Here is a 461373-nt window from a genome sequence, read left to right as displayed (position 1 = left end):
AGCTGCAAAACGTACCGGCGCTTAGCCGGCCGCTCTTCAGAGCGGGTTTTGTCAGTCTTGAACTGCGTGTTAGATTTTTAATTAATAGTACATACAGAATAATAAAATACCAACCCTCAAAATTCATACAATAAATCCTATGTTTTATGTTTCTTTACTTCATCACTATTTTCTTAGCAATTATTTCTTAGATAACCTCATCATACATAGGCAATTATTTTATCATTAATCTTATTTTTTGTCTTTTGATAACCCACTAAAATTGAACTATTTATTTAGTGGGCTATTCATCAGTAATCGGTTAATCACTTCTTATTGCTTTGTATATTCTACTGAATTTTCACCAGCAGTAAATTTAGTCTTCGTTTTTGATGAATTCAATTTAATCAACGAAACCATTTCTTGTAAATCTGTAGATGTAAAATTCTGTATTGCACTGATTGTCTTGTTCACCGGATCATGGGCAACAATAAATCCTATACCTTCCAGCCCTGATATAACATCACCTACAGAAGCTAAGAATGAGGCATCTGCCATTGAATAATCCGCATCTATTTTAAAATAACCAGAAAAATCAGAAGCCACATAGAATATTTTTTTCTCTACAACGCCAGAACCTGAAACGCTTGCCTTCCATGTTCCAACTAAATCACTTTTGTTTGAAACAGGCCTCCAATCACTGCTAGTATTATTCTGATTACCATTCGCCTGTTGACAACCGCTAATTAACGCTACTGCACTAATTATTAAAACTAATGCGCCAATCACTGAAACTAATCTCTTTTGTTTCATTTCGACCTTCCTTTCGCAATGCTTTTTCCATTGCAATTATTTTTATTTTGGTCGAAAGTCTGTTTCGATTGGTTCCGTCCCCGCCTGCCTTTAGGCAGGTCAATCTAACGTGCAGTTAAGCTGCAAAACGTACCGGCGTCTAGCCGGCCGCTCTGTAAGAGCGGGTTTTGTCAGTCTTGAACTGCGTGTTAGACACTTTTATTTTATTTATATAACTTAATATTAACAATTACGCTTTTAATTTTACACTATTTTGCTTTTTATTACAATATTTAATAAATAAAAAACTTAAAATTTTAATATAAAGCTTTATTATTTTCATATCCAACTTTACATCACTTAAAGCATATATTAAAAATATTAATTTAACTATAATACTTTATTTTTCTTTAACAACTTAATTATTATAATCACCATGACCGTCCGAAGGACTTTTATTTTGTTGATTTCCTTAGCTAGTTTAAAATCCTTAGATAAAGCTTTAGTTTTCATTAACAAGTTAATTATTATAATTACCATGACCGTCCGAAGGACTTTTAACTCGTTGACTTCCTTAACAAGTTTTAAAATCCAAAGATTAAAGTTTTATTTTTCTTATACAAGTAGATATTATAATAAAACATAACTTTATTCAAAGAATCTAAGCTATTAATTTGGGTTTTATGCTTTAATTTATAAAAAATACATTCTATTTTTCAAAGTTACTGTTTATCGTGCCGTAAGGCATCGGTCTAACATTCGCTTAACCTGCATTTGCGGCTTGTCCGCAATGTCAGGTTGAAGCGGGTGTTATGGCAAAACTATTTCTTTTACAGGATTAGATTTCTCAATTCCTTTTTTCTTTAAGAAATATTCTGTACTATTTTGAAGCGCACGCTTCTATTATTATACTTTTTTCAAGCGGCGTAAAGCCCCGTTCTACCGCGACTTTACTCTAAAGTCCAATTTCATTTCAGAAAGCAAGCTCAACTTACTTTCTGAAATATATTTTTCCTTCTACAGCCGCTTCTTCGTTCAAGTTCGAAAGTTCTATTTCATAATTTCATTGAGCTTGAATTCGATTAAAAAATATTCACCAATTACTTTTTATTTTCAATCATGTATTTTTCTTTTATAAGCTTTTCTATTTTTTCCTCTTGTTCTTTTGATTCAAAAAAATGTCTAGGAATTACAATAGCTTTACGATTTGATATGTAAATTGCAATGACTCTTTTTGAGAAAAAGTAGCTTCTGAAATCTTCAATCTTATAATTATATGATCCTCGATCTGTTGCCCAATAAATACCTTCTTCTGAAAAAGTATAAGACATTTCTTTTTGTATCACAGAATCTGTTTTATATGAACGTTTTGTAAATACTTTGTAAATTATGAAATAAATCAATATAAGGACTATAAAAGGAAAGAATTCTATAATTGCTGTTAACATATTTGGAGCTTTTAATGCTGTTGATACACAATTAAAAATTATTAATGCAAAACATAAAATTAAAATGATCAATCTATGTTTTTTATAAATTAACGAAGCTAACAGAAAGTCTTTATAATCTGTAAAAGAAAGTCGCCCTTTAATCGTATATTCCATTTTTCCCTCCATAGCAGGCCAACGGCCTGTCACCATAACATTGTTTTAAACCGCAAACCGGCTCGACCGGTTTGTCGGCTTTGAAAACGATGTTATATGATTTATTTTATTAAATCATTTACATCAATAAAAATATCAATCATATACTTTTCTAGTTTATTCTTTTTAGGAATTCCTAAATAATGTTTTATTATAGTTAATGCACCTCTCCACTCATCAATACTTTTAGGACCAGCAACTGAATTATCATTAATAAAATAAATATTTACCAAATAAGCATTGATACCGTTTAGTACCCTTAAAAAATATAAATGTGCTATTCTATTTGCATATTGATAAAATGTTCCTGACCAATCTATTGTATTATTTATATTTAAATATTCCTTCAATTCAGAAAAAGAAGTCAAAATTTTAGACTTAGATTCTTTCCCCGCTACTGTTGGAGGAGATACAACTTCAGGCAGATTTGCTTTCGCTTCAACCAAAAATATTTTTTCATCATCTATTCCTAAGGCATCCCATTGAGGACCTCTCTTAGGCCAAAACTTTTCCAAAGGAGAGTTTATTTTTGATTCTATATCCAATATTCTAAGAAAATCTTCATCTCTATATTCCGCATACTGATCATCTTTTATTGGAGACTTCCAATTTATATTAATTTCCTTTTCTAAGACTTCTGATAATTTTTTGTCTAATATTTCTTTTCGATTATTGATTAATATTTGTATATCTTTTAGACTTCCATGTGAATCACAATCTTGTACGAATCTACCCATTTTTCATATCCCTAGCTGCCCGAAGGGCAGTCCATATAACATTCGCTTAACCTGCATTTGCGGCTCGTCCGCAATGTCAGGTTGAAGCGGGTGTTAGTTTGCTGATTTTCTATAATCTTTACGGATAAACGGCTCTTGTTTCTCTTCCGATAATAAAATCTCATATTTTGTCGGCTGCCGGTATGCGTTACCATGAACTTCTCTACTTCTATACTTTCTTAATTCCTCTATATTAAAAGTTGCGATATATATTCCTTCTTCCTCTCCGGCTTCTATTATTAATGTATCTCGTGAATATGGTTCATCAATTTTATAGGCAATACCGTCAAATGCTGTAGAATGACCATTACAATCGGGTTTTCCTTTTGGATAATTAACAGTTGCAATGCCAACCATATTTTCAAATGCTCTTGCTCTTAATTGTGAAATCCTATTAATTTCCATTGGACATGCATTCGGTACAAGTAGTATTTCTGCACCTTTGAGCATGAGTATTCGTGCACTCTCAGGAAATTCTCTATCATAACAAATCATTGAACCTATTTTTACACAACCGTGCTCTGTGTCTAATTCAGATACATAAAAATCATTACCGGGCATTAAATTTTTTTCATCTCCAAAAATACATGTATGTACTTTTGCATAGGTATATAGTTCTTTTCCAAATCTATCAAACAGACATATACTGTTTCTTGGTAATGGCTCATACTTTTCAAGAAATGTTATACCGATAGCCATTTGCAATTCTTTTGCTAAATCTGAGAATGAATGTATAAATGCATCATTTTTACTAATTGCTTTACTCTTTAATTCATTGACAGATTTAGGGATTTCGTAACCAATACTCCACATTTCAGGAAATAATGCTATATCTGCCCCCATATTTTTTGCCTTGCGACAAGCAGCTATACCGATATACACATTTTCAACAAGAGAGTTCCCCGGCGTTAATTGTAGTAAAGCTATGATAATTTTGCTCAATTGCGTATTCCTTATTGTATTAAATCTTGTCAAACTAACATTCGCTTAACCTGCATTTGCGGCTTGTCCGCAATGTCAGGTTGAAGCGGGTGTTAGGTTTTAATTTTAAATTACTTAAAACTGACTATTATAATATCGTTTTCCGCATCTCCTTTATATACAGTAAAACTCATCTCTTTTGTTGAGCCGACATATGTAGTATTGCCAATTCCCCACTCAACCTCACTGCCATCAATTGTTTCAACTTTTAACATTGTTCCTTCTAAAATTTTGCTGTTACTTGTTACATTTACAGTTGTCTCGTGGTTAGTACATTTTATTTTGCTTGCATCAAATTGAACTGTTATTTTTTCTTTATTTCTTTCACTATAAACTAATTCAATTTCATTAGAACTATTTGCATCTCTAATCTTAACACGATAGTTTAATGAATTAAAGTCGCTGAAATATGCTTCTCCCTTATCTTTTATTTCCCATACAGCAACTTTATCTGATGCTATATTTTTAGGAATAAAATGCAACCAATCTTGTTCAAGAACTTCAGAATTATTTCCAATTTCTGTACCCTTTTTTTCACATCTAACCTTAGTATCATCAAAAACTATTTTTAACTTTGCAGGCGACCTTAAGGTATAACTTACATTGATATTATTTCCATCTGCATCATCTTTTGAAATTTTATACCATGTGGTAGATGATGTAGCATTTCTTATTTTCTTACCAATAGTCCACTTATCAACAATCTGTCCAGTAGGAATATTTATCGCCTTAAATCTCACCTCAGTGCCTGTTGCTAATGTTGTACCGTTTGGGACATCTTTGTTTTGCATATCAGAGCACTTTATCTTTGTATTATCAAATTTTATTACGATATTTTCCGCCATCAGTGAATTTCCACCACCGCTATTATTCGGTTGCTGGCATCCGGTAAGTAACGCTATTGCACCAATTATTAAAATTAATGCTCCAATCATTGAAACTATTCTTTTTTGTTTCGTCATTCCTAACTCCTTTTTCTTGCAAATCTTTTTTGCAAGAATTTAAATATTTTTGGAGTCGAAATATGTTTCGATTGGGTTCGCACATTTTTTTGCGCGAAGCGTCAACCTAACATTCGCTTAACCTGCATTTGTGCCTTTGCCGACGCGCATAGCAGCGACAAAGTTGGCGCGAAAGTTGCATAAAAACGGGAGCCGTAGGCGACCGCCCAAGCAACTTTAGTGACAAAACAAATGTCAGCGTTGAAGCGGGTGTTATGTGATATTCTTTTTATGGATGAATGATATCCATATTTCCAAATCCAAAAATTAGCTCATTTTCTTTTATAACACAACATAACTCAAACTTTGTTATAAGACGAAATGATATTTCACCATTCTTGAATATTTTCCAATTAGAACTTTTCTTATAATCTTTTTGATATTGATTATATTCTTCATTTGAAATTTTCATTGTATAGTAACAAGGGAATCGTTCAATATTAATTGGAATTCCATTTGCATATTGTTGTTCAATAATCTCAATAGATTTATCTTTAATTTGAATGTTCGTTTCATGAGTAAAAAGCCATTTTATAAAATTTATATTTTTACAATCAGCAATATTCAATGTGTCCTGTGAATAATATTTACTATAAAAATTTGAATAATTATAACAATCATATATAATTCGCAATTCATTTAAAATATCACATCTATAGAATTTTCCAGACTTATATTCATACATCCAATAATTATTTTGAATTGCATATTTTTTTCCTGTCAGTAAATACTCAACTTTATATTCACCATCTATAATACAAACTTTTTCAGCATTATTTATAGAAATAGGTCTTGCCTTTTTAATTTTTCTATCCATCGATATTAAAGCATTATATAGGTCTTTATTTAAAATTGCTGAATCATCCTGCGATTTCGGAATCAATCCTTTATACAGTTGTAGAGTACTATTAGAATTATTTCCCAGTAAAATTAAAATATCCATCTCTTGTTTATCATTAGCAAAGATATTTTGCAATAAAAGTAGTAATATACATAACACACATATTCTTTTATTTATCATGTTCCTTTCCGAATTCCTGCCTGAAGGGCAGTCCACATAACTAACGCTTAACCTGCATTGCCGCAAAGGCAATGTCAGGTTGAAGCGGGTGTTAGATTTTCTTTACTGTGACTGTGGTAATAAACCAATTTTTAGATATTTTTTCATGAGTTCGTAAATATCATTTTTTTTGTCGCCATCTCGTCTTATTCCTACAGCTACAATAATAACCGCAATTTCACTCTCTTTAACTTGATAAATTATTCTATATCGTTGTCCAACAGAACGAATAGAACGATAATCCTGTAAATTACCTTTTAAAGGCTTTCCCACTTTTAGAGGATACTCTTTTAATACCTCAATCTTTTGCAGTACCTGCTGTTGAGATTTATTGTCTAGTTTAGCAATAAATTCGGCGGCAATTTGGGTTAATTTTATTGTATACACATTAGACCCGCCTTGAATGTGTCAAAATCTACAAGATTGTTTTCATTTATCTGCTTAATTCCAGTAGACAGGTCTTTTGCCAATTGTTCATCTGCAAGTATTTCCAAAGTTTCTTGAATACATTCATAGGTATCCCAACGAATCAAAGCAAATACTTCTTTTCCATGATTAGTAATGGAGATTGTATCATCATAATTCATCGTATTCTCAAGTGATGTGATTTTCTTTCTTGTTTCTGTTATGGTCATAGTTGAAATCATAAAATTCTCCCATCACTTATAATGTACATTATTTTGTACAAAATAGCAAGAGCAAATGGCAAACTTGCACGACAAGAGCATGAAGACTTTTAGACAAACTACAATAGGTATACTTATACCCGGAACATCTAAAATATACCTATTGTTTTATTGATAAAATACTATTTCTTATATTTTACAGCTAAACCTGACATTATATATGTCCGTTTATTATAAAATATTCCATAGCTCGCTTGTTCATAATCGAGTGATAAGTTAATAACATCATCTGCGCCAAATTCAGCCTTTGCTTTTTCATATAATTTGCTATATGCAGCACCGCCCCAAGAGAACAAGCCTAAGACATTATGTGCTATTCCCCTATACTCAACCCTACCTAATATCTCATACTGATTTTCTGCTAAGTTTACAGAAACACCATGATCTCGAATAGGGTTTACACTTGTACAGCTAACCATTAAATACAATGCACTAATCATTACAGCCAATGCACCAGTCATTGCAACTAATCTCTTTTGTTTCATCTTTCAACCATCCTTCTTGCAATGTCTTTTTTCATTGCAATTATTTTTATTTTTCGGTCGAAAGTCTGTTTCGTTTGGTTCCGCACCTGCCTGCCATAAGGCAGGTCAATCTAACATTCGCTTAACCTGCATTTGCGGCTTGTCCTTGTTGTCAGCGTTGAAGCGGGTGTTGGGTTTATTACATTATTTCTTTCCAATTTTAAAACAAATATCATAAAAATTATTTAGTTCATTTTGCCAGATATTTTTAGTTGCAAGTTTGTATTCATTTAAGAGAAATACATATCTTTCAGAACATATTTTATTTTCTAAATCTTTATTCGCTGAAAAATACACCTGTCCATTCCTTCTATTGATTCTTATAAAACTATTAACTCTTTTACATTTTTTAATAAAAAATAAAAATTTATTATTTTCTTCCACCAAGTCAAAATCATAAATATAAATAATGCAATTTTTTCCTTTTATATTCTTTATTTTTTCAGATATTTCATGTATTAACAATGAAAAATTATTATCCTTTATCCTCGAAAATATAAAAATATAGTTATGAATAATTTTGAAAACGAGTTTTTTCTTAACTTTGCTACCGACTATAAAATCATATTTTTCATTATTTTCTATATAACTATTTGGTATATATTCTTTTACAGATTCTAATATGATACTACTAAACATTAATTAGTTTGCCTCAATTCTAATAAATTAATTGCAATTTATGCCTGAACATACAATTAAGTACGGCATAACCCTTAAAACTATTCATCCCCTTCATACATTATTTTCTATTTTTTAAATACTTATATAGCCTTATAATGTCTCTAATAGTTATTCATCATCAGCCAATCAAGTTATCATTGAATTGACTGGTAAAATCCTAAGTAAGCTATTTTGTTTTCTAAGTATATTAAATATCAATTAATAAATAAATTTCAATAAATATGTTGCTAATTTTATTTAACCTCGCGCGAAGCGTCGACCCAACTACCGCTTAACCTGCATTCGCGGGCTTGACCCGCAATGTCAGGTTGAAGCGGGTGTTATGCGCCATTATAATATATAATTTTCAATCAATTTGTATATATGCAAATAAAACAAATAGTGTTAAATTTATACATTTCCTAAATATAGAGAGCCATCATACTATATTGTAATTTTCTACAATTTAGAAAATTCACCTGTTAAATAAATAAGATAAACAGCAATTTCAGCGTGATACATTTTGAAAAAATCGTACATTGTGAGGTTATGTTCAAAACCATTCTCATTACTGCCATTTGCTGCAAACATAATATTCAGTAGCCTTTCTAAACGCATCTCAAATAAATTTTCTCTTTGCTGAAAGGAATCAAAAGAGCTGCAATGTAATTTTTCAGGAGCATACGATAATTTCCTTGCAAAATCTTCGTTTGCTTTTTTTATTGCTTTTTCATCTGTTAAATTAAAAGTTGACTCTATTGTCTTTATGATATTTTCAGAATTGTCTCTAAAATCATTCAAATCGGAATCATGCTCATACAACCTAAACTCAGAAACTATCTGAACTAACCCCGCTGCCTTATAAAGTTTAGAAATAAACTCATTATAGATCCTCTTATTTTCCTGAAAGAGATAATAAATTATAAATGTTTGAGGATTTCTCTTAGGTTTTGGCGATGTCAGTGGATGTTTATAATAGTTTCTCTCTTTTTCTTCCAACAAATCGCATAAATTTTTCTCTATATCGCAAAAAACATATAAAAGATTTTTCCAATTAGATGTTTTCATTAAATTATCGACAGAGGTATGTCTAACATGATGTGTACTCATATTTCTATCTTTATAAAGGTATCTAGTTTTGAATCCAATTTTATTTGTTTCACGATAATCCGTTACAAATTCCTTATCTTTATCATATACTGTATCTGTCTCACAAATAAATTTGCAGATATAATCCCTCCGAAGCATAAACATATCTTGATTTGGGAAATACCTCTGAAATTCAACACTACAAAAAGGAAAAATTTGACTTATAAAATTGTTTAATTTGAAGCCTCTATCAATCAAACATATTTTCTCCTGATTTTTTTTAGCGTCATCTAAATTTGATTTATACCTTTCCAGAGGTAACTTTTTTCGTTGTATTTCTCTCAAATAATTAATCTGATCTTTCATAGCACTTTGTGCTTCTACTTCAGTTCTCGATAAATTATATAAAAGCATTAGTAAAGATACATTTGATTTTTCAGTATTTATCTTAAAATTATCAAAAGTATGAGTTGGATTTTCGAAACAAAACACTTCAGCAATATTATTGAATATTTCTTCTATCGTTTCTTTTTTTCTCCATGTATTTGAACTACATGCATTAAAAAAAGGGATTGTTAAAACTTGTATTTTATGAACTTCTTTTATATCTCCATTAAAATTAGTATTATCCTTCATACAATATGAAACATTTTCCCATACACAAAAGAAAAGTAACATATTCAGTAATTCATTATTATTAACATACTGTTTGTATTGCTTCCCATCAATTATGCTAAAATCTTTTGCTACCTCATAATGTAAAGCACGTAAATCATTTTCATATAATTCAAATAATTCATCATAGTCTTTATCTTTACCTTTATTTACATCATGAATAGATAATACCTCTGAAATTAAATTCCATTCGTATACCTCTAAGCTATTGATTTCCGGACTTTTCCTATCAGGAAAAACAAGATGAAATTGATCTAATGAAAACTCCTTACAGAGCATGTATAACATAATAACAAACCCGGGATGTTGCTCTAAGTTCTGAATATTATTTCTAGCTTGATCAAAAAGCTGTGGAGCAGACTCATATGCATTATCAGAATAATAATTTATAATTTTTTTGCCTTCCGGCATAAGATTATTAACATAATCAATCTGATCATTATCCCAGTCACTTAATTCAGTAATTACCGATTTATTTAAAAATACTTTTTCAAATAACCTAAGCAAAGTATAACTACGCTTATTTGCATCGAATAAGTAATAAAGATGAATCCAATCATAAACTTCATTGAAATGATGATTTCTCATAATAGCTGAAAAAGTTTCAGGATCACGTTGTTGTAAATCTTTTAATCTTGTTTCAATAACAACCCTATCTGTATAAAAGTATCTTTTAGATAAAGTTTCCTGTTCACAAAACTCATAAAAGAAGCCAAGGATATAATCACTAATTTGAATTTCTAATATATTTGTGCTTTGAGTATACCAAGCAGCAAAACTAATTATTGACCATAAAACAGGATCAAGATTAAAGATACAATATTCATCATTACAACGGTATATAAATCGAGTTAAGTAATATAAAGCAAAGCTATAATGCTCGGTATCATCGCAAAATGCAGTTTCTGCAAGAATCTTAAATGCATCCATTTCTTTTTTTGCATTACATTCATCATCTATCGAGAATTTAATTAAAAACTCTTTTAATTTCTTTTGATATTCAGTATTAGGGAGAATATATTGTATACATGCAGATATTTTTTCTTTAAGCTTTATTGTGTCTTTACCAAGACAAGCACCAATAGTTTGGGCTAAAACAAAAAAGTGAAACATATGCATGAAATTCTTTTCGTCGATTTTTTCCTCCAGCAAAATTGAATTTAACTTTTCCCAATAGTTGAGAACTTGCTTCTTATCTCTACCGTATAAAGATTTTACTATTTCTATAATTATTTTTTCCATTATATCCTCCTATTATGCATATCTGGCTCTATATTTATTCTCATCGACATAAACATTTTTTAATACCGACTTTAAATCATTTTCCAACAAAGAACCGCTTATACAACCAGATTTATTATCAAGAAAGCAAGCATCACTATTTAAGATATAATATGAGTTCAACATTAATTCATTATTCTCACTACATATTACCTCAGAAAACTTATGATGCCGTTGAACAAACTCTAAATAATCATCTTCCTCTATCAAGAAATCCGTATAATCTTGTTTTAATCTTCCGGCAGGTCTTAGAACCTGAAGTAATTTTATTCTATCAGGCATAACAGTTTCATAAAAATCATTAAAGTTTTCATCTAAATTTACTCTGCTTACAACTGTATTTATTTTTAATTTACAGCCTGCAAGTTTTATTTTTTTACACAGATCTATATAATCATCCCTAGATAAAACACTATTTTTCACAGACCTACCAATCAATACATTTGTATTTTCATTTAAAGAATCAATACTGATACCTATAATACTAAAATCAGTAAGAATTTCGTCAAAAGTTTCAGGTTTATGATATAAATTGAATCCATTTGTAACCATAGACACAATAAAACCATATTCTTTTGCTTTTTTTACAAGAGGAATAAGTTTGGATGAAACAGTCGGCTCACCACCAACAAAATTAATCCGATCAAAATGCCCTTTTAATTTTTCAAGAACACTTATGGATTCTTCAAGCGGAAGTTCCTTACAGCAAGAAACAAAACAGTATTTACATGACATATTACAACTATTAACAAAATGCCAATTCACTGTTCGCAAAAATTGTTTTGAATTATACATAAAAACTCCTTCTACTAAAAAAGAAAAGGCGTTTCCAGAATTCTTATGTATTTATAATATAATCATATAAAATCAAAATGTCAAGAAATCATTAAAAAAGTTTTGTATATTCAATATATAAAGTTCTATCTCTGCAGGTCTTATTATGTCTTCTGGGGTCATTACATTTGTTGTTAGTCTTTAAAATCTCTGTTGATTTAAATAAATCATTTAATATGGCAAAGAATATCGCATACTTTTCTTTCGTTTTCAGACTGCAAAGCTGTGCACATAACATTCGCTTAACCTGCATTTGCGGCTTGTCCGCAATGTCAGGTTGAAGCGGATGTTAGGCATTATTGTTTATATCCACTGAGCTCCATTATTTGGGATAAATACTTCCAATAATTTTCTGCACTTTTTTTATACTTTTTAATATTTCTCTCATCTAATTTATATTTAAATTTTTCATTAAAGAATAGATAGTTGAAAAAATGATATACAAGTTTTTCTTCTTCTTTTAGTTCCGAATATTCTATTTTTTCTAATAGTGATTTATCTTCTAAAAAAATATATTTCTGAATTCCAGGATCTAAATCCATACAATAATAATAAAATCTTTCATCAAATGTTGTAGGATCATTTTTCGTATTTCCCCAAACTAACCATGGCCATATATCAAGTAAAAACTTATTAATTGGTTGCTCATATTTTCCATAATTAAAAGAACCCCGATTCCAATCATTAGTAACTAAATCACCATTTTTATTGAAAACTGCCTCTTCACCAGTTTCTTTTGTATAGACTACATTGTCATTTTCATTTCTCATTTTATGAATATTATTTTCATAAGCAAATTTTAAAATATAATTTATTATAGATATATTTTCTTTTGAAATTTCTTTTGTAATATCTATATTTAATTCTTTTAATCCGTCTTCCAGATATTTTTTTAAATCAATTATATTTTTTGAATCTTTGAATACAGAAATAATATTTTTTTCTGCAAAGATATTTGAAATCAACAGTAACATTAATGTAATTAAAATAAATTTTTTTTTCATTTTCTCTCCTGCGCCGAAGGCGTCAGCCTAACTAACGCTTAACCTGCATTTGCGGCTTTGCCGACGCGTATAGCAAGGCAAAGTTGGCACGAAAGTTGCACAAAAAGGGAGCCGTAGGCGACCGTCCAAGCAACTTTCGTGCCAAAACAAATGTCAGCGTTGAAGCGGGTGTTAGGTTTTATTTTAGTCTATGCTTATTTTTGGGATACCATATTAAATTATCAAACATTTTTTTATATCCTGTAATTAAAAATGCTATTGATATATATAGAAAAGCACATAATAAAACAATTATAAAATATTTCATTATTTTATTCTGCATATTCATTAGCAAACTTAATAATTGACTACAAACAGATTCTTTATTTTTTAAACCAATAAATAAATCAAAAATAGTTAATATAACCATAGAAAAAACTATATTTGTTACTTTCACAACATTCTTTTCATCTCGATAATATTGTTCAATTCTCATTAATTTAAACTGATCTTGTTCTAATAATGCTTCCTTATATAATATATTTACATTTGTAAAATCTAATTTTGTTTTTTCTATATTTTTATTTTGTTTTAATGGTACTTTACTTAAAATAAAATGAATTAAATTATATATTTCTATTTTTGATATAGGAATAACAAATGAAACTATAAAACCAAAGCAAATTAAATAAATAATAAAAAATTTAACATTTTCTTCAATAAAAATAGAAGAAAAATCTATGATAAGAATTGATTTATTAAACAGTAATACGAAAAAAATATCTAACGACAAAATAAAATCTAATAGTATATAGAAATACTTTAATTCAAAGAATTTTTTTACTAAAAATAAATTATTTGCAATAATTTCCGGATTATCTTTTCTCATATTAGTTTCCTACTAAAATATATTTATCTTTTAAATAATTATCATATTTTTCATCAGAAATTACTTTATCATAAGTACTTTTTACTTTACCTAAAGCAATATCTTCTATTAAATTAGAAATAAATTTCTTAAAATTAGGAGAATCTTCTGAAAGTCTATCCAATGTATCCCAATCAATATTTTCATTAATTCTAGCTGTACATATTATTTCTGATTCATTAATATTTTCTGCATTTAATTTAATAATTCTTATACCAAAAGCATTTGATAATCTTTGTAATTCATTTCTAAAATTTAAATCTTCATCAATTCTTAAACAAACTAGATACCTTTCATTTGCCCAACTTGAATTTGATACCGTTTGAAAATAACATTGTCTTAAATTTGAATAATCTAAATATTTTTTTACTTCGAAAGAAAATAGTTTTATAGAACTAATATTCAAAGATTTTTGTAATTGCATTGTTTCTTTTCCATAATCGCTAAAAGGAAAATACGCTCCAACTAAATCAGGATGTAACCATTCATTTGCACCTTTTACTTTTCTTACAGAATTTTCTTGATATATTGTTTTTGCATAACAATTAAAATGTGGATTTACATACACATATTTTACTAAAAGAGGATGTAAATCTCTTTCATTAAAATTACTTTCATTTGTTTTCTATTTTCAGATTCTTCTTTTCTTTCTATTTCTTTTTGAATTTCAGTCGAACTTATATTTATACTTCTCAATAAAAATCTTGATGGTCTTTTGAAACTTGAATAAATTTACTTTTATCTCCATTTTCTTTTATATCAACATATAAACGAACACCTATAGTCGCTGGAGGAGTTTTTCCTAAACTTCCTAATTTCTTATCTAAAGAAAGTTCTTTTGCTTTTTCCCAAATTTCTTCTGGAGACATAGGCTTCTTTACTTCATTAAAAAAATCAATAATCAATTCAACAAATGTATATTGTTTTTCCATTTTTTCCTCAATCCACGCTATTGCCTGTGAACCTAACATTCGCTTAACCTGCATTGCCACAAAGGCAATGTCAGGTTGAAGCGGGTGTTAGATGCTGACATTTCTTTGATTTATAATAATATCAACAACTTCGTCTTCACTGTATAATTTTACATCTAAATCTAAGATATCAGAAAGTCTTTGTAAAACCAGTGAAAGACTCTGATTATTTTGTAGTGCATATGAAATATTATTAAAGGCTATTGTTAAATCTTTTTCTTTTTTATTTAAATAGGTTGTCAACGCATTATTTATACGTTCTCTGTAATATAATTCTTCTTCAATAAGAGTTTTACAGTATTCTTCGATTTGCTTTCTTTGCTCATCAGATAAACGGTTTAATTCCATCGTTTGTACAAGTTGTCCATATGTTATGTTAGACATAATTGAACCAAGTACAGAGCCTATGAATGTACCTATTGCTGTACCAATTCCTGGAAGAATTAATGTACCTGCAATAGCTCCAATATTTGATCCCACGACAGAACTTCCTAAAGCAGCACCTTCTTTGCCAATATTTTTTATATATTTTTCTACAGATATTTTTCCTTTTATCAAATCGATTGTATTCTTTGCCAAAATTTTACTAGAATTCACAATAACCATTGGTCCAGAACCTTTTCCGAGATTTTTTATAATTTGTGTGGAAGATTGTTTTAATGCACCTCCCAATGCACTTGCCCCAGCAGCCGTTAAATAACTTTCACCCGCAGTTTTTGCTGTTTCTACCGTAATATCTTTTATAGCTTCGTTTGCAGTTTTTTCACCGTTTGCAACAGCTTTTAGGTTCAATACAGAACTGATGCCTCCTTGAATTGCCGAACTTGTTCCAGCAGCCTGTAATCCTGCCTTATTTGCTGTTTTTGCAATTTCTTTTGCGGTGTAAATGTTTTTATGTTTATCAGCAAAAACGATATCTTTTGTGTCTGCCGTTCCTTTTTTTATTTTTTTCTTTAATTTTTTTAATTCTTCTACACCTTTTTCATTGCCTTCATTTTTAGATTTTTCGATATAATTATCTATTTCTTGAAGTGTTGCATCATATCTATCTTTTGGAACCGTTATTGTATCATAGCGATTGATGTTACCTTCTTTTCCATTCATAACATCTCGAACAGCACTTTTTGTTGTTTGTTTACCGTATGCCTTTAATTGTTCTCCAGAACCTGAAACTATGTTTCCATCTTTGCTCAAAGAAACTAAATCAGAATTTGTGTCATTTACACTAAAATTTTGATTGCCGTTTTCGGCCAAGGTGTCGGTTAATTCGACAACTTTTGTTCCTCCTTTTATATGACTCTCTGCATTTCTCTTTGCTTTTTCTACTCGTTCAAAAACAAAACCGCCATGTCCTTTGTTCCCACCACGATTCGGATTTAGATTCTTTAAGTCTGAATGCATTTGAAGAAAATCAGCATTAGCTTCAGCATATTTCTCTAGTTCCTTACTAATAGCAACTTCGATTTCTTTTTCAAAACCTCTTTTTTGTTTCTGTTCGTCTGACATATAATTTCCTTATATTAGGCTTTTAGTAATTTTTTATATGTGTCAGCTTTTTTGTTTGCTGATTCAATAAATTCAATTGAACTACTTATAAATGCACCATTATCATCCATAAGAGGCTTTTCTATTAAACCGCTTAAAAGAACAGCACAGTTTATAGAATCTGTAATGACTCGTAATTCTTCAGGTTCAAAGATATTTTTACGGAAAAATTTCTTTATTGGGTCACGAATGGCTTTTTGGAAAAAAGTTCTTCCTTGCAATCTATCAATAACTTGTACAAGTTTATCATTTTGAACTTCCAAAACAGCATCCATTGAAATAATAGTTTTTGTAAATAATTTAGCCGCTCGTTCAATTTGATTTAATTCACATATAAGAGTTTTTACTTTTTGTACAAAAACTTCAACTTCATCAGCATAATTCATGGCACCATTTAATTTGCGTTTTCCAGAACTATACCCCATATACATTGAAAACAATGCAACGGGTGCTAGTGCTATTCCACCTAAAACCACCATACCTCCTGCCATTCCTGCTCCACCAGAAGCAAGAGAACCACCTCCGAGCCATGCTAAAGTTGCATTTTTTGCAGCTACTCCAGCAAGTTTCCCGAAAACAAGACCTTTCACGGCAAAATAAGTACCACTTGCGACCAAAGCTCCAGTTGAAACAGCTCCTGCGGATTGCAGAGCAACTTTTTTTAATGAAATTTGAGTTTTTGAAATTGTAATAAGAGAGTGCTTTACATCTTTGTAAGAAACAGTATCTGTAGGTCGCTTAAATGGTTTTCTATCTGCTTTTGAAATTTGGGTATAACAATTATAAAATTTTTCTAACGATCCCGAATAAGCTGAAAGTTTTGCATTCCCTAATTTTTCAATTGATTTTTCAGTTTTACTTCTTTTATCTTCAAGCTCTTCTTTTGCGTTAGCTAAATCTTCATCCGCTTGATTTTTTATTTTTTTTGCGTCATGCCTATCAATAGCACCAAATGTACAAAAATTTCCTAACTTCCTCAGAAAGCTCATAGTTTACTCCTCTGAAAAAATATAAGAAATAAGATTCTTTTGATTTTTAAAATGCCTTTCAACCATATTTTTAATTTCTACAAGATCTGATATTAAATCAAGTTTTTTCGCAAGGTCTTCTATAAACAGTTTTTCAGATTGGTCGTATTCTTCATTACAAAGAGCCAAAGCCATTGATTCAATTAACAAGATTTTTCTTGCTTCTTGTTCTGGGAATTTTTGTGTCACAGAATCAAGAGTGAAAGGTTCAATGTCTCCATTACTTAATGACATTTCAGCACAAATTGCTCTTAAATAGTCAGATTCAAATTCATCAAATTCTCCGTCAATATTGAGAAGATAATTCGCCAAACTTAAAAAACACTTCTTTTGATTGTATTTTAGTTGAGATAAAAACATTTTCGCTCCTTGCGGTGCAGAGCACCGTCCTTCTAACATGCAGTTAAGCTGCAAAACGTACCGGCGTCTAGCCGGCCGCTCTTCAGAGCGGGTTTTGTCAGTCTTGAACTGCGTGTTAGACACTTTTATTTTATTTATATAACTTAATATTAACAATTACGCTTCTAATTTTACACTATTTTGCTTTTTATTACAATATTTAATAAATAAAAAACTTAAAATTTTAATATAAAGCTTTATTATTTGCATATCCAACTTTCATATTACTTAACACATATATTAAAAACTATTAATTTAACTATAATTCTATATTATTTATAAAACAAATCTTTTATAAATAATATTCTCTTAAATTATAAGCTTATTCTTAACAATAAACTTTATTTTTTAACTATACAGCTTTTTAATTACTAAATCATTAAAATCTAAACTAAAACTTTATTTTTCTTTAACAAGTTAATTACTATAATCACCATGACCGTCCGAAGGACTTTTATTTTGTTGATTTCCTTAGCTAGTTTAAAATTCTTAGATAAAACTTTAGTTTTCCTTAACAAGTTAATTATTATAATTACCATGACCGTCCGAAGGACTTTTAACTCGTTGACTTCCTTAACAAGTTTTAAAATCCAAAGATTAAAGTTTTATTTTTCTTATACAAGTAGATATTATAATAAAACATAACTTTATTCAAAGAATCTAAGCTATTAATTTGGGTTTTATGCTTTAATTTATAAAAAATACATTCTATTTTTCAAAGTTACAGTTTATCGTGCCGTAAGGCATCGGTCTAACATTGTTTTAAACCGCAACGCAGCTTGTCTGCGTTGTCGGCTTTGAAAACGGTGTTATGTGTATTATTCAATTTTAGATGAAAAAATGATAGTCATTCAATAATTTTTTCGTAGCTTTTTTTATATAATTAATACGTTTAGATAAATCCTTAAACGGGTAATTTAACCAAATGTCTTCATATTTTATTCTTGGTATTGTATATAATAACAAATAAACTTCTTTTTTAATTGGAATATGATGTTTTATATTTTTCTCATAAATATAAGAGCCTTCAAAAGTGTTAAAAATAACAAAATCTAATTTTGATTTTTTCATTAGCTTTCCGTCATATTCCATTTTGTATGGTTTTTCATAACTAGGGCAATGCAAGCTAATATTAAAAGGTATATTCTCATTCTTTTTTGAGTACATTGTAAACCAAATATTACCTGTATATATATCGGAACGAAACATTTGAAAAGGTTTTCCATGATTATCTAATAAATTCAAATCAGAAAATAATGGATTAACAAAATCGACAAATAAAATATTTACAGCATTATCTTCAAACTGCTCTTCATCCTCTTTTATTGAATTTAATTTACTTAAAACTTCTGAACCTATAGAATCGATATCTTGTCTTTGCGGTAATCCAAAAGGAGCTATTTCTTTTTCAGTAATCGAAATACCTTTACTTCTAGTAGTACCATGGTCGATGGTCGTTCGTTTAGGGTCATCTCTCCCCAAAGGTGTATTTACTTCAATACAAACTTTTATTTCTCTTTTATTCATTATTATGCAACTTTTAAAATCACATCCTTTTGTATTCTGATTCATGCATTGAAGATTTTTTCCAAATTCTGAAAGTTTTAGAACTGAATAGGCTCTTAACTCACCTAAATTTGACGAAATCTGTTTTCTTTCTTTAGATTTTTGTATTTCATTTAATTTGCTATAGAACCAAGGCTTATTTACTTCATCATGTTCATTTATCGTAAATGCTTCTTCTATTTGCCATAGAAAATGATAAGTAGTTTCATTTTTTTCAATAGTTTGTTTTTCAAAAGATTTTAATATGTGATTTTCAGATAGGGAACTTAAAAAAGTCCTAAAGTGCTTAAAGTTCTCCCATGAAATATCATTTAATTCCTTTAAATATTGGTTTATATATTCTTCTTTTTCTTCTATTTTTTTCATACGTTTTTACCTCTCGTGCACTAGCGGTGTGTCCACATAACATGCAGTTAAGCTGCAAAACGTACCGGCGTTTAGCCGGCCGCTCTTCAGAGCGGGTTTTGTCAGTCTTGAACTGCGTGTTAGATTTTTAGTATAGTACATACAGAATAATAAAATACCAACCCTCAAAATTCATACAATAAATCCTATGTTTTATGTTTCTTTACTTCATCACTATTGTCTTAGCAATTATTTCTTAGATAACCTCATCATACATAGGCAATTATTTTATCATTAATCTTTTTTTTTGTCTTTTGATAACCCACTAAAATTGAACTATTTATTTAGTGAGCTATTCATCAGTATCGGTTAATCACTTCTTATTGCTTTGTATATTCTACTGAATTTTCACCAGCAGTAAATTTAATCTTCGTTTTTGATGAATTCAATTTAATCAACGAAACCATTTCTTGTAAATCTGTAGATGTAAAATTCTGTTTTGCAATGATTGTCTTGTTCGCCGGATCATGGGCAACAATAAATCCTATACCTTCCAGCCCTGATATAACATCACCTACAGAAGCTAAGAATGAGGCATCTGCCATTGAATAATCCGCATCTATTTTAAAATAACCAGAAAAATCAGAAGCCACATAGAATATTTTTTTCTCTACAACGCCAGAACCTGAAACGCTTGCCTTCCATGTTCCGACCAAATCACTCTTGTTTGAAACAGGCCTCCAATCACTGCTAGTATTATTCTGATTACCATTTGCCTGTTGACAACCGCTAATTAACGCTACTGCACTAATTATTAAAACTAATGCGCCAATCACTGAAACTAATCTCTTTTGTTTCATTTCGACCTTCCTTTCGCAATGCTTTTTTCATTGCAATTATTTTTATTTTGGTCGAAAGTCTGTTTCGATTGGTTCCGCTACCCGCCTGCCGTAAGGCAGGTCAATCTAACTACCGCTTAACCTGCATTTGCGGCTCGCCCGCAATGTCAGGTTGAAGCGGGTGTTAGATTAACTTTTACACTTTATATAATTCTTAGTATATTTTCTATAACTTAAAATATACTAAGATATTTATTTTCATTACTCTTTATACTTCACAACTACAACACCATTCTTATCTGCATAAAACTTATGTAAAGTTGTATCTATACCTATATTTTTCCCTATATAAGTTACACGACCTATTTGCCATTCTACTGCTTTACCATTTACTGTTTCAAATTCTAATGTTGTACCTTCAAGATGTTTGGAATTTGATAACACCTCCGTTCCATCTGTTTTTTTTGTACATTTTACTTTACTACTATCAAATTGTATGATAAGTTCAATCATATCTCTTTCTATATAAGTTATATTGATATTACCTTCATTATCTGCATCTTTTGCTTTTATACGGTAGCTTAACGATGCAATATTACTATCAAATGAAGCCGGTTTATTGTTTATATTCCAAACAGCAACTTTATTAGGAGTTGGATTTTTTATTCTAAAATATATTCTATCTTCTTCATTAATCTCGGCTCCACTAATAATTTCTACACCGCTTTTTCTTGCTTCAATCTTTGTACCATCAAAGATGATTTTAAATTTTGCCGCATCTTTTATTTCATAACTTACCTTAATGACACCTGAAGTATCTGCATCAGTTTTTTTTACATGATAAAATAAGGGCGATGCTTTTTTTACGGTTGTTCCTACCGTCCATTCAGCAATCTTGCCATCAGGTACACCTTTTGCATCGAAAATCAATAAATCTCCATCAGCAACCTCTATTCCTGATTTTATCGCAATACCGTCTTTCTCACATTCAATCTTTGACTCATCAAAAACAACTTTAAGAGTACTACTATTACCTCCAACTTTTCCACTCGATTGCGGACAACCTGTAATTAAGACTACGGCACTAATTATTAAAACTAATGCACCAATCATTGAAACCAACCTTTTCTGTTTCATCTTTCAACCTTCCTTCTTGCAATGTCCTTTTTCATTGCAATTATTTTTATTTTTTGTCTAAAGAATGCTTCGATTGGTTCCGTACCCGCCTGCTGTAAGGCAGGTCAATCTAACATTCGCTTAACCTGCATTTGTGTCTTTGCCGACGCGTAAGCGTCAGCAAAGTTGGCGCGAAAGTTGCATAAAAAAGAGATATGCTCAAGCAGCGACCGTTCAAGCAACTTTCGTGACAAAACAAATGTCAGCGTTGAAGCGGGTGTTAGGTTCTCTATTCTAATAATATATATTTAAATACTTTTGATTTTTTTAGATTATTTATTAATTCGATAAAGAGTATTCCATCTAAGACCATATTCATTATATTCCTTCCAAAAATTGCTTAAATTTATATATTTTCTCATTGGCTTTGAAGATCCAAATTGATAATCTGTTAAAAAAAGAGCAGTTGAATTAGGGGAAAGCTCAATATATTTAAAGATTATCTGTTCAATTTCATTTTTAAATACATCTAAAAATTGGAAATATTCATCCTGATCTGCTCTATTCTTTTCATCATCAATATTGGGAATTACAATCTCTTTATTAGTAGAAAAATCTCAATTGATAATTTTACCTGCAAAAAATCCATATTCTTTATCATACTTCATATCTGGATTACCTATATGTACCATTATTCCATTTAGTGTTTTCAAATATTCATAAAAAATAGATATATGACTTACAAGTTTATCTTCTTCAATTAAGGGTATATTATAATCCTCTTGTCTTAAGATTTTTCTATTAGCATTTACAGAAATAATTTCAATTGTTGGCATAATTAATACTTTCCTGTGCATCAGAGTCAACCTAATATACTTTAGGCTTCCATATTCGCAACATCCTCAATACATTGAATAATTTCATTTACTGGAATGGTAAAAACGCCAGCCTTACCATCATCAAAAGCTTCTTTCCATGCTACATAACCATCAGAAATATCTATATTATTTTCGTATTTTGCTGTAACAATTTTTATAACACTGTCATCTAATGTTTTTTCAGAAACAGGGGAATGAGATAAATTATTTTGGATTTTAGATTTTTGATATGGATTTTTTATATTCAAATTATCAATATAAATGTGATAAATCTTTCCAATTGTTTTATTATATTCAATTTTTACTATATATATTTTAGAATTACTTTCATTTTCTCTCGTCTTATAAGACCATACTTGTCCTTCTTTATATTTTTCATTGCTCTGCATACATCCTCCAAATAATATTATCATAGCACATACTATGTCAAAAAATAATTTTTATTTCTGTTGCCAGTTGTTTTCTTTTTTTAATAAACGTATATTTTGCACGAAGCGTCAACCTAACATTCGCTTAACCTGCATTTGCGGCTCGTCCGCAATGTCAGGTTGAAGCGGGTGTTAGACTTCGAGTTTCTTATTATCTCTTATGAATTCTTCAGGTGTTTGTACTATTATTTCTCTTTCTTTATAATCTTTTATATTTCGTGTTAATAGTATTTCTATCTTATGCCGCATCGCCGTATAATATTGTAAAGCATCTTCAAAATCTGAGAACTTTGAATTTAGAGCTAAATCTACTTCTTTTTCTTCTACAGGTATTACTTTAACAAGCAACCTCAATTTCCGTAATGCTTCTTTTGCTTTTTGTATACTCAATAACTTTCTGAGTATATAATATACATTTGAAAATACCAGCGATGTTGTATATAAAACAATTCTTTTTGTATCACTTAATGAAAACACGTAAGCAGCATATTCATAATATGGTTCACGTTGGCATAAAATATCTAAAATTACATCCGAATCAACAAATATCCTTTTACTCATATTTTTTTTCCAAATAGCTCATATAACTTATATTTTCTAAATCCTGCTCTCTTATAATGCCGCTCAATTCTTTAACAAGTGGAGATATTTCTTCTATCCTTTGATTTATACCCATTGAATTATTAAAAAGATCTTCAACAAATTTTGACATACTTTTTTTATTTTTGACCGCATAGTGTCTCATCGATTCAGCAATATTTTTATCTATTTTTAGAATCAATTCAGTCTTCATTTAGTCCCCTCCCTTATATATCATTTAATCCTTTTGCTTCTTTTGCTATAAAGATAATAGCTGCAACAAGAAGAATAACAGAATAACCGACTGTGATAAATGTAGCCAATAATTTTGAATATTCCACAAAATGTAAGATGATTCCGAATACAATGGTAAAAGTGCCTATCCAATATAGAAATATACCTACTTGATTAGCAAGAGGTGCCGGATTATAGGATTTTTTCTTTTCAGCAGGCATTGTATTATACCCTGCTATCAAGTTGTAGCATTTACATTCTCTGATTAAAATCCCAAATATAATCATCACAATACCGCTTAAACAAAAAGCCATAATTGTATACATTTATTCCCTCCTAGCTGATATTATATCATAAAATCTATAAATGATATAGTGATAACATTATTAGGTCGAATGTCAAGTTTTGAAAATAGCAGTAAAATAGAGCTGTATTTTTGGCGAGAACTTGTCCGCTTAGCCGCAGGCGAGCTTTTATATAGCATAAACGCTCGAAACGGTACGCAGTCAGAATCTCGCCTGCACAAAAATAGCACCTATTTCAAAACTTTACATTCTATTGGTGCCGTAGAAAATTGGAAAATTTCGAGTTTTTTCAAAACTCGAAATTGAACCTATTAGTTTTACTTCTGTGCGATAGTAAGTCTAACATTCGCTTAACCTGCATTTGTGCCTTTGCCGAAGCGCAGAGCAGCGACAAAGTTGGCACGAAAGTTGCATAAAAAAGGGAGCCGCAGGCGACCGTCTAGCAACTTTTGTGACAAAACAAATGTCAGCGTTGAAGCGGGTGTTATGTGTTTATTTTAAAAAAAGGCATAGTGAATCTACATCTTGGATAATTTGAGCATCCATAAAATTTACCAGACTTACCTTCTCTTAATTTTAACTCCCCATTACATCTAGGGCAAATTAAATTCTCCATTTTTAATTTTCTTTCAACTACAGTTTGTCTTATATTGTTAATATGTTCAATTCTTAGTTCATCGTCAACAATATTTTTACTTGAAAGTAAGTTTACAATTTTCTGAATTTCTATTTCTGTAAGACACTTGTTTGTAATATCCGAGTAAATCAAGTCTAAAAGATCATCATCATAAATTACAGGCATATTAGATTCTATGTCTTTTAATTCCGCATTACCAACAAAAACGACAATAGGAAAATATTTTATATCGCTATATTCTGCAAACAGTTCTTTTAGTGCAAAAATATGAGCCTGATTTTGTTTTACAGGATTTCTAAATTTATGCTTTTCATTATAAATTACTTGCATCCAATATTCAGCTTTTTCATTTCCAAAAATCCAACCGTTGTAATTTTTTGTTTCTATTACAAAAATTCCATAAGCAGAGATTACTATATGGTCTATCTGTGTGGTTTTACCATTTTTTGTCCGTAACATTACATCATTAAAAATTTTATACTCATTTTCATCCAATGATGATAAAATTTTCGATACATAATGTTCTCCCATTTCTCCTTTGCTTACCCAAGCCCATTTTCCAAGAAAAAAAATGACGAGAATAAAAGCAATAAAACCAAATATAATTAATAACATCATGCTATTTTAAAATTTAAAATACGGAATCGTGCTCATCTTCAACACCTCTTGCATTATTAAAATAGTAGTATAATACAAGATGTGCTTTTTCATCAACATAACCATCCTCTACAATATAATCTGCAGTACAATCTAATGCAATATATTCCAAGTCATCTATAAGTGTAGTTTTCTCACCCCATATTGCGGATAGTTCACGAGAACCTTCTCTTAACGAATAAAACCAATATTCATCTTTTTGATAATAAGAATCTGCCGTATTTTTGTATCTATCATTTACTTTTGGTTTCCCATAAGTTTTAGCAATTCTGTCTTTGATAGAAGTAAAAGCATTTTTAATTTCAGTACCATATTTATTACAGCTAATAGAATCCGAAATTGCCCTAATCTGATACAAACCCGTTTTCTCATTTACATAAACCGCATAATATGAAAAAAGAGGATGCTTTTTTATAGGTTTTACTAAATAAATTTCATCTTTTACAAAAGATGGATATTCTTCACACTGTTCAGCAATTTCATCTATTGTCATTCCCATTTTTAAACCAAACGGAGATGCAAAGATCGCAATAGATAAAAATACAAAAACATATATTAATACAAACCTTTTCATTTCTACCTCCAAGCTGCCTGAAGGGCAGTCCACATAACATTCGCTTAACCTGCATTTGTGCCTTTGCCGACGCGCAAAGTGGCGGCAAAGTTGGCGCGAAAGTTGCATCAAAAGGGAGCCGTAGGCGACCGTCCAAGCAACTTTCGTGACAAAACAAATGTCAGGTTGAAGCGGGTGTTAGCCTTCAATTTTTATTGCATTATGTACAATTTGATTACATAATTCATTATATGTAATTCCAGATACTCTTGCTTCTTGAGGCAATAAACTCGTTGGAGTCATTCCAGGCAATGTATTGGTCTCCAAATAAACAATTTCTTCATTATCTCGAATAATAAAATCTGATCGTGAATAATAACCTAGTCTTAAAGCTTTATGCATTTTATATGAAAATGCCTGTATTGTTTTCTCAATGCTTCTATCTATTTCAGCAGGACATATTTCGTTGGATAATCCTTTTTGATACTTATTTTTATAATCATAAAATCCTGACTTTGGAATTATTTCAATTACCGGTAATGCCTTATCTCCAACTATACCACATGACACTTCTCTCCCTTTGATCATATCTTCAATCAAAATACTATCTTCATATTTTTTCGCAACTCTTAATGCATTCAATAATTCTTCTTCGGTTTTAATTATTGATATCCCAATACTAGAACCACAACTAAGTGGTTTAACAACACAAGGTATTTTTGTTTCTCTCTTTATTGTATCAAAATTAACTTCTGACAATGAATAAGTTTTCCATTTTGCTGTAGAAATACCCTCAATAGTTGCAATTTTTTTTGATATATCTTTATCCATCGCCAACATACAGCCAAAGTAACTTGATCCTGTGTGTTTAATTGATTGCATTTCAAAAATTGATTGTAGCTGACCATTTTCACCTATTGAACCATGTAATGCAATAAACACAACATCTGCTTGTTTACAAATGCTCAGTACACCTTTTCCGATTTGATCAGGATACTTTTGATGCAATTCAATAAGATTTGGCTCTTCTGGTGGTATAATATACTCATATCGATCTATTGAATCTTTTGTTAAAAATGATAATTCTTCAAATTTTTTATCAGTTCCTATTAGTAAATCTAAAAGAAAAACACTATGCCCATTTTCGATTAATGCATTTGCAATTAATGCTCCTGATGATAAAGATACATCTCTTTCAGGACTTAATCCTCCAGCAAGTACCACTACCTTCATTTTACACCACCTATGATTAGTATTTATTTTGTAAGGTTAACTAACGCTTAACCTGCATTGCCGTAAAGGCAATGTCAGGTTGAAGCGGGTGTTAGGAAAATATTTCTGTGATACTAAAAGAGGTAAGTTCAAATTCAGGATCTGAATCAAGATATTCGTATATGTTTAAAAATGCTTTTCCTAAATCATTAAGTGTAAGTTTTACTCTGTAGATATCAATTTCTGATTCTCTTTTTATTGGAACAATATCATCAGGCTCTTCATACCATTCATCAAATGACTCATAATAAAATCTCATATCATCTTCTTTATCATGTCCCGTATAACATTCTGTTTCATATTCGTCTTTTTGAGCTTCCCGATGACTATCAATGTCCATTTCGAATGATGCCCATGGAATAGTTTTTTGTACAATGCCTAAAACACTATATCCGGGTGCATATAATGTTGGTAAATTAATACTTTTTGAACCATTAACTGATTCACAGCTAATAGTGATTGAAGTTCTTGATAATGATTTATTGTGCCAATCTTCAAATTCAGCATAAACACTTTCACCATTCATTATTAATTTCATCCAAGATGAATCTAGCAACAGTTTATTTAGTCTATATTCATGATAATTAAACTTAAAAATTCGTGATAAACCTAAACAATTTTCCTTTGTCAATGTACTATTTGTTGAGATCTCGATTTTATAACCTTTCCCTGTTGATATAATAAGCTCCTTTAGTACCGGAGTCCAAAAAACTTTATCATTATCTGTATTATGTAGACATATAATTACAGGAAGACTATGTTTTGTCCAATATTCAACATGGTTTGCTTTTGGACGATATATTATTTTTTCTTTATCCATTTCAGAGAAGTAACTCATTCCAGATTTTACCTGTATGGCGATTAGTTGACCAGTTGGTTTGTTATTTTCAACTATATTCTACCTGTGCATCAATTCCATTATCGCTAACAAATTGTTCACGAAAATACCAACCAACTTGTGCAAATATTTTGGTTAATTCGGCTATACCCAATCGTTCAGTAGTTGATGTCCCCATATTTTCTCCTCCGCCCGCACACCGTCCACCTAACATTCGCTTAACCTGCATTTGCGGCTCGTCCGCAATGTCAGGTTGAAGCGGGTGTTAGGTAATCTTTTCATATTCAATTGTATAACTAGTTGTATTCATTCGAGCTTTATAAACTGAATACATTTTAGAAAATTCCTTACATATTATTTTTACAATATTTTCATCAACTCTTAGCCCTAAGAATATTGAATTAATCTTCGCTGGAGAAATAATTTCTACTGATGATTCTGGGTGTAGATAACGATACTCTTTCTCGTATAACCACGCAAAATGTTTATTACCAAAATATTGTTTTTCAAGTCTTCTATATGCTCGCTTAGGATCAATTGAATGAATTTTTTTACGATATTTTACTTGAACAACATTGCCTGTATTCAAAAAATCTTGCTTATCAAAACCGATACATATTCCACGATGTTCATCTCCATAATGAGCCCATAGTAATAGCGAGTCATTTAATATCGACATAGAAAAAATCCCCCAATCACTTTCTTCAAACATAAAACTATTAAAATCATCCATGCTCGAATCTAAATCATTTTGATTTTCAATAATTTCTTTTCCCAAATTAGTAAATTCATCAAGTCCAAGTTCTACGGCTTCTTTGTCCATTAGAAGTAGCTCTTTTTTTTCATTTTCTGTATATGATTTATAGGCTGGAATTTTTATTATTTTCTCCCATGGATCATTCAATTCTTTGTAAGACGGAACATAAATTTTTTTTTCTTTGAGTAGCAGCATTGTGTGCTCATTAAATTTAAATTTTTCATCTTCTTGAGTATATAACTTACGATATTTGTAGAACATATTGAACTCCTTTGCGCGAAGCGTCAACCTAACATTCGCTTAACCTGCACTTGCGGCTTGTCCGCAATGTCAGGTTGAAGCGGGTGTTATGTGTTTTTACTATTTAGATTCTATTTTATTTACATTAAACTTAAACTATAACAAGCACCTAGCTCTAACAAATTTTTTCTTATCAGTTTCTGATAATTCAGAAACTTTCATATTGTTTGCTTTTGCATAAGAAAATAACGCTTTCAAATCGATGCTATTTTTCATTTCAGACAACAATATTGGTTGCGGTGTATCTTTTAAACTTTCTTTATAATTTTTCATCAGTCCAATCATAAGTGTAAACCTCCATTATATTTTTTGCATTTTCTTCATCTATTGCGAACTGAAACGGATGAAGAATTCCGACAAACTCAGCATTAAATTTTTCGACATAATGATCAAGTAAAATTTTATTCGCTGCAAATCCGTACATCATTCCATCAAAACCAAAGTCGATTGATTTTTTTGCAGCAATTGCAAACAAATGTCCGCCAACACCTTTATATCTAAGTTCTTCTGTAATTTGATGATTATTTTCAGGGCTCGCACACATCCATGAAATATAACATGCTTTTGCATCCTCATCTTTTACAATAGAAACCAGCCCTTGTATATCAACAGAGCCTTCCACTACGAGAGCATAAACTTCATTATCATCGATAAGTTTATCCCAGTCTGTATACCATCCATTTTTCTTATTATACTTTTTCAAAAAAGATTTTCGAGTAATTTGTATAACCTCTGTTTGAACGAGCTCGCCTGTTTTAGCATCACTGAGACAAGGCGTAATCTCATCAATAAAAACATTTATCATCTCTTTACCTCAACTAATATTCTATCACAAAATTTATTTTTTATATAGTCCCAAGAGAAAGTAAAAAATTCCAATAGATTTTATCATTTAAATTATAGAAGGTTATAAACCTTCACGCTTAACGAATGCTGCCCGAAGGGCAGTCAACATAACTACCGCTTAACCTGCATTTGCGGCTTGTCCGCAATGTCAGGTTGAAGCGGGTGTTAGATGTTCTCATCTATTTTATTGGCTTTTAAAACTGCATGTATCATATCATCATTTTTATACTGCTCGCCTAATTCTTTTATATTCTCAATAAATTTTTTACTATCTTCAATATATTCATAAAAAGAATATACCTCAAGATTTCCTTTTGCATAACAATAAAATATTTCATTATATTTTTTACACAATTTGAAAAATAACTTATAGTTTTTTGTTTTAATTAAATAATATAATAAATGCATTACAGGATGTATAATAGTATCCATTACCATATACCGCCATAATTCAAATGAAAAACCTATTGGCAAATCTTTTCTTTGTAAATCCGCTTCTGTATACAACAGCACAATATTTTTATATTCATTCAGTTCAAAGATTAGTTTCTTCTGTAATTCTATAATATGCCTATTCTTATTTTTTATATAATTTTGTTTATTGAATATATCGATATTACTTATTTCTTGAAAATCTTGATTATGTACAATAGCGTTTAGTTTATTTTTTGAAAACATAATCCATTCCAAAAGATGCGCAATGACATCTTTATAATTCCAATCATCATAATTACTGACAAGTTGTTCACTTTTGTAACTACTTATAAAATCAGCAATATCTATTTCTATTTTATTGATTTCTGTTATTATTTCTTTAATTGTCATTTTTCTTTTTTTCTGTATCCATAATTTTTATCAGCTGGTTCTTAAATTCAGGAATAATGTTTTTTGCAACATCCCACACAATTTCATAATCAAAGGAAAAATAACCATGAATGAGTTTATCTCTCATACCGGCAATATTTCTCCATGGAACTTCTTTATATTTAATTATTACATCACTTGAAATATTTTTAACGGCTTCTCCGATAATTTCAATACTTCGTGCAAAAGCTCGTTGCGTTTTTTCATCTTTTAAAAATACTTCTTCTGATATGGTCCTTGTTTCAGATTCTAAAAAAACAATTTCATCAAAAATATGCTTGAATAGCTCTTCATTTGATCGATACATATTCAACCTCATTGAGTATTCTCTGACCAATATACGGACTTAAACTTTCTATAGTTAATAAATCTATTTTTGTATTCAAATTATCTTCCAAGTAATAAACTAAATTTATAAAGTTATTATAATTTTTTTTATCAGCATGGAATTCTACTAATATATCAATATCGCTATTTTTATTTTGTTGATTATGTACATAAGAACCAAAAAGACCTATTTTTTTTACGCCATAGGACTGGAGAATGTTTTTATTATATTCTAAGAAATTAAAAATCTCTTTTTTTTCTTTAGGTTTCATACTTCTATTATACCTTTTTTTAATATTAAATCTAGATTTATACCTGAAAAATTCAGCTCGTGCAGTAGCACGAGTCCATCTAACTACCGCTTAACCTGCATTGCCGTAAAGGCAATGTCAGTGTTGAAGCGGGTGTTAGTTTGCTAATTTTCTATAATCTTTACGGATAAACGGCTCTTGTTTCTCTTCCGATAATAAAATCTCATATTTTGTCGGCTGCCGATATGCGTTACCATGAACTTCTATACTTTCTTAATTCCTCTATATTAAAAGTTGCCATATATATTCCTTCTTCCTCTCCAGCTTCTATTATTAATGTATCTCGTGAATATGGTTCATCAATTTTATAGGCAATACCGTCAAATGCTGTAGAATGACCATTACAATCGGGTTTTCCTTTTGGATAATTAACAGTTGCAATGCCAATCATATTTTCAAATGCTCTTGCTCTTAATTGTGAAATCCTATTAATTTCCATTGGACATGCATTCGGTACAAGTAGTATTTCTGCACCTTTGAGCATGAGTATTCGTGCACTCTCAGGAAATTCTCTATCATAACAAATCATTGAACCTATTTTTACACAACCGTGCTCTGTGTCTAATTCAGATACATAAAAATCATTACCGGGCATTAATTTTTTTTCATCTCCAAAAATACATGTATGTACTTTTGCATAGGTATATAGTTCTTTTCCAAATCTATCAAACAGACATATACTGTTTCTTGGTAATGGCTCATACTTTTCAAGAAATGTTATACCGATAGCCATTTGCAATTCTTTTGCTAAATCCGAGAATGAATGTATAAATGCATCATTTTTACTAATTGCTTTACTCTTTAATTCATTGACAGATTTAGGGATTTCGTAACCAATACTCCACATTTCAGGAAATAATGCTATATCTGCCCCCATATTTTTTGCCTTGCGACAAGCAGCTATACCGATATACATATTTTCAACAACAGAGTTCCCCGGCGTTAATTGTAGTAAAGCTATGATAATTTTGCTCAATTGCGTATTCCTTATTGTATTAAATCTTGTCAATCTAACATCCGCTTAACCTGCAAACGGGCATAGTCCCGTTTGTCAGCGTTGAAGCGGGTGTTAGATGCTTTACCATTTTTTTAATCCAATCTGTATCCATTTTGATTAATCTATTTTCTTAAGATTTTCCTTAATATATCATTTTATATATTTAGTTTTTTTTATTTCTAATAGTTTTTCAATTTTATTAGCTTTCGAATTATATTCATTCTAATACATAGATAATTACTTCGTTGTCGCTTTCTCTTACTTCCGCTTTGTTTATTGTAAATTTGATGCCGTCAGCCTCAATAGAAAGTTTTTCATATATATTTCCGTTTTTTGTTCCGTTAATTTTATACGCTGTATTGTAACGCGGGTCATACCATTCAAGTATTGAACGCTTAACGGCGGCTTGTCGTGAATAACAAAAACTAAGCGCATTTGATTTCAGTTTAAATGAATTCATAACAAATTCGTTAAGTCCTTTCGGATAATATTGAGAATGACCGTATAGCACTAATTCATACGGGTCGATATTAAAGCCCGTTATTTTTATTTTTGAAAAATCTACAATATAGTGAATACCGCCCGGCTTACCAAAAGAGCCGACAACTTCATCGCGGTGGTCAAATTTAGGTTTATATTCCATTACGACATCGGTATATTCTTTGCTGTTTTTTATATCTTCCGAAATTTCTTTACATTCAAGTGAAGCCGACGGTAGAATATCATACAGTTTGTCGTCAATAGTTTTTATTTCCTGAAAAATATTTTGAATCCATTCAGGAGAAAATCTGTCAAGCAATAAACTCCAATACATTCCATACATATAATATGTAGTTCCAAAATGACCTGTTGAATCACTGCGGATATCATCTATAGAATTCAACCGTCGCTTTAAGTGGTTTTGCGACGCTTTATCTTTTTTTAAGGAGGCTGCCCGATATTCGGAATATACGGCGGTACCTTCTATGAGCGTTTTGTATTTGTCATGCTGTACGGCTGTTTCCGGCAAAGACGAATGCTTTAAATACCTTGCCGCACAAGCCTTTTTAAAAAGCATAAAGGCTTTGTTGTTATCTTGTTCGTTGCAAGCGGATTTTAGATATAAGCCTTCGAGCGAAGTATACACAGCCGTATCGGTGGACATTGTTGAAGTGTCTATCGGTTCACCGATATTGATATATGATTTACCTTCATTTGCAGCTTTAAACCGTCTGCGCCACTGTTCTCTGTGGAAGGCTTCGTGGATATACACAAAAAAACGGATATCTTCGTTTTCTTCGGAAAAACTTACCTTATCGGGATCATTATTCTGCTTGGAAAAAAATATCCCCTCAGGAACAAAGAGTTCAGTGATATGTATAAAAACACCTTCAGAGTCGGTACCTCCATGGATATTGCCCAAGATTTCCCCTTTGCCTGTTTTTTTAACCGGCGGAACGGCATCGCTTTCATTTACAAAAACTTGTTTTCCGAATAGGCGTAACCCCTCTATGGGACGGAACAAATGCGGCAGTTTTTTTTCGTAAGCCAATGCCATTTTTGTTTTATCGGGGAATGTAATAAAAATACTATCGTACTTCCAGTCTTTCCAATTACGCAAAATCATATCGGCATTTTTGTCAAGAAATTCCTGCACACTCATAATAAGTGCGAATTCTTTTTTGACATATGGACTTTTAACTTCACCGATCGTTTTATACGGTTCGGGCAATGTCTCGGGAACATATTGAAAAGCCGCCGTATATATTCTGCCCCTATATTTTACCGCTATCTCCAATATATCGCCGTCGGTTTTTACGGGAAGTAAAACAGGTTTATTGCTTATATCTTCCGTAACAACCGACTCCATTTCTAATGGGTAATAATATTCTTCATCTTCATTTAAGGGAAAAGAAATAAAGATTTTAATTTCACCGTTACTATCGCTTTTGTCGCTTAATGATACCGCATATTTACCGGCAGGAAACACGGAGGTTTCTAGTTCAATTTCGCCGGTTGCATTGAACGACGCAAATTTATTAAATTCTTTTGCGTTGTTATTTTTCGCTGGTACTGTATTACAGGAAAGCAATAAAGCTGTTGCAATAAAAAGACATAATTTTTTCATTTTTCTCCTCTCCAAATTAATTATAGTATTTTTTTTCTTTTTCGCACACCATAATATCATAACCATTTGCGTCATAAAATTCTTGAGCTTTTTGTTATGCAAACTTTTATAAATTCTTTCAGCACTATTCTCATCGCAAACATCCTATTTATTCATATAGAATAAAATCATAAAAAATACAAATCTACGCTACTTATTTTAGGTATAGGTAAATAATAAAAATTTCTCAATAATCTATTTTTTTACTTTAACCGAAGAATACTAGCTTATTTCATAAATTGTATAGTATAAAAATTATATTTTTTATAGATATCAACATTAACTTCTTATTTAAAAGAGTGATTCCCTTGCACCGAAGGTGTCCATCTAACATTCGCTTGACCTGCATTTGCGGCTCGTCCGCAATGTCAGGTTGAAGCGGGTGTTAGATTTTTGCTTTATAAAATTCTCATCCTTATCAAGGCAATAAATGAAATAACTTAAAATAGTTGTTGAATAAAATTCTAGTACAAAGGATACCATAATCCTTGATAGTCGCGATCTACGAATAATTGAGTATCTTTTTTTAATGTTTTTCCATCCTTGTAGTATTCAAGCAGATGAATACTTTCTAAAAAATAATTACCTGTAGACCATTTTCTATAAGAATAAATACGATTATTTATATAGTCATATTTATGTAATTGTATGTTCTGAATCTGACCGGAAGTTTTACACTCTTCATAGATTATATTTCCCATAGTATCATATTTGTATAAATATTCTTCAGAAAATTCGTTTGTACTTTTACCGCCCATGGTAACAGTACCATCATCATTAAAAGTTGCGACAATTGTTCCGCCATAATTGGAATTCTTCCTTTTTTTACTAAGTAGGTACCCTTTACTATCATATGCATATATCAACCCGTCCGAATCCGTACAATATAAGATACCTTTATCCTTATAGTATTGATATGTCACTTCGTGCTGTTCGCCAGAGCCTTTTTTATCCATACGTATTAGATGACCTTTAGTGTTATATTCATAACGCTCTTCCGCGTAATAAACTTCTCCCCGCCTTTGACTCTCTATCTTACAACAAATTTTATTTCCTTGCCCATCATATTCATACCATGTATTATCAGTAGAGCCATTCTCTTCATATATTAATTTTCCTTCGCCATCATACTCTTTTACTTTTATGATGGACAGCCATTTATATATGGTTTCACCGTTATACTCGATTAGAATGTATTGTCTCTGGCCAGCAGATAATTCTTTATCCTGCCCCCACGCCGTACATATCTCAATAATCAAAACAAATAAAAAGCTATACAACTTAATCTTATTTCTCATCTTTCAACCTTCCTTCTTGCAATGTCCTTTTTCATTGCAATTATTTTATTTTCTGTCAAAGGAATGCTTTGATTGGTTCCGTTACCCGCCTGCCATAAGGCAGGTCAATCTAACATTCGCTTAACCTGCATTTGTGGCTTTGCCGACGCACTTAGCGGTGGCAAAGTTGGCGCGAAAGTTGCATAAAAAAGGGAGCCGCAGGCGACCGTCCAAGCAACTTTCGTGACAAAACAAATGTCAGCGTTGAAGCGGGTGTTAAGTGTTTTACCTTTTAATAAGAATATGACTCCGCTCACTAAGTAGAACGGCATATTGTAGGAAAATCATTTTGAAATGATAATCGTTCATCAGCATCTCTTGTAATATCTTCGATGATTGAATCCAATAAACTGAAAATTCCCCAATGTTCCATTTTTGTTTCAGTAGCGATTTTTTCAATTAACAAATCTTCTAAATCCTGGATTCGACTTCCTTTCCAAACTTTATCTGCAAGAGATACCACGAGTTCTTCAATCGTTGATTTTTCAGACCATACCGCATGGGAAGCAGCGAACTTTGCTTTTTCCTCCGACACTCCAAGCGAGATTAAAAGGTGCTTTCCTTCCTGCTCATGTTTATGACCTTTTTCGGAAAGTTCATTTATATGAATACATTTTCCAATATCATGTGTTGCTGCACCAAACAAAATAAGATTTTCATCAATATTTAAATTGTCCCAAGTGTCGGTTATTGCTTTGATTAATGTATGTGCGACATCGTGAACAACCAGCGAATGAGCGTATAATCGTGGTGGAACACTGAGCCTTTTTAAAATATATTCTACTTCGTCAGGAAGAGAACCTTGATTGCACAAAATTATACTCCTAAGTCAATATCTATTAGACATAATTCATTAGCATTTTTGAGTATGCAAAAATGCTATTTGTTAACACCATGTAATTTTATTTCAAACCAATTTTTTACTACATGGGTAGATAATTTAGTTTTGGCTTTTTTTTCCCAATCATTACAAAAAAGAATTGCATTTACAAACCATGAATTTATTTCCTGAGCAGAAGCATATCCATCTATATTCACATTGTTGCCATAACCACATATTTCTTCTTCCTTGCATGCAAATACAAATTTATTTGAATCTAAATCCCAAATGAATAAATCAAGTGTTACATTGTTTTCCAAAAATCTTACTCCAAATTTCTGTTGTGTGTTAGCAACATCATTTTTCCATGTATCAAAATCTTTATAATCATAATTATCGTTGCAAAATAAAGTTAATTTTCCATTTGCTTCCTCATATAAATCTTTAAAAAAATTTATAAACAAAGTTAGATTTATATTTTGCTGGAATTTATACATTGCCAGCATTTTTTCTTTCAACTGTTCACGTGACAAATCACCAAATTCTTTTAATAGTTCTTTAGACACTGCTTGTTTCATATTAAATATCTCCTTTCGTTTATGTGTGATACCTTTTACAACATCAATATATTGATTTATTCCCGATTGAAGAATAGTTTCTTCTTTACTAACCTGTAATTTTTCAAGCCAACTAATAATATCATCTGAATATGATAATGATATAAACCTCTTACTCTTTTTTAATTCATTTAACATCTCCATTGATATGGATTTTTTTGATGGCTCATTACCAAAGAGTGTTAAATAAACGATAAAAATTTTATCTGGTGCATTTGTTTTACATTCCAAAAAAGAAACATAATCGCTTATTTGATTTTGTTGATCACCTGCATCTATTTTGTTTTCTATTATGATAAAATCAGTATCGGTCTCTATCAATAAATCCATTCGCCGATATTCATCCGTTGAATCTTCTCTTGTAACAGAAAAAATCTTTGATCCTTTTATCTTTAAGCCTTTTTCTTTCAATAGAAATAAAAAGTTTTCTCCGTATTCAATATGATTATGTTTTTCATCAGGATCAATTAAAAATGATAATATATTGCTATGCTGATTCTCAAGACGATGTCTATTCATTATTTCTGCAATATTCATTGTACCCGGTATTTTTCTCCGTTTTTCATCTACAGTTTTATTAATCTTGCCAATCGTATTACACAATTCATTAACGATTGTAAAATCCATGTGCATTTCCTCCAAGCTGCCCAAAGGGCAGTCCACTTAACATTCGCTTAACCTGCAAACGGGCATAGTCCCGTTTGTCAGGTTGAAGCGGGTGTTAGATGAAGATAATTATCTAGTATCTTATTAATAATTGCTACATTTTTTTCTAGATCAGATATCAAAACCCTTTCATATACTTCATGCTCATCCATAACACCATCACCAATATTTACACATTGGATTCCTTTCGAATTTAATACACATACTTCAGGAGCTATGTCATCAAAGATTAGTTTTGGTTCTATCCCTGTTTCTTTTATGCTATCTTTTACAAATGTGATAAATTTTTCATTGTTGGTAACATCAAATCCTGGACATTGTCTCATAACTTTTATTTTGTCCGGTCCAAGCATTTTGCAGGTTTCTTTTATAAACTCATCAATATTGCTTTCCGGAGTAAGTATGCTTAATGAAAAATTGTAGGCGTTATTATTATAACTTTTAACAGTAATACCCCAATCACTTTTTGTTGTACGATTTTTAAGCCATCTTTCAATATCTTTAATATCTTTTTTTGATTTCAACAATATATTTGTCCAATATTTAGAACCAATAGTAATTTCTCCTATTGAGCCTCCATCCATTGTTATTCCAATTTCTGCTTTAATCATTGTCCTATCAAGATTTCTTGCCCCTATGAATCCCTCTTCTTCCATTCTTGTAAGTAATATTTCTATCGGTTCTTCGTCATTCCTGTTTTTTAATACATGAATGAGACAAGCTAATGAAGCTTTATTATCTGCTCCTATTGAATTTTTACCATCTGATATAACAAAACCGTCTTTGATCATTCCTTTTATCGGTTCCCCTGTAGAAACCTTATCACCATGAAAAGCGAATAGTATCGGTTTTTTATATGAACGGATATTTCTATATGCAATCATATTACCATAGTAATCGTACTGAATTTCGAACTTCATTGAATGTAATATATATTCCACATAATCAAAAAAAGCTGTCTCGTTACCGCTAGGACTATCAATCCGTGTAAGATCGAGTAACAATTCAGTAACTGTTGGTTTTACCATATATCTCTCCATATTTCAGCGCGAAGCGTCCATCTAACATTCGCTTAACCTGCAACAAGGCTTGTCCTTGTTGTCAGCGTTGAAGCGGGTGTTAGACACTTTTATTTTATTTATATAACTTAATATTAACAATTACGCTTTTAATTTTACAATATTTTGCTTTTTATTACAATATTTAATAAATAAAAAACTCAAAATTTTACTATAAAGCTTTATTATTTGCATATCCAACTTTCATATTACTTAATGCATATATTAAAAACTATTAATTTAACTATAATTCTATATTATTTACAAAACTAATCTTTTATAAATAATATTATCTTAAAATTATAAGCTTATTCTTAACAATAAGACTTTATTTTTTAACCTAGTCAGCTTTTAATCATTAAATTAAAAAAATATATAATTTTACTATAAAGCTAAAATTTTATTTTCATTAGCAAATATTTATTATAATTACCACGACCGTCCGAAGTACTTTTATTTTGTTGATTTCCTTAGATAAAACTTTAGTTTTCATTAACAAGTTAATTATTATAATTACCATGACCGTCCGAAGGACTTTTATTTCGTTGATTTCCTTAACAAGTTTTAAAATCCAAAGATTAAAGTTTTATTTTTCTTATACAAGTAGATATTATAATAAAACATAACTTTATTCAAAGAATCTAAGCTATTAATTTGGGTTTTATGCTTTAATTTATAAAAAATACATTCTATTTTTCAAAGTTACTGTTTATCGTGCCGTAAGGCATCGGTCTAACTACCGCTTAACCTGCATTGCCTCAAAGGCAATGTCAGCGTTGAAGCGGGTGTTAGGTTTTATTTATATTAAATTATCATAATCTCTTTTTGCATAGAAAATACGCATTATTGCAACTTCTTTTTTGATATCATTAATCAGATACAATGCAATATAATTTTTCTTAAAAAGAAATCTGTGATATCCTTCTGCTTGTAGTACTAAATCATTACTTAAAGGATACATATACGGATTATTTTCAATGTTTGTTTTTGCTTCTAAAAACTCCTCAAGCAAACTATCAGCAGCTTTGGGATTATAGAGCGTATTGGAAATATATGTTATTATTTCTGACAAATCTTCTTCTGCTTTTTCCATAATTCGGACATTATAAGCCATGTTTTTCCCTTATACGGGAAACAGCATCCTCGACAGAAGAATATCTACCGCTTTTCATGTCTTGTTTTGCTTCTTCAAGCTTCCCGTACACATTAGAAAGAAAAAGATTTTTTTCATAGGTTTCCATACTCATAATGACCATATCGCCGTAACCATTTTTTGTAACAAAAATCGGCTCTTTGTCCTCATGACATATTTGAGAAATTGCTATAGTATTTTTTAAATCCCTTATCGGAACTATTCTCGGCATTTGTATCTCCTCGTGGGATTATTTTACCACACATCTAGGTGTTTTGTCTATAAGAAATGAAAAACATTCTTCATTGCATAGAACACCCTATAAATTTTATTTTACAATCGTTTTTTAAGTAAGCATGTAAAAACCACCTGCTTTCATAGAAAGCAGGTGGGAAAGCAAAAATTACAGTACTTTCATAACATAATTAGTTACATTCTTCATACTCATTTTTGCTTTTTGAAGTAATACTTACTTCCACATGAAAAGTACTGCCTTTGTGTTTACAATCTGCAGAATGTTTGGAGAAATTGCTTTTTGCATAGAGTACAGCATTGTGATCATCATTTCTATCAACTTCTATAGTTTGATACTGGTAACATCCGGTACAATGCGCACTAAGCACATAATGATATTTATAACAAGATGCTGCAAAAGCTATTCCCGCAACAGTTATAAATGTTGCTACAACCAAAATAATTTTTTTCATAAAATCCTCCTATGATTTTATAAATTTATTTTTTGGTCGAAATAAATGATATAGGTCGGTTCCGCACCTGCCTGCCGTAGGCAGGTAAACCTAACATTCGCTTAACCTGCATTGTCGCAAAGGCAATGTCAGGTTGAAGCGGGTGTTATGGCAAAACTATTTCTTTTACAGAATTAGATTTCTCAATTTCTTTTTTCTTTCAGAAATATTCTTTCCATTTTTTTAAAACTACGCTTCTATTATTATAATTCCCGAAGTACCGTAAAGCCACATACTACCACTACCGTACTTCGCCCTAAAGTTCACATTTTATTTCAATTTCAATAACAGTTTTGAATTCCTCTTCTTGTCTTCCTTCTATATTTAGATTGCCTTCAATATAAAATTTATACTTCCGCTTTCCTATTTTTTTAACTTCAGTGATGTGTATCCAAGCAGCATAAATCTTTTTATCTGCTAATTCTTTTATACAATCAATTGTTTTTATTTCAGTTCCATCAGAATAATGGTAAAATACAATCTTTTTCATCATAGAGTCTGGATCAATTAAAATATTACCTTCGACATCTTCAAATGGATAGTATGAGTTTACTACTCTGACAATAGAAAGATCTTCGTAGCTTCTGTATTCAAATCTTATTCCTCCTCCAGAAGTGCCCCAAACTTTAATCAAGTAATTCTTTGTCCATTTTACATCATCACATGCCCATCCAGGCTCACATTCAGCTATTATTTTCTTTGTTTTCAGATTATATAATGTCATAAGGAATGCTTTAGCCTTATCAGGTCTATGATAAACAAGCATTTTTTTATTGTCAGGAGAAATGTAGAAATCTTGAATGAGTTCCCAGTTCTTAAAATTTGTAATCTGATTATTGTTTTCGTCATATATTTGCTTATTATATAGTTTTCCATCGATTCTAAATTTTATTTCTTGCGTAAAAACCGATAAAGATATGACAATCAATGTTGAAAATACCAAAAATACTTTTTTCATTTTCTTCCTAAAACGCAGCCCAATGGGCTGTCGCCATAACTTCCGCTTGACCTGTATTTGCGGCTTGTCCGCAATGTCAGGTTGAAGCGGGTGTTAGACGCTTTTTCTATACAAAACTATATCTTAATCTACACAAAAACCAAATCAGGAATAAACTGAAAGTCTTTGATATTTGTAGTATACAACGGCAATCCCAATTCTAATGCAGTAGCACCAATCAAGGCATCCGGAATCAAAAGACCATGACTTTTAGTATACTTTTCAATCAGACTTCTGGCTTTTACAGAAATCAATTCAGAAATTTCTACAATTTCAAAATCCGAAAAAGCTTTTTTTATAATGCCGACTTCCCGCTTGTTAAAAGCACCAACCATTAACTCCATATAAGTTATTGAAGACATTCCTAAACCTAGGCCTTTGTCTTGCTCAAGTTTTTGCTGAACTTCGGTTTTTCCACGAAGGTAGTCTATAAGAATGCAAGTATCACAAAGATAAATCATTAAGAACGCTCCCAAGCCTTGGTTCTTATTTCCTCAACAGAAAGAGACCTGTCTTTCCACAAGCCAAAAGCCGCATTAAAGTCTGAGAATTCTCTTTTATGAGTTTTCACAGGTGTATGTAAAGTCCGTACTATTTTATCAAGTAATTTGATTCTCTCAGCATAAGAAAGCATATCAACTTGTGCTGAAAGTTGCTTAAAAGCTAATTCCGACATAGCCCCCCCCTATCTATTTCTCATAGTATACAATATTTTATAAAAAAAATCATCTCCCTATAATTAAAACTAACACTTAATTTTATATAACTTAATGGTTTTAGTATAGGTGAGTTTTATTTTCCTTAATAATTAATTATTATAATTACCATGACCGTCCGAAGGACTTTTAGTTCGTTGATTTCCTTAACAAGTTAAAAAACACTTAGATAAAAGTTTATTTTTCCTTACTCAAATAGCCATTATAATAAAACATAACTTTATTCAAAAAACTAAGCTATTAATTCGGGTTTTAAGCTTTAATTTATAAAAATATATCCTATTTTTCAAAGTTACAGTTTATCGTGCCGTAAGGCATCCGTCTAACTTCCGCTTAACCTGCATTTGCGGCTTGTCCGCAATGTCAGCGTTGAAGCGGGTGTTAGAACTTAGCTTTATTAAGCCTTATTTTAAAATTAAAAATTTTGATTACACAACATACCACATAAATAAAAATCTTATTTCAACTCAATTACGATAAAATTAAACAGCATTGTATGTAATAAAAGTTTATTTACCGCTAATTTTTTCTGAATACGAATCTAAGTCAGTCGCAAGAGCAGCATCAATTTGCTTTGAACTTATAATTCCCGTTTGTAAAAACTCCTGCCAACATGCTACCGTTAATTTAGCTATCGTATCTGTTACATCAAATTCAGCAAGCGGAAAAGCAACTGTCCAAAAGAAATCTTGACCATGTAAAGTTAAACCCGGTTTCATTATTTCTGCCTCTTGCCCAAATGGAACACCTAACATAGAGCATAAACGAGGTTCCATAGATGCTATTTCATCTGAAATACTTGATTTAGCCATAATGATATTTTGCCATGTATTTGTCAAAGGACTTTCACTCCAAGAACTTGGATCAAATGCAGTCCATACACCGCCATCGTAATACTCTACGATACGATGCATTTCTAGGCGGTAAGAGTTTGTCGGAATTGTTGCTATCATACGACAAGGAATTTTTTGTGCCCGCATAAATGCTGCCGCAAGATTTGCATTTGAAGTGCAAATATAATTCATTCCGCTTTTCAAAATTCCCAAAGCATCAAGACTCATAGGTGGTGCAACATTTTCCATATTTGCAATAAAGTTTCTTATATTTAGGCAGTATTGTTTTAGTTCATCATCTTCGTTTGTAGTACATAATCCAGTTGCCAAATCAGTAATTTGCTTAGAATCAGATTGTACACATGGTGATGCAACAGTAAATAGTTCAGGGTCTATATCATTCTCTTTTATTGCCATTGGAGTAATTAAAACAACTGCAGACCAATCAATAGTAAGTTCGGTATTCTGGTCAGCATTAAATACTAAGCTTAAAAAAGCATTTCCGTCTTCTCTCACTTGCAATCGGCTTGATGATAAAGCCGATTCAGGTTTGACACTTAAACTATAAAAAATGGGAACTTGCTTGTCCACAAGTTGCGGTATCGGTAGCAACACATCATAGCTACCTTTTTGGTGAGCAATTAAATTTACACCACCGAGCACACCAACAAGACCATTTCCCTTCATTGCACGTTTAGGATAGACAGTATGAATTCTTTTGAGTTCTTCATAAACATTTGATGTTACCGGTTTTAGCTCTACGGCTACTTTTTTAAAACTATCTTTTGTTTCATATTTTATAACTTGTTTACCTTGTTGCCTCTTACAACTTACCATTTGAAACAGCAACAGAGTAATCAAACAATACAACAATATAATTTGATATTTTAACTTCATACTCCTCTCCTTCAAATCTATTCTATATTTTTTAAGAAATAAAGCAAGTATTTCATGCAAAGATATTTTTATTTTCTATGGTTTCCCTTTGCGCGTGAGCGTCATTCTAACATTCGCTTAACCTGCATTTGCGGGCTTGACCCGCAATGTCAGGTTGAAGCGGGTGTTAGGTTTTATTTTTCCAACAAAAACTAACACATTTTTTCGATTTCCTTTATATACTTTGACTATATTAAACTTCCATATAAAAACAGTTTCGCATATTTTACGGAACTTTTTATATGCAAAACTGTAAAATTATAACTATAACTTATATCCAACACTAAAACCAAGGTTAAACATAAAACCGCTCTCTTTCGTTGCTGTTGAACCCATATTTTTATTCATCTGAAATCCAAGTAATAAACTAGGCTTTAAAAATAATCTTTCTTTTACATAAACATCTGATCCAACACCAAATGCAACATAATGTCGATGAAAATTATAACTTGAATCAAGCTTCTCTTTATAATTTTCTCCATCTTTTTTACAAGAAATATTAAAATTTAAATCAAATCCAAACAGGGGATAAATCTTTGCAATACCAACTGTAAATGGATATTTTCCAAAAAAAGCCATATTAAAATAACTCATATTAATTCCAGATACCAAAGGAGTAACTTCACTACTACCAAAGCTAAAACCGAGAGTACCTAAAACATATTGTGCATCAAAAAAACATTTTACACCAAAAAAATTACCACTTGCTTTAGAGTTAATCTTAAACCACCCTGTATCAATCTCTACTTTTTTTATGGCATGTGTAAAATCAATACCACCACCAACACTCAGATCAATTGCAAACAATGATGTAGTACATAATGCTGCAACTAATAACATTGAAACTAATCTCTTTTGTTTCATCTTTCAACCATCCTTTCGCAATGTCTTTTTTTCATTGCAATTATCTTTATTTTTTTGGTCGAAAGTCTGTTTCGATTGGTTCCGTTACCCGCCTGCCATAAGGCAGGTCAACCTAACATTCGCTTAACCTGCATTTGCGGCTCGTCCGCAATGTCAGGTTGAAGCGGGTGTTAGTTTGCTGATTTTCTATAATCTTTACGGATAAACGGCTCTTGTTTCTCTTCCGATAATAAAATCTCATATTTTGTCGGCTGCCGGTATGCGTTACCATGAACTTCTCTACTTCTATACTTTCTTAATTCCTCTATATTAAAAGTTGCGATATATATTCCTTCTTCCTCTCCGGCTTCTATTATTAATGTATCTCGTGAATATGGTTCATCAATTTTATAGGCAATACCGTCAAATGCTGTAGAATGACCATTACAATCGGGTTTTCCTTTTGGATAATTAACAGTTGCAATGCCAACCATATTTTCAAATGCTCTTGCTCTTAATTGTGAAATCCTATTAATTTCCATTGGACATGCATTCGGTACAAGTAGTATTTCTGCACCTTTGAGCATGAGTATTCGTGCACTCTCAGGAAATTCTCTATCATAACAAATCATTGAACCTATTTTTACACAACCGTGCTCTGTGTCTAATTCAGATACATAAAAATCATTACCGGGCATTAAATTTTTTTCATCTCCAAAAATACATGTATGTACTTTTGCATAGGTATATAGTTCTTTTCCAAATCTATCAAACAGACATATACTGTTTCTTGGTAATGGCTCATACTTTTCAAGAAATGTTATACCGATAGCCATTTGCAATTCTTTTGCTAAATCTGAGAATGAATGTATAAATGCATCATTTTTACTAATTGCTTTACTCTTTAATTCATTGACAGATTTAGGGATTTCGTAACCAATACTCCACATTTCAGGAAATAATGCTATATCTGCCCCCATATTTTTTGCCTTGCGACAAGCAGCTATACCGATATACACATTTTCAACAAGAGAGTTCCCCGGCGTTAATTGTAGTAAAGCTATGATAATTTTGCTCAATTGCGTATTCCTTATTGTATTAAATCTTGTCAAACTAACATGCAGTTAAGCTGCAAAACGTACCGGCGTTTAGCCGGCCGCTCTTCAGAGCGGGTTTTGTCAGTCTTGAACTGCGTGTTAGATTTTTAGTATAGTACATACAGAATAATAAAATACCAACCCTCAAAATTCATACAATAAATCCTATGTTTTATGTTTCTTTACTTCATCACTATTGTCTTAGCAATTATTTCTTAGATAACCTCATCATACATAGGCAATTATTTTATCATTAATCTTTTTTTTTGTCTTTTGATAACCCACTAAAATTGAACTATTTATTTAGTGAGCTATTCATCAGTATCGGTTAATCACTTCTTATTGCTTTGTATATTCTACTGAATTTTCACCAGCAGTAAATTTAATCTTCGTTTTTGATGAATTCAATTTAATCAACGAAACCATTTCTTGTAAATCTGTAGATGTAAAATTCTGTTTTGCAATGATTGTCTTGTTCGCCGGATCATGGGCAACAATAAATCCTATACCTTCCAGCCCTGATATAACATCACCTACAGAAGCTAAGAATGAGGCATCTGCCATTGAATAATCCGCATCTATTTTAAAATAACCAGAAAAATCAGAAGCCACATAGAATATTTTTTTCTCTACAACGCCAGAACCTGAAACGCTTGCCTTCCATGTTCCGACCAAATCACTCTTGTTTGAAACAGGCCTCCAATCACTGCTAGTATTATTCTGATTACCATTTGCCTGTTGACAACCGCTAATTAACGCTACTGCACTAATTATTAAAACTAATGCGCCAATCACTGAAACTAATCTCTTTTGTTTCATTTCGACCTTCCTTTCGCAATGCTTTTTTCATTGCAATTATTTTTATTTTGGTCGAAAGTCTGTTTCGATTGGTTCCGCTACCCGCCTGCCGTAAGGCAGGTCAATCTAACTACCGCTTAACCTGCATTTGCGGCTCGCCCGCAATGTCAGGTTGAAGCGGGTGTTAGATTAACTTTTACACTTTATATAATTCTTAGTATATTTTCTATAACTTAAAATATACTAAGATATTTATTTTCATTACTCTTTATACTTCACAACTACAACACCATTCTTATCTGCATAAAACTTATGTAAAGTTGTATCTATACCTATATTTTTCCCTATATAAGTTACACGACCTATTTGCCATTCTACTGCTTTACCATTTACTGTTTCAAATTCTAATGTTGTACCTTCAAGATGTTTGGAATTTGATAACACCTCCGTTCCATCTGTTTTTTTTGTACATTTTACTTTACTACTATCAAATTGTATGATAAGTTCAATCATATCTCTTTCTATATAAGTTATATTGATATTACCTTCATTATCTGCATCTTTTGCTTTTATACGGTAGCTTAACGATGCAATATTACTATCAAATGAAGCCGGTTTATTGTTTATATTCCAAACAGCAACTTTATTAGGAGTTGGATTTTTTATTCTAAAATATATTCTATCTTCTTCATTAATCTCGGCTCCACTAATAATTTCTACACCGCTTTTTCTTGCTTCAATCTTTGTACCATCAAAGATGATTTTAAATTTTGCCGCATCTTTTATTTCATAACTTACCTTAATGACACCTGAAGTATCTGCATCAGTTTTTTTTACATGATAAAATAAGGGCGATGCTTTTTTTACGGTTGTTCCTACCGTCCATTCAGCAATCTTGCCATCAGGTACACCTTTTGCATCGAAAATCAATAAATCTCCATCAGCAACCTCTATTCCTGATTTTATCGCAATACCGTCTTTCTCACATTCAATCTTTGACTCATCAAAAACAACTTTAAGAGTACTACTATTACCTCCAACTTTTCCACTCGATTGCGGACAACCTGTAATTAAGACTACGGCACTAATTATTAAAACTAATGCACCAATCATTGAAACCAACCTTTTCTGTTTCATCTTTCAACCTTCCTTCTTGCAATGTCCTTTTTCATTGCAATTATTTTTATTTTTTGTCTAAAGAATGCTTCGATTGGTTCCGTACCCGCCTGCTGTAAGGCAGGTCAATCTAACATTCCTTCGACCCTTCCTAAATATACCATAAAAACTAATAATTTGCAATCTAAACTGCTGCAAAACAACAAATCACATATTTCTACCATAGTACAAAATCGGATAAATAAACAACTGGTAGATTAGGCCTATCTTCACTAAACGGAGCAAAGAAAAATCACATACTGTCTATGGGGCTTTGAATGCCTAGACCGCCGCGGTTTAGGACATGGGTGTAAACCATAGTGGTTTTAACATCGCTGTGGCCGAGAAGCTCCTGTATAGTGCGGATATCATAACCGGCTTCAAGCAAGTGCGTTGCAAATGAGTGGCGGAAAGTATGACAACCTATCGGTTTTGGGATGCAGGACTTTAAAACCGCTTCATGTAGAGTTCGCTGAATAACCGAAGGATCGATATGATGCCGCCCCTGCTCGCCTGTTTCTTTGTTACGCCATCGGCGTGCTTGCGGAAACACCCATTGCCATGCCCACGCTTTACCTGCAGCTGGATATTTTTTTGCAAGAGCAGAGGGCAGCGGCACCGAACCGAAACCGTCCTTGCAGTCTGCCTCATGTATAAGGCGGACATTTTCCAAATGTTTTTGAAGCGGAAATTTAAGCGAAACAGGCAGTACGGTTTTACGGTCTTTCGCTCCTTTCCCGCAGTGTACCGTAATTTCATTTTTCCCAAAATCGATATCTTGAATCCTTAACCGCAAGGCTTCCATAAGCCGCATTCCGGTTCCGTAAAGCAAACGGATAAGAAGCCCGTAATCGTTTTCAGGCAAAAGAGAGAATATCTTTGCAGTTTCCTCACGGGTCATTACGGCAGGCAGCTTTTTAGGCTTTTTAGCACGGACTATATTTTCAGGAGTCTTTATAGGTAAGCCTAATATGTTTTTATATAGAAACAAAAGAGCCGCAAGAGCCTGATTTTGGCTTGAAGCGGCAGCCTTTTCCTTCACTGCAAGACGGCTCACAAAGGCATTTATTTCCTTATCGGAAATAGTTTTAAGATTTTTATCCTCATGTTCTCGGATAAAGCGGCTTATCCAATAGCTGTATGCTTCCCGTGTACGTTTGCTGTAGTGTTTTGCAGTAATCACTTCATCTAATTTCCTTAAAATATACTGAATATCCGGTACAGTATGATTATTCCTTTCTCCAATAATTTCGGTATTCAAAGGATCGCTATCATTAAATTCAGAATTTTTAAAGTCAAAGCAGGAATCAGCCATGAAAAGTCCTTCATTATAAAGGTTGTTTAATAAAATATCACAAGAATTACGATCTGCAGGTATAATCCAGAAACATCCGGACGGTTTCCAAGCCCTGTTAGATACTTTTTTTATTGATTGCAGAATTTTGGAAAAATCTTCGCCTTCAGCTTTAAAACGCACCGATAAATGCTCTTTTTCATAAGGCCGAATTTCAATAAACATAAAAACCTCCTTAAAAAAGCACAATACACATTTTTTATGGCATAGCTTACCCATGGTCTATTATGATGATTAATGATTCCATCTCAATAAACCTGGATAAAACACCTATGCATGGCTGTTAAATTCCAACAGAATAAACAACCTGAACATAAAAAACATTGTAAGAAAAAACCAGCCTTACATAGCCGAAACATACTATAAGCGGCAGTTTTCTTATGTATAAGTTAATTATTGCATATTTTTATGGAATATGCAAGTATTTAAGATTTTTCGGAGATTAGAAGTTTTCGCTTAATTCCCATATAAAGCACTTTCTTTTATTGCTTTTATAATGTTGGCATCTTCACAGGCTGCAATACATATCCCAATCTTTGCATAATACTTGAAAGTGTCTTGAATTTTACTGTCTCTGCATTGCCACTACGTAAATTCTGGATAGTGGTAGGAGAAACGTTCACTTCTTTTGCTAATTCTCTAACCGAAATATTTTCTTCTTCCATTTTTTCAATCATAAACTCTGAAATTAAAAATTCAGTGTAGCCTTTTTCAAACTCAGCTTTGAATTTCGAGTCTTGCATTAATCTGTCAAATGTTGTCATAGTAGATTCCTCCTTTTACACGCATTTCATAATCCATTCTGCACTTTTCAGCTTTATCTTTTCCGAACTTTTACCTTCTATTGTGAAATACCATTCTACAGTGAACTTTTCCCCTGTGTATAAAACGTATTCTTTTTTACCCATAATTAAATTGTAACAGTATATTGTTACAAAGTCAATCATTTTTTTATAAAACTTTCAAAAACTTTTTTATATTGATGATAATGTCCATAGCATAAACATATCAAATAGCCAAGCCGGCAAGAGGCAAGTCGAGGACGCGAAGCAAATAAAAATTAACCAGTAAAACCAAGCCGTAAATAGAGGGAGCAAATACAAGGCGCGAGGAAAAATGAAGCGGAGGCGTGCTTTGTGCACGTCGAGCATTCATTTTTTCGCAGCAACGCAGTAGTTCGATGAAAAATGTACGTCCTTGTACATTGTTCATCTTAGAGTTTGCGGCAAGCGCAAACTCTTTGAGCTGAAACCACCCGCCATCCGTGGCGGGGGAGATTAATCCAATCCGGCAAGAGGCGCACCGAAGCCGCAAAGCGAATAAAAATTAACCGCTGAAACCAAGCCGTAAATAGAGGGTGCAGATACAAGGCGCGAGGAAAAATGAAGCGGAGGCGTGCTTTGTGCACGTCGAGCATTCATTTTTTCGCAGCAACGCAGTAGATGCCCCTCTATTTACGGCTTAGAAGGTGCCGCCGCCTAGGCGAAACGAAAGACTATACCCTATTTGCCCCTTCGTCTTTGAATTGGGACTTAAGGGATAGCTAAAAGAAGGACCCGTACTCATACTTGCAAATTTATATATTTTCCAGTTAAGAGTGAGCTTTGAAAAACCTTCAAGTTCCGATATAGCAAATTGCTGAAAAAGGTTTAGGCTCAACTTATCGGTACCGAGTTTATTTTGGCTTATATTAAGGGCTATGTAGTGTTGACCCATCTGTAAATATTTCATTTCGATAAACATACGGTCAGTTTCTGCTTTTTTATACCCGAATCCGTTGTAAAAATATTGTAAAACTATACTGGTATTGGTGTCGGCATTTGAATAAGAACCGCCGAGGGTTGCCTGAAAAAAGGGCTTATTTTTTTCGGTATAAGGGCTCATATCGGCCTTATAATAGGTATAGTCGCTTCCCCAGGCAAAAACGCCCTCGCCGAAGACGGCAACCTTTCCTGCAATACTGCCCGAAACGGTAGTAATAAGACGAGGGGCTTTTTCGTATTTATACCAGCCTCCAAATCCCAATTCCCAGTTACCGACAACAAACTCGCCCTTTGCAGCTCCTGCAGTGTATTTAGGATCATAGCCGTCTTTGCCGTCACCCTTCCCTGGAGGCAATAGGTAAAGCCAGATATTGTGCTGGGTTTTGGGAATTATTATATGGGTTCTTAAAGAAATCCCCCCTTCCCTATCGGCCGTAGGATCTTGAGGATCGATTCTTGAAATATTTATAACATCTGCAGGACTATAAAAATAACCTGTTCCCCATTTTACCGCATGTTTTCCGAAACGGAAAAAGGCAATATTCTTAGCGGAAAAATCAGTGTAAAGCTCTTGGATTTTAATATTTGCAGCTCCGTTTACGCTTACAGGAGCCGTTATACCGTTTGGGAATGAGCCTTGCAATGCAGGCGGAAGCTCATTTTTTGGAACCGCAAGAGCCCCGGATAAACTTTTTTCAAACGGAAAGCCGAAAAGAAATTTTCCGTAAAGTTTTAAGTCTTCGCTGGGACGGGCATCAAAAAAAAGACTTCCGTTTAAGTTTATGTTAAATTTTCCCTTTCCGTCTTTAAAAGATTTCAGGTAATCATCCTTCTTTGAATAGGGATCTTCCCAAGCATAATCTATTCCCATTGAAGAACTTAAACTTCCGCCTATTCTCATTTTTTTTGACTCAAGGCTAAGAGTCGCCTTTTCAAGATCAGCCTTAAACTTTAAATTACTCTTACTGTCAGAACGGGTTTCTTCGGCAGATATAAGGGTATCTTCATCTCCGCCGAAAAGATCATTTTCTAAATCGGAAGAATTTTCTTGTGCAAACACAAAAAAGGGAATAAATAAAACAAAAATAAAAATCACAATTTTTTTCATATTAGTTTATCTTCTCCAAATAAGCCTTGGTAAAAACGACATCATCAATTTTTGCAGTACTGAAGTCTTGAAATATCTGTGTTGTTTTTTCTCCCTTGATAAGCTCATTTATATATATTTGCTGAACAGGAAGCGGCATACCTTCAACATTTGCGTATTTAGGTATAAAAGTAGTTCTCATATGTTTTCCGCTCGCACCGTAACTTTCTATTTTTAAAAGGAGGTGTTTATCTTTTCGTACAAAGAATTTTTCTTGAGCATAGGCAGCATCCTTTTCCAAAGCCTTAGCTGTTACCGCATAAACATCGATCTTAGCGACTTTTGCTTCTTCAATTTTAATAATTTCCCAAGCTTGCCTAAATTGCGACTTTTTATTTACATCGGATAATTTTGTATCGCTGTTTGCCAAATTTCTTTTAAGAGAAGAATGAGTAAACTGATGAGCAATAGGATCATAGAACCAAAGATTATCCTTTTCCTGTAAATAACCGTTTCCCTTATCGGCTTCAGGTGCCAGCTGAATAAGAGTTGTTTGGTCCTTAGTATCACGCCTAAAGAGTTTAAACTGAACGACTTCCTTAGGCTGATTAGGCTTTTCGACAATCAGTGTGAGAGTACTTGTAAAATCTTTTTTAAAATTTCCCGTGTCGAAAACTTTATCCATAATCTTATACATTTCCTCCATTGAGGGAATCTCGGCAAATACTGCAATGCTTACAAAAAAAGCAATGAGTATAATCAATAATTTTTTGTTAATAAAATATTTCATATATTCTCCTATAACACGATGTTTTGTGCTTTGCACAAAACTCGACAGATAAACAGTAAGGCTGAATTTCTGCCGAACTGTTTATCGAATCTCCCATAAAAACTTATTTTCCCGACCTTAACGCTTCGGCAGGAATCATATTAGCGGCTCTCGAAGCAGAGCCCCTTACAGTAAGGAGGGTTAAACCCAACATTATCACAAACTTAAAAAAAACTAAAAGAGCGGATAAGTTCCACGCAAAGTATCCGTTTTTAGTAAAGACCGAAAAAGGTGAATCTACAGCAATCGGAATAAACGAGATAATCTGCATTACAAGAACAGCAAGGACAAAACCGCATACGGCTCCGAATAAGGATAAAAATGAAGCTTCTGCAAGGAATAGCCGCCTTATATGCTTTCTCATAACACCGCAAGAGCGCATAGTTCCGACTTCCCCTCTTCTTTCGTGTACAATAATTTTAAAGGTATTTGAAATACCTATCATTGTAATAACCAAAAGCACAATCAAAATGCCGAAACTTATACCGTTTAAGGTACTCATGAATGTAACCATCTGCGGAGCAAAATCATAAAAAGTAGCTATGCCGAATTTTGTTCCCTGCCACTTTCCTTCTTCAAGCTGCTTAAGCACATTGTTTGCAGGCTGTGAAGGGCTTATAGTTCTGGCAAGATCCCTGCTTGTAACGGGATGCGTTTCTGCGATTTTTCTTTCAAGCTGTTGTGCATAAATTTCCTGCATATCGGGATTTTTTAAAAAAAGAGAATATACCTCTACACTGTCTTTCTCCATCTCCGTAATTTTTTGCAAATAATCAAAATTGATATAATTTGTGATTCCGCCGAATGAAGAGCGGTTTACTGCAATACCTTCTACTTGAAGTTCAATAACCGTAAGCTGACCTTGCGATGTCCTAGTTTCAAGCAAAATAATATCGTGCAAGTCTACATTTAAGGTTTTGGCTACCGATTCGGAAAGGAGAATTGCATTTTCTTTTTTCATGGCTTCCCAGCTTCCTTCCTTAAAAAGAATACTGTCATGTAAAATTTTTTCTTCATCGAATTTGCAGCCGTCAATTTTAGAGGTAACTTCTTTTCCTTCAAATATCAGCTTACCTGAGGCACGGCTTCTTTTTATGATATACATAGTTTCTATTCCCAATTCTTTTACGGTCTTTTCTATAAACTCAACATCGTTTTTGTCCATATAAATTTGAGCAGGATCATCCGCCGACTTATCGGGAGCCTTTTTTGAACCTATTATATAGACATGGCCTCCTACGATTTTTGAAATTTCTCCGGCCATACTGTTTACGGCACCAGAAGTCATGCCGTCCATAAAGATAACGACAAAGAAAGCAAAGGCTATCGCAAAAACCAAAAGAATACTTCGCCTTTTTTGTCTGTTTAAATTTCTAAATGCTATTTTTAATATATTCATAATCCATTTCCTTATTTAACGGTTAATTGCTTCAAGAGGACTTATCTTTAAAGCAAGCCTTACCGGATACCAGTTTGCTGCAAGACCTGCTAAAAGCATTGCAGCCATTGTCCAAACGGCAGAACCGATCGAAATACTTACCCTAATCTGTTTTCCACCGAACATAACAGAAAGAATATCTCCAACCCTGATGTCAAAGGCATTTACAACGGCTGCAGCGATAAGAGCAAGTACCAAGCCGATAAGAACACCTACGCAAGACATAAAAAAAGATTCCGCAAAAAATATCTTTCTTACAAAACCCTTTTTAGCTCCTATGGCCCTCATCGTTCCTATCTCGGAGCTTCTTTGCATAACGGAGACAACCAATGTATTCATTATGACAATTAAAACTACTACGGAAAGAATAGCCAGCATTGTAATAAAAAGAGTTCTTGTTCCTTCTATTGCACTGTAATACATCGCCATTCCGAGTTTCCAGTCCAAGGCTTGAGCATTTATTCCTTCTTCCTTAAACCAATCATTTAAGGTTCTTATTACGCTTTGAGTCTTTGAAGAGTCTTTCAGCTTTATTACGATATGATGCCAAGCTTCATTGTCGGCTAAGTTAAGCCGATCGCGCAGTTCGGTACTTCCTAAAATATTTTCATAATCAATCTTTGTGTTTGAGCTTTGCACTGTATCTATAATATCCGAGTCCGAATCATCTGCAAAAAGTTCATCTTCTGATTTTTCGGAAAGACTTAAATCGACGGAATCGGGAATGGCCGCTGCAACTCTTGCGCCCATGGTCATATCGGCAAGTATTCGGGTTGTATCTACATCAAAGTAGGCTATGCCGTCTATTGCCGTATCGGAATGAGCATAATCAAAAAATCCCGTTATGATAACTTTTTGCTGTCTTGCCTTTCCGGCAAAGGCCGTTACCAAAATCTCGTCTCCCAAGTTTAAGGGTCTGTCATAATATTTTTCAAACTTTTCTTTTAAATCACGCGGAACCAGAGCAAACTTACCGTTTGATGTTTTAGGATATTCTCCTTCATAAATATTAATCGTATCAAAAAGATTTTTATAACTTTCAGGTTCAATTCCTAGAATCTGTGCATAAGGAAAAAAGGATCGGTTCTTGTCTTCGGCTTCCCATGAATCGGGTAAATCAAGAGCCTTGAGCATACCGCTTGCAAAAACGGACGGAGTAAGGCCTTTTACCTCAGGAAGGCTTTCAACCTTGGATTTAACTTTTTCAAAAGGAATTAAATAGGGCATCTTAGGTGTATCCAAACTTACACTGACTGTCTGAAAAACACCCAAGAGTTGTACCATTACAGTGTCTTTTTCAGACTTGCCCGTAATTAAAACATCTCCCGAAAAATCGCTTATACAAACCGCTTGAGTTTGCTGTAATGAAAAATTTAGGATACCGAAACCTAGGATAACCAAAAAAGTTCCTATTCCTATAAGCGATAAGGTAATAATCATCTTTGCTTTACTCGCAAAAAGATTTTTTACCGCCATTTTAAAAATTGTCTTATTCATAATAATTTTCCTAAGTTTAAGCTGAAACCTTTATATCTTCGAGGATTTGACCGTCCAAAATCTTAATGCGGTGGTCCGTCATATCTACAATCTTTGCATCATGTGTCGAAAAGATAAATGTTGTTTTAAGTTCCCTGTTTACCTCTTTCATAAGCTCTAAAATCTGAATACCTGTCTTTGAGTCAAGGTTTGCAGTAGGCTCATCGGCTAAAACTATTTGAGGTTTAGTAGCCAAGGCCCTTGCGATGGCAACCCTCTGCCTTTGACCTCCTGAAAGCTCGTTAGACTTATGATGCTTCCATTCGTTCAAACCTACCTTATCGATTAAATAATTAATCCATTCGGTTTGTTTTGCTTTACTCTCTTTTGCTCTTCCAAACAAAAGAGGAAATTCTATATTTTCGTATACGTTTAAAACAGGAACAAGGTTAAAGGATTGAAAAATAAAGCCCAAATACTCGTGGCGGAGTACGGTCATTTTTTTATCCAGTCTGTTGGGAACCTTAACCTTTTTGTTTTGCTTTTTTAAAAGAGAAGCAAAATCCGATTCCTTATAAATACTCTCATTGTTTATGATGAGCTCCCCGCCCGAGGGCGTATCTATTAAACCTATCATATTAAGAATGGTCGATTTGCCGGAACCCGAAGGCCCTGAAATTGAAACGAATTCGCCTTGCTCGATGGCAAAATCGATGCCTTTTACGGCTTCAACTAAAACCTTTCCCAATGGATAGGTCTTCTTTAAGTTTTTAACCTGTACAATATTCATACAAAACCTCCAAAAAAGTTGTACATATTATAGGTAATATGTAAAAACCTTGTTAGATTTTTACATATTACCGACTAGTTTTTCATAAGTCATTGATATATAAATACTTATGAAAAACATCGCAAATAAATCTAAGGAAAACATCGAAAAGCTGAAGTTTTTCGATGTTCATAATATCATAAAAAATTAAAAGAAGCATTTACTAAAGCTTACATTTTAACTTTCTGCCTTACATTTCTGTAAGTTTACATATTTTTTGCCCGCTTTACCAGTGACAAAAGTCATGTTTGAGTCGGTAAATAGTCACTCACTTAATTTAACCGCAAAGATCGCAAAGGGCACTAAGAATTTGTTAGGAATCTTTTTAAGATATTCATTAATTATCCTTGGCGCTCTTGGCGTACTTCGCGGTTTACTTTCGGTATTTGATTTAACCGCTGTTTAATTCTTTTTCAATATTTCTACCGCCATATATTACACGGATAATATAAACTTTTTTATCCGATTCGGACGGTATATAAAAAACCAAAAATTTATCAACAGGCATAACGCGTAAACCCTTACTATACCACGGTTCTTTTTGATAAGCTCTAAACCGCTTAGGCATTTGATCAAGGCTCATAATACCGGCTTTTAGTCTCACTAATTGAGCGGCAGCTGCCTTTGGTGAAAATAACTTAAAAGCAATATATTCGTAAATATCTCTTAAATCGGATTCTGCATGGGCGGAAATTTCGATTTTATAGATCATATCCCATAATCCTCTTGAAGCTTATCAAAAACCTCGTTTGCCGTTTTTTTATTTCCCTCATTTATATCCGAATAGCCTTTCATCAGTTCCATATTCAGCTCTTCTTCAGTTAAATATCCTAGAACAAGAGGATGATTTACCGGAAGTTTTAAGTCGAAAGGAATACCTTTTTGCAAAATAATTTGTTTATAGAACATATTTATTGCATTAGACGCCGGAATACCAAGGGAATCTAAAATACTTTCAGCCTGTTCTTTTACATTAGGCTCAATTCTCGCATAAAGATTTGCTGTTTTTGCCATTTTTCCTCCAAAATATATATATTATACACTAATGTACTTACAAAAGCAAGACATTTAACCGCAGCGGCCGCGGGGAACGCAGAGGGGGTATATTTTGATTACAAAGTAATACTTAGTATCAGCGATAATCCAAACCCTAAATTCCTTTGCGAAGCTCAAGCGCAGCTTGAGCGCTTTGCGTTCCCTGCGGTTCACTTTCGGTATTTGATTTAACTGCAAATGGTATAACGAGTTATCTAGCTAGATAGTCTACATAAATTATGAGTTTTGTCAATAAGTTTTGAGAAACTCATATAAATTTTTTTGAATTTAGCAAATTAATTAGTTCCGGTATAGATTTGGAAGCAATTTCTCATTTGAATATGTCAACATATCGTATATATAGCTTTTATCTCTTTCATTAAGCTGCATATAGTATTTCCTTTGTTTTTAAAATATTCTCTCTACGATATGGATTACGCAATCCTTCCGGTTCAACAATATCAACAGGACGTTGTGTAATTTTTTCAAAATACTCTTGGATATCAATTATATCATATAAAGAAATAGTTTCCGAATTATAAAATTCGATAAATAAATCTATATCACTATCAGTGTCAAAGTCATCACGAATAGAAGAACCGAAAACCGATATTTCTTTAATGGAATATTTAGCCGCAATAATTTTTATATTTTTTTCCGAAATATTTATTCCGTTTTTTCTAAGTTTTTCAAAAGCAGACATACTTCCCCCAAGGTACATCTAAAATATACCATACATTTTTATATACATCAAGAGAAAAATTTGTAAAAAGGTTTTACAATTTTGCTTATTTTTTCTCTGTATCCATAATTTTTATCAGCTGGTTCTTAAATTCAGGAATAATGTTTTTTGCAACATCCCACACAATTTCATAATCAACTGAAAAATAACCATGAATGAGTTTATCTCTCATACCGGCAATATTTCTCCATGGAACTTCTTTATATTTAATTATTACATCATTTGAAATATTTTTAACGGCTTCTCCGATAATTTCAATACTTCGTGCAAAAGCTCGTTGGGTTTTTTCATCTTTTAAAAATACTTCTTTTGATATGGTCCTTGTTTCAGATTCCAAAAAAACAATTTCATCAAAAATATGCTTGAATAACTCTTCATTTGATCGATACATATTCAACCTCATTGAGTATTCTCTGACCAATATAAGGACTTAAACTTTCTATGGTTAATAAATCTATTTTTGTATTCAAATTATCTTCCAAGTAATAAACTAAATTTATAAAGTTATTATAATTTTTTTTATCAGCATGGAATTCTACTAATATATCAATATCGCTATTTTTATTCTGTTGATTATGTACATAAGAACCAAAAAGACCTATTTTTTTTACGCCATAGGACTGGAGAATATTTTTATTGTATTCTAAGAAATTAAAAATCTCTTTTTTTTCTTTGGGTTTCATATTGATATTATAATACACATTTTTATATACATCAATAGAAAAATTTGTAAAAATTCTCTAATTTTTTTTACTTTTTACTTGACAAACACTATATATAGTGTTAGAATGGCCGATATAAGGAATAGAACGCTAAATAACGCTTTATTCCGAAAGCTGGGAGGAAAAAATGAGAGACATTGAAAAAGTCAATGCAGAAATTGAAGAGGTAAAAAAAGAACTTGAAAATGTTCATGGTACGGGAACCGAGGTTTATGCCAGAATTGTAGGCTATTACCGATCGGTCCGCAACTGGAACAAAGGAAAACGGGAAGAATATAACCATAGGCTTATGTTCTCTTCCGAAAACGAAAGGATTGAAAAAACTCTGTCCGGCTGTGATTGCCCGCCCATCAGCGGCTCCTTAAATTTTTCAAGTTCGGAAAACCTTTCAGAAAAAAAAGAACAAATAGCCTAATGCTTGCAGGTTTACAAAAAACCACATTAGTTAATTTTCCCCGCCGCGTCGCAGCGGCGGTTTTTTTGCCCGGCTGCAATATGCGATGCCCCTACTGCCACAATGCAGAGCTCGCCCTAGCCTCTCCTTCTTCCTTTAATGCAAATCCTGAAAGCTCCAATGATTATTATGAGCTTAGCGAAATCTATACGTTTTTAGAAAAAAGAAAAGACCTTATTTCAGGCCTTGTAATATCAGGGGGGGAGCCCTTCATGTCCCCGGCCTTGTTCGAGCTAATTGAAAGAGCCAAGTCCTTAAACCTTGCAGTTAAAATAGATACAAACGGCCTTTTTCCTGAACGCATAGAAGAGATTTTAAGCTCTCCCAATCTTAAACCTGACATGATAGCCCTCGACCTAAAGACTTCACCTGAAAGGTACGGGGAACTTTTAGCCTCAAAAACCGATTCAACCGCAGAAAAAGCAAAAACAGCACTTATAAAAACCCTAGATATTCTAAAATCAAATACCGAAAAAACGGAGGTAGAATATAGAACTGTTTTGGCTCCGTACCTCATATTTGAAGATGAAATAAAAAAAATAGCCTCCATCCTGCCCAAAACTGCAAGATGGAGGCTAGCCCAATTTGTACCGGGAGCCTGTCTAGCCCCTGAGTGGAACTCGGTAGAGCCCTACCCTCTCTCCCAAGCTCAAGCCCTTACAGCCATTGCAAAAAGCCTTATCCCCGATACGGAATTACGCTGATACTAATTCTTGACCACATTATTTTTACAGTAAATTTATAAAAAAATTCATATTTATACTTGACATAATATTATATTTTATATAATATATAAACATAAATAATATGCTAAACAATATTATATAATATCGGATATAACAAGGAGGTTAACGGGATGATTTTTTCGATAAATACGGGCTTGCTTGAAGCCTGCGTTCTAGCCCTTTTAAAAGACTCGGATTCTTACGGCTACAAATTAACGCAGGATGTCAAAAGCCTTCTTCCAATATCGGAATCTACCTTATACCCTGTTCTAAAAAGACTGCAAACAAGCGGATATTTGGAAACCTACGATCAGCCTATCGACGGGCGGAACCGTAAGTACTACAAAATAACGCCTGCGGGATTAAGGCAGCATGAACTCTACATTGGAGAATGGAAGTCCTATAAGGAATTAATAGACAAGATTTTTAAGGGAACAGCCCTTTAGGAGATTAAAGATGACAAAGGACCAATTTTTAACTGAACTTAATTCTTATCTTTCAGTTTTAAAACCTGAAGACAGAAAAAATACGATCGAGTTTTATGAAGAATACTTTGAAGATGCCGAAAACGAAGAAGCAGCAATTGAAGAACTCGGCTCACCTAAAAAACTTGCAGAGGAGATTATAGATTTTCATAAAACCTCATATAGGGGTGAAAACACTCAAGTTTCCCAGCAGTTTTCTCCCGATGAAAGCATTTCGGAAATTATTTTAAACATAACAGCCGCAAAAGTTTTAATAAATGCTTCTCAAGAAGAAAAAATTGAGTATACTACTCAAAATATTGCGGATGATGATTTTTCGGCAAAGATTGAAAACGGAAAGCTTATAATAAAGGAAAAGCCCGTTTTCTTTTTCAGCAAAAAAGGCTTTGCTTCCTTTTTGGAAAATTTTAACATAAACACATCTTTTAATGCAAGCAAAAGAGAAATCCTCATAAACATTCCCAAAGATACTCATCTTGAAAAACTCGAATTTAATTCCCAGATGGGTTCTTTAAAAATAGAAGAAGTAAATGTAGAAGTTATTGAAGGCTACACAACATGCGGAAATTTTGTAGTAAAAAGCGGTCTACACAAAAAAATAGATTTTAATACTTCTGCAGGTGCTATAAATATAAGTGATATTGATATTGAAACTATGAAGCTTTCTTCTTCGGCAGGTGCTATAAAATTTGAAAACATAAAAGCCGGTAATATTTCCGCATCGACAGGGGCAGGAACAATTGAGCTTATAAAAACCGAAAGCTCCTACATCAATGCAAATTCGGGAGCCGGAAATATAACGGGAAATGAATTAAAATCGGATAGAGGAAAATTCAATACAGGAGCGGGAACGAATAAATTCCAAAAATGCGATTTTAATGAAGCTATATTAAACACCGGAGCAGGAAGCATAATATTCCAAGGAAATTTACACAGTTATGCTAAAATCAATTCTGCGATAGGTTCAGTGGATCTTAATTTACCTGATAAAGTAGAAAATTACGATATAAATATTTTTTCTAAACAAGGCAGGGTAAAACTAAATGGGGAAAATGTTGAAGGAAAAGGAGACAGGCTTAACCTCGGAAGTAAAACTTCAGATACCAATATAAAGATCAGCACTGCTTTCGGAAAAATTAAAATAAGTACTCGGGAAGGAGAATAAAATGAAAAGAAGAGAATTTATTGAAGAGCTTGAAGACAGGCTTCGGCATCTGCCCTATAAAGATAGAAAGGAAGCAATTAAATTCTATGAAGAATATTTTGATGAGGCAGGAAGTGAAAATGAGCAAACGGTAATAAAGGAACTTAGAAGCCCTGCCCACATTGCTTCAAAAATTCTTTCGGACTATGCAATAAAGGAAGCCGAAGGAGCAAGAAAATCTGCAAGGGGCGGCTTAAGAGCCTTATGGTTTACAATCCTCGGAATCTTTGCAGCTCCGATTGCAATACCGCTGGCCGTAATTCTTACCGTAGTAATAGTTCTTCTATGCGTAGGACTTTGCGTTGCCTCTATTGCCCTTGTTTTCGGCGGCGGTATATTGGCAGTATTCGCATTCGGTATGCTTTTTGTAGACTTAGGTACAGGCATTCTTTTAATAGGAGCTATTTTAATAGCCATAGGTTTTACCAGACTTTTATACCTTTTTGTTACTGCGATTATAAGAAAAATATCGCAGCTGGTAAAAAAAATTTAATTTATGGAGGGAAAAATGTTAATTGCTTTTTTAATTATTGTTTTTGTTTTCGGAATTATTGCTGCAGTCTTCGGGATTGTCGGGGGAATTTTAGTTCTTGCATTTAAACTGGTTTTTTGGCTGATACCGGTTTTATTTGCGGGTGCAATTGTTCTGGGTATTCCGGCTTTAATAATACTTGCGATTATTAAATTATTAAGATAATCGATAAACAGTTTACACAAAACATCGTTAAGGGGATTTATATGAAAAAAATAGGAAAGACAATTTTAATTATTCTTTTGGGACTTATGCTTGTCGGCATAGGTTATAGTTTAGGCGGAAGATTTTTTTATAGATCTAAGCGTAGAATTCATGGACGGAATTTTATTGACAGAGCATATAATAAAATTATGTCGGCGGCAGAGAGTATCGAAGATATGGAAGACGATATAGAATCTTGGGGGGATGATATGGACGAGTATTTTGGAGATGAGTACAAAAAGGCTGAAACAATCAGTTTGGAAGGAATTAAGAATTTTTTTCTTAAGGCAGAAGTCGGAGAGGTAAAAATAGAAATAAGCGATCGTGCGGATGAAGCCTCATATAAAATTGAGCGCATTAACCCCAAGTATTTCGATGTAGAAAAAAAAGGAGACACAATCAGTTTTGAAGACAACACTCCTTCAAAGTTTTTTAAGAATCTTGGTTTTAATTTTAAAAATAATTCGCCTAAAATATATATCAGCCTGCCGCGGAATATCGTATTTAATAATTTTGAAATAAAGAGCGGAGTCGGAGAACTTAATATCAGCAAAATAAATGTAGAAAAATTCAACCTTGCAGCAGGAGTCGGAGAAGTAAATATTTATGATGCAAAGATTTCAAAGGATGCCGAAATCAGAGCCGGAGTCGGAGAAGTAAACCTTAAGGATTCAAAAGTAAACAATATGGATATAAAATCCGGTGTCGGCTCATTTAGCTTTTCGGGTACGGCCCTGGGTAAGACCTCAGTCAAGGGTGGAATAGGCGAAGTCGATCTTAAAATAGATGGAGCCGAAAAAGATTATGATTTTGATGTAAGTGCAGGTTTAGGAGAGGTTATAATAAACGGAAAAAAATCAAAAACCTTTTTAGCCGACAGACAAAAAAGCGGTTCAATCGCCCAAAACTCAATAACCGTCAAAGGCGGAATAGGTTCGGTAAGAATCAGGTTTAAGGATTAAATTGGTTTAAAGATTAAAAAAACAGATAAGTAAGTAGTTTTGCTTCTGCAAAACTACTTAAAAAAATTATGGAGGAGAGTATGTCAAAGAAAATTCTTTCGATATTGTGTTTAATTTTTATGGGATTATGCTGCATACTGGCAGGTATAATGCTCGGCGGAAATTTTGATTTTTCAAAACAGAAACCTTTTAATAAAACATTTCGAACTCAGGGAAACATTAGGGTCAATAACTTAACAACAATATCAAAATACTCGGCAAAGGCACAATCGGAAAATCCGCACAAAATTAATGTCCGCTCTGATCTTGGAAATATAAATATTACGGGCAGTGTAGAATAGATCTTTCTAAAAATAGCACACATATACAGCCATACATCAAAACTATGGCAGAGATAGACTTTTGAACCTCTAAAAAGCTGAATTTTTTAGAGATTCTCAATTCCTTCAGCAAAGGCTATTTCACGCTCTTCAGCACGCTGTACAGCTATATCTGTTTCATAATCATATTCGGGTATCTACTGCGTCGCACGGATGGCGGTGGTTTCAAATGCTTTCGATTTCTTCTTTGGCAAGGCCTGTAGCTTCTGCTATATTCTCAATTGACAGTCCTAAACGGAATAAATTCCTCGCTGTTTCGATGGCTTTTTGGTACGCCCCATCGGAAAAACCTTGCTGTATTCCTTGCTGTATTCCTTGTTGCATGCCAATCCTTAGACTTTCTTCTCTTTGTACTGCAATATCCGTATCATAATCGTATTCGGCTACTGACACTATTGATTACCTCCTCTTTTACAAATATACGAGTATCTACTGCGTTACTTCACAAAAAACAGTCCTCGACGTGCAAAAAGCACGCCTGCGGGTGTTTTTTGTTTGTGCCTTGTATCTACCTCGTCTATTTGCAAAAGTCATTTCAGTACCGCCACGGATGGCGGTGGTTTTAGCTTTACGATGTTTTGAGCTGTGCTCAAAACTCGAAGTCAAGGAATGTACACGGAAGTATATTCCTTGACTGGGCATATTCTCGTTTATAGTGGATTGGTGTTCGGCAAGAACAATAATCTTATTGTCTACAAGGCAGGAAACATCATTTATTATGTTCATGTACATAACATTGTCAAGCCTTATATTTTCTACAGGGCAAGACAGTTGTAGATTTGTGCCGTGCAAGGCATTATAAAGCGATAAAAAGTTTTCTTTTGCCTTTTCATCTTCACTGAAAAGGTCAACGAATACTGAATCTTTATATTTTCTATTTAAAGTACTCATAACGCCCCCTTAGATGATTTTATTATACCATATATTAAAGGATTTTAAAAGCCATAGCAACACTATAAAACTATTGTCTTTTTCAGCTCAAAGCGACGATTGAGCGTCTAAAAAGCTCTTCTTCGTTCTTAAGAGGATCGGAACCTGCGGCCTTCATTTCTTCGGCTATTTTTTCGACTTGGACGATTACGGATTTTCGTTCAAAGCCCATTTCGGTTAAAGCCGTAACGATGTCTTCATATTCACAAGAAACGGAAGCCTGCCCCTTTGAGGAAACCTCGTTTAGATTGGTAAGTTTTCCTTTTAAGGCAAGAATCATTTTTTGGGCAGTCTTTTTGCCTACTCCGGGAGCTTTTTGAAGGGTATCAAGGTCGCCCTCCTCCAAGGCTTTTTCAAGGGAAGAGGAATTAAGCCCCGACATTATCTTTAAGGCTTGACGGGGTCCTACCCCCTCAACCTTTGTAAGATCCAAAAACAAGGAGCGCTCTGCCTGATTGGGAAAACCGAAAAGCCTCATCTGGTCTTCCCTGTGATAAAGCCATGTATAAACCTTTACCTCTTTCCCGACAGTGCCTAAGGCATCGAGGGCCAAGGCCGAAACAAAGATTTCCCACTCAATACCTGAATTTTCAACATAGACGGAATCGGTTGTTTTACCGCTTAAAATTCCCGAAATGCTGTTAAACATAAGCCTGTACCTCCCCTACATCTCCTAAATTTATTTTTGTAATGGCAGCAGCCAAGGCATCGGCCGCATGATCAGGCCTAGGAATTTCCTTTAGACCTAAAATCAATTTTACGGCTTCCTGTACCTGCCTTTTTTCGGCTTGAGCAATACCCGTTACGGCTTTTTTAATGGAATTGGGAGCATACTCTCCTACCCTCACCCCCCCTTGAGCCAGAGCCAAAAGAACCACGCCGCGGGCTTCCGAAACGGACATTGCACTCGTCGCATTTTTTGCAAAATATAAGGTTTCTATTCCGGCCTCCTTAGGCCTGTATTTTTCAATAAGAGCCGAAACCTTATCGAAAATTTTTAAAAGCCTCATCCCTTGGAGTAAATGGGGCTCGGTACTTATTGAGCCGTATTCTATACACTCAAAGCGGTTATTTGAAAAACTTATAATTCCATAGCCCGTATTTGCCAAACCCGGATCAATCCCTATAACATAGGGGCGGAGATTTTTTTTGCCTGAAGCTGCTTTTAAAATACCCATTTAAAATTCCTTAAAGCCCTGTTTAGACTTCCTCAAACCCTCTCCGAAAGAAGGGGCTCGGGATAAAGTTCTTTTATCGTTTCCTTTTGAGCAAGAGCCGAATCGGAAGCCAAGACTACGGAAGAAAGGGAATCCCTTTGAACCGATAATTTTTTTGCACAATTACGCAAATCCTCAGCCGTAGTTTCCAGCATCTTTTCAACTACTTCTTTTTTTTCGGAATATGAAATACCCGAAAGAAGATCCCTAAAGGCAGCCGCCCCTCGTCCTGCAGGAGTCATTGGGATAATCTCCTTGCTGTATCTTCCCGTAATAAGTTTTTCTATCATCTCTTCCGAAAAGTCTTGGCTAAATGTCTCATCTATCGAGTTTAAAAATTCGGAAAGAGAATTTATCGGGTTCGGATCCCTGTAGGAAACAAAGGCTAAAAGTTCTTCCAAGGACATAGGAACGGTAAAGGCACCGTAGGCTCCTCCTATGCTTCTTATCTTTTCCCACATTGGGCCGCTTGAAAGCCATTTACACAAGATTAACTGTGAGGCTTGCTCCTTCGAACCGAAAGCTGCCGCCTTAAAAATCGAAACTGCAAAGCCTACTTGAAGAGAAGCCGGAATAAGTTCCAACCTCTTTTTTTCAGAAGGCCTAAATTTAAATGGATTTTCAAAGACAATCTTATCGGTTTTATCGGGAGCCTTAAAGCCTTTTAAGTTTTTTTCAAAGGCGTTTTTTAAAGCGGCCAGATTTTCTTTTGTACCGGTAACTTCAATAATCAAACCGGATTTTATAATCGATTTATATACAGCACTTAATTTATTTGATAATTTATTCAATTCGGAATCAGCGTTTTCGGAGTCGGCTTTTTTAGAATTATCTTCTTTAACTTTTAAATAAAGCTCCCTCAAAAATTTAAGCTGACTTAATCCCGAAAGCATCTCCCTCCGTGCATTTTTTTCGGACAGGGGTGCACCAGCCCTAAGAAGAGCGAGGCTGTTTCCGTCAAGGGCGAGGAGACTTTCAAAATCGTTTTTCCTCTGGGTTACCAAATCGTTTAAGCGTTTTTTATCGTCAAAAGAAATTTCGTTTAAAAACTGCAAAACAAAGCAGACAGCTTCAGGAATCAATTCGCCGAGTACCTTTCCCGAAATAAAAAGCCAATCTCTTCCGGCTATATCGGAGAGCCTTATCTTATCCGCATTTTTACATAAAGAAAGATTTTTGTTTGCCGTAAAAACACCTGCACTTGCCGAAAAGCCTCCAAGTAAATTTGCAAGCTTAGAAGAAACCTCGCTCCATAAAAGGTTTTCGGTTCCCATTCCTGTAAGGCAGCTTGAAAGAAGGGGCAGATATTTATAATCTTCTTCGCTTAAACCGTCTGCCGGAAAGGCCAATTGAAAATAACCTATCCCGTTTGTAGGCTGCTCATGCATAACAAGGGGAACATTTCCGATAAAGGCGATTTCTTCATCTATCGGAGGCGGAAGCGGAGGCAGGTCTTTCTTTGAAAGATGAGGAATAAGGGCGAGCATTTCAGGGGAATCGCTTTTTTGTTTAAACTCGTTCATCTTCTCCTGATCTTTGAGCATGGCCCTGCGAGCATCCTCAGTTAAACTTGCATTAAAATTTTCAGCCCTTTTTTCCAGACTTTCGTCCAAGCGTTTGCAAAAATCCGCATCGGGGTAAACTCTTACAAGGGCATGATGTTTATTCTTTATTAAATACTTTTCAATCAGTTTTTCGATGTACCTTTTATCGGAGGCAAGGTCTTTTTTTACCTTTTCAAAAACAGGAGTGTATTGAAGAGTTTTTTCGGGACTTACCCCGTATGTCCAGCCTGCCATAGCACGCTCCATCAGGTTAATACCGAAGGGCCCGTAGTTTCTTCTTATTTCTCTGTTGCTAAAATCTATGGAATGAACAGCCGTTTCAATCTCCTTAGGGTCGATTCCTTTTTTTACAAGCTCTTCAAGAGCATTAAGAATCAGCTTTTTAAAATCCTCATGCGTTCCCTTTTTAATACCCTTCATTCCTATTGTGAGGGTGATGTTTCTAAGACTCTTTCCTATTCCGTTATAAGGATAAAGGTCTTCCCCTATTCCCGATTCCAATAAGACCTTATTTAAGTATGCTCCACTGTGCCCGATTAAAACCTCTCCTATAAGATAGGCCTGCATAAGTTTTTCGGTATCCGAAGTTTCGGGGAGAAGCCAGTTAAGCATTACGGAATCCTTAGTCATCTCTTCGGCGGCTGCAGAACCATCTGCCGAGTCAGGACTGCCTGCCGGGGCCGGACCACCAGCTGGGGCCGGTACCGAAAAGAAGCGGGGCTCGGCATAGGGCTCAATCGGCGGCACAAAGGGAGGCTTTTCGGCAGCTTCAAATTTAGAAAGAAATTTTTCTTCTAAAAATTTCATCTGTTTTTCGGTCGGAATATTTCCCATTAAAAAAATTCGGCAGTTTACGGGATGATAATATTTTTTGTGAAAGGCCTTATATTCTTCATAAGTTAAATCGGGAATCTCCAAGGGAGAGCCGCCCGAATCCTTAGCATAGATACTTCCCTGACAAATAGAAGCGGCTGCCCAATCATACATTACCCCGTCAAAGTCGGAATAATTAGCCCTCATCTCGTTTAAGACAACTCCCTGAACGCTCATCTTTCCGTTTTCGTCCAGTTCAAAGCGGTGTCCTTCCTGCTTAAAAGCCCATTCGTCAAGGTTGGGAAAGAAGACAGCATCCCCGTAAACCGACATAAGGTTAAAATAATCGGCTTCAACCAAGGAGCTTGCAGGATAGACGGTCTTATCGGGATAGGTCATGGCATTTAAAAAGGTATTAACGCTCTGCTTTGCCAAAACCATAAAGGGGTCTTTAAGCGGATAGTTTTTAGAGCCGCATAAAACCGTATGCTCGATAATATGAGCTACCCCCGTTGAATTGGGAGAGCTCGTCATAAAATTATATGAAAAAAGATTTTCATCTTCATCGTTTAAAATATGATAAAGTTCAAGCCCCGTCTTTTTATGCCTTGCATAAACGCCTACGGCATTAAATTCGGGTAAAGGATTTTTGCTTATAATTTCAAAGCCGTGAATAAGAGTGCTCATAAGGTCTTCCTAAGTTTAGATTAAATTTAAGCCTTCTAAAAAAAAGTTTTAATTTTTAGAAGATGACTATATTCTAAAGAAAAGGAAGAAGTGTGTAAAGTATACCCGAATTTCAGCCCTGTGCTGCAACCGGATAGCCGTTTTCAGTATCTATTGATACCGCTAAAGCCGGTTGATTTTTAAAATGACCTTTTTCCCATTGTTCTTTTGTAATTTCAGGTATATCCGATAAATCAATTTCACGAGCCGTTATTTCCGCAATCCGCTCAGCCGTTAATAGTTTTTCTTTTTTCATAATACACCTCTTTTTCCAATCTTGTTGCTCTACGAGCTGAAATAAGCCGTATTTTACCGCGTTCGGTATAACATACAACAACTACAAGAATTCCGTCAACTGTACCAATTCCCACAAAGCGTTCTTCTTCGACAGAATGATTTATATCATATATTTCATAAAAATACGGATCATCAAAAACAGGTAAAATTTCCGCAAAATCAATACCGTGCTTTTTTATATTTATATCGTTTTTTTCGTTATCCCATTCGAAACGGCCTGAAGATTCTGTCATGCTCTACCCTTGATTGTATTTTACCTCCTTAAAGAGCATATGTCAAGGCATAATCTAGCTGTTCTCAATAATTACAAAGTTTCGCCGATTTCTAGGCCTCAGTTACCTATCTTCGATTTTAAATTTTCAAGTTCTTTTTCTTTTGTTTGAGTTTCGGCATCAAGGGTTTTATTGCTATCTTCAAGCTCTAAGCGTTTTGCTTGGATTTCTTTTAATTCGGTTTCGATATACTCTTCCAATGACATAGTATCTCCGTCAAGGCCGGAATCGAACCTGATTTCTTTTTTTAGAGGACTTAAAATAAGTTTTATAAAATTTTCGGCCAGTTTTAAAACGGCAGCATTCATAAAATTCGTTTCAAGGCCCTGACTTAAACGGGTTTGGTATTCTTGTTCACATAGATCTGCATATTGATTTGCTTTTTTTACCTCGGATTGACCGTTTAAAATATTATATGTTTTAATATTGTTTTTTATATCGACCCGTCTTATTTCGGCAACTTCTTTTACATGCTTGTTTTTGCTTGCTCCTAAAAATTTAGGCTGAATATCCTTTATCCAAAGAATATTCGGAAAATCCTTTGATACGGTAATTTTAATCTTTTTTAAATCGACACCGAATTTTGCATCGATATCGTGAGTTAAAATAACAAGCCCTTCATCATAGTATTGATCAGCCTTTAAACCCATTCCGGTCGAAATACCGCTTAACTGTTTTCGATACAAGGTGGTCTGTTTTAAATTCGCTTCCAATAATCCAAGCTCCAATATTTCCTTAAAACTCTGCATGTTCAGTTGAGTATTTTGTAAAACTCTTAAACTGTCTTCTAAGCCGCTTATTTCGATCGACTGTTTTTGCATGTTTATTTTATTGTCAAGAATTTCTTTTTCCTTTTCTTTTAATTCTTGATTTGCTGCAAGAAGTTTTATTTGAGCTTTGCGTGCCTCAATTTCGGCAAGTTGACTGTCAGTTACCTCGTTAACTACCTTTTTATTTACAAAAGAATTAAATGCCGTCATCAGCGGAATCATTAGAATACAGGATAAGGCAGTTGACAATACTATTGCAAGCACAGCATTTATTTTTCTTAATTTTGTACTTGCAAAAAAGAGCACAAGAACAATGCCGATGATACATGCCGCCATGACAAAAAAAGACATAGTCATGCTGACCTTATCCTGCACCCTATAAAAAAACATCGATACACTCATTAAAAAGTTTTCCATAAAGTTTACCTATCTAATCTTTTCTAAACAGTCTATAAAATAAGAGCAAAATATTATACCAAATATAACCGAAAAAAGTAAATATTCTAAAAGGATTTTTAAGCACGGGAATTATAAAATCCCGCCCGGAATTAAAAAGTTTTTCGGAGGGGCGTTTTTTAAATTTGGAAAAAATATCGATTAGGTTTGCATAGCGGATAAAGATTCCGGAATTAAAATGCTCCTTGTTGCGGTAAATCCATTTTCTCCCGCCGGGGACTCCCTTTCCTATAATGACTACGGAAGGAGCAGCCTTTGAAATAGCCGAAATAATATGGGGCTCCATCGATTTATGATAGTAACCGGCAAAGCGGCCAACCAAGCGTAACCCCGGAAATGTGCTTCTAACGTTTTTTTCGGCGATAAGAAGACTTTCCTGCCGGCCTCCGAAAAGATAGAGGCTCTTATAGTGGGAATCTATTACGTTTAGAAAATCTATAACTACCGAAAACTGCTGCCTTCTTACGGGGACATCTTTTTTTAAAAAGCGGGCACCGCGTATCAAGCTTTTTGAAACCGGCAAACAAAGAGCCGCTTCTTTAACCATATTTCTAAACTCTCCGTTGCGGCGTGCTCTAAGAACATCCCAGATGGTCATAAAGATAATCTGCTGAGGCCCTTCTTTATTTAAAAGAGACATCACGGTTTCTTCCATATCTTCTTCATGTAAAACATCAAGCGGAACATTTAAAAAATTAATTCTTTTTACAGCCACCTTTTTCCTCCATTATAACCTGAGCGGCCGCAATCGAATAAATTGCAGCCGTTTCGGCACGGAGCACATTTGTATTAAAATGTACTTCTCCAAATTTATGTTCTTTTAAAAATTCAATTTCTTTAGAAGCTATGCCGCCCTCACAGCCTATAGCAAGCACTACCGCCTCAGTCTCGGCCGATAAACAGTCAAAAAAGCTAAACGAACCTACCTTTTTTTCACTCAGCATTATAAAAGCGGTTTTCCTGTTCGCCGTATACTCCAAAACAGAATCCAAAGCCGCCTTCAATTCTTGGGCAGGAAGAATCTTGGTATTTACAATGGAACCTGACTGCTGCCTTGCTTCTCTTATAATACGCTCACGCCTTTCGGTTTGATTTATATTTTCTTTTTTTATAACGGAAAATTCTCCCAAAACAGGAACAATGAGCGAACAGCCGGCCTCTGCAGCCTGCCTTACCGCAATATCCATGTGATTCCCCTTTATAAGCCATTGCATTAAAATAATTTCTGCACGGGGTTTATAAGGTTCGGCATCTAAGTCAACTTCTTCCTTTAAAAGCTTAAGCTCTATATATTTTTTTTCGGTATTAATTTTAAAAACTTCAGCTGAGGCAGGCTTAACTCCATTTAAAGAAACTTTTAAGACCTGCCCTTCTTTAACTCTCCGCACGGAAACAAGATAGTTATAATCTTTTTTATCGAGCCGGATTATATCCTTATCCGGCCCTGCGGAAACAATCAGCTGCTTCATTATTTTTTATCTTCGGTTTTTGCCTTTTCTTCAGCTTGAGCTTTTTCTTCTTCCTGCATCTCAAAAAGAGTCTTTGTAGTTTTACAAAGAGCATTTACGTCCTTTGTTTTTAAAAGTTCTATTGCAGCTTGCAACTGTTCATCATCTTCATTTATAACAGGACTTTCGTGAGAGCGGTAGTATTCAACCTTTATAAGATTTAAAATAAGCTCATGTCTTACATTGTATTCTTTTTCAAGTTCTTTAGAAAAATCTACCATTTCAGTTTTTGAAAGAGAAGGCTTGCTCCTCGTAAAGTTTGCAATTTTAGAAGTCTTTAAAAGTTCGAGTACGCTCTTTTCTTCATCGGGCGTAAAACTAGGCCTTGTAACTTCCAAGTCGGGAAGGATTCCCTGCTTATTTATATTTGCACCGCTCGGAGAATAGTATCTTGCTATTGTAATCTTCACAAGCTCCTTTTCGCTAAGCTGAACGACGCTTTGCACCAAGCCCTTGCCGTAAGAACGGGTTCCTACAAGATAGGCCCTCTTATGATCCTTTAAAGCGCCTGCTACAATTTCGGAAGCGCTTGCAGAGCCTTCATTTATGAGAACAACTATGGGCATATCTTTAGGAAGTTTTTTTACAAATCGGCGGACATTATAAGTTTCGCTTGTGTTGCGGGCTCTTCCCTTTGTCGAAACCACAACACCCGATTCTAAAAAGATACTCGCTACATCAATAGAACTTGTAATCAAACCTCCCGGATTATTCTTTAAATCAAAGATTAACTTTGTACAGCCTTCTGCTTGTAATTTTTCTATAGCTTCGGTTATTCGTTTTGCCGAGTTGGGGTTAAACTCTATTAAACGGATATATGCAATATCGTTTCCGATTTTTGTATATTTTATGGTAGGAACTTCGATTATGGCACGGGTCAGCGTAAGATCAAATGTTAGGTTTTTTCCTCTAAGAACTTTTATTGTAACCTGAGTACCTTCTTTTCCCCGAAGCATATTTAAAACTTCATCTTGGGTAATCTCTTCGGTTTTTACTTCGTCAATTTCGATAATATAGTCCCCCGGTTGAAGTCCGGCCTTCCAACCCGGAGTTCCTTCAATAGGGCTTGCAACTTCAACATAGGCAGGACGCTCAGGGGTAGATACATTCGGTTTTGTAATATGAACACCTATACCGCCGAAAACACCGGTTGTAGTATCCTCCAAATCATGGCCGGCCGTCGTATCCTTAAAAATATAAGAGGTATAAGGGTCTTCAAGAGAATTAAGCATTCCTTCCATAGCACCCTTATATAAAAGGGCGGGGTCTATCTCATCGACATAATTTTCTTGGAGCAGTTTGTACACGGATTCAAGATATCTTAAATTTACATCGGCATTATCCGTATCGGATTCCGAATTCGATGTAGCCGGAGCCCTTTGGGGCATAAAAAAAATAGCCGCCAACAGAAGACTTAAAAAGATAATAGTATTTATCCAGGTTATTCTTTTATTCATCTTTCTATTTTGAACTATATTGTAAATTTGTCAATAGGGTAAAGAATTTTAACCTTCGATCAGTTCTATCAGCTCGTTCCAATCGCTTATTTTGGTAAATTCAAAATCGGGAGAAATATGGCTTTCGTTGTCATAGGGACAGACAAAACGGCTTGTATATAAGACAGGTTTTATTCCGAGAGAGGCGGAGCCTATGACATCGGCCCGCGGGTTGTCTCCGCAATACCAAACCTCATCGGCCGAAAGGCGGGCTTTTTTTAAGGCAGCCTCAAAAAGAAGTAAATCCGGCTTTCTAAACCCATACTCACTTGAAGCTATTATAAATTCGAATTTGTTTTGCGGAAGATATTTATTTATTCTTGCAGTCAGGGCTTTTTCCGAAAAAGCAATATTGCTTATGACGGCAGTTCTTATATTTTTGCCTTCCAAAAAGAGCAAAAGTTTTTCGATATTGGGCATTGCCCTGCACGGTGCCAGAGCTTCCCAAAAAAGGATTTCCAGCTCCGTGTAGGATAGGTTAAATTCTATATTAAGGATTTGAAAAAGACAATTATAAAAATTATGAGTGTGTATTTCTACATCGTTTTGTAAAGCCCGCGATTTTACCCTCTCAAAAATAGCCATTCCCTTTTTATAAAAGGTAATAAAATCTATTTTATCGGGATTTTTATAAATTTGAGCATAAAGAGCCTTATAGGCTCTTTCTAAATCAAGCTCCTTTTCATAAATAAGAGTATTCCCATAATCGAAAATAATCATCGCAGGGCTTTTCATAGGGTTAAGCCGGCTACCTTTCAAGCTTTCTGTAAACGCCTCTGTGGGGAGTATCGGCATCCTTACCGTATTTTTCGCGTCTCCATTCGGCATATTCCGTCCAGTTGCCGTCAAACCAGACGACTTCGCCGTCAGCTTCAAAGGCCAAGATATGGGAGCAAACCCTGTCCAAAAACCAGCGGTCATGGCTTATGACAAGGACTGAACCTGCAAAACTTTCAAGGGCTTCTTCCAAAGCACGAAGGGTGGTAACATCCAAATCGTTTGTAGGCTCGTCTAGCATTAAAACATTTCCGCCTTCTTTTAGCATCATAGCCAAATTGAGCCTATTCCTCTCTCCGCCTGAAAGTACACCTACCTTGCGGGACTGGTCTTGTCCCGAAAAGTTAAACCAAGAACAATAAGCCCTTGAGTTTACCTCGCGCACACCGGAAGATCCGTCTGAGGCTCCCAGCTTTATAATATCAAGCCCGTCTGAAAGCTGCTCCCAAACGGTCTTGTTAGGATCAAGTTTTTCTCTTGTCTGGTCAACATAGCAAAGTTTTACCGAGTCTCCTATTTTGATTTCACCCTCATCTGGTTTTACGATCTGCCTTTTTTGATCGGCTCCTTCCGGGGTTTCAAAACCTGCAGCCCCGACTATCATCTTAAAGAGGGTTGTCTTACCGGCACCGTTCGGACCTATGATACCGACTATGGCTCCCGCAGGAACCGAAAAATTAAGCTTATCGAAGAGGATTCTGTCGCCGTAATGCTTTGCGGCATTTTTAACATCTATAACCAAGTTCCCCAGCCTCGGTCCCGGCGGAATGGTAATCTGAGAATCCTTTATTTTTTCCTTTGAGCCTTGGGCTAAAAGTTTTTCGTACTCGTTGATACGGGCCTTGCTCTTGGCATGTCTTCCCTTGGGGCTCATACCAATCCATTCAAGCTCCCGTTTTAAAGCCTTTTGGCGTTCCGTTTCTCCCTTTTCTTCAAGAGCAAGTCTTTTTTGTTTTTGATCGAGCCAACTTGAATAATTACCCTTCCATGGAATACCCTCTCCTCGGTCAAGCTCCAATATCCAGCCTGCAACATTATCCAAAAAATAACGGTCATGGGTTACGCAGATAATTGTTCCTGCATATTGATGAAGGTGCCTTTCAAGCCATGCTACCGTTTCTGCATCCAAGTGGTTGGTAGGTTCGTCCAATAAAAGAATGTCGGGCTTTTGAAGGAGGAGCCTGCAAAGGGCAACCCGTCTTTTTTCTCCCCCTGAAAGCACATCGATTACCTGATCGGCGGGCGGACATCGCAAGGCTTCCATAGCAAGGTCGAGGCGGCTGTCCAAATTCCAAGCATCGGTTGCATCCAGCTTTTCCTGCACCTTAGCCTGTTTTTCCATCAGCTTATCCATATCGGCATCGGGGTCGCCGAATGCCTCATTTATCTTGTCGAATTCTGCAAGAAGGTCTACCAATTCCTGAACCCCCTCGGAAACAACCTCTCGAACGGTCTTGCCGCTTTGAAGCTGTGGCTCCTGTTCAAGATAACCTATAGTATAGCCGGGCGCCGAAGAAACTTCGCCCGTATAATCCCCGTCAATTCCTGCCATAATACGCAAGAGGCTTGACTTACCGGATCCGTTAGAACCTATAACGCCTATTTTTGCACCGTAAAAATAAGAAAGGCTTATATCCTTTAAAACCTGTTTTGTTCCATGGGTTCTTGAAACCCTATCCATTGTGTAAATAATCTTTTTATCGTCTACTGTCTTTGCCATGCGGTAAGTCTATCAAAGATGCACTAAAAAAGCAAGGGGAATGGAGAAAGGGAATTAAGAATTAAATTAAAGCCGATAAATTTATCTTCCGAAAATAAAATAGAGCTGTAGTTTTTTTAGTCTATTTTGAGAGGGAAAATAAGATGCTTCATAAGATTGTTTTTCAGGATAATTTGTTTCAAATAACCAGAATGTTGGACGTAATAAAGGACGGTCTTAATTTAGACCTTTCCGAAAGTATTTTTGCAGATAAGATGATGAGGGATATTTTATTTTTTGATGCGGCTCTGCAAAAACTCTTTAATCAGATAGAGCCTCAATCCCACTTGCCTGATTATATAGATACAATGAACTGTCTTTATTTTTGTATCAAAAAATATATGAGCGTTTTGAAGCTTATCCTAACTGAAAAACTTGGAACCGAATCTATTTTTAACACGGAAAAAACCCGTATTGAAGGTATTTACAAAAAGCATCAGGATTTTCTCGGCAAAATAAATATAGATATTTCCGATACGAATGTTGAAAATGAAACCTACAACATAGTTTCTCAAAATGAACTTTCAGAGTTATTGAACTTAGGATAGGTCTGTGCTATAATTATTCCCATGAGAATAACCGGCGGCAGTTTAAAAAACAGGCAGGTAGAATGTCCCAAGGGGATAATACGGCCTGCAATGGACAGGATGAGGGAGTCTGTTTTTTCCATACTTGGAGATCTTTCAGGCCTTTCTTTTTTAGACCTTTTTACGGGCTCAGGAGTCTGCGGTTTGGAAGCCTATTCTCGCGGAGCCTACCCCGTCTATCTTGTAGAAAAAGATGCCGATAAATTCCCAGTTTTATTAAAAAACGTTTCAATGGCAGATAAAAAGCTCGAATGTAAGAGGATGCCTGCAGAAACCTTTATAAAAAGAGCTAAGGAATCATTTGATATTATCTACCTTGATCCACCCTTCCCATATAAATTTCACATAGAACTTCTCGAAAAAATAGAAGAATCAAAAATATTAAAAGAAGGGGGCCTTGTGATGATGCACAGGCCATCCGAAAAGGCTATGCCTCAAACAATAGGCTCTTTGACAAAAAGCGATGAAAGGGTATATGGAAGATCCATCGTGGACTTTTATCGTAAAAAATCTATGGAGGTTCGATAAACATTTCGGTTTGAAATACAAGCCGAAATGTTTATCTTCGAGTTTTGTGCTTCGCACAAAACATCGTATTATTGTATGCGGTTTGTAAACAAACCGCGTGATATGGAGGAATGATGTTTAAGTTAAAAGAAAACTTTTTACTTGGGGTTGCTACGGCTTCTACCCAGATTGAGGGAGGAAGGGTAAACTCCAACTGGAACGATTTTTGCGACCGCAAAATGACAAATGACGGCACCGACGTTGCCCGTGCAAATATGCACTATGAAAAGGTTGAAGAAGATACCAAACTTTTAAAAAAGATGGGGATTCAAACTTACCGCATGTCCTTGGAATGGGCACGCATTGAGCCTGAAAAGGGAAAATTCGACACTAAAGCCCTTTACCACTACAAGGAAGAATTGAGCCTTTTAAAAAAAGCAGGTATAAGGCCCTTAATAAGCCTTTACCACTTCAGCCATCCCATGTGGTTTGAGAAATCGGGAGGCTTTACAAAAAAAGAAAATGTCGAAGTCTTTTTAAATTATGTAAAGACCTGCATAAACGAGCTTGGAAGCCTTTGCAGCGACTATGTTACAATAAATGAGCCGAATGTCTATGCAGTTCAGTCCTTCTTTTTAGGCCTTTGGCCGCCCGAAAAAAAATCGATTCCAAAAACTATAAAGGTAATGAATGTCCTAATAGCCGCACACTGCAAGGCCTACGATTTAATCCACGAAATACGCAAAGAAAAAGGCCTTACGGACACAAGGGTGAGCTTTGCCCACCACATGCAGGCCTTCCATCCAAAGGATAAAAATAGAAAAGCCGATCAAAGGGCGGCAAAAAGAATAAGCAAAATTTTCCAAGACGGAATTATGGAAGCCTGCTTTAAGGGAGAGTTTTCATTCCCCTTTAAAAATATCCTAAACATAAAAAAGAAAAACTATGTCGATTTTATAGCTATCAACTATTATTCAAGGCAGGCAGTAAGAGGGTTCTCTTACAAGGCCTTTGAAAACACGCCTAAAAACGATTTAGGCTGGGATATTTATCCCTTGGGCCTAATCGAGTGCGCTCAAACCTGCTACAACTGCCTTCCCCTTCCGATAGTCATAAGCGAAAACGGAACCTGCGACAATAAGGATGAGTTTAGATGCCGCTATATTTATGACCACTTAAAACTTATAAGCGAATCCCCCCTCCCCTTTGAGGCCTATTATCATTGGTGCTTTATCGACAACTTCGAGTGGAAAGAAGGAGAATCCGCCCGTTTCGGCCTTGTGCACTGTAATTACGAAACTCAAGAAAGGACTATCAAAAAAAGCGGAGAATTCTACAGCGAAATGATCAAAAAAAGAGGTGTCGATAAATCGATGGTAGAAAAATATATTGAACCTTGTAAGTATAACGTAAAGTAATGAATTACAACAGACTTGACAGTCTGTTGTTTTTAAACTACAATATAGATATGCGAACGATAAAAAAAACTGAAGTATTTGACACATGGCTTTCAAAACTAAAAGACGAAAAAGGAAAAGCCAAAATTATTGACAGGATAATGCGCCTAAAAAGAGGAAATAAAGGAGATCATCGCATAATTGATAAAGATATCTACGAGCTGCGTATACACTTTGGTCCAGGTTATAGAATATACTGCACAGACAAGAATAACGAAATTATTTTGTTATTGATCGCAGGAGATAAATCGACCCAATCAAAAGACATTAAAAAAGCTCAACAAATGATAAAGCTATTAGAACAAGGAGATACAAAATGAAAATTACCGACTTTGACCCAGCTGATTATTTAAATACAAAAGAAGCAATGATAGAATACCTAAATGAAGCTCTTAAAACCTCTATCGAAGACAACACCCCCGAACACTTTACGGAAGCCCTAGGAGATGTAACACGAGCCCAGGGATTTACAAATGTTGCAAAACATACCGATTTAAACCGAGAGCATTTGTACCGTTCTTTATCAAAGAAAGGCAATCCTACATTTTCGACAATACTAAAACTCTTAAACTTCTTGGGCTTGGAAATAAACATAATAGATCCGCAAACGGCAAAGCCGGCATACTGCTAATTTAGATGAATTTATAATAACTAAAAACATACATAGTTTTGCTGTTTACTTCCCTCTATTTCTCCTTAAAAACGAAAGCTTTGTTTCGGAGATTATAATTGCAATAAAGATACAGGAACAACCGAGGGCTAAGGCAGGCGTAAATCTTTCGCCGGTGAGCATTATCGAAAGAAAGATACTGAACACAGATTCAAGAGAAAAAATAAGGGCTGCCGTAGCCGGAGGCGTATTCTTTTGCCCCACAGCTTGAAGCAGGACGCAGAGGGCCGTACAAAGAACGGTTAAATAAACAAGCGTAAAAACAGACTGATAATTCCAAACGGTATTGGAGTTATCCTCAAACAAAAGAGAAAAAATGAGGGCATACGTTCCTGCAAAGGCAAATTGAGCTATTGTAATAAGGGGAGCATCGAGGTCTTCCATAAATTTAGGAAGAAGTACTATGTACACGGCAAATATAAAACTGCTTATAAGTGAAAGAACATCTCCCCAGTTTACCCCGTTTTGACTTTCCGAAATCAAATCCGGCATCGAAATTGCAAGGATTCCTGCAAAGCAAAGAAAGGCAGCAAAAAGATTGAATTTATCAGGCCTTTTTTTTAAAACTACGGCGTTTACAAATGGAACAAGAACACAATAGGTTGCCACCAAAAAAGAACTTCGGCCGGGAAGCCCCCCTGCAGTAGTAATTGCAATGGCCTGCAAAGAATAACCTGCAAACATAATCAGGCCTAAAATCATTCCGGCCTTTACATAACGCTTGTCAAGCTGTTTTAAACGCTTAAAGAACACGGCACAAAGAATCAGACAGGCAGGCAAAAAGCGGCAAGCCAATAAGAAGTTGGGTTTAAAAAAATCGTTTGTACTGCTTACTGCAACAAAGGTGCTTCCCCATAAGAGGGTAGCCGAAAAAAGAGCAAGCCGTGAGAGAATTCTAATACGGCTGCCTAATTTTAATTTAAAAGACATAAGAATTCCTAAAAATGATAGCCTTAAAATCAATATTCAAATGAAAAAGCAAAATCCAAGCCTATTTTTTGCTTTTCCCAAGGTTTATTACCCAGTTCCTTTAAAAAGGCAGAAAAATCTATCTGAAAATAGGTAAAATCAAGACCGACTCCCAAATGAGGGTACAGCTCATACATACCCAACCTAAAACTCAAAACCTTGTGAAAAACTATTTCAGTTCCTGCAGCAATATTAAGCAAGGGACTTCTGTTTCTATTAAAAATCGGCTCGAGAATATTTTGATAATCAATATAAAATGACCATGAAGAAACGGTAGTCCACATATCGTCAAAAACAGGCATTGAACCAATGCCGGCACTCAAATTAGGCAAAAGAGTTTTATACTGTGTTTTTCCTGCCGTAATTGCCTTTTTATAATCTGAAAAATTATTATAAGGGGTTAAAAAGACCGGAGTATAAGCATCTTTACAAGCAATACCTAAAAAAAAGTAGTTATCATACTTATATAAAAAACCTGCATCCAAACCAATACCGCTGGCTAAAACAATGTTTAAGTCCTTTAAGCCTGAATTCACAGCCAAAGCCATATCTGCCTTACTCTTATTCAAAGCATAAGAAAAAGTTTGAAAAAAGCCCTTCATCTGAAAACCCAGCGATACCTTATTAACATCATCGTCATAAAGACAGATACCGTAGCCTCCGGTTACTAAAAGCTCTTCTCCCATTAAAAGTTTTTTCATTATAGTATTTTGTACATCAGCATGAACAATGGATCTATTAAAAATGCCTACTGCAAAATTCCTATCGGCTAAGCTGAGGGCCAGAGGGCCTGTAGCAGAAATGTCAAAATACTTACTGTCACCTTTGTAAAGATATTCCGCAAGGGTCTTTAGTTTTTCAGAGGCAAAGATAGAACCAAAGCCTCCGAAACTGTCTTCATTTGCATGGAGAGCAATCTTTCCTGCCGACCAACGTTTCTTCAAAAAAGGAAATATAGCCGGGTTTGTAAACAAGGTCTCGGTTCCGGCCTGATATGTTGTAAAAGGAACTCCCAATCCGCTTATACGGGGAGAAACATATGAGGGAGTAACCGGTTCAGGCATAGAAATCTGTGCAAAACACGCCGAACCAACAATTATACACAAAAACAAAAACGCAATTACTTTCTTCACTTTTACCTCCGCTCAAATTCCCTATATCTTTATTAGACTTTATGTCATTCTATCATAAAACGAATTAATCCGCAAGATATGCAATTCCATCATTTATGACAACAAAAAGTCCCTCGCCGCCCTTATAATTTTCGGCTTTCTTGTTCAATTTTAAAGAAAGACCTAGATAATTTTCGGTTACAATCCTCAAATCTTCATTGTTTTGAGGTTTTTCGATAACGCCAAAAAACAACTTTCCGTTACAAGAGGCCAAATAACTTTGATAGTTTTTTTCGCTCAATTCCGAAAGAAGCGAAGCCCTTCTACCTGCTTCTCTTTCAGGAACCTTCGGTTTCATCGCAAAAGCCTTTGTTCCCGGGCGGGCCGAAAAAGGAAAAACATGGATACCGGGAATTTTTAAATCCTCACACATATTAAATGTTTGTAAAAAATCCTCTTCCGTCTCGGACGGAAAACCTGTAATGATATCGCATCCGATAAAAGGATTGTCCTTTACCTTGCGTAAATTATCTACAGCCCTTCTGATGTCGGCCTCCCTATAGGGCCTATTCATAGCCTTTAAAATTTTATCGCTTCCCGACTGTACCGAAAGATGAAAATGCGGACAAATCCTTTTATTTTCTACAATTTTTAAGATGCCGTTATCTACACATTCGGGATACATGCTCGAAATGCGGAGCCTTATTTTTTTTGTGTTTTCTAAAAGCATGGCCAAAAGATTTGCAAAGCCTCCATAGGTTTCGTCCCTATATTGGGATAAATTTACACCCGACAAAACAACCTCTGCAGCTCCGTTTTTTTCTATTTGAACTATCCGCCTTACGGCTTCTTCAGCAGGCAGGGAAACGGAAGTACCGCGCGCAAGCCTTATTCTGCAATAGGCACAAGCATTATTACATCCGTCTTGTATTTTTAAACTGGCTCTGGAATGAAAAACAAAAACGGGAGAGCTCAACTTAAACATTGATTTTCTTCTTTCCGTTTCCTTTATCAAAAAAGATTTATCCGGTCGGCTTTCTTTTGAATATATTTTATTTCGAAAAATAAGAAGATTTTTTTTAAGATTAACGGTATCTTCTTTTAAATCTTTATTTTTAAGGCAGGAGTCTTTTAAAAACTGAGGAAGACCATCAAGCTCATCTTTTTTTTTGCCTGAAAAGGCTATAATTCTTTTATTTATTTTTTCGATAAAATCGGCTTCAAGCTCTGCATAGCAGCCTGTAACAAAGATTACGGCATCTTCATGCTCCTTTAGTAAAAGACGGATAAGACGGCGAGCCTTTTGTTCCGCCTTTCCCGTAACCGTACAGGTATTTACTATACACAGTTTTACAGGCAAAATTGAAGTCTCCGCTTCTTTTGAAAACACATCAAAACCGCATTCGGCAAAACGGACGGCAAGCGCCTCGGATTCCACCTGATTTAAGCGGCAGCCGAGCGTTTCTATTCTAACCGAAAAAAAATTACTCATAGATTAAAAACGCTGCAACACCCTTTCACGCCCCTTTTGAGCATCAACCAGGTTTTTGTTTAAACTCAAGGCCTTATTATAGGCTTCAAGGGAATAACGGTATTCTTTTATCTGTTCTCGGGCATAGCCTAAACGAACCCACCAAAGACTGTTAAAGGAATCAAGGGTAACGGCTACGGAAAAAGCAATGTCGGCATGCCTGTACTTTGCCATTCGTAAATATATTTCTCCCATAAAATAATAGGAAGAAGGAATACGCACTCCATTGGGAGCATAAGAAATATAATCTTGAAAAAGTTTAAGGGCTTCGGAATTCTTACCCAAATAATAACAGGCCTCAGCCTGAGTTGCTATAAGGCGGGGATCGGTTTGTGCAATTTTACGTCCGGCTAAGGCTATATCATAGGTTTTTTGGTATTGGCCGTCAGCCAAGAGAGCCCATGTCATTACAACATAACTGTCCAAATTATTGGGAGACTGCTTAATTTCGGCCTCACAGACGGCAACAGCTTCGGCATAGCGGCCGTTCTTATACAAGACCAGAGCATCAGGCTTATTTTGAGAAAAAACAGGAGCCCAACACAGCATAAAAAAAACAAGAGTAAATTTAAAGATAAAATTAATTTTTGTTTTTTTATCTTCCAAATTGCTTATCCTTTGTCATGGTACAAATACCGTTAAATACGCAGCCGCTTTCAAGAACAACTTCCGGAGCCGTAACATCGCCTATCAGTTTTCCGCAAGAAAAAACATGCACCATAGTATCGGCCAAAACATTACCTTCAACAGCCCCCTTGATAACAACCCTGTCAGCTCTGATATTGGCCTTAACAACAGAATTTTCATCAATGGTTACATCGCTTGTGGAAACCAAAAAGCCTTCCACATTGCCCTTAATCATAAACGGTTTTTTACACTCTATCTTACCGCTAAACTGAATATCAGGTGCTAAAACCGTATCATAATCTTCTTCATCCAAATCCAATAAATTAACTTTGTCTATCTCAGCCATTATTCATCCTTTTTTTGAGATTCACTTTTCATTGAGGGTGCTTTTTCAGTCTTTTGCATAATAATATAACCAAAGCCTAACAAGAGAGAAAGGCCTAACGCAGGAAGAAGCCATGGGAAGCCTATACCTTCAAAAGGAAGAGTCTTTAATACGTTGATGGTGGTATTAAAACTCATACCCACTTGATCCATTGCCGGAAAGGCTTCAAGTTTAATAAGCAAGTTGTTGATAAGCTCCTGAGCTGCAACCCAGCCTTGGAGGATACTTATTGAAAGAGTGCCTATTACTGCTCCATGAAAAAAATACTTGTTCGGTATAAATTCAGCAAACAAATTTAAAACTATCAATACAATCGCTACAGGATAAATAATTTCCAAAATAGGACCGGCAATAGAGATAATATTATCTACACCGAAATTTGAAAGGAAAAAACTTACAACACAGATAATGATAACGGTGGCACGGTAGCTTATGTCATCTTTAAATCTTTTGGAAAAATACTCTCCTGCAGTTGCGGTAAGACCTATTGAGGTCGTCAAACAGGCCAAGCCTATTGCCAAACCTAAAACTATTCTACCAGCCCTTCCCCATAATATCTCGCTGGACTGAACTACAATTTCGGTTCGCGAAAGGTTATCGGGTAAGACGGCACTTCCTGTTGCTCCTACATATACGAGCCCGCCGTAAACAAGACCTAAGCCTATACATGCAATAAGCCCCGTCCAGATTGTCATTTTTAAAAGAGATTTTTTTTCCGTGTAGCCTTTTGCACTGATACTTGAAATAACTATTGTGGCCAATATCATTGAGCCCAAAGCATCCATAGTTTGGTAGCCTTCTTTAAAGCCTCTTAAAAATATCTTATCGACTGAAGGATCTGAGGGTTTGCCGATGGGAGTAACAAAGCCCTTTATAACCAATAGACCTAAAACGGCTATCAATGCAGGCGTTAAAAACTTTCCAACCCTATCAATAACATTATTAGGAGTTAAAACAAAGAAAAGGGTAATCGCAAAAAATATAAAGGACGATAAAACAGAGCTTATCCCGAAGTTGGGTCTGATAGCTATTTCATAAGTAGTAGCTGCAGTTCTGGGAATGGCAAAAAGCGGCCCTATTATAAGCATAACAAAGATTATAAAAAAAGTTCCGAATAATTGGTTTATATTTTTGGTAAAATTGGAAAGATGGCCGTCGCATTTTCCCATAGATATGATACCCAAAACGGGCATTCCTACTCCCGTTACCAAAAAACCTAAAAGGGAAAAAATCCAGTCCTTTCCTGATAAGTGTCCCAAAGTAGGCGGAAATATCAAGTTTCCGGCTCCTAAAAACATAGCAAATAAAGCAAAACCTATAACAATAATATCGGTGGTCTTTTTGCTCATAAATTGTTCCCATCCTTAAAAAATTATTTATTAAAACAATGGGCGATTATATCATTATTTTGAGAAAAGAAAAAGAGGGTCGATGAAAAATGTACATCCATGTCCGATTTTTACAATTTAATTCAATTTATAAAAATATTTTTCTAATTTACTATTTTTTTCAAATATTTTCTATAAATATAATGGGGAGGTATGATAAACAGTTCGGCAGGAATTCAGCCTCACTGTTTATCTGCCGAGTTTGCCTTTCGGCAAACGTCGCATTATTATATGTGCTTTTTCACTTTGTTGCAAAAGCACGGAAAAAACTTTTTTCGCAAATTGATTCGCTATCCGCTTTAGCGGATACGATGAAAAATTTCCTTACAGAACAGAGCCGAAAAGCTCTGATATTTGCTGCAAAAAGTTTTTATGGAGAAAAAATAAAAATTAGGAGAAAAAAATGGTAAAAAGATTTGAAGATTTAACACTACAGGATGACTTCATGTTCTGTAAAGTTATACAAAATCTGGATTTGTGTAAAAAGCTCATCGAGATGATACTGACCGATACAATCGGCAAAATTGCATATATCTCTATACAGCATAATATTAACACCTATGAACAGGCAAAATCCGTAAGGTTTGATGTTCTTGTACAAAAACTGAAAACGGTAAATTTTATGATGTGGAAATGCAGGTAAGCAACGAGAAGAATATACCTAAAAGAATGAGGTTCTACCAAGCAGCTATAGATATTTCGTTCTTGGATAAGGGGAATTTCTATAACGATTTAAATGACAGCTTTATAATTTTTATTTGTTTATTTGATGTTCTAGGCAAAAATAGATCTATTTATACCTTTGAAAATATTTGTCTTGAAGATAAAAACATATCTTTACAAGACGGCACGAAAAAGGTTATAATAAACGCAGAGGCATTTAAGGATACTAAAAACAAAGAATTAAAAGAATTTTTAGAATATCTTAAAACAGGTAAAACAAAAAGCGAATTTACAAGGGAGATAGAAACTATGATACAAGCAGTCAAAAATAATGAACAGGCAAGACAAGAATATAGATTAATGTCTACTTTTGAGATGGATGCTAGGTATAAGGGTATTTATGAAACTAAGCGAGAAACGGCTAAAATATTAAAACAGTTGGGTGACTCTTTGCAAAAAATTATGCAAGTTACAGGTCTTACCGAATTCGAAATCGAAAAACTGTAATTTTACCCAACCTCCTTTGTATTCATCTCAACCAAAAAATAAACCAGAAACTTTGTAACAAGGCGGGGTTTCCAAAGGGGATACCCCTTTGGCAGTGCGAGGAAGAGGGATGGGGTCTTAGGGGAAGGGAGGCAACCCCTGCTCTGACTTGAAAAGCCCGTAAGGGAACGGGGTGTTCTCTCCCCCTAATAGTTTTAATCCTCCTTAGTCTTCAATACGGCTAAGAATGCGGACTGCGGGAGCTCTACATCGCCTATCATCTTCATACGCTTTTTTCCTTCCTTTTGCTTTTCGAGAAGTTTTCGCTTTCGGGTGATGTCGCCTCCGTAGCACTTGGCAAGAACGTCCTTACGCAAGGCTGAAATCGTTTCTCTGGCTATTATCTGACTTCCGATAGCTCCCTGAATCGGTATCTTAAACTGTTGACGCGGAATTTCGTCTTTAAGTTTTTCGCAGACAAGACGGGCCTTATCATAGGCACTCGGTTTATATGCAAGCTGGGCGAGGGCATCAACCGGCTTTCCGTTAATTAAAATATCTATCTTTGCCAAATCGGTAGGACGGGTTTCTATAACCTCGTAGTCAAAGGAAGCATAACCGCGGCTTATACTTTTAAGCCTGTCATAAAAATCGAACAAGACCTCGGCTAGTGGCATCTCGTAGGTCATCTCAACCCTTTTTTCATCCAAGTAAGTCATATTGGTCTGCACGCCTCTCTTTTCCATACAGAGGGACATAACATTTCCGAGATAATTTGTAGGCGTTATAAGCGTTGCCTTTATATAGGGTTCTTCAGCCGAGGCTATAAGTCCCTCATCGGGATAATCGGCAGGGTTATCGCAAATAATTTCTTCTCCCGTACGCATGGTAAGTTTATAGCGTACCGAGGGAGCCGTAAAAATAACCGACTGATCGAATTCTCTTTCCAACCTTTCTTGTACGATTTCAAGATGAAGGAGGCCTAAAAAGCCGCACCTAAAACCGTGGCCGAGGGCAAGAGAAGAGTCTTTTTCCCAAGTTAAACTTGCATCGTTCAGTTTTAATTTTTCAAAAGATTCGCGGAGCTCCTCATAATCGTTTGTATCCGTGGGATAGACGGAAGAAAAAACTACGGGCTTTACTTCTTTAAAGCCGGATAAGGGAGCTTTGCATGGAGCGGCAGCATCGGTGATGGTATCTCCTACACCTACATCCGAAACGGTTTTAATGCCAGCAATTATATAGCCTACTTCTCCTGCCTGTAAGGAATCCTGCTTTACAAGGTCTAGGACAAAGGTTCCCGTTTCTTCTACCTTGTATTCGCCTCCCGTATTCATAAAGCGGATAGTCATTCCGGGTTTTATCATTCCTTCAAAAACACGCACATGGACTACAACTCCCCTGTATGGGTCGTAATGGCAGTCGAAGATAAGAGCCTGTAAGGGATTATCCTTTGAACCCTTGGGAGGCGGAAAGGCTGTTATAATCGCTTCAAAAAGGGCATCAATATTTTGTCCCGTTTTTGCAGAAACGGCCACAGCCGCATCGGAGTCAAGTCCCAGGTCATGGTCTATCTGATGTTTTGCAGCATCTATATCGGCGGCAGGTAGATCTATTTTGTTTATGACGGGAAGAATTTCCAAATCATGCTCAAGGGCAAGATACATATTTGAAAGGGTTTGGGACTCAACGCCCTGAGTAGCATCTACGATTAAGATTGCCCCTTCGCAAGAGGCAATGGCACGAGAAACCTCATAGGAAAAATCTACATGCCCGGGAGTATCTACAAAGTTTAAAACATAATCTTTACCGTCCTTAGCCGTATAAGGAATTCGGACGGCATGGCTTTTTATGGTAATGCCCCTCTCCCGCTCTATATCCATATCATCGGTCATCTGATTGCGGTGATAGCGCTCATCGATTATCTTAGTCTTTTCGATAAGCCTATCGGATAAGGTAGACTTACCGTGGTCTATGTGAGCTACAATACAAAAATTGCGTATATTTTCAGGATTTAACATAGGGCTCATTATAATGAAAAAATAAGATTATGTCAATTTTTAAATTTCATTACCATATTTCTTAACTTATTTTTAAAACCCATTACTTGCACAAAATGTAAAAATATGGCATTATTAAGAGAAGGCCTCTAAAAACATCAGTTTTTAGAGGGTCTCCTTAAATTTAATTTGCGATGTTTTTCATAAGTCATTGATATATAAAGACTTATGAAAAACTCGTCGGGCATCTCTAAAAATCTAACAAAGTTTTTAGAGATGCCCAGGAGAAATAAAGTTTTATTGGAGTATGCATGAATATTATTTTATTGACCTTGGCCGTATCGCTGGTATTGTCTCTTTTGTTGGGCCTTTTGTTGGGCTTTTTTAAGAAAATTTTTTATGTAGAACCGGATAAGACGGCTGCAGCCGTAAGAGAGGTTCTTCCGGGAGCAAACTGCGGTGCCTGCGGTTATCCCGGCTGTGACGGATTTGCAGCAGCAGTTGCGGCAGGAGATGCACCCGTAAACGGATGCCCTGTAGGAGCGGCCCCTGTTGCCGAAGCCATAGGAAAGATAATGGGAGTTGATGCCTCGGCTTCCGCCAGAGTTGCGGTTTTAACCTGCCAAGGCTCTCACGATGTTTGCCGAGATAAGTGCGACTATGTAGGCGTAAAAACCTGTAAGGCCGCAAAGATTTCGATTAACGGAACAAAGGAATGTGATTGGGGTTGTATAGGCCTTGGCGACTGCGAGCGTGCATGCCCCTTTGATGCCATTCATATCAAGGAAAACGGACTTCCTGAAGTAGACTATGATAAGTGTACGGGCTGTGCTGTCTGTGTTGCCCAGTGTCCGCAGCATGTTCTAACGACAGTTCCTATCAATCAAAAAGGAGCTATAGCCCTCTGTTCATGCAGAAACCCGCGTAAGCCTCAAATTATGAAAAACTGTAAGCGAGGCTGCATAAAGTGCATGAAGTGCGAAAAGAATTGTCCTACGGGAGCTATCAAGGTAATAGACGGAATACCCAAGGTAGATTATACCCTTTGCGATTCCTGCAATAAGTGTGTTGAAGGCTGCCCGACAAAGGTACTTATGCTTACCGAAAACAAGGTAAAGTTTAACTCTTGCACATCTTGCGAAGGATGCCAAAGCGCATAAAATGAACAGCGGAGTTGTAACGATAATAGGCCGCCCTTCAGCCGGAAAGTCAACCTTTTTAAATACGGCTTCAGGCGAAAAGGTTTCGATTGTCTCATCAATTCCGCAAACCACCCGAAACGCAATTAGGGGTATCGTAAACACTACCAAGGGACAAATAGTTTTTATAGATACCCCCGGCTACCACAAATCTGAAAAAAAATTAAACCTAAAACTTCAAGAAATCGCGAAAACCCGATTAGAAGAAGGGGATGCTGTTTTATATCTGATAGACCTTTCACGGGAATTCGGAGAGGAAGAAAAAAATATCTGTTCTCTTCTTATCCCCCTGCAAAACAAAACCGTAATAGGCCTAAACAAAGCCGACCTCAAATCCTCAAAAGCTGAACTTGTAAAAAAAGAGCTTTTAAGCCTCTTACCCAATATTCCGCAAGAAAGAATCTTTGAAATTTCCGCCCTAAAAGATAAGGGCATAAACGAAATTCTTTCCCTCCTCATAGAGCTCCTCCCCGAAGGAGAAGCCCTCTACCCCGAAGACATCTACACGGATCAGGATGTAGTCTTTAGGATTACGGAGATTATAAGGGAACAAGCCATTCTTCACACAAGGGAAGAAATCCCTCACGCCCTCTATTCAGGGGTAGAAGATGCCGAAATGCGTAAAAACGGTAAAGAACTCTGGGTTCGAGCCTTCCTCTATGTCGAAAAAGAAAGCCAAAAGGCTATGCTCATAGGCAAGGGAGCCGCAGTAATTAAGAGCATAAGGATAAAATCCATGGCCGAACTGCGTAAAATTTTCCCCTACAAGGTTCAATTGGATCTTCAAGTCCGCGTAAACAAAAACTGGCGTCAAAAAGATAATATCATAAAAAAAATCTCATATTAAAAATTTCTAATGCTTAAAATGCCTTACGCCCGTTATCAGCATGGCCATTCCGCGTTTGTTACATTCTTCGATGCTTAAGTCATCACGGATTGAGCCCCCTGGCTGGATTACGGCTTTTATGCCGGCCTTTGCCGCTTCCTCGATTGTGTCGGGAAAGGGGAAAAAAGCATCGGAAGCTAGGACAGAGTTTTTAACTCTTTCACCGGCTCTTTCGATGGCTTGGCGGGCTGCATCTACCCTGTTGGGCTGACCGCAGCCTATGCCGACGGAACAAAAACCTTTTTGGGGATTTGACAAATCTATCGGGGCAGCGAGCAAAATGGCATTGGATTTAACCATAGTACAGGCCTTCATAGCAAATTGTAAAATAGCCCTTTCTAAAGGCTCAGCCTTTCTTTCCGCTGCGTCTTTATATTCCGTACTTTCGGGGTCTCCCAAGTCTTTTTCTTGCTTTAAAAAGCCGCCCAAGACAGACTTATATTCATACGCTTCTTTTTCTTGAAGAATGGGAGCTTCGATTAAGCGTAAGTTTTTTTTGCCGGATAAAAGTTCTTTTGCTTCTTCAGTAAAAAGAGGGGCTATGATGCACTCAACAAATAAGGTTCCAAGGGCTTCAGCCGAAGATTTATCGAAGGGACGGTTTAAGGCGATTATACTTCCAAAGGCCGAAACGGGATCGCAATCGATGGCTGCCCTTAAAGCAAGAGAAACTTCCGAATTAGGGGAAACGGAGGAAGAATTTTTTAAAGGTTCTTCATTTATTTCGGCAAGGCCGCAGGGGGTAAGGTGTTTTACCACAACGGCCGCAGGTTTTGTAAACATAGAAACAGCCCTCCATGCAGCGTCTGCATCGAGGATATTGTTATAGGAAAGAGCCTTTCCCTGTAAGACCTTTCCTCCCAAGGGGCCGGCCTTAGGCTCGTTTGTATAAAGCCAAGCCTTTTGATGAGGATTTTCCCCGTAACGCAAATCCTGCCCGGGATAAGCACACAGGGTAAGAGAGGTTTTTTCTTCCATACCTTCGCTAAGCCGGCTTAGCCCGCTAAGCCAAGAAGTTATTGCAGCATCGTAGCGGGTACAAAGGTCAAAGGCCTTTATTGCCAACCTTTTGCGTAAGGAAAGAGGAATCTCTCCCGTCTTTTCAATTTCGGAAGAAACTTCGTCATAATCGTCCGGGTCGCAGATAATTGTAACACGGGAATAGTTTTTTGCAGCAGCCCTTAAAAGAGCTACACCGCCTATGTCTATGTTTTCGATACAATCGCTTTCAGTTGAATCGGGGGAATTAATAGTTTTTTCAAAGGGGTATAGGTTGGCTATAACAATGTCTATGCCGCTAAAGCCGAGCGATTTTAGCTCTGCCCTATCCTCTTCGGTATCTCGGGCTAAAATCCCGCCATGAATCATAGGGTGAAGAGTTTTAACCCTCCCGCCTAAAATTTCAGGAGAAGATGTGTATTCCGAAACTTCTTTTACTTTAATACCGGCCTCTTGTAAGGCCTTAGCCGTTCCTCCTGAGGCAATAAAATCATAACCTGCCGCTTTTAAGCGGGATGCAAAATCCTTTAAACCAGTCTTATCGGAAACCGATGCCAATACCAATCCCATAATCTTCTCTCCATGCTTATCAAACCTTTGATAAAAATTTTAGCGTTTTTATTACAAGGCGATGTTCCGCCTCATGCACTCTTTTTTCAAAATCTTCAAGCCTGTCTCCCTTAAAAACCGGAACTTCCTCAGTAAAAATTACAGGCCCCGAATCGACTCCTTCATCCGGGACAAAGTGGGTCATAATCCCGCAGCGTGAAATTTCCCCCTTCATAAAGGCCTCGTACTGCCTTTCGATAGCCTCCGTCCCCGGAAATGTTCCGGGCAGGGCCGGATGAAGATTTATAAGCCTATCCTTAAACGAAGATATAAAGCTGTCAGTTAAAATTCTCATCCAGCCTAATAATAAAACATAATCGGGCTTAAACTCCTTAACCTTTTCGGCAAGGAGAGCATCATATTCATTTCGAGATGAGCCTTTTTTAAAAGGAAGATAAATAGTCTTTATTCCCTCCCTTTCGGCACGGCTGAGAGCAAAGGCTTCTTTTTTGTTTGAAACCACAGCCTCAATCTTATAATCAATGGAGCCGTTTTTTATTCCGTCAATTACGGCTTGAAGATTAGACCCGTTTCCCGAAACCAGCACCGCAAGTTTTTTTTTCATTCCTAATTACCCAATTAAAATTCTTCCATCAGCCAATTACCGATAGTCCTCCGGCCTTCATCAAATTCGCAGCCGATAAGTTTTATTTTTTTACCGCTTGCTGCATAAGGCTCTGCATAGCCTTTTTCCCGTATTTGAGTAAGGGCATCATTAACCTTTCCGGCAGCACTCAACTTAAACTCAAAGATATAAACCGTATCCTTTGTTTCTACAATGCAATCAGCCCTTCCCCTTGAGCAATGAATTTCGGTCAATACAAATTGTCCCATCAGCTTGAATATAAGGTAGACGGCCGTCTGATAGTTTTGTTCACGTAAAGAAGTTTTATCGGCAGACAAGTTATCATAAGGAACTCCTGCCAATATAGCACGCAGTCTTTCCATAAAACTTTCAACATTGCCCTTGCATATATCTTCAGCAAAACGCCAAACGGAGACACCGGCTTCATCAAGGCCTAAAGAAGTATAAGCGGGAATAAGATTTTCCAAAAAAGCGTAACGCACTTCATCATTTGGAAAGCCCAATCGATAAATTCCTCCGCTGCGGATATATTCCTTAATAGTCAAATATCCGGTCTGAAAAAGAATCGGTATGGGGGCTCCTGTTTCTACCCTGTAGGCATCAAGACCTGTTTCTGTCATTTCAATATTTCCGTCTAAATCGGGAATATTATAATAGGCATCTTTTAAATAATCTACCAAAAATGTGGGAGTTCCCGTAGTAAACCAAAAGTTTTTAAGCTCCTTTGCAGAAAAAACACTCAAAATACTAAAGGGATTATAAACCGTATTGCCGTTGGCACTAAAACAATATCCGTCATAACGTTTTTTTAAAAGAGATAAACACTCCTCATATTTCAGATCCTCAGTTTCGCTTAAAATTTTTATTTCGGGTGCAAAATAAGTTTCAAGCTCTTTCTGGCTTATACCGCATATAGTATCGTATTCTTTTAAGAGACTTAAATCCTGTAGATTATTTAAATCACTGAAAATACTTACCTTACTGAATTTTGTAACACCCGTTAAAAAGGCAAATCTTATATATTGATCACAAGTTTTTAATACGGAGTAAAAGGCTTTAAGCATATTGCGGTATTTATCGCTAAGAACCTGATCCTGTCCTATAGTCTGTAAAAGAGGCTTGTCATATTCATCAACTAGGAGTACAACCTGTCTTCCGGTCTTTTGATATGCACGGCGTATTATCCCTTCAAAACGGGTTGCAAGACTCTGTTCAGCCTCCAATCGTCCATAAATATCTTCCCATCGGCACAAATTCAGATTTATACCGATATATAATTCTTCTTCATTCCGGTAGTTTCCCGTATTAAAATCCAAATAAAGAACAGGATATTCAATCCATGGTTCAGAGCCTTCAGAAATTGCTCTTTTTTCTTCGGCTGACTCGATATAAAGCCCCTTAAAAAGCTCTTTTTTTCCTAAAAAATAATTTTTTAGCGTAGAAAGAAAAAGGCTTTTCCCGAAGCGGCGCGGACGGCTTAAAAAGTAAATGCGGTTTGAATGAGCAAGGCGGAATACATATTCCGTCTTATCTACGTACATGAACTTATCATTCCGCATAACCTCAAAACTTTGAACGCCTATAGGCAGCTTTCTTGAAAAATCCATATCATCACCCGTTTTTTCCGCAGCAGTGTTTGTATTTTTTTCCGCTGCCGCAGGGACATGGATCGTTTCTTCCGACCTTGGGAACGGTACGCACAACCTGAGCATTTTCAGGACGGCTTCGTGAAGAAAGGGCTGTGGGTCCCATTCCCTGACCTGCACCCGAAAAACTTCCCATTGAGTTGTGCTGAGCATTTCCCTGAATGGAACGCATTTGGCGTGAAGCATGGGCTTCTTCTTCCGTGCTGATTTGAACACGGACAAGACGGGAGGCTATTTCGATTCTTATATCGTCAAGCATGGAATAAAAAATATCGAAGCCTTCAAGTTTGTATTCGGTTAAAGGATTTTTTTGTCCGTAGGAGCGAAGATAAACGGCTTCGCGCAAGGACTCCAAATTTTCAAGATGGTCGAGCCATTTTTTGTCGATAGCCTGCAAGTATTGATAGCGGATAAACATGTTTAGGTTTTCTTTACCTGCAAGAGCTTCTTTTTCTTTAAGCTCCTTTGTAAAATGCTCTACAAATTCGTTTATCTCTTCTTCATGATTCTTTTTATCGATGTTTGCAAAATCTTCTTCGGTCAGAGTATAGGCAAACTTTTCTCTAAAGATATCTTTTATAAGACGGGCTCTTTCTTCTTTTTCGGCCTTTGAGCTTGAACTATACTCATCGAATTTTTCGCTTATAAATTCTTCGAGGGTTGCGTAAATACGCTCGATAAGATTTTCGTCTGCAAGGATTGCATTTCGCTGCTCATAGATAAAGGAGCGCTGTTCGTTCAGTACATCGTCATATTCCAACAAATGTTTTCGAATATCGAAGTTGCGGTTTTCTACCTTTGTCTGAGCCTTTTCGATGCTCTTGTTTATCCAAGGGTGCTCGATGGGCTCCCCTGCCCTCATTCCTATCTTGGACATAACATTTTTTAAGTTTTCGCCTCCGAAAAGCCTCATCAGGTCATCATCGAGGGAAAGGAAGAATTTGGAGCGTCCCGGATCTCCTTGACGGCCTGAACGGCCTCGAAGCTGATTATCGATTCGGCGGCTTTCATGACGCTCCGTACCTATTACATAAAGGCCTCCTAGTTCTTTTACCTCATTATAGTCGCTTTGCCATTTTGCATATTCTTCGGCAAGAACTTTTTCATAATAATCGGGATTAGGATTTGTGCCCGTGCGTTTTTTAGCCCTCATTTCGGGACTTCCTCCCAGCTTAATATCCGTACCTCGTCCCGCCATATTGGTGGCTATGGTAACGGAACCCTTTGCTCCGGCTTCTGCAATTATAAGAGCTTCCCTCTCGTGATTTTTAGCGTTTAAAACCTCGTGTCTTACACCTCTCTTTGTTAAAAGTTTTGAAATAAGCTCGGATTTTTCGATAGAAACCGTACCTACGAGGACGGGCTGACCCCTCTTATAAGCCTCGCTTATTTCGGTACAAAGGGCTTCAAATTTATCGTTTTCGTTTAGGTAGATTACATCGTGTTCATCTTTTCGGGCAACGGGGAGGTTTGTCGGGATAACGACAACATCCAAGTTATAAATCTTTGTAAACTCTACGGCTTCCGTATCTGCCGTACCGGTCATGCCGGAAAGTTTATCGTACATTCTAAAAAAGTTTTGGAAGGTAATGGTTGCAAGGGTTCTGTTCCTTTGAGCGATTTTAATATGCTCCTTAGCTTCAATAGCCTGATGGAGCCCGTCCGAATAACGGCGGCCCTCTAAAACACGGCCTGTGAACTCGTCTACTATCTGTACCTGACCGTCCTGAATAACATAGTCCACATCAATATGGAAAAGAACATGAGCCCTTACCGATTGGGTAAAATAGTGAATATATTCAAAGTTTTCTTCATCAAAGAGGTTTCCGCTTTTGATAAGTCCCTGCCTTTGAAGGATATCCTGAATGTGGAGCATACCTGAATCGGTAAAAGAAACTCTCTTGCTCTTTTCGTCTATCGTATAGTCTCCGATAACTTCTTCTCCCTCAAGCTCATTCGGATATTCGCCAGTCTCGGGATTTTTTTCGACTTCTTTTAATTGACCTATGAGGCGGTCAACTTCAAAAAAGCGCATTGTATCGTCTTCGGCAGCCCCCGAAATAATCAAAGGAGTTCTAGCCTCATCTATCAAGATAGAGTCGATTTCGTCTACTATTGCAAAAGAAAATTCTCTTTGGGTCTTGTCCTTGAGCCTCATCTGCATATTGTCGCGGAGGTAATCAAAGCCGAACTCGTTATTGGTACCGTAGGTTATATCGCAGTTATATTCTATACGGCGGGCATCGTTTTCCATATTGGAAAGAATGACACCGACACTTACACCCAGATAAGAATAAACGGGTCTCATCCAATCGGCATCCCGTTCTGCAAGGTAATCGTTTACAGTTACAATATGAACACCCTTCCCCGTAAGGCTGTTTAAGTAGGCGGCGGCAACGCTCATAAGGGTCTTACCTTCACCCGTTTTCATTTCAACAATCTTACCGGAATGGAGAACAAGGGAGCCTAAAATCTGAACATCGTAGGGACGCTCTCCCAAGATACGTCTGGCAGCTTCCCGTGCAAGGGCAAAGGCTTCGGGGATAAAAGAATCCAAGGATTCCCCTTTTTGATAGCGTTCCCTAAACTCATTTGTTTTTGCCTTAAACTCCTCCTCGGAAAGAGAAAGAGCCCAAGCCTCTTTTTCGTTTATCTTGTGTAAAATCGGAAGCATGGCCTTAATATCCCGCTCATGCTTTGAACCGAAAAGAATTTTAATTATAGAATCTAACATATACCTTATAATGTATCAAAATTTAAGAAAAAAGAGAAGAGGGAAATGTAATTCCAAGTTTTTTAATTTAACCGCAACGAGCACAAAGACCGCAAAGTTTTTTTTATGCATCGATTACAAAAATCTTTTTCTATATGCAGATAGGCTGCCTATACTTATGCAGATAGGCCGCCTATACTTATGTAGGTAGGCGGCCTATACTTATGCGAGTGGAGTGCCTACCCTTATGTGAGTGGACAGTCTACCCTTATGTAGGTAGGCTACCCACCCACTGCAGCCCGTTAAGGCTCAACAGTCGTCAAAAAACCAGTTGAGGCGACATACCAAGGAATACCATCTTTCGGCGTTACCTTAAACTTTTTGTAGTTTTGCGGTGTACCCGTTATTATACTGCCGTCAAGCACTTGCACGGAGGAATCGTAGACATCAGGCGTAATGAGTGCCGCTGTACCGCTTGTGGTCAACTCACCGGAAAGGTATATATTACTGGACAAGCCCAAATACACATCGTTGTTTTCGTTAACTTGTGTACCGCCTTGCATATTTAGTTTTCCGTTTCTTCCTACATATATGCCGTTGCCTAACATTCTTGCCGTGTTGCCTAAAATTTTCACACTCTTTATTGCCGTAAAATCTTGCAGTGTCAGGGAGCAATCACCACCGACATAGATACCGCCGCCAAAGCCGCTGTCTTTAAGGTTGTCCGCTTTGTTTGCATCATTTGGCTCCGTACCGCCGATGATTCCGCCTTTGATTGTTATGTAGGAGGCAGGGTTATTAGTGGAAAGAGCTTGACTAGGCTTGAGCTTACTTGCGTAGATTGCGCCGCCGAAAACCGCCTTGTTGCCCCTAAAGGTACAGTCATTTATGGTAACAGTTGAGCCGTATGCACAAATGGCACCGCCTTCCATTTGGCTTACATAACTAGGGTTATTAGGTAACTCCTCCTTGTTGCCCTTAAATATACATCCGGTCATTATAACGGTTGCTTTTTCAGCATACAGGCCGCCGCCGTGGTCTGCCATATTACCTATAATCTGTACGGGCCTTCCATCGGATTTTTTTTTCAGTGTCAAGTTGCAGCCCTCGCCGACATAGATACCGCCGCCGTAGCTGCTTCCCTTTGCTATGTTTGCATCTTCATCTCCCGTGCCGCCGATGATTCCGCCTTTGATTGTTATGTAGGAGGGATTGGTAGAACCGTCATTCTTTATTGCAGCGACGGCACCGCCGTACTTCGCCTTGTTGCCGGTAAGGGTGCAGTCTGTTATGATAACATTAGCACCATCAAGTGCACAGACGGCACCACCGTAGCCGGCTGTGCCTTTGAGTGCGTTTATGTTGTTCTTAAAGATGCACTTTGTTATGGTAACATTACTTGGTTTAAATGCGCAGACACCGCTGCCGTCCTTAGCCTTGTTGCCCGTAAAGGTGCAGCCTTCTATGGTAACATTCGCCGTGCTAACCATGCAGACGGCACCGCCTTTACCAGTTTCCCCATCGTGCACGCCGTGGACACCATTGGTTAAGATCATGTTTTTATCAAAAATACAGTTTTTTATGATAACATTCGCCGCCTGAACTGCATAAACGGCACCGCCTAAGCCGGATGATCCCGTGTTCGTGTCATATGAGGCAACATTGCCGTCAAAAGTGCAGCCGGTCATAGTAATGGTTGTGCCTGAGCCGGCGTATATGCCGCCGCCTGAGTTGGCTGCATCGTCTGATCCCAGAGCCCTTCCGCCTGTAAGTTTCAGTTTTTCAAGCGTAAGCTTTTTATTGTTTGCCACATTAAAGATGCGGCATTTAGAATCGGCATTAATAACTGCATTTGCATCAAAACCCTTTATTTTAACCTCTCGGCCCACATTTATTTGTTCGTAATTCTTTATGGTTTGTACGCCTATGGTTATGCTGCTGTTTTGCGCTTTTATTGTGTTTTTTATGGTAATCTCAGGTTCATTTTCGTATTCGACGGCATATTTTAGCTTAGCCCATGCGTTAGGTTCGTTGCCGTCAATTACCGAACCCACTTTCCGTTTCAGCTCGTAGTAGACGAATCTTTCGTTATCGCCAAAGCCCGGCGTCTTTTTTGCATTAAACTTTACTTTATACCTTATTGTGTCTCCTATGTCGGCGGGTGCAGAAAGCCGTATAGTTTTTAGATGGTTATTCGGACTTGCCGTTTCTTCTCCGCTTTTTATTAACTGAGTAGTAGGATTTTCTTTCCAAATCCAATATAAAATATTTACATCTTCATCTGGGGTTTGGCACCATACTTCCAATTGCACACCGTCCCCGTCACAGTTTATCTTGTATCGATCTGAGAATGAACCGGTTCCGCTTGAGTGAGGAGGAGTTGACAGTACCTCTATATCTCCGATCTTTCTTATACAAGTGCTGCCCTGAACTTTATTTGAAAGGAGGCCCGCCTTATCGCTGAGCCATGCCTCGTATGTTTTTAACGCAGATGAAGTAGAAACCTCGACATCCGTTTTAAAATATATGAGCCAGTCACCTGTAGGGAGTGGGGGCGGTGTACCCTCACAGTCCTCTGCGGCCAACTGAGTTGCACCGGATAAGAACTTGTAGCTGTCCGTCCAGTTAATTTTTTTATTGGGAAAATCTATATTGGATACGGTGTAATGAGCTGCGGATTCATCTTGTTTTACGATGTGCAGCTTTTCTATGTCTTCATGTACATAATGCCCTGCTGTTGCCGATTGTTCCATGTTCTTTGCTTGGAATATAAGCACATAGTACCATTTTCCTCCTGCATATGTTTTCCCCACGCCCTTGTAGTCAAAAGAAGGAGCTGTGTTCACCTTTAGGTTCAAACTAAACTTCTTATTGAATTGTCTGCCGTCTGTTGACTTGAGTGTAATTTCGGGGCCTATGTCGGCAGTTCCCCATTCGTGCTTCTTCAAAAAGGACGATTTATATTTAAGCTTCAGTGCCTGCTTATCCGGTGTTTGCTCTAATGTATAATCATTGTCTGCACTGTATTTAGGCTGATGATCTGCATCAAATCCAGGAAAACGGATAATTTTTTGCACATCTAATGCCGAGGATGTAGAAGAAGGCATAACTAGGCTGAATTTTTTAGGATTTCGCAAGTAAATCGTAACCGTTACAGAACCATCCGACAACAAATAATTATTCGACGGCACACATATCACACCATCATTACTTATTAGGTAAGGCTTAGCAATATCAATATCATAACCTGTAGGGACAACTTCCGCAGCCCAATAGCTTAAAAAATCTTCAGGGTCATCCAAAAACTGTTTACAAGTTGTAAATAATACGGCAGTTGTCAACACTGCCGCAACCATAGTTAAAATCTTTAAAAGTTTTTTCATAAGTTAACTCCTCTTTTAGGGGGAGAGAACACCCCGTTCAGAGCAGGGTTTTCTCTCCCCCTATGACCCCCTCTTTTTCCCGCGCTGCCAAAGGGGACACCCCTTTGGAAACCCCAATAAGATTTTGTTTTTGGTGAATTGTTCCAATCTGTAGAACATACTTTTTTATGTGAGAAAATTTGGTTGTGGGTGATTGTTTTATTTGGACACAGGAAGCTCTCAGCTGTGAAGCTGTGAAGCTGTGAAGCTGTGAAGCTGTGAAGCTGTGAAGCTGTGAAGCTGTGAAGCTGTGAAGCTGTGAAGCTGTGAAGCTGTGAAGCTGTGAAGCTGTGAATTTTGTGCCGATCGCGGTTTTATGTCAAGTGCTTTGCACGGTGCTTTTGCAAAAATTTTTGCACTTTTTTTGTGAGAATTTTTGTATCTGCTATCGGTATACATTTCCTTCATTATAGCACAGTATATCACAGTTCATTAAATATTACAATCTTTTGAAGAAATTTTGAGCATTTTTTTTTATTTAACCGCAAGGGACGCAAAGATCGCGAAGATTTTTTTATTAATTTACTATTTTTTTCAAATAAATCTTACAAATATAATGGGGAGGTATGATAAACAGTTCGGCAGGAGTTCAGCCTCACTGTTTATCTGCCGACATCCATGGCGGACTTTGAACATCTTATCCTATAACTAAGTATCTTTGCGTAAACAACCTTTAAATTTCGCTCAGAATCTTTATTTCCTAACTCAACCAACGGATTGGCCAGAAACTTTGTAATAATGCGGGATTCCAAAGGACTGCAAGACCTTTGGCAGCGCGAGGAAAAGAGAAAGGGTTAAAGGGGAAGGGAAAAACCACCGCTCTGAACGGGGGGTTGTCCCTTCCCCTTTCAGAGGTTATAATAAATTCGGAGGCTTTTAAAAGTACAGAAGATAAGGATTTAAAAGAATTTTTAGAATATCTTAAAACAGGTAAGGCAAAAAATGAATTTACGAGGGAGATAGAAGCTATGATACAAACAATAAAAGAAAACGAACAAGCAAGGCAAGAATACAGATTAATGTCTACTTTTGAAATGGACGCCAGATATAAGGGAGCTTATGACAAAAGTATAGAAACAGCTAAACTTATGAAAAAGCGAGGTTATCCAATTTCTGAGATTTTGCTGATGACAGGCCTTCCCGAAGCAGAAATTGAAAAATTATAGTTTATTGCCCGCTATTTATTACCAATCACCCTTCGATTATAACAACGGCGGCGGCGGTTGTTTTTTCGTGAGTTAGTGAAAGATGAATATCGGCCCCGCCCTTTTCTTTTAAGGCTTGAAGAGCTGTGCCGGAAAGTTTTAAAAAAGGCCGGCCCGTTTTATCGTTTACAACGGCTATATCTTTTAACTCTATACCGGTGAGGCCTGTTCCAAGGGCCTTTCCAAAAGCCTCTTTTGCCGCAAAGCGGACAGCCAAGGACCGGACTGCACCATCTCCCTTGGAAAGCACATATTCAAGTTCTTCTTTATTAAAAAACCTTTCAAGGAGCTTTTTATCATTCAGCCATTTTTCGAGACGGGAAACTTCAACTATATCTATACCGAGACCGAGTATCATCTTATTCGGAAGGCTTTGCTTCTTTTATCTTGACTTCAAACTGAATATTTTTAGGATTTGCATCTATAAGAGAAAGCTTTCCAGGAATGACGGCTTGAACCGGCAAGCTGTACACGCCGGGCTTTGTTATATTGCTGCAGTTTACCCTCAAAACATTTTCAGGCGGAGCCCATGATGAAATTACGGATTTAGCACCTCTGACTGTTACATTACCGGCAGATACATCTGAAACAATCTCAAATCTTTCATCTAAATTATCAAAATATAAATTAACTTCGCCATAGGTTTGAACACTTACTATTTCCCGTATCTTAATCGAATAGGCAATTCTGGAAGTTCCTATCACGGAAACAAGAGGATTAGACGCAAATATATCTACATAGCCTGAAAATCCCGTTTTGCGGTTATCTATTTGTACACTGTTTGTCAGCATTTCTTCAATTTGAGAAACGGCAGAGTGAGGGCCCTTTATTTCTACTGTAGCAGGATCCACATCTCTTTCATAAACCTCATAATTTTCTGCCGGAACGCCACCCAGATTTAAGCGGACATTAACCCTCTTAGATAAACTCTCCTCAAGAGTTAATTTTATATCGGAAGGGTCAACTTCAACCTCAAAATCCGTAACATCAGACGCAAAGCCCTTTAGTTTAGCCTGTATGGGGATGCGGTACTCTCCGGGATCGCTGATTGCTGACAAATCCATGTAAGCCGTTATATGCTCTTCCATAATCGGGGCTATTACGGTTGAATCTCCCCAAACCGAAACTTTAACCAGTCTCGGAATATTCACAGCCGGAACCAGATCTCCCGAATTTTCTATAACAAGAGGAGCATAAAAATATTTTTTTTCTAAAAGGCTGCCCTTATATAACTGTACCAAAACTATGGCAAGGGCAAAACTTATAACCTTTGCAAGCCAGTTTTCCGCTAAACGGTCAAATATTTTTCTAATTTTCATCTTGTAAGGCCTCCGCTAAATCCAAAGATTCTTCTTGAGCAAAATATTTTTTTATTTCCAAAAGCTGCTCAAGCTGGGCTACAACTTCATCCGCACTTAAATCGTAATAAAGATGGGAATCATAGGCAAGACTCAAGGCTCCTGTTTCTTCGGATACAACAAGAACTACTGCATCCGTTTCTTCGGAAACACCTATTGCCGCCCTATGACGGGTTCCAAAGCTCTTTCTTATATCCTGCTGTTCCGAAAGAGGAAGAAAGCAGCCGGCAGAAATTACCATTCCGTTTTGCACAATGGCAGCTCCGTCATGAAGAGGGGTATCATGCCCGAAAATCGTAACCAAGAGGCTGGATGAAAGCCCTGCGTTAAGCTTTGTTCCTGTATCGATAATATCCTTTAAATTATTCCGGCGCATAAAAACTACCAACATTCCCCGCCTTTTATCGGATAAGATTTCGGCAGCAGTAACAACCGAGTCGATATGGCTGTGGTTTGAGTGCTTTCCGGTTCTGAGCCAGTTGCTCTGTCCTATCTTTAAAAATATTTTACGAAGTTCGGGCTGAAATACGATGGCTACGCCTATAACAAGACCCGGTCCCAAGGTATTTAAAATCCATAAAAGAGTTTTAAGATTAAAAATCATGGCAACAGCATAAATGACCAATATAGACATTGCACCCTTTATAAGCTGAATTGCCTGAGTTTTTAATAAAATTTGATAAGCCTTATACATCAAAAAAGCGAGTAAAAGCACATCAAAAACGGGCCTTAGATATGAAGAATAAAAAGCCGTAATGTTTCTAATAAATTCCATATCCTAATTCTCCTTTACCGGAATAGAGGTAGAAGCCGAAACGGTATGAGTTTCGGTAAAAAGCAGCTCTGCTGCTTGTACTATGTGTTCAGCCGATACACCTGCACCCTTAAAAATTTCGGAGCGGGTACCATGGGGGAAGAACATATCTTCAAAAGCCAATACCGCAGTTTTTTTATTTTGAAACCCGGTCTTGTTGCTTCCAGACCTTAAAACAAGGGATTCCAAATATGAGCTTAGACTGCCTATCTTCATACCGTCTTCTACAAAAAGAATGTATGAGTAGTCTTTTGTAATGTTTAAAAAATAGCTTTCGTCTATAGGCTTTGCAAATCTCACATTATAGATATCCGTAAAAAGGCCCTTATGAGCAAGAATTGCAGAAGCCTCTTTAACTTCATTGTACATTCCTCCGGTACAGGTTATTAAAATGCGGCTCTTATCGGAATTCTTTATAAGTACACCCCGTCCTTTTTCTATACTTTGAGAAAATTCGGGGATTTCTTTCGGACAGTCGGCCTTAGGATACCTTATTGCTATAGGATTATCCTGCATAAGAGCCCAAGAAAGCATTAGGTCCAACTCTTTTTCAGATGCAGGACAAAGAATTGTCATATTGGGGACAGGACGCAGCAGGGCTATGTCAAAAAGCCCCTGATGGGTTTCTCCGTCGGCCGGAACGGGGCCTGCACGGTCTATAGCAAAAATCACGGGCAAATTTTGTATTGAAGTGTCATGTATAATCTGGTCGATTGAGCGTTGTAAAAAGGTACTGTAAATTGCCGTAACAGGCTTAATTCCGGCTGAAGCGAGGCCTGCTGCAAAGGTAACGGCATGGCTTTCGGCAATACCTACATCAAAAAATCTTTCAGGAAATTTGCTATGAAATAGAGAAAGGCCTGTCCCCGATTCCATTGCTGCCGTTATAGCTGCAATTTTCGAATTCTTTTCGGCTTCTTTTACCAAAGCCTTTCCGAAGGCTTGCGTAAAGGTAATCGCATCTTTTTTTTCTACCTTTCCATCGGAAATGTTAAAGGGCCCTATCCCATGAAAGGCAGCAGGATTTATTTCCGCCAAGGGATAGCCCTTACCCTTTATGGTTTCTACAAGCATTACAACGGGGCTGTTTAATTTTTTTACGTTTTTTAAAACCTTTTCAATTTCTCTCATATTGTGGCCGTTTATGGGGCCGACATATTCAAAACCGAAATCCACAAAGATATTATTCTTGTAGAATATTCCCTTCATTCCTCTTTTTAAACGCCAAATTATGGAATTAAGTTTGTTTCCCACAAGGGGGATTGAGCCCACAGCCTTATCAAAGAGGTACTTAAAACGCTGGTAGCCTTCATGAACCGTAAGGCGGCTCAAGTACTCGGAAAAAGCTCCCGTATTTTTGCTTATGGACATTTTATTGTCGTTTATTATAACTATTAAATCTTTTTTTAATTCTCCTGCATTGGAAAGAGCTTCAAATGCCATTCCGCCGGTCATAGCACCGTCACCTATAACGGCTATAACCTTTCCGGAATCCTTGTTTAATCTTTTTCCTTCAAGAATACCTAGGGCTGCAGAAATTGAAGTTGAAGCATGGCCGGTATTAAAGGCATCGTGAACACTTTCTTCTCTTTTTGGAAAACCGGAAAGGCCTTCCCAAAGGCGTAAGGTAGAAAAGCGGGATTGCCTACCTGTTATCATTTTATGCGTATATGACTGATGACCGACATCCCAGACAATAGCATCATGGGGACTTGAAAAGACCCTGTGAATCGCAAGCGTAAGCTCTATTACACCCAAATTACTTGCAAGGTGACCGCCGTTATGGCCTACTACAGTGAGAATTTCTTTTCGTATTTCCACAGCGAGGTCTTTAAGTTCATCATAAGAAAGGAGCTTTATATCCTCGGGGCCTTTTATTTTACTTAATAAGCTGTTTTTTGTCATTATATTCCGCTCAAATCTAAAAAAAAGGGGCTTCAAAGCTGAGCCCCCCTTCCGTTTAACCGAAAGCTATAGATATTTGAACAATTAGGGGTATACCCTCCCAATTTATTTCTTGTTCTTATGTCGATTCTTTCTAAGCTTCTTCTTTCGTTTATGCGTCGACATCTTCTTTCGTTTTCGTTTTTTTCCGCAAGGCATTCCGGCTCTCCTTAAATAAAATAGTATAGAATCAATAATATTACAAAATAGAGAGCTTGTCAAGACTAATGCCCCATTTTTTACCGGATAATTTAAAATCATCTGCAAGTCTTTCTACGGACTTCCTTGACATTGATAAGTATTTGAATGTAATATCATAGCATAAATACTTTTATTTTGAGAAGGATGCTATGGCAAAACAAAAAGTACCGGCAGCTCCATCTGTGCGGAGGCTGCCTTCTTATCTTCAACTTGTAAAAAAAGCTGAAGCCGATAAGCTGGAATATATATCGGGAACGGTCATTGCCGAAGAATTGGAACTTGAACCTATTCAGGTAAGGAAGGATCTGACAATTACAGGAATTGTAGGTAAGCCCAAAAAAGGTTATCCCGTCAAATTACTGATAACGGCCATCGAAAAATTTTTAGGCTGGAATAAAGAAAAAAGAGCCTTTGTAATAGGGGCCGGAAGTTTAGGGACAGCTCTTTCAGGCTACCAAGGTTTTAAAGAACATGGGCTGGTCATTTGTGCCGCCTTTGATTCAGACAAAAGAAAAATAGGAAAAGAAATTCATGATCTTCCTGTGTTTGGAATGGATGAATTGGAAAAAAAAGCTAAAGAATATAAGCCCGAAATCGCTATTTTGACGGTTCCTTCAAAATATGCTCAAGAAGCCGCAAACGCCATCGTAAAAGCCGGAATCAAGGCAATTTGGAATTTTACAAATATCAAAATCACCGTGCCCGATAATGTTATAGTCCAAAAAGAAGATTTAAGCTCTGGTTATGCAATGCTCGGCGTTATGATAAATATCAAAAAATAAGATGCAAAAAAATCAATATCAGGCGGAGCTTTTTAAAAACCGCCTTCAAAAAAGATTTAAACATTTGTCAAAGTGGGCAAAACGGGAAGGTGTTTTTGCTTACAGATTGTATGACAAGGATATACCTGAAATTCCTCTTGCAGTAGACATCTATTTTGCCGAAACAGACGAAACGGAAAAAAGAGCCTTTTTGCTTATCTATCTTTACAAAAGGCCTTACGAAAAATCCCAAGAAGAAGAAAGGGAATGGCTTTTAGAAATTGAAGAAGCGGCATCCTCAAGCCTTTTAATACCTAAAGAAAGAATTTTTATAAAATTGCGTGAAAAACAAAAAGGAAAAAGCCAATACGAAAAGTCAGGCTCAAGTAAAAATCTTATAAGGATAAAAGAAGGAGAATGTTTTTTCTACATAAATGTAGAAGACTATCTTGATTCAGGCCTTTTTTTGGATCACCGCCCTGCCCGTTCCATGGTTTTTAAAGAAGCAAAAAATAAAAAAGTTTTAAACCTATTTTCATACACGGGAAGTTTTTCGGTTCATGCGGCAAAGGGCGGAGCCGCCTCAGTTGATTCGGTAGACCTTTCAAATACCTATCTAAATTGGGCAAAAGAAAATTTAAAATTAAACAAGCTCGGCGATGAAGAAAAAAACCGGCTTATAAAAAGCGATGTAATCCTTTTTTTAAAAAAAGCAATCGAAGAACAAAAAAAATGGGATTTAATTATCTGCGATCCTCCTACATTTTCAAATTCAAAAAGTGCGGATATTTTTGATGTAAACAGAGATTGGCTAAACCTCTGCCTCCTCTGTCTAAAAGTGCTGGCAAAAAACGGAAAACTTTATTTTTCTACCAATTCCCAAAAAATAAAATTCGATGAAGCAGAGCTTATCAATTCTTCCAAACAAAAGATAAGGATAAAAGACATAACAAAGGTCTCAATCCCCGAAGACTTTAGAAATCAAAAAATACATAAGATGTGGATGATTGAATATTCGGAATAGTTTTTATATTGACATATTAAAAGTCTTTTGCTAGACTCATAAGTATGAAAAGACAAGCTATTTTTTTTAAATGTATTTTTTTGATTATTATTCTTATAAGTATTTCTATTTCATGTAAAAAATCTCCATCCGAAAAAAATGAGTCTGCCGATGAAATTACGAAATCCGTAAACTTAAGCGAAACCGCCAAAGAAGATAGGTCTTCAACTAAAACGGATGAAGAAGCGCCCGAAAACGAAAATACTCCCGCCATCATATACAACTCCGATTATGAAATAAGACATAATCCCCCAATGAATATATATTTTGAAACGGAACAACCCTTTCCATCGGCCCATAAAAAATATTTAAACGAAAGCATGACTTTTAAGGCCGTACCCGACCAATATGTAAAAGCAAAAAGAACGGCAGTAGTAGGGAGCGATGTTTGCTATTTTTATCCTAAGATTTCTTTAAAAACCGATGCCGATTTAAACAAATTAAAAAAAGGAACTTTAATCCCGTTCGGCACTATCCTTGCCATTGATGAAAAGCCGATCGAAAATGAAGACAAAACCGAACACGGAACAAGTCTTTTCCATTTTGAAGAAAATCAAAATTGGTTTTACACCACAACTTGGTTAGGAAAAGAAGGAATGGTTTTCGGATCCGACTTGGAAGGCTTGGATGCAGATCCTGAACAAAACAAGATTACGGCTCTCTTATACAAAACAAACGGAGTTTTTGACAGTTTTTACCCGATTACCGGTTATAAATACCTTTCCGAAGAGCAACAAGAAACTCTAATCAAAGACAAACTGATTTTCCAAAAAGTAAGCAAAAATGAGTACTATCTTGGCACGGAAACCCCCGATGATATGATATCCCTGTATCAAAATTACGGCGTAAATTTGCGGAACAAAATATCTCCCAATAACGAGAAGACACCCATATTTATTACGACAGACCTTATATCTCATTCTAAGCACTTAATATTCGATAAGGCTATGCAAGATATTGAAGAACAAATTTTTATAGTCAGATTAAAAGACTTGACCGATATTTTTTTAAAGGAACTGGAAAAAGTAAACACGGAAAATTTTATAACGGCGCCCGAAGAAACAAAGACAAAGGCCATTCTTTATTTTCAAACGGCTAAGGCCTTACTTGAAACAGCACCCATAAAAAAAGAAAACGAATATTCTCCAAGCTCACAAGTGTACGCTTATGAAGGAACCGACAAAAATAAAATCTTAAAAAAATATCCTAAAGCTGTTCAAGAAGAAGTTGAGCTGATATTAAACGCAGCCGGAACTTCATCATCGCCTGTATTTACTTTTGAAAACGGGAAAGCAATAATTCAAGATTACAGCCGCTATATTGTTCGGGGCCATTATACAAAAAACGGAATTCTATCAACTTATTTTAGAACAATGCTATGGTTTTCTTCCATCGATTTTCCGATGACAAATATAAAAAACATATCCGGTAAAAATTTTGAAGCGGTTTCCGAAATGCAGGCTATAGGTCTTTTAATTGCGGAAATAACAAAATCGAACCAAACAATATTTACAATTTGGTCGGATATTTATAACCCCATAAGCGATATAGTAGGTTTAAGCGATGATCTTTCTTTTTATGACCTCATACCTTTTTGGAGAAATTACAACATAGAAGATTTTAACACATGGGTATCAAATGAAGATAATCTGATGGAATTTAGAAATAGGGCCGAACAAAATTTGAAGAAACCTTTTATGAATTCGTCGGCAATGTCATGGAAACTTTTCGGGCAAAGATTTGTTTTCGATTCTTATATACAGGAAAAGGCAACTTCTCCAAATGTCGAAGACCGCTTTATACCATCAGGCTTGGATGTTATGAAAGTTTTAGGGTCTAAAGCTGCCGATAAAATTTTGGCCTCATCTGAATATGAAAAATATCCGGGCTTAAAAGAAAATTTAACACGGCTTCAAAACGATCTTATGACTGAACCGGAAAAAAAATTCGGACAAACATATTATTCAACCGTACTAAATGAAATTGCAGTACAGGCTCGTTTTGAAAAAGGATCCGGTTTTTACTTTACCGAAAGCGAAGCATGGAATAAAAAAGCCCTGCTTTCGGCACATGGAACTTGGGCAGAACTTAGACATGATACAATTTTATATGCGGTAATGGGATGTGCAGCCGAATGCGGAGGGGACGGAATTGAAAGGCCGACTTTTAGAACAAAGCCGATACCTGAACCGATTCATTACATAGAACCTAACCTGCCTTTTTGGAAAAATGCAGCTTTATCGATCAGGTATTTTGCTTCGATAGTCAAACAGTATAAACTGATAAGACCGGCTTCTATAGAGAGAATAGAATCTTTTGCTGCCATATGCAATAAAGCAGCTTCAATAACCGAAAATGAAATTCAAAATAAAAACATATCATTGCAAGACATACGCTGGATTCCTACGATAGCAAACGAGCTGGCAAAATTGGTTCTGGAATTTACACACGGCTATGTTGATGATAAGGATGAACTAAAAATGGCACTGATAGCTGATGTCTTTAAAATCGGTTCAGTAAGTCTTCAAGTCGGTACGGGAATTCCCTACAGAATATATGTTCCATTAAACGATGCCCAAGGCGGAAAAAGAATTGCCGTAGGATATTGCTTCAGTTATTATGAATTTCTACAACCTTCAAACGACCTATATACCGATAAAACATGGAAAGGCCTTGTATATAATTACGGCGAATTAGAAGATAAAAAACCCGAATGGTCAAAAAATATTATGATGCCCGCCGAATAAAGCGGATTATGATTGAGGCGGGTTATCTCCCTTAATCGAAAAGCCTGGCCTATTCCCTAATCGAAGAGGCCGTCTTGCCCATCCCCTAGTTTAGGCGGATTTAAGCCGAGGTGTTCATATGCTTTAAGCGTAACCATGCGGCCGCGGGGAGTGCGCTGGAGGAGGCCGGACTGGATAAGGTAGGGCTCATAATAGTCCTCTAAGGTATCCTGAGACTCTCCTATAGAAATTGCAAGGGTTTCGGCGCCGACGGGGCCGCCCGAGTAATTTTCGATAATGGATCGGAGTATCTGCCTGTCATAGGTTTCAAGGCCGAGGCCGTCGATGTTTAGCTGCTTTAGGCCTGCGGCAACCGTCATCTCGTCAATCGAGCTTTTGCCGGCAACTTGGGCAAAGTCCCTCATACGCCGCAATAAGCGGTTTGCAACCCTTGGAGTTCCGCGGGAACAGCGGGCTAAGGCAAGGGCAGCCTTCTTTTCTATTTCTATTTCGAGGATTGAAGCGGAGCGGCTTATAATTGAGGCAAGCTCCTCATGGCTGTAAAATTCAAAACGCTGCACAATACCGAAGCGGCTTATAAGGGGACTTGAGACCATACCGGCTCTTGTGGTTGCTCCGACAAGGGTAAAAGGCGGAATCGGAATACGCACGGTTCTGGCTCCCGGCCCCTGCCCTATTATCCAGTCAAGTTCATAGTCTTCCATTGCGATATAAAGCATCTCTTCAATGGCCGGCTTTAAACGGTGAATCTCGTCTATAAAGAATACGGAGTGTTCCGTCAAGGTAGTAAGAATACCTGCCAGATCCTTGGGCTTATCTAGGGCGGGAGCCCCCGTAACCTTAAAATCGACACCGAGCTCGTTGGCCGTAATTTGGGCAAGAGTTGTTTTTCCCAAGCCCGGCGGGCCTATCAAAAAAAGATGATCTAAGCTTTCTCCCCTTTCGCGGGCAGCCTTTATAAAAACGGAAAGATTTTCTTTTGCCTTTGTCTGCCCCTGAAAGTCGACAAGAGAGCGGGGACGAAGAGCTCTGTCCTTTTCGTCCCCGGCCTGTTCTTCGGGACGCACTACCTCAAAATCATCGCTCATATTTTACTTAAAGAGCTGCCTTAAAGATTGCATAAACATCATCGGCTCGAAGTTCTTGAAAGCCGTAGATAACTCCGTTTTTACCTCGGTGAGCAACAGCGGCTTCAGCCATTTCTTTTAAATGCTCCTCGCCTATTCCCGCTTCCCTCAATGTCATCGGAATGCCTAGAGATTTAAAAAAGTCCGAAGTACACTCGATTGCCTTTTCGGCCGTTTTATAAACTTCTTCTCCTCTTGGAAGGCCCCAAACATTTATACCGTAATCTGCAATCTTTTTAACGGTTTTATCGTTTAAGCAATGCCTCAGCCAATGAGGAGTTAAAATAGCAAGCCCCACTCCGTGAGTGATGTCATAAAAAGCACTCAGCTCGTGCTCCATAGGATGAACAGACCAAGCCGTTTTTTTACCGTCACTTAAAAGACCGTTTATAGCCCATGTACCTGCCCACATAAGGTTGGAGCGGGCTTCATAGTTTTCGGGATTTTTAATAGCCAAGGGTCCGTATTCGATACAGGTTTTTAAGATACTTTCTGCAAACCTGTCTTGAAGATATGCCCCGTCATTTAGGCTAAAATAACACTCGAAGGTGTGGCTCATAATATCGGCCGTACCTGCGGCTGTCTGATTTTTAGGAACGGAATAGGTGTATTCGGGATCAAGAACCGAAAATTTCGGAAGAAGGGGCGGAGCTCCGAAGCCCAGCTTTTCCTTCGTTTTAAGGTTTGAAATAACGGCCCCGCAGTTCATCTCGGAACCGGTAGCAGAAAGAGTAAGTACCGTTCCTATCGGTAATACATCTTTAATTTCGGCCTTGCCCGTAATCAAGTCCCATGCACTTCCTGCATAATTTACACCGGCAGAAACAGCCTTAGAGCAGTCGATGGTGCTTCCACCTCCGACAGGTAGAATAAAATCCAGCTTGTGTTCACGGACTATCTTTATTCCCTCTTCCACTTCTTCAATGCGGGGATTTGGCGAAATACCGGAAAGCTCCTTATAAAAGATTCCGGCTTGATCCAGTTTTTTAATGATTGTATCATAAAGCCCCATTCTTTTAATACTTCCGCCTCCGTAACATAGGAGAACTCTTTTTCCGTATTTGAGAATCTCAGGTACGAGGTTCTCAATACTGCCCTTACCGAATAAAATTTTAACCGGCACTTCAAATTCAAAATTATACATAACATTCCTCTCTAAAAACTTTTTGCAGGAAACATTAGTTTCCGAAAAAAGTTTTTTCAAGCGGTTTGTTTACAAACCGCATACGATAAACGATGTTTGCCGTTTACGGCAAACTCGAAGATAAACAGTGAGGCTGAATTCCTGCCGAGCTGTTTATCGTACCTCCAAAAACTTTAGGCCCATTTCATTGAGCGTTCTACAGCCTTTTTCCATCCGGCATAGAGAGTCTTTCTTTTTTCTTCTTCCATATCCGGCCTAAATTCCCTTTCGATATCCTGTATCCGTTTTATTTCGCCCTGTTCTTTCCAAAAGCCTACGGCAAGACCTGCAAGATAGGCAGCTCCCAAAGCCGTCGTTTCTTTTTCGTAGGGGCGTAAAACAGGCACATTTAAAATATCCGACTGAAACTGCATTAAAAAATTATTGGCACAAGCTCCGCCGTCTACTTTAAGCGATTTTAAGTTTATCTTGGAATCCTTTTCCATAGCATAAAGGACATCCTTTGTTTGATAGGCGATGGCTTCCAAGACCGCTCTTACAATATGCTCTCTTTTTGCCCCCCTTGTCAAGCCCAAAAGAGCACCGCGGGCATACATATCCCAGTAGGGTGCACCCAGACCTGAAAAGGCGGGAACAAAATAAACTCCATTTGTGTCGTTTACAAGCCCTGCATAGTATTCCGTTTCGTGGGCAGTATAGATAAGTTTTAACTCATCTCTCAGCCATTGAACTGCAGCACCGGCTATAAAACTACTTCCCTCCAAGGCATATTTTACACTATTATCTATACCGAAGGCAATAGTCGTAAGAAGCCCGTTTTCTGATTCTATTATCTTTTCTCCGGTATTCATTAACATAAAGCAGCCGGTTCCATAAGTGTTTTTTGCAGAACCTTCTTCAAAACAGGCTTGCCCGAAAAGAGCAGCCTGCTGATCACCTGCAGCCCCCGCAATCGGAATCTTAGCTCCCCCGAATGTATGCTCATCGGTATAGCCGTAAACATAACTTGAAGGTTTGACTTCGGGCAGCATAGATTCGGGGATATCCATAGCCTTTAAAAGCTCCTTATCCCATTGCAGAGTGTGAATATTAAAAAGCAAGGTGCGGGATGCGTTTGTATAATCGGTTACATGCACCTTACCTCTGGTCAAATTCCAGATAAGCCAAGTGTCGATGTTTCCGAAAAGAAGCTCGCCTTTTTCGGCCAGAGTTCTTGCTTCGGGTACATTATCCAAAATCCACTTTATCTTGGTTCCCGAAAAATAAGCATCTATTATCAAGCCGGTTTTTTTTCTGATAGAATCGGAAAGGCCTTTTTCTTTAAGAGCATCGCAGATATCGGCGGTTCTGCGGCACTGCCAAACTATGGCATTATAAACGGGACGGCCTGTCTTTTTGTTCCAGACAACGGTTGTTTCCCGCTGGTTGGTAATTCCGATTGCAGCAATCTCTTGGGTGGAAACTCCGCTTCTTTCCAAAACTTCGCGGGCTACACCGCTTTGCTTTCCCCATATTTCCATAGCATCATGCTCGACCCAGCCCTGCTTAGGAAAAATTTGAGAAAACTCCTGCTGGGCAGTTGCAATTTTTTTTCCGTCTTTATCGAACAAGATTGCCCTGCAGCTCGTAGTTCCCTGATCAAAGGCTAAAACATATTTTTTCATTTTATATCCTCCAGTCTTCCCTGTTTCATTGCATAAACTTCCATACTGTCTCCCAGTTTAAAAAGTTTACTTATAGCCATGCCTATGGCCATAACTATGTTCCAAAGTATTCCGTTCTTTTTAAGATTTTTACACCACTTAAATCTTTCAGGATGATGGCCTATCGAAACAACCTTTAAAACTTTAAAGCCGTACAGATTGAGTTGATCCTTTACGGTTTTTGCATCCCATATTGAATAATGGTCGGTAGGACTTTCTGCAAAAAATTTATAGGGCGAAAAAGTTCCCGTAACACCGGAAAAGTTTGGAGTTGAAAAAGCAAAAATACCGCCCGGCATTAAAAGATCGTTTACTTTTTTTAAAACGGAATCCAAGTCCCTAAAATGCTCGATAACAAACCACATAGAAAGGGCCGCAAAACCTCCGTCTTCAATAGGTCTTGAAACCGATTCAAATCCGTTTCCCGTCATTCGTTTTTGGTAAATATACTCATAGGTTTTCGGGAGAATCGGAAAAGCCGAAACAAAGGCCGGCAGCTTTAACTCGTCCGTTACATATTTTACGGCGGCTTCCGAAATATCGGTTCCGACGGCATACCAACCCGAATATTTTGCAGCAAGGACAAAGGGGCCGTAGGCACAGCCTACATCCAATATTTTCTTTTCACCGTCAAAAATACTGTATTCCCTTTTTTTATAAAAAATATCTATATAAAGTTTATCGATAATTTCCATTCGGCGCATACCCTGCTTTCTTATAGACTCAAAATCCTCTAAGTAGGTTTTACCGTATTGGGCCTTGTACTCATCAAAAAAATAAGTTTTGGTATATTGTTTTGGAGGACTTATTATAAAAGAAATATGGTACATTCCGCACTTTAAACAATGTGCCATAGTCCTATCGGGAGTTCTGGCTGTAATTTCGGAGGTACCGTCTTCTCCGCAAATAGGACAGAGATACCGTGAACCGAAAGACAAATTTTTTATCAGAGAAGATAAATTCTTTGATTCAGAATAAGGCGTAATAATCTTAGGTATTTTAATTCCATGAGAAAAGGCATTAGCAAAGTCGGTACTGGAAGGTATCCCTGCAGGAAGAGATGTAAAGCCGGCTGCTAAACCTAACTTATAATGATAGTCGGTAGGAGAAACCAAAAGCACATAGCATCCTGCAGCCAAGGCTTCAAAAGCCGTAAACCCGTAATGGGTTACAACCAAATCCCATTCATAAAGCCGTTCTTTTAAATTATCGATTCTTGAAAAAGCTTTAACCTTTCCTTCAAGCCGTTTTATATCTTCAAAGCTTAAATTTATATCTATTGCAGAAACGTCGAATTTTAAGGAGGCTAGAATTTGTGCAATAGGAAGGGTCATCCTATAAGAATTTTCTCCGCCGCAAACTACAAGAACCTTTGTTTTAGGCGGATCTAAATGGATACGTTTACTTTTTTGCAAAGTTTTTAATGGAAAATATTTTTTTCGATTAACGGGAAGAGAAATAAATTCCGGTGAAAAAAGATTATAAATCCATTCGGAGCCGGAATCATCATCAGACGAACTTACATTTTTAAGTGAAGGTAGTATATCCAAAATAAAATCGGCAAATCTTCGGCCGGTGCCGCCATCGTCAATTGCGATAACAGGCCCCCTATTCTTAAAAAAAGCCATCTCATCTTCAGATGTTCTAAACCTGTCCAATACGATTAGAGCCGCTTTTTTGGGGAACTCATTTACGATTATTTCGGAAGGAATGGAATCTAAAAGAGATTTTGAAAAATTAGGATAATCCGACTCGGATATATAAATCAAACATCTTAACTTTCCTAAAAGAGCTCTCGTTAAATCGCAAACCCTGTGCAAATGTCCGCTTCCCCTGCCCGGAGTAACCGAGGGACAAAATACAACCAACCTATCGGCATAACTTACAGCCTCAACTATGTCGGCAGGCGTAAACGGAACCGTCTTCTTATTTGAAATTAAGTACTTATAAATTTCTTTTGCTTTTTCATAGTCTTCGGCGGTATCAACGGTAGTCCGCAGTTCGGGATAATACCACACAGGCGGAGCTGTCTCTCTGACACATCTATATTTATCGGAATGGCCGTAAATTGCAGGAGACACATGCTCATGAGCGTATTCGTCATCGGTTTCGGAAGCGGCTTTTAAAAGAGAATCGGCCTTGATAATTTCTATACCCGATCCGTGCGGAAGACCTGTGTAAGTAAAATAATCGGGGTCTCCCAATTCAAAATAACGGCGGATTGAGGCTTCGGCAGCTTGCACAAAAAGAAAGGGATTATCGGCTGTAACCCTGATGACGGCCTTTAAAGGTCTATTCGGAAAATTGGAATTTATAAACTCAATGGCATCACAAAAACGCCTTAAAACATCTTCTTCGGAACCGTCAATACAAAGATAACCCAAGGATTCGGCTATGGGCTGAAATTCTTTTTTTGAATTGGTATCGCAGGCCAAAATAAAATGTTCGGCAGGTAATTCTCTAACCGAATCCAAAACCCTGTATAATATAGGCCTGTCACCCAAGTCCAACAAAGCCTTTCTAACCAAACGCTTGGAACTTAATCGAGCTTGAACAATTACGGCCGTTCCTTCGTATAAACCAATCATACGCTGGGCTCCCATTTACAAATTAAGTCTTGAGGTGATTTTACAAAACGGTATTTGTTTATATGCACCCAGTCTTGTACAGCCTTAAAATATTTATAGGCCTTAAAAGGATTTAAGCCTGACCTTATCGCATAAGAAAAAAATAAATACCAAGGCAAGCCCCCTCCTTTTTTACCTACAATAGGCGCTAAATTTTTTAAGTAAAATTTTATATAAGAATCATCTGCGGAAATATCTTCAAGGGGACAAGCTCCGGCATATTTCATTTTATATAAATTTGAAATAAGAATCTCCATACCCCATAGATGGGCTCTAAATCCGAAATCCAAATTTTGCCAATAAGGATTTTCTATAGTGTAATCAAAGCCTCCCATCTCGATAAATTTTTCCCGATTATAAATACCGGCAAAATCATACATATAAATTGTATGAGTTAAATCTTTTCTGCACAAAAATTGTTCCGTCGAAAAATCTCTGCGAGTAAGAGAAGGAACAATTTGAACGGGAATGAGAGCATTTTTTTCATCGATTAAAACCGGAGCTACACAGATTACATCCGATTGGGTAAGGGTATCTATCACGGTTTCAGGAGAGGCTGAAGATGACAAAGCCATATCGTTCCACAAAACCATAACATAATCCGAAGATACCTCCGAAATACCGAGATTAATCATCTCCCCTGCAGTAACCTTTTCAAGCGGAAGTAAAAATTTTACTTCAGGGAATTGAGAAGACAAAGCCTCTACCTCAAACCCCCGCTTTGAGCTGTCCACAAAAACTATTGAGTTAAAACCTAAATCTATCAGGTTTTGAAAAAGAGAAGAAAGATAATATCGGGCACCTCGGTTTAATACCAAAACGGAAACAGGAGCTTTAAAATCGCCTGAACTTTTTCCTAAAACCGTATAAGGGATTTTCCGTTCATTAAAAATTGTAGGTATAGTATTCATCGCAGGCTCCGCACAAATCTCCGTATCTGCATTCCAAATGCTTCTTATATACCTCGAATGTTTTTTTACGGATTGAGTCTAAGCTGTCCGAAAAAGCATTTCCTAAAATATTATTTCTTTTAACATCTTCTTTGCAAAGAGGCACCGAGCCGTCAGCCAAAATATACATATCCCTTTTTAAATGCCAGCATGGATGTCTATTAAAAGGCGATAAGTCTGCAACTCTTTTATCTTCAAGCAATTTACAAAAGGTATCGTATTTTTGAATAATTACATTAACACCCAAATTTTTCCAAAAACGATAAAAGGGCTCAACCTCTATCTCGTTTTCTTTCATCCGCATAATTTGAGCCCATACGGCATCGGGAAAAACTTTTTTTAAACTGTCGGTAAAAGTAAGAGCCTGTTTTAATTTAATGTTTGCCTCATCTTCGGAAAGGCCGTGCACCTTAGCATACATTCCTGAACTGACCGCATCAATACATACAATCCAATAAACCGGAAGCATCTTGTTTTTTCTTTTGGGAGAGACATAAATAACTTTTTCAAGCCTATCTATAAATGATGAAGGCCAATATAAACCGCAAGTTTCAATCAAAACGGATAACTTCGGAAACGACAAAATTTTTTCGATTACCGAAAGGCAATCCTGATACATTGAAGGCTCTCCAAAAACCGAAAGAGAAATTACGGCATCATCGGAATATTCTGCAATTTTTTCGATAAGAGAAAAAAGAGCAGCCTTATCCATTTCTTTTTTTTCCGCAAGCCCTAAAACCTCATTCGGCTTATATATCGATTTTAAAGGATAGGAAGAATTTATCTCAATACCGTAATATGCAGGAAGAGTAAAAAGCTCCGCCTTTTTTTCTTCAATCAGTTTTGCATAGTTTTCAGCATTTATGCCTGCAAAGCGGCTGCATAAAAGAGCATTCCGTTTTGAGTCGGCTGCAAAGCGGAGCCTTAGATGCCTTAAATCGAAGGGGGCTATCATAGTTTCAATATCATAGCTGTTTATTTCTTTTTTTATCGTATCAAAAATAAAAGAGCGCTCAAACAAAGTTTCATTTTCGGAAAGCTTTGCAAGAATAGGACAAAGGCCGGATGTAAGAATTTCAGGGATAAGGCCCTCAGGGTATCCGTCGGCAAAGCTGTATTCTGCCCTGTATTCCAAATGCTGCTTAAAAAGTTTTTCCGTTGCATTTAAATCGATAAAAGACTCATCACCATGCAAAAAGAAAACATTTTCAAAACCGGAAGATTCCGCTTCGGCTTCTTTTGCAGCCTCGGAAAATATGGCTTGCGGACTTATTTTTTCCAAAACCTTAACCTTCCACTCTATTTTTAGCTCATCCGATTTTATATTTTTTAATATGGAAACGATAGAGGCTTCACAAGAAGCGGAGGTTAAAATAATAATTTTTTTGCAATCGGGAAAGGCCGCAGCCGCACGGAAAGAGGCTTCAAATGGGATGATGCCGCTTTCGAGTTTTTTAAACGAATATTCCGAAATATCATAGGCGGATAAAACAGCAAAAGACTTCATAGCTCCTATATCGGCAAAAAAAGGCCTTTATTTTAATTTTTTAGCCGCAGTCAATACTTTTTCTTTAGAAGAATAAAGTTGAACACTTGACCTTTGAATCCAGCCTTTTCCTAGGTTTACCCAAAGAATCTGTTCTCCATCTTCTTTTACAATCTCGAGCCCCTCAACGGGAAAAACATCCAGTTTTCGGGCGTGCGAGACGGTTATGCCGTCATTTCCCGGCTTATCTAAAAGAGAAACATAGGTTTCGATTATTAAGGCAAAGCGGTTCGCATCGTTCATAGCCGAATCCGGCGGCAAATCCAATGTCTGCAAAGCATCTTCCTTTGAACAAGACAAAAGACTTAAAAAAATAAAAAATAAGAAAAAAAGAGCGGACCGCTTCATAAATTAAAACTCTATTACCTGTAAATCCAAATACGGCAATATTAAAGAAAGATAGCCTTTGAAAATAACAGGTGTAGGACGGAAGAAGCCAAACATACATAACCGATTATTTCGTCATAATTTTTTACTAAGCCGAAAAAATCCGGTAAGGTAATATTTGAATTGGACTCCAAATATCTTCCTAAAAATACTATCGAACCTGCAAGTCCTGCAACAACGGGTAAAAAATCGCCCAAGATTACTATATTGGTTCCAATAGGACTTAACATTTTTGAAATTGCCGTAAACCCGGAAAATATTGTAAGCAATAGCAAAAAGGTTGCGTCCCTTAAAACAGGATATCTATTTTCACGGTCAGCCGGCTCATCACCTCTGACAGTCTTGTCAAAAAATACAAGAATAAGTCCCATAATCAAATTTGTTGTGATTGAAAGAAAATAAAAAGGTAACATTTTGTCCTCCGGTACATTGTTGAATCCTGCAATAACTGCATTAGATTAAGTTTAAGTCATTTTATATAAAAAATCAAGGGGTAAACTTAGGTCCGGAATCATGAAAACTTAAGGATATCTTAATCGGTATTAGTCTTGATTTTTGTTTATAAAATATGTATTATCTTTATGATGAAAATAGAAAAAGACACAACAGTCAGTTTGGAATACACACTGAAAGATGCTAACGGCGAAGTCCTTGACTCGTCCGATGTAATGGGTCCATTGGAGTATATCCACGGATATAATATGATTATTTCAGGCTTGGAAAAAGCCCTTGAAGGCAAAGAAGAAGGAGCCGAGTTTAAGCAGGTTGTTCCTCCTGAAGAAGCCTACGGCGAAGTCTTTGATGACATGATAGTAGAAACAACCAGAGCTCAGTTCCCTGAGGGTGTAAAACTTGAAGTCGGTATGGACTTTGAAGCAGGTGAAGGTCATCACGCCCGAATTGTAAGAATTACAAAAATAGACGGCGACAAGATTACCATAGATGCAAATCATCCGCTGGCAGGAGAAACCCTCCACTTTGATGTAAAAGTCTTATCGGTAAAAAAGACCACCGAAGAAGAATTGCAGGCTTTGATGCAGCAAATGTCCGGAGGCTGCGGATGCGGGTGCGGTCATGAATATGACGAAGACGCTTGCGGCTGCGGATGCTCAGGTTGTCATTAAAAGCAAAAAAGGCGGATTCCCTTATTCCATTGTTCGGAGGATTTTGTTTTTTTCTTTCGGCAATCGAGATAATGATACCCAAGCCGGTTCCTTTTTTTAGAATCGGCTTGGCCAATCTGCCCATAATTTTAGGCATAGACCTCTTCTCTTTTCCGGCCTTTGTACTTCTTTTAGTTATAAAGGTTTTAGGTCAAGCCCTTATTTCGGGAACTCTTTTTTCCTATATTGTTCTTTTTTCCGCAATCGGAACATTTTCCTCGGGGCTGTTAATGTATGCCATGAGAAAAATTCCGCGAAAAACAATTTCTTTTATGGGGATAAGTTTGGCAGGGGCCTTTGTTTCAAACAGCCTGCAATTTCTTTTAGCAGTCTTACTCATGTTCGGAAAATCGGCTGTCTACGTAATTCCGCCCGTGTTTTCTTTAGGCACCTTAACGGCCTTATTTTTAGGCTGGTTTGCATCCGAATTTGAAATACAATCCGTCTGGTATCAAAGAGTAAAGGCCGAAAGATTCGATTTTGTCCCTGATAATTCACAAGCGGTAAGACATTATAAGAGTGAAAACGAAACTGAAAAAACAAAAAGCCGGACTTTAAGAGACAGGTATCTTAGAATAGGTTCGGGTATAAGCCTTTTTTTAATCTTACTCTTTGTGCCTTTTTTACCGGTACAAGCCCTTGTTTTGGGAGCTGCCCTGATTCTTTGTGCAGCCGACAGACAAAAACTTAATTTTTTAAATTTAATCTTTATGTTTACGGCAATTACCGTTTTCAACCTTTTCCCACCCATAGGCAAGATAATTTTTAGCATAGGAAGCATAGATATAACTCATCAAGCCCTACTACGCGGATTTGAAAAAGCTATTGTGTTGTTAGGAATGATATATATATCGAAATGGATGCTGAAAGCAAAGATGAATTTTAAAAGCCGAATAGGAAAATCAATACAGGAAGCGTTCAGTGTCTTTTACAAATTATTATCGGTAAAACACGAAATCAAACCCAAAATGATAATTCCCACCATAGATTCGGTTTTATTAAGCATAAACAGACTTTAAGGCAGCCAAGCTCAATAGATTTTTTCTGTAATAGCCCGCCTTTGTGTGCCTACAATTTTTATGTTTTTTTTAAAAAAAAGTATTGACATAAATTTTAAAAATCTATATAATATCCGAGTCTTGCGGATGTCGTATAACGGCTATTACCCCAGCCTTCCAAGCTGGAGACGTGGGTTCGACTCCCATCATCCGCTTATCTTACAACTATATATCCGGTCTACACTTATATATTTTCAATCCGTAATAAGACTTTTCTTTTTTTGATGGACTGTCGTATAAAATGCCGCACGTTTTTTCAGTGGGTTTTTGCTTTATTAGCTGCAAAGATTGCTGTTTTTAGAAAATATATCGATACTTGTACAAAGCCATAATTTATGATATAATCCTCTTCAGTTTTTTTAACTGCGGAGGATAAGATGCCTAAGATTGAAGTAAATGAATCCCTTTTTTTTAAGATGCTAGGAGCAGAACTTGAAGCGAAGCTCGGTGCAAAGCATGACTACGGCAAACTTGAAGAAATTTTAACATCAGCCAAGGCAGAACTTGACGAAAAACCGGACACCTCGCTTCCCGAAAAAGAGCGCATAATTAAGATAGAATTAAACGATACAAATCGTCCCGACCTTTGGTCTACGGCAGGCCTTGCAAGGCTTTTACGCATCCATGCAGGAGGAAAATCAAATACAAAAAACTATCAAAGCTTCCTTTCATCAAAAGAAAAAACGCAAGACTCAGCCGAGCGCAGGGTTAAGGTCTCGCCGGAGCTTAAAGAAATCCGCCCCTTTGCGGCAGGCTTTGTAATTTCGGGTAAGCCCATAGACGAGCTCATGCTTGCCGATATAATCCAAACACAGGAAAAACTTTGCCGCAACTTCGGAAGAAAAAGAAAAACCGTTTCAATGGGCGTTTACCGCTCAAAACTTATAAAATGGCCAATCGAATACACGGCCGTAGATCCCGACAAAACAGAGTTTACTCCGCTCGATATGGAAAAACCTCTTTTATGCCGCAAAATCCTAAAGGAACACCCCAAGGGAATCGAGTATGCCTCATTGCTTGAAGACAAAAAGCACTTCCCTCTTTTGAAGGATGCAAACGGAGAAGTCCTTTCAATGCCTCCCGTTATAAACAGTGCTAAGATAGGGGCCGTTCAAGCAGGAGACACCGATCTTTTTGTCGAATTTACCGGCACGGATATGACAAGCATTTTGCTTTCAGCAAATATAGTCGCATGCGACTTTGCCGACTGCGGATATACGATTCTACCCGTTAAAATAGAGCATCCTTATGAAACGGGATACGGAAAAACCGTTACTACCCCGTTTTATTTTCAAGAAAATGCAGAAACTTCAGTGGAAGCCGTCAACAAGCTCTTGGGCTCTTCTTTTAAGGCGGAAGAAATTGCCGATGCTCTAAAACGCATGGACTCAGAAACCGAAATTTCGGGAAACAAGATTAGGCTGAAACCATCCCCCTACCGCAACGATTTTCTTCATGAAGTGGACATAATCGAAGATGTAATGATGGGTAAAACCGTCAATTTCTTTACGCCCGAAACACCCAACGAATTTACAATCGGAAGGCTTTTGCCTGCAACAATGCTAAGCCGAAAAATAAAGGGGCTTATGACAGGCATGGGCTATCAGGAAATGATTTTTAATTATTTGGGCTCCAAAAAAGACTATATTGAAAGAATGTGTATAGATGAAGCTTCGGTTATCGAGATTTCAAACCCGATGTCCGAAAACTATCAGTTTGTACGCAACTCTATTCTCCCCTCTCTTTTAAATGCTGAGATGGGTTCTGCAAATGCAGTCTATCCGCACAAAATATTCGAGACCGGAAAGATAGCCTTTTTTGACGGCACCGACTCCACAGGCACAAGGACAGCCCAAAGCCTAGGCTTTTTAACTGCAGAACAAAATGCCAACTTTAACACGGCAGCAAGCGAGGCGGCAAACCTCTTATACTACCTCGGAATAGAATACAAGGTTTGCGAAACCGACGACCCCCGCTTTATTCCGGGCAGGCAGGCAGGCCTTCTTTACAATGGAGAACAAATAGGCATATTCGGGGAAGTAAATCCTCAGGTCTTGGAAAACTGGGATATAAACATTCCCTGCTTTGCAGGTGAATTAAATATCGAAAAAATTTTGAAGAGGCAAAACTAAAAACTTTTTATGAAAAACAAGCTGATTAAGGCTGTCAGGACAATCGCTGATTTTGATCTTAATCTTTTTAATGAGCTTAATTTAGGACTTGAACTTCAAGATTTTACCGAGCCATGTTTAACCGACTCGGAGATTTACTCTCTTTTAAACGAATACGAAAAAAAGCTGCCCTATTTAAAAGGAATGAAATCCATGCACGGCAGCTTTATCGATTTAAATATAGCTTCTTTTAATAGGGACATAGCCGCTTACAGCAGAAAAATGTACAAGAGGGATTTATTTTTTGCAAAGCTCTTGAACCTTGATTTTATAATTTTTCATACCCAGATTATGCCTTGGTTTAAAGAAGATTTTAAATTCGATTTGTTCTTAAAAAGCAATGCGGAATTTTTTAACGAGGCCGTAGAAAATTCTGGCTTTAAGGGCTGTGTGGTTTTAGAAAACGTCTGCGAAAAGGACAGCCGCCTCGCTGCAAAACTTATAGAAGCCGTCGCCCTGCCTCAAGTAAAATTAAACCTCGATTGGGGACATGCTCTGGTTTCGGGCGAAAAAATCGAAAACTGGTTTTCCAATAATCAAAAACACATAGCCTACATGCATCTTCATTCCAATGACGGAAAAAGCGATCTACACAACCCCGTTTCAAAAGAAGACTTTATAAACCTGTCTAAGCTGTTAGAAAAACACGGGCTCAACTGTCCTATCTGTTTGGAATATTGGGACATCGATATAAAAAAAGAAATGGAAAGAATAGCCTTATTTTAAAATAACATGATTTTAAAAATCTATTCTACCTGAAAAATAAAAGAAGCCTTTTTTTGATTTCCGCTTTTGTCGAGGACGGTAATTATAAGCTCAATCTTTCCTGAAGGTAAATTTATTTTTCCCAAATGCATCGTACCTTCTTTTTCATATAAAAGGGATAAAGACGATTTTTTATTTTGCAAATAAAGGTCTTTACCGTCTGAGCTCAAAACCTCAAAGGGAAGATCCGATATATTCATTCCGTTAATTGAAACCGTAATTCTAAAAGGAGCAAGCTGCGGACCCCCTTTTTCGGCTGAATCGGAGATTGAAGAATAAAGGTCATAGGAACCTTGTTTTATTTTTTTTACAGTTTCCAAACTGATTGTCTGCTTATCACCGTTTATTAAAACGGTATTTTGAATTTGAGGCTCCGTTTTTTCTTCAATCTCAGGCATAAATAAAAGAGGGTTTATTAAAACATTGTTTCGGACGTCCGCAACCTGAAAAATCAAACTCTTTTCTTCAGTCCATGCCGATTTTCCTGCATATCCTAAAATAGAACCGGCTTCGGTTTCTTTTCTGGATGTAAATAAATCCGTATCGGAAAGATTTGCATAAATACTTTGAAGCCCCTCATCATCTATAAAGACAAGAGCGTTTCCCAAGGTGCTTGGGAAAAAGCGGCTGCTATTTTTTTCCTCGATACTTATTATGTGTTTACCGTAGCCCGAAGCCCTAACCGTATCAACTTCTTTAAACACCAAAGACTGTGAAACGGAAGCCTCATCCCTTTGAGCAAATAAACGCAAAAGCAAAGGATTTTCTACAGGCCATTCAAAGGAATAAGAGTATAAAAAAGTCATAAAGAACAAAAATATATAAAGATTTTTTTTCATTTAAAGCCCCCGTATATCCAATGCACTAATCTTTTCATCGGTACCTATGTAGATTTTATTTTCCTTTTGAATTAAAAAGGCATTTTCAGACTTAAATTTCGTTTTTCCCATCATCAAATCGGGAGGGTCTATCAACAAAAGAGAACATTCATCATCTTTTTGAAGAAGCACCGTAAGTAAGGCGTTTTTATCTTGAAATCCCAAGCCTGCAATAAAACCTTCTTCTTTTAGAATCGAAAGAGTTAAATTTCTACAATCAATAATACCTATTCCTTCAGCGGATTCAAAAACGGCAAAATGCCCCGCTTTATCAAATGAAGCAAAGGCCTGTCTTCTTAAGTCTTCTTCAAAATATGAGTGATATACTATTTTATGCTGACGGCCCGAAATATTTATAAGCACAACCCTTTGCTTGTCAAGACCGCATAAGCAGAGAACCTGTTTTCCGTCTTCCGAAATTGCAGCCCCCATTATCGCCTGATAGGTGCTGCCTCCGGGGTAAAAACTAAAAAGAGTGTTTCCCTCGGAATCGAGGCATACTAAAAGCCCGTCCGAATGACCTACAACACAGCCGGCCTTAGATGACTGAAAAGCCGTTATAGGAAAGGTATGGGTATAGTTCCATAATTTTTTACCGGTATTATCATATTCTGAAATAGAAGAACCTTCAGGCTCAAACAAAAAGATTCTATCCTTGTCGAGATAAACATAGCCGGGCTTATCGATACGCAAAAAAGGCTTTTCCAAATCGAATTCCTCAGGCTTATAAATATCCGTAAAAAGAGGCTTTTGAGAATATTTTGTCCAAGCATAAAAGGAAGCGCTGAATCTTTCTTCCGCAGCTTCGGCCCTCAAAATTTCGCCGTCCTCAGTAAAATACCCGAACAAATTGCCCAAAGAAAAAGGAACCGGAGTTTTTCCGGCAAATTTTTGTTTAAGTTCATCGGCGGATGCCCCCGCCTCTCCGAAATAAATTTGTCCGGTTTGAACCTTAGGCATAGGCGAAGACCACTTAGGCATCAAGTAAATATCCTTCCGCATGGGAACGGCAGCGGCAAAAATATATATAACAAGAAGAATTATTACACCGATAAAAATAAATTTATTTTTTCCTTTAAATAACATAGAAAGTATGATATACTACTTTTATGGAAATTTCAAGTCAGTTAGAAAACTTATTCAAAAAAGCCCTTAAGGCTGCAAAAAATGCCTATGCCCCCTACTCCAATTTTCATGTAGGAGCGGCTATTTTGTTAAAAGACGATTCGATTGTAACGGGTGTAAATGTAGAAAACCGCTCGTACGGCCTTACAAACTGTGCAGAGCGGACTGCAATATTTAAAGCGGTTTCTGAAGGAAAAACGGATTTTAAGGCCATCGCTATTGCAACGCCCGATGCGGACTATCCCGTAAGCCCCTGCGGAGCCTGCAGGCAGGTTATTTCGGAATTTATGGGCGGAGATACGCCGGTAATCTTCGGTTCATCGCTCGATAATGTAGTGCTTACGGATGTTAAAGGAATCTATCCATTTGATGCCCTGCACGAATTAAAAAAATGACCCGTAGACGATTCGAACGTCCGACCTGCTGCTTAGGAGGCAGCCGCTCTATCCAACTGAGCTAACGGATCAACAAGAAAGAATTATACTCAAAAAGCCCTAAAAGTTCAATACGGCAATTTAAAAATAATTATATTTTTTTTACAATTATACTGTGCAAACTATATACTTTTGCGGTAAAATGGTTTACAATAAAAGAGAGGAAGGCCGTTTAATAGAAACCTACAACGAACTAACAATTTGCAATTTGGCTTCTGACAGGAGGGAAAATATGCGTAAAAGATTGTTTTTAATTATAGGAATTTTATTTATTCTTTTTGCAGGCTGTAAACAGTTTTTAGACGATATCGAAAAAGACTTTAAGTATTGGTCATCAAGGGTTTTTGTTACGGATACCATTATCCCCTCTACCGAGCAGGACAGCAACGGCTATCCTTGTCTTACAAGCGATGCAGACAAAACCATAACCATAAAACTTACAAATCCGCAAAACTATGTCATACAGACACCTGAAGATTCAGGAGCCCCTTCCGATATAGTGAGATTCGGGAGCGGAACAATAGGCTCAGGCTCGGGCTCCCCCCCCCGAGTACAGCACGGATTACACTCTTACTCGAAATGGTTCTAAGGAGCTCAAGCTTACCTTAAAAGAAGCCTTTCTAAAGAAAAACGAATGGGGTAGATATGACTTAAACCCTGAAATAACTATTTATAATAAAGAAGGCAGAAAATTTTTAACTCACTCCTTTAAGTTGAGAGTAAATACCTCGCCTCCCAATCTTGAACAAATAGCCTTATTAAAAACAAACGGCAATCCGTCATACTATGTTTTATGCTTGAAGGGTGAAAACATTAACGCAATAATAAACGGCTCACAGTTTTTACACGGCGACGGCAATGATGGTTCCGACAACAAACTAAAAATATTAATAAGAAAAGGAGATGCCCCTCAACCGGCACCCTATAGTCTTACCTTCGGGGCATCGGACTTTAGTCACGATGATAATTTTGTAGGAAGCAGCAGTCTATCAACCTTGGACGGTTCTTCTATACCTCTTGCAGTAAGTGCCGATTGGGTAATCCGATATAAAACCGATATTAAAGTAGATACAGGTGCAGCAGTAAACTATACAATCCGGTTAGCGGATAGAAAAGGTCTTCAATCTAATCAGATAACATCAGGAACGCAGTTGCCCTATCCTACAATTAAGCTTAATAGGATAACTGATCCTACTGATTATATTAATACAGGTATTTACTCAACCGGAAGCGATATAATTACCGATATAAATAAGACAAACTCATCATCCTCAAACCCAATACAAATTTACACGGCATACAAAGATGAGATAAAATTGGAAGCTTTCGGAAATTACGGCAGCGGAGTTGTGATAAAGGCTAAGCTAAACGGTACTCCTGTATCGAATCCTTCACAAATAAGTCTTACCGCAAATGAGGATGGAGCAGCTTATACACTTGAACTTTGGGCAGAAGACGGCGGCTTTCCTCAAAGTAAAAAACAAACCTACCATTACAAGGTTTTTAATACAATAAAAGCACAACACTCTGCAGTACCTGTATGGGGAATTCTTAAGACGGCTGTAACTAAACGGAGTGCAATAAAAATTGACGGTACAATAAAAGCTACAGATGCTGACAATAACAAAGGCCAAATTCTCATAAACAACGATGTACACATAGTGGGTAAAAATAATGCAAGTCTTGATGCAGACAATAAAAACCGCATTTTCTATGTAAATACCAACGCCCTCCTTAAGCCTGAAAATATAAAGCTTAGTAAAGGAAAGGCTGAAACCGGAGGTGCAATATATGGAAAGGGTTCGGATATATATCTTAAAAAAGTTACCATACAATTTAATACGGCAACCAATAATACAGGAAAAGACTTCTACTTAGTAGGCAACAGTAAATTACACATGGAAGATAGGATAACGTTTGATTCTGATAATCAAATATATATTGAAAGAATCGTCTACGACTATGCAAAGTTTTATTTAAAAGAGCCGAAGATTCAGCGACCTATCAATATAAAATATTATAATATAGACTTTTTTAAAAATAAGGAGGTTATTACAAGCGATAATAATTATACCCTCACAGAGGAGGACATAGGAAAATTTAAACTTCTCGATAATAGATTTGTCATCAATCTTAAACATGAAGAGAATAAGGCTGTATTGAGTAAGATACATCAAGCTGCAATAAGTACCTGGAATGAGCTTCAAGGTGCTATCAATGGTGCTGACTCCGGTGATACAATTAAATTTAATCAGAGTATCAAAGCCGACATTACCACCGTCCCTCTAAAGGTTACAAAAAACTTGACAATAATCGGTACCGACAGCTACACTACTTTAAATGCCGATAATAAGCACCGTGTCTTCGAAATGGACGAATCAAATATTAAACTCACATTAAAAAACCTAATTATTAAAAACGGTAAAATTAGAAATGGCTACGGAGCGGGTATATATGTTTCCGATAACTGTCAAAACAGCATCTTAACACTTGTAAATACGAGGGTAGAATATAACACGATTAAAATAACCGACTCTGTAGGGACATACTGTGGGGCAGGTATTGTGATACCAAATCAAAATGTAAAAGTTTTTATAATCGGCGGCTCAATAAGTTATAATAAAATAGATTGTACAGGGTCAAATAGTTCCCCAAATTGTATACCTCAGGGTTGCGGCTTATGGCTTGGAATTGGCTCGACTACGATTATAAAAGGACAAACCGAGATTAAAAATAACTCTTATACAAAAGCAGCCAGCTCCACTATAACGACAGAATGCTACGGCGTAGGTATATATATTAAAGGAGCATCGACGCTGACAATAGGAGAAGCCGGTGCTGCCGATAATATCAGTCCTAAAATATCAGGTCATATAAAAGTAGCTGGCACTGAGTGCCATGGAACAGCCATAGCTATCGAGAAGTTTAACAGCTACGGCCCAACAGTAAACTGGAATAGCGGTCAGATAACGGGTAATCACAGTAGTCAAGCTACCGTAGTGTATAATAGAGGAGGTACGTTTATTAAACACCCTAGCAACCATAACACAGCGGATTAATCGGCAATTTCCAAACCGGCACTTGGCGTTCCTTACGGCCTTTGCGGTTTCTTTTAATTTAACCGCAAGGGACGCTAAGAGCGCAAAGAATTTTGATGGCAATTTGATAACACATTCTTTAATTTTCCCTTGGCGTTCCTTGCGGCCTTTGCGGTTTCTTTTAATTTAACCGCAAGGGGCACTAAGAGCGCAAAGGAATTTAAGGGGAGCTTTGTTTGAAGTATTGTTTACTTTCCTCTTTGCGAACTTTGCGGCCTTAGCGGTTTTTTTAATTTAACCGCTTTTACCTCTTGGGCAAAAAGAACGGAAGCTCCCATAATCCACAAAAACACCGGCACACAGAGTACTGTTTTTACATAATTTTTCTTCACATCAATTCCCCAAACAATTATTAATTATACTTTATTAATTATACATTATCAATTAAACCAAATTACCAATTGCATTACTCTTTCCAGCTTATTTTAATCGTAACATCGGTGTCGCCTTCGCTGTGCCGGTATTGTTCCGTAAATTCCACTTCATTGGCAGAGCCTTCATTAATCTGTTTATAAATATTTACTCCTTGGTTTCCGTTCTCATGGCCAGAATCTCTATACCCCCATTGCCATGCGTCAGCATTGTAATGATACATCAGCTTTGCATCAGTCGTACCGATATGGTCATCGCCATCGTTGTCGTCTTCCCAGATTTCGATATTTACCGGTATCGTTTCATTTAAAGAGAAAAAGTTGAATTTACGGGTAAAACTTGCGTCGATATCTTTATGATCACCATCTCCCGCAACCCAATACTGGCCACTTTGGTCCTCGATTTCGCTTATCATCTCTCCGTTAACTTTCATCTGCCAGTAATATTCTGCCGAAGGGCCGGCATCATGTTCTTCAACACATTTTATTTTCACAAAGGTAACCGTCAGTGTTGCCGGTACAAACTTTATAACGCCGTCCTTCTTTTTATACCGCCAGTGTTCGTTGCCGTTTTTAGGCGTTACCGTAAAGTTTGCTTTTTCGGCAGCGCCCGTTGCAAGGACTCTGCCGTCGGTATAGCTGTTAGGCGTTATCCGTGCGGCGGGGTGGTGGCTCAATGCGCCGGTTACGTCAATGCTTTTGCCGGATGCTAAATAGACGTCGTTTTTACCCTTTACGTTTTCATCGCCGCCGGTAGAGGGGGTAACGATTGCATTGCCTTTCATCTCGAATGTGCCGGCTACGTATACGCCGCCGCCATCATTTGCCTCGCAGTTAGTGATAGCGCTTGAGTCTTGCATAATGAGCGTACCGTTGTTTACGTATACGCCGCCGCCTTTGTGCGCCGAGCAGTTGGTGATAGCGCTTGAGCCTTTCATAATGAGCGTGCTGTTTACGTATGCGCCGGCGCCTGTGCGGTTTCCGGGCTCTGTGCCGTTTTTAAGCGTTATATTTTCAAGGGTGAGCTTGTTGTTCACATCAAAAATACCCGACAGATTGCTTGCATTCAAAGAGGCGGAAGAGCCGCTGCTCTTGATAATAAGTTCTCTGCGGATACTAATTTTTCCGTTATTGTCCGGGTCGTTCGTTGCCGTTATTTCCCCGCTGATAGTGATGGTATGGGCGCCTTCCGTTTTTTCAACTTCTTTTTTAAGGCGCTTCCACGCATCGGGGCCGCCTGCTAAATCGAATACGCCTGGTTTAAACTTGACCGTTACGGTTTTATTGCCGGTTACATTGGAAAGGGTATAGGTTGTACCCGTTTGACCTGATACTGTGATGCCGTCAACTTTCCAGCTGTCTACTTCCCAGCCATTATCGGGATGAGCGGTAAAGGTTACGCTTCCGTTGTGCACAACTGAAACGCTGCTGTTTGTTGCCGGAGCGTCTGAATTGGCTTGAATCTTGCCTTGTCCGCCCGCTACGCTGTAGTTTACGGTGTATTCTTTGCGTTTTACGGTAAACGTTATGGTCTGTTTTACAGTACCGTCTTGAGCTTTTACCGTGATTGTAAAACTTTTTCCCGTCCCTTCGGGAATGGTTACGGCTCCTTGAGGAGCTACGCTTGCCGTTGCTCCTGTGCTGGCGGAATCAAAAGTAAAGTCCGTTACTGTTGCCGTATCGGAAGCTACCGTGTATTCGCCTGCAAAAGGAGCTGTTTTGGTTTCTCCATTAAGCTTAAAACTTGTTAAGTTTGCAACATTGTTTTTTGAGCAGGTTATACTTACCGTCTTTGACCACGCAGGGTAATTGCCCGGACTTGCCGCAACATTTATGATAATGTTTCTAGTCTCTCCCGGCATTAAGTTAAGCGGCAATGTAGGAGTTACGGTAAACGGAATACCCGGATGTCCGCTAAACTCAAGTGTTATATCGCTTTGCTCCACTTTAGTTACGCCATAAGGCAGTGTAACGGAACCGCTTTTAGCGTCTTGTCCGTGTATTTTAAGCGTATTCAGGGTTAGGGCTTTAAGCTGTACAAATTGTACGGTTACAGTTGTATCTGCCTTTACGGTAAGCGTGGCAGTCTGGCTTCCGCTTGCTCCTGTAAAGTCTGCCGAAACTGTACAAGTCCAGTCTCCAACCTTGTATTGGTTTGGATCTGTAGGCGTTGCGGTAAAGGTTACCTGCGTCCCATGCGGAACGTTCTCAAGCTTTACCTCACCACCGTCTTTTTGAGCCGTCTGGCTGTGATAGGAGCCGTCGTCGTAGCTTCCCTTCAATGTTCCTTCTCCATCCGCAACTCTGAATTTTACGGTGTAATTCGCCTCCGTCCACTTTGCATAGAGCCTCATATTACTTGTTACCGTATTGCTGCCAAAGTCCCATTGTGTTAAATACGAGGTGTCAGTATACCAGCCGCCGAAGATATGACCCGGTCTTTCAGGATTCGGTGACGGCTTTGTTACCTTATCACCCTTTAGTATATATTGAGTATTGGGCGTGTAATTTCCGCCGTTTGCATCAAATTCAACTTTAAATTTCTTTTCTAGATCTTGGGTAACGCTGTCCGAAACAACGCCTCCTTCGTCGCGCAAGGTTATGGTGTAGGATGTTTGCGCGTTGGCGCTTTCTACCGGTACCTCGGTTTTAAAATACAATACCCAGCTCGCTCCTTCTGCCGGTATGTCTTCGGTTAATTTAGCTACATCCCCATGTTCGATAAACGAGCCTATCTGAGTGGTTCCCGCAGGTATTTGAAAGTCTGAGTTGCCATTGTATAAAAGAGTGTAATGGGCATCGTTTATTGTGATCTTTGCAATATCCTTGTGTACCGGTACGGTGCCGGAGTTCATCGCTACCGTCTTTGTCATTTCAGTGGAATTGAATTTAAGGCAGAGCACATACTTCGAAGGAGATGTGTTTGTCTTTGCAATTATGATTTCTTTAGGTTTCGGCGGCGGGGTGTTCGATTTTATGCCGAAGGTGTAGGTTTGCTTAAATACCCTGCCGTCTTTAGCTTTAAGGGTGATGGTCGGGTTTAAACTGCCTGAACCTTGTTCGTACTTTTGTAAAAGGGACGGTTTATATGTAAGCTTCAGCATGCCGGAACCGGTTGGTTTCAGCTCATAGTCAGTTTCTGCCTCAGGCTGAGGAGAAAGTTCTTTAAATTCGACAATGCCCGCAGGTGCCGAAGAAATCGGCATAACGAGCGGAAAGTTTTTCGGGTTATGCACTGTAAGCGTAATATCTACGCGCTCCGAAGAGCCGACACACGGAACACCTGCTCCGTCCGGCCTATGTGCTGAACCGATGCTGTGGTCTTTGATAAAGGCTTCGCTCGCCCAATAGCTTAAAAAATCCTCCGGATCTTTCAGAAATTGCTCGCAGGCTGTAAAAAGTACAATTACGGCAACTGCCGTTATTAAAGTTTTCAAAAAAGTTAAACGTTTTCTCATCATATCCTTATATCCTCCTTTTTTGAGGAAAAAAACACCCTGTAGGTCTAATATTAAGTATCCTGTAAGTCTAATCTTTAAGTATATAGTATCACAATTTTAATGTTTTATCCATAATAGCGGGCTCATATTGCTAAAAAGAACCAAGGTTACCGAAAAAGAACTTTGGTTACTCGCTCAAAATCGTACATCCGTATCCGATTTTGAGCTTCGAGTTTTGCCTTGCGGCAAAACATCGCGAGAATGGAACCACCGGACATCCTGTCCGGTTGACCTTGAATAAGGGTAGGCTTTGATATTACTAAAATAGCCGGAGGAACAGGTCTTTCCAAAGAAGAAATCGAAAAACTTTAAAAAGTATTCACCAATTATTCATTCTCCATTACCAATTAGTTAATCGCTTCCACTTCTTCTTTACTGAGACCTGTCATTGTACAAATTTCGGCAATGGGGTAATTATGCATACGCATAAGTTTTGCTGTTTCAAGTTTTGTTTGGTACGAACCGTCGGAAAAACCTTGCTGTATGCCTTGCTCAATTCCTTCGGCAAAGGCGATTTCATGTTCTTCGGCTCGCTGTACTGCAATATCTGTTTCATAATCATATTCTGCCAGTAACATATTCAATACCTCCTTCGTCTTGCGTTTTAGATATTCACGCAAAATATTATTTTCTATACATTCTTCAACGGCTTTTTCAAAACCGTTTTGACTATCTATCTCTTTCCACTTGCGCACCGTTTCCACAAATATACTGTATTCCTGCATTGTCCGGCAATTTTCCAATACCGGATGACGGTTTTGCCGGTTTATGTTTATTACTTTAACGGTCAACTCAAGATTAGTTTCCGTTCCTCTTTCTATAAAGGACTCCGATAGTTTCAGAGTTTTATCGGAAGGATATGGTTCCTCACCATTATAAAAAACATAAAACTCAGGAACCGGAATTTTTAAGAGCTTACGGCTGTATTTTTCTTTTGATTCAAAGAGGGTTTCATACAAGCGGCTGACATACTCAAGACAGCGGAGAGGCATATTGGGATTTATCGTCGATTGATGTTCTGCAAGGACTATTATTTTGTTATCGACAAGATAAGATACATCGTTATAGAATGTCATATAGAGAACTTGATCGAGCCTGACCGTTTTTAGCTGCTCTGTATCTTTCAAGTCCGTTCCATGCAGAGCGTTATAAAGCGACAAAAAGTTTTCTTTTGCTTTTTCATCCTCACTGAAAAGGTCGACAAACACCGAGTCTTTGTATTTTCTGTTTGAAGTACTCATAGGCACCTCCCCATGTATATTATAGCACAGATGAGCGTATTTTAAAAGTAACCGATGTCACATAATTGCCAATTACCCATTAACCATTAATTTACGTCTACTTGCATTTTATAGCGTATTTTTTTATACTAACTCTGTTATGAGAAAATTTTTTACCGTAAACCGTATTATGTATGCATCCGCTTTTTTTGCGTTGTGTGTTGCACTCGTGCTTAATATTACCACTCAAATTCCTCTTGCCGGGTTCATTTTGGTTGTACGGTGGATTGATGTTGCCGTTAATGCGGTTGCCGCCTGTTTGTGTGTCTTTTTGTTTATAAAACCGGGCTGCAAAATGATTACGTATTTATTGTTTTTTATCGAAGGCGGGGTTACCGCCCATATGGGTTTTGTCGGCATAGGCACCCTCCTTTTTACCGCAGGCTGCGTTATGGTTTTTGTAAACGGAGATTTTAAAACCCGCTATAAAGAAAAGATCGCAGCACTCTGTTTGTACTGGATACTCATTACGATAGGTCTTTATTTTTCGTTTAATATAAAAATGGCAATCTTCGAAATTGCACTTACTCTTTTTCACTTCGGGCTTCTGGTCTGCCTCTATAAAAAACTGGAATCAAAGCTATCCTTTCTTTTGCCTGTTGAAGAAATTATTAGTCCTGAAATTCCGCTCCCTGCCAAGGGCTCAGCCTTATGCTTGTCGGACTACGGCATTTCGGATCGGCAAAAGTTTTTTATTCAAGGTACGGTAAACGGCGGAAAAACATACGAAGAGCTTGCTGCCGAATATCATGTAAGCACTTCGGTTGTAAAAAAAGATATGGCAGCAGCATGCCGTCTTTTCGGTGTAACAAACAAAGAAGATTTAAGAATTTTGCTGCTGCAGTATAAAATTGAGTAAAGATAATAGATAAACGCTATCGGCACTTTACGCTCGCGTCGGGCTTGTTGATTTTATCTTAAACCGTCGGCTTTTTTCAGCCATTCATAAAAATCAAGACCGGAAACATCCCCGTCAGGCATAAAGAGCCGGCCGTCAATAAGCGGAATTACATCTTCTTCTACCAAGCCTATGATTGCATCAAAGAAAACTCCGTCAATGGCGACATCCTGTATGGGGCTAGATTTTCCGCTATAGACATATTGTCGGCTGTATTGAGTGAGGGCTTCATTGTCATTCCCTATAAGAAGGTGCCACAAAAAAAGAGCTGCATCCTTCCTTGTTGCCGTTCCCTTTGAAATATTGACTGAATCGTCATACCAGCCCGCAGCCTTTAGCCTGTCTGCAAGCATTGCAGGCCGCCAAAAAGCCGTACCCGTAATTGAATCAAGGGCATGGGTATTGTCCTGAGTAAGGGTTGTCATATCTATTAAGCTTATCTTGCTTTGAGTTAAAATTTGAGCCGTAGAGTTTTTAACATCCGAATCCACCTTATAGAATTTACGGCAGTACTCCCTCTTTTCACCGTAAAGAAGACTATACTCTTCATTTAAAAAGTCCAAGGAAGCATCAAAGGCAACAAGCGCCCTAGTATAATCTTCCATACGATAATAGACAAAGCCCAGCTCAGATTGCAGCCTGTATGCCCTCGGATTCAATTTAATCATCGAAATCAAATAATCTCTTTTGTCTTCAAGCTTGTCGGTTAGCCGCGATTTAACCAACTGCACGTATTCTTCATGCGGATTATAGCTTTCCGCAGTTTTAAGCATTTTTTTTGCAGAAGCCTTGTCCCTGTTTAGTAAAAAGTAATCGGCATAAAGGGCATACACCAAGGCAAGATAGGACCTATCCGATGAAGGAGAGGCTAAAAGAGCATTTAAATCCTTTTTTATCTCTTCAATCTTTTCTTGATTGTTTTCCCTGTACTGCCTGACTATGTTAATTTCAATATGTTCTACATTCCGAATATTATCTTGAGATAACGTAGTAGAATAAATCGAATCTTTTTGTATTGTTGAACAAGATACAAAAACCATCAAAACACAAAGCAGCAAAAGAAGAAATTTATTTTTCATTTTGAAACTCCCATATAAGAATGAATGCGGTTATCTATACCGCAGGTTATCAGTTCAGGCCGGCCGTTTCCGTCCACATCGATTAGATAAGGGATTCCCGTGCCTGCAACAGGAAAACCGTTTATAGGAGAAAGGTTAGCACTATAAGCATATATGGAATTTCCTCCTCCCGAAACAAGCACATCATCATAACCGTCCGAATCAAGATCAATTAAGGTAATAAGATAATCGGATGCATTTTTTTGCTTTAAAGGAATTTTATCTATTATGTTGCACTCGGTATCTATCTTATATAAAAAGCCGTTATCGGTAATCAAAAAAAACATTTTTAGCTTTTCGGAATAAACGGGTTGAGTTTTACAAGAGCTATTAAGGTCTATGGAATAAACCTCTCCCTCTTTTCCCTGAATAAGTGAAGGCTTAAGAGAGAACAAGCCCTGCTCCGTCAAGACGGCTTCATAAGTATTATTTTTATATAGAATAGGCTGAACCGCCGAAATACCGTCAAGCTCTTTAGGATAACCTGAAATAATTTTTCCCTTATCATCAAAAACATACATATAGCTGTCAAAGGAACGGGGAATAGCCGTAATAAAATTACCGTACACTGCGGGAGTGGTCTTTAAACGCGTATTCATCTCATCCGAATAATAAAAGGAAGCTGAGCTGTCTACATATAAAAGAACGGGCTTATTTGCAACGGGCACAACTATCTTGTCCTGTATAATCGCCGGAGAAGAGCTTAATTTTTCTCCGGTTAAAATAGGAAAGCCTGAGGACACTTCCAGATTATAATCCGTTTTGTAAACGGTTCCTCGAGCAGATACGGCCCAAACGGAATTCACAATGCCCTTTTTAATATCGAGGTTCAAATAAGCCTTATCATCGAGTTTAATCGACTTTAATTGTTTATCGGCTAAATTTAGGGCATATAGGTTTGTTCCGCTTACCCAATAAGCAAAGGGCACATTGTTTGTTCCCTTTCCGCAATAGATGTACGAGCTCAACTTTGAATTAAATTCGAATGGAAAGGCGGAAAGCTCTCCCAAGGAATGAGCCTCTGTTTTTTGGGCATAAACCTCAAATTTAACGGTTCTTTCTTTTTCAAACCGGATTGAGATCAGACCCCGTCCGAAACCTTTTAATACTGATTGTAAAACCTGATTTGTTCTTAAAAAAGAAGGAACCTGATTTTCCAAATTATAATAAACAAAGACGGAGGTTTCGGGAGAAAAAGCTTTTGTTATGTTTTTCCAGTTTTCGGTTTTTACAAGCAAGTCGCCTCTTTTTACGTCATTTAATGTAGAAGCTAGAGCTTCGGCACTCTGCGAAAGATAAAGATAGCCGCCTTCAATGACATAAAAAGGAGTGGGAAGCTCAACCTTAAAGGCCCGTAAAAGAGCCGTTAAAATATCGGGAAATTCTATACGCGGTATTCTTATGCCGTCAACAAGGGCCGAGATATTTCTGTTTACAAAAAATGAGGTATAGATTAATTCGAAGGCTTGCCTGCATAGTTTTTCGTCTTTTAAGGAAACAAAAAAGATAGGAACATCTGATTGTTTTACTTCAAAAACGCCTATCTCTTCGCCCATCCACGAAAAAAGCAAATCATCGATGCTCTTATTAAAAATAAATTTGGATGCCTTATTTGCAGAATTATAGGATTGTAATATAGATGAACCTAAAATATCTTTTCCGTTTTGGAATAAAAATTGAGGGTCTCCCATGTTTATTAAACTGATATAGTCGGCCGATTTCGGAAGCCTGTTCAATATTCCCGGAATAAAGGCCTGCCTTTGAAGAATAGTATTTAAGCCCTCGGATTCGGTTTCCCACTTACAAAGTCCTGAAAGTCTTATATCTTTATAATCCAAACTAAGATCTATTTTTGCATTTTCCGGAAATTTAAGGGCACGCACAACATTATTGCTTATGGAATCGTCGTTGGGCGTATCCTTGGTAAAATAATTTACATCGCTTAATATGCTTAAAGTTCCGCCCTTCTTTTCTTTGATAAATTTACGCAAGGTTTTAATGTGTTCATCTTCATGCTTTTTAGACAGGGCCGAAAAAAATAAATCTTTGGATGTAGAAGCAATTACGGAATCCTTATAATTTAAGAGATATATAGCTTGACCGCCGCCCAAATCATATTGCCAAAAACTTATACCGTTTTCTTCAAGAGCTTTAAGCTCTTTTAAGTCAGCCAATAAGTCAGGTTTAAATTTTAAAATAAGGGGTAAAAGCCTTGTTCCTGCCGAACGGAAGCCCAGTTTAGCAAAAATCAAGAAACTACCGTTGGGATAGGCAGCTATGTCTAAACCGATATTTGAGGCAGAACCGAACCACCATGAACTCAGCATTGGAGAGGCTCTAAAAGAACGGATAGTTCCCTGCAACTGAGCGGTTTCAGGCGAGTTTAAAACCGAATCAAGGGTCTGCATTGAAAGAGTTTTTTGTAAAAGCTCCCCTGCAGAATCTATGTTCACATAGGCATAATGCCCTTCAGGTAGATATTCTATAGGATTTATACCGTCAATTGCGGAATAAATAAGAAAACCTGCAACAGGTAAAAGCAATACAAGTACAATGACCAAAAAAGTCATTCCGATTTTAAAGAAAACACCGTGCTTTTTTTTGACTTTTACTTCTTTTTGTTCGGGCCTTTTCTTTTCTTCCAAGGAAGCTTCGTTATCATTTTCTACAACATTATTTTCTACAACAACGGCTTCATCATTTTTTTGATCTAATACGGTTTCGGGATTATCGCTCATCTAAATTCTCCAAATTCAATTGTGCATACTATTATAGAACTAAAGAAGCAAAAAATCAAGCATCGTGAAAATAATAAAAAACGGCTCATCCTTTGAATGAGCCGTTTTATGCAAGAGCTTAAACCTTAAGCATTTCTTGAATAGTATTCAACAACGTTCTGGATATTTCCTACGGGCTGAATATCCGTAGTAACAGGTAAAATATTTACCGTTGCAGAAAGTTTTTCGTCATCAACTGTGAGCCAAGAACCTCTCGCACTTTGAGAAGTACTCATATTATGACGGATAAGGTTTTGAATACCTTTTTTATTTTTTGTTGTAATAACATCGTTTACACTTACGCACATCGAGGGAATGTTTACGGGCTTTCCGTTAATAAAGAAATAAGCATGCGTGACCATTTGTCTGGCCTGTGCACGGCTGATAGCAAAGCCCATTCGATAAATCGTATTATCCAAACGCTGTTCCATCAAGGAAATCATATTATCACCGGTAACACCGGGCATTCGGCTTGCTTTTTTATATAAATTCCTAAACTGCCGTTCCGAAATTCCATAAGCAAATCTGAATTTTTGTTTTTCCTTTAATTGTTCACCATAAACAGAAGTCTTGCCCCGTTTTCTTGCGCCGCGTTCTTTTCCGGGACCATTCGGCTTGCGATCCAAAAGTTTGTCATATTTTGGGTTGCCGTAAATATTAACGCCGAGTCGTCTAACTGTTTTTCCCTTAGGCTGTTTAATCGCCATTCGTCACCTCTTATAACAATAAAATAGATTTTTAAGCCTATCAAAATCAGACTGTTTTGTCAAGTAATTAAAAATTATGGAAACAGTAAAATAGGCGGCAAATCTATGCGCCCGACACGATTCGAACGTGCGACCTGCGGATTCGAAGTCCGATGCTCTATCCAGCTGAGCTACAGGCGCAAAAGATGTAGAACTTTATCAGCTCTGCATAGGGTGGGTAGTGGGATTTGAACCCACGACAACCAGAACCACAATCTGGCGCTCTACCCCTGAACTATACCCACCAAGTACAAGGGACATTATGCTAAAAAACACAAAAAATGTCAAGGTCTTTTTTTTACAAAATTAGACAAAGTTCGGTTTTTAAGCCTTGAAGACTTAAAAAAAATAGTGTATAATTTTACTTATAAATCAAAAGGAGATTTTTATGTCGAATTTAAAAGCAATTGACCTTTTTGAAGCTTATGCTCAAAACAAACTTCCAATGGATCAAGGATACATCGTTTCATCCTTTTTTAAGGAAGATTCGGCCTACAGTGTTTATGAAATAATTTCATATTCAACCGTAAAAGATATTTATATGACAGGAGACGGATTAACCTTCCAAACAAACGGAAAAAAACTTTTCTTATTGGTAGAACCGGCAAACTTCCCGCACAAGGCAACCGAACCTGTATTTAGAGATAAGAATTTTCAGGTACCTTTGAGATTTAAAGAATCCAATGTGTACACTGCAAAAAATCAATCCACCATTATTTACAGCAAAGCTCCCCAAGAAGCTATTTCGGCTTTTACGGTAGTAAAACCGGTGGGCATCAACTTTGCCTTCCTTTTTTATCCTCTTCCGGATACATTTAAGTCTATAGAACTTTTCTTTGAAAAAACCTTAAATCAAGAAGCAGTTATCCCTGTAAGCGATGCAAAACAAATAGCTAAGGAGTTTGCAGCCCTTTGCGAAAAAGTTTTGACATGGCCTAAAGACTAAGAAGCTCAAAATAACAAGATTTAAAGAGGTACCTATGATTAAAAAACTCCGGGTACCTTTTTAATTTTATAGTGCATCTTTATTCTATCGTATATTCGATAAAACCTTCGGCTTTCCGGCTTATAATTTCGCCTATTCCGGCCCTGACGGTTCTAATATTTTTATAGTTTATATCGGGCATGTTTTGTCCTGTAAGGGCATTGTGACATAGGGCTATGTCTAGTCCCGAATCCGTAAAATCGTTTTCAAAATTTTCAAAGTATTTTACAACATCCCCTGCAAAAACAACTTCAATTTCGGCAGTATCGCCCGTTTCTTCACAATATCTTTTATAATTAGTTATCTTGTGTTTTAACTTGTCTATTAAGTTAAACTTTTCAATCCTAAATAAAACCTTATAATGCATAATTCCTTCCTTCTTATAAATCTTCAGCCGGTGGTATAGACGGCTCAGGCGGAGGTCTCCGCTTTGAATTGTGTTTTTCGATTTCGGCATCCAAATTTTTAATATCGGATCTAATCAAAAATGGAGAGCCCATTGCAAAGACTTTCCCGTCATCCAGTATATAAAGAGGCAAATTTTCTAAAACCGAAAACTGTGCCTTGGGATAGGTATCGGGAACGGCATGAGTGCCGGGGCCTGCACCAAGGGGCTTAAAGCTTAAAAATAGGCCTTGGGTATTTTCAGCATTTGAATCCGAAGAAGTTGTGTATTTTCCCGTTTCATAATTGCGTAAAATACTGCCGGTATTGGTAAGGCATGAATAAACAAGGCTGCCTCTCTTTAAAAGGCGGGGAAATTCGTAACCGGTTCCGTCATTTCCCTTTACAATTACTTTTTTGTCATTATACTCAAGGTCATCAAGCCAATATCGGAAACGGATATAATCGTCTCCGGTAAAAAAGTAAGCATCGATTGAAGCAGGAGCCTCGTTAGGATAAAGAAGGATACCGTCAGGACTGCCCTGCTCTATCCAAAATCCGTCCAAGATATTCTTTTTATCGTCAAGGGAGCTTTCAGAATTTTCATCTTTTGTTTCTAAAAGATTATCCGAACTTTCTTTTTTTACCTCATAAGGGATTTTTTTATAAAACGAAGTAAAAAAGAAGTTATTTTCTATACATACGGGAAAAACAACGGCTTTTTTAACATAGGGATAGTTTACTCTTAAATAAAATTGACTTTTAGAATTTTCAAGAGCTTCTATAGAGGAAGAAAAATTTCCCATTTTTTCATACACAAAGCGGTAATAAGGCTTTAAAATAACCCTCATATCGAGAGAATCTTTTTCCCTGTCTCGTGAAAATTCTATAAACCGGCCTCCATTCTCCCAGATGCCCTCTATACCGAGAGTCTTTTCGGACAAGGCAGTTTCGGTATTTTCTTGCCCAAAAAGATTAAGAGCAGGCCCAAAAAAATCAAAGGCCGGCCCAAAGAAATTAAAGGCTATAAAAAGAGTGAATATAAAGCTAAACGGCCGAAAAAAACGTTTTTTCATAGGCACTTCCTTGATTAAAGCTTAATAAGGCTCCCCGTCAGCCTTGGGAGCCGCCGAATGTTTACTGAAAAGAACAAGGGCTATCAATGTTACCACATAAGGGAAAATTTTAAGCCAAACAGGCGGAATAAGGCTCAAGGAAGGAATAACCTGAGATACGTTTGCAACCGTACGGGCAAAACCGAAAAAGAAGGTTGCACCCAAGATGCCTAAAGGCTTCCATTGACCGAAGATTAGGGCTGCAAGGGCTAAAAAGCCAAGGCCGTCAACACTGCCGTTAAATTCGCCGGAATAGGTTACAAGAATAACGGCTCCGCCTAAACCGGCCAAGGCACCGCTCGCACATACGGCAAAGTAACGCATCTTATGAACATTTACGCCGGCACTGGCTACAGCCGAAGGATGTTCTCCGCAGGCTCGGAGCCTTAGGCCGAATGAGGTCTTATAAAGTAAAAACCAAGAAAAAACCAAAATAGCCAAAACAAGCCATGTACTCCAATAGCTTTGAGAAAAGAATAATGGCCCCAAAACAGGAATATTCGCCAAACCGGGAATATCTTTTCTGATTATGCTGTTTACACGGACATTTCCCGAACCTAATATGGCTCTTGCGGTATAAACCGTCAAGGCTGCAGCCAACATATTTATGGCAGTACCGCTTATAATCTGATCAGCCTTTAATGTAATTGAAGCAAAGGCATGTAAAAGAGAATATAAGATTCCCATAATTACGGCAGCTAAAAGGCCTATGGGGACAAGAAGGCCTGAGGGTATCAAGCCTTCTAAAAGATGGATGGTAATAGCTGCAGCAAAGCTGCCTACAAGCATGAGGCCTTCAAGCCCTAAATTTACTACTCCACTCCTCTCGCTATAAAGACCGCCCAAAGAAGTAACTAAAAGCGGAATCGTATATGCTATAACATAGGGAAATATTGAAGTTAAGGTATACCACATAATTAGTTCGCCTCCTTGACGGTTTTTTCCTTATTTTTTTGGATTTTAGACCAAAATTTCTTTAACAATAAACTTGTAGCCGTAAAATAAATGATAACTGCGATGATGGTATCGGCTATTTCGGGCGGAACATTTGTGTTGGCACTCATAAAGCCCTTCCCCACATGGAGAATACCGAAAAAGATGGAACTTAAAGCAACACCTATCGAATTTCCGGCACCTAAAAGAGCAACGGCTATTCCGTCAAAACCTTGAGAAGGTAAAACACCGATCTGCATGTTAAGGGAATAACCTGCATAATAGGTTAAGCCTGCAAGACCTGAAAGAGCTCCGGCAATCATCATAGAAAAGATAATATTTCTGTTTACTTTGATGCCTGCATATTCAGCTCCGCTCTTATTATATCCTGCAGCCTTCAGCTCAAAGCCAAGAGTCGTTTTATCCAATATTATTTTTACAAGAATAATTCCTAAAATACCTAAAAATATGCCGTAATTTATATACTCGCTTCCGAAGAGATTACTCAGCCATTCTGCCCTCAAAGTGTGTTCTACAGCAATGGAGCGGCTTTCGGTCTCGATAAATTCGGCTTTTAGATAGCCTTGAACCGAATAATAAACTATCCAATAGGCTATCCAGTTCATCATTATGGTAGAAACAACCTCATGTACATTGAATACGGCTTTTAAAAGTCCCGGCAAAGCAGCCCAAAGGGCTCCTCCAATCATAGCGGCTATTATTAAAACAAGCAACAAAACAGGGCGCGGCATTGAGCTGTTTAGGGCTATAAAGGTCGCAAAAAGACCTCCAATCAGCATCTGTCCTGAAGCACCGATATTAAAAAGCCCCGTTTTAAAAGCAAAGCTGACCGAAAGGCCTACAAACAAAAGAATCGTAGCCGTTGCAAGGGTGTTTCCTATACGCTCTATATTCATTAGGCCGCCCCGGAAAAGGTAGGAAAAGGCCGAAAACGGATTTGTTCCTAAAACGGCTATAAAAACGGCACCGGCAATAAGGCCGAGTAAAACAGCGGAAAAACTGATAATAAAATTGTTTTCGGCTATATTAAAGTCTTTAAATCGTATTTTAAGCTTACTCATTTTTACCTCCCATGCCGGCCATCATAAGCCCCACTTCTTCGGCGGTGGTTTCTTCTGGGCGTACAATCCCGCTTAAAGCCCCCCTGTGCATGACCGCTATCCTATCGGAAAGGTTAAATATTTCGTCAAGTTCAAAAGAAATTAAAAGAACAGCCCTTCCGTTATCCCTGTGTTTTACGAGTTCCTTGTGGATAGATTCTATAGCTCCTACATCAAGACCTCTAGTAGGGTTTACCGCTATTAAAAGAGGCGGATCAAGGGTAATTTCCCTGCCCAAAATCGCCTTTTGCTGGTTGCCGCCGCTCAAATCCCCTGCTTTGGATTCTATGCCTGAACCGGAGCGGACATCGAAGACTTCGCTGATTTTTTTGGCAAAGCTTTTTATTTTTTCCTTATTTAAAAAGCCGTGTTTTTGAAAGTTTTTTGTGTAATAGGATTTTATGACCATGTTTTCGGCAATAGAATACTGTAAAACGAGACCGTGTTTTTGCCTGTCTTCAGGAACATGGCCTAAGCCCGATTCGGCTCTTTTTCTTACGGAAAAGTTTGTAATATCTTTTCCGTCTAAAAGTATACTGCCGGACTCAACCGGCATGAGCCCTGAAAGGGCATAAACAAGTTCACTTTGACCGTTTCCGTCTACGCCGGCTATACCTACGATTTCCCCTGCCCTAACCTCGAGAGAAAAATCGCTTACGGCAGGCAATTTTTTTTCTTTTAATACGTTTAAGTTTTTAATTTCAAGAATCGGCTTTCCCGGATTTGAAGGCCCTTTCGGAACCTTAAAGTCTACAGGACGGCCCACCATCTTGGAGGCAAGTTCATTTTTGGTTGTAGAAGCGACATCGACAACATCTATTAATTTTCCACGCCGTATAATCGTACACTTGTCGGCTGCATCCAAAATTTCCTGTAATTTATGGGTAATAAGAATTATGGCCTTACCTTCTGCGGCAAGGTTCCGCATAATCTGCATAAGTTCGTTTATTTCTTGAGGGGTTAAAACTGCCGTAGGTTCATCGAAGATGAGAATGTCGGCATTCCTGTAAAGCATTTTTAATATTTCAACCCTTTGCTGCATACCTACAGTGATATTGCTTATAAGAGCATCAGGCTCAATAAAAAGACCGTATTTATCGCTTAACTCTTTTATGCGCTTTTCGGCTTCTTTTTTGTTTAGGATAAAACCGCCTTCTTTACCCAAAATGATATTTTCAGTTACGGTAAAATTATGGATGAGCTTAAAATGCTGATGCACCATTCCTATCCCCAGATCGTTTGCATCGTTAGGGCTGTTTATTTTTACCTTGTTTCCCTTTACGTAGATTTCTCCTCTATCGGCATGGTAAAGACCGAAGAGAATACTCATCAGGGTCGACTTCCCCGCTCCGTTTTCTCCCAAAATCGCATGTATCTCTCCCTGTTTAACGCAGAGGCTTATATCATCGTTTGCCACAATTCCGGGAAATTCCTTGCGGATATTCTTCATTTCAATCACATAATCACTATGGGACAATTTGAACTCCTCAAAAAATAAGAAACGGCCCCCTTCCTTGGAAAGGCACTTTCTTTAGAAAGAGGGCTTTGTAAACTTCTTTAAGTTTTATTTAAATAAATCACCTTGAGCTGCACTTACTACAATCTCGCCGTTCTTTATTTTTTGATAAATTTCGTTTACCTTTTGCTGTACATCATCGGAAAGGTTAGGATTTTTAGCAGGAATTCCTACACCGTTTTCTTTTACAGAGAACAATAATGAGCGCCCGCCGGTAAATGTTCCATTCAATTCTTCTTTAATCATATCATAAGAAGCTTTGTCAAGATACTTCATTGCAGATGTAAGAATTATAGAAGAACCGTCTGCTATGATTCCTTCTGCGTATTGATCAACGTCAACACCTACTACCCAAACTTTTTTTCCTGCCTGAGTTCTGGTTTTAGCTTCATTTATAACGCCTACACCAACACCTCCGGCTGCAGCATGGATTACCGTAACGCCCCTGTCATACATGGAAGCAGCAATCTGCTGACCTGCTGCAATGTCGGAAAATCCGCCCTGATATATGAAGTTTTCAGGATAAATCTCAATTTGGGTACCGAGGTTTTCGTTTGCATATTTAATACCTTGCTGCCATCCCCAGTTAAATTTTTGTACCGCAGGGATTTCCATACCGCCGATAAAACCGAAATTTCCGGTTTTTTGCTGTAAAGCAGCGGCAACACCGGCCAAGAAACCGGCTTCATTTTCTAAAAAGCTGATTCCGATTGTATTAGGTCCGTTTTGAGCATCCCATGCATCGGCAGGATGAGCATTTCCGTCGATTATGATAAATTTTGCATCCTTGTACTTGGACTGGGCCTTAAATACAGCCGTCTCAAATTTAAATCCGGGACAAACAATAAATTTATATCCTGAATCATATAGGTTTGAGATTTCTTTGATGTAGTCGGCTTCGGTTGTTCCGACAGGTTTTAAATATTTAACCTTTACACCAAGATCTTTTTCGGCTTTTTTAATACCTTCCCATGTTCCTTGGTTAAAGGATTTATCGTCTATAGTTCCGGCATCTGTAACCATACCAACCATCAAAGCCTTTTTGCCTTCTTCTTTGCTGCAAGAAGTCAGCACACCAAGAATTAGAAGACAACCGATGAAAATTTTAACAATATTCTTCATAGAAACTCCTTTTTGTATGCTAATTGTCAAAAAGTTAAGAATTAAGTTTCTTATAGACAATTAACCTAACAAAGTTAGTAAATTATACACTCTTTTTAGATTTATGTCAAATTATAAAATAGGCTTTAGAAGAATTTTTAGTCTTCATATTCCAGTTGAATATTCATTCTGTCTTTTGAAAGGATTGTTTCGGGGAAAACTTCTCTGGCATGGTCCAAAAGGACTTTGAGTTCGTTATCGGTGTACCTCGGACTGTAATGAATCAGGGCCATCTTTTTGACCTCGGCATCCTTAGCGATTTGAGCCGCCTGCGTACAGGTCATGTGTTTTTTTTCGGCAGCATCTTTTTCCATACCTTTTTCAAACATCCCCTCGCATACAAAAAAGTCGGAATGTTTTACTTCTTGAGCAATGGAGGGTAAATATTTTGTATCGGTTACAAAGCTGAATTTTCTGCCCTTTCTTTTAGGCCCCATAACATCTTCGGGGCGGATAGTTTTTCCGTCAGCGGAGACTACTTCATTTCCTCCTTGAAGTTTTGACCAAAGGGGCCCGCATGGAACATTTAAGGCTCTTGCAGCATCGGGATTAAATTCCCCCGGCCTCTCAAACTCTTCAAAGGTGTATCCCATACAGGGCTTTGTATGATCCAGCCAAAAAGAACGTACCTGAAATTCCTCGGTAGAATAAACGATGCCCGGCTCCTTTATTTCTTTTACGATAATTTCATAATTGATATACATATCTAAAACTTTCCGGCTGGTTTCCACATATTCGGCAACCTTTGGAGGGCCTATTATATAAAGAGGTTCCTCCCTGTCAACTTGGGATGAAAGCATCAGAAGTCCCGGAAGCCCCGTTATATGGTCGGCATGAGTATGGCTTATAAAAATAGCATTGATTCTTTTCCAGCGCAAATTTAGGCGGCGCAAGGCAACCTGAGTCCCCTCCCCGCAGTCAAACAAAAACAAATCGCCCTCACGGCGAAGCAAAACCGATGTTAAATGTCTATATGGAAGCGGCATCATTCCGCCGCAGCCTAAAATAAAAGCTTCAAGATTCATTGGAAGCCGATTATAAGCGATTTTTTACAAAAAAGCAAGGCATTGAAAAAACTGCCGGAAAAGAATTACTCGCCTTTGTTTTTTATCCAATAGTCGCAGTCTTCGTATCCGTCGGCAACGGTGTGTTCTCTGTAAAGAGTGCCGCCGAAATGTTCCATAACCGCCTTATCCGTTTCGCAAAAATACGGCATCAATTCACCGTATCCGTTCTTTTTTGCAAAATCGGCAATGGGGCATCCGATCAGGTGAATGCTGATTCCTTCTTTGTGATGCAGCGGGTTTATTTTCATTCCCCATGTATTGTTCCATGAGCCGTCTTCTTTGTGCTTGTTCAGCTTGCGTGCTCTAAGCCCGAAAAGCCCGTGAAAGAGTTTTTGCACCAGCCTATTGTTAAGGTTGAACCGCGAAAGCTGACCGCCTTTTTTATTGCCGATCATCATACCGTAACACATAGCCGTAATTTCATCGGGAAGCATACTGCGGTTCATACATTCATAATACGCAAAGGCCGAAAGGGCTCCGTAAAAGTTTTTAGACATCGGATTGTCTTTGCCGCCGATGCTCGGTGCATCATTTGCAAACTTTTCGTAGGTTTCAATAACCTCCCGATACTTTTTTTCGGCCTCATCAGGTTGAAATTTCTTATTCAGTTCATTCCTGATCCAATCCGCAGACATTTGCGGAATTTCAAAATTTTTTTCAGCTGTCATTTTCATTCCCCCATTCCTTTTGCATAAGTGCAATAATTCCTGTTTCATATATTTTTCCTATCATTTCCATACACCGGATAATTGTTTCCCTGTCCTTGTCCGAAATGATGAGCCTAAACAGAGTTGCAATATAACCTTCCATCAAGACTTCTATCGTCTGTTCTTTAATAGGGCGAATGGTTTTTTCTTCAATATTTTTTACGGTTTTATTGATAGTCACAGCGTTTCGTCCGGCTATGGTATCAAGAAAATTCTCGTACTTTGTCCCCTTTGCCCCGTTTACAATGAGTTTTACGGCATCTCTATCCGCAATCAGAATATCAACGATCTTAGGAATATTCGGGTAGTAGACCTTGCCCATACCGTAGAGCCGTTCTTTTTTAGGCAAAGCATCCATCTCGCTTCTGATACGGTCAAGTACCTCCATCAACTTATTTACTACCGGATCGGTAATTGCATAAAAAAGCTCTTCTTTTGAGTTGAAATAGCCGTATAATGCTCCGGGCGTAAATCCTGCTTCCGATACAATCTTCCTAAGAGGAGCCGCCTGATAGCCGTATTCAAGAAAATATTTTTTTGCACTTTTAAGTATCAGATCTTTTGTATCTTCCGTCCGCTTGCAGGCTTCCATCTTACCCTCCAATTATATTACTTAGTAATATTACTAAGTAATATAATACTCTTTCTCGGCACACTTGTCAAGCCGATATTGCATAATTTTTTATATAGCCGTATTGAATATTTTGATAAAATTATGATAAGATTATGATATGAGAGTTTTTATTGGAGGTGTTAATGATGCAAATAAGACCTGTTTCAGATTTACGAAATAAATTTTCAGAAATAGAGAATATTGTTATTTCAAATAAAAGTCCTGTGTTTCTTACGAAAAACGGCTACGGTTCTATGGTACTAATGAGCCTTGATATGTACGAAAGTCTTACAGATAATGTAGAAAATAGACTTGATGAGGCTGATTTTCAGGCTGCTTCAACCAATGTTAGGCTTTCCCATGAAGATGTATTTTCTACTATTCGCTCTCGAATAAAGTTAGATTAATGAAAAAGTATATTTTGCGTTATCTTCCTTTAGCAAAACAGGATTTAGACGGCATTATAAATTATATTCAAAATAATTTACAGAATTCTATTGCAGCAGAAAACACACTCTCAAAGATTGAATCTGCAATACTTGAAAGACTTGACAACCCGGAAGATTTTGCAATATGGAACTCAAAAAAACAACGGCCATATCCATACAGAAGAATAAATGTCGGAAATTATACAGTCTGGTATGTTGTAATTGATAACATTATGGAAATAAGGCGAATTTTATATTCAAGGCGTTACGAAGAAAATTTAATTTGATTGATTTATAGATATAAAAAACACATTCAAAATCTTTGCGCTCTTTGCGCCCCTTGCGGTTAAATAAAATCATTCTTTGCTACAACCCAATCTGCAATTTTGCTTTAAGGGCATTTTGCAATTCTTGCGAAAAATTAAGATTGGCTGTTTCGGCCTTGTAGTTTAACCATGCCGGAATGGTAACCGTCTTTTTCACCGATTTTTCTGAAAATTGCCTGCGCCATTTATCCGTATCGGCTATAACATAGTTTACAAATCCGTTTTTTATTTTTACCTCCGATATATTACTGGCTTTTGGTATTGCTTGATTGTTATCTTCATAATGGGCAAGCATCATAGCTATGGCATCCTCTGCCATTTCTATAGCTTCAGTTACTGTGTCTCCGAATGTAAAACAGCCTGAAATATCGGGAACTCTTACCCCTATTTTTCCGTCATCATTTTCAAAAATAACAGGATATGTATATTTCATTTTTACCTCCACTATCCTATTTAATACCGGCTTCTTTTAAAATATTATGTGCAGTTCCTTTTGGAATATCACCTTTATGACGCGGTATTGCTATCATTTTTCCGCTTTCTTTGTGAATTGCTTTATCATGTTTTGCTCCGGCTATTATTTCATAACCGGCTTTTTTTAGGAGCTTTATAATTTCATTGGATGTCATAGCTCAACCTGCAAGAATATTATAGCACGTATTAACACGTATTGTCAATCGTTTTTTGTGGAGTTTATCTTGTTGGCTAAATTGTAAAAAATATGCAGGTATTAAACAAAGTAGATTGACAAAGAAATAAGCATCATATATGATACCATACAATGGTAAAAGAAGGTTCAAAAATTGATAACATTTCTATAAATCAGTTTATAACGGCTGCAATAGGCGAAAAATTGACAGCACTACAAAGCGAAAACTATCTTGAAAAACGAGCAAAAAAAGGCTCTAAAGAAAAGTTTTTAGCCGTTTTGGATAAAGCTCCAGACATCAGACCTGAAGAATATGATATGTAATTGTGGGAGCTTAATTAAATTTTAATGGGTTATTTTTTATTTAGATTTCTAAACTCTAATCTTAATTTCGAAACATAAAAAACTTATTCTCATATCTTGACAATACAACTTATATATTGTATTATTTAAATATGACAGGTAAAGAAATAACCAAAATATTAAAGAAAAATGGATGGACTATTGATAGAATAAAAGGGTCACATCATATCTTCATTAAAGACGACAAAACTATTCCTGTGCCTGTTCATGGAAACAAAGACTTACCTATAGGTACCGTAAAAAATATTTTCCGCCTTGCCGGAATTAAGGAGTGATGATGAAATACTACTGTACATTAAAAAAAGAAGACGGAGTTTATTATGTTGCTTTTCCTGATCTGCCGCATGTCTTTACTTTTGGGAATACAAAAAAAGAAGCCTTAGAAATGGCAGGAGAAGCATTAAACGGAGTTTTAGAAAGTGAAACATCACGTGGAATAAAAATAGCTCTTCCTAATTTTATTTCTGAATATGCTGTTGAAGTTGAACCTAATATTGCATTTGCTATTATGCTTCGTAAAAACAGAGGAAATAAAACGCAAATTGAAGTAGCAGATAAACTCAATATATCATATCAGCAATATCAGAATTTAGAAAACCCTAAAAAAACAAATCCGACACTAAAAACAATAGCTAAATTGCAAAAAATATTTAACTATAAATTTATAAATTTTTAGACCATAAAAATTTTCCCCCCAAAATTCCCAAATTTAAGACTTGACAAATCATCGTTTATGTCCTAGTATCACCTTTATGGTAAAACTAATTTTAAACGGCTTACAATTTAATTTTTCTCAAAACTCAAATTCGATGTTGAAAAATACAGAGAAAAATGTTAGCCTAAGTTTACCCCCCCCCATTTCCTCTATTAGTTCTAATATCTCTAATCGATAGATGTTTATTTTATTTTTTTTCTCATGTTAAAGAATCTTTTTTATTAAGCAGTACTTTCAATAAATTTCTTAATTATCAAAATTTTTCCGCACGAATAAATGCTAATCCGGCTAAAATATGTTTGATTGACCTGTCGATAAAAAGACGGGTAACGGAACCGATCAATATTTTATATAAAAAATTAAATTGCAATGAAAAAACATTGCAAGAAGGATGGTTAAAATGAAAAAAATATTGATAGTTTTTTTCTGTATGATTATGGTTTCTGCAAATATTTTTGCACAATCGGATTTGCAGGGAAACGGTAATGGCGGAAAAGATAAAATAGGAGGCTGGCTAGGTTTTCCAATTGTAGGTTTATCATATTCACATGAATTTAATGATTTGATGGAATTTGATTTGCTTGTAGGAGTAACAGGTCTTCCCTTTATTTCCCGACAGCTAAATATTCGCAGCGGAGTTCTTTTTACGGTATGGGATCCTGTTCTTAAAGGACAAAAATGTCCCCTTACAATAGGAGCGGCTCTTGATATCAATTCTTATATGATTCTTATTAAACCTGCGACTATAGGTATGTCGCTTGTATGTCCGATAAGATGGGAAATAAATTTTGGAAAGGTACCTAAATTTAATATGTTTCTCGAAGTTTCTCCGTCTATAGGGTTTTCATATACACGTTTAGAGGGTGGTGTGAACTTTGGAAATATAGCAATAAATGATAAATGGAGTATTAGTTGTATACCTCAGTTCGGTTTAGGTCTTAGAGCCAGACTTCCAAACAAAAAAAATAAATAAATCTCAGGCATATTTTTAAGTTCCGTAAAAATATGCCTACCTAATTAAAATTTTTATAATAATTTCTTGAGAGCCTCTAAAAACATCAGTTTTTAGAGGCTTTCCTTAAATTTAATTTGCGATGTTTTTCATAAGTCATTGATAAATAAGGACTTATGAAAAACTCGTCGGGCATCTCTATTCCGAAGGAAGCGAAGCAAATCCAACAAGATTTTTAGAGAAACCCTCTTAATTAAATCTCTTTTTAAATATATTCTCCATCTTTGATTTACCGTGCAGGCGATAAATATCAAAATCCAAATCTATACTGATTATCCGATTGATTCCTCGCTCTTCTGCAGCTGCTACCAATGTTGCATCTGCAAAATCCATTGGCCTGTCGGAATATTTATTTATTAATTCGGAGATTCTCTTGATAGTGTTTTTATTAATATCATGAATAATAAGCCCTTTTTTCATTACCCATTCTAAAAAATTAATTTGAACTTTTATATTAAAATCAAGCATGTACATTACTTCGGTTAATACAGCAATAGTCGATACAAAACTATAATTACCGTCTTTGATAAATTCTATAATACTTAAATGATATTTATCGTCTTTATCAAACAAAGCAATAAGGGGACCTGTATCAATGAGGACGGTATTTAGCATTTATTTTCTCCTTGATTTTTTGCTTATAAGAAACCGATAGATTTGAGTTTCCGCTCCCGTATTTGCCGAAATATTCTTTTCCCAGCTCATACGAATCAATTTCCATTTCTTCATTGCGGAACAACATATCAAGAGCTTCTTTTATTAAATCGCTTTTATTCTTTTTCTTTACGGTAGATAGAAAATTAAGCCTTTGTTCATACTCTACCGGCAATCTTACTGTTGTCATGGCAACCTCCGTATTACAAGTGTAATACAAAAAAAACGGCTTGTCAAGTACAAGTATTTTTTGTGGCATTGACCTTTCCTCCCTCCAAAAATTCCCAAATTCAAGACTTGACAAATCATCGTTTATACACTAGTATACCCTTATGGTAAAACTAATTTTAATCGGCTTACAATTTAATTTTTCTCAAAACTCAAATTTAATGTTGAAAGATACAGAGAAAAATGTTAGCCTAAGTTTACCCCCCCCCATTTACTCTATTAGTTCTAATATCTCTAATCGATAGATGTTTATTTTATTTTTTTTCTCATGTTAAAGAATTCTTTTTGTTAAATGACGCTTTCAATAAATTTCTTAATTATCAAAATTTTTCCGCACGAATAAATGCTAATCCGGCTAAAATATGTTTGATTGGCCTGTCGGTAAAAAGACAGGTAACGGAACCTATCAACATTTTAGATAAAAAATTAAATTGCAGTAAAAAAACATTGCAAGAAGGATGGTTAAAATGAAACAGAAAAAAATAGTTTCAATGATTGGAATGCTTATTTTGTTGATAAGTGTTATATTAGTTACAGGCTGTTCAAGTATGAGACCTGTAGGAACGACAGCACAATTTCCTGCTGATGGAAGTAAATATGTAATATTAGGCAGAGTAGAATATCAAGGAAAGCTATCGAGCTCCGGAGCCGGATATACAAAATTGCTTGAAGTTGCAAAAGCAAAATATCCGAACGCAGATGATGTTGTTAATATAGTTATGGATGCAAAATACAAAAAAGGTTTATTTGGCGGTGCAACAATGGATTATATAATTATATCCGGCGTTGCCATAGATTACCTTGAAGTAAAGTAGCAGAGAACAATTAAAAAATCAAAACAGTTTTATATTATTAGTTCCGAAAATATAAAACTGTTCCCCCTTCCCCTAATCCATTAGTTATGCTAAAATACTCGGAATACCATACATATCGATTGGAGGAAAGAATGCCGTATATTTTGGGAACAGCGGGACATGTGGACCATGGAAAGACTGCCTTGGTAAAAAGGCTTACAGGAATTGAAACCAGTCATCTGCCTGAAGAAAAAAAACGGGGGATGACCATAGAGCTCGGCTTTGCTTCGCTTGAAGATCCTGTTCACGGTACTGTCGGCATAGTAGATGTTCCCGGCCATGAACGCTTTATCCGCAATATGGTTGCAGGCACATGGGGCTTGGATGCAGCTCTTTTAATAGTGGCAGCCGATGACGGCTGGATGCAGATGTCCTCCGATCATTTGCGTGTACTAAAGGCTATGAAGATAGACTCCATTCTTCTTGTAATCACAAAATCCGACCTTGCAGAAAAGGACATGCTTGAACTTCTAATCGAAGATGCCAATGCCCAATGCGAAAAAATAATCGGAAGGAAACTTCCTGCCGTCGCCGTATCTTCCCTTACGGGAAGCGGAATCGAGGAACTCAAAGCCGAAATTACAAAACTTCTTTCTTCATCAAAAAAGCAAAGCCCGCCTACTCCCTTTTTATATGTAGACAGGGTCTTTGTACTAAAAGGCATAGGAACCACCGTTACCGGAACATTAAGAGGAAAAGGCCTGCATACGGGCGACAGCTTGCAGATATATCCTTCAAATGAAGAATGTAGAATTAAATCGATACAAAACCATCATAAGGATGTGGAAAAAATAGAGCCAGGCACGCGGACAGCCCTCAACTTAAAGCTGGGAGAAAAAACAAATCTTGAAAGAGGAATGCTCTTAGCGGAAAAAGATTCAAATTTTGTTTTAAGCGGAAAAGAACTTTTAGTACGAATCGATGAGGTTTTTACAAACAAGGAAGGGGGCTTTAAAAATCATGCCGAAATTGAAATAGCCCTCGGAAGTGCCCATGCAATAGGCAGCATTCACTTAAACCAATTCGACAGGAGCTTGGGCCGTCTTTCTTTAGAAGAACCTATTGCTTCTGCTTGGAATCAAAGAGCCGTTTTAATAAGGCACGGAGGAAGCGAAATTCTAGCCTCGGCCAGAGTGCTCGCAAGTTTTCCAAGCTATAAAAGAATACAGTTTAAGGAAGCCTTTGAGGTTTACAGGGACAAGGAACTTCCTTCCATTCACAGTTACAAGTTTAATATTGAAGGCTTTGTCGAAGATACTAAAATCAAAACCCAAGAGCTCACATCGGATAAGAGTGAAGTCATTGAGTATGGCTCTTGGCGTTTTTTAAAAAAGAGGCTTGAGTTTTGGGAAAATAAAATTTTAAAAACGGCTCAAGAAAGTCAGGCAGGCTTCACCCTTGAAGAAGTGGACTTACCTGTTCCGCAAAGGGTAAAAACTACCGTATTAAAAAAACTTTGCGATGAAAAGAAGCTGGAAAAAGAAGCTCATATTTATAAACTGAGCGGAAGAACGGGTGAAGATATTTCTAAAAATGCAAAGGCCCTTTTGGATGCAGCCTTTAAGGCGGGCTTTGAAGGCATCGAAATAGACAAGATAAAGCTCCCTCAAGCCCGAAAAGAAGCCAGAGATCTGATAAAATTAGGCAAGCTGATCTGCCTTGAAAACTTTTTACACTACCATACGGATTTTTACAAAAAAGCCGTAAATTCATTATTTGCAAAATACAAAACAGGGGACAAAATTTCGATAGCCGATGCACGGGAAGTAACCGGCCTTTCCCGCAAATACATTCTTCCGATTCTTAACCTTCTCGAAAAAGAAGGCAAGCTAAAAAGGCAAGACAACGACAGAATTGTATTGTAAAAAATAGTTGGTAAAAATTCTTATTCGGTTTCGGCAAGGGCACGGGAAATACTAAAAGCAAAATCTCCTATTTTTTCCAGGTTGCGGACCATGTCGATGTACAAAAGCTCGGCCTTTACGTTTGCACCTTTTTCCAAGCGTGTACGGGCAAGATGCTTTAGGTGTTGTCTCATCGCATCGATAGATTCTTCCATTTCGTGGGCCATTGCAAGCTGTTCCGCTGCAAGAGGTTTATTTAAGTGCTCGTGAACAAAATGAATAAACTGATTTACAATTCCCATATAGGGCAAAAGTTTATCCATATCGTCTTGACTGATGGGCATCTTTAATTCTATACTTCGGTTTATAAAAAGACCTAACTCAAAAATCTGATCGGTCATATTTTCTATATCGTCTACAATACCGAGCATAAGGCGTACATTCTTTCTGTTTTTTTCGGATAAAGAAAGCTGAGAAGTTTTAATAAGGTATACAGAAAGCTCTTCCTGCATCTGATCGGTATAATCTTCTTTTTCGGTCAACTGCCTTATCACAAACTCTCTTGAAACGTTTTCTTCTTTGCTTAAAAGAGAACGCAAGAGGCTGAACATTTCCCGCACAATACCGGACATCTTTAGAATTTCAACCTCGGCACGAAGCACGTAGGCCTCCGTGTTTTCTTTCATGCCGGGTGCTTGAAATGTAAGAACATAGCGGGCAGGCTCTTCATCTTCTCCGGGTTTAATAAGCCGGCACACAAATTTTGCAATCTGATTTACAAACGGAATGGCAACAAGAGTGTTGATTACATTGAACAAGGTATGGAATACTGCAATTTTAGTCATAAGACTGCTAGAAGGGCAAATCAAATCCACTAAGGATAAAAACGGCGTAAAAAGAATTAGGGTAAAAACGCTGCCTGCAACATTAAACAAAACGTGTACGGCCGCCGCCCTCCTTGCATTGAGCTTTGTTCCTATTGAGGCCAATACCGCATCTACTGTAGAACCTACGTTACTTCCCAAAATTACAGCCGCAGAAAATTCCCAGCCGACTACCCCGGTATGAGCCATCGTCAAAAGAACCGCAGTTGTCGCACTCGACGAATGGAGAAAAACGGTAAGCACCAAGCCGAGGATAACACCGATTATAATACTATGAATACCTGTCTGTCTAAAAAGAGAAAAAAGGGCAATATGTTCACCCGAAATATTCGGCACGGCTGAAGCCAAAAAGTCCAAACCGGTAAAAAGGAGACCGAAGCCCATGATGGCCTCACCCAGATTATCTTTTTTAAGTTTTTTAAAAAATGTTAAAAAATAGCCTATTCCGAAGGCAGGAATGGCTATGCTTGCTATAGAAAATTTAAAACCTAGAAGTGAAACTATCCATGCCGTAACGGTCGTACCTATGTTTGCACCGAAAATTACGCCTATAGCCTGTTGAAGACTCAACATTCCTGCATTGACAAATGAAACGGTCATAACGGTTGTAGCACCGGAGGATTGAACAATGCCGGTAACAACTATACCCGTCAAAACAGCTAAAAATCTGTTTCCCGTCATAAAATTGAGTGTACGGTGTAGACTTTCGCCGGCACTTTTTTGAATACCGTCACTCATCATTTTCATTCCGTATAAGATTAAACCTAAACTTCCAAGCATCTGGAATACAAGAGAAACTACAGACATGAAACCAGTATATCAAAAAACGGAAGAATTTTCAATCCACGCTTGACAAATAGGGGAATTTAAAAATAAGAAATCAAAACTGCAATTAGATCAAGGCGGATTGAAGTCAAGATGCTATACCTGTTCCTTCATTGGAGGAGCAACGGACCTATCCGAAAATGCTTTTCCCAACAAAATAGGCACAATCATGGAGGAAACGATAATCAGCAAAATGACCGGTGCAAAGTATTCGGCTTTAACCATCCCGGCCGCAAGTCCCTTTTGAGCTACTATGAGGGCTACTTCACCGCGCACCATCATTCCCAGCCCTATCTGGAGCGATTCCTTCCGCTTAAAGCCCAACGTCAATGCCGAACCGCCGCAGCCGATTATTTTGCTGATACAACCGACAAGCACAAAGGCTATCGAAAACCATAGTAAGCTCATATTCAGTCCGCTAAAGTCCGTTTTAAGTCCGATAGAGGTAAAAAAGATAGGACTAAAAAACATATACGAATTGATGTCTATTTTCTTTTCCATATAGGAAGCATCATGCAAGTTGCACAATACAACCCCTGCAACATAGGCACCGGTAATATCGGCAATACCGAAAAATCGTTCGGTACAATAGGCAAAAATCAATGCAACCCCTAGCCCGTAAATCGAAATACGGTGAGTATGAGGATGCCTCTTATCATACCATTTGAAGATTCGGTAAATCACATAGCCTACTACCAACGAAGCGGCAAAGAACGCTGCCGTTTTTATAATAAGTGCGAGGTAGTCGCCCTTACCGGAACTTGCACCGAGTACAACCGTTAATGCAATAATGCCTAAGACATCATCGATGATTGCAGCACTGATAATTGTTTGCCCGACTTCCGAATTTATCTTTCCCAGCTCTTTCAATGCGGCAACGGTAATGCTCACCGAAGTCGCCGTTAAAATAGTCCCGATAAATAGGGCTTGATAAAATACGGGCGTTCCAAAACCGTCGAAGCCCCAAAAGCCTAAGGCCATAGCCGTACCTAAAACCAATGGAACGATAACGCCGCAAGCAGCGATCACTGTGGATTTGATACCGGATGCAACAAGTGATTTTAAATTAGTACCCAATCCGGCGGAAAACATAATCAGGATAACGCCGATTTCCGACATATATCCGATAAACTGATTGGTTTCGGCATAGATAATGTTCGGTTCAACTCCGCCGAAATTACGAAAAAAAGGCAGGTAGCGTAATAAAAGCCCTGCAACAATTTCACCCGCAACTTGCGGAATATTCAATTTTTTTGCAAGAAGGCCGAGGTACTTTGCAACAATAACGATAATTCCAACGGAAAGGACGATTTGCAAAGCAATTTCGCCAATAGGTATTTCACCAGCAGACATAAACAGCTCCTATTTTTAGTCCATTATATCACAGTATCATTTATTCGTATAGTGCCGGATTTGCCTCACCTTAAATCTAATATAAAATAGACACTGTGAGATTTTACGTCCACGCTTGACAAATAGGGGGTATTTTTAATAGACTATAATTATAGGAGAATTTTAAGCATTATGAAACTTTACAGTAGAAGACAAACATTAGTATTTTCGCTCATTGCAGCCTTGGTTTTTGCAAGTGCCGGTTTTTTTGCCGGTATAAAATACAATACAGGAAACGCCGGCTTAAGTGAAATTGAAAGTGAAGCTTCAAACGGCCCTGCCGATTTTGAAGAAAATGCAGAAAACGGATTTGCTCAGACAGAAAATTCGCAAAATTTAAATATGCAACAGTATGGAAATACGGCTGCTTTAAGCACTTCAAATGAAACAGGCTACATAGGCTATACTCCTGCCGAATCACAGAATATTCATGTATACGAATCGACCAATGAAGCTGTCGTAAACATAACCACCGAAACCATGGGAGTAAACTGGTTTTTTGAACCTGTTCCCGTCGAAGGCGGCTCAGGTTCGGGTTCCATAATCGACGAAAGCGGATTGGTACTGACCAACACACATGTAATTGCAGAAGCTTCAAAGATTTTTATTTCTCTTTCTGACGGAAGTCAGTACGAGGCAAAAGTAGTGGGAACAGATGAGGAAAACGATTTGGCGGTTTTAAAATTCGATCCGCCTAAAAATATTAAACTTACGGCAATAAAATTCGGCGACTCAGCCAATTTAAAAGTCGGCCAAAGAGTTTTAGCTATCGGAAATCCTTTCGGACTGGAAAGAACTCTTACAGACGGAATAGTCTCGGCATTAAAACGCCCGATTCAAAACGATAAAAATATCATCATCAAAAACATGATTCAAACCGATACGGCAATTAACCCCGGAAACTCAGGCGGCCCTCTTTTAGACACTCAAGGAAGAATGATAGGAATAAACACCATGATTTATTCCACATCGGGAAGCTCGGCCGGAGTCGGCTTTGCAGTTCCAGTAAATACGGCTAAAAGAGTCGTTGCAGATATCTTAAAATACGGAAAGGTTATCCGCGGTTCTATCGATGCCGACTTGGTTCAAGTTTCAGGAAGACTTGCCTCTTATGCAAAACTCCCCGTTTCTTACGGGCTCCTTGTTTCCGAGGTAAAAAAAGGAAGCAATGCGGCAAAGGCCGGCCTTCGCGGAGGAAATGAAGCTGTGCGTTCGGGAGTGGGCAGATACAGCTCCGTCTTTTACATAGGCGGCGACATAATCGTTGAAATAGGCGGACAAAAAATAAATAACATAACCGATTATTACTCGGTACTGGAGGACAAAAAACCCGGTGAAACTGTAAAGGTTAAAATTATCAGAGGGAAAAAACTTGTTGATTTAAACTTAACCTTATCGGAACGAAACTAAGAGCCGATGATCGATTTAAAAAAACTCTTTAAAAAAATTTCATGGAAGATTAAAGGAGTCTCGGTTTACGCCCTTGTCGGTGAAAGCGGAACGGGAAAGAGTTTTAGGGCTCAACTGCTTGCCGAAAAATACGGTATTAAGCTCATCATCGATGACGGGCTTTTAATCTATAACGATAAGATAATTGCAGGCCAATCTGCAAAAATGGAGAAGACTTTTTTGGCAGCCGTAAAGGTTGCCTTATTTGACGATAAAAAACATAGAGACGGGGCGGCAAAGGCTTTACAATCGCATAGCTTTAAAAAGATTTTAATATTGGGAACTTCCGAAAAGATGGTAAACAAGATTGCCGCCCGCCTTCAAATTCCTCAGCCCCAAAAAATAATTAAAATTGAAGACATTGCAAGCAGAGAAGAAATTGAAACTGCAATGAGATCAAGGCGGGTTGAAGGCAAACATGTTATACCTGTTCCTTCATTGGAAGTTCAAAGAAACTATCCGAAAATATTTTACGATAAGATAAGGCTCTTTTTTAAAAAGAAAAAAACGCCCTTTGTAGGAACCGAACAATCAAAACTTTTTGAAAAATCCGTAGTCCGCCCGGAATTCTCAAAAGTCGGTACGGTCGAAATATCCGAATCAGCTTTAAGTCAAATGGTGTTTAATTGTATTGAAGAGTACGATAAAGAAGTAGTTATTAAAAAGCTCAACATTAAAAAAGAAGAAGGCGGATACAGACTTGATCTGACTGTTGATATTCCTTTTGGAACCCAACTGACCGGAAAGATTAATCAACTCCAAAAATATATAATCGAACAAATAGAGCGGTACACAGGTATATTGATTATTCAGATAAATGTTATAATCGATAAAATAATTAGCAAGGAAGATTCTAACCCTTAAAATCCAAACCTATTAGATAGGTTTCAAAACTTGAACTGCGGCATGCTTCAGGCTTAAAGGCCCTTGCCGTCTTAAAACATTTTCGTAAATTGTTTAAGTGAATCTGCTGATCTCCGCCTTGGAATATCTTTACGACAAAAGAACCGCCTTGTTTAAGCTGCTCTTGTGCATAATAAAGTGCAAGCTCTACCAAACCTGAAGAACGGGCCGTATCAACGGTTTTGTTTCCTGTTGTTGCAGGAGCCGCATCGCAGATAACAGCATCATAAGGCCCCAATTCTTTTACCGATTTTATGATTCCCTTATCGAACATATCGCCTTGAAAAAAGTTAAGCCTCTCATCATAGACCGAAGAATCCAAGGGCTTTAAATCGACGGCAGTTACCCTTCCCTCCTTATTTAAAAATCGCAAGACATAGACAGTCCAGCTTCCGGGAGCCGCTCCCAAATCCAATACCTTATCATTGGAAGAAAAAAGATTAAATTTTTTATTCATCTCTTCAAGTTTGTATACGGAACGAGCAGGATAATTTTCGGCAAAAGCTTTTTTTGACCAATAATCGGGTTCGCTGTATTTATTTTTTGCCATTTGATTTTTCCTTTTTGGATTGATTTTCTTTTTCTTCCAACATTCGGGAAGTATCATCTTTAATCTCCGCCTCATACTCATCAAGTTTTCGATGGAGGGTTCTCCTGCCTATTCCCAAAATATCGGCTGTCTTTGATTTATTGTTATTTTGGTTTGCAAGAGTCTGTAAAATAATTTGCTTTTCGGCTTCGGCCATATTTACTCCCATAGGTATACGGATTGAAGAAGCCTCGGCCTTTTCGCGTAATGTTTCCGGTAAGTCGTCAAAGTGAATTACATTATCGGAGCTCATTACAACGGCACTTTGAATACAGTTTTGAAGCTGCCTTATATTTCCGGGCCATTCGTAATTATAAATTGCAGCTCTTGCACGAGGCTCTATAGAATCTATTTTTTTGCCGTTCTCCTCGGCGAAGTCTTTGATAAAAGCAGCGGCCAAAAGAGGAATGTCCTCCTTGCGTTCACGCAAGGGAGGAACATGAATATGCACTACATTCAATCTAAAATAAAGATCTTCCCTAAAATTTCCTTTTTTTATTTCTTCTACCAAATCCCTGTTTGTGGCGGCAATTATTCTTGTATCTACGCTGAGAGTTTCAGAACCTCCTACCCTCTCAAATTTTTTTTCTTGAAGAACACGCAAAAGTTTTACCTGTATCATTTGGTTGACTTCGCCTATTTCGTCCAAAAAAAGAGAACCGCCGTTTGCAATTTCAAAGCGGCCTCGGCTGCGTTGTACGGCCCCTGTAAAGGCTCCTTTTTCATGGCCGAAAAGCTCGGACTCCAAAAGGCTTTCGGCAAAGGAAGCACAGTGAACTTGAACAAAGGGCTTATCCTTACGGTTTGAAAGATTATGAATGGCTTGAGCTATCAATTCTTTTCCGACTCCGGTTTCTCCGGTAATTAAGACGCTGGCCTTTGTAGGAGCAACTTTTTTTATATTCTCAAAAACCTTTTCCATAAGAGGGCTCTTGCCTATAATATTTTCAAAACTTTGTTTGGTTTCAATGTCATGTAAAAGTGCTCTATTTTGAAGAACAAGGGCTCTGTTTTGTAAGGCTCTTTTTACTAAAAGAAAAAGACGTTCCAAATTCAAGGGCTTGGTTAAAAAATCATAGGCCCCCATCCTCATGGCTTCAACAGCCGTTTCTACCGTACCGTGTCCGGTTAGAACAATTACGGGAATTCCCGGGGTTTTTGAAATAACTTCACGTAAGACATCTTCGCCGCTTATTTCAGGCATTTTTAGATCGGTAATTACAAGATCGACTTCGTCTTTTAAGGCAATATCCAAACCTGTTTTTCCGTTATCGGCAGTAATTACTTCATAGCCTTCATCTTCCAAGGCCATCGCAAGGCCTTCACGAATATTTTTTTCGTCATCAATAACCAAAATACTGAATTTCATTTTATATCCTTTACCGAATCAAAATCGAAAGTTTTATCGGAGAGTAAAAGCATTGCACCCTTACGCTCTATCGGAAGAGAAAATTTAAAACTTGTTCCCATGCCGTAATCCGAATAAACATTTATGTCTCCTCCATGTTCTTTTATAACCTTATAAGTCATGGTCAGCCCCAAGCCCGTTCCGTCATGTTTTGTCGTAAAATAAGGCTCAAATATTTTATGCATATCTTCGGGTAAGATACCCTGCCCTGAATCCGAAATAGTTACAATAATAAAATCGTTTACTGCCTTTGTCGATATATCCAAAAAGCCTCCATTCGGCATTGCGGCTTTTGCATTTGTTAGGACATTCATAAATGCCTGCCGCAAAAATCTTTCATCGCCTTGAATCTTAGGAAGCTCCTTTGAAAAGCTAAGAGAAATAGCTATACCGCTGTCATTAAACTCGTCAAAAAAAGTATCGTATAAATTCTTTAAAAGGACATTTATATCTACGGGAACAAACTCGAATTTTAAGGGACGCACGGCAAACAAAAAATCCACCACAATTTTATTGAGCCTTTCAATTTCTTCTTCGATAACGCCTATATGTTTTTGAGCCTTTTGGTTTATTGATAAATTACAGGCCGTAAAATTTTTCTTTAAAAGCTGTAAATGAATGCTGATTGCTGCAAGAGGATTTTTTATTTCGTGAGCAACGGCAGCTGCCACATTTGTAAGGCTTGCAAGATTTTCAAGACGGCGGTTTTTAATTTCTTCAATTCTTTTTTCGGTAATATCCGCAATCATAATTATCGTACCTTTAATCTTTTTTTCGTTTACCAAGGGAAGAACCGAAACTTCAATATATTTATTTTTACCTTCAGGCTTATCGGCTTTTAGGTTAAACTCTTTTGAAGTTTGTCCGCTTTCATTTTGAATAACCGAAGAAACAAAGCCGGCAATATCTTGAATCTTTATATGTTCCCAAACATTTTTTTCATGACCTTCTCCTAAAGCGGAGCCTCCAAGAGAGGAGCTTCTAAGGGAAGTGCCTAAAATTCTTTCTGCAGCCCTATTCGATTTTATAATCTTATTTTCGGAATCTGCAACTATAACACCGTCATTTAAAGAATCCATTACTGAATCCAATAGAGAATACTCGTTTGCAAGCAGCTTTACAAATGTACGCAGCTGAGCTTCATTCATGTTTGGGGACTTTTGTATTCCCCTTCTCATAAACTCTCTCATATAAGTTTTTCCTTAATTTCTTCTGCCAAGTTTTCTAAAGCGGCTTGAGGAGAAATATTAAAAATATCTACGGCAGCTTCGGCATTTTTTATTAAAGCCGTTATTTTAAAATAAGATTCAAGTTCCAAGGCGGAACATTCTTCATTTTTTAATCCGGCTTGTAAAAAAAATAAAAGGCTGTTTAAGAACAAAATATAAATCGTATGAGGCTTACATTTATTTAAAAGATTTACAATGTTTGAAACCGTGCAATTTGAATTGTCATACTTGTTTTTATTTTTGTAATTTGAGATCGAATTATAAAGAGCCGAGGGAAGAATTTTATTTTGCCTGTCTATGAGCAAAAAAACATACTCATAAAATAATGCTGCCGCATTTTGAATTGTACGAAAACTTACCGGTAAAAAGCCGTAAAGGTAAGAACTTAAAAGATTGAACTTACCGAATGGTTCATGGCAAGGCTCTCCTTTAAAAACCCGCCTTATAACTTCTTCTTGGGATTTTTTATCTCTTTCTTTAAAAGTATAAGTGCGTACCCTTGACAGTATCGTCGGCATAATCGCGCCCCGATGAGCGGTGGTTAAAACAAAGACGGCATAAGAAGGCGGCTCTTCTAAAATTTTTAAAAAGGCATTTCTAGCACCTTCCTGCATCTTATCGGCATTTTCGACAATCAATACTTTTTTGATTCCAGAAGGCATTAGACGTACCCACGAGGAAGCCTTTCTAACCTGATTTATGGGAATAGTATCGTACATACATTCGTCTTGAAGTTTTGCGGATTTTAGGACAAGAGCCTCCGCAGTTTTGTTAAGCACATTGTCATCTATAGTTTCGATAGGGCCGGAACATAAATCGGCTAGGAGTTCTTCAATCTCTGCAATGACGGGGGCGGCTTTTACGAATCTTGTTTCATCCGTATCCCAAAGACGGGGATCGAATCGGGAGGTAAGTTTTCTAATAGCCCGCAAAAATAAATATCTCGAAGAAAGAGTTTTTGTTTTTAATAAGGTCTCGCAGGCTGCCTTGATTTCAGGGCTGTGGTCCCGTGCTCCCAAAATAAGAACATCGGGAGCGATCATCTCTTTTTGCCTCAAGCATGAAGAACAGGTACAGGTCCAGTTTCCCGATTCGGTACAAGAAACGGAACGGGCAAGCTCAAGGGCTGCGGTCAGCTTCCCGGAACATTCAGGCCCCGAAAACAAAATCGAAGGCGGAAGTTTTTTTTGTTTTATATCTTGAATGAGCCTAAGCCCCGCTTCTTGATCTATGAGATTTTCAAACATCTATACCCCCTACCCTAAAACTGCTTAGTTATATCTAAAATAAAAGGAGAAAGGATTTTCGCAAAAATACTTTCACTTAATATTTTATCGAATGAAACAAAGGTTTGAATATTGATGAGCATGAGGATAACTCCTATAACAATCAAGCCTTCTACAAGACCCAGACAAAAACCCAATGACCTGTCTAAATTTTTTAATGACTCGCTTGAAAAAAGGGAGCCTAAAAAAACTTGCACCAATTTTATAATCAAATAAGTAGATAAAAATAAAATCAAAAAGGCTATCACGGCAGATAAGGATTTTCCTCCAAGAAGCTCGGTAATTACGGGAGTAAGCAATTTATAAAATAAAAAAGCTATAAGTCCGCCGACAATAACCGCAGCCTTTGAAAAAAACTCGTCTATAAAACCGGTTACTGTAACCTTAATAACAAAAAAACTTAATATAATCAAAAAAACTATATCGGCACTTCCTATCCGCATTTAATTATTCTCCATCATTTAATTATCCTCATCTATTTAAAGTTCCTAATCCTTAACGGTAAAAAAGCTTTTTAAAAAATCTGCAATTACAAGGGCAGGTCTTTCACCTGCTAAGGCAGCTGAGGCCAGAGCCATCTTTTCTAGCCTTTCGTTTCCGCTTATGTTTTCTTCAAAACCAAGCTCCCGTAAAAGCCTTATAAAAATATCGGGCCTTACATCTTCACCCAAAAGAATTTCTGCGGCACCTTTTTTCTTAAAGAATTCGGCATTTTCTATTTGATCGCCGCGGGAGCTTCCCTTTTCAAGAGGAACCAAAATCATAGGCTTACCGGCAGCTGCCGATTCCCAAACCGTATTGGCACCTGCCCGCGACACCACAATCGAAGAAAGGCTTAAAACATCGGCCATCTCTTTTTTTATAAAGGGATAGGGTTTATAGTTATCTGCAAATTCAGGGGAAGAGTTTAAAAGACCATCTTTAATTTTTTGTCCCTGATCCATATTGGCTTCCCCAATCTGATGAACCACAACAAAACGCCTTACAAGATATTCGATTGAATCTGAAATCAAATCGTTTAACTGTCTTGCACCTAGACTTCCGCCTAAAACAAACAAAACAGGTAAGTCCGATTTTATGTTTAAAAAGGAGAGTCCCTTTTCAGGCCTGCCCGAATAAAAACTTAAGCGGACGGGATTCCCGGTACATATAACTTTTGAGCGGAGAGAGGCCGGTAAGAGCTCCGCCGTTTCTTGATATGAAACCAAAATATGATTTGCAAATTTAGAATTAATCCTTGTTGCAAGGCCGGGCGAAAAATCACACTCGTGAGTGATAACCGGAATTTTTAAGAATTTTGCAGCGGCACAGGGAGGCACCGAAACAAAGCCGCCCTTAGAAAAAACAAAAATAGGTTTTAACTTTAAAAGAATAAAAAAGGACTTTATAAAGCCTGCCGCAACCTTAAAAACATCTATAAAGTTTTGAAAACTAAAATACCGCCTCAATTTTCCGGCAGGAATACCTATGAATTCAAGAACTGAAGGATAAGCCGAGTAAAGCTCGGAAGATTCAACTATTTTGCGGTCAACTCCCTTAGCAGAGCCGATCCAAACTATTCTACATTCCAAAGAAGAGCTCAAGGCCTCGGCAACGGCAAGTCCGGGAAAAATATGCCCCCCCGTTCCGCCTCCGGTAAAAACAACACATTTCATAAGCATAAGTGTATCACAATGACACAATTTTGAAAAGGGCTGCAAAAAACAAAAAGAATTTTAATTGAATATATGTAATTATTTGGTCATTCAACTACCATATCGGTTGCATGGAAGTATTACGGCCATAGTATCAAACCATAAACTTTCAATTCTTCTCCCTCCGATTGACTTTATTTTGCAATTTATTCATAATGCCATTATGCTTAACGATGATGCTTTAATTTTAAAGACAGGAAACTGGGAGCCTCAAAATAAAAAGAGGCTTGAAAAACTGATACGCGAAAAGGCCTTTAACGGGAATTATGCCGTTTTTGACTGGGATTTTACTTCAATTTTTTATGACACACAGGATAATCTTTTTGTGTACCAGATTGAAAATCTTTGTTTTAATTTAAACCCTGAAGAATTTAATCAAACCATAAGGGCGGGAATTCCTCAAGACGAGATTTTGCCCCATACAATAAACCTTGAAGGCAGAGCCTTAACTGCCGGAGAACTTTCCGACGATCTAAACGAACGCTACGAGTTTCTATATAAAAATTATTTGGGTTTTAGCGGAAAAATGAGCCTTGCAGAAATTACATTGACCGAAGAGTTTATAGATTTTAAGGCTAAGATGCTCGTTTTAATGCGGGGAGCAGCCTCCCTTTGCGGTGTGGACATCGGCCAATCCGTAAGCACCGGTATGACGATAGAAGAACTTTCGGCCCTTACCGAAACGGCGATAGACCAAGGCCTAAAAGACGAAATAAAAACTTATAAGATACGCTCCTCATCGGTTTTAAAAGGAAGAACCGGAGAAGTAGAGGGCGGCTATAGAAAGGGTTTGCGCGTTCAAGAAGAAATGCAAGACTTGTTTTCGGCTTTAAGGAAAAACGGAATCGAAGTCTATATTTGCTCGGCCTCCCAAGAAGACAATGTCCGAGTTTTTGCCTCCAACCCAAAATACGGATATAAGCTGGACACTAAAAACGTTTTCGGAAGAAGAAGACTCCTTGATGAAAATAAAAAGCTTACCGTTATAGACGACAGCTCGATTCCTGCAACAAGAAAAGAGGGAAAGGCCGAAGCAATAAAAAAAGTCCTAGCCCCGAAACACCAAAACAAAGCTCCCGTTTTAATAGCAGGCGACGGGGACGGCGATTTTTACATGATGGATGCTTTTAAAGACGAGGCCTTGATCCTAATCTTTAACAGAAGCCCCAAAAAAGAGGCTAAAATATATCCCCTTTTAATGACCGGAATTAAAGAAAGAGAAAATCCTGATGCTCGGATAATTGTTCAGCACAGAAATAATCAAAAAGGATGTTTTATCTCAAAGGCCCCGGAAGAAGAAAAACCTCTGGACAGCCTGCCTGAAAAGTAAGCCGCCCTTTCTGTAGTTTACTTTTTATTTAACCGCAAGGGACGCAAAGCGTTGAGCTCACGCTCAACTTCGCAAAGTAATTTTTTTTCTAATTTACTATTTTTTTCAAATAAATCCTACAAATATAATAGGGAGGTATGATAAACAGTTCGGCAGGAATTCAGCCTCACTGTTTATCTGCCGAGTTTGCCTTTCGGCAAACGTCGCATTATTATATGTGCTTTTTCACTTTGTTGCAAAAGCACGGAAAAAACTTTTTTCGCAAATTTATTTGCTATCCGCTTTCGCGGATACGATGAAAAATTTCCTTACAGAACAGAGCCGAAAGGCTCTGATATTTGCTGCAAAAAGTTTTTATAGGGAAAATGTGAAAAAAATAGGAGAATACAAATGATTAAAAATGTTTGAAGATTTAACAATGCGGGATTCCAAAGGGCTGCAAGTCCTTTGGCAGCGCGAGTACAACCAGCGGAGCTTCAAGGTAAAAAGGGATGGGGTCAAAGGGGAAGGGGCACAACCAACGGCGTTTCGAGGTAAAACCACCGCCCTGACTTGCAAAGCCCGTAAGGGAACGGGGGGGTGCCCCTTCCCCTTTTAGAGGTTATAATAAACGTAGAGGCATTTAAGAACACTAAAGACAAAGAATTAAAGGAATTTTTAGAATATCTTAAAACAGGCAAAACAAAGAGTGAATTTACAAGGAGGATAGAAGAAATGATACAAACAGTAAAACAAAATGAACAAGCAAGACAAGAATATAGATTAATGTCTACTTTTGAAATGGACGCTAGGTATAAAGGTTTCTCGGAAGGCTTAAAGCAAAAGTCAATAGAAACAGCTACAATATTAAAACAGTTGGGAGACTCGATACAAAAAATTATGCAGGTTACAGGCCTTCCCGAAGAAGAGATTGAAAAACTGTAAATTAGGGGAAGTACAGCCAGCGGAGCTTCAAGGCGTACAGCCGGCAAAGCTTCGAGGCTAAACCCTTTTTCGTACCATTGCGGTTTATATTCCTTTATTTAACCGCAGCGAGCGCAAAGAACGCCAAGAATAGTATAATTTAATGGATCATTAGTAGTTAAATAAGAGAAAAACAGCTAAACTTATGAAAAGCAAGGTTACCCGTTACCAATCAATTAATCGATTCCACTTCTTCTTGGCTGAGACCTGTAGCTTGCATTATTTTTTTTACGGAATCGCCAAGTTGTTTTAATATTCGTGCTGTTTCAAGTTTTGTTTGGTATGAACCTTGAGATATTCCTTGTGATATTCCTTGAGCAAAAGCTATTTCACGCTCTTCCGCTCGTTGTACAGCTATATCGGTTTCATAATCATATTCGGCTAGTAACATATTTAATACCTCCTTAGTTTTGCGTTTTAGATATTCACGCAAAATATTGTTTGATATACATTCTTCAACAGCTTTTTGAAAGCCGGTTTTAGGATCTATTTCTTTCCATTTTCTTACCGTTTCTACAAATATACTGTATTCCTGTATTGTCCGGCAGTTTTCCAATACAGGATGACGTTTTTTTCTGTTTATGTTTATTACCTTAACGGTCAACTCAAGGTTAATTTCTGTTGTTCTTTCTATAAAAGCATCTGAGAGTTTTAGAATCTTGTCAGATGGGTAGGAATCCTCGCCATTGTAAAAGACATAAAACTCAGGAGTTGGAATATTTAGGAGTTTACGGCTATATTTTTCTTTTGATTCAAATAGGGTTTCATAAAGACGGCTGACATACTCAAGACATCGTAAAGGCATGTTGGGATTGATAGTAGATTGATGTTCTGCAAGTACTATTATTTTGTTATCCACGAGGTATGATACATCATTATAAAACGTCATGTACAAGCCTTGATCAAGGCGGATATTTTTTAACTGCTCTATTGCTGTAAGTTTGGTATTATGTAAAGCATTATATAGCGATAAGAAGTTTTCTTTTGCCTTTTCGTCTTCACTGAACAAATCGACAAACACCGAGTCTTTATATTTTCTATTTGCCGTACTCATAGCTGCCTCCTCACCTGTTCTATTATACCACATTTCCATCATTTTTGTAAGGGCAGTTTTTTTATTTAACCGCAAAGATATAAAGGACGCAAAGAATTTTTTAATGGTGTTTTAATATTTATATTACTTAATTTACCCTTGGCGTTCCTTGCGGCCTTGGCGGTTTCTATTCCTTTATTTAACCGCAGCGAGCGCAAAGCGTTGAGCTCACGCTCAACTTCGCAAAGGAATTTTTTTCTAATTTACTATTTTTTTCAAATAAATCCTACAAATATAATAGGGAGGAGAAAAATAAAAAAATTAGGAGAAAATAAATGGTAAAAAGGTTTGAAGATTTAACACTACAAGATGACTTTATGTTCTGTAAAGTTATGCAAAATCCGGATTTGTGTAAAAGGCTCATTGAAATGATATTATCAGACACAATAGGTAAAATTACTTATATCTCGGTACAACATAATATTAACGCCTACGAACAAGCTAAATCCGTAAGGTTTGATGTTCTTGTACAAACTGAAAACGGTAAATTTTATGATGTGGAAATGCAGGTAAGCAACGAGAAGAATATACCTAAAAGAATGAGGTTTTACCAAGCAGCTATAGATATTTCGTTCTTGGATAAAGGGAATTTCTATAACGATTTAAATGAAAGCTTTATAATTTTTATCTGTTTATTTGATGTTCTAGGCAAAAATAGATCTGTTTATACCTTTGAAAATATCTGTCTTGAAGATAAAAACACATCTTTACAAGATGGAACAAAAAAGATTATAATAAACGCAGAGGCATTTAAGAACACTAAAGACAAAGAATTAAAGGAATTTTTAGAATACCTTAAAACAGGTAAGGCAAAAAGTGAATTTACAAGGAGGATAGAAAAAATGATACAAACAGTAAAACAAAATGAACAGGCAAGGCAGGAATATAGATTAATGTCAACCTTTGAGATGGACGCTAGGTATAAAGGTTTTTCGGAAGGGGCTTATAGTACTAAGAAAGAAACAGCTAAACTTATGAAGCTAAAAAACTTTGATATAGCCTTAATTAAAGAAATAACAGGCCTTCCCGAAGAAGAGATTGAAAAACTATAAATTAGGGGAAGTACAGCCGGCGAAGCTTCGAGGCTAAGACCCTTTTTCGGAAGAAAGGTGTTTGACCTTGAAACTGCGTTGGTTGTTACCCTCCCCTATAACCCCTCCTTTCTCCAAAATTCCGCTTATGGGCTGCGCCCCTAAGAACCCGCATTGTTATCAAATTTTTAGTTTAATCCAATTTATAAAAATATTTTTCTAATTTACTATTTTTTTCAAATAATTCCTACAAATATAATGGTATAAAGGTTTTTATGTAGCTAAGAAAGAAACAGCTAAACTTATGAAGCTAAAAAACGTTGATATAGCCTTAATTAAAGAAATAACAGGCCTTTCCGAAGCAGAAATTGAAAAATTTGTAATGCTTAATTAGGAACAACTTCCTAATTAAGCATTACTACTACACCAGGTTTAATTAAGGTGTTATTGCAGAAAACTTAGTATCACTTGTTCCCATAGTGGCCGCATTATCCTTATAGGTTTGAAGATAAATTGAAGGAACCTTTATTCCCCCTGCATTCAAGTCATAGCAGCCCTGAAAAGCATTGACAAAACGGCAGCCATGATAACCACGATTAATTTTTACTTCTTTCAACTTTGTACAGTTCAAAAAACATTCCTTCATATTCGTAACGCTTGAGGGAATATCTGGACCGATCATTAATTCTGTACATCCTCTAAAACAGCCCTCCATATCCATCACCATATTCGAAATACCGGGAACTGTGGTTAAACCGGTACAGTTCAAAAAACAGTCCTTCATATTTGTAACACTATCAGGAATAGTGGGAGCTGTGGTTAATTTTTTACACCCTTGAAAACAGCCCTCCATATTCATAACACCATCAGGAATAGATGGAGCTGTGGTCAAACCGGTGCAGTTCAAAAAACAGTTCTTCATATTTGTAACGCCTGAAGGAATGTTCTCCAGAGAAACAAGGTTGCCACAACTTACAAAACAATTTTTCATCGAAGTAACGCCTGAAATGCCGGCGGGCAGTTTAAGCGCAAGTTTTTTAGCACCGGCTTTTTGTATTTTTTGTCCGAGAGCGCTGGCACCCGATCCGCTAGCAAAGTGATTTTGCGGTATCTCATCTGTTATTTCGATACGGTTTATTGCGGTTGACGAAGCTTGAGGCGAAGTAAGGAAGGCTTCCAACTGATCATACCGTACTTTCGTATATCTTGTTAATTGCCCATTATCATCTATTGACCATGTCTGCGTATTGCCGCTGCCTAAATCTTCCGGCGTTACTGTAAACCTATCATTATAAGCCCCTACATCCGCACTGCCGTCCGACATCATTAGTACCGTTTGGTCGACACCATAGGATTCCGGAGTAATACAGGCAGCCTTTGGTTTCGCTATAGGTTCACTTTTGTCAATTTCTATTTTGACAAGGTAGTCGCTTATCGAGTTCTTTCCTAAATACACATCATTGCCGTCTTGCAGGGTACCGTTGCTTTCCCATTTCCCTACACAGGCTTCGCCGCCCATGATAAACTCACCGTCACTCATACCCGGATAAGGAGCGCCTGCTACATAAACGCCTTTTCCCAGAGTGCTCATATTATTCTTAATTGTGCCGCCATGCATCTTAAATATACCGTTTACACCCACATACACGCCGCCGCCGTCTGCCTCTGCGGTACAACCCTTTATTTCCGTATCTATCAAGATAATTTTACCATGGTTGTGTACATAAATACCGCCTCCATTTTTTGCCTCACAGTCTTTGATAATAACATCTACTGCTGTCAATTCTCCTGATAAACCACTGTAGATCGCACCGCCGCCTTTGTCAGTATCGAGATTCTTTCCATTTTGGAGCGTCAGCTTTTCAAGAGTCAATATGCCATATAGCTCCATATTAAAAATAAAGGTTTTATCATCAGCATCCAATATATCGATATTCTTATTAGAGCCCATTATTTTAACGGTTCGACTTACATCAATTTGGTTATTCGGTCCAGGAGCTTTAATTTTGCCGGTAATTTTGATTATGTCGACAGAGGTCGCTTCTACCGCATTTTTTAACTCTGTCCATGCATTGCTTCCACTGTTAATAGTTATCGTCGTACCTTTTCTTACTTTAACATAAAACTCTTTAGCAGTGCCATCAGCAAAACCGTCTCCGCCTGTAGTCAGGCTTATTTTATATTCTATCTCAGAACCGATACTAGATGGAGCCTCCAACGTTATATCAACCTCGGTATTAGAGCCGCTGTTGATGCCGTTGTTAACCTCCAACCATGTACTGGAATTTTTCTTGAAGAGTGTACCCCTTATTGTCGCACCTATTGTTTCCGTTTTTGCCTTAACCGTAATCGACGATTCGGTACTTATTAGATACGGACTGCTTGAGTTACCGGCTTGTGTAGATATGTCATTTGAATTATAGTACAGCTTTGCATCTTCCGCCTTCGTTGCAGGGGTTGATACGTGAATGTCAGAAGATTTTAAGCCTGCTTCATCTATGAGAGTGAATGTATAGTTTTTTCTTGCAGTCTTTACTTCCGTATCGGTTCTATAACGCAATGCCCAAGAATTGTCATTAAGGCTGGACCAGTTTAAAGGAGCTGCCGGTCCCTCACCGCTTGCAAGCTGAACAACTTCGGCTGAAGCAAGCAGTCGGCCGCTTGCAGCAAAGCCTGTACTTCCAAATACTATGTCAGCCGAATCACCGCCCGTTACGGACAGCTTTTTTATATCTCCATGTAGATGATCAAGAGGCGGCGGCAGCGGATCGTCCACGTTCTTTGCTTGGAATATGAGCACATAGTACCATTTCGTTCCTACCTGCGTTTTTCCAACTCCCTTGTATTCTAAAGAAGGAGCTGTGTCCGCCCTTAGGTTCAGACTGAACTTCTTATTGAATGGTCTGCCGTCTGTGGAAGTGAGGGTAATTTCGGGGCTTATGTTACCCATGCCCCACTCATGGTCTTTCAAAAAGCCTGGCTTGTATGTGAGCTTCAATGCCGTTTTGTCGGGCGTTTGCTCTAAAGTGTAGTGCGTGCCGTATGTCGGCTGCGTTAAAAGCCCGGGAAAGTTTATAATCTTCTGCACATCTGCTTCTGAGGACGTTGGCGTAGGCGTAACTAAGCTAAATTTTCTCGGATTACGCAGTTTAATTGTAAGAATTACGTCAGTTGCAGACGGTATGCACAGTGCTCCGTCATTACTCGTTTGATAGGGCTTATCAATACTGAAGTCAATAGGAACAACTTCGCTAGACCAGTAGCCTAGGAATTCTTCAGGGTCTTCTAAAAACTGTTTGCAGCTTGCAAATACAATGGCAGTTGTCAGTAATACCGCTGCAATTGTTAAAATTCTCAAAATCTTTTTCACAAAAAACTCCAATACTAGAATTCCCACCCTACAGAGAGCGAAGGCTGTACTATGTATTTGGGGAAACCTTTTCTAAATGGAATTATATGATCGAGATTTACTTCGATATATAATTTTTTATAAACATAAACCTGCAAGGCTGTGCCTAAATTCATTGTCAAACCCCAATACCATGATTTTGGGCTTTCAAACCCGGAAAAAACAAATTGTGTATTTACCATAAATGCAGTGCCGAAACCTAAGTGAGCATCAAAATTGAGGCGGTGTCTTATTATAGATTTCATATAAACAGCCTGTATGCCGGTTAAAAGGAGACCTGCAGACAAGGTATAATCCGAGTCTTTTTTTCTTAAATACATTCCCGAACCGGTAAAATTAAAACCGAAGTTTCCGTAGGACCGCTTTATCGGTACAAGGCTGAACCTTAAAACACCGCTTAAGGCGGCAAAATTTTTTCCAAAGTATTCTTTAAAAAGCTTGTTCCCTGCAAAGCCGTTAAAGGCATAACCGCCTGACAGAAAAATATCAATAGGTTTTTGAAATTTAAATATCATTTTCTGTTTTGAATCTTTTAAACCGCTTGGGTCGGTAACAACAAATTCATATTGTCCCGGATTGATTCTCAACATATTAAAACTTATTTTTGCCTTAGTTCCGTCAGGGTTTATTTCGACAATTTTGCCGAAAATAGGAGCTCCACCTTCCTTTTGAAGAGCAAAGGTTGTCTCTTCTCTAAAATGCTTACCGGTAATGTTTACAATGTCGCTATATTCTTCATCAAAATAGATTGCAGCAGGGGAAACGGAAGAAGTCTCAGGCTGATAGGCCACAAGAATGTCAAAATAACGGTCTGCACTTACCGCATCAACCTGGCCGAGAAGGTTTATAACCTTTATCCTGTACCGGTACTTTCCGGCAGGTAATGAAACCTCAAGAGAATTTTGCTTTAATTTCTTTTTATCTACAACAAGCCACTTGCCGTTTTTTTCTTTTTTTTCAAGCTCGAATTCAAAATGCAGGATACCTTCTACATTTTCCCAAGAAAGCGTTTGATAAAAAACCGTTTTTTTCCCTTCCGTTTCAATAATATAATTTTTCTTTACTTCATTAGTCTCTTCAACCTTTTGAGCAAAGGCTCCCAAAGAGAACAAAAACAGCAAAAATAAAATCACTAAATTCCTGATAAATACTCTTTTATCTTCCATAAAGGACTCCCGTTTCATCAGTTTCTACATTATCTTTTTTAGGTAAATCGATGTCAAAGCGTTTTCTTGAAGGAGTTCCGTTTTGAAACACCAATCCGCTGTCCAAACGCCGTTCCGCAATAACTTCTATAAAAAATGCACCGCGCGATAATCTGCTTAAATCCTTAAATTCATAAACAAGATCCTCTGCTCCCGATTTTGCTTTAATTTCGGTGCTTGCAATTACTTTGTTTTTTTCGTTATATATTTTCATAACATAATGAGTTGCCTTATCAACAGGCTTCCACTTAAAGACTATACTTCGATGAGAAGAAAAGAAAGGAATTCCTAAGACTTCTTTTTCGCCCGGGAATACAAACCTTGCCTTTGGAAGAGGCGGTATGGGCAAAACCGTAAATGCGGAATATTTTTCCGACGAAATATCGAAGCCGTCTTCAGTTTCGGCTATAACCTTCCAGCGGTATTTTCCTGATGCTAAAGGCGGAAGCTGCACCTTATACCCCGCATCTTTTAAAGCAAAAACCGGGGTGCGTACGCCTACCTTTTCCAAAATAAATTCGGCACCTACAGGCGGATGAACGGACGACCACTCTGCCTGAGAAGGATTCAAAGCGGCTTCAATACCGTCAATCTTTTCACCTTCGGCAGGCTTTAACAGCTCTACAGGCCTCAAATGTTTTGCCGCAAAACCGTGTGCCTGAGACTTTCCAAATTTTCGGCTTGAAGTCAATGTTGCATTTGCAAAAGCCTGTATATTCAATATGTAGTCCCCGTCTTCAAATTTACCCATAGCAATTTCGATTTCGGTTTTTGAAGCATAAAGGTCTTCATAAAAAGGTTTAGAGCCGGGAATTCTGTCTGTCAGTTTTACCTGATAGTAATCTGCGCCTTCTACCGGTTTCCAGTTAAATTTGCTTTTACGTCCGGGCACTATTACAATACTTTTTTTTGCATTTTCCAGCTCAGGTTTATCGAGAAGAGGAATAACATTTAATTTTTTTATATCGGATGTATACAGCTTTCCGTCCAATTCGGTACATACGCGCCAATACCATTTGCCTTCAGGTAAGGTAATGCCGTCAATGCCTAAACCTTTGGTAGATTTATTAACGGTAAGAGTTTTAAAATCTTCAGTATCCGAAACCTGAAAAAACTGCTCCGAATCGAAATTACTCTTCCATGTAAAGAAAGTGTCTCCTGTCAGAGGCTGAAGCAAACTATAATCATTAGGCGGAAAAACGGCACGTAAAATAATCTCGGAGTCCATAGTTATAAAGGAGGCTACATCACTTATGCCGATTTCGTTTTCTTTTGCATCAAGAGAGGCAACGGTCATAAAATACTCTCCATTAGGCAAAAGTTTTGAAGCTTCTTTTAAGTCCAAATAGCTCGTTATAACTATATCGTTTATAAGCACATCGCTCATCGCCTTATCTCTGGCTATTTTTACTCTGTATTTTGCAGCATCCAAATTAGGCTTCCATGAGAAAGTAAGGCCTTTTCCCTTCGAGGTATCCATAACTTTTTTCATATGAAGAAGTTTAGGTTTTTCGCCTTCTTCGGTCTTTTTTATTTGGAAAATCGAAACATCCGAAGCTTGAGCTTTAAATGAAGAATCGAATCCGTATTTTGGAAGAACACGCCAATACCAAGTTCCTTCCGTCAATTCCGAAAGCGAAAAAGATTCCGTACTCGAATTCTTGACTACTTTAGGATTTTCCATATTCTTATTGTCTGCGATTTCAACCGTATAATATGAAGAAAGATCGTTACCTTCCCATAAAAATCTGATATTGGGAGGATTCGTATTATATGCAAAGGTTTTTTCCGCTTCGGGAAGAAGATTTACCGGGGCCGGGGCCTTTATAACCGTTACTTTTCCGGATACGGTCTCTTCGCTTTCAGCGCCTGCCTTGGCCGATAATCTCCAATGCAAGGCTCCGCTGTCATGCCGCACGGTAAATTCTTTTAAACCTCTAACATCATATCTTTTAGTATCTACGCTAAAATTGCTTAAAGGAGAAGTTTCAAGGAAAATTTCTTCATTACCGGAAAAGGAAGATTGCCATTTAAACTTAATATCGACACCTAAATCATCCCTCGATTGATTTAAGAGCCTCGTATTTTTGCCCGGGCTTATCATAACTAGTTTTGCTTCTTTGCCCTGCTGTAAAACGGAACCGGCTTCAAGAACTTCGGTTTCTCCGCTTGTACTGCCGGTAACGGAAACGGAACCTTCTTCTACCGCAAGCTGAAGACTTTCAGCATCACCTTTTTGCACATGCAATACCGAGCCTTTTTCGATGTTTATGTCAGCATTATCCGATTTTAAATGTAGATTATTGTTTGCCGTTTTTGCCGAAACCGAGCCCAAATTCAAATTAAGTTCCGATTCTTCATTTTTGGCAAAAATCTGAACCATCGTGTTTGAATCAACCTCGACTACATTGCCTGCGTCTTCATTTCCTAAAAAATGAATGGTCGCAGAAGCTTCATTTGCAGTTCTTATCGTATCTCCGTTATATAAATAAGAATTTTGAACGGGACGGTCCCATACGGCTCTATCGTTGAATTTACGCTGAACGGTTTTGTATTTATATTCAATGGTAGCTATGGGAGTATCCATGCGTTCAAATGTTCTGTTTAGCTCCTTTACAAACAAAAACAAGTCAAAAAATATAACCGCCAGAGAAACAATGACCACAACGAGGTCTAAAAAATTACTGTTTGTTTTGTGCTTGGATGTTGTATTTCTTTTCATCTTCATTTACATCTACCTTATTCAAATCGGGAGTAGGAATTCCTAATTTTGCTCTAATTTGCGCCAAAGTCTTCGGGCCTTTTTCTCCGGCTCCGGGAATGCCGGTTTCTTCAGGCATATTTATAACCGCAAACATTCTTAAAGGAGCCGATTTTCCTTTAACCGTAACCGAGGGCATTTCTTCAACCAAAACCTTATCTTTTACAAGATTGTAAGTGTTTTCGGTAATAAGAATATCCGTTCCAAGGGGTTTATTTAAGGATTCGGTACGGGAAGCCAAGTTTACGGCATCGCCTATTACCGTGTACTCCATCCTCTTTTTGGAACCTATCTGACCTGCAACTACAGGACCTGAGTTAATACCGCAGCCTATGCGGATAATCGGTTTTTTGTCCCCTCCTCTTCCTTGATTGAAGATAATCAGTGCAGCCCTCATCCTTAAAGCAGCCCTTATACAGTTAAGAGCATCTTCTCTCGGATTTCCCGCACTTGTAGGAGCACCCCAAACAGCCATAACTGCATCGCCTATAAATTTATCTACTACACCATGGGTATCGTTTACGCACTCTACCATCTGTGTCATGTATTCGTTGAGGAATTCTACAACCTCATTCGGTTCAAGTTTTTCGGAAATTGCCGTAAAGGAGCGTATATCCGAGAAGAAAATAGTTGTTTCTTTTGTTTCGCCTCCCAGTGCAAGCTCACCCTTCATAGCAAGCTCTGCAATTTCCTTGTTGATAAAGCGGCCGAATGAATCCTTGAGCCTTTCTCTTTCAGCCAAGCCCTTACCCATTCGTACGAAACTATTTGTCAAAAGGCCTATTTCATCCTTTGTTTTAGCCTTTAGATCAAGCTCATAATTTCCCTGCTCTATTTCGCCGGCAGCCGAGGCAAGAGCCTTAACCGGAGAACTGATCGATTTGGAGAAAAACCAGATAAAAAGGATTGCAAGAGCTAAAACCGCAACACCTAAAGTAACATTTTTAAAGGTTGACCTGACTACTGGCTCCAAAACCTTATCGGCCTCGGCCGTGGTAAGAACTGCAAGATCGGCTATCGAAAGTTTTCTGTATGCACCGAACTGTTTTTTTCCTTCCTTGTCGGTAAAAAGGATTTGCCTGTTCATGTCGCCTTTTTCGCGCATTTCTATAAAGAGTTTTGAATCGCTTATGTTAATTCCGTTTTTGGTAAGCTCAAAATCGGGATGAATTAAAATATCGCCCAAATTATTTACAAGATAGGTTGTTTGAAGTTTTCCCGTACCTATATTCTCGGATAGGGTCTCAGCCGAAAAGAAGATTACCAATCCCTGATCCAAGCCCTTTTCCTTATAAGGGTAAAAAAGAACAAGGATGGACTCTCCAAAAAACGGAGAAGCATTTATAACCTGCTCTATGCCTTTTTCCGCCTGAATAGCCGTATCCATTTCATTTTCGATAAATTCGTCGATGGCGGAATAATCCAACTCACGGGAAAGAAAAAAGTTGGTACTAACGAGTTTTCGATAAATACGCTTATTCATTCTTGCATCGGTAACCAAAACAGCCGCTACCTGAGGGTTTCTTTCAAAATAAAAATCGGCAGTCTGCTTTGCTATGCCTGACCCGGTTTCCGTTGAGTTAAGAACATCCAAGAACAAAAAAGCATTGGCCTTTATCGACAAAAGTTCTTTTTCTGCCGCAGCTCCGGCTTGAAAATTTACCGTCCTGTTGCTTTCTTCAGACATAGTTTGAATATCTTCGCCTACAAACCATGTAACAAGGCCTGTTATAGTACCCAGAGAAAACACAACCAAAATCGAAATAATAGTTATCAGTTTAGCACCGATTGAGAATTTGACCTTCTCGTTTACACCCTCATTTTTTAACATAATTTCTCCAAAAAATCAGCATTACAATTAGTAGATACATTTTATCACAAAAGAACAAGATTTTCAATAAATTTGACATAAATTTGACGAAAAAATAAAATTTTATTCACTTAAAGGCGATTAAAAAAAGTCCGATAATCTAAGTGTATGGAGGATATAGATGGTTTCAAACAGTTCGCCGCTTCAAGCCCTTTCTCAACTTGCAATGCCTAAGATTTCGGCCGGCGGAAGAGCCTTTGTGCCCGTCAAGGCAAGCCAAGTCCTCTACTCCCATTTTAAATATGTTTCAGGTTTTGCTCAGGCTCAGGGCCAATCGGGCATGAGTATCGACAAGCTGCGCATTTTAAACTCAATAATAGACCAACTTGTATCCATGAAAACCAATGAAGCTCAAAAAGCAAAACTTACGGAATCTGCAGCAGCTCAACTCGAATCGGAAATAAGCGAAAACCAAATAGACGGGCTTTTGGATTATTACCACAATCAAATCAAAAATACGATGATACAAACCGAAAATATCGGCTACGGCGGAAATCCCCTTCCGGCAGCCGTCCTCGACTTGACAGCCTAAGTTTTTTTACGCATAATTGCAGAATATGCAATGCAAAACAAAATTCATCTTTTTTATTTCCTTTTTAACCTGTGCACTTATACAGCTAAATGCTCAAAATCTTTTTGTTCAAAAAACAAAGTATTTCGATATAATTTATTCTCCGATATCGGAAAAGACGGCAGCCCTAATTTCGGAACATGCGGATAATTATGCCGAAGAAATCTCTCAAAAACTAAACCGTAAAATTCCAAAAAGAATGCCCATCTATATTGAAGGCGGAAAGGAAGCCTTAAACGGTTATTATACCTTTTTTCCATACCGCAGGATTGTTCTTTTTGATACCTTGCCGGAAGAAGGTCAGCTAAGCAATTTAAGCGATATAATCTTAAAAGTCCTCTATCATGAATTAACCCATGCAATTTCGCTCACGTATTTTTTACCCCTTCTCCCCATGTCCTTTACAGAGGGTGTCGCCGTTTCTTACGAAAGTGCAGAAGACGATCAGGGCAGACTAAACGATCCTCTAATAATGCACCACCTAATGCAGGGGCGGCTTGAAAATGCAAGTCCTTCATGGAAACAGGCGGCAGGAGCTAGAGATATTTACCCGGGCGGTCTTTGGCCTTATATTTACGGCGGAGCCTTTGCCCAATATCTTCAAAAAATTTACGGAATAGAAACCTATGTAAAATACTGGGCTAATCCTCTTTCTTCTTTTCCTCAGGGAAAAACAAAAAAGATTTTTGACAAGGAACTTGATAAACTTTGGAATAATTTTTTGGAATCCATTCACTTTCCCGAAAAGGCTCTCAGTCCTCAAAATCCGATTAAGGAAGCCGGAGGTTTCAGTCTTATTGCAAGCTCTAAAGACGGCTTTGCCTGTTTTGATTTTACAACAAAAAACGTAATATTTTTTGACGATTCGGGAAAAGAAGAAAAACTTTTTACGGCTAACCCTACCCTTTCTTTTTTAAGTTTTTCGCAAGACGGGAAATTTCTTTTGGTAAGCGATTTGGTGAACATCCCTCTCGGCGAGCACAATAGGGCAATCATTTTTGACATGCAGAAAAAAAAGTTTTTAAGTAAAGAATATCCGTCTTTAAGGTATGCATCCTTTTGCGGGGAAACGCTTTGCGGAATCGAAATAAAAGGGCAGTTTTCCGAACTTGTTTTAATCGATCAAGAATCTTTTGAAAAAAAAGAAGGTCTTTCCAAGACCGGTCTTTTAAAGGCAGGTCCGGGACTTCCTTATTCGGCTATTTACAATCCGGTATTTGCAGGCAAAAACAAAATTGCCGTCATCGCCGCCAACGGAATAAACCGCGACATTCTAATACTCGATACGGTTTCAAAAAAAATACAAAAACTTGAATTCGAAAATCCGCTTCCTGCAATAAGATATTTACAAAGCAACAATTCGGAAGAAGAACCTGTTTTAAGTTTTTCTTGGGCGGGTAAAGATAATCTTTACAGGTCGGCTTTTTTTAATTTAAAAACAAATGAATTAAAAGTTTTGGAAAAAGATATTTCCGGCGGTACTTTTTTCCCTGTTGTAAGACAAAAAAAAGATACTAAAGAATATGAAATTATCTATGCCGGAGTTTTTACAAAATACAACTCGCTTTATAAAATAGATTCTTCACTTTTTACTGAAAGGAAGGCATCGTTAAAACCTATCGAAATTTCGGCTCAAGAAATAAAAACAAAAATTCCTAATACCGATATTTTAACAAAGGATAAGTATAATTATTTTTCGTGGATACATAAACCCTTTCCCCTGCCCATCATTGATCTTTCAGAGCTCTTAGGAGAAAACAAAACCGTACCAATCGGTCTAAAGTTATATTGGAATGATCCTACAAATCTTTTATATTTTGAAACGCTTTCTTTTTTTTATTTTAAACCTTTTTTTTATGAAACTTCAATTTTACTCAAAGCGGAAACAAGGCCTGCCGATATCCAAATTAAATTTTATGATGAAAATAAATCCTTTAAATATAGAAAAATCGGAAGCAGCATAGAAAGCGAATTGTTCCTGCCCTTAAATTCTTTTTATCATAATGTTTCGGGAAAAGCCGGTTTATCTATTGAAGGATTCAGCTTTTTCGGCTCATCCTACAAAAGTGCAAAAACTCTTTATGAACAGAAATTAGGAAATCCTGTCCTATCCGAAGAATTGTCCGCCGTTTATACTTATCAAAAATCTTCTCAAAAGTTAAACACGAATTTTTTTACAAAAGATTTTATAATGCTTCAAGCGGCGGCCGGATTAAAACACGGCTTCCATTTTTCTTCAAAAACAAATGCTCTTGCCGTTCAAGCCTATGCAGCTTTTAGACCGCCTATAGTTCCGATTAAATTAAACTTGAGCTCATATTTCGGGTACAATGCCTTTGCTCTTCCGCACACCGGTAGTTACGGATTTTTTAACAGTACGGCTTTAATGGGTATGGCATCTTATCTTCCCAATATGAGCGAATATGAAAACGTAAAAAAAGTTATCCGTCCGGGAAAATTAAATTACGGATTCGGCTTTGAGGGAGAGGTAAATCTTTTAAGTTATGATATTCAAACAGGAAGTTCATGGCTTCCCATATTTTTTAACAGGCTAAATATTACAACAGGATACAGGACAATCTTTAACTTTTTAGACGCCGGAAAAAATACGGCCGATATTTACCAATCGGTTTACGGCAAACTTTATATGACCATAAGCACAGCCGCAAACATAGGTATAGAATACGCTCATCCTCTTGAAAATATAAAGATAGGAAAATTTAAAGCTATTATACAAATAAAATTTTAAGTTAAGGTTTATCGCTATTTACCGGCTTTACGCCACTCATCAAGCTGGGCCTGAATGAGGGCTTTTCCTTCTTCAAGAATCTTAATCTGCTCTTCCTTTGTTTGAGGAGCATCATAAATTTTTAAAAGTTTAATCCTGTATGCGCCGCCTTTTAGGTTTTTTGCCATACGGGTCAGCGAAGATATTTTCCAGCCTCCGTCAACAGCACAGACTGCTACAGGCATGGGGGCTGCATTTAAAAGCCGACGAAAGCCTGCCGCATGAAAAGTTTTTAATTCGCCGTCCTTTGAGCGGGAACCTTCGGGGAAGATAACGGGAATAAGATTGTTTTTTACAACATGGTCTGCAAATTTATCTACGGCCTTCATTGCTTGGGTTGGGCTTCCGGTTCTTTTTACCAAACAATGTTTTCCGCTTTTAAGCATAGGAGAAACAAGAGGAACATTATGTCCGAGTTCTTCTTTTGCAACAAAACGGAGACGCGTTCCGTTATAATAGTTCATGTGAACCACTATGTCCAAAATGCTTTGATGATTGGCTATAACCAAATACTGTTCAGGAAGCTGATTTGTAAGGGTATAATCTCCTTCAAACTTAAAACCGATATATTGTTTAAAAATCGCAAACAATAAACGCGGAGCAGGTCCTACAATTACTTCGCTATTAACCCAATCACAACCGCGTCTGTAAACAGAATGACATATACCTATCAACGCAGCCCTCCATGACAAGGCTACCAGACAACATAAAATCGCAATAAGAGCACCCATCTTCTTCTCCTGTAAAAAATCGAATCTAGTTATTATACAAAAAATCTTCTATTTTGTTCAATACGGCTTTTGTTTCCGAAAAACATTGAATTGTTTGCGGAATGCTTTGAATAAATATTGAACCGTAACGCTTTACCAAAATTCTTTTATCCAAGACGGTAACTATGCCCCTGTCGGTATTGGAACGCATGAGCCTTCCAAAGCCCTGCCTAAATTGTACAACAGCTTCGGGAACACTCAGCTGCATAAAGGAATTTCCGCCCGATTTTTCTATCAAATCAGCCCTTGCCTTAAATATGGGCTCGGTCGGAACCGCAAAGGGAAGTTTTACCAAAATTACATGGGAAAGGGATTCTCCCGGCACATCCACCCCTGCCCAAAAAGACGAAGTAGCAAAAAGGCAGCTTGTAACATCATCTTTAAATTCGTATAAAAGCTGCATTCTATCAGCCTCGCCCTGTTTTAAAATCTTTATTTTTTCATCAATATGCTCTCTTACATATTCGCAAGTTTTTTGAAGAGAATCATAAGACGTAAACAAAATAAGGGTCTTGCCTTGAGTTATTTCCAATAAGGCGAGGACGGTTTCGTTTACGGCATCTTGAAAATTGTTTTCATCAGGCATGGGCATATCTGTCGGAATATTAAAGACAACATTTTTTTCGTACGGAAAAGGAGAAGGGAAAAAATCTTTTATAATTTTCTTTTCGGTAAAATTATAAAGGCCGTTTCTGTTAAGCCAAAAGTTAAAATCGTCTCCGATTTTTAAGGTAGCGGAAACGCAGATGACGGTTGCCATGGGCATAAAAACCGAACGCCGCATTATCGGGGCCAAATTTAACGGTGTCTGAATAAAGCGGACAGCCTCCCCTTGAGAGGTTTTTATTTTTTCAAACCAAAAAACATCGTCCGCGAACTCGCGGCTATTTAAAAAGTTTTCCATTACGGAAGCCATTTTTTTTAAGCGGCGAAGAATTACAAAACCGTCTCTTATATAGCCTTCTTCATCTTCTTCTCCATCAGCTGCATTGATAAGGCTTTCAAGTTTTATGTTTAGGTTGTTTATGTTTTTAAAAAAATTGTCTACACAAGATAAGAGTTTTTCTTTTTCATCGCTGGAAGTTTGTGCAAGGCTTTTTGACTGATAGCTTTGTAGAACTTGCAAGGCTTGTTCTTCAAGAATATTAAAAGAAGCTGCAGCAACTTCGAGAAGGTTTATGATTTCGGTAAAGAGTTCCGCCTTTTTAGATATTGAAACTATGCCGCTTAAAATGCCGGACTGCTTTCCCCGCCTAAATCGGTAAAGTAAGTTGATTTGCTTGTGTAAGGCAAATCGGGAAATATCGCTTGAAAAAAAGCTTTGCGCAGCGTCTTCAATTCCATGAGCTTCATCGATTATTATATTGTCGTAAGAAGGAAGAACTGCCGTTCCCTGATAGCCGAAGCCTTCAGCCCTCACGGAAAGGTCAGCAAATAAGATGTGATGATTAGCAACCAGTATGGAGGAGTTTTCCGCTTCGCGTTTTAGCTTCATCACAAAGCAGCCCGAAAAATAAGGGCACTTATTCATCGGGCAGTTGTCGGGTTCGGAACAAACAGTAGACCAAACTTTTTCCGTCGGCATAAAATCAAGGTCAGAGCGGCTGCCGTCCTTTGTTTCGGTTGCCCATTCTTTTATCTTATCAAGTTCTTCCTGCCCCTCAGTAAAAAAATCGTTCTCCCTTAATGCCTGAGTCATTCTGCGTAAGCATAAAAAATTATGCCGCCCCTTTACAAGGCAAGCTTTCATATCCTGAAAGCTCTTTCCCAAAATTTTTTTTGCAGTAAGAACATCCTTTTCGATGAGCTGCTGCTGCAAATTTATAGTCCCCGTCGAAATTACAACGCGTTTTTTATTTTGTTTTGCCCACATCATTGCAGGCAAAAGATAGGCAAGGCTCTTCCCTACCCCGGTACCGGCCTCAAATACGCCTATAGCCTCTTCATTAAAACAGCGGCAAATCGATTTTGTTAAAGCAAGCTGGGGCTCACGGGCCTCGTATTTTTCAAAAAAAGAAGCAAGGGGTCCGTCCTCCTCCAAAAGGGAAGAAACCGTTTTAGGGTCCAGGGGGTATATTTTTTCGCCGTCAAAATAATCATCATCAAAGTATTCCATGCTTTAAGACCTATCACTCAAGACGGCGATTTTATCATATTTCCCTGCTGATTTCAAGGGCGGAATTTTACTATTTATTGCAAACAATTTCTATAATAATCATGAGAGGAGAAAAATTTTTCTTCTTTTCAAATAATTTTTATTAGAGGTAAAAAATGGAAAAATTATTTAAAATAACTTTACGCAATGACTACGCATTTAAACGAGTCTTTGGAGTAGAAGAAAACAAAGATATTCTTCAGGATTTATTGGAGTGTATAATAGACATCCCATCTGAAAATATCATAGGTTTGGAGCTCCTGGATAAAGAGTTTCATAAGGAGCTTTTAAGTGAAAAGTTAGGTATCTTGGATATTAAATTAAGACTAAAAGACGGAACTTTTGTCGATATTGAAATTCAAAATGTGTGGCATCGTGATTTTGCTGAAAGAACCTTGTATTATTGGTCCAAGATGTATAATGAAGCTATAAAACAAGGTCAAGACTATACAAATCTCCCAAAATGTATTACAATAAATCTGATAGGAAAAGGCTTTAATAAAAATAAGCGTTTGCACAACAAGTATCTTGTTCTGGAAAAAGATACAAAAGAGCCTTTAGCTACAAAACTTGAGATTCATATACTAAACCTTGAAAAGGCTAAAATCTTAAAAGAATCTCAATACAAGGATGATAAAATAAAACGCTTATTAAACTGGCTGAAATTTATCGAAACTAATAATCCGGAGGTAAGAAAGATGTTAGAACAAGAATCACCAATGATGAGAAAGGCAAATACAACAATAGAATTAATGGAAATGAGCCCTAGAGATAAATGGCTTTATGACTCTCGTATGAAATATGAACACGACAGGGCCTCATGTATAAATGAAGGTTATCAAAACGGTCTTGAACAAGGCTTTGCCGACGGCTCATACCAAAAAGCTATTGAAACTGCAAATCTTATGAAAAAAGCAAACTGTAAAATTGACTTTATCATACAAATGACAGGTCTAAGTAAAGAAGAAATAGAAAAACTATAGAAAGGACAAATGACAAGTTGGCGTGTAAGGTCAAACCGCACCTTCGTAAAAAAACTTTTTTTAATCTGCTTTCTCTCTAGTTTTTGTCTAAATCTTCTTTTAGGGCAAGAAAATTTATCTCAAGGCAAAATACTCATTACGGAAAGAGCCGATTACTCCGTCTACATTGACGGAAAATATGCGGGGCTTACTTCCAGAGAAACCCGCCTCTATATGAGCGAAACAAGGCTTAGCAATGAGGGGGCTTATCTTTACGAGGGAGAAGCCTTTGTACTTCAAAAAACCCGGAAAGATGGGCTTAAAGCTGCTTTACCGATAGATTCGATCTTACCCCTTTCATTTAAATTTATTCCGGAACAAGATGAAGAAGATATTGAAAATCCTTACCAACCTCAAATTTTCGATGAAGATTCGGGTTACCCTCTTTTAAGAAATTTTCCGATTTTGCCTGAAACAGAGTTTACCCCCGCTGACATAGGAAAAACTTGGGAAGGAAAATGTACCGTAGTAGTAAGACCCAAGCCTGAAAAAACCGCTGTAAGGATTCCTGTAAATGCAGGTTTTAAATATAAGGGAAAAACTATTTTAAACGGCCAAAGCGTTCACCATGTAGAAGCCGCCTTAGGACTCCGCTACAAACACTCAGACATGCTGGGCGATGAAGAACTTATGAGCTCGGAAGGCGGAAGAAAGACGGACATCTATCTTGACGATATAAATAGGCCCATTTTGATACGGGAAAAAATAGATGAAGAGTTTTTTTATGCGGACGGAAAAAAAATAAAGCACCGAGGCTTTTTGCTTCATTTTTATTCTTACACGGTACGAGCCGAAATCAAACCCAATAAAGATTTTGAAGTAGCTAAAACAAAACGGGGCACAATGCTGAGGCTTAAAAATCTTCAATTTGAACCTGATAGGGCTGTTCTTTTAAAAGGAGAAGAAGCAAAGCTTGATGAAATAGCAAAGATTTTAAAAGAATCGGAAGGAGAATTCTTTTTTGTAGAAGGTCATACAGCCGATGTCGGTAAGCCGGAAGATGAAAAAATTCTATCCCAAGAAAGGGCTAAGACCGTCATCGAAAAACTTGTAAAGATGGGCATACCAGCCGAAAAGTTTATTTATCAAGGTGCCGGCGGAACAAAGCCCATTGCCCCAAACGGCACCGAAGAAGGACGCGCTCAAAATAGACGCGTCGAAATTACAATCATCGATTAAATCTTTGACATATTCTTAGGTTTTGTCATGTTTTCGGGTTTTAAAACCTCATCCAATTTTTCTTTTGAAAGAAGGCCTCTTTCCAAAACAAGGTCATAGACGCTGCGGTTATCACGCAAGGCAGTCTTTGCAATATCCGAGGAAGCCTCATAACCGATGACGGGATTTAAGGCCGTAACCAAGCCGATACTTCGGTGAACGCTCTCCTTACAATGTTCATAGTTTCCTACAATACCCGTAACACATCGTTCTCTCAAAGTCTTCATTGCATTTATAAGAAGTTTAATAGACTCAAAGATAGAATAAATCATAACGGGTTCAAAAACGTTGAGCTCAAGCTGTGCAGATTCCGCAGCCAAGATAACGGCAGTATCGTTTCCGATAACCCTGTAGCAAACCTGATTAACAACCTCAGGGATAACGGGGTTTACCTTTCCGGGCATGATAGAAGAACCTGGCTGCATCGGAGGAAGACTTATATCGTAAAGTCCTGTTCTGGGGCCTGAAGAAAGAAGGCGTAAATCGCTGCATATCTTTGAAAGCTTTGCAGAAAGGCGTTTTAACTCGGAAGAATATGTTACAAAGTCGGAGGTATCGTTCGTGGCGGCTATCATGTTCTTTGCAGCCTTTAGATCAAGCCCCGAAATCTTTGCCAAATGCGAGGTTACTTTCGGTGTATAGTTTGGATCAGAGTTGATACCTGTTCCGATAGCGGTAGCTCCCATATTTATCGTGTGAAGATTTTCCCTTGCAAATTGAATCTGAGGAATTTCGTTTTCCAAAGAAGCGGCATAGGATTCAAACTCTTGGCCGAGGGTCATGGGTACGGCATCTTGAAGCTGGGTTCTTCCCATCTTGATATTGTCGCCAAGTTCTTGAGCCTTTTTTCTAAAAGAAGCAACAAGAGATTTGAGTTCATCTATAAGAGCCGGTGTATTTAACGAGATGCCGAGCTTTGCAGCTGTAGGATAGGCGTCATTTGTAGACTGGGCAAAGTTCACATGATTATTGGGATGGCAGGGCGAATAAGTTCCCTTAGCCTTTCCTAAAATTTCGTTTGCACGGTTGGCGATAACTTCGTTTGCATTCATATTGGTAGAAGTTCCCGCTCCGCCTTGAATCATATCGACTACAAATTCCTTATCGAATTTGCCTTCGGCAACTTCTTTACAAGCTTGAATCATAGCCTTGTAAACTTCATCGCTTAAATAGCCGAGTTCATGGTTGGCTTCGGCTGCAGCCTGCTTTGTATAAGCTAGCCCCTTAATAAAATCGGGAAAATCACAGAGCCTTAATCCTGTAATTTTAAAATTCTCAACACTTCGGAAAGTTTGAATTCCGTAATAAGCATCTTCCGGAATATCCAATTCTCCGAGTAAGTCATGTTCCCTTCGCATAAAAAACTCCTATTTTATTGATAATTACAAGCATTATAGTACTAAAACAAAAAAGGGGCAAGGGGCAAGAGAAATTTAAATTTCTCCTAAAATTTTACTACATAAATCATTTTTTTTATAAAATAATAGTAGAGAGGCATGATAAACATTTCGGCTTGAAATACAAGCCTACATGTTTATCTTCGAGTTTGCCCAAGGGCAAACGTCACAAATTTTTGAAGACCCCCTCTAAAAACTGAAGTTTTTAGAGACAAACAAAATTTTATCATTAAAAGACAGGAGTATATAATGGAAATTTTAAGTTTTTCGTCATTCGGGTATGAAGGAGAATTGATTAAGGTCGAGGCAGATTTAAGGCGGGGCTTGCCGGTTATCGACATAGTGGGACTCCCGGGTTCTGCCGTAAAGGAAGCAAGGGATAGGATGAGAGCTGCTATCAGGAATTCGGGGCTTGAATTTCCCGCAAGCAGGATACTGATAAATTTAAGCCCTGCCGATCAAAAAAAAGAAGGGAGCGGTTTCGATCTTCCTATTGCCATCGCCGTCCTAACGGCAAAAGAGGCGGAAAAAAATTCGGCAGAGGTTAAAGCAAAAGCTCAAACTATAATTCCCCAAGATGAAGACAGGGAAAAAGAATCCGTGATGATAATGGGTGAGCTTGAGCTTTCAGGCAGGGTAAGGCCTGTGCGCGGACTCATAGGAGCTATCTCGGCAGCCCGTTCTCAAGGCATCAAATACTTTATAGTTCCAAAAGAAAACGAGGCCGAGGCCCTCATCGAAGACGGCATCAATGTATTCGGAGTGTCCGATTTAATCGAAGCTCTGGAATTTTTCTACCAAATAGAAAACGGGAAATTCAATACAAAGCCTCAGGGGTTAAAAAAAGAAAACAGCCCCTATACGGGAGCCGTGCCTCTTTTTGTATGGAGCAATACGGAAGAAACGGAAAATTTCGATTTTCAAAAAGACTCAAAAAGCGGGCTCGGCTTGGTAAAAGGCTTTGAGGATATCCGCGGACAAGACGGCCTGATACGGGCATTAGAAATAGCGGCGGCAGGCGGACATAACCTCATAGCCTACGGCCCTCCCGGCTGCGGAAAAACTCTTTCTTTAAGCCGCTTTCCCCTCCTCCTCCCCGACATGGACGAAAAAACGGCAAGGGAAACCATCCGTATTTACAGCATCGCAGGCCTCTTGCCTCAATCGAGCCCCCGTCTTTTAAAAAGGCCGCCCTTTAGGATGCCCTCTCAAAATGCAAGTATGGAAGGCATCATAGGAGGAGCCGGAAAATGTATGCCCGGTGAAGTTTCCCTTGCCCACGGCGGAGTTCTTTTTTTAGATGAAGCCGCTCAATTTAAGGCAAGCGTTTTGCAAAGTCTCCGTGCCCCCTTGGAAACGGGAAGCGTAACCTTGAGCCGAGCCGGAAGAAGCAGCACCTTCCCTGCCCGCTTTCAGCTCCTCCTTGCGATTAACCCATGCCCTTGCGGAAACTTCGGAAGCCCCGGAAAGGTCTGCACCTGCCTCCCCTACGAAATCGAAAAATACTGGAAAAAACTTACGGCCCCCCTCTTGGACAGAATCGATATAAGGGTTCCGGTAATGCCGCCCAAGCCTGAAAACATTTTGGCGGAGGCAAAATATTCTACCCAAACGATGAGAGAAAAAATAAAAAACGCAAGGCTCATTCAATGGGAAAGATTAAAATTTACAAATAAGGAGAAAAAAATGCAAAACATAATTTATGAAAACGCAAAACTTTCACCCCAAGAAACGGCTGAAGTTTGCAAAATGAGCGGCGAGGCGGAAAGATTTTTTTCCGTGATTGTTGACTCAAAAAAACTTTCGGGAAGAGGAAGCCACGCCCTCTTAAAAATATCCCGCACAATCGCCGACATAGAGTCAAGCGAAAATATTTCCTTAGCCCATATCGAAGAAGCGGCAGCCTTGAGGCAGTGGATAAAGTATCTTCCGGATTTTTTGTAAGGCATCTTAAAAATTTCGGTCCGATTTTTTTATGCCGAATTTTCATACCCTTGCAGGAAACCTCTGAACTGTGGTATAATTATAGAGTTATAAATGGAGGACTTTTTATGGATAAAAATGAAATATTAAATAGAGCAAAAAAATATGTTTCCGAAGAAAAGGAAGTAAAATTCGCAGAAGATGTTAAGGCTTTAATCGAAAAAAACGATGAAAAGGAATTGTATGACCGATTTTACAGGGACTTGGAATTCGGAACGGCTGGTTTAAGGGGAATTATAGGGGGCGGCACAAACCGCATGAATCCCTTAGTAATAAAAAATGCAACCCAAGGACTTGCGGACTATCTGATTGAAGCAAAGCCTGAGAAGGCCAAGGCCGGCTCTTTAAGTGCCGTAATTGCCTATGACTCAAGACGCTTTTCGGATGTTTTTGCAAAAACGGCTGCTCTGATTTTTGCGGCAAACAATATCCGCTGTTACCTTTTTTCGAGCCTTAGGCCTACGCCGGAACTTTCTTATGCCATAAGGGAACTCGGCTGCGATACGGGAATTGTAGTAACAGCCTCGCACAACCCTCCCGAATACAACGGCTACAAGGCCTACTGGTCGGACGGAGCCCAGATTACCCCGCCCCATGATTCGGGCATCATCAAAAAGGTAGGAGAAGTTTCTTCAATCAAAATGATGAGCGAAGAAGAAGCTCTTAAAAACGGAAAGCTCGTAATAATCGATAAAGAAATCGATGAAAAATACTGGGCTATGCTTAAAAAGAAAATCAGCCGTCAAGAAATTATTAAAAATATGGCTTCCAAGGTAAAGATAGTTTACACTCCCCTTCACGGAACGGGAGCTATGCATGTAGAAAAGGTTCTGGGAGAAATGGGCTTTAATGTTATAAGCGTTCCCGAACAGCGTGAACCTGACGGAAATTTCCCGACGGTAAGCTATCCCAATCCCGAAGACCCGAAAGCCTTAAAGATGGCCATGGATTTGGCTATAAAGGAAGGAGCCGATATTTTGATGGCCACCGATCCCGATGCCGACCGCTTTGCCTGTGCAGTAAAAAACGATGCAGGCGAAATGCAGCTTATAAGCGGCAACCAGATGGGAGCCCTCTTTGCGGATTATATCTGTCTTACATTAAAAGAACAAAATAAGCTGCCTCAAAATGCCGCAATAGTACGCTCGATAGTAACCTCCCCCTTAAGCGATTTGATTGCTGCCTCTTACAATGTGCAAAGCGAAGAATGTCTTACCGGCTTTAAGTGGATATGCGGCGTTGCCGAAAGGATGGTAAGCACGGGCTCCCACTCCTATCTTTACGGTTATGAAGAAAGCTTCGGCTACAACTTCGGAACCGAGGTAAGAGATAAGGACGGTATTGCCTCTTCTGCAATTTGTGCCGAGATGACCCTCTATTGGAGGAGCAAGGGAAAGAGTCTTTTAGACAGGCTAAACGAAATCTTTTCTAAATTTGCCTTTTACGGAGAAAAGACCATCAACATGGTATACCCCGGTGCAGAAGGCTTAAAGATTATGCAGGACATGATGGTAAGAGTGCGGGAAAGAAATTTAAGCGAAATCGCCGGCGTGAAGGTAAAAACCATCAGGGATATTCAGGAAAGCACGGAATATTCTCCTTTAGAGCCGGACAAAAAAACTACAGTTACTTTACCTAAAAGCAATGTTCTTCAATATTATTTGGAAGACGGCTCCATAATCTGCATAAGGCCCAGCGGCACCGAACCTAAGATAAAGATCTACATAATCCATTCCGAAAAGGTTGTTTCATCGGTTGAAGAAGCTAAAAAACAATCGGATAAAAAGATTGCCGAATTCGAAAAAGAATTTAACGGGGTACTAAACGCCTAATGAGTTCTTACGATTGGATTAGTGCCGTCTATGATAAGGCGGTTTTTACGGCCTTCGATACCGAAACAACGGGAACGGAAGCCAAGGCAGAAAGAGTTGTCGAAATCGGCTGCGTAAAATTCGATATTCGCGGAGTTATCGCCCGCTACAATGTTCTAATTGACCCTGAAAAACCCATGCCTCCCGAAGCGGGCAAGGTAAATCAGATAACCGATGAGATGCTTGCAGGCCAGCCTAAATTCGCAGAAGTTTTGCCCGACTTTTTGGACTTTATCCGCAACACGGTTTTGGTTGCCCATAATGCAAGCTTCGATATAAACTTTATAAACTGCGAGCTTGAAAGGTGCGGAAAAACAAAGCTTACAAACAAGGTCTTTGACACCCTAACATTTGCACGCGAAACCCTTCCGGGCTTACAAAGCTATGCCCTGCAAAACCTTGCAACACAGTTCGGCGTTCAAGCCGTAAATGCCCACCGTGCCGAGGACGATGCCAGAGTCTGTATGGAATTCTTCAAAATAGCCGTAAGTCATTTCTTTGAAAAAAACAAGGATATGCTTGACTATTATAAAAAGGATGTCGATATTTCCGAATATTTGAGCACCAAGGATCCCGAAACTGACGGCGGCAAACTAGTTCAAAATTTATTTTAAAAAGGCTCAAATTCAAAAAGCCTCGATTGATTCTTTTTTGAGGGAAGCAATCGAGGCTTATAAATATTTTATCAAAAAGATAAAGTTATTTTTTCTTTGATTTTTTTACGAGCTTTTCAAATTCGCTTATCTGATCCGTAAAAATCTTTATGCCTTCTTTCCAGAAGTCCGGAGTTTCGATATTAAAGCCTGCACTCTTTGTTACCTTAACGGCATCCATCATACCGGTCTTTCTTAAAATATCCTCGTAAACGGAAGTAAATTTTTCTCCTTCCTTTTTATAGCGGTTATAAAGACCGAGAGCAAAAAGCTGGCCAAAAGCATAGGGGAAGTTATAAAAGCCCAAGTCGGCAGAATAATAATGCCCCTTAACAAGCCACATATATGGATGAAGCAATTTAGAATCAAGCCCGTTTCCATAGCTTTTCTTTTGAGCTTCAAGCATCAGGCGGCAGCAATCTTCAGCTGTGAGTTCATGCTTTTCCCTTTCTTCCATAAAGGAGCGTTCAAAATAAAAACGAGAAAGAATATCGATCAATACCTGACATCCGTCTTGAAGGTGAATTTCCAATAGAGCCGTCTTTTGCTCTTCATTCATTTTTTTAATTTCGCTTTCAAACAAAATAGTTTCTGCAAAAATAGAAGCTGTCTCGGCAAGGGTCATAGGATAGCTTTGATTTATTACGGGCATATCCTTTACAACATTAAAGTGAAAAGCGTGACCCAGCTCGTGTGCTAAGGTACTGACCGAAGAAAAAGAGCCGTCAAAATTGCAAAGAACTCTGGGTTCCTTTGTTACGGGAAAATGAGTACAGTAGGCTCCGCCGACCTTGCCGTTGCGTACCTCGCCGTCTATCCAGTTGGAGGCAAAGGCCTTTTTTGCAAAGTCTCCCATGTTCTTTGAAAATGAAGAAAAGTTTTCGATTACCAATGCCTTTGCTTCTTCCCAAGTATATGTCGGAAATGATTTTGAAACCGGAGCAAAGAGGTCATAAAAGGGTAAATCCTTTTTGCCTAAAAGCATGGCCTTAGCCTTTAAATACTTTCTCCATGCAGGAAGAGAATCTTCGATGGCGGAAATTAAGGAGTCAAGAGTTTTTTGAGTTATATTTGCCTGCTTTACAGATTTTTCGATTGTGCCGCCCTTCCAGTTACGCCTTTTATTTAAGGTGATGGAAGTTCCCTTTACGCCGTTTAAGGCTGCGGCAACGGGCTTTTCGATGGACTTGCAAAGCTCAAGTTCTTTTTTAAAAGCCTTTTCTCGGACAGCCTCATCCTTATCGTAGGCCATTGCTCTAAGCTGAACCAAGGTTTTTTCTTCCTTAGTTTTTTCATCCCAAATACATGAAGCTGTGGAAGTCATCGTGCTCTGTAATTTGCTCCAAGCCGAAGCACCGGAGCGGGCAAGATCGGCAGCCAAGGATTCCTCTTCTTCGCTCATCTGTTTTTTTTGCCAAAACAATGTATCTTCCAAATAGAAGGAAGCATATTTTAAATCCTTGTCGTTTTTAATCAAGGCCTTTACCTCTTTGGAAACGGAAGCCAAGATATTAGAAAAGCGCACTCCAAGGGGCGTAAACGGAACAAAGAGAGCCGATATCGAGTTAAGCTCAGATAAAGCTTCTTTGTTTTCGGTATCGGTTGTATACACGGCCGAAGCATAGGCATAAAGAGTTTCGGCTTCGGCATTAAACTCGTTTAAAATATCCAAAGCTTTTACCAGCCATTTTTTTAAGTCCTTATCTGAAAAAGCCTTTAAGTGTTTTTCAAACTTGGAAGTCAATGCAGGAATTTTCTTTTTTGATTCCGCATATTTTTTTGATTTAAAATCGGGATAAATATTTTTTAAATCCCATCTCGGTGCAGTTTTGTTTTGCATTAGTATCTCCTTATAAAATTTGTAGAAAAATTAAAGTTTAAAGAATATTGAAGCTTCTCCATAGTCTCCGTTCCTATCGGTTATGCTAAGTTCAAGTTTATTCTTACCGGAAAATTTTACCCCATCCGTTGAAATCTGTATAAGAAAGGATGTCATTTGGGCATCAGAAAATTGTTCTTCAACATAGGAAAGAGTCAATATTTCGCAAAATTCACCGTTTACAGATACGGTTAAAGATTCTTTACCTATATCGGGAACAATATTTTTTTCGTTTGCCTTAAACTTACTTAGGCTCATGGGTCTAAAGTAGACCATTAAATAGTTACCTGCTCCCTTAACTTGAAAACAGTGTAAACCGTATATCTCAATCACATCTATTTTAGGATTAATTTCCAAATCCTCATCAAGGTCTATATTTTGACTCCAGTATTCAAGATAATTTTCTTTGTACTCTTTTACAGCAATAAAAAACGGATAATACTTCGGCTCAGCAGATAAATTGAATTTTCCTTCATTATTTGTTTCATCGGAATATTCAATTTCGAATTTATTGTTAAGGAGGGCTACGAGGGCTTTTTCAAGAGGATTGTTATTTTTATCGTAGACCGTTCCGTATATTTCTTTCATAAGTCATTCTCCGGTTTAGCTATAAAAGCTGACATAATTTTATAACATAAGAGAGCTTATGTCAATAATAACTAAGCCCTATTTTTAAAGATAACCCTTTGACAATTTTCAAACTGATGCCTATAATATAAATGATGGCTGAATCAACAAAAAAGAAAAGCGATACCTACACGGAAATTCTCAAAAATGCAAAAGCTGAGTTTTTGCAAAACGGTTTTGAAAAAGCATCGATGCGTTCCATTGCCGCAATGACCGGCATAACGGCCGGGGCTTTGTACAAACATTTTCCGTCAAAGGCGGCAATATTTGAAGCTCTCGTACAGCCGCTTATCGGACAAACCTTGAGTATCGGTACCGATTTTTCCGAAATAGCAATACATTTATACGAAACTAAAGACTTTTTATCAACAAAAGAAGCAATACGCATATCTTTACAGAATTTATGTACGCTGGTTTACAGCCGCTTCGATGATTTTAGGCTTTTATTTAACCGCTCGGCGGGAACAAAATATGAAAACATCCGTCACGATTTCGTCATGACTGATGTTACAGCATGCAAAAAATTCATTGCCGACTTAAAAAAACGAGGTATAAATGTCCAGCCCTTAAACGACGACCAGCTTCACTTAATTTACAGCACCGCCTTAACACCTCTTTTTGAAATCATCACACATGAATATTCTTATAAAAAAGCCCTATCCTTTATAGATATCTTGACTGATGTAATGTATTTTTGCTGGAATAAAATTATGCAGCCGGAAACGGAAATAAACAAAGAAAATTGATTTTTCCTCTTGACAAATTTTTACTGTAGGGCTATACTAACAATTAGTAAACGGTGTTTACTAATTGTTAGTATTACAAGAGGTTTGTACTATGAAACTTGAAAGTTTGCATATATTTTTTAAAAGGATCGGCGAGTTTCAATTAAAATACCGCTGGTTGTTAGTTATCTTATTAGCAGCTCTAACCGTATTTGCCGCAATGGGCCTAAAAAAGTTTAGAGCCTCATCAATGACCGAAGAAGCCTTCGTAAACCTAACCGCTCAGATGAAAGAACATGAAGACAGGTTTAAAGAGCTTTTCGGAAGCAATGACACCATAGTTTTGCTTATAGAATCCGATGATGTTTTTAAGCCTGAGGTTTTAAAAATGATTAAGGAAATCGGAAGCGAACTTTTGGAAAAAGTTCCGTACGCCGATTCGGTTACTTCTATCACCGATATCGATATAAGCGTCGGAACGGAAGAAGGAATCGAAATAAAAAATCCCTTTATAGACGGCATTCCTGAAGATGCTGCCGAACTTAAAAAGGCAAAGGATTTTATTTTATCCCGAAAATCCATTGTAAATAAACTGGTTTCAAGCGATGCAAAAGAAACTTGGCTTGTTCTTTCGCTTAAAGCAACTCCGAGTAGAGAAGAATGGATGAAAACTTCGGATAAGGAGCTTATGTATATCATGGGAGAAACAGCTATCGATATTGTAACAAATCCCAAATACAAAAGCTCTGCCTACACAATAAAACCTGCAGGTCTACCCTACACTGAAACGGAAGAAAAGATTGTTATGAACGCAGATATAAAAAAATGCGTAAGTCTTAGTTTTATGTGTATGATAATTCTTCTGGTTATTTTTGCACGCTCGCTAAGAGGTACGATAGTACCTATCATAGCCACCACAGGCGCAATAGTTTCAGTTTTGGGCTTTATGGGACATTTAAATATTGAAGGAAGTTCCGAAATGCTTTCCGTTCCAATAATTCTTGCAATGGCTCTTTCGGTAGGCTACTCAATTCACCTTGTAAATTCTTTTAGAAACAGTTTTTACGCAATAGGAAAACGTAAAGAAGCCGTCATCGATTCAATAGAAAATACGGGCTGGCCTTTATTTTTTACGGTTGTTACGACAGTTGCTTCCGTTTTATCGTTTTTAACGGTTGACCTCGAGCCGATGCATTGGATGGGGCTTGCAAGCGCCGCTATGGTTTTTGCAGTTTATGTCTATGTGAGCATCTTAATTCCTATTTTGATGAGTTTCGGAAAGGACTGTCCTCCTGAACAAAATAAGAGTGCAATAAGATATAAAAAACTTGATTCTTTTTTTGAAAAGTTCGGAAGGTCCGTATTAAAAAAACGAAAACCGATTTTAATTGTTTTTGCACTTGTAACAGCCCTTTGTCTTCCCGGTATTTTTATGATAACCGTAAACATGGACAGCTTTAACTTTATGGGAACCAGAATCCCCTATGTAAAACGCATTTATGAAATTACACATTCTCAATTGGGAGCCTATTTTAACTACAATGTTATGCTGACATTTAAAGAAGAAGATGCCGTAAAAAAACCGGAAAACTTAAAAAAACTGGAAGAGTTAAGCCGCCTCATATCGGGCTTTAAATTGACAAAGCTGAATAACGGAGTGCCGAAAATATTTTCAATTTTAGATGTTGTAAAAGATATGAATCAAACCATGCATGCCGATGATCCGGCCTTTTATTCAATACCTGAAGATGAAGACCTGTTGGCACAGCTTTTGTTTTTATACGAAATATCGGGTGGAGAAACTTCCCGCTGGGTTGATGACGAATTCCGGACTCTCCGAATGACCGTCGATGTTGCCGCCTTTGACGGAAATGAACTTGCCGCCAATTTGGAAAGCGTCTATAAAAAATGTGCGGAACTTTTCCCTGATGCCGAAGCCTTTTTAACCGGAGCTGCAGCCCATGCCGCAGAGATGAATAACAAAATAGTATATGGGGAAATAAATTCTTTTTTTACTTCCCTTGCAGCAATCGGTGTTTTAATGATGATTGTATTCGGAAGTATTAAAATGGGACTTATCGGTCTTATACCTAACATTATGCCGATTATTACGACAGGAGCAATTATGGGCTACTTCCATGTTCCTCTTGACATGGTAACAATGGCACTTATGCCCATGGTTCTCGGTATAGCGGTAGATGATACAATCCATTTTACCAACCATACAAAGTACCTATTTGAAAAAGAAGGCTCTTATGATAAAGCGATTGTCGGTTCTTTTTATTCTATCGGAAAAACCTTGGCAATGACTACGATAATTTTGTCGGTTACTTTTTTAATGTACATGGCGAGCAAAATAGATGCATTCCTGCGTTTAGGAATTTTAGCGTCAGTAGGTCTCTTTTCGGCTCTCATTGCCGACTATTTGATGACACCGGTATTGATTTATATAACCAAACCTTTCGGAAAAGAGGAAAAATAATTATGAACTACTTACACATGGAGCTATTATGGATATCTTAAAAAAACATATCGGAGCAATTATCTTTCCGGTGCTTTTCGCAATTATCGGAGTTGCCTGCGGCATTGTTCCGTACTTTGCAGTTGCATCTATTGTAACACAGCTGATAAACGGTGTCACGGATTACCGCGTTTTATTGCCTTATGCAGGGCTTATTCTTGCAGGGTTTGCAGGGGCGCTTATCGGGCATTCTATATCGACAATCGGTTCCCATAATCTTGCCTTCAGTGTCATCGAAGATACGCGGAAAAAGGTTGTGGAAAAACTTAGCCGCCTTTCGATGGGCACAATAGAAGAAAAAAGCAGCGGCAAGTGGTCTCAATTTGTGGTAGAAACACTTGATAAGATGGAAAAACCTATTGCACATGTAATCCCTGAAGTATTGGCGAATGTGCTCATTCCGGTTGTCATTGTCGTTATCATTTTTATATTAAATTGGAAGATCGGTCTTGCAAACCTTGTAACACTGCCGCTCGGTATACTTTTTTCGATGCTGATGATGAAAGATTACGAAGCAAAGTCCAAGCGGTACATTGAAGCGTCAAAAAAAATGAATGCCGCCGCCGTCGAATATATTCAGGGCATCAAAGTTATCAAGGCTTTTAATAAATCGGCTTCCTCCTATGATAAATTTCAAAAAGCGGTGGAGGACAATCGGGACTCTATGCTCGACTGGTATTTAAGCGTATGTTTTGCCATGATAGCTGCGATGGAGGTTCTGCCGTCTACGCTCCTTATCGTATTACCGGTAGGGCTTTACCTCTTTATGACCGGAGGGATTACAATTCCTACGCTGATTATGTGCATATTGCTTTCGTATGCGTCATACAAGCCGCTTTTAAAAGCGATGGCCTATACGGATGCGATGGCAAATGTGCGTGTCGTATTCGGGGAAATAAAATCGGTGCTCGATTTACCGGAACTGATACGGCACGATACGGCCCCCGATCCGCAAGGCTTTGATGTGCGCTTTAAAAATGTGGTATTCGGCTACGGCGGAGCGCTGTGCGAAACAGCCGGTACCGCTGACAAGGACGGTACAAAGGTGTTCGATGGATTGAACTTTACCGCCAAAGAAGGCGAGTTGACTGCGATTGTCGGTTCTTCCGGCAGCGGCAAGTCTACCATTGCAAAACTGCTGGCAGGCTTTTGGAATATCGACAGCGGACACATCACCATCGGCGGCGCCGACATCGGCAGTATGAGTTTGGAACGGAACATGCAGCTGGTTACATATGTGTCGCAGGAAAATTTTTTATTCAACAAGAGCATTCGGGAAAACCTCAGGATGGCAAAAGAGAATGCAACGGACGAGGAAATCGAAACCGCATGCAAAAAAGCAAGCATCCATGATTTTATCAAAAGTCTGCCCAGCGGGTATGACACCAATGCGGGAAATGCAGGCAGTAAGTTTTCAGGCGGTGAGCGGCAGAGGCTCACCATTGCCCGTGCACTGCTCAAGGATAGTCCCATTGTCGTACTCGATGAGGCAACCGCCTACTCCGATCCTGAAAACGAAGCCATTATTCAACAATCAATCGACAGCCTCGTAAAGGATAAGACCGTTATTATGATTGCACACCGGCTTTCCACGATTGTCAATGCGGATAAAATCATCGTGCTGGATAAGGGCCGGATTGCCGCAGAGGGAACGCACACCGAACTGTTACAAGATTCACCGCTCTATCAAAAAATGTGGCAGTCCCATATCAGCGGCAGGGATAACGGATAATTGGAGGAATGCTAAAATGTTTGATTTATTGAAAAAGATATACACGATTGCGGGAAAGCAATCAAAGCGCATAACAACGATGTTTATCTGCGACATGCTCAAAAGCATATTCGAAGGATTCACTCTCGGCGGACTCGGATATTTTTTACTGACGCTGAGCCGTGCAGTGTTTCAGGCGCTGCCGGTTACAAAAAACAACAGCATTACGGTGTTCTGTATTATGCTTATCGGCATAATAGGAAAGATTATCTTTGGGTATATTTCCGACCGAAATAAAAATATCGCATCGTATACTATGGGAGCGGAGAACCGGCTCGTCATCGGGGATAAGTTAAAAAATGTGCACATGGGATATTTTTCCGAAAGCAGACTCGGAGATATTTCCGGTGCATTGACAACGGTTATCACAGATGTTGAAACAATCGACATGATGATTCTCGAAATGATGTTTGCAGGAAGCATTCAAACGGTTATCATGGCACTGTTCGTATTCCCCTTTGATATGGTAACAGGCTGCATTATTTTTGTTACCCTTGCAGTAGCGATTGTATTCAATAATCTGTTCCAAAAAAAGACGGATGCGGTAACGGCAAAACTGACTGAGCTTAAGCTGCAGCTGCGTACCGATATTTTGGAGTATGTGCAAGGAATCGGCGTGGTAAAGGCGTTCGGCAGAACAAGCGAAGCACTCAAAAATGTGACGGAAAGTATTAAAAAAAGCAAAACAGGTTTCTTTGCCGTAGAAAAGACTCTGACACCTTCATTGCTGGTTTTTTCTTTGCTGCTAAAATTAGGAACAACCGCAATTATCGTGAACGCCTTATACCGCTATTCGATTGGGACTATAGATATTGAAAAAACGCTGATGCTGATTGTCGCGAGCTTTGTGGTATTCGGCGGTTTTGAAATAGCCGGTACAATGCAGAGAATGCGCGGCGTAGCGGTACAGAACTTGGATACGCTCTTTAAGGTTAAAAATATTCAAGCCTTACCGGAAGGTTCGCTCCGGCCCCATGGAAATGACGATATTACCGTCAAGAATATCACCTTCGGATACGGCGGAAAAAAGAACACTGAGGAAAAGCTCTTCCGCAACTTGGATGTGTATATTCCGAAAAACAGCGTAACCGCCTTGGTCGGCTATTCAGGTTCGGGGAAGACAAGCCTTTGCCAGCTGATTGCCCGTTTTTGGGATGTCGATGCAGGTGAAATAAGACTCGGCGATACCAATATAAAAGATTTTGCATACGATACATTTTTATCGAACTTTACATTTGTATTTCAGGATGTCTATCTCTTTGAAGACACGATAAAGAACAACATCAAATTCGGAAAACCAGATGCAAGCGATGAAGAAATTATCGCTGCGGCAAAAGCCGCTCAATGCCACGATTTTATCATGGAGCTGCCGGATGGTTATAATACCGTGCTGCAAGAAGGTGGAAGCAATCTTTCAGGCGGAGAGCGCCAGCGTATTTCCATTGCGAGGGCAATGCTCAAACCGAGCTCCATTGTTATTCTCGATGAAGCGACTTCAAGTGTAGACCCCGAAAACGAAGAAAAGTTGATGAGTGCCCTCGATGAACTTTTAAAAAACAAAACCGCAATCATCATTGCGCATAGGCTTTCAACTATCAAAAACGCCGGTCAAATATTTGTCATGGATAAGGGAAATATCGTACAACACGGCAAACACTCCGAGTTGATGCAGCAGGACGGTATTTATGCTAACTTTGTCGGTATGCGCGAAAAAGCTGCATCGTGGCAGGTGTAGATAAAATATACAGAGGCAATAAGCCGGAGAGGATAATTCGGTTTAAAGTACAGTGATTTCAATAATTAGGAATTATAAATTATTTGGAGGTTAATATGAAAAGGATAAAACATTTGATTGCTTTTGCCCTATTTGCGGCAGCAGCAGTGAGCTTTGCATTTGCACAGGAATTAACGGGAAGAGAAATAATGCAAAAAGCAAGTAACAGGGAAAAGGCCGTAACCGATTCTTTTAAAATGAGGATGACCCTTATAAACTCAAGCGGAAAAAAAAGAGTTCGGGAAGTTACAGCTTATTCAAAAGATTACGGAAATGAAGAAAAAACCGTCATGGTGTTTTTACTTCCTGCAGATATAAAGGGCACAGGTTATCTTGCATACTCTTATGATGACAGTTCAAAAAGCGATGACCGCTGGCTTTATATTCCTGCATTAAAAAAAGCTAAACGCATAAGCGGTTCATCAAACCAAGATGACTTTATGGGAACGGAATTTACATACGACGACATGGGAGACCGCAAAGTGGACGATTATAAACACAGTCTTTTAGGCGAAGAAAAAATCGATTCCAAGGACTGCTGGAAAATAGAATCCGTTCCTGTAAAAAAATCCATGTACTCAAAATATGTTTCATGGATAGACAAGGAATCTCTTTTAAACATAAAGGTAGAATTTTATGATGAGCAAGGTTCTATTTTAAAGGTGCTTACCGTCAGCGGTATCGAAAAAAAAGACGGTTTTTGGACTGCAAACAAAATGGAAATGAACAACTTGCAAAAAAAACGAAGTACAATAATTGAAATTTTAAAACATGAATTTAACAAAGAGATACCCGATTCTTATTTTAGAGTCAATTCGCTTGAGGAAGGGAAGATTAGGTAGAACTTTTGCAAAAGGCTTTTTTTAAAAAGGAGGTGTTCATCTGGATATAATCAGGGCAATATTGGACGGCATAGCGATGGCGGCCATATTTAACGGTTCGGCGGCGGCTCTTGTAATAGCTAACCCAAGATATTTAATGGATTCATATCCTAAGGGGATTCAAAAAGCGGCACCTGAACCGATGAGTAAAAAAGAAAAACGGGTAAATAAAATATTTACGGTTATAGTAATGGGAGCGTGCTGGCTTTATGGAGTAAGCAGTACATTATATGGCAGAATTCATACATTTAGGCTACTATTTTGTACCGCATATATTCATTGGATTATCGTTAATTTCGGAGATTTTTTCTTGTTGGATTGTCTTTTATTCCAAAAGTGGACTAAGTTGATTGTCATTCCGGGAACAGAAGATAACCCAATCTATCAAACAAAAAATTGGATGAAGGTTATAGGAATACCGGAGCATTTTTTGTTGTGGCCGTTTATAATAGTGCCGTTTTTTTCTCTGGTTCAAACAGGCATTGTAATGCTGATACAATTTCTGTTTTCCTTCTAAGGCTTAAATAAAAGTATACAGCAGAAAACGATTTCTTACGGTAAGCTGTATATCGAAAAAACTTTTTTCAAAAAGTTTTTATGGGAGGTGTGATAAACAGTTCGGCACAAATAGTGCCTCACCGTTTATCTTTCGAGTTTGCCTCATCGGCAAACATCGCATTATTGTATGTAGTTTTGCATAAAGCAAAACTACTTGAAAAAACTTTTTTCAGGATTTGATTCGCTATCCGCTTTAGCGGATACGATGAAAAATTTCCTTACAGAACAGAGCCGAAAGGCTCTGATATTTGCTGCAAAAGTTTTTATGGGAGGTATAAAGATATGAAAACGATACGAAAATACAGACAAGCGTTCTTGTTAGGTACTACATTCTGTATGTTATTTTTTGCATTAACATTTCCGTGCGGTGCACAGGAAGCAGGAGGAACATTATCCGAATATCAAGCAGCCGATAATTCAGATGATGAAGAATTTACTGATGATTTGGAAGATGACAACGGAAAACCGGTATTTACGGTAAGCGGAAAACTGGAAACAGCCCACGGTCTTAGATGGAACAAAGGAGCCGAGTACAGTCTGTCCCGTTCTATTGCTCAAATAAAAGGAGAAGTTCTTGCAGGTTCGGCCTATGCCTTTCTTTCAGCCTCGGCAGAATACAATTACCGCAATCCCGCACGCACGGGCTTTAAACTTAATGAAGCCTATTTCCGCTATTCGGGTGAGATTTGGGATTTAAGTTTCGGAAGACAGCTCATCAACTGGGGACAGGCAGACGGCTTTTCCCTTACCGATGTGCTGAGTGCAAAAGATTCTTCCGCCTTTTTAGCCCTTTCTTCCGATGATACAAAACTCGCGTCAGACAGTATCCGCTTAAGATTTTTCCACGATATTTTTACATTTGAAGCGGTCGCCGTTCCGTTTTTTACACCGAACAAACTGCCGCGTTTCGGCTTTGAAGACGGTGCAAAGGATGACTTATACTATATCGATACGCCGGCCACCTACGATACCAAGACACCGCTTGGCTCAATTCCAATTAAGTACACAAAAACCGAAAGCGCTAAACCCAAGATGTTTACCGACACGGAAGCTGCCGCTCGCCTTTCTTTCTTTTTACCCGGCATAGATTTTTCAGTTTCCGGTTTTTACGGCTGGGATAAAAACCCTCGCTTTGTAAAAAGCGGCTATGCGAAAAAAGGGCTTTTTAATCCTGCCGCTCCGTTCGGACCTCTTAATCCATATGTACCAAAAGAACTACACACCAATTTAAACGAAGAATATTACCGTATCGGAATGGCCGGTATTGACGCAGCGATTCCTGCAGGAGATATAACGATCAGGCTTGAGACCGCTTATATCGGAGGACGGTATTTTGAACCGAAGAATTTGCTTACAGAAAAGTCTATCAATGATTTAAAAATACAGACACCTGATGATGTTACGCTTGAGTTTAATTCAGCAATTAAAAAACACCAGCTATTGGCACTCGCAGGCCTTGATTGGATTAAGAATTCTTGGACACTTAGTGCACAGTATTTTGAAGATCTAATTTTAAACCATAAGGACGATATAGAAAGGCCTATGCACAAGGGTTTTGTCAGCCTCAATATAAGCAAAACATTTTTGCGGGACACGCTCAAAGTCTCTGCAAGCGGAGCAGTCGATATAAACTACGGCAGTACATTCAGTACTTATGCGGTTGACTATTCCCTTACCGACAACATGCATGTAATTTTGGGCGGAGACCTTTACACCAAAGGCTATGACGGCAAAGGAGACTTTGCACAATTAAACAAGATAAGTTCTATATGGGTTAAGGGACGATTTAACTGGTAACCTCTTTTGAAAATATGCGGGCATCTCCTGCGTCGCTACGCAAAAATAAATGCTCGACGTATACCCGATACGCCTCCGCTTTATTTTTACTAGGCTCCTTGTATCTGCTCCGCCTATTTTCAAAAGTCCTGTCAGTGGAGCGGTTTAGTAAATTTAAAAGTTCAATCTCCGATGTTTTACCGAATGGCAAAACTCGAAGCTCAAAGGTGCCTAAGCAGCTTTGAGCGGCGGACAGCTCAATTTTGTTTTTCCAATTTCTCTCCGCCACGGACGGCGGTGATTTTAAGCGTATAATTTTTCTACCTTTTACCTGTTATATTTTTCCATTACTATATCATATTTCAATAATATTATATAATTTATTTTACAGAGCCATTTATCCAAACAAAGACATACTGTGGAAACTCTTTATAAAACTTCTCTAATCTATCATTTGAAATTGTATCCCAATTTATAAAAATTTCATTGAGATAGTTTTTTGTTTCGTTTTCAAAATTTTCTAGTAAGTCTTTATCAGAAGAATACCTTCCTCTTACTATTTCTTTATGATGCAAATATTTATATACATTAGAAATACTCCAGAAATTATTTTCAACCTTTATATCGATTTCCAAATAACCTCTTTCAATTATCACTTGAATATCCGGAAAACCTGGTTTTATAAAATAATATTTTGAATACAAACTTCCCTCTTCATTATTCTTTTCAAACAACTCATATTGGAAATATGTTTTTAGAAAACAAATCAATTGTTCATAGTTTAGATTTTTTCCTGCAAACATTATTTTATACCCTCCCAGCATTCAACTTCTTTAACTACTGTTTTTACAAATTCATATCCGTTCTCTGCTAATTTTTGAACTTCCATTGCATAAGCTGAATTTGCAGTAGCTTTTGTAGGGTCAGAATTTAATAAAATTCTTGCACCTGATTCTATTACTCCATCAAGCCTTTTTTCATTAATAATTCTTCCAAGATTAGAATTTCCAATTTTTATTTTTCCGTTTAATTTTTCAAGACTATCGCCTAACTTGATTAATACTCTTAGACGATCTTCTTCATCAAATAATCCTTTTTGTTTCATACCTCAGTTTATCATCTTTTTAATACTTTTTAAAGGGGGTTTTTAGAGGTACCCTTCAGTTTTTTGAGGTTTTCATTAGATTTATTTGCGACGTTTTTCATAAGTCATTGATATATAAAGACTTATGAAAAACTCGTCGGGTATCTTTAAAAATCCAACAAGATTTTTAAAGATACCCATTAGGCTTTTTTTAGCTTAATAAGCACAAATGCAGCAAAAACAATCATGCAGACAGCAAGAACTTGGATGTATGTCATGCTTTCTTTTAAAAATAAAAGGCTGACCGCAAGGCTTGTAACCGGCTCTAAGGTGCTCAAAATTGAAGTGTATTTTGCCCCTATCTTAGCGACGGCTTTTTGATATAAAAAAGTTGCTCCTATAGTTAAAATGCAGGAATACAAAATAAGAAGGCCAAACTGGGGAAGACTAAAATTAAATGAAATTTTTTCCGGCAAAAAAAGAGAAAAAATAAAGATCATAAAACTGCCGAATAAGTTTACATAAAACAATACTTTCACAAGATTAATCTTTTTAGTCTTCTCCAAACTAAATGAATAAAAACTGTAAGTAAAAGCAGAAACACCGGCATAGATAACACCTCTTGTACTTGAAACATCTTTAAAATCGCCGAGAAAAAATAAGCCTAATACCGCACAACTTATACATATAATTTCAGATATTGAAGGCCTTTGTTTTAAAATAAAGGCAGAAAAAATAAAAATTATTACGGGATATAAAAAATGTATGGAGGTTGCGGCTCCCGAATTTATATATTTGTATGAGGCAAATAAGGTTATACTTGTAAGAGCAAAAAATATAGAAGAATATAAAAGAACAAAAAAATCTTCTTTATTTAATTTCATATCAATTTTTGAAAATTTTGAATAAACAAAGATAAAAATCAAGGACAAAGACATCCTGTAAAAACCGGAGCCTATAGGATTTAAACCTAAATCGAATAAAATCTTTGTAAAAAGCGGCATGAGCCCAAAAATAAAGGCTGAAGCCGCAGCATCTATAAAACCTGATATTTTAATTTTGGATACCTCCTGCTTCTTTTAAAAATAGAGCCTCCTGCTGCGGCGTTTCAAAAAAATTAAACCTCAACGTACATAAAGTACACCTGCGGTTAATTTTTTCTCTCTCCCCGCCACGGATGGCGGTGATTATAGCTTTGAGCTGCGGACTGCCAATACTTGCTTATCATTATAATATAAAAGGAAACAACTATCAACTCCGCCATGGCTGACACCGTAAAAAGGATTTCCGCTCCAATCGCTGTCCGAGAAGTGAGATAGCTGGGTTGTGAATAAATGCAAAGTTCTGGTTTCATGCTGTTTTATTATCTCCGAGCTTTCTATTTTTATGTATATACGCAGTTTATTAATTTGATACTTGCAGAATTATTATAAAAAATTCTAAAAATCTCTATATGCATTCCTACTTAAATTTCTCTAATAAAAACAAAATAACGGTAAATATTATAACACTAATAAATAAGAAGATACAGAATCCAATAAATCTTTTAATACCCAATTTTTTTCCGTTTAAATGTTTTTGTTTTAAACTATTTAAAACTTCATCCTGCGTTATTTTTTCATAAAAATTATTTAAAGCTTCATGTGTTGCAGGACTAGATATACCGTATACACAATCTTCAATTATTTTTATCTCTTCTACCATATTTTTTGAATATAAATACTCCAGCATTTCAGCATACGAACGTTTCCAAAATCTATATGTCGGAACTGCATATATGATTGCAGAAACTAAGAAATAAATAAACATAATTACAGTCAAAATATTAGAAATCATTTCATTTTTACTCCTGTGAAAATTTAAATTTATCTATAGTTGGCGTAATAGTTAGGGGAGGAAAAGCTCTTTTGCCAGATAAAACTTTCTTTACCTCGAAACCTTGTTGGTTGTTACCTTCCCTATAACCCTTCCTATCTTCAAAATAGCTGCTTAAAGGGCCGGTACAAGCACCTTGCCCTTAAGAATCCCGAAGCTTTCTTATAACTTTTATTATTGCACAAAATATACAAATAAGCAAGTATCGGCACCGCGCTTGCTTCGAAGCTGCGCCTATCGGCTTGCTGCACCAATACCGTTCTAATCTTTTTGCTGCATTATTTAACGGAATACTCATCTTTAAATTCACCATCAATATATAGCCTATATTTTTCGGTAATAAAATTATATATACACTTTTTATTTTTCTTTCGATCTTCCAATATAAGCATCAAATTTTTATTGTCAAATTTTATCAAAAAACCATATTCTTCATAAGCTTGATATCGTTCTCGATGATCAACTTCCAGTGTTTCAATATTTGAATCTAATAGCTCCGATATCGATTCTGGATATCGCGAGTAAATATTTTTATATTCGTTAATCCATCCAACAACTTTTACTGTTATATCGGTTATGTCAATTACTTTTTTACCGGATAATCCGGATACGACAAAAAGAAATAAAAATGCCATCATAATTATTTTATTACTGTAATTCATCAAAATTCGTTCTTTCATATTCCTCCCTATAACCTTTCCTTTCAATATCTACTTCTGTGAGAGGTATTACTCAGCAATAAAGCAGAATGAGTATTATTATAACCAATATACACCATAAACCACAAACATATATTATAAAATATGATAGAAATTTATAAAATTTATGAATCCAATATAAATCACCTTTATTTTTATCCAATTTTAATTTATAGAATTCTTTCCATACTTTATCTTCAAATTTACTATCTTTACATGATAAAAATGGTTTAGAGTAATTCTTTCTTTTTTCAATTATGTATGATATATTATGGGCCAAATCATTATATCCATACTTAGCAAGAAGAGTTGACACTCTATATCGATACCTAATATTAAAAACAGCAATCAAAACAATGCAAATAAAATGCGATATCATGAATATCGTAAAAAAAATATCAAATAACAACATCATAGACCATCCTACTATGTTAATCTAAATTAAAATCCTCTTTGAAGTGCTCCATATATGCCCGTTTAAAATGTTTAATCGCATCGCTAGGTAAATTATTTAATAGTCCGTTTTCCAAGGCGTTATTCCACGCCTCTAAGAAAGATCTTCCTTCACCGTATAATTTAGTTGTTGTTGTCATAACAAGAGCATGTCCTTCCAGCCCTTTAGGACTACCAATACCAGCTGGATGTGGTGAAATAGAAAAATTCCATACCGAACCTTCTAAAGGAATATTTACATCCATCCCTAGTGCGAAAAGGCCAAAACTGTATGAACCACCTATAGTTTCTGTCATACCATCCATATAGTTTATCTTTTGTGCAAATGGTGCCCAAGAAAAAGAAGCAACTGCACTGGCACCAAACCCCGCAAGGAATCCCCCTCCAGATATTTGATACGATCCAATTTGATAATTGCCTTGTTTATCAATACTCAATATTATTCCAGTTTCATATGAAAGAGCCGTACCTGCACCAACTGTAACAGTTATACCGGCCATAACAACATCTCTCCCATCCGGATCCACATACTTCACCGGATTATATAGCTCGAAGCTGCACTGCGAATACCCTGCATAATGATACACATGCAAGTTTACCGTGTTGTATATACCGCCCATGTCCGGTAAGCTCTCATTATGCTTTTTAGCTTCGTCATTTACAGGAGCTGTGGTTAGGGGAGGAAAGACACTTTTGTCAGATAAAAGTTTTTTTACCTCGAAACGTTGTTGGTTGTTACCCTTCCCTATAACCCTTCCTATCTTCAAAATAGCTGCTTAAAGGGCCGGTACAAGCACCTTGCCCTTAAGAATCCCGAAGCTTTCTTATAACTTTTATTATTGCACAAAATATAAAAACAAACAAGTGTGATACCGTGCTTGCTTCGAAGCTGCGCCTATAGGCTTGCTGCACCAATACCGTTCTAATCTTTTTGCTGCATTTGTCTTCACGGGCAAGGCTCTTCCCTCCGATCAGAGCTTGCTTTTTGCTTAAACAAACCGCAAAAAGGATTTCCATTTCAATCACTGTCCGTGAAGTGAGATAGTTGGGCTGTGAATAAATGCAAAGTTTTGGTTTCATAGTTTTTTCTGTTATGCTAACATATTTTATCAATCCCCAATATTTTAGATTTTGAACTTCAAATAAGAATATCTATATTTCACCCAAAGATGTAATAATTTTCAGTTCAAATTTTTCAGCAACATATAAATCTTTTTCCCATTCAATAAAAATTCTTAATTCTAAAGATCTAAATCTTTGTAACAATGGAATTTTCAACATATCACGTAATGTGATCGTTTCCAATTTTTTATCATTTTCAAATCTATAACCCAGCTTTAAAGATTCTATAGTATAAGTATTTATAATTTTACCATTTGAAAAAATACATGCCGTTAATTTAAATGGCAGCCTATTAATATATTCCTCATCACCAACTTGAGACAGAACAACTTTATATGGAATAATCGGGTTTAGTATTAACGGCATAATATACTCTATTTGATTGTATATAAGTATTATATGGCGATCAATATGCGTATCGTCTTCAACCATATATACATAACCTATTACTAATCCTATCAATAAAAACAGACTAAAAAAAATAATCACCATCTTTATTTTATTTATAAAAATCATAACCCCAACTCCAACTTTTGTTGAAATGCAGCTTCTTTCTCTTTGTCTTTTTTCCATTTATCTTCAATTCTCTTTTTTTTCTTCAAGAATATTTTTTTGTTCTTCAGGTGAAAGTTGATTAAACAACTCATTATATTTTTTTCTTATCGCATCACAATAATCTTGGCAATTAAATTTTTTATCACCCGGACCTATCTTTCCAAAAAAGAATAATTTATATTTATTCTTTTTGGGCCCCACTTCCTCAATTGCCTTGCGCATAAGATCATCATCATAATATATACTATCAGAATACTGAAAGTTATTTTCATCTTCACTATTCCAATCTACATGCCCATCAAAACCAAAATATCCGATATTATCACCTGTACCATCATCAAAAAAAACGTGTTCATGTGATATCTCCGTATTAAATAAATCATCAAGAGGGTTATTTGAAAATATTCCAAGCCATGGAGCAGCGTCCAAATTACGTTTTGCAAAATGAAATTTCCCATCCGGATCCACATACTTAATCGGATTATATAGCTCGAAGCTGCGCTGCGAATACCCTGCATAGTGATACACATGCAAGTTTACCATGTTGTATACGCCTCCCATGCTCGACAGGTTCTCGTTATCTTTCTTCGCTTTATCGTCTATCGGAGCTGTGGTTAGGGGAGGAAAGACACTTTTGTCAGATAAAAGTTTCTTTACCTCGAAACGTTGTTGGTTGTTACCCTTCCCTATACCCCTTCCTATCTTCAAAATAGCTGCTTAAGGGCTCTGTCCTTAAGAATCCCGAAGGTTTCTTATAGCTTTTATTATTGCACAAAAGATAAAAATAAACAAGTACCGGCACCGCTCATTCTGCTTCAATCGCTGTCCGAGAAGTGAGATAGTTGAGTTGTGAATAAATGCAAAGTTTTGTTTTCATAGTTTTATTACTATAAATATTATATAATAGTCAAAAACTAATTATAATACTTTAATCTAATAATATTCTATTTCTCTTAATATAGTATAAGATAGTTCTTCATCATCATTAATATACACATCAGCTTCAAGCCAGTTTCCGAAACTATCATGCTTTGTAAACACATAGTGTTCAATATAATTAGGATTTCCAAAATCAAAGACAGCTCCAAGTATTCTATCATTGTCATCATAATCAATATTCGAACATGACCAACCTCTATATTCATTAGGTTTTATTTCTTGCAACAAACCTTTTTCATTAAAATAAAATAAAAATGTGGTATTTAAATTTGGAATATTGATAGCCTCTCCTGATTTCATTTTTTCCATAAGCTTATCCAATAAAGAATATTTATATATAAGTTTATCTTTTTCAATTTGTTTTTTATCTTTAGAATCATAATCATATATTGAACATAACCATCTATCTTCTACTCCATCGATCTCCATATATTCGTATAATCTATATCCTTGAGCCTTTTTTGACTCTAATTCTTTATAAAAATCTTCTGTAAACGGCTGTATATTAACATGCAATGTAGAATAATTAGTGCGGATCACACGATTTTTTTCATCATATTCATTAATATTCCAAGGATAAATATTTATATACGGAACATCTTCCAGTTCTATCAAAACCTGTCCACTTTTATTAAACAGCTTTGCAATCTTTAATTCGGTCTTGCCTACATCATCAAGAGTATATACTCGTCCCCAATTATCACCATCTGGCGGTAGTGATTCTATTTGCCTTTCGATCCCTCTTTTCTCCCATCTTTTTCGGGAAATCAAACTTTTATATTTATACCCGTTTTTCAGATGATCAGGTTCGGTGGGAAATAAAGAAGTTGTTCCTTCTAAAGGCAATGTAAGATCATAATCAGGTCGTTTGAGTTTTTTTTCATCACCTTCAATAAAATCTTGATTATTTTTATCAGCCATTCCAAGAATACCAGAAGGCAATTTTTCTTTTCCAAATTCTTTAGAATCGATATTAGATTTCTCATCATTACAAGAAAACAATATTAACAAAGCAAAACAAAATAAAATAATTTTTTTTATCATATAATACCTCTTTTTAAATAAAACAAAATTTATTCACTAATTGAAAAAATATCAATACGTAAAATATAATCACTATTATCAATAATATCTTATAAAACTCAAAGCTTTCTTATAGTTTTTATTATTGCACAAAAGATAAAAATAAACAAGTATCGGTACAGCGCATTCCGCTTCAATCGCTGTCCGAGTGAGATAGTTGAGGTGTGAAAAAATACTAAATTTTGTTTTCATAGTTTTTCTATTTTAGTTTAACGGTTTTATCAATTAGGTTTTCATTTTACCTCCGGCCTTTTTATATCATAAAGAAAATCTAATACATTCTTCCATAGGATAGCTTTCATTCAAAATGTATTTTGAAATAACAAAATTATCAGGGGAATCTCTAAAGCCTTGCAAGTTTTTATATTTTGTAATGGTTATCATTGCAGCAGCTTTAGATGAATATATTCCTATTAATTTTATATCTGCTCTCATATCTTCAAATTCATGTATATGAGTTAATATAAACACTTCGTTAATTTCTTTCATCTACAAGTTACCTCCAGTATTGTATAAGGCATAACTTAAATTTAAGTTTTTAATAATAGCCTATAAAGTTACAGTTACATATCCATCTGACCAAAAGCCCATATTCAATTTCCACTTGCCAATATAAAATCTTTCCGAATAATCTTTAAACTTATCACATTTTTGATATTCCAATAATGCTTTTTCTGCATTTTCCAATGCTGAATATACACCTATTATTTTTACCTCGCTATCTTCTTCATTGATCGGTATCTCATAGGACAATAAAAATACATGTGTCATCATACACCTCCAATATCATTTTAAATATTTATAAAATATTCTAATCGCATCATCCATTACATTACTTAGAATAAGTCTTTCTTCTTTTGTCCATTTAGGAATATATATTTCCGGAGAGTCTTTTTTCAGAGCCGGCGGATTTGTTCCGTAAAACAATTTATTATATACGTCTAATATTACACAATTCACACCATCATCATCACCTATAAACGATTCTTTCAATGTATAGGCCATGTCAGATGCAATATTCCAAAAACGCAAAATAAGATTGCAATCTATGTCATTCAGACATGTTTTTTCTATAAATGCATCAATATCATACAATACAGCAGCATCCATCTGAATATCTAAATTATGAATTTTACAAAAAGCTCTCATTTCATCTTCACAATAAAACATAATTACTTTTTCATTTTCATCAATCAAAAATGCATCACGATTATCGGAAAACCATAAACAATAATATGTTTGATTAGACATCTTAAATTCTATTAAACAATATTCAATTTCCGTATTAAATTTCATTCAAAACCTCATAAAATCATTCTTATTTATTAATTCATATACTTTTTCCATAGACAAGTTATAATAAGCAATTACAAGATCTCCATTATCAAGAAACTTAGTTTTTTTCAAATCAAAAAGTAAATACTTAATTGCAGTGTTATCATAATTACGATTTATATAACAATAATATATCTGTCATCATGCCATACAGCTGTAACATAAGGCGGAACACCTATCAATTTATCGTCTAAATATGTTTTCAAGGTTAAACCGTCTTCTGTAAAACCTATATGTATATCATCGCCATTAATATGCCACACCTCATACCCATTAACCAATACATATGACCAGTCCAATAATCCCGAACATGAAGTTAGCAGCATCAAAAAAAATATTAATAAAATTTTACTTTTCATTATGATCTTCCTATAAAACTGTAATTGTACAATCTTTTTTGTCTATTTCAACAAACACCGTAATTCTATGATAATCTTAAAGCCTCCTCAGAAATAAAATATAAGTTAATCAACTGTCATTCATAATACTCAATATCGCGGAAAATAGTAAATGAACAATTCCCATCGTGATTATAATAAATATCAGCCTCAATCCAGTTTCCGAAACTATCGTACTTTTTATAAACGGTTTTTAGTACATACTTTCTATCATTATATTTACTTTCAATTAATTCACCATTTTTATATTTTACATCAAAAAATTTCTCCTTGACTTTATTATTTGTAGTTTGCACGGCCTCAAGTATTTGTCCATCCTGATTATACAAAAACTTCCATACGCCATTCTCATCTTTTATTTCTTCAAGCCGATTATTTATTAAAATAACTTTCTGATTATTATAAAAAAAATAATCTTCAGTTTTTCCTTCTTTTATTGTAGAAATTAAATCTTTTTTTCCGTCAGAGTGAACATAATAAGATTTACATTCTAATACATCGTTTGTTTTATTTATGGGAGTATACTCCTTTGAACCTTCCTGCGTTATAATGCAGTTTTCAGCCTTTTGATCATACTCAGCGCTGTAAGGAATTAAATCAATTTCAGGAATATACCTGCTATATAAAGCAGTACATCTATGATATGAGTCATACTCATATAGAGTTTCCATTTGCCCGCCTTCACCGTAAAGGATAGGTTCTATACTTGATACAAGGCATCCGTTTTCATTATATTTATAGCCTGCAACAAGCAGCTTTTTTCCTGTATCATCTTTTGTATAAGACTGACCGCCGATCTCTCCTCCTTCAGCATAACTTTGAAGCAATTTATCCATTCCGTATTCGGTATATGCCTTCCATATAATCAAGGTTTTATAGTTTACTCCCTGTTTAGTATAACTGTATGATGAAGGGAGAAAATTACTGTTACGCCCCTTAGGTATAAAAGAATTCCAATCAAGCAAAAAGCTTCTTTCATAAAATTTGTCTTTATCAAAACCGGCAGTCTGTTTTGAAATTTCTTTTTCAGTATTAGTTGTAATTACTTCAGTTTTTTTAGAAACTTTACCTGAAAGTTTTTCTTCATCGCTTTTTTTGCATGAAAAAAGCAAAGCAAAAATCATTAATAAAATATATAGTTTTTTCATAATCAATCCTCACTCCGACTAATCATAAGATATAGCTATTCTATCAAAAATTAATGAGATAGTACAGCCTTTTACTTTTTTTCTAAAAAACGTCTTCATTTTATTAATAGTATTTATAAATAACTCATCACTCCTCTATTATTCGTAAATAAAAAAATGTACAAAAGGCAGCTGAAACTATTCCTAAACCGACAAAACTCCACATAGATCTATTAAAGCCGGTCGTATTAAAAATAATAAATAAATATACAAGTAAATATATAAACCCTAAAACAAGCATAAAAATTTGGAGCCCAAAAGTATTTTTTATATAATTAAACAAAGTCTTTTTACCGAAAATAAGCATTCCAAAATATATCAAAAGCATCCATGAATATATGCGTAACATAAATAACATATCATCCATTTTATATTTATTTATTATTGCATAAATAATTAAATAAATATAAGTAACTGATAAATAAATAAACAGCATATAAATATATTTTTTTGAGCGAGTCATTTACATTATCTCCTTAATTTCTTTTAACATTTCTTGTTCGATATTATCCAAGATTGTATCCAGATTTTTAATACTATCAATGACTTCTTTTAGTTGTTCCGAGCTACTATTTTTCTCCGTGGTTAATAATTTTGAACCTTACAGAACCTATAAAATTAACACCTTCACCAATTATCCCTGTATAAGTATATGAATATACCTACCATCCGGATCCATATACTTCACCGGATTATAAAGCTTGAAACTGCACTAGCTGTACCTTACCCTTAATAATCTCGAAGCTTTCTTATAGCTTTTATTATTGCACAAAATATAAAAATAAACAAGCATTGGTACCGCGCATTCTGCTTCAATCGCTGTCCGAAATAAGAGATAGTTAGGTTGTGAATAAATGCAAGGTTTTGTTTTCATAGTATTTTCTGTCTTTTGTTTGTCATTATAATTCTCCTACTATATCATATTTAAACCATTTACACAGATTTTATAACAGGCTAGTAAAGTCGATATTATAACTTTAAATTCCTATTTTTTTGATTATATTCATGATTTCATCGCTACATTCTATATACAAATCGTTTTCCGCTCTTGCAATATACCTACCACTAAATTTATATCTCACCATCTCATTATCAATTTCAAGGATTATTATATAATCTATAGGAGCTTTCAATAATTTTGCTTTTTCCATATCAAGTTTATCAATATATTTTTTTATAATATATTTTTCATTTCCAAATACTTCAACAGATTTTCCTGTCTCTCTGTTTTCAATATATATGTTATAAGAATTAGTATCATTTGTAAAACCTAACAATGATATTAAAAGATAAAATAATGAAAACAGAATATTTTTTCTCATACAGCACTCCTTATTTCAATTAAATCGTACAAGTATTAATATAAATATAAAACCTATTATATCCATGATTATAAAAACTATTAAATCTTTTTTTGTCTGTTTTTCTCCTTTAAAATATGCGTCTTTACCGGATACCAAAAAGTATAAAACATAAAATGCTTCAAATAAAAATGGAATCCCTAAAAAATAGAAGAATCTCGTAAAATATATTAAAATTACAGCAACTAAAAAACCACTAAGCATAACAATAAAACCTTTCCAACCATCCATAATTTTCTCCCTTATATATGCGGTACAACATATTCCCTTAATTATTATAACAGTTTTTGACTCATATATCCATAAGAAAAACAAGTTTTTGCCGATATATATAAAGTTATCCAAAAGGGAACCTCTAAAAACCTCAGTTTTTAGAGGTTTACCTTAGATTTAACTTGCGATGTTTTTTGTAAGTCATTGATATATAAGGACTTACAAAAAACTCGTCGGGCATCTCTAAAAATCTAACAAAGTTTTTAGAGATGCCCAAAAGCTAATTTAAGTAACACTTTACCTATAAAAGTGTTTTACTAGGCAGTTATGCCAGCTTTTAAAGGAGCTCAATATGATTTTGTTTAAATTCGGTTTAAAAGCGAAAGTTTTTTTTGTTTTATGCTTTTTTATGATAGGATCGGCAGTTTTTGCCTATGATCCCATGCCCGGAGGGGAAGAAAAGCCCGCGCTGCAATCCCCCTCAGTTGCCGGAGGACAGACCTCTGTTACAGGCGGACCTTTCGGGGACACTGTGCCGGGCAGTCTTGCCGTAAACCCTGCTTTGGGCGGGGCAGAACAAAGGCCTATTCTCGATGTTTCCTATTTTTTACTTGCAGGCCTCAGCAAAGAAAAAGGTGTCGGCCATGCAGCCAATGCAGGAGTCCTCTACCCCTTTAGATGGGGAAACCTTGCAGGAAGCCTTCACTTTTTAAATTCGGAATTTGATTCCTTAAAACTTGGAACGATGGGAGGCTTGCGCTTTTCATATTCAAAAGATTTAACCGATAAACTTTTAGTAGGAGCCGGAGCCTATGCCGACTTTGGAAAGGACTGGGGACTCGGGCTCGATATCGGGGCTCTTTATATGTTCGGAGACCTCGGATTTTTAAAAAACTCTAAGCTGGGCGTTTCGATAACGGGACTCGGCAAAACCTATAACCCAAAGTCAACAGGCATAAAGGGCGGAGCTTCAAGCGGCAGCCCTGCAATACTCACTCCGAGGGTAGGCTTTGCTTCAACCTTGGTAGATATTGACGGCTTCCAACTCGGAATGCACGCAGACCTCTCGGCTCCCTTTTTCCAAAATCTTATTTTTAATACGGGACTTCACATGCTCATGGCCGATATGATATCCTTTAAAACAGGCTTTGTCATCAACACGGTCGAAGCAATTTATAAAAAACAAACATTTATCCCATCCTTAAACATAGGAGTAAATATAAAAATTAAATCTAAAGGATCAAATGATTCATTTTTAAAGAAAAACGGCTGGGAAGAAAACGAAATCCGTCCCGAGTTTGCAGCAAAACCATTCCATAACGGAATTTGGGCCTTAGGCGGAGGTGTAAATATTCACTTCGGGGTAAAGGACAACGAAGGGCCTAAAATCCAAGCCGAAATGCCCGAAAACGGCACACTGTACTTTTCTCCCAATAATGACGGAGAAAACGATGCAATGGAAATCCCCCTAAAAATTACCGACAAAAGATATATAACGGCTTGGAGCTGCGAAATAAAGGATGAAAAAGGAAACACCGTCCGCACAATTTCGAACAAAACTCCTTTACGCGAAATGAAAGACGCAGCTTCGTTTTTTAAGCTATTAGGAAAATCCAAAGAAGGCGTTGAAGTGCCCGATACCCTTCGTTGGGACGGACGCACCGATTCGGGAGAAATAGCCCCCGACGGAAAATACAGCTTTGTAATAAGAGCCGAAGACGACAATAAAAATAAATCGGAATCTCAAGTTTACACAGCCTATGTGGATAAAACACCTCCCGCTCTTACATTTAATAAACCTCAAAACCAAGAAGCCCTCATCTTCAGTCCTGACGGGGACGGAAACAAAGACATCTTTGTTTTCGACAATACGGGTTCAAATGAAGACCTTTGGACGGCAAGCATAAGCGATGCCCAAGGCAAGGTCGTAAAAAAAATAGAGGTTAAAAATAATGAACTTTCTCCTTTAAGCTGGGACGGAAAAGACGATTCGGGTATTTTTGTACCTGACGGAGTTTACAGCTATAAAATCGAGTCTATCGACAGGGCAAAAAATAAAACAGTATCAAGCCTTTCAAACATCATTGTAGATACCTACAAGCCCTCGATCAACATAAATATAGATAAAAACGCCTTTTCGCCGGTAAGCAGCTCAAACAATAAGATAAGCTTTATTCCTTCAATTCCTATTACCAAGGGGCTTGAAAAATGGAAGATTGAAGTAAAAAATCAAACAGGTGCAACCGTAAAAACATATACGGGAAGCCCCTCAAAAATAGAAACCAAAAGTTTTGACGGAAAGGACGAAACTGGAAAGCTCTTACCTGAGGGTTCATACAAGGCCTTTATTTCCGCAAGGTATATAAACGGACATAAGCCTTCAACTCAAACACCCTCTTTTACCTTGGACATTACACCGCCCAAGGCTGAAGCAAGTACAAACCAAAAACTATTTTCTCCCGACGGCGACGGAGAACTGGACAGCATTATCTTTACCCACAAGGAAGAAAAACCCGGCTTATGGACGGCGGAAATCTATAGGGCCTCAAGCGGAAATGCAATCAGCGGTACGCCTATTTTTACAAGCAGCCTTGGGGACAAGCTGCCTCCTCAATTTGAATGGAACGGAAGAAAGTCCGACGGCAGCTTTGCCGAAGACGGTAAGTACATCTATGTATTAAGGGGAATTGATGAGGCTCAAAACGAAGCCCTATCGAATACCGTGCTTGTAGAGCTCAACACCGAAAAAGCGAATATCATTCTCCAATCAAATTATACGGCCTTTTCTCCCAATAATGACGGGGTAAAGGACAGCATGGAATTCTATCCTGTCGTAAAATCAAAAACGGCTGTCAGCTCATTTACTCTTAACATTAAGGACTCGAAGGGCAAGCTTGTTAAGACCTACAAGGGCAACACTCCTCCAAAGAAAATAACTTGGAACGGAGAACTTGATAAAATTTCCTCTTCGGAAAAAAATGGAACAGCCTCTGACGGCGTTCCTGACGGAATATACTCTGCGGAATTTGAAGTAGAGCTTGCAAACAAAAATAAGGCAAAATCAATTATTTCATCGATAACGATAGATACCGTTTATCCTGAAATTCAAATTTCCGCTCCCTATCTGGCCTTTTCTCCTGTTGAAGGAAACAACAAGCCCAACCTTCCTATAGATCAAATATCTTCTTCCGAAAAAGAATGGGTAGGACGCTTTGTCGATTCCAAAAACAAAACGGTAAAAACCTTAAAATGGAAAGATAAGGCCGATAATTTTATCTGGGCAGCAGATGACGATACGGGCAATAAGTCAGCAGATGAAAAGTATACCTACATTGTCGAGGCTGAAGATGAGGCAGGAAACAAAACCGTTCAAAAACTTGAAGGCATCATCGTAGACCGCCGTCAAGCCAAGGGCTATATAACCGCCGAACACAAGGTATTTTCTCCTACAGGTAACGGGATAAAGGATGTTCAAAATATTTCGGTACTTACAAACATTGATGCCGAAATAGATAACTGGAATATTCAGATTTCGGATGTAGAAAGCGGCAAGGTTTTTGCCGAATGGACTTCCAAAAAGGACGGAACTCTGCCTAAAAAACTTATGTGGGACGGCAATAGCGGAAACTCTAAGGCTCCCGACGGCAGGTATATGGCAACCATGTACATAGAGTACAAAAAAGGAGATATCGTAACGGCCTTTACGGAAGACTTTATCCTTTCAACTCAGGCGCCTAAGATCGGAGTCAGCACAAGGCCTAAATATTTCAGCCCCGATAATGACGGCACCGATGATGACCTCTACATAAGCCTAAAAGCCGATTCAAAGGCCGGCATCGAAAACTGGAAGTTTGAAATTACCGAACCGGAAGAAAACGGCGGAAAGCTTTTCTGGAAAACCGGCGGAAAAGAAAAGATAACTAATGAACTCATCTGGGACGGACGCTCTCTTTCAGGAGAAACGGTACAGTCGGCAACGGATTATCCTTTTACCTTTACGGTAACCGACAAGGTAGGCCTTACCTCGGTTTACAGGGGCTACATTCCGGTAGATATCCTTGTTATTAGGGACGGGGATAAACTTAAAATAGCCGTACCTTCGATTATATTTAGGGCAAATGCAGCCGACTTTAATGGGCTCGATAAGGCTATTGTCGATAAGAACAATAATATCTTAAAGCGTATTGCCGTTATCCTCAATAAATTTCCGGAATATCAGGTTCAGGTTGAAGGACATGCCAATACTACGACAGGTTCCGAAAAAGAAGAAACGACAGCCCTCCTCCCACTATCAAAACAAAGAGCAGAGGCTGTCCGCCAATTCCTTATAAAAGAAGGCGTTAGAAGTTCCCGTCTTTCTTCGGTCGGAATGGGAAGCTCCAAGCCCGTTGCCTCTCTTAATGACAGGGACAACTGGTGGAAAAACCGCCGAGTAGAATTTATTTTGATTAAGCAGTAAAACAATAAGGCTGTTCCCCATCAGGGCGGACAGCCTTTTTTAGTGCAAAAATTTTTTAAAAAAACTACACTACCTTACCAAAAAACAAGAACAGCAGTTTTGATAAATTTGTTCCGCCAATGCTTCCATGGATTTACCTAAAATCTCGGAAACTGCGGCATAGGTGTATTCTATTAAAAGAGGAGTATTTATCTTTCCTCTAAAAGGAACAGGGGCTAAATACGGGGCATCAGTTTCAAGCAGGAGCTTATCGGCAGGAATCGCCCTTACAAGCTCTGCAATCCTATCCCTATCGGCCTGCTTTTTCGCGTAGGTTATATTCCCGGGAAAGGAAATATACCAGCCCCTCTCCAAAAAGGAATAAGCCTCTTTAAGCCCGTAAGAATAGCAGTGAATTATCCCCTTGTGATGGCCTACCTCATCAATACATTTTAGGGTATCTTCATAAGCATCCCGAGAATGAACTATCACCGAAAGATTTTTTTCTTTTGCGATTTTTAATTGCTCTTTAAAAAGAAACTCCTCCCCTTCTATATCGGTTGTTCCTCTTTCTTCAGAATTTAAATCCGCTCCCCTTTTTTCGGCAGCAGGGCCGTTCCAGTAACGGTCAAGCCCGCATTCTCCAAGGCCGCAATAAAAGGGCTTTTTCGGATTAGTCTTTTCCGCTTCGGCTTTTTGTAAAAAAAGAGTACCGATATCGGCTTTTAGGGCTGCAAGAGCCTTTTCAGGCTCGGCAATGCTTTCGGCATGGGGCCAAAGTCCCGCCGCAAAATGCATAAAATCGGGGAAACGCTCAGGCAAATGAACGGTCTCTTGCCCTTGTATTTTTCCGTCAAAAACATCCGAAACAAATTTTTGTCTTTCTTTTAAATCTCCCGGTTGAGTACCTATATCCATGGCAAACCTGAATTTGCGTTCCATCATTGTATGTAAAAATGAAGCATCGCCTTCATTTCGTTTAAAAATCATAAAAAAATGTGCATGAGAGTCGGAAAACATCTTGACCACCTTTAAAATTTATGATAGTATATCACATCTGCTGAAGTGGTGGAATAGGTAGACACTAGGGACTTAAAATCCCTTGGCAGTAATGCCGTACGGGTTCAATTCCCGTCTTCAGCACAAAAGCCTTAAACTTAACCGGTTTAAGGCTTTTTTTTCTAATCTTCTTTTTTTTTATTCCGATATTGAATATATAAGATTTTAATTCGGGAGGAATTAAATGAAAAAAGCAATCCTTATGTTAATTTTGTCCTTATCCTTTATGCACTTTTTAGCTGCACAGGGAGAAATTATAAGCGAGGAAACTTATGCTTCGTACTACGGGGAAGCCTTTAACGGAAGGCCGACCGCAAACGGAGAAATATTCGATATGAATGCTTACACTGCGGCTCATAAAACTCTTCCGTTCGGAACTCTTGTTGAAGTTACCAATTTAGAAAACGGAAGAAAGGTCATTGTAAGAATCAACGATAGAGGCCCCTTTGTAGGTAACCGCGAAATAGATGTTTCGAAGGCTGCTGCAATCGCCTTGGATATGCTGTCCGGCGGTGTTGTAAGGGTAAGGCTAAGAAGGATAGATCCTAACAATATGAGTTCCTTTACGAGTACCGAAACTTCAGAAAAGTCTTTCAATCAGGAAAAGGCTCCCATAAAAACGGAAGAAACAAGCAGTAGAGCAAAGGACTTGGTAAAAACAAAAGAGCAGAATTTTCAAGCTTCAACCGACAGCGCAAAAAATCAAAATCTTGTTTATGTGCCGGCTAAAGCCTCGGAAACAGAAGGCGTTTTATGGAGAATTCAGCTGGGCTCATTTAAGCGGGAAGAAAATGCCCTAAGGCTTGTTATAAAACTAAGAAAGATAGGCTTTGAACCTGCCTACGAAAAAACCGAAAACACGACAAGAGTTGTTCTGTACGGTATTAGGCCTCATGAACTTGAAAAAGTAAAAAGAGTGCTTGAGTTAAACTCTTTTAACGATTATGTCTTACGCCAAGAAAGTTGGTAAAACATAGAACCTCCTAAAATAATTTTTCCCAAGCTTCCATAGAAGGGAGCTTGGGTTTTTTATTTAAAATTATCTGAAAAATCTATTTTATTATATGAAAGGTAAAGCCTAAATTGATACGGGTAGAATATAAGGCAGCGCCAACCGAACCGGTAGATGAGCTGCTTTTTAATATTCCTGATTTTAAATAATAAGCAAAAAGTTTTCCATGGTAGGCCGTAATCGAGGTGTAGTCAATGGAAGAAAAAAAAGAAAAATGCTTTGAAAGTCTTTTTTCTGCTGAAAGATATAAATAAAAAGACAGATTTTTCTTTTTAAAAACATCTACAAATTTTAAGCCGCCATCCTCTCTTTTATAATGGAAATCTTCTGCAAAACCAATAACACTCGGGCAAAGTTGAGTAGATAAATCAATCTTCCACGCCCTTGGAAGCTCAAATCTAAATAGAACTCCTACACTTGGCAAAATAAAGCTTTGTTTATACCTTATCCCAAGTCCTGCAACGGAAATGGTAGGAGTATCCGGTAAAACCGGACTTGGAGGATTTGTATCGGGAGGATACTTTGTGTAACCGTCCACGGCATCCCATGCATTTAAAATATACCTTATGCCTATGGATGGCGAACAGTATATTTTTATTTTCTTATCTGAAGGGGTTTTATATGCAACAAGAAGCTTCATAAAGCCGATATTTAAATTTAAATCCAAGCCTTTTTTAACATAAGCCTTATGCTCCGAAAAATGAGTCAGCATTGAAGAATCATAGGGATTCAAATAATCGTAGTCAAACATTCTACCCGAATAAGCAGGTATTATAAATGAAGAAACAAAAGAAAAGTACAGTCCGTTTTTAAGCTTAAATTCGGTACCGGCAGTAAAGCCCCCTGCAGGCAGCAGAGGCCAATCAAGTTTGCTTCTAATATGTGAGTCACTGCTAAAGACATACTCGAATCCCGATCCGGCTATAAGAGACGGAGAAGCAGAAAAACTAAATGAAGTTTTTCCTTCTTCGGATGATATAAAGTGAGCACTTATAAAAAGAAAAATAAAGATAATGATCCGCCTGTCAAAACCGCTCATACTTTAGATTAGTTTAGTTGCTCTTAGAGTTTATGTCAAGTATTGCTAAAGCTGTTGGCAAAGAAAAATATTTGTGATAAAATAAAATTACCTATGATAAATTTTGATTGGAGTCATATAAAATGAAAATTGCAATTTTTACCGATTGTTATTATCCTCAAATAAACGGAGTTGTAACCTCTACGATGAACTTACAAAAAGAGCTGGAAAAGCTTAACCATGAAGTTTATATAATCACAACCACATTTCCGGATTTTAAAGATGAGGATGAAAAACATATTATCCGTATTCCTTCAATCCCTTTCTTTAAATGGTCAGAATTCAGAGTAGGATTATTTTTAAAACATACAAAGGCATACAATAAAGTAAAAGCTTTAAACTTCGATATAGTACATACTCAAACGGAATTTTCCATGGGCAATTTCGGTACTTTCATTGCAAAAGATCTAAATATTCCATGTTTACACACATATCATACTGTCTATGAAGAATATACACACTATATTTCCAATTTCGGCAAAAGCCCTTTAAAAAAAGTAGTAAGAAAACTCTCAAAACGCTATATTGCCCGTCTTTCAGGAGTTATAGCACCCACAGAAAAAACAAGAGGTCTGCTCATAAGTTATGGAGTAAAAAATAAAATTTATGTAGTCCCTACAGGAATAAATATTGAGAAGTTTAAAAAAGATATTCCCGATACCGAAACGGATAGCTTACTAAAATCTTTTAACATAAAAAAAGATTCATTTAAACTTATATTTTTAGGAAGAATATCAAAGGAAAAAAATATTGAAACTTTAATTAATATAATGCCTAAAATAATAAACGAAAATAAAAATATCCAACTAATAATTGTAGGTGACGGGCCTGATAGGTTAGAGCTTGAAAAAAGAGTAAGACACTTAGATTTACAGGAGAATGTAATATTTACAAATAGAATTCCAAACGACAAGGTTCCTATATATTACAAAACTGCCGATTTATTTATAAGCCCATCAAAAACTGAAACACAGGGCCTGACTATCCTTGAAGCAATGGCCGCAGGCGTTCCTGTTTTGGTATATGATGACACAAATATCAAGGGAATCGTCTTGCACAAAAAAACAGGCTTATTATTTAAGGAAAACGATGAACTTTTTGATAACATTAAATTCGCATTAAACAACAAAGAAGAAATTCAAAGCTATGCAAAAGAAGCATTTAAGATAGCCGAGGACTTTTCATCTGCTAATTTTGCAAAAAAAATAGAAAAAATTTATAAAGAATTAATAAATTAAGTCTGGTAAAATTTCAAAAAGCATTATATAATTATAGGAGGAGGATGCCTATGGCAAAAGTTCTTTCCATAATACTTGGAGGCGGAAAAGGAACTCGTCTTTATCCGCTTACCATGCATCGGTCTAAACCGGCTGTACCCTTTGGAGGTAAACATCGAATTATCGATATCCCTCTTTCTAATTGTATAAATTCAGGTTTTAGGAATATTTATATTGTAACACAATTTAACTCGGCATCTTTGCATATTCATATTGCAAAAGCCTACACTTTTGATACGTTTTCAAACGGATTTGTAGAAATTCTTGCAGCTGAGCAAACTTTCGATAATACAGGATGGTATGAAGGAACGGCTGACTCTATAAGAAAAAACCTTCATCATTTTAGACATCAAAATCCATCCCACTATTTAATCCTTGCAGGAGATCAGCTCTACCGCATGGATTTAAAAAAATTTTTAGAATTTCACAAAGAATCGGGATCCGATATTACCGTAGCCTGTACTCCCGTCACACGAGAGGATGCATCAGGTTTCGGTATTATGAAGGTTAATTCGGATTCTGTAATTACCGAGTTTATGGAAAAACCCGGCCCCGACAAAAACATAGATGATTGGAAAATTCCTGAAAACTCCCTTATCAAACCGAATGATCCAAATAAACAATATCTGGCTTCCATGGGTATTTATATTTTCAGTGCGAAGATTATGGAAGAATGTTTAGACAGTGATCATACCGACTTCGGAAAAGAAGTAATTCCTGCAGCAATAAACGGAAAATATAAGGTTTCAGCCTTCCCTCATAACGGATATTGGTCCGACATAGGAACCATCAAGTCTTTTTATGATGCAACCCTTGACCTGACGGAAATAAGGCCTAAATTCGACTTTTATGATGCCGAAAAGCCAATATACACCCATAACAGAAACCTACCTCCATCAAAAGTAAACTATGCACACTTGAGCAGATCTATCTGCAGCGAAGGCTGTGTCATAACGAATTCCACAATAAATCACTCCGTAATAGGTGTCAGATCTATCATAGAAACAGGCAGCTTTGTAGAAGACTCTATCTGCATGGGTGCAGACTATTACGAAACACATGAGGAAAAAGAAGCCCGATTAAAAGAAGGAAGCCCCAGCCTAGGTATAGGAAATCATTGCCGCATACGTTCTGCAATAATAGACAAAAATGTGCGTATGGGAAATAACGTATCCATAGGTATGGATCAGACACCTCCCGACGGCGACTACGGTTTCTATCATGTTGTCGACGGAATATACATTATAGTAAAAAATTCCGTAATACCTGATAATACTTCAATATAAAAAGTATCGGCGCATCAGTTGGATTCGACCTCACATTTAACCGGTGCGCTGTAAGCATCTTCATAATTAGGGCTTTCTTTAATGCTGATTATTATATCATTCTCTGAAGCCGAAAAATCTACAAGGGCAATCTTACCCTTTGAGAACTCTCCGCTTATTATTTTAACGGACAAGACATCTTCGATTTTATTTTGAAGAAGTCTTCTCATAGGGCGTGCGCCGTAAGCCGGATCATATCCTTTATCTACAAAAAAATCTTCAGCCTCTTTTGAAAGCTCAATATATAAATCCAGCTTTGCAATTCTATCTTCAAATTTTTTAAGCTCAAGTTTTAATATCCGTTTGATGTCATCCTTATCCAATGGCCTAAAAACAAGCATCTCATCAATTCGGTTTATAAATTCGGGAGATAAGAATTTTTTTATTTCGTTAAGAGCGCTTGCTCTTATTTCGGAATAAGCCATTACGCCGTCTCCCGAAGGATTAAAGCCCAGCTGATTTTCTTTTATGATAGACTTAGAGCCTGCATTACTGGTCATAATAATAACCGTATTTTTAAAATTCACAATATGCCCGCTGCTGTCTCTAAGCTCACCCTCTTCTAAAATTTGTAACAGAATATTAAAGACATCGGGATGAGCTTTTTCTACCTCATCCAAAAGCAAAACGGAATACGGATTGCGTCTTATTTTTTCGGTTAAAAAACCGCCTGAATCAAAGCCTATATATCCTGGAGGCGCTCCGATAAGTTTGGCGGCATTATGTTTTTCCATATAGTCGCTCATATCGACCCTGATTAAGGCTTCCTTTGTGCCGAATAAAAATTCGGCGAGAGTTTTTGCAAGAAGAGTTTTTCCGACACCGGTAGGCCCCAAAAACAAAAATGAACCTATGGGTCTGTCGGGAGATGAAATCCCTGCACGGGACCTTCTAATTGAATTGGACAAAATCGATATGGGTTCATCTTGCCCTATCACCGATTTTTTTAATTCTTCTTCGATGTGCAGTATCCTTTCGGCCTCACCTTGGTTCAATTTATTTACGGGGATATCCGTCATCATTGCAACAACTTCTGCTATATCGTTTTCGTCAACATAGGATATCGGATGATGATATGAAGTCATCCACTTATTTTTAATTTGATATATGTCGTTTTTTAGCTCAAGGACTTCATCTCTAATTAAGGCTGCTTTTTCATAATTTTGCATCTCAACCATCTCGGCTTTTTCAAGCATCAAAACCTTTATCTTATCTTCAATTTCAAAAAGTTCGCCGGGTTTTTTGTCAAGGATAGTTTTTTTCATTGCCCCTGCTTCATCCAATACATCAATAGCCTTGTCCGGAAAAAATCTATCCGTAATATACCGTTTTGAATATTCAATTATCTTGGTTACAGTCTGAGGTTCGTAGATGACGTTGTGGTGTTCTTCATATTTATGCTTTATACCGCATAGTATATCAAAGGTTTCTTCAGGATTGGGTTCTTTAACTTGAATCAGCTGGAAGCGCCGCTCAAGGGCCAAATCGTTTTTAAAATATCTTCTGTATTCATCAACTGTTGTAGCCCCAATACATTGTATTTCACCTCTGGCTAGGGCCGGTTTTAAAATATTGGCTGCATCCATAGCTCCCTGAGAGCCGCCTGTGCCTATGAGGGTGTGAATTTCATCTATAAACAAAATTATATTTTTATTTTCTTTTATTTCATTTATAATTTGCTTCAGCCTTTCTTCAAACTGACCTCTATACTTTGTTCCTGCAATTACGGAACCGAGATCCAAAGAAACGATACTTTTATTCAATAAATCGTGAGGTACATTTTCGTTTATTATGGCAAAGGCCAAGCCTTCAACGATGGAGGTCTTTCCTATTCCGGGCTCTCCTACAAGGATCGGATTATTTTTTGTTCTTCTGGAAAGGATTTGGATAAGTCTTCTAATCTCTTTTTCGCGGCCTATAATTGGGTCAAGACTGCCGGAACTTACAATATCGGTCAGGTTACGCCCAAATTCGGAAAGAGCCGATTGTTTTGACTTAGACATATCAGCTGTTTTAGCTGTTCGGACAGAATCCATCTGATCGGTTATTTTTAATATTATCATCCTAATGTCTTCAGTTACGATATTATAACGCATAAAAAAATCGGATATTATGGAATTTTCTTCTCTGACAAGGGCTACAAGAAGATGCTCGGTACCTACCATACTTTGCCTCATAGACCTTGCTTCTATTGTTGCAATATCGACCAAAGACTTAATTCTTCGAGAAGGAGGAATTTCACCTATGATTCTATCCCCTGTACGGATAGGAGTGTTTTGTTCTATAAATAACTGTAAATTGAGAATATCAATATTTAATTTTTGAAGAATTATATAACCCTTACCTACCTTATTACGGATCAAAGCAGATAAAATATGCTCGGGTTGAAACAGATCCGCATTAACCCGCCTTGCTTCCTGCTGACCAAAGAGAGTAAGCAGCTTATGAGCATCTTGTGAAAGACCTTGACACATATAACACCTCACATTATAATTCGGACTTTTGAACAAAGTTCTTGAATGGTACGAGCCCTATATTCTTCTATAGAAAAATCGTTTAAATCTCGATCAGATATTCCCGCATGACTATTTAACAATAAAAAAGCAAGATGCCCCATTTGGGACTTAAAAATCATCGAGTTGCATTCTTCATTGGTAATACCGGTAATTAAGCCCATATTTAAGCCGAACTTTATTTTAAAAACTATGTCGGCAGCTTCCTTAAAATCCATAAGTTTTGCACTTTGAGCTACAGCTATAGCTCTTCTAAGCATATCTTCAACCTTCAATCTATTTTCATCTAGAAAAGTTTTTTTCTTCTCTCTTTCAATTTCGATTATGGAATTTACACAGGAAATAAAATCCGCAGTCTGAATCTCTTCATTATCGCCTGCAGATACGGCATTTGAAATCAAAAAAAGAGCTCCTATGGAATTCTTAGAATTAGGCGAGTAGTAACCTGCAACATTGAGATTGCTTTGCTTTGTTAATTCCAAGACTGAACCCAGGCAGTTGGAATAAAGGATTCCCGGAAAAGAGCATAAAACCGAAAACTTCAGTCCCGTTCCTATCCCCATAAGATTGGAAGTTAAAAAACCTAGGTCTCTATCTTCGGCAAATTTAATTTTTTCTCTCATTTTGACTTCCATAAAGGAAGACCTTGCACAGACTTCTTCCGGATCCATTCCGGCAGCAAAAGAACTTATGTTTATATGATCTTCAAGGTTCAAGCCTATATAAAGAGAGCCGTTTTCGTGCACCAAAACAGCCTTTTCTATCTTTTCAGGCATATCGGGAATAATAATTCCTTTTTCTTCAAGCAGCTTAACGGAAAGCGGATCTATTGTTCTAAGTTTTAACTTTTTAAAATAAGCGGAATCTCCCAAAGTGCAAAAAAAAGAAAAAACAAGGGAAACAACATCAACAGAGTCGGAAATATTAATTTTATTTGGGAACAAAAAACCGGATATATTGCGGGCTATATCACAACGGCTGTATAGGACTACATCGGTATCGGGACCGTTTTCCGTATACCAACCGTCAAATTTTGATATCATGGTTTTTCTCCAAAGCTTTGATCTCATCCCTTAAAGCGGCAGCCCTCTCATAATCTTCAGTTTCGACAGCTTTTTTTAGCTCTTCATGTAATTCTTCAGAACTATGAGTTTCAAAAAAGGTTTCGGAAGACTGCTCATCCGTGATAAAGCCGGAATACTTTAGATTTTTTTTCTTTTTTCCCAATATTTCCATAATTTCGGCTTTAAAAAATGAAAAACACTCCGGGCATCCCATCATTTTTTTAGATTCGATTTCTCTAAAACTTAATCCGCATATAGGGCATTGCTCCGATTTTCTGCCGTCATCATTATCATTAGCTTCAAGGATTTTTGTTATGGAAATATCGATAGTTTTAGAAAACATACCAAATCCGAGCCTTTGTGAGCAAGCCGGACACAGATAAATATTTTTAGTCACACCGTCTGCAACTTGTTCCACAGAAATTTTAGCCTCATTTAACTTACACATATCGCAAATCATAATTTCCTCATAATTTCTATTGGCTTTTCTCTTCCTGCCCGTACTGCAGGAATCAAACACACTACTACTGATAATATTAACATAGAAACGGCTATTATGTAAAGGTCAAAAAGGTTTAATTTTACAGGAATATGCTCCAAATAATAGGCAGGGTCTAAAAGGTGAATTTCAAGAGGCTTTCCTGCTCCATAAAAGAAGGTATAAAAAACGTTTTGAATATGGTTTAAAATTTTTTCTGCATAGGCAAAGATTTCGTTTATATGTATGGCGGCTAAAATTCCTAATGGCATTCCTAAAATAATTCCGCCTAAGCTTGTTAAAAGACCGGCAAGCAAAAAAGCAAGGCTTATAGACGATGGATGGGCTCCGGCAGCCTTTAGTATGGCAATCTCCCTTCTTCGCTCCATTACAAGCATAACAATTGCCGATGAAATATTGGCAGAAGCGACTAAAACTATTAAAAACATTATAAACATCAGTATATTTTTTGTAGTCTTAAAGGAGGTAAAGGCAGGGCGGTTTAAGTCGGCCCAAGAATAGATGGAAAAAGTTTCGGGTAGTATCGAGCTTAATTTTAATTGAAGCGCCTGCATCTTATCTTCATCAAACGGATTCTTGGTCGAAACCACTATTGAGGTCAAAGAAGAAGTCAACGGCATAATCTTCAGCCCCTCTTCCAATGGAATAAAAACCCATAGAGCATCCAGTTCTTGATAGCCTGAAGATATAAGACCAGAAATTTTAAATGCACTTACGCGGGGAATTGTTTTACCTTTTTCGTTTTTATTTAAGGTTATAATTCTGCATGTATCCCCTACTTTTAAGCCGAGCTTCTCAGCTATAGCTGTTCCCAAAATTGCAGACTTATTATTTTCAAATTCGAGAGAACCGGATATGACTTTTATAAGATTAAGAGCCCTGATATTTTGAGTAAAGAATTCAGGTTCGACTGCACGGATTGCACCGCCGCTTCTTCCGTTTTTACCGATAACCAAACCGTTTCCCTGCCTCTCAATCCAAGCGTTTTCAACAAAGTTTCCCTCATCAAACTCAAGAATTAACGAGCGGATATTTTTTTCTGTTTCGGCATTTTTATAGCTTGATATCGACCTCATATTTATAGCTTGCAGATGTCCCGTTCCAAGCTCGATTGTGCGGGAAGTTATTCCTTGAATCATACCGTCAGAGACAACCAAAACTACAATAAGGGGAACTATACTTATGCCTATCCCTAAAACGGCACCGAATAAACTTTTACGGGCATTGGAAACCGTCTTTCCCGAACCTATACCTAAAAATCTAAATGACATTTTTATAAAGACTAAATTTTTCATACTTCTTCCAAATTGCCCTTATAAAGTTTATAAGAAATATCCGTCATTGAGGCGATATTTTGATCATGGGTAACAAGAACCAAGGTCTTTTTGTGTTTATCGACTACAGAAAATAAAAGGTTTTGAACAGTCTCGGCATTGGCAGGGTCTAGGTTTCCCGTAGGCTCATCAGCAAGAATAAGAGAGGGACTGTTTATCAAAGAGCGGGCAACAGCAACCCTCTGTCTTTCGCCTCCCGATAGCTGAGACGGAAAATGATTTTTACGTTCGGCTAATTTTACATCCTCCAAAAGGGAGAGAGCTTTTTCTTTTATTTCTTTTTTTGATCTTCCTGCAATAAGGGCGGGAAGCATTACGTTTTCAAGAGCGGTAAAATCTTTTAATAAATAATGAAATTGAAAAACCAAACCCAAAAAGGAACTTCGATATTCGGTGAGAGATTTTTCATCAAGCGAATGAACCTTATAAGAACCAGCAATAATCTCGCCGCTGTCAGCCGATTCAAGACCGCCCAGTATATTTAAAAAGGTACTTTTACCCGAACCGGACTCTCCGGTAATCGAAATCTTTTTCCCCTCTTCGATAGAAAAATTCAGTTTATCGAATATTACAAGTTTTTCACTTGCTGAAGAAAATGTTTTGGTTAAACCGGAAATTAAAACTATATCCTTACTCATAGCGTAATACCTCCGCCGGCTTTAATTTCAATATCCGTCTCGCAGCTATCATAGCCGCAGCGGATGAGGAAAAAACGCCGAACAAAAAAATCAATAAAATCTCATTAAAAAATATTCTAACCGGAACGGTCTCCATATAAAAATAAACCGGACTAAATACGAAAAAATCCGCATCGGAAGAATTTTGAAGCAATATGGATACAAAATTCAAAACCGAATTTACTATATTTTCTATTAAATTAAAAATAGAATTTATTTGAACCGAGAGCAACAGCCCTAATAAAAGACCGGCACTTGCACCTATCAAACCTATTGTAAAACCGTTTGCAATAAAAAGGGCCTGTATATGTTTGGAGTAAGCGCCAAGGGAAGCAAGAACGGAAATTTCTTCCCTCCTCTCATAAATTGAACGCCGCATTCCGTTATAAATATTAACCGACACAACCAAAAAAATTAAGATGACCAAAAGCATCATCATATTTTTTTCTATTCTGAGCGCTCCGAAAAAAGCATGATTATAAGTACGCCATGATTCCGCTTTTAAATTAATGGATGAAGCATTTAGGGAAGATATATAGGCAGCATCATTGTTTTGGTTTTGTAGTTTGACGGAGGCATATAGCTTCGACTCTTTTCCGAATAAGTTTTCTCCGTTTTCTAAAGACATAAAGGCAAAGGACGAGTCGACCTCATAATATCCCGTTTTAAAAATACCCGTAACAATTAAGTCTTGATTTTCAGGAAAAAGGCTTGTTTCGGATGAACCTGACACGGCTATAATATTTACATTATCGCCAACCTTTACGCCGAGCTGGCGGGCCAACTCGTAACCCAAAATCACAGAATCTTTTTCCAAGATATTAAAAGAACCGGAAGTTATTTTTAAGGCAGAGGCAAGTCCTTTGTCTTTTTGCATTATATCTTCTTCTACAGAACGGATTAAAACGCCGTGCTGCTTGCCGTAATTTCCCTGCATAAGAGTTTGAGATTCTTGAAAAATAAAAAAAGCCTTATGGAGGTTTAAATTTTCGGCTTCTTTTAGATCTTCTTTTTCGCCATATAACCTTATATGTCCCGAACTAACTTGCAGGATTGTATCTATATATCCCATCTGAAGACCGTTCATTATGGATAAAACAACAGTCAAGACCATTACACCGAAGGCAATCCCCAAAACAGAAAAAAGAGTAGAGATGGAAGAGCGTCCCTTTGTATCTGCTGAATTAAATCTATTTAAAACAAAAAAAATCCATCCATAATTATTCTTTTTCATTTTATATTTCTTCCTCTATTACACCGACTTCTTTTCCATATTCGAATAAATGAACTATCTTTTTATCCGTCATATATTCCGTGTAAGAAATTTTATTTCCGTTCACAAAGTCGGTTTTAGATTTTGTTTTATTTTCAGGCCCGTATTCATATTTTGAAATATATTCGGTTCCTTCTTTTTTTAAAAAGGACTCTATCAATAAATTGTTTTCGTTATAAGTATAAATATTTTTTTCAAGCTCGTTTTTGCCTTCCGCATCGTAAATGATTTTTTCGGTTTCCATTCTTTTTTTATTATATTTTATTTTGATAAGTTTATCCGATAAAAAAATATCACAAGATTCAAGATAACCGTCTTTGTAGGTATATGCTTTTTTTTCTATAAGTTTATCTTTTTCATATAGAACGGAAATAAGAGGCCTGCCCTTATCATCCAGTTCTTCAAAAAACCATCGGTCTCCAAAACAAGCTGTAAGTCCGGAGCTTTGAATGGAATAAAATCCCTTATCTGATTCTTCCGGATCTTTTTTGTTTTCGGATAAATTTTTATTTTCGGTTTCTGTACCGGAAGGCACTGTAGTATCGGCATTTTCGGTTTCAGGCAAATTCTGATTTTCCGTTTCTGTCGCAGGAGGAGATTGAACATCAGAATTTTCCGATCCGTCTGCAAAAATAAAAAGAGAGTATAAAATAAAAACAAAACATAATATTTTTTTTAAACTCATTTATATTTTTCCGATAAATTCCTTTACATAGTTTTCAGCCGAAAAAGGCGATATGTTTTCGTACTTTTCTCCGGTTCCGACAAAAAGCATAGGAAGGTTAAGCTCTTTTCCTGCCGTAACGGCAACACCGCCCTTCGCCGTAGAATCATACTTTGTTAAAAAGACTGCATCAACTCCTATGGCCTCATGGAAAACTTCAGCCTGCCTTAGACCGTTTTGACCGGTAGTTGCATCCAATACCAATATCTTTTTATAGCAGCCTTCAGAAGCCTTTGTCTTTGCAATCCTGTCGATTTTTTGAAGTTCCCTAACCAAATTTTCTTTATTGTGAAGCCGTCCTGCCGTATCTGCAAGGACAAGGCCGCCGCCTGATGAAGCCATTGCATCTCCTGCATCAAAGATGACTGCCCCCGGATCTCCCCCATGCTGATGCGCGACAACCCTCACATCATTTTTTTCTCCATGGAATTTTAATTGCTCTATGGCAGCAGCTCTAAAAGTATCTCCGGCGGCCAAAATGATGGGCGTACCGTATTTTTCTTTATAATAATGAGCCATCTTTCCTATTGAAGTTGTTTTTCCTACACCGTTTACACCTAAAACAAGATAAATAGAAACCTTATCTTTCTCAGGAACTAAAGAAGTTACCTTGACATAGGGTAATAAAATATTATAAAGACCGTTTAAAACATCATCTTCAGAAACAAGTTTTTCCTTTTTACATAACTCTCTTAAAGAAGTTTCAATTTCGAGGGCTGTCTTTGCACCTATATCTCCTTCTATAAGTGTATCGGTTAAATCTTCAAAAAAAGATTCATCCGGCCCCTTATATAAACCGAATAGTTTTTTTAATCCGGCAGCAAAACTTTTATTTTTCATTTTTATTCTCCTCATCTTTAATTGCCGTATCTTTATCGTTAACTACAGTATCTTTATCAATATTAACATCTTGATAAACAGGTTCAGCATAATTAGGTTTTATTTTCCGCGGTAAGGCTCTATCTGCCTTTACCAGATAGATTATCAACTGTACAAAATAATTAATACCCAAAGCAATCGTAAGTCCTTGAAGAATATTTTGGGTCAGTACGAGTTTATTTATACGATCTGCTTCGGATTGTGTATAAGGAAGTTTACCGCTTTTAAAAGCGTATACTTGATCATCTACTTTAGAATTTAAAATCATCGTTATAGGCAGACTTATATACAAAGCCCCTAAAGACCAATATAAAATTTTCCGTTGAGTTTCTATCGAATCTTTTACATTTTTTTTATTTAATTTGATAATCATGTTTTGAACATTTTGAGGAGAAAAAGTGTTATTCTTCGGCTCAAGAACACCGAAAGTATGCACACCATTTTCCTCAAATTCAAAAATCGACTTCATCTTAGGTATAGTTATAATTCCGGGAATGCGAATAGAGTATTGCGATTTAAAAAATAAATTGGGAGAAGCACTTTTAAGATTAAAACCGATTGCCATAGATTCTTCTTTTTTTAAATTAATTTTTAAGGTATAGGCAGCCTTATTTTTTAATTCCAGTTTTTTTGTTTCTTCAACATAATCTTGAGCAGAAGCTCCTATTTGATAAAATCCTTCACGCAGCATTATAGGTTTTGAAAAATCCCGTATCAGCTCACCGTCAATATAAACCTTTGCATTTTTAGGATTAACATCAAAAAATACTTTTACTTCTTTTGTATTTTGAATAATCATGTATATTTGCCGCACCATCATTTCTACGACTTTTTCAACATCATCATATCTTCCGGCCCCTGAAAATTCGTGAACCTTCATTCCGGGAATCCCCATATCCAAATAAGCGGTTATAACCATGTAGCCTGAAATATCTTTTACCGAGCCGTAAATAAGAGCCGAGATATTTTCTTTTTTTAAACTTTCGCCTATGTCGGCATTTTCAGACAGCTTATATAAAGATTCTCCATACTTCCATAAGTTTATATTTTTAGGATGACTTGAAGTAAAAAAACGGGTTTCTTCAATTTTGATATCTATATCGGCTTCATAAATACTTTTTTCTTTTTTTAAAATTTCTTCCGTAAGTTTTTTCTCTTTTTCATCTTTTATTTTTTTGTCTTCCACCGACAAAAAAAGCTCATCTCTGTCTTTAATAAGTTTTGCCCTTTCTTTTATAAGCCTGAGCTTTTTATTTGAAGCTTCCATAATAGCTCTCATTTTTTTTTCTTCAAATGGGACTATCCTTTTTGCTCCGGTATCCATGTAGATTAAAAACATTTCAGGCACTATCGTTTTATAACTTTGATAAGAGGAAGGAAGTCCCTCCGTTTTAAATTCGGAAACGGCAATAGTCCAATCGGAATTTTCATCTTCATTATTTTGTGAAAATAAAAAGGAAACTATAAAAAAAAATGCGGATAAAAAAATAAGTTTTTTCAATTTAAAGGAGAATCTCATAAGCAATTTATAACTCCTTTTTCGGTAAATGGACATAGTAAAAAATCCGAGGCGCCGCAGATAAGAGCTTTTTCTGCAAGGCCTTCATCCCCGATTGAAGAAATAACAACAAATTGGGTATGAGGGCTTTTTTTTCTAAAAGAAGCCGTATCCGTAAAAAGGCTTGAATCAAAAAAAACGAGGCGGACATCTTCATTTGTTAGTGTATGCAAAAGAGAAACTTGAGGCAAAATCTTAATTGTTTCGTTTACATGCGAAAGACATATTGCTCTTATATCGGCTGCCAAAAATTCGGATTTGCATACAATACATATCATAAAGCATCGTCCTCATCAATACTCATATCTTCAATCTTCGTATTTAAAAAGCTGTTTATAAATTCGTCTATTTCTCCATCCATTACAGCTTGAATGTTTCCCGTTTCATACTTTGTTCTGTGATCTTTTACCATTGTGTAAGGCTGAAAAACATAGGAACGGATTTGATTGCCCCAAGAAATACCTTTTTTTTCGGCAGCAAACTTCATGTTCTCTTTTTCTTTTTGTTCTTCATAATAATTATAAAGTCGCGATTTTAGAACATTCATAGCCGTAGCCCTATTGCTGATTTGGCTCCTTTGAGTTTGGCAGGCAACAACTATTCCGGTTGGAATATGGGTAATACGCACGGCCGAGTCGGTTTTGTTTACGTGCTGACCTCCGGCTCCTCCGGCTCTGTATGTGTCGATACGCAAGTCTTCAGGCCTTATATCCACTTCTATCGTATCATCAAGAACCGGAAAAGCAAAGACCGAAGTAAAAGATGTATGCCTCCTGCCGTTGGAATCAAAGGGACTGATACGCACCAACCTATGAATCCCCGTTTCGCTTTTTAAAAGGCCGAAGGCAAACTCCCCTGAAATCTGAAATGTTGCAGACTTTATTCCGCCCTCGGCTTCTATTAAATCGATGGTCTCCGTTTTAAAACCTCTGGACTCGCACCAGCGCAAATACATGCGTACCAGCATACCGGCCCAATCGCAGGCTTCAGTTCCCCCTGCCCCTGCATGGACTGTAAGATAGGCATCGTTTTTATCCACCTCGCCTGAAAGCAAGCTCAAGATACTTAATTTTTTATATTTTTCGTAAACTGAGTTATAATTTGAGCCGATTTCTTCAGACAGTTCTTCATTGCCGGATTCTTCCGAAAGCTCCATCAAAACTTCCAAATCGGAAACCTCATCCATTAGCTCCTGCCAAGGATAAATTCTGTTTTTAAGGGCCTTTATCTCGCCCATAATTTTTTCGGCTTTTTTACTGTCATTCCAAAAATCGGGAGCTAAGGTTATAGCTTCTTTTTCGGCTATTTTTGCTTTAACCGCCTCAGGGTCAAAGACGCCCCCAAATATTAGAGATATCGTTTTTTAAGGCTTCTAAATTTGATCTATAGTCTTCCATAAGGTTTAATTCTCCAACTTTTTTGCAGGCGGGCGTACAAGCACCCTCCGCCACTTTTTTTTATAAAGCGTAGTTACGGCAAACACATCCTGAATAGGATATTGATAAAGGCGGACTATATCATAATAGTCGGTAACTCGGTCTATATCCTGCTTTAATGTAACAAGGCCTTCATCGTTTATTGTTACCGATTCCCAACAGGCATGCTGAACCCGCTCAAAGCCGTTGGCCGTTAGAACTTCTGCGAGATGAGAAGCCGATTCCCTTCCACCCGGATCTATAACAACTGAAACAAACATGTATAACAGAATACGACAAAAGGAGAACTTTGTCAAACCCCTAAGCCGGTAAAAATCTTTACTTATTATATACTTATACAAAAAGGGAAAAATGCCGATAAGTGTGGTATGGAAAATAGAAAAAACTTTGTTGAGGAACTTTCGGTAATCCTTGAAACAAAAAGAAATGAGTTTAATTCTCAAATTCTTCCCAAGGTGAGGGAAAACTACAATATTCAAAGCAGTGCACTTCACGCAGTCAGAAGCACTCTTTTAAAAAAACGGGTCATCCATGATGATCCTTATAAATATGACAGTAAAATGACTGAGGTTGAAATTCCCAGCAAAGAAAATTTTGCAGACTCGGAGAAGGCTAGCGTTATAGGAACCCGCTTGGCCCATTATGAAACAATGCTGGAATTTGTCAACAATTATTATCAGTTTAATACCGAGTTTTTAACTCCCAAAAGAATTTCCATCCTTCTTGAACTAAACAGCACCTTTATTTGGTCGGATTTTACAAATACATCAAATCATACAAATACCCGAGCTATAGCCGATATAATAAATAACCTTTTTAAAAGTCCGGACCAATTATCAAGCAGTCTTTTACGGGATTCTGTAGCCCATCTTGGAAAAAGCGAAACATATATCAATACCCAGCTTAAAAGCCTTTCCATCTTTCACCGTGAAGAATACAAACTTTTAATACGCAGAGAAATTATACCTTCAGTAAAGATAACCAAGGCGGATTGTGCAAATCCTTCAAATATACTAAGGGAAATAAAAAAGATTTTCACCCTAAAGCTCAAGAAAAAGCCTTTTTACACGGATCTTATAGTCGAAATAATCAGAGAAGATTACGGGGATGATTCGGCCATATTACAACAGGAGGTTCTATCCCGCCTTGAAGTTAAACCAAAGGAAAGTTCTTTTGAAAATAAAGAAGTCAACCACAGACCTATTTTAATATCGGGCTTAAAGGTTCTTTCAAATTCCGCTCCTCACTTAAAAGCAGCTCTGGATAAAATAAAATCAAATCAAGAGCTCGTTTATAAATCCGAAAATACAATATTTAGAAAAATTGCTGAAATTTTCAGACAGGTTTTAAAATTGGAGCCTCCTGAAAAGCATATAACAATCATTATTACCGATAATATCAATCAAAATACAAAAAAACAAACAATTAACTATTCCGTTTTTGAAAAAGAAGTGCTTCAAAAGATAGCCTTATTCCAAAGTATTTTGATGCCGAATTCGGTTGTGAATCAAAAAATAAAAACAATGCCGAACGAGCTTCTTTTTAACAGCCTCACAAAATACATAAGCGACAGCAATGAAATCCTAAAACAGCTTGGAGGGCTTGACGAATTTTATAAAAACGTAAAACCTGAGCTTAGAAGCAAAATAAGAGGTATTAAGATAGAAATTACAACAATCACAAATTCGATTATAAAGGCAAACCAATACCGGGCCGAATATCAGACTCTCAGCGAAGAAGTAAGCCAAATGAAAAAACTCGGGGTTATCTAAAGTATAATCCGATTGAATAATAATAAAAAAAACAATATAATATCGGCTATATGAAAAATAAACTATTAGCATTATTTTTGTTTTTACTATCCTTTTGCCTGTTTTCGCAAGAAGACCCAAAAAAAGAACTGAATATTTCCATAAGTTCAGGGATACCAATGCTTCACCCTCATACGGCCTTCGATGCAGGAGAAGCCCAAATCTTAACGGCCCTTTGTGAAGGCCTTTTTGTATATGATCCTTATACATTGCAGCCCGTTCCGGCACTTGCTGAAAAGCACAGTGTTTTAGGCGGAAGAACATGGCGTTTTACAATCAGAAAAGATGCAAAATTTGAAAACGGAAAGCCCATAACGGCTCAAACCTTTGTCGACTCATGGCTGAATCTTTTAAATCCTGCCGGCAACCATCCCTATGCTTCACTTTTAGACTGCATAGATGGAGCCGCCGATTACCGTAACGGAAAACTAAAAAATAAAAATCAGGTGGGAATAAAAGCCGAAAGCGGGCAAGTTCTTTTAATAACCACAAATACAGAAATTGAGCACCTTCCCAATATTCTATGCCATCATGCCTTTTCAGCGGTTGAAACCTCTCAGCTTGAAGCGGCCTTAAAATTTTCTAACATAGAAAGAATAGAAAAATTAAGGGACAGCTTTAAACCCATATCAAGCGGTGCCTATAGGATAAAAAAATTTTCCGAAAAAGAGCTGATTTTGGTAAAAAACGAACACTATTGGGATAAGGATAATGTTCAAATTCCTCAAATAAACCTCTTCCTCGATTTAAACAAGGAAGAAGCTATCGAAAAATTCAATATAGGAAAGATTCATTGGCTTTCAAGAAGCGATGTGATTTCTAAAATAGGAGATCAGCGTTGTGTAAATATCGATCCTCTTTTTGCAACGGATTATTTTTTCTTTAAGACTTCATCTCCGAATATTAAGGCGGCAGAGTTTAGAAAAGCTCTTCTTTTAGCTGTTCCATACGAGGAATTACGCAAGGGCTATCCTATAAAGGCTGAAACTTTGATTTTTCCTCTTGCAGGCTACCCCAAAATTCAGGGTGTAAATGAATATAACCTGCAAAAAGCCCAAGAAATCATAGATAAGCTTAATTTAAACGAAGAACAAAAAAAGGTAGTAATTAAAATACCTGAAAATACATATTATCAAGAATTAGCCGAAATTCTATCGGCCGCATGGGCAAAAATCGGGGTAAAAACCGAAGTTAAGCTTATTTCTTTGAACGCTTATTATAACAGCCTAAAAACAAATGATTACGATTTGGGAACAATCACTTGGATAGGGGACTTCGCAGACCCTCTGGCCTTTTTGGAGATGTTCCGGCCGAATTCCAACCTCAATGACTCGGACTGGAAAAATCAGGAATTTGAAAGAATAATCCTCAAGTCCCATGCCGAAAAAGACTTTAAAAAACGATACGAAATGTTGAGCAAGGCAGAAGAGCTCTTGCTGGGAGAGAGCGTGATTATTCCGATATCCTATAGGTTAAGTGTAAATATTATAGATATTTATTCCATAGGCGGCTGGTATTCAAATGCAATAGATATACATCCATTTAAGTTTATAAAATTTATCAAGCCTCAGCCGGTGCCGGGACTTGTAAAATTAAATAAATAGCTCAAAAAGAAGCGATGAGACTGCGGCAAAAAAAACTTCATTTTTTTACAAAATATGTATTGACATTTTTTGTGATTTGTAATAATATCCATGTCATTGGGCGCTTAGCTCAGCTGGTACGAGCGTCTGGTTTACACCCAGAATGTCGGCGGTTCGATCCCGTCAGCGCCCAATCCTTCCTTTAATCATTCATTACCGCTTTATAAACATTTTTGCAGGAGTTCGGGGTTTCGAAAGGCCTCATCAATAATACGGCTTAACACAGAGCTGTAGCCTTTACCTAGAGCTTTGACTTTTTCAGCGGTTTCGGGTGAAAGCCGGATTGCTACTACCTGTTTTTTTCGAAGTTTGCGCTGTTCTTTGGCTATACGTGCAAATTCCTTTATTTGCTCCTTAGTTAAGGGCGGGCAATCTTCATCGTATACAATGGGCATTTTTGCGGCACGCCTAATCTCTTCAATTTGTTCTTTGGTCGGTTTTTCGTTACCGTGTAAAACCGATGTAACTATTGCCATAAAGTCTCCTTTCCGCTTTTGTGGCGGCTCTTGCGGATATGATCCGTGTTTTTTCTCCTCGTTCGGTGTAAACAACAAACAGCACCTTATCTACCTTTCCTATAGTAATAATACGGTCTTCTGCCCCGCTGTGGTTTATATCGAATAATTCAATTCGGTTGTTATCATTGAAAACGAGTTTTGCAGTTTCAAATGAGATTTTATGTATTTTTATATTACGCTGTTCTTTCTCGTAGTCCCATTCAAAAAACCGCTTTGTTGTTTTTTCGTTTTCCATATTCTTATTATACAATATGTATTACTTTTTGTCAACTTATATAGTTCGGTTTTATAATTCAATTAGCCTGAATCCCACTCCCCCATTGCTGGACAAAAGGTTTATTTTTATGTAAAATAAAGAGAAATGCGGCTTTAAGGAGCATAGAAATAGATGTACAAAAACGATTTTCCATTGCTTATGCAAAATCCTAACATTCATTATTTGGATTCGGCGGCAACAGCACAGAGGCCTATGCCGGTTATAGAAGGCATTAAAGAATATTTTTTACACTCAAACGGAAATGCGGGCCGAGGTTCTCATTCCCTTGCAATAGCTTCTTCTATTTTGGTTGAAGAAACACGAAAAAAAACGGCCGAATTTATCGGAGCCGACAAAATTGAAAGCATTATCTTTACAAAAAATTCTACCGAGGCTCTCAATATAATTGCCTATTGTTACGGCTTATCACAGCTTAAAAGCGGAGATGAAATTTTATTGGCGGTATCAAACCATCATGCAAACCTCGTACCTTGGCAGTTTGTTGCAAAACAAACGGGGGCTGCCGTAAAATTTATCTATCTTAACAAAAACGGCACCTTGGATATAAATGACTTTAAGGCTAAACTTTCCTCTAAAACAAAGGTGGTCGCCATCTCAAGCGTGGTAAATGCTACAGGAATTATAAACCCTGTAGAAGAGGTAATAAAACTAAGCCATGAGAGCGGAGCCGTTGTTGTGGTTGATGCAGCCCAAGCCATTGCTCACTACAAGCAGGACGTATCAGCCCTTGACTGCGACTTTTTAGTTTTTTCGGGACACAAGATTTTTTCGGACTTCGGTGTCGGGGTTCTTTACGGAAAAAAAGAGCTCTTGGACAAGATGCCGCCTTTTTTATACGGCGGAGATATGATAAACTTTGTTTCAGAAGAATCAAGCGAGTTTAAGGAAGCCCCCTACAAATACGAAGGCGGCACCCACGATACAGCTGCCATAGTTTCTCTTAAAAATGCAATAGAATATATCGAAAAAATCGGTTATGACAATATAGAAAAAACCGTAAAAGAATTGGACTCTTATGCTCTTTCCGAATTAAAAAAACTTGACTTTGTAGAAACCTACGGCACCGATGCTGAGGAGAGGGCGGGTATAATAGCCTTTAATGTAAAAGACGTGCACTCGCATGACACCTCCTACATCTTAAACGAATACGGCGTTATGGTTCGAAGCGGACATCATTGTACGCAGCCCCTGATGGCTTACCTAAATATAAATTCCTGCTGCCGTGCAAGTTTTTCTATTTTCAACACCAAGGAAGACATAGACGTTATGATTACAGCCTTAAAAAAAGTAAAAAGCGTTTTTTTAAAGGATTAGAAAAACTTAAAAATAATATCGATAAGGAACATAAATGGACATAGATACAATTTATCAGGAAATGATTTTAGAATACTCCCGAAAAAAAGAAAACTGCCGCGAACTTTCGGGCGAAGGAGTAAAGATAGAAAGAGGTCATAATCCTTCATGCGGTGATGACCTTACTCTGCTTATCAGGGAAAAAGATGGAATCATAGAAGAGGCTTCTTTTTTAGGAAGGGGCTGCGCCATTTCTACAGCCTCTACAAATATGCTGATTGAACTTATAAAAGGAAAAAAAGCCGAAGAAGGAAAACGCAAAGTAGAAATATTTTTTAAGATGATGAACGGAAAAGAAATTTCGGAAGAAGAAAAAGAAGAATTGGAAGATGCGCAAATCTTGGAATACTTTGCCGAAATGCCGGCACGTATAAAATGTGCAACTTTAAGCTGGCACAGTGCCGATGTTCTTTTAAACGAAAAAAAGTGAGACTTGTTGTAAGGGACTGTGTAAAAACAAAGTCCCTTTTTAAAAAAAATCAAGTAAATCTTATTTTTCGATATCGCTTGATTTTACTTTTACCACATGGCCGGGTCCTGCATCAAAGATAATTAAAAAGTCTTTTACTTTGATATCGGCGTACTTAATTGTAATCTCACCCTTTTTATCGAGTTTACCGGTAAATAGAACTTTCTTTTTTGCATCTTTTTCCTTAGGGTTTTCGATTCGGATTTCTATGCCGGCGGCAGATGAGCCGTCGGAAAAACCGCCTTCACAGGTAAAGGTTCCGTCACCATTGTCATAGCAATACAACATCGGGGCATGAGCAAACAAAAGAGCTGCTCCCAACACTAAAAAACAAATAAAAATAGCTGTTCTTTTTTTCATTTTTCTTCTCTCCTATCGGCAGATAAACAGTGAGCAATACTTATGCCCAACTGTTTATCATACCTCATATAAAAAGTCTCAATACAATTATTTTTCAACAATACCTTTTAAAATCTTGCGGCAAGATTTTTCAACTCTCTCTGCAATCATTTTGTTTGGTGTATTTGCAGGTATACATGTAGGCTTCTCTTTAATTTTGGAAAAATCTGCATCATTCATACCATACCAAAAATGGAAATGTAAAGGACTTCCGCCAGGGTTAGTAAAAGAAATTATCTTAAACATTCCGGCATCTTTTTTATCCGTAGATACGGCCAAGCCGGGTTTTGCAGCATTTTCGGCAACTCTCTTATAAGCTGCCCTGTAAATTTCTTTTCCGTCCTTATACATGACAAATTCGTTCTTTCCGTTCTCGGTAACAAATTCGATGTGAGTATAAAGCTCTGTTGTTCCGTATGCTTTTTTCATTTCGGCAATGATTTCGGCCTTTGTAAAGTCTCCGCCCTTAGGATTTTTTCCGGCAAATTCTTTGATGATTTTGTCGTAAGCAGCATTAACTTCAGCACTTGTATTATCGTAAATTAAGGAGCTGTTCATCCATTTTCCTTCTTTAGCATAAACGGCAAAGGGTGCAGGAAGTTTGGCAGCACTTGATTCTATCGATTTTTTAAAATTTTCCAAAAGTTTTTCATTGCTTGTCGAACCTGCAACATAGGTAGGCCAATAAGAAGGATCGGCTTTTTTTACAAGGGTATCAATATTCGTTCCGCCGAATCTTACATGCCAGTGAACCTGTCCTCCGTCATGGCTATGAGGATGAGTACAGATCATATACTTGGCCATAGTAAGTCCGCGTACATTTTTTACAGCCTCAAATGTTTCCCAAAAAGAACCTTCATAACCGGGCATAGGAACCTTGCCTAGATATTTATATTCGGCAACGATCTCTTTTTGTTTTCCGTCTGCATCAATAACGGTAAAACTTATCTTATTAGTCCCGTCAAATTTTACCCTTGCAAAAGGCGTCTTTCTTCTTCCTTCAATAGCATCTTTGATACCCTCTTGGGTATAATTTGAATTCTTTGATGCAGCTTCTTTGTATAATTCTTTCAAAGAAGGATCATTTTTTACAACATCCACCGAAACCCATTCACCTTTCCAGGCAGCCAATTCCATTCCGGGAATAAGTTTTTCAACTTCAGCCTTAGCCGACTTAGCGGCTTCAGGCATGGACTTACATGCAGTAAATGCTACCGCAACAGCAATCAAAATAAGTGCAATTTTTGCACCGATTTTTTTATTAGACATAACATCTCCTTAAAATAAAATTATGACTAAATGCTGCCGATTTATATTTAAACAATCGGCAGCAATTTCATTTTTAATAACAGAACTATTTTCCGGTTAATGCTGAAAGAGTTCTTTTTGCGGATCTTTCAATACCGCTAGCTCGGATATCGGCAGGAACATCTACCTTGTAACAGGTAGGGGTACCTCTCTGAGCAGCAATATCCTCTTCGGTTGCTCCGTACCACAAATGGAAGTGATAATTAGGAGCACCATGAACAACTACAAAGGATATAAGAGAGAACATTCCGGCATCTTTCTTTTCGGCTTTCATTGTCATATAAGCCTTTGCCTTGCCGGGCGCAACTCTTACATAGTTTGATCTGAAGATTTCTTTCGAACCTTTAAAAACTATAAGCTCATTTTTTCCGTCTTTTATATTAAACTCAAGATGAGTAAAATCTTTTAAACTGTCATCGCTTTTTTGCAATTCTGCAATAATTTCTGCTCTGGTAAAGTCTCCGCCCTTAGGATTTTTTCCTTCAAACTCTTTGATGAGCTTAGCATAGACATCCATAACCTCTTTGCTTGAATTTTCAAAAACAAGGAGACTATTGATCCACCTTCCGTGTTCTGCATAAGACTTAAAGGGAGCTGCATCCGTCCATTTAGGCATAGTTTCAATTGAAGATTCTGCACCCTTTAACATATCGTTCTTTTTTGTTGAGGCCGGAACAAAGGTAGGCCATGATTTTTCTCCGTTTATAAGCCAATCAAAACCGTAGTAGCCGAAACGAACATGCCAATGAACAGGACCATCTCCGTGTTGATGAGGAGGCATAATAATCATATTTTTTACAGCCTGCAATTCTTTTCCTGGGTTTACCGCTTCAAACGTATACCAAAGTGAACCCTCATAACCGGGAACAGCCTTCGTACCCATGTATTTGTATTCACATACTACATTGGATTTACTACCGTCTTCCTTCTGCATTGTAAGAGTAACCTTATTGGTACCGTTAAATTTCATAGCGGTTACAGAACTTCCATACATATCTTTGACGGCAGCCTTCAAACCGCCTTCAGTATAATAAGGCATCCCTTCAGCAGTCTTCTTATAGGCTGCATTCAATGACGCATCATTCATTACCGTATAAGTAGAAACCCATTTACCTTTCCAAGCTGCAAGTTCTTGTCCTGCTACCAATTTATCGGGACTTACTTCCACTACAGCAGGCATAGACTTACATGCAGTAAAAATAACTGCGAGTGTAACCAGTATAAGTGCAATCTTTGCACCCATTCTTTTATTAACCATAATTAAACTCCTTTAAGTTAATATAAGTTATGTGTAGCTAACTTTTTACTTAAACAAGAAACAACTCTTGGCTTAAAGTAAAAAGGAACTAGCCTTTTTTATTTTCCGCAGAACAACCGCAGCATCCGCAACCGCAGCCGCTCTTAGGATTGATATTTTTTTCTCCGCAGCTGCAGGCCGAAGCCTTACCCTTAAATATCCTGTAATATTTACGGATGAGTAAGAGAATCACACCTGCAACTATAGAAATAGTCAAAACCATTCCTACTGTCATAATGAAGACCTTATTTTACAGGCACTGCCTCAATCCAAAGTACAGCATCCTGTGAAAGTTCTTTACCGGCAAATTCTTTTACATTACCTGCACCGAGGGCAGCAAAGCCCCAGTATCCGGCCTTATGAGGAACAAAGGAGAAGTTTCCGTTTGCATCGGCTAAAATAGTAGCGGCGGCATTTTTTGTTTTTGCCTTCTTCTCAAATTTGCTTTTTTTCATGTTTAAGTCAAAGTTGATATATTCAACTTCAATTTCTGCATTGGGAACAGGCTTGCCTTTTGAGTCTACAACAGTACCTCTGAAAAGTCCGCCTACCCAAACATCATAGGGCTTTACCAATGGCATGATTTCGGGATAACCTTCGGCACATCTTGCACTCCAGTCCGTATCAAGACCTGCCTTATTGATAAAGACCTTGGTAATCTGCTGAATATAGCCGCCTTCGGACTCTTCATAGTAAGGATGAGGAACAGCTACCAAAGCCCAGTCTCCGCCTCCCTTAAAACCGTTATCCTTATTTAAGGTAAGGTCATAGGCTGAAGCCGAATTTTCTGAAGTTGAAAACTCTGTTTTCTTTAATGAGGGAAGAAGATCTTGAATCTTTTCCTTGTGCACGGAAAAGAATTTTTCAAAACCCTTGATTTCTCCGGCCTCGTTTTTACCGATATCCATTGTATGGCCTGATTCTGCAGGATGTGTAAAAACAATCTTAAAATCAACGGAATTGCCTTCAACTACTGAAGTCGGGGTATAAATCATTTGGAAGTGTGCAAATGAAGCCACAGCTACAAAGAATAAAAGTAAAACTATTCCTGTAATTTTTTTCATAGAAACTCTCCTATAAATATTTTAGTCTAAAGACTCATTATCTTAAGTTCAAAAAAGATAGAACCAAAAGTTTTGCTTTAAACTCACGGAAAAATCTTTTTTTTCAAATCCAAATGTAAATCACCGCTTACAATCTATCTTATTCTTTAAAAAAAAGCAAGCCCCCAAAGACGGAACAGCAAACTTTTAATTAAAAATAAATCGGAGATTAAATAAAGAAAATACGAAAAACGCAAGGCATCAGTTTCGCTTATAGAAAAAGCTGACAGTAAAATAGAGTTGCACAATAATGAGTTTTCCGATTTTCCTTCCCTCCGAAGGATTTCGTAATACAAATAGGCAGGTCTCCTGACTTATGATTTAAAGTTTATCGCCTTCCCATATTAACAGTGGCTTATGCCTCCAATACATGAGGCATTATGATAAACAAACTCAATTACAGTAGCGGGGGCTGTGCCGGTTTTTCACCGGTTTCCCTTTTAATCTTAAAAATTAATTTAAGAACCTTATTTGTCTATAACCTTCGGGTAATTATAAATATTTTCAAAAAAAAAGCAAGCCCCCAATGGGTCACCAAAGGGCTTGTTTATCTATTTGCTACCTACTTATTTTCAGCCTTATCCGAAATCTTTTTAAAGATAGGAGGCCAAGCAAACATAACTACAAAAAGCAAGATTACTATTATGAGGGACGCAGGCGAAAATCCTTCCTTGGGTTTTGCTCTTTCAGAAGGCTCTCCGTCAGAAGAAGATATATCGGCTTGTTTTGTACTATCAGCCTGTTCGGCCGCATCTTCAATCTTGCTGACCTCAAACCAAATAACGGCATCTTGAGAAAGTTCTTTCCCTCCGAATTCCTTTTCCTTCCCTACCCCAAGAGCAGCAAAGCCCCAATATCCAGGACAAGGAGGAATAAACTCGAAAACGCCGGTATTATCCGCCATTATCATTCCGGCACCTGCTTTTTGCAGTTTGGGTTCTCCGGTAAATTTCTTGTTTGCCATATCCACATCGTAATTCATGTTTTCAAATTCAACCTGAGCATAAGGCACGGGTTTTCCATCGGAGTCCAAAACAAGGGCACGGATCACACCGCCTTCCCAAATCTCATAGGGCTTTACCAAGGGCAAAATTTCGGGATAACCTTCGGCAACCCTTGACTGCCAATCGGTTGAAAGTCCGGCCTTATTGATAAAGACCTTAGCTATCTGCTGAATATATCCGTCGTCGGCTGCTTCAAAATAAGGATGAGGAACGGCAACCAAGACCCAGTCTCCGCCGCCCTTAAAACCGGCCCCCTTATCAAATTCAAGGGTATACGCAAAGGCCTTGCTTTCAGCGGATTCAAATTCTCCCTTTTTTAAAAAGGACATTAAGTCGGTCTTGTTTTCTTTATGAACGGAATAAAATTCCTTTAACCCTTTTACTTCACCTGCCTCATTTTTACCTATGTCCATGGTAAGGCCTGAATCAAAGGGATGGGTAAAAGAAATTATAAAATCTACCTTGTTATTTGAAGCTTCGATTATTGAAGACGGAGTATAAATAATTTGAAAGTGAGCAAAAAGGCCCAACGCCGTACAGCATAGCAATACGGAAAAAAATAGCTTTTTCACTTTTTACACCTACCTTTTTTGTTTTTTGAATAGGAAAACAATCAGTACCGAATTTATTACGGCAAGTACAAGGGCCAAGATTGCCGTAAACGAAGGACCGACACCGGGCATTGCCGAAACGGTATCCATAGGAACCCAGCCTGCGGAACTTGAGACAGCAACGGGCTTTTGAGCCGGAGCAGCATCTCCGGCTGACTCGTTTTCTCCCATTGATTCAGAAGAAGCAGACTGACTGCCGAAACCGCCTTCAGGCTCGGGGCCGTTTTTTACGATAATATGGCCGGGGCCCGCATCAAAGGTTACCGTATACGGAACATTCGGGATAGGCAGATTGAGTTCGCCTACATCGGGGAATTCTCCTTCCCAGATTTTTTGCCCTGAAGCCTTATCGGTAAGATAAAGTTTAACACCGGCAGCCGAAGCTCCATTTGAAAATCCGCCTTGAACATAGATAGTTCCGTCTCCGTTATCTTCAACGGTCAATAGGGGCGAATGTGCAAAAAGCATAATAGAACACATCATTAAAACAAATACGATAAATATTTTTTTCATCTATAAACTCCCATAAATTTATAATTCTAAATGTGAACCTCTAAAAGCCTCAGCTTTAGAAGTTTTCCTTAAATTTCTTTTACAATCAAAAGCCGAACAATCTTCCCAGCTGGAAAACTAGGACGGCAACCAGCGAACTCAGGACCACTGGATACATAACACTGAATAGCGTCCAACCCACACTCTGTGTCTCGGTCTTTGTTGCCATAACGGTAGCAATACAGGGCGGGAAAAGGGCTATCAAAATCATAATGGTAAGACCGTCTAATGGGGTCAATCCCGTTTCCTTATCCTGAATGCGGGCTTCCAAAACTTTACCCGAATCCTCGCTTGAAGACTCAACACTGTAAATAGTGCCCAAGGTCGAAACAAGAGCTTCCTTTGCGGCAAAGGAACCCAGAATTGCGATATTTACCTTCCAATCGAAGCCCGCATATTTTGTAACGGGTTCCATTGCCTTTCCCAAATATCCCAAAACGGAGTTCTCCAAAGTTTCTTTACGCAATTGTACGGAGATAAGCTTTAGGTCTGCACTTGCAGGGCGTATAGCCTTTGCAGCGGCAGCGGCTTCGGAATCGATTACAGCTGTGCCTGAAATTTTCACTTTTCCGGTTCTGACAAGGGCGAAGAAGTAAGGATTCAGCTTTTGCCAATAAGCATAAAATGAAGCCTTTAAAATAGGCTTTTGAAATTCTTGAGCATCATTGTATGCTTTATCAAAATCTTTTTTTGCGGAAGAATACATATCAAGATAATTTTTAAAAGTTCCTATATTGCTGCCGAGTTCAATTTTTCCTTTTAAGGCTATTTTTGTCATTTCGGGATTTTGTAAAAACAACCTGTTTATATTCCTTTCCATGCCCTTAGCTCCGCCGAACCGGTTTATAGCATCATACAAATAAAGCTTTTCGGTTAAACGCTGATATTCTATAAATCCCTTTTCGGAAGCAAAATATTGGGAATAGGAATTGTTTAATTTTCCTGCAAAGTCCTGAATGTAAGCTGCTTTTCTTGCTTCATATTGAGCAGTTTTTTCAGAGTTCAAAGAGGGAAAATTTACACCTGCCCAAATTATAACTGAAACGGCAACTACAGTCGTTGCAACTTTTTTTATAAAGCTCCATAAGCGTTCAAAGGTGCGTGTTAAAACACCTCTAAGGGTCGGCATATTATAAGCCGGAAGCTCAAGTACAAAAGGCTCAGGTTTGCCGTGAACAACATAGAGGCTGAAATATTTTGCAACAATCAGGGCGACTATCAATGTAAAAAACGAAATTCCGCCTAGAACTATCCATTGGTAGCTTGTAAAAAATATTCCCGTAATTAAAACATAAAAAGGAATCTTTGCCATACAGTTAAGAAGGGGCAAGATAAGAATCGTTACCAATCTTGACTTATCATCCCTGATTGTCCTTGTGGACATAACACCGGGAACAACGCAGCCTCCCATTATAACACCCGAGAGAATCATAGGAAGGGTTGACTGTCCGTGTAAACCGAACTTGCGTAAAATCCTATCCATGATAAAGGCAAGGCGGGCCATGTAGCCGACATCTTCCAAAAAAGCAATGAGAGCAAACAAGCAGAAAAAGATTGGGACATAGTTTAAAATCATTATTGCCCCATCAATTATCCCGCTTAAAAACAAACCTCTTAATGGGCCCTCGTTTATAAGTCCTTCAGGATAAATAAGCTGAGAAACTATTGTTCTGACAAATTTAAATATCGGGAAAACCTTGTCGGTCATCTTATAACCCAAAACTACCGTTATCCAATAGAAAACCAAAACAAGCTCAACCAAAATCAAAAGACCGTAAACCTTGTGGCAAAGCACTTTGTCGATTCTGTCGGTTGAATTTATACTGCCTGAACTGCCTTTAGTATAGATAAGAGCAGCTCCTCCCGTAAAGGCAAAGGCTCCGGCTATACTAAGAATCAAGCGTAGAATGCTATTTGCAAAGATAGGAATTGGCAAAAGCAAAAAGAGGGAATCCAAAATCTCATAGGTTACAAAACAAAGAATAAGGGCGGCAATAACCTCGGTAATTTTTCTTTTAATATTTAAGGACTCGACGGCTTTTTGTTCAAGCTCTTTTTTTGAAACCGCAGCTTCAACAATTTTTTTTGCCGCAGCGGATCTGGCAAGAGCTATTTCTATTTCAAAGCTGTGCTTATGTTTTTCCTTGTGCTCGGCTTCTATTTCTTTTATAAAAGTTAAAATGGAATCAAAGTTTGTAAAATTTTTACCCTCTTCTTCGATAACTGCGGAATCCTTTTCGCAAAGCTTGATTGCAAGCCATCTTAAGGGAATAGGAAAAAATTCGTCCTTTGCAGAATTCTTTAATTTTTCGACAATTTTTTCCAAATAGGATTCCATATCCTCACCGTAGGTAAGCATAAAGGGATTTTGCGGGTCGGAGCTTTCAGCCGTTTTTGAAATAAGTTCTTTTAATTCGTTTACCTTTTCTTTTTTCTTGGCCGAACCGGCTATTATAGGAATACCTAAAAGAGAAGAAACTTTATCGACATCGATTTGCAAGCCTGCATTTTTTGCAGAATCCATCTTGTTTAAGTACATAACAATAGGACAGTTCATTTCCAAAAGCTGAAATGTCAGATAAAGATGTCTTTCCAAATTTGAGGCATCGGCAATGTTTACCAAAAGCTCGGGCTTTTCACGGAGGATAAAATTACGGGTTACTCTTTCTTCCGGTGAATAGGAAGTAAGGCTGTAAGTACCCGGCAAGTCGGTAATAAAAACCGATTGATCAAGAGCAAAATACTCTCCCGTTTTTTTCTCGACGGTGATACCCGGATAGTTTGCAACATGCTGATGAGCTCCCGTCATCATGTTAAATAGGGTTGACTTACCGGAGTTGGGCTGACCGGCAAAAGCAATATTTATTTTTTCTTTTTTCATATTCTAAACTTCTTTTACAATGATTTTTTTAGCTTCATCCTTGCGGACTGCAACAAGCGAACCGCAGATGGAAATATCAAAGGGATCTAAAAGCGGAGCCTTTCTTACAACCGAAAGTTCAGCTCCGGGTGTAAACCCAAGACTTATAAGCCTTTGCAAAGTCATTCCGCTTATCTCAAGATCTTCTATTATTCCTTTTTTTCCTTGTTCCAATTCATCAAGAGTCATTTAAATCTCCAATCTCCTCAATACTATAAACGCACCAAAATTTTAGAAGCAAGATTATAATCTACCGCATATTTTGAACCGTTTACCAAAAGCAAAATAGGCCCTTTTTTATCGGCCTGAGAAGTAACAACGGTTATTTCCGTATTTATATCTATTCCAAGACTGCGAAGGCGGGAAAATTCGGCCCCCGTTCCGTCAAATTTAAGTACGGAGGCCTTGTCGCCTTCCTTTAAAATAATTAAGGGTACCAATGTCAGCAACCTCTCACAAAATGTTGCAACGACCATACATTATTTTTTTATTTTAATCAAGGCATAAATGAAAAAAAATTAAAAATTCAGTTTTAATCTCGATACAAATCAGCCTGAGCAGAATAAAGCATCCGATACTCCTCACAAGAAGAAAAAAGCTCGTCATGGGTACCTAAAGCTATGAGCCTGCCCTCCTTCATAAGGGCAACCCTGTCGACAAGCCTGCACAAGCCCGCCCTATGCGAGATAATTACAGCGGTTTTGTTTTTGATAAGGCTTATAAACCGTTTTAGAACAAGACTTTCTTCGATAGGATCGAGGGCCGAGGTCGGCTCATCAAGGATTAAAAAATCGGCATTTTTAAAACGGCAGCGGCTTAGGGCAAGCCTCTGCCACTCTCCCCCTGAAAGTTCAGCTCCATTAAAAATACGCCCAAGTCTTCCGTCCAAACCGCCTGTTTTTTCTAAAAGATAATCTGCATCGTTTTCCTTTAAGGCTTCTATAATTTTTACCTCTTCGTTTATCTTGCTCAAATCTGAAATTGCAACATTTTCTCTCAAACTAAAATTATATTGAACAGGCTTTTGAAGAGTAAGAGAAATATTTTTATAAAGAGCATCCTTGTCAAGAAAATTTAAATCGGTACCGTCCCAAAGAATAGAACCCTCGTCCACCTCATAAAGCCCTAAAATAATTTTAGAAAGAGTGGTCTTACCCGAACCGTTTTCGCCTATAAGAGCTATTGTTTCTCCTTTTCTAATGGAAAGATTTATATCCTCAATAGCTTTTTTATCTTTATTCGGATATGAAAAAGAAACGTTTTTCAATTCGATGCAATTTTTTAAACTACAAGCCGAATTATTAAATTCGGCGGCCGATTTTTTAGACTCGGCAGCTTCTTCTTCGGCTAAATCCAAAAAATCGAAAAAATGTTTTGTGTGAGCGGCATACATTGAAATCGAGCCTAGGGCTTCCAAAAGTTTCCGCATACAAAACTGAATCATAGTAAAAGCACCGATGGCCGCTCCAAAGTTTCCGATGCTGATTGTTTTATTTAAGGCAAGGTAAAGACAGATAAAAACGGCAACTCCATATCCCATAGAAGAAAGCATGTCGCAAAACAAAACGGAAAAGGCATCTTTTTTCTTTAACTTCCAAAATGGATCAAAAACTTCCTTGTTCTTTTTAAGCCATTTTTCTTTTATGTACTCATCGGATCTTGAAATACGTAATTCTTTCCCTGCACTCTTGTCCGTAAAAAGAGACCAAAGATAATCCAGTTTTCTCTCCTCAGGAATTTGAATCGATTTATATTTATACATTTCTTTTCCGCGGATAAGGCGGGTAATAAAATAAGGAATAACCGAAATGACTGCAACAAAGAAAAGCCGCCAATCGAATTTGCTTATTACAAATGTTAAAGAGGCTATTTCGATAAATCGGCAAAAAATATAAATCATACGCATTACAAGATAAGGCACATATTCGTTTTCTATGTTATCCTTAGCATACTTATACATGTTTAAAATATTTGCATCTTCAAATTCGATTAAGCGTAAGCGTGAAGCTTTTTCTGCAATTAAAAGATTGGCATAATTATTCGGTTTTTCATACATTCCGATATTCATTGTGCCGTTATAGACAAGAGACCATAATTCCTGTAAGACATAAAGGGAGGCAAAACTCAAAGCATAAAGCAAAAGACTTTTTGCTTCAACCCTTTTTTGAGAATAAGCTATAACGGTGTCAATAAAACCGCTTAAAAGAAGAGCTGCAATAGAATGAAACAAGGCTTGCCAAATCTCCTCAATTAAAACCAGAATATGTGAAACGGGACTTACCCCAAAAGTAAATTTAAAAGAACGATATAGATAATTATTTTTCATAAGTTTCCTCCGTATTAGTGTCAGGCTCATCCTTATACCAAGAGGCCTGCTCCTTGTACATTTTAGAATAAAGGCCGCCGTTTTTTATAAGTTCATCATGGGAGCCTTTTTCTATTATTCTTCCTTCATCGAGCACAAAAATTATGTCTGCCATTTTTGCACTTGCAAGACGGTGAGAGATAAAAATACAGCCCCGCCCCCTATTGGAAGTACCTATAATTTTTTGAAGATTTTGATACATCTCTTTTTCGGCTGAAGGATCCAATGAAGCCGTAGGTTCATCAAAAATTATAAAATTAGTTTTAGAGGCACAAGCCCTTGCAATTGCAAGTTTTTGTTTTTGTCCTCCCGAAAGCTCCGTTCCCGATTCTTCCAATTTTCCAAGATGCTTATCCAGATCATCAAAAACAGGATCATCTGAAATAAGGGCAAGGGATTTTTTTAGGTGTTCATCATCGTTTAAAAATTCAATGCTTCCCAGTGCTGCATTTTCACGCAGAGTCATCTGATAGCTTGCATAATCTTGAAACACAACACTAAACTCCCTATGAAGAGCATCGCGGGAAAGAGAGTTTATGTTTTTTGAACCTATAAAGATATTTCCGGCTGAAGGCTTATAAAGCCCCGCAATCAGTTTTATCAAACTTGTTTTTCCGCTGCCGTTTTTTCCTACCAAGGCGATGTGAGCTCCCGCTTCTATCCTAAAAGAAATATTTTTTAAAACTTCTTTTTCAGAATTAGGATAATGGAAAGAAACATTTTCAAAAATGATTGCATTTTTTTTATCGAAAATGTTTTGTTCCAAAATGTTTTCCTCATGCCGCATCTTGTTATAGTGAATATCATGTGGAAGATCCATAAATGTGTACAAAAAGCCGATACTTTTGTTATCATCGATTAAACCCCAAAAACTTTGAGACATAAATACAAGCAAATAATAAATTTCCGTTATTGAAGCTATAAGACCTGTAAACATTCCTACAGACACTTGTCCTCTTATGATTAACCGAATCAAAACAAAGATTAAAAAAGAAAACCATGCTATCATTATTACGGAAGCAATCCCCATATAACGGTAAGATTTTAGGGTAATCGATATTCTTTCCTTTAATAAAACCTTATACTTATCCTTAAATTTTTTTACGATAAAAGGAACAGCAGAAAATATTTTTAATTCGGGCAAGGCATCCTTATTTGAAAGGATAGAGCTTAAATCTTCGAGTTCTCTTTCATCAAAAACTTGAGAAGCATAGATAGCTTGGATTTTTTTTGTTGCAATATATTCGTTTATAAAATCCAAAACTAAAAAAACAAAAAAGCCGAGACTCAGCCAAGGGGAAACCCTTGAGAAGATAAAAACCATTCCAAAAAGTTTTATACTGTCACAAAGGAATGCCCTACATTCTTTAAAAAGATTTATAACTTTTTTTGCAGGCCGGCTCCTGATTTCCTTTAATGCATCGTGTAATGCAGCATCCTCAAAACATGCAAAATCTATCTTAAGCATCTTGGTTAAAATAGCTTCGGATAAATTATAAGTCAATTTTTTTTCAAGATAGATAAAGGCTATATTGCTTATAAAATTAACATGATTCATAAAAAGAATGATTAGGGCTAAAACAGCGGCATTCCATAAAACGGAAGACAAAACAACAGACTCTTTTAAAAATAAAATTATAGAATCGATTAGTTTTTGAGTATATAAAACCGTAAAAGGAAGGGTCAGTCCCGTAAAAACCGAAAGAAAAAATAAGACTACAGCCGGAAAGGCTCCGTATTTAAAAACAGTGCAGATGCACTTAATAAAATTCTTTAACATATTGAACTCCTAGACAAAAGAAAAAAGTTTACAACTTAAAAGGCACACCATTACAGCACTCCTCAAAAAACAAGTTTTTAGAAGTTATCTAGTTTTAAAAGAAACTTAAAATCTGTAATCGGCGGCTATTTTTGTCTATTTATTCAATTTATTTTCCTCTCATTTTATATCTATTAAAAATTACAATCTTTGATACATGTTATCAAAATTTATAAATCATGTCAATGTTTCGCTTATCCGCCGCTATCGGAATTCGTAAAGAAGACTTGACCCTCATTAAAAAAAAGGATAGTATTTGTATATGAAAAAATTTGAAGAAAGACTGGAAAAACTTGAAAAGATAAGCGATGACATACGCTCCTCCGATATTCCTTTGGAAAAGGCTCTTTCCCTCTTTGAAGAAGGCATAAAGCTTGCCAAAGGGCTCGAAAAAGATATAGAAAAAATGGAAGGAAAGATTGAAGTCTTATTAAACCAGCCAGTACTGCCAGAAGAAGAGCCGGAGCTCGACCTGTTTACGGTAACGGAAAACGTTTAAAGGAAGCCGGCATGAGAGAATACAAGCCCGTAAAACTCTTATCAAAAGAAACCGCAAGCAAAATAGCCGCCGGAGAAGTTATCGAGCGGCCGGCCTCTGTTGTGCGGGAGCTATTGGATAACTCGATAGATGCGGGTGCCTCTCAAATTATAGTAGAAATAGAAGAAGGCGGAATAAGTGCAATAAGGGTGAGCGATGACGGCTGCGGAATGACTAGGGAAGACTTGGAACTTTGTACCCATACCCATTCCACAAGCAAAATAGAAGAGGCTGAAGACCTCCTTCACTTACGGAGCTTGGGCTTTAGAGGTGAAGCCCTTTCATCGGTGCAGGCGGTAAGCTCCCTCGAAATTACCTCCACCCGCGAAGGCCCCGCAGCTTGGAAACTTTCCTTAGGAAAGATTTCTCCTGCCCGCCTAAATAAGGGCACAACAGTCGAAGTTAAAAATCTTTTTGAAAACTTCCCTGCCCGAAAAAAATTTTTAAAACGTCCTCAATATGAGGCAGCCCAATGCCGTCAGACCTTTGTCGAAAAAGCCCTGCCCCACTACAATATCGAAATGCGTTATATAGCGGACGGAATAAATAAGCTCATTCTTCCGCCTCATTCATCCTTAAAAGAAAGATGCCTTGCAGCCATGAGCCTTAAAGAACCTGAAGAGCTTTTTTATGAGATAAACCAAGAAGGAGACGGCTTTTCTTTTAAAGCTGTTTTAGGAAGCCCCGCAGTTGTCCGCTCCGACAAGCGGAATATCTACATCTTTGTAAACGGAAGGCGGATAAACGAATACGGCCTTGTTCAAGCCCTTTGCTATGCCTCGGAAGGCTATTTTCCCAACGGAGGCTTTCCCGCAGCCTTTGTGTTTTTAAATGTAGACCCCGAAAGAGTCGACTTCAATATTCATCCTGCAAAAAAAGAAGCAAAATTCGAGGACTATAAAGAAATTCATCACAGCCTAAGCTCAACCATAAGCTCCTTTTACAAGCAAAAAACGGTTTCCGATCTTTTAAAGGAAAGCTATCAGCCTGAATATACGCGAGGCTTTGATTTTGAAAAAACTGAATATGAAGCTGCCGATTTAAACCAAAGCTATAATCCGGCCGGCACAAAAAACTATCGCCAGAGCAATACCTTCGACTATCGGCAGAACAGCACAAAAACCTATTGGCCGTCATCTCCGATAAAGCAGCTTGAAGCCTCGATAGCTTTTCAGGAAGTGTCAACAACTCCGCAAGACCTCCCCAAATCCGACTTTAAATTTTTAGGCCAATTTTGCGGCACCTTTATCGCTGTCGAAAAAAACAATGCCCTCTATATAATAGACCAGCATGCCGCCCACGAGCGTATCCTCTTTGAAGGCTTAAAAAAAAGCCTCGGCCCCTCGCAGGAGCTTTTAATTCCTTACCGCATTGAAACGGAATCCGAAAAAGACGATGAAATCATAAGGCTAAACCTCCAAGAGCTTCAAAAAGCAGGCTTTAATATAAGTGAAGAAAAAAAAGGCCTTTGGATTATAAGGGCGGTTCCCATAAGATGGCAGGGAACGGAAAAAGACTTAAAAGAAGACCTTGCAGGTTCAGGCAAAGATCCTTCGGGACTCATGCACCACATCCTTGCAAGATCAGCCTGCCGTGCCGCCTGCAAGGACGGCGACATAATCGATCCTGTTTCTGCATACAATATAGCGGTTAAAACTTTCGCCCTCCCCGAACCGCTCTGCCCCCACGGCCGCCCCCTCTATTTTATAATCGACCGCACGGAACTTTTTAAACGGATAAAACGAACTTAAATCCCGTGCTTGACTATGAGGCCTTAAACGATTAAAATAAACGCATAAAATTTGTTTTAAGGAGTTTTAAATGAAAGAAATCATCGCAACAAACAAGGCACCTTCAGCCATCGGCCCCTATTCTCAGGGAATTAAGGCAAACGGTTTTGTATTTACGTCGGGGCAAATCCCCTTGGATCCTGCTACGGGAGCCTTTCCTGAAGGAATTAAAGCCCAAACACGCCAGTCCTTACTCAACGTAAAGGCAATTTTGGAACAGGCAGGAACAAGCATCGACAAGGTAATCAAAACCACCGTTTTTTTAAGCGATATGAATAATTTTGCTGCAATGAACGAGGTATATGCAGAAATCTTCGGCTCTTCAAACCATCCTTCAAGATCGGCCGTACAGGTTGCCCGTCTTCCTAAAGATGCTCTCGTCGAAATAGAAGTGATCGCTCTTGCATAGTTTACTTAAAGTGCGGGTTTTTCCTGTGCTTCTGGCTTCGGTCCTCTTATTTGCCGCTTGTGCAAACAAAGAGGCCGAACCTGAAACAGTCTCTTCAACAGAAAAAGCCGAAGCGGAAACCGAACCTGTAAGCACGGTCTGGTATTATTTTACTCAAGACGAAGAATCGGAAACTCCATGTTTAAAGCAAACGGATTCTCCCGAAAAAGTTCCCGAGCAAGACTTTAGGCCGTGGACAGAGGCTGTAAGAGTGTCGGGCTTAGGGCTGATGTATGATCCGCCCCTCTTTATTGTAAATAAGGCAGGGATTTTACCTGCATTTTCCATTGAAGAAGAACCTATAATAGAAATAAAAAACGAATTTTATACAAAAACGGCTGAAGGTTTTTATAGAACGGACGTCGGAAGCCTTATAAGATTATATACAAACACTATCTTTTCCTCCATCCTTCAGGATGAAAGCCCTTCAAGTCTTTTACGCTATAACAGCGTAAACGGAGAGCTTTTAAGCCTCATCCGCCCCGAACACTTTAAACTTAAAAATATTTCACAGATTTCAGCCTTGGAATTTAATAAAAAATGGTTTGCGGCTCTTAAAACGGAACAAGAGGGCCGTGTAGAATTCGATTATTTTTCCTTTTCTTCTTTTGAAGAACTATTAAAGGGAAACTATTCCAAAATAAACCAAGAAGAATTTATCAACGCGTCTTCTCCTGTTACCGACTTTCAAGATAAGGACGGGATAGGTAAAATTCTCAAAATGACTGAAAAAAACATAAAAGCGGAGATGTTTTCGGAAGATTTAAAAACAAAGCAGATAATTTTTTACCGAAATTCCAATACCTCATATGCAGGAGATTTTGAAATTACAGCCTCGGTATGTGAATTTTCACCTGAAAACGCTCAAAAATCTATTAAAGCCGTTCTTTTAGAAACAGGCCGCCTTTTTTACACAGATCCGGAAACGCAAGAATGGAAGGAAACAGATCTTCCTGCTCTCCCCGAAGGATTTATTTATACATATTTCATAATCAAAAATGATATTATAATTTCTGCATGGGAAGAACAAAGATTTTTTGAAACAGGACGCTCCGGCCTAGTAGTATACAAAATCCGGCAATAAATTATATAAAAAAGACAAAAATTTGATATTATCTAGTTGACAAAAATGCAAGCTCTCATCTATTATAATTATATAGATATAAACTAATAGTAGTACAAGGGGTTGTTTATGCTTGAAAATCTTGAATTGGAAAAATTCGATAATGCCTTAATTTTTAGTGATTCTTACAATGATGACTTTGATGACGACGATTTCGAAGATGACTTTGATGACGATTTTGACGATTTCGACGACGATGATGATTTTGACGATGACTTTGATGATTTTGATGATGATGACGACTTTGACGATGATGATGATTTTGACGACGACTTTGATGACGAAGACTTTGAATATGATGATGACGATGATGACTTAGATTATGATGATTTTGATGAATAATATTTAAAAATAAATCTTCCTAATAACCAAAGAGTTGTCCGAATTCTACTCTTTGGTTATACTTTTCTTCCATTAGTTATTGAATTAAATCAAAAACTAGGGTATAATGTCCGATAATTGATTGTATAAATAAGATCAGCTTTATGTTGATTTGTTATGCTTTGACTTCTTATTAGAAGAAGTCTTTGATGTAACATTTTACAATTAATGCTGTTTTAAATTTGTTAATGCTTACTATTTTTACAGTCGTACAATATGAATTTAAATATTTATATAAGTATATTTAAAGGGAAGAATATTGCAAAAAATTGAAGAAGGTTTTATAAAAACAAGCGAATTGCCTGTTAAAACCTTGACTGCAGAGCAAAAGGCAAAACTCAACCTTCGAGGTAATGAACTTTATAATAAAAAGGACATAGCTGCTGCAGAAAGGATTTTTATTACAACAGGTTATTCGGACGGCCTTGTAAGAATAGGCGATTATTACACAAACCAAAATGAACACCTGAAAGCATTAAAATTTTATCATCTGGCTCATAATACCAATAAAGAAGGTATTTTGCTGGATAAGTTGGCAGAAATTATACGTATGCTTATTTAAAAATTGCAGCGTTTAATTAATTTTAGATGTACGTACACACATTTATGGAGGATTAATGTCAGACATCAAACATGAAAAAAAGTTAGCAAATATAGATAGTCCCGGTGAGACTACAAAAAGTTTCGAAAACAAATTAGATGAAGAGATTCCTGACCTTGGGGAATCTGATTTTATAAATAGACCGCCCTTTAGTGATGAGATACTCAGCGCTGAAGATTCAAAGCAAGTAGAAATATCCGAACTTTCAAAGCAAGCCTACTCCCTTTTAAAAGGAAACAGTATTACCGAAGCGATCAATGTTTTTAAAAAAATATTGGAACTTGATCCTACAAATAATTATGCGCTAGTAGGCTTAGGTGATGCAGAGCGCAAAAACAACAAATTCAATGAAGCAATACAATTTTACAAACAATGCCTTGAACATCATCCAAGTAATAACTATGCTCTTTTCGGCCTTGCAGACTGCTACAAGTCAATGAACCAATTTCCAAGAGCCATAGCTATCTGGGAAGAATACCTTAAGTTTGATGATAAAAATATTACCGTATTAACCCGAGTAGCCGACGCTTACCGAAAGACCAAAGAATTTGAAAAGGCAGAAAAGCTTTATCAAAAAGTATTGGAAAAATCCCCGAAAAACGCTTATGCCCTAATAGGCTTGGGCCACCTAAATTACGACTTTAAAAAATATCGGGAAGCCCTCGTATACTGGGAAAAGGTAATGGAATCGAGCGGAGAATTGGTAGATATACGTATCTTGACATCTATTGGAAACTGTTACCGAAAAATGAAGCTCTTTGATAGAGGTGTATATTATTTTGAAAGAGCCCTTGAACGCTCACCCGATAATTTTTACGGCCTCTTTGGTTTGGCTGACTGCTACAGAGGTTTAAACCAGCAATATAACTCCATAGTATACTGGAAAAAAATACTTGAACTTGATCCTAACAACAAGGTTATTTTAACGCGAATAGGTGATGCCTACCGCAGCATGAATGACTTTGAAAAAGCAAAAGAAAACTATCAAAAGGCCCTTGATATAGACTTTGATTCATACGCAATGTTAGGCCTTGCAATATTGTGCAAGCTGCAGCAAAAATATGATCAGGCTATTACTACCCTAACCCATCTTAAAGATACCGAAGATACAAATTATAGGGTATATCTTGAACTTGCCCAGTGCTATATAGAAAAAAAAGAAAAGCAAAAAGCCATAGAAACCTTAATGGATTTCCAAAAACTTGGAATTAAAAATCAAACGATTTCGGACCTTTTGTTTGAGCTGACAAAAAATGACCATTAAAAAGAATGAAACTGCTCTTTCGGGAATGTTTCCTGAAGAGATTCAAAACTTTTGCGGTCTAAAAGAAAAATTCAGAGCCCAACAAATTTTTCACTGGATAGCCTCAGGCGTACAGAGCTTTGATGAAATGACCAACATTTCATTGGATATGCGCTCTAAACTAAAAAAAGATTTTTCTCTGTTTTCGACAAAAATAAAAGAAACATTAAAAGACAAAGACGGTACAATCAAATTGGCTGTAGAGCTTTATGATGGAGCCGTAATAGAAACCGTCTTGCTTACCGATAAGGCAAAAAGAAAAACAGCCTGTGTTTCATGTCAAGCCGGTTGCCCGATGAAATGCGCTTTTTGTAAGACCGGACAGATAGGCTTTTTAAGAAATCTTTCGGCTTCAGAAATCGTAGAACAATTTTTACATTTGGAAAAAGAAGCTGGAAGTTTGGACAATATAGTCTTTATGGGGATGGGAGAACCCATGTTGAATTTACCCGAAATAGATAAGGCAATCAACATTCTTGCTCATCCTAAAGGAAGAAATCTTTCCAAAAGGCGCATAACAATTTCAACTTCCGGTCTATGTAAGGGAATCTATGAGATGGCAGAAAATGGGCCCGAAGTACGCCTTGCCGTATCATTGACAACTGCTGACGAGACATTAAGATCAGAACTTATGCCTGTCAATAAAACAAACAGCCTTGACGAATTAAAGCAAGCAATAAAATATTTTAATTCAAAATCAAATAAAAGAGTAACTTTAGAACTTGCCCTTATGAAGGGGCTTAATACCGATAAAAAGGCAGCTCAGCAGGTCATAGAATTTGCAAAAGGCCTTGAATGTTTTATAAATTTAATACCTTGGAATCCGGTAGAAGGCTTGAAGTTTAAAAGTCCATCGGAGACGGAAGTACGTAACTTTGAAACTTATCTAAAGAAAGACGGCTTAAATATAAGCACACGGCAAAAAAGAGGACAAAGCATAGGAGGAGCCTGCGGCCAATTGGGCTCAACTGCAACAAAACAAAGTTAGTCTAAAAAACCGATAAAATATTAGTTAATTCCTGTATTTTTTCTTCAGGTATGGGAGTAATATCAAAAGACGGCTTTGCAAAAAAGTAACCTTGGAACAAATCTACACCAAAACGCAGTAGAACATCTATCTCATCTATTGTTTCAACACCTTCGGCCAATATTATTATATTTCTTTTTTTTGCATAAGAAACAAGGTTTTCCAATACGTTTTGCTTATCAAGACTCTTATGAACATCCCTTACTATGGACATATCTATCTTTACCAAATTAGGCGATAAGAACAAAAGAGATGACTCGTTACTATAACCGCTTCCGAAGTCATCAATTGCAAGCATTGCATTCCAATTACGGATTCTTTCATTTTTTAGATCATAAAAGTTTGTGTTAAGAGGCTCGGATTCCGTAATTTCCAAAACAATATTTGAAAGATAAGGCTTAAACTTTTCCTCAAACTCGAAGAATTTGGCATCCGATAAAACTTGAGAGCTTATTGTATTTAAAAATATCTTTGTATCTTTAGATATTTCGCCATTTTCTATCTTTTTTGCAAAAGTTTCCATAGCACCAAAAAAAGTAAGTTCTTCAAGTTTATGAAGCTTCGATTGAGCTTTTGCAAGTCTCAAAACAACCTCAGGATTTTTAAATTCGGGAACTGAAGAACGCATCAGCATCTCATATCCGTAAATATCGCCGGTACCGGAAGTAACGATGGGCTGCATAGCATATTCTATGAGGTTTCTCTCAAGCATCTGATTAAGAGCTTCCGTACCGTTAATCATTATATAATTCTTTTTATAAGCATCTAAATTAAACTCGTGTAAAGTTCCTTTAAAAGAATTTTTTACATCATATACTGCAAAATTGGAATACCTAAGTAAATCGGCTTGATTGTCCGCATCATAAGGATACCAAGCCAAACCTGCCGAAACACGTAATTTTGAATTCTCTCCATTAGGAAGCATTATACTTGTTCCCTGTATTTCCTTCCAAAAAGAAGTCAAAATAAGTCTTATTTCATCAGATGAAGAAAAATCATAAAAGAATGTATAAAACTCATCTCCGGAGTACCTGCACACAATACAGTATTCTTGCTGAAGAGCTGCGAGTTTTTTTCCAAAAGATGTTAAATACATATCGCCATATACATGCCCAAAAGAATCGTTAATATATTTTACGTTGTCAAGATCCCACATTACAAGAGCACATACACCTAAATCTTGTTTTTTTAATATTTCGGCAAGTTTTTTATCAAAAGCATATCTATTATAAAGGCCTGTCATTTCATCATAATTCATTTGAATCTCAAGTTTCTTAAGATCTTCAACTTCTTTGGTAATATCAACCGCTATACCGAGAACCTTATCTTTTTCCTTCATTTGCATAAATTTTATCCAGCGAACTTTTCCATGTTCTTCTGTAGGAATGGCATAGATAGTCTTAGTATCATCTTGTTCATCTATATAATATTCATAACGTTTAAGCTGACTATAAAATTCCTCAGTCCTTAAAACGGAATCTTCTGAATAAGATTCAATGTTAAATAATTTAAACCAAATAGAATTACAAAATACCGTTCCCATCAAAATATTTTCTTCAAAAACACCTATAGGAACTTGAAGCGTTTCTATAATTGTAGATACACGCGACGCAGCATTAAAAACACTGGCACTTAATTTTTCTATGGCAACAATGAGGGTATCAACCTCGGTTATATTCATCTTTTTAATATTGAGCATTTTTCGAGGATCACTATCTCGCAGATTTGCTACAACTTTTTTAAACATATTGGAAATATGTTGACTCGATAAATATGATCCCAGTAAAAACAAAAAGCTTGAAACAAAAAGAAATTTCCAGAACATGTTTTTTAGACTTCTTAAAAAGAAAAGTACATTGGCTTCCGGAGTCAAACCTATCAACACCCATTCTTCATTTCCATACATTCCGCTATTCTGATAAAGATGGAATGGTTCAATAGCCAAAGAATATTTATCTGTAAATTCCTGCTCATCATTAAGCATATCAACGTTTCTATACTCATCATTGATTCTCTTAAAAATAGGAAGGTTATTTACTTTCAAATTATTTGCAGCACTATTAAACACTACAGGCAAAAATGTTTGAGTATTATCATTAGTATTGTGAACAGCTATACAATATATTCCTTCTTTGAACATATCCAGTTCATCAAAATTCAAAAAAGACTGAAGATACTTTGCGGATAAATCTATACCGATAACCCCGTAAATATATCCTTGTTTATCAATTATAGGAATCGAATATGTAATAACCTCATTACTTAAATGGTCCAGTTTAAATGAAGGACTCCAAAATCCTAAATCTTTAGGCGACCAATCAGGGTGTCTGAATACTCCAAAAATGGGAGCATTAAAATACCTACAGGAACTATCTTTATTACAGCGGGAAATAGTAAAATTAGGTTCCCAATTCCCGCCTAAGGCAATATTATGCTTTTGCACAACCTCTGCAGGGCCTCTTGATACAAGAATATCTTCATTATTTGAAGAATAAGAAGCCGGATCATCATTTCTGATATATAAACCCGGATAAAGAAACTCATCTACTTTTATCATAGGAGTCGGTGCATCAATAACCAAAAAAACACCTGTAACATAGTTACGTCTTGCAGTATAGATGAGTTGGGGCAAGAGTATATCAAGAATACGGTTTTGCAAATCAGGTCTATCTGCAAGCTGATAAATCTCCATATTATTTTGAGATAATTCAGCTTGAATTACATTTAAAACCTTTTTATGCAAATCTTCAATTCTCGACCATCTATTAACCATTTCATTTTCGATAATTATTTTGCGGTTTAAAACTTTTTCACCTAAAATTCCATAGGCATTATCTACGGATTGTTGAATAATATCCGAATTGAAAAACATCAGCACCATTACTACAGTCTGAAAAACAAATACAAAAACCATAGGAATCAGAAGCCGTACCAACATCGATGCAGAACATTTTTGCTGTTTCAATTTTTTTTTCATTATCTCTCCAACTATTTTAAATCAAATAACTGTTTTTCAAGTTCTTTTAACCATTCTTCAAAAACATTATCGCCAAGAAATTCGTTTACAGCTTCGTTATATTTTTGTCCGGCTTGAATCTTTTCGAGAACCTTAGCCCTATCTCTTTTTGCTCTTTCTTGAAGCAAATCAGCAAGAATATTCCTCGCCTTATCCGAGTTTTTAAAAGCCGGCTGAAAATAAAGGTCTAAGGATTTCATTGTTTCCATACTTATCCTAATAGCATCCTGCACTACAGGTAAAATACAAACGTCATCAGTGCAAAAAGCCGCTGTCAGGGATTCAGTTTCAAGTTCTTTTTTCTTGACAGGCAGATAACCTGTAGAAACTGCAAATTCGGAATATTTTTGCATCTCGGTAAACCATTTTAAAAATAGAACAGCGGCTGTCTCCCGTTTTATATCGCTTTTTAGTACAGCCATACCGGCCCCCTGCTGAACAACGGTTTTACGCTTTGCATTTCTAAAATGAGGAATGGGTAAGACATCTAAGTCAATAAAAGTAGAATTACCCGCAGAATCTATAACCTTCGACGGCAAATATATTGCGGATGAAGTCGAAGTTACACAGGAAATGATGTCTCCGGTTTTTAAATCATCAGCCCTAAACCTGCCCTTTGCAGTAAAAAAACCTTTGACAAACGGAACATAATAATTATCCCAACAGGTACGCAAGGTTTTCTTATCCAAGACAAGCTCAACATCACCGTTTTCCAATACATTGAAAATACTGTTGCCGAGTTCATAAGTACCGACTAAAATATAGTTACTCAATGCATCCCGCCCAAAAAAAGGTTTACCGTCATTAGGCTCTGCTGTTAATGAATCGGTCCACTTATGATATAATTCTGCAACTTTTACTAAACCTTCCCAGGTAACTAAATCACGGTAAGAAACGCCCATGGCTTCTGCAAAAGGCTTCCATGCAGTCTTATTTAAAACAAAAACCTCAGTAGCTTTTGCAACAGGAAAGAGTTTAATTTCATCTTTTACTCCAAACCCGGAGGAATATAAAAAACTTTTTACATATTCATCCTTTTCTTTTTCGGTAAAAAAATCGGCTAAATCCAACAAAAGACCTTGTTTGTTGAAATCATAGGCCGTATCGGGATAGGCCGAAAAAATATCGGGAGTTTCATCTGCTCCAAGTTTTTGAGAAAGAGCATCTGCTAAAAATGAAGATATTTCGCTTGCATTTCCTGCCCTTCTGATACCACGGACATACACTCCGTATTTAGCCCCCTCGGAAGCATTAAAATTATCTATAAGACTGTCAAAATTTTCTTTTTGACTTGCACTATAATAATGCCAAATATTTATGGTAATAGGTTCATTTTTATTTAAGACTTCATCGATATTATACTTAACGGCATCGACTTCAGATAACCTTCGACTGCATGAACTTATAAGCAAACAAACAATACAAAAAATGAAAAGCTTCAATATTTTCATAAAATGCCTCGCACGCTGATTCTACCATATCGTATTGAAAATTTCAAGTATTTTTTTATACAGTATTTTTTTTATACATATAAAACTATGTATTCTTTTTTATTTCAACATAACCCAATGAAATAAGACTGCTATAAAGAGGTCGAAAGCTTTTATCAAAGCCGTAAGTTGCAGCAAAGACTGCAACATAAAATGAATTCGTAGAAGGGTTACTTGAAGACTGAACATCATCGTCCCCGCGCTTTGCAGCAGTAAAGTCTTCACCGAATTGACGTAAGACCTTACCTTGTATTGTTCCGTCTATACTAAAAACATTAGGATAGGAGGTAAGTGCTTCAATACGGAATCTCACTCTACGGTTGACAGGAGAACCTGAAGCCGGAACAATAGGTCTATCTTGATAGGAGTGTCCCTGATAGGTTAACAGCTTATAATTATAAGATGACAGTAGGTAATTAACTGAGTTGGCAGGATTTGACTCATTATATTGCACCATATTTTTTATCAGATTTTCACAATCTGTTTTCGATTCATAAATACGGTAATACACTTCAAAGCCCTTAAAAAAACCTAAAGCAGCATTTAAATTTTCTTTATCTGAGGTTTCAAACTCAAAATACATCTGAGCTTCATCGATATATCCTGTAGGATTATGAGTTAATTTTGGAGGCTCCAAATAAACAATATCATCTATACCGCAGGAGAAAAAAATAAAAACACTTAATAAACATAATAGTTTTTTCCCAAGCATATGACCTCTGTTAAGGATAAACCGGGTAATACCGAATTTATCCTTAAAATAACTTACTGCTTATCGTTTCCTGTAAGAACAATTATACGGGATTTTGCAAGAAGTGCCCATTCATTTTGCGGATATCTTTCCAAAAGCCTGTTATAAGAAAGAATGGCATCTTCTTTTTTTGACAAAGCCTCATACAGGCGGCCCGTATTAAAAAGAGCCCTAGGAATCAGCGGAAAATTTTCAACCTTCGAGGCTCGTTCGTAATAAGCGAGAGCTTTTTCTTTATCTCCTAACTCATCAGCACAGGCTGCAGCATTAAAAGAGGCAACTCCTTCTATATAAGAATTTTTTACGGCTTTTGCTGCAAGCTCATAGAATTTTAAAGCGTCTTCATACATTTTTCGCTGAAAATAAATTTCGGCTATCGTAGTATTTGCCCTAAAGCCGGCATAGGAAGAAGAATATTTTGAACCAAGGGTTTTTAATTCTTCAATAGCCTTGTCCTCAGCTTCTTTTACGGCTGCAGAAACGGTTTTTTCGTTATCCTCGGCATCATCTTCAGCTGTAGGATTTTTAGCTCGATCTTCACGTTTAAAGTCTTCAAACTCATAAATAATTTTTTCAACACTTGTTACCGAAGTTTTCTTGGAATTTTCAGCGGTTACAAACCAAACAATAATACCGGCAACGGCAACCAAAATACAAACTAAAATGCCAAGCACTATTCTTCTATACTGGACTAAAAAGTCATTAATTTTTTGTGCCAAATCTTTATTTTCTTCCAAAACCATTTTATATCTCCTTAATTTCGAGCTCTTTTATCAATCTCGATAAATATGTACGCTGTATTCCGAGCTTTTCGGCAGCAGCTGTTTGATTCCATTTATGTTCATTTAAAATTTTGACAATAAAAGATTTTTTAAAATCATTTACGGCCGATTTTAAATCCGGATTTGAATAATTAACCTCAGGTTCAAAAGAGGAGGATTCAAATTTTAGAAGCAAATCCTTTTCCTCAATATAGGGCGGCTTACCCAAAACACAGGCCCTCTCAACGGCATTTTCAAGTTCCCGAATATTTCCCGGCCAAAAATAAGCATTTATAAGCTTTTCCGCATCAGGCGAAAAACCTAAAAACGGCTTTTTTACTTCTTTGCTGAACTTCTTCAAAAAGAAATGGGCCAGCTCCTGTATATCATCCTTCCTATTTCTAAGAGGCGGAATATATATCGGCAAGACGTTTAAGCGGTAGTAAAGATCCGATCTGAATTTCCCCAGTTTTACAAGCTCTTCTATATTTTTATTTGTGGCAGCAATAATTCGGGTATCAACCGTAAGAGTTTTATTTGAACCTACTCTTTCAAAGGCCATTTCCTGCAAAACCCTTAAAAGCTTTGTCTGTAAGGTTAAAGGGATATCGCCTATTTCATCCAAAAAAATAGTTCCCTTATCGGCCAGTTCAAACCTGCCCTTTCTATCCGAAATTGCATCCGTAAAGGCCCCTCTTACATGACCGAAAAGCTCGCTTTCAAGCAAGCCTTCGGGTAAGGCTGCACAGTTCACCCTTATAAAGGGATTATTAACACGCCTCGAATTCAAGTGAAGCTGTTCGGCAATCAGCTCTTTTCCAACCCCGCTCTCACCCAATATGAGTACGGAGGCATCGGAAGCCGCTATATTACGGCATAGCTCAAGCTTTTCGCTCATCACCTTGCTTTTTGCAATAAAAGTATGGTAGCCCCTATCCTGCTCCAGCTGATCTTGAAGGCAAATAATTTCTTCCCGGGACTTCTCATAATGCTTTGCATTTTGATAGGCAATAGCCGTCTGCGTAGCAAAAAGTTCCAATACGTTTAAATCGTCTGCATCAAAATCTTTTTCGTCTCTCTTGTTTAAGACTTCAATCACCCCGATACATTCGTCTTTAATACGCATGGGGACTGCAATCATATTACGGTTTTTGTAACCTGTAACCTTTTGCACGGTAGGATCAAAGCGGGGATCGCTTAATACATCGTTTATGATGGCACTCCGATTGTATTTTATAACCCAGCCGGCAATACCGTCCAAGGCAAGCACCATCTTTTTTGCTTCAATCCCCTTAGGACCTATTGCAATTTCAAACCTAAGTCTTTCACCATCCGGCTCAAGCATTAAAAGAGACGCCGCATCCCCTTCCACAACTTCCATTGCCGATTCCACAATCTTCTCCAAAAGAACACTCAAATCCGAATAATTTGAGTTTATCAGCAAGCTTGTGTTTATAAGAGTATTAAGCTTATCTCTTTTAATGCTCTCAACCGTACTCATAAGACAAACGGATTTACTCCGGTTTATTCTTTAAAAGGTCTCCAAGAGTATAAGATGAATCATCATCTTCTTGTTCGGTTGACATGTACTGAGAAATTTCTTCCTGCTGTTGTTTTCGCTTAAAATCTTTAATCGAGAAAGCGGTTTTTTTGTTTCTCGGATTTATTTCGATTACCACAGCCTTGATCTTATCTCCTACAGCATATTTAGCAAGAGCTTCTTCAGGTGTTTCATCTCTGGACTCAACCAAATTTTGCTTGTGGATTAAGCCCTCGATATCTCCGGGAACCTTTACAAATACGCCGAAGTCGGTAATTGAGGAAACTTCACCTTCAACAGTAGAACCGACCTTATAAGCGGCTCCGAATTTTTCCCACGGATCATCGGTAAGCTGTTTAATGCCCAAACGGATTCTTCTCGATTCGGCATCGCACTCGATAACAATAACTTCGATTTCTTTGCCTACTTCAAGCTCGCTTCCGGGATGCTTTACTCGTTTAATCCATGAAATATCGTCTGCATGTAAAAATCCGTCAATACCTTCTTCAAGAGAAATAAAGGCGCCTGCATTTGTAATTTTAACGACCTTTCGGGTTAAGCGTGTTCCTACAGGGTAACGCTCTTCAATCGTATCCCATGGGTTGTCTGTAACCTGTTTTAGACCCAAAGAAACTCTTCCAGCCTGAATATCGTAGCCGAGAATCATACATGTTACCTTATCTCCGGGCTTTAAGATATCTTCAGGCTTATTAATCTTTTTAACCCAGCTGAATTCGCTGATGTGGGCCAAACCTTCGATTCCTTCATCCAATTCAATAAAGGCACCGAAGTCTGTAGTCTTTGTAACCGTTCCGGTAACGATATCGTCAACATGGAACTTCTCTTCAAACTGAAGCCAAGGATCTTGACTAAAATGCTTTAATGAGAGGTTTATTCTCTTGTTCTCCGGATCAAGGCGGATTACCTTAAGCTCTATTTCCTCGCCCTTCTTTACGAAGTCCTTAGGACGGGTTACATGGCCCCAACTCATATCATTGATATGTAAGAGGCCGTCAAAACCGCCCAAATCGATAAAGGCACCGAAACTGGTAAAGCTCTTAACAGTTCCCTTTACGGTATCGCCTATCTTTGTATTTTCAAAAAAAGCGTCTCTTGCTTTTTCGGTACGCCCTTCCATGTACTTACGCCTGTTTACAACAATATTTTCACCTGAGCGTGAATTAAAGCTCAATTTTTCAATGTAGAATTTAGACTTTACGCCTACCAAGGTTTCAGGCTTTTCCACTCTGGATACATCTGCCTGACTCAAAGGTAAAAAAGCAGTCAATCCGCCGCCGAGCTTTACCTCATAGCCGGCCCTAACCTGCTTTGCGATAGTACCCTCAATCGGAGTTTTATCGGCATAAGCCTGTTTAAACTCTTTTTGAAGAATAAGCCTATCGGCCTTGAGTTTTGATACGGATAAATGACCGTTTGAGCTTTCGGTTTTTTCGATAAGTACATTTACCTTATCGTTTACCTTAGGTTCTTCATCAAACTCATCCAAAGGAATATGACCCTCGGATTTACCGCCTACATCGACAAAAACGGTTCCGTTGTTTACAGCAACAACATAACCTTCTTTAATTGTCCCCGCCTCAGGAGCCTCAAAATTATTTAAGTACTCCTCTTGTAATTGTGCTTGGATGTTTCCGTTGGAGTCTTTTTCAACATCCTTTACCACTTCCATCTTTTCCATAGATAACCCTTTATTATTGATATTTTCCGACTTTGATGCCGGCATTATTGCCGACACCTCCGCCAGCATTTTTGCATAAACTTCATTTATATTTAAATCAGATGTATCCAGATACACCGCGTCAGGAGCTACTTTTAAGCTCCCTTCTTTTTTGTTTTTATCAACCTCATCTCTTTCGAGAATCGTTTTTTTTATTTCTTCAAGCGAAAGATTGCTTGTTCCCTGATCAAAGCGCCTTTTTGCCCTGGCCTCTACAGAAGCATCAAGATAAAACTTAATATCGGCATTAGGAAAAACAACGGTTGTCATATCCCGCCCTTCGCAAACAGCTCCGGTTTTAGCGGCTTCTTCACGAATTTTCTTATTTAAAATATGCCTTATAGGAACTATAGCTGAAAGAGGGGCGACAATGGATTCTACAGCATCGCTTCGAAGATAAGCCTCAACATTTTCATTACCTAAAAACATTGAGCCGTTTATATAAAAAAGTTCCGTCTTTTCTGCAAAGGATGTCCATTTTTCTTCATCCGAAAGATCGGGAGTTTGTCCGCCGCTTCCGTCATTTCCGCCTCCGAAAGAACGCAATACAGCCAGAGCTAATGCCCTATAAAAACTACCCGTATTCATAAATGTAATGTTCAAGTGTTCAGCAAGCATCTTTGCAAGAGTACTCTTGCCTGAGCCTGCAGGTCCATCAATCGCTATTATCATATCCTACGATTATACAATTTTTTTAACATTATGTATATACTTTTTTATAAAAAGTATAGTATTTTTTTCTAAAATATATTATTATGTGGGTAATTATGGGAAAGAAAAATACATCTTTAGGCTGTTTTTTTTGGCTTGCATTTATTTTATTGGTTGCCCTGCTCTTTTTTATCAACAAGGACAATATTGCCCGTGTTTTTGAAAAAACGAATGCAGTAAGCATATTCCAAAAAAAAGAACCGCAAGAAGAAAAGCAAAATGAAGTAGACCTTGAAGGCATTCAAAACGAAATAGAAAAAATCAGAGCAGAAGAAAAAAATGAAGAAAATTCTTCTGAAGAAAAGGTCAAAATCGAACCTAAAAAAACTGTCGAAAAAGAACAAAAAACCGCTAAAAAAGATTCGGAACAGGAAAAATCTACGGCTGCGGATAAACCTAAAGAAGAAAAAAAGCCAAGCACTCAAAAATCAAATGAAAAACCGGCTAAAACGGAAACTCAAACCGGCAAAAAAAACTCTGAAGCCAAAAACAAAGACGAATCTAAAAAAGAAGAAGCTAAACTTGAGCAAAAAAAAGAAAAAATATCCGAAAAACGTAGTGCTAAAATTTATTTGGTAAAAATAGATTCGGACGGCAAATTAGTAAGAAAGCCGGTTATGAGGCAGCTTGTAAAAACGGATTCACCCTTAACCGATGCCATAAACAGCCTCCTTAAAGGTCCCACAACGGAAGAAGCAAAACAAGGATTCCGCTCCTTTATTCCTCCCGATACAAAGCTTTTATCGATTGAGGTAAAAAACGGGGTTGCAGAAGTAAATATAAGCGAAGACTTTCAATTTAACAGATACGGGATAGAGGCCTATCAAGCCCAGCTTGAACAAATAGTCTTTACGGCATGCGAATTTTCCACGGTAAGCTCCGTTCAGTTTTTGATTAACGGCAAAAAAAAGGAGTACCTAGGAGCCGAAGGGATATGGATAGGTTCCCCGCTCTCGGTTAATTCGTTTGTAAGATAAAAATAGTTTTAGAAATTCAAAGATAAGCTTGGAAACACCTATTGCAGTTTATAAGCTTTATTGAAGAAAACTTGCCTACAAACTGCAATGATTTTAATAGAACTAAAATTTAGCCCAAAAAGACTTGAGCATTATTATCGATAGCCAATATAGTTTTACATTCCGAGCATCTAAAACGTCCGGCCTTAGTGGCCTTGAGTTTCTTTGAACATATAGGACAGGCAAATATTTTGGGAAATACTTGTGTGTTTGCAGTTGTACTTGAACTTTGGAAAAATGACACTGCATCAGACAAAGCATCCTTAATATTAAAAAATTGTGAAAAGCCTAAAAGCTGAAATATTTCGTATACCTTTGGCTGAATATCCAATAAGACTATATCCCCGCCTCTTGGTTTTACTGTTTTTAAAAAGGCTGTAAACGAACCTATACCTGTGGATGAAACGTAATTTAAAGCCGCACAGTTAAATACAATCTGTATAAAACCGCTGTCTATAATCTTAGCAATGCGTTTTTGAAAAAACGCAGAGTTATAGGTATCAATGTAGCCGTTCAAAAAAACAACTACGCATTTGTCAAGTCCATCTACTCTTTGAAGCCGAATCTTCAAGCTATCATCTTTTTCATCATCAAAGCCGGCTATAACACTGTTATTACTCATAATTCTCCCGATTTATTTTCAAAATAAAGAAATAATCCAGTATATCCAAACTCTATTATACCCTTTATTTAAAAAAAAGTCAAATATAAAACAAAAAAAAATCTATTTTTCCGTAACTTTTACTTTTAATAATTCAAAGAATACCATACAATAACAAAGAACCCCTTTTACAGTTACAGTATCGGCTAATATTTATAAGGTTGTAGTTTATTTTTGCAAATTTTAAGATTTTTTTTAATTTCTCTTGACATAAGGGCTGAATGACGGCAATATACAAAAATGAACTTTGAAAAAACAATTATTCTTTGCCGACCTGAAACAAGTGCAAACATAGGAGCCGTATGCAGAGTTATGGCAAATACCGGTTTTAAGGATTTGAGAATTACGGGAAACAAGGAAGATTACGATGAAACGGAAGTCTTAAAACTGGCCCTTCACGCCTCCAATGTATGGAAAAATGCCCATTTTTACCCTCCTACCATCGATGGCCTAAAAAAAGCCGCATCTGATTGTTCTGTTTTAATAGGAACCAGCAGACGAACAGGTCATAAACGTAAAGATTTAGGAATAAGCCCCGAAGACCTCTGTCTTGATTTAAAAAAATTCTACGGAGGCAGATTAGGCCTTGTTTTTGGAAATGAACGCACAGGTCTTATCGATGAAGAGCTTAATATATGCTCTTTTTCCGTTAATATTCCCGCTGAAAAAGACTTCGGCTCCTATAATCTTTCCCATGCCGTGCTTATTCTTTGCTATTCCCTGTATATAGCGGAAAAGAATAATCCGCTGACAGAAAAGAATAATCCAAACATAGAAAAAAACATTTACTTGCAAAAGGCTTCAATGAAGATGATTCAAGAAAACTCGGAACAGATATGCAAATACCTTTCGGGCTTAGGACTATTTAAAAAAGGAGGAAAAAAAATAAACGAGACCTTTTTTATTGAGCTTTTATCGTCAGCCGGAGCCTCGGAATTCGATATAATGCATTTAACTGAAATTTTTAAGAAACTTTTTTTTATGTATAGTTGTTAGTATATAAGCAATTATCCTTGAGGAGGGATAGTATGGTAACTGTTTTGTCGGTAGGAGGCTCTATAGTAGCCCCGGATAAACCGGATTTCGATTTTTTAGATAAATTTTCAAAAACTATCAGGACTTGGCTTTCGCAAGATTCATCACGAAAAATTATTATGGTAATCGGGGGCGGAGCTCCTGCCAGAGAGTATCAAAACACATATAGGACAGTTTGTGACCTACGAAAGGCCTCTGCCAAAAATGATGAAGCAGATTGGATAGGAATAATGGCTACAAGACTCAATGCCCAGCTTGTAAAGGCTGTTTTTGAAGATCTTTGCCCCAACCCTGTCGTTTATGACCCGACAACAGTAGATATGTTCGGCGGTCAAATACTGGTTGCAGCAGGCTGGAAACCGGGTTTTTCTACGGATAATGATGCCGTAGTCCTTGCAGAAAGATTTTCAGGTGAGCTCGTTGTTAATCTTTCAAACATTGCCAAAGTCTATACCGATGATCCTAAAAAGAATCCTGAAGCAAACCCCATCGATTCAATTTCTTGGGAAGATTTTATAAAAATAGTCGGAACGGAATGGGTACCCGGAAAAAATACCCCCTTTGACCCCATAGCAAGCCAAAGAGCTCAAAAAGCAGGTATAAAGGTTATATGTGCTGCCGGAAAGGATATTGAGAATCTGGAAAATATTCTCGACGGTAAAGATTTTAAAGGAACGGTGATCGGCTAATGGAAAATTATTACAATACACTGAATGTTTCTAATAATGCTGATGAAGATCAAATTAAACAGGCATATAGAGCCTTGGCTATGAAGTATCATCCCGACAAAAACCCGGATAGCAAGGTAGCTGAAGAAAAATTTAAGCATATAAGCGAGGCTTATTCCGTTCTCTCTGACCCTCAAAAAAGAAGAGACTACGACCTCAGTATGTCAAGCCCCTTTAGCTCCTCTGCGAGAACCTATACTTACGGTCAAGACACAAACCCCTTTGGAGACGACATTTTCAGCTCCAATTGGTGGAAAAATTGGAGGAAGGTCCGAAGTGAAAATGCAAAGAAAAGAGAAAAGATTAGCAGAAGTGAGGCATTCAGAATACTTATACGCGGCATAATACTTACCATAGTAGGTCTCCTGCTGTTTAAGAGTATCATCTTTTTAGGAATTTTTGGATTTCTTTTAGCCTTATCCCTTGTTACAGAGGGCGTCCTCCGAATAAGGAAAGGCTATATGGCGATATTCGATTAGAGCTTATCTCTCTCTGAAGATAATTCGGCCTCTTGTCAAGTCATAGGGGGATAAGGCAACTTTTACCGTATCTCCCGGTACGATTTTAATATAATGCTTCCGCATCTTTCCCGATAAATGAGCCAAAATAACATGACCGTTTTTTAACTCAACCCTAAACATAGTATTGGGAAGAGACTCCTTAACAATACCTTCAACTTCAATTGCTTCTTCCTTAGCCACAAGACCTCCAAAAAAATGAATAAATTCAAAAAAAACGTTTGCTTTTTGCTTGATTTAGTCGTATAATTCTAAAGTCTATTAAAAAAATTGTCAACTAGGAGATGTGTATGAAAAAGAAGTTTATTGAGGAAATGAACGAATATTTGCTAAAAGAGAGGGAAGAAATACTCGCTTCATTGCAGAAAAACGATGAGGAGTATGAAGAAACCTTAGCGAACAGCATTCCCAAAGACTTTGCAGATCTGGCATCATATAGTACCGATAGAGATATGCTCGAATTTATCGGAGAAAATAATGTAAAAAAGCTGCAAAAGATTGATTCTGCATTGGAAAGAATAAGAGAGGGTAAGTACGGAAAATGTATTACTTGCAAGGACCATATACCTGAAGACAGACTAAAGGCCCTGCCATATGCTTTAAAATGTATTCAATGCCAAGCAAAATCGGAAAAAAAGATGCATTCTTAAAAATAAACCGAGTTCATCTAAAAAGGCCTTGAGCTTAACGCTTCAAGGCCTTTTAATTTTAATGGGGAAAATTATCCGAAAAGTCCGCCGGACATCATTTTTGCTTGCAACCCCTTGTTTTTTGACACCTTTCGCATCATTTGACGGGTCTTTTCAAATTGCTTTAAAAGCTTGTTTACATCGCCTACAGAGGTTCCTGAGCCCTTTGCGATGCGTTTACGGCGGGGCGGTCCGATAATGCGGAAATTATCTCTTTCCTTTAAGGTCATCGATTGAATTATGGCTTTTTGGCGTTTGAGAAGAGAAAGGTCAAGCTTATCTTTATCTATTTGGCCTGAAAGCCCGGGAATCATATCGAGCATTGACTCTAAGGGCCCCATTTTTTCGGCCTGCTCCAACTGCATTAGCATATCTGCAAGGCTGAAACTTTCGCTTTGCATCTTTTTTTGAAGCTTTTCCGCCTCTTCTTCGTCGTAAAGAGCTTGGGCCTTTTCTACAAGAGAAACAATGTCGCCCATGCCCAAGATACGGCTTGCAATGCGGTCGGGATAAAAGGGTTCAAGGTCTTCGAGTTTTTCGCCTGTTCCTATGTAAAAAATGGGCTTACCTGTTATGGTCTTTAAGGAAAGGGCGGCACCGCCTCGAGTATCGGAGTCGAATTTGGTGAGGATTAAGCCTGAAAGCCCTACCTGCTCGTCAAATTCCTTTGCAACATCAACGGCACTTTGACCGGTCATTGAATCTGCAACAAGAATGGTTTCCATAGGTTTTACGGCAGATTTAATATTGACGATTTCCTTCATCATGTCTTCATCGATTTGAAGACGGCCTGCCGTATCAACTATGACCGTGTCATAAAAGTTCTTTTTGGCAAAGGCCAGAGCATTTTTTGCTACTTTTACCGCATCTTTAGTTTCTTCCTTGTAGACCGGAACGCTGATATTTCCGCCTAAAACGGAAAGCTGCTCTACGGCGGCAGGTCGGACAAGGTCGCAGGCAACCAGCAAGGGCTTTCTGCCCTCGTTTTTAAGCTTTAAGGCCAATTTTGCGGCACTGGTAGTCTTTCCCGAACCTTGTAGACCTAAAAAGAGGATAACCGATTGGGTATCAGGCCCCCTTAGATCGAGGGCTTTTTTCTCGTCCCCTAAAAAGGAGGTCATCTTATCGTATACAATTTTTGTAAACTGCTGCCCGGGATCGACGGATTTTAAAACCCTTTCGCCCTTGGCTTCTTCTGCTGTAGCATTTATAAAACGGCGTACAACGCGCAAGTTTACGTCGGCATCCAAAAGGGCCGTTTTTATTTCTTCGATTGTATCTTCAATATTTTTTTCGGTAATTTTGGATTTACCGCTCAAAGAGCGCATTATCCCGCTGAATTTTTCGGTAATATTTTCGAGCATTACTTTGTATCTCCCTGTAATAAGTTTTCTATTAAGTCAAGAGGTTTTAATTCTTTGTTTAAGATTTTATAAAGCCCCGAACATATGGGCAGCTTTAAATTACGCTTTTCTGCAAGAATGTTCAGGTATTTACAGGCCACTACGCCTTCCGGCAAATAGCCTATCTTATCGATATTTTTAATAAGATCGTCCAAATTCTCAAAGGAAAGAAGAATCTTTTTTGTGATAATTTCGTTACCGAAACGGCGGTTTCTTCCGTATTTACTTCGGCAGGTTACGTCAAGGTCGCCTACTCCGGAAATCGATGTAAAGGTTTCGGGATGAGTCGCCCCCATAGCCCTGCCTATAGCCTGAATCTCGTTTAAACCGGCAGCCAAAAGGAGGGATTCGGTATTGTCGCCGAAAATATCGGAGGTTACGGTTAAAGCATCCAAGACACCGAAGGCGACGGCTATAACGTTTTTAGCAGCCGCACAAACTTGCACTCCGATTATATCCAAGCTGGAATAAACAAGCAAACTCCTCGACCTTAAAATCTCTCGGCAGCGGATAGAACACATGGGATTTTGAGATGCAGCTATAAGGCCGGTCAGCTTACCTTCGGCCACTTCCTCTCCATGACTGGGCCCCGCTACATAAACCAAGTGATTTTTATAAAAATCCGGCAGCATTTTTTCCAAAACATCTATTATAAACTGAGGCTCTCCGTTTTCATCGGGAATAAAACCCTTTGTCAGCACGGCGATTGTAGGATAAGGCATTTTGCCGTCATCATGGCTAAAAGGAGCAAATTTAAGAAGTTCTTCAACTGCTGAGGTTAAATAGAGTGAAGGGCTTGCTAAAAATATAAAGGAAGCATCTTTGCATACCTCTTCCATATCCGTAGAGGCGGAAACGTTTTTAGGCAATTTATGCTTAGGTAAATATTTTTCGTTTATATGGTCAGTATTTATCGAATCTGCAACGCCGGCAGTATGGCTCCAAAGCACAACCCTATGTCCGTTTTTTCCTAAAGAACAGGCCACGGCTGTTCCCCAAGAGCCTGCTCCGATAATAGCAATCTTATCGTTCACAAATTTCTCCTGTTTATCATATCTGCTGATTCATACTCTATCATTTTTTGATAAAAGTTTCAATAATGAAAAAACAAGCTTTTTCCCGTTCTTTACAATTTACGGATACTGTGATATATTTGTTTTATGCGTAATAAATTAAACTCAAAGGCAGCTTTTTTTGCGGTGGTTATACTAGCTGCATTGTTATTTTCATGCAAAAGAAATGAAGCTTATGAAATGTCTGCTGATGATACATCTTTAGCCGAGGTTCTCGTAAGATCTAAAATTATTGTAGGAGTAGACTCACAAAATCCGCCTATGTGTTCTTACAATAGCGAAAACGAGATGGAAGGATTTGATGTTGATGTTTTTAAAGAAATAGCGAATATAATGAATATTGATGTGGAATTTAAGACAATAGTGCCAAGTGAAATAGAAAACCTAATAAATAACAGGCTTGTAGATTGTATTGCATCTGGACTTTCGTATTCGGATGCAAGAAATGAAATTTATGAACTTACACGGCCATATTTGCGTAATGCTGTGGTACTTTTAACTTTAAAATCAAGTAATATTAAAAATATCGAAGATCTAAAAGATAAAAAAATAGGAGGGCAAATTGGAGCCTTAGGACTTGCTCTGATCAGAAACAATTCTCAGCTGATGAATCAAATCCGTTCAGTAGAATACTCATATAACACCTTACCCCAAGTTTTAAACAGCTTAAGAAAACATGAAGTAGATGTCTGCGTCGGAGATATTTCAATTATGGCAACATATTTAACCAAGGAACCTGATACTTATAGCCTTGTTGAAGAAGCTATAGCTTTGGATTCTTATGTATATGCTTTTAAAAAAGGAAGCGAAGGCTTAAAAACAGAAGTAGAAAAAGCCTTATTTTATCTGGAAAAAACCGGAAAACTTGAAGAAATTTCAAGAAAATGGTTCGGAATAAATTTGGTAATTTTTGGAAAATAAATTAAGGATGTAATTATATGAACAAAAATCTAAATTATCTTTTTAAACTTAGCTTCATATTTTTATTTACGGTTTTACTAATTTCAGCTTGTACTCCAAAAGAAGAATCAGAGAAGAAAAAAAAGAACGATATTTCGCTTGCAAAAGTTTTTGTAAAAAAAGAATTTGTAATAGGAATTCGGAATGATTACCCGCCTTTTTCTTTTCTAAACCTTTTTACGGCAGAACCGGAAGGCTATGACATTGAAATAGCTAAAGAATTATGCAAAAAAATGAAGATTAAACCGGTTTTTAAAGTTATCAAATGGAGTGAAAGAGATAAATTACTTAAAGAAGGAGAAATCGACTGTATATGGAGTGCCTTTGCATTCAGCAAAGAACGAAGTGAAACATATTCTCTTACAACACCCTATATAAAAAGTGCTGTAATCTTGATTGTAAAGGATAAGTCGCCTTACTATTCCATTCAAGATATAAGAGAAAAGAAAATAGGAGTTATGTTCTCATCCTCTATACAGGCAAGTCTTAAAAAAGCGGAATTTACCCATGGAGTATTTAAAAGAACTGTTGTTTTTAGGACTACACAAGAGGCCTTAAATGCCCTCGAAAAGGATGAGGTAGAATGTGTAGTAGACGATCTTCTATCTACAAGCACTTTGATACGAGCAAATAAAGGCTCTTATCGAGTGCTGGATGAAGCTATCTCTTACGAAGAATATGTAATAGCTTTCAGAAAGGAAGATATAGCCTTGATGAATGCCGTTGAATCCACCTTAAAAGATATGGCTCAAACCGATTTTTTAGAAAAAACGAGTAAAAAATGGTTCGGGGCAAACATATCCATTATAGGCCGCTAAGCCCATAATAAAGAACTTTATTTTGTATAAACGGAAACTATCTCGCAAATATAAACATAATGGAAATCTTTTTTTGGATATGAATCTATAATAATCTGCGGGTCAACAAATAAATCCATATCGAATTCGCTTCGGTAGAGCTTTCGGCATACAAGAACGGTTTTAGCCTGTTCAAAAGATATAGCACCGTCTTCAAGCATCACAGGCTTTAAGCCTGTTTCCCTTGCTTTATCGGCATTTCGGCCCGAAACGGAGCCGCAAAAAGCCAGCATATCCTTAGCCCATGGATCATCTCCATCAAAAAAAGAAAGAGTTATATAATCTTCTTTATCAATAAATTCGGAAGTATATCTGGTAGGTCTTACATAAACGGTAGCGGTAAGTTTATTCCATAAAAAACCTATAGATCCCCAGCCGGCAGTCATTGTATTCCATTTTTCACGCTCAGTTCCGCATCCTGCAGTCAATAAAAACCCTTCATTTTTGGCACCGGTAATCGATGAAATAGGCTTTATCAATTTATCCAGAACTTCGGCATTAGCCTTTTGCATTTTAAATTTTGACATAAATTACCTCCGAATTCATTATATACAATAATCCGTTGATGTGCAAGAAGAAATTTCTCTTCTTTTCTATTTTTAAATTTTATGATACAATGGGCAAATGAAAAAGTTTTTGTGCATTTTTTTTGTTACCAGCTTAATCTTGTCATGCCGCTCGGCTCAAATATCAAAGATAAAGAGCGATCCGGCAGATGCAGACATTTATAAATCGGAAGAAACCGAAGGCAGCTTTTTAGGCTTTCAAACGGATGTAAGTTTTCCTCCGGATGAAGAAAAATATGATCCTTCAATTTTACCGAACAGCTTTATTTCTTTTAAGGCTTATAAGGGACAGGGCTATGTTTATTTTCATACCGAAAATGTAAAAAAATTTCTTTTATATTTAAACGGAAAAAAAATAGATACAAAAAAAATCTGTAAAAATAAATACACTAAAATTTATATCGGAGATGAGGTAATAAACGGAACCAATAACTTACTCATTACAAACATTGAAGCAGAAAAAGATGATAAGGGCTTTTTGAAAGCCTATACCTTATCGGTAAAAATCCCCTACCCTTCCATTATCGAAAAAAAAGAAAAATTAAATAACGTAAATTATAGAGCCTTTCAAATAATAGATGACATTATGGAGGCACAAACAGCAAACGGGTTTCCATCGGTTCAGCTCGTAGTGGTAAAAAACGGAAGGATGATAAAAAACTCGGCCTACGGCTATATCAGCACCGTTGACGAGTTTGGGAAACCCCTGATGAAAAAAAATAAAAAGCCTATCACAAAAGAAACTCTTTTTGATTTAGCCAGTAATACCAAAATGTATACGGTAAATTTCGCCTTACAAAAACTTATATCCGAAGAAAAAATTTCAATCTATGATAAGGTAAAAGATTTTTTTCCTGAGTTTAAGGATAAAAAAAGAGCTCTTTTTAAGGGAAAAAGCGATATTACCGTTGAGGACTTATTAAAGCATCAGGCAGGTTTTCCGGCAGGGGCACAATATTATGTGAACAAAAAAATAACACAAAAAAAGAAAACCGATAAAAGACAGAACAAGGAGATTGTTTTAGAGCTGATTTGCAACACTCCTTTAATATATTCTCCGCGCACTGAGGTTTTATATTCAGATATAGATTATATGCTTTTAGGTTTGATTATAGAAAAGGTAACGGGAATGCCCTTGGATAAGTATACGGAAGAAAACCTTTACAAACCCTTAAATTTATCTTCGGTTTGCTATGAGCCATTAAAAAAGGGATTTACAAAAGAGGATATTACCGCAACCGAGATACGAGCGGTCAAAAGAACAAAGGACGAAAAATTTAAAGATATAAAATACTTGCCGGTTCACGGAACGGTACATGACCCTGAAGCCTACAATTCAATGGATCAGGTAAGCGGTCATGCAGGACTTTTTGCAAATGCCGAAAGTATAGCAGTCCTGGCTCAGGTCATGCTGAACGGAGGCGGTTACGGAAATATCAAACTATTCGATTCAAGCGTTTTGAATTTATTTACCAGTCAGGGGAATTTTTTTTCGCAGGCAGGCTTGGGATGGAGGAGACAGGGGCTTAATAACAGCTATGCTTGGGCTTTCTCCCAGCTTGCAAGTGCGGACACAATAGGACACACGGGCTGGACGGGGACATTAACCTTAATCGATCCTAAAGAAGATTTAATAATCATAATCTTTACAAGTGCAAAAAACACCCCTGCCCTTTTTGGAAAAAACTTGCGCGGAAAATATGAGGGCGATTTTTATCTTGCAAAAAACTATGGAGCCATTACCACCCTTATTTATTCCGCATTTAAAAACTATGATAATGCTCTGCTGGATCAAATGCTTATAGAACTTGCAGCAGGCAGAAAAGAACTTATAAACATGATTCCTGAAATTTATGATAACGAAGGTTCCCGCAAGGATTTGACAGCCATAATGGAAAGCATAAAAGAACAATCAAAGCAATCTGCAGTCCTAAAACAATTTTTAAAAAGTGAAAAAGCTATGGCCATACTTGCAGAAATTCAATCAAGGAACTCAAAGAAAAACTTGGCAAAAAAACAAGCTGAAGGAACAGCAAAATGAAAAAGGTGTTTTTTTTATTTTGCTTTTGCAGTCTTGCCCTCATGGTTTTCGCAGAAAAAAAAGCAGGTAAGCCGGGCGAGTCCGATTTTAAAACGGGAATTGAACGCGTCGACGAATTTTTTAATCTTTTTAAAGGAAAAAGAATTGGATTGATTACCAATCAAACAGGTATAGACTCTTTAGGAAGATCAAGCATCGAAATCTTATACGAAAAGACTAATCTTTCAAGCCTTTTTTCTCCGGAACACGGAATAAGGGGAAATGCAAGGGAAGGGGCCGGTATTTCCAACACGGTAGATAAAAAAACCGGCCTTAGCGTTTACAGCCTTTACGGAAAAACAAAGCGGCCCACAAAAGAGATGCTTCAAGAAATAGATGTTTTATGCTTCGATATTCAGGATGTAGGAGCAAGATTTTACACATATATTTACACAATGGCCTATGCAATGGAAGCATGCGCCCGTGACGGAAAAACATTTATTGTGTTTGACAGGCCCAATCCTATAAACGGAATAAATGTCGAAGGGAATATTTTGGAAGAGAAATATAAATCCTTTACAGGCTACTTTCCTATTGCGCAAAGGCACGGCATGACCGTGGGAGAATTAGCCTTAATGTTCAATAAAGAATTTAAGATAGGCTGTAACTTAAAAATAGTCCCCATGCAGGGGTGGAGCCGTGAAGATTATTTTGAAGACCTTAATTTAATGTGGGTGCCTCCTTCGCCCAATATTCCTACAGCCGATACCGCCTTAGTTTATTCGGGCTTTTGTATCTTTGAAGGGGTAAACATTTCGGTAGGAAGAGGAACAACCATGCCCTTTAAATACATAGGAGCCCCCTATATAGATGCCGAGGCTTTAGCAGAAGCTCTAAATGCCCTCAAGCTTGAGGGAGTCTTTTTTAAGCCCGCCTATTTTACACCTGCCCTTTCGGTTTATAAGGATGAGCTATGCGAGGGGGTTCAAATCATCGTCAGGAATAAAAACAAATTCTTGCCCGTAAAAAGTGCAATCGCGGTGATGTACACAATAAGAGAAATGTATCCCGATAAGTTTAAGATAAACAACTACCCTGCCGAACTCTGCGGTCTCAATTTATTAAGCGGAACAAACAAGCTAAGCTCGATGAGCCTTTCCTTAGATGAATACTTTAAATTTATCGAAAAAGACGAAAAGAAGTTTTTGAAGATGAGGGAAAAGTATTTGATGTATTAAAAATGGCGGAAGCTTAAAAAAACTATTTGACAAATACGTATAAAATGCGTATACTAATATTATGAATGAACGGAAGCAAGCAATAAAAGAGTTGGAAAAAGCAGGATATTTTTTAAAACGGCACGGAGGCAATCACGATATATACTGCAATACCAAACTAAAATGTTCCATTCCTTTAAAACGGCATGATTTTAATAAAAATGACCTACGGTATATTTTAAAAGAGATTGAACAAGGAGAGACAAAATGAAATACGCTTATACTGCAATTTTTACTGAAAAAGACAGTACAATATATGCAAGAGTTCCCGATCTTAAAGGGTGCATAACAACCGGCAAGAATTTACAAGATGCAATAGAACAAATGGAAGATGCTATGGCGGCATGGTTGTGTGTTGCAGAAGACGAGCATTTTAAAATAGCAAAAGCGACTCCACAACATCTGATAGAACATAAAAAAAACGATGTACTATCAATAATAAGAGCCGATACATCTCGATACCGTGCTATAGTTAAAAATAAAGCTGTCCGCAAAAATGTAACCATACCGGCATGGCTGGTAGAAGCTGCCGAAAAAGCTAATTTGAATTTCTCGCAAGAATTACAAAATGCGATAAAAAATAAATTAGAAATTGCATTGTAATTTTTTTAGTTGAAAAACTGTTATGCAACAATTCATAAATTTACTTTTGAGATATTCACTCTGCGTCTTTTAATCATCTATACAAAAAATTCAAAGGCATCGAAGGGATAGCCGGATCGTAAACTTGGGAGGGAGGCTTCGATCTCAGTGTTTGAGGGGACTTTATAAGGCAAATCAAGTTTAAAAATACGGTTTACGGCCTTACCGCAAAGTTCGTTAAGTCTTTTTTCGGAACAGCCGGCCTTGCGCAGTTCTTTTAAAAGAATCAGAGAACCGGCAAAACCAGGAATACCGGAAGCACCTTTTTTCTTATCTTCATATGTGTGGGGAGCGTGGTCGCTTTCGATCCAGTCAATCTCTCCTGAAATGAGAGCGTTAAAAACGGCTCCTTGTTCCTTTTTTTCACGCAAGGGAGGGTTCATTTTTACAAAGATACCCGACTTTTTATAAGACTCAATGTTTAAGAGAGCGTGATGAGCCGTAGCTCCGCACGAAACACTAAGGCCGTTTTTTTTTGCCTCGGCAACAAGCCTTATTCCCTCTTTTGTGCTTATATGACAGATATGAAGATGTCCCTTAAAGCCCTCGCTTTGCATAAGCTCAATCTGATCCTTTATGGATTCCGTTTCGGCAATAGGAGGTCGGGCAAGGCTGTGAGTGATAGGATTTTCAATATCGAAGATCGAATTATTCATAAGGTTTTCTTTTTCGCAATGAACGGCAAGAATACCCCTGTAATCGAATTTTTTAAGCGCTGCATAGACCTTCCGTTGGTCTTCTTTTTCAACTATGCCCATGTTTCCGGTAGAATGGCCTGCAAACATCTTAAATCCTACTATTTTAGGAAAGTATTTTTTATAGAATAAAACCATTTTTTCTATTTGAGAAATATTGGAAGTGAGACCGCCGTAAATACCGTAAAAGGCAGAAAGGCCGGCCGACTTTATGGACTTTTCTGCAAGGGCAAAACGCTCCAAAACAGCCTCTTCATTTGTAAGAGGAGGATTGGTATTCGGCATATCGAAAAAGGCCGTAAAACCTGCGGGGCAGGCCAAGGCCAAGGCGTGGGCTATAGTTTCCTTATCGGATAAAAGACCGTCTCTAAGGTGAACATGGGAATCTATCATAAATCAATCTTATCTAAAAACATATTTAGAAAAATAAAACGGCTTCGCCGTAATTTTCATCTTTTATAATGCTTATTTCAAGTTTATTTTTTCCATCACATTCGATACCGTCCAGGTTTATTTTTAGGGCATAGGCCTTTATAGGTTCAACACCTTTATTAACGGTTTCGCTTATAACCCTCATAGTAACAATTTCATAAAAATCCCCGTTGACGGAAATGGTTATATCATCGGTATTAAGCTCCGGAGCTATAGTTTTTTCTTCTCCTAAAATAAGTTTTGAGCTCATAGGCCTAAAATAAACCATCATGGTATCATCCGTATCTAAAGAAGGAAAAAATATCAAACTAAAAATTTCTATTTTACCAAGAACAGGGTTTATCTCAAGGTCACGCCTTAAATCTATATTATAGCCCCAAAAATCAAGAAATTTCTCATTAAAACCTTTTGAAGCTATAAAATAAGGATACTTTTTAGCATCGGCTTCCAGACAAAAACGGCCTGATTCATCAGCTTCACCGCCGATTATAACTTCAAACTTTTCCGTTAAAAGAGCAACTTTAGCATGACTGACAGGCTGTTTGTTTTTATCCCGCACAATTCCCTTTATAACACTCATAAAAATAACTCCTGTAACCTAGATTATACCGTAAAAAATAGAATATTGTCAAGCAAAAATTAGAAATTTCAAATTAAAACTATTTACGCTTATACTTTGAGGCAGAACTTAAGCCTTCTTTTTTTCTCTGAGTTCCATTTTTCCGCTTTTGCCCTCTTTTACCCTTACCGATAGAACCGTAATTAGCCGGAGCTTCAGTTTTTACGTCAATATGCATATGAGTCAGGCCCCTTTTCTTTTTACAGAGGCGCAAAGCATCATTTGCGGCATTTTTAGGCATTGTCGCGAGGGAAAACTTATCCATAACCTCTATGTCATCTACAAGCCGTTCGGGGATTGAAAGAAGCCGGCTTAGCATTTCGGCAAGTTTGCGCTTTGTGATACCGTCTTTTCGGCCGACACCTATATAAAGACGCAAAGAATCCTCATCCGATTTTCGCGCCCTCCCTTCAGAACGCACAGGCTTGATTGTTTTATAATGAGCAGGCGATAAAAATAAGCCGTATTGCATTTGAAGAATAAAGGAGAGAACTGTTTGAGCATCTCCGTATTCTACAAGTTTATTTGCAAAGGCAGCAAAGCCCTGTTCGGGTTTTTCTTCGCTAATGCGTTTTTCGATTTGGGCAGCAGTTTCTTTTAAGATACGGGTACGCTTGATTTCGATGACTTGTTCGATTGAAGGAATTTTGCCTTCTTTTAATTCTCCGCGGGCATGTTTGCGTAAGTACTCTATTCTTTTTAGCTCGTTAGGGCGTACAAAGCTGACGGCAATTCCTGCCGCTCCTGCCCTGCCCGTTCTTCCTATACGGTGGGTATAGGTCGGCCCATCATAAGGAATTGCATAATTTACAACATGGGAAATGCCCTCGATGTCTATACCCCTTGCGGCAACATCGGTTGCAACCAAAATGCGGGTCTTTTTTGATCTAAAGCGTTCCAATATTTTTTCCCTTTGGCTTTGAGGAATATCCCCGTGGAGGGCGGCAGCTTCGTAGTGCCTTTCGTCAAGCTCCTTTGCAACATCATCGGCATCGATTTTTGTTTGGCAAAATACGAGGCCGTAAAAGTTAGGGCTTGTATCGATAAGACGGACAAGGGCTTCGGTTTTATCCCCTTCCCTTACAACCCAAAAAAATTGTTCCGTTAAAGATGCTCTTTCTTCTTGAGGTTCTTCTTCGACAATTTCATAGTCGCCCATAAAGTCGGAAGCTATGGTCAGTATCTGCTTGGGCATCGTCGCCGAAAACATTAAAACACGGGCTTCAGGATTTGCCTTTGAAAAGATATTTTCTATGTCTTCGATAAAGCCCATGTTAAGCATCTCATCGGCTTCATCCAAAATAAAATATTCTATATCTTCGATTTTTAGGGAGCCCCGTTCAAGATGATCCATTATGCGGCCGGGAGTTCCTACAACAATTTCGACGCCGGTTTTTAGGCTTCTGAGTTGAGGGCCTATCGCCGCTCCTCCGTAAACGGTTGCGATACGGGGATATTCTTCGATTCTAAAAGATTCAAGTTCGCCGGCAACTTGAACGGCCAGCTCTCTGGTAGGAACCAAAATAAGGGCTCTCACCCTTCCGGTGTTTGAACGCAGCTCCTGCACAAGGGGAAGGCCGAAGGCTGCCGTCTTTCCCGTTCCTGTCCGAGCCTTAGCGATAACATTTGCTTCTCCCGAAAGAAGGCGGGGAATAGCCAAAACCTGAATAGGAGTAGGTTCTTCAAAACCTTTGGCTTCAACTGCTTGCAGGACTATATCGTCAAGTCCCAATTCTTTAAAAGTAATTAACATAATCTATTAAATATAATAAATAAGCAAAAAAAAATCTATAGCTTAATGATAATTGACACATCTTCCGTTTTAGGCTAAACTTACCGCCAATATGAACTACATCGACTTATTAAAAACTTCGGCAAAAAAAACGAATAACTGTGCATGTATGGGCTTAGACCCGATTTTTGAAGCTATTCCGAATAAAACGGGAATGGTAAAGGATAACCTTGTAAGCTTTTTTAAAGAGCTTTTAGATAAGATGCAGGAAAAGAATTTGGTTCCCGCAGCTTTTAAACCTAATATAGGTTATTATTCGGCCCTTGATAAGCCCAGGGAAAAGGATTTTTCGGGCTCCGAAAGCCTTGCAGAAATTTTATCCCTAATCGAAAAACACTTTCCCGACATTCCTGTAATCCTCGATTCAAAGCGGGGAGATATTGCCCGATCCAGTCTTAACTATGCCATCGAAGCCTTTGACTGCTGGAAGGCGGATGCTGTAACGGTAAGTCCCTACATGGGAAGCGACTCTATTCTTCCATTTATTTCGGAAAAATATTTGGATAAGGGAGCTTATATTTTAAACCGGACCAGCAATCCCGGAGCAAAGGATTTTCAAAATCTTAAAACCGATTATGACGGTAAAAATAATCCGGAGCTTTATATCGAGGTTGCAAAAAAGATTGCTTTTTATGCAAAGGAATTTCCGGGAACGGGAGCCGTTGTCGGTGCTACGGGAATGGAAGAGCTAAAAATAATTTCAAGTATTTACGCCCAAGCGGGAGAGGTTCCCATGCTGATTCCGGGAGTCGGTTCCCAAGGAGGAGATGCTAAAACGGTAATGGAAGTGCTTAAAAATTCCGGCTGCAATTTAGCCCTTATAAGAATAAACAGCTCCAGTGCCTTGACCCATCCTTGGAAAAAAGCACCCGTGCCTGAAAACTATTTGGAGCTTTGTATAAACAATATCGAAAAACTTTTACACGATACTGCGATTAACAACATCAGTTTTTAGAGATGCTCGTCTACTTTCAAGCATCAGTTTTTAGAATTCTCAAAAATAGAATTTAAGATGGAATCGATGCGGCGTTTTGTGTATCCGCTTATGACATAGGAATTATTAGAAGCGGAATCAAACAAAATAAAATCGCCGCTTTCCATCGGTGTAAGAAGAATCTCTATTTTTTCTCCGGTACCCAAAATTAAATTAAGCTCTTGAGTTTCCGAATTGGTAATCGGAAATGCAGGAAAAATATCTATACATGAAAATTGTTTTAAAAATGTTTCCAACTCGCCGAATTTTTCTTTATGTTTATCCGAACTGGTGATAAGCTGTTTGTTTTTTTCGATAAGCTGAATTGAGTTATTTTCAAATTTGTATTTATAAATTTGCAGGTCGAGCCAGAAGTTAGATTTTACGGTTAAAAAAGAAGATAAGACATCGGGCATAATAAAAATTTTCGTGCGGGCATCTATTCGGACATAGCGGTTTATCCCCAGCGTATCGTTTTTTCCGAAAACGAAATCGCCCATTATGGTTTTATCGGAACGCAATAGCTGTAGACGGGCAGCATGATCTTCATCCAAGCCGAAATTAATATATTGTTTTATGTCATCGCTTACAAACCTAAAATTTTGTTTAGTACTTAAAACGGAAAAAAGTCTTTCTATTAAGGCCGGCTGAACCTTATATTCTCCAGATTGAGTACTCAAAACAAACTTATCTTTTTTTTTGATAAGCCTTAACTCGTTAAAACGCGGAGGAAGGGAATTATCCGGAATAGTAAAAACAATTTCATCTATGTTTTCTATATTTTGTTTTAAAACGAGAGAGGTGGTAAAAACATTTGCTTCATTTTTTGGAATACTTACAAAAATCAAATTTAAGAGAAAAAAAATATTTGCAAAAATCAAAGCTTGAGTATATTTTTTTAATTTAAAAAAACTTTTCACCTTGATCTCCTTTGTTTTATAAACATATAAAGCCCCAGAATAAAAACGGAAAGAGGAAGAAGTATAATAGAAATTAATCTTGCCCTAAATACAAGGCTTGTTATTTTTTCTCTATCTTCAAATTGTTTAAAGGGAGGAGGAGAATGTTTTTTATTTTTTAACAAAAGGAGATTATCTTTTAAAGAAACATACTCCAAACAGTTTACCATAAAATCCATATTGTATGTGGAGCCGGTGTAATCGATTGCCCTGCTTATCATATACTCATCGCTTATAACCAAGATACGGGAAGGCTTTGTTTGCCCTGCAACTATAACCGAAGGCTTAAACGATGCATCTTCAAATTTTTTAAAATGATTTTCAAGAGGATCGGTGCTGTAAGAATCAAAAACCGTCAAGGAGTTTTGACCTGTAAGTACATAGGGGACAAGCTCGGTATTTTTATTTAAATCCAAATCTATTGAAGAAGGCCAAAAAGAAATCAATGGCCGGTAAGCGGCAAATATCGGATGGTCTCGGTTAATACCGCTTAAAGGAAACCGAATCCAAAAAGGATAATTAATTAGTTTTGTACCTTTATTATCAACTTGAGCCATCGTAATGCGGAAGTTATTTATTAAATCCAAGGCCATATCGGCATTTATATAAAAGCCGTGATGAGAAAGCACATCCAATAGAAAATCTTTTACCTTAGGCTTAGCTTTCCAAGAACCTTTTACATCGACCTTATTCCCTGAAACAAAAAAAACAGCCCTGCCCTCTTTTTGTAAAAACATATCTATCGCAGCAGCGGAAGAATAATCTATATAATCCGAACCTATAACCAAAAGAGGAAATTCGGCAGGTATATTGCTTAGAGGCAATTCCAAAGGTAAAACATTAAAACCTGCATATTCAAGCCAAGGAATTACATAAGAATAATCGGTTTCAAGCAAGGCAGGATCCGCAATAAGAAAAACCGTTCCCGCTTGGGCATTTCCTAAAGCATCAGACCTCATACTTAAAATAAATCTTGCAAGGTCATACTCTAATGTATCAATATCATCAATAAAGGGTATAATTCTTGTTTGCCCCATATATTCTATCATAAGACCCGAGTACAGCTTATGGATTATCTTCATTGCATTGTCTTGAGCTTCTATTTCACGGGGGATCAACCCTATCTTGCTTATTGCATCCGATGAAAGGCTTGCAGTATCTTTTATTACAACATCAAAATTTCCATTGGAATATAATTTATACTCTGAAAGCATATCGTTTAAATATTTTAATGAAGGAAAAAAACTATCTACATTTGAACTTTTAAACCAAGTTACCTTTACGGAGCTTTCAAGATTCGTCAATAATTCTTTTGTATAATTTGACAAGGTGTAATTTTTTTCTTTTGTAGTATCAAGTCTAAAATATATTTTTGAAGAAACAAGAGAAATTAAAATAAGCACCAAAACAAAAAGCAAAAATTGAAACTTATATTCTTTTTTCATCTTACATTCCTTTGTTGGGTTAAAATAAAAACATTAAGCTCAATTCCTAAGGCGACTAAAATTAAATAGAAGATAATGTCGCGTGAATCAAAAAGCCCTCTCGCAGCCGATTCAAAATGGGAGCTAAAAGAAAGATAAGCAATAATTTTATTCGGCAATAAGGGGAGATTTAAATTTTTTGTTAAAGGATAAATAATTGTAAAAAACAACACAGTCAAAAATGAAAGCAAAAAATTAATTTCAGTTTTACCGCTTACAGCCGAAAGTCCAAAAGAAATAGAAATAATACCAGCACCGAATAAAAAAATAGAAATATAAGAAACAAAAAAAGAGCCGGAATCGAAATAGGCTAATGAAAAAACTGAAAGCGGTATTACCAAGCTTAAAGCGAGCATAATAGACCATATTAAAATAAGGCTTAAATATTTTCCAAGTACAATACAGCGGATTGAAACGGGCAGCGAAAATAAAAACTTATCGGTAAATTGTTTTTTTTCATCACTCCACGAACTCATCGTCAACATAGGAATTACAACACAAAATAAAAGAGGCATATTCAAAAAAAAGTTTTTTAAGTCAGACAAGCCTGCATTAAACCACGAATCGGAACCGATAAAAGCAATAGCCGCACCGGCCAGAAAAAAAAGAGAAGCAGCATAAAAGGATGAACTTTTATACATCATCTTAAATTCTTTTTTTGCAATAAAAAAAATAAGATTTTTATTCGTTTTTTCTAAATTCATTTTTGTTTATCCCTGCAAAAAATTCAAAAGCTTTTTCCAATACAGTATAATTCATTTCCGAATCAAACTCACAGCCTTCCGTCTGCAACTGCTCTTTTATTTCTAAAAGATTACCAACGGCTATTATTTCTCCCTTATTGAGCAAAATATGATTGGAGCAAAGCTCCGCAGCCTGCCTTAAATCATGAGTGCATATCAAAATAGTTTTTTCTTTTGCAATATGCAATATTTTTTTTTCAAAATCTTTTACCTGCACCGAATCAAAACCTGAAGCGGGTTCATCCAAAATAATCAATGGGGGATTATGTAAAACAGCTTGAGCCAGTCCTACACGCTGCTTAAAGCCCTTCGACAAACTTTTAATTAAATGATTTTTTACTTCATCTATTTCACAAAAATCGATTACCTCATTTAAAGCATCGTCCAATTTTTCTTTTTCTATTCCATGCATTTGACCTGCAAAATATAAAAAGTCATAGACCGTCATATTTGAATAAAGAGGATTTTGTTCATATAGGATGCCTAGAAGTTTTTTTGCTTCAAGTCCATCAGTTAATATGGAGTACGAACCTATAAAAGCATCTCCTTCATCCGGAGTATAATAACCTGATATACAGTTTATAATACTGCTTTTACCGGCACCGTTTAAACCCAAAAGCGAAGTTATCTCTCCCGTTTTTAATTCAAACGAAATATTTTTACATCCTACAACCGGAGCTTTTTTGCTTCCGTAATACTTACTTAAGTTTTGTACTTTGAGCATAGCCTTATTTTTTCTTAATTCCCAAAATAGTTAAATCGTCATATTGCTGGTCTTCACGTACATTTGTATAATAAAGATACTCGTTATAACTGGTGTTAGGTACACGGTTTCCGCAATAAGTTTGATATTGCCTAAAATGTTTATTTAAAAATAAATCTATTTTTTTATCTACCTGAACCATATCTCTTTCGGTAGCCTTAGGATCCTGATACATTCGGAATATTTTTTCAACTGAAACAAGGCCTATAACCGCATCTTCAATTGTTCCCTCAAGGTTTGTAAAATCAAAATCAAATTGTTCATTCTCAATCGGATTATGCCATTTCTTTAAGCTAAAAAACCTGCGGGCAAAGATACTTTCGATAATTTCGCATACGCGGGGCTTACCCAACTCTTCTCCATCCTGACCTACACTATGAGTTTCATGCTCGGCATCTTTTTCAAGTCCGGGCTCTTCGCATAAAACAGGCTGTAGTTTGGAATTCCTAAACAAGCGTTTGGCTTCTTCAATACCGTCAGTGTATAGGAACAGAACATCTCCGGAATTTAATTTAACGGTTTCAACCTTAAAGCCGCCTTTCATATCTATCATAAAAGTCGGGAAAACTCCCGCAGCAGAAACTTCGGTCAAAACAACTTCTTTCATTTTCTTTGAGGCTGCATCATAAATATTTATAATATTATCCCCTGCATTACAAAAATGAACATTACCGCTTATCGAATCCATAATACAAAGGGTAAAGGCCGCAAAGCGTCCCTTAAAACCTCTGGATTCCAGTAAGTCGTTTATTCGTGATACAACCTGATCTATTTTTAATCCCTGCTTTTTATAGCTCCAGTCTCTAAAATAGTCCAAGAAAAGAGTTGCGACCTCGACCATTATAAGAGCGGCGGGAACCCCCTTACCTGCAACGTCGCACTTTATAATTGCATAATATCTGTCGTCCAGTTTTATATAGTCGAAATAGTCTCCCGAAACACCTCGGGCTCCTTCATAATAACCGAAGAATTCTACATTATCGTCTACAGTCTTTCCTGATGTAAGTTTTCTTCCTGCTTCATCTAAATCTAGGGGTAAAAACATTTTTTGAATTTCTTTACCCATGGTCAAATCCTTTGAAGCAGCAGCTGCCTCGACAAGACCGCTTGTCATTTCATTTATGGTTGTTCCTAAAACACCTATTTCATCCTTTGTTTTAAGTTTAACATCCTTACCCGCAAGTAGTTCCTTGTCTTCAGTAGCAGCAATCATTGCAACATGCTCTACAAGTTTTTTTATCGGGGCAGTAATAATTGAAGACAAAATATAAGCACCAAGTAAGCCGGCTGCAAGAGCACCTAACGAAATCAAGAATATAATTTTATATAGTGCAGTTGTTGCTTCATCAATTTGTTCAATCAAGCCCTGTGTAGAAACCTGAATATAAACCATACCTTGAACAAAATTAGATTGTCCTCCTGCATCTCTATACAGAATAGGCTTATAAAAAAGATAGCTTGTAATATCCCTTGAAAGTTTTTTTGAATTAAATTCGGGATAAGAACCGGCGCCCTTTATACTCAATCCGTTAAGTTCGGAACTAAGTTTTGTTTCCATTTGATTTATGGCAGATTGAATTTCGTTTCGTCTTTCTACCGATTTTCTATCCGTACTTAAGGCAATTTCCATAGCCGTATTTGTTAAAGATTGAATTTCATCGGCAATTTCACCTACACTATTTCTAGCTTCCTTATCAATTTCATCAAGTTTTTTATATACATCTTCCAATTGAGGCAATGACAATTCGGATTTACCTACAACAAAATCAGGAGTATCTATTTTAGAAAGAATATCTTCATCATTGGAAGCCCAAACAAAATTATAACCTACTTTTTTATTATCAATATGAACACCGGTTATCGTTGCAAAATGTGCTTCTTTGAGTGCAGATACTTGTGAGGGTAAAAAGCCCAGCTCCAATACATTTTTTGAAGGAAGATAAGCTTTGGCACTGGAACTCAAACTTTCAAGCAAAACCTGAGTATTTGAAGCCAAACCTTCAGCCAAAAGTCTTTCCTGTGTTTCCGAAAATCTGAAACCCAAAGGAAGAGCCAAGGTTAAAATAACCGATATTATCAAAGTACTTGTAAACATCATAAACTTCAACCTTAATCCGCCGCCTCTAACTTTTAATGCAGACAGTTTTTTTTCTTTTCCAAATGCCATAGCACCTCCGCGTAATAAAACACTTACTTCATACTTTATTTTTATAGCTTCTTTTACGGAATAAATAACTCCCGTTATTGAAAGAATCATAATAAATAAAATAAATATGGTAAAACAAATAATTAAAAAATAATCAGAAAAATCGGAATCCATAGCCGAAAGAAGCCAATTATATTTATAGGCCTTTCCATAATCACCCAGCTTAATATTTCCTATATCATCAAAAGATATGTTTTTTTGAGCAAAGTAAACGCCTCGTTCTGAGTGCATCAATCCCACATAGTATTTTCCGGGATCCAGATAATTTATTTTTATATTCGATATAAGTTTATCACTAAGAACAGAAAAATCTTTTTTTTCTATAGTTAGATCATACGGAGGAAGTCCGTCATCATCAACATAGATCGAAGTTACTTCGCCTCCGGCAGCAAAGCCCTTACCTACCAGAGAAAGAGAGATAGATCCGTCCAGCGCTTGTACCGCATTTATATCTGCAACATAAGTATACGGAATATATTTATTTAAAGCAAAATACTTTACTGCCGGAGCACCGATATTTCCAAAAGCGTCTACGGCAGAAACTGTTAAAGCATAAAGACCGTTTTCATAATTTTTAAATTCTCTTTTATTTGAAACGGAACTTATTTTTGATGTATTTAATTCAATATTTAAATTATCAGACAAAACTTTTTGCACAACATCATCATCGATAAAATCGGTACCGGCTTTTTTTAGGTATAAAAGAAATTTATCTATATCGCCGATATAAGAAAGATTCCATATATAACCGTTTATAGCCGTTTCAGGTTTTCCGTCTATATCTAAATCGGGAGGATTCCATTGAATATCAAACGTATTCGATTTTACAAAACCTTTTTTATCTAAGGCCAATAAATCAAATATAGGAGCTGCAGGAGGAACTATATCTCTTTCATAAGAAACAGTAGACATCTCGGACCAGTTTCCGGCATAGTCGCAAACTCTAACACCCAAGTACCATAAACCGTCTTCTTCGGGTTCATACACCAAAACGGTTTCGTCTTTTAATTTTTTAATCACAGGTTCTACAGATTCGGGAGGTACATCCTTTGACCATTCATACGAATAACCGGCTATACCTGATGAGTCATTGGGAAATTTAATCTTCATTGTAATTTTTTGTCTTCCCTCTGAAGTTTTTGAATCAAAATCCAAAGGTTGAAGCTGAGCTTTCGCTACCTCATGGTCAGGTTCGATATGCATTATTTTTGCCGAGCGTACTCCTTCTTGCCAAAGGATATGAAGATTACCGTCTACAAAAAAGGGATTTACAAAAAGCAAGGATCCGGTAATAGATGCAACAGAGTCGGTTGTCCAAATTGAATCCTCTTTTCTTGCAATCAAAATGGATGATTTGCCGTCATAAGTTTCTGACCAAGAAATAAGAGGCTTACTATTATAAGCTATAATTCTAGGACTAAATATCGTTCCGTTTCCGGATGGCAGTATTTCAATTGAAGAGGCAAGTTTTCCTTTGCTATCTAAAACGGCATAAGCGGGAGAATTCTTTTCGCTGCGGTAAGATGATTGTTCCCAAACAATGAAAATAGATTTTTCCGAATTAATATATAATATATGAGGTCTTTGATTGTTAAAATCAAAATTATCCGTTATTCTCACAGGCTCCGACCAAGAGGAACCGCCATTAGAAGAAAATGAAGAAAAAAGCTGGTAAGTACGCCTGTCCCCGCTCTTATCCAAGGCTTGAAAAACCAAGACATCATTTCTTGCAGAAGCCGTATGTGTAGGAAGAAAAATTCTATCCATTTTTTTTGCAAAGTTAAATTCAGAAAAAGCAGGCCAATTAAGACCGTCTTCAGATGAAGAATAAAATATAGAAAACTTTTCATCTGCACCGTGAGAAATAAACATAAGATACTTACCATTTGAAGCAACGGATAGTTGAGGAGAAAGCAAATCGTATATTTCTGTGGTAATATTTTTAACCGTATATGTTTTACCGTAATCGGTACTTTTTAAAATTGTAATAGTATTACGGTTTTTTACCAATGCGATTAAAATACTGTCATCATTTCCAACAGCGATAGAAACAATTGACGGAATATCGGCCGTATAAGGAATAGGCGGAATGATTCGTTCATTTATTATCCATTTGTTATTTGCATATACACCTGTTGATATATATATCAGTCCCTCACTATCGGAAGATTTAACGGCTTCTTCCCAGACAGAGGCCGAGATGTTTGCATTTGAAGCGGACTTTAAAAAGTATCCATTTCGGCCGCTTATAACGGAAGGATTTTCCCAATAAAATTCTTTTGCTGATAAAAAACTTATAAAAAATAAGAACATTAAAAATATAATTAAGAATTTTCTCATATGTTTTTTTCCGTTAATCATAATAATGCATCTATCCTCTTTTTTAATTCTCTAACCTTTGCAGAATTTTTTGCATTAGGACTTTGCATAAGCTGTTCAACCAATGCAGCTGCTATAACCTTATTTCCTTTTTGTAATTCGGAAACGGCTTGCTGATACTTTGCTTCATCGGCAGCAGAAAGTACAATAACTGCAGCACCGCCCATAGCCATTTGAATTGAGTCCTTTAATTGTATCGCAACAATATTTTGCGGATTAAGTTTAATAGCCATATCCAACTGCTGCAAAGCAATCGGGAATGAAAGCCTATCACCGGCTGTATATATTGCTTGAGCCGACTTAGTAAGATTGGCAGATTCTGAGATTGCTTTAAGATCGGGCGGCGGCTGTTTAAGTCCTAAGTAAATTTCAATTTCATCCTTCAAAGCGGCAAGCCCCGAAAAGTTTTTATCAATGCTATACAAATCCAATAAGTCGCTATACGATTTTTGAGAATTACGCTTGTACTGAGCTCTTATAGTTTTAACTTTCCTTTTGAATTGCTCGTTAAAGTTTGCAGGATCTATCAACTTATCGATTTTTAAATTTAATTGTCCTGCAATTTCGTTATACGGGAATATCAATAATACCTGCCGTATATTATCCTTAGCTTGATTTAGATTATTTAAGGCAGCACTCCTCTGACCCGCCTTTATTTTTTGCTCTGCTTCCAAATAAAGCTGATTAGCATTATTTAAAAGCTGTATCATTTGAGGATATAGGGGAGCGGAAGCCGGAATAGATCTTCCTGTTTTTAAGGTTCCTGCAGTATTTACAATTGCCAACCAGCTTTCAACTTCTTCGTTCGGTTCAATATTGGTTACAGCCCAACGGCTGCGTGCTGCATTCAAAGTTTCTTCAGCTTTTATAAACTCGGTATTAAAGTACTCCTTTTTTGCCTTTTCCAAATATGCACGGACATCTTTAACAACTACAGCGTTTTCCGCATCATTAATTTCTTTACCCAACTGTTCGAGTCTTTTATCCGTCATGCTTCGATATTCTTCATCTTCTTCAAGCTGTAAGGCATCATTTGTTCTTGTTCTTGACAGTTCTATGCTTCGCCTTGCTGCAGAAAAATTACCGGATTTTAAATTTCTTTTTGCTTCCTCAAACCTTAAGTCAGCTTCATTTTTTGCTAACTTTATTTTTAAAATAGCAGATTCCGTCAATGCCAAATCCGAGTCGATAATACCGGAAAGCTCTTTAAGAGAAGTAATTGTTGTTTCAATACCGTTTTTATTATCTGCAAAAACCTTACTTGATTCCGATAAGGAAGAATCGGTATCTTTTATAAAATTATTTAAAATACGCAGATCTAATTTTATAATCTCTTTTAAACCTAAAAGTTCTTGTCTGATTTCTGCCGGAGAGGTCTTATCGGTCTTTTGTTTATTATTCATAAAGCTGTCATATCGTTGTTTTATCTCAGCAAAGGCTTTTTTACCGGATTTATTATTTATGATTGCAAGCTCCTCATAGCACAAAAGGCGGGCCTTATCCATGTTACTAGACAATAAACTGTTTTTGGCTTCTAAAGCTTCTTGTTCTTTGCCGAGATCGTTTGCAATGTGAGGTATTGAAGATTCGGATAATTTTTTTACGGAAACTATCATAGATTCCAATTCTTGAATTTCAGCTTTTAAAGTTTTAATTTTAGGATTTCCGGAATCACGCAATTCATCGGAACTGCCGGTATAAGAAGATGAAATAGGCTGTATTTTTTCTCTTATAGCCAAAAAACGGCTGTAATATTTTTTTGCGGAATCTATAATTTTATTAAGTTCAGCTAAAGAGTTTCTTTTTTTATCTTGAGAATCAACTGTCTTTCCAAATCTTGAGCCGGAACGTGTATTAATAACGGAATAAATTCCCGTCAAGCTTTTTAAATGAAAATCAATTAGAGAGAGATTTTTATCGATAGATATGTCACTTTCAAAATCGAATGTATCGCAAGATTCAAACCATAGTTTTTTAATTTCTAACCAATGACTGTCTGCCAAAGAATAAAGAGGCTCGTGCACTCCCGCTTCCATAGCTCCTTCAACGCCTTCATATTCTTTTGCCGAATCCCGTCCGATAGTTAAACGGTAAGCAAAGGGAAATATGCTTTCTTCGATCTCAACATTTTTTTTCCTTTCATTTAAATAAACCTGCTTTAACGAAGCACCCGATCCTATTAATGAACCGGTAATACTTCTAAGCCGAGAAGAAGAATTCTTCAAAGCATTTAATTCATTTTCAAGAGAGGATAAGGATGATGAAAAAGCTTTAGCCCTATATTTATTCACATCCGAAATAAATTCGGCATAAGCATCTTCGTATTTTTTTGTATCGGATTTAACCGAATCAAGTTCGTTTTTCAAAATGCCGCTTATTTGGGCACTTTTATCTTCATTCATTGCCTCGCCGTCATACATTGAAAAACCTTGAATAAAGGTCTTGGCGGCATCATTATATTTTTTCTCCTCTATAAGTTTAATACCCTCACTCATCAAATCATTAAATTTTATACGGTAAATAGCATAGAATGATGATATTTTTACCTTGTCTAAAAAAGCCCTAAGATCCGGATCCATATCGGATTCCAAAATTTCCATCTTGTTTATTATCGCAATTCTTTTTAAGTTATTGCCGGGGTCTACTTTTAAAAGTTCTATAAGTTCATGGAAGGTTTTTTGAAATTCGGCCTGATTTTCCATTGTTTTTCTGGCCAGACTTATTCCGCTTTCAATAGATTCAGGTTTGTTTTCAATAACATTAACTATATCCTGCAAGGCCGCAGTATTTTTTGACTCTTCCAAAAGGCTTCTAGCCGTTGCATAATCTTCTTCGGCAGATCCTTTTGAAAAGGCAGAAATAGAGAGAAAACATATAAAAAGACCTATAAAAAAACGTTTTTTATCCAACTTACCAAACCTTAATTTGATGCACTTAAAAAAGTCATCTATACAAAAAACTCCTATATCAATTTTCGGCTTTTTATACTTTTTTTTAATAAAAATCTCTAAAAACTGCTTAAAAAAAAGCCGAAATTCATATATAATAGTATAAATATGAAGAGAATTTTTCAAGCCGTTTGCATAAGTATTTTTCTCATTTTTTCAAAAACAGGCCTTTTTTGTGCAGATATTTCCAATTTTTACTCGGGAGTATCATCAATTTTTGATATATTTACACAAAAATTTGAAGGAGAAACAGCTTTTCGCTCCCTTTTGATTCCCTCAGGAGGCCGCTTTGAAGGTCTTGGAGGTACTTTTACAGCTCTTTCAAACGATATAAGTTTTTTTGATGCAAACCCTGCTGCGAGTGCCCTTTTAAAAGAAACCGAGCTGAATGTTCTGCATAACAGCTGGATAGCAGATTCCAAGCTCGAAACGGTAGGCTATACCCAAAGGAAAAATCATCTGGGCTGGGGAACATCTCTAAGGTGCTTCTACATTCCCTTTACCGAATATGGAAAATTAGGCGAAAAAAAAGCATCAGGCTATTATAGCGAAACCTTTTTAACCGCAAATATAGCCTATAATTTTCTTGCTGGCTATGATTTTAAGGGCTTAACTATAGGAGGAAGTATAAAAACCGGCATAAGGTCAATGCCTCCTTTTTCAGGACAAGATGAACCGGCAGATCCGGATAACACTGCCCCTCAATATAAAAATGCTTCACAACAAAACGGATATGCAGTTCTTGGAGACTTTGGAATTATGATAAGGGCCAATGTTACAAAAATTTTTTACAGTGATGAGCCTAATTTCTATTTCGGACTTAGCTTAAAAAATTTCGGCACCCCCATAAGAGGAGACATTCCTCCTTCATATATCTCTCTAGGCTTTGCATACCGTCCGGTTTCTTTCTTTTTATTCGGAATAGATTTAAATCAGGGGATAAATGTTGTAAATATAAAAAATTCAGGGCTTCCTTATGGAAGTTTAGGATTTATGTTTTCAATCACAAAATATTTTAATCTTCTAACAGGTTTCGGCATTAAGGGAGGAAATCCCCGATTTACCTTGGGAGGAGAAGTAAACATCTCGGATGTTCAAATTTCTGCAAATTATACCCTGGACCTGTCCAGTCAGGTTACAAATATCAGCCGTATCAGCGTGGGAGTAAAGCTCCTTTTAGGTCAGGATAAAAGAGATGAAAAACTTAGCACTATAAAAAAGCTATATGTTCAAGCTTTAAAAGAGTACAATAATAAAAACTACGAAAAAGCTATAGAGCTTTGGAAAGAAATTTTAACGATAGACAAACGCTATGATCCTGCAATCGAAGGCATAGCCAGAGCCGAACAGCAGCTTCAGCTCTTAGAAGAAATCAAAAAAATCTTGTTTCTCGATTAAAAGCCTCCTTATTTATCGGATGCTTTTTTCTTCCCTGTTTTTGAAGTCTTTTGAGCCTTTTTAATCAATGATTTTTTTTCAGACAGTTCTTCCGCAGAAAGAGCCTCCCGTACCGAAAGGCGTACGCCTTGGGCCTTTAAGCCCTTCTCGGCAAAGGAATCGGCCTTAAATTCTTCTTCTATTTTTTTTACTCTAGGTTTAGGCGCATAGTTCAGCTTAAAAGAAAACTTAAGCTTAGTACTTGCAAAAAGCACCTCGGTGTTGTCAGGAGCAAAAAGGTAATCCCTGTTTAGGATATAGCCTTCTACCCTAGCCCTCTTTATATAGGCATACTTTGTCTTGGAATCGCGGTAAATTACGGTAAAAAGCACCTTAGAAAGCTCTTCTTTTTCGGCAAAGCCGCAATACCACATTCCGGTATCGACAAAGACTCGGTCGGGCACATCCATTACGGTGTAAACCCCGCTCTTCCGCAAGACAAAGATGCGGTCATAGGGGCTGACCCGTAGAATCTCTTTTCCTGTGGTAACGGATGTACCGAGATAGCCCGTTTCTTCATCATAGCGGAGGGCTGTATCCCTTGTTACGGCCTCTTTTACATCAACCTTTGTAAAGCCGGTAATCTCGGTCTTGCGCTTAAATTCTTCTGCCGGAAGCTTTGCCGCAATTCCGTCCAAAACCGAAATAGCATAGCCCTTTAAGTTCTTTAAAAGCTTTGCTATTTCCTTTAAGCGGTTATTTATCTCCCTAACCTCTTCACGGTTTTTGTTTATATCGTAAAGAGATATTCGGCGGATGGGGATTTTAAGCAATTTGTCGACATCATCTTCGGTTACAGCGCGGATTAATTCTTTTTTAAAGGGAATAAAGCCCTTGATAACCGCATTGATTACCCCCTCTGCCGTCTTCATAGTTTCTATCTTTTTGTATATGCGTTCCTCGATAAAAATACGCTCAAGGGTGCGCATGTGCAGACGTTCGGTAAGCATGGCTCTTTCATATTCGAGCTCATCCTTTAAAATCTGCATCAGCTGCTTGGCATGGTATTTTATTATGTTCGTTACGGTAATTTGAACCGGAAGATTGTCCTTTATAACCAAAAGATTGCATGGAATAGACTGCTCGCATTCGGTAAAAGCATAGAGGGCATCCACCACATCGGCAGAGTAAACCCCTCTGGGGAGCTTTAACTCAATCTCGACATTTTCGCCCGTATAGTCGCTTATTTCCGAAATCTTAACCTTTCCGGCCTTTGAAGCAGCCTCGATAGAGTTAATCATGCTTTCGGTGGTGCTTCCGAAGGGTAACTCCCTTATTACTATCCTCTTTTCGTCGGATGTGTCGAGCTTGGCCCTGACTAAGACTTTGCCTAAGCCGTCTTCATATTCCGAAACATCTATCAATCCTCCTGTGGGAAAGTCGGGGAAAAGAGCAAAGGATTTTCCGCTTAAAAAGGCTTTTTCGGCTTCAATTATTTCGAGGATATTATGGGGCAAAATTTTTGTGGACATACCTACGGCAATTCCCTCTGCCCCTATCGCGAGGATTACGGGGAGTTTTGCCCTAAAGGCTAAGGGTTCCTTGTTCCTTCCGTCATAGGAAACCGTATAATCGGTTATATGGGGATTATAAAAGATAGTTTTTGCAAAGTCGTTTACCCTGCACTCTATGTATCGGGGAGCGGAAGCTTCATCTCCGGTAAAAATATTCCCGAAGTTTCCTTGAGTATCTATAAAAAGCTCTTTTGAAGCAAGAACCACGAGGGCGTTTCCTATTGAAGCGTCTCCGTGGGGATGGTACTTCATACAGTGCCCGATAACGTTTGCTACCTTGTGAAATTTGCCGTCATCCATCTCAAAAAGAGAATGTAAAATTCTCCTTTGAACAGGCTTTAAACCGTCCTCAAGGTCGGGTATGGCCCTGTCGCGGATAACATAACTTGCATATTCCAAAAAATTCTTATTAAAAAGACTTTCAATATAATCCATCTTTTTCCTCGAAAAAAAGTATTCTAGTATGATATACTAAAAGCTGAAATTTGTCTACACGAGCGGAAAAACCGGCCATAAAAAAAAACCCCCTTGCCTTAGAGGCTTGGGGGCTTTAGTTTAAAAAGCTAAATTAAAAAACGGTTTGCTCCGAAATAGGTGTTTCAAGAGCTTTTAATGCTTTTTCAACAAGTGATCGGCGGAGTTTTTTCTCATCTGCGTCGTTCATTTTAGGATCACCGAGCGGGTGAGGAATAGCTACGGCCGGCACAATTCTGTTAGCACCAACAGTCTTTGAGATAGGAACAACAGTTGCAATATGTACTACCGGGAGGAATCTCTCGATTTCTTTAACCATCGTTGCACCGCAACGAGTACATGTGCCTCACGTAGAGGTAAGAATTACAGCCTGCACTCCGTCTTTTACAAGTTTTTGAACAAATTCTTCAGCAAATTTCTTTGCACGCTTAACGGCCGTACCGTTTCCTACCGTTGTATAGTACTTGTCATGAAGTTTTCCGATCTTTCCTTCTTTTTCGAGATCACGCAAAACGTCTACCGGAAGAACTCGGTTGGGGTTTGCGTTACAATAGGTCGGGTCATATCCGCCGTGAGCTGTTTCGCTGTCTTTTGATGAAAGAGCTGCCATACCTGCGATTGAATATTCGCCGTAGTGTGAAGCGTTTGAAGCTTCAATGTGGTCGGGGTTACCCTTGGGTACAACACCGCCTGAAGTTACCAATGCAACCTTTGCCTTGGTGATATCCTTAACGGGCGGCTGAGGAGGTACTCTGTCGAATACGGGCATCGGATATTCGGTTACGAATTCTTCACCCTTAATCTTCTTGATGAGCATGTCAACAGCTCTCTTTGCACCTCTTTCTTCTGCAAAGTAGTTTTGGCGTACGCCTCTGGGTAAGAGACCTTCTTTTTCGGGGCAGCAAATTTTTTCGCCTGTCAAAAGTTTTTTAGCCAAAGCTCCGATAGCAGGAACAGCTTCTCTCATGCTTACAGCAGAGTTGCCTGTCTTGATTGTGTACATAAAGGCTTTGAATACATCATAACCGGGGTTTTCTTCATAGAGACCCGAAATAGCGGGGATACCAAGCTCAAAGGCAACCTTTGCTGCGTTACCGCAAGCCATACCGTATCGTCCGGCGTTAAATCCGGGGCCGGCAATAAGAAGGTCGGCTTTTGTTTCTGTAAGAACTTTTTTTACGAATGCAACAGCTTCTTCTTCGTGCTCGTTAAAAAAGTTATCACCGCAGATAATGGTCTTGACGATCTTTCCTGCATCTCCTAAAGCACCTTGAATTCCGGTACCGGGACCTGCTGTTCCGTCAATAACCTCCGGTTTGTAGTCAGCCATGTCTTCTCCGCCCTTTCCGGCAAAGAACTGATTGATATAATGAACAATTACTTTACTCATAGCTTAACTCCTTATAGTCCTCTTGCGCTAAGATTCCAGAATCCGAGCTCGTTTGTAGCACCGGTAATAACCTGAATTTCAGCTTCGATTGTTCCGTCGGCATGTAAACTTCCGTCCCAAGCACCTGCAATAACATTTGCCTGTTTTACATCTCCGATGATGGTCTTCATCGGGGGAAGTTTTACAACAGCGTTTGCGTTTCCGTTAGAAACTACAGCATTTCCTAAGGGGTTCGAGTCAGCAAGAGACTGACTTGCACCGTCTTGACCGGCATATTCGTCGGTTACGAGAACGGTCTTGATACCCATTTCTTCGATCTTGCGGCAGTTCATGATCAAGTCGGCATCGGGGTTTCCGAAACCTTCTTCAGAAACGATAACTGCATCGCAGCCGAGCATCTGAGCCAACTTTGCTGAAAGGTTAGAAGATCTTTCCTTGTCTGCAAGAGTAACGTTTTCGTTTGTAACAATTACGCCCATGAAGTTGATGTCTTTTCCGTGTCTCTTATAGAGTTCATGGATAATGGGGCTGTTCTGGTGAACATAGGTCGGGTTTTTATCGCATGCAGAAACGCAGTTACCGCTTACGATTGCACCATCCATAACTTCTGTGGGGTACATCATGGTGGGAAGAATCTGCTTTACGTCGACACCGTAGTAGTAGGTATCATGTAAAAGTCCCTGACTCTGGAGCATGTAAACATAGCCTACCTTGGGAAGGTTGGGATATTGTTTAGCCTGCTCTACGAAGGGAAGTGTTTCGTAGGTTTCTACAGAAGCGGGTTTTACGTTTTTAGCAGCTTCTCCGAGGTATCGGGCTGTTTTTAAGCCCATAAGGCGTAAGGCCTTTTCTTTAATAGCACGGGTAACATCGTCCTGAATCTTGCAATCAACAACGAGGTTTACGGTCTTTGAGAAGGGTGTATATTCAGCACCCGGGCCGCTCATGTCGATGATACCTTCCTGGAAACCTACAACGGTTCCGGTTGTAACTACAGCAGCACCCTTCAATACGTGGGTTTTACCTGCTCCAACAACAGCCTCTTCGCCGGTAAAGAAACCGGGGAAGCAAACGCCGCTGCCTTCTACCTTGCATCGGGGTTCAAGAACATCTTTTACAGGGATAATTCGGGTATTGTCACCGGGCTTTGCAATGTGCAATTCAACACCGGTTACAAGCGGATCTTCCTTGATAAGAGCCTCAAGTTCAGCTTTGTTTACTTCAAGGCATGTTCCGTTAACGGCAGTTTTGTTTCCAAATTTCATGTCGTTAATGGGGATAATACCTAATTCAAGTTTCACTTTTGACCTCCTAATATTTATAGTCAATAGATTGATTACTTTGCTTTTATTATAACAGGAATTAAGTATATAGTCAATTCTAAAACTTGAATTTATGAATATAAAATGAGTAAAATTTTATCGTTTTGAGTATTTGCAGCCGCAGTAGTCCTGTCTGTAAAGACCGTATTTTTTACTTAAATTTATAGAATCAAGGTAGCCGTTCCTTTTTTTAAAATCGCTCGGCAGCCATCTACAGCCTTCGCTTTCAAGGGAAAAACCTATAGAATTAAGTTTCTCCGCATTTTTTAAGGGACTCACCGAAAGAGTTGAGGTAAAAAAGTCAAAACCGTCCTTTTTAGCCCTTTCGGCAGTTTTTTTTAGCCGAATAAGGTAACAACGCATACAGCGCTCTCCCCCTTCGGGACAATCTTCCAAACCTTGAGAAATCTCATAGAATTCTTGCGGATCATAGGCCTCTTTGATTATTTCTATTTTGTGAGATGATAGATTTTCTTCATTGTATATGGAAATAAGATGCCCTTGCTCTTCCGCTCTTTTTTCGTACTCTTCAGAAGTATCGATATTGGGATTATAATAGAAAACAGTAAGCTTAAAAAAAGGAGCGAGCTTTAAGATAACGGAAGAACTGCAAGGGGCACAGCAGGAATGGAGCAATAAGGTCTTATCATTTGAACCTAAATTTTTTATCGTCTCCTGCATCAGCCTGTCATAGTTTATTTTTTGAGGCATCATTTCGGAATGAGGGTTTTAATTTTTTTAGAAATTTTTTCTACATAACCGGGAAGATCTTTGATTTCCGTTTTGGGGAACCTAAAGCCTATGGCACCGGGATGGCCTCCGCCGTCTTCAATACCGAATTCGTTTAAAATAGGTCTTACATCAATTCCCTTTACATCTCCGGAAGCCCTTATTCTAAGCTGAATTTTATCGGATATTTCCGCAGGATCAAAGTATGCCGAAATGCCCACTCCATGAACTTCTTCGGCTATATTATCTGTAGCACGCTTTATAACACCCAAAAACTGATTATAATCAATCCCCGAACTTAAAGCATCGGACTGTTTTTCATCTAAGATTATAACACCAACGCGGCCATCATAAGAAGCGTTTTTCATTACCGATTCATAAATTCTTGCATCTTCATCTGAAAGTTTTTCCATTACATCCACAATTTCATTGACGGAACTTATGTTTTGAGAACCTTCGTTAAATTTCTCATGAAGAATAGAATTAAACTTTTTTGAAAAATAATTATAAAAAGCCTTATCACGCTGCTTAAAAAGATAGTCCCCCATCTTTGCATCTCCAATCATACCTGTAAGCATAGCAAGAACTATGTTGCGGGAATATAACTCATGTATACCGTATTTTTTAAGAATTTCAGGGCGTTTTTCAAGCTTTAAACACATTTGCCCTATTATCTCGCAAGTGCTTGAAGCCCTCAAGGTAAGTCTATAATCCTCATCCCCCGAATAATCCGCATCCGCTGCAAAGTGATGATCAATCTCAACCTTAGGAAGCGTTTTATCCTTTAAAAAAACGTCAATATCATCATTTGAGGCTATCATATCAGGCTTAGGTGTATCTAAGATAACGACAACATCGGGCTTTATGACCTCAGTCACATCATTAACAAAGAAAGAGATAAAATTGTATCTGCAAATATCCGCAAAAAAAGAAAGATTATCGGGAACATTATCTTCTAAAAAAATATTTACGGTTTTCCCGAATTTACGCAATAATAAGCCGAAAGCAACAACCGAGGAGAAACAATCCTCATCGGCGTGCTTATGCCCTAAAAGCAAAAACGATGATTTATTATATATAAGTTCAAAAATCCTTTCCATTACCGCATTTTTTCTGCCGATATTGATAGGTTTTATTTTTTTTGTTTCAGAATTATTAGAGCTCATCGCATTATAGTATATCACATTACGTTAAAATATCAAGTTCCCTTTTTCCCTTTTTACAAATATATCGAATTTTTTGTCAAAATTCTTATTTTACGGAAGAATATTACTAAAAAAAATAAAAAATTGCTTGTAAAATACGGATTTTTACAGTACTTTATATGTATGGAACTAAAAAAGCAAGCCCAAAAGGGGACTATTATATCTGAAAAATTTATAGAACCGGAAAATTATAGGGTCATTCTTCTTAATGATGACTTTACCCCAATGGATTTTGTTGTGGCCGTCCTTATTTCCATATTTAATAAGTCGCAGGAAGAAGCCGAAACTTTGATGTTTAAGGTTCATAAAACGGGACAAGCTTCTGTCGGTATCTATGTATATGACATAGCAACAACAAAATGCTTTCAAGTATTAACGGCAGCAAAAAATAATAATTTTCCGCTGCAATGCAAGGTTGAAAAAGTATGAATTTTACGGTAAGTCTAACTGTCAGACGCATTTTTCAAGATGCGGTTGAAGACGCAAAAAAAAGAAATCATGAATTTGTTACTCCGGAGCACCTCTTGTGGGCTATTATGTTCAATCCTAAGGCCTTGGAGCTTTTTACCCTTTCAGGTTCGGATTTAGGCTACATCCACGATAACCTAAACACCTATCTTGAAAAGAAGATTCCGGTAAGGACACAAAACAATCAGGCAGAACCGATTCAAACAGTAGGTCTGCAAAATGTTTTTGAAAGAGCGATTTTAAACTGTAATGCTGCAGAAAAGCCTGTTATCGGGATTAACGACATAATAGTAAGCCTTATGGATGAAGAAAAAAATCATTGTTCTTTTTTTATGAAGCAAAGCGGAATAGACCGCCTAAGACTCCTCCAACTGGTCAGCAGCCCCGACTTCTATGATGACGGCAAAAATAAAAGTGCCTATGAAGAAGCCGAAGATGTTCGGGAAGCTCAAGGCTTAAAAAAAGACTCTGCCGCCCATAGTGCTGAAGAAAAAAACACGGATAAAAATAAGGCACAAAAAACTTATCTTGAAAGGTTTACGGTAAATTTAACCGAAAAAGCCCGCAAGGGCCTGCTTTCTCCCATCATCGGAAGGGAAGAAGAAATAGAAAGAACTATTCAGATTTTATGCCGCAAACAAAAAAACAATCCCATTCACGTAGGAGGAGCCGGAGTCGGAAAAACGGCCATCACCGAGGGGCTTGCACAAAGAATTACCGCAAATAAGGTTCCCTGTTTTTTAAAAAACGCAAATATCTACAGCTTAAGCCTATCGGATCTGCTGGCCGGAGCAAAATTTAGAGGCGACTTTGAAGAGAGGCTTAAACGGATTGTATCCGAAATTTCAAAAGAAAAAAATGCTATTCTTTTTATAGATGAAATCCACACCATTGTAAATGCAAACTCAGGCGGAGGCGGAATTGAAGCACCTGATCTTTTAAAACCGATTTTGGCGAATGGAAAGGTTCGCTGTATCGGAGCTACAACCTTTGAAGAATATAATAAGTATTTTACAAAGGATGCAGCCCTTGCAAGGCGTTTCCAAAAAATAGATATTGAAGAGCCGAATGAAGAAGAAGCCGTTAAAATTTTAAAAGGCCTTCGCGAAAGCTACGAGAATTTTCATAAGGTGCATTACAGCGATGAGGTTTTGGAGTCGGCAGTCCATCTTTCGGCCCTTCATATCAGGGACAGGTTTTTGCCCGACAAGGCCATAGACCTTATCGACGAGGCCGGAGCCCTCATTAAGATAAGAGCCGATAAAGAAAAAAACGAAAATGAAACTGATAAAAAAGGCCTTGAGGAAACAGCTTTGCCGGAGGTAAGCCTTTCCGACATAGATAAGATAGTTGCAAAAACAGCCAAGATTCCGGAACAAAGGATTTCGGTAAACGAGACGGAAAAGCTTCGGCATTTTGAAGAAATTCTTTCAAAAAAAATCTTCGGGCAAGATACCGCCATCGAGGGCGTTACCAAGGCAGTAAAACGTTCCCGAGCCGGTTTCCGCTCTAAGGATAAGCCGGTTGCAAACTTTTTGTTTGTCGGCCCCACGGGCGTAGGCAAAACCGAGCTTGCTAAGACCCTTGCAGAAGAGCTGGGTATTCCCCTCCTCCGCTTCGACATGAGCGAATATCAGGAGAAGCACACGGTAAGCCGCCTCATAGGTTCTCCCCCCGGTTATGTAGGTTTTGAAGAGGGTGGACTTTTAACCTCTGCCGTGCAAAAAAGCCCTAATGCGGTTCTTCTATTGGACGAGATAGAAAAGGCTCATGCCGACATCTATAATATTCTCTTACAGATTATGGACTATGCTACCCTTACCGATAATCAGGGCAGAAAGGCAGCCTTTAACAATATAATTCTTATTATGACAAGCAATGCAGGCTCTTCCAATATAGGAAAGCCCTTAATCGGTTTCGGAGGAGAGCGTATTTCGGAATCGGCTGTCGATGAGGCTGTTGAAAAGACCTTTACGCCCGAATTCAGAAACCGCCTTGATGCAATCATAAAATTCGGCCCCCTTACGATGCAGGTTATGAGCCTCATCATCAAAAAAGAAGTAGAAAAAATACGCTCCCAGCTTGCCGAAAAAGAAATTTCCCTTGAGCTTGAAGAAGATGTTATTCCTCTTTTAGCCGAAAAAGGATATTCGGAAGAATTCGGAGCACGCAATGCGGCCCGCCTTGTCGAGGACGAATTTGTAACTCCCTTAACGGATATGATCCTTTTCGGGGAAACAAAGAAGGGCAGCTCAGTAAAATGCCGAATCGGGGATAAACTTAAAAAGCCCTATTTGGTATTGAACATAAAATAAAAAGGTGCGGCTTTTTAGTAAAAACAAATGCAGACCGATTTTTCTTCATTATCGCTTTTAAGTTCTATGGAAAAAAAGATACTCTTAAAAAGAAGTCAAAAGGATTTTCCTTGGCTTGAGAGCGAGGATTTTTTTGATTTTAATAAGGCCTTGGGAGAGGAAGATTATATTCAAAAATCCCAAGATGATGAAGTCATATCGGGAGGGAACCTTTCGCCGGGGATGATTCTTTCGGCCTATAAACATTCTTTTTTTCCTTGGTTTTCCGAAGAAGACCCGATAATCTGGTTTTCTCCATCTCTGCGGTTTGTAATCGACAAGGCTTCTTTTCATATTCCGTCCCGCTTAAAAAGAGAAATAAAAAAGACGGATTTTAGGATAAGCCTAAATGAAGCCTTTGATCAGGTTATAGAAAACTGTGCCCTAATCAAACGAGAGAGGCAAAAAGGAACTTGGATCACGGATGACATGCTTCAAGCTTACAGGCTTCTTCATAAGCTGGGATTTGCCCACTCTGTAGAAGCATGGAGAGGCGGCGAATTGGCCGGAGGCTTTTACGGCCTTTATATAAACGAGGTCTTTATAGGCGAATCCATGTTCAGCAAGGTAAGCGGAGCTTCCAAAACAGTCTTCTCCCTCTTTGCCCAAGACTTCTTTGAAAACAAAAAGGGCATTTTAATAGATGCCCAAATTCCTTCCGAAAACATAAAACGCTTCGGCGGCTTTAAGATGCTGAGAAGCAGGTATCTCGGAATTTTGAATTCCTGATTTTTATATAACAAGTATACTTGCGAACACTAGACAATTTATAAAAAAGCGGTTAAAATGGTAAATATATAGTAAAAACAGGTTTTGGATTTACTTACCACAAAATTTGGAGGATTAGTTTATGAGGAAAAAGTTTTTTTTGTTTACGGCTGTTTTAATTGCCGTATTTTTATCGGGCTGCGATCAAAATGTGGACACGGCTAAAAAAACCGAAAAGCCGTCCATCGTCCCCCCCCCCGTCTATAGAGGACACAAAATACAAAATTAGTATAACCCAACCCGCAAACGGCAAAATTGAAGTAAGTCCCTCTCTTCCTGCCGACGGAAAGGTTGATAAGGGCAGCGAGCTTACCTTTACGCTTTCCGCAAATACAAACTATAAGGTTAAAGAGCTTATTATAAACGGTATAACATATTCGGATGTTACAGATAATACCATTACGAAAAAGGTAAAAATCGAAAAAAATACGGCAGTTTCCGCTGTAGTGGAAGCGGAAGCAAGCCAACCGGCAGAACAAATAACTATTGGAAATTCGGTTATCTATGTTACTAAAGATGCGGGCGGTAATATAATTAAGGCAAGCGGAAATATAACATTAGATAAATTAAAAGAATTAGCAGAAAAAAGCACTAATAATGTAATAATAAATACAGATGCTCTTACCATAAAATCGTTTAAAACGGAAAATAATGACTTCACCGCTTACAAAATAAGTAAAACTGCATTAAAAAAAGCTGCAAAGGCATTAAGTGTTTTAAATATCGAAAATGCCGACAGCACCAAACAAACTATTACACTTGATGAAAATGCAAACATAAAAACTATCAGCGGCGATATTTCATTAGAAGATATTATGGAATGTACTAATGAAGAAACAACAGAAATAGCAAAATATATTGCTTATAATTTAAAAGAAAAAACAAATCCCGATTTTGATTCAGCAAACTTAAAAATAAATACTTTTTATAAAAAGCTAAATTCCGAAAATATTGAATGGGAATATATATCGACTCCTATTACTCCAAAATTTTTAAAAGAAACTAAACTTAATGCTCTTAATAAAGCAGTTTTGAATTTTAAAGATGGTGATGTAAATGTTCCTGTAGCATTTAAAAGCACTTTAACAGATTATTTTGATGTAAATGAATTTTATAAAGAAGTAACAACAAATGGAAAACTAAATATATTAAAAGATACAAATATAACTGTAAAAAGTGATAAACCAAATAGTATTCAAATTTTATTAAGGGATTTACAAGAAAAAAATCTTAACAGTTCAGGTCATACTTATACTCCATATATTGACAGTGCAGATTTATTAACACTAATTAAAAATGAAAAGTTGAAAGATGCTCTTGTTATCGGTGACATGTATGTAAAAGGTAATGTAAAAAATTTACTGCCACTTCTTATAGGATCAAATAAAATTGAAGAAATTAATAATGGTATAAAATTTTTAAATGTAAAGGAGTTTAAGTGTCCAGGACCAAATGTTACTGAATACAATGGTGGAAAAGATAATACAGAACCTTTACCTGTAGACCAATTATTAGAATTTCGTAAAAGAACTGATATATTAGAAGATGAAGTTTTAAACAAATATACTAGATCAACAAGAATACAAAATTTAGTTTTAAATAATATAGATACTACTACTATGTCACAAGAAAATTTAGAGTTATTAAATTTTGAGGGAGATTCTGTTGGTGGGAATATAACATTTAAAAATAGTAACCTATCAAAAATGCAATACAAAGGAACAACAGGACCAGTAGATTTAACTTTTGATAATACAACTTTACCAACAAGTATGGAAAGTGTTACAGCCAGGGCACTTGTATTAAAAAATGCAACTTTAGCAGAAGAATTAAAGACATTATCTTTAAAAAAAATAATAAAAAGGCTCCCTTTTGTAAGAGAATCATTAAAAATATATAATTTGCAAAATAATTTTCTTGATAAGTGGACTAAAGAAGAAATAGAACAATTTGAAGGAAAAGAATACGGTCCTGAAGAATTCGTTGGTCCAAGAAGTATATGGGATAAATTTTTATATAAAAAAGAAACTGAGTTTGGAACACCTACTATATTCATTGAAGATAATACAACAGGTTCCATAAAAAAACAACAAAGTCAACTTCTCGCTTTATTACAAAATCAAGACATGTCTCACGGTTAGTTGATTTGTGCGATTTTTTGAAAATATGCGGGCAATTACTGCGTTACATTGCCAAAAGCGTACATCCTTGTACACTTCTGGCAGCGAGTTTCGGCACTGCCGAAACATCGCTTCTGATGTAACCGGCGGCATCCATGCCGCTTCTGAAAATCCTCGACGTATCAGAACTACCATGGATGGCAGTGGTTCTGAACAGTAGCGAGATTTGTGTTATGCACAAATCTCGTCGTTGAGCCGTGTACACGGATGTACACGACTCAACAGACTATTTTCAAAAAGCCTACTCAAAACCGCCACGGATGGCGGTGGATCAAATGTTTTCTACTTCTTCTTGGCTGAGACCGGTTGCTTGTATTATCTTTTTTACGGAATCGCCAAGCTGCTTTAATATTTTTGCCGTTTCAAGGGCTTTTTGGTATGAGCCGTCAGCAAAGGCTATTTCCCTCTCTTCTGCTCGTTGCACGGCTATATCGGTTTCATAATCATATTCGGCTACTAGCATATTTATAATTTTTCTATTTCCGCTTGAGTAAGCTCTGTACCCTCAGCAATTTTTGCTATCGGTATACCCATTTTCTTAAAAGCTAAAGCTGTTTTTATTACTCCATCGGAAAAGCCTCGCTTAATACCTTGTTCAATACCCTGTTGTATTCCTTGTTGTATTCCTTGTTGTATTCCAATTCTTAGACTTTCTTCTCTTTGTACTGCGATGTCTGTATCGTAATCATATTCGGCTAGTAACATATTTATAATTTTTCTATTTCCGCTTGAGTAAGCCCTGTACCCTCAGCAATTTTTGCTATCGGTATACCCATTTTCTTAAAAGCTAAAGCTGTTTTTATTACTCCATCGGAAAAGCCTCGCTTAATACCCTGTTCAATACCCTGTTGTATTCCTTGTTGTATTCCAATTCTTAGACTTTCTTCTCTCTGTACTGCAATATCCGTATCGTAATCATATTCGGCTACTAGCATATTAATTACCTCCCGTGATTTTCTCTGTAAGTATTCTTTTAAGATTCCTTTTTCTATACATATCTTTACCGCATTGGTAAAGCCGTTTTCAGGATCAAGTTGCGTTTGATTTCTTACCTCTTCTACAAAGAGGCTGTATTCTTCAAGCGGTTTGCAGCGGCTTAATACTTCTGCACCCTTGTTCTTATTTATGTTATATACTTTTACCTCAAGTTCCAGCGGTACCTGTTCAGGTTTTGTAATAAAGGCGTCAGATAACTTTAGAACTGTAGTTTCAGGGTAGTCTTCTGTACCATTGTAAAAGACGTAAAACTCAGGCGTAGGTATTTTTGACAGCTTTCTTAAATACCTGTCGGTCGGTGCTTGAAGCTTTTCATAGAGCCTTGCTATATATTCTAAAAAGCGTAGAGGCATGTTTTCATTTATGGTGGATTGATGTTCTGCAAGAACTATAATCTTATTGTCTACAAGACAGGAAACATCGTTTATTATGTTCATATACATGACATTATCGAGCCTTATATTTTCTACAGGACAAGACATTTGCAGGTTTGTTCCGTGCAAAGCGTTATATAACGATAAAAAGTTTTCTTTCGCTTTTTCGTCTTCCGAGAAAAGATCAACGAAGACCGAGTCTTTATATTTTCTGTTTGCCGTACTCATAGCTGCTTCCTCACTGGTTGTATTATATGTTGTATTATATCATATATGAGAAGGTTTTTAAAGGGTATTGACAGGGTATTTTTGTTCTATAATGCAAATATTTTCAGAGGTATGATAGACTTAAATATATATTTAGAGGCGAGGCTAAAATTAAAGATTATGCGGCAGCTTTAAAATACCGCGAAATCGGTATCTCGGGATTTTGAATTCCTGATTTTTATATATCAAGTATACTTGCAAGTATACTTGACAGATAAATAAAAAAGCTTTATACTAAGAATGGAGGTATGGAGCAATGCCGCAAATATCTTTATATGTAAAAGAAAGTCATTTTGAAAAAATTGAAAAAGCTGCCAAAAATGCAAACAAATCCATTTCAGGCTGGGTTTTGGAAAAAATTCTTCCTCAAATTGAGCCTTCTTACTCCAAAGAATTTATAAATCTTTTCGGATCGGTAGATGATAAAACCTTTCAAAGACCGGAACAGCCGAAATGGGAAGATGACAGCCCCAGGGAGCCCTAATGTATTATTTGGACACAAATATCTGTATTTATTTTATAAACGGAAAGTATCAATCCCTCAAAAATAAAATTTTATCTATTCCGCCTTCTAAGATAAGGCTTCCTTCAATTGTAAAGGCAGAGCTTTTATTGGGAGCATATAAGAGCAGCAAAAAGAAAGAAAATCTAAAACGGCTTGAAGTGTTTTTTAAAGAATTTGAAGTAGAGCCATTTTCGGATCAAACGGCATACACCTATGCGGATATCCGTTCAAAGCTGGAAAAAAGCAGAACCCTTATCGGGCCTAATGACTTACTTATAGCATCAATAGTTCTATATAATAACGGAACCTTGGTAACGAATAATACAAAAGAATTTAAAAGGATAAAAGCCCTAAAACTCGAAAATTGGGTTGAAGAGTGAGTCCTCAAAGGTTAAAATACTTGTATGCAAATTAAAAAAAGAACGGAAAAGCGTAATTTATTTTTAATTTATTTCGGTACAATAACTTCGCTGATAGGCGATGAAATAGGAAGCGTAGCAATTTCAATCTGGGTTGCCCTTCAAACGGATAATCCTATAAATTTTGCCCTTGTTTATTCTGCAGCTAAATTTTCAAGAATTGTTTTTTCTCTTTTTTCGGGTTCAATCGTAGACAGCTTTAACAAAAAGAAGATTTTATACTTAAGCGACTCGGCTCAATTTGTTTTAAATATTTTTATTCTATTTTTGATTCTTTTAAATTTGGATTTTAAGTTAAAGGTATTTTTGTTTTGTTTTATAAGTGTTGTACAAGGTTTTTGCCTGTCCATCTTTAAACCTTCGAGCAGAGCAATTTTACCCGAAATAATAAATAAAGAAAATTTAAAAAAAGCTAATTCTGTTTTGGAAATGAGTAAGAGCTTAATTTCGATGCTGGCAGTCATCTTTGCGGCGGGGCTTGTGATGCTCTTAGGCTGTGCGGTCTGTGTTTTAATCAATGCCATAACTTTTTTTATATCAGCCCTATCCGAAATTTTTATCCGTTACGATTTTAAAAAGAAAGATGAGCAAAAAAAAGCGGAGTCAAAGTTAAAAAAAATCTTTGACGGATACCGCTATGTTTTAAGCGAAAAAGAACTTTTAAGATTTGCATTATTGGCTTCATGCTTAAATTTTTTTTGTACACCCATTTTTTCGAACATACTGACCTATCAATTTAAGACGGTTTTTATGTTTAATTGGCAGTCGGCTTTTTCTTTTATAAATAAATTTTTAAAAGATGAAAAATCTTTTTTAACTCTTCTTTCAACAATTGTTTTTTTCGGTTTAGGAATAGGGAACATACTGGGCAGCCTTGCTTCTCGAAAAGTTTCCGGTAAAAATATAAAATTTTTTGCTTTGGTTTTGCCGGCCTTTTCTTTTTTGATTTTAGGTTTTTACTTTTGGTTTTTAAAAGAAAACAACTTTTTATTTAATATAATCTTACTCAACAGTATTATCAGCTCATCCGCCCTACTTGCAGGTTTCAGCATGGGAGTTTTTAATGTCTATGTAACAAGCCTTTACCAAAAAAAAGTACAACCCGAATTCTCAGGAAGATTTTTTGCCTTTAATACGGTGCTGATTCAAATATCTTCTCCGATAGGAATGCTTATCGGCAGCAGTATCGCTGCAATAGGCATTTTTTATCCCGTCTTTCTTTTTGCCGGCGGCATTTTATTCTTTAGTTACATAGTCTATTGCCGCTCATTATAAGCAAAGCGCAAATTAAAATGAGCGGCGATATTTTAGACACTTGTTTTAAGCTTTTTTATCTAAGACCTTTTTTTTAAATGTTCTAAATTCAAAAAAGAGAAAAATAATGGCGCAGGTATTTAAAACGGTTAAAATTGTGGGGAGCTTACTAGGCCTCTTTGTTTTCCCGATTTTTTTAGATTTTGCGGAAGAATCGCCGGAAGCGGATTCGGCAGTTCCGCCTTCGTTTGAGCTTTCTTCTTCGCTTGCTTCCCAATAGGCGACATGGCCTGCCCCATCCGAAGCTTCGGCCGACATTACTTTAAGAGAAGGATCAAAGCGGTAAAAGCCCTTATCGTCTACCTCGCCTTCTTGAATTACATCAAAGCCTCCATCGGAATAAAGAATTACCTTTGTTCCGGGGGTAAAGCCTCCGCCATCGTACTCAACCTGAAAAACTCCCGGTTCAATGAGTTCCAAAAACATTGCATGAGAAAAAGCAGCAAAGCTTACAACAAACAAAAACAATAATGTTAAAGTATATTTTTTCATAATTTTACCTTCTATTTAAAAATCAAATTAATACGAAAATTATTCTATAAATTCCGTTTAAACCAATCGGGCCTCGCCTTCATCATAAGCTTGACAGCAAAACCGGTAATTACAGCCTCGACCGCCATAACTACGGAGTGAGAAACAAAGATAGCTATAAATGTTTCTTTTGCAAAACTTCCGCCCGTCATAAGAAGAACCGATAAAACCAAAACTACAAAGATAACAGACAAGGCTCCGATAACCATTCCCTTTAAAAGCACATTATCGCTTTTCCAATTATAAAAAATAATTGCCGATAATATCGAAGAAATAGAAAGCATCAATGTGTTGGCTCCTAGAGTTGTAATCCCGCCGTGCTGGAATAAAAGGGCTTGCAGCAGCAGTGCGGGAAAAAATGCAAGGGGAGCCCTACGCCCGACAATAATTCCTATCAGTCCGCACATGAGCGGATGAACCGAGCTCGGCGGTATCGGAATCATAATCAATGAAATAGCAAAAAAAGTTCCCGCCATAAGACTTATTTTCGGGATATCCTCTTCTTTTGTTCCTTTGACGGCAAAGGCAATTCCTACCGCACTTGCCGCATAACCTACGGCACAAACCGCCGTCGATAATCCTCCATCGGATATATGCATAAATTCCTCCTGAATCAAAGATAAACAGTGAGGCGGAATTTCTGCCGAACTGTTTATCAAAACTCCTTTTATTTATAATAAATTTAGAGCATCTTCAACAGAACGGGGAGCAGGGTTTTTATGACCGAAAAGCCTTGCAAGTTTAGGCATAACAATACCCGCTCTTTGCAGCACTTCCGCATTATTAAAAATGCTCACGGCATCGCCCCCTGCAATCAATTCTCCCTCGTTCATCACATAAACATTATCGGCCCACTCATAACAAAAATCCTGATCATGGGTCGAAAAAATAATCGTCTTTCCTTCTTTGGAAAAATCGTCCAAGATAGTTTTAAAGGCTGCCTTTACCTTGCTGTCAAGGCCCGAAAAAGGCTCATCGCATACGATGATTTCAGGTTCCATGACAAGGACACCGGCTATGGCACATATCTTCTTTTGCCCTAAACTAAGCTGGTAGGGCGAATAATCCTTTAGGTGCTCGATATTCAGTTTTTTTAAGATACGGTCAACGGCAGTTTCTATTTCTACCCTGCCCATACCCAAATTCTTTAGTCCGAAGCCGATGTCTTCGTAGACGCTTGTCAAAAAAAGCTGATGGTCGGGATAATCGAAGAGGAAGCCCGATTTTTTTCTTACGGAATTTAAGGTCTTTTTAGAAACCTCTTCACCCAAAATATTCACCCTTCCCGTTTGAGGCAAAATTGTTCCGTTAAGATGATAAAGGAGGGTCGACTTTCCCGAACCGTTTAGACCGACTACGGCCGTCTTCTTTCCTTTTTCAAAATGAGCATTTATATTCTTGATTGCATTCCTTCCATCAGGATAAGTGTAGGATAAATTTTCTATTAAAACAGCCATGGAATCTCCATAAATCTTTCTATTAGTGTGAGGCCTATAAAAAGCAAAACGAAGAAGACAAGAAGGCCTATGTAAAAGGGCGAGGCAATTTTTTCGGGTTTAAATTTGGTTTCGGAGGTAAAGCCCCGTGCCCTCATCGCATTATAAACCTTGTCGCCGTGATCCGCCGCCTTTAAAAAAAAGCCGCCTATCATTTCGCCGTAGGTTGAAACTTTGGCAAAGGTGCGGGCATTGTCAAAACAGCGGGCACTCATAGCCTTTGCAGTCTTGTCCAAATCCGTTCTTACCATAAAAAAATATCTGAAGGTAAGGGAAATAATTTGATTTAAAAAATTGGGAAGGCCGAGCTTCATAACGCCTTCAACCAAATAAAGGTAAGAATATTTTGAAGAAATAAAGGAAATCGTCATCATCGCACACATTAGCCGCAAAATGAGCTTTGCAGAAAAATATCTTTGTTCTATAGGAACATTGTAAAAGCCCCTGATTACAAAGGGAAGCAGAACCATTATTACAAAAGGCAAAACGCCCAGAACCGATTTGAGGTTTTTAATCCTTTCAGGCGAAAAAATCAAAATCACGGAAATAACAACAAAAACCCAGACTATCAAAACTTCTATGTGCTTAACGCTCGAAAGATAGAACAAAAAAAAGAAAAGAATATATAAAGTTATGTGAGGTGCTTTTTTTAATCTTTCCATGATTTGCGGTCCTCGTAACCGCTTACTTATTTTATAGCACTTTTAGAGGAGAAAGACAAGGGGGCGATGAATCATAGTTTCTCCACCTCTTCCTTACTAAGCCCCGTTCCTTCAGCTATTTTTTCGATAGCAATACCCATTCTTTTAAATGCAGCTGCCGTTTCAAGTTTTGTTTGGTAAGTGCCGTCAGCAAAGCCTTGTTCAATACCTTCTTGTCTGCCTTTTATTTCTCCCTGCACTATTCCCTCTTGATAACCCACATGTTTCCAAGAAGCCTTGTCGTGCTCGTATTTCATACGGTTTTCATAGAGCCATTTTTCTTTTGGACTCATTTCCATTACTTCTATTGTTGCATTGGCTTTTGCCATAATCGGTGATTCTTGTGCCAGCATATTACGTACCTCCTCGTCATCGGTTTCAATAAATTTCAGCCAGTTGTAGAGCTTCTTTTTCTTTTCGTCCAGCTCAATGTTTTCTTGATACTCTTTAACCTTGGCTAAGTTTAAAAAGTGGATTTCAAGCTCATCGGAAAGTCTATCATTTATGTGCTTTTCTACTACATTGTATTCACTATGGATAAGCGAATTTAAATCAAAGCCTTCACCCACTATATTTATTGTAATACATTTGGGCAGTTTTGTATATACTTCACCCGTTTTCAAGTTTTCCGTGTACATTTTAGCCCAATAAAAGATGGTTCTTTGAACAAACTCGCTGTTCCACCTGTTTTGAATTTCGATGTCGATAATCGTGTTGTTCTTTAGACGTAATTTTACGTCTAAGACTCCGGTTTTATCGCTTATCGAATCCTTATGAAACTCCTTATCCAGAAGTTCCAAGCCTACGATTGTTTCAGGCGGAATGTCTAAAATACATTCCAGCAAGTCCTGTAAGACATCTTTGTTTTCTTCAACTCCGAATACTCTTTTAAAAGCGTAGTCGTTGCGGAGGGTGATTTTAAATAGTTTTTTCATAATTAAGCCTCGTTAATAATTTTTTTAAGAAGAAAAATTTTCCCCTTTCATAATTATTGTATGAAAAGTTTCCAATAAATAGTAAAATTTTAAAAAGAATTAAATTTTATTGATTATTTAACCGCAGTGAGCTCAAAAACCGCAAAGAAATTTTTTAAGAGTCTTAATAACACATTGTCCTCTCCCCCTAATAACTTCTGCATCAATTGAAAATTTTCAGACTCTGTGCTATTATTATTCTATGAAAAGTTTAAACTCATTATCAAAGCAGCTTTTAGCAGCTCTAGTTCTTGTTTTGTCGGCATCGGTTTTTATGACCGGTTGTAAAAAAAATGACCAAGCCTTGCAAAATGCAATGGATGATATTGAAAGCATAAGCTACGGAGCCTTGAAGCGGCTTGAGCCTATCAATGTGATTTTTAAAGAAGAAATAAAGCATCCCGAAAACCTTGAAAAGGCCTGCGTTTTAACGCCCAAACCTTCCGGAGAATGGAAGATAATGGGTAAAAATCAAATTACCTTTACCCCTTCATCAGCCTATAGCTTTAAAACCGATCTTAACTTGGAATTGGATGTAGGACTTCTCCTCGAAAACACCGAAAAGAAAAAGGGAATCAGCCTTACATTCAGCATAGCTCATCCTGAGTTTAAACTTATATCGGGGGAACTAATCCCCGACGAAAAAAAAGAAAATATTTTTAGATTTGAAGGTATCGGCGAAACCGATATACCTGAAACTCTTACCTCAATAGAAAAAATGCTTACCGCCGATTTAACGATGGGAAATTCAAAGTCAAACCCTGCTATAAAGGTTAGCCAAGGGGCAAGTTCCAATCAATACAAAATCAGCATAAAAGAAATAAGCAGAAAAAAACAGGTTCAAGAATTGGACCTATCATGGAATTTGGAAGCTCTCGACGGAGAGGGCTCAAGTTCTGCAAGCTTTACCGTAGCTGCCCTATCGGTTTTTCAGGTAACTTCTTTTTCTCAAGAAACGGGAAGCGAAATACAGGTAAACTTTTCGGATATGCTGGACTCTTCACAAGATTTAAGGGGCTTTATAAGGCTGGAATCGTCTCCCGAAATGCCTTTTAGATACAGCATTGACGGATATAAGCTTAAAATCTTTTCTCAAAACGGGCTTTTCCCCGATAATACACGCTTATCGGTTCTGCCCGGCATAAAAAATTCAAGAGGAAAAAAACTTGAAACCCAAGCCGATTTTTCCATAACGGTTGCTTGGGAAAAACCCTCAATACGCTTTACAAAGGCCGGAAACCTGATTCCTGCAAAGGAAATGTCCGTCCTTGTTTCTACAAAAAATATCAGCGGCCTTATGCTCGAAGCCTTTCAGATTTACGATAAGAACATGACACAATTTCTCCAGATAAATACTATAGACGGAAGCTATGAGCTAAACCGCGTAGGAGAACCCGTCTGGCGGCAGAGCTTTGACCTTGAATGGAACAGCTCGATGAAAAATAAAACGGTTCAACATTCCCTCGACCTCAGCAAGCTGATAAAAAAATTTCCCGGCGGTATGTTCGAGCTTCGTGCAAGTTTTACAAAAAAGCACAGCATGTATGAATCGCCTTCCAAATCCAACGAGTTTTCACACCTTCCTTTCCCCAAGGATATAAGCGAAATAGAAAACTTTAAAAACATCGAAACCGATTATTGGAATAATTCCGATATAGAAGACGAAGACCGTTATAAATTTTGGTCGAACAGAGAAAACCCGAATCATCCGGCCTTTTATCTTCCGTCATACAGCAATTACTGTATGGCAATAAAAAGAATTTTGGTTTCAAACATAGGCTTATCGGCAAAAAAAGACAGGGAAGGAAAACTTTACATCAGTGCTGCCGACCTATTGACGGCCGAACCTATGAGCGGTGTAAATATAAGTTTATTTAACTTTGCTCAAAAAGAATTTGAATCGGGCAAAACCGACGGCGACGGGCTTTTAATGCTCAAAAATGAAAACGATGCTTTCCTTATAAGAGCCGAAAAAAGCGGAGATGTAAACTGGCTTCCCCTTAATTCCGAAGTGCTTTCTACAAGTCATTTTCAAGTAGAAGGAGAGTCTTCAAAAAAAGGAGTTAAAGGTTATATTTACGGGGAACGCGGAGTTTGGCGCCCCGGAGACGATATTCATCTTGTATTTATCTTACAGGATTTGGAAAAAAATCTCCCTAAAGATTACCCTGTTAAATTCTATCTTGAAGACCCATTAGGCAAAAAAACGGATACTAAGGTTTTTACTTCTTCGGTGGACGGTTTTTATAGGATAGATACTAAAACCAATGCTCAAGACAAGACAGGTACTTGGTATGCAAGAGTTACAGCCGGAGGAAAAACTTGGTCTAAGAGTATAAAGGTTGAGTCCATTGTACCCAACCGTCTTTTTGTAAACCTTGATCCCAAAGCAAAATATTTTTCCGAAGGCTACAATCCTGTGGTACTTGGAGGCGAGTGGCTCCATGGGGCAAAGGCTTCCGGCTTAGAGGCCGAAATCTCAGTACGCTATGTTTTAAACCGGACACCTTTTGAAAATTATAAAAACTACAATTTTATAAATCCTGAACTTAGAGTACAACAAGACTCAAACACAATTTGGGAAGGAGCCCTAAATGATTCGGGAAAAGCCGATATAAATCTTTATCTTTCATCCGAAGCAAAAGCCCCCGGAAAACTAAAGGCGATTTTTGAAACAAGAATATACGAGCCTTCAGGAGCCTTTTCTACGGAAAACAAGGTCTTTGATTATTCACCCTATTCACGCTATGTCGGAATGCAGATTCCTAAAAGCGATGATGAGTATAGGGATATGCTTTACACCAATAAGGACCAAACCCTAAATTTTGCGGTTTTGGATCCTGAGGGAAATCCCGTAAAAGAAGGCGTAAACTTAAGCGTAGACCTTTATAAGCTGGAATGGTATTGGTGGTGGGAAGCGGATGAAGAAAGTGCCAACTATACAAATTCAAGATACACTCAACATATAAAAAACTGGAATATTTCGGCAAAGGGCGGAAAGGCCGAGCTTAAGATGAAGGTTACAGATGGAGATTGGGGCAGGTATTTGATTACAGTTTCAGATCCGAACGGAGGGCACAGCTCGGCCCAGGTAGTATACTTTGACTGGGAAGGATGGGCCAGCCGAAAAACAAGCGATGAGTCAAGCGATTCAATCATCATGCTCACAACCGATAAAGCAAAATACTATGCCGATGATACCGCCGAAATTACCTTCCCCGGATATGAGGGTGCAAAAGCCCTAATCACACTCGAAAAAAACGGCAGGGTTCTAAAACAAGAATGGATAAAATCCAAGGGAAAAATTTTCTCGTACAAATTAAAACTTGATCCTTCGATGGCTCCGAACATCTACGCCCACGTAAGTTTAATACAGGAGCACAGCCAGACAAAAAACAGTCTGCCCATAAGAATGTACGGAATAACCCCTGTAATGATTGAAAACAAATTATCAAGACTAAGTCCCGTGATACAAGCGGAACCGAGCTATGAACCTAACAGCAAGGTTTCGTTTACGGTAAGCGAAGAAAAAGGAAGACCTATGACCTTTACGGTTGCCGTTGTAGACGAAGGACTTTTAGGTCTTACGGCCTTCCATACAGGCAATCCTTGGGACAGCTTTTATAAAAAAGAGTCCTCGCAAATTACCTCTTGGGATGTTTATAAATATGTAATCGGAGCCTACAGCGGCAATATAGAATCGATTCTCTCGGTCGGAGGAGGAGGCTTTATAGATAACAAGACCTCAAAGAATGCGGAACGCTTTAAACCGGTTGTTTACTTTTTCGGCCCCTTTGAAATCAAAGCAAAGGAAAAGAAAACAATCGAATTCGATCTTCCTCAGTACATCGGAGCCTTGCGCATTATGGCAGTTGCAGGAAAGGACGGAGCCTACGGTATAAAAGAAGAAACTGTAAAGGTAAAAAGCGATCTTATCGTAATGCCTACCCTTCCCCGCACCATGGGCATAGGAGAAACAATCGAGGTTCCGGTAACAGTCTTTAACGGAACTTCTTCCGAAAAAAAAGCAAAGGTGGTTTTAAAAAGCGAGGGAGCTATAAATATAAGCGAAACAAAAGAGGTAAGTATCCCCGCAAATTCCGACTCTTCCGTTTTCTTTAAGGTAAAAACGGATAAGGGCGGCATCGCAAAATTCACGGCGGAAGCCTCGGCCTCAGGCATTTCAAAAACGGCAAAGGCCTTTACCGAAATCGATGTGCTTTCCAGAGGAATACCCTACTCTACAGTCGAGCTTATAAATATTGAAGCAGGAAAAACATTTGCTAAAACCGTTCCGCTAAAAGGCGAAAACGGAACAAAGAGTTTAAGCGTAGAAATTTCTCAAATGCCGGCTCTAGGACTTGAAAACCGCCTGGCCTATCTTTTAGGTTATCCTTACGGCTGTATCGAACAGATAACATCCAAGGCCTTCCCTCAATTATACCTAAACACGATAACGGCCTTAGACCAAACGGAAATCGACAAGGCAAAGAGCAATGTAAACTCGGTTCTAAACCGCTATATAAACTATCAGCTTAGGTCGGGCGGATTCAGCTATTGGCCGGGCGGCGGATATGAAACTGCGTGGGCGACAAACTATGCAGGACACTTTATGGTAGAAGCAAAAAAGGCTGGCTATGAAGTAAATGACAGCATCTATCAAAGCTGGCTTTCCCACCAAATCGACATGGCAAAAAATTGGGCAGGCACATATTCGGACAGCATGGAAACTCAGGCCTACCGCCTATACACCCTTGCCCTTGCAGGCAAACCCGAAATAGGAGCAATGAACCGTCTAAAAAATATGGAGCAAAACCTCAACTCCGTATCAAAGGCCTTCCTCGCAAATGCTTACAGTCTTGCAGGCCACAGCAGTACGGCCAAGGCAATGCTCGAAAAGCTGTATGAGCCGACCACAGTTTATAGGAGCACGGGCGGAAACTATTCGTCAAATATCAGGGACTTGGCTTTAATCTTAAATGCTTACACCACGGTCGGAGAAACCGCAAGGACTACAAACCTTATTTCAAAGCTTGCTAAAATTTCTTCAAGCAATGATTGGCTTTCGACACAGGAAACGGCTTGGATTCTTTTAGCCCTGGCACCCCACTACGCCTTCGACAAAAATAAGAGTGCAAACTATGAGATTGTAACCGAAGGAAATGTAATCAAGGACAAATTGAATAATACATCTAAACTCCATAATATTCCTGTAAATACCGAAACGGCAAAAAAGATGGAAATTAAGAATACGGGAAATACACCTATCTTCGCTGCAATAAACACGGCAGGAAAACTTAACCCGGGAAGCGAAACCCGTATCGAAGAAAACTTAAAGCTTTCGGTTGTATATCAAAACGAGGATGATCAAGAAGTTTCGCCTGAGACCTTAAAAAAAGGACAGAGGTTTAAGATGAGGGTAAGGGTTGACAATAAGACACAAGGAGCCCTTGAAAACCTTACCCTTTCAATCCCCATTCCGACAGGCTGGGAAATTACAAACACAAGACTCGGAGGCGATGATGATACGGATTCGGAAGACGAGCGCAACACAAGGCAATTATATGACTTTCAAGATTTAAAGGACACTCATATTTACACTCACTTTGCCTTGGACGGCTACGGCACAAAAGACTTTGAGTTTACGGGAACCGTAACATACGGAGGAGAATACTATATACCGGCAATCTTTGTCGAGGCTATGTACGATTATGCTTACAGAGCCGTCATCCCCGGCACAAGGGTAAAGGCGTTTGATTAGTATGAATATAGCCGAATTTATAAAAGCTGCAAAAAAGAATGATATTGAGCTTATAAAAACTTATTTACAAAACGGCTTTGATATTAATACTCAAGACAAGGACGGCTTTACGGCTGTTATGGAAGCAGCCGAATTCGGCTATAAGGATTTATTTTGGTTTTTAATCGAAAAAGGAGCAGATGTTTTAATTAAAGCGGATTATAATTTTTCGATAGTTCACGCCGTCGGTTTAGGCGGCGACAAAAAAATGCTTGACTATGTTATCTCAAAGGGAGCCCGCCTAGACGAAAAAGTTACAGGCGGAGAACAGGACGGCATGACAATAAGGGATTATACTCTTTTGGCCAAAAATGATGAAGTATACAGGGAACTAAAACCTTTATAAAGCTGTGGGAGAAAATTATGAAAAGCAAATTAATGATTTTATGTTTAAGCTTATTATTAACAGCCTGTGCTCCAAAAGAAAGTCAAGAAATCTTTGTTAAAAAGATTGATCATTTTATGCTGACCTGTAAGGAGCCTAAAGAATTATACAATATGCTCGTATATACATTTGATTTACCTATCTCATGGTCATACCGCAGCATGGGTACGTTTACAAGCGGAGGCGTAGAATTCGGAAACTGTGTATTGGAAGCAATCGACTTTAAAATAGAAGAAGATATTTCGGGAATAATAGGAATGGCCTTTGAACCCGCAATGAAAGTTTTGGATATACAGGACAGACTAAGAGAAAAAGGATTAAAGGAAACAAATCTTTATTCAAATCAATATTGGAAAAATTTAATCTGTAATGATTTATCTACAGGAGGAACAGTCTTTTTTTGCGAGTATCAAATTCCTGTCAACAGACCGGAAAAAGAACCCGGAGGAAACTTAGGAATTCGATATGTAGAAAAGGTAAAAATAGCATACAGCGATTATAACAAAGCCCTCGATTTGTGGAGAAAGCTTCTTGTTCCTCACAAAGAAACTAAAGAAGGTTTTTGGGAAATAGAATCATCCCCGAATATCGAAATAATCAAAAGCGATTATGACAGGTTTATAAGTTTTGAAGTAAAGGTTAAATCATTAGAAAAGGTGCGCTCCTTTTTATCGGAAAAAGATTTAATCGGTGAAGATACGGGTTCATCGGTTTATACCGATCCGAAAAAAACATACGGCGTTTTGTTTGAGTTTACTGATTAAAAGTTACTCGACGCTCATTTTGACAGCGCGGGTACAGCCAGCGTAGCTTCAAGGTCAAAAGAGGGGGGTATAGGGGGAGAGTACAGCCAGCAGAGCTTCAAGGCTAAACCCTGCTCTGACTTGAAAAGCCCGTAAGGGAACGGGGTGTTTTCTCCCCCTAATATCGTTACTTATTGATTCCTACCATGTTAAGAATAAAGGCATATTCGAAGGCGGTGTCCTTAATTCTGTCATAGCGGCCTGTGGCTCCGCCGTGGCCGGAATCCATATTCATGTGGAGGATTAGAATATTATCTCCGGTTTTCTTTGCACGCAGCTTTGCCGTATATTTTGCAGGCTCATGGAAAAGAACTTGCGAATCGTTTAAGCCGCCCGTTACAAGAATATGCGGATAATTTTTTTCTTCAATATTATCGTAGGGAGAATATGAAAGCATGTAATTATAATATTCTTCTTCGTTCGGGTTTCCCCACTCTTCATATTCGCCTGTTGTAAGGGGCAATGAATCGTCGAGCATGGTGGTAACGACATCTATAAAGGGAACGGCAGCAACAACCGAATGGAAAAGATCCGGTCTCATATTTGTAACGGCACCCATAAGAAGACCGCCTGCACTTCCGCCCATGATTGCAAGCTTATCGGAAGAAGTGTATTTTTGAGAAATCAGGTGCTCGGCACAGGCTATAAAATCGGTAAATGTATTTTTCTTTTTTAAGAGCTTCCCGTCCTCATACCACTGTTCTCCCATGTCGCTTCCGCCCCTGATTTGAGCAACAACATAAACAAAGCCCCTCTCGACAAGGCTGTAAACACTCGGACTGAAATAAACATCGGAGCTATAGCCGTAGCTCCCATAAGAATAAAGAAGAGCGGGTGCGGATCCGTCCTTTGCCAAACATTTTTTGTAAACGGCAGCCATAGGCACCTTCACTCCGTCCTGAGCTCTTGCCCAAAGCCTTTCTACAGTGTAATCATCGGGATTAAAGCCTGATGGAACTTCCTGCTGTTTTAACAAGACCGATTTTCCCGTAAGTATATCGTAATCGTATACGCTGCTCGGGCGGTTTAAGGATGTGTAAATATAGCGGACCTTATCGCAAACGTATTCCGGGTTTGCCCCCAAATAAGCCGTATAAACCGGTTCGGGGAAGGAAATATTTTTTACCTCGCCGTTTTTAAGCGATTTAATTTCAATCTCGATGAGGCCGTTTTTACGGAGCTCCAGTACAAGGTAGGATTCAAATACGGACACATCCTCAATGCGTACGTTTTCGTCGTGAGCTCTTTCTTCCTTCCATGTAGATTTATCGGAATAGGAAGAACGAGGAGCGGAATAGATTTTGCCGTTTAAGTTTTGTTTGTCCTTGTAACGGATAAAAAACTTTTCCTTGTGCGGATAAACGGAGTATTCGGTATCCTTAACGCGGGGAAGGAAGATTTTAAATTCTTCTTCCGGCTTATCCGCATAAATAAAACGCTCTTCCGAGGTGGTAGAACTTGAACTTGAGATAAAAATAAATTCCTTTGTCTTTGTTTCATGCACATAGCAAGAATATTTTGCATCCTTTTCTTCGTAGACAAGAGAACCCTTTTCTTCATCAAGTTTTTGACGGAAGACCTTACTTGAACGCAGGGTACTGTCGATTGCACTATAAAAAAGAGTTTTACTGTCGGAAGCCCAAGCTGCGGTAACGGCTCCGTCATAGCTGAAGCCTATATCTTTTCCGGTTTCCAAATCGCGTATCTTTAAAATAAATTCCGCAAAGGAGCCTGTTTCGTTATAAAAATAGCAAGCCTTTTTATTGTCGGGGCTTACAACATAGTCGTCGAAGATAAAGGCTTGTTTTCCTTCCGCCATTTTGTTTACATCAAAGATGATTTCTTCGGGTGCATCAAGAGATGTTTTTTTTCTGCAATAGGTTCTGTATTGCTTTCCCTTTTCGACACGGTTATAATAATAATAGCCGTTTTCAAAAACAGGATAGGTTTCATCATCTTCTTTTATGCGGCCTACAATTTCATCATAAATAGATTTTTGCAGATCCTTTGAAGAAGCCATTATCTTATCCGTATAAGCATTTTCGGCATTTAAGTAATCGATAACTTTTTTATCGGTCTTGTCTTTTAGCCAATAATAATTATCGATTCGTGTTTTCCCAAACTTTTCAAAACGAGTTTCTTTTATTTCCGCAACAGGCGGCTTTTCAAAATCGGATTGTTTCAATTTATTTCTCCTAAATTTTTGTAAGTATACTCGCAATTTGTATACTTTAACATACATTATAAAGATAAAAAAAATTATGTCTACAGGTAGATAATCTAAACGCTGTTATGCTTGTCCTTAGCCTTACCTTATGCTATAATGTCATTCGGAGACTTAAAAATGGATTTTCCGAAAAAATTGCCGATAAAAAAAATTTTAAAAGCCTTTATACCGGCCTTTATTTCTAGCTTGATATTTTTAGCTTTAATACTTTTTTTTACGCCCGGCTTTAAAGTTGATTATTCTTTTACTCTTTACAGTTCCGGCGGAAAACTTTTAGGTGCATCTGCTGCGAGTGACGGGCAATGGAGATTTTCTCAAACCTCAAAGCTGCCTGAAAAATACAGGGAAGCCCTTTTAACATATGAAGATAAAAATTTTTATTTTCATTTTGGGATAGATCCTCTTTCGGTTTTTAGGGCGGCAGTTGAAAATATTTTAAAAGGAAAAATAGTTTCGGGAGCCTCTACAATTACCATGCAGACCTCCCGCCTTTCCGAAAAAAATCCGCCAAGAAGTTTTAAGCAAAAACTAAGAGAAAGTTTTTTATCCCTTTTTTTGGAGCTTTCTTATTCCAAGGAAAACATATTGAATATTTACGCCTCCCACGCACCCTATGGCGGAAATGTTGTAGGCCTTGAAGCCGCCTCATGGCGGTATTTCGGAAGGGGGCCTGAAGATCTAACATGGGCGGAAGCCGCCTGCCTTGCAGTCCTTCCCAATCAGCCCTCTTTGGTACGCCCGGGAAAAGAATCCGAAATTTTAAAAGAAAAGAGGGACAGGCTTTTGTACAATCTTTTTTTACAAAAAAAAATCGATAAGGAAACCTATGCTCTTTCCGTCGCAGAACCCGTTCCCGATAAACCTAAGGCCGTTCCGCAAAAGGCCTATCATTATCTTGAGTTTTTAAAAACAAAAAGCTCCAATCAAAAAAACATAAGCAGCTTGGATTATTCTTTACAAGAAATAGTCTTTGAAATTGCAGACCATCATTTTAAAAGAAATTTCTCAAGCGGTGTTTACAATACAGCCGTTTTAATTTTAGCTACCGAAACTGGAGAAACTTTAGCCTATATAGGAAACACGGGGCTTCAAAGTCCGAATGCAAAAAACGAGCATGTCGATATGGTTCACGCAAGGCGGAGTTCGGGGAGCTTATTAAAACCTTTTTTGTTTGCGGCAATGCTGGATGCGGGAATGATTTTACCTGACCAACTCCTCATAGATATTCCGACAAAGATTGCAGGCTACACACCTCAAAACAGTAACTATACATATTCGGGAGCGATTCCTGCCCGTAAGGCCCTTTCCTATTCTTTAAACATTCCGTTTATAAGAGCTCTGCGTGAATTTACAATACCCGCCTTTTTGGATATCTTAAAAAGGTCGGGCTTTACAACCTTTAACCGTTCGGCCGATGAGTACGGACTTCCCCTGATTTTAGGAGGAGGAGAAATAAGCCTTTACGAAATTACAAACACTTATCGAAAGATGATGCTGAGAGCTCAAAACAAACTTGACGAAAAATTTCCTTTTTCTTCGGGAGCTTGCAGAATAACAATGGACGTGCTGACCGAAGGGAACAGGCCGGAAGAAGAAGCTATCTGGCAGCTCTATGCACAAAATCAAAAAATTGCATGGAAGACCGGAACCAGTTACGGGAACAAGGATGCTTGGACTATAGGCATTACACCTAAATATTCCGTAGGCGTTTGGTGCGGGAACGCTTCGGGAGAAGGAAGGCCTGAAATTACAAGCACAAAACTGGCCGCTCCAATCCTCTTTGAAATTTTTAATATCTTGCCGAAATCGGACTGGCCCGAAAAAGAATTAAAGGATTTTGAATTTATAAAAACTTGTGCAGACTCAGGCTACCCCGCAGGAGAATTTTGTAAAACTGCAAAGCCTGTTTTAAAACCTATAGAAAGTCATACCCAAAATACCTGTCCTTATTGTAAAAAGGTATCTTTAAGTCCCGACGGCAAGTTTCAAGTTAAGGCAAACGACATAAACGAATTGCCTAAAATAGAAAACAGATTTGTCCTTCCTGCTGCTGCAGAATATTTTTATAAACAGGGACACCCGGAATATAAGAGCCTCCCGCAATGGCTTCCGGAAAGTACGGCATCAAATGCAGGCGAGTTTGAAATTTTATTTCCAGAAGACGGAACCTCGGTTTATATTCCGACAGAACTTGACGGCTCTTTTGGCGCCTTGGTTGCAGAAGCCGCCCATAAAAATCCCGATGCCGTCATCTACTGGGATTTGGACGGAGAATATTTAGGAAGTACAAAATCCTATCATCAAATGAAGATTCAGCCCTTAGGGGCGCCCTTAAGGGCGCCCCTAAGGGGCAGACATGAGCTGACCCTTACAGACAACAGGGGAAATACCCGTAAAAGAATTTTTTATGTTCTAAATGAAAATTAGTCTTTAAGCATAACCTGTAACACAACTTCGTCGGTTTTGCGCATACCTTGGGCGGCAACAACGCCGATGCCGGCTATGGTTTTTTCGATGTCGTCCTTGACTATGCCGTCACCTCCTGCAAAGAAGTTTCCGTCCATAGCAAGTTCGTGAGAAAAAAGGGCAGAGTCTAAGGCAGAGGCTATTTTAGCGGCACATGACTGCTTGGCTCCGTCACAAAGGATTCCCGATACGGTACCCAGAGTATTGACTATTGTTCCGCACACTTGTTCATAAGAACCGCCCTTCATATAGGTAATTGCAGCAGCACAGGCAGCTCCGGCAGTTACCGCACCGCAATAAGCAGAAAGTCTGCCTATTCCGGTTTTTTGGTGAATTGCTAAAAGATTGCTTACAATCAAACAGCGGATCAGTTTTTCTTCGCTTATCTTATTTTCGCGGGCATATACAACTACGGGCACAGAAACGGCTAAGCCCTGATTTCCGCTTCCCGAATTGGTAATAACCGGATAAGAACAGCCGCACATACGGGCATCGGATGCTGCTGCGACTTCACCTTCCGCTTGAACCTTAACCGAAAAATTATCGCCCTTCCTCTGGTTATATTTTAAAATATTTTTTCCCGTCTCAATGCCGTAGGAAGTTTTTAAACCGTCCTCTGAAACTCTCATATTATATTCAACCTGTCTCATAATGATGGGAGAAACTTCATCAACCGGAACAGTGTCTGCAAATTCCAAAATATCTTTTACGTTTAAACAGCTTCTATCGGTTAAAGCACCTGCGGCAGACTCCAAGCTAAAAGGCTTTTCAAAGATAATTTCGTCATTCTTTTTTAGGAGTACGATATTCGTATGCTGGTGAATGAGCTCGGCAATTCCGATATCTCCGTTTAATTTGCCTGTAATTCTTATGTGAAGACTTGCAGGCGTATCCATTAGTTTAAGCTTAGTGCATGACTTGGCTAAATACTCATGAGCCAGCTTTACATGCTCTTCGGTAACATCGGCCAATACTTCCAAACCCTTATCTGCATTTCCTCCGATAAGGCCTATCAAAGCGGAAGCTTCCATTCCCTTCATTCCGCCGGTGTTGGGCACAATAACCGACTTTGCATTTTTAATGATATTACCGCTGCTTTCAATTAAGATTTCATCGGGAACACCTCCCATGATTTTTCGTAAATTGGCAGCTGTGTAAGCAATAGCAATAGGCTCCGTGCATCCAAGGGCTGGAACCAATTCTTCTTTTAAAATTTGAACATACTTTTCTTTTTTTGCGTTATCTAAGTTCATACTCTTTCTCCACGTTAAAATTATAACTCAAATATTTTATTCATATATCAAAATCATGTCAACACGGCTGAACCATAAGATTTTTTTAATTTGTTTGTTTATTTATTTATTGAAAATTTTATTTTTATGGATTATACTATTTTTATGGGGGAGAATTTATGCAGACAATTTATCAAACAATGAGCGACGGATCGGCTATTGCAGTTCATCAATGGCTTCCTAAAAAAAAGCCTAAGGCTATAATTCATATAGTCCACGGAATGGCTGAGCACGCTTTAAGATACGCAGACTTTGCCGAAGATGCTTGTACAAAGGGGTTTACGGTATTTGCATCGGACCACCGAGGTCACGGTAAAACTTGCGGAAATATAATGCTCAAAGGTTATCTTGCCGATAAAGACGGCTTTAAACGGGTAGTAGATGATCAAAAAGAAATCAATGATGAAATTCAAAAAATTTATCAGGATATTCCGATTATAATACTCGGCCATTCATTCGGGTCTTTTATAACTCAAAATTATATAGAAAACTACGGAAAAACCGTAAAAGCTGCTATCCTAGTAGGAAGTGCAGGCCCAAACCCGATGATTAAAATCGCAGGCTTTGCCGCTGGCTTAAATAAGCTCTTTTCAGGGAGAAAAAAGCCTTCCAAATTTATGGATAAACTTAGTTTTGGAGCCTATAATAAGACGGTTGATTCCCCAAAAACAAATTTTGACTGGCTTTCGAGAGATGAAAAAGAAGTTCAAAAATATATTGATGATGAATTTTGCGGCTTTACGTGTACCGTAGGTTTTTACCAAGACATGATCAATGGATTAAAAGAAACCCACAAGAGCTCAGAAATGGCAAAGATTCCAAACGAGCTGCCAATCCTCATTACGTCCGGTGAAAGAGATCCTGTTTCAAACCTCGGTAAAAGCGTAAAAAAGCTATATGATATTTACAAGGCCAATGGTATAAGCGACCTTAACTTAAAGCTCTATGAAGGAGCCCGCCATGAAATCTTAAACGAAACCAATAAGGAAGAAGTTAAGGCCGATATCTTTGAATGGATTGAAAAAAGACTTATTTAGGAAAAATTAAGACTCCGGCTGTATAGTTATCCCGTTTGACGGTTCAGAGTCTTTTTCTTCATTCTGCATGTCTTTTTTCCGTATATCTTCTTTTCTCAAGTTATGCTTTTGGATGTACTCTTGAGTCCTTTTATAGTCCTTCCTTGCAAGAACCAAGTACTTTGGAGCAAGACCGGCACCTCCAGCCATTTCGTATCTATCAATAATGGCTTTAAGCATATCATCGGCTTCAAGCCATTTTTTTTGACTTATATAGATATGGGCTATCTCATATTCAGCAGCTGTTCTGGTAGAGGCATCATTCCCATAACGCTTTATAACTATTTTATAATACTCAAGGGCATTTCTTAGAGAACCGTTATCAAGCTCTGCTTGAGCCCTTTGGTTTAACTCAATGGGTGTAAGATTTGCAGGAACAGTTTCATCAGTCGGAAGACTGGAACAAGAAAAAAGCAAAGAAATCGCAGCCGTTAAAATCATAAAACCGATTAAATTAAAAACATAGAATCTTGTCTTAATTTTTTTTGTCATTTTTATTCTCCAAATTTTATTTAAACCGTATTTTTAATATATCCTAAACAAACGATATTAAAAAAAGTATCATCATTTAAAATGAACTTAATGTAAGCGTTTATTCACGGATTACCGTAATTTCAACACGGCGGTTTTTTGCCATATTTGACTCATTATTACTGGGAGCCAAGGGTCTTGTGCTTCCATAACCGGCAGTCATTATCCTTGAGCGGTCAATTCCCCTCTTAGAAATTTCGTCTGCAATTCTTTCCGCCCTTTGAACCGAAAGAATTTTTTCATCCTCAGGTTTGTTAAGGTCAGCCGTGTGGCCTTCAATTAAAAATTTTGTATAAGGGCCCAACTTCAAAAGAGCTTCGGCAATTACATCTATTTTACCCATCTCTTCAGGAAGAACATCCGGCATATCCGCAACAAACCGTATATCGTACATTACTATTTTTACTATGTTTTTGGGATTTGATAGAGCAATCCCTTTTTCTTTATGCTTTTCAAGCAAGAGTTCAATATCATGATAGGCAAAGTAATAGTTTTCATCAGGCGGAGTAAAGGGCTCTGTAACATGGAGCATATCCTCATCGCAGATTATGACTACCCGCCCTTCCTGTAAAAGTTTTAAGTTTTCAGGCTTTGACAAAATACGGCTGCTATCTTCCATCGAAATAATCGGATCGGTTCTGTTTTGGCCGAAAACGCCTCTCGCTATTATACGCAGGGGCTCGGTACCCACATATTCCCTATACAGATCTTCATTAAGACTTGAAGAATATAAAACTATGCCCAGTTGTTTTGCTATTTTAGGATCTACCATGTTCTTTTCATATATGGTGGACATATCGGTGTTCCAAACTTTCGGAAAAATGCAGGGCTGAAGTTTTTCCTTTGTATATTCTCCGTGCACAGGCAGCAAGCCTCTGGCATCTATTAAAATTCCCGTATATGCCTTGCTGACAACCGTGCTTGGAGGAATCGATGGAATATATGGCGTATTATGCTTGATAAACAGCTTTGCAATTTCATGCAGTTCAGTACTTGTTTTTATCAAGGCATTTGACATATCATTTGAAAAATGAGGGGTTTTATAATTGCCTTTTTCAATTATCTTATTTATGGTGTTTAAGTTTACTTTTTCTTCGGCAAGATAGTTTCCCAGGCGGTGGGACGAGTCAACTATAACGGAAAGATAAATATCCTTTAAAAGGGAGGGCATGTATTTTTCTATTGTGTTAAAAGCCGCATCCCTATCACTTGGAAGATAAAAGCCGCTTTTATTCATATCAAGTTTTATTAAGGATTCGATTGTGCCCTTTTCCCAATTTTGAACGGAAGAAGATTGCAGGACGGGCTCATAGGCATTTAAGGCTAAACTAAAAAGGAAAAAAAACAAAAAGAAGCCGCTTAAGCTCTTGGCGTTTTTTAAAGTATTGTTTTTATTTAAAAATTTATTCATTTGCTTATCCCCTTGGCTATCAGTTTATTATCGGCACCTTTAGTTTTTGACCTAAGGAAAGTACCGAATTCACCTCGATTCCGTTTTTTTCGGCAAGAGTTTCAACTTGGACATTGTATTTTAAGGCTATGGACCACAAGGTGTCGCCTTGTTTAATTACATAGATGCCCTTAAATTCTACATTTTGATCGTCATTTTTACGCCTATACGAATTTACGGTTTTTAAGGCCGGTATTTTGAGTACCTGTCCTATCCTAAGAGCGGAAGCTTTAATGCCGGGATTATAATTCATAATCGACTTGATACTTACACCATAGTGTTTTGCCAAAGAATACAGAGTATCGCCGGATCTTATTTTATAACTGTAATATTTTATAAGAAGGGTGTTTTTTTCAAGCAAATCTTGAACAGCCTCTTTATACTCTAATGGAATGCGCAAGTTATATTTTAAATTGGGCGGTGTAATATTAAATTTTAAAGAAGGATTAAGAGCCGAAAAAATGTCCGTATCAGCCTTAACTTTTTCTGCAAGCAAAATAACATCAATAGAGCGTTTTATCGGAATAATCTCTGTGGCTTCATAATCAAGAGCATCTCCCCAGTCAATACCGTATTTTTCGCTATTCATAAGAATCTCCGCGATAGCTAAAAATTTGGCAACATAGAGAGCGGTTTCCGTCTTTAAGAATTTTTTTTCGGCCAGATACCAATAGTTTCGGCTTCCTGCTTTCTTTATAGCCTTATCCAAGGCCCCTACCCCGCAATTATAAGCCGCAAGAGCCAAGTACCAGTCATTATAATAATTATAATTCCACTTAAGTTTTTTTACGGCTGCAGTGCTGGTCTTCCATGGATCCCGTCTTTCATCAATCCATTCATCGATATGAATATCATAGCCGCCTATGCTGTTCCGCATAAATTGCCAAATACCCACAGCCCCCGATTTTGACACGGCCTTGGGCGAAAAACCCGACTCTATAACCGGTAAAAACAAAAGTTCGGGCGGAAGATTTTCTCTGCGCAATTCTTCAATAATAAAATTGCGGTAAGGTCTCGACCTTTGCATAATCGCTTCCAAATACCTTAAACCGTCTTCATTAAGATACCGGTTTCTAAATTTTTCGATTAGAGGATATTTTGAAGGCACAATAACCGTACCGTGAAGCGATTTTTGGCGGTTATAAGAGAGGGAAGTTTTGTTAGATTTCCAAAGCTCAATAGGTTCACCTGTAAAATTTAAAGAAGCTGAGTGAATTAAATCAAAACCTAAAAAAGTAAAGACTATAAAAAAAAGCCGAATCTTCACTAAATTTTTTCTCCGTAGTAAATACCTGCCCACTCCCATCTTCCGTGAATTTCGGGGTCTGCCGGGAAGTTTACCTTTCTAAAATACAGGTACCATATTCTTGAATATTGATTCCAGCCCGAAGTTTTAAGATAGGCCTCATGCGGCGTAGAAGAAGGATCAATTTCAGGTTCTATTTTTATATAAGTTCCATACATAAAATTTCTTAAAGAAAAATCTTGAGAACCGTAAATATCTGAAAGCTCCTGTTTCCACGCCATCGAAAAAAAGTTTACCTTTGAACGGTAACGCTCCAAGGTGTCATAGTCCTTTCTCTGAATTGCCGACTTAATAACGGACAAAAGCTCATCAAGGCTTTCCACTGTCCAGCTTTTTGTTGAAGAGCTGTAGTCTACAATTTTTCGGGCATAGCCGTAATTATCGGGGATGCCCGGGATAATCAAATCAAAACGACCGAGACCTATAAATTTTGAATAGCTTTGAATGGCTAAATTCCATTCGCCGAGCTTTTCGTAATTTTGTGCAAGCATAAAATAGGAATAAGCAGGGTCAATGCTGTCATAAAAGTTGGAAAGCAAAAGAGAATAGTACTCTACAAGGCGTTTAGGATCATTCGTTATATTTATCAAATTTTTTAAACTTAAATATTGAATCGACTTACCCGAAATTTCCATATCCTTATCAAGTTTTATAACTCTTTCAAAAAAATAGGCAGCCGGCTCATTCATTTTTTGTTCCATATATTCATTTGCCAGCATTAAAAGCCAATAGCCTTTGTAAGTGTCATCGGGGTCGTTTTCTACAAGGGAGCTTAAAAAGACAATCAAAAGTTTATTTTTCTTTTTAACCTTGAGATTTTTTGCTATTCTATCTTTAACGGCAAAGCTCATTTCCTTGCTTTCCGTCTTTTTTAATACTTCAATAAGAGTTTTTTGCTCGTCTTTTAAGTTATCCATATCTTCATATAAATAAAGATCAGGATCTTGTTTACAGCTTATAAAAATAAGACAAAGCATGAACATCAAAATAAGTTTATTTTTCATTTGCTTATAATATCATTTTCTCCCTAAAAGTACAATAAGGACTTAAAACCTTGAATCAAGAGGCCTTTGTTTTAAGGCCTTAGTTAAAAGGCTGTCCAAAAGATTTGAAAATTTTTGAATCTCTTTTTTGCCGAAAGAGTTTGTTTTTTCGGGAACGAGGCCGTTAGCCTGCAGCTCATACATAAAATTCCTTGCAGATAGATAGGTATTTATGTTGTCGCGGGTAAAAATCGTTCCCCTGTCATTTATCACATAAAGCCCCTTATCTACCAAAAGCTTCGCCAAGGGAATATCCCTCGTTATAGCTAAATCTCCCTCAGCCGAGTTTTCGGTTATGTATAGGTCGGCAGCCTGCTCCGTGTTTTCGGTAACAACCATACTTGCACCCTTAGGTATGGGTATTTCCCTGTTTGCCGCAAAAATTACAGGGACCTTTAGACGTTCTCCGGCCTTGGCCGTAATTTGTCTTATTCTTACAGGGCACGAGTCGGCATCTACCCAGATTTTCATATTACCTCATTGATTTTTTCGATCATTCTCATAGCGGATTTTTCTATATCGCAGGCCTTTTGGATAAGCTCTTGTGAATCTTGCCCTGAAAATTCTTCCTTGTATAGCTCATCGGTAACCAAAATACCTGTAAGAATGGCAAGTTTTAAAGGGTCGGAAACCTTAGAAGTCTGCCTCACTTGGTCCAAAACATTTAGATAGTGATTATAAATTTGATTTAGATATTCATCGGTTTCATTGGCTTGAATGGCAAAGGAAGTTCCCAATACGTCTATATTTAATTGTCCTTTGCTCATTTTACCTAAAATATATCCATCTGTTTACTTGTATCGGAGGATTGACCCAGTACATCATCAAGGTCTTTTTGAAGATTACCGGAAACGGGTTCTTCCGAAACAGGATCTGCAGCGGGAGCCTGTTGTGAAGAGGTTTTAGGAGAAGGTGCAGAAAAAGACTCCGGTTTAGTTCCGCTTGAAACAGGGGCTGCGGTTTCCAATTCAGAGGCAGAAGGCCTCGTTTCATGTTTTTTTGTATAAGAGGCATCCTCAAACGCACTTAATTGATTAAGTGCGTTGATTATTCCTTCCTCGATCTTAGATTGGTCATCCTTAAACGTTACTATAAGCTTCTCCAATTCGGAAATTCGTCTATCTCTAGCTTCAATTTCCTTTTTTAGAGCATCTTTTTCGGTATGAAGGCTTTTTATCATCTGCACAGCCCTTTCTACCTTGTTTTCAAGGAGTCTTACCTGATCGAGATTGAGCATATCAGACTCCTAAGGCTTTTTTTGAAGCTTCCACGACAGCCTTAAAAGCGGTAGGATCTTCGATAGCCATGTTTGAAAGGGCCTTCCTGTTTAATTGGATTCCGGCCTTGTTCATTCCGGCAATAAAGCGTGAATAGGTAATACCCTCAGCTCTAACGGCTGCATTGATACGGGTAATCCATATCTGCCTCATATCGCTTTTTTTATCTTTTCGTCCTACATAGCTGTGAAGCAAGGCCTTTCGAACTGCATCGCGGGCAGCCTTAAAGTTGGTACCGCGGCGGCCTCTAAAACCCTTGGCTTGCTTTAATATAGCTTTTCTTCTTGTAATTCTTCTATCACTGCTTGTTGATCTTGACATTATAAACTCCTGACTTCTATTTCAAATAAATTAACCGTAGGGTAATAGCTGCTTGCGCATCTTCATGCTGTCAGCCTCTGAAAGAATGGCCGATTTCTTAAGACGGCGTACCCGTTTTTGAGATTTTTTAGTCATAATATGACCCTTGTTCATCTGCTTGTATTTTACCTTACCGCTTGCAGTAAGAGAAAATCTTTTTTTAGCAGCTCTTTTACTCTTCATCTTAGGCATAAGTACCTCCAAATTTATTATAAGCTTATTTTTTTTGTTTGGGACTCAATGTCATAGACATTGTCCGTCCTTCCATAGCAGGTTTTTTCTCGAGGGTATAGGCTTCTTCACCCCCCAGTTTTTCCAAAACCTTGTTTAAAACTTCATAACCGAGCTCAGTATGAGCAAGTTCGCGTCCCCAAAAACGCACGGTTACCTTTACTTTATCGCCGCCGTCAAGAAATTTTTTAATATGCGAGGATTTAAACTCAAGATCATGGTCGTGTATCTTAGGCTGCATTCTGATTTCTCTCATCATCTGCTGCTTTTGATTTTTCTTGGAGTCACGGAGCTTTTTCTCCATTTGAAATCGATATTTACCGTAATCTATTATTTTGCAAACCGGAGGCTTCGCGGTAGGCGCAACTTCAACAAGGTCAAGTCCGGCTTCTGCGGCCATTTTTACAGCCTCAATAGTGGGAACAATACCAGCTTGTTCTCCATTAACCCCGATTAACCTAACCTCTCTCACGCGGATTTGATCATTTATCCGCAAACCTTTTACTTCAGCCAACGATTCTCCTTCTGCACCATTTCCTATCGGTGCGATATAATAAAATTTAGGGTTCATTATATCGAAAATAAAAAAAATAGTCAAGGCTAAGACGACGAAAAAATATATTGACAAAGTTGTAATTTTCGGTTAATATGTCGCCCATGTCTAACAATACGGTATGCTTAAATTCGGAAATAAAAAGCGGAATCTTTTATACCGAAAAATCAAACGAGTTTACAGCTCTGGCAGAGCAAATAAGAGCCTACACTTCAAAAAAACGGACTATCTTGGATCCGAGAACAATAGTGTTTTTGAACATTATGCTTTCACTCATAACTACGGTTTCTTCGTCTATTTCTGCAAATATTTTTATTTTTTTGGTGTCTTTGGGCATTGTATGCCTTTTTAAGATGTACAAAAAGGCAGCAAAATATATCTTCATATTCTTTTTAGCGCTCGCTCTTCCTTTTGGGATAAAAGCCCTGTCCGGCCTTCCCATACAGTTTTTGATTAACTCCGTTTCTCTTATTGCCATGGGTGTACAAAAATTTTTACCATTCCTTATGGCTGCAATGGTAATTTTTAACAAGGTGGATACAAAAAGTCTCGTAAGCTCTCTAAACAAAATGAAGCTCCCCAAGGGAATAATGCTCGGCTTTACGGTTGCAGTACGTTTTTTGCCTACCATAAAAAAAGAAATGACCATAATCACAAACAGCATGAAAATGAGAGGAATCGAAATAGTAACAAAAAATATCTTTTTTCATCCGATTCAAAGTCTGGAGTACGCCCTCGTTCCGGTTCTTTTTAGAGCAACCTCGCTTGCAGACGACATGACTGCTGCAGCCCTCGTAAAAGGAGCTGAATCCCCAAAAACTTCAGCAGAGCTTTTTAAAATCAAATTCGGAATAATAGATTATGTCTTTGCCCTATCATCCATTTTTGTTGTCGGTGCCGCAATCATATTCGACTTCGATTCCGTATTTATGAGGCTCTTTTAAAGGACGATAAAATGAATACGGCAGTAGAATTAAAAGATGTTTCTTTTATATATGAATCCTCAAAAGACGGAAGAGCAAATTTAAAAAAGACTTCTCTTAGTATCAAAAAGGGAGAATTCTTACTTGTTACGGGCATAAGCGGCTGCGGAAAATCTACACTGACAAAATGCATCAACGGCCTTATTCCGCGGTTTTACGAAGGGGAATTTTCAGGTTCCGTTTTTATCAATGAAAAAGATGTTTCGAATTTCAGCATAGATGAAATTTCAAAAGATATAGGCTCGGTTTTTCAGTCTCCTAAGAGTCAGTTTTTTACAGATGACGTAATTTCGGAACTCAGCTTTCCTTGCGAAAACTACGGAATTTCCCGCGATGAAATTATAGAAAGGATTGCCGAAGTTTGTTCCATTTTACATATCGAAAATCTTTTAACCGAAAAACTTGAGAGCCTCTCGAACGGACAAAAACAAAAAATAGCTATTGCCTCGATTTTAACCTTGAGACCTAAGATTATAGTCCTTGATGAACCCTCGTCCAATCTGGATTTTAACTCTATCCTCATTTTGGCAGATATTTTAAAAATTTTAAAACAAAGAGGCTTTACTATAATCATAGCGGAGCACCGCCTTCATTATCTAAAAGATCTTTTTGACAGAGTTATCTATATAAATGAAGGAAGTATACAAAGCGAATATAGCCGAGATGAATTTTTAGTCCTTACAAATACGGAGTTAAATTCTAAAGGCTTAAGAAGTTTACATCTTTTTACAAATGAAAATGAAGCGGAACCCATCGGCCATGAACCTAATAAATTTAACTCCGATACGGAAGCCGAAAAAATATGCAGCCTTTCGGATATTTCGTTTTCGTTTAAGGACGGAACCGAAATTTTAAACTCGGTTAACTTAGACCTTTACAAAAACGACATTGCCGCCCTTACCGGAAAAAACGGAGCGGGAAAAACAACTCTCGCAAAAATCATATCGGGTATTTACCGCCAATCTGCCGGAAGCATTAAATTCGGAGAAAAAATTTTAAACGAAAAGGAAAGAGTGAGCCGCACAAATTTTGTTCTTCAAGATGTTGAATATCAGCTTTTCGGTGCCGATGTTTTTTCCGAGCTTTTGATAGGAAACAAACAGCTTGAAAACATAAACGAAAAAATAGAAAAAGCTTTAAAGAAGCTCAACCTTTACGATTATAAAGATGAGCATCCCTTTTCTCTTTCGATGGGACAAAAACAGAGGCTTATAATTGCTGCGACCTATGTTAGAGGCTGTCCGCTTACAATTCTCGATGAACCGACAAGCGGCTTGGATTACGGAAACATGGTCAGGGTAGGAGAACTTATCGAAGAGATAGCCGAGACTTCGGCAGTGCTTATAATAACCCATGATTTTGAATTTATCTCGAAGATATGCAACAGGCTGATTCTTTTAAAGGATAAAAAAATAGCCTTAGATTCGAGGCTTGAAAAAAACGATAAAAAATTGGAAAGTATTTTTTCCACATATTTATAGATTATGGAGGACTTTATGGAAAAGTCAAACAAATTTAAAACAAAGGATTTTGTTTTTATCGGAATAATGACCGTAGTTTATATTGCGGTCTTTATGGTCATAGGTTTTGTTACTGCGGCAATAAATCCCTTTTTACATGCCTTTTCACCTGCTATCACCGGGCTTGTCGTCGGAACAATTTATTTGTTTCTGGCTATCAAGGTTCCCAAATTCGGTGTCTTTACGATCAGCCAGCTCTTGCTCATTATGATTGTTTTGATTTTGGGAATGGGATATCTTCCATGGTTGATAGGTATGTTTATCGGAGCCTTGCTGGGCGACATAGCAGCCAATACCTCAAAGTATAAGAACAAGTATACGATAGCCATTGCAAGCGGCTTTATATGCTTGGGAAGTGCTTCAGGAGGCGTTATTCCGGTCCTTTTCTTTGTAGAGCATTATAAAAAATTCTGCTTTGAAAGAATGCAGATGAATGAAGCTCAGGTGGAACAAAGCATTGCAGCAAGCGCAGGATACCTCGGAGTCATCATCCTAATTGCGACATTTGTTTTGGGCTTTGCAGGAGTTCTTATAGGCTCCAAAATATTAGGAAAACATTTTAAAAATTCCGGAATAAAATAAGACAAAGGTCAAACACTAGATTCAAATGTCAATTAAATAAACCGCGGCGGACGCAAAGAGCACAAGAGAAATTTAAAGATAGTAATACTACGGCATCCTCAAATTTCTTTGCATTATTTACTAAGTTGTGCGGAAGCTCAACTCTCTCTGCGGTTTATTTATCAATCAGCCAATCTTTAATAGTGCGTTTTTCTTGTAGTACTCATAAAAACAGTATAACATAATAGTAGGCATAAAACACATAAAACAAATTCTATTGACAACTCTACTTTTTTCAAATATAATTCAGGGCATCTCTAAAAACTTTGTTAGATTTTTAGAGATGCCCGACGAGTTTTTTGTAAGTCCTTATATATCAATGACTTACAAAAAACATCGCAAGTTAAATCTAAGGTAAACCTCTAAAAACTGAGGTTTTTAGAGGTTCCCTTCAAAAAATTGGAGAAATTATGTACATCAAAAAACTTATCGGAAAAAAATGTTATCTTGCCCCAATGAGGATTGAAGATGCGGAAAAATATGCTGTCTGGGCAAACGATCAGGAAGTGTCCGAATATCTTAACTTTGCTTCTTCGAGTATAAGCCTTGAAGCCGAGCGCATTATAATCGATAGGATTTCAAAAGAACATAATTACGCAATAGTAGATTCAGAGACCGATGAGCTTATAGGAAGTATGGGGCTTATGAGTATCAATCATATGAATAGAACGGCTGAGCTCGGCATCTTTATAGGTAATAAGGCCTACTGGTCAAAGGGGTACGGTACCGAGGCTATGTGCCTTCTCATAAACTATGCCTATCAAAAACTAAACCTACACAATATAACCTTAAATGTATATTCTTATAATGAAAGAGCTATTAAGGCTTACGAAAAGGTTGGCTTTAAAAAAATAGGAGCAAGAAGAGGAGCTCTAATCCGTAACCGTAAAATGCACGATATAATCTTAATGGATATTATCCCTGAGGACTTTTACGCAAAGCATCCTGAGTTTGAAATAGTTTGATCTATAGATTGATTTATCGGAAAAACTTCTTAGAATAAGCGGCTATGAAAAAGCAAAAATTAAGCGGAGCTGAGGGCTTTGAAAGCTATTATCTTTCGATTTTTGGGGAAAGATGGCAGAGCTTAAAAGCCGCTCTTTTAGAAGAAAGGAAACCTGAAGCCTACAGCGAAAACCTCATACAAAACTACTATTTGGATTATGCAAGCATTCAGGCGGCAAGAGCCATGCCCGCCCTTGAAGAAGGAAGCTGCCTCGACATGTGTGCCGCCCCCGGAGGGAAAACCCTAGTCCTTTTAAGCAGGATTAGAGAAAATGCCGAAATACAGGCAAACGAACTTTCTGCCGATAGGCGGAACAGGCTTATAAGAGTTCTTGATAAACATTTAAGCGAAGAAACTCGAAAACGGATAAGGGTTTCTTCCTATGATGCTTCCCGAATGCCCCGATACGGCCAAGAACTTTATGATAGAATTTTACTGGATGCCCCCTGCTCTTCCGAGAGGCATGTGCTCCAAAACGAAAAATACCTTAAACAGTGGACAGAAGCCCGCATAAAAAATTTAAGCCAAAGACAGTGGGCTCTTTTATCTGCGGCCTTTTTGCTCCTTAAACCTAAGGGCTTTTTAGTTTATTCGACCTGTGCCCTCGCCGATGAAGAAAACGATTCTTTAATCGAAAAGCTCATAAAAAAGTATAAAGAAAGAGTAAGGCTTGAAGACAAGCTCGATAGCCTTGGCCTCATTTCCCCCGAAAAGACAAGATACGGATTCCGCTTTCTTCCCGATAAGGCGGATGGAGCAGGGCCTATCTATTTTTCTCTTATTCAAAAGAATTAAGCTTATCTTCTATCCTGTGAAATTAAAATTAAGCGCAATAAGTTCGCCATAGCTGTAAGGGCTGATGCAACATATGTTAGGGCTGCAGCCGACAAAACTTTTTTTGCTCCCTTCAGTTCTTCTTGGCTTAAAACGGCATTGTGTTCCAATACTTTTAAGGCACGCCTTGAAGCGTCGATTTCAACAGGAAGGGTTACAAGATAGAATAAAACGGCACAGGCAAAAAGGATAATGCCTATGTTGAGGAGTAAATTCATTCTAAAGATAATACCTGCAAGAGCTAAATAGGGGCCTGCACTTGAACCTATGTTTGCAACCGGAACCAAGGTACTGCGTAAGACCAAGGGTGCGTATTTTTCCTTATCCTGAATGGCGTGGCCTGTTTCATGGGCAGCGACTCCTACGGCTGCTATCGAGGTCTTATCGTATACAGGTTCAGAAAGGCGTAAAACCTTGCGAGATGGGTCGTAGTGGTCGCTTAAACTTCCCCCAATCCTTTGGATACTTACATCAGAAATAGAATTTGATCTAAGCAGGAGGGCAGCAGCTTCTTTCCCCGAAATCTTCCTAATGGTTTGCACTTGGGAATATTTTGAAAAGGCAGACTTTACCTTAAATTGGGCATACAAGGATAACAGCAAGGTCGGAACAACCAAAACCAAATAATAATAATCGAAATACATAAACTCCTCCAAAAAATTTAGAATTTAACCTTGACTTAGAATTTAACCTCAACGAAGATGGGGTCTCTTACACAAAGCAATTCGGAAAGGGGAATATCCACGGTTCCCTTATTTCCGTCTTTAGAAGAATAACCGAAAGGCGTAATCTTGATGCTTTTAATTTTTTTAGGACAGGTAATAGAAACATGGAACTTCGATTTTTTTAAATCGGAGGCCAGCTTGTCTCCATAAGCAGCCTTAATAAGCTCTTCATATTCCGCAGTTCCTATAGGTTCTCCCGTTATGGCCGGAGCCATTAAAAGTTCTATATATTCCCTGTCGTCCTCGGAAAGCAAATTTACAAATTCTTTTATATTGTCGGGGCCTATACTCAAGGACAAAAGACCAGCCTTCATATCGGTTTTTACAAAAGAGCTTTCACTGTCCATGTCCTTATTCATGATTTTTATTTTTGCATTTATACCCGCTATCGAATTGGTAGTCATGTTTAGAACTTTGATTCCTTTAGATTCAAGCTGTTGCTTTATTTCCTCAGTATTAAAGATAGAGGGGCTTTTTGCCTTTTCCTCTTCGGTAAACTGAGCCGCATTTTCGAGGAGGGCATCTATTGTTTTTCCTGTTTGAATATCCAAGGTTACAACAACATCTCCCGATGCTTGAACAAAGACATCGGCTTTTGGAGCACATGCCGTCAAAGCAAGACCGGCAATCAACACGAACATAATGATTTTAATATATTTCACTTTCATTTCTCCTATACCGATAAACAGTGAGGCAGAATTCCTGCTGAGCTGTTTATCGTATCTCCTATCGGTAACTATAGATATAAAGTACAATAAGCGCAAAAAGTTTCAAAAGAAAATGCTTATCAACTCAAAGCTCTTTTACGGCAGAGCGCAGCCATTCAATCCATGCTTCCATTCCGTCCCCTTTTAAGGCGGAAACGGGGAAAATCTTTATATTGGGATTGAGCTTTTTTATGTATTCGGTACATTTTTCAAGACTAAAATTAAAAAAACTTGAAGCATCTATTTTTGTAATTAAAAGAACATCGCAAACTTGAAACATTAGAGGATATTTTAAGGGCTTATCGTCTCCTTCGGGAACGCTTAAAATCATCACATTCTTTAAGGCTCCCGTATCGAATTCTGCGGGGCAAATTAAGTTACCGACATTTTCAAGGAAGATAAGATCAAGGTCTTTAATTCCCAATGCTTCCAAACCTTGTTCCGTCATATCGGCATCCAAGTGACACATTCCGCCCGTATGGAGCTGAATTACCTTTGCTCCTGTTTGTGAAATGGTTTCGGCATCTACGGCCGAATCAATGTCGGCTTCCATAACCCCGATTCTAAAATCTTTTTTTAGAGCCTCGATGCTTGCTTTCAGCAAGGTCGTTTTTCCCGAACCGGGAGATGACATCAAATTTAAAAGAAACTTTTTTTCTTCTTTTAACTTTTTACGCAGCTTTTCTGCATGGGCATTATTTGTTTCGTAAACGCCTTCTTTAATTTCGATAATCTTAAAATCTTTCATCATAATTTCCTTTTAAAAAATAAAAATTTAATAACACACAATTTCTTTTATTACAAATTCCCGGCCCGTAAGAATCTCATGTTCATCACAAGAGCAGGACGGGCATACGCCGTGATATCCTATCGGGTCAAAAACTCGGTTACAATTATTGCAGCGGACTGAAGCCTTTACCATTTCGATTTTAAGCTTTGTGTCTGCCATCCATGTTCCGTCTATGGCAGCAGGATAGCAGGCTTGAACAAAATGAGGCACAACGGTTGCAATTTCGCCGATCTGTAAAACTATTGTGTCGACCTCGCTGACATTATTGGACTTAGCGATTGCATCAACCCGGCGCACAACTTCCATGACCAAACTTAATTCGTGCATAAACTTAAATCCGGTTTTTTATTTGTGCTTGGGAGAAGGCCTAAAAATCTTGTTAAACAAAATCTTGCCTTCCCTCTTTACCATGTTTCTTATAACAACGCCCTTAAGCTTTTCGAGGGTGCTTGGGTGAGCATCATAAACACGCTTTAAGCTGATAGCTCCGAAACGGCAGCGGGTCGTACACATTCCGCAGCCTATGCACATGTATTCGTCAACCTTTACGACTCCGCATTTTAAGCAGCGCTCGGTTTCAGCCTTTACCTGTTCTTCGGTTAATGTTTTGCGTAAATCCCTAAATGTCTTTTTTCCTTCTTCGCCGGAAGGTTCTTCCGCTCTTTGGCGGGGCAGTCTGTCAAAACCTGCAAGCTCCAAATTTTCACGGTCGAGGGGTTTATAATCCCGCCTTGTTCTTCCCATAACCAAACTTTGCCCCGGATGTACAAAGCGGTGAATCGAGATAGCTCCTTCTTTTCCTTGGGCAATGGCATCTATGGCAAATTTAGGGCCTGTCAATACATCGCCTCCTACAAAGATATCTTTTTGAGCACTTTGGTAGGTGATGGAGTCAGCCTTTACGGTTTGATTTCTGTTTATTTCGCAAGCGGAACCTTCCAAGATAGAACCTAAATCTATGGCCTGACCTACAGAGGTTATAACGAAACTACATTCTACAGTCATAGTATCGTTTTCGTCATAGCTTGGGCTGAACCTTCCGTCCTTATCAAAAACGGAAACGCATTTTTTAAATTCGACTCCGCTCACTTTTCCGTCCGTAACAAGAATGCGTTTGGGGCCCCATGAGTTTGTAATTTTTATGCCTTCTTCTTCGGCTTCACGGATTTCTTCAGGAAGGGCCGGCATTTCTTCTCTTTTTTCAAGACAGAACATGGAAACTTCTTCACCGCCTGCACGGACTGCCATTCGGGCTACATCAATGGCGACGTTTCCGCCCCCGATAACGATTACCTTCCCTGAAAGGCTTTTGCTTTCATTTAAGTTTTCTTCTCTTAAAAAGTCCACACCGGTAATTACGCCTGAAGCATCTTCGCCTTCAATGCCCAAAAGCCTTCCCTTTTGAGCCCCGATTGCAAGGTAAAAGGCCTTAAAGCCCTGAGTTCTAAGTTCATCGAGGCTTACATCTTTTCCTACCTCGACTCCGGTTTTAAAGTTTACGCCCAGTTCTTTTAAAACATCTATTTCGGAATCAAGAACATTTTTTTCGAGCCTAAATGAAGGAATACCGAATTTTAACATTCCGCCCAAGGATTTTTCTTTTTCGAAGACGGTTACATCATAATTATCTATTGCAAGATAATAGGCACAGGAAAGACCTGCGGGGCCGCCTCCTATAACGGCGATTTTTTTATCGTGATAGTCTCTTTTCTTTTTAGGAACATAGCGGTGCTCGGAATTAAGATCCTGCTCTGCTATAAATTTTTTTATATCGTCGACGGCAACGGCTTCATCAAGCCCCAGCCTTGAGCAGCCCTGCTCGCAATAACGGGGACATACATGACCGCAGACTGCCGGAAAGGGATTTTCAAGTTTTATAAGCTCCAAGGCTTCCCTGTATTTTCCCTGAGCCGCAAGTTTGATATAACCTTGAACGCCTATATGGGCAGGGCAGTTTGCCTTACAGGGGCTGGTTCCCGTTTTTACTACAACCTGTCTGTTTGTGCGGTAATCGGGATTCCAGTCTTCAGGCCCCCATCGGTGGTCTCTGGGAGTTTTTACGGTTTTTTCTTCGGGGATCGGTTTTGAAGAGCAGATTTTTTGTCCCAGCCTTAGGGCATTTGAAGGGCAATGCTCTACACATTCGCCGCAGGCAACACATTTTTCTTCGTCAATTACGGAAATATAATTTGAACGGGAAAAATCCGTGTTTCTGTACATAATTGCATTTCGGATAGCAAGACAGCCGCATCCGCAGCAGTTACAGATAGCATGAGTTTTGCCCTCTCCATCGAGGTTCGGAATATCGTGCATGAGCCCGTTTTCTTCCGCTTTTTTTATAATTTCAAAGGCTTCTTCACGCGTAATCTGCCTAGCCCTTCCGGTTTTGATATAATACTCGGCTCCATGTCCCATCTGGATACACATATCTTCTTTGAGGTGGCCGCAGCCTTCTCCCATCTTTTCGCGCACCGTTCGGCAAGAGCAATCGGAAACACTGAAAATCGTGTGCTGGTTTAGGTAATGAGAAATTTCCTCATAGCTTGCATGATGGGTATCGCTTTCGATTGCACTTTCGATGGGAATAACCCTCATCGGGGAAACACCCATGGGCAAGATACCGGGAGCTATTTCTCCTTTCTTTTTTCCGTAGGCATCGAAGGCTATGGTTATTTCGGGATGCTTTTCAGTCAGCTCCTTGTTGTTGTTTATCATTTCCATAATACCGGGAACCCATATTTCGGTCCAGTACTTATTTACTCCGTCAATGGTATTTGTAATACAGCAGCCTACATAGGCCAAATCCCAAAGAATCTTCTCGGTTTCCTCTACGGTTTTTCCGCATAGGGGAGATATATCTTGAGCACTTAGAGGTGTTCTGATTTTTAAAAACATACCGACCTTTGCCATTTCGTCGGTAACGATGTTTTCCATAACATAGTATTCGGGGTCGTCGTATGTAATTGACCGTTTTGAACCGGGTTTTGTCCGGTTTAGATGGTTGGCAAATTCCAAAAGAAAGGGGCTTTTTCTTTTAGGCTTATAATCGACTGCATACAAGATTTTTTTAGGCTTGTCTTTTTTACTCATAAAACGCTCCATAAAAGTAAATTAAGGTTTAACTCATTTGCGGGTTTATCCGCAGGCACTCAATTTTGAATTTTATCATAAAGACCTAAAAAAGTAAATAGCACGATGAGGATGATTCAAGATAAAATCGAATTGAAAAAATCTCAAGGGGCGCTAAGCGCGCAAGGATTTTTTAATGCCGGCTTATAGTTTACAATAAGAACCTGTCATGCTATAATTTACAAGTCAACACAATGTTAATTTTTGGAGGGAGGAATGATAGCTTTTTATATAATTGCAGCAGGGCTTGCGGTTTTCGGTATTTTAATTCATAGGTTTAAATTCTATTTTTTGATTGCGGGTTATAATATGATGAGCAAAGAGGAAAAAGAAGAATATAATGCATCTTCCATAGGTAAGCATGTTGGGCTTTGCCTCTATCTTCTTTCAGTCCTTTCCTTGGCAGTAGGCATTCTTTTCCGGTTTTTTCAAATGTCCAAGCAAACCGAAAAACTTATAATAGCAGCCTATATAATTCTTACAATGATTGCAGTTTCAATCCTTCTAGTAAAAGAAAATAAAAAAAGGCTAAACGAAGTTATTCCCTTTATTGTGTTTATAAATATTGTTATTCTGATTATTTTAGCTCTAGTTATTTTTGCAGAGTAAACGATATTTGAGCGCTAAAAAAACTTGTCTGATTTTTAGAGGTGCTCTTTAAATGTAAAGCTCAATTCGCAGAAAGGGGATGATGGAATGACGAATGGTGCTCCATCTCCCCTTTGTGTGTTTCCGGTTTTATTTCAGATTGAACGGATAGATACCCGGTTTTTTAATAAGATAAAAATAGCAAAAAACACCGGCAGCTGCAAGCAGCAAGATTAAAACGGCAATCAACAACCCCGACGCGAGCGTCGGGGTACAGTACTCAATGTTTCGCACTGTATGTTCTAATAAGATGGTAATGATGGTAATTCTTTCTGTTTGTGTCAGCAGAACATTGTTGTAGAACTCGCCATCGGTATAGGGCTTAATATCTTCCTTTGTGCCCCAGAGAGCATTTTGTCAAGTACCTTTTTATGTCTATGGACGATTTTTTGAAAGTTGAGCAACAAAAAACAGTAAACCTATTTTGATTTACTGTTTCTCAAATCGTTATATTCAATTATACAAACCGGGATTTTTAGATTTCAACCCTTAAGGAAAATAAACCGGGCTATTCTCCTGAAGTATGTTCTATAGAAGTATGTTCTATAATATTATAGTTTAATGCAGAGTGTAGCTATATAGTCATTTCCATAACGTGATAATCTATGTCTTTTATCACATGATTCATAAAAATCTATCATAGCAAGACCATTTTTAAGTTGTCCTCTAATCTGAGTTTCTAAGGTATGGCTAAATTCATATCCATATTCCGGATTTATGGTTATTTTGCCTTCCTCTTCAAGCTCTTTTGAATTAAAAGGTATTGAAAACTTTAAAAGTAATTCCTCATCGGGTTTGTCCCATACAATGTCAGCGTCATACATGTATATCCAAGGATTCATAAATCCGACCATTAACAGTCCACCCTTTTTCAATACTCGAGAGGCTTCTTTATACATGTTTTCTAAATCTTCTATATATACATTTGAAACCGGATTAAAAATAATATCAAAAGTTTCATTTTCAAATGGAAATGGTTTTGTCATATCGCCTTGAACTGTATTGATTTTTAAGCCTTCTCTTTTAGCAACCATATCATCTCTTTGTAATTGTGATTTAGAAAAATCCATTATGGTTACATCATAATCTTTTATAGCAAAAACCGGACCCTGCTGTCCACCACCACAAGCTAAACCTAATATCTTTTTTCCGTTGGCTTTTTCAAACCATTCTTTCGGAACTTTTTTCCCAACAGTTAATGCAACAGAAATTGAATTATTTCTAACTTCTTCTAATTCTTCATGTGTCAATGGCTCAGTATAGTCATTTTTTACATTATTCCATCTATCTTCATTTAATTTTATATAATTGTTCATCTTATAATCTCCGAGTTCATTTGATTTTATAACTTCATTTTCGTTTACAATATCCGCAAGTGAAACTATACTGCCTGTTTTTCCCTGTCTTTTTAAAGCCCATTCAGCTGTTTTGACAATTTCGGTGCTCTTTATATCGCCGAGTGAAAGTGTATCGCCGTCTTTAGGTTAAGAATATCATCGGCAGTTTCAAACACCAACTGAGTTACTCCGCCGAATCTTGCAAATTTCCAAATATGTTTTTTCCAGTTTTCCTCCAACTCAAAGTTAAAGTAGCACGCCATCGTTTTTTTATCAAGAGGGTATTTATGGTTCTGAAAATCGATTTTGTAATATTTTTTTAAGAGCACCTGTGCTGTCAATAAGCGCAATAAGGTACTGTCAACCGGCACGGTAAGGATTTCCATTTTTCATTAACCTTGATTTGGAGAACATTTTAATTGACAGGCAAAGGGCTTATTTATATAATATCAAAGATGAAATACACAGGTTTAAACACAAAGAAAATTCTTGAAAATTGGTACGGCAATCATCTTATTATTGCCGGAGAAAGTTTTATAGTGGGAATCCTCACAGGACTTGCAATTACGGCATTTAGAAAATCCATCGATTTTCTTTCAAGCTTGCGAATTGATGTTTATGATAAGACAGTAAGCGGACAGTTCGGTACGGTCTTCGGCTTTGGCATTTTAATTTTGACTGTAATTATTTTAGGCTTATTTATGGGCCTTATCATCAAAAAATATCCTATGATAAAGGGGAGCGGGGTTTCACAAATCAAGGGTAAATTTATGAAAAAGCTCGATATGAGTCCATGGCCTGAATTACCATTGAAATTTTTAGGCGGTGTTTTAAACATAAGTGCAGGCCTTTCAGTCGGACGGGAAGGCCCCTCCGTTCAAATCGGAGCGTATATAGGAAGCGCCTTTGAAAAAATCGGCAAGACTTCCCATATTGAAAGAGTCTGCCTTGTAACGAGCGGCGCTGCAGCAGGGCTTGCCGCAACTTTCGGAGCTCCCTTTGCAGGAATCGTCTTTGCTATAGAAGACCTGCATCAATATCTAAGCCCACTCCTTTTAACCTGCGTAATGCTTGGAGCCTTTGCAGGCGACCTTGCAACTTCCTTATTTTTTAAGCAGGGAGCTATTTTTGATTTTCACGGTCTTCAACTTTTCCCTATAAAATATTTCGGCTGGCTAATTTTGATGGGGGCCGCGGCAGCTCTGATCGGACATCTTTTTAAAAAATCGATTTATACATCTCAAAAGATGTACAGAAAATTAAAGATTCCGCCCCAATTTTCGCCATTGGTTCCGTATCTTATTTCGGTACCTGTCTGTATTTTTTTGCCCCTTGCGGCAAGCGGAGGAGACCATCTGATTGAAGCCATTGCAGAACACAGCTTTCCGCTTTCCATGCTCGTTCTGATTCTTGCGGCAAAGATAATTTTTACAGGCCTTTCGGCAGGCTCCGGAGCCATAGGCGGCATATTTGTTCCACTTCTTTCATGCGGAGCCTTGACGGGAATTATATTTTCGAACATCTTGGTTTATTTTAATTTAATTGAAGCTCAATATGCCGTAAACCTGATGGTCTTTGCGATGGCCGCCTTTTTTACTACCGTAATAAAGGCTCCGATTACGGCCATAGTTCTTCTTGCAGAAACAAGCGGAGACCTTTTCCATTTGGGAGGCTTGGTGCTGACCACGGCAGCTGCATACATTACGGCAAACATAATAAAGTCGCCGCCGAATGACGAGGTTCTTTTAAAACAGATTTTAGACAGTGAAGATTTTGCAAATAAAAAAGAAAAAGCAGAAGATCACGGAAAGCAGGTTTTTGAAGTTTGCGTTTCTCCCGAATCTTTTTTGGACGGAAAGAAAATTATGGACATTCAATGGCCTGATGACTGTTTAATCGTAAGCATTGCGAGGGGCGAAGAAGAAATCATCCCCGACGGAAGTACTGTTATTTCGGCAGGCGACAGGCTGGTAGTCTTAACACACGGACATCATGTAGAATCCCATTTGGAGCAAATCGCAGAGATGGCTCAAGTGACAGAGTAAGGTAACTCATTATAGATTATTCATTCCCTCTAACATTGCAAAACTGCCTATCTTGTAGTATAATCATAGCTGGGAGGTCTTAATATGAGTACTTCAAACAGAAAATACAAAGACTCGGTGTCTGTCGACTTGTTCAGCGAAGACGAAAAAGCAAAGGAAAATTTCTTATCTCTTTACAACGCTTTGCACGGTACACACCTTCCGCTTTCGTCTCCCGTAGAAAATATACGGCTCGATAATGTTATGTATATGAACATAATCAATGATGTTTCCTGCCTCGTCGATGGTAAAATCATCGTGCTTGCAGAACATCAATCATCTATAAACGAAAATATGCCCAGTCAAGGAATATACTTCCGTGTACATTCCTTGACTTCAAGTTTTAGGCTTACAGCCTAAAACATCGTGTACTTGCGGCTTCTACGGTGTCCGTGCCGTAGTGCCGTAACCTTAATTAAAGAAGACCGGGTTCTTAGGGCGGAGCCCTAAGCAGTGCGGGAAGAAGAGAGAGGGTTTTAGGGAGAGAGAGGAAACCTTGCTCTGAACGAGGTGTCCTCTCTCTCCCTAAGAGAGCGGCTTTACCAATGCGGTAAAAATATGTATAGAAAAAGGAATCTTAAAAGAATATTTGCAAAGAAAGGCCAAGGAGGTAATAAATATGTTAGTAGCCGAATATGATTATGATACAGACATCGCAGTACAGAGAGAAGAAAGCCTAAGGATTGGCATACAACAAGGCTTTTCCGACGGCTCATACCAAACAAAGCTCGAAACGGCAAAGCTGATGAGATATGAAAATCTTGGCATTGACTTAATTTCAAAGGTTACAGGGCTTTCCAAAGAAGAAATAGAGGCTTTATAAAACCAGCTTTTTTGAAAATAGGTTGAGGAGACTTTTCCTATATCGAATTTACTTTCCGACACAAAAGCCTGAAAAGACCTTGTCAAGGATATCGTCGGAGCGGACTTCTCCGGTAATTTCGCCTAAAAAGCTTAAGGCTTCTTCAAGGTCTTCTACGATGAGGTCGAGGGGGAAGCTTTCAAGAGAATTTTGATAGGCTGTTTTAAGTACATCCAAGGCCTTTTGAACGGCATCTCTCTGCCTTTCGCTTCCGAGGGAAGCTGTTTTTGAAAAGCCGGAACTGCCGGTATTTTTTGCGAGAACAGAATAGGCCTTTTCGGACAAAGCCTTAATTCCATTAGAAGCCTTTGATGAAATTATTATGGGCTCTGTAATTTTTTCGGCTTTTAAGATTTCTTTTATTTTTTCTTTTGACTCGGTATCGAGTAAGTCCTCTTTTGTGATAACCGTAATTACCGGAGCCTTTGCATTTTTTATAAACTCGGAATCATCCTTGTTTAAACTACCTGCGGACAAGATATCCTTAGGGTCGCAAAGGTAGAGGACAAGGTCAGCATTCCGGCTCATCTCCAAGCTCCGCTCTACACCGATAACCTCTATCGAATCCTGAGTATAGCGTATACCCGCCGTGTCGTAAAGGCTTACAGGGATGCCGTTAAAGTTTAGGGAAGCTTCAAGCCAGTCCCTTGTCGTCCCGTGAATATCCGAAACTATGGCCCTGTCTTCTTTTAGGAGGGCATTAAAGAGGGAGGATTTTCCTGCATTGGTCTTACCCGCAAGAACAACCTTGGCTCCTTGAATAAAGATTTTTTCAGCTGCCCATGAATCGGCTAATTTTTTTAGAGGTTCGATAATCCGTAAAATCAAATCAGGGGAAAATGCACCTTGGCTTGTTTCCTCATCTTCTGGATATTCTATTTCGACATCGGCCGCAGCGATGACAGCGGTTAGTCCGTGCTTTATTTCCTCTATTCCCGAAAAAAGATTTCCCGACAGGCGGCCTGCTGCAAGTTCTATATTTATATCGGTTTTTGAATTGATGATTTCGTTTACAGCCTCAGCCCGCGTTAGATCGGCCTTTCCGTTCGCAAAGGCACGGAATGTAAACTCCCCGCCCTCGGCCGCTCTAAAACCGTTTTCGATTAAAAGGCGGTAAATTTTTAAAACTACGGCAGTTCCGCCATGGCAGATAAACTCGACGGAATCCTCTCCCGTAAAACTTTTAGGTTCCCGATAAACGCAGACCGTAACCTCATCAACTTCTTTTTTTGATTCGGGGTCTAAAACCCAGCCGTGCAAGATAGTGTTGCCTTGGGCTTCTTTTAGTTTTTCAGGTTTTGAAAAGATTGCGGAAGCAAGGGCTATTGCTCCCTTCCCCGAAGTGCGGACAATGCCCAAAGCGGCAGGGCTTAGAGCCGTAGCTATTGCGGCTATCGGATCGTCCAGGGAATATTTACCTATCTGCATTATCTTCTCCCGAAATTTTTAAAATACAAAATATTATCGGAGCAAGCCCTGAAGCAATAAGGCCTACAGCAAAAAATTCCAAAAAGCGGTAGAGCCTGTATTGCGCATAGCTTGAATCTATTTTTAAAAGATAAAAAATCATAATCGGAATACAGGAAAGAGCAGACCCGATTATAAATCGCAAAAGCTTTTGTAAAAAACTTCCTTTCGAAGCATCAAAGCTATATTTTGAATTTTCAAGGATACGGATATTTCCAAAAGCAAGCCCAAGGATAAGACCTGCTTCATTTACCTTTTCTCTCGAAATTAAAATGAGTATAAACGCAAAAATAGCCGCAAGAGTAAACCTTATTGACGCAGTTTTTTTGAATTTAATATTTTGGGCATCGTTCTCATCTGTTCTATTTAATGCAGAAATCTTTGCTTCGATTGCAGGAAGAAAAAACATCATACTTAAAAAGATAAACGCCCCAAGGCCCCAGCCTAATAAGACATCGGTCGGATAATGCACGCCGAGATAAACCCGTGAAAAGCCTACCAATAGAGGCAGAACAATTGCAGCCGGTATTTTTATCTTAACCGAAGCTGCGCTTTTTTGAGGCTTTGCCGATTGGGCATCTTTTGAGAGTTTTTCCCTAAAGGGCTCATAAAACAAGACAGCCGGATAGATAAAAGCGCTTATCAAAGAATGTCCAGAAGGTGTCGAAAAACCGCCTATACTTTTAAGCATGATTTCGGGTGCATGAGCAAAGGGACGTGGAATTTTAAAAATCCGCTTAATCCCCCCATTGAGTCCCGATGTAAAAGCAGCGGCATAGGCAAGATGAAGCCCCTTTTTATAATCTATACACCAAAGATATAAGCCTATAATAAAAACTACAAATCCGTAAGTGGAAGCCTCCGTAAAAATTTTCATTACCTCGTTAAGAAAAGGACTTGAAAAATTTTGTACAGCCCTGATTACTTCTATTCCCCATTGGTGAATAAAATGAAGTTCTTTTGAAGCTGCCGTAAGTTCCGTCATTATAAGCCCTCCCCGTCAGGACGCAGATCCAAATATCTGCCCGAATTATTCCAATAAATATAGCCCTCATCTATGGAATCCTTAATTCCTAAAATTTGGCGTTTTACATAATTTTCATCATAGTATTTTTTGTCATAAGAAACCGGAATAAAAAAGGCTTGAGCCCAAGGGCGTACAATTACCTTGTTGCGTGCCATCAATTTGTTTCTATAAGAACCTTGATGATAAATTCGATAAGGCCTTTCTTCGGCAGGATTGTAGGCCAAAAAACTTTGAGAAAAATGACTGGGATAAAACATCGGGCAGATAACATCCACATATTCTGCAAGAAGTTCTACCTCCTGCCCAGTGCGGGCACCCGTGCGGTACCAGCCGTTTGCTCCGTAAATATCTATAGAAATAGGAGCCTTGATTCTTTCGCGTGAGTAGGCTAAAAAAGACATAAGGGCACTGACCTTGTCCATGCCGTTTTCCTTTGCCGGGTATCGGACGTCTGCAAGGTTTAAGCCGTCGGTAGGAAAACGAATATAGTCGAATTGAATTTCGTCAAAACCGAGGGAGCAAAGTTCTTCTGCTATATCGACATTGTATTTCCAAACGGCTTCGTTATAAGGATCGACCCAATGCTCCTGTATAATTTCTTTTTCTCCGTTATAAAGATTATAACCTTGCCAAGGTTTACCTGTTTCTGTATCCTGAACGGCATACTGCCCATTATTATATCTATATAAATTTTTATCTTTAAATACGACAATTCGGGCAATAAGATAAATCTTTTCCGCCTTTGCTCTTTTTATAAATTTTTCAATATCAAGAGTATACTTTATGCCATTATATTTTTTTATATCTTCGTTTTTACTTTCATAGCGGACAAAGCCATATTCATCTTTCATATCGATAACAAGGGCATTGAGCTTATTGTCCTTAATTGTTTTAAGATGTTTTTCAAAAGATTTTTCATCCCGCATCTGATGTGTAGGAGTATAAATGCCTTTTTTACCGTCGGAGATTTTTAAATAAGGATTGCTTTGATTTTTTTTGTCGTGTAACAACCATAGTTCGGATAAGGATAAATTACCGCTAAAAGAGGTTAACCTATTCGGAACAAAGGCGCAAAGATAATTTGAATTCTTCAGGTATTTTTTTATCCTATCATAATCTTTTAATAATTTGTTGGAAGTATAGATTTGAGTATTCGGCATAATTAAATTGGTTTCAAATAAGCCGCCTTCCATAACTCCGAAAACCGTATTGTCTATTATATTTAAACTATCTACACAAACAAGCTTTTTATTGTTTGCTTCTTTTTCATTTAAGAGTATAAATAGTTTTTTATTCCAATCAAGCTTATACATTAAACCTGAAAATGTTTGAGCACAGTAAATTTCAGAATTGTTCGAGATTTGATTAAAAACAATATCCGATATTTCTTCAATCCCTTCAGGGCCTTTTTTTAAACCATCACTTATATCGTTCCAAATTTTTGAATTTACATCGGGCTGTTTCCAAGCCATACCTGCAATAGAGTGAGAAACAAAAACCGTTAAAACTTTTTCTCCCCTTGAATTAGGCATATCCAAAACACTGACAGCCTTTATTCCGTTTACCGAATGATTTACCCCAAGGTCCTCCCAAGTTTTTCCGGAATCCCGTGTCAAAAAAACATTGCTTGAAGTTGCAGTAACAAAGATGTTCGGATTAAAAGGGTGAACCTCCAAATCTTTAAGTTGAGGAATTTTTTCTATAAAAGTCTTGTTTCCGTTTTTATCTATATTTTTAATTATTTTTTTTGGAAGTTTATCATTTAGATAGTAAAATTCTTTTAAGTTTTTGCTTGCAGCCAGCCCCTTATCGGTTAAAAAAAGCCATTGATTTCCGGCCTTAGATATTTTAAAAACAGCCGCATCACTCCAAATCTTTTTTGCCCTAAAATTATCTATTTTAAACAAGCCCTCATAACTTCCTGTCAAAAAAGCATCTTGGGCATAAAGCGGGAGCATAACAATCAACAAAACAAAAGCAAGCCTTAAAGCTCTTTTACCGCAATAAAACATTTTCATAGGCTCACATAATGCCATAAATTGAAGATATATGCAAGCGGTGTTTTTGGGGATTGCATTTTTTGGCAAGAGCACTTAGAATTTATACTGCCGATAAACAGATTCATCGGCTCTTACATTTTTCTCTAAAATTTAGTATAATAATAGAATATTGGAGTTTTATTATGAAGATAAATTGTCCTTGCGATAAAAGTTTTGAAATTGAACATAATGCCAAAATAAATTTAGACAAAGAACCTGAAATATTAAAAAAAATAGCTGACGGTTCATATTTGACCTTTAAATGCCCGCAGTGCGGAAGGAATGTCCGGTCCGAGATAAAAACAAGAATAGAATGGCCGTCAAAAAAGCTTATCTTGCTCTTCGTTCCTGAAGCCGATAGGATAGCCTGCCTTTCAAGCTGTTCCGGATTAAAAGAGATAAACGAAAAAACAAAAAAAGCAGAAAAGATAGAATATGAAAAAGCCGATGAAACCCCGGTTATAGGTTATTCGGAATTGGCCGAGCGTATTGCCGTTGTAGAGGCCGGCCTCGATCCTCATGCCATGGAAGTTTTAAAATTCTTTATATTGGACAGCGGAAAAGACATAAAGGGCAAAAAGATAAAAATCTTTTTCCACTCGGTAAACGATGACGGCAACTTCGAGTTTTATGTTTACGGCTTAAAAGAAGATCAAGTAGCGGTTATGAAAATTCCCGTCAAATTATATGACTCGATTTGTCAAGATATAAAAAACAAAAAGAAGTCCGAGATTTTTACGGCAGTCTATTTGGGAAACTATCTTTCCTACCAAAATATTTTTACCGAAGGAAGGGATTCATAGTTTATGTACAAAAAATATCTTTATTTATTTTTTGCTTTAATTTTATGTTTTTCATTAGGTGCTCAAAATACGGATTTACCTTGGAGTGAGGTTGCCGAAAATCAAGGAGAACAAACGGGAGGAACCGGCCAAGGAGGCGGAACAACAGGCTCAAGCACCCCCTCACAATCACAGCCGAATACAAACTCAAGCTCTGCCTCTCAATCACAACCGGAGGCAAACTCAAGTGCAAGCCAGCAAACTCAAACAGGAGTAAATGCAAACACAAACCAACAAACTCAATCGGCATCAAGCGGAAACACGGAAGCTCAATCCTCAGAGATAAAGACTGAAGAAACCAAAATAAATATCCTTGTATTCGCTCAGGCTATGACACTTGCAGTTGCAAACGATAAGGCTCTTTATTCACGTAACTCGGCCGCAAGAGCAAACCTCCCCGAACAAGACCAACTCCGTTCGGCAAAGGTCATTCACAAATTTTCGGGAGGCGTTACCGAGATAATGAATTCGGGAACATTGCCGATATTTTTTGCAGCTGGAAAGGACGGCTTTGTTACCAGATATTCTTATCCGAAATTTGAACCCGATACTTGGCAGCTTTCAAGTATGCCCATACAAAAAATAGCCGTACATCCTCAAGGAAGGCTTGTTGCAGTTTATGAAACAAACGGCTTCAGCATTCATCAAGTTTCTCTTTGGGATTGGGCAAAAAAGAAGACCTTATTTTCAAAACGCCTATCCGACTCGGTCGTATCCCTTTCATGGTCGGCCAACGGAACCTACCTTTTTGTGGGCAACAGGTCTACCGACGGCATCACTGTATTGGATTCAAAAGGCACAGTACAAAACATCTATCAAGAAGCCCCCGGAATAGTTTTTTTGGCAGCTACGGCATCAAGCGAAAGAAGCATTGTAACTTACGGAGAATCAGGCCGCCTTGTTTACACCGATATAGCAAAGAAAAAAAAGCTAAAAGAATTCAGAACAGAGAACAAACTTGAAAATCCGAATCTTATAAAAAACTTTACAAGAATTATCGGTTATAAGGACAATAATGTCTATGTAATAGATGCAGTTACGGGAGAAACCTTATCTAAACATCAAGCCCGATATGCCCTCTTTGCTTCTAAAATTCAAGATTCGGTTCCTATTTGGATTGAAAGAACTCGAAGAAAAAATGAATGGTGCATAAGACAGGGAGACGCTTCTTCAAACGGCTTTTATGTGCCGGGAAATTCCAAAATAACGGCAGCCCGCCATATTAAAAATCACATGGTAATCGGCACCCAAGACGGAGCCATTTACATGATAGGCCTAAACGAAGACTCTTCAGTAAATCTTGAAAAACCGCTCACTTACTCCGGCTCAAAAATAGATGACATTACAAGCGATGGAAATGTTTTGTACATCCTAAAAGACGGAAAAATCTATGTTCAAAATTCCCCTGAAGAAAAACCCATACCGATAATAGAAGACCTTAAAACAAATAAGTTTACATTCTATAACAACGGATTTTTGCTGTGGTCGGACATAAAAAAGGCGATGCCTATCTCCCACTACTCCCTTGATACAAAGGAACTAAAAAAAATTACCACACCTAAAGAAACCGTTATATCCGTTTCGGTTTATAAGAATTTATTTTTATATGTAGAATCTTTTAACGGAGTTACATTGGTTAATTTTGATAACGGAAAAAAAGAATTCGTCTATAATGCCCCGGGAATTCAAAATGCGGTTCAAGTAGACGACAACACAATGCTGATTGCCAAAAGTTCCATAGGACGCTCGCAAAGTCCGGTCTTTATAATAAATACCCTAACGGAAGAAACAAGTCCGATTCCGATGGAAGGAAATTTAGCCTTTGCTCTTGAGCAAAATGCTTCACGCCCTAACAGCCTTGCATGTTTTTTGGTAGGAACAAGTCCTTCACCTAAAACAGAGCTGCTGCATATCAGCTTAAACCAAAAAAATCCTATAGACAGCACTTTTAAACCGATTCTTTCCTACAAGGAAGAAAGCGTAGATGCCTTTTTGGAAATTTCGGGAAACGACATTTTAACCAACTTGGGAAACAGCTCGCTTGTTCACTACAATACCTCATCAAAGCAGGCCAGAAGATTATCCCGCTCATACGGATTTCCCAAGGAAGCGATTATCTTAAAAAAATATTTTATCAGCCTCAACTTCGGCGATACTCTATCATGGTATGAGCGGAAAACAGGGGCTATTTTAAAAACAATAACAGTAGAGTAAGAGAAATTTATGAAAAGATATATTTTATTTTTAATCCTTGCAGCAATGATTTTTACCTCATGTACAAAAACCGAAGAAGACAAGATCGCGGTCATCTGGACGGACAGGGCGGAGTTTGTTTCATACTGTGAAGTTTTTAATAACTCTCAAAACGAGTATAAAATTATTGTAGAATACAAAAAGAGCCCTGTCGATGCCATCATAAATACTGATGTGCAGCCCGACATAGTTATAGGTTCATGGCTTAAAGGTAAATCGGCCAGAGTAAAGTTTCGAAAAATCAATAATCTTTTCGGGGAAAAAAAGATAAACAAAACCGACTTTTATCCCGAACTCTTAAACCTAGGAAATATTTCCGGCAACCAATATCTATTGCCTATAAGTTTTAACTTACCGATGATTATATTTTCCTCGGCAAATAAGTTTAAAACAAAGAGCGATTTTTCCATTTCTACTGATGAGATAAGAGATTTTTCAATTAAGTTTAATAAGGCAAACAGAGGGACTTATACTGCAATGGGCTTTTCTCCACGCTGGTCGGATGACTTTTTATACATGAACACCAAGGGCTTCAATGCCTCCTTTGAAGAAGAAAAAGATTTTTTTTCATGGAACGATAAGTCTCTTCAAAATGCAATAAATTATATAAGAGATTGGAGCAGCGAGGTAAACACATCAGCCGCTGCCGAAGATGACTTTAAATTCAAATATCTTTATGACTCGCCCTATGTTTTAGTCAAAAACGGAAGATGTCTTTTTTATTATGTCTCCAGTGAGGAGCTTTTTTCTACACCTCAAAAACGATTGGAAAATATAGATTTTAGATGGCTGGCTTTCGGCGGAAAGACACCCTTAAAAGACGACATTCTGTACGGTGGAATTTGCAGCAAAGCAAAAAACTCTAAAGCTGCCGAGGCTTTTTTTATTTGGTTTTTTCAGGTAAAAACCCAAGAACAGCTTTTAAATCGAGCCAATGAGATGGATCTTATGATAAATTCCTTCGGCCTTGCCGGAGGCTTTTCGGCCCTGCATCAAGTAACCGAAAAATTATTCCCAAGATATTATCCTCTTTTACTGGCACACCTGCCTCAGACACAAAGCTTTTATGCACCTCATATCTTGCCGAGCAATTGGCCGATGCTAAAAAAGGAAATTCTAATGCCCTATTTGAAGGACGCATGCAATGCCTCCGCCTACCCCGATTCTATTCCTTCTCTTAATAAAAGAATAGCAGAATGGTATAAAAATCAATAAAAATGCAACCTTATTATAATTAAGTTGTCATAGATATTTAATGGAGTACTTATGCAGACAATCAATGATCTCGGAAAATATACATTTTCAGCCTTATTAAGAAATTCGGTCTTAAAATTTTCAAATAGGCCTGCTCTTTCATATGTATCCGAACAGCCCATAAACTACAAAGAACTTAACGAAAAGGTTGAGTCTATAAAAGCCTTATTACATTCATTGGGCATAAAACCTCTTGATAAGGTAGCAATTTTCAGTACAAGCTCGCCTCAGTGGGCAATTTCGTATTTTGCGATAGTAACACTCGGAGCCGTCGCCGTACCTCTTTTACCTGACTTTAATGAAAGTGAAGCTTCATCATGTTTAAAGCATTCGGGAGCAAGGGCTATATTTGCCGGAGAAAAACTTTTGGCAAAGTTAAACAATACCGATGACCTTGATGTCATAATCAATATACATGACTTTGCAGTAAAAAAAGGAGAAATAAAGACGGACAGTCCTCTGGCTGAACATGAATGTAAGGAAGAAGATATAGCTTCAATTATTTATACATCGGGTACAACGGGCCGTTCTAAAGGCGTTGTCCTTACACATAAAAATCTTATCTTTACGGCTATTGCAGGTCAGCACTGTCAACGCATAAACCAATATGAGGCAGCCCTTTCAATATTACCAATGTCCCATGTTTATGAGTTTACAATAGGCTTTTTAATGTTCATGCTGAACGGAGCCTGTATCTACTACCTCGAAGGTCCGCCTGTTCCTCGAAACCTCCTGCCGGCTCTTCAAAAGATAAGACCTCATTTTATGTTGAGTGTTCCGATTGTAATCGAAAAAATATACAAGCAAAAAATTCTGCCGGCCTTTAATGCAAGTCCCCTTGTAAAGAGGATTTACGGAACAAAACTCGGAAGAAAATTATTATGCCGTAGGGCCGGAAAAAAACTAAAAAAGACATTCGGAGGCCGTCTTAAATTTTTCGGTATAGGAGGTTCAAAAACCGACCCCGTTGTTGAGCAATTTATGGTTGACGCAAAATTTCCATATGCAATAGGCTACGGTCTTACCGAAACTTCTCCATTGGTTGCTTATTCCGCAGTGTACAAAACAACTCCCGGCGTAATAGGCGGCACCATCCCGGGCGTAGAAATAAAAATAGGGGATAAAGACCCTCAAACAGGAATAGGAGAGCTCCTAGTAAAAGGCCCCAATGTAATGCAAGGCTATTACAATGCCCCGGACTTAACAAAGGAAGCCTTTACCGAAGACGGCTGGTTCAAAACCGGCGATCTCTGTGCAATAGATGACAAGGGAAGAGTCAGCTTAAAGGGAAGATCCAAAAATATGATTTTAGGGGCTGCCGGAGAAAATATCTATCCTGAAGATATAGAATTTGTTCTAAACCAGCATCCCCTTGTATCCGAAGCCCTTGTTGTCGAAGGAGAAAATACATCTTTAGTCGCCTATGTACGCTTACAGGATGCTATAGGAGATGCCGTTTCAGGAATTTCCAATGCAATAATGCATAAAAGAGAAGAGATGCTGAATGAGATAAGATTTTTTGTCAACTCAAAGGTCAACAAGTTCTCAAAGATAGATAAAATTGAAGTTGTGGAAGAATTCGAAAAAACTGCAAGCCAAAAGATAAAGCGCTATCTTTATTCTCTGCGGCATGGCAAACCTCAACCGGAAGAAATAAAAAAATAATAAAAAAAGCCTCCTAAAAAGGAGGCTTTTTTGCTGCACGGATTTTTATAAAACGAGCTCAGTGTTTTAAAAAACGTTTTCCTATAAAAATTAAACTTGAGCCGATTCCTATTTTTTCTTTTTGCCGAAGAGCCGCTTAAAAAAGGCTTTTATTGAACGCCAGATTCTTACAAAAAATCCCGGATTTTTTAAGCGGTTAAGACGCGCAAAAGCGTTTAAAAGTTCTTCATTCGAAAACTGCTGTCTTTGCACATTTTCTTCAATCTCGATATCGAGAGCAAGGCTTTCATCCTCTACGGAAAGAACTCTGGCTTCTATGGTTTTCCAGCCCAGTTTTTTTGCAGCCTCCAATCTCCGTTGGCCGGCTATAAGCACTTTATTTTGATCTACAATAATCGGATTTAAAAGCCCTACACGGTTTAGACTTTCTGCCAGCTCTTCAATTTCTATAAATTCTTTTCTGGCTCTTTGTCTTACTTTTATCTCCTCTATAGGAATCTGCATAAGTCCTCCCATAATAATGCGACGTTTGCCGATAAGGCAAACTCGGCAGATAAACAGTGTGGCACCATTTGTGCCGAACTGTTTATCATTCCCCCATAATCAAAGGATTTATTTTCCATACTCCTTTGACAGATTTTCCAACTGCATCATAAACTCATCTTTGGTTTTTGTCCAGTCCTCGGAGCTCATTTCGAGCACGTTCACCCTGTCTTTAGGCATTTCTATCTTCTTTGTAATCTTGTTAGTGATAAGCATTTTTGAGTCAAGCTCAACGTTAAGACTTCCCCCGCCCATTTCTTTAGAAGAGGTTAAGTTTATTTTGTCAATGCCAAATTCCACAGTATCCGGACTCTTCTTATTAAAGCTGCCTGAAACAAACATTTGCATTATTTCCATATTGTTATCGTCATAACCTTCCTCTGAATATACGGGCACCATTTTGGGGAAAGCAAAATTCATTGAAGCTTTAAAATTATCCGACTGCTTTGTTTTATCTATCAGTATGGAATAATTTAGAGCTCCTAGTATCAAATCTTCACTCATCGAATCATTAGCAGAAAGCCACATATTTATCATAAAATCAGCTTTATTTTCATTTGATTCTCCCCTGCTTGTAAATGTGATAGTATGGGAAGAAGAATCTACATCACTAAAAAGTTCTATACTTGTAATTAAATTATTAAAAATATAATCATAGTCTTCAATTTCGTAGCTTAATTTAATCCAAGGCTTATCTGCTACAAAAACCGTAACCATATCTTTTGAAATTAAGCCGTCTTTTACGCTTATTTCTTCGGTAATGCGGAAGCCCTCAGGGATAGTCATTTTTTCAGGCGAAATATTTTCTGAAAAACTATCCATTATTTCTTTTGTAAGAATATCTTCATACATGCTCAACATTAATTTTAAGCGGTTATCGTTTTTTAAGGCATACCAAATAAGAGAAGGCACTTGTTTTAGCTGTTCATTGTTAAAAGTAATTTCATATCCCGAATCGGTCTTTTTTATATCGGCTTTTTTATAAAGAGCTTTTTCGGCATTTAAATATCTTTTTTTAGAATGTCTGTCAAGCTGCATTGTCATCATGTTTTTCATTTCATTATAGGAAAAATCCATATTAAAAAATGAAAGGAAATTTTTCGGAGAAACCAAGGCTAAAAATTTACCTATACCGTTTGACGGCAGATAAAATGTAGTGTCCTTTAAAAAAGGGCTGGCAGCTTCAATATTTTTATCGCCGAATTTCATAAGAAAAATAGGAAGATCGGACATTCCGGGAGCCGGACTTTTAATACCGTAAGAATAAAAAAGGGCTTTTTCTTTTTGGTCGTTAATAAAAGTAAAATTCAAGCCGATGTTATTTTTTATAAGATTCTCAATACCTGCCGCATCCAAAGGATTTTTATCGGCTTTACTGTTCTGAATGGTATTTTTAAAATCCTTAATGTGAGCATCAAATATTACAGAACCGTTTTTTTCCAGTTCACTGCTCATAAAATATTCATCTGAAAATTTCTTAATGGACTTTTCGGCTCTTTCCATGGATAATTTTTTTAATGCTATAATATCCTTTTCGTGCCTATTTCCGCAAGAAACAAGGAATCCGGCAAAGATGCCGACAATGGTAAATAAAATAAAAGATTTAAAGTTTTTCATATAGTACCTCATAAAAAGCAGTATAAAGAATTAGAGGCTTTTTGTCAATACTACGTAGCTATATAACCATAAAACCTAAAATAATTCTTTTGTTAGAAGAAGTTCGGGATCTGAAGGGATTTCATTTATGCGGAGCTCCCAATGCAAATGCGGACCTGTAGAAAATCCCGTTGTTCCTATATCTGCAATTTTTTCTCCTTGTTTTACCAAAGAATCTTCTTTTACGTGAATCTTATTGAGATGATAATAAATGGTGTAAACAGCCGGGGCATGTTCTATTACAAGGGTCCAGCCCGTTACTATCCTGTTTTCGGCAAGCACAACTTTTCCCGTTCCGGGAGCAAAAATCGGTGTTCCTATGGGAGAAGGATAATCAACTCCCCAGTGGCGGCTCACCGACGTTTTTCCGTCAGGGTATTTAGACGTACGCTTTTCGGCAAATGTTGAGCTTTTTCTTTTAGCATTAAAAGGCATTGCAAAGGGACCCTTAAAATAAAGGCTTTCAAGGTTTTGCATCTTTATAACTTCTGCAAACCTGTTTCGTTGTTCGGCTTTTTTAGGACTTTTATCTCTTAAAATTTGTGAATTTTTTTTGCTCAATTTCATTACATACTCTTCAAATTCTTTTTCTAAAACTTCAAAACCCCTATCTTCTTCAAATAAAGCTCCTTCAATTATCAGATGAGTCCGAATTTTCCATTTTCCGCTTTTCCACCAAACGGCAACAGCCGCAATTGCTGCCCATTCTTTTTCCGTTTTATCGATGGGAAAAGCATTGATGGTTTGAACTTTTTTTTCCGATGTATCATAAACGGTAATCCATGCTTTTTCTATTTTGCGTGCAGCTTTAAATTTTACGTTAAAAAAAGAACCCAACTCTCCTCTCTCCAGCAGCGAAATAATATAGAGAGCTTTTTCCGATTTGCCGTTTTGTTCAATATCGGAAATCTCCTTCTTCCCCGATGGATAGAGCGCAAATAAAAAGCAAAAAAACAATAATACTTGAAAACTTTTTTTTAACATTTTAATAATCCTTAAATTATGCTAATCTATTTTTTTTAAATCCTTGATAACCATTTTAGGAGTAACTGCCCCGTTAAAATAGTTTTTCGATACATTAAATACTATGTCGGCATAGTCTCCAACCTTAAACTCCGTTCCCAGTTTTTCGGCAGCCTTCCAATAAAGAGCATTCCATTTATATTTTCCGCACTCCAAGTTAAAGCGCAAATGAAGGGGCTCGGCCTTGCCTATAATATTTGCATTTAAAATTTTTACCCGCTTTGTCATAAAGGTCAAAGCCGGAGAATTACATCCGTAAGGCTCAAATTTATCGACTAAATTTAAGATTTCAGGTTTTAAATAATCATGAGGAAGCTCGGCATCAATTGTAAGAGTTTCGGAATCTGCATCACTTTCAAATTCCATTGACTCGGAAAATTGTTTTAAGCTTTTCAAAAACTGATTTAGCTTTTCCTGCTCGATGCCGAAGCCTGCTGCAAAATCATGTCCGCCATAGTCCAAAAAAAGCTCGCTGTATGGTTCAAGAAAGTCCAAAAGGCGGAAGCCCCTCGCCGATCTTATCGAGGCAACGGCACTGCCGTCAGGCATAAGGCAGATAGCAAGAGCGGGCAGCTTAAAGTATTCGGCCAATTTTCCTGCAAGAATTCCTGTAATTCCGCGATGAAATTCCGCACTGACGGCAACTACCAATTTTTCGTTATATTCCTTTAAGCTTTGTTCGGCCAAAGGTAAAGCAATTTCCCAAGCCTTGGAACCAAGAGCCTTTCTGTCCTCATTCATTTGAAATATTTCTTGGGCCTTAGCCGTTCTTTCACCCGAATCTTGAGCAAGAAAAAGCTCGATAGCCGTTTCGGGCCTACCCATTCTGCCGGAGGCATTTACCAATGGCGAAATATTCCACGCTATCTCTTCGGTGCCTATGGGTGCCCCTAAAAGTTTTTGCATAGCCATTAGGTCTACAAGACCAAGACGGGGCTTTTTGTTTATTTCTTTTAAGCCTTGTTTTACTATAATGCGGTTTTCTCCGGTTAATTCCATGAGGTCTGCAAGGGTAGAAAGGGCTACCAGCTGAATTTCGGAAGCCTCTCTTTTTCCGTAAAAATTATTTTTTTGCTGAACAAAGGTTATAAAGATATTTTTAAAAGTTTCAAGCTCCGACTGGGCATCTTCATAATATTTTCCGATTGTCGAAAATTCTTTTAAGCGCAAAAGGCTCATATCTCCCATTTGCGGAAATTGTTTTGCAACCTCTGGCTGAAAATCAAAAAAGTTAAATTCGATTCCGTTTCCGAAGATATTTTTAAGCTGTTTTTTTTGTAAGGGAGCATCCCATACGAATATTTGCTGACCGTTTAAAAAAGAGCCAAGCCTTGTTTCCGAAAAAGAAAGCATTCCCGGAACTATGGTTTCGGTAATTTTTCCGATTTGAACCATATTTACAAGTTTTACGGCTTCTATCGAGTAAGCATCATTTACAGGCCTTACATTTAAAAGGGAAACTTGCTGTTTATAAAAGGGCTGCATTCCGAAACGGAGGGCGGTGATAAGTTTCCATGCCGTAGCACAGCCCGATAGAGTTTCATGGGGGTAGCCCGAATCGGGCATCTTGCAGTTTATTATGACGGCTGCATCCGGTAAGCTCTCCTGAGGGGTATGGTGGTCAACCACTATTACATCAATACCTAAACTATTGGCTTTTTCAATTTCCCTAAAATTGGAAATACCGCAGTCCACCGTTATGATAAGAGTGCCGTCATTTGCAGCGTGCTTTTCTACGGCTTCCACGGAAAGCCCGTAGCTCTCATCTCCGGTAGGAATACGCCATGACACGTCAAGCCCCATATCCTTTAAGGCTTCATAAAGAAGGGTCGTACTTGTAATGCCGTCCACATCTCTGTCGCCGAAAATTAAAACCTTCTCCCCTTCTTCTTTTGCATCCAAGATACGGTCTACGGCATCTTCCATGTTTTTAAATAGGAAGGGACTGTGAAGATAGCGCATATCGTCTTCCAAATAGAATAAAATATCCTTCCCTTCAATAATTCCGCGGCGTACCAATATTGCCGAAGTCAGGGGATCACATCCGTATTTTCTTTTTATCTCGTTTACAAGTTCGGGGCCTATTTCTTTTTTTTGCCAGTCCATTTTTTTCTCCGCATTGGATTTAAAGTTCTTCTTGTTTGATAATTTTAAAAATAAGCTTATCTTTTTGCGGAGCCTTATCGGAATATTTTATAGCGTTTTTCAATAAAGGCATCGAAGCGGAAACCGAAGCCGAATCCTTTCCATAGACCCTCATTATAAGGTCTCCTTTTTTTACGGAATCGCCCTTGTGTTTTAAAATTTCAACTCCGGCATCGGGGCATACGGGATCTGTGGTTTTATTTCTTCCGACTCCAAGGTTTACACCGGCCATACCGACCTCAAAAGCATTAATGCTTTCGATAAAGCCGTCCTTTTCAGCCCTCAATTCTTCAAAGAATTTGCTGCGGCGGGTTTTATATTCCGCCATAAGGGTCTTGGGATTGCCTCCCTGAAGTTCTATATTTTTTATAAAAAGATCCAAGGCCTTGCCTGAGCTTACAGCTTCTTTTGCAAGAGAAAGCCCCTCTTCTTCCGTCCTAGCCTTGCCTCCAAGAACGAGCATGTGGGCGGCCAGCTGCAAGGTAAGCTCAGTACTGTCCGCGGGGCCTTGTCCTTTTAAAATATCTATCGTTTCTTCTATTTCCAAAAAGTTTCCGGCCATTGTACCGAGGGGTTCATTCATATCGGTTATAAGAGCCCGCGCCTTTTTTCCCATTGCCTTAGCCGTACCTACAAGGCTTACCGCCAAGTCTTCCGCATCGCTCAAGGTTTTCATAAAGGCACCCTTTCCGCATTTTACATCGAAAACGAGGGCTTCGGAACCTTCTGCAACTTTTTTTGAAAGGATACTTGAAGTTATAAGAGGAACGGATTCGACTGTGGCCGTAACATCCCGCATCGCATATAAAAGGCGGTCTGCAGGAACGATTTCCTTTGTCTGGCCCGTCATAGCAAAGCCTGTTTTTGATATAAAGTTTCTAAATTCGGCTTCGGTCAAGTCGGTGCGGTAGCCCGTAACTGCTTCAAGCTTATCGAGAGTTCCTCCCGTATGTCCAAGGGCCCGGCCGCTCATCATAGGAACCTTAACACCGTTTGCCGCAACAATGGGAGCAAGAGGAAGCGAGAGCTTATCCCCTACCCCTCCGGTAGAATGTTTATCGACAAATGGGCCTTCAAGGCTTGAAAGATCCATCACCTTTCCGGAATGAAGCATAACATCCGTAAGAATAGCCGTTTCCTCAAAGGTCATTCCGTTAAAATACACGGCCATAAGCCATGCCGAAATCTGATATTCGGGAATTTCGCCCCTTACATAAGAATTTACAATAAATTCTATCTCTTCGCGGTTTAAGGGTTCTATAGACTGCCCCTTTATTCCGCGTTTTTTCATAATAATATCCGTTGCTCTCATGTGTTACCTCTCATTTTTGATATTAGTATGAAAGAACATAAATGTCAAGTCTAAAATTTGATTGAACTTGATAATTGACAATGAATGATTTATATTGTAGAATACAAAATGTGAAAAATCTATGTAAAACTTGTGGATAAGTAGTGATGAAATTTTATGATATAACAAATAAAAATGTTCAAGTTTCTTTTAAAGAAGCAGTGCTAAAAGGTTTTAATTCTGAAACGGGCGGAATTTTTATGCCGGCGGAACTCGGAAAAATAAGCCCGGCAATGATTTATAAAAATCCTCCGTCGTCTTTTAGAGATATATGTTTTGAAATTATAAAAAGTTTTTGCGGCGATGAAATTCCCGAAAACGAGCTAATGTCGATAATAGCTCAATTTTATCCTCACAGACTCCCGATAAACCCGATAGCACCTACAACCTATATTTTAGAGCTTTTTCATGGGCCAACCTGCAACTATAAAGACATAGGAGCAGGCTTTTTAGCCTATCTTTTAGAGTACTTTAATAAAGATGAAGACAGAGAAATTAACCTCATTGTACCGGCCTCCGGCGAAAGAGCTTGTGCAATTGCATCAGCTGTTTCCCAAGTAAAAGGTGTTAAAGCCCTTCTTTTATACCCTAAGGATTCATTAACGGAAATACAGGAAAACATCCTTTCTTCAATACCTAAAAACATTTACACAATTTGTGTGGACGGATCCTTTAAAGATTGTGAAAATATTGTGGATAAAGCACTTAAAGACGAAGATTTACTAAAAAAGCTAAAACTTGTCTCAGGAGGAGCCCTAAACATAGCCCCTCTTTTACCTCAAATTGCTTTTTTTGTCTATGCGGCCTTAACCGTATTATACCGCAGTGATTACGACAACAAAATTGAAAATCCTTCACTCATAGCTTCAATACCGTCAGGAAGTTTTTCAGCCCTTACCGCAGCTCTGATTGCAAAAAAAATGGGAACACCGATCAATGGGCTTATTTCGGCCGAAAATGAAAATCATGCTCTTTCGGATTGGCTCACAGTTGAAGATTTCGAAAAAAGACCGGCTGTAAAAACCAATACGCCGGCTCTGGATATTCCTAATGCAATCAACTTTAAGCGGATGCTTCAAATTTACGATTTTGAAGAACTCAAAAAACAAATCATTCCTTATTGGCTTGACGATGTTGGAACAATATCTTCCGTAAGAACATGTAATGAAAGAACAGGCTATATAATAGATCCTTACGGTGCTATGGCTTGGACAGCCTGGCAGGATGTCTATAATGGGGCACTTAATTCATTAAAGAGAAAAACATCGGAACATGATGAAGCCCCGGGAATTCCTTTAAAATATGCAAATATTGAAACATGGGCATCTTCAATTCACAAAAACAGTATGGTGGGAATAGTTTTACAAACCTCTCATCCTGCAAAGTTTCCGGAAATTATGAAACCGGCCATTGGAAGGCCGCCGTCTTTACCGGATAGGCTTGAAAGTTTACAATACAGGCCTTTAAAAGCGGTTAATATCCCGCCCGATTACTCAATGTTTAAAGAATGGGCTCTGTCCCACTAGAAGCCTAAAACTCAAACGAATCGCAATTTCTCTATTGTCCCTTATATTCTTCTAAAGAGTCGGAAATATGCTCTAGGATTATACCGGCTTTTTTAAACATTTCTATTGTGTCGGCCGAGTCATGATAGCGTTTTTCTGCTACAACTCTTACAATCCCGCAGTTTATGATGAGCATGGCACAGGTTCGGCAGGGAGTCATCTTGCAGTAAAGAGTTGCTCCGTCAATGCTGATTCCCCGCTTTGCTGCCTGACAGATGGCGTTTTGTTCCGCATGGACGGTTCGCACGCAGTGCTGGGTAATGCTTCCGTCTTCATGCTGAACTTTTTTAAATTGGTGTCCTACATCATCGCAGTGAGGAAGGCCGGTAGGAGCTCCTACATAACCGGTAACAAGAATCTGGTGATCGCGGGCAATAACACAGCCTGATCTTCCGCGGTCGCAGGTTGCCCGCTTTGCAATAGCCCGGCAAACATCCATAAAATATTCGTCCCATGAAGGGCGGCTATATTTTTCTTCGTTACTCTTTGTTTCTACCATAAATCACCTTCCTTATCTACAAAATTCAAAGAAAGCACCGGTTTGATATTTTCAAATCGGTGCTTTTTATCTTAAAAAACAGGATTAAGGACATCTCTAAAAACTGAAGTTTTTAGAGGTTTCCTTAAATGATTCCCATTTCTTTGCCGACTTTTTCACAGATTTTTACAGCTCTGTCAAGCTGTTCCGTAGTGTGGCCGGCAGTAACCATACATCGGACTCGGCCTGTTCCCTTGGGAACTGTGGGGAATACGATGGGGCCTGAGAATAAGCCGTTTTCAAAAAGCTTTTTCGAGAATTCCAAGGTCTTGGCTTCATCTCCGATAATAATCGGGGTAATCGGCGTTTCGCTGTGACCGATATTGTAGCCTAGCTTTCCTAGTCCCTCTTTAAAATGTTTGGCATTTGCCCAAAGTTTGTCCGTATATTCCGTTGATTCCATGAGCATCTTAACGGCTTCAATAGCGGCTCCTACGGCTGCAGGAGGAAGGCCGGTTGAGAATAAGAAGGGGCGGCCCCTGTTTTTAAGCCAGTCGATAGTTACTTTTTTTCCTGCAACATAACCGCCTACAACACCGATAGCCTTTGAAAGGGTTCCCATTGCAACATCAACTCGGCCGTGAAGCTTAAAGTGGTCTACGGTTCCGCGTCCGCTTTCTCCTAAAACACCGCTTGAGTGAGCATCGTCGACATAAGTAAGACAATTGTATTTTTCTGCAAGAGCAACGATTTCGGGGAGCTTAGCAATATCTCCGTCCATTGAAAAAACGCCGTCGGTTATAATCAAAACATTGTTGTAGTTATTTCTTTTTTCTTTTAAAACTCTTTCAAGGTCGGCCATATCGGAGTGCTGGAAGACTGCCTTATCGGCCTTTGAAAGACGGGTACCGTCGATGATTGAAGCGTGGTTCAGCTGATCGGAAATGATTAGGTCTCCCTTATCCGTAAGAGCCTGAATAACGCCTGCATTACAGTTAAAACCTGACTGGAAAGCTAAAACGGCCTCCTCTCTTTTAAATTCGGCTAAGAGTTTTTCCAAGTCATCATGAATCTTCATGTTACCGATGATGGGACGTACGGCTCCGGCTCCGGCTCCGTATTTTTCGATAGCCTCAATAGCGGCCTTTTTAAGCCTTGGATGATTTGCAAAGCCTAAATAGTTGTTGGATGAAAGGTTAATAACCTTTTTTCCGTTAATAATACATTCAGCATCGCTCGGCCCTTCAAGCGTAACAAGCTCTTTGTACAAGCCCTGCTCTTTTAATTCTTGAACTTTTTTTTGTAAAAACTCCATATCATGGATATTCGACATAGTTTCCCCCTAATAAAATGTTTAAAATTCTTAAAGATAAGTGGACTTTAAGATAAAGATATTATTTATCTTTTTAGCGATATTGTCAAGAGCCGTAAAGTATTGTATAATCCCGCCTGCAATGTTTGGGATTTTAAAATGCACAATGAGATAAGAATTTTATTTGAGGACAATTTTTTTGCGGTAGTTTTAAAAAACTGCGGGGATAATTCTCAAGTCTTTTTTAAAAAGACCTTTAGCGAAAAAAAATATGCCGAGGCAGTAAACCGATTGGATAAGCCTGTAAGCGGTTTAGTTCTCATAGCTTTTTCCCCTGCAATGCACACAAAGCTAAATAATCTTTTTAAAGAAAAAAAGGTAAAAAAAGAATATTGGGCAATCTGTAAAAAAATAGAAGAATTAAAATCGGCGGCCGATTCAGGAATAAACAGCATCGCTCCCGTTCTTTATAAAAAAGAATTTTGCGAAAATTATCTTGAATTCAATACCAAGCTGCAAAAAGCTTTTGTAACGGAATCAAGGCAAAGAGGGAAAAAAGCGTCGCTTTATTGGCAGCTTGCAGGGATTGGCGATAACTATAATTTTTTACGCATCTTCCCCGAAACAGGACGAACCCATCAAATCCGTATCCAGCTTTCTCATTTGGGGATACCCATAAAGGGAGACATCAAATACGGCTTTGAGCGCACTGAAAAATCGGGCGGAATCAGGCTCCATGCCCACTCCCTAAAATTCGAACATCCCGAAACTAAAAAGCAAATAGAAGTTTCCGCCCTTCCCCCGTCTCCCGACCCTCTATGGTCAGCCTGCACCGAAGCCTGCTTAAAAGCAAAAGAGCTTGAAGAGTAAATTAGAGTTTTTCAATTTCAGATTCGGGAAGACCAGTTATTTCTTTAATTAAAGCTATATTAAAATTCTTTAATTTCATAAGCTTTGCTGTGTCTATGGCTTTGCGGTAAATTCCTTTTTCTATAGCATCCATCTCAAAGGTAGACATTAATCTATATTCTTGTCTTGCTTGTTCGTTATTTTTTATTGTTTGTACCATTTCTTCTATCTCCTTTGTAAATTCACTCTTCGCTTTACCTGTTTTAAGATATTCTAAAAATTCTTTTAAATCATTGTCTTTAGTGTTATTAAAAGCCTCTGCATTTATTATAACCTTTCGTGTGCCGTCTTGTAAAGGGGTGTTTTTGTCTTCTATACAAAGATTTTCAAAGGTATACATAGGCTTATTTTTGCCTACAGCATCAAAAGTGCAAATAAAAATTATAAAACTATCGTTTAAGCTATTATAGGAAATGCCTTTGTCCAAAAAAGAAATATCTATGGCAGCTTGGTAAAACCGCATTCGTTTTGGAATATTGAGTTCATTGCTGGTCTGCATTTCTACATCATAAAATTTACCGTTTTCTGCCTGTACCAGAATATCAAGCCTTACGGATTTTGCCTGTTCATAATTTTTAATATTATGCTGTACAGAAATATACGAAATTTTGCCTATTGTATCAAATAATATCATTTCAATAAGCCTTTTGCATAGTTTTGGATTTTGCATAGCTTTACAAAACATAAAATCGTCTGTAAATGTTAAATCTTCAAATTTTTTTACCATTTGTGTTCTCCTAATTTTTTCCATTCCCCTCATAAAAACTTTTTGCAGCAAATATCAGAGCCTTTCGGCTCTGTTCTGTAAGGAAATTTTTCATCGTATCCACTAAAGCGGATAGCGAATCAATTTGCGAAAAAAGTTTTTTCCGTGCTTTTGCAACAAAGTGAAAAAGCACATATAATAATGCGACGTTTGCCGAAAGGCAAACTCGGCAGATAAACAGTGAGGCTGAATTCCTGCCGAACTGTTTATCATACATCCTCATTATATTTATAGTTATTATTTGAAAAAAAGAGTAAATTTTCAAAAAGATTTTATGGTTTTTATTTAAAAGACAGTAAAGCTAAAATAAGCTTTACAAAAACAATCAAAATATCAAAAAAAAGCGGGCATCCGATTCCTATAGGAAAAGGATGCCCGCCTGTCAGCTAATTTCAAAATTAATTACTCAACATTTTATACCTACTATACCTCTCCTTAGCATCCTCCTCTGCGTGCTTAAATAAGACTTCCGCAACATCGGGGAAGGTCTTTTTAAGCGAGGTGTAGCGGACTTCGGAGTTGATAAAGTCTTGGAATGAAGCGGTCGGCTCCTTGCTGTCAAGCTGGAAGGGATTTTTGCCCTCGGCTTTTAAGCGGGGATCAAAGCGGTATAGGTGCCAATAACCGGCTTCAACAGCCTTTTTCTCCTGCTCGACACTTCTGCTCATTCCTGAGCGGAGTCCGTGGTTGATACAGGGAGCATAACAGATAACAATAGAAGGTCCGTCATAGCTTTCGGCTTCTTTTACAGCCTTTACAAATTGGCTCATATTGGAGCCTATGGCAACCTGAGCTACATAGACATAGCCGTAGGTCATAAGCATTGCACCCAAATCCTTTTTGCGGATTCGCTTTCCGCCTGCCGCAAATTTGGCAACGGCTGCCGTCGGTGTAGATTTTGAAGACTGACCTCCGGTATTGGAATAAACTTCCGTATCGAATACTAGGATATTAAAGTCTTCGCCCGAGGCCATGGTGTGGTCAAGACCGCCATAACCGATGTCGTAAGCCCATCCGTCTCCTCCGAATGACCAGACGCTCTTTTTGACGATAAAGTCTTTCAGCTTGTAGATATATTCCAAGAGCCTGTCAGCTTCAATATTTCCCGTATCATATTTGAAGGTATGGCTTTCGGGAACCGGAAGATAATCGGCGGCATCGGTATTCTTTACGGCCGTATTTCTAGGCGCCTGATGAGCATCAAAGATAGCCTTAATCTTATCGCAGGTTAAGGTATTGGCTTCAACATCTTTTTTGTTTTCAATCCATTCTTTAAAAAGAGGAGTAAAATCTGTTCCTACATTGAGCTCAATAAATTTTTTCATATAGTCTTCGGCCTGTTCCCTCAACTTACGGGTGCCGAGGGCCATTCCGTAGCCGTAGTTTGCATTATCCTCAAAAAGGGAGCTTGCCCAAGTCGGGCCCTTTCCTTTTTCGTTATAGGTAAAGCCGGCAGTGGGATAAGAGCCGCCCCATATTGAAGAACAACCGGAAGCGTTTGCTATCATCATGCGGTCTCCGAAAAGACGGGTAACAAGGGTTGCATAGGCAGTTTCGCCGCAGCCTGCACAAGCTCCGTGGAATTCCAAGAGAGGCTGTTTAAACTGGCTTCCTTTAACGGAGAACTGATCCATAAGACCATGCTTTGTAGAAATATTGTCAACTGCATAATCCCAGTTTTTGCTTTGAGCTTCTTCTTCGGCCAAGGGCTTCATAACAAGGGCCTTATTCTTTGCAGGACAAATATTTGCACAGTTTGAACAGCCCGTACAATCCATAACCGAAACCTGCATCCTGTACTCAAGCCCCTCAAGTCCCTTTCCGTTGGCCTTTATAGTTTCAAAACCTTCAGGTTTAGCAGCCCTTTCTTTTTCATTAAGAAGGAAGGGGCGGATTGTAGCATGAGGACATACAAAAGAACACTGGTTACACTGAATACAATTTTCCTTTATCCAATGCGGAACTTCAACTGCAACACCACGCTTTTCGTATCGGCTGGTACAGTTAGGCATTCGGCCGTCTTCAACACCTTTAAAGGTGCTCACCTTTAGAGCATCGCCTTCCTGTCTGTTAATAGGGATAAGTACATTGCGTACGTATGGCGGAAGATGAGAATTGCAAACCTGTGAATCCTCCGCATTTGCCCAAGCGGCAGGAACGGCAACATTGTGAAGAGAACTTACGCCCTTTTCGACTGCTGCATAGTTCATATTTACTATGTCTTCACCTTTTTTACCGTAATCCCTGACTATGGATTTTTTTAGACTTTCAACGGCTTCTTCAATGGGAATAATTTCTGCAAGCTTAAAGAAGGCAGACTGCATAATCATATTGATTCTTCCGCCGAGACCGATTTCCTGAGCAATACCTGTAGCATTGATTGTATAAAATTTTATCTCATTTTTTGCAATAAAACGCTTCATTTCTCCCGGAAGGTTGGCTTCCAATTCTTCATCAGACCAGAGGCAGTTAAGCAGGAATGTTCCGCCTTTTTTTAAGCCCTTCAATAAATCATATTGATGAACATAGGACTGCTTTGAACAGGAAATAAAGTCGGCATCGCTTATAAGGTATGTGGATTTTATCGGCTGTTTTCCGAAGCGGAGGTGAGAAATGGTTACACCTCCCGATTTTTTACTGTCATAAGCAAAATAGGCTTGGGCATACATACCCGTGCTGTCACCGATAATCTTGATAGCACTCTTATTTGCTCCGACGGTTCCGTCAGAGCCGAATCCCCAGAATTTACATCTGATTGTTCCTGCGGGTTCGGTCTTAATTTCCTCCAAAACGGGGAGGCTCAAATTTGTTATATCGTCTTCGATTCCTACGGTAAAATTGTTTTTGGGAGCATCGGCTTTAAGATTGTTGAATACTGATTTTACCATTGAGGGAGTCGTATCCTTAGAAGCAAGCCCGTATCTTCCGCCCACTATCAGAGGTTTATTGGGCACATCAATGTATGCACCCAGTATGTCTAAATGGAGAGGTTCGTAAAGAGCACCCTTCTCTTTTGTCCTATCAAGAACGGCAATCTTTTTAACCGTCTTGGGCATTACATCAAAAAGGTATTTGGGCGAGAAAGGACGGTAAAGTCTTACCTTTATAAGGCCAACCTTTTCTCCCTTGGAAACAAGATAGTCAACGGTTTCTTCGGCCGTCTCGGTTATAGAACCCATAGCTATGATTACGCGTTCGGCATCGGGAGCTCCATGATAGTCGAAAGGGCGATAAGTTCTTCCCGTCAAGGCCGAGATCTGCTTCATATAATCGGCAACTATTTCTACAACATCGGTATAGAATTTATTGGAAGCTTCTGCCGCCTGAAAATAAACATCGGGGTTTTGGGCTGTTCCCTTGGTAAATGGATGCTCCGGATTCATTGCCGTGGTACGCCAATCGTTTAAGGCCTTCCAATCAAGCATCTTTGCAAAATCTTCATACTCGATAAGCTCGACATTTTGAAGTTCATGGCTGGTTCTAAAGCCGTCAAAGAAGTGGAGGAAGGGGACTCGGCCCTTTATCGCTGCAAGGTGGGCAATACCGCCGAGGTCGATAATTTCCTGTACCGAACCTGAGGCGAGCATACCGAAACCCGTTTGGCGGCAAGCCATAACGTCCTGATGATCGCCGAAAATAGAAAGGGCGTGAGCCGAAAGAGCTCTCGCCGACACATGTAAAACACCCGGTAAAAGCTCACCGGACATCTTATACATGTTGGGTATCATAAGTAAAAGTCCCTGACTGGCCGTAAAGCTTGAAGCTAAGGCTCCGGCAGAAAGGGCTCCGTGCATTGAACCTGCAGCGCCCGCCTCGGACTCCAGTTCCGAAACAAGAACGGTCTGACCGAAAATGTTTTTTCTTCCGTTGGCTGCCCATGAGTCAACAAGCTCGGCCATATCTGAAGAGGGTGTAATCGGATAAATGGCGGCTACATCGGTAAAGGCATAGGCCACATAAGAAGCCGCATTATTACCGGTCATTGTTTGAGTTTTCTTTTGCATACTCTTTTTTCTCCATAATTTTTAACGAATGAACACCTCTAAAATCCAGCAAAGTTTTTAGAGGTGTTCTTAAGATTTATTTAACAAGTTTATCCAAGGCTTGTTTTAAATCGGCAATAATGTCTTCCGCATCTTCAAGACCGACAGAAAGACGAACCAAACCTTCGGCAATATCCGAAGCGGCTCTTTCTTCCGGAGTATACGGAGAGTGGGTCATACTTGCAGGATGCTGAATAAGGGTTTCGGCATCGCCTAAGCTTACTGCAATGGTTGCAAATTTAACCGAGTTTATAAGAGTTTTACCGGCTTCCAATCCGCCCTTAACGGTAAAGGCAATCATAGCTCCGCAAAGCTTCATCTGTTTTTTTGCAAGCTCATATTGCGGGAAGGATTTAAGACCGGGGAAGGCGATGGACTCAACTGCCGGATGTTTTTCCAAGAATTCTGCAACTTTTTGAGCATTGGCGCAGTGCTTTTCCATTCGGATATCGAGGGTCTTCATGCCTCGGCCTATTAGGTAGGCTTCAAAGGGCCCCAATGTAGAACCGGTCATATCCTTAACACCTACAAAGCGTACCTGATCGATGAATTCTTTTTTTCCGACAACAAAACCTGCAATAACGTCTCCATGGCCGTTTAGGTATTTTGTTGCAGAATGAAGAACAACGTCTGCACCTAAATCAAGAGGGCGCTGAAGATAAGGGGTCATATAAGTATTATCTACTATAACCTTACATTCGGGATTATGAGCATGGGCAATCTTACTTACCGCTGCAATGTCACAAAGATACATGTTCGGGTTGGCCGGTGTTTCCAAATAAACGATTTTTGTATTCGGTTTTAAAGCTTTTTTAACATTTTCAGGATCCCGCGTATCAACGAAGGTTACATCAACTCCGAAGCGTGATAGACCATGATTTAAAAATGCAAAAGTACAGCCGTAAAGAGTTTTTCCGGCAACGATATGATCTCCTGCATTTACGATTGACCAAATGCATGAGGTAACGGCACCTATACCGGAGCTTGCAGACATACATGCTTCCCCGTTTTCAAGGCAGGCAAGTTTTTCTTCAACAACCGTAGTCGTAGGATTGCCTAAGCGGGTGTAGATATAGCCTTCTTCCTCTAAAGCAAATCTGCGGCCTCCTTGTTCTGCCGAATCAAACGAAAATGTTGAAGTTTGATAAATAGGTGTTGCTAAAGCACCGTACTTGTTCTTAATGCTTCCTGCGTGAATCTGCTTTGAAGCAAATCCCAACTTTTCCAAATCTTTTCTATTCATATCTTCCTCCAAATAAAAGATACATATACATGAGTTTCAAAATACTCATACTTGATTTAATTATTGCCTTATTGTATCATAGCCTTAGATAAAAGTCCATATTAAAAATTAGGAAGAAATTATGTCCAATAAAATAAAATCATACTTATTTGCTGCTATTGCCATTGTTTGTTTTGCTTCATCTTTTCCGTTTTCACGCTTTGCTTTAACGCATTTCGGCTCGGGAGCTTTAGGTTTTTTAAGATGTGTTTTAGCAAGTATTTTTCTTTTAATTATAGGAAAATTTAATAATTTACGTCCTCCTTTCAAAATAAAACATATAGGTCTTTTTTTTATATCCGGAGCTCTCGGCTTCGGTCTATATCTTATGGTCTTTAACATGGGCCTTAAAACAATTACGGCTGCAACCTCAAGCATTATAATTGCAACAACCCCTATAATGACCGCCGTAGCAGCTTCGATAATTTATGATGAAAAGATAAGCAAAGCAGGCTGCATTTCTATTTTGACGGCTTTTTGCGGAGTTATAATTATTATCTTATGGGAGGGACTTTTATCGGTCGAAATAGGCATTTTATGGACTGTGTCGGCTGCAGTTTCCTTTTGCGGATACAATATTTTAAGCCGAAAACTTACAAAAATGGGCTATACCTCAATAGAAATCGTAACCTACAGTGTGATTTGTGCGGCTATCATTCTATCGCCTTTTTGTGTTGACGGCTATAAGGAACTCTCTTCTGCCGGCTTTAAATACATAGGAAGTCTTTTATGCCTAGGGATTCTTACAAGTGCATTAGGCTACTTTTTCTTTAATAAGGGAATAGAAATTGCCGAAAAAACAAGCGATGTTACAAATTTTCTTTTTTTTAACCCATTGCTTGCAAGTATTTTAGGTTATCTTGCCTTAGGCGAAACCTTAAATGCAGGAGCGGCCATAGGGGGAACAATAATCATAGCGAGTATCATCGTGTTTGCCTTAAAGGGCACCCCGGCTAGGGCAGCCCTTTAAGGGTGGTCCTAACAGGGGAAAAAAAGAAAGCTGTCGATAAGTAAAAAATCCCAAGGTTCAAGTTTTATTTGAACTTTGGGACAATATTTTAATGAAATCTATAAAAACTTATTTTGCTTTTACAGCCTTCCATTCTGGAAAATTCCAAAGAGTCAATCTGAGGCGGAACAGACGGCCTGCCTGACTTACCATATAGACAATTACGGCAATAGTGCCCTTAAAGCCATAAAATCCCATAGGATCGCCTTTTGCTACAAGGATTACACCCATTCTCAGATAAACTACAACAAAGATAAAAAAGGGCAACAGAGCAACACCATTTGGTTTAAACTTAGATTTTTCCATAAAAATCTCCTCCATAAAAGTTTTCCTCAAAATAGACAAGCAACTTAACAGCCTACATATTTTGCATTGATAGATTAACGCATAGGTTATACCGATTGTCAAGAAAATAATATAAATTTGAATACAAAATATAGAAAAAAAGTTGACAGATAAAATATTTCATGCTAATATTTTGGGGCTAGACTGCAATTTTTACGATTGCAAAAAAAACGGAGGTTTATATGATTAATCCTGTAATAGTAGCCGTTATTGTAATGACGGTACTATGTCTTCTCAAAATCAATATTTTGATTGCGATTATGGTTTCCGGCGTTATCGGCGGATTAGTTGGAGGCTTAGGTCTATCTACGACCATAAGCACTCTTATTTCAGGTATGGGAGGCAATGCGGAAACGGCATTATCTTACATTCTTTTGGGTACATTAGCTGCGGCGATAAGTCAGACAAATATTGTAACCTTGCTTGCAGCAAAACTTTCAAAGAGCCTTAAAGCAAAAGGTATTTTGCTTGTTTTGATAATTGCCTTTGTAGGATGTTTTTCACAAAACCTTATCCCAATTCATATTTCATACATTCCGATTTTGATTCCGCCGCTTTTGGTTGTTATGAACTCCATGAAGCTTGATAGAAGGGCTATGGCCTGCGGTCTTACCTTCTCTGTTAAGTGGCCCTATGTTACCTTCCCTGTAGGCTTCGGTCTCATTTTCCATGGAATTATTGCAAATTCAATGACTCAAAACGGAGTTCCCTTTGAAACAACAGAAGTATGGAAAGCGATGTGGATACCCGGTCTTGGTATGCTCTTAGGATTATTCATTGCCGTATTCTTCTCATACAGAAAACCCAGAGAATATAAAAATGTACATCCCGAGATGAATCTTGAACAAAATGTAAAATTTACATCCCGTGAATGGTTTACTCTTTTGGCAATTATTGCAGCCTTTGTAATTCAAATTTTAACAGGTTCAATGCCTCTGGGCGGTCTTGTAGGTATCTTAATCTTAATGCTTACACGCGTTATAAAGGTTAACGAAGTAGACAGCACAATGGCAGAGGGTATAAAACTAATGGGCTTTATCGCCTTTGTTATGCTCGTTGCCGCAGGTTTTGCAGAAGTTATCAAGGCAACAAAGGGTGTTGATTCTCTTGTAGTTTCAAGTGCTAACCTTATAGGAGGAAGCAAACTCCTAGGCGCTATTATAATGCTTTTAATCGGTCTCGGTATTACCATGGGTATTGGAACATCTTTCGGTACAATCCCGATTATTGCAACAATCTATGTTCCGCTCGGTGTAAAGTTAGGTTTCAGCCCTGCCGCTATCGTTTGCTTACTCGGTACAGCCGGAGCCTTGGGAGATGCCGGATCCCCCGCATCAGACTCAACACTTGGACCGACAGCAGGTCTTAACGTAGACGGTCAGCATGACCACATCTGGGACACCTGTGTTCCGACATTCTTGCACTTTAATATTCCGTTAATCATATTCGGAACAATAGCTGCAATGTTCTTGTAAAATTAAAAGCCCCCGTCTAAACCGGCAGGGGCTTTTTTTCTATCTTCAAATCCCATATCAATCTTCTACCCGCCTTGAATTCAAAAAGAATCTAAAGTATAATCTTAAAAAATTTTTTGCGGGGGGATTATAATGAAACTAAAAGAGCTTGATCTTTATTTTACCGAGCTGTTAAACATAGATGCTTTTGCGGCTCAAGATTTATCGCAAAACGGCGTTCAGGTACAAAACAGCGGAAAAGAAATAAAAAAGGTTGCCTTCGCGGTGGATGCCTGTCTTCAATCCATAAAAGAAGCCGCCGAGCGTAAAGCCGACATGCTTTTTGTACACCACGGACTTTTTTGGAGCCGCTCCTTACGGATTATGGGAAATCATTACCATAGAATAAAGGCTCTTTTGGATAATGACATAGTGCTCTATGCCGTTCACCTTCCCCTCGATGCCCATCCCCTTTACGGGAACAACATCGGTCTTGCCCGCCGCCTTGAGCTTGAAAACTTAAAAGAATTCGGCATGTACAGGGGGCTTAACATAGGCTTTTACGGCAGTCTTCCTTTAAAAGAATGTTCCGAAGAAGGCTTGGAAATAGATGAAATTATAAATAAACTTTTTCCCCAAGGGGAAAAACCTGCAAACATCCTTCCTTTCGGGCCTAAAAAAGTTAAAACCATCGGAATTATTTCGGGCGGGGCAGCTTCGGAAATAGATGACGCAATAGCCTTAGGACTTGACCTATACATAACGGGAGAGATTGAACACATTACCTATCACAATGCCCTCGAAAACAGGATAAACGTAATTGCCGGAGGCCATTATCAAACGGAAACTGTAGGCGTTCAGTTGGTTGCAAAAAAGCTTGAACTTGATACAAACCTTGAAACCTGCTTTATAGATATTCCGACAGGCTTTTAAATTTTTAGATTAAGATGAGTTTAACCGGAATATGAAAGAAAATAAAAAGCGTATTTTAATTTTAGGAGCGGGACTCATGCAGGGGCCTGCAATAAGGGCAGCAAAAGAGCTGGGCTGCGAGGTCATCGCCGTAGACGGAAATCCGAATGCGGTTTGTGCAAAAGAAGCCGACAAGTTTTTTCCGATAGATTTAAAAGACATTCCCGCCCTCATAGACCTTGCAAAAAGCTTAAAAGAAAAGGGCCTACACGGAGTCTTTACCGCAGCTACGGACTTTTCCGTATCGGTTGCAGCCGTTGCAGAAAGCTGTTCTCTTCCCGGGCACAGTTTGGAAGCCGCCCGCCGTGCAAGCGACAAGGTTTTAATGAGGGAGTGCTTTGAAAAGCACGGCGTTCCTTCTCCTAAGTTTACCCATATTTTTAAAAACGAAATAGATGAGGCCATTCAAATTTTAAAACAAAAAGCCATCCCCTTCCCTATTACGGTAAAGCCTGCCGACAACATGGGAGCGCGGGGCTGCCGCTTGGTCTATTCCCAAGATGAATTAAGACCAGCCCTAGAAGATGCTGTAAACTTTTCGCGGAGCGGAAAAGCTATAGCCGAAGAGTTCATCGAGGGCGAAGAATTTTCTCTTGAAGCCCTAGTTATAAACGGAGAGATTTTTTTAAACGCCCTCGCTGACAGGCACATTTTTTTTCCGCCCTACTTTGTCGAGATGGGACACACGATTCCCTCGATTAAGAGCAAGGAAGAACGTGATGAGCTTATAAGAGTTTTTTTTCTCGGGATAAAGGCCTTGGGGCTTACAAACGGGGCAGCCAAGGGAGACATTTTTTTACGAAAAGCCGATCCCCAAAAAAACGGCAAACGGACTGCCTGTGTGGGAGAAATCGCCGCCCGCCTTTCAGGAGGCTACATGTCGGGCTGGACGGTTCCCTATTCTTCGGGCTTTGATGTAACTAAGGCTGCCGTCAAAATAGCCTTAGGGGAACCCGTAGATGAACTTCCTAATGGCGAGGCCGCTCGATTTAGTGCTGAACGAGCCGCTCGCTTTAGTGCCGAACGAGCTTGGATTTCGGTACCGGGCATCATAAAAAAAATATACGGGCTTGAAGAAGCAAGAAGCACAAAAAACGTAAAGGATGTTTTGCCCCGCCTTTTTGAAAAAGATGAGGCGGTCTTTCCTAAAAACAATGTAGAAAAATGCGGCAATGTCCTAAGCTCTGCGGAAAGCTATGATGAAGCAGTTAAGGCGAGCATGGAAGCCGTACAAAAAATATTTTTGCGACTTGAAAGAGCAAACAACAAAACAAATCTTTTTTTTGAAAAAACAAATCCTTCGATAGCCGTGCAAGGCAATTATCCTCCGAACTTTTTTAAATTCCCTGAAGATGACAGCACAAAGGAAATTAAAAACAAGACTTTCGATGAGCTATTAAAAAATTCCATTTTAACGGAAGAAGATGAAATTCTTTATCCTTCGTTCTTTAAAGATTTTTTAGATAAAGCCTTTGATGTGCACGGCCTTTCTATTCGGGAAGCAATAAAACAAGCCTTCTTCCTTGAACCGAAGCTAAAAGAAAAAATGCTCAGCCTTCAAAATATAGGAGAACCTTTAAACCCGACTCTTGTTTTGTGGTGGAAGTATTTTATACGCGGCAGCCGCCAGGGGCTAATCTATTATCTTGATACCGAATTAAATGATTAATCGGAACAAGCTCAAAGAATGGTAGATTTTTAATTTCTATGAAGGGCACGGCGGATTTGCCGACCGAGAGGCGGCAAATCCTGTGAAGATACCGTTGTACAGAACGTACAACGGTAAACCGAATTACTTAATCGCTTGCGCTCCGAAACCTTTTACTGCACCGAACAGTTTTACGGCATCATCTTGCGGATATTTGTTTGCAAACATAGACACGTCGGATTGGACTGTCATCGTTTGGTTCATCCCCATTGCACGCCTGAACTCATTGGCAGGAGAATTCGGGTCATAGTCCGTTTTTTCTTTATAAGTAGCATTCAAAAAACCGGCCAAATATGCCTTATTTAACACATTTTTAAGCGAAGCAATATCTTTTAACTCTTCATTGCCTTCTGCACTGTTAAAGCGGTCGAGATCGTCAAAGTCTTTTACCCATACATACTCAAAGGTTCCTAAGCCTGGCAGGGTTACATCCGCCTGTTTATTCATAAAAAAGCGGTTGTTGTCCATAAGAACCTTTCGCCCATTTTCCATTGAAGCGGGGCTATCGATACGGCAGCGGTCTACTGCAGAAAGACAAGACAGCCCAATAATATTGTGGTGTATATTTACCTCAACTTTTGTCATAACGCGGAAACCGTAGCCCATATCTTCAAAAGCATGAGTACGAGGCCAAGTAAACAGTACCGTATTATATGCGAACTCCACCGTTACGGCATTCGGTTTATTTTCTTTTCCCCAGATTTCACAGGCCGCCATTGCATTTGCAGTAAATACGTTATTCAAAATTTTAACATTGCCTGTTCCTCCAAACTGAATGGCAAAATTGGAAGCATTGTTGAATACGCAGTTTTGAATAAGTACATCGCACTTCATTATACTGCCGCCGAATATAGCCTTTTCCGTTGTAATGGATTTTTCATTACCATTCACACCTTGACCCGGCGGTAAAACAAGCATACCGGTTTCTACACCCTGAGGCTTACCCTTTGTGGGATGATACCCGTTTGAAAGGCCTTTATCAAAAATAATACCGTCAATTACGAGTTTTTTACCCTCACCGTTTTTAATGTCGAATTCCATAGCTTTGTTTGCTCTGCCTGTTCCGTTTGAGGAAGCCGGCGGCATAACAAGAGTGCGGTATTTTAAAACATCCCGTTTGGAAAAGTCTTTGGAATATCCGCCGTAAATTTCGACTGCTTTTTGTATCATGATAAAACCCTTGTCTCGAACGCCGTAATAATTACCTTCGGCAACGTAGATTTTATCTCCCGGCTGAACCTTTTCGGCAGCCTTTTCGATGTTCTTAAACGGGGCATCTTTTGTACCCGCATTTCCATTCTTACCGGTTTCTTTTGAAACATAGTACTCCGCAGCTGTTAGGTTTGCTAAAACGAGAGTAGCCAGTAAACAAATTGTAATTGTTTTTTTCATTTTGTAATTTCCTTATTACGGCTCTGTTACATTTCCTTGTGCATCAAGATAGTACACAGGGATAGCAACAACCGGTTCGCGATCGTTTCGCCATTTTGATTGAAGCCCTTTCTGAAGAGGGCTGTAATAATAAGCCTTTGAACTTGCCTCACACTGGGACGTCCAAAAGTCTTTGCTTGTAAATTGAGCTATTTTTTCGGCCTCATCCCGTGATGGGAGCCAACCTCCTCGCGAAATGCAGTACATAACAGCACTATTTTTTACCGTATGCGTTTTAGAACCGTTCGATTCGAATTCTGTTTTTAAGAAAATACTGTTCTCTTTTCCGTCCCCCATACCTGAGGATAGGTTCTTTACACTTAGATGCCGTGAGCTATCAAGATCCCATGGCATCGGCTCAGACGGGGTTCCCATTGCAAGGAACTTCCATGAACCTGCACCTGTATTTTCCCATACGATGGTCTTGTCCCCCACTCTATCACCTACGGAAAGAGACCTTGACGGTCTATCCGGTGAAGCGGCCATTCCCTCCAAAAAAGCACAGCCCGAGAAAAGCAGTACAATCAGTGCAGCTGTGATAAGCACCGCAGCTCTTGTTTTCCTGTTTGTTTTCATTACAATCTCCTTATCAATGTTTTCTTTGAATATGAATTGGATTACCAGTTACACATTCATCACTATACAGTATACCCCGTATCCAGGCAAATTTCAATCTTTCGAGTCAGTTTTGTCAGTTTTTTTGTCTTTTTGGAACTTTTATTTTAAGCTGCGTAAATAGGAACGTTTAAATTGAAATAATAGACACTCCGTCTGAGGCTTGGCAGGCAAAAAATGAAGCGGTAAAGCCGGTTTGTTCCGTGTAGGACTTCCCTACTCTTTCGGCAAATTCTTCAAAGCCGTCTTTGTGTACAATGGCGATAGCACAGCCCGAAAAGCCGGCACCTGTCATTCTGGCACCGATACAGCTTTTTTCTTTTATGGCTGCAAAAAAAAGAGCATCCAGTTCTTTTCCGGTAACTTCATAATCATCTTTTAGCGAAAGATGGGATTGGTTTAAGGAAGCGCCTAAAAGTTTTAAGTCCTTATTTTTTAATGCTTCCGCACTCCGCCTTACCCTATCCATCTCGGTAACGCAATGCCTTACCCTGCGGAAAATTTGTTCTCCCAAATTGGAAGTCAAATCTTGTTCCAATTTTTCAAAATCGGAAACGCTTATATCGCATAAAAAATCTATGTCCCTTTCTTTTTGTAAAAAGGCAAGAGCTTTTTCGCATTCTTCCTTTCTTTCATTATATTTTGATTCCGTCAATTTACGGGGTTTATTGGAATTCATGATTACAATTCGGTAGGGCTCGGTTTCGAGAGGAATGTACTCATAGTCCAAGGAAGATGTGTCTAAAAGAAGGGCTTGATTTTTTTTACCCATCGCTATTGCAAACTGATCCATAATTCCGGACTTGAGACCTAAGAAATCGTTTTCGACACGCCGGCCTGTCTTTGCAAGCTCAATGCCGTCAAGCTCAAAACCGAAGGCATGAGAAATAATTTTACCGAAACAAAGTTCCAAGGCGGCCGAAGAAGAAATGCCGCTCCCTTGCGGAATGTCACTTGTAATTAAAAGCTCAAACCCAGTATCGGCCTTCAAGCCCCTTTCTTTTAAAAACAAAAACATTCCGTTTAAATAGTTTGCAAAATCATTTTCTTTATCAAAACCTAAATTTCCGTCAAGCTCAAATTCAAAGACTTTTTCCGCCTTCATCGAACGGTAAAGTATTTTTTTATCCTTTCTTTTTCGCAGAGCAATTCTCAGATATAAATTAACGGCGGCAGGCAGCACAAGGCCTCCGTTATAATCTATGTGTTCACCTATTATATTTATCCGTGCAGGAGAGACTGCAAAAATAATTTTTTCTTCCGAATTACCGTAAAAAGAAATGAAGGCATCTTTTAAGGCCTCTAAGGCTGTATCTTGTTTTAAGTTCAAAGTCTCCCTCCTCAGGCCCAAAGCCTTTCTAAGTATTTAATAATTCTATATTAAAAAAAACGCTTTGTCGATAGGTTTAGATTTTTACTCCTGCGTAAATAAGGCTGCTTTGAATGTAGGTTTTTATTTCCAAGCCATGGCCCCATTTTTTTGCGTATTCGTCTGAAACTTCTTTAGAACTTATGCTGATATTGATAAAGCCGATTTTTTCAAAGGCTGCTTTTATCTGCTCCGCAGACCAAGCTCCTCCCACTCAGGTCTTTACCATGTTGGGATCGGAAACCCATTCTTCAGGCAGAGCCTTTTTTAGAGTAATGTCCGAAATAGCAACTCGCCCCCCTTTGCGGAGACAACGGTATATTTCGGAGTAAACTCTGTATTTATCTGTCGATAAATTTATCACACAATTACTCATGATAAGATCTATGGACTTATCGGGAAGCGGGATATTTTCAATTTCACCAAGAATAAATTCACAATTTGTAAAGCCGTTTTTTAAAGCTATTTCCGAAGCTCGGCGGATCATAGTTTCAGAGCCGTCAAGACCAAGAACCTTTCCATTGTTACCCACTGCCTTTGATGCTATAAAACAGTCAAGACCTCGTCCGCAACCTAAATCAAGAACCGTTTCGTTTAAGCGTGGTTTGGCAGCTTCTTGCGGATTGCCGCAGCCAAGCCCTAAGTCTGCTTCTTTAGGGATTCCGGCCAGGTCTTGAGCGGCATAGCCTATTGAGGCAGTTATCTTTTCAGCCTCTCCGTTTACCGAAAGGTTTTCCTTGGCCAAATTTTCATAGTGCTCTTTTACAGCATACTTAATTGCATTTTTATTGTAATTATTTTTATCGTCACTCATTCAAATTACTATAAGCCCTATTTTTTCTTTAGATATTTTACGCTGTCCAAGGCAACGGCGGCAATGATGATAAAGCCCTTAAATACAAATTGCAAGTTGGTGTCTATGCCTAAAAAGGTCAGACAGTAGGTAAGGCTTGTAAAGATAATAACGCCTATTACTGCACCGCTTATTTTTCCTATACCTCCGTTAAAGGAGATGCCTCCGACTACGCAGGCGGCAATAGCATCAAGTTCATAGCCTTGTCCCGTTCCTGCACTTGCATTAGCCCTAAAGGCTTCGAGGAAGGAACCTACTCCGTAAAATACTCCGGCCATAATAAAAACGCCCATCGTAACCTTAAAAACGCTTATACCGCTGACGGCGGCAGCTTCAGAGTTTCCTCCTACGGCATACATATTTTTTCCGAATACGGTCTTATTCCAAATAAACCATGCTATTACAATCGCAATTAAGGCGGGAATTATGAGCTTAGGAAGAGTAATCATCTCATTATTCACAATTCCTAAAATCCACCGTCCGCCGAGCAAGTCCTTTACCTCATTATCGATTGAACCAACGGGAGTTCCGCTCGTACCGAAAAATAAAAGACCGTAGATAATTAACTGGGTCGCAAGGGTTGAAATAAAGGGATGAATCTTAAGCCGAGCCGAAAAAACGCCGGCAAATGCACTAAATAAAACACAAAGCAATATAGAAAGCCCAAGCGAAAGAATCAAGCGCCAAACCATGGGCATGGCCGTAAAATCCCAAGGGCCGAGACCGAAAAAGGTTACTATGTTAAGCCCCGGATGTAAAATCAAACCTGTAATAACCGAACCGAGAGCAACCATTCTTCCTATACTCAAGTCCGTACCTGCCAAAAGAATAAGCCCTGCAACGCCGAGAGCATAAAACATTCTGGTGGAAGCCTGCTCCAAAATCGTAAAGATATTGGGAAGGGAAAGAAGATTTCCGTTTCCCGATATGGGGGCTACAATTATACAGACAATGAAGAAAACCAAAATTGCAAGATAAAGACCGTTACTCAATAAGAAACTTGAAAGCTTAAACTTGTAAATATAATCCTTAAAATTTAAAACCATATTTTCTTTAAGATTTGTTCTTCCGTTTCTTAAAGAAATATTTTTTTGAACATGGTCTATGTAGGCTTGATTTTTTGCTTCTTTAGAGGCGGCAACGGCATCCCTGTATTTGTTCTTTGCCTCGGCAAAAGAAGAATTAAGCTGAAACTTTAAAACATTGAGACTGCGGTTAAGCTCGGCAGAATCCTTTGTTTCAGCAAACTCGTCATAGGCTTCTTTTTTTGCAGCTTCGTTTTCCTGCAGAATAGAAACTTTTTGATTTTCATAATCAATCTTGTACTGTTTTTGCTTTTGATTTTCAGACTTTATAAAATCTTTTATATTATCGTTAAAGAGCTTATTGGAATAGGCAACAGCCTCGGCCGCAAGTTTTTTTTCAGCATCCTTGTTTTCAAGAGCTATCTTCTTTGCTTCTTCAATTTCTTTTTTGTATTCTTCAATATAAGAGGCCTTTACTGAATCGTCTATCAGACGGTTTTTTTTAAGAGCATAGATATGATTTTTTAAAGAAGCTATCTTATCGACCCCGTCCTTACGGAGCTCGTGAAGAGCCTTGCCGTACTCGGCAAGTTTTTCATCTTCGTTAAAAAAACTAAAGTCTACCAAATCTACCTTTTCATTATTTTTATTTTCCATACAACATACTCCTTAAAATAATTCCTACAAATACTTAGCCGAAAGCCTGAGCAGGGTTTCTTGATCAGTTTCCTTGGTGTTTACGATACCTGCGAGGCGGCGGTTGGACATAACGGCTATGCGGTTGGTGATACCTAAGATTTCCGGCATCTCGCTCGAAACAACTATTATGGTTTTTCCCTCTTTAGCCATTTTAATAATAAGCTGATATATTTCGTATTTTGCCCCTACATCGATACCGCGGGTAGGCTCGTCCATCAAAAACACATCAGGTGAACGCTCCAGCCATTTTCCGATTATAACCTTTTGCTGGTTTCCTCCGCTCAAAGCCGAAATACCCTGATCAGCCGAAAGACACCTCGTCTTCATAGTTTCAATTTCTCTGTTTGCGGCCTCCCGTATTTTACGCTTTGACAAAACGCCGAGGGTTTTATAACTATGCAAATTGGTAATTACCGTATTAAATTCGATTGTGTCCTTGCCGAACATTCCGTTTAATTTACGCTCTTCAGTCAACAAGGCAAAGCCATGAGCCATAGCTTCTTTACTGCTCTTAAATTTAAGATATTTATCGTTTATACTTATGCTTCCCGATTCTATAGTGCGGATACCGAAGAGGGCTTCCAAAAGCTCGCTCCTCCCGGCCCCTACAAGCCCGTAAAGGCCTAAGATTTCGCCCTTCTTTACGGTAAAAGAAATATCTTCGAGCACGGGTGCATATTTTGTTTTTAAGTTTTCTATTTTTAAAAAGTCCTCTCCGGGGACATTATCCACATCGGGGAACCGCTTATCCAGAGAGCGGCCTACCATGGCCGAAATAATTTCGTTCATATCCGTTTCGGCTATGGGCTTTGAAAGAATCATCTTACCGTCCCGTAAAACGGCGACCTCATCGCAAACCTCAAAAACCTCATCCATCTTATGCGAAATATAAATAAATGAAACGCCTTTTTTTTGTAAGGACTTTACTATCGAAAAAAGTTTTTTTACTTCCCTTTCGGTTAAAGAAGAAGTGGGCTCATCCAATACGATGAGCTTTGCATCGTAGGAAACAGCCTTCGCTATTTCAACCATCTGCCGCTGAGAAACGGACATGGTACGCATTATTGTTTTGGGATTGACATTCATATTGAGTGAAGAAAAAAGAGAACTTGCAGATTCAAACATTTTTATTTCGTCAATAATTCCGAAGTTGGTCGGATAGCGTCCTAAAAATAAATTATCCGTAACGGTTCTGTCAAGGCAAAGATTAAGCTCCTGATGAACCATAGCAACTCCGCTTTCAAGAGCTTCTTTAGGATTTTTAAATTCGATTGATTTGTTTAATAAAGAAATGGAACCCTCGTCCCGAGTATATATACCGAAAAGGCACTTCATCATGGTGGACTTTCCTGCTCCGTTTTCGCCCATAAGTCCCATTACGGAGCCTTGTTTTACAGTCAGATTTATACCGTCCAAAACCTTATTCTTTCCGAAAGATTTTGAAAGGTTTTTTATTTCAAGAACTACATCACTCATCCCAAAGATCTCAACTCCTTTAAAAGTGCTTTTTAAAAGCCGCTTATTTTAATTCTAAGGCAGGAGAAAAGTTCCCCCGCCTTAAAACCCATTAAAGATTAATGAAGATCTTAAAATTTAAGACTCATTAATACTTTAACTTGTCGGTGTAGTTTGAACCTGAGTTCGTTTTAACCATGTTTACGGCAAAGGCATCAAAGTTGTTTAGGTTTGTAAATTTATCCAAACAGCTTGATTCGTTTTGTCCGTCTCCCTGAACGATTGTCAATTCAATGTTCAAAAGAGGAGCATAATATTTTAACGCAGGCAGGTATGAAGAAGAAAGGAAGTTATCGCCTGAATTATAAATAGTTAAAAGAACCTTCTTTTTGGGAGCATTTGTCTGCTTAACTCCGGCATCCCTTGTTCCGCCGAGGTAGTTCTCGTAGTTGGCCTTTGTAACTCCTGAGTTGGCAGCCATAACAGCCTTTACATCAGCCCAGTATTGGACGGGAGCTGAAATTTTATTGCCGTAAGAATCTTCAGCTGTGATACCCTTGGTGTATACATCTGTTCCGGTTAAACCGTCGAGCAGGTTGCGCAAAACCTGTAAGGTTGCTGTTGCCTGAGCATCAACGTTTTGAGAAACCGTACCGGTAAGAAGGCCCTTGCCTACAGCTTCGATAGCATCTGCGTTTGCATCATATCCGAAAATCGGAACACCTGCAGGATAGTTTGAAGCCTGTAAACAGCCCATTGCCATACCGTCATTGTTTGAAACAACCATGTCAATCTGATCGGCAAACTTTGTTGCCCATCCGCCCATAGCCTCTGTTGCGGCATTGGCATTCCATGTAGAACCGTCGGTTCCGGTCATAGCCTTTCCTTCAAGCTCTATAACATCGAAGGTTTTTCCTGCGATGGTAATTGAGCCCTGCTTTGTTTTACCGGGGTCGGTAGAACCTGCCCAAGTTCCCAAAGCCTTTCGGATACCCTCAGTTCTGGCTTTTGAATCGTTGTGGCCTACGTCACCGATGCAAAGAACATAACCGATAATACCGTCACCGTTTCTGTCGAGGGAAGCTTCTGCCGAAGCAAGAAAATCTGTAATAAGTTTTCCCTGAACTGCGCCGCCGCCTGCGGCATCAAAACCTACATAATAGGTCTTGTCGTTCCAGTTCATAGAGGTCATATCGATTTCTCCTGTTGTCGGATCTGAAGGCTGTCTATTAAAAAAGACGAGAGGTTTATCCTTGTTAAGAACTGCATTTCCGCTTCCGCCGCAGCTTACAACAAAAATAGCCGACACAATAAGAAGCCCAAAAAAAACTACTTGTGCAAATTTAGAAAAAGATCTCATAAATACGCACCTCCTAAAATATAATTGATGTTGAGTATATTATATTTTATAAAATATGTCTACATAGCCTTAAATCCTTTACCTAGAAACAATTTTGAAAAACTGCTATAATCAGCCTATGATTATCGACAATAAATACACTATACGCCATAAGGTTCTTACAGGCAACATAGATGGAAAATGCCGGGCTACACCCATGGAGTTTGCGATTTTGATGCAGGAATTGGCAGCAGGGCATTACAGCAGTGCAGGGCTTTCCATCCCGCATTTGCAAAGGATGGGTTTAACATGGGTTATCACAAAACAGCATTTTGAAATTACCGAATACCCTCTTTGGATGGATGATTTAATCATTCAAACTTGGGCTCAGCCGCCTAAGGGCTTTTTTTGCTTTAGGGATTTTGCCTTCTTTTATGCAAAAAACGGGAAAAAAAATTCTATCGATGAGGCTTTTGAAGAAAAATGCCGTATCGAAGAAGGAAGAGAAAAAAGCCTATCTATAGAAGAAGAATTTAAAGAGCTTAAACAACCTATTTTTCGTGCAAGTTCTTGTTGGGTAATATTGAACGCAGAAACAGGACAGCCTGTAAAGCCGGATGAAAAAACTATGAGAAATTTAGCCTTTAATGAGGATCACATGGAAGGCAAGGTATTTGCAAAAATTCCTGCATGCGAAAACCGGTATACCGAAGAAAGATTCAGGCCCACCCTCTTGGATATCGACATGAATTCTCATGTAAACAATTTAAACTATTTAAGATGGATTCTGTCATACATGGATGCAGACTTTTGCAAGGGAAAATTATTAAAGACCCTTGATACCAATTTTGTTTCATCGGCCATGTACGGAGAAGAGCTTATATGCAGATCGAGCCGATCGGAAAATATCTGCATTCATTCCATAATAAGGGCAAAAGACGAAAGCGAGGTTTTTAAAGCCCGCTCCGAATGGGCCGATGAAAACAGCCTATCCCGAACTCTTAAAGTAAACAGTATCTGAAGCCTATTTTACCAAACCAAAGCGAGCTCCGGGAAAGAGAATTAGATTTACCGTTCCGAGCATCCTCGAAGAATGAATATAGCGGGGTGCTACATTTGTTACAAACATCATAGACATGGCATCATCCTTGTTAAGGGCTTCCAAGTGGTTTTTATATTCATGCCTCATATCCGTGGAATTAAAACGGTTATCCCCCATCATAAAATAGCAGTTTTCGGGGATGTACTCTTCTTCACCTTTAGGGAATTCGTCCATGTTTCTTTGAGATGAGAGGGCTAAATAGTAGAGGTATTCACCTAGCTCGTTTATAATAGCTTGGCGTTCCGCATCCGAAGAAAAAACCGCATCGCTGACATTAGCCTTATAAAGTTCTGCATTTCTTACAAGGAGCTTTCCAAATCCGAGTTTAATAAGAACATTGAGTTGAGCATTTCTCATCTCATATAAGTTGTAGGAATTTTTTTCGGCAGATTTTTTCCATGAAGTTAGAAAGTTTTCAAACCATGTAAGACCGCCGTCCGTTGTCAAAATCTTTGAGGCTATAGCTTCGTTATCTCTTGCCATTTGAGTAACAAGGTACTGCCCCTTGCTTAAAAAGTCCTTGGCCGAAAACACCTTATCGGGCTTAGACTTTATTTCTTTCATCTTTTTAATAAGGGCAAGGGCTTCCTTTTCGGCCTCATCGAAATCGACCTTTGCCCGCCAAGCCTCTACCGATTGAAGGCGGTTTAAATCTTCGGTATTCATTTTTATGTCTTTTACATATTTTAAGCTTGACTGGGGCAGCTTAGATAAATCCCAAACGGCATAGGCACTTTCATCAAAAGCTTTAAAATCCTTTTCTCCGGCTTTTTTTATGTAGAGCACTCCGTCTACAAGCATTAACTTCTCTCCGCTTAGGCCCACAATCCTTTTTACCAAGGGGTCAGCCTTGATTCTTCCGTTTTCATCCTTATTGATATTTACCGTAGTGAGGGTCAGGTACTGCACCAGCTGAGATGTAAAAAATTTAAGCTCGTTATTAGGGTCATCTTCATAATGAGGATTGCGGATTATAACCACATCTCCCCTCTTATAATTATAAATTTGAGGAAACCGGAATGAAGAAAGAGGAAAGGTCGGCCCTGCAGCAACCTTAAAACCTGCGACTCTGTCCCCTATCATAAACTGCTGAACCATGGATTCCGAAGGAATAACATAGAGCTGCAAAACAAAAACGGTAAAAAGGAGAACTACACAGGCGGCTTGCAAAATAGAATCAGCCCAATCCAAAATTTCCGAAATAATAGAACGTTTTTTCTTAGGTATTGCAGGCAGGTCCGGAAAGTATTTAGGCAGCCTCTTATCCTTTAATCTAAACAAAAGCACTCTATTATAAATAACTAAGGCAAACCAATAGACTGCTAAAATTGCATCAAGCGTAGACCTATCCTGTCCGCTTTGAACAACCCTGGATATAATAAAGCAAGCCATAAAAATATATGGAATATACTCCATAGTTTTACGCATTACGAACATGTCCCTCACAGTCTTCTTTTTAAAAAAAGAAAATATACAAAAAGCCGTCCAAAACGAAAAAGCCGCACCTAATACTGATGCAATCACAGCAAGGCTTGAGGCATTTTTTATAATTAATAAGATAGAAAACAAAAGACTTAAAACCGGTTCTGCATAAAAAAGGATAGACATGAAAACTCCTGATAATTTCTATATTAACTAACTACCTAAACAAAATAAAAGGCGATAGGCAACAAAATATATCACTTTTTTGTATTTTATGCTAGAGTTTGAGCATTTAAAAAAAATCCGGCCTATAGATTTTTTTAAGCAAAAAAGGTAGAATAACTTTCTTAAAAGTTTTTATTGGAGTTTCGATAAATATTACGGCTTGAAATCAAACCGTAATATTTATCTTAGAGTTTTGTGCTTCGCACAAAACATCTTTTTAATTGGAGTTGATAAAATTATGAAGATGACGCAGATATATATGCCCACTTTGCGAGAAATCCCAAATGAGGCTGTTGTTGAAAGCCACAAGCTGCTTTTGCGGGCAGGAATGATAAGAAATTTGGCAAACGGGCTTTTTGCCTATTTGCCCCTCGGCTTAAAAGCCTTTAGAAAGGTAGAAAAAATTATCAGGGAAGAAATGGATGCAATAGGCTGTCTCGAATTTAAGCCTCCGGTAATTGTTCCGGGTGAAATTTGGCAGGAATCGGGAAGATGGGACTCGATGGGGCCTGAACTTTTGCGTATTAAAAACCGCTTAAACCAAGAATTGGTTGTAAGCCCCACGGCTGAAGAAGCCTTTACTGCCCTTTTAAAAAACGAATTATCCTCTTATAAAAACTACCCGCTCTTAACCTATCAGATTAACACAAAATACCGGGATGAAATCCGGCCGCGATACGGGCTTATGAGAACCCGCGAATTTACGATGAAGGACGCTTACTCTTTCCATACAAACGATAAAAGTTTAGACGAAGCCTATCTCAGCTTTGAAAAAGCCTATATAAAGATTTTTAAGCGCTGCGGCCTTACGGTAATAGGAGTAAAGGCCGACTCAGGTGCTATGGGAGGAAGCGGTTCTCAGGAGTTTATGGTAGAATCTTCGGTTGGAGACGACACTCTCCTCCTCTGCCCTTCTTGCGGTTATGCAGCAAACGAAGAAAAGGCAGCCTGCGCACCCGATAAGGAGCAGGGAAACGGCAGTATAGTCCAAGGTTCAGCCTTACTTATGGAAGAAATCGACACACCCGATGTAAAAACAATAGAAGACCTTACAGCTTTTTTAAAGACGGAAAGTTCTTCTTTTATAAAAACCTTGATTTACCGAGTAGAAAATTCCGAGATACTAGGCAATGCTGAAAATGGCAAAAAAACTGCAAAAAACGGCTACGAAGGCACTCTTTTAATTGCAGTATGCATAAGGGGCGACTTGGAAGTAAACGAAGCAAAGTTAAAATCCTCCCTTAAAGCTTCGGACGCAATCCTTGCAAGCGATGCCGAAGTTGAAGAAGCTACAGGAACGATTGTCGGCTTTGCCGGCCCTGTAGGCTTAAAAAATATTCCGGTCATTGCCGATGAAAGCGTTGTGCTCATGCACGATGCGGTAACCGGAGCCTTAAAAAAGGATAAACACATCCTCCATGTGGAACCTTCACGGGATTTTACCCCCGCCCATGTCTTTGACCTCCGCACCGTAAGGGCAGGAGATAAGTGTGCGGTTTGCGGTGCTGCCCTTTACACCAAAAAGGGAAACGAACTCGGACACATCTTTAAGCTGGGATATAAATATACGAAGGCTATGAATATGACCTATCTCGACGAAAACGGAAAACAGCAGCACCCTTCCATGGGCTGCTACGGCATAGGTCTTGATAGGCTTACGGCCTCCATTGTCGAAGAACACCACGATGAAGACGGAATCATCTGGCCCATGAGTATCGCCCCATTCCAAGTCGCTATAGTTCCCATAAAATACGAGGGAGAAATGCAAAAGGAAGCCGACCGCCTTTACGAAGAATGTAGGAAGAAGGGCATTGAGGTTCTTCTTGATGACCGAAAAGAAAGGACAGGCGTTAAGTTTAAGGATATGGACCTTATAGGCATTCCGATAAGGCTTGTAGTCGGCGAAAAAAATCTTCCCAATATCGAATTTAAGCTTAGAAAGGCGGGAGAAAGCAGCTTAATCGATAAAAACAAGGTTGTAGACTTAGTTGAAAAAACCGTAAAAGAAGAACTTGCAAAATTAAACTAAAGGATTTTTAAATGAAAAAGATTTTAAGTTTTGGTTTTCTACTTTTTTTTCTATTCAGGGCAGAGAGTTTTAAGCTCATAGCCGAAGAAAAATCGGCATGGGAGGGAACGGAATCGGGAGATTACCTTATCTATCAAGACCTTTCATGGAAGGAACCGACATGGGCAGGCTTTTTATATTACAACGATAATACGATAGGCAGTTTCTTATACACTTCAAACGGAAAAGTCTTTGCAAAAGTTCTATTTAGCGGAGAAATTCTAAACGGAGAATTCGTAATTACAGGCCAAAACAATATTTCGGGTATTAACACCGATCCGGCCTACACCTATGCGGTAAACTATCTTATGGGAATTCTCCCGAAACTCTACGCGTGGAAGTCTCAAAAATTAACTGAAAGCCTTGTAATAAAAACCGGTTCTAAAACAGTAGATGAAGAACAATTCGGAGGGGAAAGCGAGGTAAAATTCCAATCCTACATTCCCCTCTTTCATATAAAAGAAATTTTAGATTCCAATAAGGAAAAAGCTTTTGAGTTGATAGAAATGGGAAAAATAAAAGACGAAAAAACTTTTTTTGATTTTAAACCTCTCGAAGATGCTAAACCTCTTGAATCCAAATTCGTTTTAAACTCCAAGGCAAAAAAAGAAACAAGAACCGTTGACGGAGTTAAACTTTCTTTAGACAGCCAATGGAAACAGATAGCAGACAATACCTTTCTTATGGGAAATGAAGCCTTTTTAAATGTAAATACTCTCGACTTAAAAACGATACCAGATATTAAAGGCAGGGAAACGGATTTTTTTATAAAATACTTTTCGTCTTCGGGCAAGGCATCCAAAATTCTTGCAAAAAATACGGATATAAAAGGGACAAAACAAAAATTTAAAATCATAAACAGCGTCTATGATATTGAAACAAAGACCATCAAACACGATATTAAATTGATAATAAAAAAAGAAAATTCAAAATATACTGTAGTAAGTTTAACAGTCGATAAATCTTCGTATCAAAAATACAAAGACTATTTTGACGGCTTATTTTAAAGGTTTTATGGAGGTTCAAAATGCAGCAAACTTTAATGGAATATGTTAGAGAGAATTTGCCTGAAATTGCAAAACACACGATGAAAAATCCGGCAGTTACGCCGGAAAATGTATTACAAAAGGGAAATCCCGCCCTATTTAAAATTCTTGATAAAATGGTAGACGATCTCGCCCTTGAAAATTCGGAGTTTAGGCATCCGGAACACTTGGCAGAATTTTTAGATGAAGTAAATAAGGGAAAAAAAGGCATAATCCTTGCAGAGCACTACAGCAATATGGACTATCCGGCTTTTATAAATTTAATGAAAAAAACCGGTACTAAAGGAACGGAGCTTGCAGAAAAATGTATCGCAATGGCCGGGCTAAAACTGGGAGAAGACAATCCCTATGTTGCGGCCTTTGCAAGCGCCTATGACCGCATTTATATCTATCCCAGCCGTTCCATCAAGTCGATTAAAGACCCTGAAGTTTTGGCAGAAGAACTAAAGCGGAGCAAGATGATAAACCTCGCTTCAATGCGGGCACTTGAAAAGGCAAAAGAAGAAGGACGGGTAATTCTTGTATATCCTGCAGGAACCCGATACCGCCCCGGAAAACCCGAAACAAAAAAAGGTGTAAAAGAAATAGATTCCTATATTAAAATGTCCGATATAATGCTCTTGGTTTCAAGCAACGGAAATTGCCTGCGTATTTCGGATTCAGGAGATATGACCGAGGATACTGTCTGGAAGGATAGACTCATCTTTGATGCAAGCCCCGTCATAAACTGTGAAGAATATAGAGAAAAAGTAAAAGCTGAACATCAGGACCTTACAGGCATAGATAAAAAACAGGCCGTAGTTGATCAGGTAATGGCAGACCTTGAAAAGATGCACGAAGCAAACGAAATCGGACGGTTAAAATAGAAAAGTTTTTATAGGAGGTGTGATAAACAGTTCGGCAGAAATTCAGCCTCACTGTTTATCTGCCGAGTTTGCCTTTCGGCAAACATCGCATTATTGTATGCAGTTTGTAAACAAACTGCGTGAAAAAACTTTTTTCGCAAATTGCTATTTGCTGCAAAAAGTTTTTATAGGGGAAGATTGTGACGCATACATTTTATGTTGAAGTTCGAAGCTACGAGCTTGACGCTTATAACCATGTAAACAACTCGGTTTACTTAAATTATTTGGAACATGCCAGAATGCAGTTTTTAAAAAAAATAGGTTTTGATTATGTAGGGATGATTGAAGAAGGCTTTATGCTCTATGTATCCCACATAGATATTAAATACAAGCACTCTGCCAAACTTTACGATAAACTGGCTATTGAGGTTACTCATATTGAGCTGGGTAAGGTTTCCGGAACCTTTTTGCAGGTTATAAAAAACGAAGAAGGTAAAGTCTGTGCTGAAGCAAAGGTAACCTGGGCCTGTGTGGACAGTACGGGACGGCCCGTTAAAATACCCGAAAAATACTTGGTTCCGGGGCTGGAGCCCGAGCTTCAGCCATAATAAAGTTAATTTTAGCTTATTTTTTATTGACTTAATTTCGCCACGGTATTATATTCTATTCCGTCTTAAAAAAATATGGAGTTTATATGAAATCTATTTTAAAAACATGTTTATTTATTGCTCTTCTTTCATCGGTAAATCTCTTTGCAATGGGAGCAAAAGAGATGCCCGATAACGGTAAAAAAAATGTTGCCGTTACCTTCGATGCAATGAAAGAGTTGACTCAGGCAGTTGCAGGAGACAATGTCAATATTTCGGTTATCATTCCGCCGGGAATGGAAGCCCACGACTTTGAGCCCAAGGCCAAAGACCTTGCTTTTTTATCGAAGGCCGATATTTTAATCTATAACGGTCTGGGTATGGAGTTTTGGCTTGATGAGGCCGTACAAGCGGTCAACAACAAAAAGCTGATTATGGTCGAGGCTAGCAGCGGAATTGAAGCAATCAAGGCCGGACATCACAACCATGATGAACATGGAGAAGACTGTGACTGCGAAGTTTGTGCCGGGCAGCACAAACACGGCAAGGGACATGAACACTGCCATCACGGAGAATTCGATCCTCATACATGGCTCAGTCTATCTTCTGCAAAAATTATAGTTAAAAATATTGAAAATGCTCTGACTACGGCTGACCCTGCAAATGCAAAAAGCTATAAAGAAAATGCAAGTAAATACATTGCCGAGCTTGACGAACTTTTAAAAGAATATATCGAGAAATTTTCTAAAGTAAAAAACAAGCACTTTGTAACGGGACACGCAGCCTTCGGATATCTTTGCAGAGATTTTTCCTTAGAGCAAAATTCGGTAACAGATATCTTTAATGACAACGAAGCGAATCCAAAAGAACTTGCAAAACTTGTCGAATATTGCAGGGAGCATAAAGTAAAAGTTATCTTTACGGAAGAACTCGCAAGCCCCCTTGTTTCAAAAACCCTTGCAACAGAGCTTGGAGCCAAGGTTGAAAAAATTTACACAATCGAAAGCCCTGAAGATAACAAAAGCTACCTTGAACGCATGAAGACAAATTTAATGCGCATATATGAAAATTTAAAATAAATGAGACATTACTTTAAAAATATATTCCGAATTAAAAGTACCTTTGCCTTGATGTTCTTGTCTTTTTTCTGTACTTTTTTATCGGTATGCAGAATTTTTATAGCAGAAAACTATTTTTTACTTTTTTTGGTCTGGAACTTATTTTTGGCCTTTATACCATGGCTTATTTCTTCAGCGCTATACCTATCAAAAAACAATAACAAAATAATTTTTATTGTTTTTATGACTATCTGGCTTCTATTTTTTCCCAATGCCCTTTACATTGTAACCGATTTTATCCATCTAAAAACGGCAGCTTCAACAATGCGCTGGTATGATTTAATCCTATTGTTTTCTTACAGCTTTGCAGGTCTTTTTTACGGTTTTGTAAGTTTGGATTTTATCGAAGCCAAGATTAAAAAACTTTTTAATATAAAATACCCGCAAATTGTTTTGGTTTTTGTGATATATCTTTCAGCTTTCGGTATCTATTTGGGAAGATTTTTAAGGTGGAATTCATGGGATATTGTAACTAATTTAAGTTCCGTTCTATCAGACCTTTTTTTGCCGATAAAAAATCCTTTTATACATGCAAGAACATGGGCGTTTATTCTTTTACTGGGAACACTCTTTAACCTGCTTTATATATCATATAAGAGCTTCGGCGAGAAAAAAAATTAAATTTTTATGATTATTTCACTTGACAATTGTAATAATTATGTTAGAATTATATTAAGAGGGAGATGTGAGTATCCGTCTTAGGCGGCTCAAAGCACAACTCCCATAAGGGGCATGACTTCATGCCCCTTTTTAGTTTTTTAATAAGCCTGACTCGGTTAGGCTTCAATTTTTACACTTTATTTTTAATTCTTTAATTCAGCTAGATAGGCCAGCAAGAATTTCCATACGCGTTCTACAGAGGCAATGTCCATGTGCTCGTTAGGAGTATGAACATCATACAAATTGGGCCCAAAACTTACAGCATCGACTTTAGGAAGAGTCTTCTTTAAAAGACCGCATTCAAGCCCTGCATGTATCGCCGTAATAACGGGCTCCTTGTTGTTAAGCTTTTTATAAACATTGACAGCAGCATCGCGTACAGGAGAATCGGGGCTGTACTCCCAAGCGGGATATTCCGAATTTTTTTTGAATTCGGCTCCGCAGCGCTCGGCTTGGATTCTAAGTATGTCCACAATTTCATCCAAGGCACTCTTTACGCTGCTTCGTACAGAGGTTGTAAATTTGATTTTTCCATCAATTTCTTCCAAAACTCCGTTATTTAAACTTGTCTGAACAAGGCCGTGAATCTCCATGCTCATATATTGCACACCGTTGGGAATACTTGCCATAAAATCAATTAGATTTAAGGTAAGCTCTTTTGTAAACATTTGACCCGACGGATTTTGAGTTTCATTTGCCGTAACAGTTAAAAGTTTGTCAACGGCTCTGTATTCTCCCTTAAAATCGGCAGTCATTTTTTCGACAATCTTCAAAACGGCTTCCGTATTTTCTGCAGCGATTACTGCATGGGCATCCTTTGCAATAGCATTGTGTTTTGAACCGCCTGAAATTTCTACTATATTGATTTTTTCGTTTTGCTTGATGTTATAAAGAATTCTTCCCAAAAGTTTAATTGAGTTGGCTCTCTGCTTATTGATCTCGATACCTGAATGTCCACCAAGGAGACCCCCAACTGTGATTTTTAAGAATTTTCCTTTGGCTGCTTCTTTCTTTATATCGAAAAAGACATGGATATTAGCCCCGCCTGCACAGCTTACCAAAAATACGCCTTCTTCTTCCGAGTCTATATTTAAAAGGCGTGTTCCTTGCAGGTGTTCATCGGTAAGAGCCATCGCTCCGCCCATACCCGTTTCCTCTTCTGTCGTAATTAAAACTTCGAGCGGCGGGTGGGGAATATCCTTTGAATCAAGAACGGTAAGAGCGTATGCGACTGCTATACCGTCATCTCCTCCGAGAGTTGTCTTGTCGGCATAGAGCATTTCGCCTTTTACAACGAATTTAATAGGATCCTTTAAAAAATCATGGTTTGAGGAAGCATCCTTCTCACAAACCATATCCATATGCCCCTGAATAATAACCGTCGGAGATTTTTCATAGCCGGCAGTTCCGGGCTTCTTTATGATAACATTCATAGCCTTATCTTGATGTACTTCAAGATTTCTATCTTTTGCAAATTTTACAAGAAAATCGCTGATAGCTCTTTCATTTCCCGAACCTCTCGGCACCTGAGAGATTTCGTAAAACCATTTAAATACTTCCTTAGGTTCAGTGTTCTGCAATGGGTTCATTATTACCTCCAAATTATTTATTTTATACGTCAGCAGTATATTATAAAATACAAAAAAAAACAATCAGGATAACCGGCAAGACTATGAGTTTAATTGCATTTATATAGGATAGGTTGTGTATATTTCTTGAGGATTTTTTATCATATAATGCAAACGCTTTTCAATATGTTCCCAATTTCCACACGTAAATTTGAAACGCCAATGAATTTAAAACAAAACCTCATATAATATTATAGGACAAATTATCTTAAATAATTAAAAACTTTTACCGTATATCACAAAATCGAGAGTTTTTTTTCCGGCTAAAAGCATGATAAGGCGGTCGAAGCCCATGGCAACACCGGAGCATGGCGGCATCATAGAGCAAGTCTCTCCGAAATTTTTTACCGGCGGATGCGGAACGAGAGCGTTTTTTTGCTTTAATTCGTTTTCGTTTTTAAAATAAGAATTTATTTTGTTTTTATCCCTTTCTTCGGTATAGCAGTTGGCAAGCTCAACCCCGTTTAAATAAACTTCCCATCGCTCGACGGTCTTCCATTCAAGAACTTCATTTTTTTTATTAAAAACCTTTGCGGAATTTTCTGCGGCAAGGCAGGGTACAAAGGCGGGATAATCCAAAAGGGCTATGAGTCTGTTTTTAGGAAGATTGGGCTCGACGGCGTGGACTAAAATAAGCTCATATAAATCATCCTCTTTCCAATCCGAATAGTTTTCAGCCTCTCCGAGACCTAAGTTTTCGGCGTAGTAAGCGAGTTCTTCCGATGAATGTTCCGTACTTAAAGGCACTCCTGCGTATTTTCTAAAGGCCTCGTCCATAGTCAGACACTCAAATCCCTTTGACAAGATTTTTAAGACCTCCCCGTCAACAAGAGGATTTTCTTTTACCCTATCGGAAACATGGCTTAAAAATTCTTCGCTTATCTTTACGGAATCTTTATAGTTTGCGTTTACCGTATAATATTCGAGCATGGTAAATTCGGGGCTGTGGATATTGCCTATCGATTCTGCGTTGCGGTAGCATTTTGAAATTTGAAAAACCGAGCGGGAAGTTTGGGCTATTATCGGCTTAATATAAACTTCGGGCGAGGGAACCAAAAAAAGAGCTTTTCCCCGATGGGTATCTTTTGACAAGGACGGACTTAGATATTCCGTTTTAAAAACTTCCAAACAGGTTTCGGGGATTAGCTCTCCCGAAAGAGCCGGCGTATCCAATTCCAAATAATTATTCTTAATAAAAAATTCTCTTGCGGCCTGAATACTCAGGGCACGCAATTCTAAAGCTTCAATATCCATAAGAAAACCTCATTTATTCTGCAAGGGCTAGGACGGGATCAAGCCTTGCAGCCTTGATAGCAGGATGAAGGCCGAAAAATATTCCCGTACATACGCTGACCGAAAAGGCTATAAGCGAGCCCGAAAAATTGGGTAAAAAGATTATTTCGGGAGGGAAGAACACATTTACAATCAGCTTACTGATTAAAAGCCCTAAAACTATACCTATGAGCCCCCCTGTAAGAGTGAGAGAAGCCGACTCTATTAAAAACTGCATTCTTATGGCTCCGCCAGTAGCCCCGAGAGCCTTTCTTATACCTATCTCCCTTCGGCGTTCGGTAACGGTAACAAGCATTATATTCATAATGCCTATTCCCCCGACAAGCAAGGATATTCCGGCTATGGCCGAAAGAACAAGACTTACCATTCCGGTAATCTTAGTCATTTGTTCAAACTGCTGGCGGGCAGAGTACACCCAGATTGCAAACCGATTACCGCCCGACAGTTCTTCAGAAAAATCTTGAATCTTTACTTCAACATTGGAGGAGTCCTTAGGGTCCGAGATAGCAACTTCGGCTGCCCAAACAGCCTCAGATACCTTTCCCGGAAGTTTGCGCAGGGCAAATTTTCTTGGAACAAAGACGGCATCCGAGGTGCGGATCACCCAGGTATTTTTGGGTTTTACAACGCCTATAACCTGAAGGCGCACAATATGAGGAGGAGAGTTTTCGCTGCCTGACCGAATCGGCAAAGTAATAAATTTACCTACAGCCCTGCCCTCAGGAAAAAGCTGAAAAGCAATTCTGTCGCCTATAATAGCCTTTTCAGCTCCCATAGAATAATCCGAAGAAGAAAAAAAACTGCCGTAATCCATAACCACGCGGTGAGATTCCAGCCTTTCAGCTTCAATTCCCTCTACATCGATCGAGTCAATCTTTAAATCGTTCCTTATAATCGAGGCTTGAAAAGTGTTGGAATAAAAAACATGCTTTATCTCGGGGATTTTTTGCATCAGCTTTTTACGGAAAGCCTCATCAAATTTTATGCTTTTACCTTCACCTGCAAATTCGGGATTATCCACCTGAGTGCCTATGTTGATTATATCCATACTGAACTCTTCAAACTCTTTTATCATGCTGTTTGAAAGAGAGCTTGCAAGGCTTGTAACAATTATAACCGAGGTAACGCCTATCACTATGCCCAATAAGGAAAGAAGGGTGCGCATCTTGTTTGTTCTAAAATTATGAAGGGCGTTTATAAAATCTTCAAACATTTTTCTCTTACCACTTGGGAGGTTTTACCCTCAAGGTATCGCCTTCCTTTAAGCCCGATAAAACTTTTACGGTGCCCTGAGTATAGGCTTCAACCTCGACATTAACCCTTTCAATCTTGCCGTTTTCAAGAAGCCTTTCAACATAGGGTTCGCCCTTATCATAGGAAAGAGCCGTTTGATCCAAAAGCAAAACTTCTTCATCTTCACCGGCAATAATGTTTCCGCTAAAAGAATAACCGGGTAAAACATTTTCGGGAAGCTTATCGACAACGATCTTTGTTTCTATCACAGTGGCACCCCTTTGGCTGCCGGACTTAGCAATTGAAGAATGATAGGTAACACGGCCTTCCACTTTTTCATCGCCGAGAGCTTGAAAGCTGAGTAAAACTTTTTGCCCTACCTTTAACCGCGGAACATCTCCTTCGGAAACATCGACAGTAGACTTAAAAAAGGAGCGGTCTATAATCACCCCGAAATTATCCTTGGGCATAACATAGGAGCCTTCGGTAAGGTCAAAAGAAACGACTATGCCGTCAAACTTTGCATAAACGCTTCTATCCCGTAAGGCCCTCTTTAAAGATTCAAGCTCCAGTTTCATAAGTTCAAGGTTTTTAGAATAGCCTTGCAATTGTTCTTTTTCAATAGCAAATTCCTGCTTTGCAACTTGAAAAGCCTGATAGGTATTGTCAAGAGCAAAGATAAGGTCGCCTTTTTTTACGGTATCGCCTTCTTTAACCGCAACCTTTTTTATAAGGCCCTCGCCCGGTGAGTGAAGGTTTTGCTGTTGAGCAGGCTGAATATAACCTGAAACTTGAATGACATCCTGTATCACTTCTTTAGTTACCGTAACCGTTTGAGAAATCTCCTCAGTTCCCTTCTTGGGTAAAAAAAGAATCCAAACTATCAAAAGTATAATTATTGCGGCAATGACTATTAAGATAATCTTTTTATTTTTTTGCTTTGTATCCTGCATTTATTTTTCCTCTATATCGAAAGCTTCTTTTAATTCGGCATTAAAAATATGTACGGCGATATTCGAATCGGCTGAACCTAAAAGAGCGGTAATATATTGCAAAGAAGCCTGCTTATTTTCCAAAGCGTTTATAAGTCCCCTTTGGAACCATTTAGCATGTTCTTCGGCATTTTCTTTATAAATATCGAGTTCTTCGGCATAGCGGATTTGCTGCCACTCAAGCTGCTCCCATTTAAGCTTAAAAGTATTAAACTCTTTAGCAAAATTATTCCTCGTGTTTCCCAGCTTTATCTTTTCGCCCGCTTCTTTTAAGGCAACATTTTTTTTATTAAGATAATAATCATAAATTGCAAGCGGGTTTATCGAAAAAGACACCTGCATGGACGGAACGGAGCCTGAGTCCAAACCTAAGCTAAGGCCCGTATCAAGCCTTACCCCGGGAAACATCAGCTGCAGCCCCGAACTTATATTCTCAAGTTTATTCATGTATGATCCCGTATAAGAATATCCCAAACTTGCAGAAGCCGAAAATGGGCTTAAATCCATTTTATTTTTTTCGAGAAGTTTTTTATAATCATTTTCCGCTTTTAAAAGGGGCTTATAGTTTTCGGCCTTTAGGTTTTCTATAGAAATCAGCTTTTGTTTCGGGAGGCTTTTTGCAAGCATTATAAAAAATTCATCCTCGTCTTTTTTTGGAATATCAAGACCGCAGGACTCAAAAAAAAGACGGGCGGAAACCTCAAAAGAAAATTCCGTTTCTTTTTCTGTCCTTTCGGAGCTTATCAAATTAAGCCTTGCCGTTCGCAACTTTGAAGATGTTTCGGAATAACCTTCTGCAAGAATCTGTTTGTAGTTAATATCGGCCTGAATGCCTGAAAGTCTTTTTGCAAGAAGAGCCGAATATTCGTTTAATATTTTTTGAATATCGGTTAAAAGTTTTTTTTCGGCAAGCTCTTTAACTCTCTTTACTTTATTTTCTGCCTCTTTAAGAGCCTCCAAGGAAGTTTCAATTTCCTGCTTTTTCCTTTTGCGGGCTTGGCTGTAAATATCGCCCGAAAGCCCCAGCGAAAAATCTTGAGAACTTTTTCTCATCTTATAAGAATAAGGAGCGGACATCTTGATACCCAGATTATTATAAAGAGGCATTCCTGCCGAAACCGAAGGCTGTACGGAAAAGCCCGATTTATCCTTTTCGGAACTAAGATTAAAATTTAAGGTAGAACTAAAATCAAAGGCAAAGAGGGAATTGAGCCTTACGGATTTATAATTATTTAAAGCTATCGCCGCCTCGTTTTCTATCAAAACAATATCGGTATCGTTTTTGCAGCGGTATTCTAAAATATCATTATAAATATTTTCTTGAGCAAAAAGGACATTTAACGAAATGAAGAGATAAATAAAAAAAGAACTATGTTTAAGCATTTTTGACCCGCTTAAGATTACAAAAAAAGAATAAAAAAGTCAAGGAATTGGAATTGTTTCCGCAGGGAAGTCAAATTTTTCGAGCCAACTATGGATTAAAGGCGGATTACCCTTCTACATATCCTAAAACTAAAAAAACGGCTTTCTTTCGTTGACAAGCTCTAATTTTATTCTTATTATATATCCCAAGATTTAACAGGGAACCTCAAAACGGAAAAAGACTATGTACAAAAAAGACTCGGATCTTACCGAAGGCGTAATTTGGAAAACTTTGATAATATTTACTCTTCCCATTTTGGCAGGAAACTTTTTTCAGCATTTATATACGGCAGCCGATGCCGTCATTGTGGGGAAGTTTACAGGCAAGGAAGGTCTTGCAGCCATTGATTCCGTTTTAAGTTTATTAAAACTGCCGATAAATCTTTTCAGCGGACTTTCGGCGGGGGCAACGATTATTATCTCCCAATTATTCGGTGCAAAAAAAATCAATGAACTCTTTACTGCAATCCACACTTCAATAGGCTTAACCTTTATTGCGGGCATAAGTCTTTCGATAATCGGCGTTCTTATTTCGCCCCTGCTTCTTTTTATGATGGGCGTTCCTCAAGATATTTTTGAGATGACATTGAGCTATGTCAGAATTTATTTTGCAGGAATGGGAGTCTCTCTTTTTTATAATATCGGTTCGGGAATTTTGCGTGCAATGGGAAATTCCAAAACGCCCTTCTATGCCCTGATAGTTTCTTCAATATTAAACATAGCCTTAGATTTAATTTTTATAGGAATCTTTAAGCGGGGAATCGGGGGAGCAGCCCTTGCGACCGTGCTTTCGCAGCTTATAAGTGCGGTAATAATTCTTTTTGCTCTCACCAAAAAAACGGGATACTGTCCCCTGCTTCTTAGCAAGATAAAAATTGACAGGTTCTCTTCTGCCAAGATTGCAAGGCTCGGACTTCCTATCGGCATACAGTCAGCCTTCTTTCCCATAGCCAATATGATAATCCAAGCGACGGTAAACGGTACGGGAACGGCCAACATTGCAGCTTGGGCTCTTTGCGGCAAGCTGGACTTTTTAATTTGGATTTTGCTTGAAGCCATGACTACATCGATTGCAACCTTTGTTGCTCAAAATTACGGTGCAAGAAAATATGAGCGCATTACCGGAGTTGTGCGGATAGGGCTTATTATGTCCGGCATCATAATAGGAAGTGTTTGTGTAATGCTTTATTTTTGGAATGTACCTTTAGGGAAACTTTTTATCAACTCAAAGGACTACGAGGTTCTTATAATAAGCGAAAAACTTATGCATATCCTTGCACCCTTTTATACGGTCTTCATATTTACCGAAGTTTTTTCGGCAGTCATCCACGCAACCGGAGAAACTTTTAAGCCCATGTTAATAATCCTCCTCGGAGTTTGTGCCTCCCGCATTGCGTGGATATTTTTATTTGTTCCTATAAACCCTGTAATCGAAATGATTGTTCTGGCCTTCCCTATCTCGTGGACTTTGACAAGCATTATATTTATAATTTATTATCCAATGTACAGAAAAAAATTATATCAAATCCAATAATAGTTTATTTTAATCACACCTTAAACTTTGCAATTTCCGAAGCGACGCCGGAAGCCGTTTCTTTATTTACTCTTGCAATATCGGTTACATCTTGAACGGTTTTGTTTACCTGCCCTACACCAATCGACATCTCGGTCATACTTTGAGTTATATTTTCCGAAAGAGAAGAAAGGGTTTTAAGCTCTTGTGAAATTTTTTCTATCTTTAAAAGCATTTCATCGGAACCCTCTTTTACAGCTTGGCTTACCTCTTCCATTCCGTGTATTTCGTGTAAGACCGCCTCTGCATCTTTGAGCTGCTCATTCATAGTTCTTATCATTCCGTCTTCATGGCGGTAAATAAAATCCATCATAGAACTTATCTTTTCAAACTGCTCGGAAACACGGGGACCAGCACCGTTTAGATTTTCGATTTTGCTTTTTAATTCTTCCAAAACCTTTGTAATATTTTTACCCTGCTCACCGGATTCTTCGGCAAGTTTTCTGATTTCATCGGCTACAACGGCAAAACCCTTTCCGGCTTCTCCGGCATGAGCAGCTTCAATTGCAGCATTCATTGCAAGAAGGTTTGTCTGACTTGCCGTATTTTGTATAACGGAAATTGCATCTAAAAGCCCCTCAGACTGCTCGGTTACGATTGCAGTAATATCTACGACGGATTTTACGGTTTCTTTCCCTTGATGGGTTGCCTGTTCAAGCTCTTTAATGGCTTTTAAATTATCTTGCGCTTTTCCTCTTACACCCTCAATATTTGAAACTATTTCTACTACAGCCTTTGTAGAAGACATAAAACTTTCAGTTTGAGTGTCGATATGAACATCAAGCTCTGAAATACCTTTGGATATTTCATCCACCTTGCTGACAGCATTTTCTACACTGGAATTTTGAGTGAGAACCTGCCCTCTGACCCCTTCAATATTTGCCGTTATCTCATTTAATGCAGCGGCGGATTCTACCATATTGGCAGATAAATTTTCGCATATTCCCTGCATCTTATCGGTATGCTTTCCAATATTTGCCAAGGAAGCACTAACCTTCTCTATTGCGTTATTTAAAACCGAGGTTATACTTCCAACTTCATCATTTGAAACATCAGCCCTTATGCTAAAATCTCCTTCAGCTATTTTATTAAATACCTTATTCATTTTAGCAAAACGCCCAAAAAAGACTCGCAATAAAAAAGAACTGAGTATCAACATAATTACCAAAATTGCAAACGACCATATAAAAGGTAAGCGTAAAATTAAAAGTATAGAGGGAACAAAATCCACCATAGGAGCAAAAAGCACAATTGAATAAGGGAAATTTTTTAATTGTTTTTTTGCAATAATGACCTTACCTAAATCTTTATCCATGCAATAATAAAGCTCGGAAATACCTTTAACCGGAAGCAGACTGCCGGTAATAAGTTCTATCTTTTTTCCGATTAAATCGGAATTTGAGGATATTATAACCTCATCATCCTTTCCAATAAAGCCCAGCCAGGAATTATCACTGGGTATGGATTTTTTCATTTTTTCTACAGCCTTATCCAAATTAACGGCCACACCTGCAAGCCCTAAGGCTTCTCCTCTATTATTAACAACTTTATAATCAAACCAAAAATTTACGGTTCCTAAAGTTTTATTGTAGTCAATGTTATAAAAGATCTCTTCTTTTTTCTTTAAAATATCATAAAACCATGAATCAGCCGAATTATCTTTAGATAATTGGTCCCGCACAATATTTTTATTTTTATCAACTGCATAATAAGAACCGGTCAATCCGGAAGCGGCAAAACAGGTACTGAACTTTTCATCGTTTGCCAACTTTAACATCATGGTTTTGATATCTTCACCGACTTGTTCATCCTCTTCATAAGATTCAAACCACCTTATTAAATTATTCTGTCCTGCAAAACTTTTTGAAAGAACTAAACCGCTTTCAATATCTCTTTGCAGCTCCGAAAAGGAAGAGTCCAAAATATAATGAATATTTTTATAAAAAATACTTTCTATAAACGATCTTGTATAATAAATGGTTGAAGTTAAAGCTCCAAATACAACAATAACCAAGGTAAGCGTCAAAAATAAATTGACCGATGTCCTAATTTTCATTATAGCCCCAAAATAATTTTATTACTCATTGTAATATATTTTATCAAAATTATCTAGTAACTAAAGAAAAAATTGCAATGAAAATTCTTAATTAAGATTTCAAAAAGATATTGGCAACATTATTAAAATATATTATAATATAAGAGTGAGCTTTTACGTAAAGAATTTTGCAGTCAAATATCGTTATCTCCTCATTTTTGCAGTCATAATGTGCTGTCTGCCTTTTTTTTCTTGTGTAAGCACAAAAAAAGCAGTTGCAGAGGATAAGCCCATAAGTTCCATAGAGCAAAATGGAGCAGGTTTAAAACCTATAGGCGAAGGCACAATTCTTTCTCTGCCCGGAAAGGATGAACTCGCCGAAAAAAAGCTCGATTCAACCCTTGCCTCTCTCATAGAAAAAGGCTCCCCTGCGAGCCTAAAAGAGGCGGTTCTTTTTATTCAAAATGACAGCAAGGGCCTCACAAACGAAAATAAACTTTACCTAAAAGTAATTGCAGATATAATGTATCTTGTATATCCTTTAGAAACAAATGGAGTCAAACCGCCCGCCTATACCGAAGATGATCCTTATTTACAGGCTCTAAAAGAGGTAAAATCCGGATTATATCCTGTTTCAACAAAAAAAGACGGTTTTTTAGGCCTTATAATTCCTACATTGGTTTTAGCCAATGATGATTTTTCAGGCACAACGCTTGCACAATACTCCGAGGATATAGAATCAAGACTTACGGAGGCTCAAAAGCTAAGGCCTCAGTCCGTTCTGCCCTATTATCTTTTAGGTCTTTATAAGGAAAAAAACAATAAATTGACCGAAGCCGTTAGCCTATATCAAAAAGCTTGGCAGCTTGATTCTTCTTGCTATCCTGCCGGTTTTAAATACGGGCACTTTGCTGCAGAATCGGGTAACGGAACTGAAGCCTTAAAAATAGCCGATACACTAAACAGCATCTATAATGACAATACTGAAGTTAAACTCTTATATGCTCAAGCCCATATAGCAAAAAATGATTTAAACAAGGCTTCGGAGAACATTGTATCGGTTCTAAAAAAAGAGCCTGAAAACATCTCTGCCCTCCTTTTACGGATAAGAATATTGATAGAACAAAAAGAGTACCTAAAGGCAAACTCCCTTTTGGATGCCTATTCAACCAAAAACAAAACTGCAAAAAACTATCTTCTATACAGAGCCCGTGTAACAAAAGAATGGAATAAAAATCTGATTCGGGCATCCGAATTTTTAACCGAAGCTTATAAATACTACCCTGAAGATTTTAATGTTCTTTTAGCCTGTGCAGAGATTTGCTTTGAAGCTTCAACCAAAATAGACAATAAACCGGCTGACTTTTTTATCCGCAAGGTCTTGGACGCTTATCCAAAAAATACGGCAGCCTTAGCCCTATTGGTAAAAAATGATATAAATAACGGAAAATGGGCACAGGCAGTAGAATCTGCTGAAGACTTAGCCGCGAAATACCCCAGCGAGGCAAACAAAGAACTTCTATTAACCTCTTACCTTGGTGCAGGTCAAACATCAAAGGCCCTCAGCCTTGCAAAGCAGCTTTATGCAAATACAAAAAATCCTTCAAACTCCTTTATAAATCTCTATATGAAAGCTTTATATGCCGGAAAGGATTATCAAACCGTAAAGCAGGTAATAAATCAAAAAATGAAGGGAGCCGATTCGCAGCTTAAATCGATTTTGTATTACTATAATGCAAAATTAGAACAAGGGAATTCGGGTGAATATTTAAATTTTCTACAATCAAGCCTCTTGTCAAACCCGCGAAACAAAGACTCCCTTTTTGCTATGTATGAATGGTATTTAAAAACTAAAGATTATAAAAAAGCAAAATATTATCTCGGTCAAGTATTGGCTTTAGATCCTTCAAATAAAAACCTCGTCAATTTATCGGAAAACCTGGATAAATTACTTGCCGATTAGCAAAAAAAAGTGTATTATATGAAACATAGAGTGATCTATCACATCATTTAAGGAGTATGCTATGGATAAATATGTATGCGATTTGTGCGGATATGTGTATGATCCGGCCTTAGGCGATCCCGACGGCGGAATTGCTCCCGGAACCGCATTTGAAGATATACCTGATGATTGGGTATGCCCCCTTTGCGGAGTAGGAAAAGAAAGCTTTACAAAGGTGTGATGCTTTAAGGTATTAAAAACGGAGCCGGCTTTTCAAACAAGGCCGGCTTTATTCGTGCGGAGGGTTTAATACCCCGACGCTTGCGTCGAGGTTGTTGATTTATAAAAAAGTTTAATTTTGGAGAGGTTATGGAAATCAAAGATTTTATAAACACAATAGGTTATGACGGAAATTCTGCCATAGTAGATAAGGCAAGACTATCAAAAAATTCAAATAAAAATCTTGACCAACTTTTAGAAGCCGGAGCTTTTAGGGCTGCCGCAGCCTATGCCGTTTATACCGAATCCGATGAGGACCTTCAAAAGGTGGCTGATGAATATAATAAAATTTCCCATTCAAATTACAAAAAAGAACAAATCAAGAGACTTTTCGGAGTCTCTAAGGTAGAAGTAAAAAAGAAATTAGTTTGGTAGGACTATGCTTTTTCTACTTAATCTTTATAATCAACTATAGAATAAAAAAGCCGTGAAAGGCACAACCATTCACGGCTTTTTTATAATAGTCTTACGGATTATTTTTCGCTTAAAAGCATGGTTTTAGCATCAAAAGAAGAGCCGGTATCGGAAGCCCCGTTTCCGTGTTCTTTTAAGGCCTTAATCCTTACAAAATCCCCGTCATTTTCAAGATAAAGAAGTACATCAATCTCATCAACATATTTCTTTAAACTTTCATCGATTTCAAACGAAGTAACATCCGCAGCAGCCGTATACCAAACGGCAACCCCCATTTCCTTGGCAAAAGCCTTCATTTCCTTCATTGCTTCGGGCAGGGCTTTGGCAAAGTTAAAGTCGTCAATCATAACTACCGACGGCTTTGAGCCTCCTTCGGACAAGGCCCTGATTGTCTTTAAAATCTGAGTAGTTCTAACAGTATCTTGGTTAAAGTTTAATACAATCCTCTTTGAAAAAGCCTGAGCCTTTATTTCCTGAGCATTGCCGAGGTTCTTTTTCTTTGCCAGCTCGTTAAACATATCGTTATACCAAGTTATGGCATAGTCTACATGTTGACTAAACGATATATGAACAACAGGTTTGTCCTGTAAGAGTTTATCCAAACCGAACTGAACCAAAATAGATGTTTTTCCCACACCTTTTTTTGATGTAACAACACCTACCTCACCTGCTGCCAAGCCGCCGCCGAGAGCTTTTTCAAGTTTTCTCATCGGGCTTTTTTCAATCAAATCTTCTTTAAGCATTACAGAGCCTCCTTATTTTTTTTCTGCAAGCCGTTTAGCTTCGTATTCTTTTATCAGTTCTTCCGAAATACTTGCCGGAGCCTTGCCGTATTTGGCAAATTCCATAGAGTATTCAGCCTTTCCCTGTGTTGAAGAACGCAGAATGGTAGAAAAACCGAACATTTCGCTTAACGGAACTTCGGCATCTACACGGGTAAAGTTGTCGTCTTCCGTTGATGAAACAATAATTCCGCGTCTTTGATTTATAAGACCGAAGATATTACCTTGGAATTCCTGAGGTCCTTCGATAGAAACCTTCATAATGGGCTCAAGGATTGCAGGTTTTGCAGCCTTGTAAGCCTCACGGAAAGCTCCGATTGCAGCAGCTTGGAAAGCCATATCCGAGGAGTCTACAGGGTGGGACTGCCCGTCATTTATAGTAACCTTAGTTCCGACAATCGGGAATCCGATGAGGGTTCCCCTCTTGATAGCTTCTTTAAAGCCCTTATCGCAAGAAGGAATAAATTCCGAAGGAATTGCTCCTCCCTTTATCTGATTGTCAAACTCATAATCTTGCTCGGTGCAAGGCTCGATAAATCCTGCAACACGGCCGAACTGACCGGAACCGCCTGTCTGCTTTTTGTGAGTATAGTTAAAGTCTGCCCTTTGGGTAATAGCTTCTCTGTAAGCAACCTGAGGCATACCTGTTTCAACATCACACTTATACTCCCTCTTCATTCGCTCAATATAAACTTCCAAGTGGAGCTCGCCCATACCCTGAATAATGGTCTGGTTCGATTCCTTGTCTACATAGCTTCTGAAAGTCGGGTCTTCTTTTGTAAAGCGGTTAAGAGCCTTGGACATTTGATCGGCAGCCTGCTTATCTTTCGGTGTAAGCGAAAGAGAAATAACGGGATCCGGAACATACATGGAGCTCATTGCATAGTTTAAGTTACCTCCGCAGAATGTATCTCCCGAAGCACAGTCAATACCGAAAAGAGCTACAATGTCGCCGGGACCTCCTTCGTTAATATCTTCCATAGTTGCAGAGTTCATTCGAACCAAGCGGCCTACCTTAAACTTTTTTCTGGATCGAGTATTAAAGAGCTCTTCGCCTTTCTTTAAAGTTCCCTGATAAACTCGTACGTAGGTAAGCTGTCCGTATTTTCCGTCTTCAAGCTTAAAGCCTAATGCAACTACGGGAGCATTTTCATCAGTACCGAGCACGATGGGTTTTTCATTTTCATCGAGATTTAAAGCCGTATTTTCGATTTCTGTCGGATCGGGGAGATAATAACCTACTGCATCCAAAAGAGGCTGGATTCCCTTATTTTTATAAGCCGAGCCGAGGAAGACGGGAACAAACTGCTCTGCAAGGGTTCCCTTTCTGACGGCAGCTCTTATCATTTCTTCGGTTTCGGCACCTTCCAAAAAGGCTTCTGCCAATTCATCTGAGAACATGGTAGCGGCATCAATCATTTCTTCCCTGTATTTTTGGGCATCGGCTAAAAGATGCTGAGGGATTTCGGCCATGCGGATTTGGGTACCGTTTTCGCCTTCAAAATACATAGCCTTCATTGTAACAAGGTCTACAACACCTTCAAGCTTATCTTCCAAACCTATGGGAATCTGCATCATATAAGCATTGAGACCTAGTTTTTCCCTAAGCTGCATTCTAACTTTAAACGGGTTAGCTCCCGTTCTGTCGCACTTATTTACAAACGCAATTCGGGGAACATGGTAGCGTTTTAACTGTCTGTCAACAGTGATAGACTGGGACTGAACACCTCCAACAGAACAAAGAACCAAGATAGCTCCGTCCAAAACGCGCAAAGAACGTTCAACTTCGATTGTGAAGTCTACGTGCCCGGGAGTGTCAATTACGTTAACCGTATAATCCTTCCATTTAACCTGAGTTGAAGCCGACTGAATCGTGATACCGCGTTCCTTTTCAAGCTCCATATTATCCATCGTAGCACCCACACCGTCCTTTCCGCGGACCTCGTGTAAAGCATGAATTCTATCACAATAAAAAAGAATTCGTTCTGAAAGAGTAGTTTTACCGGAGTCAATGTGAGCACTAATACCGATATTTCTCATCTTAGAAATATCATTACCCATAATCAATACCTCATCTTTATAGATTTTTAGAAGCAAACTACCTAGTTTCTCCTAAATGATTTTATAAAACCGAAAAGTCTTCAATACTTTTCAAAATATAAGACATTCGAGTATAATAAAAAAAACAATAATATACAAGGGGGTCGATTAAAAATATACATCCGTGTATATTTTTAATCTTCATGGCGGATATAAAAAAAGGGAGTCAGTATTCTGAACTCCCCTCTGAACTACCACCTGAAGTGTGCAAAAGCTTTGTTTGCTTCGGCCATTCTGTGAACTTCTTCCTTCTTTTTGAAGGCTGTTCCGGTGTTGTTGTATGCATCGATCAGCTCTGAAGCCAATCTTTCGGACATTTCATGACCGCTTCGCTTTCTGGCAGCGCCGATAATCCAGCGCATAGCCAAGGCTTCTCGCCTTCCCTCCGGAATGTCCATAGGAACCTGATAAGTGGCACCTCCGACTCGGCGGGATTTTACTTCAACAACAGGTTTTACGTTGTCCAAGGCCTTTGAAAAAACGGCCAATGGTTCTTCGCCGGTTTTTTCTTTAATCTTATCAAAAGAATCGTACATGATTTTTGTAGTAATGCTCTTTTTCCCTGAAAGCATCATTCTTCCGATAAAGCGGGTAACTACCACGCTATTGTACTTGCTGTCGGGAGCAACAGGGCGTCTTGCAGTAATTTTTCCTCTACCCATTTTTTACTCCTTAAGCCTTGGGCCTCTTGGCTCCGTACTTGGAGCGGCCTCGTTTTCTGTCTTCTACACCGAGAGCGTCTTTAGTACCGCGTATAATATGATAGCGTACACCCGGGAGGTCCTTAACACGTCCGCCTCTTACGAGAACAACAGAGTGTTCCTGCAAGTTGTGGCCGATACCGGGAATATAAGCGGTTACTTCGATTCCGTTACTTAAACGGATACGGGCAACCTTTCTTAAGGCCGAGTTCGGTTTTTTAGGCGTAATCGTCTTAACGCTGGTGCAAACACCGCGCTTTTGGGGGCAAGACTGCAAAGCAGGACTCTTTGTCTTAACTGCAGCAGATTTGCGTCCCTTTTTTATCAATTGATTAATTGTAGGCATAAGCCTTATCTCCTTAATTTATCCGCCAGCACTACGGAATATCAGAAAGCATAGTATAACATAAATTTTAAAAAAAAGTCAATGCCGTAAAAAGGCGTATTTTAATTAAATCTCCCCGGAGGCTTCGGAGGATGTTTTTTTGCATAAATTGTCTTAAAAAGGTGTTTTAAACTTAAAATGGGACGTTTAAATAAAAGTCTCGGTCCTGCATATCTCATTACCTTTCTTATTTTTTCACGCATATCGCTTTTATAGCAATGCACAGGACAGACATTGCAAAAAGGCTTTTTTTCATCATTTCTGCGATAAATGCAGGTTTCAATCCTCTTTGATGCATATAAAAAAAGCTCATCAAGCTCATCATCACTCATTTCTCTTCCTTCAAAAGAGCGGTACATATCTATCATAATAGCAATGAGCTTTTTTTCTTGTTCTTTTTTATCTTTGTTCAACACAGCCTGCATCTGCTTTTATTGCCGATTTTTCATCATCCGGAAGAGTTTTTATCTTAAAGATAAATACATAATATTTAGCCAAAAATATACAGGCTATTAAGATTCGGGCATATAGTTTAGCCGAAAAATAAAAAGCGGCTGCAAGCATGATTGAGGCAAAGGAAAGTATGATAAGCTTGTTTTTTAAAGTCATACCTTTTTTTTCGTAAAAGCTTTGAATGTATTTTTTATGAAAAGATGAGCTCATAAACCATCGTTCTAGTCTTTCCGAGCCCTTAGCAAAGCATACGACTGTTACAATAAAAAAAGGTGTTGTCGGTAAAATAGGCATAATGATACCTATAATTCCAAGACCCAGACAAATAAAGCCCAACACAATCCAAAAAATATTTATTATCTTCATAATCCTCTCACCTCTAGTTAGTCGTAATTTACGTTATTTTTTAATTTTTATCAAGTAATTAGATTTTAAGGTCCTTGCGGGCATCTTTTAAAAACTTTGTTAGATTTTTAGAAATGTCCGGCCCTAAGTCCGCGATTTTTTTAGTAAATAAACGCTTAAAATCGAGAATATAAAAATTGGAGTCCAAGCACCTGCAAGGGGCGAGATGTATTCCCATTTGGCACTGAGCATCGTAACCATTTCGGTAACATAGAAAAGAGTTGCTATTCCTAAACTGAATAAGATACTCATCAGCAGGATATTCTTTTTAAATTTACCGCCTAAAGAAATCGAAAAAAACAAGACTATAAAAATCGTAAACGGAAACGAAAAGCGCCTGTGATATTTTGAAAGAGCCTCATAATATGGAAGGCCGTTCTTTTTTAGAGCAGCAATAAATTCTTTTGCTTCCGAAATTCTCATTTCATCGACCGAGCTTAGATTTTTTTGAAAATTGGCCGGAGGCTCTGCAAGAATTATATTATCGGGAATATTGTTCAAATAGCTCACAATATTTTTTTCATCAAATCGGTAAACTTCAGCACTGTCAGCAATCCAACGGTCTTCATTCCATACCATATGAGAGCTTTTAATAACCAACGACAAATTCCCACCGTCGTCACGGATTATTACATAGGCATTTGAAAGAGTTTGATCTTCTGCATTAAAATAATCGGCCGTGTACACAATTTTTCCAAGTTCGGATAAAATTACCAAGTCCTGAGTATCCAAACTTTCTTCTTCTTGCAAAAGTCTTTTTGAAAGCTGCGTTTTTTCATAAAAATATTTTATAACCACATTGTCTTCAAAAAAAATCATTCCTACAGAAAAACAGAGCCCCAAAACCAAAAGAGGAAGAGTAAAACGGGCAAGAGATATTCCCGCCGAAAATATCGATGTAAGTTCATTTTGTGCATATAAATTTCCCATTGTATATGAGCCGGCAAAAAGAATGGCCAAGGGCACGGAATAAGCAATACATTTAGGAATGTATAGCCACATAACTTTTATAATATCTTTAAACTGTGCTCCGTTTTGAAGATAGGCAACTACGTTGGCAAATAAGTCTCCCAACTGCAAAAGCAAGACAAAAAAAAGCATTGCTACAACGAAGGTTGGTATAAAAAGTTTAAGCAAGTATCTTTGAAGCAGCTTCATTTTAACAACCTCTTTATTGCAATCACAGCCGTACAGATTACCAATAAAACATTCGGAAACCACATTACAAGAGCTCCGTTTATATTTAGGTCCGATTCAAGGCAGAGCATTTGCCCGCCTATTAAAAATGCCCAATAAGCAACTGAAATTAAAAGCCCCACTATAAAGCCCGTACTCTGATCATAGGTCTTGCCGGCACGGCTTATAGCAAAAGCCAACAATACAAAAAAGAAAGCACCGAAAGGAACCGAAAATTTACGGTGAAGTTCCATAATATAGATATTCAAAAGACGCGGACTTGTATCACCGGCTTCCTTTTTTTGCTTTATATCTTTTATTAGATCATACGAAGTCATCTTGTCGGGGCCTGCACTCGAAATAAACTTAGGGGCAACATCCTTTGCAAGAACATTGTAGGTTATACTTTCCCCATAGACGGCATCAAATTTAGATCTATTGTTTAAATCCAAATTTAAAAGACGGGGATTGAGCATTTCAAGCTGCATAATAATCGATCTGTCATTGGATTTTTTTACATCGGTTTTAGATGAAGATAAAAATCTTTTTGCCCCCCTCTGACTTGAATCGATTATTAAAAGATCATGGATCGAATTATCCTTTATCAAACCTGAAACAACTATCGAATTTTCATTACGCTTAACCGAATAAGACTCAAGCTCAAGGGCAGGAGTCGAAGAAGCAATATTATAAAGCACCTCATTAAATTTTATCGTCCCGCGCGGAATCAAAATATCGTTTGTTATAAACGAACCTACCGAAACAAAAACTCCGAGAGCAAAAACCGGAATCAAAATAAAGGAGGTCGAAATTCCTAAGGCATTCATCGAAATAAATTCATGGTCTGCCGAAAAGCGGCCCAAACACATGAGGGTTCCGATCAAGGCTGCATAAGGAGCTGTTGTAGCTATTATAAACGGAAGAGAATAAAACAAGAGCAATAAAACATCTCTTGTGGGAGCTTTTTTAGATAGAATTTCTTCCGCCATTAAAAGAATTTGATTTACAAAAAAAATAAAAAAGAAAAACAAAAAAGAAACTATAAAATATAAAAGGAGTTCTTTAAAAACATATACAAAAATTGTTTTATGATTAAATGATAGGCCTCTCATAAGCAGTGCTCTTTTTAATCATGCTATTCCCGTAGAACCGTAGCCTCCTGCACCGCGTTCGGTATTGGATAATTCATCCTTTTGAACAAAATCAGCCTGGATAGCTTGGGCAATAACGGCTTGGGCGATACGGTCTCCGTTTTCTATTTTAAAGTCTTCATTTCCGAGATTTATTAAAAGAACGGCGAGTTCTCCGCGGTAGTCCGAATCTACAGTGCCGGGAGTGTTTAAGACGGTAATGCCGTGTTTTAGGGCAAGCCCCGATCGGGGACGCACTTGAAGCTCAATTCCCTTAGGTAATTCGACTGAAAGGCCTGTAGGAATTAAGCATCTTTGCATGGGTTTTAAGATAATGGGTTCTTCAATAAGGGCCCGCAAATCCGCTCCGGCAGATCCGCTCGTTTTGTATTCCGGTAAAAGAGCACCTTCTTTTAACTTTGTAAAAACTTCCATTTACAATCTCCTAAAATCACCATGCGCAAAATTTAAAAGCATGGGCCGAACAATCGGCTCCATGCTCCTTTTTATTTGGAACGCTCTTCAAGAGCATCGACATAAGAAAGGTTTAGCCTTCCGAGTTTATCGATTTCCAAAAGTTTAACGGGTATTTCCTGTCCTTCTTTAAGCACATCCGAAACCTTTTCGACTCTGGAGCGTGAAAGTTTTGAAATATGGCAAAGGCCTTCTTTTCCGGGAAGGATTTCGACAAAGGCACCGAAGTCCATAATCTTTTTTACGGTTCCGTCATAGACCATTCCGACTTCGGGATCGCTTGTGATGCCCTTAACAATCAGCTTTGCACCTTTAATGTCAGAAGTTCCGTCCTTGCCGTAAATGGTTACGGTACCATCGTTTTCGGTATTAATTGTTACATTATACTTATCCGAAATAGCTTTTACATTCTTTCCGCCCGGGCCGATTAGGGCACCGATCTTGTCTTCGGGTATTGTCATCATCTCAACCCTTGGAGCATATTGGGAAAGTTCCGCATTGGGAGCGGAAATACACTGATTCATTATGCCGAGGATATGCATTCTTCCTTCTTTGGCCTGTGCAAGGGCATTTTTCATAATTTCAGGCGAAACACCTGCAATCTTTATGTCCATCTGGAAGCCTGTAATTCCGTCGGCCGTACCTGCAACCTTAAAGTCCATATCGCCTAAGTGATCTTCTTCTCCAAGAATGTCGGAAAGAATAGCGTAACGGTCATTTCCTTCGGTGATAAGCCCCATGGCAATACCTGCAACAGGCTTTTTCATGGGAACGCCCGCATGAAGCATAGAAAGGGTTCCCGAACATACGGTAGCCATCGAAGAAGAACCGTTCGATTCCAAGACCTCCGAAACAACACGGACCGTATAGGGGAATTTTTCCCTTTCGGGAACCATCGGATAAAGGGAGCGGTGTGCAAGGTTTCCGTGCCCGATTTCCCTTCGGCCTGTTCCGAGTCTTCCGACCTCTCCTACAGAGAATGGCGGAAAGTTATAGTGAAGAATAAAGTTTTCTCTTCTGTCGCCTTCGATGTCATCATATATCTGTTCGTCAAAGACCGTTCCTATAGTTACAACACCCAAGGACTGGGTTTCGCCTCGTGTAAAGACAGCCGAACCGTGGGGACGGGGAAGAACTCCGATTTCGCAAGTTATGGGACGAATGTCCTTAGTGCCTCTTCCGTCAACCCGCAAACCCTTGTCCAAGATATTGGTTCTTAAAATATTATACTCCATCTCTTCAAAGAGGGCATTAAAAAGTTTAAGCTGAATTTCGTCTTCAAGCTGTTCTGCATATTTTTCGGCCAATTCTTTTTTTACCTTGTCCGATTCTTCGCGGCGTTCCATCTTTGTTGAAAGATAGAGGGTTTTGCTTAAACGAGGGAAGGCTTCGTCATAAATTGCCTGCTTATTTTCAAGCTCGGCTTCAAGGGGAACGAGGGGAAGTTTTTCTTTTCCGGCAAGTTCGCGTAAATCTTCCTGCATCTTGCAAAGAGCCTTGATCATTTCATGGGCTTTTTCCAAGGCTGTGAGCATTACCTCTTCGGAAACCTCGTTAGCACCGCCTTCGACCATCGTAATGCCCTCTTTTGTTCCGGCAACTACAATTTCCATATCGGCCGTTTCAATTTGACTAAAGGTCGGGTTTATAATGTATTCGCCGTTTTTATAGGCGACACGGGCCGCTGCAACGGGGCCGTCAAAGGGTATATCCGAAATATGAACGGCTGCAGAGCTTGCGATGACTGCAAGGATGTCGGGCGGGTTTATCATATCCGTTGAAATACATGTAGGAACCAACTGAATTTCCCGTCCGAATTCTTTGTTAAACAAGGGGCGCATGGGCCTATCTATAAGACGGGAAACAAGGATTTCCTTATCCTTTGGTCTACCCTCTCTTTTTATAAAGCCTCCGGGGATTTTTCCGGCTGCATAATATTTTTCGTTATAATCAACCGTTAGGGGGACATAGTCTAAACCTTCCTGAGCCTGTCCCGATGCACAGATTGTAGCTAAAATTGCGGAACCGGCATATTCCGCATAAATAGAACCGTTGGCCTGTTTTGCCAAATAACCGGTTTCTAAAATTAAATCATGTTCGCCGATTTTATAAGTTACTCTTTTTCTCATCATTTTTTCTCTTTGAAAATCTCTTTTTTAAAATTACATCAATTTTAAAACTCAATAAATAAAGATAAAGGCGCAAGGACAAGAATTCAGAGTTCCTGTCCCTGCACCTTATCAAACTACTTTCTAAGGTTAAGTTCTTTAAGAATAGTTCTATAACCTTCAATGTCTGTTCTGCGGTAGTATTTAAGCAAACTGCGTCTATGACCTACCATGCTGATCAAACCTCTTCGGCTGCCTGCATCTTTAGGATGTGCCTTGCAGTGATTTGTCAACTGGTTAATTTTTTCGGTCAATAAGGCAATCTGCACCTTTACATCGCCTGTGTCTTTTTCGCTTGCACCGAATTTTTTTACAATCGATGCTTTTTGTTCTTTAGTAACTGCCATTACTTACTCCTTACAAATAAATTCTATAGTGTCAAAATTATTAAGGTCTTTTAGCTCAAAACCTTTTGAATCCTTTTCAGGAAAACACAAGAACAGCCCCTCGTCATTTATAAGGCAATGAGCTTCTTGTTCTTGTCTGTCTGTTTTTTGAACCAAGACCCTATACTTCCCGCTTTGCGGAAGAATCTGCGATATATATGCTTTGGGAGCAAAAATGCTGTTTTTGTCCTTTACCTCCCACGGCAAACTTACGAAATCAAATAAAAAAGGATAACCCAAAAGTTCTTTTGCAAGGGAAAAATCCCCTAAACTTACAGCTTCCCTGATAGCACTGGAGCTAATCTTAAGGGAGCCTCGATTTACGGGATCGATGGAATCAAAGCAAAAGCCTTTCTGAGGGGCGATTTCTTTTAAATCGTCAACCCCCAATCCTCGGCGATATCCGCATAAAAAATCGCTGCCTACAGCCAAATACTTCATACGGATAGTCTTTATAAGAATATCAAAGAACGCAGTTCCTTCTATTTTAGCAAAACTTGCGGAAAAGTCAATAAGTACAATGAAATGAAAACCTAATTCCTGAAACTTTTTTAATCTTAGCCTGAGCGATGAAACATCGCCCGAATAAGCCTTATTCTTTACTGCTGCCGGCGAGCGGAAAAAAGTAACAAGCCCCGGAACAAGGGCATTTTCGGCTGCATAGTTTAAAACCTTCCGTAAAAGCTTATCATGGCCTTTATGGGGGCCGTCAAAACCGCCCACACTAATCGCTGTTTCTTTTCCTTCGGGGAAAAAATCCGAACCCGTCAAAACAGACTGAGCTGCTTCAACCAGAGCCTCCCACGAAATTATCTTAAAATCATCCATTACTACAGAGCGGATTATATCTTTTTTTCTATTTTGTTTCAAGTAGGAAATTATACCTTATACTTATTAACTTCCTTTAGAAGATTATCGATACTCTCCTTATTTTTTTCGGTAAAAGATTTTACCTCATAAACGGCACTGCTTATCTGCACAAAACCTGATGCAATCTCGTCCATACGGCTTTGAACATTTTGGGTTACCTTATCAAGATTTTCCGTTTCAGCCGTTACCCTTTTACTTCCTTCAAGCATTTCGTCGGAACCTCGTTTTACCGCAATTGTAACCTCATTTATTTTTTGCATCGATGTCAAAACATCATTTCCTGCATTGGACTGTTCGCTCATGGCGGCACTTACTAAAGCAGCCGAATCTTTTACCTCATCCGCATGCAAAGAAATAGCCGTGAATTTTTCAACAGCCAAGGTTGCGGCTTTTGCAAGAAGCTCGATTTCGGTTGTGATTGTTTTTAATGTTGCACTGATTGTCTTTCCTTGTGTGCTGGACTCTTCGGCTAATTTTCGTATTTCATCGGCAACAACAGCAAAACCTTTTCCCGATTCCCCTGCATGAGCCGCTTCAATAGCTGCATTCATTGCAAGAAGATTTGTTTGCGATGCTATGTTTTCGATAACATTCGAAGCTTCAATCAAGTCCCCCGACTGCTCGGCTATTTGTTGCGAAATACTGTTTGCCTCAACTAAGGAATTTTTCCCATCGATTGTAGCTTCCGAAAGGCTTGTAATGGAATTATCCGCTTTTTTAACGCTTTCGGTAACGGAATGAATATTGGCTACCATCTGTTCAATAGCGGCAGAAGATTCACTCACACTTTTAGACTGTATTTCAATTTCGGAATTCAGTTTTGTTATGGATTGAATAATTTGTTCAATCGAAGCTGCGGTTTCCGCAACGCTGCTGACTTGTTCTTGGGTTTTAGAATGAAGCTCGTCGATAGATTCGGCTATTTGGTTTACCGAATCTTCGGTTTTTTGCATTTCGATAAAAAGGCCGTCTCCCACCGAATTCATTTTATCCGATTCCGTTTTAATTTGACCGAAAGAATTTTGCATAGCTTCCGCAGTCGAATTTAAATATTCGCCTATTTTTCCAAGTTCATCTTTTTTGTAGTTCATTCTAACGGTAAAATCACCGCATGAAATATGTTTAAATATGTTTCCCATTTTAATGATACGCTTGGATATTTTTCTTACGCCTAATATGACTCCGATTATAACCAAAATTAAAACAAAGAATGTTACAACAATTGAATCTTTTGCAATATCAAATACAGAAGGCAAAAAATCTTTGATAGGAGCTATAAAAACCATTTTATACGGAAAATTGCCTGCCGCTTTTTTTTCGGCATAAATCATTTTTCCTTTTTCCTTGTCATTCCATGTTTTTATATGAGAAAATCCTTTTACTTCTGCCATTTCAGAAGATAAGTCATCGGATAATTTTTTACCGAAAGCATCATCTTTAGAAGAAATAACAATATTATTATTTTCATCTATAAGACATAAAACCGAATTGGCACTTGGAAGAACTTTTTTTAATTGGCTTATGGAATCATTTAAATCCAGACCGATTCCGGCAATTCCTATAATTCTCTTATTTTGATCGAAAACTTGCGAATTTATCCACAAGCCTGTTAAACCGGTTTCTTTGTTTTTATTGATAAAAAAAGTTGTTTTTTCCTGTAATTTTATTGTCTTAAAAAACCATTCATCCGAGGAATTATTTTTATCCAGCTTTCCTACCTGTATAACCCTGTTAGCATCGGACATATAATTAGTCTTACTTCCAAGACTTGCAATAAAAACCGATATGATATCGGCTCTTTCTGAAAGATTTTTAAATTTTTGCATAACATTTGTTTTGAGCTCTCCGGCTTCTTCACCGCTATTAAGCCAATCAATGAGCTCAGAATCTTCTGACCAATTTTGGGCATACAAAAATCCTTTGATAAAATTGGATTCAATGTCGATACTTGCCGAATCCAAAATTCCTCGTGTATTCTGATAAAACGTTTGCTCAAATTTTGCCCGAACCGATATAACACTGAACACACTGCAAAGCCCTACAGCCAAAATTACAGCCGCCAATGTAAAAAATGTTAGTTTAAAGCGTATCGTCATAATTCCTCCATAAGTATTTTAAAATACTTATAATCTCTATTATATCCATATTATCAAATTTTGTCAATCCGGTAAAAAATTTATTTTCTTTGATACTTGCAAAAGTCTAAAAAGTTTTATACTATAGACGGATGAAAAAGACTATTTTAATTACAGGAGCTTCCGGCTCCATGGGCTCTGAAGTATTAAAACAAATTGCCGAAACCGGAAAATATAGCATTACCATAATCTTACGGACAAAAAAAGTCAATATACGTTTAGCTAAATCTTTGCAAAAAAAATATCCTGATATTTTAAAAATTATTTTCGGAGACTTATCAATCTTTGCCGACTGCGAAAGAGTCGTCGAAAATGCCGATTATATAATCCATTGTGCAGCGATAATTCCTCCCGTAATAGACCACAATCCCGATGCAGGCTATAAATCAAACTTTTTGGGCACCTTAAATTTGATAAATGCCGTAAAAAAACGGCCCAAAAAAGACAGAATAAAATTTATTCATATAGGAACGGTCGCCCAATACGGGAACAGAACATTTAAACACCCATGGATAAGAACAGGAGACCCTTTAATAAGTTCAGCCTTTGACTTTTACGGTGCTACGAAGATTATGGCCGAGCGGGAAGTAATAGAATCGGGCTTAAAATATTGGGTTTCTTTAAGGCAGTCGGGAGTTTTATACGATGATATTATGCTTAAAAACATGGATGACGGCCTTATGTTCCACACAGGCTGGAATACTCCAATCGAATGGGCAACAGCCCGCACCTCAGGCCTCATGCTTAAAAACCTCATCGAAAAAGATACAGGCGGCACCTTGCCCGAAGATTTTTGGAAGAAGGTCTATAATATAGGAAACGGAAAAGAGGCACGGGTTACAGGTTACGAAACCCTCGACCGAGGCTTTAAGCTTATGGGCAGATCGGCAAAGGAGATTTTTAAGCCCCACTGGAATGCGGCCCGCAACTTCCATTGCGGCTGGTTCTATGATTCCCGTATTTTAAATGATTATCTTGACTTTCAATATGAAGGCTTTGAGGACTTTTTTAAAAAACTCGATAAAAAATTTTGGTATTTTAAGCTGGGAAAACCATTTCCGCGTCTTATCAGAAAATTTGCCATAGAACCTCTTTTAAAAACAAGCAATGCTCCTCTTTATTGGGTTAAGAATAATTTTGAAGGCAGAATAAGGGCTTTTTTCGGCTCGAAAGAAGACTTTGAAAAAATCCCTCAAAACTGGAAAGAATATAAGCTTTTATCGGAAAACAAAAATCCGAAAACGGGAGAAATGCTGAACTATTCCGAATTAAAAGATGAAAAAAAAGCCGCTTCCCTTTTGCTGAATCACGGCTATGACGAATCCAAAAAAGAAAGCGAACTTGATATAAGCGATGTACGGGAAGCGGCCCGTTTTAGGGGCGGCGAATGCTTAAGCACCGAAATGAAAAAGGAAGACCTCTACACTCCCCTTGAATGGAGCTGCGCTTACGGCCATAAATTTAAAGCGAGTCCTTTCCTTGTTCTAAAAACAGGGCACTGGTGCCCCGAATGCGCATGTCCTCCATGGAATTTTGATGAACAGGCAAAGAAGGTTCCTTTTTATGCACAAATTTGGTATGACGATCACAGCTCCGATGAAAACAATTTTTATGATAAGGACTGTTTTAGGGATATTTTAGCTTCTAATTCTGCAATCTCCTGAAACGGTTTTTATAAAAAGCCGCGGGCTGTCCGTTTTATAGGCATCGTATATTTTCTTTTCGGCGGAAGATCCGGTAAAACTATTTTTATAATCGCCCGAAGATGAATTAAAATCGCATGAAAAGCCGGTTATATCTTTAGGTAAATATATTGAAAAGTCTCCTGAAGTACTGTTAAATGTAGAATCGTTTTTAGGTGCGGATAAAAACCGTAATTTAAAGTCTCCCGATACGGAAGTTCCGGTAAACCCGTAAATGGATGCTTCACCTCTTATGTCGCCTGATTTTGTATTAAATTCAAATTGATTTTCAATCTTGGAATTTCTAAAAATCACATCACCGCTGACACTTTTAAAATGTAAATTCTTTAGTGTAATGTCATAAATCCTAATATCCGAAGAAGTGCTATCGATAAAAGCACTTATTGTATTTTCAGCCCTACCGTTTCCGTCATTCTCTGCAATATATAACTCGGCACTCGGTATGGAAATCTCGATTCTATGCGAATAATTCCAACCGAAAAAAAATCCTTTTTTTTCATTTTTAGAAGCCGTAATAAGGAGAGCTTCATTTTCTTTTTTTATTTCGGGAAGTTCTTTATTTTCTTCGATGCCGATAATTTTTACTAGAATTTTATTATCGTCACTCGGAATAAATTTTATGTCTTCATTGATAAGCGATGCCTTTATAGAATTTATTTCGTTTATATCAAATTGCATTTCTTTTAACACGGAAGTATGTGGATTAAATTTTCCGTTTACAATACCGAATCTCATAAAATCTTTATATCCCGACCGGTTAAATCTGCGTAATTCATTTGTAAAAAAAGCAATGACTGCAAAAGCCAAACAAAACCAGGCAAGTGCCAAAATAATATTTTTTTTCATTTGCTTTCCTCATCTTTATAATTAGACCAAATAATAAGCAATTTTACGCCTTGCCAAACAGCTATGGCGGCAATAAAAATAAGCCATGAAATATGCCATGCGTGTGTGTAAAAACTTACCGCCAAATAAACGAGCGGAACTAATGTCCAATAAAATTTTTCAAGCGATGTGAAAAAATAGTTTTTATTAGGACCGTAATTATCATGCGAAAATATTTTTTCTTCTTTTTTGAAATAAGATTGAACTTCACTTGGAGTACTCATATTTGCATAAATTAAAATGGAGGTTGCAACAGCCGCCATAGAAAGCAGCAGCACAACACCAATATTGGCATAACGAGACGTTGATAGAAAAATAAGCACGGCAGGCGAAAGCATATACAGTGCTACGGCAATCGAGGTAAGAAAGCCTTTGCGTTTGCGTTCTTTATCGATTTTTTCGGTAATCTCTTTATCCGGTAAAACCGTTTTAATAAGTTCATCGACATCTCCAAGTCCTGCAATAGCAAACCCGTAAGCCTCATGTTCGGATTTGCCTTCTGCCAGCAATGCTTCAAACCTATCATTTAAGTTTGCCAAAATTTCATTCCGCAGCTCAATAGCTTTACGGCTTTGAGGAACACCTTCAAAAAGAAGCCCTACATAGTTTTTAATTTTCTCGTTCATTCCCTTCTCCTCTATTCTCCTATAATTCAAGCAAACCGGAAATAGCAGCGGAAAATTCTTCCCAATCGTTTACATTTTCACGGTACAACTTTTTCCCCGTTTTTGTGATTGAATAATACCGCCTTCGGGCACCCGTATCGCCATCACCCCAATAGGAAGTTAAAAGTCCTGCCGCTTCCAACCGTCTAAAGGCAGTGTACAATGTTGCTTCGGTAAGTTGAAATAAGGATGAACTCTTTTGATGAATTTGTTTATTTATTTCATAACCGTAACTGTCCTTAGAATACAGCCGGCCTAAAATAAGCGTATCGGTAAGTCCGCGTAATATCTCCTGTTTGTTTAACATATGTATATTATAACATAATATACATAACCTGTCAAGGTATCTAAAGTAAATTAGGCAATAAGAATTTTTATATCAGTTTTTTCTTTTTAAACCAGCAAAGTCCTAAAACGACGATGGCAATACTTAATATTATAACCGTAATATAGCCGTACTTCCATGAAAGCTCAGGCATGTGGGTAAAGTTCATACCGTACCAGCCTGCTACAAGGGTCAGAGGAAGAAAGATTGTAGTTACTACCGTAAAGATTTTCATAATTTTATTTAGATGGAGGTCCAGCTGAGCTTGATAGGACTCCCGTAACTGATTTGAATACTCCCTTAAAATACGGATATTTGCTCCATAACGCTCTACCCTTTTGGAAAGCAGGTTTATGATTGTCAACTCTTCTTCGGTAAAAATTTCGTTTTCGTTTTCGGCCAGCTCTTGGCAAAAATCTTCCAACTGATCATAATAACTAAAGAGGGTTAAAAGCTCGTTGTTTATATTCGAAAGCTCCGCTTCAAAGTGACTGTCTTCTTCTATTTTTTCCCAAACCCGCATTTCCAGCTCGGATATTTTTTTTCTAAAACGGTAATAGACGCCGGCATGGGACTTGATAAGCTCTTTAAAAAAACGGTTAAGAATACGCGGAATATTTCTTTCACGAACTATAGTTTGCTGTAAGGCAGCTTCAAAAGCTTTTTGAGCGGAGTAGTCTTTGTCGATAATTTCTATGGCCAAAAAAAGATTTTTAGATATATAAAGGCCTATCGTATCGCGGTCTTTAAAAATGTTTTCCATTTCGACTATATTTATAACGCCGAAACTGTAGTCTTCCCAAACACCCAGGGTATTTTGTTGGGAAAAATCGCTGCATTGCTCGATAAAAAGAGGATCTAGGCCTAAAAGCCCTTGAAGCTCGATGAGTTCTTTAAATCTTATATAGCCGGCAACAGGCCCCGTTATTTTTTCGGTCCGAGGATCAATCGGTGTCAATTCTGCATCTAATTTTACAAACATAGCTTAACCTCTGATGGAAAAGGGCTCAACTGACCATTTTCATCAAATTGAAATGACAGCTGCTTGTACACCAGAAGAACATTATGCATCTTCTGATCAAAGTTAGGATCACGGTTTTCGCAATAATTGTGATTGTTTTATTTAGGCACAGAGTCCCCTTAGCCGTGAAGCCGTGAAGCCGTGAAGCCGTGAATTTCGTACCGATATGCGGTTTTATGTCAAGTGCTTCGCACGGTATCTTTGCAAAACTTTTTGCACTTTTTTTGTGAGAATATTTGTAACTGCTATCGGTATGTTTGTCTGTCATTATTGTGCAGTATAGCACGGTTTTACACAAATATCAAGATTTCTGTGTGAAAATATCGGTACCTTGACTTGAATACTTGTTTACAATATAGTAAATATGATTATACCATTAACCAGTGAGGTAATTTATGAAGGACGATATTAAAATAAATTTGGAAGAAGTGCATAGACGGATGGAAAAAGCTTGTAAGGCTTGCGGAAGGGATCCTAAAGAGGTAAGGCTTCTTATGGCAACAAAGACCGTTACACCGGAGAGAATCTTAAAAGCCTTTGAATACGGGGAACTTTTAATAGGAGAAAACAAGGTTCAAGAACTATGCGAAAAGTATGAGACTCTTTCGTCGGTAAAACATGAGACCCATTTTATAGGGCACCTGCAAACCAATAAAATCAAGGATGTAATAAAATATGCCGACTGCATTGAGTCTGTCGACAGGCTGGACTTAGCCGAAAAGCTTAGCAAAAGGCTTGAATCCGAGGGGAAGGCCATGGATATTTTAATTCAGGTAAACACCTCTCAAGAAGAAAGCAAATTCGGATGTAAGCCTGAAGAAGCTCTAGCACTAACCGAAAAAATTGCAAAACTTCCCTGCTTAAAAATAAAAGGCCTTATGACAATAGGGCTTTTTTCCGATGATATGGATAAGGTGAGACTTTGTTTTAAGCTCCTGCAAAAAATTCGAAAAGAAATAACCGAAAAAAACATTCCCAATGTTTCGATGGAGGTTGTTTCTATGGGAATGACGGGAGATCTTGAAGTTGCTATCGAAGAAGGCTCAACCCTAATAAGAGTAGGTACGGCAATTTTCGGCAAAAGAAATTATCCCGATTCCTATTATTGGAACGAAAATGCAAAAATTGAAGGTTAAACTTTTTGGTTTATGTTTTTTTTCTCTTTTTATATTTTACTCCTTTGCCCAAGATTTTGACGCTTTGACAAGGGTTCAAAAAAGGGTTGTAAACATAGAAGCGGCCGTGTCGGAAGTCGATATTTTTATAAGTGCCTATGACGGGGACACAATAGCCTATAAAGCAGAGCTCAGTGCGGGTACAAAACTTTCGATAGTTGAACATAAAAAGAAGTTAAGGTTTACCGAGATAAAACCGGCAAGCGGAAAACTTTTTATCTATGTTCCGAAAGATTTTTTACTTGAATCATGCAGAATTCTTGCGAGTCATTCTTCAATAAAAATTGAAGGCATAAAGGCCGTTCATTTTTCGGTTTCAGGGAATTTTAATCGGGCTGAAATTACAGGCTCCCGTTTAAAAAACAGCTTGATTGCACTTTCAAACGGCAGCCTGACCTTTAATAACGGCATTGTAACTGCGGCCGATTTTTGCTTAAACACCTCGACGGCAAAGATTCAAATAGCCGAAGAAAAGGCGGATTGCAACCTTTTTGTAACAAAACAAAAATGTGAAAAATTCTTATATGATGGGGAAGCGTATACCGATAAAATTTTAGCCCTTTCGCCGTCCAAGCCTAAAAAATTTATCTCGATGAGTGCTTCTTTTTCTGACATAGACTTGGGCTTTTCGGCACCTTTAAAAGAACCGGCAGAAAAATTCGATAAATACGGCCTCAGCGAATTCGGACCCAAACCATCTCCCAATTTGGTAAACAACAAAGCAAATTTTTTACCGAAAACCAGCAAATAAACGATGAAAAATATACAAGGACGTATATTCATTAACCGCCATGGACGGCGGTGGTTCCAACTTCGAGAGTTTTGCATAAGCAAAACTCTAAGATGAAAAATATACAAGGACGTATATTTTTCATCAACCGATTGACAAGTTTTAAAGTTTTTGATATACTCAAGACTCTTTTTAAGGGCCCATAGCTCAGTTGGTTAGAGCAGCGGACTCATAATCCGCGGGTCGCCGGTTCAAGTCCAGCTGGGCCCACTTTTCTTTTTAATTTTTATTTATCGCCGAATTATGCCGTTATAAGAAGGCTCTTTTAGTTTCCCATTTGATGGAAAATTCCTTAATTGACAAGCCCCAATCCTTATGATAAACTAATAACTATGATGGATTTTAGTAGAAAACTGCCTATAGGCGTACAAAGTTTTAAAGATTTGCGAGAAAAAGAATTCCTCTATGTTGATAAAACGGAATATGTTTTCCGTCTTGCTAGTGCAAGTAAGGTTTACTTTTTAAGCCGCCCCCGCCGCTTCGGTAAAAGCCTTTTTCTTTCAACATTAGAAGCTTATTTTTTAGGTCAAAAAGAATTATTTAAAGGCCTGGCAATCGAAAAACTGGAAGAAGCCGAAAAAGAAAATCGAGAAATATGGCAGAAATATCCGATATTATATTTTGATTTTAATGTAGGTAGGTATGCCGATGCAGAGGCTCTCAATGAAAGATTAGGATTTTTACTCAAAAATATAGAAACACAATATGAAATTACCCCCGACAGCATAGACAGTTTAGGTTCAAGATTTGAAAGAACTATAAGAACTGCCTACGAAAAAACCGGCAAGCAGGTAGTTATACTAATTGACGAATACGATAAGCCTCTTCTTCAAACAATGGGAGTAAATGAAGAATTAAACACAGAGTACAAGGCTGTCTTAAAGGCTTTTTACTCCGTATTAAAAAGCAATGATGAGTATATCCGATTTGCCTTTTTAACGGGAGTTACAAAATTCAGCAAGGTAAGTATTTTCAGCGATTTAAACAATCTAAACGATATAAGTCTAAACCCTGAGTTTTCAGCTATTTGCGGAATAAGTCAAGAAGAATTAGTAAAAACCTTCCGCCCCGAAATAGAAACCCTAGCCGAAAAAAACGAGCTCAACTATGAGGATTGTGTTTCGGCCTTAAAGAAAAGATATGACGGTTATTGTTTTTCTTACGAAACGGAAACAATGTACAACCCATTCAGCTTACTCAATGTCTTTTTTTCAAAACGATTTGAAGACTATTGGTTTGCAACAGGTACTCCGACCTTTTTGGTAAACGAATTAAAAAGGGAGAACTACAACATTCCCCACTTGGACGGAAATGTGGAGATGAGTTCAGCATTTTTATCCGATTACAGGGTCGGCGTGGACTCAATTATACCCGTACTGTTTCAATCGGGCTACTTAACGATAAAAGGCTATGATAAAGAATATAAGATGTACAGGCTTGGCTTTCCGAATGAGGAAGTGCGTTACGGCTTTTTATATAATCTTTTACCCGAATATTCAAATATAAGTTTTACCAATACATCTTTTAATGTGGTTCAGTTTACAAAGGATTTAAGAGCGGGAAAGATAGATGAGTTTATGCAAAGATTAAAGTCGATAATGGCAAGCCTCCCCTACGATAATGTAAAAAAAGATACAGATAAAAGCATTGCATTGAGAGAGCATAATTTTCAAGTCTGCATTTATCTTGTTTTTGCCCTTATGGGACAGTTTGTAGAAGTGGAAACGCCCTCCTCTGCAGGAAGAACCGACTGCCTTGTAAAAACCGAAAAGGCAATTTACATCTTTGAGTTTAAGCTAAAGGAAAGTGCGGAAGATGCCTTAAAACAAATTAAAGAAAAAAACTATGCCGAAAGGTACAAGGCAGACAACAAAAAGATAGTGCTTATCGGTGTCAGCTTTAATGCGAAAAACAATACTGTGAGCGAATGGTTAAGCGAAACGGTATAGGACTCATAATCCGCGGGTCGCCGGTTCAAGTCCAGCTGGGCCCACTTTTCTTTTTACAAACTATAATAAAGCGAAAAAAAGTGCATTATGCTTCCGGCTATAACAAAGAGGTGCCAGATACTATGCGCCCATTTTACCTTCTTCATTGCATAAAAAATACAACCGGCAGTATAAATAATTCCGCCTACAATTAAAAACTTAAAGCTTAAAAGCGGCAGCTGTTCTTTTAAAGGCCTTGCCGCAAAGATGATGAGCCAGCCCATGGGAATATACGTAATAACCGATAGAACCCTTACCCGGCTTCCGAATATCGAGTATAAAACTATTCCTAGGACGGCCATTCCCCAGATAATGCCGAAGATTGTCCAGCCGACAGCTCCGTGAAGGGCAGAAAGGCAGTAGGCAGTGTAGGTTCCTGCTATCAGTACATAGATTGAACAGTGGTCGAATATGCCGAATACTTTTTTAGCTTTTAGAGGAAGAGCATGGTATAGAGTCGAAAAAAGATAGAGGATTATTAAGGAAGCTCCGAAAATGGTAAAGCCTACTACGTAACCGGCCTTCAATTCCGGCGGAGCATAGCGGACAGCCCTGATAATCAAAAGCACGAGGGCAGCAACCGAAAGGCCAGCCCCTATTCCGTGAGTTACGGCATTTGCAATTTCTTCACCTATAGAATACCTGCGTTTAATTTTTTCTTCTTTCATAATTATTTAGACAATTTAAATGGTTTAAAGTTGCCTATTACCTTGCATTTTTTTGTCTTTTTTATTATAATTCTATCCGAAAAGGGTGAATAAAGCTCACTCTTTTGCCGATAATTAAATGGAAAAAGTTTTGCGGGTTCAAATGAAAAAAACTAACTATTTGTTTGCAGGTATAATCGTTTTTCTCTTGGTGCTGGGTACAGCCTATTTTGCCTTAGATATGTCTACTCCCTTCGGTACTTCCGAAACCGCATTGGATAGCGGAATGGGCGGCGGAGATACAAGGTTGCCTACTTTTAGGCCTGATAAGGAAATTTCGGAAATAAAACTCCCCCCTCTCGACTACATAGTCTATTCGGTAAAAAAAGGCGATATGGTAGGGGAAATTGCCTCCCGCTATGGTGTAAGTCAGGATGCGATTATAAGTTTAAACAAACTTAGAAACACAAGAACCCTCCAAATAGGACAGCTGTTAAAAATCCCTTCTATGGACGGAATTGTTTATACCCCGAAAAAAGGCGATACTCCTGAAAAATTGGCCGACACCTATAAAATCTCACTTGAAAAATTAGCCATGGTCAATAACATTTCGGATAACAATGTACTAAAAGCAGGAGCCGCCATATTCCTGCCCGATGCAAAACTGGACTGGGTAACCCTTCAAGAAATAAATGGAGACCTTTTTAAATCCCCCATACACGGAGGATACAGGGTAACTTCCCGTTACGGCTGGAGACGGGACCCTTTTACAGGAAAGAGGAGCTTTCATAACGGAATAGACCTTGCGACATACCTCGGCGCCCCCATCTACGCAGCCCTCCCGGGAACCGTGGCCGCAACAGGTTACAGCAATGTATACGGTAACTATGTAATAATAAGGCATCACTCAGGCTATCAAACCCTTTACGGACACATGAATACTATTTTAACTTCCAGAGGAAAGTATGTTACCGCTCAAACCAAGATAGGAACCGTCGGCACAACAGGAAGAAGTACAGGCCCCCATGTTCATTTTACGGTTTATAAAAACGGAGCAACAATAAATCCTACGGCAGTCTGGCACTAAGCTTTCTCTTTTTTTAAATCGAATTTCTTCACAAAAAAATCAAGATTACGGTAAACGAAAATTGCAGAGTAAACACTCACAAATACTGCAAATACAAGGACAAAAGGAATAACAAAACTAAGCTTAAAATTTTCTGCTGCCCATTTACCTATTTCTGTAAACGGTATATAGGCAAGACCTACAATCATCAATATGCCTACAATAGCCCAAGGCAAAATGCTTACGTTGGGCAGCCGGTATTTTTCTGCCTGAAGACTTAAAAGATCGGGAATTGCAGCATGAATTTTTACCATTGTTTTTTCCGTAAGAGCATCATCTGCCTTGGTTTGAAAAGAAGAAGTATATAGATTTGAAGCCTGTGTAAGAGCACGGACAAGACTGCGGCATTTTTTACACCGCAAAAGATGAAAGGTAACTGCAAAAGGAACCGTTTCATGCTTATCAAGCATCATATAGCGGTTAATAGCTTCATTACATGTCATAGGCCAAATTCAATTTAAATAAAACGGGATATTCAGGGCTTTCCTCTTGTCCGTAAATTCCTTGATGTTCAAGTTCGGTTTTTAATATTTTTTTTGAGCGGAAAATATGGGACTTAATCGTGTTTACGGGTATGCCCGTAACGGATTCTATATCGGCATAGGGCATATCATAAAAAAAATAAAGGTCGATACATATTCTGTATTTTTCGGGGAGGCCGCTTACAGCCCGCCTGATTGCATTTTTTACACAGTTTTGGATCTGCCTTTCTTCGGGAGTTAAATCGTTTGTTTTTATCTCAAAATCGTCAAAGGCGGAAACGAATTCTCTTTTACGCTTAACCGAGTTTATTGCCGAATTATAGGCAATCCTCATAAGCCATGTAGAAAAAGAAGACTCTCCGCGGAATTTAGGCAGGGCCGAAAAAGTTTTAAGCATTATGTCCTGCACAAAATCTTCCGAGTCATCATGGTTTTTAAAAAAGCTCATTCCCAAAGAATAGACACGCTTTTGATACTTTGAAGCAATGAGGCTGAAGGCTTCGGTATTTCCCGCAAGGACGGCCTTACATAAGAGGCGGTCTTGCATGGCTTCAGGAGATTCTTTTCTGAGTAAATTGGAAAATTTAATCATCTTTCAGTTTCTCCTTTTCCGGCCTTTGATGAAATAAAATAGTAGAGCAAAAGACCGATACCGCAGCTTAGGGGTACAAGACCGCCTAAAAGTACATAGCTTAGTCCGTCTATGATCGAAAACAAAACGGTCAAAACACCGCCTATCATCAATAAAAGGATACCCGAAATAAGGCAAAAGCCCGATAAATTAAATTTTATCGGAGTATATGTTTTAGTTTGAATTTGACAGATTATCTGCTTGTTACGCCAAAATAAGTAGAAAAAAATTAAAATGCCGGCCATAACAATACCGACTATGGGAACAACAGCTATAATAATTTGTGCAGCTGCAACGGGTTGTCCGCTCATTTTAATCCTCCAAAATATGATTTTAGGAACCTCATTCCAAAATAACAAAGTCCTTAAAATATATGCGTTTTATACGCGATAAATTTAGAATAGAATTTATCTCGGCCAATACTTCTTTTTTAACCTCGTTTTCAGGCATGGTATAAAGCTCATATACGGTTTTTTGCGAAAACCAGTCAATAAGGCTTTTTCGTATATTTTCCTTCTTTTGGACAAGTTCTTCCTCAAAGGCCTTATCCTCAGAATTATACTCCAAAACGGGAAAAACGACAAGGGTGCCGGGCGCGGTATCGGCTGTAGGAATTCTAAGCCGCCCCAAGTCGGAATAAAGGGCCTTTTTTCCGCGTATCTCCGAAGGACTTTCAAGTCTTAAAACCTCATCGGCGTTTTTTTTCTTAAAAAGAGAAAAAACGGAACCTGCAATTATAATAAGGATTATTGCAAGAAGTACATAATTAAGGAATTTATATAATTTTAAGTCCTTCCGATTATTTTTAAGCATACGCAATTATATAAAATGGGAGACAAATATTCAATAGAGCGGCTTATTTGCAACACTCACGTATGTTATTTTTTTGGCAAAAAGCCGCCTACAGGATATTGGAAAATTCTAAGGTCGAATTCGTGGACGGCCGCAAAAAGATGGTCGAAAATATCGGCTTGAATCTTTTCGTATTCTCCCCAAACCGTGGTTGCGGTAAAAACATAAATTTCCAAGGGGATACCTGTAGCTCCCGGTTCAAGCTGGCGCACCAAAAAGGTCAAATCCTTTCTTAAAGTATCAAGGCTTTGAAGATAACGCGTAACGTACATTCTAAAGGTGCCGATATTGGTAAGCCTTCTATCGTTTAAGGGATGCTCCGTATCGCTTCCGTATTGGGCACTTATATCCGAGCTTTCAACTTCGGCAAAGTAGGATTTTAAAAGGTCTATCTTCCCTACTCTTCGCCTCAGCTCTTCATCCATAAATTTTACGGAAGAAACGTCCAAAAAAATTGAGCGCTTGATACGCCTTCCTCCCGTTTCCTGCATTCCACGCCAGTTTTTAAAACCGCTTTGCATCAGATCGCTTGTCGGTAAAACAGAAATGGTTTTATCCCAGTTTTGAATTTTTATCGTATGTAGGGCGACCTCGGTAACATCTCCGTCGGCATCATATTTTGGAACCGAAATCCAATCGCCTCTTCTAACCAAATCATAGGAAGAAATCTGGAGGCTTGCCACAAAAGAAAGAATCGTCTCGCGGAAGACCAAAAGAAGAACAGCCGTCATCGCTCCTATTCCGCTTAAAAGAGACCATGGAGACTTTCCGCTGATTGTTCCTGCAGCGATGATAAAGCCTGCAATATAAACAATTAAGATAAAAACCTGAATATAACTGCGGTAGGGCCTTCCCGCAAATCGGGGTTCGTTTTCGGTATAGGCTGTAAGCCCGTCCAAGAAGCCGTGCAAAAGTCTTATTACTATCCATATCGAAATAAGGCTTGCAATTTTTTGCATAAGCCCTGCTCCGAAGCTTAATTTTAGAGACAAAAAATTAAAGGCAAAAATATATATAATCAGCGAAATACGTTCTACATGAATTTTATCAAAAATATAATCATCCAGTTTGCTTTTTGTTTTGGCTGTAATGCGGGACAGTATTTTTTTTACCGTTCCCGACAATATTTTCTTTAACACTTTATGAAGAATAAAAGAAACAATCAAAACGGCAAACAGCAAAAAAATATCTCCTCTCACCGAATCTTCCGAAAGCCATTTTTGAACATTATCCAATAAATTTTGCATAAAATATAATACCTCTTAAAATGTTAAAATAAATATTCTTTAATTTTAATTAAAATGAGTCTGTCTGTAAAGAGGACGCATTTGAAAATCCCTGTTCTTGATTCACCAGTAAAACTGTGCTATATTAAGTTTATGAGAATAGCTATTATAGACGATGAAAAGCTCATCTGTGAAGGGCTAAAAATTATCTTTCAATCTTATCCCGATATTGAGGTTATTGCAACAGGCAGCAACGGAAACGATGCCCTAAAAGTATGCGAAGAAAAAAATCCTGAGCTCCTACTCATGGATATAAGGATGCCGGAATGTAACGGTGTGGAAGCAACAAAAAAAATAAAAAAGAGTTTCCCCGATATAAAAATATTGATTCTCACAACCTTTAACGATACCGAATATATTCAAAAAGCCCTTCAATACGGAGCATCGGGATATCTTTTAAAGGACAGTTCTCCGGACGTAATCTATGACGGAATCAAGGCCGCTATTTCAGGGAACATCGTTATAAATCCTGAAGTTGCAAAAAACATGCTTTTTGAAAATCATGAAGAGGAAGAAAGAGTTATAAGGCCCTTGACTGAAATTCAAGACGAGTTCGGCTTGAGCCAAAAGGAGATAGAAATTATAAGACTTGTTTCGGAAGGGCTTTCCAATAAACAGATTGCCTACAAGCAAGGACTTTCGGAAGGCACAATAAAAAACAATATTTCCGTAATATTCGATAAGACCTTTGTCTCCGATAGAACACAGCTGGCCGCCTTTGCCTTTAAAAACGGGATTGTATAAATTCCTAATCTTCAATTTATAATCGTTAATTTATCCCCTGCTTGAAAAAAAACTATAGTTTGAATATAATCCAAAAATAACTTACAAGTTGCTTTGGAGTGCTTAAAGGTATGGAAACTAAATCTTTTTTTAAGAAAGAAATTGGGGCAGAAAACTTTATATTTTTAGCTTTGTTTTCTGCTTTCTTTTTTGGGGTCGGCTCGGTTATGGGCGGCGTAAATATGATTAAAACCATGATGGAAACAGGTTTTGATTTGCTTATCAATATCTGTTTGTATCTAATGGCTGTAGCGGTATTGGCCGGAGCCGTTTCGGGACTTTTTTCGGAATTCGGAACCATTGCTTTGATTAACAAAATCTTGTCCAAACTGATGAAACCCTTGTACGACTTACCGGGAGCTTCTTCCCTCGGTATCTTAAACTGCTTTTTATCGGACAACCCTGCAATTTTAACACTTGCCGATGACGATAATTTTAGACGCTATTTTAAACAATACCAGCTTCCTGCCCTTACAAACCTCGGTACAGCTTTCGGTATGGGCTTGATTACCACAACGGCAATGATGG

At 37.9% G+C, this 461373-nt stretch carries 421 protein-coding genes, 7 tRNA genes, 6 pseudogenes and 1 riboswitch (1 of these 435 running past the window's edge); of the genes and pseudogenes, 137 read left to right on the top strand and 297 right to left on the bottom strand.

Going from position 1 to position 461373, the window contains the following annotated elements; all coding sequences use genetic code 11:
• Positions 1-312: 312 nt before the first annotated feature.
• The 68 genes and pseudogenes from HO345_RS04590 to HO345_RS04255 form a co-directional block, all read right to left on the bottom strand.
• Entirely contained in the window at positions 313-792 is a 480-nt protein-coding gene (locus HO345_RS04590) for a hypothetical protein (protein ID WP_253684236.1), read from the bottom strand.
• A 1079-nt stretch (positions 793-1871) separates the two neighbouring features.
• A complete protein-coding gene (locus HO345_RS04585) occupies positions 1872-2375 on the bottom strand; it encodes a YcxB family protein (protein ID WP_253684234.1) in 504 nt (167 codons plus the stop codon).
• Between the two features lie 101 nt (positions 2376-2476).
• Positions 2477-3151, bottom strand: a complete 675-nt coding sequence (locus tag HO345_RS04580; protein WP_253684211.1) for a hypothetical protein — start codon at positions 3149-3151, stop codon at positions 2477-2479.
• 93 nt (positions 3152-3244) lie between these two features.
• Positions 3245-4132 carry a carbon-nitrogen hydrolase family protein gene (locus HO345_RS04575; RefSeq protein WP_253684136.1) on the bottom strand — a complete coding sequence of 296 codons (888 nt, stop codon included), beginning with the start codon at positions 4130-4132 and terminating at the stop codon, positions 3245-3247.
• Between the two features lie 110 nt (positions 4133-4242).
• Positions 4243-5133, bottom strand: a complete 891-nt coding sequence (locus HO345_RS04570) for a hypothetical protein (protein WP_253684209.1) — start codon at positions 5131-5133, stop codon at positions 4243-4245.
• Positions 5134-5401: 268 nt separating this feature from the next.
• Positions 5402-6193 (bottom strand): hypothetical protein, encoded by a 792-nt coding sequence (locus HO345_RS04565; RefSeq protein WP_253684207.1) that lies wholly within the window; start codon positions 6191-6193, stop codon positions 5402-5404.
• A 102-nt stretch (positions 6194-6295) separates the two neighbouring features.
• Positions 6296-6619 (bottom strand): type II toxin-antitoxin system RelE family toxin, encoded by a 324-nt coding sequence (locus tag HO345_RS04560; RefSeq protein WP_253684205.1) that lies wholly within the window; start codon positions 6617-6619, stop codon positions 6296-6298.
• On the bottom strand, positions 6607-6879 hold the full coding sequence (locus HO345_RS04555) for a type II toxin-antitoxin system Phd/YefM family antitoxin (RefSeq protein WP_253684203.1): 273 nt from the start codon (positions 6877-6879) through the stop codon (positions 6607-6609). The genes HO345_RS04560 and HO345_RS04555 overlap by 13 nt, the downstream gene beginning before the upstream one ends.
• 161 nt (positions 6880-7040) lie before the next feature.
• Complete coding sequence (locus HO345_RS04550) at positions 7041-7403, bottom strand: hypothetical protein (protein ID WP_253684202.1); 363 nt, start codon at positions 7401-7403, stop codon at positions 7041-7043.
• A gap of 183 nt (positions 7404-7586) precedes the next feature.
• On the bottom strand, positions 7587-8081 hold the full coding sequence (locus tag HO345_RS04545; protein ID WP_253684200.1) for a hypothetical protein: 495 nt from the start codon (positions 8079-8081) through the stop codon (positions 7587-7589).
• Between the two features lie 480 nt (positions 8082-8561).
• A complete protein-coding gene (locus HO345_RS04540; protein WP_010957055.1) occupies positions 8562-11108 on the bottom strand; it encodes a hypothetical protein in 2547 nt (848 codons plus the stop codon).
• Positions 11109-11120: 12 nt separating this feature from the next.
• Positions 11121-11942, bottom strand: coding sequence for a viperin family antiviral radical SAM protein (locus HO345_RS04535; protein ID WP_010957056.1), 822 nt, complete (start codon positions 11940-11942; stop codon positions 11121-11123).
• Positions 11943-12277: 335 nt separating this feature from the next.
• Complete coding sequence (locus HO345_RS04530; protein ID WP_253684198.1) at positions 12278-12985, bottom strand: hypothetical protein; 708 nt, start codon at positions 12983-12985, stop codon at positions 12278-12280.
• 178 nt (positions 12986-13163) lie between these two features.
• The gene (locus HO345_RS04525) at positions 13164-13853 is read right to left on the bottom strand and encodes a hypothetical protein (protein ID WP_253684196.1); all 690 of its coding nucleotides are present in this window, start codon (positions 13851-13853) and stop codon (positions 13164-13166) included.
• A gap of 1 nt (position 13854) precedes the next feature.
• Positions 13855-14460 (bottom strand): hypothetical protein, encoded by a 606-nt coding sequence (locus tag HO345_RS04520; protein ID WP_253684194.1) that lies wholly within the window; start codon positions 14458-14460, stop codon positions 13855-13857.
• 124 nt (positions 14461-14584) lie between these two features.
• Positions 14585-14863, bottom strand: coding sequence for a winged helix-turn-helix domain-containing protein (locus HO345_RS04515; RefSeq protein ID WP_253684192.1), 279 nt, complete (start codon positions 14861-14863; stop codon positions 14585-14587).
• Positions 14864-14911: 48 nt separating this feature from the next.
• A complete protein-coding gene (locus HO345_RS04510) occupies positions 14912-16369 on the bottom strand; it encodes a DUF456 domain-containing protein (RefSeq protein ID WP_253684190.1) in 1458 nt (485 codons plus the stop codon).
• A 14-nt stretch (positions 16370-16383) separates the two neighbouring features.
• On the bottom strand, positions 16384-17397 hold the full coding sequence (locus HO345_RS04505) for a hypothetical protein (protein ID WP_253684188.1): 1014 nt from the start codon (positions 17395-17397) through the stop codon (positions 16384-16386).
• 3 nt (positions 17398-17400) lie between these two features.
• Entirely contained in the window at positions 17401-17835 is a 435-nt protein-coding gene (locus HO345_RS04500) for a hypothetical protein (protein WP_253684186.1), read from the bottom strand.
• A gap of 828 nt (positions 17836-18663) precedes the next feature.
• The gene (locus HO345_RS04495) at positions 18664-19767 is read right to left on the bottom strand and encodes a hypothetical protein (protein ID WP_253684185.1); all 1104 of its coding nucleotides are present in this window, start codon (positions 19765-19767) and stop codon (positions 18664-18666) included.
• A gap of 359 nt (positions 19768-20126) precedes the next feature.
• Positions 20127-20606 carry a hypothetical protein gene (locus HO345_RS04490; RefSeq protein ID WP_253684134.1) on the bottom strand — a complete coding sequence of 160 codons (480 nt, stop codon included), beginning with the start codon at positions 20604-20606 and terminating at the stop codon, positions 20127-20129.
• A gap of 240 nt (positions 20607-20846) precedes the next feature.
• On the bottom strand, positions 20847-21722 hold the full coding sequence (locus HO345_RS04485) for a hypothetical protein (RefSeq protein WP_253684132.1): 876 nt from the start codon (positions 21720-21722) through the stop codon (positions 20847-20849).
• A 596-nt stretch (positions 21723-22318) separates the two neighbouring features.
• Positions 22319-22537 (bottom strand): hypothetical protein, encoded by a 219-nt coding sequence (locus tag HO345_RS04480; RefSeq protein ID WP_253684183.1) that lies wholly within the window; start codon positions 22535-22537, stop codon positions 22319-22321.
• Positions 22538-22578: 41 nt separating this feature from the next.
• Entirely contained in the window at positions 22579-22968 is a 390-nt protein-coding gene (locus HO345_RS04475; RefSeq protein ID WP_253684181.1) for a hypothetical protein, read from the bottom strand.
• Positions 22969-23139: 171 nt separating this feature from the next.
• Positions 23140-23568 carry a type II toxin-antitoxin system VapC family toxin gene (locus HO345_RS04470; RefSeq protein WP_253684179.1) on the bottom strand — a complete coding sequence of 143 codons (429 nt, stop codon included), beginning with the start codon at positions 23566-23568 and terminating at the stop codon, positions 23140-23142.
• Positions 23561-23800, bottom strand: a complete 240-nt coding sequence (locus tag HO345_RS04465; protein ID WP_253684177.1) for a DUF6364 family protein — start codon at positions 23798-23800, stop codon at positions 23561-23563. Before HO345_RS04465 ends, HO345_RS04470 begins: the two co-directional genes overlap by 8 nt.
• Positions 23801-23813: 13 nt before the next feature.
• Entirely contained in the window at positions 23814-24146 is a 333-nt protein-coding gene (locus HO345_RS04460) for a DUF3784 domain-containing protein (RefSeq protein ID WP_253684175.1), read from the bottom strand.
• Between the two features lie 463 nt (positions 24147-24609).
• Positions 24610-25293, bottom strand: a complete 684-nt coding sequence (locus HO345_RS04455) for an NERD domain-containing protein (protein ID WP_253684173.1) — start codon at positions 25291-25293, stop codon at positions 24610-24612.
• A gap of 100 nt (positions 25294-25393) precedes the next feature.
• Positions 25394-25993, bottom strand: coding sequence for a hypothetical protein (locus HO345_RS04450; protein WP_253684171.1), 600 nt, complete (start codon positions 25991-25993; stop codon positions 25394-25396).
• Positions 25994-26170: 177 nt separating this feature from the next.
• The gene (locus HO345_RS04445) at positions 26171-27205 is read right to left on the bottom strand and encodes a D-alanine--D-alanine ligase family protein (protein ID WP_253684170.1); all 1035 of its coding nucleotides are present in this window, start codon (positions 27203-27205) and stop codon (positions 26171-26173) included.
• 91 nt (positions 27206-27296) lie between these two features.
• Positions 27297-28082 (bottom strand): DUF4365 domain-containing protein, encoded by a 786-nt coding sequence (locus tag HO345_RS04440; RefSeq protein ID WP_253684168.1) that lies wholly within the window; start codon positions 28080-28082, stop codon positions 27297-27299.
• Between the two features lie 49 nt (positions 28083-28131).
• Positions 28132-28260, bottom strand: a complete 129-nt coding sequence (locus tag HO345_RS04435; protein ID WP_253684166.1) for a DUF4365 domain-containing protein — start codon at positions 28258-28260, stop codon at positions 28132-28134.
• A gap of 87 nt (positions 28261-28347) precedes the next feature.
• Positions 28348-29100 (bottom strand): DUF2971 domain-containing protein, encoded by a 753-nt coding sequence (locus tag HO345_RS04430; protein ID WP_253684165.1) that lies wholly within the window; start codon positions 29098-29100, stop codon positions 28348-28350.
• A 135-nt stretch (positions 29101-29235) separates the two neighbouring features.
• The gene (locus HO345_RS04425; protein ID WP_002691108.1) at positions 29236-29424 is read right to left on the bottom strand and encodes a hypothetical protein; all 189 of its coding nucleotides are present in this window, start codon (positions 29422-29424) and stop codon (positions 29236-29238) included.
• Positions 29399-29944 (bottom strand): hypothetical protein, encoded by a 546-nt coding sequence (locus HO345_RS04420; protein ID WP_253684163.1) that lies wholly within the window; start codon positions 29942-29944, stop codon positions 29399-29401. Before HO345_RS04420 ends, HO345_RS04425 begins: the two co-directional genes overlap by 26 nt.
• 206 nt (positions 29945-30150) lie before the next feature.
• The gene (locus HO345_RS04415) at positions 30151-30810 is read right to left on the bottom strand and encodes a hypothetical protein (RefSeq protein WP_253684162.1); all 660 of its coding nucleotides are present in this window, start codon (positions 30808-30810) and stop codon (positions 30151-30153) included.
• Entirely contained in the window at positions 30800-31156 is a 357-nt protein-coding gene (locus HO345_RS04410) for a HepT-like ribonuclease domain-containing protein (protein WP_253684160.1), read from the bottom strand. Before HO345_RS04410 ends, HO345_RS04415 begins: the two co-directional genes overlap by 11 nt.
• On the bottom strand, positions 31140-31448 hold the full coding sequence (locus HO345_RS04405) for a nucleotidyltransferase family protein (protein ID WP_002673432.1): 309 nt from the start codon (positions 31446-31448) through the stop codon (positions 31140-31142). The genes HO345_RS04410 and HO345_RS04405 overlap by 17 nt, the downstream gene beginning before the upstream one ends.
• 135 nt (positions 31449-31583) lie before the next feature.
• Positions 31584-32463: pseudogene (locus tag HO345_RS04400) on the bottom strand (carbon-nitrogen hydrolase family protein).
• Between the two features lie 238 nt (positions 32464-32701).
• Positions 32702-34591, bottom strand: coding sequence for a hypothetical protein (locus tag HO345_RS04395; RefSeq protein ID WP_253684156.1), 1890 nt, complete (start codon positions 34589-34591; stop codon positions 32702-32704).
• A gap of 503 nt (positions 34592-35094) precedes the next feature.
• Positions 35095-35928 carry a hypothetical protein gene (locus HO345_RS04390; protein ID WP_253684154.1) on the bottom strand — a complete coding sequence of 278 codons (834 nt, stop codon included), beginning with the start codon at positions 35926-35928 and terminating at the stop codon, positions 35095-35097.
• Positions 35929-36223: 295 nt separating this feature from the next.
• Positions 36224-36781, bottom strand: a complete 558-nt coding sequence (locus HO345_RS04385) for an HD domain-containing protein (RefSeq protein ID WP_002669581.1) — start codon at positions 36779-36781, stop codon at positions 36224-36226.
• Between the two features lie 65 nt (positions 36782-36846).
• A complete protein-coding gene (locus tag HO345_RS04380) occupies positions 36847-38031 on the bottom strand; it encodes a PDDEXK-like family protein (RefSeq protein ID WP_002669583.1) in 1185 nt (394 codons plus the stop codon).
• Positions 38032-38108: 77 nt separating this feature from the next.
• The gene (locus tag HO345_RS04375) at positions 38109-39098 is read right to left on the bottom strand and encodes a M20/M25/M40 family metallo-hydrolase (protein WP_253684152.1); all 990 of its coding nucleotides are present in this window, start codon (positions 39096-39098) and stop codon (positions 38109-38111) included.
• Between the two features lie 829 nt (positions 39099-39927).
• On the bottom strand, positions 39928-40221 hold the full coding sequence (locus HO345_RS04370; RefSeq protein WP_253684150.1) for a type II toxin-antitoxin system RelE/ParE family toxin: 294 nt from the start codon (positions 40219-40221) through the stop codon (positions 39928-39930).
• Positions 40222-40231: 10 nt separating this feature from the next.
• A complete protein-coding gene (locus tag HO345_RS04365; protein ID WP_253684148.1) occupies positions 40232-40492 on the bottom strand; it encodes a type II toxin-antitoxin system Phd/YefM family antitoxin in 261 nt (86 codons plus the stop codon).
• A gap of 193 nt (positions 40493-40685) precedes the next feature.
• The gene (locus tag HO345_RS04360; RefSeq protein WP_253684146.1) at positions 40686-40967 is read right to left on the bottom strand and encodes a hypothetical protein; all 282 of its coding nucleotides are present in this window, start codon (positions 40965-40967) and stop codon (positions 40686-40688) included.
• Positions 40968-41262: 295 nt separating this feature from the next.
• A complete protein-coding gene (locus HO345_RS04355; protein WP_253684145.1) occupies positions 41263-41964 on the bottom strand; it encodes a hypothetical protein in 702 nt (233 codons plus the stop codon).
• 128 nt (positions 41965-42092) lie between these two features.
• Positions 42093-42464 (bottom strand): type II toxin-antitoxin system VapC family toxin, encoded by a 372-nt coding sequence (locus HO345_RS04350; protein ID WP_253684143.1) that lies wholly within the window; start codon positions 42462-42464, stop codon positions 42093-42095.
• Positions 42464-42679: a hypothetical protein gene (locus tag HO345_RS04345; RefSeq protein ID WP_253684141.1), complete on the bottom strand. Its 216-nt coding sequence runs from the start codon at positions 42677-42679 to the stop codon at positions 42464-42466. The genes HO345_RS04350 and HO345_RS04345 overlap by 1 nt, the downstream gene beginning before the upstream one ends.
• 549 nt (positions 42680-43228) lie before the next feature.
• Positions 43229-44449, bottom strand: a complete 1221-nt coding sequence (locus tag HO345_RS04340; RefSeq protein ID WP_253684139.1) for a transglutaminase domain-containing protein — start codon at positions 44447-44449, stop codon at positions 43229-43231.
• Positions 44450-44752: 303 nt separating this feature from the next.
• On the bottom strand, positions 44753-45352 hold the full coding sequence (locus HO345_RS04335) for a hypothetical protein (protein ID WP_253684137.1): 600 nt from the start codon (positions 45350-45352) through the stop codon (positions 44753-44755).
• 170 nt (positions 45353-45522) lie between these two features.
• Positions 45523-46410, bottom strand: a complete 888-nt coding sequence (locus tag HO345_RS04330; RefSeq protein ID WP_253684136.1) for a carbon-nitrogen hydrolase family protein — start codon at positions 46408-46410, stop codon at positions 45523-45525.
• Positions 46411-46767: 357 nt separating this feature from the next.
• Positions 46768-47247 carry a hypothetical protein gene (locus tag HO345_RS04325; RefSeq protein ID WP_253684134.1) on the bottom strand — a complete coding sequence of 160 codons (480 nt, stop codon included), beginning with the start codon at positions 47245-47247 and terminating at the stop codon, positions 46768-46770.
• 240 nt (positions 47248-47487) lie between these two features.
• Positions 47488-48363: a hypothetical protein gene (locus HO345_RS04320; RefSeq protein ID WP_253684132.1), complete on the bottom strand. Its 876-nt coding sequence runs from the start codon at positions 48361-48363 to the stop codon at positions 47488-47490.
• A 271-nt stretch (positions 48364-48634) separates the two neighbouring features.
• A complete protein-coding gene (locus HO345_RS04315) occupies positions 48635-49900 on the bottom strand; it encodes an integron integrase (RefSeq protein WP_253684130.1) in 1266 nt (421 codons plus the stop codon).
• Between the two features lie 326 nt (positions 49901-50226).
• The gene (locus tag HO345_RS04310) at positions 50227-50499 is read right to left on the bottom strand and encodes a helix-turn-helix domain-containing protein (RefSeq protein WP_253684128.1); all 273 of its coding nucleotides are present in this window, start codon (positions 50497-50499) and stop codon (positions 50227-50229) included.
• A 513-nt stretch (positions 50500-51012) separates the two neighbouring features.
• Positions 51013-51156, bottom strand: coding sequence for a hypothetical protein (locus tag HO345_RS04305; protein ID WP_253684126.1), 144 nt, complete (start codon positions 51154-51156; stop codon positions 51013-51015).
• A gap of 40 nt (positions 51157-51196) precedes the next feature.
• Positions 51197-52606, bottom strand: coding sequence for a hypothetical protein (locus HO345_RS04300; protein WP_253684124.1), 1410 nt, complete (start codon positions 52604-52606; stop codon positions 51197-51199).
• Position 52607: 1 nt separating this feature from the next.
• Positions 52608-53375 (bottom strand): outer membrane lipoprotein-sorting protein, encoded by a 768-nt coding sequence (locus HO345_RS04295; RefSeq protein WP_253684123.1) that lies wholly within the window; start codon positions 53373-53375, stop codon positions 52608-52610.
• A 103-nt stretch (positions 53376-53478) separates the two neighbouring features.
• Positions 53479-54813 carry an ABC transporter permease gene (locus HO345_RS04290; RefSeq protein ID WP_253684121.1) on the bottom strand — a complete coding sequence of 445 codons (1335 nt, stop codon included), beginning with the start codon at positions 54811-54813 and terminating at the stop codon, positions 53479-53481.
• 15 nt (positions 54814-54828) lie between these two features.
• Positions 54829-56349 (bottom strand): ABC transporter permease, encoded by a 1521-nt coding sequence (locus HO345_RS04285; RefSeq protein WP_253684119.1) that lies wholly within the window; start codon positions 56347-56349, stop codon positions 54829-54831.
• Positions 56350-56365: 16 nt separating this feature from the next.
• Positions 56366-57118: an ABC transporter ATP-binding protein gene (locus HO345_RS04280; RefSeq protein ID WP_253684117.1), complete on the bottom strand. Its 753-nt coding sequence runs from the start codon at positions 57116-57118 to the stop codon at positions 56366-56368.
• A gap of 430 nt (positions 57119-57548) precedes the next feature.
• A complete protein-coding gene (locus HO345_RS04275; protein ID WP_010697558.1) occupies positions 57549-57869 on the bottom strand; it encodes a type II toxin-antitoxin system RelE/ParE family toxin in 321 nt (106 codons plus the stop codon).
• The gene (locus tag HO345_RS04270; RefSeq protein ID WP_010697559.1) at positions 57866-58171 is read right to left on the bottom strand and encodes a type II toxin-antitoxin system RelB/DinJ family antitoxin; all 306 of its coding nucleotides are present in this window, start codon (positions 58169-58171) and stop codon (positions 57866-57868) included. Before HO345_RS04270 ends, HO345_RS04275 begins: the two co-directional genes overlap by 4 nt.
• Before the next feature lie 400 nt (positions 58172-58571).
• Positions 58572-58895, bottom strand: a complete 324-nt coding sequence (locus tag HO345_RS04265; protein ID WP_253684115.1) for a nucleotidyltransferase family protein — start codon at positions 58893-58895, stop codon at positions 58572-58574.
• An 85-nt stretch (positions 58896-58980) separates the two neighbouring features.
• Positions 58981-59325, bottom strand: a complete 345-nt coding sequence (locus HO345_RS04260) for a HepT-like ribonuclease domain-containing protein (RefSeq protein ID WP_253684113.1) — start codon at positions 59323-59325, stop codon at positions 58981-58983.
• A complete protein-coding gene (locus HO345_RS04255) occupies positions 59309-59617 on the bottom strand; it encodes a nucleotidyltransferase family protein (protein WP_002673432.1) in 309 nt (102 codons plus the stop codon). The genes HO345_RS04260 and HO345_RS04255 overlap by 17 nt, the downstream gene beginning before the upstream one ends.
• A 166-nt stretch (positions 59618-59783) precedes the next feature.
• Between HO345_RS04255 and nrdD the strand changes: the two genes are divergently transcribed.
• The 8 genes from nrdD (at position 59784) to HO345_RS04215 (ending at position 64563) form a co-directional block, all read left to right on the top strand.
• Positions 59784-60071, top strand: a complete 288-nt coding sequence (nrdD, locus tag HO345_RS04250; RefSeq protein WP_253684111.1) for an anaerobic ribonucleoside-triphosphate reductase — start codon at positions 59784-59786, stop codon at positions 60069-60071.
• Positions 60071-60814 (top strand): anaerobic ribonucleoside-triphosphate reductase activating protein, encoded by a 744-nt coding sequence (locus HO345_RS04245; protein WP_253684109.1) that lies wholly within the window; start codon positions 60071-60073, stop codon positions 60812-60814. Before nrdD ends, HO345_RS04245 begins: the two co-directional genes overlap by 1 nt.
• A 152-nt stretch (positions 60815-60966) precedes the next feature.
• Positions 60967-61281, top strand: coding sequence for a PadR family transcriptional regulator (locus HO345_RS04240; protein WP_002669619.1), 315 nt, complete (start codon positions 60967-60969; stop codon positions 61279-61281).
• 10 nt (positions 61282-61291) lie between these two features.
• Positions 61292-62485 carry a DUF4097 family beta strand repeat-containing protein gene (locus tag HO345_RS04235; RefSeq protein WP_253684107.1) on the top strand — a complete coding sequence of 398 codons (1194 nt, stop codon included), beginning with the start codon at positions 61292-61294 and terminating at the stop codon, positions 62483-62485.
• A 1-nt stretch (position 62486) separates the two neighbouring features.
• The gene (locus tag HO345_RS04230) at positions 62487-63017 is read left to right on the top strand and encodes a DUF1700 domain-containing protein (protein ID WP_253684105.1); all 531 of its coding nucleotides are present in this window, start codon (positions 62487-62489) and stop codon (positions 63015-63017) included.
• Positions 63018-63032: 15 nt separating this feature from the next.
• Positions 63033-63221: a hypothetical protein gene (locus tag HO345_RS04225; protein ID WP_002669623.1), complete on the top strand. Its 189-nt coding sequence runs from the start codon at positions 63033-63035 to the stop codon at positions 63219-63221.
• Between the two features lie 41 nt (positions 63222-63262).
• A complete protein-coding gene (locus tag HO345_RS04220) occupies positions 63263-64222 on the top strand; it encodes a DUF4097 family beta strand repeat-containing protein (protein ID WP_253684103.1) in 960 nt (319 codons plus the stop codon).
• An 80-nt stretch (positions 64223-64302) separates the two neighbouring features.
• Positions 64303-64563, top strand: coding sequence for a hypothetical protein (locus tag HO345_RS04215; RefSeq protein ID WP_253684102.1), 261 nt, complete (start codon positions 64303-64305; stop codon positions 64561-64563).
• 204 nt (positions 64564-64767) lie between these two features.
• On the opposite strand, the pseudogene HO345_RS13205 reads toward HO345_RS04215, so the two are convergent.
• From HO345_RS13205 to ettA, 12 genes and pseudogenes are all read right to left on the bottom strand, one after another.
• Positions 64768-65493 (bottom strand): annotated as a pseudogene (locus tag HO345_RS13205) (hypothetical protein).
• 82 nt (positions 65494-65575) lie between these two features.
• Positions 65576-66181: a Holliday junction branch migration protein RuvA gene (ruvA, locus tag HO345_RS04200; protein ID WP_002679554.1), complete on the bottom strand. Its 606-nt coding sequence runs from the start codon at positions 66179-66181 to the stop codon at positions 65576-65578.
• Positions 66174-66710: a crossover junction endodeoxyribonuclease RuvC gene (gene ruvC, locus HO345_RS04195; RefSeq protein WP_253684100.1), complete on the bottom strand. Its 537-nt coding sequence runs from the start codon at positions 66708-66710 to the stop codon at positions 66174-66176. The genes ruvA and ruvC overlap by 8 nt, the downstream gene beginning before the upstream one ends.
• A 32-nt stretch (positions 66711-66742) precedes the next feature.
• The gene (locus HO345_RS04190; RefSeq protein ID WP_253684098.1) at positions 66743-69814 is read right to left on the bottom strand and encodes an insulinase family protein; all 3072 of its coding nucleotides are present in this window, start codon (positions 69812-69814) and stop codon (positions 66743-66745) included.
• Positions 69815-69926: 112 nt separating this feature from the next.
• Positions 69927-70109, bottom strand: a complete 183-nt coding sequence (locus tag HO345_RS04185) for a hypothetical protein (protein WP_253684096.1) — start codon at positions 70107-70109, stop codon at positions 69927-69929.
• Positions 70081-70383, bottom strand: a complete 303-nt coding sequence (locus HO345_RS04180; protein WP_253684094.1) for a BrnT family toxin — start codon at positions 70381-70383, stop codon at positions 70081-70083. Before HO345_RS04180 ends, HO345_RS04185 begins: the two co-directional genes overlap by 29 nt.
• 98 nt (positions 70384-70481) lie before the next feature.
• A complete protein-coding gene (locus HO345_RS04175; protein ID WP_253684092.1) occupies positions 70482-71609 on the bottom strand; it encodes a hypothetical protein in 1128 nt (375 codons plus the stop codon).
• Positions 71610-71622: 13 nt separating this feature from the next.
• A complete protein-coding gene (locus HO345_RS04170) occupies positions 71623-72363 on the bottom strand; it encodes a WecB/TagA/CpsF family glycosyltransferase (protein WP_253684091.1) in 741 nt (246 codons plus the stop codon).
• The gene (locus tag HO345_RS04165) at positions 72344-73117 is read right to left on the bottom strand and encodes a 16S rRNA (uracil(1498)-N(3))-methyltransferase (protein ID WP_253684089.1); all 774 of its coding nucleotides are present in this window, start codon (positions 73115-73117) and stop codon (positions 72344-72346) included. Before HO345_RS04165 ends, HO345_RS04170 begins: the two co-directional genes overlap by 20 nt.
• Positions 73117-74613: a S41 family peptidase gene (locus HO345_RS04160; RefSeq protein ID WP_253684087.1), complete on the bottom strand. Its 1497-nt coding sequence runs from the start codon at positions 74611-74613 to the stop codon at positions 73117-73119. The genes HO345_RS04165 and HO345_RS04160 overlap by 1 nt, the downstream gene beginning before the upstream one ends.
• A gap of 48 nt (positions 74614-74661) precedes the next feature.
• Entirely contained in the window at positions 74662-75387 is a 726-nt protein-coding gene (locus tag HO345_RS04155; protein WP_253684085.1) for an HAD family hydrolase, read from the bottom strand.
• 13 nt (positions 75388-75400) lie between these two features.
• On the bottom strand, positions 75401-77149 hold the full coding sequence (ettA, locus tag HO345_RS04150) for an energy-dependent translational throttle protein EttA (protein WP_002669676.1): 1749 nt from the start codon (positions 77147-77149) through the stop codon (positions 75401-75403).
• Positions 77150-77292: 143 nt separating this feature from the next.
• Between ettA and HO345_RS04145 the strand changes: the two genes are divergently transcribed.
• The 5 genes from HO345_RS04145 (at position 77293) to HO345_RS04125 (ending at position 80370) form a co-directional block, all read left to right on the top strand.
• Positions 77293-77736 carry a hypothetical protein gene (locus HO345_RS04145; protein ID WP_010697578.1) on the top strand — a complete coding sequence of 148 codons (444 nt, stop codon included), beginning with the start codon at positions 77293-77295 and terminating at the stop codon, positions 77734-77736.
• Between the two features lie 21 nt (positions 77737-77757).
• On the top strand, positions 77758-78303 hold the full coding sequence (rsmD, locus tag HO345_RS04140; RefSeq protein ID WP_253684083.1) for a 16S rRNA (guanine(966)-N(2))-methyltransferase RsmD: 546 nt from the start codon (positions 77758-77760) through the stop codon (positions 78301-78303).
• A gap of 113 nt (positions 78304-78416) precedes the next feature.
• The gene (locus tag HO345_RS04135) at positions 78417-79700 is read left to right on the top strand and encodes a glycoside hydrolase family 1 protein (RefSeq protein ID WP_366796659.1); all 1284 of its coding nucleotides are present in this window, start codon (positions 78417-78419) and stop codon (positions 79698-79700) included.
• Complete coding sequence (locus tag HO345_RS04130; RefSeq protein WP_253684080.1) at positions 79700-80059, top strand: type II toxin-antitoxin system RelE/ParE family toxin; 360 nt, start codon at positions 79700-79702, stop codon at positions 80057-80059. Before HO345_RS04135 ends, HO345_RS04130 begins: the two co-directional genes overlap by 1 nt.
• Positions 80056-80370 (top strand): addiction module antidote protein, encoded by a 315-nt coding sequence (locus HO345_RS04125; RefSeq protein WP_253684078.1) that lies wholly within the window; start codon positions 80056-80058, stop codon positions 80368-80370. The genes HO345_RS04130 and HO345_RS04125 overlap by 4 nt, the downstream gene beginning before the upstream one ends.
• Before the next feature lie 45 nt (positions 80371-80415).
• Here the strand turns inward: HO345_RS04125 and HO345_RS04120 are convergent, their stop codons facing one another.
• The 6 genes from HO345_RS04120 to brnQ all read right to left on the bottom strand — a co-directional run bounded on the left by HO345_RS04120 (position 80416) and on the right by brnQ (position 86382).
• Positions 80416-81339 carry a DMT family transporter gene (locus HO345_RS04120; protein WP_253684076.1) on the bottom strand — a complete coding sequence of 308 codons (924 nt, stop codon included), beginning with the start codon at positions 81337-81339 and terminating at the stop codon, positions 80416-80418.
• Positions 81340-81368: 29 nt separating this feature from the next.
• Positions 81369-82511, bottom strand: a complete 1143-nt coding sequence (locus tag HO345_RS04115; protein ID WP_253684074.1) for a hypothetical protein — start codon at positions 82509-82511, stop codon at positions 81369-81371.
• A gap of 64 nt (positions 82512-82575) precedes the next feature.
• Entirely contained in the window at positions 82576-83982 is a 1407-nt protein-coding gene (gene mtaB / locus HO345_RS04110; RefSeq protein WP_253684072.1) for a tRNA (N(6)-L-threonylcarbamoyladenosine(37)-C(2))-methylthiotransferase MtaB, read from the bottom strand.
• A 3-nt stretch (positions 83983-83985) separates the two neighbouring features.
• Positions 83986-84627: a tetratricopeptide repeat protein gene (locus tag HO345_RS04105; RefSeq protein ID WP_253684070.1), complete on the bottom strand. Its 642-nt coding sequence runs from the start codon at positions 84625-84627 to the stop codon at positions 83986-83988.
• Positions 84617-84994, bottom strand: coding sequence for a bactofilin family protein (locus HO345_RS04100; protein ID WP_010697586.1), 378 nt, complete (start codon positions 84992-84994; stop codon positions 84617-84619). The genes HO345_RS04105 and HO345_RS04100 overlap by 11 nt, the downstream gene beginning before the upstream one ends.
• Positions 84994-86382: a branched-chain amino acid transport system II carrier protein gene (gene brnQ / locus HO345_RS04095; RefSeq protein WP_010697587.1), complete on the bottom strand. Its 1389-nt coding sequence runs from the start codon at positions 86380-86382 to the stop codon at positions 84994-84996. Before brnQ ends, HO345_RS04100 begins: the two co-directional genes overlap by 1 nt.
• Positions 86383-86824: 442 nt before the next feature.
• Here brnQ and HO345_RS04090 point away from each other — a divergent pair.
• A pseudogene (locus tag HO345_RS04090) lies at positions 86825-87591 on the top strand (Rpn family recombination-promoting nuclease/putative transposase).
• A 194-nt stretch (positions 87592-87785) separates the two neighbouring features.
• Here the strand turns inward: HO345_RS04090 and lepA are convergent.
• Complete coding sequence (gene lepA, locus HO345_RS04085; RefSeq protein ID WP_253684069.1) at positions 87786-89591, bottom strand: translation elongation factor 4; 1806 nt, start codon at positions 89589-89591, stop codon at positions 87786-87788.
• 290 nt (positions 89592-89881) lie between these two features.
• Between lepA and HO345_RS04080 the strand changes: the two genes are divergently transcribed.
• Positions 89882-90730, top strand: coding sequence for an RnfABCDGE type electron transport complex subunit B (locus HO345_RS04080; protein WP_010697616.1), 849 nt, complete (start codon positions 89882-89884; stop codon positions 90728-90730).
• A gap of 1 nt (position 90731) precedes the next feature.
• A complete protein-coding gene (era, locus tag HO345_RS04075) occupies positions 90732-91616 on the top strand; it encodes a GTPase Era (protein WP_253684067.1) in 885 nt (294 codons plus the stop codon).
• A 6-nt stretch (positions 91617-91622) separates the two neighbouring features.
• Here the strand turns inward: era and purH are convergent, their stop codons facing one another.
• The 6 genes from purH to HO345_RS04045 all read right to left on the bottom strand — a co-directional run bounded on the left by purH (position 91623) and on the right by HO345_RS04045 (position 102038).
• A complete protein-coding gene (purH, locus tag HO345_RS04070; protein WP_253684065.1) occupies positions 91623-93224 on the bottom strand; it encodes a bifunctional phosphoribosylaminoimidazolecarboxamide formyltransferase/IMP cyclohydrolase in 1602 nt (533 codons plus the stop codon).
• A gap of 19 nt (positions 93225-93243) precedes the next feature.
• Positions 93244-93828, bottom strand: a complete 585-nt coding sequence (gene purN / locus HO345_RS04065; protein WP_253684063.1) for a phosphoribosylglycinamide formyltransferase — start codon at positions 93826-93828, stop codon at positions 93244-93246.
• A gap of 14 nt (positions 93829-93842) precedes the next feature.
• The gene (locus HO345_RS04060) at positions 93843-95456 is read right to left on the bottom strand and encodes an ATP-binding protein (protein WP_253684061.1); all 1614 of its coding nucleotides are present in this window, start codon (positions 95454-95456) and stop codon (positions 93843-93845) included.
• Between the two features lie 4 nt (positions 95457-95460).
• Entirely contained in the window at positions 95461-98229 is a 2769-nt protein-coding gene (gene secA / locus HO345_RS04055) for a preprotein translocase subunit SecA (protein ID WP_253684059.1), read from the bottom strand.
• A 281-nt stretch (positions 98230-98510) separates the two neighbouring features.
• Positions 98511-101591, bottom strand: coding sequence for a right-handed parallel beta-helix repeat-containing protein (locus HO345_RS04050; RefSeq protein WP_253684057.1), 3081 nt, complete (start codon positions 101589-101591; stop codon positions 98511-98513).
• Positions 101592-101810: 219 nt separating this feature from the next.
• Complete coding sequence (locus tag HO345_RS04045) at positions 101811-102038, bottom strand: hypothetical protein (RefSeq protein WP_253684056.1); 228 nt, start codon at positions 102036-102038, stop codon at positions 101811-101813.
• Between the two features lie 359 nt (positions 102039-102397).
• Between HO345_RS04045 and HO345_RS04040 the strand changes: the two genes are divergently transcribed.
• Positions 102398-102796, top strand: a complete 399-nt coding sequence (locus HO345_RS04040) for a hypothetical protein (protein WP_253684054.1) — start codon at positions 102398-102400, stop codon at positions 102794-102796.
• 25 nt (positions 102797-102821) lie between these two features.
• Here the strand turns inward: HO345_RS04040 and HO345_RS04035 are convergent, their stop codons facing one another.
• From HO345_RS04035 to dxs, 4 genes are read right to left on the bottom strand one after another with little or no spacing between them, the layout of a single operon-like run.
• Complete coding sequence (locus HO345_RS04035; protein WP_253684052.1) at positions 102822-103193, bottom strand: holo-ACP synthase; 372 nt, start codon at positions 103191-103193, stop codon at positions 102822-102824.
• A gap of 1 nt (position 103194) precedes the next feature.
• Positions 103195-104154, bottom strand: coding sequence for a CdaR family protein (locus HO345_RS04030; RefSeq protein WP_253684050.1), 960 nt, complete (start codon positions 104152-104154; stop codon positions 103195-103197).
• Positions 104144-104968 (bottom strand): diadenylate cyclase CdaA, encoded by an 825-nt coding sequence (gene cdaA / locus HO345_RS04025; protein ID WP_253684048.1) that lies wholly within the window; start codon positions 104966-104968, stop codon positions 104144-104146. The genes HO345_RS04030 and cdaA overlap by 11 nt, the downstream gene beginning before the upstream one ends.
• Positions 104969-104971: 3 nt before the next feature.
• On the bottom strand, positions 104972-106912 hold the full coding sequence (dxs, locus tag HO345_RS04020; RefSeq protein ID WP_253684587.1) for a 1-deoxy-D-xylulose-5-phosphate synthase: 1941 nt from the start codon (positions 106910-106912) through the stop codon (positions 104972-104974).
• A gap of 389 nt (positions 106913-107301) precedes the next feature.
• Between dxs and HO345_RS04015 the strand changes: the two genes are divergently transcribed.
• From HO345_RS04015 to HO345_RS04005, 3 genes are read left to right on the top strand one after another with little or no spacing between them, the layout of a single operon-like run.
• Positions 107302-107934, top strand: a complete 633-nt coding sequence (locus tag HO345_RS04015; RefSeq protein ID WP_253684046.1) for a redox-sensing transcriptional repressor Rex — start codon at positions 107302-107304, stop codon at positions 107932-107934.
• A gap of 1 nt (position 107935) precedes the next feature.
• Complete coding sequence (locus HO345_RS04010) at positions 107936-108937, top strand: class I SAM-dependent methyltransferase (protein ID WP_253684045.1); 1002 nt, start codon at positions 107936-107938, stop codon at positions 108935-108937.
• Between the two features lie 44 nt (positions 108938-108981).
• Complete coding sequence (locus tag HO345_RS04005; protein WP_253684043.1) at positions 108982-111723, top strand: DUF3160 domain-containing protein; 2742 nt, start codon at positions 108982-108984, stop codon at positions 111721-111723.
• Positions 111724-111779: 56 nt separating this feature from the next.
• On the opposite strand, the gene ruvB is transcribed toward HO345_RS04005, so the two are convergent.
• The 8 genes from ruvB to HO345_RS03965 form a co-directional block, all read right to left on the bottom strand.
• Positions 111780-112811: a Holliday junction branch migration DNA helicase RuvB gene (gene ruvB, locus HO345_RS04000; protein ID WP_253684041.1), complete on the bottom strand. Its 1032-nt coding sequence runs from the start codon at positions 112809-112811 to the stop codon at positions 111780-111782.
• A 7-nt stretch (positions 112812-112818) separates the two neighbouring features.
• Positions 112819-113994 carry an iron-containing alcohol dehydrogenase gene (locus HO345_RS03995; RefSeq protein ID WP_253684039.1) on the bottom strand — a complete coding sequence of 392 codons (1176 nt, stop codon included), beginning with the start codon at positions 113992-113994 and terminating at the stop codon, positions 112819-112821.
• A gap of 173 nt (positions 113995-114167) precedes the next feature.
• Entirely contained in the window at positions 114168-115658 is a 1491-nt protein-coding gene (gene glpK / locus HO345_RS03990; protein ID WP_253684037.1) for a glycerol kinase GlpK, read from the bottom strand.
• Entirely contained in the window at positions 115655-118285 is a 2631-nt protein-coding gene (locus HO345_RS03985) for a bifunctional glycosyltransferase/class I SAM-dependent methyltransferase (protein ID WP_253684035.1), read from the bottom strand. The genes glpK and HO345_RS03985 overlap by 4 nt, the downstream gene beginning before the upstream one ends.
• Positions 118282-119235: a glycosyltransferase family protein gene (locus HO345_RS03980; RefSeq protein WP_253684033.1), complete on the bottom strand. Its 954-nt coding sequence runs from the start codon at positions 119233-119235 to the stop codon at positions 118282-118284. Before HO345_RS03980 ends, HO345_RS03985 begins: the two co-directional genes overlap by 4 nt.
• Positions 119210-120781 carry a spiro-SPASM protein gene (locus HO345_RS03975; protein WP_253684032.1) on the bottom strand — a complete coding sequence of 524 codons (1572 nt, stop codon included), beginning with the start codon at positions 120779-120781 and terminating at the stop codon, positions 119210-119212. Before HO345_RS03975 ends, HO345_RS03980 begins: the two co-directional genes overlap by 26 nt.
• Positions 120782-120808: 27 nt before the next feature.
• Complete coding sequence (locus HO345_RS03970; protein ID WP_253684030.1) at positions 120809-121168, bottom strand: hypothetical protein; 360 nt, start codon at positions 121166-121168, stop codon at positions 120809-120811.
• A 41-nt stretch (positions 121169-121209) separates the two neighbouring features.
• A complete protein-coding gene (locus HO345_RS03965) occupies positions 121210-121620 on the bottom strand; it encodes a hypothetical protein (protein ID WP_253684028.1) in 411 nt (136 codons plus the stop codon).
• Positions 121621-121788: 168 nt separating this feature from the next.
• Between HO345_RS03965 and HO345_RS03960 the strand changes: the two genes are divergently transcribed.
• The 5 genes from HO345_RS03960 to HO345_RS03940 all read left to right on the top strand — a co-directional run bounded on the left by HO345_RS03960 (position 121789) and on the right by HO345_RS03940 (position 126325).
• Complete coding sequence (locus HO345_RS03960; RefSeq protein WP_010697639.1) at positions 121789-122331, top strand: FKBP-type peptidyl-prolyl cis-trans isomerase; 543 nt, start codon at positions 121789-121791, stop codon at positions 122329-122331.
• Positions 122313-123389, top strand: coding sequence for a Gx transporter family protein (locus HO345_RS03955; protein ID WP_253684026.1), 1077 nt, complete (start codon positions 122313-122315; stop codon positions 123387-123389). The genes HO345_RS03960 and HO345_RS03955 overlap by 19 nt, the downstream gene beginning before the upstream one ends.
• A gap of 122 nt (positions 123390-123511) precedes the next feature.
• A tRNA-Gly gene (locus tag HO345_RS03950) sits at positions 123512-123583 on the top strand.
• 222 nt (positions 123584-123805) lie between these two features.
• The gene (gene pheT / locus HO345_RS03945) at positions 123806-125560 is read left to right on the top strand and encodes a phenylalanine--tRNA ligase subunit beta (protein ID WP_253684024.1); all 1755 of its coding nucleotides are present in this window, start codon (positions 123806-123808) and stop codon (positions 125558-125560) included.
• Positions 125561-125569: 9 nt separating this feature from the next.
• The gene (locus HO345_RS03940; RefSeq protein WP_253684022.1) at positions 125570-126325 is read left to right on the top strand and encodes a TIM barrel protein; all 756 of its coding nucleotides are present in this window, start codon (positions 125570-125572) and stop codon (positions 126323-126325) included.
• A gap of 20 nt (positions 126326-126345) precedes the next feature.
• Here the strand turns inward: HO345_RS03940 and HO345_RS03935 are convergent, their stop codons facing one another.
• Positions 126346-127203, bottom strand: a complete 858-nt coding sequence (locus HO345_RS03935) for a hypothetical protein (RefSeq protein ID WP_253684021.1) — start codon at positions 127201-127203, stop codon at positions 126346-126348.
• Positions 127204-128328 carry a hypothetical protein gene (locus HO345_RS03930; RefSeq protein ID WP_253684019.1) on the bottom strand — a complete coding sequence of 375 codons (1125 nt, stop codon included), beginning with the start codon at positions 128326-128328 and terminating at the stop codon, positions 127204-127206.
• 23 nt (positions 128329-128351) lie between these two features.
• On the opposite strand from HO345_RS03930, the gene HO345_RS03925 reads away from it, so the two are divergent.
• Complete coding sequence (locus HO345_RS03925; protein WP_253684018.1) at positions 128352-128762, top strand: cytidine deaminase; 411 nt, start codon at positions 128352-128354, stop codon at positions 128760-128762.
• On the opposite strand, the gene HO345_RS03920 is transcribed toward HO345_RS03925, so the two are convergent.
• Positions 128760-128833: transfer RNA gene (locus tag HO345_RS03920), tRNA-Arg, on the bottom strand. The two genes, HO345_RS03925 and HO345_RS03920, sit on opposite strands and share 3 nt — an antisense overlap.
• A gap of 200 nt (positions 128834-129033) precedes the next feature.
• Here HO345_RS03920 and HO345_RS03915 point away from each other — a divergent pair.
• Both HO345_RS03915 and HO345_RS03910 read left to right on the top strand, forming a co-directional pair.
• A complete protein-coding gene (locus HO345_RS03915; protein ID WP_253684016.1) occupies positions 129034-129390 on the top strand; it encodes a hypothetical protein in 357 nt (118 codons plus the stop codon).
• A gap of 124 nt (positions 129391-129514) precedes the next feature.
• Positions 129515-131860 carry a right-handed parallel beta-helix repeat-containing protein gene (locus HO345_RS03910; RefSeq protein ID WP_253684014.1) on the top strand — a complete coding sequence of 782 codons (2346 nt, stop codon included), beginning with the start codon at positions 129515-129517 and terminating at the stop codon, positions 131858-131860.
• A 227-nt stretch (positions 131861-132087) separates the two neighbouring features.
• Here HO345_RS03910 and HO345_RS03905 read toward each other — a convergent pair whose 3' ends face one another.
• The 3 genes from HO345_RS03905 to HO345_RS03895 form a co-directional block, all read right to left on the bottom strand.
• A complete protein-coding gene (locus HO345_RS03905) occupies positions 132088-132231 on the bottom strand; it encodes a hypothetical protein (RefSeq protein WP_253684012.1) in 144 nt (47 codons plus the stop codon).
• A 74-nt stretch (positions 132232-132305) separates the two neighbouring features.
• Positions 132306-135728: an InlB B-repeat-containing protein gene (locus HO345_RS03900; RefSeq protein WP_253684586.1), complete on the bottom strand. Its 3423-nt coding sequence runs from the start codon at positions 135726-135728 to the stop codon at positions 132306-132308.
• Positions 135729-136117: 389 nt separating this feature from the next.
• On the bottom strand, positions 136118-137011 hold the full coding sequence (locus tag HO345_RS03895) for an Rpn family recombination-promoting nuclease/putative transposase (protein ID WP_253684010.1): 894 nt from the start codon (positions 137009-137011) through the stop codon (positions 136118-136120).
• Positions 137012-137150: 139 nt separating this feature from the next.
• Between HO345_RS03895 and HO345_RS03890 the strand changes: the two genes are divergently transcribed.
• The gene (locus HO345_RS03890; RefSeq protein WP_366796546.1) at positions 137151-137909 is read left to right on the top strand and encodes a hypothetical protein; all 759 of its coding nucleotides are present in this window, start codon (positions 137151-137153) and stop codon (positions 137907-137909) included.
• A gap of 53 nt (positions 137910-137962) precedes the next feature.
• Here the strand turns inward: HO345_RS03890 and HO345_RS03885 are convergent, their stop codons facing one another.
• The 5 genes from HO345_RS03885 to HO345_RS03865 all read right to left on the bottom strand — a co-directional run bounded on the left by HO345_RS03885 (position 137963) and on the right by HO345_RS03865 (position 142834).
• A complete protein-coding gene (locus HO345_RS03885; protein ID WP_253684007.1) occupies positions 137963-139027 on the bottom strand; it encodes a tetratricopeptide repeat protein in 1065 nt (354 codons plus the stop codon).
• Entirely contained in the window at positions 139024-141804 is a 2781-nt protein-coding gene (locus tag HO345_RS03880) for an FG-GAP repeat domain-containing protein (protein ID WP_253684005.1), read from the bottom strand. Before HO345_RS03880 ends, HO345_RS03885 begins: the two co-directional genes overlap by 4 nt.
• A gap of 125 nt (positions 141805-141929) precedes the next feature.
• A complete protein-coding gene (gene rpsD / locus HO345_RS03875; protein WP_010696008.1) occupies positions 141930-142550 on the bottom strand; it encodes a 30S ribosomal protein S4 in 621 nt (206 codons plus the stop codon).
• Between the two features lie 106 nt (positions 142551-142656).
• Positions 142657-142730 (bottom strand) — tRNA-Arg (locus HO345_RS03870).
• Between the two features lie 32 nt (positions 142731-142762).
• Positions 142763-142834 (bottom strand) — tRNA-His (locus HO345_RS03865).
• A 143-nt stretch (positions 142835-142977) separates the two neighbouring features.
• Between HO345_RS03865 and HO345_RS03860 the strand changes: the two genes are divergently transcribed.
• Positions 142978-143535, top strand: coding sequence for a hypothetical protein (locus tag HO345_RS03860; protein WP_253684003.1), 558 nt, complete (start codon positions 142978-142980; stop codon positions 143533-143535).
• Positions 143536-143614: 79 nt separating this feature from the next.
• Here the strand turns inward: HO345_RS03860 and HO345_RS03855 are convergent, their stop codons facing one another.
• From HO345_RS03855 to HO345_RS03815, 9 genes are all read right to left on the bottom strand, one after another.
• Positions 143615-143941, bottom strand: a complete 327-nt coding sequence (locus HO345_RS03855; protein WP_010690196.1) for a DsrE family protein — start codon at positions 143939-143941, stop codon at positions 143615-143617.
• A gap of 13 nt (positions 143942-143954) precedes the next feature.
• Positions 143955-145034 (bottom strand): hypothetical protein, encoded by a 1080-nt coding sequence (locus HO345_RS03850; RefSeq protein WP_253684001.1) that lies wholly within the window; start codon positions 145032-145034, stop codon positions 143955-143957.
• Between the two features lie 21 nt (positions 145035-145055).
• Positions 145056-145988: an ABC transporter permease gene (locus HO345_RS03845; protein ID WP_010696004.1), complete on the bottom strand. Its 933-nt coding sequence runs from the start codon at positions 145986-145988 to the stop codon at positions 145056-145058.
• A gap of 2 nt (positions 145989-145990) precedes the next feature.
• Positions 145991-147088 carry an ABC transporter permease gene (locus HO345_RS03840; RefSeq protein ID WP_253683999.1) on the bottom strand — a complete coding sequence of 366 codons (1098 nt, stop codon included), beginning with the start codon at positions 147086-147088 and terminating at the stop codon, positions 145991-145993.
• Positions 147081-148604: an ABC transporter ATP-binding protein gene (locus tag HO345_RS03835; RefSeq protein WP_301338712.1), complete on the bottom strand. Its 1524-nt coding sequence runs from the start codon at positions 148602-148604 to the stop codon at positions 147081-147083. The genes HO345_RS03840 and HO345_RS03835 overlap by 8 nt, the downstream gene beginning before the upstream one ends.
• An 87-nt stretch (positions 148605-148691) precedes the next feature.
• A complete protein-coding gene (locus tag HO345_RS03830; RefSeq protein WP_253683998.1) occupies positions 148692-149765 on the bottom strand; it encodes a BMP family lipoprotein in 1074 nt (357 codons plus the stop codon).
• 137 nt (positions 149766-149902) lie between these two features.
• On the bottom strand, positions 149903-150829 hold the full coding sequence (locus HO345_RS03825; RefSeq protein ID WP_253683996.1) for a ribonuclease Z: 927 nt from the start codon (positions 150827-150829) through the stop codon (positions 149903-149905).
• Positions 150830-150894: 65 nt separating this feature from the next.
• The gene (locus HO345_RS03820; protein ID WP_253683994.1) at positions 150895-151539 is read right to left on the bottom strand and encodes an L-2-amino-thiazoline-4-carboxylic acid hydrolase; all 645 of its coding nucleotides are present in this window, start codon (positions 151537-151539) and stop codon (positions 150895-150897) included.
• On the bottom strand, positions 151529-152170 hold the full coding sequence (locus HO345_RS03815; protein WP_253683992.1) for a TetR/AcrR family transcriptional regulator: 642 nt from the start codon (positions 152168-152170) through the stop codon (positions 151529-151531). The genes HO345_RS03820 and HO345_RS03815 overlap by 11 nt, the downstream gene beginning before the upstream one ends.
• A gap of 164 nt (positions 152171-152334) precedes the next feature.
• Between HO345_RS03815 and HO345_RS03810 the strand changes: the two genes are divergently transcribed.
• Both HO345_RS03810 and HO345_RS03805 read left to right on the top strand, forming a co-directional pair.
• Positions 152335-152598, top strand: coding sequence for a type II toxin-antitoxin system Phd/YefM family antitoxin (locus HO345_RS03810; protein WP_253683990.1), 264 nt, complete (start codon positions 152335-152337; stop codon positions 152596-152598).
• Entirely contained in the window at positions 152598-152906 is a 309-nt protein-coding gene (locus HO345_RS03805; protein ID WP_253683988.1) for a type II toxin-antitoxin system RelE/ParE family toxin, read from the top strand. Before HO345_RS03810 ends, HO345_RS03805 begins: the two co-directional genes overlap by 1 nt.
• Positions 152907-152985: 79 nt before the next feature.
• On the opposite strand, the gene HO345_RS03800 is transcribed toward HO345_RS03805, so the two are convergent.
• Both HO345_RS03800 and HO345_RS03795 read right to left on the bottom strand, forming a co-directional pair.
• Entirely contained in the window at positions 152986-153378 is a 393-nt protein-coding gene (locus HO345_RS03800) for a type II toxin-antitoxin system HicB family antitoxin (protein WP_253683986.1), read from the bottom strand.
• Between the two features lie 16 nt (positions 153379-153394).
• The gene (locus HO345_RS03795) at positions 153395-153574 is read right to left on the bottom strand and encodes a type II toxin-antitoxin system HicA family toxin (RefSeq protein ID WP_253683984.1); all 180 of its coding nucleotides are present in this window, start codon (positions 153572-153574) and stop codon (positions 153395-153397) included.
• 152 nt (positions 153575-153726) lie between these two features.
• Between HO345_RS03795 and HO345_RS03790 the strand changes: the two genes are divergently transcribed.
• The 4 genes from HO345_RS03790 (at position 153727) to HO345_RS03775 (ending at position 155645) form a co-directional block, all read left to right on the top strand.
• Positions 153727-153918 (top strand): hypothetical protein, encoded by a 192-nt coding sequence (locus HO345_RS03790; RefSeq protein ID WP_253683982.1) that lies wholly within the window; start codon positions 153727-153729, stop codon positions 153916-153918.
• Positions 153919-154049: 131 nt separating this feature from the next.
• Positions 154050-154232 (top strand): type II toxin-antitoxin system HicA family toxin, encoded by a 183-nt coding sequence (locus HO345_RS03785; protein ID WP_253678786.1) that lies wholly within the window; start codon positions 154050-154052, stop codon positions 154230-154232.
• Positions 154232-154633 (top strand): type II toxin-antitoxin system HicB family antitoxin, encoded by a 402-nt coding sequence (locus HO345_RS03780; RefSeq protein WP_253683980.1) that lies wholly within the window; start codon positions 154232-154234, stop codon positions 154631-154633. The genes HO345_RS03785 and HO345_RS03780 overlap by 1 nt, the downstream gene beginning before the upstream one ends.
• Before the next feature lie 439 nt (positions 154634-155072).
• Complete coding sequence (locus tag HO345_RS03775; protein WP_253683978.1) at positions 155073-155645, top strand: hypothetical protein; 573 nt, start codon at positions 155073-155075, stop codon at positions 155643-155645.
• 228 nt (positions 155646-155873) lie between these two features.
• On the opposite strand, the gene HO345_RS03770 is transcribed toward HO345_RS03775, so the two are convergent.
• The gene (locus tag HO345_RS03770) at positions 155874-156299 is read right to left on the bottom strand and encodes a type II toxin-antitoxin system VapC family toxin (protein ID WP_253683976.1); all 426 of its coding nucleotides are present in this window, start codon (positions 156297-156299) and stop codon (positions 155874-155876) included.
• Entirely contained in the window at positions 156277-156528 is a 252-nt protein-coding gene (locus HO345_RS03765; protein WP_002690512.1) for a hypothetical protein, read from the bottom strand. Before HO345_RS03765 ends, HO345_RS03770 begins: the two co-directional genes overlap by 23 nt.
• A gap of 505 nt (positions 156529-157033) precedes the next feature.
• Here HO345_RS03765 and HO345_RS03760 point away from each other — a divergent pair.
• Entirely contained in the window at positions 157034-157381 is a 348-nt protein-coding gene (locus HO345_RS03760) for a hypothetical protein (protein WP_253681804.1), read from the top strand.
• 131 nt (positions 157382-157512) lie between these two features.
• Complete coding sequence (selB, locus tag HO345_RS03755; RefSeq protein WP_253683974.1) at positions 157513-159285, top strand: selenocysteine-specific translation elongation factor; 1773 nt, start codon at positions 157513-157515, stop codon at positions 159283-159285.
• Positions 159286-159305: 20 nt separating this feature from the next.
• Here selB and HO345_RS03750 read toward each other — a convergent pair whose 3' ends face one another.
• Entirely contained in the window at positions 159306-160955 is a 1650-nt protein-coding gene (locus tag HO345_RS03750; protein WP_253683972.1) for a Na/Pi cotransporter family protein, read from the bottom strand.
• A gap of 114 nt (positions 160956-161069) precedes the next feature.
• Positions 161070-162326 carry a cation:proton antiporter gene (locus tag HO345_RS03745; RefSeq protein WP_253683970.1) on the bottom strand — a complete coding sequence of 419 codons (1257 nt, stop codon included), beginning with the start codon at positions 162324-162326 and terminating at the stop codon, positions 161070-161072.
• Between the two features lie 171 nt (positions 162327-162497).
• Between HO345_RS03745 and HO345_RS03740 the strand changes: the two genes are divergently transcribed.
• Positions 162498-163775, top strand: coding sequence for a S1C family serine protease (locus tag HO345_RS03740; protein ID WP_253683969.1), 1278 nt, complete (start codon positions 162498-162500; stop codon positions 163773-163775).
• Positions 163776-163781: 6 nt separating this feature from the next.
• On the top strand, positions 163782-164678 hold the full coding sequence (locus HO345_RS03735) for a P-loop NTPase family protein (RefSeq protein ID WP_253683967.1): 897 nt from the start codon (positions 163782-163784) through the stop codon (positions 164676-164678).
• Here the strand turns inward: HO345_RS03735 and HO345_RS03730 are convergent.
• From HO345_RS03730 to murG, 6 genes are read right to left on the bottom strand one after another with little or no spacing between them, the layout of a single operon-like run.
• Entirely contained in the window at positions 164668-165267 is a 600-nt protein-coding gene (locus HO345_RS03730; protein WP_253683965.1) for an SAM-dependent methyltransferase, read from the bottom strand. The two genes, HO345_RS03735 and HO345_RS03730, sit on opposite strands and share 11 nt — an antisense overlap.
• Positions 165254-166675: a sigma-54-dependent transcriptional regulator gene (locus HO345_RS03725; RefSeq protein WP_253683963.1), complete on the bottom strand. Its 1422-nt coding sequence runs from the start codon at positions 166673-166675 to the stop codon at positions 165254-165256. The genes HO345_RS03730 and HO345_RS03725 overlap by 14 nt, the downstream gene beginning before the upstream one ends.
• Positions 166672-167904 (bottom strand): two-component system sensor histidine kinase NtrB, encoded by a 1233-nt coding sequence (locus HO345_RS03720; RefSeq protein ID WP_253683961.1) that lies wholly within the window; start codon positions 167902-167904, stop codon positions 166672-166674. The genes HO345_RS03725 and HO345_RS03720 overlap by 4 nt, the downstream gene beginning before the upstream one ends.
• Complete coding sequence (locus HO345_RS03715) at positions 167901-169190, bottom strand: DNA polymerase III delta subunit-related protein (RefSeq protein ID WP_253683959.1); 1290 nt, start codon at positions 169188-169190, stop codon at positions 167901-167903. Before HO345_RS03715 ends, HO345_RS03720 begins: the two co-directional genes overlap by 4 nt.
• Before the next feature lie 14 nt (positions 169191-169204).
• Positions 169205-169672, bottom strand: coding sequence for a CvpA family protein (locus HO345_RS03710; RefSeq protein WP_253683957.1), 468 nt, complete (start codon positions 169670-169672; stop codon positions 169205-169207).
• A gap of 45 nt (positions 169673-169717) precedes the next feature.
• Positions 169718-170884: an undecaprenyldiphospho-muramoylpentapeptide beta-N-acetylglucosaminyltransferase gene (gene murG, locus HO345_RS03705; RefSeq protein ID WP_253684584.1), complete on the bottom strand. Its 1167-nt coding sequence runs from the start codon at positions 170882-170884 to the stop codon at positions 169718-169720.
• A 202-nt stretch (positions 170885-171086) separates the two neighbouring features.
• On the opposite strand from murG, the gene HO345_RS03700 reads away from it, so the two are divergent.
• Positions 171087-172253 carry an HAD family hydrolase gene (locus HO345_RS03700; RefSeq protein ID WP_253684583.1) on the top strand — a complete coding sequence of 389 codons (1167 nt, stop codon included), beginning with the start codon at positions 171087-171089 and terminating at the stop codon, positions 172251-172253.
• A gap of 579 nt (positions 172254-172832) precedes the next feature.
• Positions 172833-173177: a hypothetical protein gene (locus tag HO345_RS03695; protein ID WP_253683956.1), complete on the top strand. Its 345-nt coding sequence runs from the start codon at positions 172833-172835 to the stop codon at positions 173175-173177.
• 211 nt (positions 173178-173388) lie between these two features.
• Here the strand turns inward: HO345_RS03695 and HO345_RS03690 are convergent, their stop codons facing one another.
• Positions 173389-174270 (bottom strand): Rpn family recombination-promoting nuclease/putative transposase, encoded by an 882-nt coding sequence (locus HO345_RS03690; protein ID WP_253683954.1) that lies wholly within the window; start codon positions 174268-174270, stop codon positions 173389-173391.
• 314 nt (positions 174271-174584) lie between these two features.
• Between HO345_RS03690 and HO345_RS03685 the strand changes: the two genes are divergently transcribed.
• The gene (locus HO345_RS03685) at positions 174585-175361 is read left to right on the top strand and encodes an Rpn family recombination-promoting nuclease/putative transposase (protein WP_253683952.1); all 777 of its coding nucleotides are present in this window, start codon (positions 174585-174587) and stop codon (positions 175359-175361) included.
• 415 nt (positions 175362-175776) lie between these two features.
• On the opposite strand, the gene HO345_RS03680 is transcribed toward HO345_RS03685, so the two are convergent.
• The 4 genes from HO345_RS03680 to HO345_RS03665 are packed head-to-tail and all read right to left on the bottom strand — an operon-like array spanning position 175777 to position 184546.
• A complete protein-coding gene (locus tag HO345_RS03680) occupies positions 175777-178710 on the bottom strand; it encodes a leucine-rich repeat domain-containing protein (protein ID WP_253683950.1) in 2934 nt (977 codons plus the stop codon).
• 14 nt (positions 178711-178724) lie between these two features.
• Complete coding sequence (locus HO345_RS03675; protein ID WP_253683948.1) at positions 178725-179915, bottom strand: fibronectin type III domain-containing protein; 1191 nt, start codon at positions 179913-179915, stop codon at positions 178725-178727.
• The gene (locus HO345_RS03670) at positions 179905-182682 is read right to left on the bottom strand and encodes a FecR family protein (protein ID WP_253683946.1); all 2778 of its coding nucleotides are present in this window, start codon (positions 182680-182682) and stop codon (positions 179905-179907) included. Before HO345_RS03670 ends, HO345_RS03675 begins: the two co-directional genes overlap by 11 nt.
• The gene (locus HO345_RS03665; RefSeq protein WP_253683944.1) at positions 182636-184546 is read right to left on the bottom strand and encodes an adenylate/guanylate cyclase domain-containing protein; all 1911 of its coding nucleotides are present in this window, start codon (positions 184544-184546) and stop codon (positions 182636-182638) included. The genes HO345_RS03670 and HO345_RS03665 overlap by 47 nt, the downstream gene beginning before the upstream one ends.
• 160 nt (positions 184547-184706) lie before the next feature.
• Here HO345_RS03665 and HO345_RS03660 point away from each other — a divergent pair, with 160 nt between their 5' ends.
• Both HO345_RS03660 and HO345_RS03655 read left to right on the top strand, forming a co-directional pair.
• Complete coding sequence (locus HO345_RS03660; RefSeq protein ID WP_253683943.1) at positions 184707-185117, top strand: hypothetical protein; 411 nt, start codon at positions 184707-184709, stop codon at positions 185115-185117.
• A 25-nt stretch (positions 185118-185142) separates the two neighbouring features.
• On the top strand, positions 185143-187905 hold the full coding sequence (locus tag HO345_RS03655; RefSeq protein WP_253683941.1) for a hypothetical protein: 2763 nt from the start codon (positions 185143-185145) through the stop codon (positions 187903-187905).
• A gap of 14 nt (positions 187906-187919) precedes the next feature.
• Here the strand turns inward: HO345_RS03655 and HO345_RS03650 are convergent, their stop codons facing one another.
• Entirely contained in the window at positions 187920-188675 is a 756-nt protein-coding gene (locus tag HO345_RS03650; protein WP_253683939.1) for a lysophospholipid acyltransferase family protein, read from the bottom strand.
• A gap of 25 nt (positions 188676-188700) precedes the next feature.
• The gene (locus HO345_RS03645) at positions 188701-190830 is read right to left on the bottom strand and encodes an ATP-dependent DNA helicase (protein ID WP_253683937.1); all 2130 of its coding nucleotides are present in this window, start codon (positions 190828-190830) and stop codon (positions 188701-188703) included.
• Positions 190831-190985: 155 nt separating this feature from the next.
• Between HO345_RS03645 and HO345_RS03640 the strand changes: the two genes are divergently transcribed.
• A complete protein-coding gene (locus HO345_RS03640; protein WP_253683935.1) occupies positions 190986-191852 on the top strand; it encodes an Rpn family recombination-promoting nuclease/putative transposase in 867 nt (288 codons plus the stop codon).
• A gap of 9 nt (positions 191853-191861) precedes the next feature.
• The gene (locus tag HO345_RS03635; protein WP_253683933.1) at positions 191862-193070 is read left to right on the top strand and encodes an OmpA family protein; all 1209 of its coding nucleotides are present in this window, start codon (positions 191862-191864) and stop codon (positions 193068-193070) included.
• On the opposite strand, the gene HO345_RS03630 is transcribed toward HO345_RS03635, so the two are convergent.
• Complete coding sequence (locus HO345_RS03630) at positions 193067-194467, bottom strand: aspartate ammonia-lyase (protein ID WP_253683931.1); 1401 nt, start codon at positions 194465-194467, stop codon at positions 193067-193069. The genes HO345_RS03635 and HO345_RS03630 overlap by 4 nt on opposite strands.
• Before the next feature lie 288 nt (positions 194468-194755).
• On the opposite strand from HO345_RS03630, the gene HO345_RS03625 reads away from it, so the two are divergent.
• The 3 genes from HO345_RS03625 (at position 194756) to HO345_RS03615 (ending at position 198974) form a co-directional block, all read left to right on the top strand.
• Positions 194756-196450 (top strand): YifB family Mg chelatase-like AAA ATPase, encoded by a 1695-nt coding sequence (locus HO345_RS03625; protein WP_253683929.1) that lies wholly within the window; start codon positions 194756-194758, stop codon positions 196448-196450.
• A gap of 107 nt (positions 196451-196557) precedes the next feature.
• Complete coding sequence (locus tag HO345_RS03620) at positions 196558-198321, top strand: phospho-sugar mutase (RefSeq protein WP_253683927.1); 1764 nt, start codon at positions 196558-196560, stop codon at positions 198319-198321.
• A complete protein-coding gene (locus HO345_RS03615) occupies positions 198321-198974 on the top strand; it encodes a 3'-5' exonuclease (protein WP_002669823.1) in 654 nt (217 codons plus the stop codon). Before HO345_RS03620 ends, HO345_RS03615 begins: the two co-directional genes overlap by 1 nt.
• A gap of 85 nt (positions 198975-199059) precedes the next feature.
• On the opposite strand, the gene HO345_RS03610 is transcribed toward HO345_RS03615, so the two are convergent.
• Positions 199060-200853 carry a M3 family oligoendopeptidase gene (locus tag HO345_RS03610; protein WP_253683925.1) on the bottom strand — a complete coding sequence of 598 codons (1794 nt, stop codon included), beginning with the start codon at positions 200851-200853 and terminating at the stop codon, positions 199060-199062.
• 30 nt (positions 200854-200883) lie between these two features.
• Positions 200884-201480, bottom strand: a complete 597-nt coding sequence (locus tag HO345_RS03605; protein WP_253683923.1) for a carboxypeptidase-like regulatory domain-containing protein — start codon at positions 201478-201480, stop codon at positions 200884-200886.
• A 131-nt stretch (positions 201481-201611) separates the two neighbouring features.
• Here HO345_RS03605 and HO345_RS03600 point away from each other — a divergent pair, with 131 nt between their 5' ends.
• The 7 genes from HO345_RS03600 (at position 201612) to HO345_RS03570 (ending at position 211546) form a co-directional block, all read left to right on the top strand.
• A complete protein-coding gene (locus HO345_RS03600) occupies positions 201612-202265 on the top strand; it encodes a TetR/AcrR family transcriptional regulator (protein ID WP_253683922.1) in 654 nt (217 codons plus the stop codon).
• 91 nt (positions 202266-202356) lie between these two features.
• Complete coding sequence (locus HO345_RS03595; protein WP_253683920.1) at positions 202357-204726, top strand: efflux RND transporter permease subunit; 2370 nt, start codon at positions 202357-202359, stop codon at positions 204724-204726.
• A gap of 28 nt (positions 204727-204754) precedes the next feature.
• Entirely contained in the window at positions 204755-206497 is a 1743-nt protein-coding gene (locus tag HO345_RS03590; protein ID WP_253683918.1) for an ABC transporter ATP-binding protein, read from the top strand.
• Between the two features lie 16 nt (positions 206498-206513).
• Entirely contained in the window at positions 206514-208271 is a 1758-nt protein-coding gene (locus tag HO345_RS03585) for an ABC transporter ATP-binding protein (protein WP_253683916.1), read from the top strand.
• 95 nt (positions 208272-208366) lie between these two features.
• A complete protein-coding gene (locus HO345_RS03580; RefSeq protein WP_253683914.1) occupies positions 208367-209152 on the top strand; it encodes an outer membrane lipoprotein-sorting protein in 786 nt (261 codons plus the stop codon).
• A gap of 40 nt (positions 209153-209192) precedes the next feature.
• Positions 209193-209708 carry a hypothetical protein gene (locus tag HO345_RS03575; RefSeq protein ID WP_366796658.1) on the top strand — a complete coding sequence of 172 codons (516 nt, stop codon included), beginning with the start codon at positions 209193-209195 and terminating at the stop codon, positions 209706-209708.
• Positions 209709-210031: 323 nt separating this feature from the next.
• Positions 210032-211546 carry a capsule assembly Wzi family protein gene (locus tag HO345_RS03570; protein WP_253683910.1) on the top strand — a complete coding sequence of 505 codons (1515 nt, stop codon included), beginning with the start codon at positions 210032-210034 and terminating at the stop codon, positions 211544-211546.
• Between the two features lie 359 nt (positions 211547-211905).
• Here HO345_RS03570 and HO345_RS03565 read toward each other — a convergent pair whose 3' ends face one another.
• From HO345_RS03565 to HO345_RS03485, 17 genes are all read right to left on the bottom strand, one after another.
• Positions 211906-212328, bottom strand: a complete 423-nt coding sequence (locus HO345_RS03565; protein ID WP_253683909.1) for a hypothetical protein — start codon at positions 212326-212328, stop codon at positions 211906-211908.
• A complete protein-coding gene (locus HO345_RS03560; protein ID WP_253683907.1) occupies positions 212328-212630 on the bottom strand; it encodes a hypothetical protein in 303 nt (100 codons plus the stop codon). The genes HO345_RS03565 and HO345_RS03560 overlap by 1 nt, the downstream gene beginning before the upstream one ends.
• Before the next feature lie 179 nt (positions 212631-212809).
• Positions 212810-213649, bottom strand: coding sequence for a DMT family transporter (locus tag HO345_RS03555; RefSeq protein ID WP_301338716.1), 840 nt, complete (start codon positions 213647-213649; stop codon positions 212810-212812).
• Between the two features lie 421 nt (positions 213650-214070).
• Complete coding sequence (locus HO345_RS03550) at positions 214071-214445, bottom strand: hypothetical protein (protein WP_145475265.1); 375 nt, start codon at positions 214443-214445, stop codon at positions 214071-214073.
• Positions 214446-214762: 317 nt separating this feature from the next.
• Positions 214763-215164 (bottom strand): hypothetical protein, encoded by a 402-nt coding sequence (locus HO345_RS03545; protein ID WP_253683903.1) that lies wholly within the window; start codon positions 215162-215164, stop codon positions 214763-214765.
• A gap of 449 nt (positions 215165-215613) precedes the next feature.
• Entirely contained in the window at positions 215614-216402 is a 789-nt protein-coding gene (locus tag HO345_RS03540) for a hypothetical protein (protein ID WP_253684611.1), read from the bottom strand.
• A 37-nt stretch (positions 216403-216439) separates the two neighbouring features.
• Positions 216440-216715, bottom strand: coding sequence for a hypothetical protein (locus HO345_RS03535; protein WP_253683901.1), 276 nt, complete (start codon positions 216713-216715; stop codon positions 216440-216442).
• Between the two features lie 72 nt (positions 216716-216787).
• Positions 216788-217330, bottom strand: a complete 543-nt coding sequence (locus tag HO345_RS03530) for a hypothetical protein (protein ID WP_253683898.1) — start codon at positions 217328-217330, stop codon at positions 216788-216790.
• A 6-nt stretch (positions 217331-217336) separates the two neighbouring features.
• Positions 217337-217855 (bottom strand): hypothetical protein, encoded by a 519-nt coding sequence (locus HO345_RS03525; RefSeq protein ID WP_253684610.1) that lies wholly within the window; start codon positions 217853-217855, stop codon positions 217337-217339.
• Between the two features lie 390 nt (positions 217856-218245).
• Positions 218246-219295 carry a hypothetical protein gene (locus HO345_RS03520; RefSeq protein WP_253683897.1) on the bottom strand — a complete coding sequence of 350 codons (1050 nt, stop codon included), beginning with the start codon at positions 219293-219295 and terminating at the stop codon, positions 218246-218248.
• Positions 219296-219592: 297 nt separating this feature from the next.
• The gene (locus HO345_RS03515; RefSeq protein WP_253683895.1) at positions 219593-219823 is read right to left on the bottom strand and encodes a DUF7336 domain-containing protein; all 231 of its coding nucleotides are present in this window, start codon (positions 219821-219823) and stop codon (positions 219593-219595) included.
• A gap of 60 nt (positions 219824-219883) precedes the next feature.
• Positions 219884-220108, bottom strand: a complete 225-nt coding sequence (locus HO345_RS03510; protein WP_253683893.1) for a DUF7336 domain-containing protein — start codon at positions 220106-220108, stop codon at positions 219884-219886.
• A gap of 12 nt (positions 220109-220120) precedes the next feature.
• Positions 220121-220630 carry a hypothetical protein gene (locus tag HO345_RS03505; protein ID WP_253683891.1) on the bottom strand — a complete coding sequence of 170 codons (510 nt, stop codon included), beginning with the start codon at positions 220628-220630 and terminating at the stop codon, positions 220121-220123.
• 155 nt (positions 220631-220785) lie between these two features.
• Entirely contained in the window at positions 220786-221028 is a 243-nt protein-coding gene (locus tag HO345_RS03500) for a hypothetical protein (protein ID WP_253683890.1), read from the bottom strand.
• A 116-nt stretch (positions 221029-221144) separates the two neighbouring features.
• Positions 221145-222215 carry a hypothetical protein gene (locus tag HO345_RS03495; RefSeq protein ID WP_253683888.1) on the bottom strand — a complete coding sequence of 357 codons (1071 nt, stop codon included), beginning with the start codon at positions 222213-222215 and terminating at the stop codon, positions 221145-221147.
• 1016 nt (positions 222216-223231) lie between these two features.
• Positions 223232-223576 carry a hypothetical protein gene (locus HO345_RS03490; RefSeq protein ID WP_253683886.1) on the bottom strand — a complete coding sequence of 115 codons (345 nt, stop codon included), beginning with the start codon at positions 223574-223576 and terminating at the stop codon, positions 223232-223234.
• Positions 223577-223591: 15 nt separating this feature from the next.
• On the bottom strand, positions 223592-223846 hold the full coding sequence (locus HO345_RS03485) for a hypothetical protein (RefSeq protein WP_253683884.1): 255 nt from the start codon (positions 223844-223846) through the stop codon (positions 223592-223594).
• Positions 223847-224180: 334 nt separating this feature from the next.
• Here HO345_RS03485 and HO345_RS03480 point away from each other — a divergent pair, with 334 nt between their 5' ends.
• Positions 224181-228287, top strand: coding sequence for a FlgD immunoglobulin-like domain containing protein (locus tag HO345_RS03480; protein WP_253683883.1), 4107 nt, complete (start codon positions 224181-224183; stop codon positions 228285-228287).
• 69 nt (positions 228288-228356) lie between these two features.
• Here HO345_RS03480 and HO345_RS03475 read toward each other — a convergent pair whose 3' ends face one another.
• Entirely contained in the window at positions 228357-229286 is a 930-nt protein-coding gene (locus tag HO345_RS03475; protein ID WP_253683881.1) for a TatD family hydrolase, read from the bottom strand.
• A 39-nt stretch (positions 229287-229325) separates the two neighbouring features.
• On the opposite strand from HO345_RS03475, the gene HO345_RS03470 reads away from it, so the two are divergent.
• Together HO345_RS03470 and HO345_RS03465 are read left to right on the top strand one after the other, a co-directional pair.
• Positions 229326-229409: transfer RNA gene (locus tag HO345_RS03470), tRNA-Leu, on the top strand.
• Between the two features lie 100 nt (positions 229410-229509).
• Positions 229510-230295 (top strand): septal ring lytic transglycosylase RlpA family protein, encoded by a 786-nt coding sequence (locus tag HO345_RS03465; protein WP_253683879.1) that lies wholly within the window; start codon positions 229510-229512, stop codon positions 230293-230295.
• Between the two features lie 82 nt (positions 230296-230377).
• Here the strand turns inward: HO345_RS03465 and HO345_RS03460 are convergent, their stop codons facing one another.
• Positions 230378-231376: an omptin family outer membrane protease gene (locus HO345_RS03460; RefSeq protein ID WP_253683877.1), complete on the bottom strand. Its 999-nt coding sequence runs from the start codon at positions 231374-231376 to the stop codon at positions 230378-230380.
• Positions 231377-231498: 122 nt separating this feature from the next.
• Between HO345_RS03460 and HO345_RS03455 the strand changes: the two genes are divergently transcribed.
• Both HO345_RS03455 and HO345_RS03450 read left to right on the top strand, forming a co-directional pair.
• Positions 231499-232653, top strand: coding sequence for a glycosyltransferase family 4 protein (locus tag HO345_RS03455; protein ID WP_253683875.1), 1155 nt, complete (start codon positions 231499-231501; stop codon positions 232651-232653).
• Between the two features lie 50 nt (positions 232654-232703).
• Complete coding sequence (locus tag HO345_RS03450; protein ID WP_253683873.1) at positions 232704-233978, top strand: glucose-1-phosphate adenylyltransferase; 1275 nt, start codon at positions 232704-232706, stop codon at positions 233976-233978.
• Positions 233979-233992: 14 nt separating this feature from the next.
• Here HO345_RS03450 and HO345_RS03445 read toward each other — a convergent pair whose 3' ends face one another.
• The 12 genes from HO345_RS03445 to HO345_RS03390 form a co-directional block, all read right to left on the bottom strand.
• A complete protein-coding gene (locus tag HO345_RS03445; RefSeq protein ID WP_253683871.1) occupies positions 233993-236491 on the bottom strand; it encodes an ATP-dependent Clp protease ATP-binding subunit in 2499 nt (832 codons plus the stop codon).
• 8 nt (positions 236492-236499) lie between these two features.
• Complete coding sequence (locus HO345_RS03440) at positions 236500-237573, bottom strand: ATP--guanido phosphotransferase (protein WP_253683869.1); 1074 nt, start codon at positions 237571-237573, stop codon at positions 236500-236502.
• Positions 237557-238054: a UvrB/UvrC motif-containing protein gene (locus HO345_RS03435; RefSeq protein WP_253683868.1), complete on the bottom strand. Its 498-nt coding sequence runs from the start codon at positions 238052-238054 to the stop codon at positions 237557-237559. The genes HO345_RS03440 and HO345_RS03435 overlap by 17 nt, the downstream gene beginning before the upstream one ends.
• On the bottom strand, positions 238051-239388 hold the full coding sequence (locus HO345_RS03430; protein ID WP_253683866.1) for an ABC transporter permease: 1338 nt from the start codon (positions 239386-239388) through the stop codon (positions 238051-238053). Before HO345_RS03430 ends, HO345_RS03435 begins: the two co-directional genes overlap by 4 nt.
• A complete protein-coding gene (locus HO345_RS03425) occupies positions 239385-240065 on the bottom strand; it encodes an ABC transporter ATP-binding protein (protein ID WP_002668339.1) in 681 nt (226 codons plus the stop codon). Before HO345_RS03425 ends, HO345_RS03430 begins: the two co-directional genes overlap by 4 nt.
• The gene (locus HO345_RS03420; RefSeq protein WP_253683864.1) at positions 240058-241338 is read right to left on the bottom strand and encodes an ABC transporter permease; all 1281 of its coding nucleotides are present in this window, start codon (positions 241336-241338) and stop codon (positions 240058-240060) included. The genes HO345_RS03425 and HO345_RS03420 overlap by 8 nt, the downstream gene beginning before the upstream one ends.
• A gap of 1 nt (position 241339) precedes the next feature.
• Positions 241340-242062 (bottom strand): hypothetical protein, encoded by a 723-nt coding sequence (locus HO345_RS03415; protein WP_253683862.1) that lies wholly within the window; start codon positions 242060-242062, stop codon positions 241340-241342.
• Positions 242063-242941 (bottom strand): signal recognition particle-docking protein FtsY, encoded by an 879-nt coding sequence (gene ftsY / locus HO345_RS03410; protein WP_010695830.1) that lies wholly within the window; start codon positions 242939-242941, stop codon positions 242063-242065.
• Positions 242931-244499 carry a DUF8525 domain-containing protein gene (locus HO345_RS03405; protein ID WP_366796527.1) on the bottom strand — a complete coding sequence of 523 codons (1569 nt, stop codon included), beginning with the start codon at positions 244497-244499 and terminating at the stop codon, positions 242931-242933. The genes ftsY and HO345_RS03405 overlap by 11 nt, the downstream gene beginning before the upstream one ends.
• Positions 244496-244816 (bottom strand): response regulator transcription factor, encoded by a 321-nt coding sequence (locus HO345_RS03400; RefSeq protein WP_253683858.1) that lies wholly within the window; start codon positions 244814-244816, stop codon positions 244496-244498. The genes HO345_RS03405 and HO345_RS03400 overlap by 4 nt, the downstream gene beginning before the upstream one ends.
• A protein-coding gene (gene prfB / locus HO345_RS03395; RefSeq protein ID WP_253683857.1) for a peptide chain release factor 2 occupies positions 244813-245935 on the bottom strand; the annotation gives its coding sequence in 2 pieces (ribosomal slippage) (positions 244813-245868 and positions 245870-245935; 1122 coding nt in all). Before prfB ends, HO345_RS03400 begins: the two co-directional genes overlap by 4 nt.
• Positions 245936-245940: 5 nt before the next feature.
• A complete protein-coding gene (locus HO345_RS03390) occupies positions 245941-246234 on the bottom strand; it encodes a hypothetical protein (protein ID WP_002668328.1) in 294 nt (97 codons plus the stop codon).
• Between the two features lie 108 nt (positions 246235-246342).
• Here HO345_RS03390 and HO345_RS03385 point away from each other — a divergent pair, with 108 nt between their 5' ends.
• The 3 genes from HO345_RS03385 (at position 246343) to HO345_RS03375 (ending at position 249561) form a co-directional block, all read left to right on the top strand.
• Positions 246343-247746 carry a TP0584 family protein gene (locus tag HO345_RS03385; RefSeq protein ID WP_253683855.1) on the top strand — a complete coding sequence of 468 codons (1404 nt, stop codon included), beginning with the start codon at positions 246343-246345 and terminating at the stop codon, positions 247744-247746.
• Between the two features lie 158 nt (positions 247747-247904).
• Positions 247905-249389 (top strand): peptide ABC transporter substrate-binding protein, encoded by a 1485-nt coding sequence (locus tag HO345_RS03380; RefSeq protein WP_366796656.1) that lies wholly within the window; start codon positions 247905-247907, stop codon positions 249387-249389.
• Between the two features lie 98 nt (positions 249390-249487).
• Positions 249488-249561: transfer RNA gene (locus HO345_RS03375), tRNA-Val, on the top strand.
• Positions 249562-249589: 28 nt separating this feature from the next.
• Here HO345_RS03375 and HO345_RS03370 read toward each other — a convergent pair.
• Entirely contained in the window at positions 249590-249904 is a 315-nt protein-coding gene (locus HO345_RS03370) for a BrnA antitoxin family protein (protein ID WP_002679825.1), read from the bottom strand.
• Complete coding sequence (locus HO345_RS03365) at positions 249873-250181, bottom strand: BrnT family toxin (RefSeq protein ID WP_253683851.1); 309 nt, start codon at positions 250179-250181, stop codon at positions 249873-249875. Before HO345_RS03365 ends, HO345_RS03370 begins: the two co-directional genes overlap by 32 nt.
• Positions 250182-250334: 153 nt before the next feature.
• Between HO345_RS03365 and HO345_RS03360 the strand changes: the two genes are divergently transcribed.
• Together HO345_RS03360 and sufU are read left to right on the top strand one after the other, a co-directional pair.
• Positions 250335-251537: a SufS family cysteine desulfurase gene (locus tag HO345_RS03360; protein ID WP_253683849.1), complete on the top strand. Its 1203-nt coding sequence runs from the start codon at positions 250335-250337 to the stop codon at positions 251535-251537.
• Positions 251538-251571: 34 nt separating this feature from the next.
• On the top strand, positions 251572-252006 hold the full coding sequence (gene sufU / locus HO345_RS03355; RefSeq protein WP_253683847.1) for a Fe-S cluster assembly sulfur transfer protein SufU: 435 nt from the start codon (positions 251572-251574) through the stop codon (positions 252004-252006).
• Between the two features lie 60 nt (positions 252007-252066).
• On the opposite strand, the gene HO345_RS03350 is transcribed toward sufU, so the two are convergent.
• The 12 genes from HO345_RS03350 to HO345_RS03295 form a co-directional block, all read right to left on the bottom strand.
• On the bottom strand, positions 252067-252405 hold the full coding sequence (locus HO345_RS03350; RefSeq protein ID WP_253683845.1) for a hypothetical protein: 339 nt from the start codon (positions 252403-252405) through the stop codon (positions 252067-252069).
• An 87-nt stretch (positions 252406-252492) separates the two neighbouring features.
• Positions 252493-253713 (bottom strand): ZinT/AdcA family metal-binding protein, encoded by a 1221-nt coding sequence (locus HO345_RS03345; RefSeq protein ID WP_253683843.1) that lies wholly within the window; start codon positions 253711-253713, stop codon positions 252493-252495.
• An 85-nt stretch (positions 253714-253798) separates the two neighbouring features.
• On the bottom strand, positions 253799-255010 hold the full coding sequence (locus tag HO345_RS03340; protein WP_253683842.1) for a ZinT/AdcA family metal-binding protein: 1212 nt from the start codon (positions 255008-255010) through the stop codon (positions 253799-253801).
• Positions 255011-255098: 88 nt separating this feature from the next.
• Positions 255099-255284 carry a hypothetical protein gene (locus tag HO345_RS03335; protein ID WP_010695805.1) on the bottom strand — a complete coding sequence of 62 codons (186 nt, stop codon included), beginning with the start codon at positions 255282-255284 and terminating at the stop codon, positions 255099-255101.
• Between the two features lie 10 nt (positions 255285-255294).
• Positions 255295-256113, bottom strand: coding sequence for a DUF4198 domain-containing protein (locus HO345_RS03330; RefSeq protein WP_253683840.1), 819 nt, complete (start codon positions 256111-256113; stop codon positions 255295-255297).
• Positions 256114-256435: 322 nt separating this feature from the next.
• Positions 256436-256637: riboswitch (cobalamin riboswitch) on the bottom strand.
• Between the two features lie 77 nt (positions 256638-256714).
• Positions 256715-257728: a DUF4198 domain-containing protein gene (locus tag HO345_RS03325; protein WP_253683838.1), complete on the bottom strand. Its 1014-nt coding sequence runs from the start codon at positions 257726-257728 to the stop codon at positions 256715-256717.
• A 9-nt stretch (positions 257729-257737) separates the two neighbouring features.
• Positions 257738-258280: a hypothetical protein gene (locus HO345_RS03320; RefSeq protein ID WP_253683836.1), complete on the bottom strand. Its 543-nt coding sequence runs from the start codon at positions 258278-258280 to the stop codon at positions 257738-257740.
• Between the two features lie 85 nt (positions 258281-258365).
• The gene (gene feoB, locus HO345_RS03315; protein ID WP_253683834.1) at positions 258366-261200 is read right to left on the bottom strand and encodes a ferrous iron transport protein B; all 2835 of its coding nucleotides are present in this window, start codon (positions 261198-261200) and stop codon (positions 258366-258368) included.
• A 3-nt stretch (positions 261201-261203) separates the two neighbouring features.
• Positions 261204-261428 carry a FeoA family protein gene (locus HO345_RS03310; RefSeq protein WP_002668304.1) on the bottom strand — a complete coding sequence of 75 codons (225 nt, stop codon included), beginning with the start codon at positions 261426-261428 and terminating at the stop codon, positions 261204-261206.
• Between the two features lie 23 nt (positions 261429-261451).
• Entirely contained in the window at positions 261452-261715 is a 264-nt protein-coding gene (locus tag HO345_RS03305) for a FeoA family protein (protein ID WP_366796522.1), read from the bottom strand.
• A gap of 56 nt (positions 261716-261771) precedes the next feature.
• Positions 261772-263565 (bottom strand): ABC transporter ATP-binding protein, encoded by a 1794-nt coding sequence (locus HO345_RS03300; RefSeq protein WP_253683832.1) that lies wholly within the window; start codon positions 263563-263565, stop codon positions 261772-261774.
• Positions 263555-265384, bottom strand: a complete 1830-nt coding sequence (locus tag HO345_RS03295) for an ABC transporter ATP-binding protein (RefSeq protein ID WP_253683830.1) — start codon at positions 265382-265384, stop codon at positions 263555-263557. Before HO345_RS03295 ends, HO345_RS03300 begins: the two co-directional genes overlap by 11 nt.
• 301 nt (positions 265385-265685) lie before the next feature.
• On the opposite strand from HO345_RS03295, the gene xseB reads away from it, so the two are divergent.
• The 8 genes from xseB (at position 265686) to rlmN (ending at position 272595) form a co-directional block, all read left to right on the top strand.
• Positions 265686-265922: an exodeoxyribonuclease VII small subunit gene (xseB, locus tag HO345_RS03290; protein ID WP_002668301.1), complete on the top strand. Its 237-nt coding sequence runs from the start codon at positions 265686-265688 to the stop codon at positions 265920-265922.
• Positions 265923-265933: 11 nt separating this feature from the next.
• Entirely contained in the window at positions 265934-267712 is a 1779-nt protein-coding gene (mutL, locus tag HO345_RS03285) for a DNA mismatch repair endonuclease MutL (RefSeq protein ID WP_253683829.1), read from the top strand.
• A gap of 70 nt (positions 267713-267782) precedes the next feature.
• Positions 267783-268160 carry a RidA family protein gene (locus HO345_RS03280; RefSeq protein WP_002668289.1) on the top strand — a complete coding sequence of 126 codons (378 nt, stop codon included), beginning with the start codon at positions 267783-267785 and terminating at the stop codon, positions 268158-268160.
• A gap of 25 nt (positions 268161-268185) precedes the next feature.
• Entirely contained in the window at positions 268186-269283 is a 1098-nt protein-coding gene (locus HO345_RS03275) for a DUF8086 family protein (RefSeq protein WP_253683827.1), read from the top strand.
• Positions 269284-269391: 108 nt separating this feature from the next.
• Positions 269392-269664, top strand: coding sequence for a hypothetical protein (locus HO345_RS03270; protein WP_010695776.1), 273 nt, complete (start codon positions 269392-269394; stop codon positions 269662-269664).
• 298 nt (positions 269665-269962) lie between these two features.
• Positions 269963-270265: a hypothetical protein gene (locus HO345_RS03265; protein ID WP_253683825.1), complete on the top strand. Its 303-nt coding sequence runs from the start codon at positions 269963-269965 to the stop codon at positions 270263-270265.
• A 55-nt stretch (positions 270266-270320) separates the two neighbouring features.
• Positions 270321-271568 (top strand): tetratricopeptide repeat protein, encoded by a 1248-nt coding sequence (locus HO345_RS03260; RefSeq protein ID WP_253683823.1) that lies wholly within the window; start codon positions 270321-270323, stop codon positions 271566-271568.
• Positions 271558-272595 (top strand): dual-specificity RNA methyltransferase RlmN, encoded by a 1038-nt coding sequence (rlmN, locus tag HO345_RS03255; protein WP_253683821.1) that lies wholly within the window; start codon positions 271558-271560, stop codon positions 272593-272595. Before HO345_RS03260 ends, rlmN begins: the two co-directional genes overlap by 11 nt.
• 1 nt (position 272596) lies before the next feature.
• Here rlmN and HO345_RS03250 read toward each other — a convergent pair whose 3' ends face one another.
• The 6 genes from HO345_RS03250 to rpsA form a co-directional block, all read right to left on the bottom strand.
• Positions 272597-275611: an EAL domain-containing protein gene (locus HO345_RS03250; RefSeq protein ID WP_253683819.1), complete on the bottom strand. Its 3015-nt coding sequence runs from the start codon at positions 275609-275611 to the stop codon at positions 272597-272599.
• 11 nt (positions 275612-275622) lie between these two features.
• Entirely contained in the window at positions 275623-277101 is a 1479-nt protein-coding gene (locus tag HO345_RS03245; protein WP_253683817.1) for an extracellular solute-binding protein, read from the bottom strand.
• An 85-nt stretch (positions 277102-277186) separates the two neighbouring features.
• Complete coding sequence (locus tag HO345_RS03240; protein WP_253683815.1) at positions 277187-277852, bottom strand: hypothetical protein; 666 nt, start codon at positions 277850-277852, stop codon at positions 277187-277189.
• Positions 277853-277905: 53 nt separating this feature from the next.
• The gene (locus HO345_RS03235) at positions 277906-278634 is read right to left on the bottom strand and encodes a tetratricopeptide repeat protein (protein ID WP_253683813.1); all 729 of its coding nucleotides are present in this window, start codon (positions 278632-278634) and stop codon (positions 277906-277908) included.
• Between the two features lies 1 nt (position 278635).
• On the bottom strand, positions 278636-280153 hold the full coding sequence (locus HO345_RS03230; protein WP_253683811.1) for a sigma-54-dependent Fis family transcriptional regulator: 1518 nt from the start codon (positions 280151-280153) through the stop codon (positions 278636-278638).
• Positions 280154-280166: 13 nt separating this feature from the next.
• Positions 280167-282602 (bottom strand): 30S ribosomal protein S1, encoded by a 2436-nt coding sequence (gene rpsA / locus HO345_RS03225; protein ID WP_253683810.1) that lies wholly within the window; start codon positions 282600-282602, stop codon positions 280167-280169.
• A 95-nt stretch (positions 282603-282697) separates the two neighbouring features.
• On the opposite strand from rpsA, the gene HO345_RS03220 reads away from it, so the two are divergent.
• Positions 282698-283618, top strand: a complete 921-nt coding sequence (locus HO345_RS03220) for a GerMN domain-containing protein (RefSeq protein ID WP_253683808.1) — start codon at positions 282698-282700, stop codon at positions 283616-283618.
• Positions 283619-283727: 109 nt separating this feature from the next.
• Here HO345_RS03220 and HO345_RS03215 read toward each other — a convergent pair whose 3' ends face one another.
• Entirely contained in the window at positions 283728-284279 is a 552-nt protein-coding gene (locus HO345_RS03215; RefSeq protein WP_010695741.1) for an STAS domain-containing protein, read from the bottom strand.
• 279 nt (positions 284280-284558) lie between these two features.
• On the opposite strand from HO345_RS03215, the gene HO345_RS03210 reads away from it, so the two are divergent.
• From HO345_RS03210 to HO345_RS03200, 3 genes are read left to right on the top strand one after another with little or no spacing between them, the layout of a single operon-like run.
• Positions 284559-285314: an RNA methyltransferase gene (locus HO345_RS03210; protein WP_253683806.1), complete on the top strand. Its 756-nt coding sequence runs from the start codon at positions 284559-284561 to the stop codon at positions 285312-285314.
• A 32-nt stretch (positions 285315-285346) separates the two neighbouring features.
• A complete protein-coding gene (gene pyrH, locus HO345_RS03205; RefSeq protein WP_253683804.1) occupies positions 285347-286042 on the top strand; it encodes a UMP kinase in 696 nt (231 codons plus the stop codon).
• Entirely contained in the window at positions 286042-286560 is a 519-nt protein-coding gene (locus HO345_RS03200; protein WP_253683802.1) for a DnaJ domain-containing protein, read from the top strand. Before pyrH ends, HO345_RS03200 begins: the two co-directional genes overlap by 1 nt.
• Positions 286561-286563: 3 nt before the next feature.
• Here the strand turns inward: HO345_RS03200 and infA are convergent, their stop codons facing one another.
• Positions 286564-286782 carry a translation initiation factor IF-1 gene (infA, locus tag HO345_RS03195; RefSeq protein ID WP_002668257.1) on the bottom strand — a complete coding sequence of 73 codons (219 nt, stop codon included), beginning with the start codon at positions 286780-286782 and terminating at the stop codon, positions 286564-286566.
• 107 nt (positions 286783-286889) lie between these two features.
• Here infA and HO345_RS03190 point away from each other — a divergent pair, with 107 nt between their 5' ends.
• Complete coding sequence (locus HO345_RS03190; protein ID WP_253683800.1) at positions 286890-287249, top strand: TraR/DksA family transcriptional regulator; 360 nt, start codon at positions 286890-286892, stop codon at positions 287247-287249.
• Between the two features lie 71 nt (positions 287250-287320).
• On the opposite strand, the gene ffh is transcribed toward HO345_RS03190, so the two are convergent.
• Positions 287321-288652 carry a signal recognition particle protein gene (gene ffh, locus HO345_RS03185; RefSeq protein WP_002674655.1) on the bottom strand — a complete coding sequence of 444 codons (1332 nt, stop codon included), beginning with the start codon at positions 288650-288652 and terminating at the stop codon, positions 287321-287323.
• Positions 288652-289725 (bottom strand): NAD(P)H-dependent glycerol-3-phosphate dehydrogenase, encoded by a 1074-nt coding sequence (locus HO345_RS03180; protein ID WP_253683798.1) that lies wholly within the window; start codon positions 289723-289725, stop codon positions 288652-288654. The genes ffh and HO345_RS03180 overlap by 1 nt, the downstream gene beginning before the upstream one ends.
• Positions 289726-289851: 126 nt before the next feature.
• Here HO345_RS03180 and HO345_RS03175 point away from each other — a divergent pair, with 126 nt between their 5' ends.
• Complete coding sequence (locus tag HO345_RS03175; RefSeq protein WP_253683796.1) at positions 289852-290685, top strand: substrate-binding periplasmic protein; 834 nt, start codon at positions 289852-289854, stop codon at positions 290683-290685.
• A gap of 17 nt (positions 290686-290702) precedes the next feature.
• Positions 290703-291542 (top strand): substrate-binding periplasmic protein, encoded by an 840-nt coding sequence (locus HO345_RS03170; protein ID WP_253683794.1) that lies wholly within the window; start codon positions 290703-290705, stop codon positions 291540-291542.
• 17 nt (positions 291543-291559) lie between these two features.
• Here the strand turns inward: HO345_RS03170 and HO345_RS03165 are convergent, their stop codons facing one another.
• Positions 291560-292108 (bottom strand): hypothetical protein, encoded by a 549-nt coding sequence (locus HO345_RS03165; RefSeq protein WP_253683793.1) that lies wholly within the window; start codon positions 292106-292108, stop codon positions 291560-291562.
• A gap of 97 nt (positions 292109-292205) precedes the next feature.
• Here HO345_RS03165 and pbp4b point away from each other — a divergent pair, with 97 nt between their 5' ends.
• From pbp4b to HO345_RS03150, 4 genes are all read left to right on the top strand, one after another.
• Positions 292206-294188 (top strand): penicillin binding protein PBP4B, encoded by a 1983-nt coding sequence (gene pbp4b / locus HO345_RS03160; protein WP_253683791.1) that lies wholly within the window; start codon positions 292206-292208, stop codon positions 294186-294188.
• Positions 294185-295405, top strand: a complete 1221-nt coding sequence (locus tag HO345_RS03155) for an exo-beta-N-acetylmuramidase NamZ family protein (RefSeq protein WP_253683789.1) — start codon at positions 294185-294187, stop codon at positions 295403-295405. The genes pbp4b and HO345_RS03155 overlap by 4 nt, the downstream gene beginning before the upstream one ends.
• A 61-nt stretch (positions 295406-295466) precedes the next feature.
• A complete protein-coding gene (locus HO345_RS13120; protein ID WP_366796517.1) occupies positions 295467-295655 on the top strand; it encodes a type II toxin-antitoxin system HicA family toxin in 189 nt (62 codons plus the stop codon).
• A complete protein-coding gene (locus HO345_RS03150) occupies positions 295652-296047 on the top strand; it encodes a type II toxin-antitoxin system HicB family antitoxin (protein WP_253683787.1) in 396 nt (131 codons plus the stop codon). The genes HO345_RS13120 and HO345_RS03150 overlap by 4 nt, the downstream gene beginning before the upstream one ends.
• A gap of 77 nt (positions 296048-296124) precedes the next feature.
• Here the strand turns inward: HO345_RS03150 and HO345_RS03145 are convergent, their stop codons facing one another.
• From HO345_RS03145 to HO345_RS03135, 3 genes are all read right to left on the bottom strand, one after another.
• Positions 296125-297174 (bottom strand): dihydroorotase, encoded by a 1050-nt coding sequence (locus HO345_RS03145; RefSeq protein WP_253683785.1) that lies wholly within the window; start codon positions 297172-297174, stop codon positions 296125-296127.
• Between the two features lie 25 nt (positions 297175-297199).
• Positions 297200-297793 (bottom strand): carboxypeptidase-like regulatory domain-containing protein, encoded by a 594-nt coding sequence (locus HO345_RS03140; protein WP_253683783.1) that lies wholly within the window; start codon positions 297791-297793, stop codon positions 297200-297202.
• A gap of 79 nt (positions 297794-297872) precedes the next feature.
• The gene (locus HO345_RS03135; RefSeq protein ID WP_253683781.1) at positions 297873-299585 is read right to left on the bottom strand and encodes a DEAD/DEAH box helicase; all 1713 of its coding nucleotides are present in this window, start codon (positions 299583-299585) and stop codon (positions 297873-297875) included.
• Positions 299586-299676: 91 nt separating this feature from the next.
• Here HO345_RS03135 and pyrF point away from each other — a divergent pair, with 91 nt between their 5' ends.
• On the top strand, positions 299677-300579 hold the full coding sequence (gene pyrF / locus HO345_RS03130; RefSeq protein ID WP_253683779.1) for an orotidine-5'-phosphate decarboxylase: 903 nt from the start codon (positions 299677-299679) through the stop codon (positions 300577-300579).
• Positions 300580-300602: 23 nt separating this feature from the next.
• On the opposite strand, the gene HO345_RS03125 is transcribed toward pyrF, so the two are convergent.
• The 6 genes from HO345_RS03125 to HO345_RS03100 are packed head-to-tail and all read right to left on the bottom strand — an operon-like array spanning position 300603 to position 312040.
• A complete protein-coding gene (locus HO345_RS03125; protein WP_253683777.1) occupies positions 300603-301517 on the bottom strand; it encodes a DUF4340 domain-containing protein in 915 nt (304 codons plus the stop codon).
• On the bottom strand, positions 301514-303001 hold the full coding sequence (locus tag HO345_RS03120) for a GldG family protein (protein ID WP_253683775.1): 1488 nt from the start codon (positions 302999-303001) through the stop codon (positions 301514-301516). Before HO345_RS03120 ends, HO345_RS03125 begins: the two co-directional genes overlap by 4 nt.
• Positions 302998-303744, bottom strand: a complete 747-nt coding sequence (locus HO345_RS03115; protein ID WP_253683774.1) for an ABC transporter permease — start codon at positions 303742-303744, stop codon at positions 302998-303000. The genes HO345_RS03120 and HO345_RS03115 overlap by 4 nt, the downstream gene beginning before the upstream one ends.
• Entirely contained in the window at positions 303722-304507 is a 786-nt protein-coding gene (locus tag HO345_RS03110) for an ABC transporter ATP-binding protein (RefSeq protein ID WP_253683773.1), read from the bottom strand. The genes HO345_RS03115 and HO345_RS03110 overlap by 23 nt, the downstream gene beginning before the upstream one ends.
• Positions 304508-304511: 4 nt before the next feature.
• Positions 304512-309113, bottom strand: a complete 4602-nt coding sequence (locus HO345_RS03105; RefSeq protein WP_253683772.1) for a SpoIIE family protein phosphatase — start codon at positions 309111-309113, stop codon at positions 304512-304514.
• Positions 309110-312040, bottom strand: a complete 2931-nt coding sequence (locus tag HO345_RS03100; RefSeq protein WP_253683771.1) for a hypothetical protein — start codon at positions 312038-312040, stop codon at positions 309110-309112. The genes HO345_RS03105 and HO345_RS03100 overlap by 4 nt, the downstream gene beginning before the upstream one ends.
• Before the next feature lie 147 nt (positions 312041-312187).
• Here HO345_RS03100 and HO345_RS03095 point away from each other — a divergent pair, with 147 nt between their 5' ends.
• A complete protein-coding gene (locus HO345_RS03095; protein WP_253683770.1) occupies positions 312188-313477 on the top strand; it encodes a UPF0164 family protein in 1290 nt (429 codons plus the stop codon).
• Positions 313478-313485: 8 nt separating this feature from the next.
• On the opposite strand, the gene HO345_RS03090 is transcribed toward HO345_RS03095, so the two are convergent.
• The 5 genes from HO345_RS03090 to HO345_RS03070 all read right to left on the bottom strand — a co-directional run bounded on the left by HO345_RS03090 (position 313486) and on the right by HO345_RS03070 (position 320111).
• Positions 313486-315465: a DNA topoisomerase IV subunit A gene (locus HO345_RS03090; RefSeq protein WP_253683769.1), complete on the bottom strand. Its 1980-nt coding sequence runs from the start codon at positions 315463-315465 to the stop codon at positions 313486-313488.
• 133 nt (positions 315466-315598) lie between these two features.
• On the bottom strand, positions 315599-316894 hold the full coding sequence (grdB, locus tag HO345_RS03085) for a glycine reductase complex selenoprotein B (protein WP_253683768.1): 1296 nt from the start codon (positions 316892-316894) through the stop codon (positions 315599-315601).
• A gap of 11 nt (positions 316895-316905) precedes the next feature.
• A complete protein-coding gene (locus HO345_RS03080; protein WP_002674584.1) occupies positions 316906-318195 on the bottom strand; it encodes a glycine/sarcosine/betaine reductase component B subunit in 1290 nt (429 codons plus the stop codon).
• 117 nt (positions 318196-318312) lie between these two features.
• Positions 318313-318930: an epoxyqueuosine reductase QueH gene (locus tag HO345_RS03075; protein ID WP_253683767.1), complete on the bottom strand. Its 618-nt coding sequence runs from the start codon at positions 318928-318930 to the stop codon at positions 318313-318315.
• Positions 318927-320111 carry a DHH family phosphoesterase gene (locus HO345_RS03070; protein ID WP_253683766.1) on the bottom strand — a complete coding sequence of 395 codons (1185 nt, stop codon included), beginning with the start codon at positions 320109-320111 and terminating at the stop codon, positions 318927-318929. Before HO345_RS03070 ends, HO345_RS03075 begins: the two co-directional genes overlap by 4 nt.
• Positions 320112-320273: 162 nt before the next feature.
• Here HO345_RS03070 and HO345_RS03065 point away from each other — a divergent pair, with 162 nt between their 5' ends.
• From HO345_RS03065 to HO345_RS03050, 4 genes are all read left to right on the top strand, one after another.
• Complete coding sequence (locus HO345_RS03065; protein WP_002668196.1) at positions 320274-320579, top strand: ATP-dependent Clp protease adaptor ClpS; 306 nt, start codon at positions 320274-320276, stop codon at positions 320577-320579.
• Positions 320576-322933, top strand: a complete 2358-nt coding sequence (gene clpA, locus HO345_RS03060) for an ATP-dependent Clp protease ATP-binding subunit ClpA (protein WP_253683765.1) — start codon at positions 320576-320578, stop codon at positions 322931-322933. The genes HO345_RS03065 and clpA overlap by 4 nt, the downstream gene beginning before the upstream one ends.
• 27 nt (positions 322934-322960) lie before the next feature.
• Complete coding sequence (gene aat, locus HO345_RS03055; protein ID WP_253683764.1) at positions 322961-323701, top strand: leucyl/phenylalanyl-tRNA--protein transferase; 741 nt, start codon at positions 322961-322963, stop codon at positions 323699-323701.
• 188 nt (positions 323702-323889) lie between these two features.
• Positions 323890-325881 (top strand): hypothetical protein, encoded by a 1992-nt coding sequence (locus tag HO345_RS03050; RefSeq protein ID WP_253683763.1) that lies wholly within the window; start codon positions 323890-323892, stop codon positions 325879-325881.
• A gap of 310 nt (positions 325882-326191) precedes the next feature.
• Here the strand turns inward: HO345_RS03050 and HO345_RS03045 are convergent.
• From HO345_RS03045 to HO345_RS03035, 3 genes and pseudogenes are all read right to left on the bottom strand, one after another.
• Positions 326192-326401, bottom strand: a pseudogene (locus HO345_RS03045) (hypothetical protein); the annotation flags it as partial.
• The gene (locus tag HO345_RS03040) at positions 326386-326625 is read right to left on the bottom strand and encodes a hypothetical protein (RefSeq protein ID WP_253683762.1); all 240 of its coding nucleotides are present in this window, start codon (positions 326623-326625) and stop codon (positions 326386-326388) included. The gene HO345_RS03040 and the pseudogene HO345_RS03045, both read right to left, overlap by 16 nt.
• 2 nt (positions 326626-326627) lie before the next feature.
• Complete coding sequence (locus HO345_RS03035) at positions 326628-327518, bottom strand: Rpn family recombination-promoting nuclease/putative transposase (RefSeq protein ID WP_253683761.1); 891 nt, start codon at positions 327516-327518, stop codon at positions 326628-326630.
• 295 nt (positions 327519-327813) lie between these two features.
• On the opposite strand from HO345_RS03035, the gene HO345_RS03030 reads away from it, so the two are divergent.
• The 3 genes from HO345_RS03030 to HO345_RS03020 are packed head-to-tail and all read left to right on the top strand — an operon-like array spanning position 327814 to position 329756.
• On the top strand, positions 327814-328041 hold the full coding sequence (locus tag HO345_RS03030) for a hypothetical protein (RefSeq protein WP_010695666.1): 228 nt from the start codon (positions 327814-327816) through the stop codon (positions 328039-328041).
• Positions 328041-328442 (top strand): type II toxin-antitoxin system tRNA(fMet)-specific endonuclease VapC, encoded by a 402-nt coding sequence (gene vapC, locus HO345_RS03025; protein ID WP_253683760.1) that lies wholly within the window; start codon positions 328041-328043, stop codon positions 328440-328442. Before HO345_RS03030 ends, vapC begins: the two co-directional genes overlap by 1 nt.
• 24 nt (positions 328443-328466) lie before the next feature.
• Positions 328467-329756: an MFS transporter gene (locus HO345_RS03020; RefSeq protein ID WP_253683759.1), complete on the top strand. Its 1290-nt coding sequence runs from the start codon at positions 328467-328469 to the stop codon at positions 329754-329756.
• 45 nt (positions 329757-329801) lie between these two features.
• Here the strand turns inward: HO345_RS03020 and HO345_RS03015 are convergent, their stop codons facing one another.
• The 5 genes from HO345_RS03015 to HO345_RS02995 all read right to left on the bottom strand — a co-directional run bounded on the left by HO345_RS03015 (position 329802) and on the right by HO345_RS02995 (position 333458).
• Complete coding sequence (locus HO345_RS03015) at positions 329802-330287, bottom strand: hypothetical protein (protein WP_253683758.1); 486 nt, start codon at positions 330285-330287, stop codon at positions 329802-329804.
• A gap of 44 nt (positions 330288-330331) precedes the next feature.
• Complete coding sequence (locus tag HO345_RS03010) at positions 330332-330925, bottom strand: CbiM family transporter (RefSeq protein WP_002690884.1); 594 nt, start codon at positions 330923-330925, stop codon at positions 330332-330334.
• 72 nt (positions 330926-330997) lie between these two features.
• Complete coding sequence (locus HO345_RS03005; protein ID WP_253683757.1) at positions 330998-331783, bottom strand: energy-coupling factor ABC transporter ATP-binding protein; 786 nt, start codon at positions 331781-331783, stop codon at positions 330998-331000.
• Positions 331771-332484, bottom strand: coding sequence for an energy-coupling factor transporter transmembrane component T family protein (locus HO345_RS03000; protein ID WP_253683756.1), 714 nt, complete (start codon positions 332482-332484; stop codon positions 331771-331773). Before HO345_RS03000 ends, HO345_RS03005 begins: the two co-directional genes overlap by 13 nt.
• Positions 332485-332555: 71 nt before the next feature.
• Entirely contained in the window at positions 332556-333458 is a 903-nt protein-coding gene (locus tag HO345_RS02995) for an Rpn family recombination-promoting nuclease/putative transposase (RefSeq protein WP_253683755.1), read from the bottom strand.
• A gap of 241 nt (positions 333459-333699) precedes the next feature.
• On the opposite strand from HO345_RS02995, the gene HO345_RS02990 reads away from it, so the two are divergent.
• From HO345_RS02990 to HO345_RS02980, 3 genes are read left to right on the top strand one after another with little or no spacing between them, the layout of a single operon-like run.
• Positions 333700-339258: an alpha-2-macroglobulin family protein gene (locus HO345_RS02990; RefSeq protein ID WP_253683754.1), complete on the top strand. Its 5559-nt coding sequence runs from the start codon at positions 333700-333702 to the stop codon at positions 339256-339258.
• A 1-nt stretch (position 339259) separates the two neighbouring features.
• The gene (locus HO345_RS02985) at positions 339260-339643 is read left to right on the top strand and encodes an ankyrin repeat domain-containing protein (protein WP_253683753.1); all 384 of its coding nucleotides are present in this window, start codon (positions 339260-339262) and stop codon (positions 339641-339643) included.
• 17 nt (positions 339644-339660) lie between these two features.
• Positions 339661-340446 (top strand): hypothetical protein, encoded by a 786-nt coding sequence (locus HO345_RS02980; protein ID WP_253683752.1) that lies wholly within the window; start codon positions 339661-339663, stop codon positions 340444-340446.
• A 166-nt stretch (positions 340447-340612) separates the two neighbouring features.
• Here HO345_RS02980 and HO345_RS02975 read toward each other — a convergent pair whose 3' ends face one another.
• Complete coding sequence (locus tag HO345_RS02975) at positions 340613-342670, bottom strand: S9 family peptidase (RefSeq protein ID WP_253683751.1); 2058 nt, start codon at positions 342668-342670, stop codon at positions 340613-340615.
• A 159-nt stretch (positions 342671-342829) separates the two neighbouring features.
• Here HO345_RS02975 and pbpC point away from each other — a divergent pair, with 159 nt between their 5' ends.
• Positions 342830-345139: a penicillin-binding protein 1C gene (pbpC, locus tag HO345_RS02970; protein WP_253683750.1), complete on the top strand. Its 2310-nt coding sequence runs from the start codon at positions 342830-342832 to the stop codon at positions 345137-345139.
• On the opposite strand, the gene HO345_RS02965 is transcribed toward pbpC, so the two are convergent.
• Positions 345136-346431, bottom strand: coding sequence for an L-cysteine desulfidase family protein (locus HO345_RS02965; protein WP_253683749.1), 1296 nt, complete (start codon positions 346429-346431; stop codon positions 345136-345138). The genes pbpC and HO345_RS02965 overlap by 4 nt on opposite strands.
• A 158-nt stretch (positions 346432-346589) precedes the next feature.
• Between HO345_RS02965 and HO345_RS02960 the strand changes: the two genes are divergently transcribed.
• Positions 346590-347507, top strand: coding sequence for an alpha/beta hydrolase (locus HO345_RS02960; protein WP_253683748.1), 918 nt, complete (start codon positions 346590-346592; stop codon positions 347505-347507).
• A gap of 6 nt (positions 347508-347513) precedes the next feature.
• Here HO345_RS02960 and HO345_RS02955 read toward each other — a convergent pair whose 3' ends face one another.
• The 10 genes from HO345_RS02955 to infC all read right to left on the bottom strand — a co-directional run bounded on the left by HO345_RS02955 (position 347514) and on the right by infC (position 354315).
• Positions 347514-348038, bottom strand: a complete 525-nt coding sequence (locus HO345_RS02955) for an outer membrane protein assembly factor BamD (protein WP_253683747.1) — start codon at positions 348036-348038, stop codon at positions 347514-347516.
• Positions 348039-348138: 100 nt separating this feature from the next.
• Positions 348139-349488, bottom strand: coding sequence for an OmpA family protein (locus HO345_RS02950; RefSeq protein WP_253683746.1), 1350 nt, complete (start codon positions 349486-349488; stop codon positions 348139-348141).
• 19 nt (positions 349489-349507) lie between these two features.
• Complete coding sequence (locus HO345_RS02945) at positions 349508-350794, bottom strand: LysM peptidoglycan-binding domain-containing protein (protein WP_253683745.1); 1287 nt, start codon at positions 350792-350794, stop codon at positions 349508-349510.
• Entirely contained in the window at positions 350794-351837 is a 1044-nt protein-coding gene (locus tag HO345_RS02940; protein WP_253683744.1) for a tetratricopeptide repeat protein, read from the bottom strand. The genes HO345_RS02945 and HO345_RS02940 overlap by 1 nt, the downstream gene beginning before the upstream one ends.
• 42 nt (positions 351838-351879) lie before the next feature.
• On the bottom strand, positions 351880-352347 hold the full coding sequence (locus tag HO345_RS02935) for a YaiI/YqxD family protein (protein WP_253683743.1): 468 nt from the start codon (positions 352345-352347) through the stop codon (positions 351880-351882).
• The gene (gene zapA / locus HO345_RS02930; RefSeq protein ID WP_253683742.1) at positions 352344-352643 is read right to left on the bottom strand and encodes a cell division protein ZapA; all 300 of its coding nucleotides are present in this window, start codon (positions 352641-352643) and stop codon (positions 352344-352346) included. Before zapA ends, HO345_RS02935 begins: the two co-directional genes overlap by 4 nt.
• Before the next feature lie 5 nt (positions 352644-352648).
• The gene (locus HO345_RS02925) at positions 352649-353113 is read right to left on the bottom strand and encodes a cell division protein ZapB (RefSeq protein ID WP_253683741.1); all 465 of its coding nucleotides are present in this window, start codon (positions 353111-353113) and stop codon (positions 352649-352651) included.
• Between the two features lies 1 nt (position 353114).
• The gene (gene rplT / locus HO345_RS02920) at positions 353115-353474 is read right to left on the bottom strand and encodes a 50S ribosomal protein L20 (protein ID WP_002668132.1); all 360 of its coding nucleotides are present in this window, start codon (positions 353472-353474) and stop codon (positions 353115-353117) included.
• 30 nt (positions 353475-353504) lie between these two features.
• Positions 353505-353705, bottom strand: coding sequence for a 50S ribosomal protein L35 (gene rpmI / locus HO345_RS02915; RefSeq protein WP_002668131.1), 201 nt, complete (start codon positions 353703-353705; stop codon positions 353505-353507).
• 25 nt (positions 353706-353730) lie between these two features.
• Positions 353731-354315, bottom strand: coding sequence for a translation initiation factor IF-3 (gene infC / locus HO345_RS02910; RefSeq protein WP_253683740.1), 585 nt, complete (start codon positions 354313-354315; stop codon positions 353731-353733).
• A gap of 77 nt (positions 354316-354392) precedes the next feature.
• On the opposite strand from infC, the gene HO345_RS02905 reads away from it, so the two are divergent.
• From HO345_RS02905 to HO345_RS02885, 5 genes are all read left to right on the top strand, one after another.
• Positions 354393-355241, top strand: coding sequence for an energy-coupling factor transporter transmembrane component T (locus tag HO345_RS02905; RefSeq protein ID WP_253683739.1), 849 nt, complete (start codon positions 354393-354395; stop codon positions 355239-355241).
• A gap of 11 nt (positions 355242-355252) precedes the next feature.
• Positions 355253-356761 carry an ABC transporter ATP-binding protein gene (locus tag HO345_RS02900; protein ID WP_253683738.1) on the top strand — a complete coding sequence of 503 codons (1509 nt, stop codon included), beginning with the start codon at positions 355253-355255 and terminating at the stop codon, positions 356759-356761.
• Positions 356762-356776: 15 nt separating this feature from the next.
• Entirely contained in the window at positions 356777-357382 is a 606-nt protein-coding gene (locus HO345_RS02895; protein WP_002668121.1) for an MptD family putative ECF transporter S component, read from the top strand.
• A 449-nt stretch (positions 357383-357831) separates the two neighbouring features.
• A complete protein-coding gene (locus HO345_RS02890; RefSeq protein WP_253683737.1) occupies positions 357832-358386 on the top strand; it encodes a GNAT family N-acetyltransferase in 555 nt (184 codons plus the stop codon).
• Between the two features lie 44 nt (positions 358387-358430).
• Entirely contained in the window at positions 358431-359222 is a 792-nt protein-coding gene (locus HO345_RS02885; protein WP_253683736.1) for a class I SAM-dependent methyltransferase, read from the top strand.
• A gap of 2 nt (positions 359223-359224) precedes the next feature.
• Here HO345_RS02885 and HO345_RS02880 read toward each other — a convergent pair whose 3' ends face one another.
• The 5 genes from HO345_RS02880 to HO345_RS02860 form a co-directional block, all read right to left on the bottom strand.
• The gene (locus HO345_RS02880; protein ID WP_253683735.1) at positions 359225-359905 is read right to left on the bottom strand and encodes a zinc metallopeptidase; all 681 of its coding nucleotides are present in this window, start codon (positions 359903-359905) and stop codon (positions 359225-359227) included.
• A 35-nt stretch (positions 359906-359940) separates the two neighbouring features.
• Positions 359941-360648, bottom strand: coding sequence for a hypothetical protein (locus HO345_RS02875; protein WP_366796508.1), 708 nt, complete (start codon positions 360646-360648; stop codon positions 359941-359943).
• 130 nt (positions 360649-360778) lie between these two features.
• Positions 360779-361441, bottom strand: a complete 663-nt coding sequence (hypB, locus tag HO345_RS02870) for a hydrogenase nickel incorporation protein HypB (RefSeq protein ID WP_253684582.1) — start codon at positions 361439-361441, stop codon at positions 360779-360781.
• A gap of 27 nt (positions 361442-361468) precedes the next feature.
• Positions 361469-361810, bottom strand: coding sequence for a hydrogenase maturation nickel metallochaperone HypA/HybF (locus HO345_RS02865; protein WP_253683733.1), 342 nt, complete (start codon positions 361808-361810; stop codon positions 361469-361471).
• Between the two features lie 18 nt (positions 361811-361828).
• Positions 361829-364573: an FAD-dependent oxidoreductase gene (locus HO345_RS02860; protein ID WP_253683732.1), complete on the bottom strand. Its 2745-nt coding sequence runs from the start codon at positions 364571-364573 to the stop codon at positions 361829-361831.
• Positions 364574-364828: 255 nt separating this feature from the next.
• Here HO345_RS02860 and HO345_RS02855 point away from each other — a divergent pair, with 255 nt between their 5' ends.
• Complete coding sequence (locus HO345_RS02855; RefSeq protein ID WP_253683731.1) at positions 364829-365221, top strand: DUF3784 domain-containing protein; 393 nt, start codon at positions 364829-364831, stop codon at positions 365219-365221.
• A gap of 590 nt (positions 365222-365811) precedes the next feature.
• On the opposite strand, the gene HO345_RS02850 is transcribed toward HO345_RS02855, so the two are convergent.
• Positions 365812-366576 carry a class I SAM-dependent methyltransferase gene (locus HO345_RS02850; protein WP_253683730.1) on the bottom strand — a complete coding sequence of 255 codons (765 nt, stop codon included), beginning with the start codon at positions 366574-366576 and terminating at the stop codon, positions 365812-365814.
• Positions 366577-366707: 131 nt separating this feature from the next.
• A complete protein-coding gene (locus tag HO345_RS02845; RefSeq protein ID WP_253683729.1) occupies positions 366708-366983 on the bottom strand; it encodes a hypothetical protein in 276 nt (91 codons plus the stop codon).
• A 33-nt stretch (positions 366984-367016) separates the two neighbouring features.
• Between HO345_RS02845 and HO345_RS02840 the strand changes: the two genes are divergently transcribed.
• Positions 367017-368642, top strand: a complete 1626-nt coding sequence (locus HO345_RS02840; RefSeq protein WP_366796506.1) for a ClC family H(+)/Cl(-) exchange transporter — start codon at positions 367017-367019, stop codon at positions 368640-368642.
• 84 nt (positions 368643-368726) lie between these two features.
• Positions 368727-369504 (top strand): annotated as a pseudogene (locus HO345_RS13200) (nuclease/transposase family protein).
• Between the two features lie 48 nt (positions 369505-369552).
• On the opposite strand, the gene mnmE reads toward HO345_RS13200, so the two are convergent.
• From mnmE to HO345_RS02815, 3 genes are read right to left on the bottom strand one after another with little or no spacing between them, the layout of a single operon-like run.
• Positions 369553-370971, bottom strand: a complete 1419-nt coding sequence (gene mnmE, locus HO345_RS02825) for a tRNA uridine-5-carboxymethylaminomethyl(34) synthesis GTPase MnmE (RefSeq protein WP_253683727.1) — start codon at positions 370969-370971, stop codon at positions 369553-369555.
• Positions 370958-371995, bottom strand: coding sequence for a phosphatase PAP2 family protein (locus HO345_RS02820; RefSeq protein WP_253683726.1), 1038 nt, complete (start codon positions 371993-371995; stop codon positions 370958-370960). The genes mnmE and HO345_RS02820 overlap by 14 nt, the downstream gene beginning before the upstream one ends.
• Positions 371995-374073: a putative glycoside hydrolase gene (locus HO345_RS02815; protein WP_253683725.1), complete on the bottom strand. Its 2079-nt coding sequence runs from the start codon at positions 374071-374073 to the stop codon at positions 371995-371997. Before HO345_RS02815 ends, HO345_RS02820 begins: the two co-directional genes overlap by 1 nt.
• Positions 374074-374219: 146 nt before the next feature.
• Between HO345_RS02815 and HO345_RS02810 the strand changes: the two genes are divergently transcribed.
• The 4 genes from HO345_RS02810 to HO345_RS02795 are packed head-to-tail and all read left to right on the top strand — an operon-like array spanning position 374220 to position 380090.
• Entirely contained in the window at positions 374220-374879 is a 660-nt protein-coding gene (locus tag HO345_RS02810; protein ID WP_253683724.1) for a CpXC domain-containing protein, read from the top strand.
• A gap of 3 nt (positions 374880-374882) precedes the next feature.
• Positions 374883-377132: a WD40 repeat domain-containing protein gene (locus tag HO345_RS02805; RefSeq protein WP_253683723.1), complete on the top strand. Its 2250-nt coding sequence runs from the start codon at positions 374883-374885 to the stop codon at positions 377130-377132.
• 9 nt (positions 377133-377141) lie between these two features.
• On the top strand, positions 377142-378386 hold the full coding sequence (locus HO345_RS02800) for an extracellular solute-binding protein (protein WP_253683722.1): 1245 nt from the start codon (positions 377142-377144) through the stop codon (positions 378384-378386).
• Positions 378387-378437: 51 nt separating this feature from the next.
• A complete protein-coding gene (locus tag HO345_RS02795; RefSeq protein WP_253683721.1) occupies positions 378438-380090 on the top strand; it encodes an AMP-dependent synthetase/ligase in 1653 nt (550 codons plus the stop codon).
• Positions 380091-380198: 108 nt separating this feature from the next.
• Here HO345_RS02795 and HO345_RS02790 read toward each other — a convergent pair whose 3' ends face one another.
• From HO345_RS02790 to HO345_RS02770, 5 genes are all read right to left on the bottom strand, one after another.
• A complete protein-coding gene (locus HO345_RS02790; protein WP_253683720.1) occupies positions 380199-380594 on the bottom strand; it encodes a ParB N-terminal domain-containing protein in 396 nt (131 codons plus the stop codon).
• A 108-nt stretch (positions 380595-380702) separates the two neighbouring features.
• Entirely contained in the window at positions 380703-382250 is a 1548-nt protein-coding gene (locus HO345_RS02785) for a hypothetical protein (RefSeq protein ID WP_253683719.1), read from the bottom strand.
• Positions 382251-382325: 75 nt separating this feature from the next.
• The gene (locus HO345_RS02780) at positions 382326-383273 is read right to left on the bottom strand and encodes a M23 family metallopeptidase (protein ID WP_253683718.1); all 948 of its coding nucleotides are present in this window, start codon (positions 383271-383273) and stop codon (positions 382326-382328) included.
• A gap of 21 nt (positions 383274-383294) precedes the next feature.
• Entirely contained in the window at positions 383295-385418 is a 2124-nt protein-coding gene (gene recJ / locus HO345_RS02775) for a single-stranded-DNA-specific exonuclease RecJ (RefSeq protein WP_253683717.1), read from the bottom strand.
• 19 nt (positions 385419-385437) lie between these two features.
• On the bottom strand, positions 385438-386769 hold the full coding sequence (locus tag HO345_RS02770; protein WP_253683716.1) for a thymidine phosphorylase: 1332 nt from the start codon (positions 386767-386769) through the stop codon (positions 385438-385440).
• A gap of 146 nt (positions 386770-386915) precedes the next feature.
• On the opposite strand from HO345_RS02770, the gene HO345_RS02765 reads away from it, so the two are divergent.
• A complete protein-coding gene (locus tag HO345_RS02765; protein ID WP_253683715.1) occupies positions 386916-388334 on the top strand; it encodes a PALP domain-containing protein in 1419 nt (472 codons plus the stop codon).
• A 31-nt stretch (positions 388335-388365) separates the two neighbouring features.
• Here HO345_RS02765 and HO345_RS02760 read toward each other — a convergent pair whose 3' ends face one another.
• Together HO345_RS02760 and HO345_RS02755 are read right to left on the bottom strand one after the other, a co-directional pair.
• The gene (locus tag HO345_RS02760) at positions 388366-388872 is read right to left on the bottom strand and encodes a deoxycytidylate deaminase (RefSeq protein ID WP_253683714.1); all 507 of its coding nucleotides are present in this window, start codon (positions 388870-388872) and stop codon (positions 388366-388368) included.
• 124 nt (positions 388873-388996) lie between these two features.
• Positions 388997-390184, bottom strand: a complete 1188-nt coding sequence (locus HO345_RS02755) for a glycine C-acetyltransferase (RefSeq protein WP_010697822.1) — start codon at positions 390182-390184, stop codon at positions 388997-388999.
• 138 nt (positions 390185-390322) lie between these two features.
• Between HO345_RS02755 and HO345_RS02750 the strand changes: the two genes are divergently transcribed.
• Complete coding sequence (locus HO345_RS02750; protein WP_253683713.1) at positions 390323-391033, top strand: RluA family pseudouridine synthase; 711 nt, start codon at positions 390323-390325, stop codon at positions 391031-391033.
• A gap of 1 nt (position 391034) precedes the next feature.
• On the opposite strand, the gene HO345_RS02745 is transcribed toward HO345_RS02750, so the two are convergent.
• From HO345_RS02745 to megL, 4 genes are all read right to left on the bottom strand, one after another.
• A complete protein-coding gene (locus HO345_RS02745; protein WP_253683712.1) occupies positions 391035-391799 on the bottom strand; it encodes an Rpn family recombination-promoting nuclease/putative transposase in 765 nt (254 codons plus the stop codon).
• Positions 391800-391809: 10 nt separating this feature from the next.
• Positions 391810-392055, bottom strand: a complete 246-nt coding sequence (locus HO345_RS02740; RefSeq protein WP_253683711.1) for a hypothetical protein — start codon at positions 392053-392055, stop codon at positions 391810-391812.
• A 181-nt stretch (positions 392056-392236) separates the two neighbouring features.
• Entirely contained in the window at positions 392237-395842 is a 3606-nt protein-coding gene (gene nifJ, locus HO345_RS02735; RefSeq protein ID WP_253683710.1) for a pyruvate:ferredoxin (flavodoxin) oxidoreductase, read from the bottom strand.
• A gap of 76 nt (positions 395843-395918) precedes the next feature.
• On the bottom strand, positions 395919-397124 hold the full coding sequence (megL, locus tag HO345_RS02730) for a methionine gamma-lyase (protein WP_010695434.1): 1206 nt from the start codon (positions 397122-397124) through the stop codon (positions 395919-395921).
• Between the two features lie 121 nt (positions 397125-397245).
• Between megL and HO345_RS02725 the strand changes: the two are divergent.
• Positions 397246-398173: pseudogene (locus HO345_RS02725) on the top strand (DMT family transporter).
• Between the two features lie 68 nt (positions 398174-398241).
• On the opposite strand, the gene HO345_RS02720 reads toward HO345_RS02725, so the two are convergent.
• Positions 398242-398478 (bottom strand): hypothetical protein, encoded by a 237-nt coding sequence (locus HO345_RS02720; RefSeq protein ID WP_253683708.1) that lies wholly within the window; start codon positions 398476-398478, stop codon positions 398242-398244.
• Between the two features lie 221 nt (positions 398479-398699).
• Between HO345_RS02720 and HO345_RS02715 the strand changes: the two genes are divergently transcribed.
• The 3 genes from HO345_RS02715 (at position 398700) to HO345_RS02705 (ending at position 402612) form a co-directional block, all read left to right on the top strand.
• Positions 398700-399992, top strand: coding sequence for a Na+/H+ antiporter family protein (locus tag HO345_RS02715; RefSeq protein WP_253683707.1), 1293 nt, complete (start codon positions 398700-398702; stop codon positions 399990-399992).
• A gap of 132 nt (positions 399993-400124) precedes the next feature.
• Positions 400125-400904 carry a Nif3-like dinuclear metal center hexameric protein gene (locus HO345_RS02710; RefSeq protein ID WP_253683706.1) on the top strand — a complete coding sequence of 260 codons (780 nt, stop codon included), beginning with the start codon at positions 400125-400127 and terminating at the stop codon, positions 400902-400904.
• A gap of 31 nt (positions 400905-400935) precedes the next feature.
• Positions 400936-402612, top strand: coding sequence for an ATP-grasp domain-containing protein (locus HO345_RS02705; protein WP_253683705.1), 1677 nt, complete (start codon positions 400936-400938; stop codon positions 402610-402612).
• 123 nt (positions 402613-402735) lie between these two features.
• Here the strand turns inward: HO345_RS02705 and HO345_RS02700 are convergent, their stop codons facing one another.
• From HO345_RS02700 to HO345_RS02665, 8 genes are all read right to left on the bottom strand, one after another.
• Positions 402736-404043: a right-handed parallel beta-helix repeat-containing protein gene (locus HO345_RS02700; RefSeq protein ID WP_253683704.1), complete on the bottom strand. Its 1308-nt coding sequence runs from the start codon at positions 404041-404043 to the stop codon at positions 402736-402738.
• A 15-nt stretch (positions 404044-404058) separates the two neighbouring features.
• Positions 404059-404658, bottom strand: a complete 600-nt coding sequence (locus HO345_RS02695; RefSeq protein WP_253683703.1) for a hypothetical protein — start codon at positions 404656-404658, stop codon at positions 404059-404061.
• A gap of 169 nt (positions 404659-404827) precedes the next feature.
• Positions 404828-406027, bottom strand: a complete 1200-nt coding sequence (locus HO345_RS02690; RefSeq protein WP_253683702.1) for a galactokinase — start codon at positions 406025-406027, stop codon at positions 404828-404830.
• Between the two features lie 76 nt (positions 406028-406103).
• A complete protein-coding gene (locus HO345_RS02685; protein ID WP_044957728.1) occupies positions 406104-406280 on the bottom strand; it encodes a hypothetical protein in 177 nt (58 codons plus the stop codon).
• The gene (locus HO345_RS02680) at positions 406281-406880 is read right to left on the bottom strand and encodes a methyltransferase domain-containing protein (protein WP_253683701.1); all 600 of its coding nucleotides are present in this window, start codon (positions 406878-406880) and stop codon (positions 406281-406283) included. It abuts the gene before it with no gap.
• 17 nt (positions 406881-406897) lie between these two features.
• Positions 406898-408601, bottom strand: a complete 1704-nt coding sequence (locus HO345_RS02675; RefSeq protein ID WP_253683700.1) for a galactose/methyl galactoside ABC transporter permease MglC — start codon at positions 408599-408601, stop codon at positions 406898-406900.
• A 24-nt stretch (positions 408602-408625) separates the two neighbouring features.
• On the bottom strand, positions 408626-410119 hold the full coding sequence (locus HO345_RS02670; RefSeq protein ID WP_253683699.1) for a sugar ABC transporter ATP-binding protein: 1494 nt from the start codon (positions 410117-410119) through the stop codon (positions 408626-408628).
• Positions 410120-410246: 127 nt separating this feature from the next.
• Positions 410247-411458 carry a substrate-binding domain-containing protein gene (locus tag HO345_RS02665; protein ID WP_253683698.1) on the bottom strand — a complete coding sequence of 404 codons (1212 nt, stop codon included), beginning with the start codon at positions 411456-411458 and terminating at the stop codon, positions 410247-410249.
• A 118-nt stretch (positions 411459-411576) separates the two neighbouring features.
• Here HO345_RS02665 and HO345_RS02660 point away from each other — a divergent pair, with 118 nt between their 5' ends.
• Positions 411577-412458 carry an acyl-[acyl-carrier-protein] thioesterase gene (locus HO345_RS02660; RefSeq protein ID WP_253684581.1) on the top strand — a complete coding sequence of 294 codons (882 nt, stop codon included), beginning with the start codon at positions 411577-411579 and terminating at the stop codon, positions 412456-412458.
• A gap of 3 nt (positions 412459-412461) precedes the next feature.
• Here HO345_RS02660 and lepB read toward each other — a convergent pair whose 3' ends face one another.
• Positions 412462-414147 carry a signal peptidase I gene (lepB, locus tag HO345_RS02655; RefSeq protein ID WP_253683697.1) on the bottom strand — a complete coding sequence of 562 codons (1686 nt, stop codon included), beginning with the start codon at positions 414145-414147 and terminating at the stop codon, positions 412462-412464.
• 277 nt (positions 414148-414424) lie between these two features.
• Here lepB and HO345_RS02650 point away from each other — a divergent pair, with 277 nt between their 5' ends.
• The 6 genes from HO345_RS02650 to HO345_RS02625 all read left to right on the top strand — a co-directional run bounded on the left by HO345_RS02650 (position 414425) and on the right by HO345_RS02625 (position 420471).
• Positions 414425-416215: a proline--tRNA ligase gene (locus HO345_RS02650; protein ID WP_253683696.1), complete on the top strand. Its 1791-nt coding sequence runs from the start codon at positions 414425-414427 to the stop codon at positions 416213-416215.
• 11 nt (positions 416216-416226) lie between these two features.
• Positions 416227-417261 (top strand): DUF7954 domain-containing protein, encoded by a 1035-nt coding sequence (locus tag HO345_RS02645; RefSeq protein WP_253683695.1) that lies wholly within the window; start codon positions 416227-416229, stop codon positions 417259-417261.
• 20 nt (positions 417262-417281) lie between these two features.
• A complete protein-coding gene (locus tag HO345_RS02640; RefSeq protein ID WP_253683694.1) occupies positions 417282-418166 on the top strand; it encodes a 1-acyl-sn-glycerol-3-phosphate acyltransferase in 885 nt (294 codons plus the stop codon).
• 179 nt (positions 418167-418345) lie between these two features.
• A complete protein-coding gene (locus tag HO345_RS02635) occupies positions 418346-418753 on the top strand; it encodes an acyl-CoA thioesterase (RefSeq protein WP_253683693.1) in 408 nt (135 codons plus the stop codon).
• A gap of 86 nt (positions 418754-418839) precedes the next feature.
• Positions 418840-419811: a metal ABC transporter solute-binding protein, Zn/Mn family gene (locus HO345_RS02630; protein WP_253683692.1), complete on the top strand. Its 972-nt coding sequence runs from the start codon at positions 418840-418842 to the stop codon at positions 419809-419811.
• Positions 419812-420471: a DUF1361 domain-containing protein gene (locus HO345_RS02625; RefSeq protein WP_366796503.1), complete on the top strand. Its 660-nt coding sequence runs from the start codon at positions 419812-419814 to the stop codon at positions 420469-420471.
• A 182-nt stretch (positions 420472-420653) separates the two neighbouring features.
• Here the strand turns inward: HO345_RS02625 and HO345_RS02620 are convergent, their stop codons facing one another.
• The 5 genes from HO345_RS02620 to HO345_RS02600 form a co-directional block, all read right to left on the bottom strand.
• Entirely contained in the window at positions 420654-422099 is a 1446-nt protein-coding gene (locus HO345_RS02620; protein WP_253683691.1) for an aminoacyl-histidine dipeptidase, read from the bottom strand.
• Positions 422100-422354: 255 nt separating this feature from the next.
• Positions 422355-423392, bottom strand: a complete 1038-nt coding sequence (locus tag HO345_RS02615; protein WP_253683690.1) for an EF-P lysine aminoacylase GenX — start codon at positions 423390-423392, stop codon at positions 422355-422357.
• Positions 423393-423405: 13 nt separating this feature from the next.
• Positions 423406-424644, bottom strand: a complete 1239-nt coding sequence (locus HO345_RS02610; protein ID WP_253683689.1) for an ABC transporter permease — start codon at positions 424642-424644, stop codon at positions 423406-423408.
• Positions 424645-424651: 7 nt separating this feature from the next.
• Complete coding sequence (locus tag HO345_RS02605) at positions 424652-425617, bottom strand: efflux RND transporter periplasmic adaptor subunit (protein ID WP_010695386.1); 966 nt, start codon at positions 425615-425617, stop codon at positions 424652-424654.
• Positions 425618-427039: a hypothetical protein gene (locus HO345_RS02600; protein ID WP_253683688.1), complete on the bottom strand. Its 1422-nt coding sequence runs from the start codon at positions 427037-427039 to the stop codon at positions 425618-425620.
• Positions 427040-427262: 223 nt separating this feature from the next.
• Here HO345_RS02600 and HO345_RS02595 point away from each other — a divergent pair, with 223 nt between their 5' ends.
• Positions 427263-428612: an MATE family efflux transporter gene (locus tag HO345_RS02595; RefSeq protein ID WP_253683687.1), complete on the top strand. Its 1350-nt coding sequence runs from the start codon at positions 427263-427265 to the stop codon at positions 428610-428612.
• Between the two features lie 13 nt (positions 428613-428625).
• Here the strand turns inward: HO345_RS02595 and HO345_RS02590 are convergent, their stop codons facing one another.
• On the bottom strand, positions 428626-430707 hold the full coding sequence (locus HO345_RS02590) for a methyl-accepting chemotaxis protein (RefSeq protein ID WP_253683686.1): 2082 nt from the start codon (positions 430705-430707) through the stop codon (positions 428626-428628).
• A 145-nt stretch (positions 430708-430852) separates the two neighbouring features.
• Here HO345_RS02590 and HO345_RS02585 point away from each other — a divergent pair, with 145 nt between their 5' ends.
• The 3 genes from HO345_RS02585 to HO345_RS02575 all read left to right on the top strand — a co-directional run bounded on the left by HO345_RS02585 (position 430853) and on the right by HO345_RS02575 (position 433282).
• Positions 430853-432649: a tetratricopeptide repeat protein gene (locus HO345_RS02585; protein ID WP_366796500.1), complete on the top strand. Its 1797-nt coding sequence runs from the start codon at positions 430853-430855 to the stop codon at positions 432647-432649.
• Positions 432650-432710: 61 nt separating this feature from the next.
• Positions 432711-432869, top strand: a complete 159-nt coding sequence (gene rd / locus HO345_RS02580; protein ID WP_002670545.1) for a rubredoxin — start codon at positions 432711-432713, stop codon at positions 432867-432869.
• A 128-nt stretch (positions 432870-432997) separates the two neighbouring features.
• Complete coding sequence (locus tag HO345_RS02575; protein ID WP_002677523.1) at positions 432998-433282, top strand: hypothetical protein; 285 nt, start codon at positions 432998-433000, stop codon at positions 433280-433282.
• A 98-nt stretch (positions 433283-433380) separates the two neighbouring features.
• Here the strand turns inward: HO345_RS02575 and HO345_RS02570 are convergent, their stop codons facing one another.
• The 13 genes from HO345_RS02570 to HO345_RS02510 form a co-directional block, all read right to left on the bottom strand.
• Entirely contained in the window at positions 433381-434064 is a 684-nt protein-coding gene (locus HO345_RS02570; protein WP_253683684.1) for a P-loop NTPase family protein, read from the bottom strand.
• A 12-nt stretch (positions 434065-434076) separates the two neighbouring features.
• The gene (gene fusA, locus HO345_RS02565; protein ID WP_253683683.1) at positions 434077-436164 is read right to left on the bottom strand and encodes an elongation factor G; all 2088 of its coding nucleotides are present in this window, start codon (positions 436162-436164) and stop codon (positions 434077-434079) included.
• Between the two features lie 230 nt (positions 436165-436394).
• Positions 436395-436865 (bottom strand): 30S ribosomal protein S7, encoded by a 471-nt coding sequence (gene rpsG / locus HO345_RS02560; RefSeq protein WP_002670537.1) that lies wholly within the window; start codon positions 436863-436865, stop codon positions 436395-436397.
• Positions 436866-436875: 10 nt separating this feature from the next.
• Positions 436876-437250, bottom strand: a complete 375-nt coding sequence (gene rpsL, locus HO345_RS02555) for a 30S ribosomal protein S12 (RefSeq protein WP_002670535.1) — start codon at positions 437248-437250, stop codon at positions 436876-436878.
• Positions 437251-437351: 101 nt separating this feature from the next.
• Positions 437352-437714 carry a nitrous oxide-stimulated promoter family protein gene (locus HO345_RS02550; protein WP_253683682.1) on the bottom strand — a complete coding sequence of 121 codons (363 nt, stop codon included), beginning with the start codon at positions 437712-437714 and terminating at the stop codon, positions 437352-437354.
• On the bottom strand, positions 437689-438108 hold the full coding sequence (locus HO345_RS02545; RefSeq protein ID WP_253683681.1) for a YbaN family protein: 420 nt from the start codon (positions 438106-438108) through the stop codon (positions 437689-437691). Before HO345_RS02545 ends, HO345_RS02550 begins: the two co-directional genes overlap by 26 nt.
• 123 nt (positions 438109-438231) lie before the next feature.
• Positions 438232-439305, bottom strand: a complete 1074-nt coding sequence (locus tag HO345_RS02540; protein ID WP_253683680.1) for an LptF/LptG family permease — start codon at positions 439303-439305, stop codon at positions 438232-438234.
• Complete coding sequence (locus HO345_RS02535) at positions 439302-440435, bottom strand: LptF/LptG family permease (protein ID WP_253683679.1); 1134 nt, start codon at positions 440433-440435, stop codon at positions 439302-439304. The genes HO345_RS02540 and HO345_RS02535 overlap by 4 nt, the downstream gene beginning before the upstream one ends.
• Before the next feature lie 18 nt (positions 440436-440453).
• Positions 440454-440888 carry a dUTP diphosphatase gene (gene dut, locus HO345_RS02530; RefSeq protein WP_002670520.1) on the bottom strand — a complete coding sequence of 145 codons (435 nt, stop codon included), beginning with the start codon at positions 440886-440888 and terminating at the stop codon, positions 440454-440456.
• Between the two features lie 71 nt (positions 440889-440959).
• Positions 440960-443056 (bottom strand): polyribonucleotide nucleotidyltransferase, encoded by a 2097-nt coding sequence (gene pnp / locus HO345_RS02525; RefSeq protein ID WP_253684579.1) that lies wholly within the window; start codon positions 443054-443056, stop codon positions 440960-440962.
• Positions 443057-443172: 116 nt separating this feature from the next.
• Positions 443173-443442 (bottom strand): 30S ribosomal protein S15, encoded by a 270-nt coding sequence (rpsO, locus tag HO345_RS02520; RefSeq protein WP_010695363.1) that lies wholly within the window; start codon positions 443440-443442, stop codon positions 443173-443175.
• A gap of 3 nt (positions 443443-443445) precedes the next feature.
• A complete protein-coding gene (locus tag HO345_RS02515; protein WP_010695361.1) occupies positions 443446-444309 on the bottom strand; it encodes an FAD synthetase family protein in 864 nt (287 codons plus the stop codon).
• A 50-nt stretch (positions 444310-444359) separates the two neighbouring features.
• Entirely contained in the window at positions 444360-446447 is a 2088-nt protein-coding gene (locus HO345_RS02510) for a methyl-accepting chemotaxis protein (protein WP_253683678.1), read from the bottom strand.
• A 131-nt stretch (positions 446448-446578) separates the two neighbouring features.
• On the opposite strand from HO345_RS02510, the gene HO345_RS02505 reads away from it, so the two are divergent.
• Positions 446579-448150, top strand: coding sequence for an NAD-dependent epimerase/dehydratase family protein (locus HO345_RS02505; RefSeq protein WP_253683677.1), 1572 nt, complete (start codon positions 446579-446581; stop codon positions 448148-448150).
• On the opposite strand, the gene HO345_RS02500 is transcribed toward HO345_RS02505, so the two are convergent.
• The 4 genes from HO345_RS02500 to HO345_RS02485 all read right to left on the bottom strand — a co-directional run bounded on the left by HO345_RS02500 (position 448124) and on the right by HO345_RS02485 (position 451046).
• The gene (locus HO345_RS02500; RefSeq protein WP_253683676.1) at positions 448124-449035 is read right to left on the bottom strand and encodes a DUF4097 family beta strand repeat-containing protein; all 912 of its coding nucleotides are present in this window, start codon (positions 449033-449035) and stop codon (positions 448124-448126) included. The genes HO345_RS02505 and HO345_RS02500 overlap by 27 nt on opposite strands.
• Entirely contained in the window at positions 449032-449700 is a 669-nt protein-coding gene (locus HO345_RS02495) for a permease prefix domain 1-containing protein (RefSeq protein ID WP_253683675.1), read from the bottom strand. Before HO345_RS02495 ends, HO345_RS02500 begins: the two co-directional genes overlap by 4 nt.
• A gap of 19 nt (positions 449701-449719) precedes the next feature.
• The gene (locus HO345_RS02490; protein ID WP_002670505.1) at positions 449720-450046 is read right to left on the bottom strand and encodes a PadR family transcriptional regulator; all 327 of its coding nucleotides are present in this window, start codon (positions 450044-450046) and stop codon (positions 449720-449722) included.
• A gap of 67 nt (positions 450047-450113) precedes the next feature.
• Positions 450114-451046, bottom strand: coding sequence for a magnesium transporter CorA family protein (locus tag HO345_RS02485; RefSeq protein ID WP_253683674.1), 933 nt, complete (start codon positions 451044-451046; stop codon positions 450114-450116).
• 434 nt (positions 451047-451480) lie between these two features.
• Here HO345_RS02485 and HO345_RS02480 point away from each other — a divergent pair, with 434 nt between their 5' ends.
• The 4 genes from HO345_RS02480 to HO345_RS02465 all read left to right on the top strand — a co-directional run bounded on the left by HO345_RS02480 (position 451481) and on the right by HO345_RS02465 (position 454999).
• Complete coding sequence (locus HO345_RS02480; RefSeq protein ID WP_253683673.1) at positions 451481-452221, top strand: YggS family pyridoxal phosphate-dependent enzyme; 741 nt, start codon at positions 451481-451483, stop codon at positions 452219-452221.
• Positions 452202-453011: a DUF4097 family beta strand repeat-containing protein gene (locus tag HO345_RS02475; protein WP_253683672.1), complete on the top strand. Its 810-nt coding sequence runs from the start codon at positions 452202-452204 to the stop codon at positions 453009-453011. Before HO345_RS02480 ends, HO345_RS02475 begins: the two co-directional genes overlap by 20 nt.
• 175 nt (positions 453012-453186) lie before the next feature.
• Positions 453187-453260, top strand: a tRNA-Ile gene (locus HO345_RS02470).
• A 125-nt stretch (positions 453261-453385) separates the two neighbouring features.
• A complete protein-coding gene (locus tag HO345_RS02465; RefSeq protein WP_253684578.1) occupies positions 453386-454999 on the top strand; it encodes an ATP-binding protein in 1614 nt (537 codons plus the stop codon).
• 53 nt (positions 455000-455052) lie between these two features.
• Here HO345_RS02465 and trhA read toward each other — a convergent pair whose 3' ends face one another.
• Positions 455053-455706 carry a PAQR family membrane homeostasis protein TrhA gene (gene trhA, locus HO345_RS02460; RefSeq protein ID WP_253683671.1) on the bottom strand — a complete coding sequence of 218 codons (654 nt, stop codon included), beginning with the start codon at positions 455704-455706 and terminating at the stop codon, positions 455053-455055.
• Between the two features lie 142 nt (positions 455707-455848).
• Here trhA and HO345_RS02455 point away from each other — a divergent pair, with 142 nt between their 5' ends.
• Positions 455849-456772 (top strand): M23 family metallopeptidase, encoded by a 924-nt coding sequence (locus HO345_RS02455; protein WP_253683670.1) that lies wholly within the window; start codon positions 455849-455851, stop codon positions 456770-456772.
• Here the strand turns inward: HO345_RS02455 and HO345_RS02450 are convergent.
• From HO345_RS02450 to HO345_RS02430, 5 genes are all read right to left on the bottom strand, one after another.
• Entirely contained in the window at positions 456769-457254 is a 486-nt protein-coding gene (locus HO345_RS02450; protein ID WP_253683669.1) for a hypothetical protein, read from the bottom strand. The two genes, HO345_RS02455 and HO345_RS02450, sit on opposite strands and share 4 nt — an antisense overlap.
• Positions 457244-457885: an RNA polymerase sigma factor gene (locus HO345_RS02445; protein WP_253683668.1), complete on the bottom strand. Its 642-nt coding sequence runs from the start codon at positions 457883-457885 to the stop codon at positions 457244-457246. The genes HO345_RS02450 and HO345_RS02445 overlap by 11 nt, the downstream gene beginning before the upstream one ends.
• Positions 457882-458235, bottom strand: a complete 354-nt coding sequence (locus HO345_RS02440; protein WP_253683667.1) for a hypothetical protein — start codon at positions 458233-458235, stop codon at positions 457882-457884. Before HO345_RS02440 ends, HO345_RS02445 begins: the two co-directional genes overlap by 4 nt.
• A gap of 31 nt (positions 458236-458266) precedes the next feature.
• Positions 458267-458737 carry a flagellar basal body-associated FliL family protein gene (locus tag HO345_RS02435; RefSeq protein WP_253683666.1) on the bottom strand — a complete coding sequence of 157 codons (471 nt, stop codon included), beginning with the start codon at positions 458735-458737 and terminating at the stop codon, positions 458267-458269.
• A gap of 65 nt (positions 458738-458802) precedes the next feature.
• Positions 458803-460023, bottom strand: a complete 1221-nt coding sequence (locus tag HO345_RS02430) for a mechanosensitive ion channel family protein (RefSeq protein WP_253683665.1) — start codon at positions 460021-460023, stop codon at positions 458803-458805.
• A gap of 132 nt (positions 460024-460155) precedes the next feature.
• Between HO345_RS02430 and HO345_RS02425 the strand changes: the two genes are divergently transcribed.
• A complete protein-coding gene (locus HO345_RS02425) occupies positions 460156-460806 on the top strand; it encodes a response regulator transcription factor (RefSeq protein ID WP_366796653.1) in 651 nt (216 codons plus the stop codon).
• Positions 460807-460916: 110 nt separating this feature from the next.
• Positions 460917-461373, top strand: the beginning of a protein-coding gene (locus tag HO345_RS02420; protein ID WP_253683663.1) for a CD0519/CD1768 family membrane protein. It continues 689 nt past the right edge of the window; 457 of the gene's 1146 nt are visible here — the first part of the coding sequence; it begins with the start codon at positions 460917-460919; its stop codon lies off the right edge, out of view.

Source organism: Treponema denticola (assembly GCF_024181645.1).
Lineage (GTDB): Bacteria > Spirochaetota > Spirochaetia > Treponematales > Treponemataceae > Treponema_B > Treponema_B denticola_A.
This window is presented reverse-complemented; position numbering and strand designations above follow the sequence as displayed.

Coding starts and splice junctions, on each gene's coding strand:
- HO345_RS04590 (WP_253684236.1), bottom strand. CDS start 792: ATGAAACAAAAGAGATTAGTTTCAGTGATTGGCGCATTAGTTTTAATA.
- HO345_RS04585 (WP_253684234.1), bottom strand. CDS start 2,375: ATGGAATATACGATTAAAGGGCGACTTTCTTTTACAGATTATAAAGAC.
- HO345_RS04580 (WP_253684211.1), bottom strand. CDS start 3,151: ATGGGTAGATTCGTACAAGATTGTGATTCACATGGAAGTCTAAAAGAT.
- HO345_RS04570 (WP_253684209.1), bottom strand. CDS start 5,133: ATGACGAAACAAAAAAGAATAGTTTCAATGATTGGAGCATTAATTTTA.
- HO345_RS04565 (WP_253684207.1), bottom strand. CDS start 6,193: ATGATAAATAAAAGAATATGTGTGTTATGTATATTACTACTTTTATTG.
- HO345_RS04555 (WP_253684203.1), bottom strand. CDS start 6,879: ATGATTTCAACTATGACCATAACAGAAACAAGAAAGAAAATCACATCA.
- HO345_RS04550 (WP_253684202.1), bottom strand. CDS start 7,403: ATGAAACAAAAGAGATTAGTTGCAATGACTGGTGCATTGGCTGTAATG.
- HO345_RS04545 (WP_253684200.1), bottom strand. CDS start 8,081: ATGTTTAGTAGTATCATATTAGAATCTGTAAAAGAATATATACCAAAT.
- HO345_RS04540 (WP_010957055.1), bottom strand. CDS start 11,108: ATGGAAAAAATAATTATAGAAATAGTAAAATCTTTATACGGTAGAGAT.
- HO345_RS04535 (WP_010957056.1), bottom strand. CDS start 11,942: ATGTATAATTCAAAACAATTTTTGCGAACAGTGAATTGGCATTTTGTT.
- HO345_RS04530 (WP_253684198.1), bottom strand. CDS start 12,985: ATGAAAAAAAAATTTATTTTAATTACATTAATGTTACTGTTGATTTCA.
- HO345_RS04525 (WP_253684196.1), bottom strand. CDS start 13,853: ATGAGAAAAGATAATCCGGAAATTATTGCAAATAATTTATTTTTAGTA.
- HO345_RS04515 (WP_253684192.1), bottom strand. CDS start 14,863: ATGTTAGGTTCACAGGCAATAGCGTGGATTGAGGAAAAAATGGAAAAA.
- HO345_RS04510 (WP_253684190.1), bottom strand. CDS start 16,369: ATGTCAGACGAACAGAAACAAAAAAGAGGTTTTGAAAAAGAAATCGAA.
- HO345_RS04505 (WP_253684188.1), bottom strand. CDS start 17,397: ATGAGCTTTCTGAGGAAGTTAGGAAATTTTTGTACATTTGGTGCTATT.
- HO345_RS04500 (WP_253684186.1), bottom strand. CDS start 17,835: ATGTTAGAAGGACGGTGCTCTGCACCGCAAGGAGCGAAAATGTTTTTA.
- HO345_RS04495 (WP_253684185.1), bottom strand. CDS start 19,767: ATGAAAAAAATAGAAGAAAAAGAAGAATATATAAACCAATATTTAAAG.
- HO345_RS04490 (WP_253684134.1), bottom strand. CDS start 20,606: ATGAAACAAAAGAGATTAGTTTCAGTGATTGGCGCATTAGTTTTAATA.
- HO345_RS04485 (WP_253684132.1), bottom strand. CDS start 21,722: ATGAAACAGAAAAGGTTGGTTTCAATGATTGGTGCATTAGTTTTAATA.
- HO345_RS04480 (WP_253684183.1), bottom strand. CDS start 22,537: ATGCCAACAATTGAAATTATTTCTGTAAATGCTAATAGAAAAATCTTA.
- HO345_RS04475 (WP_253684181.1), bottom strand. CDS start 22,968: ATGCAGAGCAATGAAAAATATAAAGAAGGACAAGTATGGTCTTATAAG.
- HO345_RS04470 (WP_253684179.1), bottom strand. CDS start 23,568: ATGAGTAAAAGGATATTTGTTGATTCGGATGTAATTTTAGATATTTTA.
- HO345_RS04465 (WP_253684177.1), bottom strand. CDS start 23,800: ATGAAGACTGAATTGATTCTAAAAATAGATAAAAATATTGCTGAATCG.
- HO345_RS04460 (WP_253684175.1), bottom strand. CDS start 24,146: ATGTATACAATTATGGCTTTTTGTTTAAGCGGTATTGTGATGATTATA.
- HO345_RS04455 (WP_253684173.1), bottom strand. CDS start 25,293: ATGGGAGAACATTATGTATCGAAAATTTTATCATCATTGGATGAAAAT.
- HO345_RS04450 (WP_253684171.1), bottom strand. CDS start 25,993: ATGAAAAGGTTTGTATTAATATATGTTTTTGTATTTTTATCTATTGCG.
- HO345_RS04445 (WP_253684170.1), bottom strand. CDS start 27,205: ATGAAGGTAGTGGTACTTGCTGGAGGATTAAGTCCTGAAAGAGATGTA.
- HO345_RS04440 (WP_253684168.1), bottom strand. CDS start 28,082: ATGAGTTACTTCTCTGAAATGGATAAAGAAAAAATAATATATCGTCCA.
- HO345_RS04435 (WP_253684166.1), bottom strand. CDS start 28,260: ATGGGGACATCAACTACTGAACGATTGGGTATAGCCGAATTAACCAAA.
- HO345_RS04430 (WP_253684165.1), bottom strand. CDS start 29,100: ATGTTCTACAAATATCGTAAGTTATATACTCAAGAAGATGAAAAATTT.
- HO345_RS04425 (WP_002691108.1), bottom strand. CDS start 29,424: ATGATTGGACTGATGAAAAATTATAAAGAAAGTTTAAAAGATACACCG.
- HO345_RS04420 (WP_253684163.1), bottom strand. CDS start 29,944: ATGATAAATGTTTTTATTGATGAGATTACGCCTTGTCTCAGTGATGCT.
- HO345_RS04415 (WP_253684162.1), bottom strand. CDS start 30,810: ATGACAATTAAAGAAATAATAACAGAAATCAATAAAATAGAAATAGAT.
- HO345_RS04410 (WP_253684160.1), bottom strand. CDS start 31,156: ATGTATCGATCAAATGAAGAGCTATTCAAGCATATTTTTGATGAAATT.
- HO345_RS04405 (WP_002673432.1), bottom strand. CDS start 31,448: ATGAAACCTAAAGAAAAAAAAGAGATTTTTAATTTCTTAGAATATAAT.
- HO345_RS04395 (WP_253684156.1), bottom strand. CDS start 34,591: ATGAAAAAATTATGTCTTTTTATTGCAACAGCTTTATTGCTTTCCTGT.
- HO345_RS04390 (WP_253684154.1), bottom strand. CDS start 35,928: ATGAGAAATAAGATTAAGTTGTATAGCTTTTTATTTGTTTTGATTATT.
- HO345_RS04380 (WP_002669583.1), bottom strand. CDS start 38,031: ATGGATTTTACAATCGTTAATGAATTGTGTAATACGATTGGCAAGATT.
- HO345_RS04375 (WP_253684152.1), bottom strand. CDS start 39,098: ATGGTAAAACCAACAGTTACTGAATTGTTACTCGATCTTACACGGATT.
- HO345_RS04370 (WP_253684150.1), bottom strand. CDS start 40,221: ATGGAAAAAGCAGAAGAAGATTTGTCAGAAATAATAACATATATTTCC.
- HO345_RS04365 (WP_253684148.1), bottom strand. CDS start 40,492: ATGCCGAGAATAGTTCCGATAAGGGATTTAAAAAATACTATAGCAATT.
- HO345_RS04360 (WP_253684146.1), bottom strand. CDS start 40,967: ATGAAAAAAATTATTTTGGTTGTAGCAACATTTATAACTGTTGCGGGA.
- HO345_RS04355 (WP_253684145.1), bottom strand. CDS start 41,964: ATGAAAAAAGTATTTTTGGTATTTTCAACATTGATTGTCATATCTTTA.
- HO345_RS04350 (WP_253684143.1), bottom strand. CDS start 42,464: ATGATTTATCTTTGTGATACTTGCATTCTTATAGACTACCTTCGTGGA.
- HO345_RS04345 (WP_253684141.1), bottom strand. CDS start 42,679: ATGTCGGAATTAGCTTTTAAGCAACTTTCAGCACAAGTTGATATGCTT.
- HO345_RS04340 (WP_253684139.1), bottom strand. CDS start 44,449: ATGAAGTTAAAATATCAAATTATATTGTTGTATTGTTTGATTACTCTG.
- HO345_RS04335 (WP_253684137.1), bottom strand. CDS start 45,352: ATGAAACAAAAGAGATTAGTTTCAATGTTATTAGTTGCAGCATTATGT.
- HO345_RS04325 (WP_253684134.1), bottom strand. CDS start 47,247: ATGAAACAAAAGAGATTAGTTTCAGTGATTGGCGCATTAGTTTTAATA.
- HO345_RS04320 (WP_253684132.1), bottom strand. CDS start 48,363: ATGAAACAGAAAAGGTTGGTTTCAATGATTGGTGCATTAGTTTTAATA.
- HO345_RS04315 (WP_253684130.1), bottom strand. CDS start 49,900: ATGTTTATTGAAATTCGGCCTTATGAAAAAGAGCATTTATCGGTGCGT.
- HO345_RS04310 (WP_253684128.1), bottom strand. CDS start 50,499: ATGACAACATTTGACAGATTAATGCAAGACTCGAAATTCAAAGCTGAG.
- HO345_RS04305 (WP_253684126.1), bottom strand. CDS start 51,156: ATGAATGCTCGACGTGCACAAAGCACGCCTCCGCTTCATTTTTCCTCG.
- HO345_RS04300 (WP_253684124.1), bottom strand. CDS start 52,606: ATGAAAAAAATTGTGATTTTTATTTTTGTTTTATTTATTCCCTTTTTT.
- HO345_RS04295 (WP_253684123.1), bottom strand. CDS start 53,375: ATGAAATATTTTATTAACAAAAAATTATTGATTATACTCATTGCTTTT.
- HO345_RS04290 (WP_253684121.1), bottom strand. CDS start 54,813: ATGAATATATTAAAAATAGCATTTAGAAATTTAAACAGACAAAAAAGG.
- HO345_RS04285 (WP_253684119.1), bottom strand. CDS start 56,349: ATGAATAAGACAATTTTTAAAATGGCGGTAAAAAATCTTTTTGCGAGT.
- HO345_RS04280 (WP_253684117.1), bottom strand. CDS start 57,118: ATGAATATTGTACAGGTTAAAAACTTAAAGAAGACCTATCCATTGGGA.
- HO345_RS04275 (WP_010697558.1), bottom strand. CDS start 57,869: ATGATCTATAAAATCGAAATTTCCGCCCATGCAGAATCCGATTTAAGA.
- HO345_RS04270 (WP_010697559.1), bottom strand. CDS start 58,171: ATGGCAAAAACAGCAAATCTTTATGCGAGAATTGAGCCTAATGTAAAA.
- HO345_RS04265 (WP_253684115.1), bottom strand. CDS start 58,895: ATGTCTGCTTTTGAAAAACTTAGAAAAAACGGAATAAATATTTCGGAA.
- HO345_RS04260 (WP_253684113.1), bottom strand. CDS start 59,325: ATGTATCGATCAAATGAAGAGTTATTCAAGCATATTTTTGATGAAATT.
- HO345_RS04255 (WP_002673432.1), bottom strand. CDS start 59,617: ATGAAACCCAAAGAAAAAAAAGAGATTTTTAATTTCTTAGAATACAAT.
- nrdD (WP_253684111.1), top strand. CDS start 59,784: ATGAGAGACATTGAAAAAGTCAATGCAGAAATTGAAGAGGTAAAAAAA.
- HO345_RS04245 (WP_253684109.1), top strand. CDS start 60,071: ATGCTTGCAGGTTTACAAAAAACCACATTAGTTAATTTTCCCCGCCGC.
- HO345_RS04240 (WP_002669619.1), top strand. CDS start 60,967: ATGATTTTTTCGATAAATACGGGCTTGCTTGAAGCCTGCGTTCTAGCC.
- HO345_RS04235 (WP_253684107.1), top strand. CDS start 61,292: ATGACAAAGGACCAATTTTTAACTGAACTTAATTCTTATCTTTCAGTT.
- HO345_RS04230 (WP_253684105.1), top strand. CDS start 62,487: ATGAAAAGAAGAGAATTTATTGAAGAGCTTGAAGACAGGCTTCGGCAT.
- HO345_RS04225 (WP_002669623.1), top strand. CDS start 63,033: ATGTTAATTGCTTTTTTAATTATTGTTTTTGTTTTCGGAATTATTGCT.
- HO345_RS04220 (WP_253684103.1), top strand. CDS start 63,263: ATGAAAAAAATAGGAAAGACAATTTTAATTATTCTTTTGGGACTTATG.
- HO345_RS04215 (WP_253684102.1), top strand. CDS start 64,303: ATGTCAAAGAAAATTCTTTCGATATTGTGTTTAATTTTTATGGGATTA.
- ruvA (WP_002679554.1), bottom strand. CDS start 66,181: ATGTTTAACAGCATTTCGGGAATTTTAAGCGGTAAAACAACCGATTCC.
- ruvC (WP_253684100.1), bottom strand. CDS start 66,710: ATGGGTATTTTAAAAGCAGCTTCAGGCAAAAAAAATCTCCGCCCCTAT.
- HO345_RS04190 (WP_253684098.1), bottom strand. CDS start 69,814: ATGAGCACTCTTATTCACGGCTTTGAAATTATAAGCAAAAATCCTTTA.
- HO345_RS04185 (WP_253684096.1), bottom strand. CDS start 70,109: ATGAAAAAAGAAAAACTATTAACGGCTGAGCGGATTGCGGAAATAACG.
- HO345_RS04180 (WP_253684094.1), bottom strand. CDS start 70,383: ATGACAGAATCTTCAGGCCGTTTCGAATGGGATAACGAAAAAAACGAT.
- HO345_RS04175 (WP_253684092.1), bottom strand. CDS start 71,609: ATGGAAAACTTTTTAATGAGTGTATCGATGTTTTTTTATAGGGTGCAG.
- HO345_RS04165 (WP_253684089.1), bottom strand. CDS start 73,117: ATGAAGCAGCTGATTGTTTCCGCAGGGCCGGATAAGGATATAATCCGG.
- HO345_RS04160 (WP_253684087.1), bottom strand. CDS start 74,613: ATGAATAAAAGAATAACCTGGATAAATACTATTATCTTTTTAAGTCTT.
- HO345_RS04155 (WP_253684085.1), bottom strand. CDS start 75,387: ATGAAAAGCCCTGCGATGATTATTTTCGATTATGGGAATACTCTTATT.
- ettA (WP_002669676.1), bottom strand. CDS start 77,149: ATGGCAAAGACAGTAGACGATAAAAAGATTATTTACACAATGGATAGG.
- HO345_RS04145 (WP_010697578.1), top strand. CDS start 77,293: ATGCTTCATAAGATTGTTTTTCAGGATAATTTGTTTCAAATAACCAGA.
- rsmD (WP_253684083.1), top strand. CDS start 77,758: ATGAGAATAACCGGCGGCAGTTTAAAAAACAGGCAGGTAGAATGTCCC.
- HO345_RS04135 (WP_366796659.1), top strand. CDS start 78,417: ATGTTTAAGTTAAAAGAAAACTTTTTACTTGGGGTTGCTACGGCTTCT.
- HO345_RS04130 (WP_253684080.1), top strand. CDS start 79,700: ATGAATTACAACAGACTTGACAGTCTGTTGTTTTTAAACTACAATATA.
- HO345_RS04125 (WP_253684078.1), top strand. CDS start 80,056: ATGAAAATTACCGACTTTGACCCAGCTGATTATTTAAATACAAAAGAA.
- HO345_RS04120 (WP_253684076.1), bottom strand. CDS start 81,339: ATGTCTTTTAAATTAAAATTAGGCAGCCGTATTAGAATTCTCTCACGG.
- mtaB (WP_253684072.1), bottom strand. CDS start 83,982: ATGAGTAATTTTTTTTCGGTTAGAATAGAAACGCTCGGCTGCCGCTTA.
- HO345_RS04100 (WP_010697586.1), bottom strand. CDS start 84,994: ATGGCTGAGATAGACAAAGTTAATTTATTGGATTTGGATGAAGAAGAT.
- brnQ (WP_010697587.1), bottom strand. CDS start 86,382: ATGAGCAAAAAGACCACCGATATTATTGTTATAGGTTTTGCTTTATTT.
- lepA (WP_253684069.1), bottom strand. CDS start 89,591: ATGTTAAATCCTGAAAATATACGCAATTTTTGTATTGTAGCTCACATA.
- HO345_RS04080 (WP_010697616.1), top strand. CDS start 89,882: ATGAATATTATTTTATTGACCTTGGCCGTATCGCTGGTATTGTCTCTT.
- era (WP_253684067.1), top strand. CDS start 90,732: ATGAACAGCGGAGTTGTAACGATAATAGGCCGCCCTTCAGCCGGAAAG.
- purH (WP_253684065.1), bottom strand. CDS start 93,224: ATGGGATTGGTATTGGCATCGGTTTCCGATAAGACTGGTTTAAAGGAT.
- purN (WP_253684063.1), bottom strand. CDS start 93,828: ATGAAAAAAAAACTTGCGGTGCTGGTTTCGGGAAACGGGTCTAATCTT.
- HO345_RS04060 (WP_253684061.1), bottom strand. CDS start 95,456: ATGGATTTTTCAAGAAAGCTGCCTATAGGCGTTCAAAGTTTTGAGGTT.
- secA (WP_253684059.1), bottom strand. CDS start 98,229: ATGTTAGATTCTATAATTAAAATTCTTTTCGGTTCAAAGCATGAGCGG.
- HO345_RS04050 (WP_253684057.1), bottom strand. CDS start 101,591: ATGAAAAAACTTTTAAAGATTTTAACTATGGTTGCGGCAGTGTTGACA.
- HO345_RS04045 (WP_253684056.1), bottom strand. CDS start 102,038: ATGAAGGAAATGTATACCGATAGCAGATACAAAAATTCTCACAAAAAA.
- HO345_RS04035 (WP_253684052.1), bottom strand. CDS start 103,193: ATGATACTCGGTCTCGGTATAGATATAGTTGAAGTTTCCCGTCTCGAA.
- HO345_RS04030 (WP_253684050.1), bottom strand. CDS start 104,154: ATGAAAATTAGAAAAATATTTGACCGTTTAGCGGAAAACTGGCTTGCA.
- cdaA (WP_253684048.1), bottom strand. CDS start 104,968: ATGGAATTTATTAGAAACATTACGGCTTTTTATTCTTCATATCTAAGG.
- dxs (WP_253684587.1), bottom strand. CDS start 106,912: ATGACAAAAAACAGCTTATTAAGTAAAATAAAAGGCCCCGAGGATATA.
- HO345_RS04015 (WP_253684046.1), top strand. CDS start 107,302: ATGGCAAAACAAAAAGTACCGGCAGCTCCATCTGTGCGGAGGCTGCCT.
- HO345_RS04010 (WP_253684045.1), top strand. CDS start 107,936: ATGCAAAAAAATCAATATCAGGCGGAGCTTTTTAAAAACCGCCTTCAA.
- HO345_RS04005 (WP_253684043.1), top strand. CDS start 108,982: ATGAAAAGACAAGCTATTTTTTTTAAATGTATTTTTTTGATTATTATT.
- ruvB (WP_253684041.1), bottom strand. CDS start 112,811: ATGAGCGATGATTTTGAGGTAGTGCGTCCCGAAGAACAGGCCGGGGAC.
- HO345_RS03995 (WP_253684039.1), bottom strand. CDS start 113,994: ATGTATAATTTTGAATTTGAAGTGCCGGTTAAAATTTTATTCGGTAAG.
- glpK (WP_253684037.1), bottom strand. CDS start 115,658: ATGAAAAAATATGTTTTAGCCTTTGATCAGGGAACTACGAGCTGCAGG.
- HO345_RS03985 (WP_253684035.1), bottom strand. CDS start 118,285: ATGATTGGTTTATACGAAGGAACGGCCGTAATTGTTCAAGCTCGATTA.
- HO345_RS03980 (WP_253684033.1), bottom strand. CDS start 119,235: ATGAATACTATACCTACAATTTTTAATGAACGGAAAATCCCTTATACG.
- HO345_RS03975 (WP_253684032.1), bottom strand. CDS start 120,781: ATGAAGTCTTTTGCTGTTTTATCCGCCTATGATATTTCGGAATATTCG.
- HO345_RS03970 (WP_253684030.1), bottom strand. CDS start 121,168: ATGAAGCGGTCCGCTCTTTTTTTCTTATTTTTTATTTTTTTAAGTCTT.
- HO345_RS03965 (WP_253684028.1), bottom strand. CDS start 121,620: ATGTTACCTTTTTATTTTCTTTCAATCACAACAAATTTGATTATGGGA.
- HO345_RS03960 (WP_010697639.1), top strand. CDS start 121,789: ATGATGAAAATAGAAAAAGACACAACAGTCAGTTTGGAATACACACTG.
- HO345_RS03955 (WP_253684026.1), top strand. CDS start 122,313: ATGCTCAGGTTGTCATTAAAAGCAAAAAAGGCGGATTCCCTTATTCCA.
- pheT (WP_253684024.1), top strand. CDS start 123,806: ATGCCTAAGATTGAAGTAAATGAATCCCTTTTTTTTAAGATGCTAGGA.
- HO345_RS03940 (WP_253684022.1), top strand. CDS start 125,570: ATGAAAAACAAGCTGATTAAGGCTGTCAGGACAATCGCTGATTTTGAT.
- HO345_RS03935 (WP_253684021.1), bottom strand. CDS start 127,203: ATGAAAAAAAATCTTTATATATTTTTGTTCTTTATGACTTTTTTATAC.
- HO345_RS03930 (WP_253684019.1), bottom strand. CDS start 128,328: ATGTTATTTAAAGGAAAAAATAAATTTATTTTTATCGGTGTAATAATT.
- HO345_RS03925 (WP_253684018.1), top strand. CDS start 128,352: ATGGAAATTTCAAGTCAGTTAGAAAACTTATTCAAAAAAGCCCTTAAG.
- HO345_RS03915 (WP_253684016.1), top strand. CDS start 129,034: ATGCGTAAAAGATTGTTTTTAATTATAGGAATTTTATTTATTCTTTTT.
- HO345_RS03900 (WP_253684586.1), bottom strand. CDS start 135,728: ATGAGAAAACGTTTAACTTTTTTGAAAACTTTAATAACGGCAGTTGCC.
- HO345_RS03895 (WP_253684010.1), bottom strand. CDS start 137,011: ATGAGTACTTCAAACAGAAAATACAAAGACTCGGTGTTTGTCGACCTT.
- HO345_RS03890 (WP_366796546.1), top strand. CDS start 137,151: ATGAGAAAATTTTTTACCGTAAACCGTATTATGTATGCATCCGCTTTT.
- HO345_RS03885 (WP_253684007.1), bottom strand. CDS start 139,027: ATGAAAAATAAATTTCTTCTTTTGCTGCTTTGTGTTTTGATGGTTTTT.
- HO345_RS03880 (WP_253684005.1), bottom strand. CDS start 141,804: ATGAGCGATAATCCCGAAACCGTATTAGATCAAAAAAATGATGAAGCC.
- rpsD (WP_010696008.1), bottom strand. CDS start 142,550: ATGGCGATTAAACAGCCTAAGGGAAAAACAGTTAGACGACTCGGCGTT.
- HO345_RS03860 (WP_253684003.1), top strand. CDS start 142,978: ATGTCGAATTTAAAAGCAATTGACCTTTTTGAAGCTTATGCTCAAAAC.
- HO345_RS03855 (WP_010690196.1), bottom strand. CDS start 143,941: ATGCATTATAAGGTTTTATTTAGGATTGAAAAGTTTAACTTAATAGAC.
- HO345_RS03850 (WP_253684001.1), bottom strand. CDS start 145,034: ATGAAAAAACGTTTTTTTCGGCCGTTTAGCTTTATATTCACTCTTTTT.
- HO345_RS03845 (WP_010696004.1), bottom strand. CDS start 145,988: ATGTGGTATACCTTAACTTCAATATTTCCCTATGTTATAGCATATACG.
- HO345_RS03840 (WP_253683999.1), bottom strand. CDS start 147,088: ATGAGTAAGCTTAAAATACGATTTAAAGACTTTAATATAGCCGAAAAC.
- HO345_RS03830 (WP_253683998.1), bottom strand. CDS start 149,765: ATGAAGAATATTGTTAAAATTTTCATCGGTTGTCTTCTAATTCTTGGT.
- HO345_RS03825 (WP_253683996.1), bottom strand. CDS start 150,829: ATGAATCTTGAAGCTTTTATTTTAGGCTGCGGCGGAATGATGCCGCTT.
- HO345_RS03820 (WP_253683994.1), bottom strand. CDS start 151,539: ATGACAGCTGAAAAAAATTTTGAAATTCCGCAAATGTCTGCGGATTGG.
- HO345_RS03815 (WP_253683992.1), bottom strand. CDS start 152,170: ATGGAAGCCTGCAAGCGGACGGAAGATACAAAAGATCTGATACTTAAA.
- HO345_RS03810 (WP_253683990.1), top strand. CDS start 152,335: ATGATGCAAATAAGACCTGTTTCAGATTTACGAAATAAATTTTCAGAA.
- HO345_RS03805 (WP_253683988.1), top strand. CDS start 152,598: ATGAAAAAGTATATTTTGCGTTATCTTCCTTTAGCAAAACAGGATTTA.
- HO345_RS03800 (WP_253683986.1), bottom strand. CDS start 153,378: ATGAAATATACATATCCTGTTATTTTTGAAAATGATGACGGAAAAATA.
- HO345_RS03795 (WP_253683984.1), bottom strand. CDS start 153,574: ATGACATCCAATGAAATTATAAAGCTCCTAAAAAAAGCCGGTTATGAA.
- HO345_RS03790 (WP_253683982.1), top strand. CDS start 153,727: ATGGTAAAAGAAGGTTCAAAAATTGATAACATTTCTATAAATCAGTTT.
- HO345_RS03785 (WP_253678786.1), top strand. CDS start 154,050: ATGACAGGTAAAGAAATAACCAAAATATTAAAGAAAAATGGATGGACT.
- HO345_RS03780 (WP_253683980.1), top strand. CDS start 154,232: ATGATGAAATACTACTGTACATTAAAAAAAGAAGACGGAGTTTATTAT.
- HO345_RS03775 (WP_253683978.1), top strand. CDS start 155,073: ATGAAAAAAATATTGATAGTTTTTTTCTGTATGATTATGGTTTCTGCA.
- HO345_RS03770 (WP_253683976.1), bottom strand. CDS start 156,299: ATGCTAAATACCGTCCTCATTGATACAGGTCCCCTTATTGCTTTGTTT.
- HO345_RS03765 (WP_002690512.1), bottom strand. CDS start 156,528: ATGACAACAGTAAGATTGCCGGTAGAGTATGAACAAAGGCTTAATTTT.
- HO345_RS03760 (WP_253681804.1), top strand. CDS start 157,034: ATGAAACAGAAAAAAATAGTTTCAATGATTGGAATGCTTATTTTGTTG.
- selB (WP_253683974.1), top strand. CDS start 157,513: ATGCCGTATATTTTGGGAACAGCGGGACATGTGGACCATGGAAAGACT.
- HO345_RS03750 (WP_253683972.1), bottom strand. CDS start 160,955: ATGTCTGTAGTTTCTCTTGTATTCCAGATGCTTGGAAGTTTAGGTTTA.
- HO345_RS03745 (WP_253683970.1), bottom strand. CDS start 162,326: ATGTCTGCTGGTGAAATACCTATTGGCGAAATTGCTTTGCAAATCGTC.
- HO345_RS03740 (WP_253683969.1), top strand. CDS start 162,498: ATGAAACTTTACAGTAGAAGACAAACATTAGTATTTTCGCTCATTGCA.
- HO345_RS03735 (WP_253683967.1), top strand. CDS start 163,782: ATGATCGATTTAAAAAAACTCTTTAAAAAAATTTCATGGAAGATTAAA.
- HO345_RS03730 (WP_253683965.1), bottom strand. CDS start 165,267: ATGGCAAAAAATAAATACAGCGAACCCGATTATTGGTCAAAAAAAGCT.
- HO345_RS03725 (WP_253683963.1), bottom strand. CDS start 166,675: ATGAAATTCAGTATTTTGGTTATTGATGACGAAAAAAATATTCGTGAA.
- HO345_RS03720 (WP_253683961.1), bottom strand. CDS start 167,904: ATGAGAGAGTTTATGAGAAGGGGAATACAAAAGTCCCCAAACATGAAT.
- HO345_RS03715 (WP_253683959.1), bottom strand. CDS start 169,190: ATGTTTGAAAATCTCATAGATCAAGAAGCGGGGCTTAGGCTCATTCAA.
- HO345_RS03710 (WP_253683957.1), bottom strand. CDS start 169,672: ATGCGGATAGGAAGTGCCGATATAGTTTTTTTGATTATATTAAGTTTT.
- murG (WP_253684584.1), bottom strand. CDS start 170,884: ATGAAATGTGTTGTTTTTACCGGAGGCGGAACGGGGGGGCATATTTTT.
- HO345_RS03700 (WP_253684583.1), top strand. CDS start 171,087: ATGCTTAACGATGATGCTTTAATTTTAAAGACAGGAAACTGGGAGCCT.
- HO345_RS03690 (WP_253683954.1), bottom strand. CDS start 174,270: ATGAGTACGGCAAATAGAAAATATAAAGACTCGGTGTTTGTCGATTTG.
- HO345_RS03685 (WP_253683952.1), top strand. CDS start 174,585: ATGGTAAAAAGGTTTGAAGATTTAACACTACAAGATGACTTTATGTTC.
- HO345_RS03675 (WP_253683948.1), bottom strand. CDS start 179,915: ATGGAAGATAAAAGAGTATTTATCAGGAATTTAGTGATTTTATTTTTG.
- HO345_RS03670 (WP_253683946.1), bottom strand. CDS start 182,682: ATGAAGATGAAAAGAAATACAACATCCAAGCACAAAACAAACAGTAAT.
- HO345_RS03665 (WP_253683944.1), bottom strand. CDS start 184,546: ATGTTAAAAAATGAGGGTGTAAACGAGAAGGTCAAATTCTCAATCGGT.
- HO345_RS03660 (WP_253683943.1), top strand. CDS start 184,707: ATGGTTTCAAACAGTTCGCCGCTTCAAGCCCTTTCTCAACTTGCAATG.
- HO345_RS03655 (WP_253683941.1), top strand. CDS start 185,143: ATGCAATGCAAAACAAAATTCATCTTTTTTATTTCCTTTTTAACCTGT.
- HO345_RS03650 (WP_253683939.1), bottom strand. CDS start 188,675: ATGGGTGCTCTTATTGCGATTTTATGTTGTCTGGTAGCCTTGTCATGG.
- HO345_RS03645 (WP_253683937.1), bottom strand. CDS start 190,830: ATGGAATACTTTGATGATGATTATTTTGACGGCGAAAAAATATACCCC.
- HO345_RS03640 (WP_253683935.1), top strand. CDS start 190,986: ATGGAAAAATTATTTAAAATAACTTTACGCAATGACTACGCATTTAAA.
- HO345_RS03635 (WP_253683933.1), top strand. CDS start 191,862: ATGACAAGTTGGCGTGTAAGGTCAAACCGCACCTTCGTAAAAAAACTT.
- HO345_RS03630 (WP_253683931.1), bottom strand. CDS start 194,467: ATGCGAAGGGAACATGACTTACTCGGAGAATTGGATATTCCGGAAGAT.
- HO345_RS03625 (WP_253683929.1), top strand. CDS start 194,756: ATGGAAATTTTAAGTTTTTCGTCATTCGGGTATGAAGGAGAATTGATT.
- HO345_RS03620 (WP_253683927.1), top strand. CDS start 196,558: ATGGATAAAAATGAAATATTAAATAGAGCAAAAAAATATGTTTCCGAA.
- HO345_RS03615 (WP_002669823.1), top strand. CDS start 198,321: ATGAGTTCTTACGATTGGATTAGTGCCGTCTATGATAAGGCGGTTTTT.
- HO345_RS03610 (WP_253683925.1), bottom strand. CDS start 200,853: ATGCAAAACAAAACTGCACCGAGATGGGATTTAAAAAATATTTATCCC.
- HO345_RS03605 (WP_253683923.1), bottom strand. CDS start 201,480: ATGAAAGAAATATACGGAACGGTCTACGATAAAAATAACAATCCTCTT.
- HO345_RS03600 (WP_253683922.1), top strand. CDS start 201,612: ATGATGGCTGAATCAACAAAAAAGAAAAGCGATACCTACACGGAAATT.
- HO345_RS03595 (WP_253683920.1), top strand. CDS start 202,357: ATGAAACTTGAAAGTTTGCATATATTTTTTAAAAGGATCGGCGAGTTT.
- HO345_RS03590 (WP_253683918.1), top strand. CDS start 204,755: ATGGATATCTTAAAAAAACATATCGGAGCAATTATCTTTCCGGTGCTT.
- HO345_RS03585 (WP_253683916.1), top strand. CDS start 206,514: ATGTTTGATTTATTGAAAAAGATATACACGATTGCGGGAAAGCAATCA.
- HO345_RS03580 (WP_253683914.1), top strand. CDS start 208,367: ATGAAAAGGATAAAACATTTGATTGCTTTTGCCCTATTTGCGGCAGCA.
- HO345_RS03570 (WP_253683910.1), top strand. CDS start 210,032: ATGAAAACGATACGAAAATACAGACAAGCGTTCTTGTTAGGTACTACA.
- HO345_RS03565 (WP_253683909.1), bottom strand. CDS start 212,328: ATGTTTGCAGGAAAAAATCTAAACTATGAACAATTGATTTGTTTTCTA.
- HO345_RS03560 (WP_253683907.1), bottom strand. CDS start 212,630: ATGAAACAAAAAGGATTATTTGATGAAGAAGATCGTCTAAGAGTATTA.
- HO345_RS03550 (WP_145475265.1), bottom strand. CDS start 214,445: ATGATTTCTAATATTTTGACTGTAATTATGTTTATTTATTTCTTAGTT.
- HO345_RS03545 (WP_253683903.1), bottom strand. CDS start 215,164: ATGAAAGAACGAATTTTGATGAATTACAGTAATAAAATAATTATGATG.
- HO345_RS03535 (WP_253683901.1), bottom strand. CDS start 216,715: ATGAAACCAAAACTTTGCATTTATTCACAGCCCAACTATCTCACTTCA.
- HO345_RS03530 (WP_253683898.1), bottom strand. CDS start 217,330: ATGGAAAAAAGACAAAGAGAAAGAAGCTGCATTTCAACAAAAGTTGGA.
- HO345_RS03525 (WP_253684610.1), bottom strand. CDS start 217,855: ATGGTAAACTTGCATGTGTATCACTATGCAGGGTATTCGCAGCGCAGC.
- HO345_RS03520 (WP_253683897.1), bottom strand. CDS start 219,295: ATGATAAAAAAAATTATTTTATTTTGTTTTGCTTTGTTAATATTGTTT.
- HO345_RS03515 (WP_253683895.1), bottom strand. CDS start 219,823: ATGAAAGAAATTAACGAAGTGTTTATATTAACTCATATACATGAATTT.
- HO345_RS03510 (WP_253683893.1), bottom strand. CDS start 220,108: ATGATGACACATGTATTTTTATTGTCCTATGAGATACCGATCAATGAA.
- HO345_RS03505 (WP_253683891.1), bottom strand. CDS start 220,630: ATGAAATTTAATACGGAAATTGAATATTGTTTAATAGAATTTAAGATG.
- HO345_RS03500 (WP_253683890.1), bottom strand. CDS start 221,028: ATGAAAAGTAAAATTTTATTAATATTTTTTTTGATGCTGCTAACTTCA.
- HO345_RS03495 (WP_253683888.1), bottom strand. CDS start 222,215: ATGAAAAAACTATATATTTTATTAATGATTTTTGCTTTGCTTTTTTCA.
- HO345_RS03490 (WP_253683886.1), bottom strand. CDS start 223,576: ATGAGAAAAAATATTCTGTTTTCATTATTTTATCTTTTAATATCATTG.
- HO345_RS03485 (WP_253683884.1), bottom strand. CDS start 223,846: ATGGATGGTTGGAAAGGTTTTATTGTTATGCTTAGTGGTTTTTTAGTT.
- HO345_RS03480 (WP_253683883.1), top strand. CDS start 224,181: ATGATTTTGTTTAAATTCGGTTTAAAAGCGAAAGTTTTTTTTGTTTTA.
- HO345_RS03475 (WP_253683881.1), bottom strand. CDS start 229,286: ATGTTTTCCGACTCTCATGCACATTTTTTTATGATTTTTAAACGAAAT.
- HO345_RS03465 (WP_253683879.1), top strand. CDS start 229,510: ATGAAAAAAGCAATCCTTATGTTAATTTTGTCCTTATCCTTTATGCAC.
- HO345_RS03460 (WP_253683877.1), bottom strand. CDS start 231,376: ATGAGCGGTTTTGACAGGCGGATCATTATCTTTATTTTTCTTTTTATA.
- HO345_RS03455 (WP_253683875.1), top strand. CDS start 231,499: ATGAAAATTGCAATTTTTACCGATTGTTATTATCCTCAAATAAACGGA.
- HO345_RS03450 (WP_253683873.1), top strand. CDS start 232,704: ATGGCAAAAGTTCTTTCCATAATACTTGGAGGCGGAAAAGGAACTCGT.
- HO345_RS03445 (WP_253683871.1), bottom strand. CDS start 236,491: ATGTGTCAAGGTCTTTCACAAGATGCTCATAAGCTGCTTACTCTCTTT.
- HO345_RS03440 (WP_253683869.1), bottom strand. CDS start 237,573: ATGATATCAAAATTTGACGGTTGGTATACGGAAAACGGTCCCGATACC.
- HO345_RS03435 (WP_253683868.1), bottom strand. CDS start 238,054: ATGATTTGCGATATGTGTAAGTTAAATGAGGCTAAAATTTCTGTGGAA.
- HO345_RS03430 (WP_253683866.1), bottom strand. CDS start 239,388: ATGAAAAATTTAGTCTTTATAAAAATGTCATTTAGATTTTTAGGTATA.
- HO345_RS03425 (WP_002668339.1), bottom strand. CDS start 240,065: ATGAGTAAGGATATAGTTTTAATTTCCGGTTTAACCAAAACATTTTCT.
- HO345_RS03420 (WP_253683864.1), bottom strand. CDS start 241,338: ATGAAAAAGAATAATTATGGATGGATTTTTTTTGTTTTAAATAGATTT.
- HO345_RS03415 (WP_253683862.1), bottom strand. CDS start 242,062: ATGAGTTTAAAAAAAATATTATGTTTTGTTTTTATTTTATACTCTCTT.
- ftsY (WP_010695830.1), bottom strand. CDS start 242,941: ATGAAAAATAAAAGTTTTGCTGCCGGATTAAAAAAACTATTCGGTTTA.
- HO345_RS03405 (WP_366796527.1), bottom strand. CDS start 244,499: ATGAGATTCTCCTTTAAATTGAAAAAACTTATTTTTTTATCCGCATTT.
- HO345_RS03400 (WP_253683858.1), bottom strand. CDS start 244,816: ATGATATGTATTGTATGCAAATCCGAATTTTTGGCAGCCGATATAAGA.
- HO345_RS03390 (WP_002668328.1), bottom strand. CDS start 246,234: ATGTTTGTTTCAGTTGTTATAGATCCGGGTGGAAGGGAATCGGCTTCT.
- HO345_RS03385 (WP_253683855.1), top strand. CDS start 246,343: ATGGAAAATAGAAAAAACTTTGTTGAGGAACTTTCGGTAATCCTTGAA.
- HO345_RS03380 (WP_366796656.1), top strand. CDS start 247,905: ATGCTTCACCCTCATACGGCCTTCGATGCAGGAGAAGCCCAAATCTTA.
- HO345_RS03370 (WP_002679825.1), bottom strand. CDS start 249,904: ATGGCAATAGTTACATCGGTTTTACACGGTAACGAAAAACCGACCAAA.
- HO345_RS03365 (WP_253683851.1), bottom strand. CDS start 250,181: ATGGAAAACGAAAAAACAACAAAGCGGTTTTTTGAATGGGACTACGAG.
- HO345_RS03360 (WP_253683849.1), top strand. CDS start 250,335: ATGTACAAAAACGATTTTCCATTGCTTATGCAAAATCCTAACATTCAT.
- sufU (WP_253683847.1), top strand. CDS start 251,572: ATGGACATAGATACAATTTATCAGGAAATGATTTTAGAATACTCCCGA.
- HO345_RS03350 (WP_253683845.1), bottom strand. CDS start 252,405: ATGAAAAAAAGAACAGCTATTTTTATTTGTTTTTTAGTGTTGGGAGCA.
- HO345_RS03345 (WP_253683843.1), bottom strand. CDS start 253,713: ATGTCTAATAAAAAAATCGGTGCAAAAATTGCACTTATTTTGATTGCT.
- HO345_RS03340 (WP_253683842.1), bottom strand. CDS start 255,010: ATGGTTAATAAAAGAATGGGTGCAAAGATTGCACTTATACTGGTTACA.
- HO345_RS03335 (WP_010695805.1), bottom strand. CDS start 255,284: ATGACAGTAGGAATGGTTTTGACTATTTCTATAGTTGCAGGTGTGATT.
- HO345_RS03330 (WP_253683840.1), bottom strand. CDS start 256,113: ATGAAAAAAATTACAGGAATAGTTTTACTTTTATTCTTTGTAGCTGTG.
- HO345_RS03320 (WP_253683836.1), bottom strand. CDS start 258,280: ATGAAAAAAATATTTATCGTATTTGTTTTAATGATGTGTTCTATTATG.
- feoB (WP_253683834.1), bottom strand. CDS start 261,200: ATGAAAAAAGAAAAAATAAATATTGCTTTTGCCGGTCAGCCCAACTCC.
- HO345_RS03310 (WP_002668304.1), bottom strand. CDS start 261,428: ATGACTCTTGATGAATTGGAACAAGGAAAAAAAGGAATAATAGAAGAT.
- HO345_RS03305 (WP_366796522.1), bottom strand. CDS start 261,715: ATGGTCGTTGCAACATTTTGTGAGAGGTTGCTGACATTGGTACCCTTA.
- HO345_RS03300 (WP_253683832.1), bottom strand. CDS start 263,565: ATGAAAAATAATTATCTATATCGTTCTTTTAAATTTACTTTTGGGGTA.
- HO345_RS03295 (WP_253683830.1), bottom strand. CDS start 265,384: ATGTTAAAGAATTTTATTAAGTGCATCTGCACTGTTTTTAAATACGGA.
- xseB (WP_002668301.1), top strand. CDS start 265,686: ATGAAAAAATTTGAAGAAAGACTGGAAAAACTTGAAAAGATAAGCGAT.
- mutL (WP_253683829.1), top strand. CDS start 265,934: ATGAGAGAATACAAGCCCGTAAAACTCTTATCAAAAGAAACCGCAAGC.
- HO345_RS03280 (WP_002668289.1), top strand. CDS start 267,783: ATGAAAGAAATCATCGCAACAAACAAGGCACCTTCAGCCATCGGCCCC.
- HO345_RS03270 (WP_010695776.1), top strand. CDS start 269,392: ATGCTTGAAAATCTTGAATTGGAAAAATTCGATAATGCCTTAATTTTT.
- HO345_RS03260 (WP_253683823.1), top strand. CDS start 270,321: ATGTCAGACATCAAACATGAAAAAAAGTTAGCAAATATAGATAGTCCC.
- rlmN (WP_253683821.1), top strand. CDS start 271,558: ATGACCATTAAAAAGAATGAAACTGCTCTTTCGGGAATGTTTCCTGAA.
- HO345_RS03250 (WP_253683819.1), bottom strand. CDS start 275,611: ATGAAAAAAAAATTGAAACAGCAAAAATGTTCTGCATCGATGTTGGTA.
- HO345_RS03245 (WP_253683817.1), bottom strand. CDS start 277,101: ATGAAAATATTGAAGCTTTTCATTTTTTGTATTGTTTGTTTGCTTATA.
- HO345_RS03240 (WP_253683815.1), bottom strand. CDS start 277,852: ATGCTTGGGAAAAAACTATTATGTTTATTAAGTGTTTTTATTTTTTTC.
- HO345_RS03235 (WP_253683813.1), bottom strand. CDS start 278,634: ATGGTTTTGGAAGAAAATAAAGATTTGGCACAAAAAATTAATGACTTT.
- HO345_RS03230 (WP_253683811.1), bottom strand. CDS start 280,153: ATGAGTACGGTTGAGAGCATTAAAAGAGATAAGCTTAATACTCTTATA.
- rpsA (WP_253683810.1), bottom strand. CDS start 282,602: ATGATAATAGCGATTGATGGACCTGCAGGCTCAGGCAAGAGTACTCTT.
- HO345_RS03220 (WP_253683808.1), top strand. CDS start 282,698: ATGGGAAAGAAAAATACATCTTTAGGCTGTTTTTTTTGGCTTGCATTT.
- HO345_RS03215 (WP_010695741.1), bottom strand. CDS start 284,279: ATGAGTAATAACAGTGTTATAGCCGGCTTTGATGATGAAAAAGATGAT.
- HO345_RS03210 (WP_253683806.1), top strand. CDS start 284,559: ATGAACTTTGAAAAAACAATTATTCTTTGCCGACCTGAAACAAGTGCA.
- pyrH (WP_253683804.1), top strand. CDS start 285,347: ATGGTAACTGTTTTGTCGGTAGGAGGCTCTATAGTAGCCCCGGATAAA.
- HO345_RS03200 (WP_253683802.1), top strand. CDS start 286,042: ATGGAAAATTATTACAATACACTGAATGTTTCTAATAATGCTGATGAA.
- HO345_RS03190 (WP_253683800.1), top strand. CDS start 286,890: ATGAAAAAGAAGTTTATTGAGGAAATGAACGAATATTTGCTAAAAGAG.
- ffh (WP_002674655.1), bottom strand. CDS start 288,652: ATGCTCGAAAATATTACCGAAAAATTCAGCGGGATAATGCGCTCTTTG.
- HO345_RS03175 (WP_253683796.1), top strand. CDS start 289,852: ATGCGTAATAAATTAAACTCAAAGGCAGCTTTTTTTGCGGTGGTTATA.
- HO345_RS03170 (WP_253683794.1), top strand. CDS start 290,703: ATGAACAAAAATCTAAATTATCTTTTTAAACTTAGCTTCATATTTTTA.
- HO345_RS03165 (WP_253683793.1), bottom strand. CDS start 292,108: ATGTCAAAATTTAAAATGCAAAAGGCTAATGCCGAAGTTCTGGATAAA.
- pbp4b (WP_253683791.1), top strand. CDS start 292,206: ATGAAAAAGTTTTTGTGCATTTTTTTTGTTACCAGCTTAATCTTGTCA.
- HO345_RS03155 (WP_253683789.1), top strand. CDS start 294,185: ATGAAAAAGGTGTTTTTTTTATTTTGCTTTTGCAGTCTTGCCCTCATG.
- HO345_RS13120 (WP_366796517.1), top strand. CDS start 295,467: ATGAATGAACGGAAGCAAGCAATAAAAGAGTTGGAAAAAGCAGGATAT.
- HO345_RS03150 (WP_253683787.1), top strand. CDS start 295,652: ATGAAATACGCTTATACTGCAATTTTTACTGAAAAAGACAGTACAATA.
- HO345_RS03145 (WP_253683785.1), bottom strand. CDS start 297,174: ATGATAGATTCCCATGTTCACCTTAGAGACGGTCTTTTATCCGATAAG.
- HO345_RS03140 (WP_253683783.1), bottom strand. CDS start 297,793: ATGAGTGTTATAAAGGGAATTGTGCGGGATAAAAACAAACAGCCTGTC.
- HO345_RS03135 (WP_253683781.1), bottom strand. CDS start 299,585: ATGTTAATTACTTTTAAAGAATTGGGACTTGACGATATAGTCCTGCAA.
- pyrF (WP_253683779.1), top strand. CDS start 299,677: ATGAACTACATCGACTTATTAAAAACTTCGGCAAAAAAAACGAATAAC.
- HO345_RS03120 (WP_253683775.1), bottom strand. CDS start 303,001: ATGAAAAAAGAATATAAGTTTCAATTTTTGCTTTTTGTTTTGGTGCTT.
- HO345_RS03115 (WP_253683774.1), bottom strand. CDS start 303,744: ATGAATTTAGAAAAAACGAATAAAAATCTTATTTTTTTTATTGCAAAA.
- HO345_RS03110 (WP_253683773.1), bottom strand. CDS start 304,507: ATGCTCAAAGTACAAAACTTAAGTAAGTATTACGGAAGCAAAAAAGCT.
- HO345_RS03105 (WP_253683772.1), bottom strand. CDS start 309,113: ATGATTAACGGAAAAAAACATATGAGAAAATTCTTAATTATATTTTTA.
- HO345_RS03095 (WP_253683770.1), top strand. CDS start 312,188: ATGAAGAGAATTTTTCAAGCCGTTTGCATAAGTATTTTTCTCATTTTT.
- HO345_RS03090 (WP_253683769.1), bottom strand. CDS start 315,465: ATGGATTATATTGAAAGTCTTTTTAATAAGAATTTTTTGGAATATGCA.
- HO345_RS03075 (WP_253683767.1), bottom strand. CDS start 318,930: ATGATGCCTCAAAAAATAAACTATGACAGGCTGATGCAGGAGACGATA.
- HO345_RS03070 (WP_253683766.1), bottom strand. CDS start 320,111: ATGAGCTCTAATAATTCTGAAACAAAAAAAATAAAACCTATCAATATC.
- HO345_RS03065 (WP_002668196.1), top strand. CDS start 320,274: ATGGAACTAAAAAAGCAAGCCCAAAAGGGGACTATTATATCTGAAAAA.
- clpA (WP_253683765.1), top strand. CDS start 320,576: ATGAATTTTACGGTAAGTCTAACTGTCAGACGCATTTTTCAAGATGCG.
- aat (WP_253683764.1), top strand. CDS start 322,961: ATGCAGACCGATTTTTCTTCATTATCGCTTTTAAGTTCTATGGAAAAA.
- HO345_RS03050 (WP_253683763.1), top strand. CDS start 323,890: ATGTGGACACGGCTAAAAAAACCGAAAAGCCGTCCATCGTCCCCCCCC.
- HO345_RS03040 (WP_253683762.1), bottom strand. CDS start 326,625: ATGTTACTAGCCGAATATGATTACGATACAGACATCGCAGTACAAAGA.
- HO345_RS03035 (WP_253683761.1), bottom strand. CDS start 327,518: ATGAGTACGGCAAACAGAAAATATAAAGACTCGGTCTTCGTTGATCTT.
- HO345_RS03030 (WP_010695666.1), top strand. CDS start 327,814: ATGCCGCAAATATCTTTATATGTAAAAGAAAGTCATTTTGAAAAAATT.
- vapC (WP_253683760.1), top strand. CDS start 328,041: ATGTATTATTTGGACACAAATATCTGTATTTATTTTATAAACGGAAAG.
- HO345_RS03020 (WP_253683759.1), top strand. CDS start 328,467: ATGCAAATTAAAAAAAGAACGGAAAAGCGTAATTTATTTTTAATTTAT.
- HO345_RS03015 (WP_253683758.1), bottom strand. CDS start 330,287: ATGAAAAAATATACTTTAACATTATTGTTTTTGTTTGTTGTAAGCTTT.
- HO345_RS03010 (WP_002690884.1), bottom strand. CDS start 330,925: ATGCATATATCCGATGGAGGATTATCGACGGCGGTTTGTGCCGTAGGT.
- HO345_RS03005 (WP_253683757.1), bottom strand. CDS start 331,783: ATGGCTGTTTTAATAGAAAATTTATCCTACACTTATCCTGATGGAAGG.
- HO345_RS03000 (WP_253683756.1), bottom strand. CDS start 332,484: ATGGAAAGATTAAAAAAAGCACCTCACATAACTTTATATATTCTTTTC.
- HO345_RS02995 (WP_253683755.1), bottom strand. CDS start 333,458: ATGAAAAAACTATTTAAAATCACCCTCCGCAACGACTACGCTTTTAAA.
- HO345_RS02990 (WP_253683754.1), top strand. CDS start 333,700: ATGAAAAGTTTAAACTCATTATCAAAGCAGCTTTTAGCAGCTCTAGTT.
- HO345_RS02985 (WP_253683753.1), top strand. CDS start 339,260: ATGAATATAGCCGAATTTATAAAAGCTGCAAAAAAGAATGATATTGAG.
- HO345_RS02980 (WP_253683752.1), top strand. CDS start 339,661: ATGAAAAGCAAATTAATGATTTTATGTTTAAGCTTATTATTAACAGCC.
- pbpC (WP_253683750.1), top strand. CDS start 342,830: ATGGATTTTCCGAAAAAATTGCCGATAAAAAAAATTTTAAAAGCCTTT.
- HO345_RS02965 (WP_253683749.1), bottom strand. CDS start 346,431: ATGAACTTAGATAACGCAAAAAAAGAAAAGTATGTTCAAATTTTAAAA.
- HO345_RS02960 (WP_253683748.1), top strand. CDS start 346,590: ATGCAGACAATTTATCAAACAATGAGCGACGGATCGGCTATTGCAGTT.
- HO345_RS02955 (WP_253683747.1), bottom strand. CDS start 348,038: ATGACAAAAAAAATTAAGACAAGATTCTATGTTTTTAATTTAATCGGT.
- HO345_RS02950 (WP_253683746.1), bottom strand. CDS start 349,488: ATGAATAAATTTTTAAATAAAAACAATACTTTAAAAAACGCCAAGAGC.
- HO345_RS02940 (WP_253683744.1), bottom strand. CDS start 351,837: ATGAAAAATAAACTTATTTTGATGTTCATGCTTTGTCTTATTTTTATA.
- HO345_RS02935 (WP_253683743.1), bottom strand. CDS start 352,347: ATGAAAATCTGGGTAGATGCCGACTCGTGCCCTGTAAGAATAAGACAA.
- zapA (WP_253683742.1), bottom strand. CDS start 352,643: ATGAGCAAAGGACAATTAAATATAGACGTATTGGGAACTTCCTTTGCC.
- HO345_RS02925 (WP_253683741.1), bottom strand. CDS start 353,113: ATGCTCAATCTCGATCAGGTAAGACTCCTTGAAAACAAGGTAGAAAGG.
- rplT (WP_002668132.1), bottom strand. CDS start 353,474: ATGTCAAGATCAACAAGCAGTGATAGAAGAATTACAAGAAGAAAAGCT.
- rpmI (WP_002668131.1), bottom strand. CDS start 353,705: ATGCCTAAGATGAAGAGTAAAAGAGCTGCTAAAAAAAGATTTTCTCTT.
- infC (WP_253683740.1), bottom strand. CDS start 354,315: ATGAACCCTAAATTTTATTATATCGCACCGATAGGAAATGGTGCAGAA.
- HO345_RS02905 (WP_253683739.1), top strand. CDS start 354,393: ATGTCGCCCATGTCTAACAATACGGTATGCTTAAATTCGGAAATAAAA.
- HO345_RS02900 (WP_253683738.1), top strand. CDS start 355,253: ATGAATACGGCAGTAGAATTAAAAGATGTTTCTTTTATATATGAATCC.
- HO345_RS02895 (WP_002668121.1), top strand. CDS start 356,777: ATGGAAAAGTCAAACAAATTTAAAACAAAGGATTTTGTTTTTATCGGA.
- HO345_RS02890 (WP_253683737.1), top strand. CDS start 357,832: ATGTACATCAAAAAACTTATCGGAAAAAAATGTTATCTTGCCCCAATG.
- HO345_RS02885 (WP_253683736.1), top strand. CDS start 358,431: ATGAAAAAGCAAAAATTAAGCGGAGCTGAGGGCTTTGAAAGCTATTAT.
- HO345_RS02880 (WP_253683735.1), bottom strand. CDS start 359,905: ATGTATTTCGATTATTATTATTTGGTTTTGGTTGTTCCGACCTTGCTG.
- hypB (WP_253684582.1), bottom strand. CDS start 361,441: ATGAAAGATTTTAAGATTATCGAAATTAAAGAAGGCGTTTACGAAACA.
- HO345_RS02865 (WP_253683733.1), bottom strand. CDS start 361,810: ATGCACGAATTAAGTTTGGTCATGGAAGTTGTGCGCCGGGTTGATGCA.
- HO345_RS02860 (WP_253683732.1), bottom strand. CDS start 364,573: ATGAGTAAAAAAGACAAGCCTAAAAAAATCTTGTATGCAGTCGATTAT.
- HO345_RS02855 (WP_253683731.1), top strand. CDS start 364,829: ATGATAGCTTTTTATATAATTGCAGCAGGGCTTGCGGTTTTCGGTATT.
- HO345_RS02850 (WP_253683730.1), bottom strand. CDS start 366,576: ATGAACAATTATATAAAATTAAATGAAGATAGATGGAATAATGTAAAA.
- HO345_RS02845 (WP_253683729.1), bottom strand. CDS start 366,983: ATGGAAATCCTTACCGTGCCGGTTGACAGTACCTTATTGCGCTTATTG.
- mnmE (WP_253683727.1), bottom strand. CDS start 370,971: ATGCAGATAGGTAAATATTCCCTGGACGATCCGATAGCCGCAATAGCT.
- HO345_RS02820 (WP_253683726.1), bottom strand. CDS start 371,995: ATGACGGAACTTACGGCAGCTTCAAAAGAACTTCATTTTATTCACCAA.
- HO345_RS02815 (WP_253683725.1), bottom strand. CDS start 374,073: ATGGCATTATGTGAGCCTATGAAAATGTTTTATTGCGGTAAAAGAGCT.
- HO345_RS02810 (WP_253683724.1), top strand. CDS start 374,220: ATGAAGATAAATTGTCCTTGCGATAAAAGTTTTGAAATTGAACATAAT.
- HO345_RS02805 (WP_253683723.1), top strand. CDS start 374,883: ATGTACAAAAAATATCTTTATTTATTTTTTGCTTTAATTTTATGTTTT.
- HO345_RS02800 (WP_253683722.1), top strand. CDS start 377,142: ATGAAAAGATATATTTTATTTTTAATCCTTGCAGCAATGATTTTTACC.
- HO345_RS02795 (WP_253683721.1), top strand. CDS start 378,438: ATGCAGACAATCAATGATCTCGGAAAATATACATTTTCAGCCTTATTA.
- HO345_RS02790 (WP_253683720.1), bottom strand. CDS start 380,594: ATGCAGATTCCTATAGAGGAGATAAAAGTAAGACAAAGAGCCAGAAAA.
- HO345_RS02785 (WP_253683719.1), bottom strand. CDS start 382,250: ATGAAAAACTTTAAATCTTTTATTTTATTTACCATTGTCGGCATCTTT.
- HO345_RS02780 (WP_253683718.1), bottom strand. CDS start 383,273: ATGTTAAAAAAAAGTTTTCAAGTATTATTGTTTTTTTGCTTTTTATTT.
- recJ (WP_253683717.1), bottom strand. CDS start 385,418: ATGGACTGGCAAAAAAAAGAAATAGGCCCCGAACTTGTAAACGAGATA.
- HO345_RS02770 (WP_253683716.1), bottom strand. CDS start 386,769: ATGAGAGCAACGGATATTATTATGAAAAAACGCGGAATAAAGGGGCAG.
- HO345_RS02765 (WP_253683715.1), top strand. CDS start 386,916: ATGAAATTTTATGATATAACAAATAAAAATGTTCAAGTTTCTTTTAAA.
- HO345_RS02760 (WP_253683714.1), bottom strand. CDS start 388,872: ATGGTAGAAACAAAGAGTAACGAAGAAAAATATAGCCGCCCTTCATGG.
- HO345_RS02755 (WP_010697822.1), bottom strand. CDS start 390,184: ATGTCGAATATCCATGATATGGAGTTTTTACAAAAAAAAGTTCAAGAA.
- HO345_RS02750 (WP_253683713.1), top strand. CDS start 390,323: ATGCACAATGAGATAAGAATTTTATTTGAGGACAATTTTTTTGCGGTA.
- HO345_RS02745 (WP_253683712.1), bottom strand. CDS start 391,799: ATGGTAAAAAAATTTGAAGATTTAACATTTACAGACGATTTTATGTTT.
- HO345_RS02740 (WP_253683711.1), bottom strand. CDS start 392,055: ATGTATGATAAACAGTTCGGCAGGAATTCAGCCTCACTGTTTATCTGC.
- nifJ (WP_253683710.1), bottom strand. CDS start 395,842: ATGCAAAAGAAAACTCAAACAATGACCGGTAATAATGCGGCTTCTTAT.
- megL (WP_010695434.1), bottom strand. CDS start 397,124: ATGAATAGAAAAGATTTGGAAAAGTTGGGATTTGCTTCAAAGCAGATT.
- HO345_RS02720 (WP_253683708.1), bottom strand. CDS start 398,478: ATGGAAAAATCTAAGTTTAAACCAAATGGTGTTGCTCTGTTGCCCTTT.
- HO345_RS02715 (WP_253683707.1), top strand. CDS start 398,700: ATGATTAATCCTGTAATAGTAGCCGTTATTGTAATGACGGTACTATGT.
- HO345_RS02710 (WP_253683706.1), top strand. CDS start 400,125: ATGAAACTAAAAGAGCTTGATCTTTATTTTACCGAGCTGTTAAACATA.
- HO345_RS02705 (WP_253683705.1), top strand. CDS start 400,936: ATGAAAGAAAATAAAAAGCGTATTTTAATTTTAGGAGCGGGACTCATG.
- HO345_RS02700 (WP_253683704.1), bottom strand. CDS start 404,043: ATGAAAAAAACAATTACAATTTGTTTACTGGCTACTCTCGTTTTAGCA.
- HO345_RS02695 (WP_253683703.1), bottom strand. CDS start 404,658: ATGAAAACAAACAGGAAAACAAGAGCTGCGGTGCTTATCACAGCTGCA.
- HO345_RS02680 (WP_253683701.1), bottom strand. CDS start 406,880: ATGAGTGACGATAAAAATAATTACAATAAAAATGCAATTAAGTATGCT.
- HO345_RS02675 (WP_253683700.1), bottom strand. CDS start 408,601: ATGGAAAATAAAAATAATGAAAAGGTAGATTTGGTAGACTTTAGTTTT.
- HO345_RS02670 (WP_253683699.1), bottom strand. CDS start 410,119: ATGAGTGATGTAGTTCTTGAAATAAAAAACCTTTCAAAATCTTTCGGA.
- HO345_RS02665 (WP_253683698.1), bottom strand. CDS start 411,458: ATGAGATCTTTTTCTAAATTTGCACAAGTAGTTTTTTTTGGGCTTCTT.
- HO345_RS02660 (WP_253684581.1), top strand. CDS start 411,577: ATGATTATCGACAATAAATACACTATACGCCATAAGGTTCTTACAGGC.
- lepB (WP_253683697.1), bottom strand. CDS start 414,147: ATGTCTATCCTTTTTTATGCAGAACCGGTTTTAAGTCTTTTGTTTTCT.
- HO345_RS02650 (WP_253683696.1), top strand. CDS start 414,425: ATGAAGATGACGCAGATATATATGCCCACTTTGCGAGAAATCCCAAAT.
- HO345_RS02645 (WP_253683695.1), top strand. CDS start 416,227: ATGAAAAAGATTTTAAGTTTTGGTTTTCTACTTTTTTTTCTATTCAGG.
- HO345_RS02640 (WP_253683694.1), top strand. CDS start 417,282: ATGCAGCAAACTTTAATGGAATATGTTAGAGAGAATTTGCCTGAAATT.
- HO345_RS02630 (WP_253683692.1), top strand. CDS start 418,840: ATGAAATCTATTTTAAAAACATGTTTATTTATTGCTCTTCTTTCATCG.
- HO345_RS02625 (WP_366796503.1), top strand. CDS start 419,812: ATGAGACATTACTTTAAAAATATATTCCGAATTAAAAGTACCTTTGCC.
- HO345_RS02620 (WP_253683691.1), bottom strand. CDS start 422,099: ATGAACCCATTGCAGAACACTGAACCTAAGGAAGTATTTAAATGGTTT.
- HO345_RS02615 (WP_253683690.1), bottom strand. CDS start 423,392: ATGGATATTGAAGCTTTAGAATTGCGTGCCCTGAGTATTCAGGCCGCA.
- HO345_RS02610 (WP_253683689.1), bottom strand. CDS start 424,644: ATGTTTGAAGATTTTATAAACGCCCTTCATAATTTTAGAACAAACAAG.
- HO345_RS02605 (WP_010695386.1), bottom strand. CDS start 425,617: ATGCAGGATACAAAGCAAAAAAATAAAAAGATTATCTTAATAGTCATT.
- HO345_RS02600 (WP_253683688.1), bottom strand. CDS start 427,039: ATGCTTAAACATAGTTCTTTTTTTATTTATCTCTTCATTTCGTTAAAT.
- HO345_RS02595 (WP_253683687.1), top strand. CDS start 427,263: ATGTACAAAAAAGACTCGGATCTTACCGAAGGCGTAATTTGGAAAACT.
- HO345_RS02590 (WP_253683686.1), bottom strand. CDS start 430,707: ATGAAAATTAGGACATCGGTCAATTTATTTTTGACGCTTACCTTGGTT.
- rd (WP_002670545.1), top strand. CDS start 432,711: ATGGATAAATATGTATGCGATTTGTGCGGATATGTGTATGATCCGGCC.
- HO345_RS02575 (WP_002677523.1), top strand. CDS start 432,998: ATGGAAATCAAAGATTTTATAAACACAATAGGTTATGACGGAAATTCT.
- HO345_RS02570 (WP_253683684.1), bottom strand. CDS start 434,064: ATGCTTAAAGAAGATTTGATTGAAAAAAGCCCGATGAGAAAACTTGAA.
- fusA (WP_253683683.1), bottom strand. CDS start 436,164: ATGGGTAATGATATTTCTAAGATGAGAAATATCGGTATTAGTGCTCAC.
- rpsG (WP_002670537.1), bottom strand. CDS start 436,865: ATGGGTAGAGGAAAAATTACTGCAAGACGCCCTGTTGCTCCCGACAGC.
- rpsL (WP_002670535.1), bottom strand. CDS start 437,250: ATGCCTACAATTAATCAATTGATAAAAAAGGGACGCAAATCTGCTGCA.
- HO345_RS02550 (WP_253683682.1), bottom strand. CDS start 437,714: ATGCAGGCTGTGTTGAACAAAGATAAAAAAGAACAAGAAAAAAAGCTC.
- HO345_RS02545 (WP_253683681.1), bottom strand. CDS start 438,108: ATGAAGATAATAAATATTTTTTGGATTGTGTTGGGCTTTATTTGTCTG.
- HO345_RS02540 (WP_253683680.1), bottom strand. CDS start 439,305: ATGAAGCTGCTTCAAAGATACTTGCTTAAACTTTTTATACCAACCTTC.
- HO345_RS02535 (WP_253683679.1), bottom strand. CDS start 440,435: ATGAGAGGCCTATCATTTAATCATAAAACAATTTTTGTATATGTTTTT.
- dut (WP_002670520.1), bottom strand. CDS start 440,888: ATGGAAGTTTTTACAAAGTTAAAAGAAGGTGCTCTTTTACCGGAATAC.
- pnp (WP_253684579.1), bottom strand. CDS start 443,056: ATGAGAAAAAGAGTAACTTATAAAATCGGCGAACATGATTTAATTTTA.
- rpsO (WP_010695363.1), bottom strand. CDS start 443,442: ATGGCAGTTACTAAAGAACAAAAAGCATCGATTGTAAAAAAATTCGGT.
- HO345_RS02515 (WP_010695361.1), bottom strand. CDS start 444,309: ATGGATGATTTTAAGATAATTTCGTGGGAGGCTCTGGTTGAAGCAGCT.
- HO345_RS02510 (WP_253683678.1), bottom strand. CDS start 446,447: ATGACGATACGCTTTAAACTAACATTTTTTACATTGGCGGCTGTAATT.
- HO345_RS02505 (WP_253683677.1), top strand. CDS start 446,579: ATGAAAAAGACTATTTTAATTACAGGAGCTTCCGGCTCCATGGGCTCT.
- HO345_RS02500 (WP_253683676.1), bottom strand. CDS start 449,035: ATGAAAAAAAATATTATTTTGGCACTTGCCTGGTTTTGTTTGGCTTTT.
- HO345_RS02495 (WP_253683675.1), bottom strand. CDS start 449,700: ATGAACGAGAAAATTAAAAACTATGTAGGGCTTCTTTTTGAAGGTGTT.
- HO345_RS02490 (WP_002670505.1), bottom strand. CDS start 450,046: ATGTTAAACAAACAGGAGATATTACGCGGACTTACCGATACGCTTATT.
- HO345_RS02485 (WP_253683674.1), bottom strand. CDS start 451,046: ATGTTTGTAAAATTAGATGCAGAATTGACACCGATTGATCCTCGGACC.
- HO345_RS02480 (WP_253683673.1), top strand. CDS start 451,481: ATGAAGGACGATATTAAAATAAATTTGGAAGAAGTGCATAGACGGATG.
- HO345_RS02475 (WP_253683672.1), top strand. CDS start 452,202: ATGCAAAAATTGAAGGTTAAACTTTTTGGTTTATGTTTTTTTTCTCTT.
- HO345_RS02465 (WP_253684578.1), top strand. CDS start 453,386: ATGGATTTTAGTAGAAAACTGCCTATAGGCGTACAAAGTTTTAAAGAT.
- trhA (WP_253683671.1), bottom strand. CDS start 455,706: ATGAAAGAAGAAAAAATTAAACGCAGGTATTCTATAGGTGAAGAAATT.
- HO345_RS02455 (WP_253683670.1), top strand. CDS start 455,849: ATGAAAAAAACTAACTATTTGTTTGCAGGTATAATCGTTTTTCTCTTG.
- HO345_RS02450 (WP_253683669.1), bottom strand. CDS start 457,254: ATGACATGTAATGAAGCTATTAACCGCTATATGATGCTTGATAAGCAT.
- HO345_RS02445 (WP_253683668.1), bottom strand. CDS start 457,885: ATGATTAAATTTTCCAATTTACTCAGAAAAGAATCTCCTGAAGCCATG.
- HO345_RS02440 (WP_253683667.1), bottom strand. CDS start 458,235: ATGAGCGGACAACCCGTTGCAGCTGCACAAATTATTATAGCTGTTGTT.
- HO345_RS02435 (WP_253683666.1), bottom strand. CDS start 458,737: ATGCTTAAAAATAATCGGAAGGACTTAAAATTATATAAATTCCTTAAT.
- HO345_RS02430 (WP_253683665.1), bottom strand. CDS start 460,023: ATGCAAAATTTATTGGATAATGTTCAAAAATGGCTTTCGGAAGATTCG.
- HO345_RS02425 (WP_366796653.1), top strand. CDS start 460,156: ATGAGAATAGCTATTATAGACGATGAAAAGCTCATCTGTGAAGGGCTA.